The organism is Halorussus salilacus, assembly GCF_024138125.1.
In the GTDB taxonomy this organism is placed as follows: domain Archaea; phylum Halobacteriota; class Halobacteria; order Halobacteriales; family Haladaptataceae; genus Halorussus; species Halorussus salilacus.
On record NZ_CP099993.1, the window covers coordinates 54,448 to 501,274 of the forward strand.

Genomic DNA, 446,827 nt, shown 5'->3' on the forward strand with positions numbered 1-446,827 from the left:
TCTCCAGCACTGGTTCGAGGACGTGGGCGTCGACGGCTTCAACCTCAAGGAGGTCGTCCGACCCGGCACCCTCCGGGACTTCGTGGACATGGTGGTGCCCGTCCTGCGAGAGCGCGGCCTCGTGCGCGAGGAGTACGAGGGCGAGACCCTGCGAGAGAATCTGTTCGAGGAGGAGGGGCGGAGGGGGTTGGCGGCGGACCATCCTGCGCGAAACTGAGGGGAGTGGCACTCGTCCCGGCCCAGACGCAGACGACGTTCGAGACCGACTCTTCGAAATGTTTAACTCTCGTGAACATACCGCATTCGATAGACGATGGCAACTTCGACACGAGGTTTCGTCGACGGCATGGCGAATCGCGCGAACCCGGCGTTCGCCGCGGGCGTACTGGCCGTCCCGCTACTCGCGCTCGTCTACGGCGTCACGGTGGGGTCGTACCGACACCTGACGTACGTGCATGTGATGGCCGGTGTGATGTGGACCGGCGTGGACCTGTTCATGGGGCTCGTCCTCGGCCCGGTCATCGGCGGCCTCGCGGTGAAACAGCGCGCGCAGGTGTTCCAGCGGCTCACCCCCAAGACGACGTTCCTGATGCCCTCGCTCGCGTTCGTCACCATCTTCGGCGGAGTCACGCTCGCCCAGCGACTCGGGAAGTTCCCCCACGCTGACCCGTGGATCGCGCTGATGAGCACCGCCATCTCGGTTCCGGTGGTGCTGCTCGTCGCGGCGCAGTTCGACGCGCTGACCGACCGGCGCACTCTCGCGGTGTTCGGCGTCGTCGCGGTCGGTCACGCGGCGTGGCTCGTCCAGACGCTCCCCGAGTTCGCGATGACCTCCCACGCCATCGCGGCCGCGCTGGGCATCGTCACGTTGCTCTCGGTGCTGGGCTTCGGCGTGTTGCTCCCGGGGGAGATACGGATGTACCTCCAGATGACCTCGGAGAATCCGGACGAGGAGGTCATCAGCGAGATCGGAATGCGAAACGCGAAGCTGGCTGGCGTACAGGGCGCGCTCCAACTGACGATCATCTTCGTGATGGTGTACGTCCGGTTCTGACGCGCGACTCCGGTTTCGTTGCTGACACGCAAACGAACCGGTTGCGGTAGGGTTTTTGTCCCCGCTCCACGACTCGGGGCACATGACCCACTCGCTCGAAATCCTGCTCACGAACGACGACGGGATAGATAGCCCGGGTATCCGGGCGCTCTACGACGCCCTCTCCGATATCGGCAACGTCACCACGGTCGCGCCCGCCGACGACCAGAGCGCGGTCGGCCGAGCGATGTCCAGCGAGGTCGAGGTCGAGGAACACGAACTCGGTCACGCGGTCCACGGGACGCCCTCGGACTGCATCGTCGCCGGACTCGCCGAGATCGGCCCGTACCCCGACATCGTGGTCTCGGGGTGTAACGAGGGCGCGAACCTCGCCGCCCACACCCTCGGGCGGTCGGGCACCGTCAGCGCCGCAGTCGAGGCCGCCTTCTTCGGCGTGCCCGCCATCGCGACCTCGCTTCACGTCCCCAACGACGAGTGGCCCCGCGAGACGGCCGTCGAGGAGTACGCCGAGGTCGCCGAGGCGACCCGGTATCTCGTCGAGAACGCCCCCGGCTCGGGGGTGTTCGAACACGCCGACTACCTCAACCTCAACGCGCCCCTGCCGACCGAGACCGAGGGTCACACCCCGATGGTCGTCACCCGGCCCTCCCACGTCTACGACATGGAGGCCGAGCGCGCGAACGGCGTCGTCAGACTCCGCGACAGGACGTGGGACCAGATGGAGTCCGACTCCCTGCCCGACCCCGAGGGCACCGACCGCCGGGCGGTCTACGAGGGCAAGATAAGCGTCTCGCCGCTGACCGCGCCCCACACCACCGAACACCACGAGGCGCTCGACGACCTCGCAGAGCGGTTCTGACCCCGATTTCGGCGACCGCCCTGACTGGACAAGCACGCGCTACTTCCCCGTGGACGCCCTCCGTAGAAGTCCGATGGCGAACGTCAACTCGAACTCGGTGAACGGACTCAGCATCGTCTCGACGCTTGTCGACGCCGCGGTGGCGTTCGCCCGCGGCCGCACGAAGAGCGGCGTCCTCCTGCTCGGGGCCGCGGCGCTCTCCTCGCGGCTTCCGGGACTGGGAACCGCCACCTCGATACTCCTGCGACTGTACCGGCGATTCCGGTAACGCCGGTTCGGTCGGCCCGAACGGTCCCGGATCGCTCGCGGATTCCCGTTTTCGACCGATACGTTACGCTTCGCTTCGCGGGTCGGTAGCCGAAATCGGCGGTTCACGGCTCGACTCGGGGTCTATCGACCGGAGGAACCGACCCGTCAAGAACAGGCCCGCGAGCGTCAGCGCGCCGAAGATGAGGACCTGGGGCAGCGGAACGGTCTGGCCGTCCAGCATCATGAACAGCGCCATCGCCAGCACGGCTCCGCCGAGCGTGGCGACCTTCACGAGGAGGACGGCGGTGAACGCGTATCCCCACGCCCGGCGCTCGCGGAGCCAGTACGCCGAGAGGACGAACGCGGGAGCGACGACGCCGAGGTCGAGCGAGTGGATGACCGACGTGGGGAGGTCGGCCTCGGCGACGCTCGGCGGGGTCGTCCCCGCGAGGGTCGCCGGGACGATCTCGGCCAGCCACAGGAGGGCGACGAGGGCGGCCAACACCAGTTGGAACGCGACGTACGACCGGACCGGAGCGTCGCCGACCGCGCGCTTCAGGGCCCGCGCGTCGAGTCGGACCATCCCCCCGACGAACGCGAACAGCGTGAGCCACAGCAGGGCCACGTAGACGAGATACAGCTCGTTGAACGCCGTCATGAAAGCGTACGAGGCGTAGGTGTAGAGCAGGTAGCCGGTCACGCCGAGCCACGCGACGTAGCCCCGGAGCGACCCGCGGTTGGCGAAGTACAGCGACGCGGTCAGTGCGGGCGTGGCGACGACGAGGGTCAGCAGGTCCTGTCCGTATATCTGGGGGAGCAGGACGGGAGCGTCGCGGTAGAAGCCCGGAACGGACAGGCCGACCGCGGTCGCGACGACCGTCAACGCGAGGGTCGCGAGCGACGCGAGGACGTACGGCCGGGGAAGGGCGAGACGGGGCGCGGTCGTGCTCATGGCGGTGTCGCCGTCCGGTACGCTCCCCGGGTCGATAAGGGTTGGCGGCGTCGGTCGCTCCGAGACGGCGCTTTCGGTCGCTCCCGAACCGGGAGATATACTTACACCGCGCGCCTCCGCGTATCCATGCGCCGGACGTTCGTAGACCTCTTGGAGGGCAACGCCGACCACGCCAGCGAGTTCGAGTCGCGGTTCGACGACCTACAGGACGCCCAGCACCCCGACGCGGTCACCGTCTGCTGTTCGGACTCCCGCGTCCTCCAGGACCACATGTGGGGCAACGACCAACCCGGGCGCGTCTTCACTTGTGGCAACATCGGAAACCGGGTCGTCCAGCCGACCGACTCGGGCGAGGCCGTCTCGGGCGACGTGCTCTACCCGGTCGAACACACCGGGACCGACACCGTGGTCGTCGTCGGTCACACGGGCTGTGGGGCCGTCACGGCGACGTACGACGCACTGACTGCCCCCGACGGGGTCTCCGAGCCCCCGGGAATCGAACACTGTATCGGCCTGCTGAAGCCCCACCTCGAAGCGGGCGTCGAATCGCTCCCCGCGGGACTGGACCGCGCGGAGGCGGTGAACCGACTCGTCGAGTACAACGTCGACAGACAGGTCGAGTTCCTCGTCGAGAGCGACGAGGTCCCTCAGGAAGTCGACGTCTGCGGCGTCGTCTACGACTTCCAGGACGCCTACTCCGGGCGGCGCGGGGAGGTCCACGTCGTCAACGTCGACGGCGAGACCGACGTCGAGGCGTTGCGCGCGGAGTATCCGGACATCGAATCGCGAATCGAGCGGCTCTGGGAGTACTGAACGCCGACAGCGGATGGGTCGGACGAGCGATTCCGAACGCGGGCTATCGCTTCTCGCGTTGCTCGACCTTGTTCAGCTCTATCAGCAACCGGAAGATCGCCTTCACGAGGTTCGCGTCCACGTCGAACCGCTCTGCGTTCTCGCCCGCGCGGTCCATCACGCGCTGTTCCTGGTCCTCGTCGGTCGTCGGCATCTCCCGCTCGGACTTGACCTGCGCGACCGTCTCGGCCACGTAGGTCCGTCGAGCGATGAGTTCGACGATTTCTCGGTCGATGCTCTCTATCTCCTCGCGGAGTTCCGCGAGGCTCATCTCGTCCGGGCGCCGTCGTTCTGTGTCGTCGTCAGCCATGTAGTACCCTCTCGTGTGCTCCATTCGTCTCGGACCGCGTTCAGCGTCTCGCGCTCACCCACCGCGACGAAACTGGGACCGGTCCCCGACAGCGAGACGCCCGCCACGTCAGGGAGCGCCTCCACCATCGGGTCGGCCGAGAATCCCAGCGCCGCGCAGAACGCGAAGCCGTTGACCGTCATCGCCTCGCCGTACCGGCCGTCGAGCGCGAGGTCGGCGACCAGTTCCGCGACCGGGGCGATTCGCCTGCATCGCGCCACGTCGGCGTCGGCGCTGTAGGCCGTCTCCGGCGGGGTCCAGACCAACGCCGCCCACTCGACCTCCTCGCGCGCGAGGAGGTCGTCGGTCCGGTTGTCCGTGACGGTGACCCCGCCGAGCATGCTCGCGCTGGCGTCGTCGAACGCGCCGGTCACGGTGACCCCGGCGTCGCGGGCCGCGCGGACGCCGAGTCGGCAGGCGTCCTCGCGCGCCACCTCGTCGGCGACCCCGAGCGCGTCGAGGGTCGCCAGTACGGTCGCGTTCGCCGCGGCGCTCGAACTCTTGAGGCCCGCCGCCATCGGCACCTCGCTGTCGGTCCGGACTGCGCCACCGACCCCGTCGGGGTCGGCGGCGTCGAGTCGCTCCAGCGCGTCGGAGTCGGCGTGTTCGGCGACCGCGAGTTCGACGCAGCGCTCGACCAGCCGGGTGTCGGCGTCGGGCGCGCCCGCCACCTCGCCGGAGACCTCGCCCGAGTCGTCGAGTTCGACTGCCGCGGTGGTCTCGGCGTCGATGGCGAACGCCGAGCCCTTCCCGCAGGCGAGAGCGTTCAGGACCGTCCCCGCCGCCGGGGCCGATGCGCGGCCGTCCATGAGTGTCCGTCTCTCGCGGGGGGTATTGACGCTGGTGGTTCGCGCAAACGGCGGGGCTCATCGGTCGGCGGTCGACATCGGTCGCACGCGGGGCCAGAGCGCCGCGAGCGCGCCGACGCCGAACGCGACGACCACCGCGGTCGTCCAGACGCCCTCTCCGGCGGGGAACCGCGTCAGGGGACTCGTGAGGAGCAACGCGACGCCGAGGGCCGTGAGGCCGAGCGCGAGCAACGGCGACTCGTCGCCGTTGCTCGTCCGATACCCGACGACGCCGACCGCCAGTCCGAATCCAGCGAGCAGTGCCTCGTAGAACCAGTAGTAGAAGGCAAACCCGCCGCCAGCCATCGTGTTGAGTTCGTAGTACCCGCCGCGGTACTCCACGAAGTAGATTCCCCGCCCGAGGCTCGCGTGGTCGCTGTAGAAGAACTCCCCGGGGACGTTGCCCTCGCGGTAGACGACGTGCGAGCCGTCGCCCTCTACCGATTTCCGGACGGCGTGCTGGGCGTCGGGCGAGAGGTCCTCGTACGCCAGCACGTCGGCCTCCTCGGGGATTTCGCTGTCGGGGACCTCCTCGACGTGGTGGGAATAGCTGGTGTGCCAGAACGACAGGTAGGCGGGGTTGGCGACGAGGACGACCGCGAGTGCGAGGGCGAGGAAGGCGGCGGGGCGGCGGAGGGCGGCGACGCGCCTGAGCATACCGAAGCGGAGTCGGCTGGTCGGTAAGTGCTTTGTCCCGAAGCGCACTCCTTTTCCCGGTACCGACCGAATCTCCGGGCATGAGCGCGCGCAACGACGTGGCCCCGGACACGCTCGGCGTCGAGCTGACCGAGGACGGCATCGTCGTCGAGTACACCGACGGTCGGGAGGCGTTCTACCACGGGGTACCCCAGAAGGTCACCGACACCCTCCGGACCCAGCCCGGAAAGCTGGTGCAGGTGCTGGTCACCGACCCCACCGAGACCGAGGGGGTGCTGATGTACGTCAACGACCGCAACACCCACGACGACATCCTCGAAGAGACCGGCGTGGGCCGGGTGATGCTCGAACCCGACGAGGAGGAGTCGCTGTTCCCCGGCGTCGAGGTCCGGATGGACGGCTACGCGGTCGAAGTCGAGGCCGACCCCGAGACCGCACGCGGCCGGGTCTTCGTCTTCGAGGAGGACGAACTCGACGAGCAGTCCTACGAGATGGTCAGCGAATGAGCCTCCCGAAACGCTGGCAGTCGCTCTCGCGGGGGACGGTCGGGAGCGCGCCCGAGCGCTACGGGGTCTACGAACTCGGCGACGCCGACGGCGAAATCCTCGAAGTCGGATGGGGCGTCCTGCGCGACGAACTCAAGGACGCGCTGGCGTACGGAACCGGCGAGCAGGTGCGCTGGGAGGCGTGTCAGACGAAAGCCGAGGCGAGGGAACTCGCCGCCGAACACCGCGAGCGCGCCGGGCTGTAGAACTACTGGATGTAGGAGGGGTCCTCGTGGTCGCAGTTTCGTTCGTGCTGTTCGGCGTCGTCCTCGTCGTCGAACATCATTCCACACCCCTCGCACTTGTACCACGTCATGTCGTCGCGCTCGGTTTTGACGACCATGTTCGATTGTACGCGAGACGAAAGTAAATCGTTTGCCCCGGACCGCCGGGCGGCGTTCGGACGCGACGGGCGAGGTGACACGTTCCACGAAAACGGCCGATGACCCAGTCCACCGAAAACGGCCGGTGACACAATCCACCGCGGGGTGGGACTGAAAGGGGCCGCCCGGTCGCGTTCACTTCAGTCGTCTCAGCGACCCCTATCGTCGCGCGGGCTGTGCGGAGAGCGCGGCGATATGTCGCTGAGCGACCGCGAGCGGGCGGGGGCTTTCGAGGAAGACACTGCGGCAACTGATGACGTTCGTAGCGAGCGGGCGGGGGCTTTCAAGGTCCGATTTCCGGCTTCCGTCGATTCGACGAAGTCGTAGACAGCACCCAATCAGGAACCGCTCACACGTAGGGGAATCCTCAAGACGGTAGAGCAACCAGAGACTGACATGAGCGCCAAGGGTTCCGCCGCGGTCGAACTCACCGTGCAGGGCGCGGAGAAGCGCGACGCGGGCCGGGGAATCGCGCGCATCCCCGAGTCGGCCCGGTCGACGCTGGGCGTCCTGAGCGGCGACACCGTGGTCATCGAGGGCGAGCGCGAGACCGTCTCGAAGGTGTGGCCCGCGGGCGGGTCGGTCCGGTCGGGCGTCGTCCAGATCGACGGCGAGACGCGGGCCAACGCCGGGGTCAGCATCGGCGACTCGGTCACCATCCGGAAGATTGCGGTCGAGGACGCCGAGTCGGTCGTCCTCTCGCCGACCGCGCGGTTCTCGCCCGACGACCGCGAGACGCTGGAGCGCGCGCTCAAGCGCGCGCTCCGCGACCGGCCGGTCAAGGAGGGCGAGCGCGTCCGCATCGAGCGCCTCGGCGACGCCGGGACGTTCCACGTCGCGGGCACCGACCCAGACGGCGTGGTCCGGGTCTCTGAGGACACCAGCGTGGCGGTGTCGCTCGACGAGGGGTCGGGCGACGAGGGGTCTGCCTCGACCGCCTCGTCGACCTCGATTCCGGTCTCGGGCGGCGACGCCGAGACGCCGCCGAAATCGACCGGCGCGACCTACGAGGACATCGGCGGCCTCGAAGAGGAGCTTCGACGGGTCCGAGAGATGGTCGAACTCCCGCTGTCGAACCCCGACCTGTTCCGGCGGCTCGGCATCGACCCGCCGAAGGGCGTCCTGCTGTACGGTCCCCCGGGGACCGGCAAGACGATGATCGCGCGGGCGGTCGCCAACGAGGTCGACGCCCACTTCATGGACATCTCCGGCCCGGAGATAATGAGCAAGTACAAGGGCGAGAGCGAAGAGCAGCTCCGCGAGCGGTTCGAGGAGGCCCGTGAGAACGCCCCGACCATCGTGTTCTTCGACGAGATAGACGCCATCGCAGGCGAGCGCGACGAGGAGAGCGACGTGGAGAACCGCGTGGTCGCCCAACTCCTGTCGCTGATGGACGGCCTCGAATCCCGCGGGCAGGTCATCGTCATCGGCGCGACCAACCGCGTGGACGCCATCGACCCCGCGCTCCGGCGGGGCGGCCGATTCGACCGCGAGATCGAAATCGGCGTGCCCGGCGAGGCCGGGCGGCGCGAGGTTCTGGAGGTCCACACCCGCGGGATGCCGCTCGCCGACGACGTGGACGTGGACCACCTCGCGACCCGGACCCACGGCTTCGTTGGAGCCGACCTCCACACGCTCGCGACCGAGGCGGCGATGGCGTCGCTCCGGCGGGCGCGCGACGCCGGGGCCAGCGAGTCCGAACTCATGGAGATAGAGGTCACCCGCGCCGACTTCGAGACCGCGATGGCGTCGGTCGACCCCTCCGCGATGCGGGAGTTCGTCGCCGAGTCGCCCGAGATCGACTTCTCCGCGGTCGGGAATCTGGAGGAGGCAAAGCAGACGCTCACCGAGGCGGTCGAGTGGCCGCTGGCGTACCGCAACCTCTTCGAGGCGACCCGGACCGACCCGCCCGCGGGCATCCTGCTCCACGGGCCGCCCGGAACCGGCAAGACCCTGCTCGCGCGGGCGCTGGCGGGCGAGAGCGACGTGAACTTCATCCACGTCGACGGCCCGGAACTGCTCGACCGCTACGTCGGCGAGAGCGAGAAGGCGGTCCGCGAGATATTCGAGCGCGCCCGGCAGGCCAGCCCCGCCATCGTGTTCTTCGACGAGATAGACGCCGTCGCGGGCGAGCGCGGCGGCGGGATGGGCGGCGGGGCCGAGGTCAGCGAGCGCGTCGTCTCCCAGCTGCTCACCGAGATGGACGGGCTGGTCGACAACCCCAACCTCGTCGTGCTCGCGGCGACCAACCGCAAGGAGACGCTCGACCGCGCGCTGCTCCGGCCCGGCCGACTCGAAGAACACGTCGAGGTGCCCGCACCCGACGAGGCGGGGCGAAAGAAGATTCTGGCGGTCCACGCCCGGGACAAGCCGCTGGCCGACGACGTCGACCTCGACGAACTCGCGGCCGACCTCGAAGGCTACACCGGCGCAGACCTCGAAGCCGTGGTCCGGGACGCCTCGATGCGCGCCATCCGGGAGGCCGCAGACGCGTGGGGCGTCGAGCAGGCCGACGCGAACGCCGACGAGATAGAGGTCCAGAAAAAGCACTTCGAGGCCGCGGTCGAGAAGATTCGGCCGACGCTGGGCGACTGAGCCGCCCTCCCAATCGACCGCTCCGAGTGGCTCATCCGCACCCGCGCTGACGACTGCCGGACGCCCGACCGGTGTGGGAGTCGTGACGCCCCGACCGGGCGGCGGGGGTTCGCGGGCGAACCCCCGCCGCCCGCCGATTTCGATTCCTCAATCGCCGCCAGCCGGTTCCGGACGTTCAGTCCCAGAACGACTGCGTCCGGGCGTACCGCCGCTCCTGTTCGAGGATGTCCCGGTAGAAGTCGTCCTCGTCCTCCCGGAGCTTCGAGATGATGCGCGCGGCGTTCCGGGGGCCGACCCCCCGCGCCGCGAGCGCGACGACGGCCTTCTTGCCGTGGCTCTGGACCAGATTCGCGGCCTTGTACGCTCGCTGGGTCATCTTCTCCTGCTCGTCGTCCTTCTCGGGCGCGCGGACCGCCTTCACGACCTCGTCGGCCCACGGATTCAGCGCGGCGATGCGGGTCGACCCGCACTCGGGGCACTCCGGCCGGTCCGAGACGCGCCTCACGGGCTTCGTGCGCTCCCAGTCCCGGCAGTGAAGGCAGAACAGGATGACGTCGTCGTTGCGGATGCGCTCTTTGACCGTCTGGATGACGCTCGCGTCGGCGTTCTCGGGCGCGAGCAGTTCCCGGCCCGACGACCGGCCGCCGGTCCCGACGGGGGTCAGCCCGCCGGTGGTGACGACCTCGATGTCGCCGTCCCGAATCCGGCGGAGGACCTCGCTCGCGCGCTCGACCGCGAGGTCGTCGTGGAACACCTCTCGGACCGCCTCGTCGTACATCGGGGTGTCTTCGAGCGCCGCCATGAGCCGCGAGATGTTCGGCCCGCCGGAGCCCTGCCACGACCGCAGCGCGCCGAACTTCGCGGCGACCTGCGAGAGCTTGAACTTCAGCGAGTCCGAGCGCTTGAGGCTCAGTTCGATGATGGCCTCGACGTGGTCGGGGTCGGTCTCGCGGAGTACCTCCGCGACCTCCGGCCCCGTCACCTTCGGGGGCACGTCGAGTTCGATTCGGTAGGGGTCCACGTCGAGTCCCACCGACGACCCCGTGCGCTGGCCGACCAGCGACGAGAGGACGCGCCCGAGGGTCTCGTTGGTCTTGTGGCCGAGACACGAATTGACCACCACCGTCCGGGCGGCGTGCTCGACCACGACCCGGTCGGCGGTCGGAATCGGGTCGCCAGCCTCGGCCTGCCGGTCCAACTGGTCGAGCGCCTCGCTGGCGGTGTGCTCGTCGGTCGGGTACCTGTTCGTGAACTCCCGGGCGACCCCCTCGCGGGGCGCGCCGCGCTCGAACTGGGGTCCGGCCACCGCGCGCATCTCGCCGACCTCCCGGGCCACGTCGTAGGGAACTGGAATCTCCTCGCCGACCCAGCTCGGAATCTCGCCGCCGGGGTCCTCGATGGGCGAGACCTTCACCGTCTCCTCGGCGTCGTCTATCTCGGTGATGCGCCACATCTCGCCGCGCTGGACGAACACCTCGCCGGGCTCGGCGAAGTTGACGACGAACCGCTCGTCGAGGGTGCCGACCCGCGACCCGCTGGCGATGTCCTCGACGACGTACTTCTGCTCGTCGGGTATCATCGAGAGATTGGCGTAGAAGTACTGCCACGTCTGGGAGGACTTCTCGATGCGGTCTTCCTCCTCGTCGAGCCAGACGAGGCGGTTTCCCTTCAGCTCCCGGAGGACCGCCTTGAACCGCGATTCCGAGAGGTCCCGGAAGGGGTACGCCCGGGTCACGATGTCGTAGGCGCGCATCGCCGACAGGTCGCCGAAGTCCATCACCAGCCCCACCACCTGATTCGCCACCGTGTCGAGGCTCCCGTCGTGGATGCGGGCGGGTTCGACCTCCCCCTGCTTCGCGCGCCGGGCGATGGCGAGCGCTTCGAGGGTGTCGTCGGGGTGTTTCGTGACGACGGTTCCGTGCGAGACCCGGTCGCTGCGGTGGCCCGCGCGTCCCACGCGCTGGAGCAGGCGCGCGACCTCCCGGGGGCTCGAATACTGGACAACGTGGTCGATCCGGCCCACGTCGATGCCCAGTTCCATCGAGGAGGTACAGAGCAGGGCGTCGATCTCCCCGGCTTTGAAGCGGTCCTCCACGTCGATGCGGGCCTCCTTCGACAGCGACCCGTGGTGGACCCCCACGTCGGCGTCGAGGGCCTTGAACCGCGAGCCCAGCGCCTCGGCGGTTTGGCGCGTGTTGACGAATATCAGCGTCGAGTCGTGGTCCTCGACCACGTCCAGAATCGCCCGGACGTGGCTCGCGTACTCGGGGTCGGTCATCAGTTCGCCCGCCAACTGCTCGTCGGCCTCGGTCACCTCGGGTTCGCGGACCTCGAACTCCACCTTGCTCCCGGCGTCGACCTCGACGATTTCGCACCCCCGGTCGCCGGTGAGGAATCGCCCGACCTCTTCGGGGTCGCCCACGGTCGCCGAGAGACCGATGCGCTGGAACTCGCCCGCGAGTTCGCCGAGTCGCTCCAGTCCGACCGTCAACTGCGCGCCGCGCTTGGCGCTGGCGAGTTCGTGGACCTCGTCGACGACGACGTGGTGAACGTCCGAGAGGGCCTTCCGGAGCTTCGACCCAGTGAGCATCGCCTGCAGGGTTTCGGGCGTGGTCACCAGCACGTCCGGCGGGTCGTCGGCCTGCTTCCCCCGCCGGTAGTCGGTGGTGTCGCCGTGGCGCACGTCCACGTCGAGGTCCAGCGTCTCGCCCCACCACTCCAGACGCTCGCGCATGTCTCGGTTCAGGGCTCGCAGGGGCGTGACGTACAGCGCCGAGATGCCGAAGCGCGGGCCGTCCTCGTCGCGGGCCCGCGCAATCGCGTCGAACACGGGGAGCATCGCGGTCTCGGTCTTGCCGGTCCCGGTCGGCGCGACGACCAGCGCGTGTTCGCCCCGCGCCAGCGGCGGAATCGCCCGGCGCTGTGGCTCGGTCGGCGTCGAGAACCCCCGCTCGGAGAGCGCCGCCCGGACCTCCTCGCCGAGTCGCGCGAAGGCCGCAGAATCCGCGGCCGTCGTCTCGCTCATTACGCTCTGGCTTGGCACGCGAGGGGATTAAGCGCAACGCTAGGCACGGGAGCGCGTACCACGAATTCGGCGACAACCGACTTACCGCCGCCCGCCGAAGCCCGGCCATGGAGACCGAAGTCCTGTTCCGCGAGACCCAGACCTACCGCCAGCCGTGGCTCTGGGGCCTGCTCGCCCTGCGACCCGCGCTGACCCTCGTCGGCCTCGCCCGCGGGACGCGAACGCGGGCCGACGCGGCCCGCGAACTCGCGTCGTTCCTCGGGGTCGCGCTCCTGCTCGGGACGACCCGGCTCACGACCGAGGTCCGCGACGACGGCGTCTACCTCAAGTTCGAGCCGTTCCACCGGTCGTTCCGTCGGATTCCCTTGGAGGACATCGAGGAGTTCGAGGCCGCGGGCTACAGCCCGCTCCGGTACGGCGGTTGGGGGTTCCGCTGGACCCCGAGTAGCGTCGCCTACACCGTGAGCGGCCGGAGCGGCGTCGTCTTCGACCGGACGAACGGGCGGTCGGTGTACGTGGGCTCGGACCGCCCCGACGAACTCCTCGCGGCGGTTCAGGAGGCGACGAACCGGACTGTCTGACCTCGGCGACCTGCCGGAGTACCCACCCCTCCGAGCGCGACTCGGCGCGACGCGCCGAGTCGCGCTCAGACCGCTGGGTACTCCCCCAGCCGCGTCCCGTCGAGCAGGTACGCCTCCGCCGAGGGGGACGCCTCCGGGAGGAACGGCGCGAGGAACCCCTGGCCCTCGACGTTGACCCACGTCGCGCCCGCGAGGTCGTTGAACGCCGGGAAGACGACGAGTTCCGCTCCCGCCCGGACGCTCGCGGCGCGCTCGGCGAACGCCTCGCGCGCGAGCGGCCCCCGGAGCCAGACGCGCTCGACGCGGCTCCCGCCGACCTCGTCCGTCAGTCGGACCGCGGGGTGCTCGTGGCCGACGCAGACCACCGCCGCGGAGAGGACCTCCGGCGCGGGCCATGTGTGGCCGTGGGCGAACCCCACGTCGCCGAGTCGGATTCCGTCGCCGTCGGTCACCTCGCAGTCGACCCACGACTCGATGGCCCCGTCGTGGTTGCCCTTGACGAGCGTGGCGGCCACGCCGCGCTCGTCGAGGCGTTCGAGCAGGACCTCTATCTCGCCGCGCTCGGCCCCGCCGGGGTCGCCGATAGCGTGCATCAGGTCGCCCAGGAAGATCACGCGGTCGGGGGCGACGCGCTCCACGAGCGAGAACAGCCGCTCGCGGCGCTCGTCGGCGCGGCTGTCGAGCGAGACGCCCTCCGCGCGCAGCGCCGCCTCGACGCCCGCGTGGAAGTCGGCGACGACGAGCGCGCGCTCGGACCCGACCTCGGCGACCGCGGCGGGTTCGCCGGGAACGGGCTCGACGAGGCTCATCAGATAGGCTTGAGGGTGTCCTCGCCCGACTCGTAGCAACGCCCGGCCATCAGCGCGGATTCGAGCGCGTCCTCCACGTCGGCGGGGGTCACGTCGTACTCCCCGACCACCGCGGCCAGCAGGGTCTCGCGCTCGACGCCGTCGCCCTCGTTGAGGTCCTCCATCGTCTCCATCACGGTGTTTTCGAGGTCCTCGGGTTCGGGTTTCCCGGCGTCCGATTCGGCTTCCGCCTCGGAGTCGTCGGATTCGCCGTCCGGTTCGGACGCGGGTTCGGATTCGTCCACGTCGGACGCCGAGTCCGACGCCTCGGACGCCGAATCGGGACGCTCGTCCGGGAGGGCCTCACCCTCCGGCGCGTCGATGTCGGCCTCGCCGGGTTCCTCGACCTCCGTCCCGGAGGAGAACTCCAGACCGTACTCCTCCTCGACCTGCTCGCGTTCCTCGTCGTCGAACTCGTACATCTCGTCGCCCGCCCCGGCGGTTCCGAGGTCTGGCCCCTCGTCCCGCCCGTCGGTCTCGGTCGCGGTCTCGGGGTCGACCGACTCGTCGGTCGAGGTGTCCTGCTCGTCGCCGACGGTCGGCGGTTCGTCGGTCCCGACCTCCTCCTGAAGGTCGGCGGCGTCTTCCGAGTCCTCGACTTCGGCGGGTCCGTCGTCGGCGACCGTGCTGGTCGGGGCTTCGCCGAGGTCGTCGGCCGCGTCGGAATCGGTCGCCGAGTCGGTCTCGGCTTCCGCGCTCGATTCGGACTCCGCGCTCGATTCGGACTCTGCGTTCGATTCGGACTCCGCGACCGGTTCGGACTCCGAACCGGTCGCGGCCTCGGGACTCGTCTGGTCGGCGTCGACCGTTTCCACGTCGGCGACCTCGGTCGCCTCGGCGTCGGCCAGCGAGTAGTCGAGGGCGACGCCGACCGCGGCGTCGCCCTCGTCGGGCGCGAGGTCGAGCGGTCCCACGTCGTCGGCGTCGAGTTCGCCCGCGACGACCCGCGCAGAGTCTATCGCGAGGTCCCAGACTCCCGCGAGATACCCCTCCGTCGTGCCGTAGTGGTCGATGGCGAGCGGGATGCCCGCGGCGAGACCGGCGTCCGAGCCGCCCGCTTCGAGGGCGGCGCGGAGGTCCTCGCCCCGCGCGTCCGAGTCGAGCGCGTCGGCGAACGTCGAGACCCGGTCGAGGGTCTGCTCGGCGGTCTGGACCACCCAGCGGTCGCGGGTGTCGGCGTCCACGCGGTTGATGGACTCGGGCCGGATGGAGGTGAACACCCGGTCGGAGTCCTCGGGCTGGAAGGTCCGGGCCTTGCCCGTCACCGCGACGAACGCCGGGGGCGAGGCATTTTCGAGGAACGCCATCTCGTCGGGCTGGTACTGCCCGGCGTAGACCACGAACGCGCCGGTCGGGTCCACGATTCGCGCCCGGAGCACGTCGTCGCTGACTTGCTCTACTTGTGTCAGAACGCCCACGACGAACAGGCGATTGACTCGCGCGCCCGTGGGGGTGACCACGTAGTTCGGGGCGCGCTCCTCGTCGCTCTCGGAGTAGTCGAGGGTGGCGTCGTCGTACTCGGCGGCGAACACGCGCCACGCGACCTCGCGGCGGCCCGCGCCGCCCTGCTCGGAGTCGTCGTCGCTCGAACTCATTCTGCCACCTCCGCGAGCAGGGCGTCGGCGCGGTCGGTCGGCGAGTCACCGCACTCCTCGAACTCGGTGACTTCGAGGTTCGCGCCGTAGTCGTCGACCGAGAGGTTCCCCCGGACGCGGAACTCCCGGCCGACGATTTCGTCCCGGATGGCGTCGGCGACGACCTCCTTGTCCATCGCGTCGCGGGCCTGGGCCTTGGCGTCCTCGACGCCGCCGCCGTACACCTCGGCGGTGCGCTCGTCGTCCAGCACCGCGGTGACGGTGCCGGTGCCGTCGTCCACGATGGCCTTCACGCGCAGGTCGTCCTGACCCTCGACCTCGCCGTGGCTCCGACACTGGCCGTTCTGGATGACCCGGCCGCACTCGGGACAGCGCTCGATGAGGCCCGAGCCGTCCCGGACCGCCACGACCGACCCGATGACCTCCACGTCGTACGCGCCGCCCGTGCCGACCGCGTCCCGGACGGTCATCCGGGTCGCGGTGTCGCTCACTTCGAGGTCGCGGTCGAGCGGCGCGACGGTCGTGAACTCCGAGAGATTGACGGAGGGGACCCCGCGGAACTCCCGGACGTACACGTCTTCGAGGCGGAGTTGCGCGCCCTCGGCGAGTTCCGGGCGGGCCTCCCAGTCGGTGAACGGGAGGCGGGCCGACTCGTCGGCGAGCACGCCGCTGCGAATCTCGGTCTCGCCGTCGCGGCCGTCGATGGTCTTCTGTTCGACCTCGACCACCTCGACGTCGAGGCTGACGCCGCGGTCGCCGGGTTCGAGGTCGGCGAGCGAGGCGTCGCCGCCCACCTCGTAGGGCACCTCGATGTCGTCCTCGAACGCGACGTTGGTCGACTCGCCCAGATTCAGCTCGGGTTCGCCCTCCCACTCGCGGACGCCAGCGTTGCCCGCCGTGATGGTGTCGCCCGCCGAGAGGCCGAAGTCCTCCCACGCGGTGTAAGAGATGGTGCCGGTCTCGTCGGCGAGTTCGCCCTCGTGGATGGTCTGCTCGTCGCCCTGATACCGGATGGAGCGCTTGCCGACGGTCAGCACCTTCGCGGTGACGGTGACGTTGCCGTCGTCGGGCGTCACGTCGGCGATGTCGGCGCGCGAGGGGCCGCCGCCGCCCCCGCCGCCGTCGCCGTACTTCCGCCGGAGGCTCTGCTTTGCCTCCTCGACCGGGACGCTGTACTCTACGAGGTTCTTCAAATCGGCTTTGACCTCCTCCTTGTCTACGCCGAGGTCGGAGGCGAGCTCCTCGGCATGGTCGTCGAGACTCATCACCCGGACTTTGCTCGGGACGGATTAAAAGTGTTCGTCACGCGCGAGCGCCCCGGGGGCGCTCGCGCGTGAGGCTCCCCGTGGCTGGCGCGGTGCGGGAACCGGCGCAGTGCGGAGGGCGACACGGACGAGGGCTGGCGCAGTGCGAGTGCCGACACGATGCGAGCGCTGGCGCAGTCGCGGCCGCGACTGCGCCAGCGCTCGGTTGGGCCAGCCTATCCGCCAGCCCGACCGAAAGCGGTTTTCGCCCCGAATTACTATCGACTCGCATGCGCGTGGTCGTCAACGCCGCGACGAGCGTCGACGGAAAGCTCTCCTCGCGGCGGCGCGAGCAGATCGCCATCAGCGGGCCCGAGGACTTCGACCGGATGGACCAACTCCGGGCCGACAGCGACGCCGTGATGGTCGGGGTCGGCACGGTGCTGGCCGACGACCCCCACCTGACCGTCGACGACCCCGCCCGTCGCACGGCGCGCCGCGAGCGGGGGGAATCCGAACACCCCGCGCGGGTGGTCGCCGACTCGCGGGGTCGGACCCCCACCGACGCCCGGATTCTGGACGACGCGGCGACGACCTACGTCCTCGTCGCCGACGCCGCGCCCGACGAGCGAGTCGAGGCGCTGGAGCAAGCGGGCGCGCGGGTCGTCGCGGCGGGCGAGGACCGTGTGGACCTCGCGGGCGCGCTCGCCGGACTCGAACGCGAGGGCGTCGAGACCCTGATGGTCGAGGGCGGGGGCGAACTCATCTTCTCGCTGTTCGAGGCGGAACTGGCCGACGAACTCCGGCTGTACGTCGGTTCGAAGCTCATCGGCGGCCGGGACGCCCCGACGCTGGCCGACGGCGAGGGGTTCGTCGACGACTTCCCGACGCCGGAGTTAGAGAGTGTCTCGCGCGTCGACGACGGCGTGCTCCTGCGCTACGCGGTCGAGTGAGTTCACTCCCCGACCTTCGACACCGAGAGGGTGTGGCCGGTCTGCTGGCCGTGTTCGACGAGCACGTCGGCCGGTTTCGTGTCGCCGCAGGCGTCGACGACCTGCTCGAACGAACAGTCTCGACAGCTCACGCGTAGCCGGGCCGGGTCTTCTCCCATTGTCACCTGCCCTAGTGAAGTTGGGGTTTCCGGGAGAAGTCCCTGTCCCTTGCTATACTATGCCATTCTTAACCCCGGACGGTCGGCGGGCCGACGCGCTCGCGGCGGAAGGGCCCTCGACCGAGAGAATCGCTACCGAGTCGGTCAGTGGGAGTGGCCGGTCATCTCGCCGAAGGTCGTGCCGAAGCGCTCCTCGAACAGTTCCATCGTCTTCTGCTCGTCGGCCTCGACCCGCGGGTCGGGTTCGCCGTGGCCGTGGTGGACCAGCGCGTGGGCCTGCTGGGCCAGCGACAGCATCGCGAGGTCGCCGAGGACCGAGGTGTCTGTCTCTGTCTCGTCCTCGCGTAGCATCTCGACGATTCCGACCGGGACCGTGAGTTCCTCGGCGTCTCCGTCGGGCGATTCGATGGTGTACGTCTTGGTCTCGACGTCGTCTGCGTCGGTCATACCTCCCCTTCCCCCGGCGAACGTAAAGATGTGCGGGTCTCGGGACGGTTCTCGGTCGTCTGTCGCCCTCCCCTCGTCGCGGAACACCGACCAGTTCAGACGAAAATGCGCTTTCCGACCAACCCACGGCGCAGCGCGCGAAGCGCGCGCACGAGCAACCTCCTACTGCGAGCGAACGTAACCGGAAGAGCGCCGCGGTCGCGGCGCTCTTCCGGAGTGAGCGAGCAGTATTTTTTGGTCTCTTCGTGAGCGGAGCGAACGAAGGCTCGTGGGAGCTTCGCTCCCACGGTGTAGATTTTTTCGAGGAGGGTGCGCCAGCAGAGCAGACCGCGGAGCGGTCTGCTCTGCGCGCACCCGACGAAGAAAAAAGGTGGGTGCTGTTAGTCGTCCCCGGCCGCAACCTCGGTCGCGGCCTCCTCGGCTACGACCTCGGCGGTTTCGAGGTAGTCGTCGGCGTCGAGCGCGGCCTTACAGCCCATGCCCGCGGCGGTCACGGCCTGCTGGTAGTGGAAGTCGACCACGTCGCCCGCGCCGAAGATGCCGGGCACGCCGGTCGCGGTCTGGCCGCCGCCCTTCCCGCCCTCGGTCTTGAGATAGCCCGCGTCGTCCATCTCCACGTCGGTGCCTTCGAGGTAGTCGGTGTTGGGCGTGTGGCCGATGGCGAGGAACACCGCGCCCACGTCCATCTCGAACGTCTCGGTCTCGGGGTCGTCGAGCTTATCGGAGGGGTAGCCCTCGGGGTGGCGGACCAGTTCGGCGTAGTCGACGCCCTCCTCGGGCGAGCCGTGGACCTCGCGGAGTTCGGTGTTCTTCAGAATCTCGATCTCGCCTTCGTCTACCTTCTTCTGGACGCGGTCTATCCAGTAGTCCTCGGCGCGGAACTCCTCGCGGCGGTGGACCAGATACACCTTCTCGGCGAACTTGGTGAGGAAGTTGGCCTCCTCGAACGCGGCGTCGCCGCCGCCCACGACCAGCATCTCCTCGTCGCGGAAGAAGGCTCCGTCGCAGGTCGCGCAGGTCGAGACGCCGTAGCCCATCAGTTCGTCCTCGCCGGGGACGCCGAGGGTCCGGGCGCTCGCGCCCGACGCCGCGATGACCGCGTCGGCGGTGTACACGTCGCCGTTCGTGAGCTCGACCCGGAACGGTCGCGCGGAGTCGTCGACCTCCTCGATGACGCCGTTCTCGACCTCCGCGCCGAACCGCTCGGCCTGCTCTTTCATCCGGTTTATGAGGTCGGGACCGCTGAGACCCTCGGGGAAGCCGGGGTAGTTCTCCACCTCGGTCGTGAGGGTGAGCTGACCGCCGGGCTCGTCGCCCTCCAGCACCAGCGGGTCGTTGTTCGACCGCGCGGCGTAGATGGCGGCGGTCAGGCCCGCGATGCCGCTCCCGGCGATGACGAGCCGACGGTGTTCGACCGCGTCGTCCTCGCCGCCGTCGGTCGCCGCGATGCCGAGTCGCTCGTCGAGTTCGCCGGTCTCGTCGAGTTCGCTCGTGTCCTCCCACCCGCCGACGAGTTCGTCGTCGATGAACACCTCGGGCGCGGTCTTGCGGCCGTCGGCACGCTCGACCATCTCCTCGAACAGTTCCTCGTCGCCGGTCACGTTGTACGTCTCGTACTCGACGCCCTTCGAATCGAAGAGGTCCTTGGCCTTCTCGCAGTAGGGACACTCCTTCTTGGTGTAAATCTCGACCCGGGGGTGTTCGCTCATGGTACAATATTGAGTCCGGCGGGGTATTTAGCTTGTGTTGTAGCGCCGTCTTTCCGGTATCTCGCCGACCCGACGAGTCGGCGTTTCGGGCGTATGTTCTTGTACGAGGACGGGGCAAGCGAGAGGTCACCGAAAACGGATGACCGACAAACCAACACAGTCAGAGACCCACGATGATACCCGAACCCGACGACTCGAACGTGCGTCGACGAATCGAAGCCTCGATACCGACGCACTCGCACACGCTCGTGCAGATGCTCAGGTGGTGCTCGAACAGACGATTCAGACGTTTACTGACCTCTCGGACAAGGCGTTTCGCCTCGTTCGACTCAACGGATTAGTCGTCACTATCGTAATCGCCATCTCGTCACAGATAGAGACGAAAGCGTACGTAAACGTCGCTTCACTCGCGTCGATACTGTTGTTCATCTGTTCGGCCCTGTTTGCCATCATTGGATACCGGATACGGACGATAGACGGGGGAATCAGCACCGATGCCTTCCAGAAACTCACCTCGTACAAACTCCGCGAGAAGGAGTACCTGAACTGGGTCCTTACGCTCGGGTATCCGAAGTGGATAGCCGACGGGGTGCAGAAGACCAATCGAAAAGAACGGTGGATCGGATACTCATTACTCGCGTTCCTCGGTGGAATGGCGATGCTTCTCGCCGGAACATTTTTAGCTATTTACTGACACGAAGAACCATGAACGACGATTCCGACGACGAGGACGTGTTTATCCGGCCTGAAGACCTCGGCGAACCCGGTGCCACGGTCCTCGGTCCGAATGCGAGTGACGAATCGAGCGACGAATAACCTCCCGAAGCCCTTACCTCCGGGCCGCCCCTCGCATCGCCCATGCCCGCCGACCTCGAAGAGAAGACCGACCGATACGAGGGACTGCTCGCCGAGGCCCTCGACGCCGCCGAGATCGCGCCGCCCGAGGACACCCCGATGGGCGAGGCGGCCGCGGAGTGCCGGGAGATGGCGGCGTCCTACCTCGAGGACGGTCGCCACTTCCGGGAGAACGACGACCCCGTGAACGCGCTGGCCTCGTTCTCGTACGGTCACGCGTGGCTCGACGCGGGTGCACGCGTCGGACTGTTTGACGTGCCGCGCGAGGGCCACCTGTTCACGGTCTGAGCCGGACCGAAAAGAGGCGACGGTTCCGACGATTCAGTCGCGACGCTATCGGTTCTCGTGCTCGTCGTTCCTGCGCCCCTCGCGACGCCGGGACCCGTGCCCGTACCGGCTTCCGTACCGGCGGTCGCGCTGGCCGCCCTCGCGCCCGGAGATTCCCTCCTCGCGGTGGCTTCCGCGCTGGCTTTCCCGACTCGGGGAGGACCCGCCGTGTCCCGAATTCCCGGACCTGCGGCGACTGCCGTACCGGCTGTCGGTGTGCTGGCCGCCGCGGTTCTCGCGGTCGCCGGTCGGCCCGAGGTTCCGGTCGCTACCGGTGTCGGAAGCCCCCTCTTCGCGGCTGTAGTCGACGTTCCCGCCGGTCTCGCGGGTCGTGGGCGTGATGTCGTCGCGGTCTCGGCCGCGGCCGGTTTCGCGGTGGTCGTTGCGGTCGACGTACGACCCTCGGCCTTGCTTCGGTTCGCCCCCGCGCGAGCGAGTCTCGTCCGGCGCGTCCTCGGTCCCCTGCCCGGGACTCGGCTCGCCGCCCTCCGAACGGGGTTCGCCGTGACGGTCCTCGTCGCCGCTTCGGGCGCGGTTCGGGTCGCCGCCGGTTCGGGGACTCCGCGACGTCCCGGCGTCGTTCGCGCCGCGGCTCCCGTATCGGTTGGTGCCGCCCCGTTCCTCCTGCTCCTCGCGGCGCTGGCGGTCTCGGTCGGCGGCGTCGCCGTACTCGTTGGTGTGTCGCTCGTCGGCGGGGTGGTCGTCGGTTCGCTCTCGTCGCTGCTCGTCGTGCTGTCGCTGAGGATTGGCCATCTGAATTTCCCCCGACGGAGGTTCCCCGAGCGCTTCCTTAGGCGTGCTGGCCCGGTCGGGTCGGAACCGAACTCCCGTCTCCCGATTTTCCCTCCCGGGTCCGGGAGGCAGTCCGCGACAAGTTTTTTCTATCACCCTCACACACGTTATCATGGATATTATGAACGAAACGTACGTGCGACTGCTCTGTCCGGAGTGTGGCAAGGACTGGGAAGAGGGCCCCGACGCCCTCCCGGCCCACGACCAGCAGTTCCACTGTCCGAACTGTCACGCCACGCGCCGGACCGCCGAGTTCACGCGGACCGAGAAGGACCTCGACACCCTGAAGCAGTTCGGGGGTTAGTCACTGCTGGTCGCCGAGCGCGCGCCGCACGCCTCGCACCGCAACAACACCGCGCCCTGTTCTCGTTCGAGTCGCGTGTCGGGGAGCCCGCACTCCGAGCAGAGGACGAACTCCTCGGCGTACTCGTCGATGGCGTCTCCGATTCGGCCCTCGCTGAACTCGCCGGTCAGCCGAGCGCGGCCGCTCTCGTCGATGTGAGCGCTGGTCCCCAGTTCGTCCTGCAGGAACTTCAGGACGTGGTCGTCCTCGCGGCCGAGCCGGTCGAGCGTGTCCTGGAAGTTCTCGTAGACGGTGACGTTGCCCTCCTGGCGGACCTCCGGGTCGGGCACGTCGAAGCGGTCGCCGGTCCCCTCGATGTCGGGAGTCTCTTCGAGCGCCCGGTCGAGATGGTCTTCGTACCCTTCCATGGGTCCACCATGGGTCTCGTTCGGATAAAAACCTTTCAGACTCCTCGAATCGACGCCCTCTGGCGGTCGGTAAGCTTTCGTTGCACGCCGAACGGAACGAAACGGTGTGAACGATTCGCCAATACTCGGTTGCTTGGCTCACCCTGAAATTGCGTTCTTCAGGGGAGGGGTAATCCGTACGCCGTGTTAACGGGACTCAAGATAATACTATAACCCTGCAACCGTTATCCTCGGTTGCTTATGAAGAAGCAGGAACTCATCCACCTTCACGGCCTGCTTGCGGAGGTTGGAAACTACTACGAAGACGAGCACAGCACCGAAGTCGACCTTTCCGAGTACGAGTCCCTCGGCGTACGACCGACATCTATTCACAAGTCGAAAACCGATCACAAAGCCGCGGTGTTCGCGATGGCGAAGGCAATCACGTCCGAGATGGCAGACGCGGAGGCCACCGAGAAGGTCGCCGCGAAAGCCGACTGAGCGCGCGGAGACGTCCGGTTCCTACTGTCCTGTAGCATCCCCGATAGTTGCACGCGTAGCGACTCCTTCCCGACGGTTGCACGAGTAGGGTCCTCGTAACGCTCGGCCGACGCGCTACTCGTCGGTCGGAACGCAGAGAAGCGTGGGTGAGCCGCGCGCCAGTCGCCACTCGACTCGGGCGGCGCGACCCGACGGGTCGCGCCGCCCGGGACGCGTCGGTGGAACTCGGGGTCTACTCGATGAGGTCCTCGAACTCCGGCAGGACCTCGTCGTCGTCGCGTTCGTCGCCGGTGGCGTCCTCAGTTGCGGAGTCGCCCTCGGAGTCGGCCTCCTCCTCGCTCTCCTCGTCGTCGTCTTCGATGACCTCGACTTCGAGGACGGTCAGCGGGATGTTCTCGAGGCGCTGGCCGATCTCCTTTCGTGCAATCCGCGAGGCGTGTTCCTCGCGCTCGACGTTGAAGACGGTCATCTCCAGTTCGAGCGCGACGAGGCTCTCGTCGGCCGCGATGAACGCGGGTTCGAGTTCCTCCCCGCAGTGGGGGCACGACCGCTCGCCCATGTTTATCTCGACGTAGTTGAGGTCGGGATTGAGCAACTCACCGGTCTTCGAGATGGCGATTCGAACCGCTTCGTCCGGCGTCTCCACGTCGTAGACCGGAACCGCGGCTTCCACGACAACTCTGCAGTTCATGGTCGCATAGACGTTGTAGGGCCAACAGTATCAAGTTTGGCCCCAAAGCGAAAGACTTCCCCCGCCTCGGTCCCTCGGGTCGCTCGATGGAATCCGGTTCGATACCGCTGGCCGACGTGCCGGGCGGGTTCGACCTCCAGTCGACGCTCGAAAGCGGCCAGACGTTCTGCTGGCGGCGCGAGGACGGCCGGGCCTACGAGACCGACGACGCCCACGGCGGGTCGGCGTGGTACTACACCGCGACCGAGGGCGAGGTCGTCCGGGTGCGCCACCGCGAGGGACAGTTAGAGTGGGAGGCGACGACCGACGCCGACGGGCTACTCGTCGAGCGACTCCGCCTCGACGACGACCTGCCGACCATCTTCGAGGCGGTTCCCGACGACCCGCTGGTCGCCGACGCGCGCGCGGCCTACCCCGGGATGCGACTCGTTGACGACCCCTTCTTTCCGTGTCTCGTCTCGTTCATCTGTTCGGCTCAGATGCGGGTCTCGCGCATCCACGGGATGCAGACCGCACTCGCGCGGGAGTTCGGCGAGGCCATCGAGTTCGACGGGGAGACGTACCACGCCTTCCCGACGCCCGAACGCCTCGCGGCCGCGACCGAGGCTGAACTCCGGGAGCTGGGGCTGGGGTATCGCGCGCCCTACGTCCGGCGGTCGGCCGAGCTGGCGGCCGCCGGGGAGGTCGACCCGGCCGACGTGCGCGCGAAGGAGTACGAAGACGCCCGCGACGCCCTTCAGGCGTTCGTCGGCGTCGGCGACAAGGTGGCCGACTGCGTCCTGCTGTTCTCGCTCGACTTCCTCGAAGCGGTGCCCCTCGACACCTGGATTCGGACCGCCATCGAGGACCACTACCCCGACTGCGACCGCGGGTCGTACGCCGAGACCTCGCGGGCCATCCGGGAGGCGTTCGGCGGCGAGTACGCGGGGTACGCCCAGACGTACGCGTTCCACTACCTCCGGAGTCGGTACTGAGGTTCTCGGAGACCGGTACCCGACCCCTCCGGAACCGGACCGGTCGGTCGCCGCACCGCGGCGACCGACCGGTCCGGGGTTCCCCCGTCGTCCTCTCCCGGTCGTCGTTCTCCGGTCCTCTCCCGGCCGTCGTTTCCCGCCGTCTTCCCGCCGTCGCCCTCCCCGGATTCTCCGACGCCAACGACCGCTACCCGATGGTTTTAAACGGCTGAACGCCCGGGTATACGATAATGGCTTTTGAGGACCTACTCGAAGACCCGGTAATTCAGAAGTATCTTCACGAGTTGGTCGGTCCGAAGGGAATGCCGGTGGCCGCGGCCCCGCCGGACGGCGAGGTCACCGACGAGGAGCTCGCCGAGGAACTCGACCTCGAACTCAACGACGTTCGACGGGCGCTTTTCATCCTCTACGAGAACGACCTGGCGACCTACCGGCGGCTCCGGGACGAGGACTCGGGGTGGCTGACCTACCTCTGGACCTTCGAGTACGACAACATCCCCGGGAACCTCGAAGAGGAGATGCACCGGCTACTGGAGGCGCTCGAACAGCGCCGCGAGTACGAGCGCCACCACGAGTTCTACCTGTGTGAGGTCTGTTCGATCCGGTTCGAGTTCGGCGAGGCGATGGACTTCGGCTTCGAGTGCCCCGAGTGCGGGTCGCCCCTGGAGTCGATGGAGAACTCCCGGCTCGTCGACTCGATGGAGGGCCGAATCGAGCGGCTCCGAGAGGAGCTCAACGTCGAGCACCTCGAAGAGGCCGAGGCATAATGGTCGTCCTCGCTACCAAGGTGTACGTGCAGGGCGACGCCCGCGAGCGCGCGCTCGACGGCCTCCGGTCGCTCGTCGACAACGCGGTCGGCGACCTCGACGTCGAGTACACCGTCGGGGTACGCAGGGACGACTTCGCCGTGGTGACTCTGGAGGGCGACGACGAGGTCGTCGCGCGCAACCTCCTGCGCGAGGAGTGGGGCGAGATAACCCCGGACATGCGGCCGGGCGAGACCTACGTCGGGACGCTCGAATCGTGGGACGAGGACGGCATCGTCCTCGACGCGGGCGAAGACGTGCGGATTCCCGCGAGCGAACTCGGTCTCGGGCAGGGGACGCCCGTCCAGATCGTCGAGCGGTTCGGACTCGTCCAGCACGTTCCCCTGCGATTCGTGTACGGCGGCGAGGGCGGAGACGACGGCGAGTCGAGCCCCCCGCGCCTCGCAGACGAGGAGCGCGACCGCCTCTACGAGTGGACCCGCGGAACCGGCCGGGTCAACGTCAACAGCGCGACCCGCGGGGAGGTCCGGGCGACGGTCAACCGCGCGGGCCACGCCCGCGACATCGTCACGGTCGAGCGACTCGGCCTGCTCGAACAGAGCGTCGTCTGCAAGGACGAGACCGACCCGCCGGGGTTGCTCGCCGCCATCGGCGACTACCTGCCCGCGGAGATTCGTTGCGTTATTCCATGAATCGGCGACTCCTGCTCGGGTTCGCGGCGCTCGCGTTGCTCGCGCTCGGGGCTGGCTGTACCGGGCTGTTCGGCCCGGACGAGTTCAGCGACGACCAGCTCTCACAGGAGGCCGACTACGACTGGAACACCACGGCCGACGTGACCGTCAACATCACGAGCGACGAGTACCGGGCGGTCTACAACGTCTCGAACCGCTCGGCGGTCGAGACCTACCAGCGCGAGTCGCTCGGCGGCGAGTCGCCGGTCGAGGTGTCGGCGGTCCAGTTCCGGTATCCGAACGGGACGGTCGCGACCGCAGAGGAGTTCGAGGTCGTGAAGCAGGACGACCGGACCGTGATACGACCGCCCGCAGAGGACGGGAAGCTGGCGTACACCGCGCCCCACCGCGGCAAGTCGTTCAGCATGCCAGTCACCGTCGAGGGGTCCTACGAGGTCGTCCTCCCCGAGGGAATGCGGGTCGGCAACTTCCTGCTGAGTCAGGTCCGGCCCGGCGAACACACCACCGAGGGTCCCGACGGGACGGCCGACGGCCGGGTCCACATTCACTGGGAGGAGGTGACCGCCGACACCGTCGTCGTCCGCTACTACCTCGCCCGGGACCTCACCATCTTCGCCGGTATCATCGGCGGGGCCGCGCTCGTCGCGCTGGTCGGACTCGCCTACTTCCGGCTTCAGATTCGGAACCTCGAACGCGAGCGCGAGGAACTGGGGCTGAACGTCGACACCTCCGACGACGAGTTCGACGACGGGCCGCCGCCCGGGATGCGGTAGGCCGCGGGCCCGATTCCCCGGGACGCCGCGAGACGGACTTTTATTCGCGCGCCCACAACGGACCCCTATGCAGGTAGCCCTCGTCTCCGTCGGCGACGAACTGCTGGCGGGCGACACCGTCAACACGAACGCCGCGTGGCTCGGCCAGCGACTCGCCGAGCGCGGTGCGACCGTCGAGCGCGTGGTGGTCGTCCCCGACCGTGTCTCCGACATCGCCCGCGTGGTCAACGAACTCCGGGCCGAGTACGACGCCGTCGTCACCACCGGCGGGCTCGGGCCCACCCACGACGACCTCACCATGGAGGGGGTCGCGGCCGCCGTCGGGGTCCCGGTCGAGGAACACCCCGACGCAGTCGAGTGGATCACCGACCACACCGACTACGAGCGCGGCGACCTCGTGGCGGGGACGACCCACCTCCCGAAGGGGGCGCGGATGCTGCCCAACGACGCGGGAGTCGCGCCCGGTTGCGTCATCGAGGGCGTCTACGTCCTGCCGGGGGTGCCCGCGGAGATGGAGGCGATGTTCGAGCGCGTCGCCGACGAGTTCACCGGCGAGTACCGGTACGTGACGACGGTTCGGGCCGACGAACCCGAGAGCGCGCTGGTCGAGCGGTTCGCGGAACTGGACGAGCGATTCGACGTGACGGTCGGAAGCTACCCCGGCGACCACGTCCGGGTCAAACTCCAGAGCACCGACGAGGACGAACTCGACCGCGCGGCGGCGTGGCTCCGCGAGCGAGTCGAGTCGGTCGAGTGAACACCGGCGGTTACCGGTAGAGGTACGCGAGCCACGCGACCGTGAGGGCGATGCCGACGACGCTGACGACGATTCCCGAGGCGTTGGCCGGAATCGACGCGGATTCTGCGAGTACGAACATGCCCGACGGTTCCCCCGGCGCTCCCTTAACGTTTATCAAGCGCGGTGATGCGGCGCGCTCGGCACTGCCGAGCGCGCCGAGGAGTCGTCGAGGGAGCCGACGCGACCGTTCGAAACGCGCCGTTGAAATCGTGAACCGAATCGTAATCCGCGGCTACGTCGCGGTTCGTGCCCTGGCGAAAAATCGGGTTTCACACCGGGAGTCACTGGAAACAGTCCGTTGTCTGGCTGAACGCTCCCCAACGGTCGGCCCGGTTTATTTATAACTCGGGCGAACTCCGAGTCGTCCGTGAAGGCCCCGTTACCCGTTTCTGGGGCCTGCGCGGGGGAGAACGAACAACGATGTCACAGAACTATCCGAACCCGACGGGAAGCACCGGCCAGCAGACAGGCGGTCAGATAGGCGGCGGTCAGATGGGCGGTAGCCAGATGGGCCAGCAGACCGGGGCGGCCTTCCAGACCGCCCACCAGCAGGTCGGCCACCAGTTCGAATCGGAGCTGACACCCGAACTCAACGAGGCGCTCGAAGCCTTCGACCGCGTGGTCGAGGTCGCGTCGTGGTGCGCCGACAAGTGCATCGAGTCGGGACCACAGATGGCCGAGTGCGCCCGCCTGTGCGACGACCTCTCGGAGGTCGCGGAACTCAACGAGAAGCTCATCGCGCGCGACTCCATCAACGGCCCGGAGGTCGCCGAGGCCTTCCTCCGCATCGCCCAGCAGGGCATCCCGATACTCCAGCAACACCAGCAACCCCACGTCCAGGAGACGCTCCAGACGGTCACCTACGCCATCGACACGACCAACAAGCTACTGGACTCGATCAGCGGCCAACCGATGGGCACCCAGCAGGGATTCCAGGAGATGGCTCAGCAGGGCGGAATGGGCCAGCAGTCCGGTGGGCAGATGGGCCAGCAATCCGGTGGACAGATGCGCCAGCAGTCCGGTGGACAGATGGGCCAGCAGTCCGGTGGACAGATGCGCCAGCAGTCCCAGCACCCCCAGAGTCAGGGGCCCCAGTCCCAGAGCGAGTTTCAGGGCGGCCGGACGCCATACTGAGTTCCGCTGACCCCGACCGCACCGACCGCGTCGCTTTTTCCGGACCGCTTTTGCGCCCGACCCCCGTAGACCCGTCCATGCGACGAATCGGCGTGGTGGTCAATCCCATCGCCGGAATGGGCGGGCGAGTAGGACTCAAAGGCACCGACGGGAAGGTCGAGGAGGCCCGCGAGCGCGGCGCGGAGCCGCGCGCGCCCGGCCGCGCGGTCGCGGCGCTCGCGGCCCTCCGCGAGCGCGCGCCCGACGCCGAGCTGCTGACCTACGGCGGCCAGATGGGCGCAGAGGAAGCCCGAGAGGCGGGGTTCGACCCGGTCGCGGTGGGCGAACCCGCAGGCGGGGAGACGACCGCCGCCGACACCCGCGAAGCCGTCAGGGAGTTCGCCGGGCGAAACGCCGACCTGATACTGTTCGTCGGCGGCGACGGCACCGCGGTCGACGTGGCCGAGACGCTCGACGAACTCGACGCCGAGGTCCCGATTCTCGGCGTTCCGGCGGGCGTGAAGGTCTACTCGGCGGTGTTCGCGGTCAGCCCCGAGGCCGCAGGCCGGGTCGCCGCCGACTTCGACCGGACCGAGACCCGCGAGGTCAACGACATCGACGAGGAGGCCTACCGGGAGGGCGAGGTCCGCGCGGGGCTGAAGGCGCTCGCGGCGGTCCCGGTCGCCGAGGACCTCCAGTCGAGCAAGCAGGTCGGCGGCGGGACCGTCGAGAGCCTCGCGGCGGGGGTCGCCGACGACGCGCGCGCGTCGTCGGCGACCTACGTCCTCGGGCCGGGCGGCACGGTCGGGGCGATAAAATCGGAACTCGGCTTCGAGGGGTCGCCGCTCGGCGTGGACGTGTGGCGGGACGGGGAGGTGCTGGTCGCAGACGCCAGCGCCGACGAGATTCTCGACCACTTGGGCGAGGACAATGTAATCGTGGTCTCGCCCATCGGCGGGCAGGGGTTCGTCTTCGGCCGGGGCAACGACCAGATATCGCCCGACGTAATCGGCGAGTCCGAGGTCGAGGTTGTCGCGTCGAAGCGCAAACTCGACGACATCGGCGTCCTCCGGGTCGACACGGGCGACGACGAGGTCGACGAGTCGTTGCGCGGGTGGCGGAAGGTCCGGGTCGGTCGGTTCGAGCGCCGGATGATGAAGGTGGCGTGAGGGCCAGAGCGTGAGGGCCAAGGCGTGAGAGCCAGAGCGTGAGGGGACACGGGGACGGAGGGAGTGACTCGGAGAAGGGTCAATAATTGGCATCTAGGGAAGCTTAAGGTCGTTCGGGTCCGACTAATCGGATATGGAGACGCGGAAGGTACAGCGGTTAGGACCCTCGACGCTCGCGATGACCCTCCCGGCCGAGTGGGCCAAGGAAAACGACGTCGAGAAGGGCGACGAGGTCTCGCTCAGGATGGGTGGCAAGGGAACGCTGACGGTCCTCCCGGAGTCGGCTCACACCGAGGAGTCCGAAGCCATCATCCACGCCGAGAACCTCGACGCCGACGCGGTCGAGCGCGCCATCGTCGCCCAGTACGTGCTCGGACGCCGGGTCATCCACGTCGAGAGCGAGGAGACCCTCGATAGCGCGCACATCAACGCGGTCTACAAGGCCGAGACCCAGTTGATGGGGCTGGGCGTCGTCGAGGAGACCCCCAACAGCATCGCCATCCGGTGTTCGGTCGACCCCGAGGACTTCAGCCTCGACAATCTGCTCGAACGACTGGAGAACACCGGTTCGACCATGCGCGGCGAGGCGGTCAAGGCGCTCGCACACGGCAACCCCGACCTCGCCCAGCGGGCGCTGAACCGCGAACGACAGGCCAACAAGATATTCGTCCTCCTGCTGAGGCTCATCTTCACGGCCTACCAGAACCCCACGCTCGCGCGCGCGGTGGACTTGGATAGCGGCTTCCCACTTATCGGCTATCGGTCCATCGCCAAGAACCTCGAACTCACCGCCGACAACGCCGAGGACATCGCCGAGATTGTGCTCGAAGCCGAGGGCCACACCCTCGACGTGGACGGCGCGACGATGCGCCGCATCCGGGAGTTCACCGATCAGGTCGACGAGATAACCGCGCTGGCCGTGCGAGCGGCGGTCGAGCGCGATTACGACAAGACCCTCGAAGTCCGGGCGCTGTTCCACGAGATCGGCGACCGGGAGGGCGAGATACTCGCCGACCTGCCCGAGATGGACAACGAGAGCCTGCTCGCCATCCGCGAGGTGCTGGTGAGCCTCCAGCAGACCGCCCAGTACGCCATGCGGAACGCCGAAATCGCGGCGAATCTCGCGCTCAACGAGGAGAGCGAGCACACGACCATCAACTGACGCTCCGCGACGCGACCGACCGCGACGCGGTCGGTCGCGTCGGTTTCGTCTTTCGTTTCGTCCGAGAAGCCGTTTCGTCCGAGAAGCCGTTTCGCCGAGGGACCAACGCGTCTAGTCGGCGCTGATCACCTCGCCCTCGTCGCGGGTAGTCGTCTCGTCGGTGCCGTCGTCGGTCGCCTTCTCGGCGGTCAGGGGGTTCCGCCGCGAGATGCCACAGTCGAACGCGGGATGCTCCGCGAAGTGGCGCACCAGCATGTGGCGGCGCGACCCCGTGATTCCGGTCCGACCCACGTCGTCGGCCGTGAACTCGTCGGGCAGTCGCTCGAACAGTCGGCGCAGAACCTCGAAGCTCTCGAACACCTTCGAGTTGCCCGCCGAGTTGGCCCCGCGTCGGGCCACCTCGTACGCGCCGTCCTCGCGGTGGACGCCCGCGGTCCGGAAGAACTCCCGGCGCTGGGTCAGCGCGTCGCCGACCGCGTCCTGCAGGTCTGCGGCCTCGTCCCTAGTCAGTTCGTAGTCACTGCCGTCGACCGCCAGAACTATCGATTCACCGTCTCGTCGTACCGATACGTCGTTCTCATCGCCCGAGAAGAACTCGATCAGGAGCCTGAACACTCCGTGTCATGCAGTCGTACGTCTTCTCCCCGGGGTAAAAACTCTACCGGCGAGTGCAAAGGTTACGGAAAATTCGAGGAGAAGACCCTGCCCTTCGGGGCGAGGAGAACGTCAATCCCGAGTAAAAGCTGTCGGCCCCGACCCGCGGCCCGCGACGCGAGTAGAATGAACTAAGTTCCGGCCGCCGGAAACGCTCGATATGGCCGAACACGAGACGGTCGCGACCGACAAGGGCATCGGACTCGCCACGCTGTTCACGCTAGTGGCGGCGGTCGCCGCGGTGGCGATGTTCGCGGTCCCGGGCACCGAACTCGCCGCGTGGGGTTTCGCGGTCGCCATGCTGGCTGGCGTGCTGGCGGTCGCGGCTGTACACCTCTACTGGCGGTGAGATAATCGAGCGATTTCCGGCGGGAAATCGTTAAGGGTACGAACGCCGTATACCCCTGCGAGGATGACTGACTACACCGACGAGGAACGGCGTATACTCGCGTACCTCCGCGAGAGCGTCTCGCGCGGCGAGCGCTACTTCCGCGCGAAGAACATCGCCGAGCAACTCGGCCTCTCGTCAAAGCAGGTCGGTGTTAGGCTTCCCCGACTCGCCGAGAAGAGCGAGGAGGTCGACATCGAGAAGTGGGGGCGTGCGCGCTCGACGACGTGGAAAGTGACGCCGAGTTAGACGGGAACGTGACGCCGAGTTAGTCGGCGGGTTTTTGGGACCGCACCCCGAATCACCGATATGACCGTCAGGGTGGAGCGGACCTTCGACCTCGCGGTTCCGCCGGAGGAGGTCTGGGAGTTCATCGCAGACCCCGAGCGTCGAGCCACCGCCATCAGCGTCGTGGAGGACTACGAACGGACCGGCGAGAACACGTCCATCTGGCACATCTCGGTTCCCATCCCGTTTCTGAACACGACCGTCCCGGTCGAGACCGAGGACGTAGAGATCGACCCGCCGCGCTACGTGAAGTTCATCGGCCGGTCGTCTGCGCTCCGAGTGACCGGCGAACACGAGGTGAGGGAGACCGACGCCGGGAGCCAGCTCGTCAACCGCTTCGTAGTCGAGGGCCGGGTCCCCGGCATCGAGCGCTACTTCAAGCGGAACCTCGATCAGGAGCTCGACAACCTCGAAGACGCGCTCCGAGAGGAGGCTCAGGCGTGAGGCTCGCGCTGGCCCAGCTCGAGATCGAGGCCGGGGCAATCGAGGGCAACCGCGAGCGCGCGCTCGACGCAATCGCGGCGGCCGCCGACCGCGGTGCCGACCTCGTCGCACTCCCCGAGATATTCAACGTTGGGTACTTCGCGTTCGACACCTACCGGCGCGGGGCCGAACCGGTCGAGGGGCCGACCCTGACCGCGATAGCCGACGCCGCGCGCGACCACGGCGTCGGCGTGCTCGCGGGCAGCATCGTCGAGGACCTCGCCGAGACCGAGAGCGTCGAGACCCCGGCCGACGAGGGGCTTGCGAACACCTCGGTCCTGTTCGACCGCGACGGGAGTCGCCTCGCGGTGTACCGCAAGCACCACCTGTTCGGGTACGAGTCGGCGGAGGCCCGGATGCTCGTCCCGGGCGAGACCCTCGGCGTCGCGACGTTCGGTGGCGCGACGGTCGGGATGACCACCTGCTACGACCTGCGATTCCCGGAACTGTACCGCGACATCGCCGAGGCCGGGGCCGACCTCGTGGTGGTGCCGAGCGCGTGGCCGTACCCGCGCGTCGAGCACTGGAAGCTCCTCGGTCGGGCCCGCGCGGTCGAGAACCAGCTGTTCGTCGCGACCGTCAACGGGGCGGGCGAGTTCGACGACGCATCCCTGCTGGGTCGCTCGACCGCCTACGACCCGTGGGGGACGACGCTCGCCAGCACCGACGACGACCCGGACCTCGTCGTCGCCGACATCGACCTCGACAGGGTCGAGGCGGTCCGCGAGGAGTTCCCGGCGTGGCGCGACCGGCGCATCTGACGACCGCGAGAGAGGTCTCGTCGTCGCTCGCGACTGACGCCCGTCGGACGCAGGCAGCTCGAAAACCCGAATTTTAATTACAATCCACGTTAGATATACGAAAACAGACAGATGTCCACAACGACACGCGAGACGCGTCCCGTCGGGGCGGGTGGGGCCGACGCGACCCGACCTTCCAGGGAGGTGATGTTCGACTTGCTGGGCAACGCGCGGCGGCGGTGGGTCCTCCGGCACCTGCTCGACGACCGGGCGATGACGCTCACGGACCTGAGCGCCCGGGTCGCGGCGTGGGAGAACGACACCACGGTCGAGGACGTTTCCTCGCGCCAGCGAAAGCAGGTGTACTCCTCGCTCTACCAGACCCACATCCCGCGACTCAGCGAGCACGGTCTGGTCGAGTACGACGCCGACGAGCGCGTCGTCGAACTCACCGGCGACCCCGAACTCCTCCGGCGGTTCCTCGAAATCGAGGGACCGAGACGGGGTCGGTCGTCCCACCAGTGGAGCCGCTACTTCCTCTGGACCGCGGTGGTCGGGAGCGCGGTCATCGCGGGCCACTGGCTCGGGACCACGCCCGCCGACAGCATCACCACCGAGAGCCTCTACGGACTGCTCACGGTGGTCTTCATGATGCTCAGCGTTTCGTTCGTCATGGCGGTCGAGGGCGAGAAACTACTCCGGAAAATCGGCCAGTAGTCGATTCGCAGCGGTAGGTCTTTTGCAGTTACTGCCCGAAAATATGGGTCGTCTCGTCGCCCGACTGTGAGTTTCAGCGAGCGTTCGGTGCGCGGAGGCCGCGCCTGCGGCGCGGCCTCCGCGCGTGACGGTCACTCGGTGAGAATCAGAAATCCGCGAAAGTTAGAAATTCAGAAAGCGCCGCAGGCGATTTTCACGTCTCAATCGCCGCTCTCTGCGGGTCGGAGATCGAATGTCCTCGACGCCCGCCGGGAGTCTCGGAGTTCCATCGTCGAACTCTGGGAAAACGATGATTAAGTGCGTTCGGCCCGCTTCGCGGGCCTCACAGCTCAGTCGTCGCTCTCTGCGAATCTGATGACTAAATGTGCTCGGCCACAGGGGCCTCGCAGTTTAGTCATCAGACTCGGTCTTGATGTCCGCGCTGAGCCCCTGGGCCATCTCGATGTCCTTGCTGTTGTTCAGCGTCCACGCCGTGCGCTCGGTGACGGCCTCGATGGCCTCGCGGGCGCTCGGGTAGCCGTTGCCCGACTTCTTGACGCCGCCGAACGGGAGCTGGACCTCCGCGCCGATGCACGGGAGGTTGGCGTACGCCAGCCCGAGTTCCGCCTCGTCGCGGAAGTGGTTGATCTGGCGGTAGTCCTCGGAGATGACCGCACCCGCGAGCCCGTACGGGGTGTCGTTGTGAATCTCCATCGCGCGCTCGATGTCGCCGGAGTACTCGATGAGCGCGACGTGGGGACCGAAGACCTCCTCCTTGATGCAGCGCAGGTCCGGGTCGTAGTCGACTTCGTAGACGAACGGGCCGACCCAGTAGCCGTCCTCGTGGCCCTCGGGGATTTCGTCGTCGTCGAGTTCCTCGCGGTCGACCAGCACGTTCGCGCCCTCCTGGCGCGCGAGGTCGTTGTACTTGCCGAACTTCTCGACCTGCTCTTCGTTGACCATCGGGCCCATGAAGGTGTCCTCGTCGAGGGGGTCGCCGACCGAGACCTGCTCGGCGAGTTCGACGTAGCGCTCCTTGAACTCGTCGTATACGTCCTCGTGGACGATGAGGCGCTCGGAGGAGACACAGCGCTGGCCGGTCGTCTTGAACGAGGACATGACCGCCGAGTGGACCGCGATGTCGAGGTCGGCCTCCTCGGTGATGACGATGCCGTTCTTGCCGCCCATCTCGCAGGCCGCGAGCTTGCCGGGTTCGCCGCCGACCTTGCCCGCGATCTTGTGGCCGACCTCGCTACTGCCGGTGAACAGGACGGTGTCGACGCGCTCGTCCTCGACGATGGCGTTTCCGGCGTCGCCGAAGCCCTGGACCATGTTGAACACGCCCTCGGGGATGCCCGCGTCCTCGAACATCTCCGCGATTATCTGGCCGCACCACGGGGTCTGCTCGGCGGGCTTCCAGACGACGGTGTTGCCCTCGACCAGCGCGAGCGCCATGTGCCAGAACGGGATGGCGACCGGGAAGTTCCACGGCGTGATACAGCCGATGATGCCCCGCGGCTTGCGGCGCATGTAGGCGTCTTTGCTCGGAATCTCGGAGGGAACCACGTCGCCGTGGGGGTGACGGGCGTTGCCCGCGGCCCACTCGACCATGTGGGCGGCCTCGACCACGTCGGCCTTCCCCTCGGATATCTCCTTGCCGCACTCCTTGGTGATGACCTCGCCGAGTTCGTCGGTCCGGTCTTTGAGTTCGTGGTAGATGTCCCAGAGGTACTCCGCGCGGTCGATGTACGAGAGGTTCCGCCACTCGTCTTCGGCCGCCTCGGCCGCCGCGAGCGCGGCGTCCACGTCCTCGGGGGTCCCGCGGTGGAACTCGCCGAGCGACTCCTTGGTCGCGGGGTTGACGCTCTCGAACGTCTCGTCGCCCGCACCCTCGGTCCACTCGCCGCCGATGTAGTGCTCGTACGTCTGCTCGCTGGCTTGCTGGCTCATGCTCGGATGGAGATTGAATCGGCCACGATAAAAAGCCCACTCAATCGCCGGGCGTTCGGCGCGCCGAACGCCCGCGACTCCCGCTCGGATTCGCCCGTTACTCCTCTTCGGATTCGCCCGCTACTCCCGCTCGGACTCCGCGAGTTTCTCTATCTCGGCCTTGACCTCGACCGCGTCGAAGTCGTGGTCGGGCCGGATGTTCACGAAGTCGAGGAACTCGCGGCCAGCGAGCAACTCCTCGGGCGAGTAGTGTTCGACGGCGGCGGTGACCGCCCGACGCGCGCCGATGAGGGGTTCGAGCGCGCCCAGCGCGCACGCGAGGTCGTACGACCGCGCCTCCGCGAGGCCGTCCTCGCGGACGCTGGTCGCGTCGATGAAGTAGACCGCCCCGTCGTGGACGAGGACGTTCTCGCCCCGCAGGTCGCCGTGAGCGAGACCGTGGGCGTGCATGACCGACAGCGCCTCGAACACCTCGGGCGCGAAGCGCTCGACCTCGTCGGGCGGGCAGTCGTCGAGCGAGCGGAACTCCGGGAGGTACTCCATCACGAGCACGCCCATGCCGTCGACCTCGAACGCCTCTATCGGCGCGGGGACGTTCACGCCGATGTCGCGCATCCGCCGGGTGGCTTCGAGTTCGTGCTCGGCCATCTCCATCGGGTCGGCGAAGTGCTCGAAGAAGCCCTCGGTGCCCGACGAGAAGACCCCGAGGTTGCGCGCCCCGGTGAACAGCGCGTGGACCAGCGAGTTCTGGCCCGTCACGATCTTCACGAACCACCGGTCGTTCACCACCGCGGGCGTCGAGAGCCAGTTGTCGGCGTCGAGGAACTCCACCCGGAGCTCGGACTCGTCGTAGCGCGCCGCTAACTCCCGGAACACGGTTTCGAGGCGGTCCCACTCGATGGTGCCCCGAACCAACCGCCGGATGCTCATCGGGTGTCGGTTGGCGGTGCGAGTTTAAAAATACATCCGCCGAACGGCCCGGGAACGTCCTGCGACGCCGGAGATTCACCCCTGACCGCTCGCTACTGGTTTCGTACCGCTCACGGGGGGTCGCGGTAACGGCTCGGCTCGTGTTAGTCGTCGTAGAACGTGAGCCTGATGTCGTCACTGCAGGTCAGCGTGCCGACATTTTCGGTGACACAACTGGTATCGCAGTAAGTTCGGGTAACCTCGGCGGTGACGGAAACGTTCATCCATCGGTAGACGTTTCCGGGGTCCTCAACCTCCCGCTCGAAGTTGATGACGGGATTCATCGAACCCGTACTCTCGTCACCCGGAGTACCGAATTTGTAGCTCACGGTTTCTCGCGTAACGTCGCTGAGATGTTGTTCCTGTTTCATATCGGGGATGGGGAACGAAACCCCGACGAGGCGGGCGATTGCCTCTTCCATCGCCGTTTTGACGATTTCCTCGAGGTAATCGTCCTTAAGCGACGATTCCTCGTAGGCCTCGGCGGAGGAGACGTACGCGAATCCGTCGTCTACATCGTCGGTTGATCCAGCGTAGAAATCGACCTCCATGGTCGCTGGGCCGATAGAGTAGTCCCAATAGGTGCTGTCGTCCTCGATGTGCGAGCCGAAGCTCATGATGTAGGGGGACTCGTAATCGTAGATGTCGTTGTCCCCATCGGGAGCGCGTACTTCGAGCGACAACTGGGCGTCTACGTCATCGTCCGAAAGTTCGTCCTCGTCGCCGCCGACGGTGCCGTAATTGTCCGCCATCACGGGTTGGCTCAGACTACCGAGCGTAGCCAGACCGATGGTTGCACTCGTTCCTCGCTTCAACATCTTGCGCCGGGTCATCCGGTCCATATCGGATGAGTAGAAAATTACTGTATTAAATATTTTGATTTTTATCTAGATAACTAATAATTTATATCTATTTATACAGTATTTAGGTTGCGTTGTATCGTCGCTCTCGTAGCGGCGTCCAACGACTTAGTAGTCGGTAGTCTCGGCCGTGAACGAGCCAGTCCGAGCGTGCTGGCTTCGCTGTCTTTATACTACCACTCGCGCAAAATTTGCGTATGGATTTCAGCCTTCCCGACGAGCATCGGATGATTCGGGACACCGTCCGGGAGTTCTGCGAGGAGGAGATCGCTCCCATCGCCCAGGACATCGAGGACGAGCACCGCTTCCCCGAGGAGATCTTCGACCAGCTCGCCGACCTCGACATGATGGGCGTGCCCGTCAGCGAGGAGTACGGCGGCCTCGGTGGCGACCAGCTGATGTACGCGCTCGTGACCGAGGAACTCGGGCGCGTGTCGGGGTCGGTCGGGCTCTCGTACGCCGCCCACGTCTCGCTCGCGAGCAAGCCCATCGAGCTGTTCGGCACCGACGAGCAGAAAGAGCGCTGGCTCCGCCCGCTCGCGGAGGGCGAGTACCTCGGGTCGTGGGCGCTCACCGAACCCGGGTCGGGGTCGGACGCCAGCGACATGGACACCACCGCCGAGCGCGAGGGCGATGAATGGGTCCTCAACGGCACCAAGCAGTTCATCACCAACGCCAGCGAGGCCGGGAGCGTCCTCGTGAAGGCGGTCACCGACCCCGACGCTGGCTACGACGGCATCTCCACCTTCATCGTCGACCCCCGCGAGGACGACGGCTTCGAGGTCACGACCCTCTGGGACAAGATGGGGCTGAACGCCTCCCCGACCTGCGAAATCCAGCTGAACGACGTCCGCCTCACCGAGGACCGTCTGCTCGGCGAGGAGGGAGAGGGCTGGGACCAGACCAAGAAGACGCTGGACGGCGGGCGAATCTCCATCGCCGCGCTCTCGACGGGTCTCGCGCAGGGCGCGTTCGAGGCCGCCAGGGAGTACAGCACCGAGCGCGAGCAGTTCGGCCAGCCCATCTCGAAGTTCGACGCCGTCCGGAACAAGGTGGTGTCGATGGACCGCAAAATCGAACGCGCGCGCCTGCTGACCCACAAGGCGGCCTGCAGGTACGACGAGGGCCACTCGGTCTCCCACGAGAGCGCGCTCGCCAAGCTCGACGCCAGCGAGGCCGCCCGCGAGGTGGCCGAGGACGCGGTGCAGGTGCTGGGCGGCTACGGCTACACCACCGACTTCGCGCCCCAGCGGTTCCTCCGGGACGCGAAGCTGATGGAGATCGGTGAGGGGACCAGCGAGATACAGCACCTCGTCATCGGGCGCGAACTCGGGCTGTAAGCAGGCGGTTCCGACGGCCGTAAGGCCCGCGCTCGGGGCGACCGTCGGTCGCCCCGAGCGCGTTGTTCACAGTTCTCCGTCCGGCTCACCGTTCTCCGAGCGAACGTAATCGCTTTCGGGGCGGAGTGTCTGAGGTAACTCGGTGACGAGCGGTGGGCGGTCACCCGCAGCTCAGGGCCAGTTGCCGCTCTCCTCGTAGGCGTCGGCGACGCGCTGGACTGCGACCGCGTAGGCGGCGGTCCGCATGTTGGGCGCGTCGGTCTCCTCGTAGGTCTCGACGAGTTCGTCGAAGGCGTCAGTGATGATGCGTTCGAGTTCCTCGTTGACCCGCTCTTCGGTCCAGTAGAAGCGCTGGCGGTTCTGGACCCACTCGAAGTACGAGACCGTCACCCCGCCCGCGTTCGCGAGGATGTCGGGGAAGACGTAGGTGTCCGAGTCGGCGAGCACGTCGTCTGCCTCGGGCGTGAGCGGACCGTTCGCGGCCTCGACCACGACGTCGGCCCGCACGTCTCGCGCGAGGTCGCCGTCGATGGCGTTCTCCAGCGCGGCGGGCACCAGCAGGTCCACGTCGAGGGTCAGCAGGTCGTCGTTCGAGAACTCCTCGTCGGCACCGGGATAGCCGGTGACGCTCCCGGTCTCGTTCTTGTGCTGTTTCACGTCCCGGGGGTCGAAGCCGTCCTCGGTGTAGATGGCGCCGCTGGAGTCGCTGACCGCGACCACGTTCGCGCCGAGGCCGTGGATGAGCTTCGCCGCGATCCAGCCAGCGTTGCCGTACCCCTGCACCGCGACGCTCGCGCCCTCCATCTCCTTGTCGAGGTAGTCGAACGCCTCGCGGGCGGTGAGCATTGTCGAGCGGCCCGTCGCCTCGACGCGGCCCTCGCTGCCGCCGCTCTCGATGGCCTTCCCCGTGATGACGCCGGGTTCGGTCGTGTTTTCCAGCGTCTCGTAGGTGTCTTTGATCCAGTTCATCTCGCGCTGGCCGGTGTTCACGTCGGGCGCGGGGATGTCGCGGTCCTCGCCGACCAGTGGTCGGAGTTCCTTGGCGAACGAACGCGTGATGCGTTCGAGTTCGGCCTCGCTGTACTGGTCCGGGTCGATGACGATGCCGCCCTTCCCGCCGCCGTACGGGATGTCCACGATGGCCGTCTTGTAGACCATCCATCCCGAGAGCGCCTTCACCTCGTCGCGCGAGACGCCGGGGTGGTATCGGATACCGCCCTTGTACGGGCCTCGGTCGCCGTTGAACTGCGAGCGGAACGCCTTGAACACCTCGACTCTCCCGTCGTCCATCTCGACCGAGAGGTTGGTTTCGAGCACCCGCTCGGGGTGTTTGAGTCGCTCCAGTACGTCGTCGGGGACGTCTACGTACTCCGACGCGTCGTCGACCTGTTCTTGTAAGCTCTCGAAGGGGTTTGCTTGCTCGGACATGGTCTGGTAAATTCTGCCAACACGTAGGCTGTCACGGTGGACATTCATACAGTTTCCGGAAGCGTATCGGCAAAAAAACGGGCTCTCGAAGGCGGAGCCGCCGGTTCGACTCGTACCGTTTAGATTCCGAATCCCGCATGAGTGTGTGTATAAGGCCCTAAGTCGAAACTATAGCATTAATATTTTATACGACTGCGGGAAGGTACTCCTACGATGGGTCGCTGCGACGAGTCGCGTCGGTCCGGGGGGTCCCGGCCGAGCGGGTGCGACGACTTCCCAGCGGCGACACCACGACCACACCATGTCTTCAGGAACAGTCGAATCCACGGAGCCGGAGGGTAGCGACGAGCAGACCGAAGAGCCCGAGTCGGCGCTCGAAACCGCGCGCCGACAGCTCGAACACGCCGCGGCCCACCTCGACGTGGACCCCGGCGTCATCGAGCGACTCAAGCACCCGACCAAGGTCCACCGGGTCGCGGTGCCGCTCGAACGCGACGACGGCAACGTCGAGGTGTACACGGGCTATCGGTCCCAGCACGACGACGTTCGGGGACCGTACAAGGGCGGCCTGCGCTTCCACCCGCATGTGAGCGAGGAGGAGTGCGTGGGGCTGTCGATGTGGATGACGTGGAAGTGCGCGGTGATGGACCTGCCGTTCGGGGGCGGGAAGGGCGGCATCGTCGTCGACCCCAAGGACCTCAGCACCGACGAGAAGGAGCGACTCACCCGCCGGTTCGCCGAGGAACTCCGACCCTTTATCGGGCCGAAGAAGGACATTCCGGCACCCGACATGGGGACCGACGCTCAGACGATGGCGTGGTTCATGGACGCCTACTCGATGCAGGAGGGCGAGACCATCCCCGGTGTCGTGACCGGCAAGCCGCCGATAGTGGGCGGGAGCAAGGGCCGCGAGGAAGCGCCGGGACGGTCGGTCGCCATCATCGCCCGCGAGGCCGCCGACTACTACGACTACGACCTCGAAGAGACGACCGTCGCGGTACAGGGGTTCGGGAGCGTCGGAGCGAACGCCGCGCGCCTGCTCGACGACTGGGGTGCGAACGTGGTCGCGGTCAGCGACGTGAACGGTGCCATCTACGACCCCGAGGGACTGGACACCCACGCGATACCCTCCCACGAGGAGGAACCCGAGGCCGTCATGACCCACGACGCGCCCGAGAAGCTCTCGAACGAGAAGATACTCGAACTCGACGTGGACGTGCTGATTCCGGCGGCCATCGGCAACGTCATCACAGCCGACAACGCCGGTGACGTGCAGGCCGACGTGGTGGTCGAGGGCGCGAACGGCCCGACCACCTTCGCCGCCGACGCCATCCTCGAAGAGCGCGGGGTGGGCGTGATTCCGGACATCCTCGCGAACGCGGGCGGAGTCACGGTCTCGTACTTCGAGTGGCTGCAGGACATCAACCGCCGCAAGTGGTCGCTCGAACGCGTCCACGAGGAACTCGAATCGGAGATGCTGTCGGCGTGGGACGACGTGCGCGCCGAGGTCGAAGAGCGCGACGTCTCGTGGCGCGACGCCGCCTACATCGTCGCGCTCTCGCGAATCGCCGAGGCCAAGAGCACACGCGGTCTCTGGCCCTGAAACCGACCGACGACGGCGCTTCCGAGGTTCCCGCTACTTCTCGCCCGCCGCGCGGGCGTACTCAAGCACGCGCTCGGCCTGCGCGACCAGCGGCGCGTCGATCATCTCGCCGTCCACCCGGAAGACCCCCCGCCCCTCCTCGTCTGCCTCCCGCTTGGCCGCCAGCACGCGCTCGGCCCACTCGACCCGGTCGGGGTCGGGAGTGAACGCCTCGTTTACGACCGGCACCTGCGCGGGGTGGATGGCCAGCTTTCCGTCGTAGCCCAGTCCGACCGCGAACTCGGTGTCGTCGGCCAGTCCGTCGGTGTCCTCGATGTCGGTGTAGACGGTGTCGATGGCGTCGACGCCCGCGGCGCTGGCCGCGAGGACGACGTGCTCGCGCGCGTGGAGCACCTCCGTTCCCTCCGGGGTCCGGGTCGCGCCGATGTCGGCGGCGAGGTCCTCCGCGCCGAACGCGAGCGCGTCGGTCTCGGGGACGCGGGCTATCTCCTCGGCCGCGAGGATTCCGGCGGCCGTCTCGACCAGCGCGAGGACGGGGACCGAGCAGTCGCGCTCGTCGAGGAGGCGCGCGAGGGTCTCTACGTCCCCGGCCGTCTCGGTCTTGGGGAGCATCACCGCGTCGAGGGTGAGGTCGTCCCGCTCGCTTCGGTCGCCCAGAATCCCGCGGACGTCGTCATCCGCGTCGATTCCGGCGGGGTTGACGCGAACGCACACCTCGGCGTCGGGGGAGAACTCGGGGTCGGCGAGGACCTCGCCGACCGCCTCGCGGGCCTCGTCCTTCCGGCCGGGCGCGACCGCGTCTTCGAGGTCGAAGACGATCACGTCGGCACCCGCGCTCGGCGCTTTGCGCATCATCTCCGGGCGGTCGCCCGGCGTGAACATGACGCTTCTGCGAGCCATGCGCGGACCGACGGGACGCGGTGGTTTCAAGCTGTATCTTTCGAAAGCGCGTAGACGACCCCGCCCCGGTCGGCGACGTACGCGGTCGCGTCGGCGACGGCCGCCGGAGCGACCACGGCCCCCTGCGCCCGGTAACACCACCGGACCGTCCCATCCTCCCGAGCGATGGCGTAGACGTCCCCGGCGTCGTTGCCGACGAAGACGGTCCCGTCGGCGACGGTCGGCGACGCCCAGATTCGCGCCCCGGTGTCCACGCGCCACACCTCCCGGCCGTCGTCGGCGTCGAAGGCGTAGACCGCGCCGTCGCCGCTCCCCACGACCACCGTCCCGTCGGCGAGCGTCGGCGAGGCCCAGATTCGCGCGCCGGTCTCGGCCCGCCAGCGGACGTGCCCGCTGACAGCCGAGACGGCGACGACGCGACCGCCGTCGACCGTCCCGAGGTACGCCGTCTCGCCCTCGTCGCCGAGCGCGGGTGCTCCCCCGACCGCGACCGAGGAGTCGAACCGCCAGCGCTCGCGGCCGTCGGTCCGGTCGTGTGCGTACGCGCCGCCGTCGAGGCTCGCGAGGACGAGCAGTTCGTCGTCGACCCCGAGCGAGCAGACGCCCCGCGATGCGTTGCGGAACGTCCGGAGGCGGCTGCCGTCGGACGCGTGGAGGGCCGTGACGCGCCCGTCGGTCCCCGCGACGTAGACCGCCTCGGAGACGCGAGGCGACGCCTGAAGGCCGCCGCGCACCTCGAACCGCCACCGGCGGTCGCCCGTCGCGGCGTCGACAGCGACGACCGCCCCGTCGTCGGTCCCGGCGTAGACGAGTCCGTCACCGGCCGCCGGGGCCGTGACCTGCCCGCCCACCCGGCGGGTCCACAGGAGCGTCCCGTCCGGGGCGAGCGCGTACGTGCAGCCGTCTGTACAGCCGAGGTACACGCTCCCGTCGGCGACTACTGGCGCGGTTTCGAGCGGTCCGTCGGCCCGAAACCGAAACCGCTCGCGGGGTTCGCCCGGACCTCGGCGGCGGTCGCCGCGACCGGCGACCGCCGCCGAGCCAGCGCGCGAGAGCCACGCACCGCGCGACCCGCGTAGACCCGGTCGGCCGCCAGCGGGGCCGAGTCCCCTACACCTGCCGGGGGCGAGTCGCCTACACCTGCCGGGGGCGAGTCGCCCGCCGCGGGCGACTCGCCCCGGGGTGTCGCTTGCGCCGCTTCGCGCCCGGTGACCGAGTCGACGCGCTCACATTCCCCTGTTCGCGGTCGCGCCCACTCGAACCGGCCTGCGTCTTCGGACATGGAGTACCTCGGCTGTCACTGACTGCGACCCGAGTTATTCCCGACGTACCCTTTGTTATGTCGTCGTTACCGCGGTTTCAGGCCGCCCCTGTCGAGCGGTCGAACCGCCGTCCGGTGTCGGTGTGGGGCCGTCCCGAACCGCCTCGCGTCGCTCCCGGCGTCGCCACATCGAACCGGCGGGGTTTTTGCCGGGCCCGGCCGAGTTCCCTGACATGACCGGGCTCTACTACGAGGAGTTCGAGGTCGGCACGACTATCGAACACGAGAAGCGCCGGACGATAAGCGAGAGCGACAACCAGCGGTTCTGCGACATGACGATGAACCAGCAACCCCTCCACCTCGACGCCGACTTCGCGGGCGACACCCAGTTCGGCGAGCGACTGGTCAACGGCCTCTACACCATGAGCCTCGCGGTCGGGGTGTCGATTCCCGACACCACCGACGGCACCATCGTCGCCAACCTGAGCTACGATAACGTCGAACACCCGAACCCCGTCTTCCACGGCGACACCATCCGCGCCCAGTCGACCGTGACCGACAAGCGCGAGACGAGCGACGGCGAGCGCGGCGTCGTGACGATGCACGTCGAGGCGTTCGCGGTCAATCGAGACGGCGAAGGGGGGTCGGCCGGGGAGACGCTGGTCTGTGAGTTCGACCGGACGGTGCTGTCGCTCAAGCGGGAGAACCGGGATTAGAGCCACTCGTCGAGTTGCGACTCCACCCGTTCGACGGTCTCGTGTAGCGAGTAGGTGTCGGGCGCGACCGACTCGTAGACCGTCGGCGGTGCGGGCTCCGGGGGGTCGTCGAGGGGGCGACGCGACCGCGGGATACCGCCGTAGGTCAGCCCCACCACGTCGCCGTCGAGCGTCACGAGCGGCGACCCGCTGTTGCCGCCGATAGTGGGGACCAGCGTCTTGAGCACCTCGTCGACGCTCCCGTCGGCGCTCCGGAACCGCGCGCGCTCGACGAACGGGCCGAGCGAGATGACCCAGTTGCCGAACGACCCCGGGTGGCCGACCTGCACCAGCGGCTGGTCGGCCTCGAGGTCGGTCGAGTCGCCCGCCGACAGCGCGGGACGGGTGTCGTCGGTCGCGCGGAGCGCGGCCACGTCGGGGTTCTGGCTCTCGACGCGGCCGATGGACTCGACCGGAATGGACTCCCCGTCGAGCGTCCAGCAGGTGACGTCGGTCGCGTCCCCGACGACGTGGCTGTTCGTGACCACGAGGTCGCGGTCGAAGAAGAAGCCGGTTCCGTGGCTCCGCCTGCCGTCCCTGACGTGTTCCAGAAACACTATCGATTCGCGCATCCCCTCGCCCACTTCGAGGGCGGTCGAGCGAACCGCCTCGTCGAAGCGACTGTCGGGACCGCTCTCCTTGAGTAGCGATATCGTCGCCTGCAGTTCCGTAATCCGTTCCTCTTGGGCATCGACCCGCGAACGCAGAGTATCGACCTCCGCGGTTCTGTTGTCGAGCCGCCGACGCAACCGTCTGCTCTCGGCTCGCTCCTCGGCCAGTCGCGTTTCGAGGTGTTCGCGGTCGGTCTCGCGCTCGGCCACGGTGGTCCGGAGGTCCTCGTTTTCGGCTTCGAGTTCGCGAATCCGCTCCCGTAGTTCGGCCTCCTCGGGGTCCTCGCGGTCGAGCATTCCGCCGCCACACCCCGCGAGTCCGGCAGTTCCGACCGCCGACGCCACCGCGAGGTATCGCCTGCGCGAGACCGAGTCCATACCGGCCGGTCTCAGAAGATTCTTAAATTAGTTTCGGCGCGACCGGGGAGAAACGCCTCGGTCGGCGAGTGTCGGTGACGGACCGCGGCTCAGGCGACGGCCGCGTACACCGATAGATTCACGATTACGGCCGCCAGCCACGGCACCGCCAGCCCCGCCGGGACGAGCGCGACGTGGCGCTCTGGAAGCAACTGGCGACACAGCAGACCCACCCCGACCGCGAACAGTTTCAGGCCGACCAGCGCCCCGAATCCGAGGTGGGACATGGCGGCGCGGGCGACCGGGTTCGACTCGGCGAGGCCGAGTCGAAGCCCGTAGTACGTCGTGAGGAGGTCGCCCACCAGACCGACCGCGACCAGTATCCAGAGCAGTCGCTCTACACCATCGACGTCGGCGAGCGCGGTGGTCGGGCGTCGGTCGCCCGTGCGAGTCGTCGGTAGCCAGTGGCGTCCGTCGGAGCTCATGGGTGGGGTCGGGCGCGAAGCGCGCCTCGTGGCGGACGGACGACGAGACGGTCCATTGTTATGGGGCTCCTTAGGGGCTGATAGGAGCGATTAATTGGGGACGGGTCCGCGTCGACGGAGGGGCGCTGGCCGGCCGAGACGAGGGCACCGTCGCGGGTTCGGCCGAAACGAGGGGTTACGGGAACGGCGCAAGCCGACAGGCGGGTCCTGTTCGCGGGTTCGAAGCCTCCGCGTCCTGCCCGCGGAGACCTCCCGCCGGGAGAGCGACCGAGCGGAGCGACGGCGAACGCCGAAGTGACACACAGATATAGTTGGTTAGGCTAGAAATTTATATGTGGTTAGCTCGTTGTCTTTTCTGCGCCATGAAGCGAAGACAAGTACTCAAAGGCATCGCGGCAGGTAGCGCACTGAGTCTCGGAATCGGCGGCGCGGCCGCCGATTCGGGCGCACGTCAGGTGGACATCTCCGAGTTCGACCGCGTCCTCGTCAAGGAGGGCGACCGCGTCGTCGAGACGGTCGAAGCCCCGACGTGGGACGACGTGAAGCGGCTCAACAGCGAGACGACCGCCGACCAGCAGGTCGTCACGCCGGACGACGACTGCGTGGAGTTCTGTCGCAGTAACTGCAGTACCACCTGCGACAGTTGCGCGTACGGGTGTTTCAACTGCTGTAACCCCGAAGAAGAGATATGTAGCTGTTGTAGCGAGGTCGACGACCCCGACTCGACCGAGTGCTGCGAGGGTTGCTGACGCGAGCGGGTCGCGGGCGAGAGTCCGTTTCACCGCGACTCGACGCTCGCTGAGGCCGCCACTACCGGCCTCACAGAATCGTGCCGTGCTTCTTGTCCGGGAGGTCCTTCTCGATGCCCTCGTAGAACGCGAACCGGTTCTCCAGTTCGGTCCGGAGCGTGCTCGGGGGCACTATCTCGTCCACCACGACCTCGCTCGCCATCCGGTGGATGTCGATGTCCTCTCGGTACTCCTCGCGGAGTTCCTGCTCCATCTGGGCGCGCTCTTGTTCGTCCTCGATTGCCGAGAGCTTCCGGGCGTACACCGCGTTGATGGCGGCCTCGGGCCCCATGATGGCGATCTCGCCGGACGGAAGGCCGATGATGCTCTCGGGGTCGTAGGCCGGGCCGCCCATCGCGTAGATGCCCGCGCCGTAGGCCTTCCGGACGACCACGGTCTGCTTGGGCACCGTGGCCGAGGAGGTGGCGTAGATGAACTTCTTGCCCTTTTCGAGGATGGCGTCCTTCTCGACCTGACTCCCGGCCATGAAGCCGGGGGTGTCACAGAGGTAGAGCAGGGGAATCTCGTAGGCGTCGCAGGTCCAGATGAACTCCGCGGCCTTCTCGGCGGCGTCGGGGAAGATGGCCCCCGCGCGCTGGGCGGGCTGGTTTGCGACGATTCCGACCGGTCTGCCGTCGATGCGGGCGAACGCGGTGATGATCTCCTTGCCGTACTCGGGCTTGAGTTCGAAGTACGAGCCCTCGTCGACCACGCGGTCGATGAGGTCGGTCATGTCGTAGCCCCTGTTGGGCTCCTGGGGGACGACGGCGTCGATGCCCTCCGGGGACTTCGCGGGCGCTCGGCCCTCGGTCCTCGGAGGCTTCTCGTCGGCGCTGTCGGGCAGGTACGAGACGAGGTCGGCGACGAGTTCGCGGGCGTGTTCCTCGTCGTCGGCCACGAGGTCTGCGCTCCCCGACTCTCGCGCGTGAACGTCCGGACCGCCCAGTTCTTCGAGTTCGATGTCCTCGCCCGTGACCATCTGGACCATCCGGGGGCTGGCGATGGCCATCGCCGACATGTCCCGGACCATGATGGTGAAGTCGGCGAAGACGGGCGTGTAGGCCGCGCCCGCGATGCAGGGGCCGTAGAGCACGCAGATCTGGGGGACCCGCCCCGAGAGCATCGAGTGGTTGTAGTAGTACTTGCCGATGCCCTCGCGGTTGGCGAAGAAGCCGGTCTGCTGGTCGATTCGGCCGCCCGATGAATCCATCAGGTAGAGGACGGGCTTGCCCGACTTGAGCGCGCGCTGTTGCATCCGGAGGAACTTCTCGACGCCCTTCTCGGCCATCGACCCCGCCTTGACCGTGAAGTCGTTCGCCATGAAGTGGAGTTCGCGGCCCTCGAACTCGGCCGCGCCCGTGAGCAGGCCGTCGCCCGGCAGGCGGTCGTCGTTCTCGTCCTCGACTTCCGGGCTGTCGGGGTGCCACGCGTCGAAGTTGGCGAACTTGCCGTCCTCGAACAGCATCCCGTCCTCCCCGAACCAGAGGTCCAGCCTGTCGCGGACGAACAGTTTGCCCTGCGCTTCGAGTCGGTCCTTGTACTTCTCGGGGCCGCCCAGCTCGATGTCCTCGATTTCGTCCCAGAGGGCCTCCTCGCGGTCGGTCGGGCCGAGGTCGTCGGTCTCGCTCCCGGCCTCGCTCGCGGTCGCGGGGTCGGGCCCCGACCCCGCGACCGGTCCCTCTCGGACCGCTCGGGGAGTGTCTGCGTCGCCGACGTACACCTCGACCTCGTCGCGGACGTGCTGGGAGAGCGCCTCCGCGATGGCCGAGGCCTCCTCGTCGGTCGCCCCGTCGCTGATGCGGACTTTCATGGTTCGGAATCCGGGGCGGGATTTCAAACAGTTTTCCCTTTCGGATACGGCAAGAAACCCCGAGCGAATCGGTAGCACGCCCCGGTCGAACTAAGGGGGCTCGCGCACGTCTCGATGTATGGACGTACTGCTCACCGGCGCGCACGGCACCGTCGGCAGCGCGATAACCGACCACCTCGACCGGGAGTTCACCCTGCTCGACCGCGAGCAACCGGGCGACGGGGACGACGGCCGCGAGTCCCGCCCCGACTACGACACCGTGGTGGCCGACGTGACCGACTACGACGCCATCCGGCCCGCCTTCGACGGTCAGGACGCGGTGGTCCACCTCGCGGGCTACCCGAGTACGGACGGCTCGTGGCCCGAGGTGCTGGAGAACAACGTCGTCGGGACCCGGAACGCGCTCGAAGCCGCCGCCGACGCGGGCGTCGAGACGTTCGTGTTCGCCTCCACGAACCACGTCGTCGGGATGTACGAGGTCGAGAACGCGCCCGACATCTACCACCCCGACTTCGACCTGACGGTGGACCACACCGGACCGGTCCGGCCCGACTCGCCGTACGGCGCGTCGAAGGTCTGCGGCGAGGGATTCGGGCGGTACTACGCCGAGAACCGCGGTATCTCGTTCTACGCCATCCGTATCTGTAGCGTCCGGGACCCCGAGTACGACCACCCCTACGGCGACGCCGAGCGCGGGGTCGACCGGGGCGACTGGGAGCGCGGGAGCGAGGAGTACGAGAAGATGGTCGCGCGGATGAAGGCGATGTGGCACTCCCGCCGGGACCTCGCCCACATGGTCGAGTGCTGTCTCGACGACGGTTCCGTGACGTTCGATATCTTCTACGGGGTCAGCGACAACGACCCCGAGCGCCGATGGTTCGACCTCGACCACGCCCGCGAGGTACTGGGGTACGACCCGCAGGACAGCGGCGAGGAGTGGGACGCGCCGCCCGAGCGCTGAACCGAGAACCGGACGTGGTCCCCCTCGCCGCGGATGAACCCGGTCGCGTGGGGAGAACGGTCGTTCTTGATTTTAGACGTTTGATATGTTAGCCGTACCCCTCGAAGGAGAAATTATAAATGGGGTCTCTGTATCGTATCCCCCATGTCGACATCCAGATATGTGTTACTATTTATACTCGTTCTGGGGGCTTCGAGTAGCGGCGTGGTCGCCGGGACGAACGTGATCGACCTCGACGACGACGGGGTTCCGGCCGCGTTCGAACTCGCGGAGGGGACCGACCCCCTCGACGGCGACACCGACGATGACGGTCTCGACGACGGCCAAGAACTCGACGAGTACGGCACCGACCCCACCGACCCCGACACCGACGGCGACGGACTGGCCGACGGCGAGGAGGTCGAGGAACACGACACCGACCCGACCGCCGCCGACACCGACGACGACGGACTCGAAGACGGCGAGGAAGTCGATGAGTACGGAAGCGACCCCACCGAAACCGACACCGACGGCGACGGTCTCGACGACGGCGAGGAGGTCGAGGAGTACGGCACCGACCCCGCTGAGGCCGACACCGACGACGACGGTCTCGACGACCCCGAGGAACTCGACGACTACGACACCGACCCGACTGCCGCCGACACCGACGACGACGGCTTAGAAGACGGTGAGGAGGTCGAGGAACACGACACCGACCCGACCGCCGCCGACACCGACGACGACGGACTCGACGACGGCGAGGAGGTCGAGGAACACGACACCGACCCGACCGAGGCTGACACCGACGGCGACGGACTGGAAGACGGCGAAGAGGTCGATGAGTACGGAAGCGACCCCACCGAAACCGATACCGACGGGGACGGTCTCGACGACGGCGAGGAGGTCGATGAGTACGGTACCGACCCCGCCGAGGCCGACACCGACGGGGACGGTCTCGACGACCCCGAGGAACTCGACGACTACGACACCGACCCGACCGCCGCCGACACCGACGACGACGGACTCGAAGACGGCGAGGAAGTCGAGGAGTACGACACCGACCCGACCGTTGCCGACACCGACGATGACGGGCTGGCAGACGGCGAAGAGGTCGAGGAGTTCGGAAGCGACCCCACGGAACCCCACTCCGACGGTGACGACCTCGACGACGGCGAGGAGGTCGAGGAGTACGGCACCGACCCGACCGCCGCCGACACCGACGACGACGGACTCGACGACGACGACGAGGTCGAGCAGTACGACACCGACCCGACGACCGCCGACACCGACGACGACGGACTCGAAGACGGCGAGGAGGTCGAGGAACACGACACCGACCCCACCGACCCCGACACCGACGGTGACCGACTCGAAGACGGGTGGGAAGTCGAGGGCGAGACGCCCGGCGGCGTCGAACTGCCGGGTGCCGACCCGCTTCAGATGGACCTGTACGTCCAGACGAACCACGCCGAAAACGTCGGTGGGACCGACGACGGCTTCCGGTCGTCGGTCGCCCGCCAGTGGGCGGAGATGCCCGTCGAGAACCCGGACGGGTCGACCGGTATCGACCTCCACACGGAATCGGACGGCTCGGTCGGTGAGTCGGTCACGTTCGACGGAGAGAACTTCAGACGACTCGAAGCCGACCACCACGGAGAGCAACTGGGCGACAGGGCCGACGTGTACCACCAGGCCCTCTTCCTCGATTTCGAGTCGAACGTCGATTACGACGGCTACGGCGAGGTTCCGGGGACGTTCACCATCGTGGACACCACGGCCGACGAAGATGTTCAGCGGAACATGGCCGTCCACGAGCTGTTGCACAACGTGCTGGGGGAGCTCGACGTCGAGGAAGCCTGTGACGACGACCCGGCCCACTACTGTGACGGTGGCTGGCTCGAAGCCGTCGTCACGACCGGCCAAGACGAGTACCTCCCCGAGCCTCTCGTCGAGATGATAGAGGAGGACGGATTCGAGGACTGACTCCGGGAGAGAACGCGAACCGAATCGTCAGTACTCGTAGAAGCCTTCGCCCGTCTTCTTGCCGAGGTCACCCGCGTCGACCTTCCGCTTCAGGAGGTAGGCCGGTTTGTACCTATCGCCCAGTTCCTCGTGGAGGGTCTCGCTCGCGTCGAGACAGATATCCAGTCCGATGTGGTCGGCGAGTTCGAGGGGACCCATCGGGACGTTCGTGCCGAGTTTCATCCCCGTGTCGATGTCCTCCTTGGAGGCGACGCCCTCGTCGTAGGCCCGGATACCCTCGTTTATCCACGGCATCAGGATGCGGTTGGTGACGAACCCCGGCTTGTCGTCGGACTCCCACGTCTCCTTTCCCAGGTCCTCTGCGAGCGCGTGAGCGAGGTCGGTCACCTCGTCGGCGGTCTTCTCGCCGACCACGACCTCGACGCCCGTCATGACGGGCACGGGGTTCATGAAGTGGAGGCCGACGACCTGCTCCTCGCGGTCGGTCGCCGACGCGATGGTCGTAATCGAGAGCGTCGAGGTGTTCGTGGCCAGCACCACGTCGTCGGGGACTTCCTCGTCCAAGTCGGCGAAGATGTCCCGCTTGATGTCCATGTCCTCGACCGCGGCCTCGACCACGAGGTCGCAGTCGGCGAGGTCCGAGAGGTCGGTGGTGCCCGTGATCCGGTCAGTCGTCGCCTCGGCCTCGTCCTCGGTGAGCTTGTCCTTCGAGACGAACCGCCCGAGGCTGTCCTCGATGGTGTCGAAGCCGTTCTGGACGAACTCCTCTTTTATGTCGCGCATCACCACGTCGTAGCCCGACTGGGCCGCGACCTGCGCGATGCCGCTTCCCATCGTTCCCGCGCCGACGACGCCGATACTCTCGATGCTGTCGAGCGTGCGTACCATGGTCGGCAATTCTTGCGGTCGGGTCGTAAGCCTACCGAAGGCGAGCGACGACGCGAGTGAGGAGGGGAATGGCCGACGAGAGCCGACCCGAGCGACGGCGACCGAACGCGTCGGACGCCGCCGACGGCGGCGTCCGACGCGATTCCGCCAGTTCGGTTTGCGCCAGTTCGGTCTGCGCCAGTCCCGTCTACACTGACTCGCCCAGCGCCGCCAGCACCTCGTCGCTGTCGGCGATTCGCGCGAACTCGCTTCGAAGCTGAGCCAGCGCGACCCGGTGGTTCCGTGCGGCCGGAATCGGAGTCCCGTCGGGGGCCTCGCCGTCGTGGGTCGCAGTCGCGTCGGCCACCACCACGGGGTCGAACCCCAAATTCTCCGCCATCCGGGTCGTGGTCGAGACGCAGTGGTCGGTGGTGAGTCCCGCGACGACCAGCGTCTCGTGGCCGCGCTCGCGGAGCCACGCTTCGAGGTCGGTGTCCACGAACGCGCCGTTGACGCGCTTGACGAATTCGACTTCGCGCTCGCGCCCGCTTGCGGGCGCGAGCGCGGGCAGGAACGCGAACCCCTCGCGGTCGCCCCGGAGCGGCGAGTCGGGTTCTCGCGAGTCGTGGCGGACGTGGACGACCGGGAGGTCGGCCTCGCGCCACGCCGCGAGCAGGTCGCCAGCGCGCGCTTCGGCGTCGGGGTTGTTGCGCTCGCCCCACCCGGGCTCGTCGAACCCCCGCTGGAAGTCCACGAGCAGGAGGACCGGGTCGGGCGGGAGGTCGAGGGTCATGCACCCACCAGCAGCTCCGACTCGACCTTGGGATGTTCTCGCGTCACGCGAATCGGAGGCTCGTCGGGTGCCTGCGATTCGTCGGCCGAGAAGAGGTACTGCTTCCACTCGCGGTCGCCCTCGACGCCCCAGTCGCCGAGGTCGGCGTGGGGACAGACGCCGTCGTAGTCTTCGAGGCGGTCCTGAATGATGTCGCGAGCGCGCTGGCCCGCCTCCGTGTCGGCAGTCACGCCGTCGAAGAGGTCCCGCGGCTGGAACGTGACTTCGAGACCGACCGGACAGTAGCGACTCTTGCGGTCGTCGTAGAACGGCGCGCGGGAGGTCGGGAACATCGGGACGCCGCCGAAGCAGAACTCCCACCGGTCGTGGTCGGGGTCGGTCGGGATGTCCTCGGGCCACGGTTCGGGGTCGTGGACGTGGAGGAACTGGAGGACGTGCCAGAGTCGCTCGTGGTACTCGGCCTCGGAGAGGTCCTCGGAGACCCTGAAGAAGACGGTGAGAGGCGCGCGCTCGCTGTGGTCCCGGTAGGTGTCGAGGTATTCGACGAGCGTCTCACCGAGGTCGAACAGCGCGTCCTTGTCGGTCGTGGAGTCACAGAACGTGTACAGACCCATCCCCTCGCGCTCGGACTCGACGCCGAAGTAGCAGGGGAACGGCGTGCCGTTTCGTTCCTGCAGTATCCCCTCGTGGAAGCTCTCGTAGTGGGCGACCGCCCAGTCGGGGAGGTCGCCGCGTTCGACTCGGGCCTCGACCGCCTGCTGGTCGAGCAGTACGTGGAGACCGGGTTCGTTCATGCAGAGGAGTACGGTGCCAGCGGCTCTAATCGTTTCGCAACGCGGTCGCGTCGGCCGTGTCCTGCCGAGTTCCGAGCCGCGGAGCGACGGCCGGACCGCGTTCGCCCAGTAGACGTATCTGCGTCCGGCACCTGTGTCACGACGAGGTTCGATTCACAATGGCGAAAGGGAAGGTCGACTTCTTCAACGACACAGGCGGTTACGGTTTCATCGAAACGGACGACGCAGACGAGGACGTGTTCTTCCACATGGAGGACGTCGGCGGCCCAGACCTCGAAGAGGGCCAAGAGGTCGAGTTCGACATCGAGCAGGCCGACAAGGGCCCGCGAGCGAAGAACCTGCAGCGGCTGTAGCGGGGTCCCACCGAGCGATTTTTGCGAATATCGCAACGAGCGACGTGAATCGGAGCGAGCCGGAGCGAGCCGGAGCGAACCGGAGTTCGAGACGCGCGTCGGTCGTGGGGACTTTACGGCTGGCGCTCGACTCCGCAGTAGTGAATTCTAACGACGTCAGGGAACGGTGGGCCGAGCGGTCGGGGGAGTACTCGCCGGACTACTACGCCTACTACGGGCCCGACGAGGCGAGCGACGCGGTCCGCGCCCGAATCGAGGAGGTCGTCGGGCCGGACGCGGCAGTGCTCGAACTCGGGTGTAGTTCGGGCAGACACCTCGCGCACCTCCGGGAGGCTGGCTTCCGGGACCTCCACGGAATCGACATCAACGACGAGTCGTTCGAGGTGATGGCCGAGGCGTACCCCGACCTCGCCGACGAGGGGACGTTCCGCGCCGACGCCATCGAGAACGCCGTCACCGACTTCGGGGACGACCGGTTCGACGCGGTCTTCTCGGTCGAGACGCTCCAGCACATCCACCCCGACGACGCGTGGGTGTTCGAGGAGGTGTGTCGAATCACCGGCGACCTCCTCCTCACGGTGGAGGTCGAGGACGGCGAGGCCAGCGGCCCGGCCGGAGACGGCCCGGAGGGCGGCGACGACGAGGGCGACGGCCCGGAGGGCGGCGACGCCCCTGCCGGGGGCGACGGAGCGGTCGAAGACGACGCCTCCGCCGGGAGCGATGTCGCCGCTCCCGACGTGAACTACGTGGACGAGGAGGTCCCGCTGTACTACCGCGACTGGAACCGGGTCTTCACGGAGCTGGGGCTCGCCGAGGTCGACACTGAGTCGCTCGACCGCGACACACTCCGGGCGTTCCGACCCGCGTAGCCCGAGTCCCGGTTCGTCGTCGAATCGAAGGTTCCAGCCGATTTTCAGAAGAAACTATCTAACTTCTTCCACCCCATGCAAAACATTCAAGCATCGGGAGTGTGAGTCCGAAACGACTGGTGACGCCCCGTGAGCGAAAACGACGCCCCCGACGACCAAGCCCCCGACGCCGACGAGCGCCGCCCGTCGGCCGACGGCCCGGCGTCCCGTGACGACGTGACGGACCCGACCGACGTCCGCTGGGTCGGCCCGGCGACCGCGGCGGTGCTGGAGGACGCCGAGTTCGACGCGACAGCCATTCCGGACAAGTCCGTCTCCTACGAGATGCTCGTCGACGCGGGCGTGAACCCCGGCGTCGCCACCCGCCTGCGAAAGGAGCACTCGCTCCACTGGTCGTTCGGCGGGAGCGACGAGAGCGACGATTCGCTCGAACAGCGCTCCGAGAAGGTTCGGGGCCTGCAGGACGGCGAGCGCGCGTGGGTCGCCGCGAGCAGTGGCGACTGGGAGTCGGCCGAACCCGAGACGACCGAGACCACCGACGGCGACTGGACCCCGACCGGCAGGGCCTCGACCGACGGCAGCGGCGCGGCCGAGGCCGCCGAGGCCGCGTGGCGCGAGCGGAGCAAGCCCGACCCGATAACCGACGTGCCCGGCGTCGACGAGGAGATCGCCGAGGTGCTGGCGGAGGCTGGCGTCACCTCCGTCCGGAGCCTCGCGACCGCAGACCCCGAACACGTCGCCGACTCGCTCGAACTCGACCCCGACCGGGTCACGGAGTGGCGCGACGCCGCGCGCGACCTCGCGTGAGATCGCACGTTCTGCGAAGTCTCAGCCGTCCGTAGCGACGCCGCCGCGCGGTCGGCCCCGCCCGCGGGCGGGGCCGACCGCGCCGGCGTGCGCGCGTGTCGCGACTCCGAGGTCGAGGGGGTTCCGATGGGGCCGAAATTAACTACATCTGTAGTATTTTTACTGGAACTAGAAACTCCGAATTCGGAGCCTAGAGGGCCTGATACCGACATATTCTGAAACTGGGGTTCGCGGTTCTGACCAGTAAACTCTTATGTGAGCTAGTCGGATTTGGAAACGATGATTCCGCTCGACAGCTCCCCGGTAACGCGCGACGGGAAGTCGCTCATCCTCGCCTACGACCACGGACTGGAGCACGGCCCCTCGGCCGACTTCGGTTCGGTGCCCGAGACGCTCGACCCCGAGAAGATATTCGACATCGGGACCCACGACGCGGTCACGGCGCTGGCGGTCCAGAAGGGCGTCGCCGAGACCTACTACCCCTCCTACGACGACGACGTGAACCTGCTGGCGAAGCTCAACGGGACGAGCAACCTCTGGATGGGCGAGCCCCACTCCCCGCAGAACTGGTCGGTCGAGTACGCCGCGGAACTCGGTGCCGACGCTGTCGGCTACACGGTCTACTCCGGGTCGAACAACGAGAAGGACATGTACGAGGACTTCCGCGACGTTCAGGAGGAGGCCCACAGCGAGTACGACCTCCCGGTCGTCATGTGGTCGTACCCCCGCGGGCAGGGGCTGAAGAACGACACCAAAGAGAGCGTCATCGCGTACGCGACCCGCATCGCGCTCGAAATCGGTGCCGACATGGCGAAGGTCAAGTACCCCGGTAGCAGGGAGTCGATGGAGTGGGCCGTCCGGTCGGCGGGCGACATGCCGGTCGTGATGAGCGGCGGGTCGAAGGTCAGCGACTACGAGTTCCTCTCCAGCGTCGAGGCCGTGATGGACGCGGGCGGGTCGGGCCTCGCGGTCGGCCGCAACGTCTGGCAACGCGACGACCCCGAGGCCATCCTCGACGCGCTGGAGAAGGTCATCTTCGAGGACGCGACCGCCGACGAAGCCCTCGACGGATGAGCGACGCCCACGCCGACACCGACGCCGACCCGGTCTCGCGAGTCATCGAGACGGTCGCCCGCACCGCGCCCGAGATTCGGGGCGGGCTCGCGGGTCGCCGCCGGAAGGCCGACGAGCAGAACCCCAGCGGCGAGACCCAACTGGCCGCCGACGTGTGGGCCGACCGACTCCTCGAAGAGCGGCTCACCGCCATCGAGGGCGTCGGCCAGTTCGCCAGCGAGGAGCGCGAGGCGGTCGTCGACGCTGGCGAAGGTGCACTCGCGGTCGCGGTCGACCCCCTCGACGGCTCGTCGAACCTCGTGTCGAACAACTCGATGGGCACCGTGGTCGGCGTGTACGACGCCGACCTCCCCGCGAGAGGCCGCGACCTCGTGGCGTCGGCCTACGTCCTCTACGGCCCCATCACGACGATGGTGGTCGCCCGCGACGGCGAGGTCACCGAGTACGTGATCGAGGGCGACGAGCGGCGCGCGGTCGGCGAGGACCTGACTCTGCCCGACGACCCCACCGTCTACGGCTTCGGCGGCCGGGTCCCCGACTGGACCGACCGGTTCGCCGAGTACGCCCGCGAGATAGAGCGCGAGCTCAAGCTCCGGTACGGCGGCGCGATGATCGGCGACGTGAATCAGGTGCTGACGTACGGCGGGGTGTTCGCCTACCCCGAACTCGAATCCCGGCCGGAGGGCAAGCTACGCCTCCAGTTCGAGGCCAACCCCATCGCCCACATCGTGGAGTCGGCGGGCGGCGCGTCCTCGAACGGCGCGGAGTCGCTGCTCGACGCCGACCCCGAGGGACTCCACCAGCGGACGCCGATGTACGTCGGGAATGCCGACCTCGTCGAGCGACTGGAGTCTGCGTTCCGGTAGCCCGCCCCGACGCCCTCCCGGTCGGACGCGCTGGTGCGAATCGCCGCCCGACACCCGATTTTATATCAGCGCGCTAACTACGTTCTGGCATGAGCGATTCCGGCGTCCGACTGCACAACGGCGTTCGGGGGGCCTCCTCCGGAGTCGTCGAGTACGGACTCCTCGCCGCCCTCCTGGTGGCGCTGGCGGTGTCCCAACACCTCCTCTCCGGACTCGCGCGGGCCGTCGCCGACCTGCATCCGTACCGCATCGACGCGCAGGTGTTCGGAACCGCGGTCTACGCCGTGGTCGGGGGAACGGTCGCCGGAATCGGGTACCTCGCGTACCGCGAGTCGCGCGAGGAACCGCGCCTCGACTCCGACGAACGGATTCGGGTCGCGCTGGCGTGCGGGCTGTTGTTCGTGGTCGGTGTCTACACCGCGCTCGGGGCCGCCGACGCGAGCGCCGTCGCGCCCGGTCGGTACCTGCTCGGGCCGCTTCTGGTCTCGGTCGCGGGGATGGGACTGCCCGCGGTCGCGTACCTCCGCGTGTGGGGCGACCGACTCCGGTTCGAACCGCCGGACCGGTCCACGCTCCCGACGGTGGCGGGCGCGGTCCTGATACCGCTACTGCTCGCAGTGGCGCTGTGGGCGGTCGCCCGGTTCGCTCCCGGATTCCCGTCGAGTTGGCTCCTCGGCCCGGAGTACGCGGGGTCGGCGCCGGGCTGGGCGGTCGTCTCGCGCGCGGCGGTCGGGTCGGCGTTCGGCGCGTTCGGGACCGCGGTCACCTTTCACGGCGCGGTTCAAGAGACCCTCCGCGACCACGCCGGGCCGACCGCAGCGGTCGCTGGCGTGACGGTCCTCGTCGCGGTCTACCGCGTGGCGTTCGCGCGGTTGCCCCGGGTCGAGGGCGTGGCCGCGCTGGGTGGCGTGGTCGTCGCGGGTGCGCTCGTCGCGGCGGTCGCCGCGCTCGCGGTCGGCGTCTGGCGGGCGCTCGGCGAGCGTATCGTGAACGGCGGTCTCACCGCCGCGGCCGGATTCGGAATCGTCGCGGTCGTGCTCCTGCTCGGCGGGGCGGGACTCGCGCTCGAATCGCCGGGCGGGGCGTTCGTCGGCTACGCGCTCGGCCACGCGGTCACCGTGGGGGTCGCTGCGGTCGCCTACGAGCGCACCCGCTCGGTCTGGGTTCCGGTCGCCGCGCTCGCATCGTTCTCGGCGGCGTTCGAAGTCGCGGCGTCCCTGTGAGGGTCCGACGACCCGGCGACTCGGCGGCCCGCGGGCGGGCCGCCGAGTCGCCGGGCGTCGCTACGCCTCGCCCAATCCCCAGTCGTCGTCGCTGACGCGCTCGGTCAGTAGCTCCCGGTCGCCGTCGGCGAGCAGGCGGAACGCGAACCCGCCGTCGTCGCGCGCCACGTCCAGATTGAGCGTGGTCACGTCGGCAGTGGTCTGCCTGCGGCGCTCGTCGGAGTCGCCCTCCCCGCGGGGGGCGAGTCCGTGGTCGCGGTAGTCGATGTACACCGACTCCTCGATGGTCCCGCCGTCGTTGTACACGTCCCCGGTGATTCCCGCTCGCTCGTCGCCCTCGCTCACGACGAGCGTGTACGTCACCATCGACATGGGCCACGATTGGTCGGCGAGTCGGTTGAGTCTGTGGGCCGGTCTCGCGGCGTCGGCGACGAGCTGGGACTCGATTCGTCGTCGAACGGTTGGGGAGCGCCGACCTACGCTCGGTGGTACGGCTCGCGCGCGATGGTCTCGCGGACGTCGCCCACCGTCTCGCGGTCGGAGTCACCGGCGAGCGCGCCGATGACCGCGTGGACCTCCTCGCGCGAGACCTTGATGCTGGCGTCCCGGACCGCGTCGCGCGGTCGGTCGCGGACCTCCCGGAGGGTGCCGACCGCGAGCAGGTAGGGGATGGCCCACGCCGAGAGCGTGTTGCCGCCCTCCAGCGGGACCGATTCGAGGTACGTCTGGGAGTCGCCGAGGTAGCTCCGCGCGCGGTCGGCGGTCCGGCGCACGACCGCCGCGACCCCCGCCTCGTTCTCGGGGGCGGTCACCTTCTCGGGCGAGACGCCCTCCGACCGCAACCACGTCGCGGGCAGGTAGACGTTGTTCTCCTCGCGGTAGTCGTCGCGGACGTCCTTGGCGATGTTCACCAGCTGGAGCAGGCGACCGAACGACTCGGCGCACTCGTAGAGGCGGCGCTCGCCGACGCCCTCGACGCCGTTCCGGGTGGCGAGGTTGGTGATGAGTTCGCCGACGGTCCCGGCGACGTAGTGGCAGTACTCCTCGAGTTCGTCGATGGTCTGGATGCGCAGGCCCCCCTCGTCGGCGTAGCGCTCGACGAACAGCCCCATCCCGGAGACGAGTTCGCGGACCGGCCCGCGGACGGCCTCCCGGACGTCGGTCGGCTGGGCGTCGAACGCCCGGAACACCCTGTCGGCCTCCGCGACGACCCGCCAGTCGTCGTCGCGCTCCTCGGGCGCGGGAAGCCACGGCTCGACCTCCTCCAAGAACGTCTCGATGGTCGTCGGGTCGTCGGGGTCGAGCACCCGGTCGTACAGTTCCAGCAGTCGCACCTGCTCGTCGGCGGGAATGTGCCCGGCGTCCTCGACGGTGTCCGGGACGCGACACAGGAGATACCCCACGCAGATGGCCGACTTCATCGGCTCTTCCAACACGTCGATAGTGATCGCGAACGTTCGGGAGACGCCGCGGACGGCCCGGAAACACCAGTCCATCTCGGCGTCCGCCGTACGCTCGCTGGGCGGCTCCGTATCCATTGACTTTCGCACCCTTAGTGCTGAACACAGAAAAACTTGAGCAAAGCAGACGGCTCGAACCGCCGTGGCCGGGGCGTCCGACACCCGTTCGGGCCGAACGCTTATTCGCGTCGGCCCGCTCTAGCCCACACATGATTCCGACCCCGAAGGACGCCGCGAAGGTGCTCGCTGGCAGACCCCTCGACGTTCGCAGGGACAGGCTCAACGTCGTGTCGTTGCTGGCGCAGGCCGCCATCGCGTTCCGGAACGGCAACCCCCAGAAGGCGTTCCTCTACCTCGGCGCGGCCAGCGTCGCGCCGCGGTACCCGGGGCTGTCGTGGGCGGTGCAGGGCGCGGTCGCGGCCAACGACGTTCGCAAACGGCTGATGTAGGCGGAAAGCCGACGCTACTGGCGACTCGCGGCCGGTGACACGGACCACGGGAGTCGGCCGGTGACACACTCCACCGAGAATCGCCCGGTGACACACTCCACCGAGAATCGCCCGGTGACATTAACCCCGGGGTGGGACTGAAAGGGGCCGCCCGCTCGCGGCCGTAGGCCGTGGTCGTCTGACCGACCCCTATCCGCGGCGGGCGTTGCGGAGAGCCGCGGATATGTCGGTCAGCGACCGCGAGCGGGCGGGGGCTTTCGAGGCTGAATTCACGGTGACTGTTCCTCCGTGGCGTAGCGAGCGGGCGGGGGCTTTCGAGGCTGAATCCACAGTGACTGTTCCTCCGTGGCGTAGCGAGCGGGGGCTTTCGAGGCTGAATTCACGGTCACTTCCCCTCAGTTACTCTCGAATTCACCATCACAAATCCGAAAAGTTCCCGAGAGGGTTCGACGCGAAGGGAAAACTACAGGGCGCGTCCGGCGCAACTTTTGCCCATGGACTTCAGCCTCTCGACCGAGCAGTCCCAGATACGCGACATGGTCGCGGAGTTCGCCGACGAGGAGATCAAGCCCCGCGCCGAGGAGATAGACGAGTCCGACGAGTTCCCCGCCGACCTCGTCGACCAGATGGCCGACCTCGGCCTGATGGGGATGCCGTTCCCCGAGGAGTACGGCGGTGCGGGCCTCGATTACCACTCGTACGCCATCGGGCTGGAGGAGATATCGCGGGGGTCGGGCGGGCTGGGAACCATCGTCGCGGCCCACACCAGCCTCGCGGGCAACATGCTCTACGAGTTCGGCGACGAGGACCAGAAGCAGGAGTACCTCACGCCGCTGAACCGCGGGGAGGACATCGGCGCGTTCGCGCTCTCGGAGCCCGGCGCGGGGTCGGACGTGCCCGCGATGGAGACCACCGCGGAGAAGGACGGCGACGAGTACGTCCTGAACGGCAACAAGCTCTGGATTTCGAACGGCTCGGTCGCCGACACCGTCACGGTCTTCGCGAAGACCGACCCCGAAGCGGGCAACAGGGGCATCTCGTCGTTCGTCGTCCGGCCCGAGGAGGACGAGGGCTTCCACGTCGAGGGCACCGAGCACAAGCTCGGCGACAAGGGGTGTCCGACCGCGGAACTGCGGTTCGACGACATGCGAATTCCCGAAGAGCGCCTGCTCGGCGAGGAGGGCCGCGGGTTCGTCCACGCGCTCAAGACCCTCAACGGCGGGCGAATCACCATCGCGGCGCGCTCCATCGGCCTCGCGCGCGCGGCGCTGGAGGACTCGCTGGAGTACGCGCAGGACCGCGAACAGTTCGACCAGCCCATCTCGGAGTTCCAGACCATCCAGCACAAGCTGGCCGACATGGACACCAAGGTCCAGGCCGCCAAGATGCTGATGCACCGCGCCGCCGACCGCAAGATGCGCGGCGAGGACTTCATCAAGCACGCCGCCCAGGCCAAGCTCTACGCCTCCGAAATCAGTCGGGAGGTCGCGAACGAGGGCATCCAGATCCACGGCGGCTACGGCTACACGACCGACTTCGACGTCGAGCGGTACTACCGGGACGCCAAGCTCAACGAGATCTACGAGGGGACCAGCGAGGTGCTTCGGAACACCATCGCGAACGAGCTGTTGGACTGAGGGCGGGTTCTCCTCGACCGACTCACGTCACTCGTCCCCCACCCTCCCGCGCAACCACTCGAAGTGCTCCTCGACCCGGCGCTCGCCCGGCTCGGTCAGCGCGTAGGCGTCGTGGATGCCCTCGGTGCGCTTCTCGACGAAACCCTGCTCGACGAGCGCATCCATCGCGCCGTAGAACGACCGCGAGTCGATGCGAGAGTCGTAGTGGTCTTCGAGCGCGGTCCTGAGTCGCTGGCCGCGCAGCGGTCCCTCGTCGTACAGCAGGGCGCAGAGGTCGCGGCGTCGGCCGCTCTGGAGCCATCTGGTCATGCGAGGAACGTCCCGCCGCGAGAATACGACGTTTGCGCTTCGGGCGCGAAAAGAAGGTGGTTCGAGCGGGCGTTCGACCGCTCGGCTCAGGTGTTGTCTAGCATCCCGCGAACGTCGTCCTCGGACATCGACTTGTCGTGGACCGCTCGGGCGTGGATTTGGACGAAGTCGACCATCTCGTCCTCGTTCTCCGAGGTGATCTCGAAGTCGCAGTCCATTCCCTGCTCTCGGCAGGACATGTGCTTTGGCATTTGTTGTCAACCCCCAGTCCGAATGGCACGCCGGAGTGCATAAAGCTACCGTGGCCCTTCCCGGGGGGTCCGAGTCGCGACCCGACCGGAACGAATCGGTAGCTTCGACTGGCGGGGGTCCGAACCCCCAGCCATGACCGAGAAGACCGCGGACGGAATCACCGCCCGTTACTTCGAGCGCGACGGCGAGCGCGTCCTCGCGTTCGACGGCCCGAGCGGAGCGACTGCGGCCGTCGCCCAGAACGTCGAGGGGTACGCGATGCTGAAGGTCCGGCCGACCGCCGACGGCGACGAACTCGAACGCTACTACGGGTTCGACATGGCGCTCGACCACGTCGGGGAACTCCTCGGGGTCGCGCCCGGCGACCTCCCGGTGCCCGACGAGGCCGCCGACATGGGGATGTGACCGTCTGAAGCCGCGAGGAGGGTCACGAGAGCATCTGTTCGGCTTCCTCTATCGAGTCGGCGGACATGCCCTCGTAGCCGACCTTCCGAGACCGGCGCTTGAACGCGTTCTCGACCACGGTACTCGTGTCCTCGTCGACGATGCGAACGACGCGGTCGACCCCGAGTTCCATCAATTCGGCCTGTGCTTCCTTGATGGCCTCCGCGGATTCGGGGTTCGGCGGTGAGAACCCCGAAAGGTCGTTGACGATGTCGAACCCCTCGCGGAGCCGTTCGGCCTCGGCGACCGCCTCGCGTGCGGCCGCTTGGAGCCGGTCTTCACCGAGCCTTCCGGTGAGTTCGAGATACAGTCGGTTCTCTTTCGGGTCGGCCGATACGTCGTAGGAGCCTGTTTTCAAATCGTCCACGCGTACATATTATCCGACACACATAAACATATTGTGTATTACTAGTCGTGTAGGCGGGACCGACGACCGGAGGACAACATCTATCCGGCGGGCGACCCCATCTTCTTCCATGACAGATTACACTACCGTCTCGATTCCGAAGGACCTCGCCGACCGCGTCGAGGAGACCATCGAGGGCACAAGCTTCTCGTCGACGAGCGACCTCGTCCGGTTCCTGCTCCGGAGCATCGTCATCCAGCACCAGAAGGAGGGCAAACTCACGGAGGCGGAGTTCGAGGAGATAACGGGTCAGCTCCGCGAACTCGGCTATCTGGAGTGATCAGACCAGCGACTCGCCGGGGGGTTCGGCGTCCAGCAACTCCAGGGGCTGGCGGCGACCCGACCGGTCGAACGCCGCGACCGACGACTCGTCCCACGGCGGCACCGCGACCAGCATCGCCTCGTGGAGGTCGTCGGTCTTCGAGACGCCGAGGTCGCCCCTCGGGTGGGAGATGAACCGGCCCTGAGTCTGTCCGGCGGGAATCGAGAGGTCGACCCCGAACACCGCGGTTATCGAGTTCCCGGCGTCGGGCGGGTAGAAGTGGGTGAACACCGACGCATCCGACGGCGCGTCGGCCTCTCCGTGGAGTTCCGCGGCGGGGGTGACCGCCAGCGAGACGTTCAGCGCGTCCGGTTCGGCCTCCGCCGCGAGGTCGAGTAGCGCGGCCACCAGTCCCCGAGTCGCGTACACCACGCCGAGCTATTGGGGCTTTCCGCGCTTAAGAGCATCGTCCCGTTCGAGCCGTAGACCTCCGCCGCGAGTCGAGCGCTCGATGCGGTCGCGTATCTCGACCGGTCCGACGTACTGCCGAACGAGAGCGTCACCGACGGCTCACCTCGTTCCGGCCGACGAGCTCTCGGACGGAAGGCATGTCCTGTCGTTTCCATCGCTTTCGCAAAAAATTATCGGCCATCGAGGGAGACGACTGGAGGGATATGAGGCTACACCGGTAAGAGCATCCGGAAGTTTCGAGCGAACAGGGTCGGCGCTCGGCGGCGTGCGCCGCCGAGCGCGTCGTCGAGCGCGCGGGCGGCGTCGTCGAGCGCGCCCGGTCCGTGGCCGACCAGCACCCGGTCGGGTCGCAGGCCCCGGAGCACAGACGGCGGGAAGAGTCGCATCATCGGGTGGACGCCGAGCCGCTCGTCGTCGGTGGTGAAGTAGGGCGCGTTGCCGACGCTCTCGGGTACGAGGAGCGTCCCCTCGTCTTCGTCGTAGAGCGCGCCCTCCTCCCAGCCGAAGCGGTCGAAGACCCTCAGCAGGCGGTAGTCGGTGCCGGGGAGCGTCTCGTCGAACCGCCGGACTTCCGCCGAGAGGTCGGGGGCGCGGTCGAACCACGCGGGGACGTAGACCGGCACGTCGTGGCGCTGTGCGAGTTCGTCGGCGTCCCGGTAGTGGCGGTTCAGCAGGACGACGACGCCCGCCACCTCGCCGAACTCCGCGAACAGGTCGTCGACGCCGGGGGCGTCGACGGGGTCGACGACCCACACCTCGTCGTCGACCGCGAGGGCGTGACTCGCCCGCAACATCGCTTCGTCCGGGTGGGCGATCCAGCCGACACCGCCTTCCCAGCGGTCGATCACGTCGTAGTCGGTCGCGGGTCGGGTCCGTTTCATCGGCATGTCCGGACCTACGGACCCGACTCACAAAATGTTCGGGTTCGGAGGGGCGGGGTCTCGCCCTCTCTCGACCCCGGTTTTAAGCGCCGGGCGCGCGTAGCCGGGAGCGATGCTCTCGGGGCTCCGCTGGCTGGCGCTCGAAGCGAAGTACCTCGACCGCGCCCGGTCGTTCTACGAGACCCACCTCGACCTGTCGGTGGCCCGCGAGCGCGACGGCGAGGTGGTCTTCGACGCCGGGGACGCCGCCCTCGTCCTCCGGGAACCCGGCGCGGTGCCCCGCGGCGGGGTCCACACCCACTACGCGTTCGCCGCGCCGCCGGACCGCTACGACGCGTGGCGCGAGCGCCTGAGCCCGGAGTTCGACCTCACGGAGTTCGACTTCGGCGGGTCGCGGTCGCTGTACTTCTACGACCCCGACGGCAACTGCGTCGAGATCGGCGGCGTCGGCGAGGGCGACGACCCCATCTCGGGCGTGTTCGAGATCGTGCTGGAGGTCGAGGACCTCGCGCGCGCGGAGTCGTTCTACACCGACCTCGGGTTCGAGCCGACCGACCGCGGCGACCGACGGCGACGGGTCCGACTCGGCGGCCCGGTCGACCTCGAACTCTGGGAGCCACAGCTCGGCATCGCCGACGCCCGCGGCGGCCTCCACGTCGACGTGGGATTCGCGGCCGAGGACCCGGAGGCGGCGGCCGACGCGGTCGCCGACCGGGCCTGTTCGGTCGAGGAAGTCGAGGACCCAGACCGGGAGGCCGTGCGCGTGCGCGACCCGGACGGTCACTACCTGACGTTCGGATGATTCGTCCGTCGCGCGGAAATCGGGGGCCGGGATTACTCCCCGAACCGTGCGTGGCGCGAGTCGTCGGCCTCGAACAGGTAGAGCCCGACCGCGCAGAAGGCGAGGCTGAGGACCCCCGTGAACAGACCGAGTTCCAGGAACTGCGCACCCGTCAACACCCAGACGACGCCGAGCGCCAGCACGAATCCGACGCCGACGACGTAGAGGATGGCCGCCCAGAACCGGGTGAAGAAGACCGCGACAAGTGTGGCGAACCCGCCCGCCGCGACGAAGAACGGCGAGTGCGCCGCAACGAACCCGAGGTAGACGTGAATCCCGGCGAGCGACCCCAGCAACGCTACGGCGGCCCACTGGAGGCCGGACCACGCTCGCACGTCGGCGACGACTCGGGGCCTGCGTTCGGTCGCTGTCATCGGTTCCCGAACGCAACGACGCCGCGACAGTCAACGTTTTCGGTCGTTCGGACGGCCGGACAGTCGGTCGTTCGGCCGGGCGGACGCTCGGGCAACGAGTTCGCACCCGGCCTACTCGTCGGCCGGAACGGGCGTCTTCACCACGGTCACGGGGCGCTCGGCCATGCGAGCGACGCGCTCGGCGACGCTCCCGAGTAGTCGGCGGTACTCGCCCGAGCGGTTCTTCGACCCGACCACGGTGAGGCCGATGTCGGCCTCGTCGGCGTACGCGAGTATCTCCTCGTGGGGGACGCCGTGGCGAATCGCGGTGCGGGTCTCGACGCCGGACTCGGCCGCGGTCTCGGCGATCTCCTCGACCGCGTCGCGGCCCGCCCGTTCGAGGGCGGTTTCGAGGCCCTCGAACTCGTGGACGTACTCGTCGCCGGGGTAGGAGCTGTACGCGTCGGCGTCGACGACGTAGAGGACGTGGAGGTCGGCGTCGTAGCGGTCGGCGGCGTCGATGGCGTGTTCGATGGCGCGGTCGACGCCGGGGCTCATGTCGGTCGGGAGCAGGATGCTGTCGTACATACCCGATAGTTCGTCGCGGGCCACCAAAGAAATCAGGTCGGTTACCGGAAATCGGGAACCGGAGAAAGAGACTTCCCGTTTCGATGCGAACGCCGGGCGACACGGCCCCCTTCAGAGTCGGTCGGAGTCGACGTGCACGTCGGCGGGCGTCACGAGCAGGAACTCCCGGAAGTGAACGAGGTTCCCGCCCCGCTCCTTGACGCGCGGCGCGAGGTCGGCCGCCAGCTCCGGCAGGTCGCCCTCGACCGCCAGCACCAGCACGTCGCCGCGCTCGACGACCCGGAACCACTCGGTGTCGTCGGTCGTCCCGTCGAGCACCCCGAGGACGATTCGGCGGTCGGTCCCCTCGCCGTCGCCGCCGTCGCCGTCCTCGGCCGATTCTATCTCCCGTTCGACCGCGTTGAGGTCGAGGTCGAAACCACTGCTCATACCCGCTCGCTCGCACTCGCGAACAAAAACTCTTCGCTCCGAGAACGTTGATAATCGACCATTTTAAATAATCGGCCGCAACATATATTAATAAGCTTTCTATTGCACCTTTTTAGACAGTTTCAATGCGACGGGCGTCATCGTGGTTAGTGTACCCATGGCACACAGAAAGGCACCCGACACGATGGCAGAGTTCCTCGAAGAGCACCCGCGGATGATGGGCGCGCTGTTCACGATCTGCCTGCTGATGATGCAGGCGGGGAACGTGATGGCGAATGCGCAATCTACGACGAATGGACCCTGACTCAAAGGTTCTCTACCAGTAATTCGTCGCTCCAGTAAAGCGTCTTATCGATCTCTACTGGCATAGCTTCTAGTTTAAGGAACTCTTGGAGTTCCGAAGCCGAAACCCGAAACTTTCGTCCACTTCCGGATGCTAAATGACGAATAGGGGTCTCACGGATGTTAGGCGTACACATCGACCCTAGACCGAATTTCGGAGTCAACGATTCTCGTATTTTAACTTGAAACACGGACTCATCTGCTCGTTCGACTTGCAGATATGTCGGACACCCGCTCTCGCTCTGACACAGCGTCATCCCGCCATCCCCCACAGTCGTGTACTGGTACGCGGAAGGCGTGGTGTCCTTGACGATGGACAGCGCCACGCGGAGCGGGAACCCGCAGTTGAGCAGGCGCGCGAGGGTCTGACCGATGTCGGTGGCGACGCTGTTGGCGACCTCCGCGAGCGTGACGACGCCGCCGTAGCTTCCGGCCTCGACGAGCGCCTCGCCCTGCGCGTACGACCGGCAGGCGTTGAGGACGAACGACTTGACCGCCACCTCCGAGAGCGAGCGCGCGTCGAGGTGGCCGTCGGGACACCGCATCCCCTGGTCGTCGACGTGGCCGATGTAGTGGAGGAAGTCGGCGGGGGTCGCCAGCACCTCCCGGAGCTCGTCGGTCGTCAGTTCGTAGTGGACCGACACGTCGAACCGCAGGAGGTCCCGGAGGCCGTAGAGCTCCTCGACGAGGCCCTCCTCCTTCATGCGCTCGTCGTTGCAGACCACATGTATCTCGATGCTTGTCTTGTCCGGAGGCGCGCGCTCGATTCGCCGCCGGTAGGAGTCGATGGTGGCCTTGTTGGCACCGAGCGGGAACCCCTCGCCGACCCACGCGTGCTCTATCGTCTCGGCGGGTTCGGGGTTGAATATCTCGCCCTGCGCGGGCGGCGACGCGCTGGATTCGGTCGTGCTCCGAGTGAAGTCGGCGGGGTCGCTCCCGGCGACCCCGCCGTCCGTGCGCGGGGGTCGGCTCCGGAAGAACTCGTCGAGGGGTTCGGGCGCGGGGCTGACCGACGCCGCGGTCGGGTCGCGCGGGCACCGCACCAGCGCGAGTTCGTTCGCCACGAACGGGAGCACCTCGGCGTTGTCGGGAATCGCCATCACGTCGGTCGTGAGGTTCCAGTCCGGGACGTGGTCGGCGACCGTCTCGAAGTCGACCGAGAGGTAGGCGTCGAGGCGCTCGGCCAGCGACGCGTCGTACAGCGCCGCGAAGTCGAGGTCGAGGAGGGGTTCGACCGCGCGGCGCTCGTGGAGGTCGACCTGATAGTAGCCCTCGGTGCGGGTCACGCAGTCGAAGAAGAACGTCTGGCGGAGGACCCGCCCGACCGTTCGCTCGTAGCCCAGCGGGCCGTCGAGGGGGTACTCGAACCCCTCGTCGGTGACGAGTCGGGGCTCCTCGCCGGGCACGACTGCCGCGCCGAGGTAGTACGCCAGCGACGCCGCGGGGTAGACGTACTCGTAGTCGGCGGGGAGTTCGAGCCGGACGCCCGTCTCGGGCCGCGAGATTCCCTCCGGCGCGTCGAACTCGTCGCCGACCTCTATCAGCGGCGGGTGACCGCGTAGCGTCGGGAAGCTACGCTCGGGCGAGGTGGTCTTGAGCGCCGACCCGAGCAGGGAGATGGCGTCCATCGCGCCGACCGGGTCGGCGGTCGTCGTGACGGTTCCGGCGGGTCGGTCGTGGAACGACCGCGCGCCCACCCTGACCTCGGTGACCTCCTCGAACGCGACGGTGACGGTGGTCTCGTCGTGGCGCACCTCGATAGCGCTCTCGACCGACAGGTAGAGCTTCATCGGCGCGGTGCTGAGCTCGACGTTGTACGCGCCGGGCGCGAGCGACCGGTTGACGTGGTCGGCGTTGTCGGCCACGAGGTCGCCGTCCTGCGTGCGGACGAGTACGTTCGCGAGCTTCGGTACGACGAGCGCGTCGGTCTCGACCGCGACCGCCGAGTCGACCGGGAAGTAGAACTCGTCGGTGTCCGTCGGCGTCGGGTCGACGGGCGCGGGGGTGTAGAGCGCGAAGCGGGCGCTCTCGATGGGGTCGGTTATCTCGATACCGTCTCGGTTCGGGGCGTTCGTGAACGTGGGGTCCATTGCTCACCTCACAGGCGTACCCAGTCGGTCGTCTGGTCGTGCCGGGGGACGTGCCAGCGTTGCTCGGTCGGGAGACCGTCGCGCTTGCGGAGTTCGATGCGGGCGTCGAACAGCGGCGAGAGTCGGTCGACGAGGTCGTCGTCGTCGGGCCGCGGCAGGTGGTAGTGGGCCATGCCGCGTACCCCGCGTACCATCGCGGAGACGCTGCGGACGAACCTCGTGACGGCGTCGGGGCCGTGTTCGTGGGCAAGCCACCCGAGCGACGACACCGACAGTCGTAGCTCCGAGGGGCCCAGGTCGTCTGTCGCGCCGTCGAAGTAGTCGATGGCGATCACGAGTTCCTCGCGCAACTGGGCGAGTCCGTCGTCGTCTCCGGGCGTCGGCAGGTCGACCTCGCCCGACTCGGCCGCGCGCGGCACCGACCGTCGGTGGGCGCGCTGGTCGACGACCCACACGTCCGACCCCGTGGCATCGACGCCCGCCGGGAGTCGCTCGTCGACCGCGCGCCCGCCCGAGTCGGCGAGCGCGACGATCCGTTTTCGGTCTTCGTCCGGCGCGCCGAGCAGGGTCCGCGTCGCCTGCTCGGTCACGTCCTCCGACACCGCGCCCGTCACCAGGAGATTGCACCCGTCCTGCTTGAGCCTTGTTAACACCTCCCTAAACTCGCGAGTCGAACCGTCCCCGCGAGTCGTTGCCCGCTCGAATGGCATCTCGACTCACACCACACAGTCGATGAAAATAAAATTTTGTGTCTGACTGTACCTGAACCAACAGTTTCTCGGGGGCGCTACCGGCGCGAGCGCACCACCGAGTTACGGGACCCGTCCTCGCGGAGCGAATCGACGCCGACGACGGTGGGGACCGACGCGGTCAGTCCTGCCGGTACTCGCGCTTGAAGCCGCGGAACTCGGTTCGGTGGGCCTCCTCGTCGCCGAGGATGGTCACCGCGATGTCCTCGGTGACGGGGTCCTCGTCGCCCGCGGCCGTGATGAGCGAGCGGTACGTCTCGATGGCGTCCTCCTCGGCGTCGAGGACCCCTTCGATGACCGACAGTACGTCGGTGCTGTCCTCCGGAGGCTGGAGGCTCTCCTGGTGGGCCTCGAAGTCGTAGGAGGCGGGCGGGCGCTCGTCGAGTTGCTTGAGGCGGTTGCCGAGCATCTCGGCGTGACCGAGTTCCTCCTGAATGTCGACTTCGAGGCTCTCTTTGACCTCTTCGGCGCTCACGCCGTCGAGGATGATGGAGTTCGTGAGATAGTTCATCACGGTCTCGATCTCGTCGCTGTACGCCTTCTTGAGCAGTTGCGTGACCTCGTCGTTCGTCATGACGTTCGAGTATTCGGCCCCCAACCCCGTTATCGTTGTGGTGGCCCGACTTGCCTCGGGCCGGACCCGCGCCCGACTTCGCTTGCGCCGCTCGGGTCTCGGAACGAACGGTCGCGTCGCGGGCGGCGCTCGTCCGAGCGCCGCCTCGATATAAGGACGTATAATGTCTTCCCCCGAGTCTCAGGACGTTGGTGTCCGTCGGTTTCGTCCGGAGTGGCCGTCGAATTGACGTGTCAGCTTGGTCTCTCGGTCTGTCTCAGCGGTAGGCTTAAATACGAGAGTGGCCCCACGACGGAGTACGATGTCCGACAACGACATGCACTCGTCCGGTACCAGCCGGGCGGGTCGAGTTCTTCGAGGGTACGTTAGCTACCACTGCTGAAATCGAGTCCGCGCGGGTCTTCGACACGACCCTGCGGGACGGGGAACAGGCACCGCGCACCTCATTCTCGTACGACGAGAAGCGGGCGATTGCTGGGACCTTGGACGACATGGGCACTCACGTCATCGAGGCGGGGTTCCCGGTCAACTCCGACGCCGAGTTCGAGGCCGTCAGCGACATCGCCGCGAGCACCACCGCGACCACCTGCGGGCTGGCCCGCGTGGTCGAGGGCGACGTGGAGGCCGCGCTCGACTCCGGCGTCGAGATGGTCCACGTCTTCGCCTCGACCAGTGACGTCCAGATAGAAGACTCCATGCACGCCACCCGCGAGGAGGTCGTCGAGCGCTCGGTGAAGTCGGTCGAGCGCGTCAAGGAGGCGGGCGCGACCGCGATGTTCTCGCCGATGGACGCCACCCGGACCGACGAGGAGTACCTCGTCGAGGTCGTCGAGGCCGTCACCGAGGCGGGCGTCGACTGGATCAACATCCCCGACACCTGCGGGGTCGCCACCCCGACGCGGTTCGGGAAGTTGGTGGCGACCGTTCGCGAGCACACCGACGCCAGAATCGACGTTCACACCCACGACGACTTCGGGATGGCGTCGGCCAACGCGCTCGCCGGGTTCGAGGCCGGGGCCGACCAGGCGCAGGTCTCGGTCAACGGCATCGGCGAGCGCGCGGGCAACGCCGCCTACGAGGAGGTCGTGATGACGGTCGAGTCGGTGTACGGCGTCGATACCGGCATCGACACCACCCAGATCGCCGACCTCGCGCGGGCCGTCGAGGCCTACAGCGACGTGCCGGTACCGGCGAACAAGCCCGTCGTGGGCGACAACGCGTTCGCCCACGAGAGCGGCATCCACGCCGCGGGCGTCATCGAGAACTCCGATACGTTCGAACCCGGCGTGATGACCCCCGAGATGGTGGGTGCCGAGCGGGAGTTCGTGCTGGGCAAGCACACCGGCACCAACTCGGTCCGCAAGCGTCTGGAGGAATCGGGATTCGCCCCGACCGACGCCGAGGTCCGGGAGGTCACCCGCCGGGTCAAGGACTACGGCGCGGAGAAGAACCGCGTCACGGCCGCCGACCTCAAGCGGTTCGCCCGCGAGGTCGGGGTCGCCCGCGAGGAATCGGAGGTCAGAGCCTGATGGCGCGTCCCCGGTTCGCCGACGGTCGCCAGCCGCGGGTGTCGGCCCCGCGTCGGGTCGAAGCGCGCGGGTCGGTCCCGCGCGGGACCGACCCGCGCGCACCGGCTTCGGGTCGGACCGTCGCCGGTGTGTCGCGCCACCGAACCGACGCCGGTGTGTCGCACCACCGAACCGACGCCGGTGTGTCACGCCGACGCGGTTCGCGCAGCGGTTGCCAGCCGGGCAATCCTTATGTCCCTGCGGGTCGGTACGGAGTAGATACAGATGCGACGGTCGCTCACCCGGACGACGCTCGCCGATTCGGCGAGCGTCGCGGCCGTCGAGCGCGTGATTATCGTAGGGGCCTGAGCCCCTACAACACCACTTCTCCGACCCGCTGGTTCGCCGAACCGTCGCCGACGACTGAACCCACAGCACGCGCTCGACCGATGAACGCACCGAAGACACACGCACCGATAACCCCGCAGTATAGCACCCAGACCACCGAGGGGGTGGCCCGAACGTGAGCGAACGAGCGACTCGCGCGTTCGACGCCGCCGACCCAGAGGACCCCGACGCGGCCGACACCGACTCCGCCTCGGAGGACGCCGCCGACGCCGAGGCCGGGGGAGCCGAGACCGGCGCGCAGGCGGTCGTCGCCGCGCTCGAACGCGCGGGAGCCGAGACGCTGTTCGGCGTTCAGGGCGGGGCCATCATGCCCGTCTACGACGCCCTCTACGACTCGGAGTTGCACCACGTCATGATGGCCCACGAGCAGGCCGCCGCCCACGCCGCCGACGCCTACGGCGTCGTCTCGGGCACGCCCGGCGTCTGTCTCGCCACCTCCGGGCCGGGCGCGACCAACCTCGTGACCGGCATCGCCGACGCCAGCATGGACTCGGACCCGATGGTCGCGCTCACGGGGCAGGTCCCCACGAACTTCGTGGGCAACGACGCCTTCCAGGAGACCGACACCACCGGCGTGACCGCGCCCATCACCAAGACGAACTACTTCGCCGACCGGGCCGACACCGTCGGCGACACGGTGGGCGAGGCGTTCGCCTACGCCGAGGCGGGGCGACCCGGCCCGACCCTCGTGGACCTGCCGAAGGACGTGACCAACGCCGAGACGGGCGGAGGGTCCGGCGAACCGCCGCGCGCGGAGACGCCCGACACCTACGACCCGCGGACGGCGGCCGACGGCGACGCGGTCGCCGCGGCCGCCCGGACGCTCGAACGCGCCGAGAAGCCCGTGATTCTGGCGGGCGGCGGCGTCGTCAAGGGCGAGGCCAGCGACCGGCTCCGCGAGTTCGCGACCGAACACGAGATTCCGGTCGCCACGTCGATGCCCGCGGTGGGTTGCTTCCCCGAGGACCACGAGCTGGCGATGGAGATGGCTGGCATGCACGGCACCGGCTACGCCAACATGGCGACCACCCACTGCGACGTGATGCTCGCGGTCGGCACCCGGTTCGACGACCGACTGACCGGCGGCGTCGAGACGTTCGCGCCCGAGGCCGAACTCCTCCACGTCGACATCGACCCCGCGGAGATATCGAAGAACGTCGAGGCCGACGTTCCGCTGGTCGGCGACGCGGCCACGGTGCTGCAACAGGTCGACGAGGAGATGGACCGCTCGCCCGACTGCCCGGAGTGGCGCGAGCAGTGCCGGGCGTGGAAGCGCGAGTACCCGATGGACTACGCCACGCCCGAGGACGAACCGCTCAAGCCCCAGTTCGTGGTCGAGGCGTTCGACGAGGCGACCGACGACGACGCCATCGTCACCACGGGCGTCGGCCAGCACCAGATGTGGGCGGTCCAGTACTGGACGTACCGCGAGCCCCGGACGTGGGTGTCCTCCCACGGCCTCGGCACGATGGGCTACGGCCTGCCCGCGGCCATCGGCGCGAAGTTCGCTTGCGACGACCAGGACGTGGTCTGCTTCGAGGGCGACGGCTCGTTCCTGATGACGCTGCAGGAGCTCTCGGTCGCGGTCCGCGAGAACCTCGACATCACGGTCGCGGTCCTCAACAACGAGTACATCGGGATGGTCCGTCAGTGGCAGGACGCCTTCTTCGACGGGCGACACTCCGCCTCCGAGTACGAGTGGTGTCCGGAGTTCGGCCCGCTCGCCGAGGCGTTCGGCGCGAAGGGCTTCACCGTCTCGGAGTACGACGAGGTCGCCGACACGGTCGAGGCCGCGCTCGACTACGACGGCCCCTCGGTCGTCGACTTCCGCATCGACCCCGCGGAGAACGTCTACCCGATGGTCCCGAGCGGCGGGGCCAACGGCGAGTTCGCCTTATCGGAGGACCAGCTATGACGGGCGAACTGCGGGGGCCCGCCCCCGACGAGCGCCCACAGCCCGACGGGCGGCGCAACTCCCAGGGCACGCGCATCGACCCCGAAGTCGAGGCCGAGCAGGAGACCCGGACCGCGGTCGTCTCCGCGCTGGTCGAACACGAACCCGGCGTGCTGGCGAAGGTCTCGGGGCTGTTCTCCCGGCGGCAGTTCAACATCGAGAGCCTCACCGTGGGGCCGACCACCGTCGAGGGCAACGCCCGAATCACCCTCGTGGTCGAGGAGACCGACGCCGGAATCGACCAGGTCAAAAAGCAGGTCGCGAAGCTCCGGCCCGTGATTCAGGTGGGCGAACTCGGCGACGACGCGGTGCAGGCCGAGCTGGTCCTGCTGAAGGTCCGGGGCGAGGAACCGGACAAGGTCCACGCTATCACCCAGATGTACGAGGGCCAGACCCTCGACGCCGGGCCCCGGACCATCACGGTCCAGATCACCGGCGGGCAGGGGAAGATAGACGACGCGATAGACGCCTTCCGGCAGTTCGGCATCATCGAGATCGCCCGGACCGGACAGACCGCGCTGGCCCGCGGCGACACGCCCACCACGCCGGGCGAGGAGCCGGGTCACGAGAAGGCCAGCGACGAGCGACGAGCCGACGACGCGCCCGCGGGAACGTACGACGACTGACCCATCCACAGGAACTTACGATGACTGACGAATTCGACACCGACATCTACTACGACGACGACGCGAACAGCGCGCACATCGAGGACAAGACCGTGGCCGTGCTCGGCTACGGCAGTCAGGGCCACGCCCACGCCCAGAACCTCGCCGACAGCGGGGTCGACGTGGTGGTGGGCCTCCGGGAGGATTCCTCGTCCCGCGAGGCCGCCGAGGCCGACGGCCTCCGGGTCGGCACGCCGACCGAGGCCGCGAGCGCGGCCGACATCGTGTCGGTACTGGTCCCCGACACGGTCCAGCCCGCGGTCTACGCCGACATCGAAGGGGTTCTGGAGGCGGGCGACACCCTCCAGTTCGCCCACGGCTTCAACATCCACTTCGGCCAGATCGAACCGCCCGAGGACGTGGACGTGACGATGATCGCGCCCAAGTCGCCCGGCCACCTCGTGCGGCGCAACTACGAGAACGACGAGGGGACCCCCGGTCTGCTGGCGGTGTATCAGGACGCCACCGGCGAGGCCAAGCAGGAGGCGCTCGCCTACGGGAAGGCAATCGGTTGCACGCGGGCGGGCGTGGTCGAGACCACGTTCCGCGAGGAGACCGAGACCGACCTGTTCGGCGAGCAGGCCGTGCTGTGTGGCGGCATCACCGAACTCATCAAGCAGGGCTACGAGACGCTCGTCGACGCTGGCTACTCCAAGGAGATGGCGTACTTCGAGTGCCTCAACGAGATGAAGCTCATCGTGGACCTGATGTACGAGGGCGGGATGCGCGAGATGTGGGACTCGGTCTCGGACACCGCCGAGTACGGCGGGCTGACCAAGGGCCCCGAGATAATCGACGAGGGCGTCCGCGAGAACATGGACGAGGCGCTCGAAGCCGTCCAGAACGGCGAGTTCGCCCGCGAGTGGATCGCCGAGAACCAGACCGGCCGCCCGGTGTACCGCCAGCACAAGCAGCGCGACGTGAACCACGAGATAGAGGACGTAGGCGCGCGCCTTCGGGACCTATTCGCGTGGAGCGAGGCGCAACGCGCCTCGGAAGACGCGAGCGGTGAAACCGCGAGCGAGGCGGACGAGCAGGACGAATCGACCGAGGAGAACGACAAAGAGCGAGTGAGCGCAGATGACTGAAACCAAACCGACCCGACCGAACCGAGGACAGCCGACCGACCGAACCATGCGAGAAGTGTCCCACACCCACCCGTACACCGACCGCGGCGCGGTCAACCGCCCGTTCGAGCGCGGGCCGGTGGTCGCGGCCGACGGCGGACGACGAGAGGCCTACGACGAGGACGAGGAAGCGCCCGAGAACGAGGCCGACGAGGAGGAACCGACCGAGAAGATGAAGCACGTAGACCACACCCCGCCGCGGGACGCCGAGAGCGCGAACCGCGTCTTCGAGCGCGGCGGGGCCGAAGAACCGGTAGAGTCCGAAGAATGAGCGGCGTACGTGCGTTTTCGGGCGCAACGGCGAACAGTCGAGGGTGTCGAGCGACCGAGCGACGGCCGCGGGTGACCGAGCGACGGTCTCGGACCCCCGGGAGGACGGGGAGGTCCCGATGAGCGAACGCACCCTCTACGACAAGGTCTGGGACGAGCACAAGGTGACGACCCTGCCGACCGGGCAGGACCAGCTGTTCGTCGGCCTCCACCTCGTCCACGAGGTGACCAGCCCGCAGGCGTTCGGGATGCTCCGCGAGCGCGACATGGAAGTCGCGTACCCCGAGCGGACCCACGCCACCGTCGACCACATCGTTCCCACGGGCGACCGCGACCGCCCCTTCGAGGGCGCGGCCGAGGAGATGATGTCGGAACTGGAGGAGAACGTCCGCGAGGCGGGCATCGAGTTCTCCCATCCCGACACCGGCGATCAGGGCATCGTCCACGTCATCGGCCCCGAGCAGGGGCTCACGCAACCGGGAATGACCATCGTCTGCGGCGACAGCCACACCTCGACCCACGGCGCGTTCGGCGCGCTGGCGTTCGGCATCGGCACCTCCCAGATTCGGGACGTGCTCGCGACCGGCACCGTGGCGATGGAGAAACAGAAGGTCCGGCGCATCCGGGTCACGGGCGAACTCGGCGACTGCGTCGAGGCCAAGGACGTGATACTCGAAATCATCCGCAGGCTCGGCACCGACGGCGGCGTCGGCCACGTCTACGAGTACGCGGGCGAGGCCATCGAGGAGATGGGGATGGAGGGCCGGATGAGCGTCTGCAACATGTCCATCGAGGGCGGCGCTCGCGCGGGGTACGTCAACCCCGACGAGACCACCTACGAGTGGCTCGCCGAGACGGACGCCTTCGCCGACGACCCCGAGGCGTTCGAGCAGCTGAAGCCCTACTGGGAGTCCATCAGGTCCGACGACGACGCCGTGTACGACGACGAGGTCGTCATCGACGGCTCCTCGCTCGAACCCGTGGTGACGTGGGGCACCACGCCCGGACAGGGCGTCGGCGTCACCGAGCCGATTCCCGCGCCCGAGGACCTGCCAGCCGACAAGCGGGAGACCGCCCGACGTGCGCAGGAGCACATGCGCGTCGAACCCGGCGACACGATGGAGGGCTACCCCATCGACGTCGCCTTCCTCGGCTCCTGCACGAACGCCCGCCTGTCGGACCTCCGGCGCGCCGCACGACTCGTGGCTGGCCGGGAGGTCCACGACGAGGTGCACGCGATGGTGGTCCCGGGGAGCCAGCGCGTGAAGGACGCCGCCGAGGCTGAGGGACTCGACGAGGTGTTCCGCGAGGCCGGATTCGACTGGCGCGACGCGGGATGCTCGATGTGCCTCGGGATGAACAGCGACCAACTGGAGGGCGACGAGGCCAGCGCCTCGTCGTCGAACCGCAACTTCGTCGGGCGACAGGGGAGCAAGGAGGGCCGAACGGTCCTGATGAACCCCCGGATGGTCGCCGCGGCCGCCATCGAGGGCGAAGTGACCGACGCCCGCGAACTGCCGGAAGTGGAGGTGGCCCGATGACGACCGACGACACCGACCGAGCGGGCGTCGAGACCGTCGAGGAGGTCTCCGGAACCGGCGTGCCGGTCCGGGGCAACGACATCGACACCGACCAGATAATCCCCGCGCGGTTCCTGAAGGTCGTGACCTTCGACGGGCTCGGCCAGTTCGCGTTCCACGACGTGCGGTTCGATGATGAAGACAATCCGAAGGACCACCCCTTCAACGAGGACCGGTTCCGTGACGCCTCGGTGCTCGTCGTCAACGCCAACTTCGGGTGTGGCTCCTCGCGCGAACACGCCCCGCAGGCCCTGAAGCGCTGGGGAATCGACGCGGTCGTGGGCGAGAGCTTCGCCGAGATATTCGCGGGCAACTGCCTCGCGCTCGGCGTACCCACGGTCACCGCGAGTCCCGAGGAGATAGCGGCCCTGCAGGACTTCGTCGAGGAGAACCCCGACGCCGAAATCGACGTGGACGTGGCCGACGAGACCGTCGGATACGGCGACCGCGAAATCGACGCGACGGTCGACGACGCCCAGCGGAAGGCGCTCGTCGAGGGCGTCTGGGACACGACCGCGCTGATGAAATCGAACGCGGCGGCGGTCGCCGAGACCGCCGCGAGTCTGCCCTACATCGACGCCGGAGCCGACGCGAGCGACGCGAGCGGCGCGGAGGGCGATGCATGACCGAGAAGATCGCAGTGATTCCGGGCGACGGAATCGGTCAGGAGGTCACCCCGGCGGCCCGCGAAGTGCTGGAAGCGGTCGCCCCAGACTTCGAGTTCGAGGAGGCCGACGCGGGAGACGAGGTCGCCGCGGAGACCGGCGACCCCCTCCCCGACGCGACCCGCGAACTCGCGGCGAGCGCTGACGCCACGCTGTTCGGCGCGGCGGGCGAGACCGCGGCCGACGTCATCCTCCCGCTGCGGAGCGCGGTCGGGTCGTTCGCCAACGTCCGGCCGGTCCGGGCGTACCCGGGGACCGACGCGCCCCACCCCGAGACCGACCTCGTCTTCGTGCGCGAGAACACCGAGGGCGTGTACGCGGGCCACGAGACCGAGGTCGCGCCGGGCGTAACCACGCTGACACGGGTCGTTACCGAGGCGGCGTCCGAGGAAATCGCGCGTTACGGCTTCGAGTACGCCGCCGAGCGCGACCGCTCGGTCACCATCGCACACAAGGCCAACGTGATGCGCGAGACCGACGGCCTGTTCCTCGCGACCGCCGAGGCGGTCGCCGAGGAGTTCGACGTGCCCGCAGACGACGCGCTGATGGACGCGCTGGCGATGCACCTCGTCCAGCGCCCCGAGGACTTCGACGTGGTCGTCTGCCCCAACCTCGCGGGCGACGTGCTCTCGGACCTCGCGGCCGGACTCGTGGGCGGGCTGGGCCTGCTCCCCAGCGCGAACGTCGGCCGCGAGCGCGCGCTGTTCGAGCCGGTCCACGGCACCGCGCCCGACATCGCGGGCGAGGGCGTCGCCAATCCGACCGCCGCGATGCTGTCGGCCGCGCTCCTGCTGGAGTACCTCGGCCACGACGACGAGGGCCGACGCGTGCGCTCTGCGGTCGAGGCGACGCTGGAGTCGGGGCCGCGCACGCCCGACCTCGGCGGCGACGCGACGACGAGGGACGTGACCGACGCGGTACTGGAGCGCCTGTAGCGACTCGATGCCGAGTCGTCCGTAGCGCGGCGAGAAGAAGCCGTCCCGATTCCGAAATCCGACCGTCCTATCGAAGCGGTTCGCGCCCGCCGATGAGGTTGGTCGTGTCGACCGTCTCGGCGCGTGCCCCGCCCTTCTTGACCTCGGTCGCCGTCATGCATTCGAGGCAGCCGAACACCTCGTTCTTGTTGTTCCCGAACACGCGAGCGAAGTCCCGCGTCACGAAGGAACCGCAACTCTGGCACCGGTTCTCCGCCATCGTGTCGTCGCCGTTGGTGAGTCTGTTGTCGGTCGTGGTCATGCGTGGCGATAGTTACACGCCACTAGAGACACTTTGTTATCCAGTACCTACACCCCCGTAACCAACCGCTACCGACCCCGGTAAGCGCCTGTTACGCGGTTTCCGGCCCTCGCGTCGATTCCGAAAACGTGCCCATAATTTAAGAGTCGGGGGTGAGAAATCGTCCGGTCGGTCGTCGGCGTCGGTCGGGGTTCGTTTCCGCCCGTCTCCGTGCTCGTTTCGCCGCCCGCCCGAAATCGTCCGGTCGGGTCGCCCCCGTCGCTTAAGGTTCAGGCCCTCCTACGGGGACGCGATGCCGAAGATAAACGTCGACGAGAACACCGTAGAGCGACTCGACGGCCTCCGGACCGAGGACGAGTCCTACGACGAGCTCATCAACGAGCTCATCAACATCTACGAGGCCGAGGAGCTGACGCTGTTCCACGGCGGCGACGAGGTTTAGACCTCGGCGACCACCGTCTCGCCCGCCCGCACCCTGTCGCCGCGCTCGACGGTCACGTCTCCGAGTCCGACCGACGCCGGGAGGACCACGTCGGCCCGGCTACCGAACGAGATGTGTCCGAGTCGCTCGCCCCGGTCGAGTTCGTCGCCGGGTTCGACGTAGGGGTGGATGCGCCGGGCGAACGCCCCCGCGATGAGCGTCACCTCGTGGTCGTCGAATCGGATGTGGAGCTTCTCGTTTCTGTCCGACTCCTTCGAGAACGCCGGGAGGTGTCTGCCGGGTTCGTGGTCGACCGCCTCGACCCGACCCCCCAGCGGCGCGCGGTTGACGTGAACGTCCGTGACGTTCATGAACACGCCGACGCGCACCCGGTCGCCCTCCTCGCGAACGACCGACACCTTCCCGTCGGCGGGCGCGGGGATGCCCGACTCGGGCGGCGTCCGGTCCGGGTCGCGGTGGAAGGCGAGGACCGCCGCCGCGAGCGCGAGCGCCCCGGCGCTCGCGAGCGGCGACGCGACGACACCGGCGGGAAGCGCGAGCGCCAGCGGTATCGCGGCGTACCGCCACGCGCCCGGCGCGAATCGCCGCCCCATCTACTCGGTGCCAGCCGCGGTCTCACGGACTCGCGACCACTTGCCCTGGGATTCGAGGCGCTCCTGGAGTTCGTCGGCGTACTCCTGAGCGAGTCGGTTCGCGGCCTGAAGCTGGCTCGGGTCGGCCCCGCCGCCCCCGCCGCCGAGTCCGAGCATGCCCTTCACGGAGTCGAAGATTCCGTTTCCGCCCGCTCGCTGGCCGCCCGCTCCGCCCATCGCGCCCATCTGACTCCGGATGTTCTCGAGTTCGGGCATCACCTGCTCGACCTTCGAGGTGTCGGCGACGACGCGAGCGCGCTCGGCGTCGTCGGGGTTCTCGATTTCGAGTTCGACCGCGGTCATGATGAGCCCCCACTCCTGCGAGGAGAACTCCGACTCGGCGACCCGCTGGGCGAACTCCTGGTCGACCGCCATCCGGTCGCCCACTATCGTATCCTGCCAGCCTCTGTCGGACATGCCCGGGGGTTCGGGTCGGGGGAGTATCAGGGTTTTCCTGCCGGACGAAAAAAAGGGACCGCGAATCGGGGCGTCCTCAGAACGCGCCGCCCTGCACTTCGACCTCGGCCGCCAGCGACTCCTTCAGCGCGTCGTGGACCTTGCAGAGTTCGTTCGCGCGCTCGACGACCGCCTCGGCCTGCTCGTCGTCGAGTTCGGCCTCGGTCCGGACGACGAAGGTGACGCTGTCGAGTTTGTCGTCGTCGTCGAGACCGCCCTCCACGTCGATCTCGACCTTCCCGAGGTCGCCGACGTCGCGCTGTTCGGCACCCACGCGGAGCGCGGGAACGTAACAGGAAGCGTAGGCCGCGAGGAGCGCTTCGAGCGTGTCGGGGGCCTCCTCGCCCGTGGCGTCGATGGTGTGGTCGAAGTCCCGAATTCGGTTGTCGGCCTGGAATCCCGCTTCGGACGTGGTGGTGACTTCTTTCGTCATGCGTTCGATGTATCTCTCGCCGAGCCCCTTAGTGTTGCTCTTATCGGCGGAATGCGAAAACAGAACTCGGAAGACGGTCGCTACAGCTCGTCGGCGAGGTCGAACGACTCGTCGCCGTCGAGCGCGCGGACCTCGGTGTCGCTCCCGACGGCCTTGACCTCGCGGGCGAAGTCCTCGGGGTCCTGCTCGATGGGCGGGAAGGTGTCGTAGTGAATCGGGACGGCGTAGTCGACGTCGAGCCAGTCGACCGCGATGGCGGCCTGCCACGGCCCCATCGTGAAGTGGTCGCCGATGGGGACCGCGGCGACGTCGGGTTCGAGGTGCGGGCCGATGACGTCGCGCATCTCGGTCATCAGGCCGGTGTCGCCCGCGTGGTAGAAGGTCTGGCTCTCCTCGTCTGCCACCTGCGTCGGCTTGGTGTCGCTGATGATGAATCCAGCGGGCATCCCGCCGGTCGCGCCGTAGTCGGTGTCCATGCCGTTGGTGTGGTCGGCCCGGTGCATCGTGACGAACGCGTCGCCGCACTCGACCGTGCCGCCGAGGTTCATCCCCATCCCGCCGACCGCCTCGAACTCGCCGTACTCGTCGCGGCAGTACGAGACGACCTCGGGGGTCGCGACGAGTTTCGTCCCCTCGTAGCGGTCCACGTCGCCGATGTGGTCGGCGTGGCCGTGGGTGAGCAGGAGGTAGTCGGGGTCGAGTTCCTCGGGGTCGGTGTCGGTCTTGGGGTTGTCGAAGAACGGGTCGATGAGCAGTTCGGTCTCGCCGACTTCGACGTGGAACGTCGAGTGGCCGTAGTAGGTGATATTCATGGGTCCGGGCGGATATACTCGCGTTCGACACTTAAATGATGTTGGAGGTGTGGCCGGACGCGACCGACGCCGCCGCGGCGGCGTCGGTCGCGTCCGAACTCAGGTATGTCCAAACTCAGCCACGTCCGAACCCGGTCACGTCCGAACTCACCCACGTTCGAACTCGGTCGGGGCGACCTCGCCCCGACCGAGTCCACCGAGCGTCCGGAAGTAGCAACCCCTAAGTTTAGGCCGACCTAAGACCCGCGAGAATGGAGCTAACTCGCCGGGACGCCATCGTCGCGCTCGCCGCGAGCGGGGTCGCGGTCGGCACCGGAGCGTACCTCGACGGGAATCCCTTCGCCGACGAGTCGACCCCCGCGAGTGAGTCGCCCTCCGACCGGTTCGACACCCTGCTGGCGGCCGCCGAGACGGTCTACCCCACCGAGGTTTCGGGCGTCGAGGAGTTCGTCCGGACCTACGCGCTCGGCCGGGTCGAGGACCGCCCGGCGTACCGCGACGGGATGGCCGGGGCGCTCGCGACGCTGGACGAGTACGCGCGGGAGTGGCACGACGCCGACTTCCGGCAGCTCGACGCCGCGACCCGCGAGAAGACGCTCGACCAGATGGGCGTCGACACGGCCGACCCCGACCCGGAGGGGGCCGACCGCCACCGGGTCCGGTACTACGTCGTCAACGAACTGCTGTACGCGCTGTACACCTCGCCGACCGGCGGCGAACTGGTCGGCATCGAGAACCCGCAGGGCCACCCCGGCGGGGCCGAGAGCTACCGACGGGGGCCGGGAGAATGACGCAGGAAATCGACCGCTCGCCCTCGGAGCGCGCCGACGTGTGCGTCGTCGGCGCTGGCCCGGCGGGCGCGCTGGTCGCCCACCGACTCGCGAACGCGGGCCGCGACGTGGTGGTGCTGGAGGCCGGGAAGCGCTTCGACTTCGGGGACCGCGAGCGCCGGATGGAGCGTGCGATTCGCCCGGCCCATGACCACCTCTCGGTCTGGGACATGGGCGGCGAGCGCGACGAGTACACCTCCGCTGGCGAGCGCTTCTACCCCCTCAACAGCGCCCGGGTGAAGGGCGTCGGCGGCACCACCCTCCACTGGCAGGGGATGGTGATGCGGTTCCACGAGTCGGACTTCGAGGAGTGGCCCATCGAGTACGGCGACCTCCAGCCGTACTACGCCGAGGCCGAGGAGGAACTGGGCGTCGCGGGGGCCGACGACAACCCCTACGCGCCACCCCGCGAGGAGCCCTTCCCGATGCCCGCGTTCAAATCCTCCTACAGCGACTCCCTCTTCGCGGAGGCCTGCGAGCGACTCGGCGTGACCATGCACTCGGTCCCCAACGCCCGCAACTCCGAGGGCTACGACGACCGGAGCGCGTGCGTGGGCTACGGCACCTGCAAGCCGGTCTGCCCCTCCGGCGCGAAGTACTCGGCCGACCACCACATCGAGAAGGCCGAGGACGAGGGCGCGCGGGTCATCGACCGCGCGCCCGTCCAGCGCCTCGAACACGACGACGCTGGCGAGCGCGTCACCGCGGCGGTGTACGCCACGCCCGACGGCGAGACCCACCGACAGGAGGCCCGCGAGTTCGTGCTGGCGGCGGGTGGGGTCGAGATTCCCAGACTCCTCCTGCTGTCGGAGTCCGAGGAGTATCCCGACGGCCTCGCCAACTCCTCGGGCGCGGTCGGCCGGTACTTCATGGACCACCTGTTCGGGGGCGCGGGCGGGACCATCGACCGCGAGACCCGCCAGAACCACGTCGGGTTCATCACCAGCGAGTGCCACCAGTTCTACGACGACCCGACCCGGGCCGCGGAAGGCACCGCGGGCGAGATTCCGGAGTGGTCCGGCGACGGCCCGGAACCCGGCCCGCTCAAGCTGGAGTTCCTGAACTACGCCGGGCCGTCGCCCGTCGAGATGGCGCTGTCGGGCGAGGAGTTCGGCGACGACCTGCTCGACGACCTGCGGGAAGGGTACGGCAACTCCATCGCGATGGGCGGGCTCGTCGGCCAGCGCCCCCGGAAGGAGAACCGAATCACCCTAGACCCCTCGACCACCGACGACCACGGCAATCCAGTCCCCGAGATACACTGGCGCGTGGACGACCGCACGGCCGCGAGCCTCAGGCGCGCCAACGAGATACAGCACGCCGTCCTCGACGAACTCGGGGTCGATATCTCGTGGACCGTCGGCCCCGAGGACACCGGCCCGGCGTTCCACCACATGGGCACGACCCGGATGGGAGACGACCCCGAATCCAGCGTGGTGAACTCCCGACTGCGGGCTCACGACCTCCGGAACCTCGCCGTGGCGTCGAGCAGCGTGTTCGTCACGAGCGGGGCGCTCAATCCCACCCTCACCATCGCGGCGCTCGCGCTGAAGGCCGCAGACCACGTCGAAGAACGGTTGTAGGCCGGATATCGCGGGTGGGAAGCAGTTCGGTTCTCACTCCTCGCCCGATTCCTGCTCGCTCGATGCCCCCTCGCCCAACATCTCGGCGGTCCCCCCGTCATCGGCGGGTTCTGGCGCTCGCTCGGCGTCGCTTCCGCCAGCACGCCGTCGTCGCCACGCCCCGAAGACGACCCCGAGCGGGACGCCGAACGCCAGCACGTAGGGCGCGGCGTAGGCCGTTCCGACCGCGAGCGCGCGCGTCGCGACGCCGACGCCGCTCACCGATTCGAGGAACGCCGCGAGCAGTCCCGTCTCGTACCACGCGGTCGGCTCGGTGGTCTCGGGTTCGGGCGGTTTCTCGTCCATCTCGACGGTTATCGTGGAGTAGGCGACCTGTCGCTGGAGCGACTCCTGCTGGGCTTCGAGGCGCTCGATTTCGGTCTGGACCTCCGAGAGGCGCTCTTGCACGTCGAGGACGGTCTCGGTGTCGTTGGCCTCCTCGTAGAGCTCCCGCAACTGCTCGCGCTGGGACCGGAGGTTCTCCAGTCGCGCTTCGATGTCGACCAGCTGGTCGGTCACGTCCTCCGTGTCGGTACTGACGTGCCGGACCCCTCCCTCGTCCTTCACGCGGTCGAGGAACGCCGAGAAGTTCTCGGCGGGGACCCGGAGGACGAGCCTGCCGCTGGTCCACGACTGATTGGCGCGATTGTGGACCTGCTCGTCGGTGTCGCCCACGAACCCGCCGCGGGACTCGACCGCTTGCGTCAGGTTCCGACGCGACTCGTCGAACGACTCGACCCGTAGGGACACCTCGCCGGTCCGAATCAGCTCCCGCTCTCGATTCTGGACGGCGCTCTCGCCCGACGAGTCGTCGGCCGACCCGTCAGATTCCTGCACGGTGCCCTGAGCCTCCGTCGCCGCGAGGTTGGCCTGTGCCGACTGGTCGGCGCTACCGGCGTCGCCGCCGCTTCCGGAACACCCCGCGAGGACGACCAGCGACGCGAGCGCGACCGCCACCAACAGTCGTTTCTTCGACCGTGACATGTCGAGGAGTTGTACGCCGGACTATCATAAGTCCGACGTAGACTGAAACGACCGTTTCACCGATTCCGGAGACGGCTCACGGGAGACCGACCGCCCGGGGACCGCCCGGTCCCCGGGCGGTCGGTCCGGTCGGGCGGTCGGTCCGGTCGTGGCGGGACGCTCTATTCGAACTCCGGCAGGACGTTCTCGTCGTAGAACTCGAAGAAGTCCTCCTGATTCGGTCCGATCTGGTGGACGTAGACGTGGTCGTAGCCCGCGTCGACGAACTCCTCGATGTTCTCGACGTGGGTCTCCGGGTCGGGGTCGGTGACGATGCTGTCGGCCTCGCGGACGTCCTCCTGTGAGACCATCTCCGTGGCCTGCTCGAAGTGGGTCGGCGTCGGGAGGACGGCGGCGAGTTCGCCCGGCAGGACGCTGTTGGGCCAGTTCTCGTGCGCTGTCTCGACGGCCTCGTCCTCGTCGTCGGCGTAGCAGACCGTGAGCTGGCTGAACTTCGGTCCCTCGCCGCCCTCCTCCTCGAAGGTCTCGACCACGTCCTGCGGGCCGACCGACCAGAACCCCTCGCCGATTCTGGCGGCCGCCTTCGCGGCGCGGTCGCCGTAGGCCGACACGCAGACGGGCGGGTTCTCCTCGGGCAGGGTGAACAGCCGCGCGTCCTGAACGTCGTAATGCTCGCCGTGGTGGCTGACTCGCTCGCCCGACCACAGTTTGCGGATGACCGCCACGGCCTCCTCCAGCATCTCCAGCCGGATTTCGTGTTCGGGCCAGTGGTCGCCCTGAACGTGTTCGTTCAGGTTCTCGCCCGTACCGACCCCGAAGTAGAACCGCTGGCCCGACTCCTCGAACAGCTTCGCGACGGTCCCGGCCGCCTGCGCGACGATGGACGGGTGAATCCGCATCGTGGGACAGGTGACGCCGACGCCCACGTCGAGGTCGTCGGTCTCGCGCGCGACGCCGCCGAGCGTCGTCCAGACGAACGGCGAGTGGCCCTGCGCGCGTATCCACGGGTGGAAGTGGTCCGAAATCGAGACGAAGTCGAAGCCCAGTTCCTCCGCGCGGACCGCGTGCTCGACGAGGTCGTTCGGCGGATGCTCCTCGCTGGAGAGTGTGTAGCCCAGTTCGACCATGGACATGGCACGGCGGATTCGCCCAAGAACGCTACGGCCGTCGGCGAACGTGTGCGAATCCGCGAGCGAACGCTCGCGGATTCGCCAGCGTCACCGGTCGGTCGACCCGAGGGTCACCGGTCGACCGACCCGAGGGTCACCGGTCCACCGACCCGAGGACGATGTCGAGGCTCCCGAGCGCCGCGACGAGGTCGGGCACGTACTCGCCCTCGGCCATCGCTTCGAGGGCGTGGAGGTTGTTGAAGCAGGGGCTTCGAATCTTGAACCGGGCTGGCTGGGAGGTGCCGTCCGACCGGATGTAGATTCCCATCTCGCCCTTCGCGGCTTCGACCGCCCGGTACACCTCGGTGTCGGCCTCGGGCTTGAGGGTCCGGGGGACGTTGGCCTGAATCGTCCGCTCGTCGTCGGGCCACTCTTCGAGCAGGTCGACGCACTGCTGGATTATCTTCGCCGACTCCTCGACCTCCTGCATCCGGACCAGCACCCGGGCGTAGTTGTCGCCGTAGGGTTCGGTGACCACGTCCCAGTCGAGTTCGTCGTAGTAGCCGTAGGGGTCGTCCCTGCGCAGGTCGTAGTCGACGCCCGACCCGCGGGCGACCGGCCCGGTACAGCCGTAGTCCTTGGCGGTCTCGGCGGTGATGACTCCGGTGTCGACGGTCCGCTTCTGGAATATCTCGTTGCCGGTCATCAGGTCGTGGTACTCCTCGACGTGTTCGGGCAGTTCGTCGAGGAAGTCCCGGACCTTCTCGAAGAACTCCTCGCGGGGTTCGGGAACGTCCCAGACGACCCCGCCGAGCCGGAAGTAGTTGAACATCATCCGCTGGCCCGTGAGGTCTTCGAGGATGTTCTGGACGATCTCGCGATCTCGGACCGAGTACATGAAGATGGCGGTGAAGTCGCCGTACACGTCGAGCGCGAACGTCCCCAGCGCGAGCATGTGGCCCATGATGCGACCGAACTCGACCGCCATCGTCCGGAGGACCTGCGCGTACTCGGGCACCTCGATGTCGGCGAGCGCCTCCGCGGTCCGGGCGTACGCCCACTCGTTGGGCATGTTCGCGGTGTAGTCCCACCGGTCGGGGTACGGCATGATTTCGTACCGGTAGTTCTTGTCTTGGCACATCTGCTCCTCACACCGGTGGAGGTAGCCGACGTCGGGTTCGACGTGGGCGACCTGCTCGCCGTCGAGGACGGTCTTGAGGTGGAGCACGCCGTGGGTCGCTGGGTGGTGAGGGCCGATGTTGAGGAACATCGTGTCCGACCCCGGGTCGGAGTCGGCTTCCGACTCCGACTCGGACCCGGACCCGGACCCGGTCTCGCGCTGGGTGTCGGCGAGCGGATTGACGTGCTCTTTCAGCGTGACGACTTGGGGCTTGTCCTGGTGGTAGTCGAGGGCGAGCGGGTGGCCCTGCCACGTCTCGGGCAGGAGGATGCGCCGCAGGTCCGGGTGGCCGTCGTACTCGATGCCCACGAGGTCGTAGGCCTCTCGCTCGTGCCACTCGGCGGTCTTGTACACCGACGCCGCCGACTCGCTCACTGGGTTCTCGCGGTCGGTCGGCACGATGACGTTGACTTCCCGAGTCCGGTCGTCGTACGTGGTCAGGTGGTAGATGCTCTCGTAGCGGTCCTCGTACTCCTGAGCGGTCAGACACGAGAGGTGGTCGAACCCGGCCTCGTCCTTGAGGGTCCGGAGCACTTGCTCCACGTCGGACGGTCGTATCACGAACCCCTCGGCGTCGAGGTGGCTCTCGCGGCGAATCACGCGGTCGCCGAGCAGGGCGTCGAGCGCGTCGTAATCGACGGACTGGACCCGCTGTGGCTCCCCCTCTCTGGATTCGGTTTCGGGTGCGTCACTCATTGTAGATCACGCGGGGACGCGAGCGTAACCGAACCTCCGGCGGTATCCCGGACGGTCTCCGGCGGTGTCGCGCGCTTCCCATCCCCCAACCAAGGTATCCGCCGGGCATCAATAGGACTACCGTCTCTCGTCGCCGGGCCGCGCCGCGAAAAAAGCGCTGATTCGACTCCTACTGCTCAGTACCGCGGGCTCCGGCGTCTCTCCTCGCGTCCTCGGCCCTGCGAGCGCTCCTCGCCGTGTTTCTCGCCGCCCTGCTGGCTCTCGCCGCGCATCGCGGTCTGCTGGACCGGGCTGAACCCGCTCTCGGAGCTCCCGCCGTACTGATTCTGCTCGCCGCCCTGCTCGCGGCGGCCCTGCTGGCCCTGCTGGTGGCCTTGCTGACTCTGGCGGCCTTGCTGGTGACCCTGTTGGTGGCCCTGCTGACCCATCTGCTCGTGCTGGCCTCGGCCGCCCATCTGCTGGCCCTGCTGGCGGCCTCGCTCGTGTTGGCCACTCTGCTGGCCCTGTTGGTGGCCACCCATCTGCTGGCCGTACTGCTCCTGCTGGTGGCCGCCCTGTCGGCCCCGCTGTTCGTGGCCGCTGAACTGGCCGCCGCCGGGTTGGCCCTGCTGACTCTGGTGACCGTGCTGGCCCTGCTGACTCTGGTGACCTTGCTGGCCGCCCTGTTCGTGCTGGCCACCTCGCTGCTGGCGACTCCGCCCGCCGTATCGACTCTCTCGACGGGGTTGCTGGCCGCCCTGTTGGCTCATCTGGCCGCCCTGCTCCTGCTGGTGGCCGCCCATCTGTTGGTGGCCCTGCTCGCGCTGACCCTGCTGGCTCTGGTGACGGCCCTCCTCCTGCCAGCCCCGGCCGCCCCGCTGGCCGTGCTGTCCGGACTGCTGGCCGTGCTGTCCGGACTGCTGGCCGTGCTGTCCGGACTGCTGGTGCCGTCCGGACTGCTGGTGCCGTCCGGACTGCTGGCCGTGCTGTCCGGACCCCTGATGTCGTCCTTCCTGCTGGCGCTGTCCGGACTGTCCCTGCCGCCCTCGCTCTCGTCCGCCCGACGAGTATCGGCCCTGCTCTCTCGGTTCGTCGCGGTCGCTCCACTGCTCTTGGTCTTGATTTTGTCGTGTCATCGGCGTCTCCCCCGTGGGAAAAATCGCCGCGACTTTCCTTATGTGTACTGGGCGGATGCTGACAAAAGAACCACCCGAAAGCGGGCTGACCCGTTCGCTACCCGAGGTGAGCACGCTTAAGGCGCGGCGCGCACACCTCCCGCACATGGAACCACGGGACCTGTCCTCGCACACCGTGTATCAGGCCGGTCGGGGCGTCGAGGAGGTGGCCCGCGACCTCGGGCTCGACCCCGACGACCTCGTGAAGCTCGCCTCGAACGAGAACCCCTTCGGGCCGAGCCCGAACGCGGTCGAGGCGATTCGGGAGGCGGCCGGGAGCGCTCACTCGTACCCGAAGGCCTCCCACGCCGACCTGACCGAGAAGCTGGCCGACCGCTGGTCGGTCGCCCCCGAGCAGGTCTGGCTCGGCAACGGCGGCGACGGCGTCCTCGACTACCTCGCTCGCGCCACGCTCGACCCCGGCGACGCGGTCCTCGTGCCGACGCCCGGCTTCGCCTACTACGGGATGAGCGCGCGCTTCCACCACGGCGAGGTCGCCGAGTACGACCTCTCGAAGGCCGACGATTTCGCGCTGACGGCCGAGACCGTCCTCTCGGACTACTCCGGCGAGCGAATCGTCCACCTCACCAGCCCGCACAACCCCACCGGCGGGCGGTTCTCGCTCGACGCGGTTCGGGACATCGCCGACGGGACCGACGAGGACACCCTCGTGCTCGTCGACGAGGCCTACGGCGAGTTCGCCGACGGCCCGAGCGCGGTCGACCTCGTCGGGGAGCGCGACGACGTGGCGGTCCTCCGGACCTTCTCGAAGGTGTACGGTCTCGCGGGCGTTCGACTGGGGTACGGCATCGTGCCCGAGGAGTGGGCCGACGCCTACGCTCGGGTGAACACCCCCTTCGCCGCGAGCGAGATCGCCTGCCGGGCCGGACTCGCCGCGCTCGACGACGACGAACACGCCGAGAAGACGGTCGAGACCGCCGCGTGGGCGCGCGAGTACATCTACGAGAACCTCGACGCGCCGACGTGGGAGAGCCACGGCAACTTCGTGCTGGCGGAGGTCGGCGACGGCTCCGCCGTCGCCGACGAACTCCAGCGCCGGGGGGTCATCGTCCGGGACTGCACCAGCTTCGGCCTGCCCGAGTGCGTCCGCATCACCTGCGGCACCGAGGCGGAGACGAGGCGCGCGGTGGCCGAGTGCAACGAGGTGTTGGCCGAGTGAGGGTCGCCGTCACCGGGACGCCCGGGACGGGCAAGACCACCGCGGTCGAGGCGCTCGTCGGCGACGAGCGCCTCGACCGCGACCTCGAAGTCGTCCACCTCAACGACCTGATCCGCGAGGAGGGCCTGTGGAACGAGCGCGACGAGGAGCGCGACAGCCTCGTCGCCGACCTCGACGCGGTCGGCGAGCGCCTCGCCGACCGCGCCGGGAGCGAAGCGCCGGGCGAGGCGGACCTGCTCGTCGAGTCTCACCTCGCTCACCACCTCGACGCCGACAGGGTCGTCGTCCTGCGGTGTCATCCCGAGGAACTGGAGCGCCGCCTGCTCGAACGGGGCGAGCCGGAGGCCAAAGCAAGCGAGAACGCCGAAAGCGAGGCCCTCGACGTCATCCTCTCGGAGGCCGTGAGCGAGCACGGCGTCGAGAACGTCTACGAGGTCGACACGACCGACCGGACGCCCGAGGAAGTGGCCGACGACATCGCGGCCGTCCTCGCGGGCGAGCGCGAGCCCAGCGCCGGGGAGGTGGACTTCCTCGACTATCTATGACGCTCGACCAACTCCGCCCGGTCGCCGACCGACTGCTCCGGCCGTTCGTCTCCGTCTCGACCCGGCTCGGTCTCACGCCCGACGCGGTCAGCGTCGTCGCCTTCGTGCTGGCGGGCGGCGCGGGCGCGGCGTTCTACCTCGGCGGGGCCGACCCCGTCTGGTATCTCGCCGGGTCGGTCCTCGTCTTCCTGAACGGGTGGCTCGACCTGCTCGACGGCGCGCTCGCGCGGGAACTCGGCACCGACTCGCTGGCGGGCGACCTGCTCGACCACGTCCTCGACCGGTACGCCGATATCGTCATCATCGCGGGACTCGCCGCGGGCGTCGGCCGGTACGCCCTCGGATTCGCGGCGGTCACGGGCGTGCTGATGACCTCCTACCTCGGGACGCAGGCGCAGGCCGTCGACCTCGACAGGGTGTACGGCGGCCTGCTCGGCCGGGCCGACCGCCTCGCGCTGGTCGGCGTGACGGGCGTCCTCGCCGCGGTCGTGTCGGCCGCCCCCGCCGGACTGTCGGTGGTCGCGTGGCTGCTCGTCGTGTTCGCGGTGGTGGGTCACGTCACCGCGCTCCAGCGGTTCTACTACTCGTGGCGCGCGCTCTCGTGACTGCGCAAACAGTTAAGTTTTTCAACCTTACCGCCGTCGGAACTAACCGAGGGCGAAGAGTGTCATGGATAGTGAACGACCGGGCGAATCGGGAATCAACGTCGACCTCGAAGAGATACTGCCAGCCAACTTCCATATCACCCCCGAGGAGTTCCTCGACGTCGCGGAGGACGTGGACTCGCTGTTCGAGTTGAGCCGCGAGACGCGCCTCTCGCGCGAGAAGTGCAGACGGATACTCAAGTACTTCGAGCGTAGCGACGAGGTCAAGCAGGGGTTCGGCTACCTCCGCCACCAGCGCGGCGACGACCGGTTCCCGTAGTCGGCGTTCGGGCGTCTGCTGGGGCCGCCGACCGGCAGCGCGAACCCGACCGACGGCCGAATCCGCTGGCGGCGTGTAATTTAAGAGCGGGGACAGACTACCTCCGGGTATGGTTCAGTGTGAGATGTGTGGTGCCGATACCGGCTCCCCCAAGACCATCAAGGTCGAGGGAGCCGAGTTGGACGTGTGCGACGACTGCGCCGACTTCGGGACCGAGGTCAAGACCCCGGACTCCGGTTCGACCTCGACCAAGTACTCGACCTCCTCGTCGAGCGGCTCCTCGACCTCGTCGGGGACTTCCTCGTCTTCGAGTTCGTCGCGCTCGCGGCGCTCGGACATGTTCGACGACATGGACGAACTCGCCCAGGATTACGACGACCGCATCCGCGACGCCCGCGAAGAGACCGGGATGAGCCAGGAGGACCTCGCCAAGAAGCTCAACGAGAAGGCCAGCCTCATCCGGAAACTGGAGCGTGGCGACATCCTCCCGAGCGACGAGGTCCAGACGAAGCTCGAACGCGAACTCGACATCGCGCTCACCGCGGGCGGGTCGCCCGACGACGACGAGGAGTGGAGCGGCGGGAGTTCGACCGGCGAGTACACCCTCGGCGACGTGGTCAAGCGCAAGGACTAGAGACGACGGTGTCGCGCGCGGAGATTCGCCGGAGGCGAATCTCCGCGCCGAGGACCCCGACAGAGCGACCGCCCACGGCCCACCGCTCTCGCAACCTATTAGTCGCGCCCGGGGGACGATTCGGGTATGAAAATCGTCGTCAACCTCAAGGCCTACCCCTGCGACCCGGTCGAAATCGCCACCGCCGCCCGTGACGTGAGCGAGGGCTCGGGCGTTCCGATTGCGGTCGCGCCCCAAGCCGCCCACCTCGAACGCGTCGCCGAGACGGGCGTCGAGACGTGGGCCCAGCACGTCAGCCCGGTCGAGCACGGCAGTCACACGGGGTCGACACTCGCGGAGGCCGCCGCCGAGGCGGGCGCAACCGGCACCCTGCTCAACCACTCCGAGCGCCGCCTGAAGCTCGCCGACATCGACGCCGCGCTCGACGCGGCCGAGCGCGCGGGCCTCGACACCTGCGTCTGCGCGAACAACCCCGACCAGATCGGCGCGGTCGCGGCGCTCGGTCCGGACGCCGTCGCGGTCGAGCCCCCGGAACTCATCGGCACCGGCACGCCGGTCAGTCAGGCCGACCCCGATATCGTGACCGACGCCGTGGCGGCCGCCCAAGCGGTGGACGAGTCGGTCGCGGTCTACTGCGGCGCGGGCATCTCGACCGGTGAGGACCTGACCGCCGCCGGGGAGTTGGGCGCGGAGGGCGTCCTGCTCGCCAGCGGCGTGGCGAAGGCCGACGACCCCGAGACCGCGCTGGAGGACTTGGTCGCGCCGCTCTGATTCACCCGTCGGAGTCGGAAGTCGGTCTCGTCGGCCGCCGAATCACTCCGCCACGATTATCCAGTGGTCGTCGTCCTGCTTCTCCAGAATCGCCTCCTCGCGCATCCGGACCACGTAGCCGGTGACGGTCTGCTCCAGTTCGTGGTCGGCCTTCACCCGGACGAGGTTGCCCAGCACCCGCGCCGATGGCGGTTTCTGGGCCGCCCCGCAGTCGTAGATGGTGAGCAGTTCGGTCTCGCGCTCGTCGTAGACCACGACGTAGGCGTGCTGGGGGAGGTGCCACCGGTTTTCCGCGGTCCGAGCGAGGGTATTCATGGTCCGAGGTTGTCGATGGAGTGGTAAAGTATGCTCGTTGCTTCGTCGAAGGAAGAGCCGGGACGTTCACTCCGGAATCGTCGTTCGGGGGTTTCGTCCGTTCCGGTGCGGTCCCTCTTTTGCCTCGGTAGTAGCTACCCCCTCCGGTACTGCATTCTACGGTGTGAACGGCAGGACGCTAGCTACTGCCGAGACCTCTGAGACCACACCGCACCGCCACCGCACCGCCACCGCACCGCCACCGCACCGCCACCGCACCGCCACCGCACCGCCACCGCACCGCCACCGCACCGCCACCGTCTCTCGTCCTCCCCAACCGCCTGCGGTCCTCGTTACACTGCGGTCCTCGGCCCTCGCGCGATGTTGGCGCGCCACGGCGCGCGCCAGCGCGCGCCGAACGTCAAGGTCTTCGAGCGTAGCCGACGACACGTCACCTCCGGGTCTAGCTGACGGCAGACTGGCCCATCTGCAGACACGACCTCACTCAACGTCGGGTAGCTCCTCGGCGACCTGCGCCAGCGTCTTCTCGCGGTCGTCGTCGTCCATCTCGCCGTCGGTCAGCGCCGCGAGCAGGGAGGGCAACGAGGCGACGTACTCCCCGCCGCCCGCGTGCTGGACGAACCCCCGCCGACGCAGGGTCCGGTTGTGGTTGTACGCGAGTTCGCGGTCGTCCGGTCCCCCGGCGACGACGTGGGCGTCGACCGGCGACGCGGGCCCCTCCCGGAGGTAGTAGGCCAGCATCGCGCGCTCGACCGGGTCGAGCGCATCGAGCTCCTCGCGGATGGCGTCGAGGGGGTCGCGCGCCGCGTCGGTTTCGGCGTCCCCGGATTCGTCTCCGTCGGACTCGTCTCCGCCGGACTCGCCCCCGTCGGATTCGGCGGCGGCCGCCGCCGAATCCGACCCCTCGTACGTCCCGAGGTCGGCTTGCCGACCCCCCGGCCCGCCGCCGACGTAGGGGTTCGCGCGCCGGTTCCGGGAGGTGTCGAGCATCGCCTTCGCGAACTTGTCGGCGACCTCCTCCATCTCTCGGGCCTCCTCCAGCTGGCGTTCGAGGTCCTCGATGTGGCTGTCCTTCTCCCGCAGTTCCTGCTCCAGTTCCTCGATGCGGTCCTCTCGCTGGGCCTCGGCCTCGCTGATCTCGCGGAGGTCGCCCACGAGGTCGTCGCTGACCGACTTGAGGTCGGGGCGCTCGAAGTCGTCGAGTCCGGGGGTCGCCCCGGCGTCGAACGTCTGCTTGCGGTGGAACTGGACCCGCCGGGTCTGCTCGGACCAGTCGGTCGTGAGGAACGCCTCGCCGTCGTCCATCTCCTCGATGGCCTCGGCGTACTCGCTACCGAGGATTCGCCCGACGACGTTGGTGTCGTTGTTCCACGTAAGGCGGTGCCACACCAGCCAGTCGCACTGGGTGATGAAGTCCTTCTTCACGTCGGCCGGACGCTGACTGATGCCCGCGATTCCCAGCCCGTGCTTGCGCCCGCGCTTGCCGATCTTGATGAGCATCCGACCGCACTCGTCCATCCCGCCCCCTTCGGGGATGTACTCGTGGACCTCCTCGACCACGAGCAGGAACGGCTTCTTGAGCTTCTTCTCCTTGGCGAACAGCTGCTGGGCCACCGCCTTCAGGAGGTCTTTCCCGTCCTGCTCGTTCAGGTAGCCCGACACGTCGAGGATGATGGGGACGTTGTCCTCCAGCGCCAGCGAGGCGAGTTTCTCGGCGTGCTGGGGCTCGACCTGGATGTCGCACTCGTCGTCGGCCCCTGCGTGTAACAGTTCGTACTCCTCTTTGAGACCGTAGTACTCACCATCTACGTCCACGATCATTACGGGGTATCCCCCGTCGAGTAGCTTCTCGACGACGACGCTCGCGGTGTTCGACTTCCCGGACCCGGACTTCCCGGTGATGAACGCCCGCCCCGTCAGCACCTCCACGACGGGGAGGTCTACGGTCTCTCCCGGCGTTCCGGCGTCCCCGCCGACGCCGTCGCTCACCTCCGCGACGGCCATGGTTTCCTCCGACATGCTCGTTGGGCGCTACCTCTCACCCGTCCCTCATAAACTGTCGGGGCTGCCCGCGGAACGAAGCCGAAATCCGGAGCCCTACGCGCTCGACTTCGACCGCACCGACAGCACGGCCCCGAACCCGGCCGCGGCGAGCGCGAACCCGGCGAGCACCACGAACAGTGCGGTCGGAGAGAACAGTTCGAGGACGTAGCCCGCGATGCCCGCGCCGAGCGCGCCGATTCCGAACACGCCGAGGTAGGTGAAGCCGTACGAGAGGCCCCGCGTCCCGGCGGGCGTGTACTGGGCGACCGCGGCCTGATAGAGAGGCTGGACCACGAACAGCGCGAAGCCCAGCACCGCGCTCGCGGCCAGCAGGGTCGCGAGCCCGCCGTTCAGCGCGGGCACGTAGAGGAGTGCGATGACCGCCAGCGCCGCGAACGCGCCGGTGATGCCGCGCTCGACCCGGATGCGGTCGGTGAGCTTCCCGCCGACGTACTGGCCGCCGATGCCGATCATCAGCAGTCCTGCGTAGACGTACTGGGAGGGCTCGATCTCCCGGGACCCGACCGCGACGGGGTCGAACAGCGGCTGGTTCGCCAGCATCTCGGGCAGGAAGGTGAGCGCCCCGCGGTAGTAGAGCCCCGAGAACATCACGACGCCGAACACGAGGGCGAACGCGCCCGTGAACAGGGTCTTCGAGTCGGCGACGAACTCCGAGAGCGACGAGACGCCGCCGTCGGCGCGGGAGTCGCTTCCGTCGGACCCTTGGTCCGACGACGTTCGCGAACCGTCGGTTCGCTCACCGCCGTCGGCCACCGACTCCTCGACGGCCGCGGTCTCGTCGAACTCCACGGTGAGCGCGAACAGGATGGCGAGCGCGGCGGGGGCCGCGAGCAGGACCACCACGACGCGCCAGTCGAAGAACAGCAGGAGGACGGCGGTCGCCAGCGGCCCGAGCGCGATGCCGAGGTTGCCCGCCATCCCGTGGTACGCGAACGCGGTCCCCTGCCGGGAGACGCCCTTGCTGATGAGCGAGAGTCCGGAGGGGTGGTAGACGCTCGCCGCGACGCCCCAGAGGACGAGCGCCAGCGCGATGACCGGGACGGTCGGCGCGAGACTGAGCAGGACGAACGACCCGCCCATCCCGGCGAGGCAGGCGATGATGAGCCGACGCGACCCGTAGGCGTCGGCCAGCAGGCCGCCGGGGAGCGCGCCGAGGCCGAACAGCGCGTACCCCGCGGAGACGACGATGCCCATCGTCCCGGCACCCACGCCGAACCGGTCGAGCCAGATGGTCACGAGGATGGGAATCGAGAGCTCGTAGGTGTGAACCATCGCGTGGGCGACCATCACCAGCCCCACGATGGAGCGGTCGTTGCGGTTCATCGGGTCACCTCACGCGCTCGACGTTCCCGTCCTTCCCGCCACGCCAGCCCTCCGTCCTGCCTCGACAGCCCTCCGTCCTGCCGCGCCAGCGCGCACGGCGCGCTGGCGCGGCGCGCAGTCGCTCCCGCGGCGTTCGCGTCACGATTCGTGCGGGTCACTCTTGGTCACACCCGGAACTTATCGCCGCCGCCCTTGAGTCTGATTGTATCGGCAGGCCCGCGTCCCTCAGAAGTCGGCGAGCGACGACTGGCCCTCGGGGTCCGACTCGGAACCGCTGGCGTCGGAGGGGTCTGCGGTGTCGGTAGGGTCGGAGGACTCGGGAGAATCGGCGGAATCGCCGGGACCGTCCGAACCGTCGTCTCCGAAGTCCGAGAGGCTCGCGGGCGAGTCCGGCGTCTCGCCGGACTCGCCCCTATCACCAGAGTCGGGGAGGTCGGCACCGCCCCACCCGTCTCCCAGACTCGCCTGCTCGGCGTCGGCAAACGAGAGGTTCGAGACCCGCACCCCGACCTTCCGGACTCTGGCGTCGTCGAACTCCGCGAACAGGTCGAGCGCGACCTCCTCGACCAGTCCGGGGTCGTCGACCGGCCCGGGCAGCGACTTCGCGCGGGTGTTCACGTCGTAGGGCGGGGTGACGGCCTTGATGCCGATGGTCCGGTACATCGCGTCCTTGCCCCTCGCGCGGTCGGCGACCGCCGCCGCGAGGGTGCGGATGCGCTCGCGGGTCTCCTCGGCGTCGTCGGTCGGTTCGGTGAACGCCGACTCGCGCGAGAGGCTCTTGGGGCGGCCCCGGGGCGTGACCTCGCGGTCGTCCTCGCCGCGCGCTCGGCGGTGCATCTCCGCGCCGCGCTCGCCGAACCGGGCTTCGAGGTCGGCGCGGTCGGCCGCCGCGAGGTCGGCCGCGGTCTCGATGCCCGACTCCCGGAGTTCGCGGGCCGTGACCGGGCCGACGCCGTGCAACTCGGCCACGTCGAGCGGCGCGAGGAACTCCCGGACCTCGCCGGGTTCCACGACGACGAGCCCGTCGGGCTTGTCGTGGTCGCTGGCTATCTTCGCCGCCGACATGTTGGGCGCGACCCCGACGCTCGCGGTCACGCCGACCTCGCGGTCGATGCGGTTCTTGACGTGGCGCGCGAACCCCTCGGCGACCTCCCACGCGGTCCGGTCGGTCACGTCGAGGTACGCCTCGTCGACGCTGACCTCCCGGACCACGTCGGCCGAGTCGTGGAGTATCTCCTTGACCTCGGCGCTGACCGACTGGTAGTAGTCCATGTCCACCGGCCGGTAGTGGCCCGCCTCGTCGGGATCGAGGTCCGAGTCGGGGTCGTCGGACTCGACCTTCCGGGGCAGGCGCTCCAGCGCGGTCGAGATGGCTTGCGCACTTTCGACGCCGAACTCGCGGGCCTCGTAGCTCGCGGTCGCGACCGCGCCGTGGGTCTCGCCGTCCTCGTAGCCCATCCCGACGACGACCGGTTCGCCCCGCAACTTCGGTTCCCGGCGGCGCTCGCACGCGGCGTAGAAGCAGTCCATGTCGACGTGGAGGACGATGGGGTCGGCGCGCTCCTCGTCGGGCGTTCCCGGCAGGCGCGCGCCGCCGCGGGTCATGGGCGGTGGTAGGCGGCCGCGAGACGATAAAAGGTCGGGACCGACTCGGGTGGAGGTTTCGTTCGGTTCGACCACTGCCGACGAATCGACGGGCATCCATCACCCGGCGCGCGCTGGCGCGACCTCGCTGTTTGAGGTCGCGCCAAGGCGTGCGAGGGATGAGGACCGCAGACTGCGAGTGGAAACGAGCAGTCGAGGACCGCAGTCGGTTGGGGAGGGTCGTGGTCTGCGGTGCTGACGCGGTGGCGGTATCGGGTGGACTGAAAGGGGCCGCGCGCTCGCGCTTGCTTGGTCGTCTGTGCGTGGCCCTATCCGCGGGCGCAGAACTGCGCCCGCGGATATCCCGCACAGCGACCGCGAGCGCGCGGGGGCTTTCGAGGACCGATTCATGGCAGAACCACGCCTGATTCGAGAACGTCTCGCTCACCCGGATAACCGCTCCCCTATCGACGAGACCGCCGAGTACAGCCGCGAGTACACCGGGTACGGCGCGTGCCTCGCGACCGCGTACACCGCCCGATTGCGCACCGAATCGGTCGAGTCGGCGTCAGTCGAGCGCGCGGCGAGTGCGTCCACATCGGCGTCCCGGAGCCACGCGAAGAACTCCCGCGCGCCCTCGTAGGAGTACTCGCGCTCGCCGTCAACCCCGACGCGCTCGCCGTCCACCTCGACGTGGCTCTGGATGTCCCGCCACATGAACCGCTCGTCGGCACCGAGGTGCCAGTCGCCCGCCTCGAACCGTCCCCGGATGTAGTCGAACGACGCCGAATCGAACTCGTAGCCGTGGTCGGCGGGGTCCAGTCCGGCCAGCAGGAGGCCCACCTCAGTCCGGGCGCACTTCTCGCAACGGCCGCAGTTGCCGCTCGCGTCCGAGCAGGTCCGGATTCGGAGGTCCGGGTCCTCCTCGCGAACGTGGTCGGCGATGCGGTAGAGCTTCTGCTGGCGGGTGAGTTCGTACCCGTCGTGTTCGACCGCGGTGTCGCCCCACGCGACTCGGTCGTCGATTTCTGGGTGCGAGCCCCACGGGTGGGAGAACCCCGCCGAGTGGGTCGCGGCGATGTAGAGCGTCCCGAAGCCCTCCGTGACCGAGAGGGGCGCGCACGCCCCGAGCAGGCCGAGTCCGTGGTGGACCGAGGTGATCCAGTTGTCGTCGTAGTAACGCCCGAAGTGAGCGTTCAACTGCACCAGGTCCAGAAACGACTGCATGTTGAGTCGGACGAACCGATTGTCGACGCCCGCCGAGTCGCCGAACGCCCGGAGTTCGGCCTCGCGCTCGTCCCACCGGTCGTCGCGGTCGAGCGGGATGTCGAACCCGTGGACGCTGATGAGCGTCGGCTCCTCGTCGCGGTGGCGCAGGTAGGTCGTCAGCGAGTCCACCCCGCCGCTGAACAGCATGGCGCTCGCGGAGTCGGTGGCGTTCCCGCCTTCGCCCGCGTCGGTCACGTCCGCGGTCGTCTCACCGACGCCCGCGTCCACTATCTCCCTCGCGTACACCGTTCCGCCCCGCGCGAACCCCGGATGAAGGGTCTCGAACCCCTCTCGAACGTCTGCGAGCGCGCGGAGGAACGCCTCGTCGGCGCGGGGGACGTACACGTCGGCACCGACCGCCCACGCGACCGGACAGAGGTTCGCCACGAGTGGGACGACCAGAATCTCCGCTGGCACCTCGCTCACGTCCACGTCGTACTCCACGACGAAGTCGTCAGCGAGGAACCGGCCCACGTCCGGCGTGGCGTCGTACTCGTACGCGATTCGGCCGTCACGGACCGACACGTCGCGGATGCGAACCGACGACATGTCAGGGATGGCGGTGGTCGGCGTCGCGTTCGGAGGACTCCTCGCTCGTCTGCGCGCGACGGGTCGAGCGGGTTCGATTCCGGACGCGGAGGTCGATTTCGTACTCGGAGAATTCCATGGGACGGCCTCGGCGAGCGAGACAAAGAGTGGTTCCGACCGTTCACCGACTCCCGCCCCCGTGGAATCCGGTAACGAGAAGTTGTAGTGTGGCTGACTAGACCGGAAAAGGGACGATTCCGTCCGGCAATCGGTCGTTGAACGCCGTCGGTCGGCGTGAAACGGTCGCGAACCCCTCGGCGGACCAGACGGCCGACTCAGGCGACCTCGCCGTCTCGAAGCAGGTCTGCGACGACGTGAACGTACAGCACCGCCGCGGTAAAGCGGGCATACGTCGGGGAAACGAGAGCGAGCGCGCCGACCAACGCCCCGCCGACCAGCGCGTGACTCAGGAGTCGGTGGGTCTCCAGCGTCCGGGTGTCCACGCCGTCGAACACCTCCTCCTGTCGGGTGAACGCGAACACCGGGTCGGTCGCACACCGCCGGAAGTGCGACCAGTCCCCGGCGTGGTAGCGCGCGATGAGGAAGTGGTCGAGGTCGACGAACACCGAGAGGGCGACGCCGTAGGCGAGCAGCGCGGCGGCCTCGACCGGGAAGCTCACCGGGAGCGCGAGAACGAGGAGGCCGGAGGCGGCGGCCCCGAGGACGGCGTGTTCGGGCGACTTCATTGGATTCGGGTTCGAACCCGGCCCAGTTAATTCGGGGGGTCGGCCAGCGGACCGGGCGGTCGTCGCGCCTCTCCCGCGTCACCCCCTCGATAGTCACCCCTCGATAGTCACCCCTCGAAGTCGTCGAGCGCGCGCTGGAGCGCGCGCTCGACGAACGCCGACTTCCCCGCGGTGTAGGCCGCCCGGTCGTCGGGATGGGCGTCGGCGAGGTCCCGCTTCAGCGCCTCGTACTCGGCGGCGGCCTCGGGGTTCTCCCGGAGGTAGTCCCGGAACGCGACCTGTTCGCGGTAGGTGTCGCTCTCGCGCTCGCAGATCGAGAGGTAGTGGGTCCGGTTCGACCGCGGTCCCCTGGCGAAGAACAGTCGGTCGGGAACCTCGTCGTTCGGTCGGTACTCGTAGCCGTGGGATTCGAGGACCCCGACGAGGTCGGTCGCGTCGTCGAGCGAGTCCACGGTGCCCACGAGGTCGATGACCGGTTTGGCGGCGAGTCCCTCGACGGCGGTGCTTCCGACGTGTTCGAACGCCCGCAGTCGGTCGCCAGCGACCGACTGCAGGCGCTCGACCTCCGCCTCGTAGCGGCGCGTCCACGCGGGGTCGTGCTCGCGGAGTTCGACCGTCCCCCGTTCCAGTCCGACCATGTCGGCGATTCGAAGTCGACCGAAATAGCCGTTGGGGTCGGTCGCGTCCCGACGCGACCGACCCCATCACGCCCGCGGCGGCACCCGCCTTCACGAAATCCCACCGATAGAGGTCCAACTGTGGAAGTAACAGCTCCCGCTCCTCCGCGTTCGAATCCCCCTCCTCGGAGGGCTCGTGGGTCGTGTGTTCGGTCATGGTTCGAGTGCGGAACCGACTCCGCTATGGCTGAACCTCGGAGTAGCGGGGTTACACCACCCGTATCCGGTTCTCGACGGGTGAGAACCCGGCTGAATCAGTTCGGCCGATTCTCAGTATCTGAGAACGACGACCCACCCTTACGCTCGGCGCGGCGTATCCTCGACCATGTCAGTGGTCGAGTCGGTCGCGGCCCCGGTAGCGGTGGTCGCGCTCAAGACCGTCGTCCTGGCTCTGGGCGGCACCGTGACCTACGTCGCCTCGAAGGCGTATCGGCAGACGGGGTCGCCCGCGCTCCGGGCGCTGGCGGTCGGGTTCGGCCTCGTCGTGATGGGGAGCGTCCTCGGCGGGAGCGTCCACCAGTTCACGGCCTTCAGCCTCGAACTCGGCGTCGTCGTCGAGACCGCCTTCTCGGCGCTGGGATTCGGCGTGCTGACGTACTCGCTGTACACCGAGTGAATCGGCAGCCTCGAACCCGGTCCCGGACCGCGGGAGGATTCCTACTTCCCGAATCGCGGGCGGACGCACGCCACCCCAACCTCGGAGTGACTCAAACCGCTCTTTCACTCTACGTGACGTATTTCTCGCGGAGAATCGTACCTCCGGCCGCATGACACCCAGACGACTCGTCGCCCCGCTCGCGGTCGCCCTCCTGCTCGTGACCGCGGGCTGTGCGGGCGGCGTGAGCGACCTCGGCGAAACCGGTTCGAACGAAGCGGGAGTTCAGGACGGAACGAACGACGTCGGCGCGCAGAACGGGACGAACGCCGCCGACGCCTCGACCGTCGGCGTCGGCGCGACGGGCGAGGTGACCGCCGAACCCGACCGCGCGCTCGTCGGCGTCGGCGTCGAGGCGACGGCCGACGACCCCGAGACCGCCCGCCAGCGCGTCGCCGAGAACGTCTCGGACCTCCGGGACGCGCTCGCCGACATCGGCCTCGACGACGACCAGGTGACGACCGAGCGGTACGCGATTCGCGAGGACCGCGAATCCCGACGCGAGGGCGGCGACGCCACCGCCTACCGCGCGACCCACTCGTTCGAACTCAGCGTCGAGGACGTAGACGAGGTCGGGACCGTCATCCAGACCGCGGTCGCGAACGGCGCGACCGACGTCGGACGCGTGGAGTTCACCCTCTCCGAAGAGGCGCGGGCCGACCTCCGCGAGGAGGCGCTCGCCGACGCGATGGACAACGCGCGGGCCGACGCCGAAGTGCTCGCCACGAACGCGAACCTCACCCTCGCGGGCGTCGATAGCGTCTCGACCGACGCGGTGGACGTGCGACCCTACCGCGCCGAGGCCGACATGGCCGCGACGAACGCCGACACGGAGATCGAGTCCGGTCCCGTGTCGGTGACCGCGCAGGTCCGGGTGACCTACGAGGCCGACGAGGAGGCCTGACGGGGCCCCACGAGCGCAGTCGTATCAGGTCGCGCTTCCCGCGGGCCGACGGATTTCGACGCGAGCGTCGACCGAGACCAGACCGTCGAACGACCCTCTCCGGATTACACGCCCTCTTCGTACGTTTCAGCCCGGGGTTCGGCCTCCATCGCGACGAGCTGTTCGTACGTCCGTGCGGCCGTGGCGACGAAGAAGACGGTGATAAACGCCGAACCGAGCTCTGCGATCAGATAGCTCGGGATGTCGGGGAGAACGATTCCCGGAAGTCCGAAGCCGATGCTGACCACTATCGCGATGGCCACGACGAGGATTCCGAGTCCGAACAATCGCAGCCGATTGCCGTCGGTCAACCCCCAACTGCTCTGGAACCCCTCGACGAAGTTCTGGTCCTCGACCGCGACGTAAATCTGCCAGAAGAAGAGGCTCACGAGGAGGAACAGCCCCGGAACGACGAGGAAGACGAATCCGATGGTGACGAGGATGCCGAAGACGATGCCACCGACGAGGAGGTTCAGCCCCGCCCACAGGAGGTTGTGTCTGAAGTTTTCTCGGGGTATCTCGTCCGTCTCGTCGCTCACGAACGTCCGTATCGCCGCGAGCACCACGGCGATGGAGACGACGGCGAGGAGCAACGAGAGGAGAGACGCGACCACCGGCGAGAGACCCAACGATGGCGCGTACGGTTGCATCCCTTCGGCAGGAACGGGACCCGTCCCCGGCCCGCCCATCGGGTCGGGAAGCGCGGACTGTCCAGCGGGGACGGGCGAGAGCAGTCCGTCGAGGAGAGAGAGCACGTAGAAGAGACCGACGAACACCAGTCCGTTTCGTGCCACGGTCCGTTCGTACCCCTCGCTCACGACAGCTTCGATGTCGATTGGCATGCGTATCTTCGTTGAACCACTGCAACTACGAAAAAGGTGGTAGTGTCTCCGGGCTGAGAGAGTCAGTGTTCGTCACGGCACAGAATAATCTAACACTCCTAAGGAAAATTTCAAGTCAGGGCGTTGCTAGGACTCGCGTATGCGAAAGGGCGTATGCGCGGGTGTTAGAGCCACCCGTTTCGGACGTACTGACGGGTATAACCGTGAATCTTGTGCTATTGGAGGAGGACGATGATAGACCTCACCGACCTCCAGGAGGACATCCTGACGCTCGCGGTCAAGAATCCCGAAATGACCAACGAGGAGATCGCCGACGTGCTCGACTGTTCGCCGAACTGGGTGGGTGAAGTCCGACGGAAGTACGAACACGCCGTTGATGAAAGCCAAGTCGACGATTCGCTGAATACCGTTCGGGGGAACGCACAGACCGTAAAAAGCAGTTCTGGCGGTGGCGGCCTTCTCGGCTTTTTCATCATCATGCCGCTGGAGTTGAGTCTTGCATTCACGGTATGGGCATTGGAAAACAGTCTGAGGCTGTCTGTGTGGTTGCTGGAGAAAACGTTGGCACTCTCGATTTGGCTTCTGGAACTCCCGTTCCGGATTCTCGGTGGACTGGCCGGATCCAGTAAAAACGAACGATAACAATGCCTGAGTTATGGATATACGGAGACAAGCATACCAGAAATCACGACGTAGTTACAGAGGAAATCAAAAATTATCTGCCCGAAGATGTAGAGATCATATTCTACGAAGGAGGTTTGAAAACGGAACCCTCCGTGGGTAGGTGGGTTCATTTACTCAATCCGATGTACGTTCTGCTAAAGTTCTTAATCGTTCCAATGATGCTTCTGCAGCAATGGCGACGCGGATCGACAGGTGAGGCGGCAGGAGTTGTTGGAGCTAACAACGTTGCATCTATTTTTGATACGCCTGTTCGAGCTACCGATCTCCATCACCGGGATAAAATCCTAAAACAAGGCCCCATATCATTCATTTCAATTTGGTCCCTGCTCCTCTTTTCGGTATTAATTGCTCTGAACGAGACCATATCTGGTGCATTATTCCTTCTTGTCATAGGTAGTCTTACACATCGTCTGTATTTCTCAGCATTCATTGATCCGGTCCGTGAACGGAAGATGGTTGATGACATCACAGAAGAAATAATAGAAAATAAGACTAGCAAGGTCGCCTTGGTTACTGGAAGTGCACATGTTCGGTGGATAGAGAAATTAGCCAAGAACCGAGGTTTCGAAGTTCATACTGAGCGACGTGACGACTCTCGGTTGCGAATATTTCTCCGGTCACTCGCGTCTGTACCATACGGGCGATATCACTAGTTTCCGTGGATAATCTTTCAAAAAGTCGAAATAGGCTCTATACAGGCCTAATGAAGGCTATCGAAACCGTCGAGGTGAATTCATTGTCTTTTGCTTCTTGATACGGGGGCGATTCTGTCTCTCACCATCTCTCTCAGATACGCTCCGATACGTTCTCACATATTCTGCTTCGTGAACTCTTTTGGCAGATTCCGGCGGAATGTAGTTTGGGAGATAGCCAATAACTCTATCTCGAAAGATAATGACTGAGAGAATAAGCCAGAATCCGCCGGATATAATTGTTCCATCACCTTTCATGAAAAGGAGAGTCAACCAGATCCATGCAACTATTACATAGACTTTGAATAGACCTGCTGGGATGAATCTTAGGAATACACCCCATCGCATATCGTCAGAGTATATCGCGCTCGAAATTAACTCTACTACAGATGTCGTATCTGGTAATTTATTTGGCTTAACACCGGTTGCGAAGAATGTCAAATGCTTTCGGATAATTGATGTTCTTCGAGAAGATTCCATACCTGCCTCATTTCCGAAGATAAGCAAAGAGGTATGATGTAACCATAATGTGGCATAGAGTGAGAGAATCAAAAGCGAACAGGCTACAATAGAGTCAATGGACCCCAAGAACGGCAATTCCAGAAAGGTCTCTGAAGCGAGAATATAGAGATACGTTCCAGGAATTATATACATTAAGCCATAACTCCGCTCTCCTAATCCCTGAATTGGATTTAACATACCTGTTTCATATATTTGGATGGTATATAATCCCCCTCCTGTTCTGACCAATTGTTAAGTGCTATTTTACTCAACTCCATCTCTCACGCGACTATACGGGGTTGCACGCGAACAGAAACAAATCCTGCTCGTTGCACAAGTCGAGCGAGATTGGTTGTGCAATGAGCGCCTCTCCGCGCTACCATTCCCCCCAACCTCTGGCATGATTGTGTCGCTCTCGAACCCTATTTATATACTATCCACGTTTGAGTGACCGCAGAATACTAGGTTCATGGGGAGGTTGTGCAACGAGTATGCGAATCGAAGCCACCGCAACGCGGAAACGGAAGTGGGAGAACCTAAAGGAAGCCACCGGAAAAGGCCACAAGTCGACTGCTCTCGACACCGCGGCCGAATACTACTTGAAGATGGCTGGGGATACCACGGCCGTGCCTGTCGGTGCGATAGAGGAACTGATGGAACTCGCAGTTGAGGAGGGCTCGGTTACGCCTGAAGAGATTGCAGATGTCTTAGACACCGAGCAACTACATGTTCAGGCAAGGACTAGTTGGTCCGTCGGTAACAAATAAAATATTTTCATCCACATAACAAAATTGTGATGGTATTTAAGGCGTTATCTTGTGTGCCAGAGTCCTCAATCCACGACTATAAATAACAATTAACAAGCACAATAATATTCTGGGTTTTGTTCGAGATAAAATCCATATCTAAAGAGTAATATACCACCTAGTGTAATCGATTAATATGGAGTCAAGTCTCCAATCATTTGAGATTGAAAATTATAAGTCCATAAAAACCTCTGGGAAGGTCAAACTACCCGGGATAACTTTAGTTCTCGGACCTAATAGCTCAGGCAAGACAAATATAATTGAATCACTTCTGCTGTTAAAGCAAACCTTTGAAAATAACGAACTAGACTTAGTCCTCAATGGGAATAATATCAAAACGGGGGAATTTAAAAATATAGTTTTTGAGAAGGATGTTAACCGGAGTCTCGTTTATCGGTTCTTCTTCGATAGAGGATTAGAAGATCAAGACCCTGCACTAATCTGCCCAGTATGTCACAAGGAATACACCTATGAGGGGTACTTTACCAACCATATGGAAGATGTGCATGGTGATTTTTGGGAAGAAAATCAGGGAGATATTGCAAAATACAGCAACTTCTTTAGTCGCGATAAATTTGTTGAATTCAAATATCGGTTCGATAAGGAGGAGAAGCGAAGTAGATTTTATTCTATCAAGTTTGGCAATCCAACGCCAGAAGACGGACTTTATATCTCTTCTATCGAATTTATTGATAAAGGAAAGAAAGTCGGAATGAAGGTTAAAGACACGAATGGAGAACTTATTATAGATATATCCGTTTCTCTAGAATTGCCAACAAGAGCGGGTGATTCTGAAGAAGACAGCAGTCGTAACACATTGTTTGATTCAAACCCTAACTTTCTCCCTCGACAGATGCATGCTATTATTTACTCACTTATCCCACAGGTAGACGATAGACCACCTTGGTTCAGAAGTCCTGAAAAAGTAGGACAGAACGAACAGTTCCTTAATATACACAAACACAAGAATAAAGTGCAAGATTTCATGAATCATGCTGACGAAACAGAGGGATTAGAGGACAGTATAGAAGTAAAAGAGATTTCAACAGGGTTGTTAGCGCGATTAGCAGGCACAATACAAAAATCAGCACCAAGGATAAATGATATACAGAATTTCTTAGATAATATAAAACATGTTGGCCCACTTCGTAATTCACCACGTCGAATTTATTTCGGGGCAGGCGGTAGCCCTGGTCTTCAAGCGGAGGGACACAATCAAGTAGAAGATAAGATTTTCTCGGCTGAACGTTCCGGAAATAGAGGATTGATCGAGAAAACGAACCAGTGGCTATCTGAGACGGGATTTGATTGCCAACTAGATGTCTCCAAAGTTGGTGTCGGCGATCTCTATCAGCTCGAGGTAAAACAATCTGGATTATCGGTGAACTTAGCTGATACTGGCTTTGGACTCTCACAAACTCTACCTATAATAATTGAATGTATAACTATGCAAATGGAGGACGATTCCCCGCAAAGAGGCCCATATCGGTTTGCTCCATTCCGTTCATCCAACAACCAAAAACCATTAGCTCTGATTGAGCAACCAGAAATCCATCTTAATCCGCGTATTGAAGCCTCATTAGCAGACTTCTTCATAGATGTGATGGAGTCGGGGACGAATCTCATTATAGAGACCCATTCAGAATACCTTCTCAATAGATTACAGAGAAGAGTCGTTGATGGGAAAATTGAGAATAAAGACCAATTAGTGATATACTTCATATCTAAAGAAGGTATCGAGAGCAAAGTTAAAGAAATAAAGGTTTCTTCTTCAGGAAGCCTTAGTGATTGGCCTGAAGGATTCTTCCAAGATGATTTCGAAGATGCAGTGGAAATCCTCAAGGAGTCGATGAAGGATGAGTGAATCATTCGTCATAGATGCCAATGTCATAGCCTTTGCAGCTGGCGCTCATGGTGAAGACGAACAAAATGCTGCATGTCTAAATATTGTCTCCAAGATAATGTTAGAAGAAGACCTCTGTTTTGCTTTAGATACAGAGGGTAAGATTCTTGGAGAATATAAGAGCAATTTAAGCAACTATAAGAACCCTCACACAAAGTTGATACAGGAATATATTGAGAAGCAATTGAAACAGAAAGATGGAATAACATTTCATATTCCAGAACATGAGTCGGAAGTGGAGGAATTAAAAGCCAAAGGCTTCCACGATGATGATCTAATATTTGTTCGGGTCGCTCCTAAGACCAGTTCTCAAACAATTACAAGTTGTGATAGTAATTCCTTCTTAGATGATGAATACAAGGACTGGATTGAATCAGAATTGGGGGTCTCAGTTTTTCCTCCAGAAGAATTTAATCCAAGTTCTAATTGATAGATTTATCTTTCCTCGGTGAATGGATTGTTGCGGTTTCACTATTCTCTTTACCCGTCCAAAGAATTTCATCGCCACCTTCGATACCGAGTTCCTCGACGACATCCTTCGGAATCGTGACCTGAATCACGCCGTTGCCTTCCTGTGCCGTCCGTGTATCCGCGAATTTCTGTCTGATTCCCATGATTACTCTGCACTTCCTGCGAACCGTCTGTGTAATAAATGTGCAGGGTCCCCTGAGCGGCTATGTAGCGACACCCCGGCAACCATACATAATTTGTCAATTTATCGGTGGGGAAGTTAGACCACGGAGTACCGACCGGTCGCTCCGGTCGTGATACTTCCATGACTCGGTAAACAGGGCACGAACGCCCAAACACCTCCTTTTTGAAGGACACGGAACGACGGTGAAGAACTACAGCGAGCAACGAAGACGCATCACTCGTCCTCGTTACGCCGCGAAAGAGTGGGGTCGGAGGGATTTGAACCCCCGATCGACTGATATCTCCGGTCTCGTGCGCCTCGGAACTCCAGAGGGTCGTCAACGCGAACCGATGATCAGTCGGCCGCTCGGTATATCAGCTGGAGTCTCGTCCCGGGCGCGTGGCCTCTGGAGTCAGTCGCCATCCCTGGCTTGGCCACGACCCCGCAGGAGACCGTTGGTCCAAGCGCCCTAAAGGGGTTTCGATTTTCTCACTCCCGGTCGGTCTCGGCCCACTCGCAGTCCTGGCACTTCCACCCGGTGACGAACTCGGTCACGCTGGGCATGTAGCCGACCGAAAGCACGTCCCCGCCGCAGTCGGGGCACTCGCGGTCGGCCTCCTCGATGGCCTCGGCGTCCATCACGTCTCCGTCCTCGATCAGCTCGGCGAGTGACTCGGGGGTCACCATCCGGCCCTGGACGACGCGGTTGTCGCTCATAATTGGATGGACTCGTCCCGTCCGTGTAAGCCTTCTCGTCTGCGTGGAGTGTTAGTTCTCTCTGGCGAGGAAGTCGTGAGGCGAAGGAGGTTTTGACGACTTCCCGCGAATCAGGTTGCGAATACGGAGAACAGCCGGAAAGCCCCCGCCCGCTCGCGGACCGTAGGCCCGCGAGCGGGCGGCCCCTTTCAGTCCCACCCGCGGTGGTTCAGTCGGTTGGCTCTACGATGGTTTCTTCGAATAGCTATCGCAGTCCGAAAATCGTCCCCGCCGTCACAGCCAGGGTTCACGCTCGTCGTCGGGGTAGCCGTACGACGAGTCGCCATCGCGGTCGCCCGAGCCGTCGGTCGCGAGCGCCTGCACGCCCGACGACGCGCCCGCGTCCGCGGGCGCGTCGTCGTCTATCGGATCGGTCTCGGGCTCGTCCCCGGCGGTCGCCTCGCCGGGGTCGAACGCGAGCAGGCTGGTGACCGCCAGCACCGCCAGCGGGGCGTTGCCGGGCGCGAGTTCGAGGATGCTCAGTGGCAGGACGCCCAGCGCGACCGCGCTCCCGAACCGGAAGCGGTCGATGTCCACGACGTCGCGCAGCCACGGCGAGGTCAGCGCGACGGCCAGCGCGAACGCGACGCCCGTGGCCGCCGCCGCGGTGGCCTTCAGGATGAGCAGGTAGTCGACCGTCGCGACCTGAAAGCCGCCGGGCTGGAGGCTGGCGACGAACCCGAGGCCGACGATGACCGCCGGACGGGGAAGGTACTCGCCGACGCGCGAGCTCGCGGTCTTGGCGGCGATGGCGAGCATGACCAGCGCGGCGAACCGCTCGAAGATGACGGTGTCGAGCACGCTCTCGATGGTCGGAGCGAACGCCGCCTCGACCGCCGCGATGGCGACGATGCCGACGCCGACCGTCAGCACCGACGTAGCCTGCTCGCGGGGCGTGCCGTCCATCTCCGCGAGGATGACCGCGACGGTGGCGCTCCCGCCGAAGACCAGCAAGCCGATCTGGACGATTCCGGTGACGGAGTCGACCGCGCCCGCGAGGACCAGCGCCGGGAAGATGCCGTCCACCAGCGGCAGGCCCATCACGGTGGCCAGTAGCTTCGTCGCGCCGCCTACCTGTCGCTCCAGGCGAAGCGCTATCGGATGCTGTGAGCTACTCATGACCTACTAGCTGGCGTGGCCGTGACCATCGGCCGAACGGTGATGTGAGTCGCGGTACCTGCGGTGGCCCGAGTCGCGTCCGAGGTCCCACCGTCGTCCCACGAATGTATTCTCTACCAGTGTAAGAAACGCCATCGCGAACGGTTTGAAGCGGGTGCCGGAGTCGAGGCTCGTTCGACCGGCGATGCGCGATGCGATGGGACTGGTAGAGTCCATACTCCTAACGAGTCGCGTTTCCAGCATAAACGTTGCGTGAGAGACAACCCCAATCGAGAGAAGAACGTAGTTTTACCCCGGTTGAAAATATAGAATCGTTCGTTAGACCCGGTTTATTTTCTCGTTTCCCCACCGGTTCGATTCCACTCCTGTCGAGTCGTCCCGCCGGGTCTCCTCGCCAGATCGCCAGCATTCCACGTTCGTGCATACCGGTAGTGCCATCGAGGGCCAAACCACCAACATCTCGCAACCCTTTTGAGAGCCGGGTCCCTTCGGCTTATATGGCGAGAGATTCTACCCCCGGCGGAACGTACACGGAGAAGCTCCGCGTACCCGAGGCCCTGACGTTCGACGACGTGCTCCTTCGACCCAAGGAGAGCCGCGTCGAACCCGACGAGGCCGACGTGAGCACTCGCGTCTCGACCAACGTCGAACTCGAAGTCCCCGTCCTCTCGGCCGCGATGGACACCGTGACCCAGAGCGAACTGGCCATCGAGATGGCGCGCCACGGCGGTCTCGGCGTCCTCCACCGGAACATGGAGGTCGACGAGGTCGTGGCCGAGGTCGAGCGCGTCAAGCGCGCCGACGAACTCATCATCCGCGACGTGGTGACCGCCAGCCCCGACCAGACCGTCCGCGAAGTCGACGAGATGATGGAGGACGAGGGCGTCTCGGGCGCGCCCGTCGTCGGCGACGACGACCGCGTGCTGGGAATCATCTCGGGCACCGACATCCGGCCGTACCTCGAAGTCGGCGAGTCCGACGAGGTCCGGGAGGCGATGACCGACGAGGTCATCACCGCGACCGAGGACGTGACCGCACGCGAGGCGCTCGAACTCATGTACGAGCACAAGATAGAGCGCGTCCCGGTCGTCGACGACGGCGACCACCTGCTCGGGCTCGTCACGATGCAGGGCATCCTCCAGCGCAGGGAGTACGGCAACGCCGCCCGCGACGAGTCGGGTCGCCTCCGATGCGGCGTCGCGGTCGGTCCCTTCGAGACCGACCGCGCTGTCGCGGTCGACGAGGCGGGTGCCGACGTGCTCTTCATCGACTGCGCGCACGCGCACAACCTCAACGTCATCGACGGTGCGCGCGAGATCGAGGAGTCGGTCGAGGCCGACGTGGTGGTCGGCAACGTCGGCACCCGCGAGGCCGCCGAGGACATCGTGGACTTCGCCGACGGCCTGAAGGTCGGCATCGGCCCCGGTTCCATCTGCACCACCCGAGTGGTCTCGGGCGCGGGCATGCCCCAGATTTCGGCGGTCGCGCAGGTCGCCGACGTGGCGGCCGACCACGACGTGCCGGTCATCGCAGACGGCGGCATCCGATACTCGGGCGACGCCATCAAGGCCATCGCGGCGGGTGCTGACGCCGTAATGTTAGGCTCCTACTTCGCGGGCACCGACGAAGCGCCCGGTCGCGTCATCACCATCAACGGCAAGAAGTACAAGCAGTACCGCGGGATGGGGTCGGTCGGCGCGATGGCGTCGGGCGACGGCGACCGCTACCTCAAGGACGAACCCGACGACGAGGAGGAGTACGTCCCCGAGGGCGTCGAGGCCGCCAAGCCCTACAAGGGGAGTCTGGAGAGCGAACTCCACCAGCTCGTCGGCGGGATGCAGTCGGGAATGGGCTACGTCGGCGGCTCGACGATTCCGGAGTTCAAGGAGCGAAGCGAGTTCGTGCGGGTCTCCTCGGCGGGCCAGCAGGAGAGCCACCCCCACGACGTGATGATCACCGACGAAGCGCCCAACTACTCGCCCAGCGAGTGAGACCGGTCGGCCGAGCTACGCCGAGGCCGTCTCGCAGGCCGGGCGACAGTAGCCCTGCTCGGCCGCGTTCGAACCGTCCACTGTTTTGAACTCGGTGCCGCAGTTCTCAGAGGTGTCGGTCTCGAACTGTAGCATGGTCGAATCGACCTACTTCGACGGTGTCAGTTTTCGCGCTTGTTCGCTACGGACGCGTTCCGAGACGGCATTGTTCAGATTAGCTGATTCCATGCGAAGGCGAAGGTTTGCAACCAATTTTCGGCGGAGCGGTGGGTCGCGTGGCGGAAATGATTGGCGAATTGTTTGGTTCGGCGTTTTAGTTCTTTGAAAACACGTTCGACGCTGTTCCGATTTCCGTGGCGAACATACTGAAATCGGAGGTTTTTCTCGAAGAGTGCGGCCTGTAACCACGGTGCGCCATCGACGAGAAACACCGCGTCACCGACGCGGTGTTTCTCTTGCAATTCGGTGAGAAACTGCTTCGTCACAACGATAGTTCGTGTCGGATAGAGCTTGACGTGGAGGAATTCGTTAGTTTCGGGATCGACGGCGGCGTACAGCCAGTAGCGTTGATTGTTGAGTTGAATCACCGTTTCATCGACCGCAACGTGATTCGGGCTTTTGCCGTCAGTCGGCTGTAGATCGGCTTTCTGCACCCAATTGTGGATAGTGGAGCGACACCGTTTGACACCGAACTTCTCTAAGATAGAAACAGTATCCGAGAGTGATAATCCGGCCGCATGCAGGTGGATACTGAGCTTCATCAGCGGCTCCGGTGTCGCTTCTCGCTCCACAAACTCTAACTCGATCCAGTCGCTACATTCGTTGAGGCGGCTGAATTCTGGCATAGACCACTACGAATTCGACCGCCTCATCCTTCAACGCTTATCTGAACAGTGCCTTCCGAGACGACCCGAGGTTTCATGAGCCCGAGTTCCGCACTCCGAACCGATGGCCGAACTGGTCGAACTCGAACGCGCCGTGATCGAAGCGCTCTCGCGGGAGGTCGGTATCAAGTCGGTCGGAGCCCTCCGGAACGAGCTCCGACAGGAGGGGTACGCGACCGAGATGGACTACGACGAGGTCCACGACCTCCTGGAGTACATGCGCGAGCGGGGCTACGTCGAGTTGGCTCACGGCGAGTGGGGCGAGTACACGCTCCCGGCGTCTCCGTCCTCGCACGGACAGTAAGGACTTTCCGCGTCCTCGTCGCCCGTTCGAGCGTGATACTCCTCGTCTGCGGACCGCCCGGCGCGGGCAAGACCACCGTCGCCGGAGAGGCCCGCGAACGCCTCCGGACCGCGGGCTACGGCTTCCGACTCCTCCACTCCGACGACTTCTCGCGGAACACCTACGAGAAGCTGTACGAGCGCGTGAGCGCGGACCCCGACGCCGACTGGATTCTGGACGGGACTTTCTACCGCCGGGAGTATCAGGAGCGGTTCCGCGGCCTCCCGGACGCCCACCTGATATCGGTCGTCGCGAGTCTGGAACTCTGTCTGAAACGCAACCGGGAGCGCGAGGACTCCATCGACAGACGCGGCGTCCACGCCATGCACGCGGATTTCGAACCGCCGGAGAACCCGGACCTGACCCTCGACACTGAGGTGGCGTCGGTCGAGGAGGCCGCCGACGCGCTGGGACGGTACGTGATTCAGTGGTACGATAACGGGTGATTCGGGCCCGCTCCGTCCTATTTCGCTGGTCCGATTTCACGAGGGCACGCATCCGCGAGCGGACGGGGGTGAGCGAGCGGACGGGCTTGAGGGAGCTAACCAAGGAACCCTCGAAGGGGAGGGTCGGCGGCGGAGCCGCCGACCCTCCGACTGAGGGGGTGCGGCCGTCTCGCCGGAGTGCAACGAACGACCGCCCGGAGGACGCGGTTCGTCCTCCGGTGTTTTTGGTCGAGCGTTTAGTAGCGAACGACCGCGAGCCGAAGGCTCGCGGTTCGTGAGCGCAGTAAAATAGTGAGCGCCGCGAGGCGTCGCTCACCGATTTGCTCGCGGAAGAATACGGGCCGGGCGCGATTTGAACTACGCCGAGACGGTCCGGGCTTGCGGCGCGAGCGAGGCGCGAATCGCCTCGCTCGCGCCGTTCCGGGCGTGCGACTCGTCTACTTCAAATCGCTTCGGAGTTCGATGCTTCCGCTCGCAGTGGTGGTGAGCGCCGCGAGGCGTCGCTCACCCATTTGCTCGCGGAAGAATACGGGCCGGGCGCGATTTGAACACGCGACCGTCTGATTAAGAGTCAGACGCTCTGCCTAACTGAGCTACCGGCCCAACGCATTCCGAACTTGCCGCGTCGGACGTAAATACGTTTCCGTTTTCTCGGACTGTTACCGCTTTCGATTCGAAGCCGAATCGGGCGACGGAGCGCCGTCGAGACGGGTCCTCCGGAGGCCATATTTTCCGCACGCCCCGGTCGTAAATAGGACGACTGGACCGCTGTCCTCGCCGAACCGACGTTCAGTTCGGGACTGTTAAGTGCGGTCCGAAGCTACGCCACAGTATCATGAGCGCCGGGATTACCATCTCCTCGATGTCCGACTACGCCATCTTGGGCTGTGGTTCGGTCGGGCACGCCGTCGCCGAGGAGCTCGTAGAGCAGGGCAAGGAGGTACTCATCATCGACCGCGACGAGGACCGCGTCGAGGCCCTGCGCGACCAGGACCTCAACGCTCGGACCGCCGACATCCGAGAGGAGGGACTCGTCGAGACCATCGCCGACAACGAGGTCGTGCTCATCCTCGCCTCGGACGTGGAGGCCAACAAGCAGGCGGTCGAGAACATCCGCGAGAACGGCGGCGACCAGTTCGTCGTCGTCCGCGCGAGCGACCCGGTCTCCGAGGACGAACTCACCGAGCTCGGGGCCGACGTGGTCATCAATCCCTCGGAGGTCATCGCCGACTCGGCCCTGCACGCGCTCGAAACCGGCGAACTGGAGTACAAGGCCCAGCAGCTCTCGGAGGTCATCCGCGACACCGACGAGAAGCTCGCCATCGTCACCCACGACAACCCCGACCCCGACTCCATCGCGAGCGCGGTGGCCCTCCAGGCCATCGCCACCACGCTGGGCGTCGAGGCCGACATCCTCTACATCGGCGACATCGGCCACCAGGAGAACCGGGCGTTCGTCAATCTGCTGGGTATCGAACTCCTTCCCTACGACGACGCGACCGTCGACGACTACGACACCATCGCGCTGGTCGACCACGCGAAGGCGACCGAGGCGACCTTCGACCGACCGGTCGACGTATTCATCGACCACTTCGAACCCGACGAGGAGTACGAGGCCGAGTTCGTCGACATCCGCCCGAGCGTGAGTTCGACCTCGACCATCCTCACCAAGTACATTCAGGAGTTCGACCTCAACGTCTCCGAGGAGGTCGCGACCGCCCTGCTCTACGGCATCCGCGCGGAGACGCTGGACTTCAAGCGCGACACCACCCCCGCAGACCTCACGGCCGCGGCCTTCCTCTATCCCTTCGCCAACCACGACACTCTCGAACAGGTCGAGTCGCCCTCGATGTCGCCCGAGACCCTCGACGTGCTCGCGGAGGCCATCACGAACCGCGAAGTCCAGGGGAGCCACCTCGTGAGCAACGCGGGGTTCATCCGCGACCGGGACGCCCTGACGCAGGCGGCCTCCCACCTGCTGAATCTGGAGGGCATCACCACCACCGCCGTCTTCGGCATCGCCGACGACACCATCTATCTCGCCGCCCGCTCGAAGGACATCCGGATGAACATCGGCAAGGTCCTTCAGGACGCCTTCTCGGACATCGGGGAGGCGGCGGGCCACTCGACGCAGGCCAGCGTCGAGATTCCGCTGGGCATCTTCACCGGCATCGAGACCACCGACGACAACCGCGACACCCTGCTGTCGCTCACCGAGGAGGCCGTCAGGCGGAAGCTGTTCGACGCGATGGGCGTCGAGGGCGGCGAGGGCGGGAACGGAAGTTAGACCACGGCTTCGCCTTCTTCCTCGCTGTTCGGCTGTTGGAGGCGCTCGATGATGTCGTTGATGAGCACCACGTCCCCGACCGCGCGCACCCACCGGTAGGGTATCATCACGCCGTTTCGCCCCTCGATCACGTCCGAGAACAGTTCGCGGTTGAGTTCGCCGAGCGCGAGCCCCGTCACGGCGTTGCCGTTCACGTCCAACCGAACGTCCTCGACCTCGCCGACGAAGACCCCGTTGTTCGAGTACACCTCCCGTCCGACCAGCGTCGTTATCTCCTGCGGTGTTCCGTCCATGTACGGACCGATTGTATGCACGGGTCTTAACTTTTGGCAGAAGCCGACTGCGAACGCAACCCGGCGGTCGGCCAACCGGAGGGCCGCGGAGTTCGATGCGTCGCGCTCGGGCGCGGGAACTACGTCCTCCCGCCCGAGCGGTCGTCCGGAGTTCCCGCGCCCGAGCAGTCGTCCAGCGCGGAGCCGAGCGCGTCGAGTCCCCCGCGAACCGCGTCGGGGCGTGCGCACGCCCCGACGCGGACGTACTCCGAGGCGTCGAAGAACCGTCCGGGGACGACGAGCGCGCCCCGCTCGGCCGCGGCCGCGGCGACCTCGTCGCCGTCGGCCGCCTCGTGAGCGAGGAGGGCGTACGAGCATCCGGGTTCGACGCTCCCTCGGAGGTCGTCGCGGTCGGCCGCGAACTCCGCGAGGGCCTCGCGGTTCGTCCGGACGCGCTCGCGTGACTCCGCGGCGAGTTCGTCGGCATTGGCCAGCGCGCGCCGGGCGAGTCGCCGACTCGGCTCGGCGACCGCCGGGACGTGATTCTTCGCCGCACGGGCGCGCTCGACGAACGCCTCGTCGGCGACCAGCCAGCCGATTCGGAGGCCGCCGAACCCGAGGAACTTGGTCAGCGAGTTCGTGACGACCGCGTTCGGGAGTCCGACCGCCGTGGGACCGCCGAACGGGCCGTCTCCGGGGTCGGTCCCGAAGGGCGCGTACACCTCGTCCACGAGCAGGCGAGCGGGCGCGTCCGCGCGCCCGCTCGCGTCGGCGGCGACCTCCGCGACCGCTCGGAGCGCGTCCCGCCCTACCCGCCGCCCGCTTGGATTGTGGCGGTTCGTGACCGTGACCAGCGCGGCGTCGGCCGCCGCCCCGTCGGCGGCGAGCGCGTCGGCGACCCGGTCGGGGTCGAGCGGGCACCCCTCCGCGACCGGGCGGGCGAAGCGGTCGACGGTCGCGCCGAGTCCCCGCGGGGTGGCGACGAGCGGTTCGTAGCCGGGGTCCTCGACGACCGCGCGAGGCGTCTCCCCGCGGTCCCCCGCGGCCGCCGCGGCGTCGAGCGCCGCGGCGGCCGCGAGGAGGTTGGCGTGGGTCGCGCCCGCGGTCACGAGCACGTTCTCGGGGCCGACGCCGTACTCGTCGGCGAGCAGTCCGTCGAGGGTCGCGTCGGCGGGCGGGTCCGGGAGGCCTGCGAGCGCGGGCGGGACGACCGAACCGGGGTCGGCGGGCGCGCGCCGGAGGTCGCTGGAGCCAAGGTCGAACTCGGCGTCGTCGGGGCGACCGGAAATCCAGTCGAGGTACGCGATGTCGGAGAGCACGTCCCGAGATACGGCGAGCGCGGGATTAACGTTCGGGTCGGGTCTCGGGGGCGCTCGTCGCGCTTCCGACATCTCTTAATGATGCCTGCACGATACCCGAGACGATGTTCGACCCCGACGTGTACGTGGACTACCGGACCAGCCTGAGTCTGGTCGGGACCGTCCTCAAGTACATCGGTCTCGCGCCGCTGTTCCCCGCGGCGGTCGCCCTCTACTACGGCGAGAGCCTCCTGCCCTTCCTCGCGACGACCGTCGCCATGGTCGCGGTCGGTACGGCGCTCGAACGACTGGAGTCCGACCCCGACCTCGGGAACCGCGAGGCGATGCTGTTCGTGAGCCTCTCGTGGCTCGCGGTTCCGGCGTTCGGGACGATTCCGTACCTCCTCGCGGGACAGGGGACGGTCGCCCACCCGGTGAACGCGCTGTTCGAGAGCATGAGCGGGTTCACGACCACGGGGTCGACCGTCCTCGGGGAGATATCGTTCGAACGCCACTCGCGGTCGATTCTGCTTTGGCGGCAGTTCACCCAGTGGCTCGGCGGCATGGGAATCCTCGTGCTGATGGTCGCCATCCTCCCCCAGCTCTCGGTCGGTGGGGCCCAGATAATGCGACAGGAAGCGCCGGGCATCTCCATCGAGAAGCTGACCCCCCGCATCCGGGAGACCGCCAGCGCGCTGTGGAAGATATACTTCGGGTTCACGGTGGCCGCGGCGGCGGTGTACTACGGCCTCCACCTCGCCGGGGTCGCGCCCCGGATGGACCTCTACAACGCAGTCGCCCACGCGCTCACCACGATGCCGACCGGCGGGTTCTCGCCGGAGGCCCGGAGCGTCGAGGCGTTCGCCCCGATAGTCCAGTGGGCGGTCATGCCGTTCATGGTCGTCGCGGGGACCAACTTCGCGCTGTTCTGGTACGTCCTCCGGGGCGACCCGCGGAGGCTCACCGACAACAGCGAGTTCCGGTCGTACCTGCTGGCGATGGGGGTCGTCGGTGCTGTGCTGGCGGTATTGCTGTTCACGGGCGGCGGTCTCGCGAGGCTTCCGACCGAGATAGCGCCGATTCCGGGGAACGTCGAGAACTCGCTGCGGCAGGCGCTGTTCCAGACGATAGCCATCGTGACGACCACGGGGTACGCGAGCATGGACTTCAACGCGTGGGACCCCTCGGCGCAGGTCGTGTTGATGCTGGCGATGTTCCTCGGCGGGTCGGCCGGGTCGGCCGCGGGGTCGATCAAGATCGTCCGGTGGTACGTGGTCCACCGGACGATGACTCGCGAACTGTACACGTCGGTCCACCCCGAGGCCGTCCGGCCGGTCCGACTCCCGACCGGTCCCGTCGACGAGGACACGATTCAGGACGTGTTCGTGTTCGTCCTCATCTTCCTCTCCATCTTCGCGGTCTCGACGGTGGTCGTCTTCGTCGACGGCCTCGCGCAGGGGCTGAGCCTCTCGGCGCTGGAGGCGATGAGCGTCGCCATCGCGACGCTCGGGAACATCGGCCCCGGGTTCGGTATCGTCGGTCCGATGGACAGCTTCGAGCGTTTCTCGGCCGCCGGAAAGCTCTACATGGTGTTCCTGATGTGGATCGGCCGCCTCGAAATCCTGACCGTGCTGGTCGTCCTCACGCCGTCGTACTGGCGGCGGTGAGGGCGGGTCCGAGGTCCGGAGTCGCGGGGCCAGAGCCGGGAGCCGCGAGTTCGAGGTCGAACGCCGACTCACTCGGCGCGACGCTCGCCCCCGGGCGAGCGTCGCGGGCCCGCGGCCGGTCCTCACTCTCGTTTCGCTCGGACTCCTCGACCACGTACCGCTGGCCCATCATGGGGTCCATGAGGCTGTCGACGGGCGCGTGGTCGTCGGTCAGCACCGGCACGTCGTCGGTCGACTCGTCGTGGCGGTAGGACTCTATCTCCGCCGAGAGGTCGATGCCGATGTCCCGGCGGTCGTTGCGCTCGCGGAGCTGGGCCTCGGTGATCCGGGTGTCGTTCTTGGTCGCGACGAGTTCGATGTTCTGAACCGCGCCCGTCTCGGAGGTCGGGAAGGCGTAGACCTGCGGGAACACCCGGGCCATCGTCTTGTACTCGGCGCGGTAGAACTGCGAGGCCGAGCCGTCGGGCGCGGAGATGAGGTTGGCGAAGAGCATGCCCTCCTCCGAGAGGCGGTCGTTGGCCAGCTGCATGAACTCCACGGTGGTCAGCTGGAACGGCACCTTGTCCTTCTTGTAGGCGTCGAGGACGATGAGGTCGTACTCGCGGTCGGTCTCGCGGAGGAACTGGCGGCCGTCGGCGTTGTGGACGTTCAACTGCTCGGACTCCTCGACCCCGAAGTAGCGCTCGGCCACGTCGATGACCTCGGGGTCTATCTCGACCACGTCCACGGTGGCGTTGTACTCCTCGACGAACCGCTTGGGGCCGGTGAACCCGCCGCCGCCGACGAACAGCACGCGGTCGATGTCGTCGGGGTCGTCGGCGAACAGGTACGGCGCGTGGAAGTACCGCGTGTAGTCGAAGACGTGCCGGTCGGGGTCGCTCTTGTCCATCGCGCTGTGTCGCTGGCCGTCGAGGTACAGCGTCCGGGTGTCCCCGAGGTCGGCGACCTCCAGTTCCTGATACGGCGTCTGGGTCTGGTAGACCACCTTCCCGCCGGTCGAGAAGCCCAGCGACCCGCTGGCGACCGCGGCGACCAGCACCAGCGAGACCGCGAGCGCGGCGAACACCGACCGGCGACGGAGCCGCGGGGCCGCGAGCCAGACCGCGGTCGCGGTCAACAGCAGGCCGAACGCCAGCGCGATGCGGTCGATGCCCAGCGCGGGGATGAGGAAGAACGTCGTCCCGAACGCGCCGACGATGCTCCCGATGGTCCCCACGGCGTAGACGTGGCCCGACGCCTCGCCGACGCCCTCCTTCTCCGAGAGCTGTGCGGCGTAGGGGCTGACGAACCCCAGCAGGTACGTCGGCAGGCCGAACAGCAGGATGACGGCGGGCAGGGACGCGAACCGGTAGGGCAGGGGCATCGCCGCGGCCGCCGCCAACAGCAGGTCGTCGGCGAAGATGACGACCGCGACGTACCCCGCCGTGAGGACGAACAGCCGAATCAGCCGGTCGGTGGTCGCCCGGGACGCCGCGCGCTTGCCGCCGTAGTGGTAGCCGAGGCTCAGCGCCGCGAGGAACACCGCGATGATGCTCCCCCACGTATAGATGGAACTGCCGTACTGGGGCGCAACGATTCGCCCGGCGAGGATTTCGAGGCCCATGCTCGCCACGCCCGAGACGAACACGGCGACTTCGGGCTTGGTCACGTCCGTCGCGTATTCGCGGAGGTCACCCATTCGCCGTGAGATACACGCACGGGATTCTTAAAGGGTCGGTGCGGCGAAGAAGGCGGTGTAGTAGCGCGGGGATGGAACCTTCAGTTTCGAGGGAATCGACGCCGACCGGGTGCCAGAGAGCTACGGGTCCGGACGCGGCATCTCCTGCAACTCTCGAATCTCCCCGGTCTTCTGGACGCGCTCGTACTGCCGTCGCCACGCCTCCTCGGGGAACAGTCCGTTCCTGTCGAACAGGTCTCGGGCAACCTTCGTGAGTCGGTAGAACTTGTAGGGGAACTCGCGCATCCGGTTTCCGGCCTCGATTTCGAGTTCCTCGACGACGCCGACATCGCGCAGTATCTTGAGATGGTTTCTGATGGCGTCCTTCTTCAGACTCGGGTTCATGTAATCGAGTTCGTCGACGCTCGGAGCGCCCTTCGGATGCCCGACGATGTCGGCGATGATGTTCGCGCGAGTGTCGTCGGTGGCCCTCTGGAGCGCTTCCCAGGTGTTGAACTCGGACTTCGACGATTCCTCGCCTCCCCCGGGTTGCCTCGCTTTCGGGTGCATGTGCGACACTACAGTTTCATCACCCATAAACACTTGGTCACTCAGTTCGAGTGGTTTCCAACTAATTGTCTGACTAATTGTCGAGGTAGTTTCGAAGTAATCGGTAGATTAATCGGTTCGTCGTTCCCACATCCGGTATGCCGAGTAGCGACGACGAACCCGGCCGAGACGACGGAGAGTACATCGGAGGTGTCGGTTCGGAGGAGTTGCTCGACGCCGACGACACCCTTTCGCCGACGCCGACTCAGCACGAGCGGTTGAAGAACCACCTCCACGGAGAGCAATTTCGGGAGATCAAGCGGGCCGACCGCCGATACCTCGTCGTCGGACGCGGCGGCGACGACGCTCCCGGAAAGAGACGCCGACGAGTTCGCGACATCCTCGACGACCGCCCGGAAGCGACCGCCTTCCGGCTCGAAGACTTCGGACTCTCCGGCGACGAGCTGGAACTGTGGGTCCCGGCGTTCGACATCCTCTCGGAGACGGCGACCCATATCGTCGGTATTCTGGAGGATTACGACGGCGGGCACGTCTGGGAACTCGGCTATCTCTATCACCATCAGCGCCACATCCGCGACGTCCTCTGGTTGCTGAAGCGTATTTACGGGACCGAAGCCACGCAACGCGAGAAGTACGACAACGGCATGGCGGCCTCACACCTCGCGGCGCTCGAAGAGGCAACCGGCGACCGCGTTATTCCGTGGGGGGACCCCGACGACCTCTCGGACGCAGTGGAGAAGATTCCGTAACGACCCGCTAGACCGAGCGCCGGTATACTCTCTCGGCCAGAATTTCGAGGCCCATGCTCGCCACGCCCGAGACGAACACGGCGACTTCGGGCTTGGTCACGTCCGTCGCGTATTCGCGGAGGTCACCCATTCGCCGTGAGATACACGCACGGGATGCTTAAAGGGTCGGTGCGGTCGCTGGGCGGGTCGAAAAATGGGGAGGAATCGCGGTGGTGGTTAGATGTCGACTTCGGACTCGCCGATGACGGCGGTCTGGTCGCTACCAGAGGCCGACCAGATGACTCGGACCTCGTCACCGTCAGAGAATTTCCCATCCACGTAAATGGAATCTCCAGCGGTGATGTCGCCACTCCAACTACTGCTATTCTCACCACTATCATCTACTAATTCTCCGTCAGCGTAGACGTCTGCCCCACCAACAGAGACATTCACTTGGTTGGCCTCCACCGAATCACCGCCATCGTGGGTGACTTCAACAACTATGTCGTTACCTGCGCTGTAATCGAACCCGAAGTTCGCGTTCGGACTCGATTGCCCGACCCGGTCACCGAGACCGAGGACGAACGTTCCGATGACGGCCGCGAGGATGACCGTAATCGCGACCATCAGGATGACGCCGATGACGGGACTGACCGCTCGCTCCTCGTCACCGCCGACGAACGACTTGAGTGCCTCTGACAGATTCATGGTTTAGAGACTCACCTCGGACTCGCCAATGACGGCTGTCTTGTCGCTACCGGGAGCGTTCCAGATGACCTTCACCGAGTCGCCATCGGTCATGTCAGCTCCATTTTCCTGTATGTCCAAGCTATCACCAGCAGTTATCTTCTCCTTATCCCAACCGTTCGTCCCACCAGCATTCACGAAGTCATTATCACCGCCGGTTTTGTATTCCGTATATTCACTAGTCCCATTCCAAGCGAGAGTCCCGCCGATTTGAACACTTATCTGATCCGTATTTACTCCTTCACCGCCATCGTGGGTGATATTCACGTAATCTGATCCACCCTCAGCGGTTCCGTATCCAAACCCAAACTGCGAGTTCGGACTCGCCTCGCTCACTTGGTCACCGAGTCCCAACACGAACGTTCCGATCACGGCCGCGAGAATCACCGTAATCGCGACCATTAGTATCACGCCGATGACAGGGCTGACCGCCCCGTCGTCTTCGAACAGTGTCTTGAGTTTCATGTTTTGTATCTCTCCGTTCTATGGCACGTTATCAGCCCTGAGAAGTGGCCGTACCCTTTAAGGCCCCGAACGGAGTACTGAAATCCGTCGGAGGGGAGCCGTCAAGCCGCCCCGTACCGGCACTTCTCGGGCCATTCCTACGTGCTTGATTTACCTGTTCACAGCGAAGATATATAAACACTTCCTTACCTGAAAACAGAATTATAGAACTTGATATCCTCAGAAAGGTTAAACAGACACCTTGCTAATAAATCCGGCGATTACGGGAAGGCCTATCTTTAAGATAGCGCGCACGTATCTGGAAACCGATGAGCCAGCAGGTCGCTCCGGAGACCCTTCGGGCCGCGCTCCAGTCGCTGGCGGCCCGGCTCGGCAAGACGCCGACCGTCGTGGACATGCACGAGGAGGGCGACTACGCTCCGGAGCTGTACCAGGAGGTGTTCGGAAGCTGGAACGAAGCGCTCGAAGCCGCCGGACTCGACCCCGACGAGATGGGGAGCAAGCGCATCCCCGACCGCGAGCTGTTGGCGGAGCTCCAGCGTCTCTACACCGAACTCGGCAAGCCGCCGACCCAGCAGGACATGACCGAGCGCGGCGAGTACTCCAACCGGACCTACCAGCTGCGGTTCGGCAGCTGGTCGTCGGCGCTTCAGGAGGCGATGCTCGACACCAACGACCGCATCTCCGAGGCCGAACTCCTCCGGGAGATCGAGCGGCTGGCCGACGAACTGGGCCGCGCGCCAAGGGTGGCCGACATGGACGAGCGCGGCGAGTACGCGCCGGTCACCTACCACCGCCGGTTCGGGTCGTGGCGGCGGGCGCTCGCGGAGGCCGACCTCGACGGTATCACCCCCGGCTGAACGCTCGCCGGAGGCGAGCGTTCAGCCCGAGAAGTCCTCGTAGGACACCGACCCCTCCTCGACGATGGTGTCGCTGTCGGGCACCTCGCCGTCGGGGGGCATCCCCTCCTCGCCCGGGCCGCCCGGCTCCCCGACCACGATGCGCCCGACCATCCCCAGCGTCTTGTGCGGGATGCAGAAGTAGTCGTAGGTCCCCTCGACCTCGAAGGTGTGCTCGAAGGTCGCGCCCTCCTCCGAGATGGTCTCGCTGTCCCACGGCTCGGCGTCCTCGGGGATGCGCGTCACCTCCGCGCCGCCGTTGCCCTCGGCGTAGGCCGTCGAGGAGTGGGCCCCGCTCTCGTTGACGAACGTGACCGTGGTTCCGGGTTCGACCGCCAGCCCGATGGGGTCGAAGTAGTACTCGCTGCCCTCGGTTATCATCGCGACCTCGACTCCCCCGCCGTCGCCGTCCTCTCCCGCGGTCGTCTCCGTGTCCTCGGTGGTCGTCTCCGTGCCCTCCGTGGTCTCGCCGTCTTCCTCCTCCGTCGTCTCCCCATCCTCGGCTTCTTCGGTCGTCGCCCCGTCCCCCTCGCCGCCGTTTCCACCGTTCCCATCGTCCCCGGTCGGTGCCCCGCACCCCGCGAGTCCAGCCAGCGCGGCCGCGCTCGCGGCGCTGACGAACGTTCGTCGCTTCATGACACTGCATATACGGCTTCCGCGCGGAATAACGATTCGGCCGCTGGTCCGGCGTTCGACCGCCAGAGCGCTTTTCGGGCCGCTCGCCGTACCGAACGCCGTGTCGTCGACGCGCCAACCGGAGTCGGCTGATTCGAGGACCCCCGAAGGGGAGTCCGAGACGACCGAGACCGCCCGCATCGGGGCGTCGTGGCTCCTCCTCGGGGGGCGACGGTGGGTGGTCGCGGGCGTCGTCCTCGCCGGAACCTCGGTACTGCTGGTCGGCGTGCTGTCGGCGTACGGACGCGCCGCGGTCCGACCGGGAAGCCCGATGAACTTCCTGCTCAGTTCGCTCCTCACGGGAAATCTGACGCTCGTCACGGTCGTCCTCTCGATAAATCAGCTCGTGCTAGCGCGCGAACTCGCGGAACCCGGGACGCTCCGCGAGCGCATCGAGCGGACCCGCGAGTACCAGCACAGCGTCGAGGAGACCGCCGACGCGGGCGTGAGCCCGAAGACGCCAGCGGCGTTCCTCCGGTTCCTCCACGAGAGCCTCGAATCGGAGACCGAGACGCTGGCCGACGCGGCGGCCGACGCGGGCAGTGCGACCGACGCGGGAGACGCGGTGGACGGCGAGACCCGCGAGCGACTCCGTCAGTTGACCGAGTCGCTCGCCGCCGACGCCCGGGGCGTCGAGGAGGTCCTCGACGGCGAGGGCGAGTCGGTGTACGCGGTCATCTCGGCGACGCTGGCGACCAATCACGTCGACCAGCTACAGGAGATCGCCGAGATACGCGGGGCGGCGGAGTCGTTGCCCGCCGACCTCCGCGAGTCGCTCGGGACCGTCGAATCCCACCTGCTCGAAATCGACGTCGCGCGCAAGTACTTCCGGACGGTGTACGTCCAGAAGGAACTCGCGTTCCTCTCGCGGCTCCTCCTCTACGTCGGCGTCCCGGCGGTCGTCCTCGTCGGACTCGCGCTCTTGTTCTACAACGCCGCGGGCGCGGCCGGAGTCGCGGTCCCGACGACCGCGCTCTTCGGCGTCGCGTCGACCGCGTTCGTGGTCGGGTTCGCGCCGCTCGCCATCCTGTTCGCGTTCGTTCTGCGACTCGCGTGGGTCGCCCAGCGGACGACGACGGTCACGCCGTTCGCCTCCGAGGCGAGCTATCCGTCCCGGTAGGGGGCAGGGGTGGCGGATTCGTCGATGTCACCGAACTCACCAGACGTTCACCACTCGCGCCCTCTACCCGACGTTCACCACTCGCGTCTGCTCGCTCTCGGCGCGCGCGAGGAGTCGCTCGACGCGCTCGTCCATCGACGGGTGGGTCGACAGGAGTCGCGTCACCGGCCCCTCCTCGTCGCCGCGGACGGACAGCGGCGCGAGCAGTCCCCAGCGAGGGGTCGAGGCGCGCTCGATCTTCCGGAGCGCGCGGGCGAGCGCGAGCGGGTCGCCGGTCACCTCGACCGCGCGCTCGTCGGCCGCGAACTCCCGCCGCCGGGAGTGGGCCAGCACCGCCAGCGTGAGCCCGACGAACCCGACCATCACGACCCGCCCGACCTGATAGCGGAGCGCTCGCGGCCCCACGACCGGCTCGGCTGGCGGCCGCCCCCGCAGCCACGCGAGCGCGCGCCCGACGCCCGCGAGGACGACCGCGAACGGGAGCGCGGGCAGGACGACCGCCCACACCAGCGTCCGCCCGGCGCTGTACGCTAGCGTCTGGACGAGCGCGTCCCTGCTCTCCAGATGCGCGAGTTCGTGGGCGAGCAACGCCTCGAACTCCGCGCCCGACAGCAACCGAAACAGCCTGCGGTCCACCACGAGCGCGCCGCCGCCGGGCGCGTCGAGCGCCAGCGCGTTGGGGGTCGCCATCCGCGCGACCAGCAACCGGGGTCGCTCGGCGTCCATCCGCTCGACGAGGCTGTCGAGTCTCGCGTGGGCGCGGGGCGCGCGACTCCGCGGGAGGTCGGTCGCGCGAATCTGCGAGAGGAGCCGCGCCGTGCCGAACCGGTAGCTCAGGTAGCCGAGCGCGACGGCCAGCGCGGTGGCCCACGCGACGGCCGCCAGCAGGTCGACCCGGAGGAACCACGCGGCCGCGAGCAGGCGGACCCCGAGGTACGCCACCCCGGCGTAGACGACCAGTAGCGCGACCCCGACGACCGCCATCAGGGCGCGGATTCCGACCCGGCGCATGGTCGGCTGTTGGTGCGGGTCGGGCAAGGGAATGTCGGTGGTGGAGTCGCGAGTGAGGTCGGCCCGGGTCGAACCCTCCCGCGTGACGATTCGAGCGAAGCTAGCTACTCCCGGTCCCTGTGAAACCGCACCGCGACCGCAGGCCACTCACCTCCCCAACCGACTGCGCTTCTCGGTCGTCACTCCGTTCCTCCCTGCGATGCTCGCCCCTCGCACGCTCTGGTTCGGGCCAAACCACGGCCCTCACCAGCGCGCGCCGGGAGACGAACGACGTCTTCCGCGCCTGCTGTCGCTTCACCCCGGCAGACGCCGGGTGGACTGTCCCACCGGCCGATTCTCCATCGGACAGTCGACCGAACGACGACCGGCGAAACATCCTACCGGGCGGGACTGAAAGGGGCCGCCCGCTCGCGCTTGCATGGTCGTCTGTGCGGGCAACTATTCGCGGCTCGGGCTGTGCGGAGAGAGCCGCGAATATCCCGCACAGCGACCGCGAGCGGGCGGGGGCTTTCTGGCTGTTCACGGCAATCACTGTGGAAGCGGTCACGGTTCCAATCGAACCGCGAATGCAATCCACACCGAACGGGCCTCCACTAATCCAGATCCATTTCACACCTAGCGGGCGAACCTTCTTTACGACTCACCGATAGTTCGACCTCATGGACCAACCGACGGCGACCCAGCGGTGCGAGCGCGTCCTCGACGCGGTCGGGAGCGCGGTCATCGCCGACCGCGAGTTCCTCGAGACCGTCCTGACGGGAGTCCTCGCGCGGGGCCACGTCCTGCTGGAGGACGTGCCCGGCACGGGAAAGACCCTCACAGCCCGGAGCTTCGCCGACGCGCTCGGCCTCTCCTTCTCGCGCATCCAGTTCACGCCCGACCTCCTGCCCGCCGACATCACGGGGTCGAACGTCTACGACGAGGGGACCGGCGACTTCGAGTTCTCGCCCGGCCCCGTCTTCGCCAACGTGGTGCTGGCCGACGAGATAAATCGCGCCCCGCCCAAGACGCAGGCCGCCCTGCTCGAAGCGATGGGCGAGGGGCAGGTCACCGTGGACGGGACGACCCACGACCTCCCCGACCCCTTCTTCGTGCTCGCCACGCAGAACCCGGTCGAACAGGAGGGCACCTTCGGCCTGCCGGAGGCCCAGCGCGACCGCTTCATCGTCAAGACCCAGATGGGCTACCCCGACGAGGCGGGCGAGCGCGAACTTCTCGACCGCCGGGCCGACCGGACCGCGAAGGCCCCGAGCGTCGACCCGGTCGTGCAGGGCCGGGAGGTCGCCCAGATACAGCGCGTCCTCGAATCGGTGCGCGTGGACGCCAAGTTGCGGGACTACGTGGTCGCGCTCGGTCGGGCGACCCGCGAGGACGACCGCGTCGCGGTCGGGGTCTCGCCCCGCGGCGTCCAGCGCCTGTTCGAGGCCAGCAGGGCGGTCGCGGTCGTCGCCGGTCGCGACTACGTCGCGCCCGACGACGTGAAGCGAACCGTCGAACCGACCTTCACCCACCGGCTCGTCCCGACCGACGAGGCGAGCGTGCGCGGGGTCGACCGGCGCGAAATCGTCGCCGACGTGCTCGACCGGGTCGAGGTCCCGGCCGTGACGCCGACCCAGTGAGCGTCGGGTCGAGGTGCCTGCGAGCATCGAGTCGCGCCGACCCTCCCGCCCGCTGCGACGCTCTCACCGCAACGCAGCCACCAGCAACACGACCGCCGCGACCGCGCCCACCAGCGCGATTCCGGCCTCGCCGACGCCTCCGGCGACGCCCCCGGCGCTCGCGTCGGTCGAGAGCGCGCCCGCGAGTCCGCCCGCCGCGACGACCGCGAGCGCGCCCACGCCGACCGACCGGACCGCGTGGAGGAGCTCCGCCTGCCGGGTGGTCGCGGCCCGGCCGACCTCCGCGCCGAGGGTCGCCCCGAACTCGCCCGCGTCCCAGACCGCCAGCGCGACCGCGAGACAGCCGAGGACCAGCCAGAGCGGCGCGTCGAGCGTCCCCGCGAACGCCGCCGCGAGGAAGAGGCCGCCGCCCGCCAGCGACGGTCCGGCCGCGCGGTCGGGGACGAACCCGAGCAGGTACCCGAGCGCCAGCGCGAACAGCCCGGTCGCCGCGAGGAACGCCACGACCGCTGTGAGGCCGAGAACCACGGTCTCGGAGCCGTAGAACTCCACGACGCCGCCCGAGAGCCGACGGAACTGCTCGGCGAGGGGCGCGTCGAGCCGTCCCGCGACGAAATCGAGGAGGGCGTCGAGAACCGGCCCGTGGACCGCGCCGACGCCAGCGACCACCGCGAGTCCGGCGAGGTAGGGCGCGTAGCCCACCAGCAGGTCGGCGGTCCCGGTCCGGGCCGACCGCCGGACGAGCGCGGCAGCTCCCGCGAGGCCGACCGCGACGACCGCGGTCCGGACGAGGAGGCGACGGAGACCCGACGACCCCGTCGCGTCGGCGAGGAGGCCGTAGGCCGCCGGGGGGAGGGCGTCCCGGAGCGCCTCCGCGGGGACGCCGACCCCGCGAGCAGGGCGATGGGAAGCCCCGCGAGCGCAGCGAACGCGAGCCGGACCGACCAGCGCTCGGCCCGGTCGGCGAGCGCCGCGAGTTCCACGCCGCCGACCGCGGCGTCGCCCGCGAGTTCGCGGGTCGGGAGCGCGCGGAGCGCCCGGTGGGTCGCGACGGCCGCCGCGGTGAACACCACCCAGAACGAGAACAGCCGGGGCTCCGGTTCGGGGCTCCCCGGTCCCGCGAACACCAGACGGGCGGCGGTCGAGACCGCTTCGTCGACGAACCCGTCGACCGGAACAGCGTCGAAGTTCGCCGCGAGCGCGCGGCCCGCGAGCGCGACCGCGAACCCGACCGGGAGGACCGCGGTCCGGACCGCGAGGCCGAGACACCGCGCGAGCGTCTCCCTCGTCGCGACGCTCCGGACCGACGCGGCCGCGCCGAAGACCGCGAGCGTACAGCCCCAGATGACCGCTCCCGCGCCGACGACCCGGAGGGCGTTCGCGCTCACTTGGCCCGGGGTGGGCGCGGGGAACAGCGCCGCGAACCGGACGAGGACCTCGTAGCCCACCCCGGCCGCGACCGCGCCCCCGGCCGGAACCACCAGCAGGCTCGCCCCGACGGTCGCGGGGACGCGCCACTCCTCGACCGCCAGTAGCCAGAGCGCGAGCGCCAGCCCCGCCGCGCCCGCCGCGGCGACGAGGACGCCCGTCTCGACGCCGACCGCCCGCGAGAGCGCCGCGACTCCCCCGGCGGTGCCCGCCAGCGCGACCGCGGTGCTCGCCCGCGTCGGCGACCAGTTCGACTCCGGGACGACCGGGTCGGCGTCGGGGTCCTCACCGGTGTCTTCGACTCCGTCGAACGTCACGACAGGACCCTCCGCAGCGAGCGTTCGAGCGCGACGCCGAGCGGTTCGGCCACGTCCCAGTCCACCACGCCCGCGCCGGTCGCCCGGAGGTCCCGGACCCGGACGGTCCGGCGGGTCGCGGCGACCGCCCGGCCCGGCGACTCCCCGCCGGTCACGTCGGGGCTGAGGACGGTGCAGTCGTGGCCCCGGACCGCGAGCGCCCGGGCCAGCGACCCGGGCCACTCGTCGAGGACGGGCGAGACGACCACCACCTGCGAGTCGACGGGCAGGCGCGCCAGCAGGCGTCGTATCGTCGCGCCCTCGCGGCCGCCGTCGGGGGCGGCCCGGGAGGATTTCACGCCCGCCGAGGGTCCGGCGGCGGACGCCGCCGGACCCTCGGCGGAGAACGGTGTTGCCGAAATCTCGCCGTCGGTCGGCACCTCGCTCGGGGCGTCGCGGTCGGCCGCGTTCGCGGCCGCCGCGAACACGAGGCGCGCGCTCGCGGCTTCGTCGTCGGAGTCGGCCCACGGCAGGCCGTCCGGCGGGAGTTCGCCGTCGAGGTCGGCGTCCCGCACCCCGAGCGCGGTCACGCTCGTCGCGACGTTCGCGTCGGTCAGCGCGTCGTAGAGTCGCTCGCCCGCGTAGGTCGCGAGTTCGGCCCCGTTCGGGTAGCCCGCCCGCGGGGTCGCGCGAGCGACCCCGCGGGCGTCGACGACCACCACGGTCCGGGACGCGCGCTCCTCGCGGAACCGGACCGTGGTGAGGTCGCCCGTCTTGGCCAACCGCCGCCAGTCGATTCGGCTCAGCGAGTCGCCGGGCCGGTACTCGCGAGTCGAGTGGAATTCGAGTCCCTCCCCGCCCGAGTCGATGGTGTGGGTCCCGACGCGTCTGGGGGTCGCCCGGGCGAGCGGCGCGTCGGCGACCCCGAGCGAACACGAGAGGGTGGACTCGCCCCCGGCCGCCACCGCGGTCGTGACCCGGTCGGTCGCGCTCGCGGTCCGGACCCGGACCGCGGGGTCGCCGAACTCGTGGTCGCCGCGCGTGGCGACCACCTCGTAGGTGACGGTCGCCTCCTCGCCCGGCCGGAGCGAGAGCGCCGCCCGGGGCGACCCCGAGACCACCCGGAGTTCGTCGGGCACGCCGTCGACGATTCGCACGTCGGCCAGCGCCGACTCGCCCTCGTTGCGCACCCGGAGCGCGACCCCGACCCGCGCGCCCGGCGGCGGGCTCGCGGGGTCGAACGACCGCTCGATTCGCGGGGCCGACGCGCCCGACAGCGACGAGAGCGCGCCGACCGCCACGTACGCCAGCGGGACCACGGCGGCCGCGAACAGTCGCGGTTCGGCGTACAGCAGGCCCAGCGTCACCAGCAGGAGCGTCCCCGCGAGCGCGCCCCGCCAGCGCGGGACGCGCTCGCGCGCTCGGTCGACCGAGTCCTCGCGGTCGTCGCTCACGGCGACTCGCCCTCCGTTTCGTCGAGCGCCGACTCGACCGCCGAGACGGTGCGCTCGACCCGCCGCCGTCGCTCGGCCGCCGGGTCGAGCCACTCCCGGAGGCGCGCGGAGAGCGGGAATTCCGGGCCGTCCTCGCCCGCGAGGAACGCGGCGGCGGTCGGGTCGTCGGTCCACGCGCCGGTCTCGACTGCCTTTCGGGCCTCCTCGGAGGACAGACCGCCACCTCGGGCGTGGACCCCGGCGGCGGTCTCGGCCAGCGTCGAACGGACCGCTTCCATCGAAGCCGCACGGCCGTCGGCCCCGGTAGCGACCCGCCGGTCGAACGACCGGCCGGTCCGAGCGCGGTCGGCGGCGCTCGCGGTCTCGGGCGGGTCCCCGACGCGCGCGAACCGGGCGGCGGGGCCGTCGGTCGGGGGCGGGCGTCGGCCCCGGACCGCGCGGCCCACGCCGAGTACAGGCCGACTGCGACACCGAGCGCGAGCACGAGCCGCCCAGTGTCGGTCGATTCGAGGCGGTCGGCGACCGCCGAGAGCTGAGTCGCGAACAGGTCGGGCGCGAACACCGCCGCGGCGGTCGCGGCGGTCAGGAGCGCGCCGAGGCCGCCCAGAAGTTTGGCCCGCATCAGTCGTCACCTCCCGCGGGGTCGGAGGCGGCCGCCTCCGACCCCGCCTCATCCGGTTCGTCGACCGAGGTCTCGCCCCGTTCGTCGGCCGACCCCTCGCCCGATTCGGGCGGGCGCGCCGCCGCCTCGACCGCCGCGAGCGCCTCCTCGACGCGGGGGAGTCGCTCGGCGGGCGAGCGCGCGCCGTACTCCACGTCGCGGAAGGCGTCCCGGAGGGTCGCGACCGCCTCGGGCGGCAGGTCGTCCTCGCGGACCGCGTGGTCTGCGAGTTCGCCCGGCGTCATCGCGGCGGGCCGCCGGACCGAGACCACCCGGAGGAAGTCGGCCCACGCCTCCCGGAGCGTCCGGTAGGAGTCGACCTCTTCGGGGTGGGGCGGCGCGTCGGACGCCGCGGAGGCGTCGGCGTCCCTGACCTCGGCTTCGCCCGCGAGTCGGCCCGCGAGCGCCTGCGCGGCGCGCAGGCGCTCGCGGAGCCACGCGCGGAGTCGCTCGACCAGTTCCGGCACCGTGGCCTCGCCCGCGAGCAGGTCGCGGATGGCGTCGGCGACCGCCCGAATCCCGCGGTCGAGTCTGTCGGCGATGCCGAACAGCAGGGCGACCGCCAGCCGCGGTATCGCGGCCGCCGCCCGGGCGAGGAGCGCGGCGATTCGGCGGGGCGTCAGTCCCCGCCGACGGGCCCCGAGTGCGAGGCCGCCGACGACCGCCGCGGTCCCGACGAGGACACCGAGGAGATTGACGAACAGGCCCGAGACGGTCGTCCGGCGGGTCTGACCGTCGGCGACGACGGTCACGGTCGCGCTCGGACCGAACGGGAGGGTCGCGGTCGCGCTGCCGTTCGGGCCGGTCCGGCGTTCCCCGCCGCCGACCCGAACGCTGGCGTTGGGGACCGGTTCGTCGCCGTAGGCCGCCGCGACCTCGACGCCGGTCCCGGGGAGGGCGACCGGCAGGACCGGGTCGGCCGAGACCGTCAGGTCCGGGAGCGAGACTGTGGTCTCGCCCGAGACCGGCCCGCGCTCGACCGCGAGGGTGGCGTTGCCCGGCGACTCGGGAAGCCGGACCCGGATTCTGCCCTGCCCGTCGGTCTCGCCGAGGCGCTCGCCGTCGAGTTCGACCGCGGCGTCCCGGACGGGCACGCCCGAGACGGTGGCGGTGACGACAACCTCCTCGCCGGTGGCGGCGTCGCCCGAGACCGCGAGTTCGGCGTCGGTGTCGAGGGAGTACGACCGGGACTCGTTCGTCTCGTTTCGCGCGAAGAGCGACTCCGGCGGCCCCCCGAGCGACCGCGGCGCGTCGGCGTCGTGGAGGGGTGGGACGCCGAGCGCGCCCGCGCGCTCGGCGTCCCCACGGTGACCGTGAGGTTCCGGGCGTAGGGGACCTCGCCGGTCACCGTCCCCGCCCGTCGGTCGTGCCGACGAGGTCGCCGTTGAACCGCACGGCGACGCCGACGGCGGGCGACCCCTCGCGCGTGACGGTCGCGGTCACGCTCTCGCCGGGAACCGGGTCGGGATCGAGTTCCACCTCGTAGCTGTCTCGGTCGTCGGACTCCTCCTCCGTCGTGGTCGTCTCGGGTTCTTCGGTGGTGGTTGTCTCGGACGATTCCGTCGTCGTCGCGGATTCTTCGGTCGTCGTGGATTCCTCGGTCGTGGTTCCAGACGTCTCGGAACCCTCGGTCGTCTCGGACTCAGACGTTTCCGGCGACGAGTCGGTGGTCGTCGGACTCCCCTCGGTCTCCGACTCGCGCGCGGTCTCGGTTCCTGACCTGCCCGTCGTCTCGGTCCCCGACTCGTCGGGGGTCGTGGCCGTCTCCTCGGCAGAGAACGTCTCGTTCGGGCTCCCCTCCTCGGTCGGGGCGTACTCGTCGCCGGACTCGCCGGTCCGGTTCTCGAAGGCGTCGCGTTCGGCATCCAGACGGTCGCTCCCGGGCGTGGGGTCGAACCGGACCCACCCGACCTCGGGGAAGTAGACCTCGACCCACGCGTGGGCGTTCATCCCCCGGACCTGATAGGTGTTCGCGCCGACCTCCTGACCGGTCGAGTAGCCCACGACGTATCGGGCGGGCACGCCCTGCGACCGGAGCATCGCGGTCATCGAGGTGGCGAAGTACTCGCAGTAGCCCTCGTCCATCTCGAAGACGAACTCCGAGGCGGCGTCCTCGCCGGGCGCGCTCGCGTTCAGCGAGTAGCTCTTGTTCTCCTCCAGCCACGACTCGACCCTGGTCGCGGTCTCGTAGGGGTCGTCGGCGTCCTCGGTCAGGTTCGCGGTGAACTCCCCGAGACGCCGGTCGGTGTCGGCGGGGAGCGCGGTGTACCGCTCCTCGATATCGGTCGGGTAGTCCTCGCCCGCGGCCCGCAGGACCGCGGGGTCGCGGGGGGGCTTGTGACTCACTCCCTCGTAACTGGTTCCCTCGCCGAGCGCGTCGTCGGTCTCGAACGCGCCCGCGTCGGTGACGTACACCGAGTCGGTCCCGGAGACCGAAGCGGGCCGCCAGACGGTCGGGAGCGCGGTTCCCTGCCGGGCGAGCGTCACCTCGTACTCGACGCGCTCGCCGCGAATCCCGTCGCGTTCGAGGCTGCCGTCGGAGGGTCGGCGCTCGCCCGACTGCTCCCACCCACCCCCGGTGTAGGTGTCGTACGCGCCGGTCCGCCAGTAGCTCGCGGTCGAACTCTCCACCGTGAAGTGGACCTCGGCGTTCTGCGACCGGAAGGCGTTGGTCTCGCCCTCGTCGGCTAGCGACCCGCCGACCGAGGTGGTGTCGCCCGGGTTCAGCGCGCCGAGACCGCCCGCGCCGTCGAGCGCGGCCGCGCCGCCGCCACCGCCGTCCGGCCCCTCGTCGAAGGGGTCGACCCCCGGCTGGGGAATCGCCGACCCGAGCGGCGACCCGCCGGGTCCGGCCCCGGTGAGCGCCGGGAGGACGAGCGCCGCGAGCGCGACCGCGACGACGCAACAGACCGCGAGCAGGACCCGGAGGCGGTCGCGGGCCTCCTCGTCGTCGGGCACCAGCGGGGGCGACGTGTCGGTCATGGAGTGGGGCGGTGTGTTGGCGTCGGACGTGTTCGCGTCGGGTGGGTTCGCGTCGGGTGCGTGGGTTCGCGTCGGGTGCGTGCGTTCGCGTCGGGTGGGTTCCCGACGGCCGTGCCGCGGGCCGCGCGGCGCGCGCCGCGCGGCCCGCCGAGAGTGTGGATGACAACTGCGGCGACAAACATAAAAAAATTGCCGAATATTCGGGCGGGCGTCGCACGGCGACGCCCGCCCGAATCGCTTTAAGTGGTTCTGGCGACAAGGGATAGATACGAGGGGCGTGCGCCCGGGTTCTGCGGTGACTCCGACCGGCAGTTACGACGCTTTCCGAGCGTCGCGACGCTCTCTCGGACCGCGACGGCGGGGGGTCACTCCGCCGCGGTCTCGGCCCCCGTCTCGCGCTCGCGGAGTTCGAACTTCTGGACCTTCCCCGTGGTCGTCCGCGGGAGTTCGTCGACGAACTCGACCTCGCGGGGGTGTTTGTACTCCGCGAGGTTGTCGAGACAGTACTGCTGTATCTCGTCGGGCGTCACGTCGGCGTCCGGGACCGGCACGACGAACGCTTTGACGGTCTCTCCCCGGCGGTCGTCGGGAATCCCGACCACTGCGGCGTCGGCGACCGACTCATGTTCGAACAGGAGTTCCTCGACCTCCCGCGGGTAGACGTTGTACCCCGCGGTGTTGATGACGTGCTTCTTGCGGTCCACGACGTAGAAGTAGCCGTCCTCGTCGCGGTAGCCGATGTCGCCGGTGTGGAACCACCGGGTTCCGGAGGGGCCCTGCTCCTCCGAGGTCCCGCTCGCTTCGCTTGCGGGACTTCCGTCGATTTCGGTGAACGCCTCCTCGTTGGCCTCCGCCAATCGGTAGTAGCCCTTCATCACGTTCGGCCCGGAGACCACGAGTTCGCCCGTGATTCCGTCCAGATCGGCTTCATCTTCGTCCACTGGCCCCTCCTCGACGGGGTCGCGCTCCTCGAAGTCGTCGCCGACGATCATCGCCTGAACGCCGGGAAGCGTCTTGCCGATGCTCCCCACGCGGCGACCCCGCTCGGGGGAGTTGAAGTGGGTCACGGGGCTGGTCTCCGTGAGGCCGTACCCCTCGTAGATGGTCGCGTCGTACAGCTCCTCGAACCGCCGGAGGACCTCGATGGGGATGCCCGCGCCGCCGACGCCCGCGAGCCGGAGCGACGAGAGGACGAACTCCTCGGCGTTGGGCTGATTGATGACGTCGTTGTACATCGCCGGGACGCCGTGCATCAGCGTGAGCCGCTCGTCCTCGACGAGCGAGAGGGCCTCCTGGGCGTCCCACTCGGGGAGCGGGTAGTAGGCCCCGCCGTTGAACAGCGTCGCGTTCATCACCACGGTCATCCCGTAGATGTGGAACAGCGGGAGGACGCCGAGTTGCCTGTCGTCCGGACCGATGCCGCCGGGCACGAGGTCGGCGGCCATCGTGGCGTTCGACCCGAGATTCCGGTGGGTCAACTGGACGCCCTTGGGCTGGCCGGTCGTCCCGCTGGTGTAGGGCAGGACCGCCACGTCGTCGTCGTCGCGGTCCACGACCGCGAACTCGTGGTCGTCGCCGAGGAACGCCTCGAAATCGGTCCCGGCGTCGGCTCCCTCTCCCACCGTGACGACGTGCTCGACGTCGGTGTCGTCCCGTACTTCCTCGACGAAGGGGACGAGGTCGCTCAGCGTGACCACGACCTCGGCCTCGCTGTCGGCCAGCAGGTGGCGTATCTCGCGGGCCTTGTACTGGGGGTTCATCGGAACGACGACGCCGCCCGCCCGGAGCGTGCCGTGGAACGCGGTCACGAACTGGGGAAGGTTCGGCAGGTACACCGCGACCCGGTCGCCCGCGCCCACGCCTCGGTCGGCCAGTCCGGCCGCGAACTGCCCGGTCCGCGCCCAGAACTCGGCGTACGTCGCGTCTCGACCCCGGAAGGAGACCGCGAGTTCGTCGGGATGCTCCGACGCGACCTCCCGAACATTCGTGACAAGATTTACCATAGCGGTTAGATAACACACTTCGGTCTATAAAACGTTACTCCGTTCGACTTCGGGACACCGCGGCCTCGCCCCCGCCACGCTTCCCTTCGGCACACCCCTTCGGCACACCCCTTCGACACAGGTCTCTCCTCACCGGTCGGGGTCGGAATCAGGGACGGGGTCACTCCCCGCCGTCAGTCGATTCGAGGATTACGTCGGCCGCGGTCCGGTTCGCCGGACCGACGGCGTCGGTCCGGGCGAACCGCGCGATGCGCTGTTTGGCTTCGGCGACCGACGTTTCGCCCGCCGAGACGCCCGACAGGAGGTCCTCGTAGAGTTCCAGTTCGGCGGTCAGCCCGCCCAGAAGCTCCGCGCGGGCGTCCCCGTAGGAGTCGGCCGCGTCGAGGTACGCGAACAGCTTGGTTCCGGACTCCCCGAGGCGCTCTTTCGTCGCCTCCGAGACCGCCGGGTGGTCGAGCAGTTCCTCGGCGGGAACGTCCTCGACGGACTCGTCGGTCTCGCGTCGAATCTCGTCCCTCGCGTGGGACTTGACCGCCTCGTATTCCGCGAGGAGGTCCTCGTGGGTCGCCCGGCTCTCGCGTATCCACGCTTCGAGCGCGTCGACGGCCTCGCCGACGGTCTCGACCCTGTCGGACAGCCGCCGACTGAACTCCGGGACGCTCTCGACCGACTGGATAGCTTCGACGAACGTGGGCACGGTCGCCCTTCGGTGCCCAGACGCCAAATATTTCTGGTTTGGTCTCGCTACTCGTCGGGTCGGCGCGCCTCGACGCTCGGCAGGTTCGGGTCCCGGTGGGGGTTGCGGCCGTAGACCGCGTCCTCCAGCTCGCGGGCCTCCAGCTGGTCGGTGAGAACGCGCCGGAGGCGGTTCAGGCTCGTGATGTCGAGGCCGTGCTCGGCCGCGAGGGCCGAGAACTCGGGGTCGTCGGTGATGGAGTCGAACTGGTCGTAGAGGGCTTCGAGTCGCTCGGGCGGCAGGTCCCGAATCCACTCGGTGTCGTGCAGGCCCAGATACCGCTCGCGCTCGCGGTCCACGACGTGGCGGATGACGACGAGCGCGACCGTCGGAATCGCGCGCTGGCTCCCGAACGCGGTCAGGTCGAGGTCGGCCATCACCCCGACGACCCGGTCGCGCTGCCACGGCGTCAGCGACAGGTCGTTGGCGAGCGCGTGGGCGATACGGAGCTTGTCGAGGCGGGCCATTCGCTCGCCGTGCCCCGCGGTCGCGGAGTGACGTTCCTCGTGGAGTCGCCGGACGCTCTCTTTGAGGTCGGCCTCGGGCGACTCGGCCCGCCCGATCTGGGTCGCGGCCGGGGTCACCGGACCCCACCGCCGGACGGTCGCGTCGCGCTGGAGGTCGGCGCGCGCGACCGACCCGTCGCCGGGGCGCTGACTCAGCGGTCGCTCGGCGTCGCGTTCGCCGTCGGAGGGCCGATACTGCCACGTCGCGGTCTGCGGGTGGGTCCCGCTTCCCGTCATTGGACGCTTCTATGGGCCCGGGGTGATTTAAAAATACGCTTCCGGGTCGGGGTCGGCGGTCGGAGCGGTCGCTCGAAGTCTAGCGAGTCCGGCGAGAACGCGACCGCCCGCCCTCGTATCTATCCATTGTCGCCAGAACCACTTAAACGCAGGCGCGGTCTCCCTACCGCGACGCGTATCGTTATGTCGCCCGCTCCCCATCGTCGAACCATGCCAGACGACGCCTACACCGGAGCCGACCTGTTCGTCGACGCCCTCGAACGCTACGGGGTCTCGCACGTATTCGGCAACCCCGGGACGACCGAGTTGCCCGTGATGTCGGCGCTGGCCGACTCGGACCTCGACTACGTCCTCGGCCTCCACGAGGACGTTGCGGTCGGGATGGCCGCCGGATACGCCCAGACCCGCCGGTACCACGCCCACCACGACGACGCGGTGACGCCCGTCGGCGTCGTGAACCTCCACGTCGCGCCCGGCCTCGCCCACGGCCTCGGCAACCTCTACGGCGCGAGCGTGACCGGCGCGCCGCTGGTGGTCACCGCGGGCAACCACAGCACCGACTTCCGCCACGAGGATCCCATCCTGTCGGGCGACCTCGTCGAGATGGCCGACCAGTTCACCAAGTGGAGCGCCGAGGTGGGGGACGTGCGCGCCCTGCCGACCATGCTCCGGCGGGCGTTCCGGGTCGCGCTCACGCCCCCGACCGGCCCCGTGTTCCTCGCGCTCCCGCTGGACGTGATGATGGACGAGACCGACGCGTCCCCCGAGCGACTCGGCGCGATTCCCGACGCGGGGCGGGGCGACCCCGACCAGATCGAGTCGGCCGCGCGACTCCTCGCGGAGGGCGCAGACGACGTGGCGCTCGTGGTCGGCGACGGGGTCGCGCGCTCGGGCGAGGACGCAGTCGAGGCCGCGGTCGAGTTCGCGGAGGCCGCGGGCGCGAGAGTCCACGGCGAGATTCTCGCCTGCGAGGTCGACTTCCCGACCGACCACGACCAGTGGGTGTCGTTCGTCCCGCCCGACGAGGACCTCGCCCGGACCCTGCTGGGGACCGACGTGCTGGTGCTCGCGGGGTGTTCGACCAACACCACGCTGACCCGCCACGAGGGTCCGCTCGTCTCCGAGGACACGACCTGCATCCACGTCAGCGACGACGCGTGGCAGGTCGGCAAGAACCAGCCAGCCGACGCCGCCGTACTCGGCGACCCCGGCCGAGTACTCTCCGACCTCGCAGACAGGGTGGCCTCGCGCGTCTCCGCGGAGACGCGCGAGGCCCGCCTCGAACGCGTGGCCGCGGTCGGCGAGATGGTCGAGGCCCGGACGGCCGAGATGGGGGCCGACGCAACCGACGACCCCCGCGCCTCGAAGGCCGAACTCGTCGACGCGATGCGCGAGGTCGCGGAGGACGCCTTCGTCGTCGACGAGGGCGTCACCTCGAAGTACGCGATGCTGTCGCGGTGGTCGTTCTCGCCGGAGCAGTACGTTTCGAACAAGGGCGGCGGCCTCGGCTACGGCCTCCCGGCGTCGGTCGGCGCGGGAATCGCCCAAGCGCAGGCCGACGACCCCCGCGACGTGGTCGGGTTCGTCGGCGACGGGTCGTACCTCTACTATCCCCACTCGCTGTACTCGGCCGCGAGGCACGACGTGGACCTCACCGTGGTGGTCTCGGACAACCGCAACTACCGCATCCTCAAGGACAACACCCTGAAGCTGTTCGGCGGCGAGGACGACGACCACGAGTTCGTCGGGATGGACTTCGAACCGCCGGTGGACATCCCCGCGAACGCCGAGAGCCACGGCGCTCGCGGACAGTTAGTCGAGGACCCCGACGAGATTTCGGCGGCGCTGGCCGAGGCGATGCAGCGCGACGGGCCGGACGTGCTCGACGTGCTGGTCCACGACTGACTCGCGGCCGACCGGGCCGGGTCCGCGAGGGGGTCGGCCGGGGCCGGGTCCGGGACCCGTGGGTCCCGGACCCGGCCCGCTCCCCGAGCGGTCACCGACCGGTCCCGAAACGAAAGAGGCGGAGAATCTCGGAACGAAGGAAGGGTGAACGCGGAGACGAACTGCCACTCGTAGCTACTCCTCGTCGCCAGAAGCACTTATACGACCGGTGAACGCGACCCGCCGCGCCCCGCTCACGGCCCGCGACGGCCGTCGCGGGCCGTGAGCGGCGTTCGAGGCGGGCCGTGAGCGACGTTCGTGGCGGGCCGCCCCGGAGCAGGCCGTCAGTCCGACGGGTCGTAGAACTCCGCCCGGAGGTCCTCGTCGTCGAGGCCGGTCGCGGTGTCCGACAACTGTGCGCGGAGGTCGGCGAGCTCCTCCCGGAGCGACTCGTACTCCTCGCTGGCTTTGAGTTCTTCGGGGCTCTTTTTGGTCTCCAGCGCCGCCTTCTTGGTCGCCAGCGAGAGGAACTGTTGCATCTGAGAGTCGTAGGTCGTGCGCTGGAGGAGGGTCTCGACCGTTTCGAGGAGTTCGTCTGCGTCCGAGACGGGCTTTTCGAGGTAGGCGTCGAACCCGAGTTCGAGGATGTCGAAGTCGGGTTCGACCGCCGAGACCAGCGCGACCCGGCAGGTCAGCCCCTGCTCGTGGATTCTGTCGAGCACGTCCTCGCCCGAGAGGTCGGGCATCCGCCGGTCGAGCAGGACGACATCGACCGCGTCGTCGAGCTTTTCGAGCGCCTCGGACCCGCTGTAGGCCGTGCGGACCTGATAGTCGTCCTCCAACCACCGCGCGTAGGCGTCGGTGATCGGCTTCTCGTCGTCGACTATCAGGACGGTCGCTTGGTCGGGCATGGGTCCGGTATCACATGGGGTCCGTGTTGATTCACTCATACTGTGAGAACTTAAGCGTCCTTGCACGCGCGCCGACCGGTCGGTCGCGCGACCGGACGAGCGGTCTCGCTCGCGGGCGGTTCGCGCTCATGGTCAGCTCGACTCCCCCTCGAACGGCGACTTGGTGGTCTCGGGTTCGTAGCCGCTCAGGAACACGAGGTTCCCGCGACCGACCTGAACTCGCGTGATGAGCCCCTTCTCCTCCATCTTCGACAGCTTGCGGCTGACGGTCGACTTCGACCAGTCGGTCTCTTCGGTCACGTCGGCCTGCTTCATCCGGCCGCCGTACCGGGTGAGCAGTTCTCGGATGCGGTCTTCGTCGGTGAGCATCGCCTCGTCGGGCAGGTCGCCGACGCTGGTGGACCCGCCGGAGCGGTCGGGTTCGGGGGTCGGCGAATCGTTCCCCGCACGCTCGGGAGAGCCGACGGCGGTCGGTGCGCCGTCCCCCGCGTCGCCGCCGGAGAACAGTCCCGAGAGCGAGTTCCGCAGCGAAGTGAACAGCCCCTCCTCGGAGTCGGGAACCGACACGTCGGTGTCGTGGGTCTGGGCGTGGTCGCTCGTCGCGGTCCGGTCGCCGTAGGTCTCCGAGACCGACCACTCCTCGCCGTCGGCCGAGACCTCGACCACCGCGTCGAACAGCGATTTGAGGGTGTTGACGGTCTCCTCGTCGTGGATGTCGGGGTCCATGTGATAGAACCCGATGGCACCCGCTGCCTGCACCCGGTGGGTGAGGATGTGGAGGTACCGGAACGCGGTGTCGAAGTCGACGTATTCGAGCAGGACGCTCAGCGTCTGGACCGAGACCACCGTCTCGTTGCCGTTGCCCTCCCAGCGCGTGAGCTGTTCGCTCAGCGGCGCGATGATGTCCATCGGCTGGTTGGGGTCGACGCGGGCGACGCTCACGCCCTCCGGGAGCGATTCCTCCTCGGAGGCGGTCTGAATCTTGTTGGCGTGGATGAACGCGAGTTCGGCCGGTAACGTCTCGACGCGCGTTCGCCAGTCGGCGATCCACGTCTCGGGCGGCGGCGTGTACGTGATGGCGGCCACGTTCGCCTGCTCGGGCGGTGTCGTCGACGCGAGTAGTTCGAGACAGGCGCGATTGCCCGTCGGCGTCAGTGGGGCCAGCAGGAGGACGTTCGAGGACTGTTCGAGTCGCCTCCTGTCGGATGTATCGATGTTCATTCGTAGTGGCTCGTGTTCATCGGTCGGTTCTCACTCGATGGGACAGATAGCTTCGCGAGTAACGTATGCTATCGGTATCACGGCTATTAATCTATTACCCTTCGGAAACGCGGTTCGGTTCGTCGTCGATGCTCGCCGAAACGAGGCTCCGGCCGACATTTCTTTTCCACGCACCGAAGGTCGGTCGTTACGGGAATCGGTTACGCTTGCGGCGGCCGAGACCGAAACGACTCCCGAGTTTCCATCGGAACGAAGTTACCAGAACCGTAAAAGAGCGCGGCAGAAGTATGCAAGGAGTTCAAGTCGGAGCCTCGGCCGACCCGAATCGGGGTCGGCATCCGCCGCATTCGGCGGCGGCGGTCGGTCCGACCGCCGCCGCCGAACCACGTACCGATAAGAGCGACGAGGACGAAGAACTCGCGCATGCACGCAGTGATTCTCGCGGCGGGCGAAGGCACCCGTATCCGGCCGCTGTCGGCGTCGGTCCCGAAACCGATGTTACCGGTGGCCGACCGGCCGTTGGCGGCCCACGCCGCCACGGCCGCGGTCGACGCTGGCGCAGACGAACTCGTGTTCGTGGTGGGCTACGAGGCCGACGCGGTCCGGGAGTACTTCGGCGAGGAGTACGCCGGAGTCCCGGTCGCGTACGCCGTTCAATCCGAGCAAGCGGGCACCGCCGACGCGGTCCGGGCCGCCCGACACCACCTCGACGGGGAGTTCGCCGTGCTCAACGGCGACAATCTCTACGACCCCGCCGCCATCGCCGACCTATTCGATGCGGGTCCGGCGGTCGGCGCCTACCGAGTCACCGACCCCTCGAACTACGGCGTGCTCTCGGCCGACGGGGCGACGGTCACCGACATCGTCGAGAAGCCCGACCACCCGCCCACCGACCTCGCCAACACCGGCGCGTACCACTTTCCCGCACAAGCCCGCGAGTGGCTGGACGTGACCGAGAGCGAGCGCGGCGAACGCGAGATTACAGACGTGCTCGCGCGCGTCGTCGACGAGTACGACGTGACCGCGGTCGAGATGGACCGATGGCTCGACGTGGGCCGCCCGTGGGAACTCCTCGAAGCCAACGAGTGGAAACTGGGCGAACTCGACCGCGCGATTCGCGGTGATGTCCACGAGTCGGCCGACCTCCGCGGTGACGTGGTGGTCGAAGACGGCGCGACGGTAGACGCGGGCGTCGTCATCGAGGGGCCCGCACTCGTGCGTTCGGGCGCGCACGTCGGCCCCAACGCCTACATTCGCGGTGCTACCCTCCTCGGCGAGGACGCAAAGGTCGGCCACGCCGTCGAAGTCAAAAACAGCGTGCTCGGGCGCGGAACTCACGTCGCCCACCTCAGCTACGTCGGCGACAGCGTTCTGGGCCGGAACGTCAACTTCGGCGCCGGAACGAACGTCGCCAACCTCCGCCACGACGGCGAGGACGTGAAGCTGACGGTGAAGGGCCAGCGCGTCTCGACCGGCCGCCGCAAGTTCGGCGTCGTCGTCGGCGATGGTGCGAAAACCGGCATCAACACCAGTCTGAATCCCGGCGTGACGCTCTCGCCGGGCGCGGCGACCGCGCCCGGCGAGGCGGTGACGCGCGACCGCTGAACGCCCGCGGCGCTCGCGACGGTCGGTCGATAGCGACCGCTATCGGCCGACCGTCGCGGTGTGACTCGCCTCGGCCGCGAGGTCGGCGAACGCGTCCCGGGCCGGGTCGGACATCGAGAACGCGCCGTGGTACGGGTCGGGGTCGCCCTCCGCCCGCGTCACGGTCCGGACCGCGTCGGCCAGCGACTCGTAGTTGTCGCCGACGATATCACCGATGAGCACGGGCATCCCGGCGCGCTCGCAGAGCTCGCGGGCCGCCTCCCGGCCGACGTACACCCGTTCCTCGCGCGAATCCGCGAAGAAGAGCGCGAAGGGGGCCTCGCCGAACTGGGCGTCGAGGAAGGCCTGGGCGGCGTCCTCGCCCCACGCGATGGCTCCGACGCCCTCCAGTTGCCGGAGCGCCGTTGCCGCGGCCGAGCAGAACGGACACTCGCCGTCGTAGACCAGCACGGCGTGGTAGTCCATGGACGGGATATCGGCCGCCGTCGGCAAAAAGGCGGTCGCTCGCGGGACGCGAGCGACCGCCGCGCGAGGCGCGAGCGACTGCCCCCGATTCCTACCGCTTCGACCGGCCGGGGGGCCTGTCGTGTTCGGCGCGGTGGTCGAGCATCTCCTCCTCCTGACAGGCTCGAATGCGGAGGTCCGACCGGGGCTTGGCGACGCAGGTCAGGACGAGGTTCGCCTCGCGGTCGGCGTCGTAGTAGCGGCGGGCCGCCGACTGGTCGACCTCGCCTTCGAGGAGTCTCGCGGCGCAGGTGGTACACCACCCCTGCTGACAATCCGCGGGGAGCCAGACCCCGGCCTCGCGGGCCGCCGCGAGGACGAACGCCGACTCGTGGACCTCGATCTCGACCGTCTCCCCTGCCTGCTCGATGTCGCAGTCGTCCGGCACCTCGATGGCGACCGTGTAGCTACTCACGGGGACGAGTACCGGCCAAATAGGGTTGAACGTGTCGGCCCCGGCGAGTCGGTCCCGCGGGGACCGACTCGCCGAACTCGGGGCGATTCGTCGGCTCTCAGGCCGAGTCGTTGATGCGGCGGTTGGTCGAGTAGGGCGCCTCGCCGGGTTCGCCCCGGACGAAGTGGCCCGCGGGGTTGATCTCGCCGTCGCGCTCCATGCTGAGGAGCTCGACGAACCACGCCTCGTGTTCGATCTCCTCCTGCAGGATGCGACTCGCCATGTCGTAGGTCCGGGGGTCCTTGCCGTGGGTCATGTCGCAGACCTCGGCCCACGTCCGGATGGCACACCGCTCGGCCTCCAGCAACACTTCGAGGATGCTCTCGGCGTCGAGGTTCGCGGGGTCGGGCGAATCGCCCGCCATCGGAACCGGCAGTTCCGCGTGCGGACACGACGCCCGGTCCATGAAGTCGCCGATGTCGGTCGGCAGACTCCCGCCGAGTTCGTACACCCGCGGCGCGACCAGTTCGAAGTGGGCGCGGTCTTCGAGGCGGGCGTCCTCGGTTATCTCCTTGTAGTCCTCGTGGCCCGCGAGATGCATCCGGAGGTTGGTGTAGTAGTAGTACGTGCTGAACTCCGCGCCGATGGCGTCGATGAGCCGTTCGCGGAGCTCCTCCGGGTCGAGACCGCGCTCTTCGAGCGCCTTCATCCCCACGCGCTGGTCGGTGCTCCCCGGTTCGACGCTCCCTGATCCGTGTCGTCGTTCGTCGTCTGCCATTGGTTCTCCCCCGAAGCCGAACACCACTCGCGCACCCTTAATCGTTCTTCCCGAGATTGGATCGACTGCTTTGGCTCGGACGAGCGCGACCCGGTCCCCGGTCCCGTTCGGCCGTCGACGCACCCCGAGAGTCGACGACCCATTCCGGGCAGGACCGAAAGGGGCCGTCCGGTCGCGGGCCTGGGCCCGCGACCGGACGGGGGCTTTCGGGGAAGTCGTCCCCTGAGTTACGAAACGAAGCGGCCGAATTCAGTCGACTACGTCCCGCACTTCACTTCCGGTCCACGGCGAAAGCCGTTAGGGACCCCGACCCTACCCCTGGGACGTGGACGAGACGATAGACTGGCTCCGGGGCAGACCCTACTACGACGGGCAGGTCGAGGCCCACCGCGTCCTCCCCGGCAGGGACGGCGACGTTCGGGAGGTGGACCTCGAATCTCGACTGGAGAGCGCGCTCGAAAAGCGCAGCATCTCGGGACTCTACCGCCATCAGGCCGAGGCGGTCGAGGCGGTCCGGGACGGCGAGAACGTCGTGGTCGCCACGCCGACCGCGAGCGGCAAGAGCCTCGCGTACACCGTCCCCGCCTTCGAGCGCGCGATGGACCGCGGCGGCCGGACGCTCTATATCGCGCCGCAGGTCGCGCTCATCAACGATCAGGAGGAGACCCTCTCGGAACTCGCCCGCGATTTGGGATTCGGGAGTCGGGTCTCGGTCGCCCAGTACACCGGCCGACTCGACAAATCGGAGAAGCAGGCCGTCCGGGACCGCCGTCCGACGGTCCTGCTCGTGACGCCCGACATGCTCCACTACGCGCTGTTGCCCCACGCCTATCGGCTCTGGGACTGGTTCGTCAAAGGACTGGAGACCGTGGTGCTCGACGAGGTCCACGAGTACCGCGGCGTGTTCGGGAGCCACGTCTCGCTCGTCATGCGCCGCCTCCGGCGGGTCTGTGCGCGCTACGACTCGGACCCCGACTTCGTCTGCTGTTCGGCGACCATCGGCAACCCCGTCGAACACGCGGCGGCGGTCACGGGCGAGGCCGAGTCGTCGTTCCGCCTCGTGGACGACGACGCGAGCGAGACCGGCCCGACCCACTGGGTGCTGTGGAACCCGCCCGAATACGAGAACCCCGAGGCGGGAACCGCGGGCCGCCGGAAGTCCAACCACGCCGAGACCAAGCGACTCTTCGCCGACCTGATCTCGAAGGACTACCAGACGCTGGCGTTCACCCGCGCTCGACAGGCCGCCGAGCGCTACGCGATGGAGAGCGCCGACGCTCTCCGCGAGCGCGGGCGGGGCGACCTCGCCGGAAGCGTCACGGCGTATCAGGCCGCGCTGGGCCGCGAGCGCCGGAGCGAAATAGAGGAGGGGCTCCACGACGGCGGGGTCCGGGGGGTCTGGAGCACCAACGCGCTCGAACTCGGGGTGGACATCGGCGGCCTCGACGCGGTCCTGCTCGACGGCTACCCCGGCACCCGGATGGCCGCCTTCCAGCAGGCCGGGCGAGCGGGCCGGGGCGACGACCCCGCGCTGGTCGGCCTCGTCGCTGGCGAGGACCAGCTCGACCAGTACCTCCTGAGCAATCCGGACGACCTCTTCGAGGGCGACCCCGAGCGCGCGGTCGTGAATCCCGAGAACGACCAGCTGATGCCCGATCACGTCCGGTCGGCCGCCCGAGAGACGTGGCTGAAACCCGGCGACGACCGCTTCTTCGGCGAGTCGTTCCCGGACCTCGTGGCCGACCTCGAAGCCCGGGGCGAACTGGAGCGCCGCGACACCCCGAAGGGCGTGCGCTGGACGTACGACGGCCCCGGGAGCCCCCAGCACGAGATGAGCCTCCGGAGCATCGACGACCGCGAGATCAATCTCATCGACCGCAGGAACGACGACACCATCGCCACCCTGCCCTTCGGCGACGCGCTCACGGACGCCCACCCCGGAGCCATCTACCACCATCAGGGCCAGAGCTACGAGGTCGTGGACCTCGACCTCGGCAGAGAGGTCGCGGAACTCTCGCCGACGTGGGCCGACTACTACACCAAGACCCTCCACGAGAAGACCATCACGGTCGAGGAGGACCGCCGCGAGAAGCGCCTCTCGTCCCGCGAGGACGTGCCCGTTCGGTTCGCCGAGGTGACGATGCGCAAGCAGATCACGGGGTTCGAGCGCCGGGACCGCTCGACCGGCGACGCCCTCGCCAGCGAGTCGCTCGACCTGCCGGAACTCTCCCTGCGCACCAAGGCCCTGTACTTCACGGTCCCCGAGGACGTAGAACAGGAGATTCGCGAGGGCGGGGACTTCCCGGGGGCAATCCACGCCGCCGAACACGGGATGATATCGCTCTTTCCGCTCGAACTCCTCTGTGACCGCGGCGACATCGGCGGCCTCTCGACGCCGCTTCACCCTCACACGGGCCAAAGCACCATCTTCATCTACGACGGCTACCCGGGCGGCGTGGGCCTCACCCGCGAGGGCTACGAGACCGTCGAGGACCTGATGGCGAACACCGCCGAGATGATAGGAAACTGCGAGTGCGACGCCGCTGGCGGGTGTCCGGCCTGCGTCCAGTCGCCCCACTGCGGGAACGCGAACGACCCGCTGGACAAGGAACTGGCGCGATTCCTGCTGGAGGAACTGACGGGAGCCGAGTAGTTCTGGAACGTATCGCCCGGTGACACCAACTACCCTGAATCGCCCGGTGACACCAACCACCCCGAATCGCCCGGTGACACCAACCACCCCGAATCGCCCGGTGACACCAACCACCGGGCGGGACTGAAAGGGGCCGCCCGCTCGCGTTCACTTCAGTCGTCTCTGCAGGCAACTATTCGCGCGGGCGGTGCGGAGAGCGCGAATATCCTGCAGAGCGACCGCGAGCGGGCGGGGGCTTTCGAGGCGTTCTCGTTCACGGACTCTGGTTTTCGTAGCGAGCGGGCGGGGCTTTCGAGGCGTTCTGGTTCACGGACTCTGGTTTTCGTAGCGAGCGGGCGGGGCTTTCGAGGCGTTCTGGTTCACGGACTCTGGTTTTCGTAGCGAGCGGGCGGGGCTTTCGAGGCGTTCTCGTTCACTGACTCTGTTTTTCGTAGCGAGCGGGCGGGGGCTTTCCGGTCCTACCCCCGTCGTAGTCGAGGCCGTAAAATTAAGTCCCAGTACCCGCAATCGTCCGGCAATGAGCGACGGCGACGACGACCTCTCGACCGTCAGAGAGCGAAAGAAGCGCGCGCTGATGGCCGACCACGGCCTCGGCGCGCCGCCCTCGCCGGTGTACGTCGACGGGTCGCGCAACTTCGAGAAGACGGTCGCGGCCCACGACGTGGTGGTGGTCCACTACTACGCCTCGGGGGGCGCGGGCCAGCGCCTCCACCCCATCGTGGAGTCGGTCGCGCGCGAGACGTTCGCCGCGGTGGCGAAGGTCAACGTGGTCCACCACCAGAAGCTCGCGCTCGAACGGAACGTCGAGGGCACCCCGACCTTCGACGTGTTCGTCGACGGCGAGCGCGAGGAGCGCATCGAGGGCGCGGTCGAGAAGGAGGAACTGGTGGAACTGGTCGAGGAGTACGCCGACGTCTGAGTTCTCCGGGGGGTTTCTGAGTTCTCCGGGGCGTTCGGTTCCCGCCGGGTCCGATTCCCTCCAGCGTCGGCCGCATCCGCAACCTATTTTAGGCCGTCCTAAACTAGTTTAGGGTAGCCTAAATCATGGCCGACGCCCTCGACAGACTCCGGCGACGAATCGACGGCCTCGCGACCCCCGACGGGGACTTCTACGTCGCGTGCGCCGAGACCGACCGCCGCCCCGCCCCCCTCGCCGACCGACGGTTTCCCACGGCCGCGGCGGCCTGCGAGGCCGCCGCGGCCGCTCGCGAGTACCGCGAGGCGCTGCGCGAGTCCGACCCCGGGCTCCCCGAGTACCGACTCGCCGCCTACCAGGCCCGCGCCGACGCCCCGACGCTCGTCTCGACCCGCGAACCCGCGGCGGGGCGGCGCGAGAACGGCCTCCCGCGGTCTTCGCGGTCGGTCACGCTCTCGGGCGACGGCGAGCGCGAGTGGCTACGGATGGACAACGCGCCGCTGGTCCACGTCAGCCACGACGGCGAACCGCTCGACGACGACGCGGTCGCCCGCCAACTCGACGCCAAACTATGACCGGGAAGCTCCGGACCCACGCTGCCGTCGAGCGCGCGGAGGCCGAGCGCGAGCGCGCCGAGCGAAAGCGGGCGGCCTTCGAGGCGTTCGGTCGGCGCGTTCGGTCCCTTTCGGCCGACTGCGGCGGGGGGCCGACGAACCCGTCGGCGTCGGTCGGGGCGTCTCCGGGCGGCGCGTCGTCCGGTAGCCCGTCGCCGGGCGGCCTCCGCTCGGGAAGCCCCGCGCTCGGCGGCGCGCTCGCGGCCGGAGGGGCGGCCGCGAGCGCCGCGTCGGCGAGCGCGGAGTCGGTCCGCGAGGCGTTCGGCGAGACGGTCCTTCCGCTGGCCGACCCCGACTCCCTGCACGAGGCGGTGGCCGACGAGCTGTCGCCCGACATCGCGGCGGCGCTCTCGCCCGCCAGCGGCGGATTCTCGCCGGAGTCGAAGGCCCAGCTGGTCGCGCGGGCCGACGAGCGCGTCGCGGAGTGTCGACTCCTCGCCGACGCGCTCGCGACCGAGCGCGACGCGCTCGGGGCGGTCGGCGACAAACTCGACCGAATCACGGAGTGGGTGTCGGAGGCCGACGAGACGCCGCTCCTCCAGCTCGGGTTCGAGCAGTTGCGCGAGCGCCACGACCGCCTCGAAGCGTTCCGCGAGACGTGCGACGAACTCGCCCGCGAGCGCCAGTCGTCGCTGCGCGAGACGGTCCACGACGACGCGAGCCCCACCGGCATCCGGATGCGCGAGGTCCGACGACTGCTGTACGCCGACTTCTCCGACGACCACCCCGTGCTGGCCGACCTCGCGCGACTCGACTCGGTCCTCGCGGAGTGTCAGCGGTCGGTGCGCCGCCACCTCTGCGCGCGGGTCTGAGGCCGCCCCGAGCGATTCCACGCCGCGCGAAGGTCCGACCTACGCCTCGCGCAACTCCCGGCGGAGCTCCGGAATCAGGTCGAACTCCCGGTTCGTGTCGCCGAGCACGAGCAGGGCGTGGTACCGGACGAACGTCTGGACGGGCACGAGGACGAGCGCGAGCGCGACCAGCACGGCCAACAGGTAGCCGACCAGAAGCGCCACCCCCGCCGCCAGCGCGGCCGGGTTCGAGACGACCCCCGCCGGACCGCCCAGCGCCGGGAACGCCACCACCCCGGCAATCGCGAGCGGGACGAACAGTATCGCGCCGACAACGCTCCCGACCACCGACGACACCAGCCCCGCCGCGAACGCGAGGACGAGCCGGACGAGGGCGTAGACGCCGTACTGTTGCCACTCGCGGGTCAGCGTGGGCCAGAACCGCCGCCACGCCGCGAGCACGCCGAGGTTCCGACCGATCATCACCGGGACGACGAAGTGGGTCGTGAACACGTCTACCGCGGCGACGAGGATTCCGAACAGCGCGAGCAGGGGCACGAACACCGCGAGGAGGCCGAGCGAGACCCGCGGTTCGCCCGTCGCGGCCGACAGCACCGCCAGCACCACCCCGCCCGCGGGGACGACGACCAGCAGGCCGAGGACCAGCCGGAACCCGAACAGTCTGAGCGCGCGTGCGAGGTGCTGGTCGGCGTAGCGTCGAATCCGGGCGCGGCGTCTGCGCAGCGATTCGACGAACACGAACTCCATGACCGACCCGACCAGCGCGTACAGCAGTCCCAGCGTCAGCCCGACGACGACCACCGCGAGGCCGACCGACAGCACCTCCTCCGGGGAGAGCGGCAGGCGGAGTTCGCCGCCGGGACCGCCCGGGCCGCCGGGCGCGGCGGTCGGGCCACCGGTAGAACTCCCCGCGGTCGCCGATGGGCCGCCGCCGGTGCCGCTGAGGAAGAAGACCACGAGCGCGAGTCGGAGCCACTGGCGGGGGTCGACCGGGGTGAGAAGCGTCCTCGTCGCGTCGAGGGCGTCGTCGAGGTCCTCGACCGCGTACCACGTCATGGCTCGACCTACGCGAGCGACCGAGAAAACTGTCGGGGATTAGAGGTCGGGAACACTGTCCGGGTTAGAGGGAACACTGTCGGGGATTGAATACGCCCGAGTGAGAGGTGCGGATATGACCTCTGGAGCAGACGAGCGCGCGGGCGAGACCGGAATCGCCTCGACCGTCGGCGCAATAGCGAACACGCGCCTGTTCGCGTCGCTGTTCGCTGGGTTGCTCGTCGGCAGCGGGTTCTCGCTACTCGGCACGAGCGCGGTCGCGGTCCCGGCCGTCGGGTCGGTGTCCGGGACGCCGGTCGGCGTCGCCGGTATCGTCGTCGGCGTCCTCGTCTACCTCCGGGCGGGCCGATGCGAGAACTGCAACGGGACGTTCGGCCTCGGCCGGGGTTGCGACTGCGACGGCGACTGCGGGGACGGCCGTTCGGTCGACCCCTGAGCGGGACCCCAAAAGACGGGACCCGACAGCGCTCGCACTCCCCCGCGGTCAGACCGACACGGCCTCTCCGAGACCGCCGTCGATGAGTTGGATGAGGACCGTCGCGATGCCGGTTCTGGACGACCAGATGGCGGTCTCGTCGCCGAGTTCGGGGTCGTCGCCCGCCGTCCGGACGCTCAGCAGGATTGTCTCGCCGTCGACCACCACCACCCGACCCACCGGGTCGTCGGCGTGGGGGTGGTCGACCGGGAGGTCCCGGAACGCCACGGGGTCGTCGGCGAACCGCTCGCGGAGTTCGGCATCGGCGTTCACGACCAGCACCTCGACGCCGGACTCGGCGCACTCGCGAAGGGCGTCGGCGACCGACTCGGCGAGCGGGTCGGCGTCCTCGCCGAGCGCGAAGACGACCCGGCGCTCGGCCTCCGCCAGCAGTTGCTCGACCCGGCCGTCGATGCTGGTCCGGCCGTGGACCGTCCAGATGTCCTCTCGTCGCTCGTCGGCGTCGCCGCGCTGTTTGCGGGCGGCTTCGAGGTAGTCGAACGCTTTCTCCTGTGTTCGCTCGAACTCCCCGCGGAGGTGCGACCGCGCGGAGTCGAGGCTGACGGGCCGATACTGGATGGGTTTGGACTGCTGGACCTCGACGAGACCGCGCTCCTGGAGCGACTCGGCCGCGCCGTACACCTGCGACCGCGGCACGTCGGTCGCGCGATGCACGTCGCGGGCGGTGCCGGTGCCGAGTCGCTGGAGCGCCGCGAACACCTTCGCCTCGTAGTTCGACAGCCCCATGTCTTCGAGGGCCTCGATGGCGTCATCGGACTGGGTCCGATTGCTCGTCGGGCTTCGCTCGGCGGTGTCATCGGACTGCGTCCGGTCGTTCGTCGGGCTTCGCTCGGCGGTGTCATCGGACTGCGTCCGATTGCTCGTCGAGCTTCGCTCGACGGTGTCGTCTTCGTCCATCAGTCGTCCTCCCGGCGGTCGGCCGCGGAGTCGTCGACCTGAGTTCCGAACTCCCAGTCGGACTCGGCGTCCGACGACGCTCCGGTCGCCTCGCTCACGGACCCGCCGTCGGACCCCGGGTCCGACGAGGCGTCGCTCGTTTCACTCGCGACGCCACCGTTGGCGACCGCGGGACTCGGGTCGGCCGACTCACTGACCTCGGGTCCGAGGTAGCGCATCCACAGCACCAGCAGGCTCGGCAAGACGAGGACGCTGGCGAGGAACGCGTAGACGATGGTCAGCCCCGTGATGATGCCGAACTGCTGGAGCGCGGGCAGGATGGCGACGGAGAGGACCCCGAACCCGCCGACCGTGGTCGCCGCGCTCCCGAGCAGCGCGCCGCCGGTCCCGGTGACGCTCTTGTCGAGGGCGGCCCACACCGACCCCCGACGGTCGAGTTCGACGTTGAACCGCTCGCTGAGGTGGATGCTGTAGGCGACGCCCAGCCCGACCGTCAGGCTGGTGATCATCCCCGTCAGGACGTTGAACGGCATCCCGAGCAGGTACATCGTCCCGAGAATCCACGAGACGCTGAACGCGACCGGGAGCAGGGTGACCGCCCCGAGCGTGGCGCTCCCGTGGACCAGCCGGTAGGCGACCATCAGGAACGCGAACACCGCGACGAGCGTGATGAGCAGGCTCTGGATGACGGTGTCGAGCAGCTGCTGTTGGACGATTTCGAACACGATGGGCTGACCGGTCGCGGTGGCGACGAGACCGTCGCCCTCGACGACTCCCGCCACGTCGCGCATCTGCTCGGTCACGTCGGCCGACGAGGCCCCGCCGTCGACCGAGACGATCATCCGGACCGCCCGGTACTCGCCGTCCTCGCGGTAGACGACGTTGCCCGCCCGGTCGGGCGCGACCTCGAACAGTTCGTCGTACACCGCCTCGACGTTCTGGTCGGGGACGCCGTCGCCGTCGGTGTCGGCGGCGGTAAACGTCTCGTTGAACGACTCGTTCTCGTCGGCGACCGACTCCATCACCGACAGCGGGCTCTGAATCTGGGGGTCGCCGTTCGAGAGGACGACCACCGCGTCCTTCTCGACCGCGCGGTCCTCGGCTCGCTGGAGGCTATCGAGCGCCGCCGCGCTGGCAACGTCGCCCTCGACGAGTATCTGGGCCTGCGAGTCCTCGCGCACGAAGTTGTCGTTGACGAACTCGAGGTTGGCCTTCGCGGAGTACTCGCCGGGCCGGAACGGTTCGGGCAGGTCGTCGGTCCACCCCGGCGGGTCCTCGGCGAGGAAGTCCTCCTGCTGGAAGCTGGTGTCGACCTGCGTCGCGCCGTACGCGCCGCCAGCCGAGACGACCAGCGTGAGCGCGAGGACCGCGACCGGGGCCTTTCGCGCCGCGACCGAGCCGAGCTTGAGCGCCGACCCGAGCGCGCCGCCGCCTGTCCCGAACGCGCGCTTGCTCCGGTCGAAGCCCCACGATTCGAGCAGGGAGTCGAGTTCGACCTTCAGCGCCGGGACGAGGCCGCCGAACACCAGCAGGGCCGCGAGGATGCCGATTGAGCTCACGATGCCGAAGTCCTGAATCGGCGGCACCGGGCTGATGAGGTTCGACAGGAAGCCGATGACCGTGGTCGCGGTCACCCACGTCAGCGCGACGCCGACGCTGGCGAGCGCGACGCGCATCCCGTCTCTGACGCTCTCTCCGGCGTGTTCTTGGCGCTCCTCGCGGTGGCGCATGAATACGTGGATGGCGTAGTCGATGGAGAGTCCGATGAGCAGGACCGGCACCGCGATGAATATCTGGTTGAAGGTGATGCCGAGCCACCCCATCGCGCCGAACGTCCAGATCAGCACCGCGAAGATGCCGAGGACCCCCAGCAGGATGTCGAGCAGGTCCCGGTAGGCGACGAGCAGGGTCAGGACCACGAACAGCAGTGCGAGCGGTCCGACGATGGCGATGCTGTCGGACATCGACCGGTCGGTCTCCTCGCTGATGATTCCCGCGCCGAACACCATCACCTCGCGGTCGCTCGTCTCCTGTGCGACCCGCTGGATGGCCTGCTGGGACTCCTCGATGTCCGTGGACGCCTGGCCCTCCATGGAGGTCTCGCCCTCCTGAGACTGGAAGACGACGATCATCGTCGCGTTCGCCTCGGTGCTTCCGGGGTCGTAGGAGGTCGGCATGAACGAGAACGCTTGGGACGACGGCCCGTCGCCGTCGTCGCTCAGCACCGTCGTGACCACGTCCTCGACCTCCGAGTCGTTCATCGACCGCAACTGTTCGACCTGCTCGTCGAGGGTCGGCTGGGAGCCGTTCTGCAGGTCCTCCTGGCGCTCCTGCAACCGGTCGCCCCGCTCGCGGAGGTCGGCGAACTCCCCGCGGAGGACGCCGGGCGCGCCCTCGCGGTACACCTCCTCGAATCCGGACTGGACCTCACCGGCCCGCTCGCGGTACGTCGTCTGGTTGATCTCGCCCCGCTCGTAGGAGGCGTTCAGGCCGCCCATCTGCTGTTGGAGCGTCCGGGTCTGGCCGACCAACCGCTCGAACCGGGCGTCCTGCTCGTCGGTCAGGCTGCGGTCGGCCTCCGAGCGAATCGAATCGAAGCGCGATTCGAGTTCGCTCGAACGCTGTCGATACGTCGAGTCGTTGACCTCGCCAGCCTCGTACGACCGGTTGAGTCCGTCGTACTCGCGCTGGACCTCGCGGGTCTCGTCGAGCATGACCGTGAGGTTCTCGACGGTGGCGTTGAGACGCGCCCGGTCGCGTTCGAGTTCCGCGCCGTCCTCGCGGAGTTCGTCGGCGCGCTCCTGCTGGATTGCGGCGGTCGCGACGACGTTCGAGATGCCCGACGACTGGGTGTCGTCGGCCAGCGTCCGGTTTACGGTTGCGTTGTCCCGGAGCGACCGCTGGATTTCGAGCGACTCCACCAGCGCGTCCTTCGAGAGGACGTTGTCCCCCCGGAGTATGAGTTGGACGGTCGTGGTGTTGTCGTCGCCCGACGAGAAGTTCTCCTCGGCGTAATCGAGTTTGTCGGCGGCCGTGCTGTCGCTCTGGAACTGATCGAGCGACGACGACTGCTCGATCATCGGCGCGCCCGCCCCGACCGCGAGGGTCAGGACGAGCAGGACCGCGATGACCACGCGACTGTGCTCGGTGACGACCGCGAAGAGGTCGCTGGCTCTCACCGCGCGACCCTCCGCGTGGGTGTGTCCCTTGACATGCTATCGAGTCTGTTGTTAGAAGACTACTAACAGCAGGCGCATAAAGAATCCGGATTCCGACCGGCGGGCCGTCGGGGCGCGTTCGACGCCGTTCGGCGTCGAACGCGCCCCGGTCGATACTCGCGGTCGGTCGCTTCTCGTGACCAGACTGCTTCGCGCGACCGCGCCACGTCTCGCGACCGGGCCGGGACACTCGCGCCGCGCGGCGCGAGTGTCCCGGGACCGACCCATCCGGGCCCCTCGGCTCGGAGGACCCACCACCGAGAGACTCACGACTGGCGGGCGTCGGTCGGCGAAGAAAAATCGGGTAGCTAACGGGCGTCGGTCGGCGACTTACTCCAGCGCGTCGACCGGGTTCAGGAAGCCAGCGCCGTAGTAGGTCTTGTCGAACTCCTCGACGGTGTCGGCGCTGTTCTTGAGGGCCTGACGCACCTGATTCGCGTTGTACTTGGGGTTCTGTGCCGCGACCAGTGCGGCGGCGCCCGCGACCTGCGGCGCGGCCATCGAGGTCCCGGCGAGCCAGCCGTAGGAGTACGCCGCGCCCAGATACGAACCGTCGTCGTCGAAGACGGGTTCGGCGAGGGTGTTGTACACCAAGTCGTAGTAGTAGCCGGGGACGCCGTCCTCTGCGGCTTCGGGGTCGTAGTTGCCGCCGGGCGCGGCCACGTCGATTTCGTTGGTCCCGTAGTTGGTGTAGACCGAGGGCGTGTACTCGGGGCTTTCGAGGCCCTCGTCGCCCCAGTTGAATCCGATGGGGCCGGTCGCGCTGACCGACAGCACGTTCGCGGCCTCGTTGGGCAGGCTGATGACGTCGCTGTCGTGCTGGAGGTCGGCGGCGTCGTTCCCGGCCGACGCGACTAGCAGGGTGCCCTGACTGTTGGCGTAGGTCGTCGCGCGGTTGAGTACCTTGCCGTAGAAGCTCCCCTGACCCTGTCGGGCCACGGGGTACGCCCCGAGGCTCATGTTCGCGGCGTCACAGCCGATGGACGCGCTGTAGACGATGGCGGCCACGATGTCGGCGAACGACGCCCCTCCGGTCGGGGAGAAAACCCGGCAGTCGACGATCTCGGTGGCGGGCGCGGTCCCGACGACGCCCTCGTCGTTGCGGTCGTCGGCCGCGACGATGCCCGCGACGTGGGTGCCGTGGTAGCCGCCGTACGGACCGCCCGCGCCGTAACCGTCGCCCGTGAAGTCCCGCGAGAGGTCGGTGTTGACCGCGTGTTCGAGGTCGGGGTGGCCCGCCGCGACGCCGGAGTCGACAATCGCCACGCGCGTGTCCTCGCCGCGGGTGACCTCGTGGGCCTCCGGGACGTTCTGGACCTGCTTGTCCCACTGGATTCCGTACCCGGGCTCGTCGGTCGCGTCCTCCTCGGCCGTGACGGGCGCGTCCTCGCCGACCGGCAGGTCGAGCGAGTAGACGCTGTCGGCGGCGTACGCCGAGCCGAGCGACTCGACGTCGGATTCTTCCCCGCTGACGACCAGCAGGTCGATCTCGCTCACGTCGTGGACGACTTCGAGTCCCGCCGACTCGGCCTCGGACGCCGAGACCTTCTTCGCGTCCACGAGGAACCGCTCGCTGGACGCCGCGGCAGTGACCGTACTGCCGAGCGCGATTCCGCCGAGTGCTGTGCCGCTCACCTTCAGAAACGACCGTCGTGAATAACCGGCCATAAGAAATTTACACTACTTCTTCGGTTATAATACCTTTGGTATAGGTTTACATTACCAAGAACTCGGGGGAACCTACCGGGAGTTTCCGGCACCGACCGAACGTCGCGAGAGCCGACGGCTCCGGTACCCGCGAGTCGTTCGTAGCGATTCCGGGGTACCCACCACTCATTTGTATCGGGTCTGAGTATAGTCAGGTGATGAACTCGCTCGAAGTCCTCGCCCGTATAGTCGCGGGTGTGTTCCTGATACTGGCGAACGGCTTTTTCGTCGCCATCGAGTTCGCGTTGACCCGGGCCCGACAGTACACCGAGGAGGAGTTCGTCGGCGACAACCCCGGGCTCCAGCGCGCGTGGGAGATGACCCAGAACCTCGAGATATACCTCACCACCTGTCAGGTCGGCATCACGGCGTCGAGCATCGCGGTCGGTATCGTCGCCGAACCCGCGCTGGCGGCCGTCTTCGAACCCCTGTTCGCGAACACCGCGCTGGCCGGTATCGGGACGGGCGCGGTCATCGCGTTTCTCATCATCAACCTCGTCCACCTGACCCACGGCGAGCAGACCCCGACGTACCTCGGGGTCGAGCGCTCCCGGATGGTGTGTCGGTACGGCGCGACCCCGCTGTACTGGTTCAACTGGCTCATCTCGCCGCTCATCACGCTCGGCGACGGCGTCGCGAAGTGGACGCTCAGGCTGTTCGGCATCGAGATGACCGGGGCGTGGCTCGAAACCGAGGAGGACGTCATCGAGTCGCGGGCCGACCTCCGCACCGAACTCGGGTCGGTGCTCGAACGCGGCGACCTGCCCGAGGACCGCCGCGACGAGGTGATGAACGCGTTCCGAATCGGCGACCAGTCGGTGCGCGAGACGATGGTCCCGCCCGACGAGATCGTCGCGCTCTCGACCGAGGTCGACTCCGAGGAGAACTTCCGGCGGATGGAAGAGCGCCCCCAGACCCGGTATCCGCTGGTGGGCGAGGAACTGACCGACTTCCGGGGTATCGTCTACGTTCCCGTCTTCATGCGCCATCGCGAGGAACTGGCGTCCGGCGACATCGACTTCGCGGAACTCGCCGCGCCGCCGATGACGCTCTCGCCCGACACCGACGTGAGCGACGCGATAGACCAGTTCCAGACCGAAAATCAGGAACTCGCGCTCGTGGTCGAGGACGGCGCGGTCGTGGGGCTGGTGACCGTGACCGACCTGCTGGAGTCGGTCACGGGCGAGATCGAGGACCCGCTCGACAGGGAACAGGCCGCCGCGTCCGAGGACTGAACCCGGTCGCTCGTCTGCTACCCTTGCGCGACGACCGAGCTATCCCCGAACGGTTCCGACCGACAGGTCCGCGAGCGTCCCCTCGACCGAGTAGGCGGGCGTCTCGACCTCGACCGTGGAGTCGGGACCCACGTCGTGGAACGTGAGGTGGAGTTCGTAGGTGCCGTCGTCGGTGATGCCGGTGGCCTCGGTCTGGCCCGTCGGGTCGTGGTAGGCCCAGGCGTCGTCGCGGGCGTAGTTCGGGTCGGTCTCGCCGCGGATGACCCAGCTCTCGGGTCGCTCGTCGATGTCCTCGCCCTGCATCGGGTAGTCCCGGTCGTGCCACTCCCAGAAGCCCTCGTCGATGATGTACACCTCCTCGTAGCCAGCGTCGATGAGCCTCGCCGCGCGGATGCCCGAGAGGTGGTGGGGACACCCGCAGTAGGCGACGATGCGGTCGTCCTTCGGCCAGTCCGTCACGGCGTCGGCGTCGTCGGACAGCGCCGACTCTTCGGCGGGACTCAGTACCGCGCCGTCGACTCGCGACGCCTTGTACTGCTTCTCGCCGCGGGCGTCGGCGAACCGCGCCTCCCGCCGCGCGTGCCAGTACTTGGCGACGTCCACCGGGACCAACGGTACCTCGACGCCCTTCTGCGTGGTGGTGCTGAACGAAGAGGTGTCGACGTCCCGCTCGTCCGGCACGTCGTCGTACTCCGGCGGGTAACCGTCGAGGTCCCCGTCCGAGGGGGTGACGGGTAGCTCGTCTCCTCCGCCACCGCCGAGGCAACCGGCGACCGCGGTGAGAGAAGCCGCTCCGGTCGCCAAGAACGTTCGTCGTTTCATGTGCGTGGCCTTAGCGCCCGACGAGCTATTAATTTTATTATCCTGTAATCTGTAGACAGAACTGGAAAATCAGCACCACAACGTCCTGAAATTATTCGACGGAGACCGCGACGTCGCAACGGTCCCGGAACCGCGAGTAGGTCTCGTCGGTGACCGCCTCGCGCACGACGCAGTACGCGCCGCAGGCGTCCTTGGCCCGCACGTTCGAGACCACGGAGTCGACGAGTCGGTAGACCCGGTCCTCGCGACCGTACATCAGGAGGACGTTGAGGCTGTCGAAGACGACCCAGCCGCCGCGCATGACGTACCGCAACGCCGTCGAGAGTCGGATGCTGATGCCGGTCAGGTCGCTGGGGTCGACCGAGTCGGCGGTCCACAGCGGTCCGTCGTACTCGACCTGCGAGCCCGTGACCGGAATCACGCCGACCTTCTCGGGGTCGCCGCCGCGGCGCTCGACCAGCGACTCGACCTTGGCGGGCGACGCCTTCGCCGACACCACCAGCAGGTTCTCGAACGCCTCGTCGGGCAGGTGTGCCAGCGGCGACCCCATCGACGGCACCGAGACCAGCGCCTGCTCGCCGGGCGACAGCGAGAAGTCTGAGGCGTCAGTCGTCCCCGGCACTCTCGAACCCTCCGGACGCGCGTTCGACCGTCTCGGTGTCGAGTTCCGGGTCCTCGAACCGGACGAACGGGCGGGCGAACTGCCAGATTCCGGCCGCCGCCAGCAGTGCCGAGGCGAGGTCGAACGCCGCGGAGGCGACCGACAGCTCCAACACGATTCCCGCGACGTACGACACGGTTATCGCCAGCAACGCCCCCGAGAGAAACAGGAGCCCGCGCGTGTGTGCGACGTTGTGTGCGTAGGCGACGACCGGGTAGACGAGCAGTGCGCTGGCGATGACGAGCGTGGCGGTCTGGGCGATGAACGCGAAGGTCACGAGGTCCATCAGAGTTTCCTCCGTTCGGTGAGCAGGACGAGGACGTGGGCGGCCGAGACGAGGACGGCCCCGGTCGCCACCGTCGAGGTGACGATCTGGTACGCGGGCGGAACCGAGACGTCGAGCGCCCACGCCGAGTTCAGCGCGATGTACGCCACGAGCACCACCGGGAGCGGGCGCAGAACCGCACCGAAGGGAGCGCCGCGGAATCCGCGGATGGCGACGAGCGAGAGCGGGAGCGTCGCCGCGAGGACGAGGACGGTCGCGAGCGACAGTATCCGTTCGACCACCATTTCCTCGGCGTTTCCGCTCACGGGATTTATACTCTGGCGAACGGGCAATCGAAGCGAGGCAAACCGGGAGTCGGCCCGCGGGAGCCGGTACTCCCCCGCAGGGCCGGGAGAGCGCCCCGACGCTCAGCCGTCCCACTCGTCGGCCAGCACGCCGTAGTAGCACACGTCGACGTACTCGCCGCCGGTGAACGCCTCGTCGCGGTGGACGCCCTCGCGCTCGAAGCCGATTTTCTCCAAGATGCGCCGTGACGCGTCGTTGTGCGCGAAGACCCGGGCACCCACCCGATGCATCCGGAGTTCGTCGAAGGCGTAGCCGGTCAGGAGCCGCGACGCCTCGGTTCCGTACCCCCTGCCGTGGTGGTCGGGCGCGACCCAGAGACCGATCTCGCAGTTGCCCGCCCGCTGGTCGATGGGACTCAGACTGACGTTGCCGACCGTCTCGCCGTCCGAACAGATCATCAGGCTCACGGTCTCGTCGCTCGAAATCCGCTCCTCGAAGTACTCCCGCTCCTGGTGGCGGTTGAGCGGCCTGTTGGTCATCAGCCGCGCTCGGACCTCGGGGTCGTTGAGCGTGTCGCGGAGGAACTCCACGTCTGATTCCTCGACGGTTCGGAGCGTCACGCCGTCGCCCCGAAGGAAGACTGCACCGGGCATACGCCACCGGTCTCTCCCGACCGAATTAATTCTTTCCCCGGTTCCGGACCGAGTCGCACACCGGAGGCCGACCGTCGAGTGCACTCGACGGTCGGCCCGGACGCTCGCGCCGCGAGCGTCCGGGCCTATCGAGGACCGAGACGCGGGTGGCGACTCACACCGAGACGCGGGTGGCGACTCACACCGACTCGTCGGCGGCGACCCGCTGGGCCGCCGAGGTGACCCGTCGGAACTCCCGTTCTTCGGCCTCCCACTGCTCGACCAGTCGGCGACCGAGTTCGCGGAACTCCGCCATCGGGCGCTCGTCGTGCTCGCCGACGGTCAGGTCGTAGGCCTCCTCGCCGTCCTCGGTCGAGACGTACTTGTACCGCTGGCCCCGGAGCGCCTTCCGCTCGGAGTTCTTCGTGCGGACGAGCGGCTTCGTGAACTCGGCGAGGTCCACGTCGTCCTCGGTCGCCAGTCGGGGCAGGAGTTCGGGAAGCGACCGCAGGGAGAACGGCTCCTCGACGGTTCCGGAGGGGCCGTTACCGACGACGAGGGGGACGTGGACGTGCTCGTCGTACACGTCGCCGTGGCTGTACATGGTGTGCTCGCCGAACTCCTCGCCGTGGTCGGCGGTGACCACGAACAGCGGGTCGTCCTCCGCGAGGTCCGACCGCAGTCGGTCGAGGAACGCGTCGGTCGACCGGATGGCGTCGTCGTACGCCCGGAGCAAGCGGTCGCGGAGGAAGTCCGGGAACGCGTCGTTCTTGAGGTAGAGCCAGAGGTTCGCGGGGAACATCGCGTACTTCGACTGGGTCCGGTACTCCTCGGTCGGGAGGTACGGCATGTGAACGTCGACGAGGAAGATCCACAGGAAGTACGGTTCGTCGCCCCGCGCCCGCTCGACGATGTCGTCGTAGAAGGAGGTCCACGACTGGAACATGTTCTGCTCCTGAACCCAGTTCAAGGTGTGTCGGACCGCGTTCGCCGTGAGCGAGTCGCCCTCGGTGACCTTCTGCTCGATGAGACCGCTCGACCGGTCCTCGTCCATGAAGTCCTCGAAGCGGTCGAAGCCGTCGTCGAACGCGGTGTACCGCGAGGTCCACGGGTTCGCGGTGAACCCGACGGTCCGGTAGCCCCGCTCGGAGAAGCGCTCGGCGACGTTCCGGCGCGCCCGCATGTGCCTGCGCATCTTCTCGTAGGAGACCGCGGTGGACGACGACCGGATGTCGCGCTCGGCGGGGAACTGGCCGGTGAAGATGGCGGGCATCGCGTCGAGCGTGCTCGGGCCGGGCGTGACCGCGTTCTCGAACACCAGTCCGTCCTCGGCCATCCGGTCGAGCGTCGGAGTGGTGTCCTCCTCGTACCCCATGAACCCGCAGTGGTCGGCCCGGAGGCTGTCGACGGTCACCATCACGACGTTACGATTCTCGGAGTCGGGGTTCTCGGGGGCGCTGTCACCGCTCATCGCATCACCTCGCATGCGCGCGAGCGCCGACGGAACGGCGGTCGATTCGACGAGGCCCGGACTCGGTTTCGGTGATAAGGTGTCACGGTTGGCGGCGCTACTCCGCCGTCGTCCTTTGTTATGGACGCTCTGTCGGCGCGTACGGGGCGTCTACGCCGTCATCCGAGTCCGACTTCGCCCCGCCGACCTCGTGCCGCCGAATCCGACTCCGCGCGCGGAGTCGGATTCCGCCCGCGACGCCCGAACCGCGGGCCCAAGCGCGTTCAAACCGCGGGCCCAAGCGCGCTCGAACCGCGGAGCGACGCGACCGCGAAGGCCGGTCGTACTCGCGGTCAGGCCGCGTATAACAAAGGCCGTCGTGGGGCAACTGGGGACCATGAGCGGGACCGAAGAAGCGACCGCCGTCCGCCAGACCAGCGACGTAACCCTCCCCGACCACCTCGTCTCGCGAGTCGCCGACCGACTCCCGTACACCGAGTTCGACTCCCCCGACGAGTACGTGGCGTTCGTCCTTGAGGAGGTGCTCTACCACGTCGAGGAGGACACCGACGAGGAGGCGTTCGACACCGACGAGCAGGCCGAGGTCGAGGAGCGCCTCGAATCGCTCGGCTACCTCGGCGAGTGAGCGCGCGAAGTCGGGGCGCAGGGGCCGGTCGTCGCGGGTCGAGTCGACTCCTCGCGGGTCGGGTCGGTCGGCGACCGACCCGACCCGCGACGAACTATTCTTCCGAGACAGGTCCGAGCAGTCAGGTCAGAACTGTAGATACGAGAACTGGGCGTACGAACTCGGTTCGGTCGTCCGGTCGCCACACGCCTCGCACTCGAAGGTCTCTTCGAGGTACACCTCGTCGGGGCCTTGGCCGTCCGACTCGCGGCGAATCTGCCGGGCGCGGGTTCGTCGCCGGGCGAAGGCGGTCTCGCACGACGAGCACGACGAGCGCGCGCGAACGACGAAGTAGCCCCCGCCGAACGCGAGCAGGAAGAGTCCGATTGCGAGCGTCCGAACCGACCCGCCGAGCGGGCCGAGCGAACCACCGGTGCGAGCGAAATGGCCGAGAAGGAGAACCGCGCCGCCGAGGAGTCCGGTTCCGCCGAACGCCGCGGTTCGATACCCGGTCGGCGTCAGCCCGTGAAGGCGACCGTAGAACGAGACCGAGATGGCCTGTGTCGATACCTCGTCTGGGCGCGCGAAACCGCCTCCTCGCCGCACGTCTGTCGAGTAACGGGACCCCGACGCACGTTCGGCCCCTACCTGTCTCCTCCCGGACCTGTCTGACATTAGCAACCGTTTACCACACTACTGACTTATATTTTTCCAGAGCATTTCCAGCGCATCTCATGTCGCAGGGCGAGCGACCAGAATCCCGCTTCGCTCCCACGAGGTGTTGCTGAAACCATGCCCGACTTCGGGGCTCACCCCACCGTACCCACCGGTCGCATCGTCACGTCGGGCTCGATTCGCCGAACCTCCATCTTCCCGTACATTTATCAGAGTGGGTTCGAAAGTGACAGCTATGCCACACGGACAATCGGCGGTTCGGAGGGTACAAACCTGAATGCGGCTTCTCGTACGACTTTCCGCGCGTGCAAACGCGGTGTACGACGAAGCGTACCACCACAAGCTTCGCGGACGGCTCTGGAACGCGCTAGAGGGGACCGAATTCGGCGAGTCCCACGACGCGAACGTCCCCTCGGAGTTCTGCTACTCCAACCCGTTTCCACCGAGAGACATGGACGAGGGCGACAGACGGACGCTCCTCGTCGCGTCGCCACACGAGGAACTACTGAGCCACGTCGCCCGGGACCTCAAAGCCGACCGCGAGTTCAACGTCGGCGAGATGCCGTTCCGTGTCGAGGACCTGAGCGTCCTCGCGCCGGATGTCGGCGAACCCGGAACCTCGGGCGTTATCGAGACAGGGACCGGCGTCGTCGTTCGTATCCCCCAGCATCGATTCGAGGACTACGACATCGACCCCGACGGGAACGCCGCGGCGTTCTGGCGACCGGAGTACACGACCGAGCCGTTTCGCGTGCAGGTCCGGAACAACCTCGACCGCAAGCACGGCCGTTTCTATCCCGAGCGACCCGGTCCGAGCGACCGCGAGGGGCCGCTGTTCGATTCGCGGGAACTCATCAAGACCTTCGCGCTACCGGTGACCGTGACCACGGGCGAGGTGATGACCTACGTCCTCAGCAAGTGGAGGTTCGAGTACACGGTCCGGAACGACCATCACCGACGCCACCTGAACCTCGCGCTCGACTGCGGTATCGGCGAGCGGAACGCGCTCGGCTTCGGGTTCCTCAACATCGTGGAGGACGAGGATGGTTGAACCGACTGACCTCCGCGAGGTGTCACCGACGGACATCGAGGACGCGCTTCCCGACCGGCAGGTCACCTCGCTTCGAGACATCGAGGCCCTCTACGGCGAACTCTACACCCTCGCAACGGCGGGCGGCGGCGAGTACGCGAAGTACCTCACGCCCGACGCCGCCGAGGACTTGCTGGGCAAACCGTCGGTCCTCGCGGTTCGCGTTGACCTCCGCGGGGAGACACCGACGCTCGACGCCGACCGGCCCGTGGTCTGCTGGCAGTACACCGAAGACCTGATTCCGAGGCTCTCCCACTCGAAGTACGCCTCGGCTCGCGGCGTCGACCACAGTCTCACCCACAAATCCGGCCGGGACAACGAACGAGAGAAACTGGCGGCTCACGCCCGAGACAGACTCACGCGCTGGCCGACCGAGGACGCGGTCCGTGAGGTCGCCGAAGACCACGACGACGGCTGGCTCGTCGACGCGCTCGCCACCCTCGGAGAGAGCGAGTCGGTACGAGACGCCATCTCGGGCTCCGACCGGATTCCCGACGAGCGGACGATGCTCGTCACCGTCGCGTTCCGACTCGACGCCGACGAGCGGAACGTCGCCCGAACGGCGGCGTACGACGGGAGCGAGAAGTGGCACCTTCCGGGCGAGTTCGAGGTCTTTCAGGAGGCGATGGCCGCCAGAAAGACCCGGAAGTTCAAGGCCAAAAACGAGGCCGACGACGCGGTCGGCCTCGGGACCTGCTTCGTGAACGATACCGACGAGGCGGTCTACGGCGTCGTCGACGACCCCCTGAAGTCGTACCTCTCGAAGCAGGCCGAGAAGTTCCCGCGGTTCGACTCCGACGAGTCGTGGCGGACCCAACCGATGGGTCGAGACGCCGCAATCGCGGCTCAGAACGCCGAGACGTTCCTCGACGCCTGTCAGTACTCGGGCGCGAGAGGCGCGTCGGTGTACTACCTGCCGTATCTCCGCAAGACGCCAGACGCCGACGACGCGAAGCGGCTGTTTACGGTGCTGGCGAAACTCACCAACGTCGACGGGGACAGGAGCCGGACCCCGGTGGAACGGACCTACGAGAGTGCCGACGGAGTCCCCGACCATCTCCGGTACGCGGTCCTCGTCGTCCACAAGTACCAGAAGGACAGGTGGCGGCTCGTCGCCGGATCGACGAACGTCTCGGACGTCGAGACCTCCAAACTGGGCGCGGCCCACCGGGCGGTCCTCGAAGGCCCGTCGTTCGGCGACGGTGGGGCCTTCCAGACGAACGACGAGTGGGCGCTCACGAACCCGGACCGCCCCGAATCGGCGTTCACCGGAATGGTCTCGAAGCCGGGGTACTTCTTCCGGACCTGCGCCGAGACCGACGACGACGAACCGAGCGCCGACGACCTTCGGTTTCGAGCGACCGTCGCCGCCATCTCGGGCGGGACGATACGAATCGAGTCGTTGCTCGAATCGTACGTCGAGCGGCTCGCCGAGGAGTTCGACACCAGCGACGGGTGGTTCCCGCGTGACCTCGTCGCATCGCAGTACGCACAGTTCGCCGCGCTCGCCGAACGAGGAGTGGTCGAAGCCAGCGGCGAAACGACCCGGATCTTGGAGCAAGCACCAGACATGACTCCCGAAATGAGCGGGACGGAACCGTCCCGCATCGAGAAGCTAGACGAGTTCATCGACCGACATCCCGCGTTGGAGATCAGAGACGACTACGAGAATTATGAGCGCCGCGGCGCGTTCGTTCTCGGTGCGCTCGTGGGTCGCGTCACCCAGTACCAGCGGTACGAGGACAAGAGCATGACCGCGGTCAAGCGCCACCCCATAGACAACCTCACCAAGCACAACGTCGCGCGAACCGCGACCGACGTAGTGGGCCTGAACGTGACCTACGGGAGCGAAGACGGCGGAAGCAGTCGCATCCGCGACGAACTGGCAGGTCGCGTCTGCGACGACCTCCAGCACGCCGACCCGGAGGACTGGGACATCACGACCCAAGACCTCCGATTCCACTACGCGATGGGCATCGCTTACGGACTGAACGACACATCCGACTACGAGGAGGAAGACAACGATGACTGACTACACCCCCGTCGAGAACCGCTCGGAGATCGTGTTCCTGTACGACGCAGTCGACGCCAACCCCAACGGCAACCCCCTCAGCGGGGCGAACCGCCCGCGAATCGACCCCCACACCAAGCAGGCCATCGTCACGGACGTGCGCCTGAAGCGCTACCTCCGCGACCAGCTCGAAGCCGACGGCCACGGGGTCTACATCACGAGCTCGCGCGAGCGCGACGAGAACGCGAAACAACGCGAGCAGATGATAAAGGACGCGCTCGGCGTGACCGACGCCGACGACATCCCCGAGGACCCCTACGGCGAGTTCCTCGCCAACGCCGCCGACGTTCGGCTGTTCGGCGCGACGATGAGCATCGACACGAAGGACGACAACATCATCGGAAAGATCGAGGCAGACCTCCCCGACCACCTCACCGGCCCGGTCCAGTTCTCGCCCGGAAAGACGCTCCACCCCGTCGAGATCAACGAGGAGTACAACAGCCTCACGAGCGTCATCGCTACGGGCGACGACAAAGAGCAGGGCGGGTTCGACCTCGACGACCACCGAATCAAGTACGGACTCGTGGGGTTCCACGGCCTCGTCGACGAACACGCCGCCGAGAACACCAACCTCGCCGAGGACGACGTGCGCCGACTCGACACCCTCTGCTGGCGCGCCATCAAGAACCAGACCATCACGCGGAGCAAGGTCGGCCAAGAGCCCCGCCTTTACCTCCGGGTCGAGTACGACGAGGAGAGCTTCCACCTCGGCGGATTGACCCACCTCCTCGACGTGAGGGGCCGGGACGACGCCGACGAGGCAGGAAGCGACCGCAAGGACCCAAGCGAGTTCCGGACCGTCCACGACGTGGAAGTCGACGCGAGCGACCTCGTGGCGCGACTCGGCTCCCACGCCGACAAGGTCGAGACGGTCCACGTAGTCGAGAGCGACGTGCTCTCGGTGTCGGTCGGCGACGCGACCGGCGAGGAGTTCGAACCCGAGAGCCTCGTCGACGCGCTCGAATCCGCGCTCGGCGCGGATTCGGTCCGGTCGGTCGACGTGTACGACGAGTACGAAGCGACTCGCCCGTAACCCATGCCCCAGACCCAACTGGGTTCGTACGACGAGGCCGACGACTCCCACGACTCCGACCGGTCGGCAGGCGACCGGTCGGCGAGAGGCACCGACGACTCGCCGAGTCGTCGGTGCCTCTCGCTGACCGTTTCCGGACCGTGGGGCCACTTCCGGCACGTAGACGGCAACACCATCAAGCGGACCTACCGAATCATGCCCCGGACGACCGTCGCGGGGATGCTCTCGGCGGTCGCGGGCTACGACCGCGACAGCTACTACGACCGCTTCGGCCCCGAGGTGTCTGGCATCGCGGTCGAACTCATCGGCGAGATTCGGACGATGAACCTCCCGGAGAACAGCCTGACGACCTCCAGCGAAGGGCTGAAGACGGTCAACAGTCGCGGGAAAGTCAGTATCACCTATCCCGACCCGAACGCCGACCGCCAGCGGGTCAACTACGAGGTGCTGGTCGACCCCGAGTACCGAATCGACGTGTGGCTCGACGACGACGAGGCCTACCACCACCTGAAGTCGATGCTCTCGGAAGGGAAGTCCTACTACGCTCCCTCGCTCGGCCTCTCGGAGCATCTGGCCGAAATCGAGTACCACGGCGAGTACGATGTCGAACCGATGGCCGTCGATTCCGAGGAAATCGTGACGGTCGAGTCGGCGGTCCCCGACGCCGACGGCGTGGTTCCCTCGCCCGAGACGACCTACGGCACCGAGCGCTCGCCGGGCTACATGACGAAGACGACCGGCGAAGGGGAGTTCACGGGTCGAAAGACCACGGGCTTTCTGACCTACACCTACAGTCCGAGCGGAGCGCCCCTCGACGTGAAGGGCGTCGAACCGGTCGAGGTGGACGGCCGAACGGTGGTCTTCGTGTGAAGGTCCACCGACTCGACGACGACGGGACGAACTTCGTATATCCCTGCTATCGGTGTGTGAGGTGCGTGACCCACCCGACTGTCCTGTCCCATCCCTCCGAGAACGACGACCCATCCGTCCCGCTGGAAACTCACCTCTCTCAGGTCGGGACTCGCGCCCGCGAGGTCGTTCCCGACGGCGCGACGACCAGCGCGGGCGACGACCTCGCGGAAGTCGCCGAACTGCTCGGTCGACTCCACGACTTCGGGAAGCTGACGACGTTCTTTCAGGCGCACGTCCGCGACGAGCCGACCGACAGGCCGACCCATCACGCTCGGCTCGGCGCGTTCGTCACGTATCACGCGCTCTCACAGTGGGGCGTGAGCAAATCGACGCGGCTGGCGGGGACCGTCGCGGTCTGGCGACATCACGGCGACCTCCCGAACGTTGCGGTCGGCATCGCCGAGACCCTCGCGTCCGAGAACCTCTGCGACGCAGTTTCCGAGCAGGTCGGTGATATTTGCGACCACCGGAGTGACCTCGCCGGACGTATCCTCGCCGACGTTCTCGATGACGGCGGTTCGTGGGACGCGTTCGTCGAGCGCGGCGTCGAAGATGTCAGAGCGACCATCGAGGACGAGGTGACGTACCTCGATGTCGTCGACGACGAGGACATCACCGCAGAGACCTACGCCGACATGCTCCAGCTGTCGAGCGCACTCGTCCTCGCCGACAAGACGCGTGCTGGCGGACTCGACGACGACCGTCTCGAACCCGAGCCGCTCGATCTGGACGACCTCACCGACCACCTCGAAACCCTCGGTGGCGACGAACGAAACGACCACGAGAGAGCGCTCAACGGCCTCCGCGCCGAGGCCCAATCCGAGGTCGTCGAGAACGTCCCGCAGTTCCTCGACGCCGACGAATCGGTCGCAACCGTCACGCTTCCGACCGGTTACGGCAAGACGCTGGTCGGCCTCCGTGCGGCACTCGAAATCCAGCGACGGCGCGACACCGACGGTCGAATCGTCTACGCGCTCCCGTTCACCTCGATAATCGACCAGACGGCCGAGACGCTTCGGGAGGTGTTCGACGCCGACCCGCTGGGCCGAACGCTCACCGTCCACCACCACCTCTCGGAGACCGCGACGCTCCCCGAGCGCGGCGGAGACGACGAGGACCGAGCCGACCCGGACGAGCCGACCGACCAGCACGCCCGCGAGGACGTGCTGGTCGGCGAGAGCTGGCGGTCGGGAGCGACGCTGACGACGTTCGTCCAGCTGTTCGAGAGCCTCGCCGGACCCGAGAACGCCCAGAGCATGAAGCTCCCCGCACTCTACGGGAGCGTCGTCATCGTGGACGAGCCGCAGGCGCTACCGCTGTACTGGTGGCCGCTGGTCGAGCGCCTCGTGGGACTGTTGACCGAGGTGTACGACGCGCAGGTCGTCCTGATGACCGCGACCCAGCCAGAACTGGTGGACGAGCCGTTCGCGCTGATTCGGGAGCGAGAGCGCTACTTCGACGGGGAGCTTCCCGACCGGGTCGAGTACGAGTTCGACGCGAGCGCGACGGCCCGAGACGACGAGACCGTGGTGGGCCACGAGGAAGCCGCCGTCCGACTCGTCGACGAGGCGGCTGGCGGGACCGACTCGACGCTCGCGGTCTGCAACACCATCGACAGCGCGCGCGAGCTTTCGGAGGCCCTCGAAGACCACGTCGGCGACGACCTGCTCGACGTCAGCGACCTGTACCGACGGGCCCTGCGAGGCTCGTTCGGTGGCATTCCGACGACCGAACCGCGCGGTAGCGAGACCGTCGCGACTCGGGAGCGAGCGCGGTTCGTCAGGCGCGTCGCCGACGCGGATGCCGACCTCGCTCTGGTCCATCTCACGACCCGGATTCGGCCGTGCGACCGCAGGGCGCTTCTCGACATCGCGTCGGACCTCACCGGGGAGGACGTGCCACTCGTCGTGGTCTCGACCCAGCTGATCGAGGCTGGCGTGGACATCAGCTTCGACCGGGTGTACCGGGACCTCGCCCCGCTCGATAGCATCGTGCAGGCCGCCGGGCGGTGCAACCGGTCCTACGAGCGCCGCGACCGCGGGACCGTGACGGTCTGGCGACTCGGACCACCCGGCGACCGCGAGAAACCGCCGTCCGCGGCAGTGTACGCGCGTGTCGAGAAATCCACCGAACAGAACCTGATCAACGCGACTCGGGAGGCACTCGAATCGGCGGTCGAACCACGAATCCCGGGAGACCTCGACGGGGCGACGGTTCCCGAGTCGGTTCTCACCACCCACGCAGTCGAGGCGTATCACCGACTGGTCGGAGAGGGCGTCGAACCCGACGGCAACGACCCCGTGAACTACTACGAGAGCGCCGAAGCCGCATCGCTCCGGAAGGAATCGCTTATCGATCAGGTCCTCTCGTTCGAGGTGTACGTCTGTCGGACCGACGCCGAACACCGACTCGTCTCGGACCTCCGGGAAGCCCGCCGCGAGCGGCGATTCGACGAGATCGACCGGCTTCGATCCGACCTCACCGAACTGCGCGTATCTGTCCCCGTCTATCGGCGCGATTCGGAGGCCGCGAGAGTGCTCGCCAACATCGACCCGCTGTTCTCGCTCGACCGCGGGACGAACTGGGGCGACGAGACCGAGCGCGTACTCGACCGCTCGGCGTCCGACACCGAGTTCGGGAAGTACTTCCACCCCCGAGACGGAGTCCACTTGCCCGAGAGTAACGTGGAGGCGCGATTCTTCTGACCGACGACGGTATCGGAGGCGACCCGACCGAGGACTACCCGACCGAAAAGCGGCCGCCCGAGGACGACCCGGTCGAACGCCTCCTCCGAACGGCTCGCGACGAGGCCGTCACCGACGAGTTCCGCGTGACGGGCGTGATGATGCAGTACTACGAGGTGTGCGAGCGCGAACTCTGGTTCCTGAGCCGTGACGTCGAGATCGACCGCGCGAATCCGGCGGTCGTCCGTGGTACCCACGTCGACGAGAGTGCCTACGACGAGAAGCGCCGCAACTTCAGCATCGACGGTACCATCGCGCTCGACGTACTCGACAGCGGGCAGGTCGTGGAAGTCAAGCCGTCGTCGTCGCTGGTCGAACCCGCGAAGCTCCAGTTGCTGTACTACCTCTGGTACCTCGACCGCGTGGTCGGCGTCGAGAAATCCGGGGTTCTGGCTCATCCGACCGAGCGCCAGCGCGAGACCGTCGAACTCACCGATGAGAACGCGACTCGGGTCGAGGACGCGATTCGAGGCGTCCACGCGGTCGTCACGAGCGACTCGCCGCCGCCAGCCGAGGAGAAACCGTTCTGCGAATCGTGCGCGTACTACGACTTCTGCTGGAGTTGCTAACATGGACAGGAACTACCACGTCTTTTCCGACGGCCGCATCGAGCGAAACGACGACACCGTCCGCCTCGTGACCGAAGACGGCGAGAAGAAGTACCTCCCCGTCGAGAACGCCGAGGCGCTGTTCCTCCACGGGCAGATCGACTACAACACGAGACTCGTCTCGTTCCTGAACGACCACGGGGTCGCCATGCATGTGTTCGGCTGGAACGACTACTACGCTGGGTCGATAGTGCCCAAACGGGGCCAGACCTCGGGACAGACGCTGGTCGAACAGGTCCGCGCCTACGACGACCCCGAGAGACGTCGCGACCTCGCCGCGAAGTTCGTGGCGGGGAGCATCCACAACATGCAGACGAACGTACAGTACTACGACAACCGCGGGCACGACTTCGGCCCGATACGCGACCGGCTCGACGCGTGTCGGTCGGCCCTCGACGACGCCGAGAGCGTCGAGGAAGCGATGGGCGTCGAAGCCACTGCCCGCCGGGCGTACTACTCGACGTTCGACGAAATCCTCCCCGAGGAGTTCGTCTTCGGCGGTCGGAAGTACAACCCCCCGAACAACGAGGTGAACAGCCTCATCTCGTTCGGCAACTCCCTCGTCTACGCCAACGTCGTCTCTGCGATTCGCGCGACCGCACTCGACCCCGCGATAAGCTACCTCCACGAACCGGGCGAACGGCGCTACTCGCTCGCGCTCGACATCGCCGACCTGTTCAAACCCCTCCTCACCGACCGGGTCGTGTTCCGACTCGTCAACCGAAACCAACTGACCACCGACAGCTTCGAATCCGAACTCAATTCGTGTCTCCTGACCGACGCCGGGCGCAAGACGTTCTCGAAGGCGTTCGAGGAGACCCTCGAACGCACCGTCGAACACCCGCGACTCGACCGCAAGGTGAGCTACCAGTACCTCCTCCGGATGGAGGCGTACAAGCTCAAAAAGCACCTCCTGACCGGCGAGGAGTACGTCCCCTTCGAGCGGTGGTGGTGAGCGGTGGTCTACGTCATCGTCGTCTACGACATGCAGGCCGACCGCACGCACCTCCTGCTCAAATTCCTCAGGCGCTACCTGACGCACGTCCAAAACTCCGTGTTCGAAGGGGAGGTGACCGAAGGCGACCTCGAAACCATCGAAACTCGAATCGACTCGATTCTGGAACCGGACGAATCGACCATCATCTACGAGGTCTCGTCCGAGAAACTCCTCCAACGAGAGGTCTTCGGCGACGACCCGACCGAAGACCAGCGTTTCCTGTAGCTGTCCGGCGCTTCCGTCGGAGGTGCGTACTCCGGAGCCCAAGCGATAGTCGATACCCCGTCGTCGACCCCCCGGGGGTTGGGAGGGTATTGGCGGTCGACGGAAATGTTGATGTACGAGCAGTGGGTACGGTGGGGTGAGGCCCCGAAATGGGGCATGGTTTCAGCAGAACCCTTGTGGGATTGAAGCACCCCGCAAATCGGGCATGGGACGTTGCTCATAGGGTTTCAGCAGAACCCTTGTGGGATTGAAGCGTCCTCGGTCTGCCCGAGTCCTACGGCGAGCCGGAGGTTTCAGCAGAACCCTTGTGGGATTGAAGCCGCACCTGCCGCCGCTTCGACCTGTTCGGCGAGGTCGTTTCAGCAGAACCCTTGTGGGATTGAAGCCGTCTCGCCCGAGCTGGTGATGTCTTGGCGGGTTTCCGTTTCAGCAGAACCCTTGTGGGATTGAAGCCACGACCTCCGCCGGACGTGGGCCACGTCGCTCCGGGTTTCAGCAGAACCCTTGTGGGATTGAAGCGTCGAGGACGGTGGTAGCTCATGAACGCACCCGGAGTTTCAGCAGAACCCTTGTGGGATTGAAGCCCTCCTCCGGAACTTTACCGTATTGCTCGCGGAATTGGTTTCAGCAGAACCCTTGTGGGATTGAAGCATCCTGGCGGTCCTGCTCGACGCGGTCGTCGGTTGGGGTTTCAGCAGAACCCTTGTGGGATTGAAGCTAGGTCCCATCCGGTACTCTCGATATTATACGTGGGTTTCAGCAGAACCCTTGTGGGATTGAAGCAGGTCATCGAGGGCATCGACTCGTTCGGCGGTCTCTTGTTTCAGCAGAACCCTTGTGGGATTGAAGCAGATGTAACATCTACTTTTTCAGAATCACCGCCACCTGTTTCAGCAGAACCCTTGTGGGATTGAAGCATCTGGTATGATAAGGCTATCTGTATCACAATATAGTTTCAGCAGAAACCTTGTGGGATTGAAGCAAAAGTTAAAGCTATTTCAAGAGATGATGGGTCTTAGTTTCAGCAGAACCCTTGTGGGATTGAAGCGAACAAGCTTCTCGAAATCTGGCAGAACAATCAGGTTTCAGCAGAACCCTTGTGGGATTGAAGCGTGCGGTCGGAGCAGAAGTATGGTGAGACGGTTTTCGTTTCAGCAGAACCCTTGTGGGATTGAAGCAGCTGGTTCGTCCGGGTCGCCTCGGTCGTCGCTGTCTCGGGGTTTCAGCAGAACCCTTGTGGGATTGAAGCATGGGTTGAAACGGCCACGAACGTCGAGAAAACAGCCGTTTCAGCAGAACCCTTGTGGGATTGAAGCGTCGTTCATGGTGTTAGTTCGCTATGGAGTACGTGGTTTCAGCAGAACCCTTGTGGGATTGAAGCCTGGGCGAGCCGGTCCTTGATGAGGCCGGGGACTTCGTTTCAGCAGAACCCTTGTGGGATTGAAGCGTCGACAAGACCGGGCTGAAATCCGCGTCGTTCTACGCGTTTCAGCAGAACCCTTGTGGGATTGAAGCCCCTAATCCCCGGTAAGACGCGCTTAAACCCGATTAGTTTCAGCAGAACCCTTGTGGGATTGAAGCCTCATCCCAATTTAGAGTTATCTGCGATGGGGTACCGTTTCAGCAGAACCCTTGTGGGATTGAAGCTTGAATAAACATATAATGTATCATTATATATAGCAGGTTTCAGCAGAACCCTTGTGGGATTGAAGCGCGGTATCAACCACGGGGTCCACGTCAAATACGGCGTTTCAGCAGAACCCTTGTGGGATTGAAGCTTGTACGCGGTTTCGTAGGAGCACCCGACGTAGTCGGCGTTTCAGCAGAACCCTTGTGGGATTGAAGCATCAGCACCATCCCATGACGCCGTAGTCGTCGTGAACGTTTCAGCAGAACCCTTGTGGGATTGAAGCCGGGGCGGTTCGTCGATGGAAGTAGTCAATATCACCGGGTTTCAGCAGAACCCTTGTGGGATTGAAGCGATCCAGCCGCCCGTGATGCTCGACAGCTGGCGGAGTTTCAGCAGAACCCTTGTGGGATTGAAGCCGTACGTCGGGCCGACCGCGGGCGACATTGCGAAGTTTCAGCAGAACCCTTGTGGGATTGAAGCTCCTCGTACCCCATCTACTCGTCACCTCCGACGAACGGTTTCAGCAGAACCCTTGTGGGATTGAAGCCGCGACTGGATACACCTGATGCTCACCGCGCTCACCGGTTTCAGCAGAACCCTTGTGGGATTGAAGCGTCGTGAGGGGTCTCGTCAGTCATCGGCGGTGGTCCAGTTTCAGCAGAACCCTTGTGGGATTGAAGCAAGGGCGCTGAGGTAGCGGTTATCGATACGTGGCAATTGTTTCAGCAGAACCCTTGTGGGATTGAAGCTGGCCACTCAACGTCTCCAAGCGGGTCGTCCAACCATGTTTCAGCAGAACCCTTGTGGGATTGAAGCAGGAAGTGGGCCACGGTATCAGCGTAATCCGCGCCCTGTTTCAGCAGAACCCTTGTGGGATTGAAGCGAGATAGCGGTCGACGTGGTGCAGGGGTGGCGACGAGTTTCAGCAGAACCCTTGTGGGATTGAAGCACCGTCGACTGCGCGAACGAAGCCGTCGCCCACCGCGTTTCAGCAGAACCCTTGTGGGATTGAAGCTCGTCGAGTCCGTCGACGGACGCCGTCACATCTTCAGCGTTTCAGCAGAACCCTTGTGGGATCGAGTATCAAGCAAGAATCGCAAAACTCACCGCGGAAATCCCGCCTCCGGCCGACCTACTCTTCGCCGCCCGCCTCACCGCCCACGATGGCCGCCACGTCGGCGTGGTCGTGGAGCAGGTCGCGCATGCGCGCTACCGTCTCGGCGTCGCGGGTCCGGCCGCTCCGGACCACGTCCTCGGCGCGCTCGATGGTGGTGAGGGTGTCCGACTGGACGAGCAGGACGGGGACGCCCCGTTCCTCTGCCGCGCCGACGATGGCCCCCGGCGGGCGGAAGCCCCCCGTGAGGATGAGACACTTCACGCCCGGCGCTTCGAGCGCGACCCGCTGGAGGTCGGGGCGGTCGCCGCCGGTGATGAGCGCGGCGTCCTTGGTCCGACGGAGGTGCCGGAGCGCGGAGTCCCCGGACATCGCGCCGACGAGGAACCGCTCGACGAAGGCGTCGGCGGGCGCGTCGGTGAGCTGTTCGGCCGACAGCTCGTCGGCCAGCTCCGCGACCGTGACGCCCGCCAGCGCCTGCTCGCGCGGGACCACTCCGAGGACGGGCACGCCGCGGCCTTCGAGAAACGGCGTGACCTCGGTTTCGAGGTCGTCGAAGCTCCCGTCCGGGACCGCATTGAACAGCACGCCGAGCAGGCGGTCGCCGATGTCGTCGGCCGCCGCGAGCACCTCGTCCACGTCGCCGCCCCGCTCGTAGCGCGAGAGGAGCAGGACCTCGGCGTCGAGCAGTTCGGCCACGTCGGCGTCGGTGAGGTCGACGATGCCGCCCGTGGTGAGTTCGCCCCCGCCCTCGATCACCATCAGGTCCTTGCCCTCGGCGAGGGTCTCGAAACTCTCGCGGACCCCCTCGCGGAGGTCGTCGGGGTCCTCGCGGCCGCGGATGGCCTGCTCGACGAACGTCGGCGAGTAGACCACGGGTTCGAGGTCGTGCATCTCGGCGTCGAGGCCGAGCAGTTCGCGCGCGAGCATCGGGTCCTCGTCGAGCGTCTTGCCGACGTTGCTCTGGAGCCGGGTGCCCTTCGGTTTCATGTAGCCGACCGAGAGGCCGCGCTCGGCCGCGAGCTTCGCGAGCGCGAGCGCGACCGCGGTCTTTCCTGTGCTCTCTGCGGTCGAAGTGACGAGTACTGTCTTCATGCGTTGGTCCTCATAGTTCGTCTGTGTCCACGGTGAGTCGCACGTCCACGGCGGCCACGCCGTCGGGCCCGGCCACCAGCGGGTTCACGTCGAGTTCGAGTATCGCGGGGAAGTCGGTCACGAGCTGGGAGAGCCGCTGGAGGCTCTCGACCACGGCCTCGCGGTCGGCGGGCTCGCGCCCGCGAGCCCCCCGGAGCAGGGGAGCCGACCGGATACCCTCGACCATTTCGGTGGCCTCGCGCTCGCTGACGGGCGCGACGCGGGTCTCGGTGTCCTCCAGCACCTCCACGAAGATTCCCCCGAGGCCGAACAGCAGGAGCGGCCCGAACTGGGGGTCGCGGTTCATCCCGATGATGGTCTCGGTGCCCGAATCGAGGTCCACCATCTCCTGTACTTGGACGCCCAGAATCGTGGCGTCCGGCTGGTAGTTCCGGGCGCGGGTCACGAGGTCCTCGAAGGCGTCGTACACCTCCTCGTCGGGGACGCCGACCCGGACGCCGCCGATGTCGGACTTGTGGAGGATGTCGGGGCTGACGATCTTCATCACCACGTCGCCCTCGATGCCCTCGGCCGCCGAGACGGCGTCCTCGGGCGTCTCCGCGATTGTCCCCTCGGGCGTCGGGATGCCGTAGGCGTCGAGCAGGCCCATCGCCTCGACGCCGAGGCGGTTGTCGCCGCGGTCCTCGGCGCGTTCGAGAATCTCGCGGGCGCGCTCGCGGTCCACGTCGAACTCCGTGGGGTCCTCGTAGTCGCGCTCGCGGATGTCGCGGTACCTGACGAGCGCGTCGAGGCTCCGGACCGCGCGCGCGGGGTCGAAGTAGTTGGGGATGCCCCGCTCGCGCAGGACGGCCTTCGCCGACTCGGTCCGGTCGCCGCCCATCAGCACCGCGGCGATGGGCTTGCCGTGGTCGGCCTGCAACTCGGTGATGGCTTCGGCGAGGTCGTCGAAGTCGATGACCGCGGTCGGGGCCGACAGCACGACGGCCGCGCCGACGTTCTCGTCGCCCAGCGCGAGGTCGAGCGCCCGCTCGAACCGGTCGATGTCGGCGTCGCCGATGGCGTCGATGGGATTGTAGATGTTGGCCTCCTCGGGCATCGACGCCGAGAGGGCTTCGAGGGTCTCCTCGGAGAAGGAGGCAAGCGAGAGGTTCGAGTCGCCCACCGCGTCGGTGGTCATCACGCCCGGGCCGCCAGCGTTGGTCACGATGGCCACGTCGTCGGATTCGGGCAGGGGCTGGCCCGCCAGAATCTGGGCGAAGTCGAACAGCTCCTGGACGTTCTCGACCCGGAGGACACCGGCCTGTTCCAGTCCGGCCTCGTAGGCCTGCTCGCTCCCGGCGAGGGTGCCGGTGTGCGAGGAGACCGCCTGCGCCCCGGCCTCCGTGCGGCCGGATTTGACCATCACGACCGGCGTCTCGGCGGTCGCCTCGCGAGCGGATTGGATGAACGACTGGCCGTTTTCGACGCCCTCCAGATACCCCAGAATCACGTCGGTGTCGGGGTCGTCGGCCCACGCCTCGACGAAGTCGGTCTCGTCCATCACGGCCTTGTTGCCAAGCGAGACCACGTCCTTGAAGCCGATGCCCTCGTCGTTGGCCCAGTCGAGCACCGCGGTGATGAACGCCCCCGACTGGCTCATGAACGATATCGAGCCGGGCAGGGCGTTGTCGGGACCGAACGTGGCGTTCATCCCCGAGGGCGTGCTCATCACTCCCAGACTGTTCGGGCCGACCAGATTCAGGCCGTACTCCTCGGCGACCGCGGTGAGTTCGCGCTCGCGGCTCGCGCCCTCGCTTCCGGTCTCGCCGAACCCGGCCGTGATGACGACCACGTTCCGGATTCCGGCCTCGCCGCACTCGGCGACCGCCTCGACCGCGATTCCGGGCGGCACCACCACGACCGCCAGTTGCACCTCGCCGGGTATCGACCCCACGTCCGGGTAACAGTCCAGCCCGAACACGTCGTCGTAGTTGGGGTTCACCGGGACCGTCTCGCCAGCGAAGTCCGCCCGAAGGTTCTCGACGATGGCGCGGCCGATGGACCCCTCGCTCTCGGTCGCACCGACCACCGCGACCCTCTCGGGTGCGAACAGTCCGGCTACCCCTTCTGATCCGGTGTTCTCGTCCACGAGTGTGAGTTCGCCGGGTTCTCGCTTAAAAGTGGCGTCCGGTTCCGAGCGACCGGGAATCGGCTCGCCGGACTTCCGCCCGAATCCCGGGAGCCTCGGCCGCGAACGGTCCCCGACCGACGGACCGTAAGCGGTTCCTGACCGGTTTCAGACCGGGTCATCGCACGCCGTCGCCCGTCGTCGCTCCTCTCGCCCGCCGTCGAACGCCGTCGCTCTTCTCGCCCGCCGTCGCACGCCGTCGCCCGTCGTAACGAGGACTATTTACTCGGAAGCGAAATCAAAATCTGTGTCCTCGACGGGGTGAGAGCGGTAAATGGTGCATAATTATACGTCCGCGTACGCTGTCTTCACTCGATGTCAGAATCCGGGACCAGAACACTCCCGACGGCACTCCCCGACCCGGCCGACGCCGACAACGTCGCGTACGACCCGTCGCTCGACCGGCTGCGCGAGTTCTCGTCGAACCTCGAAACCACGACGGAGTTCGGCTCGCCGTCGTACGTGAGCGACGAGCGCTCGCGTAACGCCGACAAGACGAAGAACGCCGTCGACGACGACTTCGACGCGAGCGACTACGCCCGCATCGAGGACGCCGTCGAACACGCCAGCGAGGCCGAGATGGTCTGCGTCGACCGCCGGATGGGCCGCCACCCCGACCACTCCTACGTCTGTCGCCTCTACGTCTCGAAGGAGTACGCCCGCATCGCGCTGGCGTGGGCGAAGCTGTTCGAGCCTGTCTCCGGCGACGCCGACCCCGACTTCGTGACGGTGCAGGTCCCCGAGTACGACGAGACCGCCATCCGCATCCTGCCAGAGGAGGGCGTGACCGCGGTGCTGGGAAGCGACTACACCGGCGAGGCCAAGAAGTCGTTCCTCCGGCTGTTCATGTACTACGCCAAGAAGCAGGGCGGCCTCGGCCTCCACGCCGGGAGCAAGCGCGTGACCCTCCAGCACGACGACGACGGCGACCTCGACGAGGTGGGCCAGCTGTTCCTCGGCCTCTCGGCCACCGGCAAGTCCACCCTGACCGCCCACGGCCTCTGGCTCGACGACCCCGAGGAGGCCACCATGCTTCAGGACGACGTGTGCGCCCTACTCCCCGACGGGACCGTCGCCGGGAGCGAGGGCAACGGGCTGTACGTCAAGACCATCGGGCTGGACGCCGACGAACAGCCCGCGATGTACGACGCCGTGACCGACGAGTCGGCGGTGCTGGAGAACGTCGACGTGGCCGACGACGGGACGGTCGACTTCGACAGCGACCGCCACACCTCGAACGGCCGGGCGGTCATCTCCCGGGAGTGCCTCTCGTCGGCGGGCGAGGACATCGACCTCGACTCGGTCGACCAGGTGTTCTTCATCACGCGCAACCCCACGATGCCGCCGGTCGCGAAGCTCTCGCCCGAGGAGGCCGCCGCGGCGTTCATGCTCGGCGAGTCGATACAGACCAGCGCGGGCGACCCCTCGAAGGCTGGCGAGTCCATCCGCGTGGTCGGCACCAATCCCTTCATCCTCGGGTCGAAGGGCGAGGAGGGCAACCGCTTCCGGGACCTCGTCGCCGACCTCGACGTGGACTGCTTCGTGATCAACACCGGCCACCTCGGCGAGCGGTCGACGGACGTGGGCGTCGCCGAGTCGGTGACCATCCTCCGCGAGATAGCGCGCGGGACCGTCGTGTGGCGCAACGACGAGACGCTGGGGCTCACGATTCCGGCCGAGGTGCCGGGGATGGACATCGAGGAGTTCTACGTCCCCGACCACGTCGAGGACTTCGAGCGCGAACAGGAGCGGATGCGGACCGAGCGGCGCGCCCACCTCTCGACGTTCGAGGACCTCGACGACGAGATCGAAGACGCCGTGTACTGAGGCGGGCGGTCGCGGCGTACCGAGCCTCGACCGCGGCGCTCGTCTCGAACGGTTCGGGAGTGAGCGCCCGGAAAGCGGCTACAGTTCGGCCGCGAGCGTCAGGATTCGCTCGATCCGCTCGTCGGACTGGTATCGGACCGTGCCCGACCGCGGGTCGTGCTCGACCAGTCCGTGGCGCTCCAGCTTCGGCAGGTGGACGTGATGCAGTCTCGCCCGGACTACCCCGGTCGACGGTGACTCCGCTTCGCCGCCGTCGGCCACGACGCGGGTGAGGTGGCGGCTCAGCTCCTCGACCGTCGCCACCTCGGTTTCGGCGGAGACGAACCGGTCGAGTATCGCGCGTCGTTCCCGACTCGCGAGCAGGGCGAACTCCCGGTCGAGTCGGTCTGAGTCGTCGTGCATTGTGGAGATGAGTCCTCGATTCATCGAGCTACGTTCCCGATGGACCTTCGCCAGCCTGTTTCGACCGTGAGGTCTTGCCAGTGGCGTTGTCCCGCCTCATCACGCTCTGTTCATATCACCGATACTTTCTCGACGAATCGCACCTGAGGCGTCGAGTCGTCGGGTCTGGACAGTCACCCGTTTCCTCACACGCCCGGGACCAAATCGAGCGCACGGCCGGACGGTCCGGTCGAGTCCGTCGTCGTCCCCGTCGACCATAGGCGTCGCTCGACGGTCGGTTCCAGCGACCCGCCCGGCGGTCTCCGTCGAGCGAGGTCGGTACTCTCGCAGGAACCTGCCGGGAAGGGCAGGTTCGGCGCACAGCAAGTCGTGGTTGGGACACTGCCGACTGCGCGCCACCTGTCCGTTGGGTTCCCATCCGTATGTAGCTTGTGTGATTAACTGAGTAAACGAATTCGAATCGAGTACCCCTTCGGGGGAGAAAATCGACACTTCGGGTTCATGTTCGGGGCGCGTTTCCGGCCAGCGGCCCCTCGCCGCGCAACAGGACAACGACTAAACGGCGCGACACCGTATTTTCGGTAACTCCGGGACAGCCCGGTGGTTGGGACACTATGGCGGAAATCGACACACAAGCGGAGGCCGCTGGATTGCTTCAGCAACTCGGCCTCAAAGAGTACGAAGCGAAGTGTTTCGTCGCCCTGACGCGGATGGACACGGCGACTGCGAAGGACATCAGCGAGATCACCGACGTGCCCCGGACCCGGGTCTACGACGCGATTCGGGTTCTAGAGGCTCAGGGTCTCGTCGAGATTCAGCACACGAACCCCCGCCAGTACAGGGGGGTTCCGCTCGACGAGGCGGCTCGGACCCTCCGACGGCAGTACGAGTCCCGAATCGACGAGCTTCAGGAGGCGCTGACCGCCATCGAACCAGCCGAGACCAACGACGAGCAGGTGACCCACGAGGTGTGGTCGCTCTCGGGCACCGACGGCATCACGAGTCGCTCGCTACAGCTCCTCGACGAGGCCGACACCGAGGTGCTGTTCATCATCAGCGAGGACTCGCTCGTGACCGACGAGACAATCGAGACGCTCCAGACCGTCACCGCGCGGGGCGTCGACGTGCTCGTCGGAACGGTCACCACCGAGATGCGCGACCGACTGCGCGAGCGCGTCCCCGACGCGGAGGTGTTCCTGTCCGAACTGGAGTGGCTCCACGCCGCCGACGACCAGATAGCTATCGGGCGGATGCTCTTGGTCGACGAGAGCACCATCCTGCTGAGTTCCCTCGACGAGTCGAAGGGCACGGAGAAGGCCATCTTCGGGCGGGGCTTCCAGAACGGACTCGTCGTCATCACCCGGCGGCTCATGGCGACCGGACTGCTCCCGACTCGCGACCCCGGGAAGTGAAGAAGCCGAGCGCCGAAAACGGGGGGAGCCGCCGATTCGGACCTCGGCAGTGACGACTCTTTCAATCGCGGTCGACGACGAATGCTCGAAAGGGTGGGTGGTCGCGCGCGAGGACGCGGTCAATCGCGCGAGCAAGTGTCGATTCCCAACAGCGCGTTCACCCCGCAGAACCGCGTGGCGGCGTTGAACAGCAGGGCCGACCCCGCGAGCGCCGCGGCGATTGCGACGGTCGCGTACCCTTGGACGAACGCACCGACCGCCGCGACGGCTAGCGCACCGCCGAGGACCGCGCGGGCCGCGCGGTCGCGCCCGCCGACGTTCGGTTCGAGTGTCATGGTCGAGTTGGAGGCCTCCGAACAGTTAACTCTACTGTCGGCCGAGCGAGTCGGACCCACCACCCACCGATTCGCGCTCGTGTGCCCGCCGGACCGCCCGTTCCAGCGGGTCGCGCTCGCGAGCGTACCGGAGGTGCGAGTCACACTCGCAGTCCGAGGCCCCGAGACCCGCGACGGTCTCGGCGTCGAGGTCGCCGTCGGTGTCGAGGCGTCGACTCACGGCACACTCGGCGTCCACGCCCACCGACTTCACGACTCCGGCGACCCGGCTCGCGGGGTAGCCCAGCAGGTAATCGACGTGCCAGTGGCGGGCGTCGCGCTCGCCCGCGGCGAGTTCGCGGTGGCGCTCGATCCGCGCGAACCCGCCCGGTCCGAACGCGGTGCCGGTGTAGGCGTACCACCCCGCAGCGAGGTCGCGCTCGCCCGCCGCGCCGAACTCGACGGTCGCGGCCTCGTCGAGGGCGATCAGGAGGGTGTAGGTTCCCTTCCCGGTCATGATGGGAGGTGCGAGACGACGAGTGCCGCCGCGACCGCGAGCATGGTCACGGCGTTGAGCGCGACCGACTGCTTGTGGTACCTCGCGAAGGCGTCGTCGCCCGCGTCCTCCATCTTCGGGATGAGGACCTGCCGGGCGTAGAGGTCGAGCGCGACGCCCACAAGCGGGAGCGCGACGAGCGCGAGGCCGTCGTAGGGGCCGATTCGAACCGCGAGCGCGGCCCCGGACGCGACGACCCCCAGCGCCGCCCCGAACGAGTAGTACTTCGGGAAGATGGCGTTGACGACCCGTCCGGCGTCGTCGCCCAGCACGTCGAAGGTCGTCGGCGCGGCGACGAACGAGAAGAAGACGATGCTCCCGAGCCAGACGCCGAGGCTGGCGTCCACGAGGGTTTCGAGTGCGGTCTGGAGGAGGCTCATGTGCGGGAGTTCGGACGCGCGCGGAATCAACGGTTCGGATGCGGTGAGGAGTACGTCGCGTGCGAAACGGGTACGTCGCGTGCGGAAGAAGCGCCCGAAGTTGCGGGAGAGACCGCCCGAAGTTGCGGGAGAGACCGCCCGAAGTTGCGGGAGAGACCGCCGAGCCGCTAGCTACTCCCGGTACCTGTGAGACCGCACCCGCACCGCATCCGCACCGCATCCGCACCGCATCCGCACCGCGCCCCCGTTCCTCCCCGCGTGCGTCTGCGCTCGCGGTGCGAGCGCAGACGCGGCGCGTCCTGTGGCCGGTGAAGATTCGCGTTTCCCGCGGTCGGTGAAGATTCGCGTTTTCGGTGGTGAGCGAAAATCCGTATCCCGGCGGAAACCGACGACTCACTCGGCCACGTCGGCCACCTCGCCGCCCGACAGCTCCCGGAGTCGGTCGGGGTCGATGGGGAAGACCGCCTCCGGGGTCCCCGCGGCGGCCCACACCGTCTCGAAGTCGGTCAGCGTCTCGTCGACGTACACCGGCACCTCGGTGTCGTGGCAGAACGGCGGGACGCCGCCGATGGACCACCCGAGGACCGCCTTGATCTCGCCAGCGTCGGCCAACTCGACCGCGTCCTCCGGAATTCCGCGCAGGTCGGCGACCTTGGCCTCGCTGACGCGGTTCGCGCCGCTGGTGACGACCACGACCAGCGCGTCGTCGGCACGCATCGCGATGCTACTGGCTATCTGGGCCACGTCGCATCCCACCGCAGCGGCGGCGTCTTCGGCGGTCTTGGTCCCCTCGGGGAACTCGTGGACGTCGACGTCGAAGTCGTACTCGCGGCTCGCGCGGTCGGCGAACTCCTCGGCTCGTTCGTGCATGCCAGGGGTTGTGTGGCCGCGGGTCAAATAGTTCGGGGAACGGGAACCCGGCCCACACCTCCGGAAGGGATTTACCGCGGTCGTCTGAACTCCGACCATGCCCGGACCCGTCTTCCTGGAGGGCGAGACCGTCTCCCTCCGACCGGTAGAGCGCGAGGACATCGAGTTCCTCCACCGCGTGATGAACGACCGCCGCGTCTGGCGGCCCGCGCTCGACATCGACCCGATGAACGCCGAGCAGGGCGAGGAGTTCTTCGAGACCGTCATCACGAACGGCGACGGCGTTCACTGTCTGGCCTGTGACGGCGAGGAGCCGCTGGGCGTCGTCACGCTCGCGTTCTCCCAGTACGGCCCCGACGAGACCTCGCGGGCGCGGTCGGCCGAACTCGCCTACTGGTTCGCCCCCGAACACCACGGGCGGGGGTACGGCTCGGACGCCGCGGCCCGGATGGTCCGGTACGCCTTTGAGGACCGGAACCTCCGGCGGCTGAGCGCCCGGCTCGGGAGCTTCAACGACGCCTCCCGCGGCCTGCTCGAATCGCTGGGCTTCGAGCGCGAGGGACGCCTTCGCGAGGCGGCGTGGTACCGCGGCGAGTACCACGACATGCTCGTGTACGGACTCCTGCGGAAGGACTGGGACGCGAGCGAGAGCGAGTAGGTACTCGCTCGGCCGAGCCTCACTCCCCAGAGCCCGCCCCTCCCGTCTCGGCGAGTCGCTCCTCGTACTTCGCGAGCGCGGCGTCGAGCGCCGCGCTCGCGTCGGTATCGGTCGAGTCGGCGAGCGCGAGCAGTGCGAAGATGGCGTCGCCGAGTTCGTCCTCCGAGAGCGCGAGCGCGTCGGGGTCACCGCCGTAGTCGGTCGAGACGGTGGCGTCCTTGGCGAGTTCGCCGAGTTCCGAGACCAGATCGAGCAGGCGGAACGCGGGCGGTGCGTCGAGGTCGTGGTCGTCGACGAATTCGGCGACGCGGCGCTGTGCGTCCTCCATGGTCGGGAGTGGGCGGGTCGCCCCGTTCAATCCTCCGAAATCGCGCTGGCCGACTCCGGACGCGCGAGCGGCCCGACCGCGTCAGTCGTCGGCCCGGGCCTCGGCGGGGTCGGATTCTATCTCGAACTCGTCGAGCAGGTCGAGCAGGTCATCGGCCCGCTGAGCGAGTCGGTCGGCGCTGTCGGAGACCTCCGCGACGGTCGCGGTCTGCTGTTCAGACGCCGCGGCGGCGTCCTCGGCCTTCCGGGCCGACCGCTCGCTGATGTCGGTCGCCTCGTCCATCGTGGCGACGACCTCCTCGGTCGTGACCGCCTGCTCGTCGGTCGCGCGGCTGATCTCTTGGACGCCCTCGGTGGTCTCGTCGACGTTGTCGGCGATGGTTTCGAGCGCGTCGTGGGCCCGCGAGACGACGCGTTCGCCCTCGGCCACCTCCTCGCGCGTGTCGCTGATGTCCTCGACCGCGCGCTCGGTGCGCTCGCGGATGCGCTCGATGCGGGCCTCCACCTCGTCTGCGGCCTCCTTGGTCTCGGTGGCGAGCGACTTGACCTCCTCGGCGACGACCGCGAAGCCGTCGCCGGAGGCGTCGGCGCTCGCGGCCTCGATGCTCGCGTTGAGCGCGAGGACGTTGGTCTGGTCGGCGATGTCGCCGATCAGGTCCACGATTTCGCCTATCTCGTCCATCTCCTCGGCGAGCGCGTGTATCTCCGAGACGGTCTCCTCGGCCTCCTCGCTGACTGCAGCCATCTTCTCGCGGGCCTCCTCGGCGGCCTCCCGGCCCGACTCGCTTCGCTCGTTGGTCCGCTGGGCGGTCCGGGCGACCTCCTCGGCGCTCGCGGCGACCTCCTGGATGCTGGCCGAGAGCTGGCTGAGCTCGTTCGTCGCCGCGGTCAGGCTCTCTTTCTGTTCGCCCGCGCCCTCCGAGAGGACCTGCGTCGCCTCGCTGACCTCTTCGCTGGCCGTCGATATCTCGGCGGCGCTGTGGGTGACCTCGCGGCTCGCGGCGGTCACGGTGTCGGCGAACTCGTGGACCTCCGCGACGGTGTCGGCGAGGTCCTCCATCATGGCGTTGAACTCCCCGGCGATGTCGTTCATCGCGTCGCTCTCGCTGTCGGTGTCCATCCGCGCGGTGAGGTCGCCCTCGGCGGCGTGGCTCATCACGTCGCCGAACTCGGTCGCCTTGCGTTCGAGCGCGGCGGTGAGCGCCTCGGCGTCCTCGCGGGCGTCCTCGGCCTCGTCGCGGGCGGTCTCGATGTCCCGAATCAGGCTTTCGAGGTTGGTGTGCATCCGGTCGAACGCGGTTCCGAACGTCCCCGGAACGTCCTCGTCGAGCACGTCGGCGTCGAACTCCTCGTTCGCGAGCGCCTCGGCCTGATCGGCGGCCGTGTCGAGGTAGTCGCGCATCTCGCCGAACGCGCCGAACAGCCGACCGAGTTCGTCCTCCCGGCTGCTCTCGGGGACCTCCACGTCGAGTCGGCCGTCGGCGATGGCGTCTGCCTTCCCGGCGAGAACGTCGAGGGAGTTCGCGGTCACTCGACCGATGGTGAGGCCGATGAACAGGAGCGCGACGACGGACGCGCCCGCGAGCAGCCAGATGTTCGTCGTGACCTGATTCTGGAGCGCGTAGGCCTCGCCCACCGGGACGTGGTAGGTCATGACCCAGTCGGTGCCCAAGATGGGACGGTAGGCGACCACGTAGTCGCCCTCGTCCATACCGACCCTAGCCGAGGACTCGCGGACGCCGCTGTCGCCGTCGAGGCCGCGCTCGACCACGGTCGAGGACCCGTCGTCCCCGCCGTACTGTTCGAGCAGGTCGGCGTTGCGGTTGTCGAGGACGACCGTCCCGTCGCTGTCGACGACCTTGATGTCGCCGGTCGGAATCGGCGAGTGGAACTCCTTCGAGCGGTCCGGGAGCGACGCCGTCAGGACGAGGACGCCGTCGAGTCCCGCCACTCGCGTGGTGAATCCGACGACGGGCACCGACCCGCCGACGGATTCGTGTGGGGCCGAGACCCCGACCGAATCGGTCGTGCTGGAGTTGAGGTCCTCCACCCACGGGGCCTCCTCGGAGGACAGTTCCTGACCGGTCAGGTCGTCGTTGGTGCTGGCGACCACGATGTTCGTGTCGGGATTGACGTAGTGGAGCCCCTGCACGTCCTGTGGCAGGTCGATGAGCGTGGCGTCGAGTCGCTCCTGGAAGCCACCGCCGGAGCCGTCGGTGGTCGCGATGGACTCGGCGACGAACGTCGTCGTCGAGCGCTTCGAGACGACCCAGTCGTTGACCGACTTGGCCTCGACCTTCGCGATGCCCGAGACCTCCGATTCGGTCTGGGCGGTCACCTGCGACTGGGTGTCGAAGTGGATGTACGCGCCGAACCCCGCGATGAGGACCATCACGACGAGCAACCCGAGCCAGAACTTCGCCGCGTAGCTCCGACGAATCCGCGCCGGGAGCAGCGATTCGAGCCGTCCGAGCAGTCCGTCGAGCTTCTCGCCCGATTTTCGCCGGTCGGACCCGTCGCCCGATTTTCGCCGGTCGGACATGGTTCACACCGCCCTCCCTTCGAAGTACGAGGAGTGGACGAGTTCGAGCGGGACCACGTTGCGTCCCTCGACCTGCTCGACCACGTACGGACTCAGCGGTTCGAGGCGCTCGTTGAGGCCGACGCTCCCGGCCGCGCCCTGATAGGTGACCTCCCTGCCAGCGCGAAGCAGGGACTTCGCGCGGTCGAACTCCCCGACCGTGACGGTGTGGCCCGGCCCGGCGGAGACCGCCTCGATGTTCTCGGCGATGGCTTCGGGCGTGGCCTCGCCCGCCCGCTCGACCGCGAGCGCCTGCAGGAAGAGCGCGTCGTAGGCGTTCTCGGTGAACGGTGCCAGCGGCGCGACGTCCCGGAGTTGCTGGCGCAGCCGAAGCGCGCCGTCGGTCTCCTCGACCCTGATGGACGCGCTGTAGGCGTCCCGGAAGTAGCCCGCTGGCGAGTCCGAGAGCAACCCGGCGCTCAGCACCCACTCGGCGTCGTACTCGCTGTCGGCCCACTCGGTCATGAGTCCCTCCGTCGTCCCGGGAGTGGCGACGAGCGCGACCCCGTCCGGGTCGTCGGCGAACGCCTCGTCGAGAACCCCTCCGTACGCGTCGGCGTCGGGGTCGTACGGCACCGTCGCGGTGACCGTCCCGTCGAACAGCGACTCGATTCGGTCGGCGAGACCCGCCCCGAACGAGTCGTCGACGTGGAGGACCGCGGCCGCGTCGGCACCGACGTACTTGGCATCTTGGAGTATCTTCACCATCACGACCGCCTGCAGGACGTCGCTGGGGACCGTCCGGGCGAAGTACTTCGTCTCGTCGGCGTAGCCCTTCGACGCCAGCGACGGGTGGGTGCTCGCGGAGCTGACCTGCATGCACTCGCCGGGGACCTCCTCGACGAGTTCGAGCGACACCTCGCTCAGGAGGCCGCCGACGAATCCGATTGTTCCCTCCTCGCGCAACGACTCGTAGGCGTCGAGCGCCCGGTCGGTGTCGGCCCCGCTGTCCTCGGGAAGGAACTCGATTTCCCGGTCGAGCGGTCCGCCCGCGCGGTTGACGTCGGCGACCGCCTGCTCGATGGCCCTGACTCCGTGACTCCCGACGGTCCCGAGTTCGCCCGAGAGGGAGGTCGGGAGGATGGACCCGAACCGGACCGACTCGCTCCCGCCCGTAATCTGCCCGACGCACCCGGAGATTCCTCCAAGCGCGAGGCTCCCACCGGCGGCGAAATGCTTCAGGAACCGTCGTCTCGATTCACGCACTCCCATCGGGCGGAGTGAGCAGTGAGTATATCATAATACTTATGAACGTTATCACGGATAATAATGTGCGTTCGGCCGCCGTCCGCCGGTGTTCCGGTGGCCGTCACGGGTCGAACCACCGCGGTTCGGCCGGAGGGGGGCGAACCGCCCCCGTCGTCGGCCTACCGCGATTCGCGGAACCGCCGGACCTCCTCGCGGGTCGGCAGGGCCGACATCGCACCGACAGCGGTGGTCGTGACCGCGGCGACCGCGTTGGCGAACGCCAGCGCGTCCGACAGCGAGGGTCGGCCCTCGCCCCCGATTCGCCCGGCCAGCGCCGCCAGCGCCCCGGCGGTGAAGGCGTCGCCCGCGCCCGTGGTGTCCACCGGGTCGACCTCGTATCCGGCGTGGGCGGCCGTTTCCGGACCCCACGGCGCGGGCGCGGTCGCCGCGGCGACCGCGCCCGCGCCGCCGAGGGTGAGCAGGGCGGTGTGCGGGCCGCGCTCGCAGACGGCCTCGGCGAGCGTCTCGGGGTCGTCGGCCTCGAACCCCACGGCGCGGAGGTCCTCGGGCGTTGCCTTGACCACGTCGGCGTAATCGAACATCCGACCCACGAGGTCGGCGAACTCGTCGCCGTCCGGCCAGAGTTCCGGCCGGGCGTTGGGGTCGAAGACCACGGTACAGTCGCGTCCACTCGCGCGCTCCGCGAGGTCGAGGGTCGCCGAACGGCCGGGTTCGGCGGCGAGCATCACGCCGCCGAGACAGACCCACTCGACCGAATCGAGCGTCTCGTCGGACACCCCGCCGGGTTCGAGTCGGGTGTCGGCGGTCCCGTCGCGGTAGAAGGTGAACGCGCGGTCGGCCGACTCGTCGTGGCTCACGAACGCCAGCGCGGTCTTCGCGTCGGGGTCGCGCTCGACGAACCGGTCGGGGACGCCGTAGCCCGCGAGCGTCTCGGCGAGGTGGCCGCCGAAGGGGTCCTCGCCGACCCGGGTCCAGAACCACGGGGGTTCGCCGAGCCGCGAGAGCGCGACTGCGACGTTGGCGGGCGCGCCGCCTGCACGGCGCGAGAACCCTTCGACTCCCGAGAGCGGGCCGGGCGAGTCCGGCAGGAAGTCTATCAGCGTCTCCCCGGCGACGAGAACGTTTGGGTCGGAGTCCGTCATGGGTATCGTTGGGTGACGGTTCGGCGGTCGGCCGCGAGCGTGAAAGGGTTTTCCGGGTCGGGAGGCCCGTGGTTTCTTACGTTGGCTCGGTGAATTTGGTCCGGGATGGGAGTGACGGGGGAACCGACCGAACACGAGACCGAGAGCACGACCCGCCGGGGATTCCTGCGGGCGGCCGCGGTGGGGGCGGCCGCAGTGGGCGCGAGCGCGGGAGCGACGCGGGGTGCGAGCGCACAGGACGAACAGGAACCGGCCCAGACCTTCCGGTTCGGCGGGGAGGTGGCGGCGTGGCAGGGCGAGGAACCCTCCGACATCGAGGGCGCGGAGAACCCCACGCTCGAACTGGAAGCCGGGACGCAGTACGAGGTGGTCTGGGAGAACCTCGACGGCCAACCGCACGACTTCGTCCTTCAGGACGACGGGGGCGGGAACCTCGCCGGGACCGAACAGATGAGCGAACAAGGGGCGACGAGGTCGGTGACGTTCGAAGCGACGCCGGAGATGACCACCTACATCTGCACGGTCCATCCGACCACGATGGTCGGCGACGTGGAGGTGTCTGGCGGGACCGTCGCCGAACCCGAGGACACGGGGATATCGACGTGGTCCTTGCTGATGGTCGGGGCCGTCGTCGCGATGTTCCTCTCGCCGGTGGTGTTCGCACTGTTCCTGTTCTCGCGGGGCCGCGAGGCGGCGACAGAGCGATGAGGGCTGACCCGTGAGACCGACCGTCCTCCTCGTCGTCGCGCTGGTGGTCGCCGCGGGGGTCGGTCCGGCGCTCGGGCAGGACGGGGAGGGAACCGTGGTCGGCCGCCCGAACATCGAACTCTCGGCGACCGAGAACCGGTTCGGGCCGGGCGAGCGGGTCACCCTCGACGTGTTCGCCTCGAACGACGGCGACCTCGACCGCGGCGGTCCCTCGGAGTACGAACAGCGGGTGACGACCGCCCGGAACGTCCGGATGGAGATCGACGAGAGCCGGATGGACCCCGAACTCGCCCGCGGCGTCGAGGTCCGGACCGGGGAGGTGTTCGCCGGGACCGTCCCCGAGGGCGCTTCCGGACCGTTCTCCTTCGGCCTCGAACTCTCGGAGTCGCTCGCGCCCGGCACCTACCAGATACCCGTCGAGGTCACCTACGACTACACCAACTTCGTGCGCTACGCCGAGGGGCGCGCGCCCGAGTACGGCGACGGAACCCGGAGCCAGACCGCGTTCGTGACCGTCGTGGTCGAGGACCGGCCGCAGTTCGAGGTCGAGACCCGGGACCTCTCGCGCGTGACCGCGGGCGACACCGAGTCCTACCGGCTCAACGTCACCAACACCGGAACCCGGACCGCGACCGACGCCGAGGTGACGCTGTCGACCGGGAACACCTCGGTGTTCTTCGGCGGCGGCGACCGGCCCAGCCAGCGCACCAGCGTCTTCGTGGGCGAACTCGGCCCCGGCGAGACGCAGTCGTTCGAGGTCACGGTCGGCGCGAGCGCCGACACCGCGCCCGGAACCTACCTCGCCGACGCGGTGGTGAGCTATCGAAACCCGAACGGGGTCGCCGAGCGCTCGGACCGGCTCACCTTCGGGGTCGCGGTCGGCGGCGAGCAGACGTTCGGTCTGCGGAACGTCGACAGCAGTCTGCAGGTCGGCGAGACCGGGGAGGTAACGGGCCGGGTCGTGAACACGGGCGAGACCAACGTCGACGACGCCGTGGTCGTTCTGACCACCGAGAACCCCAACTTCCGGCTCAGAGAGACCGAGTACTCGGTGGGGGACCTCTCGCCCGGCCAGTCGGCGAACTTCAGCTTCCGGGTCGACACCGCGAACGCCACCGACCCCGGACCGCGGCGACTCGACTTCAGCGTGGAGTACCGCAACCCCGACGGCGAGTCCCGGACCAGCGACCCCCTCGGCGCGCGGGTCGCGGTCGCCCGCGAGCAGGCCTTCGACGTGCGAGCGACCGACAGCAGTCTGCAGGTCGGCGACCGCGGAACCGTCTCGGGCACCGTGGTAAACGGGGGCGACCGCCCGGTCTCGAACGCCGTGGTCGTCCTGCAAGCCGAGGGGACCGCGCTCCAGCCCCGCGAGACCGAGTACGCGGTCGGCGACCTCGACCCCGGCGAGTCGGCCGACTTCGACTTCGAGGTGGACGCGCCCAACGACACCGACCCCGGCGTCCGACAGGTGTCGTTCCGCGTGCGCTACCGGAACGACGCCGACGAAATTCGGTACAGCGACTCGTTCGATTCGAGCGTCGCGGTCGGCGGCGAGCAGACGTTCGCGGTCGGGAGCGTCGGCGGCGACCTCCGGGTCGGCGAGACGGGCGACCTCCGCGGGGAGGTCACGAACGCGGGCGACCGCCCGGTCTCGAACGCGGTCGTCGTCCTCCGGACCGGCAATCCGAACCTCGAACCGCGCGAGACCGAGTACGCGGTCGGCGACCTCGACCCCGGCGAGTCGGCCGACTTCGAGTTCGCGGTGGACGTGAACGCCGGGGCCGAACCCGGCCCGCGACAGGTGTCGGTGCAGGTGCGCTACCGGAATCGCGACGGCGACCTGCGGACGAGCGACGACCTCGACGCGCGGGTGGACGTGACCGCCGAGGTCGACGAGTTCTTGGTCGAACCGGTCGACGCGACGGTCGCGGCCGGGTCGTCGTCGGTGGTCGAGTTCCGGGTCACGAACGCGGCGAACGCGACCCTCCGGGACGTGGAGGCCAAACTGTTCGCGAGCGACCCCCTGTCGAGCGACAACGACGAGGCGTTCGTCTCCCGACTCGAACCGAACGAGTCGGCGACCCTGAAGTTCGCGGTGAGCGTCGCCGGAGGCGCGATTCCGAAGGCCTACCCCGTCTCGATGGACTTCGCCTACGAGAACGAACGCGGCGACGACGTCCTCTCGGACACGTATCGAGTCCCGGTCGAGGTGACCGACCCCGAGCGGCGAGGATGGGGGCTTCCGGCCGACGTTCCCGTCGCGGGACTCGCCGCGCTCGGCGCGGTTGCCCTCGCGCTCGGACTCGGCTGGTGGAAGCGCGACGCCATCGCTCGTCGCTTCTCGTGACCTCTTAAGCGTACGCCCGTAACCGGGGCGCTTCGGACGGTCACGTCGGGTTACCGCGAGTAATCCGGAACTGACGCCGAGTCGGGCGCTCGCATCAGAGAAAATCGTCGGATAACCGCATATAAGTCGGTCCGAGGGCGCGCCGAAGGCGAATCGGTCCCGGACGAGTAAGGTCGCTGACCTCTCCGTTGGGTTATCCTAACAAGTCAGCTCTACTATAGTTTTGTCGATGATATTTCGGTCGGGACTATCGGCGGCGAAAAACGGCGTAATACGACCTTCCCCGTGGCTTGCCGATACCATCCGGGCTTTGAAGCGTCCAGATAGCCGCGCTCACCGAACTGGCAGAATCGCGATGCTACCCCGGGCCTAGTGCGAGCTACGCCGAGCGACATTCCCGATTAGTGTTGGTATTCTGGATTTCCGGAGAGTCAGGTCCCGATAGACCACGGGTATTAAGCAATACCTAATCGCCGGAGAGGAAAACGGTCGTCGCTCTTTATACATCACTCCGGTGTTCGATTTGACCGAGGTGAAAACTCGGAACTCGGTGAGGATACGGAGTCGGGTCTGACGCAGACACCACGGCGGGGGTACAGCTTGGCGAACAGAGATAGGGGGTACCGAAGCTCCGTATCGACAATCGAAACGAAGAATCAGAATGACACGAAAATCAAGAAAGAAAGCAAGTGCAATAATCCTCTCGGCACTGATGGTGCTCTCGATAGCGGTCGCGGGAGTAGCACTCGGTGCGGACGTACAACGCGGCGGCGAGGACCGCACGTTCAACCCGGGCGTCGGCGGACCCAACGACGTCGTCGTCTCCGAACAGAAACCGGTCGTCTTCCAAGGTGAAGACGACATCAACTTCGTCGGCGACAACGGTCAGCCGGTCGACCCGTCGACCCTCATCGGGGTCTCGGGTAACGCGGAGGGCGTGCCGCTCGAATCGCCCATCCCGCGCGACCAGGAGCTCGGCCAGTACGCCGCAAACGGCCGCAGCCAGAATCCCGGCGTGACCGTCCAGCGACCGCGCGTGACCGACCTCGAAGTGTTCAACGAGCGCGCAGTCGACGTGGAGGGCTCGTCGGTTCAGGAGGACGAGACGCTCCTGATCCGCGGCGAGTGGAACTTCCAGAACGCCGAGGACCTCTCGCTGACCGTCACCGACGAGGACGGCAACGAAATTACCGGCGACGTGCTGACCGACACCGAGTCGCTCTCGGACGCCCAGCGCGAGGAGCTCACGGGGGCGTACGCCGAGTACCCCGAGAAGGTCGCTAACCCCGGCCAGCGCGGGACCGGGACCGGCATCGAGCACCTCCAGGGCGTCGGTCAGTTCGAGGAGGAACAGCTCCAGAACGCCAGCGTCGACGCCGCCTACTGGGCCATCGACCTGAGCGACCAGGACGCGGGCGACTACACCATCACCATCGACGGCTGGGACAACCTCGACTTCGATTCGGCGACCCGGTCGAGCGTCGTCTCGCTGACGACCGATAGGGACATCGCGCTCGACCTCGACGCAGACGCCGCCACCCGCGGCGAGAACGTCCGGTACACCGTCCGGGGTTCGACCGCGGGTGCGAGCCACTACGTCACCATCGAGGACAACGACTTCCGGAACAACCAGGTCAACGAACAGGTCTTCCGCGACGTGGAGGACGTCGTCGACCGCGGGTCGGTCGACACCAACGACGACGGCGAGGCCGACTTCGCGTGGGCACAGATCGAGATAGACGAGGACACCGGTCTCGGGGTCGGTCAGATAGACACGACGTTCCTCGACGACACGAACGTCGACGTCAACGTCTACGAGGCCGACAGAGAACTCGACGACATCGCCGACGACATCGGCGACACCGAGGACGACCGGACGCTCGACGTCCAGCAGGGCACCCTCTCGATAGAGAGTCCCATGGGGACGTACATCGCCGGACAGGAGGTCGACCTGACCGGAACCGCCGCGCCCGGCGTCGACGACGTCGCCATCTACGTCCGCGACCAGGGCGACTGGGAGCTCGTGGACGTCAACGAGGACGGACAGTTCGACCAGAGCGACCTCATCAACGTCGACTCCGACGGCGAGTGGGAGGAGCGCGACGTGACCCTCTCGCAGGCCAACGACATCCTGAGCATCCCCGGTCGATACCGCTTCGGCGTGGTCGAAGCCGAAGACGTGGTCGGCCAGAACGACACGGTTCAGGAGACGCTGACCACGTCCGAGTTCAGCAGCGCCACCAGCGAGCAGACGTCCATCATCGTCGGCGAGCCGACGCTCGGCGCCGGAAACGCCTCGCTCGCAGCGTCGCTCGGCGGCGCGCCGATGGCGATGCAGGACGACAACAACACCACGCTCGAACAGACCGAAGAGGAGTCCGAGTGGGTCTTCAGGACCTACAACGAAGAGGTCGCCGTCGAAGACGGCACCGTCGAGGTCGCGGGCGTCGCGCCCGGTCTCGACGAAGTGCTGGTCGTGATGGTCGACACGCGCGGGCGCGTCGTGACCGAGACCATCAGCGTCGACGACAACGACGTGTTCGAGGAGGACGACATCGAACTCATCACGCAGGAGGGCCGACAGCTCAACGAGGGCGAGGTCCGCGCCATGGTCATCGGACTCGGCAGGGACACCGTCGTCGGTGACGGCGTCCTTCCGGGCGAGGAGCGAGCCGACCTCGCCGGACTCGAGAACTGGATTCAGTCGTTCGGTGCCGGTGGGCTGACACAGGCACAGGTCACCGAGCGCATCACCGACGAGACCACCGACGAGGCGGGGAGCGACGACCTGATGCTCCAACAGCAGTTCCGCTACGCCGACGCGCGAACCTCCGTCCAGAGCATCGCGCCCGAAGGGGAAGACTCGGACCTGACTCCGACCTTCCAGCGCCAGATCTCGCCCGTCGAAGCAGACGGGACGATGGTCGTGCAGGGGCTGACGAACCGCCAGCCCGACGACAACACCATCACCGTCGAGGTCATCGACGGTCCGAGCGCCGACGACTTCGACTCGGCAGCGACCGACGAATGGGACCGCACCGGCGTCTGGTCGGTGAACCTCAGCACCGAGGGCATCGAACCCGGCACGTACACCCTAGAAGTCGACGACGGCGATAACACCGACGTCGTCCAGTTCGAGGTCGTCGAACCGGGCGAGGCCGAGGAGACGACCCCGGCCGAGAACGAGACCGCAGACGAGGACAACGAGACGGAGACCGCAGACGAAAACGAGACTGCAGACGAGCTACCCAACACGCTCGAAATCAGTGCGGCCGACGAGGACGACACCGTCACCTACACGATGGCGGTCGACGGGAACGTCGAGGTCGTCTCGGGCATCAACGCCACCGCAGCCGAGGAAGAACTCGCGGAGGGGAGCCTGACGGCCAGAACCTCCGGAACTGACTCGTTCGAGTTCGCGGGCCAGATAACCGAGTTCTCGGTCGAGGGTGACGCGGAAGTCCTCCTCAACGGCGAGGAGGTCGACCCCGACGAGGTCGCGAACGCGACTGCGGCCAACGACTCGGTCGTCGCTCCGTAGGACGGCCGGTACAGCCAGCGAACCGACTTTCGGTTTCGATTTTTCGACCCGCGCTCAGCCACCGACCAGTCGGACCCACGTCACGAGCACAGACGGGAGGACCAGAATCGACGCGAGGTAGGCGTAGACCACGCTGAGCGCCGTGAGCAGTCCGAACTGGCCGATGGCCGGGAACACCGCCAGCACGAGGACGCCGATGCCGAAGACGGTCGTCAGCATGCTCCCCGTCAGCGCGCCGCCGGTACCGACGAGCGTCCGGTCGAGCGCCGCGAGGGCGCGCGCGCCCTCGCGGCGCGGTCGCTCGGTCCTCGGAGTTCGGCCGGTCGTCGGCACTCCCGTCCCGGCGTTCGAGACCAGCGCGCCGTCCGGCGCGCTGGTCTCGCCGTCCGAGGCCCAGTCGCCTCTCGGCTCCTGCGCCTCCCTATCCGAGGCCCAGTCGCCTTTCGGCTCCTGCGCCTCCCTATCCGAGGCCCAGTCGCCTCTCGACTCCTGCGCCTCGCGCTCCTCGAACTCGTCGACGAACCGGTGGACGACGTGGACCGAGTAATCGATGCCCAGACCGATGGTGATTGCGAGCACCGTCGCGGTGAAGGCGTTGAGCGAGATGCCGACCGCGCGCATCGTCCCCGCGAGCGCCGCGACGGTGACGACGATTGGGACGAAGTTGGCGACGCCCAGCGAGGGGCGACCGAGGAGGGCCGCGTACACTGCGACGAGGAAGGCCGCGGTTCCGACGAGCGCGACCGCGAGGCTGACGATTGCCGACTCGAAGATGAGGTCCGAGATGGCCTGAAACACCACGATGTTGCCGGTCGCGGTCGCCTCGTACCGGAACCGGTCGGCGACCGTCCGGGCGTCGGCGGTGACCTCGCGCTGGTCGGCGTCGCCCCGCACCGAGTAGACCACCCGGGCGCTGCGGCGGTCCTCGGTGAGGTACTGGCTCGCCAGCGGGGCGTACTCCGAGTCCAACAGCGCGTCGTAGACGGCGTCGAGGTCGCGGTCCGGGATGCCGTTGCCGTCGCGGTCGTTTCGCGCGACGAGTCGCGCGAACTCGGGGTCGGTCGCGGCGAGCGACTCGACGACCGTGAGGATGCTCTGCTCGCTCGCGTGGCGGCCGTCGCGCACGAAGGTCTCCGGCGGGTCCTCGCCCGCGCGGTGGAGGGCTTCGAGCGCGGTGTCGCGTCCCATCGGCCCCTCGACGTAGACCACCACCTGCTCGTCCTCGCTCGTCTCGAAGTTGGCTTCGAGGAAATTGATATCGCGAGTGACGGTGTACTCGTCGGGCCTGAACGGTTCGGGGAGCCCGTCGAGGTAGGCGGGCGTCTCCTCGGGCGGCAGGAACTGCTCGTCGGAGAAGGAGGTGTCCACCCCGGTCGCGTACCCCGCGGCCCCGGCGGTGAGGAGCGCGGTCATCAGGAGGAAGACGAGAGGTGCGCGACGCGAGATGCCGACGCCGACGGTCAGGGCCGCGGCGAGCGACGACCCCTCGGAACCGAGCGGCGACTGGCTGAGCGTGGGAATCGGATACCGCTCGCGGGCCCGGTCGAGCAGGACCTTCGCGGCGGGGAGGAACACCCCGAACACGAGCGCGGTGAACACGATGCCGACGCTGGCGACCAGCCCGAAGTCCCGGATGGGAATCAGTTGGCTCGTGAGGTTCGACGCGAAGCCGATGACCGACGTGGCGGTCACGATGAAGAACGCGACCAGTAGCTGGTCGGTCGCCCTGCGCATCGCCGCGCCCGGCAGGTCGGTCCCGCCGAAGACGGCGGGGCCGCGGTCGGCCGACTCGCCGAGGAGGTCCCGGCGGTCCTCGCGGTAGCGATTCACCGCGTGGATGCCGAAGTCGATGCCGACCGCGAGCAGGAGCGGCGGCACCGCGATGAGGATCTGGTTGAACGCGACGCCAGCGAACCCCATGAAGCCGAAGGTCCAGATTATCGCCATGACGAGCGCGACGACCCCGAGAAGGAGGTCGGCGAGGTCGCGGTAGGCGACGACGAGGAAGGCGACGATGAGGACCGCCGCCGCGGGCACGACGACGAGCAGGGTGTCTCCGATGACGTTCTCGAACTCCGCGGCGATGATTCCCGCGCCGAACACCCGGACGTCGCCCCCGACGGACGCGGCGACCGACTGCATCTCGCGCTGGATGGCGGTGAGGGGGTCGGTTCCGGCCGTCTGTTCGCCCGCGTCGAATTCCGGGACGGCGTGCTCGACGACCGTGATGCTCGCGCTCGCGGAGGCGGCGCGGGGATTGAAGTCCTCGCTCAGCAGGCGCTCGAACGACGGATTCTCGCTCGCGGCCGTCCGGACCGCGGCCTCGATTCGGGCGGGACTCGCGCGCTCGACCGCCCGGAGTTGCTCCTCGGCCGTGGTCGCCTCGGGGTCGAGCGTGGTGGCGACGACGTTCGCCGGGCCGGTCGTCTCGACGATTCGGAGGCCGGGGCGTCGTTCGAGCCGATGCTGGAGCGTGAGCATCCGGACCAGCGCGGGCTTCGAGACGACGTTCTCGCCGGTGTGGATGAGCTGAGTCGAGGTGGCTCCCGGCGCGAAAGCGGGGTCGAACTCGCGGTTGACGGCGTCGAGCGCGGTCTGCTCGGGCACGTCCTCTCCGAACTGCTCGGTGCCCGACTCGGTGGAGACGCTCCCCGTGCCGACCGCGAAGACCGCGGTCAGGAGCAGGAACGCGGCGACGACCCGGCCCGGCCGGTTCACGATGTAGCCGTCGAGTCGGTCGATGACGCGCTGGTAGTCGAGTCGCAGAGTTCCACCCCCGATTCGGATTGGCTACTACGGCGACCGTGAAAGGTGCGCGGGTGATATGTAATTCGGGTGTGGGTTCGGAGAATCGGACCGGCTGTGTTCGAGTTAGCGAGTAGTACGAATTTACAGAACTCCGTGAACTGCGCTCGCACGTCACAAATGAGGACCGCAGGCCACGCCCTCCCCAACCGATTCCGTCGCTCACGCCTTCGGCGTTCGCTCGGTCATCCCTCGCGCGGAGTAGGCGCGGCACAAGGCCGCGCCAGCGCGCGCCGTGACTCACGGACGAGGGTTCGCGAAATTCGACGTGTTTCGTGGCGCGTGGCCTGCGGTCGCGGTGCGGTTTCATAGGTACCGAGAGCAGCTAGCTTCTGCTCGAATCGTCTGGTCCAAATGTTGCGAAGCGAGCGCCGACCAGATATCCCGCAGAGCAACCGCGAGCGTCCGGAGGCTTTCGAGGACTTCCCAGTAACGAGTGCGCTGACGAACACTACAGAACGGAACGACCCTCGAAACGCGTCTAGATGTAGTCCTTCACGCTGGTGTGGACGCCCATCGACTCGAAGGTCTCCTCCAGAGCGTCGAGCACCACCGCGAGGTCCTGCTGGAGGTCGTACTCCCGGTACTTCCCGCCCGCAGACCCCTCGTTGATCTCGGTGACGTTCAGGATGCCCAGCATCGCGAGGTCGTCCAGATGCTCGCGGAGCCACCGGGCGGTCAGGGGGTCGCGCTGGGCGGCCTCGGACAGCGACTTGTAACGAGTGTAGATTTCGCGCGAGCGAGCGGGCGTGTCGTTCTCGGCTTCGAGGGTGGCCAGCGCGTAGACCACGAGGCGCTCGTGGTCGTTGAGGTCGGCGATGCCCCGGGCGACCTGCTCGCGTTCGAGGAGCTCCCGGCCCCGGCGGACGTGCTGTTCGGTGACCCGCTTCTCGTTCTCCTCGCGGGCGAGGTCCCCGGCCTTGAGCAGGAGGTCGAGCGCCTTGCGGGCGTCGCCCGACTCCTGCGCGCCGAACGCGGCGCAGAGCGGGACCACGTCGTCGGTCAGGACGCCCTCCTTGAACGCCACGTTCTTGCGCTGTTCGAGGACAGCGCGGAGTTCGTTGGCGTCGTAGGTCGAGAAGGAGATGGCGCGTTCACAGAGCGACGAGCGGACCTTCGGGGAGAGCGAATCGCGGAAGGTGAGGTCGTTGGAGATGCCGATGAGGCCGATTCGTGCCTCGGTGAGGTTCTCGTTCTCTCGGGCGCGCGAGAGCTGATAGAGGATTGAGTCGTCCTTGAGGTGGTCGATCTCGTCGAGCACGACGAGGACGATGCCCCCGTGGGAGTCGAGTTCCTCCCACATGAGGTCGTACACCTGCGAGCGGGAGTAGCCCGTCTCGCTGATGTGGCTCGACGGGGGTCGCATCGCGTTGACGAGGTGGCTCGCGACCCGGTAGGAGGAGTTGAGGCCGTCGCAGTTGACGATCTCGGTCCGGACCTCGAGGTCCTCGTACTCGTCGGCGTTGTCTTCGAGCTTGTTCAGCAGGAACCGCGTGGCGGCGGTCTTGCCCACCCCGGCCTTGCCGTAGAGGAAGATGTTGTCGGGTTGCTCGCCGTAGATGGCGGGCTGGAGCGCCCCGTGGTACTCCTCCAGTTCGTCGTCGCGCCCGACGAGCGTGTCGGGCGTGTAGTCGTCCAGCAAGGCTTCGCGGTTGGTGTAGGGAGAGTACTCGCGGACGAAGTCGAACGAACCCATTACTCGCCGGATTTCGCGGGGCGGCCTTGAAGGTGTCGAAACCACCCGTTCCGCTGATTCCGCTGATTCGTCTGAGTCGTTTATTTAAAAATGACCCCCACCCCATCGTTCCGCTGTAGGTGGCGCGAGAGGGTGGGGTGGGGGGTGCGGTGGACGGGCGGTCTCTAGAAATAGGAACCTTCTTGTCCTAGACGAGATAACCATACCCGTAAACTAGTCAAAAAAGACTATTTCGACTACATCGCCGCGGAAATAACTCCGAAACGCCCGGCACGCACCGACCCCCACCCCCCTCCCACGAGGAATTCAGCGGAACGACGGGGTGGGGGACTTTATAAACGAACTCCGACAGACGAAACACCGGAAATGGCGGTTACTCGTGACACACCCACATCACTCCCACGATACACCCACATCACCCCCCACGATACACCCACATCACCCCCACGATGAGTCCACGACTCTCACGATTCGGGAGGGTACACCTATCGCACCAGAAGCCACGCAGTTCCGCCGAAAGGCGGCAGTGGGAAAGGCCTGCCGGATAAGCAGTCTTGACGTGATTTGCCGCCACGTACGATTATTCAAACAGTTATTATAAATATCGGGGTTTATTACTGAACCCTGGCACTACTTCCGACGCGAATAGCGACCCCCGAGAACCGCACATCGGGTCGAGAGGCCGAAATCGAGAGACCGAAATCGGAGGTCGAACCCGAGGGGTCGAACCCGAGAGGTCGAAATCGAGAGACCGAAACGACGACTCATCCCCGGTTCAGAGCACGATGCTCTTCTCGCGAGTCATCTCCTTTATCGTCGTGTGGAGGCCCTGACGCCCGATACCGGAGGCCTTGTTGCCGCCGAAGGGGATGTCGCCAAGCCCGTGGCTCGGCGCGCCGTTGATCCGGACCGCACCGGCGTCGAGTTCGTCGGCCAACTCCATCGCGCGGTCGTAGTCACCGGTGAACACCGAGGCGTCGAGCGCGAGGTCCCCCCGATTGGCGATCTCGACGGCCTCGGCCTCGGTCTCGAACGTGGTCACCGCCGCGACGGGACCGAACTGCTCCTCGTGGACGATTCGGGCGTCGTGGGGGACGTTCGCGAGTAGCGTGGGTTCGAACTCCCGGCCGCCGCGCTCGCCGCCCCGGACCAACTTCGCGCCCTTCCCGACCGCGTCATCGACGAGTTCCTCGACCCACTCGGCCTGCCCCTCGTCGATGAGCGGACCCATGGTGGTGTCCTCCTCGAAGAGGTCGCCGGGCTGCCAGCTATCCATCTCGGCCTCCAGCAGGTCGACCACCTCGTCGTGGACCGACTCGTGGGCCAGCACGCGGCTCACGGCCGAACACCGCTGGCCCGCGTACTTGAACGACCCCTTCGCGCACTCGCCCGCCACCTTCGAGAGGTCGGCGTCGGGGAACACGACCGCGGGCGCGTTGCCGCCCAGTTCCATGTGGAGGTTGACCATGCCGCTCTCCTTGGCGACGTGTCTGCCCGCGGCGCTCGACCCGGTCATCGAGATCATGTTGATTCGGTCGTCGCCCGCGAGCACGTCGCCGATGTCGCTCCCTCGGCCGGAGACGAGGTTGAACGCGCCGTCGGGCAGGTCCAACTCCGAGATCACCTCGGCCAGAATCGCGGCGCTGACCGGCGTGTCGCTCGCGGGCTTGAGGATGACGCTGTTCCCGGCCGCGAGCGCAGGCGCGACCGACAGCGCGGTGGTCGAGACCGGGTAGTTGTAGGGCGTGATGGCCAGCACGGTGCCGATGGGTTCGTGCTTGACGATGGCCTCCCACCCCTCGTGGCCCGCGGTGGTTCCCTCGCGGAAGTCGCCCTTCAGCGCGCGGGCCTCCTCCTTCGCCCGGCGGAACCGCTCGGCGGCCGACTCGACCTCGCCGCGCGCCGAGGAGATGGGCTTGCCCGCCTCGCGGACGACGACCTCGGCGAGCTCCTCCTTGCGTTCGAGGAGGCCGTCGGCGATGTCGTCCATCCAGTCGGCGCGCTCGGGAATCGTCGTCTCGCGCATCGCCGACTGGGCGCGCTGGGCCGCGGCCAAGGCGTCGTCGGCCTGCTCGGGACTCGCGGCCGCGACCTGCGCGAAGGTGCCGCCGTCGGCGAGGTCGGTGACTTCGAGCACGTCGTCGGCGTCGTGCCAGTCGCCGTCGATGTAGAGGCGTTCTCGGCGCTGGAGTGGTCGTTGTGACATGAACCGACCTTGGCGCTCCGCGGGTAAAATATTTACTCAAGAGCGGATTAACGTAGGCGGCCGAAACGCTCCCGGTTCTCGGCTCCGAGGTCACCATCTCTTCTCGTCGGCCGTCGACTGCCACCGCCACGAATCCAGACGGCTTTTGCCCCGCGACTCGGACCGACCACGCATGGACGATTCGGACCGCGATACGGACGCCAGACCGTCCGACGCGCCGATTTCAGACGCCAGACCGTCCGACGCGCCGACGGTCGCGGCCTGCCAGACGACGGTCGCCGACCTCGACGTCGACGCGAACCTCGCGACGGTCCGCGAGCGCGTGGCCGACCTTCCTCCCGAGGTCGAAGTCGCCGTCTTCCCCGAGTACGCGCTGACCGGGTTCGTCGGCGACGAGCGCATCGGGGCCGTCGCGCTCGCGCGCGACGGCCCCGCGCTGGCCCGCCTCCGCGAGGCCGCGACCGCCGCCGACTGCGCGCTCCTCGTCGGCTTCGTCGAGGAGACGGGAGACGCCTACCACAACGCCGTCGCCTACCTCGACCCCGACGGCGGGACGACCGTCTACCGGAAGCGCCACCTCTGGGCCAACGAGCGCGAGGTTCTGACCCCCGGAGAAGACCGCGTCACCGTCGAGACGCCCGTCGGCACCGCGGGCCTGCTGACATGCTACGACCTCAACTTCGTCGGCGAGAGCGCGGCGCTCGCCCGCCCAGAGGTGGACGCGCTGTTCGTCATCGGCGCGTGGCCCGACGCCCACCATCGGAACTGGGAACTCCTCGTGCGCGCTCGCGCGCTCGACGGCGTCCGGTGGGTGGTCGCGGCGGGCCGGACCGGTCGCAAGTCGGTCCCGAGCCCGGGCCCGGACCGAAGCGAGTCGGACGACGAACCGACCACGTACGCCGGGCGCTCGCGAGTGGTCCGACCCGACGGGCGCGTGCAGGCCGGACTCGACCGCGGGGAGCGCGACCTCGTGGCGAATCTGGACCCCGCGGTGCTGGCGAGGTGTCGGGAGACGATTCCGGTTCACGAGGACGCCCGTCGGTGAGTCAGTCCCGATGGCGACTTCGCACCCACGCTTAAGCGCTCTCGGGTCGTTCCCCCGTCGGGGGAGAACACATGAGCAAACAGCAACGACAGATACGTCAGCAGGCGGGCACCGTCGAGGAGAACCCGGTCCGACTCGACCGCGGCAAGGCCGAACAGGTCGTGGAGGCGCTGAACGCCGACCTCGCGGCGAGCTACGTCCTCTACCACCAGCTCCGAAAGCATCACTGGAACGTCGCGGGCGCGCAGTACCGCGAGCTACACCTCTTCTGGGGCGAGGCCGCCGAGGACGCCGAGGAGAACGCCGACGAGCTCGCGGAGCGAGTTCAGGCGCTCGGCGGCGTCCCCGTGAGCGGTCCGGCCGCGCTCGAACGCCACAGCCCGATTCCGTTCGAGGGCGAGGACGTCTACGACGTGCGGACCTCGCTGGAGAACGACCTCGACGCCTACGGCGACGTCATCGAGAGCGTGAGCAGTCACATCGAACTCGCCGAGAGCCTCGGCGACCACGCGACCGCGGAAATCCTGCGCGAGCAACTGGTCGGAATCGAGGAGTACGCTCACGAGGTAGACCACTTCCTCGCACACGACTCGCTGACGCTCTGGTGAGAGAAACCCCTCTCTCGGGGGTTCGCGCCCCGAACGCCTTCGTTCTCGCGGCTGATAATCCACAGGATACTTATTACGGTCGGGCGAATCGTACGAAACGAAAGAGGGTCGCATGGTCTCGAAGGCGTTCTTCACCGGGTCGAAGTACCTCGTCGAGGACAACGACGGGCGAAACGACTACCTCCGGTACGACGACGAGCGATTCCTCGCGGTGCTGTCGACCGCGGGTCGAAAGCTACTCCAAGCGCCGTTCGAGGCAGACGACCGGAAGGCCGCCTACCTCAAGTCGCTGGTTCGGCTCAACGAGGCCTACTTCTCGGCGCGCGAGTACGAGAACGACGCCAAGGGACGGTACTACAAGCACGACGACCGCTCCGAGCGACGCTTCCGGATACGGACCGCCGAGCGGTTCAGCGACCTCCGAGACGACCTGCGGACGCTCCTCGCGGCCCACGACGCGCTCGTCGAGGCCGCGGCCGACTACGTCGACCGGACCTACGACGGCGCGGAACGCAGGCGGGCGCGCTCGGCGGTCCGCTCGACCCTGCTGGCCTGCACCGACCCCGCGGTGAGCGAGGCGTGGTATCCGACGTTCGAGGCGTACTACTACAGCCTCAGCCCGGGCGAACTCGTCGCCGAGGACCGCGAGCGCCGGAAACAGCGCATCGAGGGCACCGAGAACTCCCGGGGCATCGCGGAACTGCTCGACAAGCCCGGCTTCCGGAAACTGACCGAGCGCGACCTGCGCCGGATCCGCCAAATCAACCGCGAGTCGCCCGGTTCCGACGCCCGCGTCTGGAAGCGACTGCTCGAGGACTACGGCTGGTATCTCACTCACGAGCGCGAACGCGAGCGAGCGGCCCCCGGCGACGAGGCCGGGTGAGCGGCCGGAAGAAGGTCGGCGCGACTCCGCGCCGACCTACAGCGCGAGCCAGTCGGTCGCGATGTCGGGGTCCGAGAGGTGCCACCGTTGCTGAATCTCGCCGTCAGCCCGCCGCACCTCGACCACGGCGTCGAACAGCGGCGAGAGCGAGCCGACGACCTCGGAGTCGTACCTCGCGGGCAGGTGGTAGTGGCCCATGCCGTCGACGCGCTCGACGGTCTCGGTCACGCCGAGCAGGAACCGGCGCACGTCGCGGTCCCCGTAGTCCTCGACGAGCGGCGTGAGCGAGTCGAAGCACACCCGGAGCTCCGCGGGCGAGATGCGCGCGCCCCCCTCCTCGAACCCCTCGATGGCGTCCTCGACCGCGACCCCGAGGTCCCGGAGGTCGTCGCCCTCGACCGCTACCTCCCGGAGCGTCGGCCCGCCGTCCGATTTTGGTCCGTCGTCCGGTTTCGGCCCGCCGTCCGACGGCGAACCGCCGTCGGACGGCGGGCCGCCCCGGGACGGGCCCGGGGAATCGCGGTCGCTGGCGGTCACGTCCGCGTCGTCGCTGGCGGTCGCGCCGCCGCGGACGTCGGTCCCCCAGTTCACCACCGCGGCAGCGTCGCGGTCGGGACGCGGCCCCACAGCGTCCAGTTTGGCCCTCGCGGTGTCGGGACCGGCGTCGGCCGTGACGAACAGCCGATACCGGGGTCCGGCGTCCGACTCCCCGAGCAGGCGCTCGCAGGCGGCGGCCAGCGCGTCGGTCCCGACGAGCAGGATGTTGCTCCCGTTCCGCTTGAGGTCGGCCAGCCGACGTCTGAACCGGACGGTCGCCTCCGGACTCCCCCTTCGTTCCTCCCCCGACATTGATTCACCAATAACGCTAATGGCTACAATAAGTGTTTCGGGGGGTCGAGCGGCGTCTCCGGCCATCTTTCGGCAAAATCGGGGGAGAGCCGAGGGCTTTCGAGTCGGGAGCCCCGAGTGTGGGCCGATGAACGACGACCTGTTCACGCCGCTGTCGATTCGCGGGACGACGATTCGAAACCGCGTGATGGTCTCCCCGATGTGTCAGTACTCCTGCGAGGACGACGGACTCGCCACCGACTGGCACGAGGTCCACCTCGGCAGTCGCGCCACCGGCGGGGCCGGAATCGTGATGGCCGAGGCCACCGCGGTCGAGCCCCGCGGGCGCATCTCGCCCAACGACCTCGGCATCTGGAGCGACGACCACGCCGAGGCGCTCGCGCCGGTCGCCGAGTTCGTCGCCGACCGCGGGGCGACCCCCGCCATCCAGCTCGCCCACGCCGGGCGCAAGGCGAGCAAGACCCGACCGTGGGAGGGAAGCGAACCCCTCCAACCGGACGAGGGCGGCTGGGAGACGCTCGCGCCGAGCGCGATTCCCTACCCCTACGACGACGACCCGCCCGAGACCCGGGAGATGGACCGCGACGACATCGCGGCGTTCGTCGACGACTTCCGGACAGCGGCCGAGCGCGCACTCGACGCTGGCTTCGAGATAGCAGAGGTCCACGCCGCCCACGGCTACCTGCTCCACGAATTCCTGTCGCCCGTCACCAACCGCCGCGAGGACGCCTACGGCGGCGACTTCGAGGGCCGGACCCGCCTCGCCCGGGAGGTCACCGCGGCGGTCCGGGAGGTGTGGCCCGACGACCTGCCCGTGTTCGTCAGGGTCTCGGCCAGCGACTGGCTCGACGACCGCGAGTCGTGGACCGTCGAGGACACCGCGCGGCTCGCCCCGCTTCTCGCCGACGCGGGTGCCGACCTGATAGACGTGAGTTCGGGCGGCATCCACCCCGATCAGGAGATTCCGAGCGCGGGGCCGAACTACCAGGTGCCCTACGCCGAGCGCGTGGGCGAGAACACCGACGCGCTCGTCGGCGCGGTCGGGGGCATCACCGAACCCGCGCAGGCAGACGCCCTCATCCGGAACGGCCGGGCCGACCTCGCCATCGTCGGCCGCGAGCACCTCCGGGACCCCTACTTCGCGCTCCACGCCGCCGAGGCGCTGGGGGCGCTCGACCGCGTGGACGTGCCGGTCCAGTACCGGCGCGCGTTCGAGTAGTCGGCGAACTCCGCGCTACCGGATATCACACCACGGGAAGCTATCTGCCCGTTCCGAACCCCCGCTACTCCATGGAGTACCGCCCGCTTCCCGACGACCGGGAGCAGAAGTTTCAGGACTTCCTCCAGTACGCCTTCGAGCCCGAGTCGGGACCCCGGGACGACCACGACTGGGAGATGGCCGAACAGCCCGGCGACCCCCGGGGACTTCCTCACAGCGCTGTGGCCGTTCGAGTACCCCTTCTACGAGCGACAGGGCTGGGGTCTCACCTGCAAGTGGGTCGAGTACGACTGCCCACCGGAGGCGCTGTCGTTCGCCCGCGAGGCCCGCCTGAACCTCCTGCGATTTCTCGCCGACCACGACTCGCAGGTCGAGGCGGTCACCCTCCGCGGCCCGCCGGACACCCGACTCCTCGACGAGGTCGAGGACCCCGCCATGGTGACCTGCGAGGTGAAGCCCGGGCCGATGGTCCGACTCGTGGACGTTCCGGCCGCCGTGACCGCGCTCGACTATCCCGACCGGACGAACGCCGCGTCGGCGGCGTTCGTCCTCTCGGTCTCGGACCCCCTCGCGGAGTGGAACGACCGGACCTTCCGCATCGCGGTCGCCGACGGACGCGCGACCTGCGAACCCACCGACGCCGACCCGGACGCGGAAGTCGGGGTTTCGACGCTCTCGCAACTGTTCGTGGGCTACCACTCGGTCGCCGACGCCGAGACGCTGGGCGACCTCGAACTCCGGGACTCGACTGCCCGCGAGACCCTCGAAGCGATGTTCCCCCCGACGGATGTCTTCCTCCGCGAGGGATTCTGAGGCCGGGGTTCGCAGCGCGGTGGCCGACCGGCCATTCGCCGCGAATCGCCCGGCGAATCATCCAGCGTGGAATCGCCCGGCGAATCATCCGCCACGGGCGGGACTGAAAGGGGCCGCCCGCTCGCGCACCGTTTAGTCGCCTGCGCGACCCCTATCTGGGCCGGGCGGTGCTGAGAGGCCCAGATATGTCGCGTCAGCGACCGCGAGCGGGCGGGGGCTTTCTGACGGTTCACGGTGCAGGTGACTCCGGTCCGTAGCGAGCGGGCGGGGGCTTTCGAGGCGTTCTTGGTTACGGCACCTACGTTTCGGACGACGACCGAGAAATCACACGAACTCGTTCCTGGGCGGCCAAACTCTTTACCGCTCGACACGAAACCCCACACATGGACGACCGCGACGAGAGCGACCGCGGAGACGCCGACGACCGACGCGACTCGGACGACCGACGCGACCCCGAGGACCTCGACGAGCGGGTCGCCGAACTCGAAGCGCGGGTTCGCGAACTCCGGACCGAACTCGGCGACCCGCCCCGCGGCCCGCTCGGCCTGCCCCGACCGCCGACCCCGCGCGAAGTCCTGTCGTTCACGGGCGAGTACGCGATTCCGACCGCCATCGCGGTGCTTGAGGCCAACCTCCGCGCGCTGGAGGCGCTCCAGCAGGTGATTCGGGTCCTCGACCCCGACCGAAGCGTCGTGGACGAGGAGCGCGGCCGCCTCGAACGCCGGGCGGCCGACGCGAGCAGGGCGACCCTCGACCGACTGGAGGACGCGCTGGGCGAGGTCGAGACCGCGGTGCGCGAGAGCGACCTCCCCCGCGAGGACGAGGCCCGCGACATCCTCGAAGACGCCCGGCGAATCAACCGCGAGATACGCGACCGGGTCGAACGGAGTCGCAGGGAGGCCGACGAGGCCCGCGGTCGCGAGCGGAACCGAGACCGCGACTTCGAGGAGCGAAGCACCACCATCGAACTCGGCGACGCCGACGAGAACGGAGCCGACCGAGACGCCGAGGGCGACGCTGACGACGGGGACGACGGAGGTGACCGAGACGACGAGGACGACCCGGTCCGGGTCGACGTGGACGCCGAACTCGAATCCATCAAGGACGAGATTCACGACCGCGAGGAGAACCCGGACGATACGGCCGGACGCGAGGAGAGCGGGGGTGACGACGGGAGCGATTCGGACGAGGACGAGACCGGGGACCGACGCGGGGAACCCGCGGAGGGCGACGGTCCGACCGACGAATCGAACGGGTCGGACGACCCGGACGGCTCCTGATCACTCGGTGGCCTGCTCGCGACCCCGGAGTCGGCGGTAGGCCCGAACCGGAAGCGAGCGCCCGGGTCGTGTGGGTCGGCCCGCCGTCCACGCGACTCCGACCGCGAGCGCTCCCGCGGCGAACAGCGCGTAGTTGGCCGCGTCGTTCCCGGCGTACACGAGGTCCAGCGTGTAGAGCGCGGGGGTCGCGGGGTACAGCGGCATGACGCCCCACGGGGTCAGCACGTCGGCGAGGAGGTGGGCGACCATCGATGACGACCCGAGGAAGAACGCCCACGCGCCGCCCCGGACCGCGTCGCGCCGGGGGAGACGCCGCAGGTCGTTCGTCACCACGAACAGGCAGACGAGTCCGGCCGCGAGCGCGAACCACGCCGTGTGGGTCACCCCCCGGTGGACCACGAAGTCGAGTTCGGTGTCGAGGTCCGGGAGTCGGGTGTACACCAGCACGATGGCACCGCCGAACACCGCGTCCCGGGTGTATCCCCGCCGCAGGAGGGCGTATCCGGCGACAGCGTACAAGAGGAGCGCCATCCCGTAGTGACCCGGTGCGAACATACGACGAACCGGCCGCTATTTCAATGTTAATCTATCGATTCAAATAGTATCGACCGGATGTCACGCGGGATGGAGATGCGGGTCATCCTGCTCACCGCGGTCCTGCTGTTCGGCGCTGACAGACTGCCGACGCCACGTCGCGCGCGCGACGTGGCGTCGGACGACGAGTCCGAAAACGACCGCGCTGTCGGCTCACTTCCGAACGAGACCCTCGACGGTCCCCCGCATCGCCACCCCTCCGCCCTCCTTCTCGCAGACGACCGACGCCGCGAGGTCGTAGCGATTGTCCCGCTCCTCGACGCGCTCGATTTCTATCCGACAGACCACCGTCTCGCCGGTGTAGACCGGTCGGACGAACTCGAACGCCATCGACCGACCGAGGACTTCGAGGTCGCCGCCGATTTTCGTGGGCATCGTGGCCGTGAGCAGGCCGTGGACCAGCAGGCGTCCCTCCTCGTCGGGGTCGAGGTGGCGCGGTTGCTCGTCGCCGGAGAGGTCGGCGAACCGACGCACGTCCTCGGGCGTGAAAGTGCGTTCGAAGGTTCGAGTGTCGCCCTCCGAGGGTGGCGTCATCGGGATTCCCGTTCACACCGGTTCGAACCGGTAGCCGTCCCAGTCCTGACTCTCCTTCTCCCGGATTCCGGCCTCGGGGTCGCGCAGTTCCTCGGCGTACACCGGCCGGACCTCGTCGCCGATTTCGACCTCCGAATCCTCGACGACCTGCCCGATGGCGCGCACCGTCTCGGCTCCGTCGGACTCCGCCCCGCTCGACGAGGCGCTCTGCGCCTCGTCGAGCGAGAACTCCACGATTGCGAGCGTGTTGGGCTGACGGACCCCCGGCGGGGTCGCGGTGCTGGTCGTCCACGTCACGACCTCGCCGATTTCCTCGGCGAGTTCGACGGCCGATTCCTGTGGCTCTCCGCACTCCGGGCAGAGCTCGTGACCGGGGTACGTGAGGTGGCCGTTCGGACAGCGGTGTGCTTGCAGTGTCATCTCAGGGTTCCTCCAGAATGGTGGTGGTCACGCAGTTGCCGAATCCGCCGACGTTGCAGGCCAGACCGACCTCGGCCTCGACCTGCCGCGCCCCGGCGTCCCCGAGCAACTGCCGGTGGAGTTCGTACGCCTGTGCGACCCCGCTCGCGCCGAGGGGGTGGCCCTTCGACTTGAGGCCGCCGGAGGTGTTTATCGGGAGGTCGCCGTCGCGGTCGGTGACGCCCTCCTCGACCGCCTTCCAGCCCTCGCCCTGCTCGAAGAAGCCCACGGCCTCGCTCTGGAGGAATTCGAGGATGGTGAACATGTCGTGTAGCTCCGCCACGTCCACGTCGTCGGGACCCCTCCCGGCCATCTCGTAGGCCTGCTCGGAGCTCTCGACCGCGCCGCCCATCACCGTTGGGTCCTCGCGCTCGTGGACGACGTGGGTGTCGGTCGCGCCGCCGATGCCCGAGACGACGGTGTACTCGCCCTCGCCGACGTACTCTCTCGCCACCGACTCGGGACAGAACAGCAGGCCCGCGCTCCCGTCCGTGATGGGGCAGAAGTCGTAGAGTCGAAGCGGGTCGGCCACGATGGGCGAGTCCATCACCGTCTCCAAGTCCACTTCCTTGCGGAACTGGGCGTGAGGGTTGTCGAGACCGTTCTTGTGGTTCTTGACCGCCACCTTCGCCAGACTCTCGCGCGGGGCGTCGTACTCGTGGAGGTACCGTCGAGCCGTCAGGCCCGCGAAACTCGGGAGCGTCACGCCGTGCTTGTACTCGGCGGGATGCGTGAGCGAGGCGATTACGTCGGTGGCCTCCGCGGTGGTCCGGTGGGTCATCTTCTCGCCGCCGACCAGCAGGGTCATCTCGGAGGCCCCGGAAGCGACCGACTGCCACGCGGCGTAGATGCCCGCGCCGCCCGACGCGCTCGTCTGGTCGACGCGCTGGGTGTAGGCCGGGAGTGCGCCGAGGTCGTGGGCCAGGGCGTTGGGCACGCCGGTCTGGCCCTCGAACTCGCCGCTCGCCATGTTCGAGACGTACAGGTGTTCGACATCGTCGGGAGCCACGTCGGCGTCGGCGAGGCACTCGCGCCCGGCCTGCGCGAGGAGTTCGCGCACCCAGGCGTCGCGCTCGCCGAACTTCGTCATCGAGGCTCCGATGATCGCGACACGGTCCATACCCTTCCGATGACGAAGAAGGGGTTTATAATTCGGGGGTCGGCCTGCGTCGTCCCGGGAGGGGGAATTAAGCCCGCGCGGTCACATCGAACCGACCAGAGATGACGCGCGCGAACCCCGACGAGACGGTGACGGTCGAACTCCGGTTCTACGCGCCGTTCCGGGACGCGGTGGGCGAGAAGACGGTCGCGCTCGACCTCCCCGCGGGCGCGACGCTCGGCGACGCGCTCGCGCGCGTCGCCGAGCGCCACCCGGAAGTAGAGGGGAAGCTACTGGACGACGAAGGGGAAGTTCGCCGCGGCGTCCGGGCGCTCCGGAACGGAAACGAGCGCGCCGAGGCCGACGACCGACTCGACGACGGCGACGAGGTGAGCTTCACGACGCCGATTCACGGCGGATGAGAGCACCGGAAAATACAGTAGATAAATGGATAGACCACAATTCGATAGCACAATAGTAACATCTAATCCATGCCCCCATTTCGTGATATAATATCCAAATAAAAAATAGAAGTGATTGGACACAAAACAGATAAACGAATAGGAGATGTGTTAGGATAATGGATAGACGTATACCTTCAGCGACTCTCGGAATATTCGGGATAGTAGCATTACTCGCTCCGTCAGCCATAGACGGACTAATGTCTAACACCATTCCTTTCTTTCTCGGATTTGGGCCGGACTTCGTTCAACGGCTAGGAGCTACGTTCGTCATTTTGATAGCGACGAACGAACTCATCGTCGTCAGTAAAGTTCGACTCGAGGTGGCTCACGGGGTTTTGTCGATAGTTATGTTATCACTGCTCAGCCTTACCCTTCTCGGAACCGATATTCTCACCGAGGAGGGTACGCTACTGATTGTAAGTCATACGCTTCCGTATCTGTTCGCAATTGCCCGTACACGTCGACAGCGACTAAATAGTTCATTTCTATTCGTTGTCTTACCAATTGTTGGGTACATCGCCCTCGAAACATTCGACGGCGCTCCCCCAACCAGAGAAGCGGTCGTTATACCATTTATCGGGCTTCTATTCGGTTTACCACTCGCCGCAGTCGGCTGGGTCACGAGAAAACAAAGCAAATATAGTTCCGACTGAACTCAAACGTGCGCCTCAAAAAAGAGTGAGAATATTAGGGAGTTGAAAGTTCAGAGACCGATACGTTCCCGTGATTTCGGATGGCAAGTCCTTTCCTAACTGTTGCGGTCATCGTTGTGCGGGTATCTTTGATTTCTCCGTCTTTCTTTTCGACTCGGCGAGCTAGGATCTCTGCGTTCGTTTCTCCAACTTCAATCACGGTGCGTTCACCGTCTGGGATAGTATGGGACTTATTTGCGACCTCTGCTGTCACTGTAGCCGACCCCGCCTCCGGTCGGGTTTCTATGTTTGTGCTCGGGCGAGTAACAGCACTCTCAAGCATGACAGCACTTTTTGGTCGCATGTCCTCTTCAATCTGGGTTGTCAGTGAAGACGTTCGCTCGGATGGAATAGTGACCTCCGAGGCACTATCTTTTGGCTGTTTCCCGCCCGGAGCGACACCAGGGAACCGAATTACGTTTTCACTGCGTCCGTGAGATGCGACGACGGCGTTCGCTGACAGAATCCCATCTTTAAATTCGGGAAGAGAGTTCTCCATGAGGTAAAGGACCCCGTCTTCTACGTGGTAATCCTTCGGTGTACAGACGACACCATTTCGGGTACGGAGTCCACACTTGCTGGTATCTGTGATTTCTGCGACTGGTGTCGTTTCTACGAACCGTATCGTTTTACCGGTTTTTCGGGCAAGAACCTCGCTGGTAGACACACTACTAGTAAGGCCAGCCGCGACCGCGGCTTGAAGCACCGACCGTCGAGTTACAGTATTTTCTTCACTCATGTTAGTTTTCAGATTTTTTTGCCGAGTACAGGTACGACTGTAACGCACAGTGTGACAGTTCTTTCACATGACCACTCTTACTTTCTGAATGATTACACGCTCCCCACTCTTTCTGGGCTTTCGGATATCCACTTCCCATGATTGTAATTTTCCCATCTGTTTGTCGAGTACCGAGGCTATGTTCTTGATCCGGGTGTTCGTTCTTGACTTCTTTATCAGGAAACTGCTCAACGTAATCTTGGAGGTTTTCGTTCTCCATGTCGAGGAAACTGTGCCCGGGCTCGTGAAGCGGCCAGTTCTCTGCATAGTCCGTATCGTAGGATCTCCAACCTACAACACCGTTAGCACTTACTTTCCACCCAAAGTACTCCGGATTGTCTGATGGACCGGGGTCTGGGTTACAGTTATCAATATTGTACGATTCAGCCATGCCACCGTAGTCCGGACTCGTAACGAGAAGATGGAATCCGGCAACACTATTTTTGTTATTTTCCCCGTCTTTTTTTATCCAATTACAGAGAACGTCTTTTATTCCAACTCCACTTACATTTGGATGCTCGTCACTTCGTTCAATTCTGGCAACGTGTATCGCATCGTAATCAATGAGTTGGTCGCACAATTTCTTGAGATTCTCGATGTGTCTCGTAGCGAGCTTGTCTTGGTCTGACGTGTTCGGGTACACGTGGATGGCCAGTTCGGCACTACGGTCGTTGTCTTTGACCTTGTAGTATTTATTATCGTATGACACAAAGCGGTATAATTACCATAGAAATATAAACATAACTAAATTAAATAAGTATAATTCATACAAGTAATATATTTGTTGTATTATTATATTAGTATATTTTGAATAGATTCAATTTGACGTGCTAAATATAGTACTAGATGCGGCTCTCGGGCACCGTCCCGTCGTCGTTCCAGCCCCGGACCTGGTAGTACTTCGAGAGCGCGTCCTCGAAGTCCGGCAGGTCGTACGGGAGGGTGTCGTCGCTCCGGTCGAAGCCGCGCTGATTGTTGAAGTGGCGTTCGAGTTCGACGGTCCGCGCCCCGACCGCGAGCAGGTCCTCGTGGTCGGCGTCGAACAGGGCTTCGAGGCGCTCGGGGGTGACGTAGTCGCTGGAGAACGCACAGACGATGCCGCTGTCCTTGAACGCCGCGGCGTTCTCCGACTCGACGAGGTGGGCGGGCTTGCCCTCCAGCCCCTCGGGGTCGAGTTCGCCCGAGTACTCGTCGCCCAGAATCTCGGAGTACATGTGGTCGGCCCCGCTGTTGGAGGTGGCGTAGGAGAGGCCCTGTCCGTGGATGACCCGGCCGTCGTGGGCCGCGAACTCAAGCCCCTTCGACGACCAGTTCTCGACGCCGAGTTCGTCGTGGGCGCGGTCGACCCCCTCCGCGAGCAGGTCACCGACGCCCTCCCGGACCGCGATCTTCCGGACGAGGTCGTGGACCAACTCGGCGTTCCCGAACTCGTCTTCGGCCTTGAGGTACGCCGAGACGGTCACGCCGCAGGAGATGGTGTCGAGGCCGAACTCGTCGCAGAGGTCGTTGGACTTCATCACGTCCACGATATCGCCGACGCCCGCACAGGAGCCGAACGCCATCACGGTCTCGAACTCCGGCCCCTCGGTTTCGAGACCGGTCTCCTCGTCGCGGGTCGGGAGCTTACAGCCGTAGGCGCACTGCGAGCAGGTGCCCCGCTTGTACTTCTTGCCCTCGACCGCGTCGCCGCCGATCTTGTCGGCGTGCTCGAACGTGAACTCCGTGAAGTACCGGGTGGGGAGCGAGAACTCGTCGTTGATGAACTCCGTGCCGCCGGTCGTCCCCTGTCGCTTCATCAGGTCGTCGCTCTGGGCGGCCTCGCGGTGGACCTCCATCTGCACGTCGGGGACCTCGACCGCGGGCGCGGAGTCGCCCGCGAAGCTCACCGTCTTGACGCCCTTCGCGCCCAGCACCGCCCCGAGGCCCCCGCGGCCGAACGCCCGGGTGTCGGAGGTCATCAGGCAGGCGAACCGGACCTCGTTCTCGCCCGCCGGGCCGACGGTGACGAGGTTCTCGGCGTCGAGGCCGCGCTCGTCTCGCAGCCGGTCGGTGGTCGCCGAGACGGTCGCGCCTTCGAGGTCGGGCACCGCCTCGAACTCGACGCCCTCGTCGGTGACGTGGACCGCGAGCAGTTCGTCGCTCTCGCCGACGAACTCCACGACCGAGTGGCCGGTCTCGACGAAGTTCCGCGAGAGGTACCCGCCCGCGTTGGTCGAGCGGATGCCGCCGGTCAGCGGCGAGACCGACGTGGCGTTCATCCGGCCGGTGAAGCTCATCCGGGACTGCTGGAGCGGCCCCGACGAGAGGTACAGGCGGTTCTCCGGCCCGAGCGGGTCGGCGTCGAACGGAATCCGGTCGTGGGCCAGTTTGGTGGCGGCCCCCCGACCCCCGACGAACGAGTCGAGGACGTCGTCGATGGCCTCGGTGCGCGCCTCGCGTTCGCTCAGGTCGACGGTCAGCAGGGTGCCCTTCGCGCGTAGCATACGTGTAAAGAATCCGCACGGGACCGTAAAACCGGGGGTAGCGGTAGCCGGAACGGCGGGGTAGTTCGGGGTCGCCGGAACGGAGGGGAGTTCGGGTCGCCGGGGCCAGCGGCCCCGGCGACCCCCGTGAGACTCCGAATCCCGAGAAGCTATCAGCTTCCGGACCCGGGGAAGCCTGATGGTCGCGCGCCCGCTACGGTGGACCATGGGGGAAGACGAAGACATCGGCTCCGTCTCGGGGCTTCCGGACGAACTGGGAATCGACGAGGACCTCGGCCGGGCCGAACAGCGACTGTCGGTCCGGGTCGAGAAGCGAACCTACGGCAAGGCCGTCACCATCGTGGAGGGGTTCGACGACGCGTCGACCGACGTGTCGGAGCTGTCCTCGGACCTCAAGAGCAGGCTCGCGACCGGCGGCACGGTCGACGAGGGCCGCATCGAGTTGCAGGGCGACCACCGCGAGCGCGCGGCCGAGACCCTGCGCGAGAAGGGGTTCGCGGTCGAGGAGTAGGTCGGGGGAAAGAGCGCCGGGCTGCGGTCGAGGAGTAGGTGGCGGGCGAAGGCGAGCGCGGCGAACGCGGCGACGCCGCGTTCGCCGCGACCCCGACGTATTTGGTCCTCCCGCGCGCGACTCGAACCATGCTCCCGCGCGTCCACGTAATAGCGACCGGCGGCACCATCGCGAGCACGCCCGACGAGGACGGGGCGGCCCCCAGCCTCTCGGGCGAGGACCTCCTCGAATCCGTTCCGGACCTCTCGACCCACGCCGACCTGAGCGTCGAGTCGGTCTCGAAGGTACCCGGATTCGACGTAAATTTCGAGACGATGGCCCGCGCGGGCGAGCGCGCGAGCGCGGCGGTCGAGGACGGGGCCGACGCCGTCGTCGTCACCCACGGCACCGACACGATGGCCGAGACCGCCTACTTCCTCGACCTGACGCGCTCGCTCCCGGTTCCGGTCGTGGTCACCGGCGCACAGCGAAGACTCGACGAGCCGAGTTCCGACGCCCCGGCGAACCTGCTCGCGGCGGTCCGGGCCGCCACCCACCGCCGGGTCGAGGAGGGCGTCTACGTCGCCTTCGACGACGAACTCCACGCCGCCCGCGACGTGCGGAAGGTCCACACCCACGAGCTATCTGCGTTCAAATCGCCCAACGACGGCCCGGTCGCCACCCTGACCCGCGCCGGAATTCGGTTCCACCGCGAACCCCAAAGCGAGTCGGTGTACGTCCCCGCGCAGCGAACCGACGCCCGCGTCGAGATGGTCGTCTCGGCGGCGGGCGTCGACGGCGCGGGGGTCGAGCGCGCCGTGGCCGACGGCGCGGACGGCCTCGTAGTGGCCGGGACCGGCCTCGGAAACGCGACGAGCGAACTCGGCGAGGCGATAGTCGATGCGATGGACTCGGGCGTCCCGGTCGTCCTGACCTCTCGCTGTGGCGCGGGGTCCACGGGCGCGGTGTACGGCACCCCGGGCGGCGGAAAGACCCTGCAGGACGCGGGCGCTATCGCGGGCGGCGACCTCGCGCCGTGGAAGGCGCGGGTGAAGCTGGCGCTCGCGCTGGAGGCAGCGGAGCGTACCGAGGACGTGCCGCGGTACTTCCCCGACCCCGCCGAGTAGCCGTAACGGAAATTCGAGGGAGAACGGGGCGCGGTCGCGGCGAGGACCGCCGCGACCGCGCGTAATCGAGATTTCGAGCGACACGAAGACGCGATACCCGGCGGAATCGTCGCGTTACTCGGTTTCCTTCCGGATTACCGGCGTGAAGGGTCGGGGCCATTTAGGTCGGTCTGCGCCCATCTTCGGACGTAGTATGAAAACAAACAGCAATGTACGACAGCGGATGGTAGCCATCGGTCTCGTCCTGATAACCGTGGTCGGACTGGGGGTCGGCGTTGGCGCGTCCGGCGCGTTCCAGGACGATGGGGACGGCCAGGTCCGCATCGCGCACCTCTCGCCGGACGCTCCCGCAGTCGACGTGCTGGTCGACGGCGAGCCAGTCCTCGAAGGGGCCGAATACGGTGACGTGGGCGACTACACGAACCTCTCGGCTGGCGAGCACGACGTGACGATACAGACCAGCGAGAACGAGTCGGTCGTCTTCGAGGGGAACGTGACGGTCGAGTCCGACACGCAGTACACCGTCGCGGCCATCGGCGAGGTCAGCGAGGAGACATTCGACGTTGCGGTGTACGAGGACGACTTCGAGACCCCCGAGGAGGGTGACTCGTCGGTCCGACTCGTCCACGCCTCGCCCGACGCGCCCGCGGTGGACGTGACGGTCGCCGAGTCGGGCGACACGCTGTTCGACAACGCGTCGTTCGGCAACGCGACCGACTACGAGACCGTTCCGGCGGGCGAGTACACGCTCGAAATCCGTCCCGCGTCCGAGGACGACACCGAGGACCCCGTGACCACGGTCGACGTGACGCTCGAAAACGAGACGGTGTACTCGGCCATCGCGGCGGGCTACCTCTCGCCCGACGAGGCGGCGGCCGACCAGCCGTTCGAGGTCCTGCTCGTGACCGACTCGGGAGCCGAGATGGTGGATGAGGAGACGACGGAGGAGATGGACGAAGAGGAGACCGACGAGGAAGAGACGACCGAAGAGATGGACGAGGAGACCGAGACGACTACGGAAGCGTAATCACTCGCCGAACTTTTCGCGCTCCTCCTTCCGTAGCTCTATCCGCCGGATTTTCCCGCTGGAGGTCTTGGGAAGCTCTTCGACGTACTCGATTCTCCGGGGGTACTTGTACGGGGCCGTCTCCTCCTTCATGTACGACTGGAGTTCCTCGGTGAGGTCCTCGTCCCCGTCGTAGCCGTCGGCGAGGACGACGTAGGTCTTGACGACGTTGCCGCGCTCGTCGTGGGGGCTGGCGACCGCGGCGGCCTCCGCGACCGCCTCGTGGCCGACCAATGCGTCCTCGACCTCGAAGGGGCCGATGCGGTAGCCCGACGAGATGATGATGTCGTCGGCGCGACCCTCGAAAAAGAAATAGCCATCCTCGTCCTTCCGGGCGAGGTCGCCGGTCCGGTAGTAGTCGCCGTGGAACGTCCGTTCGTCCAACTCGGGCTTCTCGAAGTAGCCGTCGAAGATGGCGGGCGAATCGACCGGGACCGCGATTTCGCCGGTCTCGCCCGCGTCGACCTCCTCCTCGTCGGTCGTGTCGAGCAGGGTCACGTCGATGCCCGGCACGGGCTTGCCCATGCTTCCCGGCTTCACGTCGATGCCGGGGTAGTTGGTGACGAGCGCGACCGTCTCGGTCTGGCCGTAGCCGTCCCGCGGAGTGACGCCGAAGGCGTCCTCGAAGGCCTGAATCGGCTCGCGGTTGAGCGGTTCGCCCGCCGAGACGGCCTCGGTCAGCGCGAGGTCGTAGTCGTCGAGGTCGTCCTGCTGGGTGAACATCCGGTACTGGGTCGGCACCGCACAGAGGCGCGTGACCGCCTCCTCTTCGAGCAGGTCGAGGAAGGCGGCGGGCTCGAAATCGCCCTCGTAGACGAACTGGGGCGCGCCCGTGGTGAGCGCCACCCCGACCGGGCTCCAGAACCACTTCGCCCACCCGGTGCCGGTGGTCGCCCAGAGGAGTTCCCCGGAGAAGTCGGTGTCGCGGTCGACGCCCCACCAGTACCGGCCGTTGATGCGCTCGAAGCAGTGCATCCACCGGTGGCGGTGGAGGACGGGCTTGGGCTGGCCGGTCGTCCCGCTGGTGTAGTTGATGGACATCGGGTCCCCCGCGCCGAGTTCCGGCCCGTCGTGGTCGGGGTCCCCGCGGTCCAGCAGGTCCCCGAAGGCGTGCCAGTTCTCGCGGTCGAGAGTCGCCTCCTCGTCCTCCGCGTCCAGCACGACGACGCGTTCGAGGGGCGTCTCGTCCAGCACCGGCTCGACCATGTCGGTCAGGCTCGCGTGGACCACCATCGTCTCGGCCTCGCAGTCGCTCGCCCGGAAGGCGAGGTCCTTGGGCTTGAGCATCGCCGAGCAGGGCACCAGGATGGCCCCGCGGGTCAGCGCGCCCAGCTGAATCGCGAATGCCTCGGGGTGCCGGGGAAACAGGTGCATCACGCGGTCGCCCGTCCCCACGCCGAGGTCGGCCAGCGCCGACGCGAACCGGTTCGCGTCGGCGTGTATCTCGGCGAAGGTCCGCTCGGCCTCGGTGCCGTCCTCGTGGCGGAACCGGACCGCGAGTCGGTCGCCGAACGACTCGGCGTGGTCGGCGATTACGTCGGGGAGGTTGAAGTCCTCGGGGATGTCCCACTCGAACGTCTCTCGCTCGTGGTCGTAGTCGAGCGCCATGTGGCGAACATGGTCCAGCCATCACTTGGACCTATCGCCGCCGAGGGGTTCTCGGCGGACCCGACGCGCGGGCGGGCGGTCAGACCGCCCGCCCGCGCCGCGAGAGGCCGACCAGGAGCGCGCCAGCCGCCAGTAACAGCACCCCGACAGCGAGCAACACCACGGTGTACTCGACCGCGGCGACCAGCGGCGCGAACAGCAGAATCCCGCCGAGCGCGATGAGAACGGCCCCGCCCCAGAACTCCGCGTCGTCGCGGTCCATGATACAGACCTATCGACGCGAAGCCACTTAGCTCCGATTGCCGGAGTCCCCCGGTCGGGCGAGTCGCGGTTCTCGGCCCGTCGCGAATGGACACTCTTTTAGGCCTACCTAAACCACTTCGGGGTAACGCATGAGCACAGACGCCGACATCTGCGTTGTCGTCCCGACGATTCGAGAGTACGACTGCATGCGGGCGTACTTCCAGAACGCCCGCGACCACGGCTTCGACCTCGACCGTCTCCACGTCGTCCTCGTGACCGAGGACTTCTGCGACACCGAGGCGATGGCCGCGATGCTCGACGAGGAGGGCGTCTCGGGCGAGGTCTTCGACGGGACCGCGCGCGAGGAGTGGTACGACGAGCACGGCATCGCCGAGTACTCCCACGTCGTGCCCGCCGCGAGCCACGCCGAGACGAGTTTCGGCCTGCTGTACCTCTGGGCCAACGACTTCGAGTACGGCTTCTTCATCGACGACGACACCCTGCCCCACGACGAGGACGACTTCTTCGGTCGCCACATGCGTAACCTCGACTACGAGGGCGAGATCGAGGAGGTCTCCTCGGACGAGCAGTGGGTCAACGTCCTCTACCAGAACTTCGAGGACCACGGCCTCTACCCCCGGGGGTACCCCTACTCGGCGATGGACGAGACGGTCGAGACCGACACCACCGAGATATCGGACGTCGTCGCTTCGCAGGGCCTCTGGACCAACGTCCCGGACCTCGATGCCGTGCGCATCCTGATGGACGGCGACCTGCAGGGGCAGGCCCAGACGCGCACGAGCGCCGACGACTACGACCGCGACTTCGTGGCCGCCCGCGGGAACTACCTCACGGTCTGCTCGATGAACCTCGCGTTCCGCAGGGAAATCGTCCCGGCGTTCTACCAGCTTCCGATGGACGAGAACCGCTGGGACGTCGGCCGGTTCGACGACATCTGGTCGGGCGTGTTCCTCAAGCGCGCCTGCGACCTGCTCGGCAAGCGCATCTACAACGGCCGACCGCTCTGCGAGCACAACAAGGCCCCGCGCTCGACGTTCGACGACCTCAACAACGAGGTGCCGGGCCTCGAACTCAACGAACACCTCTGGGAGGTCGTCGACGAGGCGGGCGACGACGCCGACTCCTACGCGGGCGTCTTCGAAGCCATGGCGACCGAACTCGCAGAGGGCGACTTCGAGGAGTACAACAACGGCGCGTTCTTCAACTACGTCGGCGAGTACATGCTCGACTGGCTCGCCGCGCTCGACCAACTCCAGAGCCCGCGAGCGACCCCCGCGCCCGCAGACGACTGAGAGAGCGGAACCGGTAGGTATAAGAGTTTTAGGCCAGCCTAATTCTAAACATGAGCGAGCGACGCAGATGGACTCGACGTCGATTCCTCGCGACGAGTAGTCTCGCAGGCACAGCAGGTCTCGCCGGTTGCATGGAGGGGCTGCCCTTCGGTGGCCAAGAGGAGAGTACCAGCGCGCTCTCGCTGGACGACTTCCGCGGTTCGGGTCCGATGGTCGAGAGTCGCCCCGAACCGGGCGGCACCTCGATGGACGACCTCCCGGACCTCGAGGGCGAACTGAACCTCTATCTCGGCGGCGGCGAGGGCGGCCTCTACCAGAATCTCGTCGACCTCCTCGAACAGAAGTACCCCGACTTCGACGTGCAGCTCAAGATGGACGGCTCGTCGACGCTGGCCAACACCATCATCGAGGAGAAGAAAGGCGGGGAGAGCCCCGCAGACGTGTTCTGGTCGATAGACAGCACCTCGCTGGGCGTGGCAGTCGACGCTGGCGTGACCACGCCCCTGCCCGACCGCGTGCTCGACGAGGTCCCGGAGGGCTTCCGGGAGAGCGACGGCAACTGGGTCGGCGTGGCCGGACGGGCCCGAGCCATCTCGTACAACACCGACGAGCTCTCGGAGTCGGACATCCCCAACGACGTCCACGAGTTCCCCGAGACGGCGGCTCTGGAGGACGCGGTGGGGTGGGCACCGACCTACGGCGCGTTCAAGTCGTTCGTCACCGCGATGCGACTCATCTCGGACGAGGACGACACCCGCGAGTGGCTCGAAGGGATGATAGACCACGGCACGACCGAGTACCAGAGCGAATTCCTCGCGTCGAACGCGGTCGCCGACGGGGAGATTTCGGCCGCCTTCGCCAACCACTACTACGCCATCCGCGTGATGGCGTCCCGGCCCGACGCCCCCATCGACCTCGCGTTCACCGAGAACGACGCGGGCGCGCTGGTCAACGTCTCCGGTGTCGAGATGATCGAGGGCACCGACAAGTCCGAACTCGTCGGTGACTTCGCACGCCACCTCCTGTCCTCGGAGGCCCAGGAGTTCTTCGTCACCCGGGCGTTCGCGTACCCGATGATTTCGGGCGTCGAGCCCGTTGGCGGTCTGCCGACGGTCGACGAACTGTCGCCGCCCGACGTCGACCTCTCGGAGCTGTCGGACCTCGACCCGACGAACGAACTCCTAGACGAAGTCGGGCTGTAGATGACTGCGAGCGACCGGGTCCGAGCGTTCGTCGGGGACGTCGGCGACGACGAGTCGCCGCCTCGGGTCGCGCTGGTGCTGTTGGCGGGAGCCGTCGCCGCAGCCGTCACCTTCCCGGTCGCGTGGCTCGTCCTCCGGTCGCTCGAAATCGGGACCCAACAGGCGCTCGACCTGCTCGTCCAGTCCTCCACCGTCGAGATCGTCACCAACAGCATCGCGCTCGTCGCGGCGGTCACCGCGGGGTCGGTGGTCGTCGGCGTCCCGCTCGCGGTGCTGACCGTCCAGACCGACCTGCCGTTCCGGCGCTTCTGGACCATCGTCTCGGCGCTCCCGCTGGTGGTGCCGAGCTACATCGGTGCGTTCGCGTTCGTCTCGGCGTTCGGGCCGCGGGGTCAGCTCACCGACCTGCTCGCGCCGCTCGGCGTGACCGAGATTCCGCCGATTTACGGCTTCCACGGGGCAGTGCTGGTGTTGACGCTGTTCACCTACCCGTACGTGTTCCTCACGACGCGGGCCGCGCTCATCTCGTTCGACGGGACCCTCGTCGAGGCCGCTCGCACCCTCAATCACGGCCGGTGGGCCGCCTTCCGGACGGTGACCCTGCCCCGAATCGCGCCGGGCATCGCGGCCGGGAGCCTGCTGGTGGCGCTGTACGCGCTCTCGGACTTCGGGACGCCCGCCATCATGCAGTTCCCGGTGTTCACGCGCGAGATCTACGTCAGCCAGTGGGACCGCAACTTCGCGGCCCTGCTTTCGCTCCAACTGCTCGCGCTCGCGGCGGTCATCCTCGCGCTCGAAAAGCGGGTCACGGACGACGAGCGCGGCGCACACGCATCCCGGGGGTCCGGGTCGGTCCGGTACTCGCTCGGCGTCTGGAAGCTTCCCGCGCTCGCGTTCTGCGCGCTGGTCGCCGCGCTCTGTCTGGTCGTCCCGGTCGGCGTCCTCTTCGTGTGGCTGACCCGGAGCGGTCCGGGCTACGCTGGCGGGGGCTTCGACTTCACTTGGGTCTACGGCCTCAACTCGGTGTACGTCGCCCTGCTCGCGGCGGGGGTCGCGACGCTCGCCGCGCTCCCGGTCGCCTACCTCTCGGGTCGGTCTTCCTCCCGGCTGGCCTCGCTGTTCGAGCGTGCGAGCTACGTCGGCTACGCGACCCCCGGCGTCGTGCTCGGACTCGCGCTGGTCTACTTCGCCTCCGCGAGCGCCCCGGCGTTCTACCAGACCATCCCCCTGCTGGTGTTCGCCTACGTGGTCCGGTTCATCCCGCAGGCGGTCGGGTCGGTCCGGTCGTCGGTGCTGCAGGTCGACCCCAAACTCACGGAGGCCGCCCGGACGCTCGGCGAGTCGCCGGGTCGGACGTTCCGTCGGGTGACCCTCCCGCTCATCGCGCCGGGCGTGGTGGCGGGCGCGGCGCTCGTCTTCCTGACGACGATGAAGGAACTGCCCGCGACCCTCTTGCTTCGTCCGACAGGTTTTGAAACCCTCGTCACGTACATCTGGCGCGTGCAGGAGGCTGGCTACTACGGACAGGCGGCGGTGCCCGCGCTCGTCCTCGTGGGCGTCTCCGCGCTCTCGATGCTCGTCCTGCTCAATCAGGACGGGAGTCTCGTCGGACAGGACGGAGGAAACGATGGCTAAGGAAGCGACCCAGAACACCCAGAACATGACGCCGAGTCAGGAATCCGAACCACCGTCGAGCGCCCCGGCGGAGACCGACGACGCCGACCGAGTGCTCGAACTCGACGGCGTCCTCAAGGAGTACGGTCCCGAGACCGCGGTCGATTCGCTGTCGCTGTCGGTCCGGGAGGGCGAACTCCTCACCCTGCTCGGGCCCTCGGGCTGTGGGAAGACCACCACCCTCCGGATGATGGCGGGGCTCGAACGCCCCGACGCGGGGACCGTCACCCTCGCGGGCGAGACGGTCGCCGACGGCTCCCGGCACGTCTCGCCCGAGAACCGCGACGTCGGACTCGTCTTTCAGGACTTCGCGCTGTTCCCTCACCTCACGGTGGCCGAGAACGTCGCGTTCGGACTGACCGACGCGACCGACGGGGAGGTCGACGAGCGCGTGACCGAACTGCTCGATCTCGTGGACCTCTCGGGCCACCGCGAGGCCACGCCCGACGAGCTGTCGGGCGGCCAGCAACAGCGGGTCGCGCTCGCGCGGTCGCTCGCGCCCGAACCCGCGATCCTGTTGCTCGACGAACCCTTCTCGAACCTCGACGTTCGCCTCCGGGTCGAGATGCGCGAGGAAGTTCGCTCCATTTTGAAGGAGGCGGGCGTCACCGCGGTCTCGGTCACCCACGACCAGGAGGAGGCCCTCTCCATCTCGGACCGCGTGGCGGTGATGAACGACGGCCACCTCGAACAGGTCGGCCGTCCCGAGAGCGTCTTCGAACACCCCGAATCGCGGTTCGTCGCCTCCTTCCTCGGTCAGGCCGGGTTCCTCTCGGCGTGGCACGAGGACGGCGCGGTCGTGACCCCCATCGGGACGTTCGCCCCGCAGCGACTCAACGGCCTGACCGCCGAGTACGCCGGGACCGACCTCGACGTGCTGGTCCGGCCCGACGACCTCCGGGCGACCGTGGTCGACGAGGAGGAGGCCGACGGCCACATCATCCACCGCCAGTACACCGGTCCCTCGTTCGTCTACCGGGTCGAACTCGACAACGGCGACGTGGTCCACTGCCAGCACAACCATGTGAAGGAACTCGACATCGGCAAGCCCGTCCGGGTCGACCTCGACGCCGACCACACGCTGGCGTGGTACCCGACGCGCGAGGACTCCCCGACCGCCGAAGCGCCGCAGTCCCGATGAACCGACGCAGATTCCGACTTCTCACCGGCGCGCTCGCCCTGCTCGCGGGCGTCGTCGTCTTCGTCACCGCCCACGAACTGTTTCCGTACCACACTCCCAACCACGACGAGGGCGTCTACCTCCAGCAGGCCGCGATGTTGCTGGAGGGGCGACTCTTTCTGGAACCGCCGGTCGCCGACGCGTTCCGGCCGTGGTTCTTCGTCGACGACGGCGGGCGACTCTATCCGAAGTACGCGCCCGTCCCCGCCGGGATGTTCGCGGTCGGCGAACTCCTCGGGGGCTACCGCGTCGCGCTCGCGCTGGTCGCCGCTGGCAACGTCGGACTGGCGACCCTGCTGGTCGCCGAGGCGTTCGACCGCCGGACCGGCCTGCTCGCCGGTGCCCTCCTGCTGGCGTCGCCGCTGTTCCTCGTCGATTCGTCGGTGTTCCTCCCCTACGCGCCGACCACGTTCTGGAACCTCCTGTTCGCGGTGGCGTACGTGAAGGCCGCCCGCGCGGGGGCCAAACGCGAGGAGCGCCGGGACGAGACCGAACGCCCGACCGGAACCGCCTCGCGCGGGCGAGCGCCTGCGGCGCTCGCCCGCGCGACGTACGGCTACGCCGCGCTCGCGGGCCTCGCGGTCGGAATCGCGTTCTTCTCGCGGCCCTACACCGCGGTCCTGTTCGCGGCCCCGTTCATCGCTCACGCGCTGTACTCGCTCGGAACCGCGCTTGGGCGAGAGCGCCGCGCCGTGCGCGGCGCTCTCGCCCGCCTCGCGCCCACCGCCGCCCTCGGACTCGCTGGCGTGGGGGTCACGCTGGCGTACAACGCCGCGGTCACCGGGTCGCCCTTGCTCTTCCCCTACGAGGCGTTCGCACCTCAGGACGGCCTCGGGTTCGGCTACCGCGAGATTCTGGGCTACGGTCGGGACTACACCCCGGAACTCGCGCTCGAAGCGAACGCGAAGGTGGTCGCGATGTTGTTCGACCAGTGGGTCGTCGCCGGACCGCTCGGAACCGCGCTCGCGGTAGTCGGAGTCGGGGCGTTCCTGTGGCGCGCGCGGACTCGCACCTCGTGGCGCGACCGGAGCGCCGACCTCACCGACGCGCAGGTCGGGGCGGTCCTCGCCGGGCTGTTCGTCTCGGTTATCGCGGGCAACGTCTACTTCTGGGGCAACCTCAACATCCTCGGGGACCTCGCCGACCCGAACGACGGCCTCATCGACACCCTCGGGCCGTACTACCACTTCGACCTGCTGGTCCCGACCGCGGCGTTCGCCGCGCACGCGACCCTCCTCGGGTTCGACCGCGCACGCGCGCGGGTCGCTCGCGCTGGCGGCGCGCGCCGCCAGCGCGCAGCCCTCGCGGCCGTCGCGCTCGTCGGCACCCTCCTGCTCGCGGGCGCGGCCGGGGCGGCGCTCGCGGGCCCCGTCTCGGAGACCGCCGAGATAACCGACTCCTACGAGGTGGCCTACGAGCCGTTCGAGGAGCGCGACCTCTCGAACGCTGTCGTCTTCGTCCCGACGCCGTACGGCGACTGGCTCAACCACCCGTTCCAGCACCTCCGCAACGACCCCGGCTTCGACGGCGAGGTGGTCTACGCGCTCGACGGCGGCCCCGACTCCCTCGAAGTCGTCGAGGCCTACCCCGACCGCACCTACTACCGCTACGTCTATCGCGGCGAGTGGACGCCCTTCCTCGGGCAGACGGTGGACCCGGCGCTCCGCGAGATTCGCGCGGTCCGCAGCGACGCGGTGGGAGTGGACGCCGCGGTCGGTATCCCGAGCCACGCCGACCGGGTCTCGGTCCGGCTCTCGACCCACGCGGGCACGACCTACTACGCGGTGAACGGAACGCCCGAGCGCCTTCCGCTCGACCTCCGGGTGAGCGACGACTCGGCCCGAATCGCGGGACCGGGCGTCGAACCGACCGGCGAGAACCGTACGGTCCCGGTCGAGGACGCCGACGAGGTCGTCGCGGAGGTACTCGTCAGCGACGCCGCTGGCGGCGGGTTCTCGTACCGACTCGAACTCCCGATCCGCCACGAGGACGGGGCGGTCGTCGCGCTCTCGCCCTACCAGGAGGCCTGCTTGGTCCCCGACGAGTGCGGCGGCGAGGCCGCGTACGTCGACGGTGCGGTGTCCCCGAGCGTGTTCGTGGAGTCGGAACTATACGATCCGACCAACGAGTCCGAACCGTGACCGACCTCGACGCGATTCTGGCTGGCGAGGAGATTCCGAAACGCGAGGAGACCATCCGCCTCGACCCATCGGAGTTCGAGACCGTCGCCGAGAACGTCCACGCGGGCTTCGACCGGTGGGTCGGCGCGCTCGTCCGCGACGGCGAGGGACGCGTCGCGATGGTGCGCAATCGGTGGAGCGACGGCTGGGTGCTTCCCGGCGGGAACGTCGAATCGGGCGAGACGCTACGGGAGGCGGCCGTCCGCGAGGTCCGCGAGGAGACCGGTCTCGCGGTCCGAGTCGAGCGGCCGCTGGAGGTGGTCGAACAGACGTTCGTCTGCGACGGCGACTCGGTCTGGGGTCACTTCGCGGTGTTCGAGGCGCTCGCGGCGGGCACGCCGCGACCCGAGTTCGGCGACGACCTCGGCGTGGACGAGACCGAAATCGAGGCCGCGGCGTGGTTCGAGTCGGTTCCCGACGACTGCGAGTACGCGCCGCTGTTGGAACGCCACTTCGGGTGAGGGCTCGGCCCTCTCGGGCTACGCGGACTGTCGGTCCCGGAGGATGGCGACCGACCCGGTGAGGTGCGCCCGCGAGAAGGTGGTCCCGGCTTCGTACTTGAAGGTTCGCCTCAACCCTGCGTCTGGAGGTCCGGGAGCCCAGCCTCTATCTCGTCGCGTCGGTCCTCCAGCCACTCGGGTAGTACCAGTCGCTCGCCGAGCGCATCGATGTCCTCGTCGACCGTGTAGCCGGGCGACTCGGTGGCGAACTCGAAGAGGACGCCGCCCTCCGTGCGGGCGTACACCGACTCGAACCACTTGCGGTCGATTATCTCGGTCGGGCGGAGTCCGTGTTCCATCAGCACGTCTCGCCACTCGGACTGGTCGTCCTCGGTCACCCGGAACGCGACGTGGTGGACGGTGCCAGCACCGGGTCGCCCCCGCGGAGCCTGCGGGTCTTCGAGGAGGTCGACCACGTAGCCGAGGTCACCGCTCGACTCGTATCGACTCCGGCCGCGCTCGCTCTCGGTTTCCCGATAGCCCATCGCCTTCAGGAGGGTCGCGGTCGGTCCGGCCGACGCCAGCGAAAGCGTGACCCCGAAGAACCCCCGAATCGCGTGCTCGTCGGGGACCGACCCCTTGGGTGGGTCACCGGACGCTGCGTCCTCGCGGGCCACCAGTTCGAGCGGGAGGCCGTCGGGGTCCCGGAACGGAACGACCGCGTCGCCGAACCGCTCGCGGGGTTCGTCGGCGTCGACGCCTCGCTCGTCGAATCTGTCGACCCAGTAGTCGAGCGATTCTTCGGGAATCAGGAACGAGACCGTACTGACCTGCCCCGTCCCGACCCGGCCGCGCCGAGCCCCGGTGTACGGGAAGAGCGTCATGCTCGTTCCGGGACTGCCGCTCCGGTCGCCGTAGAACAGGTGGTACACCGAGACATCGTCCTGATTCACGCTCCGCTTCACGAGTCGGAGGCCGAGCGTCTCCGTGAAGAATTCGAGATTGGGCCCCGGGTCGCTTGCGATGGCGGTGACGTGGTGGATGCCGGGAACGTCGGTGGGCATGCTCCACCGTACCGCGTTGTGTCGAATAACTCTGGGGGCCTCGGTCGTCGGTTCAGTCTTGCCGTCGCTCTTCGAGACACACCTTCACGATGGACTTCGCGATTGCCAGTCCCCCTTTCAGGGGGTCGAGCTTCGTCTCGCCCGCGCGCTCGTCGTACTCGATGGGGACCTCGCGCACGTCGTAGCCCCGCATCAGCGGCCGAATCAGGAGTTCGGCCGAGAGGCCGGTGTTCTCCGTCCACGCGATGTCCTCGATAACGTTCCGGCGATAGGCCCGCATTCCGGTGGTGGTGTCGTGGACGCGCTCGCCCATCAGGAGGCTCGCCAGCACGGCGAACGCCTGATTCCCCCGGCGGTTCAGGTCGGGCATCGCGTCGGCTCCCCAGTAGAGGCGGTCGCCGCTGACCACGTCGTAGCCCCGGTTCACCCAGTCGAGGAACTCCGGCAGTTGCTCCATCGGATAGGTGTCGTCGCAGTCGGTCGTCACGACCACGGGCCGGTCGGCCGCGAGCACGGCCTCTCGGACCGCGACGCCGTATCCCTGTGGTTCCTGGCGGATGACCCGCGCGCCGTGGTCGCGGGCGATCTCGGGCGTCCGGTCGGAAGAGCCGTCCACGCAGACGACCTCCGCGCGGCCCTCGGTCACTCGGTCGATATCCGACAGAACCGACTCGATTGCGGCCTCCTCGTTGTACGTGCCCATGACGACGCTGAGGTCGTCGAACGTGTACTCGTCAGTTCCGTCAGCGTCAGCGACTGCGGCGTCCGAATTCATGCTATCCGGTGTTTGTGGCGGCGCGTATTTGTAGTTTTAGGTTCGCCAAAAATATGTTAGAATGGATGACATTTTGTGTTCAGAACGGTTCGGAGTAATCCGTTTCGCTCTCCACCTTCTGCTCGGAGGACGAGGAGTGTACGGCCTCGAACCCCCGATATCTGCTGATTCGGCCAACGATTCGTTCTCGTCTCGACACCCAGATTTTGTATATCGTTATACGATTTACCAGTACGGGACGGAACACCGCCGGATACTCGGACCGTGTCGAGTCGAGAAAAAAGCGATTCAGACCAACGAGTAGACGTTCTCCTCGTACACCTCGCGCACTCTGTCGCCCCAGTTGTGGGTGTAGGTGTCGATGATGTCCTCGGCGACGTCCCCGCGGAGATACTTCACGATGCCCCGGTCGCCCGTCCGGTCCCGGAGGTGGGTCGTGAAGAAGTGCCGGAAGTAGTGGGGCGTGACGTTCTCCTCCGCGCCGCCGCCGGTCCGGTACCATCCGGCCTCGCGAGCGTGGGTCTCCACCGCGTTCCGGACCATCTGGGGCGTGAGTCGCCGCCCCCACTCGCGGCTGGTGGAGACGAACAGCGGGTCGGCGGGAGAGACCGGGTCGGGTCGGATCGCCAGCCATCGGGTGAGCACCGCGGCGAGTCCCTCGTCGACCGGAATCACGGTCGCGCGCTTGCGCTTGTTCGCGGCCGTCCGCTGCTCGCCGTCGACGACATCGCCACGGGCGATGTCGCTGGCGACGAACACTGACTCCCCCCGGCCGTCGAGCTGGGGGCGGGTGCCCAGACGGTACGCTTCCGCGGGCTCTCCCGAGAGCCGGAGGTCCCGGAGGTCGAGGTTGCAGAGCTCGCCCACCCGCATCCCCGTCTTCAACAGGGTGACGACCACCGCCTTCTCCAGCGGATGGGAGACGCCCGCGACGAACTCCCGCATCTGCGGAATCGAAATCTCCCGCCGGGTCGGGTCCTTGTCGATGGACTCGGTCATCTCCTCGACGACGAGCGCCATCGGGTTCGAGTCGAAGGCACCGACCTGTGTCATGTAGGCGTAGAACCGGTGGAGGTAGGAGGCGTAGGTCGCGACCGTGCTCGACGCGAGGTCCCCGCGGAGGCCGTGGACCCACGCCATGCACTCGCGCTGGGTCGCCTCGCCGGGGTCGAGCGACGCTCCGGCGGGGTTGCGCTCCGAATCGGAGAGGAACGCCTCGAACTCCCGGAGGACGCGCTCGTAGGCCTCGCGGGTACGCTCGCTCTTGCCGTGAAAGCGGAGGTCTTCGAGGAAGTAGCCGACCGGGTCGTCGGGGTCGGTCTCGCCCGTGGTCCGACTACTCGCCATCGTCCACCACCGTGTACCCGCCCCGACGGCCGCTGTACTGGACCCGGTTCTCGTTCTGGAGTCGCCCGAGCGTCTCTTCGAGTCGGTCCTCGAAGTCGCCCGCGAGTTCCTCGACCAGTCGGTCCCACGACAGATGGCCCTCCGAACGAAGGAGGTCGAGGAGCCGTGTTTCGAGGCCGTCACCCCTGGGGTTCGACCCTCCGGAACCACCTTCCTCGACGCTCGCCGCCGGACCGTCGTCGAGGTCGAACCCGCGTCTCCCGGCCTGTACCATCGTTTTGACGAACTCGCTCTGAGTCATATCGAGTTCGTCGGCGTCGCGCTTCCACTTCTCTTTCTGGTAGGTCGGCACGAAGGTCTTCACGACCGCCCGGTCGGTGTCAGCGTCGCTCATCTCTCCTCTGGGTCGTCTCACCCCCGGTATATCAATTTGTCCCACTAGTAGTGATAAGGAACTTTATCTTCTGGAGAAGGACCACAATTGCCGGGAAGTAGAGTATTATTTAGAGAGATTTGTATTATAAAGGCCCATATAGAGAGATTCAAAAGAGTCGATTGCAGGTACTACGTAGAGAGATATAATATCTGGTGGAGGGGGGAGGACAGTCTCTCGGCGAACGGGCGTTTTCCTCGGTTCGTCGTCTCCGCGACGATTGGTCGACCGCTGGTGCGTTCGCGGGCAAAGTCGGGCGAACTCCTCTCGGCGAGCAGGACGTATCCGTGAATTCGCATTCCCAGTCGGGTCTACGCTCTTGCGAGTCTCCCGGCGCCGACGTGCCGAGTTACTCGGCCCTCTCACTCCCCCGAGTTACTCGGATCACCGACTCCGCCGAGTCCGAAGTACCCTCACCCATGAACGGTCGTTTCGGGACGAAGTATCGTCTACAGAGGGGCGCTCGAAGCACCGAACGAACGACGTGGCAAAAATACATCCTATATCGCTATATTCGAGAGGGTGCCGAACACCACCGCGGAAGCCTCAGTAAATCGCCATCTCGCTCTCGGTCTCGGCCCGGACGAAGACCTCCTTGGCGCGTTCGACGCCCGCGCTCGCCTCCGAACAGTTCTCCATCAGCACCGTCTCGCTCGGGAACAGTTCCTCGCCCACCACGAGCCCGTGCTCGCGCGCGGTCGAACCCGTGACCGTCAGGTAGACGCCCACGCCCGCATCGGCTATCGCGGCTTCCTCCTCCTCGTGCTCGCCGGGGTACTCGAAGCGGAGCGAGTCGGCGTTCCGAGTTCCGAGGACCGCCTCCACGAGGCGCTCGTAGCGCGGCGAGATGCAGAGGCTCCCCTCGTAGTCGGTGAGAAACTCCCTGGTCGGTTGCTCGCCCTGCGGGAGTGTCTCGGGGGTCGCCATCAGCGTGTGGTAGACCGTGTCGCCCATGCCGGAGACGACCCGGACGTCGGTGTCGTGGGGGTCGATGCGGGCGTTCACGTCGGCGATACGGGTCAGCGGGTCGGGTCGTAGCTCGACGACCTCCTCCAGCACGAGGTCGGCGCTGTCGAACCCCAGCGCGAACTCGTGCTTGCGGAGCGCGCGGAACGGCTCCTCGCGGCCCACCAGTCGGAGGTTCGCGTCGCCGACCGGGACCGTGACGCTGTCGAACACGATGCGGCGGGGCTTGCCCGCCCGGTCGTCTCGGAGGAGGGTGTAGTCGGGACGGGTCGGTTCGCCGAGGTGACTGTAGTCGGCGAGTCGGTCGTAGGCTCCCCGGTCGGGGGTCTGGTCGCCCTTCGTGACCGCCTTCTCGTAGCGGAGCGTCGAGATAATTGCATCGGCCACCTCCTGAGCGTCGGCTTCCGCCGCGACCCGCTGGAGGACCGCCTCCAGCGGTCGCCCCTTCCGCGGGACTGCGACGGGAATCGTCTCGGTCATTATCCCGAAGATGGGAGGGCGCGAGTAAACCCGTTGCGCTTTGGCTACTCGTCGCCCGCGTCGACGAACTCGAAGCGCGCGCCGCCCGATTGGCTCTCGGTGACCCGAATCCGCCAGTCGTGGGCCTCCGCGATGCGGCGCACGATGGCGAGTCCGAATCCGGTGCCGTCGGTTCGGGTCGAGTATCCGCCCTCGAAGATTCGCTCGCGGTCATCGGCCGGGATTCCCGGCCCGTCGTCGGCCACGTAGAAGCCCTTCGAATCGGGGGCGGACTCGCCACTGAGCGACCCGACCGTGACCTCGTCGCCGCCGTGTTCGGCCGCGTTGCGAAAGAGGTTCTCGAACAGCGCGCGGAGTCGCCTGCCGTCGGAGACGACCGTCGCATCGACCTCGGTGTGGAGGACCATCCCCGGCGTCTCGACGGTCGCCCACGCCTCGCGGGCGACCGCGTCGAGGTCCACGGGCGTCGGGTCCTCGACCGTTTCGCCGCGCCGCGACAGCGCGGGCACCTCGTCGACGAGTCGCTCCATGCGCTCGTGTGCGCCCTCGACCGCCTCGAAGTGGCGCTCCTCGCCGGTCTCCCTGGCGAGTTCGAGGTGGCCCTGCGCCACGTTCATCGGGTTCCGGAGGTCGTGGCTCACGATGCTGGCGAACTCGTCGAGCCGGTTGCGCTGTTCGGCCAACTGCTCGGTGCGTTGCCGGACGCGACCGTAGTACACCCCGAGTAACCCCCCGCCGACCGCGCCGAGTCCGACCTCCGTCAGGACGATGTACGCTGGCTGGAGCATCGGTCGGCCCTGCATCGACTGCAACAGCGACACCCACCCCGCGATCAGGCCCATCACGACCGCACCAGCGACGCTCCAGACCGCGACCACGTCCGACGGGATTCCGGTCGCTCGCACCCAGACGCCGAGCGCGACGAGGAACAGCGAGAGGGCTATCGGGACGCTCAGGCGGACGAACTCCGACGCGAGCGAGTCGCTCCCGGCGACGAGATAGCTGACCGAGACGGCGAGCAGGCTGGCTCCGAGTCCGACGACCAGCCACTCCCGGAGGGCGAGCGCGTCCTCCGAGGCCGACGATGCGTCCAATCGTGATACCATACGAGTAGCCGGAATCTAGTTACCGAACACGTCGCTGATCCGGTCGCGCCACTCCTGAATCCCCTCGATCTCGTCGCGGATGTCGGTGATGTCGGTCTCGACGCTCTCGACGCGCGCCGTGAGGTTCTCCTCCAGCGCGTCGAGGTCCGACGACAGCGAGTCGACGCTCTCGGCGACCGATTCGACCTCGTCGCCCACGTCGGCCACGTCGTCGAGTTCCGACCGGACGGCCTCGATGTCCGACCGAACCTCGTCGAGTTCGCCGGTGACCTCCTCGACCTCTTGGTCGACGGCCGTCACGTCGTCGGTGTTCGCGCCCACCAGCTCTTCGAGGTCGTCGAAGCGCGTTTCGAGGGACTCCATCTCCTCGCCGAAGTCGCCGACGCCGTCGAGTTCGTCTTCGAGCGCCCGCACGTCCTCGCGGAGGTCGCCGACCGCGTCCAGTTCGGATTCGAGGTCCTCGACTTCCTCGCGGAGGTCGTCCACGTCGGCGAGTTCGGATTCGAGGTCCTCGACCTCCTCGCGGAGGCCGCTCACGTCGGCGAGTTCCGACTCGACCTCCGAGAGGGTGGCTTCGACATCCGAGACGTCGCCCTCGATCTCCGAGAGGTCGGCGTCGATGTCGGCGACCCGGTCGTCGGTCTCGTCGGCTTCGGTCCGGATTGCCTGCACCTCGTCCTCGAACGCCTCGACGTCGGCCCGGACCTGCGCGATCTCGTCCTCGAAGTCGGCGATGATGTCTCCCGCCGTGCCGTTCTCGTCGATGAACTCTTCGAGCGCCTCGGTGTACGCCGAGAGGTCTTCGACCCGCGACTGGAGGTGGCGGATGCGGACGTTCGTGCTCTCGGGGGTATCGATGTCGAGTTCCTTCTGGATGGCTCGCAGGTCCTCGTCGGCCACCTCTCCAGCGCGGATTTCCTCGGCGAGCGTTGCGGCCACGCTACCGGGGGTCGGCGGCGAGCGAGCCGTCGGCTCGCTCGCCGCGTCGGCCGCTCGGTCCGACGAGGGAGCCGTTTGGGTCTCGTCGGCGGGACCCTCGTCGTCGAGTGCTCCGGATTCCCCGTCGGCGAGGTCGGGACCGTCGTCCTCCGCGACCGCGTCGTCGGCGTCCTCGCTCACCTCGGAGCCGGAGTCGTCGCCCTCGGGTTCGAGGATGTCGGTTTCGTCGACGCCGAGCGACTCCTCCGAGTCGGCTTCGGCGTCCGAAGCCGACTCGTCGCCCGCAAGCGGGTCGTCAGCGGCCAGCGGGTCGTCAGCGGCCAGCGGGTCGTCAGCGGCCAGCGGGTCGTCGGCGTCGAGGGGGTCGTCGGCCTCCGCGTCGACTTCGTCGTCGAGGGCCAGTTCCTCGTCGCCCGCGACCACGTCGCGGACGAGCTGGCTGTCCTCCTCGGAGACGATGTCGGTGATGGTGTTGCCGTCGGGTCCGCCGACTTCGCCGCCGAGCGCGTCGGCCTCGGGGGTCGCCTGCGGCGACCCCGAGGCCGACTCGGCCGCGTCCGTCGCTCCGGCGTCGACCGTGACGGGCGCGACCTCCTCGATTGCTGGCGCGCCGAGGAAGCTCTCGGCGTCGTCGTCGTCGCCGAGACGGACGCCGTAGACCGTGACCAGTTCCTCCCCGGCGTCGAGTTCGCGCTCGAACTGGACCCGGTGGTCCTTGTACGCGGTCCAGTTGTCGTTCTCGTAGTCCGGGTGGAAGCCGACGTTGTCCATCGGGAACTCCTCGGGAACGTCGTCGGCGAGTCGGAACGAGGTCGGCTCGTCGCGCTCGCTTCGTATCACGAACTTGATGGCCGGGACCGCGAACTCGTCGCCCTCGAAGGACTTCTCGACGACGACGCCGCTCTCCTCGGTCGTCACGACCTCGGTCATGCTGTCACTCATACGATGCACATCCCAGAACGGCCATATAAATCACACGCCCGCGAGGAGCGAAACCACGCCGAACCGCGACCGGCGTGGCGCTGGCTCGGAACCCACCTTTAGGGTCTCGGGGCCCGTAGTCCCGCGCATGCTACTCGCGGGAACCTACGACGGCGTGTACCGCGCGGGCGGGCCGCGGTTCGACTCGGCGCGGAAGGTGCTGGACTCGGGCCGAGTACTTCGCGTCCGGCGGTTCGAAGGCTGGGACGGGACCTTCGCCGCGACCAAGACTGGCCTGTATCGGACGACCGACGGCGGCGACTCGTGGACGAATCTGGGCGTTCCCCGCGAGGAGGTGTACTCGGTAGTCGGCGACACGCGGGGCGAGCGCCTCTACGCTGGCACACACCCGGCGCACCTGTACGTCTCCGAGGACGGGGGCGATTCGTGGCGCGAGCTGGAGGGGTTTCAGGACCTCCCCTCGCGCGAGGAGTGGTACACGCCCCGCCACCGCGACGAGGCCCACGTTCGGAGCCTCGGCGTCCATCCCGACGCGCCCGACCGCGTAATCGCGGGCGTCGAGGTCGGCGGCGTCCACGTCAGCGACGACCGCGGCGAGACGTGGACCGAGCGCGAGGCGGGACTCCACGACGACGTACATCACGTCCTGATTCTCGGTCCCGACGAGTACGTCGCCTCCTGCGGCGGCGGCCTCTACCGGACCCGCGACGCTGGCGAGACGTGGACGCGGCTCGACGAGGCCCTCGACCACACCTACTTCCGGGAGGCCTTCTTCCACGAGGCCGACGCCGACTCCGGGGACGGCGTGCTGTACGCCGCGGCGGCGCGCTCCTCGCCCGGGACGTGGAGCGGCGCGAACGGTGCCGACGCGGCGCTGTTCGAGTCCCGCGACGGTGGGGACTCCTTCGAGGCGCTCGCGTACCCGGGCCGACCCGAGGAGGTCGTGCTGGCGTGGACGACCCACGACGGGGAGGTCCTCGCGGGCACCAACGACGGCCGAATCGTCGTGCGCGACCTCGACGGCTGGGTCGGCGGCGGGCAGTTGCCCGCGGGCGTCTCGTCGCTACTCGGAAGCCCGTGATTTCGAGAGTTGGCTCAGCCGTTTCCGGTTAGTCGGACTGGCAGTCACGAGGTGGTGCGGGGGCGTCGCCCGCGCCGCGGGCGACGCCCCCGCCTGCTCGACACTGCTGGCCTAGGTGCCAGCTATCTGCCCGCAACTGCGCGAGGCGTCCACTCAGGGATGGTCCCGTCCTCGTACTTGAACGTTCGCGTGAGCCCTCCAGAACGACGTCCCTATCACTCGCCGGAGGCGGCCGACTCGGCCGAGTCGGCCGCCTCCGGCGTCGCTCGCTGGCGACCGAAGACGTAGCCGTAGACGAGGGGGACGACCCCCGCGAGGAGTCCGACGAGGAGCGCGAGGGCCCCGAGGAACGCGCCGACGACGCCGAGCGCGAGCGCGCTCGCACCGACCGTGAGCGTCGCGACGAGTCCCGTGAACCCGACGAGTCGGAGCCAGCGGCGCTGGTAGACGAGCACCCCGGCGACAGTGCCGGAAGCGACGACGAGCGCGCTCGCGGGGCCGGTGACGAACCGCGACGCGGAACCGGACTCGAACAGGGCGGTCCCGACCAGCGCGACCGGGACCGCGAGCGCCGCCACCGCGAGCGCGCGGCGGGCCGTCAGGAGGCGGTCGACGGACGGCTCCCGATACCGGTAGGCGAGCAGACCCAGCGCGACCGCGACGTAGCCCCGGCCCACGGGCGTGAGGACGTAGCCGACGAACCCGCCGAGGATGTTCGCGGCGACCGCGGCGTCGTTCTCGGGCGCGACCGCGTAGTACGTCCCCTCGTGGCGGTAGACCCCTCGCTCGACCGTCCAACCGGACGTTTCGCCCGAGTCGATGGCGGTCCGAACCTCCGATGGCGCGCTGTCGTACGGCGAGGAGACGCTTTCGAGGACCGTCTCGGCGTCGGTCGGGGTCATCCGAATTCGAACGAACGTCGACTCCTCGTCGCCGGTCGCGTTCCAGCGGTAGTACGAGCCGTCGTAGACGACGTATCTGGTCCGCTCGCCCGGGAGCGAGATGTGGAGTTCGGGGGTGACGTTCCCCGCGAACGACCCGTTCTCGGCCGCGCGCTCGACGGGTCGGCCGACCGACTCGTTCCCCTCCGGTAGTTCGTCGTCGAGGTTCGCGACCCGCGGGGCCGCGTCGGCGACCCGGTCCGGAGCCTCGCCCGGGTCGACCGTCGTCGCGGTGTAGGTCACGTCCATCCCGCTCGTTCCGGCGTGGAACGCGAAGCTACAGGCGACGCCGACGACGAGGAGGGCGAAGATCGCGAGCGTTCGGGCGGAGGGAATTTGCATGGAGGGGGACATATTCTCGGCCGTATCTTTCGGCGAAGACAGTTAAACGCCCCCGATTTCCGAGAGCGCGGCGTCCCGCCGCGCTCTCGGGAGCGCGACCGCGCGTCGAATCCGTAGAATCGCCCGCGGGAACTCGACCTCGCTACACGTCGACCCGGTCGCCGATCTCGACGATTTCGAGTCGCTCGGGGTACTCGAAGCTGCTGGCGTGGTGGTGGAGCGCCTTCGGGTCGGCGGTCAGGCCCTTCCACATGTCCCAGTGGCTCGGCAGGAGCCGCTCGATTTGGAGGTCGCTGGCGGCCTCGATTGCCTGATTCTCGTCGTTGTACCACCGCGTTCGCTTGGGCTCGCGGGTCTCCTTGTCGGGGATGTTGCCCACGGTTCCGAACGCCAGCACGCCCAGATCGATGTCGTACTCCTCGCCGATGCGCTCGAACTCCTCGGCGGGCTTGGTGTCGCCGCCGTGGAACACGGTGGCGTCCTCGTACTCGAAGACGTAGCTCACGGGGTGGGTCGCGTCGGGGTCGTTGGCGGGTTCGACGTGGACCGTGAACGCGCCGACCTCGAAGGTGTCTCCTTCGGCGACCTCCTCGAACTGGTCGTCGCTCACGTCCCACTCGTCGGTCCACACCTCCTCCTCGCGGGCGACCGCGAGGCTGTCGTCGGGCGCGTGGAAGGTCGCCCCCGTCGATTCGAGGATGGGGGCCTGACTCGGCCCGTGGACGTGGTCGGTGTGCTCGTGGGTGGCCAGAATCGCGTCGGCCTCGGTCACGTCGGCGGGGTCGAAGGGGACCGGCACCATCCGAATCGTTCTGGGCGGGTCGCCGGTCCCGAGGTACGGGTCGACGAAGACGGTCGTCTCCTCGGCCTTGAGGACGAAGCCGTTACAGCCGAGGTACCAGACCGCGATGCCCTCGGGGTCGGCGTCGGCGACCGCGCGCGGGAGCCAGTCTCCCCAGTCTGAGTGTATCGTCATGTGACTCACTCGGCCGAGAGGAGAGGTAAGTGTTGTCTTCCGCGCTCAGAGGCTCCTGAGTCGGACTTCGTCGCCGGTGACCTCCTCGATGCGGTCGGGTTCGACGGTGTAGTCGTCGTCGTCGTGACCCTCCCAGCCGAGTCGCGTCCGGATGCGCTTGGCGAGACCGGGATGCGGGTCGACGTACACCCGGTCGGTGTCCTCGTCCACCTCGCTGATGACGCCGACGTCCTCGCCGTTGGCGTCGATGACCGTCTTGCCCACGTCGTCGTCGTCCAGCGTGACCGCCTCCGCGGTTGCGGGTTCGGCCCCGGTCTCGTCGCCCATCGCGGTCGTCTCGTCGGCGGGTGGCTCGTCGCCCATCGAGGCCGTTCCCTCGGTCGTCCCGGCCTCCGTCGTCTCTGTGGTCGTCTCCGTCGTCGTGGTCGTCTCGGTCGTCGTCGTCCCCTCGACCCCGACGATTTCGGTGACCTCGTCGGTCTCGACCAGTTCGCTCTCGACGATTCGGCTGTCGATGGTCTCGGAGCTGACGACCTCCTCGCTCACGAGTTCGAACCGGAGTCGCGTCCGGTCGAGGACCTCGTCCTCGATGGTCCGACGCTCGTAGAGTTCGGTCAGGACGGCCTGGTCCTCGGTGAACTCGCTCTCCATGTGCCCGCTCTCCACGACGTCGATGTCCTCGGTCACGACCTCGCCGCCGAGCAGGTCGCTCTCGACGATGGTCCGCTGGACGCCTTCGAGGTCGACGTGGCCCTCCAGCGTGTCGGATTCGACGGTCTCGGTCCCCTCGACCTCGTGGTCGACGACCCGGCTCTCGACCGTCTTGCGCTCGATCACCTCGCGGGTCACCTCCCGGGTCTCGTCCACGTCGACCGTGATGACCTCCTGCTCGACCTCCATCGTCTCGTCGTCCCAGCCGACGGTCTCGTCGTCCTCGACGACCGCGATGCGGCTTCCCTCCTCGCCGAGGTGGATTCCGGCGATCTCGCGCCGGACGAGGCGGCTGTCGATGACCTCGTCGCGTACCACCTCGCTACCGATTATCTCGCTCTCGATGGTGTCTATCTCCCGGACCGTCCGCTCGACGACCGTGGTGTCGACGATCTCGCTCGTGACGACCTCGCCTTCGAGCAGGGCGCGCTCGACCTCCTCGTCGTCGAGGGTCGCCCGCTCCATCGCCTCGGTCCGAGTGACCAGTTCGAACTGGTCGGCTCCCTCGCTGGGTCGGTCGGCGTGGCGGACCAGCACCATCTCGTCGTCCTCGAAGCGCTCGAAGAACTCGTCCCACGTTGTCTCCTCGACCGATTCCGTGGTCGTGCCCTGCTCGGGGTGATGGACGTAAAGCCGCCGCTCGTCGCTCTCGTCGGTCATGTACGCGGGCTTCGCGCCGCTGTCCTCGACCCACGTCCGTATCGTTTCGCGATCTGTCGTAATCTCGGTCTCTGTTGTCGTATTATCGGACATTTCCCCCACCATGGACCTAGTCGGGGGGTGTTGCCTTAGGTGTAGTTGCCACTCGCGTATGTGACTTTTCCCAAGAAGGTAGGCGGTCGGAACGTGGTCGAATCGAACGGATTCCGCCGACGTCAGTCCTCGCAACAGCCGCCGCCCTGCTGGCCGAAGTCGACCGCGAGCGGCTCGGAGATGGCGTCGTTGACTGCTTCGAGTTTGGCTTCGAGTTCCTCCTGGGCGTCGAGGTACTCCTCCATCACCGGGAGGCTGTGGAGTTCGTTCTGGGCCCGCTGGACCTTCTGAACGTCCTCCTGCGTCGCCTCGCCGGTCTGGCGCGCGAGCATGAACTCCTGGCGGAGTTGTTCGAACTCCTTGACCTTCTCTTGGGCTTGCTCGTCCTCTTCGACGGCGGCTTTGGTCTCCTCAAACCGCTGGTAGACGGGCGTCTCGGCGATGGCCTCGCCGAGTTCCGCGCCGAGTGCTTCGACGTGTGAGAGGTCCGCGGTCTCGTCGGCGTCCGCTTCGGTGTCGACGCTCATGTATCCGAAGTTGGGACTGCGACGTTTTAGGCCTGCCGATGACGGTAGACGTGGGTGGAGATTTTGTGTGAGTTTGGCGTGGAGACGGCGTGAAAAATACGTAGAGATTCAGTTCGGAAACGGCCTCACGCAGGCGAGAGCGAGCTACTGCCGTCACCGATGAGAACCGCACCGCACCCGCAGGCCACATCCCTCCCCAACCGACTGCGCTTCTCGGCTCCTCGTTCCACTCGTCGCCTGTGATGTCTGCGAACTGCGTTCACAGATCAGCGAGACGCGAAGCGTCTCGCAAGCCTCGTCCCTCGCGCACGTCGGCGCGACCACTTACGGGTCGCGCCGGAAGACAAACCGCATCTTCCGAGCAATCGCGCCGTCGGCGCGATGACGCCAGCGCGCGCCACCGCACGAGGGCGAGCGAACGAGGGCAGGCGAACGAGGGCGGGCGCACGAGAGCCGAGAAACCGCCTTTTCCGATACTCGTCGAAAGCGGTGGCGCGTGCGGGCGAATCCCTCGTGGATTCGCCCATCCGCGCGAGGGATGAGGACCACAGACTGCGAACGGAGTGAGCAGTCGAGGACCGCAATCGGCTGGGGAGGGTCGTGGCCTGCGGTCGCGGTGCGGTCTTCATAGGTACCGGGAGTAGCTAGCTACTCGCAGTAGACTTCGGTATCGTGAGCGGATAGTTGCTCGCAGTAGACTTCGGTATCGTGAGCGGATAGTTGCTCGCAGTAGACTTCGGTATCGTGAGCGGATAGTTGCTCGCAGTAGACTTCGGTATCGTGAGCGGATAGTTGCTCGCAGTAGACTTCGATATCCTGAGCGGATCGTTGCTCGCGGCTGACTCCAGTATCGCTGTTAGAGCTGCAGTAGAACTCGCCGTCGTCACTGGGTCGCGCTACTCCACGCGAGAACATCGCGCTTAAACGTCCTCGCCGACAAAACGCCTTCAATGAGCCAAGAGAACGAGTACAGCGAAGGGGACCTCCGGAACACCGGCATGTCCCTCAAACACGACCGGGAGTGGGACTACGAACTCGACCGCATCGTCGAGGCGGTCGAGGAGCGCGACGCCACGAAGGTCGGCCTCCAGTTCCCCGAGGGGCTGAAGCGCCGGGGTCCGAAGGTCGCCGACGACATCCGCGAACTCGTCTCGGACGACGTGACCATCATGCTGTCGGGCCAGCCCTGTTACGGGGCCTGCGACCTCGACACCTACCTGATGAAGCGCACCGACGTGTTCGTCCACTTCGGCCACTCGCCGATGAAGAACACGGACAAGGTCATCTACGTCCCCCTGTTCTCGAACGTCGACGTGTTCCCCATCATGGAGGAGTCGCTGGCCGAACTCGCCGACCCCGCGGAGGACCCCGACGTGGGGCTGGTCACCACCGCCCAGCACATGAACCGCTTCGAGGAGATGAAGTCGTGGCTCGACGAGCGCGGCTTCGAGGTCCACACCCGGCGGGGCGACGACCGACTCACCCACGAGGGGCAGGTCCTCGGTTGCAACTACGCCTCCGCCGACATCGACGCCGACCAGGTGCTGTACGTCGGCGGCGGGAAGTTCCACCCCCTCGGCCTCGCGATGGAGCACCCCGACAAGAACGTCGTCATCGCCGACCCCGTGAACAACGTCGTGACGGTCGCCGACACCGAGAAGTTCCTCAAACAGCGCTACGCGTCGGTCCACAAGGCGATGGACGCCGAGAAGTGGGGCGTCATCTTCTGCACGAAGATCGGACAGGGTCGCTGGGAGCAGGCCCAGGAGATACTGGCGGACAACGACGACGCCTACCTCATCACGATGGACGAGGTCACGCCCGACCGCCTCCGGAACTTCGACATGGACGCGTTCGTGAATACGGGGTGTCCCCGCATCACGACCGACGACGGCCCGCAGTTCCACAAGCCGATGCTCACCCCCGGCGAGTACGAGATAGCTGTGGGGAACAAGCCGCTGGACGAACTCTCGTTCGACACCTTCCACGGTACGTGGTAGGCCCGGACGACGGTACCCTTTTGTAGTCCTTCTGTCTCGTTTCGGGCATGGCCCTCCAGAGCATTTTCCTCCACCGGACCGTCGCCGACGGGAGGTGGTGCGAGTGAGTCGACCGAATCGCTCCCGGGCGAACCGGCCCCGGACGAACGCCGCCGACTCTAGCCCTGCGCCCGACCCCACCGCCGCGACCCGCCGCCGGTTCCTCGCCGGGGTCGCGGCGGTCGGTCTCGGCGCGACCGCCGGATGCCTCGGTGCGCCGGAACCCCACTACGCCGGGCAGGACGACCCCGACACGGAGTGGTGGCCCCAATCCCGATTCGACCGCCTCGGGTCGTGCTACAATCCGAACCCGGTGGGACCGCGGGACGGCGTGAGCGAGCGCTGGAGCGTCGACATCTCCGCGCCCTCGGCCCGTCCGGTCGTCGCCGACGGGACCGCTTTCCTGCCGACCGCGACCGCGATTCGCGCGGTGGACGCCGTCACGGGCGAGGAGCGCTGGCGAGAGGAGGCCGACGACGCCGGGACGTGGCCCCAGCAGGTCGCCTACCACGACGGGACGGTGTACGTCGCCAGACTGGCCGACGAAGGTGTCCTCGCGCTCGACGCCGAGACCGGCGAGCGCGAGTGGGGCTTCCGACAGGAGGGTCACGGCGTCTACGCGTTGCTGCTCGACCCCGACCGGCCGAGTCTGTTCGTCGGCGACGCCGAGGGAAACGTCTACGCAGTCGACCTCGAAACGGGAGACGCGCGGTGGCACCGCCGCGTGTTCGGGAGTGTGACCGGGTTCGCCCGGGGCATCCCCGAACTTCTCGTGGCGACCGAGGCGGGCGAGGTGTACGGCCTCTACTCCACCACCGGGGAGGCGCTGTGGCGTCGGAAACTCCCGGGACACGTCACCGCGCTCGCGACCAGCAACGGCGGGGGCGCGTTCGTCAGCACGTTCGGCGGGCCGACCGTCGAACTCGACACCGGTCGGACCGGCGCGACCGCGTGGCGGACCGACGTCTGGAGCGCGGACTCGTTCGTGGTCACGAGCAAGACGGCGTTCGCGGCGGGCCATCGCCTCGTCGCGCTCGACACCCGCTCGGGCGACCGCCGGTGGACCGGCGGGGAGACAGCCCAGTGCGGCCCCGCCGCGGCGGGCGAGACCGTCTACGCCGCCGATGAGGACGGCGTCACCGCGTACGATTTCGACGGCGGGGTCGGGGTCCGCCACCTTCGAATCGGCGCGGAGCGGTGGTCGCACTCGGTCGAAGGCAGTCCGACGAGGGGACTCGCGGTGGCCGACGACGCGGTCTTCCTGTTGACTCAGGGGGGCGAGGACACGTCTGCGAAGGCGTACGCGCTCGAATCGGCGTAGAACGTCGCTCCCGGCACGTATTACTATCGCGCATTCACAAACCTTTTTGTATGAGTAACGGGTATGCAGTGGTAACGATGAGCGCCACCCGTTCCGCCGACGTTCGAACTGCCATCGACTGTTGTCGCGTCGAGGACGCCACCCCCGTCTCGCTCGACGCCGAGACAATCCCCTCGACCGCTCCGGCCCGCCTGCGCGACCTGAAGCGGGAACTCGTCGCCGACGACCTCGTACCCGCCCGCGTGGTCGTCGAGGCCTGCTTCGGCGAGGACTGCTCGTTCGCCACGCAGGAGGAGGCCGACCGAATCCGCGAGTTCGTCCGGGCCGCCGCCTTCCTCGGCGCGAGCACGGTCACCGTCGAGTTCGACGCCGTGGCCGACGAGTCGAAGGTCCGGCCCGCGCTCGCGGCGGTCGCCGAGCGCGCCCACCGCGAGGGCGTCGAACTCGACGTGGCGGGTCCCATCACGCTCGACGACTGAGCCGAATCCGATGCGCTCGGTGACGCTTTCCACGCGAATCGGCCGGTGACGGATTCCTCGGGGTGGGAATGAAAGGGGCCGCCCGGTCGCGTCCGAAGGACTTGGTCGTCTCCGCGGGCAACTATTTCCGCGCCGATGCAGTGCGTTGCGGTGAGGCGCGGAAATATCCCGCGGAGCGACCGCGACCGGGCGGGGGCTTTCGAGGACGAAATCATGGCTCCTTCTGAGTAGTCGTATAGCGGGCGGGGGCTTTCTGGCCCTTCACGGCTCTGTTACCTGCAATTCGAGGACGATTATCTGAAATTCCAAGCGAACCACCCACTCCACCGACCGACGAGCGAATCCCAACGTTCTCGTTCGCCCGCTCCCTCCACACTCCTATGAGCAGGGCCGCGCTCGAACGTCGCCTCTCCCGAGTCGCGGGATTCGACGACCCCCGCGTCGAGTTCGAGCAGTACCCCACGCCCGCCGGTCTGGCGGCCCACCTCGTCCACCTCGCCGACGTGCAGGGCGACCTCGCCGGACGGACGGTCCTCGATTTGGGCACCGGAACCGGGATGCTCGCGCTCGGGGCGGCCACGCGGTCGCCCGCCCGCGTCCTCGCGCTCGACCGCGACCCCGACGCGCTCGGAGTCGCCCGCGAGAACGAGCGTCGAATCGCGCCCGAGTCGGAGGCCGCAACCGAGACCGAGGTCGAGTGGCTCCTCGCCGACGCGACCCGCCACCCGATCTGCGCCTCGGACGCAACCGTGCTGATGAACCCGCCGTTCGGCGCACAGCGGGGCAACGAACACGCCGACCGCGCGTTCCTCGCGACCGCGGCCGAGGTCGGGTCGGTCTCCTACTCCGTCCACAACGCCGGGAGCCGCGAGTTCGTCGAGGCGTTCGCGGCCGACGAGGGCGGCGAGGTGACCCACGCCTTCCGGGCGGAACTCGCGCTCGACAGGCAGTTCGACCACCAGACCAGCGAGCGGGAGGTCATCGACGCCGAGGTTTTCCGGGTCGTGTGGTCCTGACGGGGCTCAGTTGTACGTCTCCTTCGACGCCACGCGGACGCGGGTGCCGTCGACTTCGGCGAACAGGTCGTCGTCCTCGCGCTCGAATCGGACGTCGTCGAGGGTCATGTTGCCGTCGGTCGCCGGAACCGGTCCCTCCGCGACAGTGGAGTCGTTCGCCGAGAGCCGAACCCGGAAGTCGCCGTCCTCGGGGACCACGCTCACGTTCTTTTCGGCGAGCGTCGGTCCGGCGGTCGCGGGGTCGGAGGCGAACGTCTGGGTCCAGCCCTCGTCGTCGGGACCCCGGAGCCAGACCTGATACGCGGTCGGGCCGTCGGCGGCCGACCACCCCCGTCGCTGGACCGAGACGACCTCCGACCACCCGAGGCCGCCCACGCGGACGTTCGCCCGGCCCGAGAACGCGAGTCTCCCCTTCGAGACCTGCTGAGTCCATATCTCGCGGTCCTCGTTGACCACGACGACGCCGCTGGTCCGCACGTCGGTCGACTCGCCCAGCAGTTCCACGTCCACGACCGAGACCTTCTCGTTGCTCACGTTCTCGGCGTAGGTCACGGTGTAGCCGCCGACCTCGACCGCGGGGCCGCCGCCGGGCGCGCCCGCGTCGGTCACGGTTCCGAGGTTGACCGGGATGGCGACCCCGGCCATCGCGGCCAGCGGCAGGAGGAGCGCGAGCAAGCCGACCTGCTGGCGCGAGACGTTCCCGAACAGGGGTCGGCGGTCGGCGGTCGCCGCGAGGGTCGTCACCGCCGCGAGCGCGACGACGAAGACGACGCCGAGCCCGCGGTAGAGGACGTAACTGCTCTCGCCGCGGTACCACCAGAGCGCCCAGAGGGTCATCGTGGTCCCGAGGACGACCGCGCCGGTCCAGAGCCGGAGCGCGCTCGGACGCTCGCGACGACGGTAGAGGACCGCGACTCCGAGAATCGCACCGAGCAGGAGGCCGAGCGCGTGGCCCTGGACCGCGACGCCGTACCACCACGGTTCGCTGAAGCCGGGGCCTGCCGACCCGACGACGACGGGGTCCCGGAGCGCGTTGTAGACGGTCCCGACGACCTCCTGGCCCGACACCGCCACCACGGTCAGCAGGGGGTAGCGCACCAGCGCGAAGCCGACGAACGCGAACACGACCCCCGAGAATCCGATGATGGGTCCCCACGAGAACAGGCTGGTAGCGAGTCCCACGACGAGCACCCCGGCCGGGAAGACCACGAACGCCCTGACGTAGGGGTCGGTCGACCACGACGAGAAGGGGTTCTCGCCGCGCTCCGCCCGGAAGTGGCCGAAGAAGTACTCCGCGAGGGGCGCGACCGCGAGCGCGGTGGTCAGATTGCCTAGCAGGTGGCCCGACCCCGCGTGGGAGAACGCCGCGAACACCCACCCGGTCGGGTAGAGGTACGACCACGACGAGAACGGAAGCGTCAGGGGCGCGTGCCATCGCTGTGCGCCCTGCTGGGCGAACAGGTACACCGCGAGGACGACGCCGAGCGACACGAGGCTCCCCCACGGCACGCCGAGGACGAACCGCGTCCGGAGTCGCTGGCCCCACCGCCCTCGCGGCCGGTCGAGTCGCCACACCAGCGCGAACGACAGCAGGAACGCGAGCGGGATGGCGACCTGCTCGGGCGCGGGGAGCCACGGCGGAACGTCGAGCATGTCCCAGCGTTTCGACCGAGACGGTATAAATTCGGGGCGAATCGCTCCGATTGGCGTCGCGTGCCCGACGGAACCGAGCTTTCGCAATATTGAAACGGCCGACGACAGAACAGAGGTGTATGGAACTCCGGGTCATCGAGAAGGCCGAGGACGAGATCTCTATCGAAATCGCCGGGGAGGACCACACCTTCATGAACGTGCTGAAGGGCACCCTCCTCGAACGCGAGGGCGTCGCCGCCGCGACGTACGACGTGAACCCCGAGCAGTCGGGCGGACAGACCGAGCCCATCCTGACCATCAAGACCGAGGACGGCACCGACCCCCTCGACGCGCTGGAGGCGGCCGCGAACGACATCAAGGACAAGACGACCGCGTTCCGGGACGCCTACGAGAGCGCGGCCTGATTCTCCCGGACCGCTCACGCCGTTCAGACGGCCGAATGGCGGTTCAGATTGTCGAATCGCGGTTCAGACGGTGGAATCGACGTTCGCGCTCCCGAGCGGCGGCGCTCGCGGCCGACCGCGAGCGCCGCCGCCCGTCTCGAACCGCCTGAATCGCCTCGACCTGCCAGAATCGCCTCGACCGTCCAGAACCGCCCCGGCCGTCGGTCGCGCCGTCGCGCCGACGAACCGCCGGACTGCGCTCGGTCGCCCGCGCGGTAAGCGGTCCGTAACGGCCGTAATCGGCCACGGAAGGTCGAAACGGTGAGCGCCGTTTATTGACGCGGTCGGTGAGCCACAGAGCGCATGAGAACCAACGCAGTAGTCGTAGCTACGCTCGTCCTGCTCGCTGGCGCGTCGTCGGCGGTGGCGGCGGCCGACGCGCCGCGCGCGAGCGCGTCCGGCGGCGCGACGGACGCGCTCGCGGCGCAGGACGCCCAGAACGACACCGAAGTCGAGGTGGAGAATCTGACCATCGAGGAGCTCCAGATGACCGACGTCGGCGTCGACGACGCCCAACTCCGGAACACGGTCCTCGAACGCGAGACGGGCGACACCAACCCGCTCGGCAACGCCACGGCGTCGAACCTGACGGTCACCAACGCGACGCTGGAGAACGTGACGATGACGAACGTCACCGTCCGGAACGAGACCGTCGCCGACCAGTTGCTCGGCGGCGAGGACCCCGAGGACGGGTCGGTGACCCTCGACAACGCCACGCTCGAAGACGCCCGCATCGAGTCGCTCGTGGTCGAGGAGAGCCGCGTCGGCGAAGTCGGCGTCGAGAACGTCTCGGCCGACATCTCCCCCGCGACGACGCCCGAGGAGACCGACGAGACCGACGCGGAACCCACCATGGCGGTCGGGAACATGACGGTCGATAACGTCCAGCTCGACGAGGTCGCGGCCGAGAGCGCGAGCGTCGAGAACGCCTCGGCCGGTATCGGCTCGGTCCTCGGCGGCGGCGTGGGCGACGACGGACTGGACGGAACCGAGACGACCGTCGAAGGAAACGAGACCACCGACGACACCGAGGCGCTTCGGGCATCCGAACGGTAGACGAGACCCGAGAACCAGACCGACAGAAGCGCCCGCGGTTCGGCCCGCGGTGCGGGCCGAACCGCGGGACTCAGAGCCGAATCGGCAGTCCCTTCTCGTCGAGGTACTCCTTGACCTCGCCGACCGAGTACTCGTCGTAGTGGAAGATGGAGGCCGCGAGCGCGGCGTCGGCACCCGCTTCGGTGAACACCTCGTACATGTCTTCGGGACCGCCGCAGCCCGAGGAGGCGATGACCGGAGTGTCGACGGCGTCGCAGACCGCCTTCGTGAGCGGGATGTCGTAGCCCTCCTCGGTGCCGTCGGCGTCGATGGAGTTGACGAACAGCTCGCCCGCGCCGCGGTCCTCGGCCTCTGCCGACCACTCGACCACGTCGAGGCCGGTCCCCTCGCGGCCGCCCTTGACCGTGCACTCGAACCAGCAGGACTCGCCGTCGACCTCGACGTAGTGCTCGCCGCGCTCGTCGAAGCGCCGCTTGGCGTCGACGCTGATGACGATGCACTGACTGCCGAACGCCTCCGCGCCCTGCGTGACGAGGTCGGGGTTCGCTATCGCGCCGGAGTTTATCGAGACCTTGTCCGCGCCCGCCCGGAGGGTCTCCTTGATGTCCTCGCGGGTCCGGATGCCCCCGCCCACGGTCAGGGGGATGAAAATCTCGTCGGCCACGTCCTCGACCACGCCGAGCATGGTCTCGCGGCCGTCGGCGCTCGCGGTGATGTCGAGGAAGACGAACTCGTCGGCCCCCGACTCGTTGTACCGGCGGGCCATCTCGACCGGGTCGCCGGTGTATTCGAGGTTCTCGAAGTTGACGCCCGTGTACACCGCCGCGTTCCCGTCCTCGTCTACGTCCACGTCGATGCACGGGATGATGCGCTTGGTGAGGGTCATCTAGGGCTTACTATGAACTATCCCATGATAAACTACCCGAAGGAACCAACACTAAGTGCCTTTCAGGGTCGCGAATTCGGCGCTTTAGTCGTAGTCGGTTACTCGTATATTAAATAGTAGGCGACACTGAGAACTCCAATGAAACTCATCAGCCTGATGATGAGGAGGACTCGAATCGAGTCCGAAATCGGTCCCCAGGTCTGGAACGCGGCGTACGGAACCAGAGTAAGGCCAATTACTGCCAAGAGGAACTTGGCAAATCGGCTGAGGTCCAAATCCAATCGCACGCCGAGTACGTATCCGACGACAGGTGCGCCGAAGACGCTTGCAATCGTTACATACCCCCATACTGGTGTCATAACTACTATTAGTCCGTTGGCTAGACCTATCAGTAGCCAAGCTCCTACCGTACAGAGGGTGAACTTCTTCAGACCTTCAGGGACCATTTTTTACTCTACTGCTCCCAGTTAATCTGGATATGATCTAGTTCCACGAAGTTCTTTTTACCGCTTTCGGTATTGTTCAGATTGCCTTTCTTGTGCGAGGTTTCGTTAGAGAAGTCCGAGACGTGGACACGTCCACTTCCCGGTCCCTTGGTGAAGGTCTCCGTGTCCGCACGAACTCGGATTCCGATGTGATACTCTTTACCGGGTTCGATAGTGGAAACCGGAACCACATTGGAATCATCAGTTGCCAGCTTCCCTTCGTTGTACCAGAGGGGGTTGTAGAACTGAGGATCTGTCAGACCGCTTCCATTACTTGATACTGTAGTCTGAGAACGCTCAAGAATCTCCTGGGTCTTGATTGTGTTCGTTCCGGTGCTCGTCACTTCACGAACGAACCCTTCAATTGAGAAGCTTGCGCTTCCGAGTGCCGCGAATAGATTCGCCTCCCAGTCTCCGTCGAACACGATGTCCACTTCTGCGGACCGGGAACCAGAAACATCTACGTGGGCGAAGACTTCAGACCAAGCGAAGGCACCGCCAGCGAAGTTACTCGTACAACTGACTTCTGCTCGACCGCCATCAACCCAGTCAGCAGAAGTGTATTCCAAGAGCGGAACGTTCGTGTCATCTAAAGTGCCAGACACTCGTCCACCAACATCGACATTTCCGTGTTCGATGTCCCACGAGTAGAGAGTAGTAGAGGTTCCAGCATCTCCAACCGTGAGATCGACAGGTGTCGTCTCATCTGAAGTTGGTGCTCCACTCCCTGCCGAGCTGTCTAACGCATTTCTCACGTCTGCCTGATGATTCTGAAATTTATTGATGTCAGAGTCACTGATGTACAGGTCGTACGTCGTTCCACCTGATGAATCATACTTCGTTTCAGCACTTACATCTCGATTAGATGATCGAATTCCGTACTGAGTTTCGTTGTAACCATCCTCGAACTTGAAGTAAGATTTCCACCGATCCGAGTAACTGGTACAGTCGGTCGAAAGATCAGATTCGGTTCCACACGGATCATCATCCTCGCCGGTACTTTCAGTATCTCCGTGTTGACTGGAAAGGTCATTCATATATCCGTTGTACGTGCTGGCCGCATCTACCTGACCAACGAACAACGACCCCCGTACTGACCGTTCCAAGGGCTGTCATCCCTTTCAGAACCGATCGTCGGGGACTCTGTGCATCTTAGTTCTCGCTTGCACTATCTTCTGCTATAGTGCAATCAAAACATCAGATAGGTATAATTTATATTTTCCTAATCAAATATTATGTAATAGCTATATATTAAGGATATTTAATATCATGGTTGGATGTAGGGTTGGCGTTTGAGAATACTCGAACTTTCACAACAATCTCACACGAACTCTCACGTCATGTCCTGCAAGATGGTGATTCTCGCGACCTGCAAAGACATCACGACCCACGAGGAGTGCATCAACTACATGTACGGGGAGTACGCGCCCTTGTGAACGAATACCCCAACCTCTAGTGATACACCCTCTCGGTCCTCATCGACCCGAGAAGGCGGGCTACGACTACGTGGCCCAACCCTGGTTCGACAGGCCCTGGGAAATGAATAAGTCCTCAAAGGCCGGGACCTGACGGGGAGTCCAGCAGGGCACGACGACGTTCCTCAGCATGAATGCAACAGTGATGATTCCGACTACGGTCAAGATGACCCACTACGAGGCGGAGTAGATTTGAGGTTCCGTTTCCGGAACGCCGTGGCGGCTCCGAAGAGTTCTCTCGGTCGTTGTCCGTGTACACCGCCGCGTTCCCGTCCTCGTCTACGTCCACGTCGATGCACGGGATGATGCGCTTGGTGAGGGTCATTCGTTGCGCGGGGGTTGGCACGACGGAGGTTTCACGGTTTCGACTGTGGCGGGTGGCACCGGCCGCTCGGATTCGGCTACGTTTAAGTGCGCGCGACGGCAACGTCGGGCCATGAGCGACCACGACGACCACGGCCACGACGACCACGGCGAGACGCACGGCCACGACATCGAGGGACTGGAGCGGACGACCTCGCCGATGCAGGAGTTCACGACCCGGGAGGTCGGCATCGGCTTCGCGGTCCTCGTCGTCGGCCTGCTGGTGGCGTTCGCGCTCCCGCTTCTGGCGGCCTGAAACGCCCGTCGAACGACTCACTTCTCTTCGAGTTTCAACTCCTCGACCGCCTCCGGGTCGGTCTCGGGCGCGAGCGCGACGGCGTCGATCCGAGCGACCCGCTTGCCGGTCCTGACGCCGGAGACGCCGGGCGCGACGAACCGCGGGGCGTCGAGCGGTTCGCCCGCACTGCGATGGGCGAGCAGGCCGTCCAGCGCGGCCGAGACCGGTACGCAGACCCGATAGCCGTCGTCGCCCTCGACCGCGACGTGGGTGGTCGCGTCCGGGGCCTCGGCGGCGTCGAGGAGGTCCGAGACGGGGACGCCGGTCCACGGCCCGCCGATCTCGCTGCCCGAGGCGCATCGGAACGACCACGCCGCGGTCTCGGGGTCGGCGTCGACGCCGACCCCGAGACCGCCGTCGCCGTCGCTGTCACGCTCCCCCGAGTGGACGGGGACCGCCAGTTCCCGGCTTCCGACCACGGTCACCGGCTCGCGGCCGTCGAGTCGGCCGTTTCGGTGGATTCGGTCGGTCCGCTCGCCGTCCGACTCGCGCGATTCGGTTGCGGCGGATTGCCCACCTGACATGGGCTATCGGAGGCCGGGCGCGACCCGCGCAGTCTCGCGGTCCTCGGGGCATCCGCGCTCCCGCTCGTCGCGGCGGGAATCGGGGTCGACTCTCATCTCCGTGGTCCCGCAGAGTGTCGAAACGAATCACTCCGCAACACCCCGTGACTTTCTTTTAATAAAGAAATGAAAGTTAAAAATTATATACACAAGAGCTTTATTCCTGTAATTGCGAAAACAAGATATGGAGAGACGAAAACTCGTTATCGGGCTCAGTTCGACCTGTCTCAGTGGACTCGCTGGCTGTATGACCTCGATAACAGCGCCAACTGACTCGCGGGAAGAGTCCGAGACGCGAACGCTGACGGACGGCGGGAGGGAGAATGAGTCGGTTCGTCCGACCGGGAGCCCCGAGTCGGTCCCACAGGAATGGCGGTGTACGGACGACGAATTCACCCGCTACCCGACGAACTACGAGACCGTAGAGTGGGGAGACACCGACGAGATTTCCCTCCGGGTATCTGATACTTATTTCGACTACGGTGATACCGCTCGGATAACGCTCGTAAACGTGTCCGACGAGTATGTTAGTACCGGTGACGAATCGGACTGGGGGCTCGAAGTACACACGGACGACGGCTGGGAGGAGGTCAGGGGCAAGACCGACGGCGATACGTTCGACGACACTGATCTGGGTGCCGACCTCCCACCGGACGAGGGATTCGAATGGGAGATCGAGTTGACCGAGGAGGGTATCGTCGAGCCCACTCCAGAACTGACCGTCTGTCCGGACTTGGAATCCGGTCGGTATCGGTTCGTGTACTGGGGAATCGAGCCAGCTGTCGCCGTCGCCTTCGATCTCGTCCACGAGGGGTCCACCGAGGCCTAAAAAGAGTTCTGGGGATACCCCGCTAGGGGACGACGTTCAGGACTTCTTCGACTCGCTCGATTCCGTTCCCTTTGCCAGTCGCCCAGTTGTGGACACCGATGATGTAGTAGCTATCGTCGTCGACCTCGTAGTAGATTCCTCCGGAATCACCACCATCGCTGTCGCAGGTCGAGTTGAATTTGTGTTCGGTCTCGTTTTCGACCTCGTCGATGGTGCCGGTCGTCCGGCCCGTCGTTTTCCCTTGTTTGATGAACTCCGTGTAGTGGCCCTCAGCTTGGAGCCATTCCAGACTCCGGGTTCCCGAGAGGGTCTCGTCTCTGTAGCCGTTGCCGTTCGGCTCGGCAATCCCCGGGAACTGGTCGACCGACACCTCGAACCAGCCAGCGTCGAAATCATCGTACACCTCCCACCCATCGTCGTCGTAGTCGTAGGAGACGGTTTCGTCGTGGTTCGGTTGTTCGACGCCGGGCCACCCATCGACGACGTGGCCGGACGTCAGCATGACGCGCTCTTCGCGTTCCTTGTGCCAGACCGAGAAACAGGTCGACCCTGCACCGTTACCGTCGAGTTCCCCGATATGACAGCCGCCGACGATTGGCCGGTATTTCTCCCACTCGAAGTCGCTTTCTTGCTCGTCGACCTTCTCGGAGACAACCACGGGGAAATCCGAGAAGGTCTGCTCGAAGTCGTCGTCCGCGAACCTTCCGTCGGCCGTCGTCGGTGCGACCTCTTCGAGTCGTTCGAGCGAAACGTTGGGCTCGAATCTCATCTCACTGCCGTCCGGCCCGCGCCTGACCTTCGTTTTGTAGTTGACGGAAATCTCGAGGTCCGTGTTGGTCTTCGACGACGAGTTGTATTTGACACCAACGGTTACTGGCTTGGCGTTCGAGACGCTCGCGTCGCTTTTGGATCGTCCGGCGACTGTATATCCGAGGGACGCTTCCTCGGCGGTAGCAGCCAACTCCCGGCTCAGAGACGCTTCGACCGTCCGTGCTGCGTCGTATGCCGCCTGTATTTTGGCCCATCGATCATACGCGATGGTCTTGTGGATCGGTTCGACGACGGGCGCTGAGTCGTATCCATCCGGATAGGTGTGCTCGTGGCCGACCAGTATCGGGACTTGGTCCGTCGGATCGTCGGTCAGCGCGGCGAGACCCTCCTGTGAGAGAGTCTGTATCGTTCCCACTGAAACGCCCATCGCTGACAATATCTGCATGAATCTACGTCGACTCGCCGTCTGCAGTTCTTTTCGTTTCATCGCAATCTAATTTAGATTCCTACATTAATATATTTTTATTTTACCACATAGGAAAAATTAATAAGGGGTGGGTCTGGACAGATAATGTTCCGGTCGATGGCATGGAACATCCGAGCGACCGATTGGTAGCGGGGTATCGAGTGTGGGCGGCGAGGACCGCACGAGGAACTTGCCTGAGGACTTCGCCCGGGCCGTCCCTTCATGCACCCGCGGGGGTTCCAGTGCTGGCTCACGTCGGCGTTCTCGTAGCCGCCGGGGCCGGGGCTGGCCTCCTCGTCGTGATAGACCTACTCGGCCCGGATGAGAACCCCGTTCTTCATGTAGAAGTTGAGCGCGCACGACTGGGTGCAGTTGGGGTGACACCCCGTCCAGTCCACCGAGTCGCAGGCGTAGATGTCGTGGTAGACCTGCTCCCAGTCGCGATTCGTACGACTTGAGCGGGTTGTCCACGTCGGTCACCGGGTCGATGCTCTGGGTCGCCTCCCAGCCGCTCCCGAGGAGCGCGCCGACGGTGCCCGCTCCGGCACCGCGGATGAAGTCGCGCCGCGAGAGGCTCACCGCGAATCACCTCGGCTGGTCGGCCGTCTGCCGGTCGGATGGCGTGACATACGCCACACTGGAGCCAACTCGTCCTTCAAGCCGGAACCCAGTTTTCGGGCCTAGAACGCACCTGAACGTGTTCGGCTCGAGAGTTATCAGTCGAGAGGGGGTCGTCGGTGGTCGAACCGGCCACGCTCACGTCGGCCGGCCCTCGGCGAGGACCTTGTACGCGATGGCGACGACACCGGCGAGGACCGCGAGTGCGCCCGCCACGACACCGGCGAGGGCGAGGAACCGAACTCCAGCCTGCACGGACGTGCGAGCGACAAACTCGCCGACCGCCATCGCACTCCACCCGCCCACGAGGACGCCGTAGAGCTTCAGCATCTCGTCGTCGGTCGCGTAGCGGAGGGCCTCTCGGGCGGAGATATCGGACATACGCGTCCCGTCGGACGCCGGTGACAAACGTGTTTTCTTCGGCTCACGTCTCGGCCGCATCCTACGGATAGCGTATCGCGGTTATCCGTTTATCGGTGGGCGTTCCCTCCGCGCTCAGCGGCGCGTTCTCGCGACGTAAGAGGAGATAAAACGGCTCTAGCGGCCAAATCGGTTCAGTCGAGTTCCCGGGCCAGCACGTCCCGCAGGTCCGAGATCTCGCTGGCGTCGTACGAGAGCGTCTCGTCGTCGACGGTCAGGTCGAGCGCGGCCGACGAGTCGGCCGCGCCGACCTCTTCGACCGGGGCCACGCCCTCGAACGCCTCGCCGACCGCGTCGGGGTCGGTCGTCTCCACGACCGCACGGCCGGGCGTCTCGGCGAACAGGAGTTCTGCGGAGCTCGCATCGCCCGACAGTTCGACCGTCGCGCCCGCCTCGTCGGTGACCATCTCGGCGAGCGCTACCGCGAGACCGCCGTGGCTCACGTCGTGGACCGCCAACGTGTCGGGGTGGTCTGCCACCTCCGCGAGCGCCGCCACGACCTCACGGGGGTTCTCGGGAAGCGCGGGGAAGCGGTCGGTCCCACCGAACCGGGCGAGGTACTCCGACCCGCCCAACCGCGCGCCGCCGTCGTCTCCGACGACGAGCAGGGCCCCCTCGCCAGAGAGCGAGGCGGGCGGCGCTTCGAACCCGTCCTTCGTGCCGGTCATCGCGAGCGTCGGGGTCGGCGGAATCGGCCCCGAGGGCGAATCGTTGTAGAGCGAGACGTTACCGCCGACGACCGGCGCGCCGAGCGCCGCACACATATCTGCGAGACCGTCCACGATACCCTTGAAACCGCCGTACACGTCGGGTTTCTCGGGGTTGCCGCCGTTGAGGCAGTCCACGGCGGCGAGCGGTGTCGCTCCCTTCGCCGCGAGGTTGGTCGCATTTTCGAGCGCCACCGCGCGAGCGCCGTCGTAGGGCGCGGCGGTCGTCCAGTTGGGGTCTGCGCCCGACGAGAAGGCCAGCCCCTTCTCTGCGTCCCGGAGCGCCAACACCGCCGAATCGTCGCCCGGCCCGGTCGCGGTCCGGACCTGCACCTCGTGGTCGTACTGGCGGTAGACCCACCGCTTGCTCGCGGTGTTGGGGCTGGAGACGACCGCCTCGAACGCCGATTCGAGGTCGGAATCTGGGAGGTCGCGGTCGGGCTGGGTCGGCTCCTCGGCGGGCAGGTCGTTCATCGGCGCGCCGTCGGCGAGGAACTCCGGCGGTGCGTCGACCACCACGTCGCCCTCGAACGTGCAGACGTAGTTGCCCTCGGTCACTTCGCCGATGACCGAGCAACCGAGGTCGTACTTCTCGGCGACCTGCTCTACCGCGTCGACGTTCTCGGGGCGGACCTCGTAGCACATCCGCTCTTGGGACTCGGCGAGCAGGATTTCCAGCGCGTTCATGTTCGGCTCGCGCTGGTGGACTCGTTCGAGTTCGATCTCGCAACCGAGACCGCCCTTGGCGACCATCTCGGAGGACGCGCCACCGAGTCCGGCCGCGCCGAGGTCGCGGGCCGCCTCCACGAGGTCGCGGTCGAGCAGGGCCTCGTTGGCTTCGATCAGGAGCTTCTCGGTGTAGGGGTCGCCGACCTGGACCGCCGGGCGGTCCTCGGTCTCGGCGTCCTCCGAGAGGTCCTCGCTGGCGAAACTCGCGCCGCCGAGGCCGTCCCGGCCGGTCGCGTTCCCGACGAGGACGAGCGCGTTTCCGAGCTCTTTCGCGTCGGCCGTGACGAGGCGCTCGTCGTCGAGCAGGCCCACGCAGGCCACGTTGACGAGGGGATTGCCCTCGTAGTCGTCGTGGAACGCGGTGCTACCGGCCACGGTCGGCACGCCGATGGAGTTGCCGTAGTCCGAGATTCCCTCGACGACGCCCTCCAGCAGGTAGCGCGAGTGCTCGCGGTCGAAGTCGCCGAAGTACAGCGAGTCGGCGAGCGCGATGGGGTACGCGCCCATCGAGAGGGTGTCGCGGACGATGCCGCCGACGCCGGTGGCCGCGCCGTCGTAGGGGTCCACGAACGAGGGGTGGTTGTGGCTCTCGATACCCATCGTGACGTAGGTGTCGTCGGTGACCGCGACCACCGCCGCGTCGTCGCCCGGCCCGACGACGACCTGCTCGCCCGACGAGTCGAACGCCGAGAGCAGGGGTCGCGAGGAGCGGTACGCGCAGTGTTCGCTCCAGAGGTTCTCGAACAGGGCTGACTCCGCCGGGGTCGGCTCCCGGCCGAGTTCGTCGACGACCCGTTCGCGGTCTGGCTCGGAGAGGCTCATTCACTCTCCTGTACAGACAGCGCGGATTAATGCCTTTCTATACGCAAGTACGTGTATACCACCAGCGGCCGTCCCGGTCGTCGGCTCGCGTCGGCGACCGTGACGGGAACAAGGCGGTCTGAGGATGGAAAAATCGGCAGTCCGGCGCGAAATAGTCGGAAATCCATTACTAATGCCGTTCGACGTACAACTCATAAATCCTATTTCGATATATAGAAAGTCATCGCGTGCGGCTCACTCAGGACGGCCGGAATCCGCCCGGAGGCGGCGACTCGGCCCGGGAATTCTCCGCCGAGACCGACCGCGCCGCCGTACCGAGTCGCTTTTGCCACCGCCCTGCCAACCCTCTCCCGTGCTATCGGTCGAGCTTCACGCCCACTCGTCGCTCTCGTACGACGGCCGCGACGACGTCGACCTCCTGCTGGAGCAGGCGGCGGCCGTCGGACTCGACGCGCTGGCCATCACCGACCACGACGAAATCGACGCGAGCCTCGAAGCCGCCGAAAAGGCCGACGAGTACGGCCTCGTCGCCATTCCGGGAATCGAGATCAGCTCTGCGGCGGGCCACGTCCTCGGTCTCGGCGTGCGCGAGCGGGTCCCCGCCGGACTCTCGTTCGGGGAGACGCTCGAACGGATTCGAGATCAGGGCGGCGTCGCGGTCGTCCCCCACCCGTTCCAGAAGTCCCGCAGCGGCGTCATGGCGAACATCACCGAGACCGAACTCGCGACCGCCGACGCCATCGAGGTGTACAACTCCCGGTTGTTGACCGGCCGCGGGAACCGAAAGGCGAGGGAGTTTGCCGAGCGCCGCGGTCTCCCCCAGACCGCCGGGAGCGACGCCCACATCAGCGAGATGGTCGGGCAGGCCGTCACCTGCATCGACGCCGAGGAGCCCACCACCGAGGCCGTCCTCGACGCGATTCGCGAGGGACGGACCACGGTCGAGGGCAAGCGGACCCCGTGGCGGATCAGCTTCCGACAGGCCGCGGGCGGGGCCAAGCGCCGGGTGAAGAACCGACTCGCTGAACTCCTATGATGCGCGGCGCGTCGGCTGACCGGGTCGCGGGGGCCCTCGCCGACCGCGACCCGCTCCCGGGCGCGGATTCCGGCGCTCGCGCCGGAATCCGCGGTTTCGCCGGAGAACTCCCCGACGGCCGACTCGTCCGCGACGTGCTCGGCCGCCAGCCGCTTTTCGTCGAGGGCGGCGAGTCGGGCGGAAGCGACTGGTCGTTCTCGCCCGCCGACCTCGCCGACCCCGAACCCCTCCCGGCGGGATGCGTGCGCTCGGAATCGGGCGTCGAGCGGGTCTTCTCGCTCCCGGAGCCTTCACCGACCCGCGAGGGCGTCCCGGACCGCGACCGCGCGGTCGCGGTCCGGGACGCCCTCGCGGGAAGCCTCGATTCGGTGGCCGAAGCCGAGGTCGAGAGCGAGGCCGAGGACGCCGACGAAGGCGACCTCGCGGTCGCCTTCTCCGGCGGCGTGGACTCGACGGTCGTCGCGAGCGCCATCGACGCGCCCCTCTACGTCGTCGGGTTCCCGGACAGCCACGACGTGAGCGCTGCCCGGCGGGCCGCCCGACTCATGGGCCGCGAGGACGACCTCCGGGTGGTCGAACTCGACGCCTCGGACCTCGAACGCGCGGTCCCCGAGGTCGCCCGCGCGACCGGCCGGACGAACGCGATGGACGTTCAGATAGCGCTCCCACTCTTTCTCGCGGGCCAGCGGGCGGCCCGCGACGGCCACGACCGCCTCGCGGTCGGACAGGGGGCCGACGAACTGTTCGGCGGCTACGCCAAGGTGGCCCGCGCGCCCGAGGACCCCCGAGTCGAGGCCGACACGGTCCGGGGGGCCACCCGCGAGGTGATCCGCACCCTCCCCGCCCAACTGGAGCGGGACGTGCTCGCGCTCCGGGCGGCGGGCGTCGAACCCGTCGCGCCCCTGCTCGACGACCGGGTGGTTCGGGCGGCGCTCGGGCTTCCGGGCGACCTGCTCGTGGACTCGCGGGGCGAGCGCAAGAAGGCGCTCCGGCTCGCCGCCCGCGAGTTCGTCCCCGACTCGGTGGCGTTCCGCGAGAAGAAGGCGGTCCAGTACGGGAGTCTGGTCGCCCGGGAACTCGACCGGCTGGCTCGACGGGCGGGGTTCAAGCGCCGGATGGACGACCACGTCTCGAAGTACGTCGAGTCGCGGGTCGGCGGTTAGGAGTCGCTCGCCAGTCGGTCGAGCGTCGCCGCGACCTCCTCGTCCGCGGAGAACGTGAGTCGCTGGCGCTCGTTGTCGATGACGACGGTCACGGTCGCTTCCTGCGAGTAATCTCCGACGACGCGTCCGCCGACGAGCATGACGAGCGAGAGCGCGATAAGCCCGACCCCGTCGACCGCACTCCGGGTCACCACGACGAGACCGACGAGCAGACCGACGCCGCCACAGACCAGAAGCGGCGTCGAGAGGTTCGCGCTCACGCCCGCGTCGACCTCGACCGCGCGGACGTGGTCCCACCCGACCGAGGTGGTCGTCTCGCCGGTCGAGAACAGGAGCCGCCGGTCGGTCGCGGCGAACGACGACGGCGAGGGCCGAATCCCCGACTCGTTGGCCCACCGCGCCTGCGCCGCGGTCCACGAACAGCGGACCTCTTCGCCGGGGGCCAGCGCGTCGGCGAATCGGCCGACTGCATCGTCCTCGGAGCGCTCCGGGCGCTGGTCTCCGACCGACCCTGCACTCATGTACGGAAACCATGGTTTCCGGGGGATAATTAAGCTTGCCGAGCCCGAAAGCTCCGGGGAACGGTATCCGAAGGAAAGGGGAACGATACTCGGAGGAAAGGTGAAACCGTGCTGGGGAAAACGCCGCGACAGACTCGCGGTCAGCGTGCTTGCACTCGCTCGATGGCCTCCGCGCCGAGTTCGACGACTTCGCTCGTGAGACCGTCGAACCGCCGGAGGTCCTCGCGGCCGAACCACTCCCACTCGTCGGCGCTCGCCTCGCCGTCGGCGGGCGAGATATCGCGGTTCTCAGCCTCCCCGAAGTAGACGAAGTCGACGTGCTGGTGGCCGACCTCGCCGTCGGGGTAGACGTCGATGTCGAACAGCATCACATGCTCGGGCGGCGGGAGTTCACGCCCCGCCTCGACGGCGAGGCCGGTCTCGGGTTCGAGGATGTCCACGTCGAGGCCGGTCTCCTCGCGGACCTCCCGGCGGGCGGTCTCGCGGGGTCGTTCGTCGCGGCCGACGTGGCCCCCCGGCGGGAGCCACATGTCGAGTCGGTCGTGGTGGTGCAGGGCGACCGCGCCGTCGTGGACGACGTAGACGGTCGCGGTGAAGTGGCGCGTGGTCTCCATGCCGGAGAGATGTCGGAGTCGGGATTTGCGAGTTACGGTCCGGTCCAGTCGGGTCCGGTCCGGTCCACTCGCGCTACCTTATCGGTCGAGAAGCGCGCGGGCGTCGGCTCGGATGCGGTCCATCACCGCCGGTTCGGTCCCATCCGGGAGGTCGAGGTGCTCGAAGTCGTTCATGATGCGAACCATCGCCAGCGCCTCGTAGACCGGTTCGGGGGTCGAAACCGATTCGGCGCGGTTCGGGGCCACCGCGCGATACCCCGACAGCATCGCTTCGCGGACCAGCGAGCGCCGGTCCGACACGTCGGCAAGCCCCGAGAGGAAGGCCCCGCCGAAGAGGTAGACGGCGAACTCGAAGTCGTAGGCCGGTGGCACGGCGAGCGTGTAGCCCCAGTCGAGCATCGCGGTGATCTCGCCCGTTTCCGGGTCGACGAGGAGGTTGTGGAGTCCGTGGTCGTTGCGCCCCAGAACGGGGTCGAAGGGACCGTCGAGGCTCGCGATGCCCGCTTCGAACCACCGGGTCAGTTCGGGCGTCAGGTCCGAGAACCGCGAGTCGGCGTGTCGGTCGAGTTCCGGGTCGACGCGCTCGCGGAGGTACGTCGGCCAGTCGTCGTGCGGTTCGCTGACCGTCAGGTCCGCCGGGTCGCCCGCGGGGCGCTCGCCGGTCAGTTCGGGACCGCTGTGGCGGGCGTGTCCGAAGCTCTCTACCGCCGGAACCGAGTGTAGTTCGGCCAGGTACTGCCCCGTCTCTCGGGCGAGTCGTTCGAGCGCATCGTCAGCGAGTCGACCGACGCGTTCGTAGGCGACCTCCTCGCCGGGGAGCGCGCTCATCAGGTAGTGAGGCGTCGGGAGCGTCTCGTGGGCGTCGGTGACGGCGACCACTTCCGGAACCGGAATCGACGTGTGCGCCCGGAGAACCGCCTGAATTCGGGCTTCGGTCGGAACTGCCCAATCTCGGCCGTCCGGCGAGGCCTTCAGGTACAGTCGTCTCGTCGTGTCGCCGTCGGCGACCGCGAGTCGGTAGACCGAACAGAACCCCCGTTCGGCCGGAGTCGCCTCCCGGAGTTCCCACGCCGGGTCGGCCGACTCGACTACCTCCCGAAGGGTCGAGTCCGGAATCGCTCGCGCCTCGGGGACCTCGTCCATAATCCGGGTAGCGAGTCGTCGATTAGAATCCTTTCGGTGGTGTGGGGCCGACTCACGCACCGACGGTCGTGCCGAGTGAAACGGAAAATTAGGGCGCGATGGCGTCCTCTTTGGCTTCCAGCAGTTCGTGATACCGGTTCCGAATCGTGACCTCGCTGATGTCCGAGACGTCGCTGACCTCGCTCTGGGTCACCTTCTCGTTGCTGAGCAGGGCGGCGGCGTAGACGGCCGCGGCCGCGAGTCCCACGGGCGACTTCCCGCTGTGGATGCCCTTCTCGGTCGCGGTGTCGAGGAGGTCGCGCGCGCGGCGCTCGACCTCCTCGCTCACGCCGAGGTCGGAGACGAACCGCGGGACGTAGCTCTTGGGGTCGGCGGGCTGAATCTGGAGACCCAGCTCGCGAACCACGTAGCGGTAGGTTCGGGCGATCTCGTCCTTCTCGACCCGCGAGACGTTGCTGATTTCGTCGAGGCTCCGCGGGGTCCCGGCCTGTCGCGCGGCGGCGTAGAGCGCGCTGGTGGCGACGCCCTCGATGGAGCGACCGGGCAGGAGGTCCTCGTCGAGCGCGCGCCGGTAGATGACGCTGGCGGTCTCCCGGACGTTGTCCGGCAGGCCGAGCGCGCTCGCCATGCGGTCGATCTCGCCGAGCGCCTGCTTCAGATTCCGTTCCTTCGAATCGCGGGTGCGGAACCGTTCGTTCCACTTGCGCAGACGCTGCATCTTCTCGCGCTGGCGGCTTCCGAGGGAGTTGCCGTAGGCGTCCTTGTCCTGCCAGCCGATGTTGGTCGACAGCCCCTTGTCGTGCATCGTGTTGGTGGTCGGGGCGCCCACCCGGGACTTCTCGTCTTTCTCCTTGGCGTCGAACGCCCGCCACTCCGGGCCGGGGTCGATCTGTCCTTCGTCGACCACGAGGCCGCACTCCGCGCAGACGGTCTCCCCGCGTTCCTCGTCGGAGACGAGGTTGCCGCCGCACTCGGGACAGCGGTGCTCCTCCCGCTCACTTCGTTCGCGTTCCGTTTCGTCGTTCGTGTGTTCGTCGGCTCGGTTACGGGTGCGTGTATCGGTCATGGTCTGGGTATGGGCGAGATAGCCAACGGTAGACGGTGCGCTGGACCGCAGGTGTAGAAGACAGTATTTTATAATAGCCGATACAACTTAAATACTTCGGCTCGGCGAACGCCGGGTCGTTCGACAGACCGAATTCTCGTCGGCCGAAACTGTCGTATTCAGTCCTTAACGGTTTTGCCCTCTAGATGCAATTCTCCGACTTTTTAAATACGACTTTCCGAGAGGTCCCGTATCGAAACCCTTACCGCTGGCCCGCGAAACCCTACGAGTATGAGCGAGACGTCGCCCGGCCCCGAGGAGGTCCGCCACGTCGCTCGCCTCGCGCGCGTCGGACTCGACGACGACGAGGTCGAGCGGTTCACCGACCAGTTCGCCGACATCCTCGACTACTTCGAGACGCTGGACGAGGTGCCCGAGGTCGACCGCGAGGCCGACCTCGTGAACGTGATGCGCGACGACGAGGTGCGCGAGTCGCTGAGCCCGGAGGAGGCGCTGGCGAACGCGCCCGAGACCGAGGACGGCTACTTCAAGGGCCCGAACGTCTCGTAATCGCCAATCATGAGTACGGACCACAACATCTTCGTCACCGAGGAGACCGTCGAGGGCGAGTCCGAGGGTCCCCTCGCCGACGCCACCGTCGCGGTCAAGGACAACATCAGCACCGAGGGCGTGCGCACGACCTGCGGCTCGGAGATGCTCGACGACTACGTGCCGCCCTACGACGCGACCGTCGTCGAACGCCTGAAGGCGGCGGGTGCGACCGTCGTCGGCAAGGCCAACATGGACGAGTTCGGGATGGGCTCGACCACCGAGACCTCGGCGTTCGGTCCGGTCGACAACCCCGCCGCGCCCGGCCGGGTCCCCGGCGGTTCGTCGGGCGGGAGCGCGGCCGCGGTCGCCGCGGGCGCGGCCGACCTCGCGCTCGGGTCCGATACGGGCGGGTCGGTCCGCAACCCCGCGGCGTTCTGCGGCGTGGTCGGCATCAAGCCCACCTACGGGCTGGTCTCGCGCTACGGCCTCGTTGCCTACGCCAACAGCCTCGAACAGATCGGCCCGCTCGCGCCCACAGTCGAGGCTGCCGCCGAACTGCTGGACGTAATCGCTGGCCCGGACGAGCGCGACGCCACGACGCGCGAGGAAGGAGCCGACAGCGACTACGCCGGGGCCGCCGACGGCGACGTCGGCGGGACGACCGTCGGCGTCCCCACCGAACTCGTGGAGGGCGCAGACGAGGGCGTCGTCGAGCGCTTCGAGGAAGCGCTCGACGACCTCCGCGCGCAGGGCGCGACGGTCGAGGAGGTCTCGCTCCCCTCGGTCGAGCACGCGGTGGAAGCCTACTACGTCATCGCGATGTCGGAGGCCTCCTCGAACCTCGCGCGCTTCGACGGCGTCCGGTACGGAAATTCCGGCGGCTTCGAAGGCAACTGGAACGAGGCGTTCAGCGAGTCCCGCGAGGCCTTCGGCGAGGAGGTCAAGCGACGCATCCTGCTGGGCACCTACGCGCTCTCGGCGGGCTACCACGACAAGTACTACAAGCAGGCCCAGAACGCCCGAGCGTGGGTCAAGCAGGACTTCGACGAGGCGTTCGCCGACGTGGACGTGCTGGCGAGCCCCACGATGCCGACCCCGCCGTTCGAGCGGGGCGAGAGTCTGGACGACCCGCTCCAGATGTACCTCGCCGACGCCAACACCGTGCCGGTGAATCTGGCCGACCTGCCCGCCATCTCGGTTCCTGCTGGCGAAGTCGAGGGCGGCCCGGTCGGCATCCAGTTCGTCGGCCCGGCGTTCGGCGAGGAGGAGATCATCCGGGTCGGGAGTGCGGTGGAGAACTGACGAGAGGCGACGCTCCGCGTTCTCGGTGGATCAGTCGACCACTTCTACGTCGAACTTGGCCGTCCAGCGATAGCGCCGCCCGCCCCAGACGAAGGTGGGCCGGAGCAGGCCGTAGGCCAAAAGCGGGACCGACAGCATCACCGCGGGATACGCGAGCAGGAACGTCCACCGACGGAGGCCGAACCCGGCGTACAGCACTGCGAGCAACGCGGTCAGGACGACGGCCGCCGGAAGCGGTGCCAGCAGTCCGCTCGCGGTCGCGAGCGTCCCGAGGGCCGCGTTGAACGCGCTCCCCGCGGGGTCGTGGTACCGGGCGATCTTGGTGAACCGGACGTGGCGCTCGACGGACTCGCGGAGGGTACCGCCGACCTCGACGCGACGGACTCGCTTGACGGGCGTCACGTCGATACGGTCGGTGAGCAGGCCGTCGTCGCTGACGGTTCGGCGGAGGTCCTCGACGAAGGCGTCCTCGTCGGGGAGGTCGTCGCGCTCGAAGACGACCGCACCGGCCCACGCGATTCCCCCGCCGTAGACGCCAGCCGTGCCCGCGATGGCGTACAGCGGTTCGAGGAGGACCGCGAGCGGGTCGCGACCGACGAAGAACGGGAGCTCGGTCGTCGGGCCGTGACGGTCGTAGTCGTCGTGTAGCCGGTCGAGCCAGTCGCCGGGGTGCTCGAAGTCGTCGTCCGTCCACACGATGCGGTCGTTGTCGGCGGCCTCCATCCCGGCGGCGATGGCGTTGGCCTTCCCTGAACAGCCCGCGGGGTCGCCAGCGACGACGAGTCGCGCCCGTTCGGGGAACTCTCCGGTCCGGTCGGTGACGGGGTCGGTCTCGGCGTCGCAGACGACGAGGAGTTCGTCCGAGGGGCCGAGCTGGTCGCCGACCTCCTCGATGACGGGCGTCCACGAGACGGCGGGAAGGAGAACGCTCGTCGGGGGGCGCGAGGACATGTGTCGATATCCGAAATCCGAGGACCAAAACCGGCACGGTTCCGTTCGCTCACCCGACAGCTCCGGTCTGGTCGGGTCGTCTGCCCGGGGTCCGGTGAACTTTTCACGCGTCATGACCGAACCCTGATATGTGCTCGGCGAATCAGTTCTCGGAGGAGCTGGCCGTCTTCTACGAGGCCACCCACGACTACGGCGACATCGGCGACGAGTCGTTCTATCTCGACGCGGCGACCGACGCCGACGAACCCGTGTTGGAGGCCGCCTGCGGGACGGGGCGGCTCTACCTCGAACTCCTCCGGCGGGGCGTCGACGCCGACGGCTTCGACGTCTCGCCCGCGATGCTGGACATCCTCCGGGAGAAGGCCGACGACGAGGGGCTCACACCCACGGTCTGGGAGGCCGACCTGCGGTCGTTCGACGCCGACCGGGAGTACGCGCTGGCGCTGGTCCCCTACAACTCGTTCTGCAACCTCCGGGGAGTCGACGACCAGCTCGCGGCCCTCGACGCGCTCCACGAGGTTTTGAAGCCCGGCGGCCGACTCCTGTTCGACGTGTACGTCCCCCGGTACGACGTCATCGCCGAGGCCTTCGGCGAGTGGCAGGACGTTCGGGAGGTAGAATACGGCGGGACGACGCTTCGGGGGCGCTCCCGGGCGACCATCGAAGATCAGGTGGCCCAGACCTACCGAACCGAGCAGGAGCTTCTGAACACGGACGGCGAGGTCGTGGCACGCGACGAGTTCGTCCTCTCGCACCTCCCGGCTCAGCAGGTCGAACTGCTGGCGCGCCACTCTCGGTTCGAGGGGTGGTCGGTCTCGGGCGGGTTCGACGGTGAACACCTCGAAGACGGCGACGGCGTTCAGGTGTGGGAACTGGTGAAGTAAGAGCGCGTTACCACCGACGGGACCCACCGGTCGCGAGCTACTCCTCCCTCCGGACCACCAGCACCGGCCCGACGGTCTCGGCCGCGACGCGCTCGGTCTCCTCGCCGAACACCAGCGACCGGAGCGACGGCGCTCGCTCGCCCATCACGACGGCGTCGTGGCCCGCGACGGCGTCGACGAGCGCCTCGAACGCCGGGCTGTCGGTCGCGAGTTCGGTTCGAACGTCGATACCGGCCGCGGCGAGTGCCTCGGCGGCTTCGTCGAGCTCCGTCCGGTCCTCGGGTGTCTCGGCGTCGGCGGCCCGGAACAGCGTGACGCCGATGTCTCGGTCGCCGACGAGGTCGGCCACGAACGACAGGATGCGCTCGACCGCGACCTCGCCGGTCAGCGGGACGAGCAGGCGCTCGACCGGACCGGTCGTCCCGGTGATGGCGTAGGCCTCCGCGCCGACCTCGTCGACGACGCGGTCGACTGTCTGCTCGCGGTCGTGGGTGAACACGAGTCGGTGGTCGGCCGCGCCGCCCGCCTGCCGGAACTCCTCTGCGAGGTCTTCGAGCGCCTCGGTCGCGCGGTCCTCGTACTGGATGCGCGCCTGGTCGGGCGGCGTCTGTTCGGGCAGGACGTGGTAGCCGAGCACCGTCACGTCGGCGGTGGCGAGCAGGCCGGTCAGGCCGGTCGAGACCGATTCGCCTTCGAGCACCGCCACGGGTACGAGTACGCGCATCGTCAGAGTTCCCCCTTGAGGGTCACGTCCCGAGCGTAATAGAGGTACCACCCGGCGCTCGCGAGCATGACGGCGACGCCGATGACCTGCGAAGCGGGTTGCATGAACCCCACGAGCGCGAAGCTCGCGACCGCGCCGAGCACGGGCACGGCGGGATAGCCCGGCACCCGGAAGTCCGGGTCGTACCACTCGGGCTCGTCGCGCCGGAGCGCGACGAGCGCGACGCACATCAGCCCGTACATCACTAGGTGCAGGAACGACGCCACCTCCGCGAGTATCTCGACCTGCCCCGTCGCCACCAGCACGAGGACGGGCCCGCCAGCCAACCCCAGCGCGACGTGGGGCGTGCCGTATTTGAGGTTGATGCGACTCGCCCATCGGGGCAACAGGGCGTCCTTCGAGACGGCGTAAATCGCCCGCGAGGTGCTGAGGACCGACGCGTTGGCGCTGGACATCGTGGCGAGGAGTCCGCCGAAGACGATGGCGAGCGCGCCCGCCTGCCCGAGGAACTCGCGGCCCACCTCGACCATCGCGGTCTCGCCGAGCGCCGCGAGGCGGTCGCTACCGAACGCGCTCGTCGCGACGAAGATGGTCGCGACGTACATCACCCCGACCACGACGACCGACCCGACCATCGCCAGCGGGAGGTTCCGACCGGGTCGCTTCATCTCCCCGGCGACCGTCGCCACCTGCGCGAACCCGAGGTAGGACGTGAACACCAGCGCCGCGGTGGTCAGGACGGGGACCGAACCGAACGGCGCGAACGTCTCGGGCGCGCTGGATTCGCCGATGATTCCCAGCGCGTCGAGACCGCCGTAGACGAGGAACACCGCGAGTATCGAGAGTAACAGCGCGACGATTCCGTTCTGGAGCTTCGCGGCGTTCTCGGTGCCGGTGACGTTCAGGACCGTGAACCCCGCACCGAACACGAGTGCCAGCGGAATCACGAGTCCCTCGCCGACGGTCACGCCGAGTTCGACGAGCGTGTCGACGGCGTAGAAGCCGAAGCCGACGAGGTAGAAGGCGGTCGCGAACACCAGTCCGAACCACAGCGAGAGGCCGACGACAGCGCCAGCGAGCGTCCCGAGGCCGCGAGAGATGAAGTAGTAGCCCCCGCCGCTCTTGGGCATCGCCGTGGCGAGTTCGGAGGCGGGTAGCGCGACAAGAAGCGCGATGACCGCGCCGATGGCGAACGACCCCGCCGCGGCGGGACCGGCACGCCCGGCCGCCAACCCCGGGAAGACGAAGATTCCCGCACCGATCATCGTCCCGATGCCGATGGCGAGGCCGCCGGAGAGCCCAAGCGTGCGCTCCAACTCGGCGTCCTCGGTGATGGTCGCCTCGTCGGTCTCGACCGCGGGCTCGGCGTCGGGGGCCCGGCCCTCGATGTTGGTTCCCCTCGGCGGTGGCGGCGTCTCGCTTCCCATGGCGCACCTGATTCCCGCCAGACAGATATCTCTACTGCCGAAACGGTCGGGCCAACAAAAAACGGCCGGGGCAAAAAGAGCGAGTGGGAGAGAGCGGGAGAGAGCAGGAGAGAACGCGAGAGAACGCGAGATGGAACGTCAGAGCCGCCTACTCGCTGTACGCGAGGTTCATGATCCACTGCGAGAAGGCGTCGCTCTCGGGGTCTATCTCCTCCTCGCCGATGAACGGCGAGAGCATGTCCCCGGCCATCAGAAGCGAGAAGTCCAAATCCCGAGCCGCGGGCGTGATGAGGTAGGTGTTGTGCCCGTCGTAGACGGTCTCCTCGCGCTGGACCAGTCCCATCTCGTCGAGCGACTCGACGATGCGGCTCCCCTTCCGGGAGTCGACGCCCAGTTCCTTCCAGAAGTCGCTCTGGTGGATGCCGCCCGACTCCCGGACGAGTTCGAGCCCCGCGCGCTCCTCCTCGCTGAGGTCCTCCTCGGATACTGCCATACCCGGAACACGGACCCCGAGCGGTTTAAATGTGACCGTCCTCGCCGCCGACCGCGACCGCCTCGTAGTCGGTCTCGCAGGGTCTGCCCTCGGCGAACCAATAGCGACCCCCTCGGTCGGCGTCGATTGCCACCAGCGACGACGACCGGGTGCCGAACGCCTCGCCGTGGACGCAGGCGTCGAGGTCGTGGTCCCGAAGGACCGCCCCGGCGCGCTCGAACCACTCCTCGGCGTCGGTCTCGGGGTCGGGTCGGACCGCCTCGCGGATTCGCTCGGCCTTCGGCGCGTCGGCGTCGTGGCCCTCGTTGACGACGACGTGGACGCCGGGGTCGAAGCGGGTCTCCCGGAGGACGCCGTCCCACGCCAGCAGAGCCGCGTCGTCGGCGTCGGCCACCACGAGGTTGAACCCCGCGTAGTCGGTGCCAGCCAGTTCGCTTCTGACGAACGAGACGGCCTCGCGCGCCGACTCGCGGGCGAGCGCGTCCCGAACGAGCAGGCCGCGCGAGCGCCCGCCCTCGACCTCGGCCCGGCGGTTGGTCACCGCGACGAACAGCCCCGCGTCGTTGTAGCCGATCCACGTTCCGCCCGCCTCCTCGTCCCGCGGAGCGACGACCTCGGGCTCGGAGTCGATGACGCCCGGCGGTCGCGACGGGCGACCGAGCGCCTCGTCGCGGTTCGCCGCGGCGGCTATCGGCGTCCCCTCGAACACCCGCCACGCGAGGATGAGCGTACACACGCCCGGAGCTACGTCCTCACCCCTCTAAAGAGTCGCGGGCCGAAACGTTCCGTTCCGTTGACCGAAACGCTCCGGGTCGCTGGCCGAGGTCGCCTCGGCCAGCGACCCGGAGGGACGACACCGCCCCCGAACCACCGCCCGGGGGGCCGACGCGAACTGCAATAACCGTTATTGACGGTGGCGTCGTGGCCCTGCTATGGTCGACCACACCCGACGCCGTTTCCTCTCCGCGGGCGTGACGGCGGGTCTCGCGGGCATCGCTGGCTGTTCCACCCGGAGCCTGCTCGGGGCGACGCGGGACGGCGAGACGAGCGACGGCGACAAGACGGACGGGCCCGCAGCGCCCGCCGAACTCACTTTCGAGGAGTCGGCCGACGAACGCGACCCCCTCGACGTCCGCGGCGCTATCTACGTCCCGGCGCGGGCGTTCAACGTCTACCAGCAGTGGGCCGACTACGACCACGAGGTCGTCGAGCGCGACCTCGGGTACGCGACCGAGGTGAACCTGAACGCCATCCGAGCGTGGGCGAGCTTCGAGTTCTGGGAGGAAGCCCCCGAGGCCCACGCCGAGCGCCTCGACCACTTCCTGTCTGCGGCCGACGACCGCGACCTGTCGGTCGTCCTCAGCCTCTTCGACTTCGCGGGGAAAGAACCCAGCGAGGAACGCCTCCGTGACACCGACCCCCGGACCGCCACCGGAGTCAAGTCGCCCGCCTCTTCGGTCATGAAGCGGAAATCGCGGTGGGACGCCCCGATGGAGTACGTCGGCTGGGCGATGGAGCGCTACGGCGACGACGACCGCCTACTGGCGCTCGAAGCCATGAACGAACCCGGCTGGACGAGCCACTCGACCGAGTTCGCCCGCGGGGTGTTCGAGACGATGGCCGACGACCGCGGGTCGGTCGCGCTGACCGTCGGGTCGACCAGCATGGCGAACAACGCCGAATACCTCGACTGGGGCTCTGACGCTCTCCAGTTTCACTACAACTTCGCTGAGAGCCGAGCCACCTACCGCGAGATGCTCGAATCGAATCGGGCGGTCGCCGACGAACTCGACGCGCCGGTCTGGCTCTCGGAGTGGCAGCGGGTCCGGGAGGCGACGGGGTTCGCCGCCGAACCGCCCGACGACCAGAAGGGGCCGAACTACGCGTCGCTCGCGCCGCTCGTCCACGAGGCCGGATTCGGCAGTTTCTTCTGGTCGCTGATGGTCAAGCCCGCGTTCGTTCCGGCCCAGCGGAAACACGGCGTGCTCAACGGCCTGTTCCACGAGGACGGAACGGTGTACAGCGCCGAGGACGCCCGGGCCATCGCGGCGATGTCGGGCGAGGCGTCGTTCGACGGCGAGGAGCGCCGCGAGTGGCCCGAGTGGGCCGCGGCGGTCTCGGACGGGACCTAGCTCTTTCGAAGGCGCTCGCGGACCGCCTCGCGCTCGACGGTCCCCGACGCGGTCCGGGGGAGTTCGTCGGCGAACTCGACCGTTCTGGGGCGCTTGTACCCCGCGAGGCGGCCCTCGAAGTGGGCTTCGAGGGCCGCCACCGAGAGCTCCGCATCCCCCTCGGGGACGACCAGCGCCGCGACGCGCTCGCCCCACTCCTCGTCGTCGAGGCCGACGACCGCGGCGTCGCGCACCCCCGAGTGCTCGCGGAGGACCTCGACCACCTCGCCGGGGTGGACGTTCTCGCCGCCGGTGACGATGCGGTCCTCGCGGCGGTTGAGCACCCAGATACGGCCGCCCTCGTCGCGGTAGCCCACGTCGCCGGTGCGGAGGCCGTGGGGCCCGAACGCCGCCGCGGTGGCCTCCCGGTCGCCGTAGTACCCCGCCATCACGGTCGGTCCCGAGACCGCGAGTTCGCCGACCTCGCCCTCGGGCAGTGGATTCCCGTCCCCGTCGATTACGGTCACGTCGGTCCACAGGAGCGGTCGGCCGACGGTGCCCCGGTGCTCGAACGCCTCGCGGGGCCGTGCGGTCGCTATCTGGGAGGCGGTCTCGGTCATCCCGTAGGTCGGGTGGACCGGTACGCCGAGCGTCTCGCAGCGCGATATCAGGTCGTCGGAGGCGGGCGCGCCCCCCAGCAGGACGAATCGCAGGGAATCCGCGAGTCCCTCCCCCTCGCTCGCGTCGAGCATCCGCCGGAGCATCGTCGGCACCAGCGAGACGCCAGTCGCCTCGTACTCCGCGATTGCGTCGACCGCGGCCCCGGCGTCGAACCCCTCTTGCAGGACCACGGTCGCGCCGTAGAGCGCCGACCGGAGGACGACCGAGAGCCCGCCCATGTGGTACATCGACAGACAGAGGAGCCACCGGTCGTCGGGGGTCGCGCCCAGCCTGAACGCCGAGGCGGTCGCGCTCGCGAGGAAGTTCCCCATCGAGAGTTCGACCGCCTTCGGGTCGCCGGTGGTGCCCGACGTGAACAGCATCGCCTGCGTGTCGCTACGCGACCACTCGGCGGGCGCGAAGTCGCCGGAACCGGCGACTTCGCGCCCGGAGTCGGCGAGCTCTCCCCCAGAATCGAGGTCGCCGCGCTCCGCGGCGCGGAGCGCGGCGACCGACTCGCATTCGGGCGAATCGACCGACGCGACAGGAAGCTCCGGGACCGCGGCCGGGAGGTCCGAGCCCGCGACCGCCTCCGCGACGGCGACCGCGTCGGCCTCGGTCTCGCGCTCGCAGACCACGAGGGTCAGGTCGGCCGTCTCGGCCTGCCGGGCCAGTTCGGGCCGGGCGAGCCGGGCGTTCAGGGGCACCAGCACCGCGCCGAGTCGCATCGCGGCGTGGACCAGCCGGACGAACGCGACACTGGTCTCCATCAGCACGCCGAGGTGGTCGCCCTCCCGGACGCCCAGCGCCGCGAGTCGGCCCGCGGTCTCCGAAACGGCCGAGTCGAGTTCGGCGTATGTCCGCTCGGTCCCGTCTCCGGCCTCCACGAGCGCGGTCGCCTCGGGCGAGGTCCGCGCCCGGTGGGTCAGCCAGTCGCGGGTGGTCTCCGAATCCCGACCGTTCTCACGCATCGTCGGGCCACACCTCCGGAGTTCCGTTGCCGGGGGCCTGCGGGACGACCGCACGCCCGTCCTCGACCGACGCTGGGTCCGGTCCGAGGTCGGATTCGAGCAGGTCGGCGGTCGCGAGACCACACGCCGGGCGTTCCGGAATCGCGGCCGCGACGTGGACCGCCGCGGTCCGGGCGACGACGCCGTCGATGGTGGTCGTCACGACGGGGAGAACCCCCGCCTCGCGCGCCCGCTCGGCGGCCGCGACCGCCGGTCGCGGCCCGCCGAGCGCCATCGGCTTCAGGACGACCGCGTCGGGGTCGGCGTCGAGGGCGTCCTCGAACGCGACCCGAGCGAGGGTCTCGTCGAGCGCGACCGGGCCCGAGAGCGCCGCGAGTCCGGCGAGGTCGGTCGCGGGCAGGGGCTGTTCGACGTAGGCGAGTCGGTTCCCGACCGCGTCGAGGAACCGCTGGGCCTCGGGGCGGGTCCAAGCGCCGTTGGCGTCGGCACGGAGTTCGGCGTCGGCGAGCGCGTCGGCGACCGCCTCGACGCGCTCGATATCGGCCGCGAGGGGGCGGGAACCGACCTTCAGCTTGACGCAGTCGAAGCCGGATTCGACCGCGCGCTCGGCGACTTCGACCGTCTCCTCGACTCCGGCGTCGCCGACGGTCGCGTTGACCGGCACGCTCTCCACCCGGTCCGACGCGCCGAGGAAGCGATAGAGCGCGAGGCCCTCGCGCGAGGCCCGGAGGTCGGCGAGCGCGAGGTCGAGGGCGTGGCGGGCGGCGGGGGTCGCGCCGCGCGCGACCCCGCCGCCGAGGTCGGCGAGGACCGATTCCGGTCGCTCGCCCGATTCGAGTGCGCTCGCGGCGTCGTCCAGCGCCGCCTCGCACTCCTCGCGGGACTCGGTCCACCCCGGGAGCGGGGCGGCCTCGCCGACCCCGACCGAACCCTCGGCGTCCTCCACGCGGAGCAAGAATCCTTCGCGCCGCTCGATTGGGCCGCGGGCGGTGTCGAGGGGGTCGGCGAGCGCGAGCGAGAAGGGCCGGGTTTCGGCGTTCATGCGAGCAGCCCCAGCGCGAACAGCACCGAGTAGCCCGCGAGCAGTTTCCCGGTCTGCTCCAGCGCGGGGTTCAGGGCCTCGCCCGAGGCGTCGGTGAGGACAGTTCGGGCGACCGACGCGGCGTAGGGAATCGTCACGAGCGGCAGGACGACCGCCGGAGCGTAGCCCTCCGAGAGCCAGAACCAGAACGGGACGGCGTACGCGACCGCGAGCATCCCGACGAACTCCGCCCTGCTGGCGGTGTAGCCGACGAGGACCGCGAGCGTCTTCTTGCCCGCCTTCCGGTCGGTTTCGAGGTCCCTGACGTTGTTGACCACGAGGATGTTCGTGGAGATGGCCGCGACCGGGAGGCTGGCGACGAACGCCGCGAGGGTAACCGTTCCCTCGGGAATCGCGGTGGGGAAGGCGGGGGCGAGGACCGCGGCCGCCTGCACGTAGAAGGTGCCCATCACGGCGACGACGCCGAAGAAGACGAAGACGAACAGGTCGCCGAGACCGTGGGAGCCGAGGGGGTAGGGACCGCCCGCGTAGGCCACGCCCGAAATCACGCTCGCGAGACCGATGACGAGGATGGGCAGGCCGCCGACCCAGACGAGGTAGACCCCGACGAGTATCGCGAGCGCGAAGGTGGCGTACATCGCGCGCTTGACCGACTCGGGCGCGATGAGCCCCGACTGGGTGACCCGGGTGAACCCCTCGCGCTCGTCGGTGTCGACGCCCTTCACGGCGTCGTAGTAGTCGTTGGCGAAGTTGGTGCCGATCTGGATGAGCGCCGCGCCGAGGAAGGCCGCCAGCGCCGGAAGCGCCGCGAACACGCCCTCGTGGACCGCGAGGCCGGTGCCGACGATGACGGGCGCGGCCGCCGCGGGAAGGGTGTGGGGCCGGGCGGCCATCAGCCACGCCTCCCGGCGAGAGCGTTCGGTCGTCGTTTCGGTCATCGTCCGGAGGTTACGGCGAGCGAACAATAGCACCTGTGGTTTTCGCGGCGCGGGAGCTACCGAACGAGAGTCACCGAGAGAACCGTTCTCCGCTCGTATCTACTCCTTGTCGCCAGAACCACTTAAACGAATGACGGAGGCAGGATGGTGAAGCGACGCTCAGTCGTCGCCCGCGGCGAACTCGCGGGCCGCCTGCCGTAGCTTTTCAGAGACGCCAGGAACGTCGTCGGGCGGGACTTCGCCCTCGGATTCGATGTCGGCGAGTGACTTCGGGAACTCCCGGAGGGAGTAGTGAACCGCAATGCCCGCGTTCGCTCCCTCGCCCATCGCCACCGGAATCTGGCTGTGGCCGGGCGTGAGGTCGCCGACCGCGTAGACGCCCTCCACGCTGGTCTCGCCGCTCTCGTCCACGAGGACCGCCCCGTCGTCGCCGAGGTCGCAACCCAGCTCCGCCGCGAGGCCGTTGTTGTACCGCCTGCCGTACATCGGGAAGCCGCCGCGGTACTCCCGGAAACGTCCGTCCTCGAACTCGAAGCCCGCCAGCCAGCCGTCGTCGCCCTTCTCCATGCCGACGACCTCCTCGTGGACGATATCGACCGGGTGGGCCCGGAGCTGTCGGTCGGTCTCGTCGCTCCACTCGGGGTCCTCGCCTCGGGTCAGCAGGTCCACGTCGGCGGTGAAGTTGAGCATGACCATCGCGACGTGGGCGGCCGACTCGCCCGCGCCCATCACGAACACCGGTTCGTCCACGAACATGTAGGCGTCGCAGTGCAGGCAGTAGTGGAGTCCCCGGCCGGTGGGCGGGAGCGGCGGGTCGGGTTCGGCGTCCGAGAAGCCGGTCGCCAGCACCACCGCGTCGGCGACGAAGTCGGCGTCTCGGGCGTCCAGACGGAACCGCCCGTCGTCGCGTCGTTCGGCCGACTCGACGAACCCGCGGACGTAGTCGGTCCCGTAGCTCTCGACCTGCTCGCGGGCCGTCTCGAGGAACTCCTTGCCCGACACGTCCTCGGTGACGCCGACCACGTTGTGGGTGTCGGCCATCATGGCGGCGCGGCCGCCGCCGCGGTTCACGACGACCGTGTCGTGGCCGAGTCGCGTGGTGTACAGCGCGGCCGTGAGCCCGGCGGGACCGCCGCCGACGACTGCGACTTCGTACTCCCGAGTCTCGTCGGTCATGTGGTTCGAATTGGACGTTGACGGCCTTAAGCGGGCTGGCGGCCGGGTCGGGGGTGTCGTCAGTACGTTTCGACCTCGACGCCGAGGCGCTCGAAGTCGGCTACGTTGTCGGTGAGGACAGGCTGGTCGAGAACGTTCGCAATCGCGGCGATGTGAGCGTCGTTCCAACCCACTCCGCTATCTTCGCCCGAGTCGTCGTCTGCGCTTGCGAGCAGTTGGCCCGCGGCGCGGCTTAGCTCTTCGTTCAGGTCGATTCGGGGATACCCGAGTAGCCGATTCCGAATCTCGAACTTGGTGGTGTCGCTTCGCTCTGTCGCCGCGCCGTAGAACGTCTCCGCGACGACGGGAACCGGGAGCCACTGGAGTTCGCCCCGCTCGACTATCTCGACGCCTTTCTCGAACGCGCCCCGGTCTTCTGCCATCAGGTCGAAGACGTACGTCGAGTCGAGTATCATTCGTCGCTCGAAAAGGCCTCTCGCGCTCGGCGTTTTCGCTCTGCGTCGCCTTCACGGAGCCGCTTTACCGCTTCCTTCATCTCCTCGGCTTCCTCCGGAGTGAAGAGGCCAGTGACCTCGCTCGGGTGCGCTCGGCGAGTGAGACGCCGGAGCGCGTCCTCCATCGTCTCGTCCTCGCGCTTGCGGGACTCCACCCACGAGTAGAACTCCTCGGAGACGCGGATGGTCTCGTCCATGTCGGCAATACGCTTCCGCGCGTTCATCAATATTCCCCCGATTAGCGTCCGTATCGAGGGGAACGGTCGGCCAGCATCCACGCCGAGTACGGTCATGGCCCGAGTTGGTCCCGGCTTCGTATTTGAATGTGTGGCCGTAGCGAAGAGTGACACCGACCACCGCGCAGGACGCGAAGCGTCCGCACCAGTAGCACCGACAGCGCGCGAAGCGCGCGCACCGGTTTCAGAACCACGAGTGCGGCGATTTCGGGCCGCCGAGCGGCCCGAAATCGCCGAACGAGTGGCTCTTTTTTGGTCTCTTCGTGAGCGAAGCGAACGAAGGCTCGTGGGAGCTCGCCTCCCACGGTGCAGATTTTTTCGAGGAGGGTGGGCAAGCAGAGGCGACCGCATCGCGGTCGCCTCTGCGCGCACCCGACGAAGAAAAAAGGTGGGTCCTAGTAGTGCCAGTCGAACTCGTCGAAATCGGGTTCCCGACCCTCGACGAAGGCGTCCCGGCCCTCCTTGGCCTCGTCGGTCATGTACGCCAGTCGCGTCGCCTCGCCCGCGAACACCTGCTGGCCGACCATGCCGTCCGAATCGAGGTTGAAGGCGTACTTGAGCATCCGAATGGCGGTCGGACTCTTCGAGTTTATCTCCTCGGCCCACTCCAGCGCGACCTCCTCCAGTTCGTCGTGGGGGACCACCTCGTTGACCATCCCCATGTCGGCGGCCTCCTCGGCGCTGTAGTCCTTCCCGAGGTAGAATATCTCGCGGGCCTTCTTCTGGCCGACCTGCCGGGCGAGGTAGGCCGACCCGAACCCGCCGTCGAAGGAGGCCACGTCGGGGTCGGTCTGCTTGAACACGGCGTGGTCCTCGCTGGCGATGGTCATGTCACAGACGACGTGGAGGCTGTGGCCGCCGCCGACCGCCCACCCGGGGACCACGCAGACCACGGGCTTGGGGATGTGGCGGATGAGCCGCTGGACTTCGAGGATGTGGAGGCGACCGCCCTTCGCGGCGCGGTCGGTCTCGCCGTCCTCGCCGCGATATTCGTACCCCTCATCGCCCCGGACCGTCTGGTCGCCGCCCGCGCAGAACGCCCACCCGCCGTCCTTCGGGGAGGGGCCGTTGCCGGTCAGCAGGACGCAGCCCACGTCGGTCTGGCGCTTGGCGTGGTCGAGCGCGTCGTAGAGTTCGTCCACCGTCTTCGGTCGGAAGGCGTTCCGCACCTCGGGGCGGTCGAACGCGATCCGGACCGTGCCCGAATCGACCGCGCGGTGGTAGGTGATGTCGTCGAAGTCGGGTCCCGCGGGCTCCCACGCCTCTGGGTCGAAGATGTCGGATACCATGTGTCGGGGTCGGGGTGGGACGCCCAAATAGGTTCCTCGTTCGCTTGTAGGGGATTGGTCTGGAGCGTGTGTTCGCGGGACTCTTTCCGCTGTCCGAGTGCCCTCCTCGAAAGCCCCCGCTCGCCCGGTACAGAACGGAGACGACGGAGTCAAGAACCGCCAGAAAGCCCCCGCCCGCTCGCGGTCGCTCTGCGGGATATTTCCGCGGCTCTCCGCACCGCCCGCCGCGGAAATAGTTGCCCGCAGAGGCGACTGAAGTGAACGCGAGCGGGCGGCCCCTTTCAGTCCCACCCGGGTGGACCGGTTCACCGGCAGATTCGCCGGTGGATTGGTTCACCGGCAGATTCGTCGGTGGATTGGTTCACCGGCAGATTCGCCGGTGGATTGGTTCACCGGCAGATGTCCCGGCGGTTGGTCGGCGGGCGCGATACTCCGTGGAAAGATTCGCCAGCCGACACCTCCGAGGGCGAATCCGGCAACCGCCCCGCACGCACCAAACTACTTGATGGGGGACTCCGTGTCCTTGCCCATGACCGACGCCAGCCAGCGGCCCCCGACTGCCCGACTCGCCGCACGGACCGGCGACCTCGAACGCTCGAAGATACGCGTGATGTTCGACCTCGCCGAGGAGTACGACGGCGACCCGGTTCGCCTCCACGTCGGCGTACCCGACTTCAACACGCCCGAACACGTCATCGACGCCGCGGAGGCGGCGGCCCGTGAGGGCCACACCGAGTACACCCAGAACGCGGGAATCCCCGAGCTCCGGGCGGCCATCGCCGAGACGCTGGCCCGCGAGGACGGCGTCGAAGTGAGTCCCGAGCAGGTCACCGTCAAGAACGGCGCGATGGAGGCGCTGTCGCTCGCGGTCCTCGCGGTCGCGGGACCGGGCGAGGAGGTCGTGATTCCGACGCCCGCGTGGCCGAACTACGTCAACCACGCCGTTGTCGCGGGTGCGAACCCGGTCGAGGTGCCCTTGCCCGCCGACGAGGGGTTCGACCTCGACCCCGAACTCGTCGGCGAGGCCATCACCGACGACACCGCGGCGGTCATCCTGACGACCCCATCGAACCCGACCGGCCGAGTCTACGACGAGGACGCGGTCAGCGCAGTGGCGGACGTCGCGGCCGACCACGACGCCTACGTCATCGCCGACGAGGTGTACGGTCGCCTGACCTACGACCGGGAGTTCCGGGGGATGGCGTCGTACGTCGACCACCCAGACCGCGTGCTGACCGTGGGGTCGTGCTCGAAGACCTACGCCATGACCGGGTGGCGACTGGGGTGGCTTGCCGGACCTCAGCCGGTGGTCGACGCGGTCAGCCGCCTTGGTGAGAGCACGACGGCCTGCACGTCGAGCGTGAGCCAGCACGCCGCGCTCGCGGCGCTGACCGGCCCACAGGAGCCGGTCGCCGAGATGAAGGCCGCGTTCGAGGAACGCCGGGACTACGTGGTCGAGCGCGTCGCGGAGATTCCGGGGGTCTCGTGTCCCCGGCCCGAGGGGGCCTTCTACGCCTTCCTCGACGTGAGCGATTTCCCGGGCACCAGCTTCGAGGTGGCCGAGCGACTGCTCGACGAGTACGGCGTCGTCACCGCGCCGGGCGACGGCTTCGGCGAGGCGGGCGAGGGCTACATCCGGCTCAGCTTCGCCAACAGCGTCGAGCGCATCGGCGAGGGCCTCGACCGAATCGAGGAGATGGCCCACGAGCGCCGGTAAGACGACTCCTCGGTTGCATTAGCGGTCCATCGCCTCCATGCACTTGCCGACGAAGGTGTTGTGGACCGCGAACACCTCGCCGTCGAGCGCGACCGCGGTCCCGCTCGTCTCGTCGCGGGGGAAGTGCATCTCGACAGCGTCGTCGAAGCATCGGACCGTGCAGTTCAGCCGACCGTGGGCGTAGAGGTCCTCCTGATGCGGTTTCTCGACGGCTTCGAGTCGAACGTCGTCGACGACTCGCCCGATCTCGTCTTCGGAGTACTGTTCGGCGACGTCGTCGCGGACGTACAGGAGCTCCGCGCCGTCCTCGTCGTAGAATATCACGCTCCGCAGGTGGTCGCCGACGTAGTCTTGCAGAAATTCGGTGAGGGCTTCGGAGGGCGTCTCTGACATGCGATTGGCTGATTTTTCACTCCGCACCGATATTAATCTTCCAGCCGATTATCAGAATTTGCAATCGTGGTCTCCGGAGGCCGGGCTATCCGAGTCGGTCGGCCACCCGACCCGCCAGTTCCTCGCGGAACCGATGGCTCGACTCCGAGTCGGTGACGACCTCCACGACCTGCGTCCCCTCGCTCCCGACCGACTCGCGGAACGCCGACCGGAACGAGGGCAGGCCGTCGACGCGCTCGAACTCCAGCCCGTAGATGTCGCCGGTGGGCTCGAAGTCGAGGCCGTGGGGCGTGCGGAACTGCTCGGTGAAGGGCGGGTCGAACTCCTCGATGGGGAGCATGTGGAAGATGCCGCCGCCGTCGTTGTTTATGAGGACGACGGTCGCATCGACCCCGCACCGCGAAATCGCGAGCAGGCCGTTCATGTCGTGGTAGTACGCGAGGTCGCCGGTCACGATTACGAGCGGGTCGTCGGTGGCGCTCCCCGCGCCGAGTCCCGTGCTCGCGATGCCGTCGATGCCGCTCGCGCCGCGGTTGCCCAGCACCGTCAGGTCGGCCGCCCGGGGTCGGCCGAACCGGTCCAGATCCCGGACCGGCATGCTGTTCGAGACCATCACGGTCGCGGGGTCGGGGGCGTCCTCGGCGACCGCCGAGAGGACGCCGCCCTCGAAGAGTCGCTCCTCGCGGGCGTCGGCGACGAGGTCCCAGTAGCGGCGCTCGGCGTCGGCGAAGCGGGCGCGCCACGCTTCGGTCGCGTCCCCTCCGTCTCTCTCGCCCCCTCCGCCTCCCGCGGCGGAACCGAGACCCGACGCGAGTCGCCGAGCGACTCGCGTCGGGTCGGCCGCGAGCAGGTCGGTCGCGGTGAACGTCGCCTCGCGCCATCCCGCCGCGGGGTCGACGAGGAACTGGCGGGCGTCGCTCGATTCGAGGTACCGGCGCAGGACCTTCGAGGTCGGGGACGCGCCGAAGCGCACGACGACCTCGGGGTCGGGCCACGAGTCGCCGACCGCGTCGAGGTAGCCGTCGTAGCCGCCGAGGACCAACGGGGCCTCCGGGCCGACGGGAGTGCTCTCGCTGGCGTCGAGAGCACTCCCGTCGTGGCCGAACCGGTGGTCCGAGAGCGGGTCGGCGAGGACCGGGAAGCCGGTCGCTCGCGCCAGCGCCGCGAGCGCGTCGCGCTCGGGCGCTGGCGCGTCGGTCGGTCCGACCACGAACAGGCCGCGGTCGGCGTCGGAGAGGGCGTCGCGCACCCGGCGCAGGTCGTCATCCGCAAGCTCCGGGCGACCCCCCGCGGTTCGGACGAAGGGACCCTCCCGGCCCCCGGCGGCGAGGGGGTTCTCGTCGGCGAAGCCGTCGGGCACGTCACCTGGCACCTCGGTCGGTTCGAGGGGCTTGCGGAACGGGACGTTGAGGTGGACCGGACCCGGCGGGGTGCCGGTCGCCTGCGCGAGCGCGCGTGCCGCGGCCGTCCGGAGCGACCGGAGCTTCCGGGCGTCGGCTTCCGGTTCCGCGAGGTCGGCGTACCACCGGACCGCGTCGCCGTAGAGCTTCTGCTGGTCTATGGTCTGGTTCGCGCCCGAGTCCCGGAGTTCCGGGGGTCGGTCGGCGGTCAGCACGAGCATCGGAACGCGGGCCTGACTCGCCTCGATGACCGCGGGATGGAAGTTCGCCGCGGCCGTTCCGGAGGTGCAGACCAGCGGGGTGACCTCGCCGGTCCGCTTGGCCCGGCCGAGCGCGAAGAAGGCCGCCGACCGCTCGTCGAGGTGCGAGAACGCCCGAATCTCGCTCTCGGCGAACGCGACCGTCAGGGGCGTCGAGCGGCTTCCGGGCGCGATGCAGACCGCCTCGACCCCGGCGGCTTCGAGTTCGGCGACGAGCGCCCGGGCCCAGAGGGTGTTCCGATTCGGGGCGGGACCGGAACCGGGGTCGTCGCGGTCGGTCATCGCTGGAGCTCGTCGAGGATGGGTCGGTACTTCAACTGTACCTCCTCGTACTCGGCGTCGGGGTCGCTGTCGGCGACGATGCCGTTGCCCGCGAACAGGGTCACGGTGTCGCCCTCGGCGACGCCCGACCGCAGGCCGACCGCGAAGGTGCCGTCGCCGTCGGCGTCGAACCAGCCGACCGGCGCGGCGTACCAGCCGCGGTCGAAGGTCTCGACAGCCCGAATCGTCCGGAGCGCCTCGTCGAGCGGGAGGCCCCCGACCGCGGGGGTCGGGTGGAGCGCCTCCACGATGTCGAGGACGTGGCCGTCCCCGGGGAGGTCGGCCTCGATGGGGGTCCAGAGGTGCTGGATGGTCGCCAGCTTCCGGACCTGCCGGTCGTCGACCCGGACCTCGTCGGCGAGGGGCCCGAGCTGGTCGCGTATCTCGCCGACCACGAGGTCGTGCTCGTGAGCCATCTTCTCGCTGTCGCGCAGGTCGGCTTCGAGTCGGTCGTCGGCCTCGGGGGTGTCGCCGCGGCCGACCGTCCCGGCCAGCGCCTCGGTCTCGACGGTCCGGCCCTGCAGGGTCGCGAGTCGCTCGGGCGTCGCGCCGAAGAAGGCGGCCTCGGCGGAGGGTTCGACCATGAACCGGAAGCAGTCGGGGTACGACTCGCCGAGGCGTTCGAGCACGTCCGGCACCGAGACAGGGCCGTCGAGGCTCGCCGCGAGCGCCTGCGCGAGCGTGACCTTCCGGAGGTCGCCGCGCCTGATTCGGTCGACCGCGTGGCGGACCTGGTCGGCCCACTCCTCGCGGGTCGCGGTCGGTTCGGTCCCGAGGACGGTCGGCGGGCGCTGGGGCTCGTCCCCGTCGCCGAGTCGGTCGGCGACCGCGTCGAGTTCGTCCTCGACCGCCTCGGGGGCAGCGTCGCGGGCCGACACCGTCAGCCACGTCTCGCCGTCGGCGCGGGTCAACTGAGTCCGTGGGAGCACGAACTCCGCGGGTGGGAATCCGCGCCACGGCGGTTCGGATTCGTGGTCGGCGTGGAACGAGAAGCCGCCGAACAGCCGCGGTCGCGCGGCGTCCGGTCCCTCGTAGTCGAGGCGGTCGAAGAGGTCGTCGGCCGACTCGCGGACGCGCTCGAATCGGTCTGGTCCGGTCGCGGTGATGCGAGCTGCGAGGCCGCCGCCCGCGAGTTCCGGGCCGTAGGGGCTGGTCCAGTAGACGCGCGGGGCGTCCCGCCCGACGAGAAACGGCCGAGCGGCGCAGTCCGAGAGCTTTCGAACCCGACTCACGAGGGCGGAGCCGGTCGGTTCGGCCGACACCTGTCCGTCGCGGGGCGGAGACTCCATTCAGTCGAACTCAGGAGCGGTGACCCTTGAGTCTAACTGTATCGCTCCTCGTTCCACGGGTTCGCGGTGTTGGAGTAACCGCGCTTCTCCCAGTAACCGCGCTCGGGTTCGGTGAGGAACTCGACGCCGTCGACCCACTTCGCGCCCTTGTAGGCGTACTTGTGGGGCGTCACCACGCGCAGGGGACCGCCGTGTTCGCGCGCGAGCGGTTCGCCGTCGAAGTCGTATGCGAACACGACCTCCTCGCGCATGCAGTCGGAAAGCGGGAGGTTCGTGGTGTAGCCGTCGAGCGCCGAGAACATGACGTGGACCGCGTCGTCCTCGACCCCGGCCGCCTCGGCGAGCGTCGGGAACGTGACTCCCGTGAACTCGCAGTCGAACTTGCTCCACCCGGTCACGCAGTGGAAGTCCTGTCGCTGGGTCTCGCTCGGCAGGTCGCGGAACTCCTCGAACGACAGCGCGAGTTCGTCCTCGACCGCGCCCGTCACCGTGAACTCCCACGTCTCGGGGTCCCAGTCGGGCGTCGAACCCTTCGAGAGGACGGGGAACTTGCTCGTCTTCCGCTGGCCGGGCGGGAGGCGCTCGCCGTCGAACTCCTCGTGGAGGTCGGTCACGTCGGTGACGCTCATGCGTCCGAATCGGGAGGCGAGGTAGGTAGGTGTGTCGAATCCGGCCGGTTTCCGGCGACGAGACGGGCCTCCAATCGGACGTTTCGAGCGACGTAATCCCCGAATACTTCCCGAACCCCTCGATACTCTCGGGTATCGGCTCAATAACAAAGGACTCGCTGACCCAAAACAGACTCGCAATGGCAACTCAACAGCAACGGATGGAAGAACCGGCGACCAAGGAGGCCGCCCAGCAGTCGACGACGGACCCTGCAGTGCTCGCCGCCGTGGGTTCGGTACTGCTCGCGCAGTACCAGTACTTCATGCGCGGGAACAAGATGATGGGTATCTTCATCGGTCTGTGGGCACCGACGTTCCTCTCGTTCGCCAGCTACTTCAACCAGCGGCGGATGGAGGAGAAGCTCTCGTCGGTCGGCCCGAGCCGGATCATGAACTCGCTCGAACAGATGCTCAGCAGTCGGTAGACGAAGGGCTATCACGGTCTACACGTTCTTTCCGAGCATAATTTCTCGGTTCAGGGTTTCGATATATACTACCTTTTTGTGAATAGGAACCGCTCGTTGGAGGTTCGAGAACGATTCTTTCCGCTACGAGCGAAATGATTCGCACTCGCCGGTACTCTCCCCGTCAGACTTAAGAACACCCCTCCCGAACCCTCGAATGTTCCAATGCCGAAGGTAGAGATAACTATCCCGGAGCATCTCGAAATGCAGATCGCCCAGATGGTCGAACAGGGCGAATTCGTCAACCGCGAGGAGGCCATCGAGGACCTCCTCTCGACGGGCCTGAAGGCCTACAAGACGAGCGGGCCGATGGACGACGACGACCGCGAACCAGGACTCGAAGACGAGGGGATGATGGGGCACGAAGACGAGTACGTTTTCTAGTTATTTGTCTCGCGTGCGAACGCTTCTCAGAAACCCTTAAACCGAACACTTCCGTACCCACGGACATGCACAAAGACGAGCTTCTGGAACTCCACGAGGAGATGGTGCTCATCATGGAGTACTTCCAGGACCGCGAGAGCGTGACCGACGGCCTGTTCGAACCGTACGAGGAACTCGACGTGGACCCCTCGCACGTCCACAAGTCCAAGAGCGAGCACAAGCACGCGGTCTTCGTGCTCGGCAACGCCCTCGCGACCGCGATGAGCGACGACGAATTCAGCGAGGCGGGCCGCATCGGCAAGCGGATGCAGGAGCTCGCCGACGACGCCGAATCCAAGATCTAGACGCGTCCTTTTACTGTGCGAAAGACCCGCGAGCCTCCGGCTCGCCGGTCTTTCGCTGGTGATATCGCCAGGCGCTGCGCGGAGCAGACCGGAGAACGTTCGACCGAGCGCGGCGAACGGCGGGGGCCGGGCCGCAAGATATTTGAGAGGGCTTTGGTTTGACCGTAATATGGAAACGCGCACGGTCGAGCAGGTCGAAAATTGGAGTACCCGTCGGTTCTCTGAGGGGTACGCTGGCCTGCGCGAACTCTCCGACGGGGAGTTCTCGGGGGCAGTTCGGGCGGGTGGCGCGTGGCTGTTCATGCTCAACGGGCGAGTCATCGGCATCCACGAGGGCAGTCTCGACGACTTCGAGGACGCCGACGGCAAGGCCTACGCCGCGCCCCACCCGTCCCTGCCGCTTCTCTTCAACATGAAAGAGGAGGGCGGAGAGACGCAGGCGAAGTACTACACGAACGACACGCCGCTGTCGGAGGCCGACTCGACGCTCTCGAAGGGGGGATTCACCGGGTACGTCGAACTCAGCGAGAACGTCCTGAGCGGCGACTACTACGTGGTCTACTACGGCGGGCGCTCGATGAGCGTCGCGTTCGTCGGCGCGAGCGAGCAGGTCGTCTCGGGCGACGAGGCGTTCAAGCGCGCGGCCGACGAAGTCGGTATCTACGAGGTCAGGGACGTCGACATCGAGGTGATCGACCTGCCAGAACCGGAGGAGCCAGACGATTCCGACGAGCCCGAACCGGCGACCGGGAGCGGAACCGCGGCCGCCTCCGACGGTTCCAGCGCCGGGCCCGGCTCCGACCGGTCCGGTGCGAACGCGGATACCGGTCCGTCCGGCCCGAACCCGGATTCCTCGCACGGGTCGAACGCCGGTCCCTCGCCCGACCCCACCGACACGTCCCAGCAACGCGGAGCCACCGATTCGCCCGCTGGAAGCGCAACGACGGCGACCGGGCAGACCGCCCGGTCGCCCGAGAGCGACGCGACGTCGAGCGGTTCGGCCCCTGAGGCGCGAACGAGCGTCGGCGAGGCCGAGTCGGCGACCGAGGTCGACTCGACTCCGGACACACCCGAGGTCGAAACGGAGAGCACGGACGCGCCCGGCCGTACCCCGGACGACTCGGACCGCACCGAATCGGCGAGCGAGCAGACGACCGACGACGAGGGGATGTTCGGCGAGGAGGAGCGGTGGCGCGAGACCACGACCATCCCGTCGCTCGACCCCGACCGGACCGAGGGAGGGGACGACGCCCCGGCGGCGACCGCGCAGGGGGCCGCCCAGACCCGGGAACAGTCGGACGCCGCGAGCGGCGAGTCTCGCGCTCGACGCTCGAAGTCGGTGGCGGGGAGCGCGTCGGGAAAGAGTAGCACGTCGGACGCAGGTACCGCGTCCGAGTCGAGCGGTCGGTCCGGACGGGGGAACGCGGCGGCGGCAAGCGCGGCCGACGACTCGGCCGCCGACGAGGCGAACGCCCGCGTCGAGGAGCTCCGGTCCCGACTCCGCCAGCGCGAACAACAGGTCGAGCGACTGGAGAACAGCCTCTCGACCGTGCGCTCGGAGCGCAACGAACTCAAGCGCGAGCGCGACGCGCTCCGACAGGAGGTCGAGCGACTCGAAGCGGAACTCGAATCCGCGAAATCGGGCGGCGCGGCGAGCGGGGCCGACCGGCGGCTCGACCGCGCGCAGGCGTTCGACGGGACCAACCTCTTCGTCCGGTACCGCTCGAAGGGTGAACCGACCCTGAAGGAGGCGGCGGCGGGCAACGCCGACGCCGAGGACGTGAACGGGAACCTCCGGCTCGAACACCACACCCAGTTCGAGGCCGACGACGCCGCGGTCGACGGGCGGCCCTTCGAGGAGTTCCTCACCGATTCGTTCGAACACCGCTTCGTGTCGTGGCTGGTCGAGGAGCTTCTGTACGAAATCCGCGACACCGGCCACCGGAACGGCCTTCGAGAGCTCTACGACGCGATTCCCCGGATCGACCGGGTCGACCTTCACGGCTCGGTGAGCGCGGGGACCGACGACGAGGACACCCGACAGGAGTCGTTCGACGTCATCGCGCGCGACCGGATGGGCAACCCGCTCGTCGTCGCCGACCTCAACGGCTCGCGGGACCCGACGACGGGCGAGATGATGGGCACTCACGTCGACGCCGCGACCGGCGTAGCCGAGGCTCACGACGAACTCGCTGGCGCGTTCCAGGTCACGGAAAGTTTCTTCGAACCGGAGGCACTCGAAACCGCCGAGTCGGCGACCAGCGGGGGACTGCTGAGCCGCGAGAAGAGAGAGAGCTTCGTGAAACTCTCCCGCAAGCGGGGCTACCACCTCTGTCTGGTGGAGTCACGTAGCGGCGGCTTCCATCTGAACGTCCCGGAGCTCTAGTCGTTTCCGGAGCCCTAGTCGTCGGCCTCGGCCGTCTCGCTGATCTTCATCTCGTCGAGCTTGTCGGATATCTCGTCGATCTTGCCGTCGAGTTCGGAGACGAACTCCTCGGTCCGGTCGGTCGTGATGGCTCCCTGGCTCGACGGCTCGATGAGGTTCTCCTCTTCGAGGACGCGGAGGGAGTATCGGACCTTGTGATGGGGATAGCCCGTCTCGTTGGACATCTTCACGATACCGATGGGTTCGCTCTCGATGACCATCTTCAGGACCTGCAGATGGCGTTCCAACATATCGACTTCCTTCTCAAGCCTATCTATCATGGCATGTGTTAACTTGTCTTAGAGACTTTTAAAAGTTGCTGTCGACAGGCAGGAACGTCCGGACAGTGTCCCGGACTTATCGGTGGGAGTAGTTAACAGTTCTGGTCAGTGCCGGGTGCGAATCTCCCGCGGAGTATCCTCGAAGGTGCGGGTTTTGGAGAGCACCTCCGGGGGTGTATCCGCGAACGTGTACAGCTTCGGTCGACGGACCGTAATCGGTTTAGGGAGCGGGCGGGAATCACTCCGCGTAATGACCGTAACCATCGTCGGTTCGCAACTCGGCGACGAGGGGAAGGGCGGCATCGTCGACCTCTGGGGCGACGCCGCCGACGTGGTCGCTCGCTATCAGGGCGGGGACAACGCAGGCCACACCGTCGTCGAGGACGGCACCGAGTACAAGCTATCGCTCGTCCCGAGCGGGGCGGTCCGCGGCAAGGTCGGCGTCCTCGGCAACGGTTGCGTCGTCAACCCCGCGACGCTGTTCGACGAGATAGACGCCCTCCGCGAGCGCGGTCTCGACCCCGACGTGCGGGTCGCGCGTCGCGCGCACGTCATCCTCCCGTATCACCGCGTGCTCGACGGCATCGAGGAGGAGGTCAAGAGCGACTCGGACAGCGAGGTCGGCACGACCGGCCGGGGCATCGGCCCGACCTACGAGGACAAGGCGGGTCGGCGCGGCCTCCGCGTCGGCGACCTGCTCGACTCCGAGGTCCTGCGCGAGAAGCTCGAATACGTCGTCTCCCAGAAGCGCGCGCTCGTCGAGGACGTGTACGGCGTCGCCGTCACCGACCTCGACGACCCCGACGCGTTCGACGTCGAGGCCCTCTTCGAGGAGTACCGCGAGTACGGCCGCAGACTCGCCGACAACGACATGACCGTCAACGCGGGCGACTTCCTCGCCGACCGCCTCGACGACGGCCAGGAGGTCATGTTCGAGGGCGCGCAGGGGACCATCATCGACATCGACCACGGTAACTACCCCTACGTCACCTCCTCGAACCCGACCGCTGGCGGTGCCGCGACCGGGACCGGACTCTCGCCCGGCGTCGTCGGCAACGGCGAGGTCGTCGGCATCGTCAAGGCCTACCTCACGCGGGTCGGGAGCGGCCCGATGCCGACCGAACTCGGCGGCGTGGTCGGCGACACCCCCGGCTACGACGAGCAGGGCGGCGGCGACAACGAGGAACTCGCCACCTACATCCGCGAGGAGGGCGGCGAGTACGGCACCGTCACCGGCCGCCCGCGCCGGGTCGGGTGGCTCGACGTGCCGATGCTCCGCCACGCCGCGCGCGCGAACGGATTCACGGGGCTCGCGGTCAATCACATCGACGTGCTGGCGGGACTCGACGAGGTGAAGGTCGGCCACAGCTACGACCTCGACGGCGAGGAGGTCTTCGCGATGCCCGCCACCACCGAGCGGTGGGCCGACTGCGAACCCAACTTCCGCAGCTTCGACGGCTGGGACGACGTGGACTGGTCGGCGGTCGCCGAGGCGGGCTACGACGCCATCCCCGAGAACGCCCGGGCGTACCTCGACTACGTCAGCGACGAACTCGATACGGACATCTACGCGGTGGGCGTCGGCCCGGGCCGCGAGGAGTCGGTCGTCGTCGAGAACCCGTTCCGGTAGGACCCGCGGATTTCGCCGGAGTTTCCGGCCCATCGAACCCGTCACGCTTTTGGCCCGCCCCTCCGCAGTGGTGACCATGAAGCAGTCGCTGATGGACATCATCTGTTGTCCGCTCGACAAGCAGGAACTCGAACTCGACGCCACCGAGACCGACGACGAGGAGGTCATCTCCGGGACCCTGACCTGCACGGAGTGCGGCGAGACCTACCCCATCGAGGACGGCATCCCGAACCTCCTGCCGCCGGACATGCGCGAGGAGGCCTGAAGTTTTTTCTACCCTCCGTGGGAGGTACGAGTAGCCGTGTCAGAGAGCCTCTCCGTCGACCTGAACGACGAGCGCCTCCACGACATCCGGACAGCCGCGGCGTTCGAGGCGACGGACTCGTTTCCCATCCTGCTGAAGAACGGCGACGCGCCGGTCCACGTCCACCTCCACCTCGACGACGCGCTCTCGGAGGTCGCGTCGATTCCCGCCAACAACCACTTCGTGAACGCCGACACCACCAGACAGGTCGACGTCGAGGTCGCAGAGGGTCCCCGGCCGGTCGAGGGACGGCTCAAGATCGTCACCGGCCACGGCGCGGAGACCGCGTACGTGGACGTGTCCGTGGTCGAACCCGACGAGAGCGCCGACGCCGTGGACGTGGACGAGACCCTCCGCGTCCCGGCGCGCGACCCCGACGGTGACCCCGAGGGCCAGGGGTTCGACCTCCCCGACCTCCGACTCGCGGAGAACGCGCCCGTCGTCGCGCTCGGCCTGCTCGCGCTGGCGGCCGCGGTCAGTTCGGCGATGCTGGCCGACAGCGCCGTCGTCCTGCTGGGCGCGCTGGCGGTCGTCGGGAGCCTCGCGACCGCGGGCTACCTCCTCGTGCGGTAGTCTCTCGTTCGGACCCCGTCCACGCACCGCCGGACCACCGCATCGCTTTTGTCACTCGCCTTCCATCCCCCGCACATGTCACTCGCCGAGGAAACGCGGGCGGCGGTCCGGCGTCGCCCGTTCCTGCTGGCGGCGCTCCGGGCGGGCGTGGTCAACTACACCGCGGCGGCGCGGTGGTTGGACGAGGCGGTCGAGGGCGACGCCGACTCGGTGGCGACCGCGCTCCGCCGGTTCGCCGGGTCGCTCCCGGCGTACGACGCCGACTCGCGGGACGCCCGCGTGAGCATGCGCAGCGGCCTCGGAGAAGTCGCCGACGGCGACTTCTCCGAGGCGCTTTTCGAAATCGGCGGGGTCGGCCTCGTCCCGGATGCGGGGTCGCTCACGGGCGTCCTCGCCGAGGGCGACGTGGACGCCACCGCGCTGACCCACGTCCTCGGACGACTCGACGCCGCGGGCGTCGAGGTCCGCGTCGCTGGCGTCGCTGGCGACTCGTTGCTCGTCGCGGTCGAGCGCAGGGACGGCCCGAACGCGGTCCGGGCCGTCGAGGACGCGCTCGCGGCCGTGCCGACCCGAGAGGGGTAGCGGTGTCGTCCCGGTACCCGGTCGGAGCGCCCTCGTTCCGACGACCTTCCCTTTCGACCCCGGCGTACTGACTGCGTGAGGGCTCCGTAGGGCGGTTCGGTTCCCGGCGCGAAGGCGTCGGCGCGTAGTGTCCCTATCGACGCTTTGAAACGGCCGCTGGGGGTAGAGAGAGGTAATGACGCTCCATGTGACGAACACCCTCTCGGGCGAGCGCGAGGCGTTCGAACCGCAGGACCCCGATTCGGTGCTCCTCTACTACTGCGGGCTGACGGTGTCGGACTACGCCCACCTCGGCCACGCCCGGTCGTGGGTCCACGTCGACGTGATGGCCCGCTGGCTCGAACACCTCGGCTACGACGTGCGACACGTCGAGAACTTCACCGACGTGAACGAGAAGATCGTCGCTCGGACGGGCGAGGACGACCTCGGCGACACCGAGAGCGAGGTCGCTCGCACCTTCATCGGCGAGGTAATCGAGGACATGCGGTCGCTCAACCTCGCGCGCGCGGAGGTCTACCCCCGCGTGAGCGAGCACGTCCCCGAAATCGTCGACCTCGTCGAGACCCTCGTCGAGAAGGGCTACGCCTACGAGTCGAACGGGTCGGTCTACTTCGACGTGACCGAGTTCGAGGAGTACGGCAAGCTCTCGAACCAGAACGTCGAGGAGATGGAGGCCCAAGGCGAGGAGAGCGAGCGCGCGGAGAAGCGCCACCCCGCCGACTTCGCGCTCTGGAAGGCCGGGGAGGCCCACCCCGACGACGCGCCGCCCGGCGGTCAGACGTGGGACTCGCCGTGGGGCGAGGGCCGTCCCGGCTGGCACATCGAGTGCTCGGCGATGAGCATGACCCACCTCGGCGAGACGCTCGACGTCCACGTCGGCGGCCAAGACCTCGTGTTCCCCCACCACGAGAACGAGATCGCCCAGAGCGAGGCCGCCACGGGCCAGCGGTTCGCGAAGTACTGGCTCCACGTCAGCCTGCTGGAGACCGGCGGCGAGAAGATGTCTTCGAGCCTCCAGAACTACTTCACGGTCCGGAACGCGGTCTCGGAGTTCGGCCCGAACGCCGTCCGGATGTTCCTGCTGTCGACCTCGTACAACAACCGCCAGACCTACAGCGAGGCGACCATCGACGAGGCGGTCGAGCGCTGGGAGCGACTCGAACGCGGTTACGACCGCGCGGTCGAGACCGTCGACGGCGTCGACGCCCGGACCAAGGTCGAGGACGCCGACCTCCGGGCGGCGGTCGCCGAGACGCGCGAGGCGTTCGCCGAGGCGATGGACGACGACTTCAACACCCGCGAGGCCATCACCGCCCTGCTCGAACTCGTCTCGGCGGTCAACAGGCACGTCGACGACCGCGAGGAGTACGACTACCGGGGGCTCAGGGACGCGGTCGAGGCGTTCGAGGACCTCGGCGAGTGCGTCCTCGGGTTCGCGCTCGCGGGCGACGCCGAGGGCGAGGTCCGCCTGCTCGACGAACTGGTCGAGCTCGTGCTCGACGTGCGCGAACGCGAGCGCGAGGCCGGAAACTACGACCGGGCTGACGACCTGCGCGACGACCTCGCGGCGCTCGGCATCGAGGTTCAGGACACCGACGAGGGCGCGACCTTCCGCGTCGAGTAGCCCCTCCGACGCGGTCGCTCGGGGCGTCCGGCCCGCTCGTTCCCGGTCGCGGGATTGATTAGGCCCCCCCGAGAATCGGGGTGCACATGGCACGCAACGTAGCTGCTGGCGTCGTCCTCGCCGCGCTGGTCGTCCTCGGCGGATGCACCGGCGTCCTCTCGGGGCCGGTCACGTTCTCGGCGTCCGAGGCGACCGTGAGCGACGAGGCGCTCGAATCGACGGGGTACGAACACAACCGGACCGACAACGTGACCGTCGAGCGGGAGTTCTCGGCGGCCGGACAGACCAAGGAGGTCGAGGTCAAAAATCGCGTCTCCGAGTACCACGAGTCGGTCGGTATCGACGGGCTGGCCGAACAGCCCGTCGCGGTGTTCACCACCTTCGCCAGCCCCAAGGTCGAGGTGCTCGGCAAGTCGTTCAACCCCCTCGGCGAGTACGACAACCGCGAACTCGCCCAGCAGTTCACCGACCAACTCGACGACGTGGGCGACCTCCGAGAGGTGAGTAGCCGGAAGCTCACGATGCTCGGAACCGAGACGGAGGTGACCAAGTTCGAGGCGACCGTGACCACCGCGGGCGGCCTCCAGTTCGACGCCTACGTCCACGTCACGAAGGTCGAGCACGGCGACGACCACGTCGCCGCGGTCGGCGCCTACCCCCAGAAGCTACCCGGCCAGCAGGAGAAGGTCAACGAACTCATCCGCGGCGTCGAACACGACGAGTAGCGCCAAACGCTTTTCTCCCCCGCGTCGGAGATACTGGTATGAACGGCGCGCTCGCCGCCGGAACGGCGCTCACGGCGGTCGGCCTGCTCGGGTACGTCGTCGGCGTCGCCGCGGCGTATCCCGGCCGGGCGTTCTCGGTGACGGCGGTGCTGGTCGGAGTGACGCTCTTCGCCATCGGCATCGCGGGGGAGGACCGACCGTGACGATCCGCTCCGTCGTGTACACGACCGAGGGCGCGACCGTCCACACCGACCTCGAAACCGCCCGCGACGCGCCCGGGACGACGTGGGTCCGGGCGTCCGGCGCGTCGCCCCGGGAACTCGACCGGGTCGCCGAGACGTTCGGAATCCACTCGCTGTCGGTCGAGGACGTGCGCAACACCGTCCGGCCGAAGACCGAGGAGTTCGACGACCACGCGTTCGTCCTGCTCAAGACCGCGACCCTCCGCCGGGGCGAGACCACCTTCCGGGAGGAGATCGGGACCGAATCGCTCGGCCTGTTCGTCGGCGAGGACTGGCTGGTGACCCTCTCGACCGAGGAGGTCGACGCGGTCGAGCGCGTCTGGGGCATGGTCGCCGCCGAGGAGGGGCGCATCCTCCGGCAGGGGCCCGACTTCGCCGCCTACCGCATCGCCGACGCCATCGTCGACGAGTACTTCGAGGTGCTGGACGCCATCGAGGACCAGATCGAGGCGGTCGAGGAGAACGTGACCACCGCGACCGACACCGAGACGCTGGAGACCATCAACAACGTCCGGCGGGAGCTCCTCTCGTTCCGCAAGCTGCTGTGGCCCTCGCGGGAGGCGGTGGGGTACCTCGCCCGCGGCGACCCCGAGCAGGTGCGCGAGCAGACCGAGAAGTACTATCGGGACGTGTACGACCACCTCGTCCAGTTGGTCGACCTGACGGAGACGTACCGCGACCTCGCCAGCGGCGCGCGCGACATCTACCTCAACACGCTGTCGCTTTCGACCAACGAGGTGATGAAGCGCCTGACCGTCGTGGCGACCATCGTCCTGCCGCTCACGTTCGTCGCTGGCGTCTACGGCATGAACTTCGAGGGAAGCGCGTACAACATGCCCGAACTCGGGTGGGCGTTCGGCTACCCCGCGGTGATGCTCGGAATGCTCGGGATGACGGTGATTCTGGTGCTGTACTTCCGGGAGTCGGAGTACGTCTGAGACCGGTTCCGGACCGCGCGGTCCGGAACCGGTCTCAGGGGTCACGACTCCGAGGGTTCAAGTAGGAGAAGGCGACCAGTCCTGCCCGGACGCTTCGCGCGGTCACGCGAGCGAAAGCGAGTGTGACCTCGGTGGGCGCAGATTTCCCACCGGCGTCTCGCCGGACGCAGGACGGCGAGGCTCGGAAGACACGGTTTGTCTTCCGGTGGTCACGGGCAGATAGCTGGCGTCTCGGCCAGCAGTGTCGAGCAGGCGGGGGTGTCGCCCGCGTCGCGGGCGACGCCCCCGCCCCTACCCCGTGACCGCCAGTCCGACTACCCCGAAAGGGCTGAGCCAATCCCCGACGAGCGACGACTGTCACTCGGTCTGAGCGGGCGCGACAGCACCGAGGACCAGCACCGTCTCGGTCGCGGCCGGGCGAGTGATGGGTCTGCAGAGTAGGACCAGCGGTGCGACTGCACGAACGGTCGAACGGCCTCGACCCGGAGAACGGGCGTGGTCCGGCGGTCGATACGCCAGAAGGTGTATCCGCTAGATCAGCAGTTGGATGTCGGCCTCGGCCATGTCCTGGACCGCGGTAGCCGCGCCGACGCCCGTGGTGACGCCGTCGTAGAAGTCGTCCTCGTCGTAGTCCATCAGCTCGATGGTCATCTGGCACGCCTGGAACTCCACGCCCATGTCGAGGGAGGTCTCGATGAGTTCCTCGATGGTCGCGGTGTCGTTGTCGGCGATCTTCTTCTCCATCATCGAGGTGGTCACTCGGTCCATCCCGGGGAGCGCCCCCACGGCGTTCGGTACCGGCATGTTGGGGTTGCCGACGGAGCTGAGCTTGAGGTTCTTCGAACGCTCCTCGTGGAGGATGTCGAGTCCCCAGAACGTGTGGAACACCGTCACCTCGTAGCCGAACGCGGCGGCGGTGCTCGCGAGGATGAGCGGCGGGTACGCCATGTCGAGCGTCCCCTTGGTCGCGATGATGCTCATCTTCTTCGTTCCGTCTTCGTCGTCGCTCGCGACCGCGGCCAGCTGTTCTTCCAGTTCCTCGACGCGGGCGGCGAGTTCTTCGCGCGACGGCGCGTCGGCGGACTCGTCGGACAACTCTTCGGCCGACGCGTCGGGTGCGTCCGTACTCATCGTCACTCCGTCTTCCGCACGTAGTGTTTGTAGACGTCGCCGTCCTCGACCTGGTCGAGGAGTTCGACGCCAGCGGTGCTGGACGCCCAGCCGTCGATGTCGCTCATGCTACCCGAGTCCGTCGCCAGCACTTCCAGTACCTCGCCCTCACCGAGGTCGTCGATAGCCGACTTCGTCTTGACGACCGGCATGGGACACGATGCGCCTTTCACGTCGAGCGTCTCCGTGATGTCGAATTCTGCACTCATGTTGAATCTGCCCCGTTGTTCTGTATTGGAGCTATCACACAATACCGTTTCCGCGGTTAAAAACGTGCCGGTTCTTGCACGATTCGAGAACAGCCGCGCGTCCGTTCGGGGTTCACCAAGGCACGGACGCTACCGTAAATAGTCTCTCGTGCACGCGTTCGGACCCCGAATCGGCGAACATATCCGAATCACGACCCTGCCGAACTGGTCTCGGGGCGAACACCGGTCCAACCTATATTGTGTGGTTATCGGATTACTATGCAAATCCTTTTGTGTGTCCGGCCGGTACGTTGGGATACACACGATGAACGCAGACGACTTCCCGACCCCCGACGCATCGGTCGAGACCATCGACCCGGAATCGCTCAAAGACCGCATCGACGCTGGCGAGGACGTCACGCTCCTCGACGCGCGCATGGAATCCGACTACGAGGAGTGGCGCATCGACGGCGAGAACGTCACGTCGATCAACGTCCCCTACTTCGAGTTCCTCGACGACGAGATCGACGACGAGGTACTCGACCGGATTCCCGACGACCGACCGGTGACCGTCCTCTGTGCGAAGGGCGGTGCCAGCGAGTACGTCGCTGGCACGCTCGCGGAGCGCGGCTACGACGTCGACCACCTCGAAGACGGCATGAACGGCTGGGCGAGCATCTACGAAGCGGTCGAAGTCGACCGCTACGACGGCGCGGGGACGCTCCTCCAGTACCAGCGCCCGTCCTCGGGCTGTCTCGGCTACCTCGTCTACGACGACGGGGAGGCCGCTATCATCGACCCGCTACGGGCGTTCACCGACCGCTACCTCGCCGACGCCGACGAACTGGGCGTCGAACTGAAGTACGCTATCGACACCCACATCCACGCCGACCACCTCTCGGGCGTCCGCGCGCTCGACGACGCGGGCGTCGAGGGCGTCATCCCCGAGGCGGCCGTCGACCGCGGCGTCACGTACGCCGACGAGATGACGCTCGCGGCCGACGGCGACACCTTCGCCGTCGGTGACGCCACCGTCGAAGCCGTCTACACCCCCGGTCACACGACCGGGATGACCTCGTACCTCGTCGACGACAGCCTGCTCGCGACCGGCGACGGCCTGTTCGTCGAGAGCGTCGCCCGGCCCGACCTCGAAGAGGGCGACGACGGCGCACCCGACGCCGCCAGGATGCTCTACGAGTCGCTTCAGGAGCGCGTCCTGACGCTCCCCGACGACACCCTCGTCGGCGGGGCCCACTTCAGCGACGCCGCCGAGTCCGCGAACGACGGCACCTACACGGCACCGATTGGCGAGCTCGTCGAGGAGATGGACGCGCTGACGATGGACGAAGACGAGTTCGTCGAACTCGTCCTCTCGGACATGCCCCCGCGGCCCGCCAACTACGAGGACATCATCGCGACCAACCTCGGGCAGAACGAGGTCGACGACGAGGAGGCGTTCACGCTCGAACTCGGACCGAACAACTGCGCCGCAAGCCAGGAATCCCTCGCGGGTGACTAACGACGCCAATGGTGACTGACCCCATACTGCTCCAGACGGCCGCCGAGCTGTTTCCCAACGGAATCAGTCGCTACGCCGTCGGCGGGCTACTCGTCGGCCTCGGGACCGTCCTGATCTACCTCGGGACCGGGATTCCCGCTGGCGCGAGTACCTTTCTGGAATCGACGCTGTCGTACGTCTCCGACCAGCCGCGGTTCCAGCAGTACGTGTCCTCGCGCGACTGGCGCGTCGTGTTCACGGCTGGCATCGTCTTGGGCGGAGCGGCGTTCGCTGCGACGTTCCAGTCTGGCCTAGTATCGAGCTCGCTCTACCAACCGGGAACCACCGGACAGCTGTACGAGGTCGCGGGCGTGACGCTCTGGACGACCGAGGTCCAGCCGTGGCGGTTGTTCCTGGGCGGCATCCTCGTCGGTATCGGCACCCGGGTCGGCAAGGGCTGTACGTCGGGCCACGGCGTCTGTGGCGTCGGTTCGGCGTCGAAGACGTCGCTCGTCGGCGTGCTGACGTTCCTGACCGTGGCAATCGGTACCGCGCAGGTCGTCGCCGCGCTGGGGGTGAGCCCATGAGCGACCGCCACCCCCTGTTCGTGCCGCTGATCTTCGTCGGCGGCCTGATATTCGGGTTCGGGCTCGGGTTCAGCCACATGGCGCGCCCGGAAGTCGTGCTGGACTTCCTCCAGTTCGAGGACCTCGGACTCCCGTTCGTCATGTTCGGTGCCGCAATCGTCTCCGGGGTCGCGTTCGCACTGCTCCCCCGCATCCGGGACGCCGCACCCCTCACAGGGAAGCCCTACGAGCGCCGGTTGAAGCCGTTCGACCGGAACGTCCTCGTCGGCGGCGCGATATTCGGCGTCGGCTGGGGCCTGTCCGGTATCTGTCCGGGTGCGGCGTACGCGAGCCTCGGGGTCGGTAACGTCACCATCCTCTGGGCGCTCGCCGGGATGTTCCTCGGCGCGTACCTCCAGGGCTGGTGGCGCAGTCGCACTCGGACTCGTGACACTGCGGCGACCGGCGCAGACTGAGTTCTCCGATTTCCATGGACCTCGCTCTCATCGCCCTCTTCGCCGGTGCAGGGCTCGCCAGCCTGTTCATGGCGTGGGTCATCGGTGCCGGGTCGAGCGGTGCCACCCCGTTCGCTCCCGCCGTCGGGGCGAACGCCATCGGGACGATGCGGGCCGCCCTTCTGGTCGGTCTCTTCGGGTTCGCCGGTGCCGTCACGCAGGGTGGCAACGTCTCGGAAGCCGTCGGGAGCGGTCTGGTCGGCGGTATGAGTATGCCCGTCGCTGGCGTCATCCTCGTGTTGGTGTTGGGTGCCGGACTGATGGCAGTCGGCATCATCACGGGGTACCCGATTGCGACCGCGTTCACAGTGACCGGAGCCGTCATCGGCGTCGGTCTCGCCCTCGGTGGCACGCCGGTCTGGCCGAAGTACCAGCAGATCGCCGCCGTCTGGGTGTTGACACCGTTCGTGGGTAGCGGGGTCGCGTACGCCATCGCGAGTATCCTCCCGCGACCCGACGTACCCGAACGGTACAGCGTCCCCGTCCTCGTCGGCCTCGTCGCGGCCGTCCTCGTGAACGTCGAGTTCGGTTTCCTCGGCGGGGCCAACTCCGCAGGGACTCTCCGAGAGGTCGGCCAGCAGGTACTGGCGGTCGACGGAGGTGCATCGGCGGTCGTCGTTACCGGCGGTGTAGCAGTGGCCGTCGCGACCGTCGTCTGGTGGGATATCGGCCGAGACCAGCACGGGGGGTTGCAACGCGTGTTGCTCGCGCTCGGTTCGCTCGTCGCGTTCTCCGCGGGCGGTAGTCAGGTCGGACTCGCGGTCGGGCCGCTGATTCCGCTCCTCGACGAGGTCGAGATGGTTTCGATGGTCGCCGTGCTCGTCGGTGGTGGCCTCGGGATGCTCGCGGGGTCGTGGACGGGTGCCCCGAGGATGATCAAGTCGCTGGCGCAGGACTACTCGTCGCTGGGACCGCGGCGCGCTATCTCGGCACTCGTCCCGTCGTTCCTGATCGCACAGCTGGCCGTCCTGTTAGGCGTCCCCGTGTCGTTCAACGAGGTCGTCGTTAGCGCCATCATCGGGAGCGGTGCGGCAGTGGGTGGACGGGATGCGGTCGACGCACGGAAGATCGGCGTGACGCTGGGAGCGTGGGTGGGTTCGTTCGCGCTCTCGTTCGGGCTCGCGTACGTCGCTACCGCTATGGCCCTGTAGTCTGTCGCGGAGGGAGTCTCGGTGTCCGTCGTTCGACCACACGAACCGACCTCGCCTTCGGGGCGAGTCGGCTCTCGCCGACGACTGTTTTCCGTCAGACCAACCGCTCGACGAGTCTGCTGGCTGTTCGAGATTCTCCCGTCGCTTTGTACTGGCCGGTCGGGCATGCGTACCGTCTTCGTACGAACCGTTCCGCCGACCGGCGTCAATACGGCTATGTTCCATTTCCGTCACTGGATGCGCGGCCCATGGAGGTGGCCGGGCCGTTTCCGGAGTCGGTCGGCCCTATATCTTATCCATAAGTTATCGATACTCCAGTCGAGGTTACGCGAATATAGTATTGTGTAGTAGACCCAAAACTGTTAAACGCACGAACCGGGTAGAGGGTATTGAGCAGAAATGTACCAACACCGAATTTCCGCGGTCGGAGATCAGAGGGAGAATCGATGGCAGGATTAGAAGTACCGACGTGGGATCCGGAGACGGCCTTGCTCATCGGCACGATACTACTCGAAGCAATCGTGCTGTACGTGGGCTACGGCGGTCTCGAACGGCTACTCGGACCCTACATCATGGAACTCCTAGTCGAGGGTGAACAGAATGCTCGATAAGCTATTCGACGGACTCGGGGTACTGGAGACGAGCCCGGAGATGCTGGTCCTGTTCGTCGGATTCGGTCTCGTCGTCGGCGTGCTGTTCGGGTTCTTCGGCATGGGTGGGTCGTTCCTCGTCACCCCCGCCCTGCTGATGTTAGACTACCCGGCACCCGTCGCGGTCGGTAGCGGGATGGCGTTCGTCTTCGGCACCGCAGTCATCGCGACCCTGAAACACCACGACCTCGGGCAGGTCGACTACAAACTCGGCGTAATCATGATCACCGGAACGACCATCGGAATCGAGGCCGGACGCGCCAGCGTCTACTATCTCGAATCGCTGGGACTGGCCGGTGGCATCATCAGTATCGCCTACGTCGTCCTGCTGGGCGGGGTCGGAGCGATGGTCACCCGTGACGCCCTGACGAGCGATGGTGACGGTGGTATCGACCACGAGGCGGCCGACAAGGACCTCAGCGAGTACGAGATTCCCGAGGTCGCGAAGACGATTCAACGGACGGTTCGGATTCCGCCGATGGTGACGCTTCGCGGCGATGTCCGCGTCTCCGCGTGGGTCATCACGGCCGTCGCCTTCGCGACCGGCCTCCTGTCGGGATTCCTCGGTGTCGGTGGCGGATTCATCCGGATGCCTGCGATGATATACGCCATCGGCGTCCCGGTCCCGGTCGCGGTCGGGACCGACCTCTTCGAGATCGTCTTCTCCGGTGGTCTGGGGAGTTACCTCTACGGTCAGGGAGGTGGCGTCGACCTCGGTATCGTCGCGCCGCTGTTGCTGGGGAGCGCGCTCGGCGCTCGCATCGGCTCTGCAGCGACCGCCGTCGTCGACGCCGACGACATCAAGATCTACTTCGGCGGGATGCTACTGGTCGGGGCCGCCGCTGTCGGCGTCGGTGAGGTCGGCTCCTACGTCGGCAACTCGACCCTCGAACTGCTCGGACTGGTGCTCGTCATCGGCGCGGCAGTCGTCGTCGCTATCGCCATCCTCTACACGACCGTTTCGTCGCTACGTGTGACGAATCGCCAGCAAGCGTCCACCGCCGACTGATTCGTTTTCGCTCGGTGTTCGAGAGTGAAAGTCCCGCCAGATGGAGTGGCCGACCGCCGGGCGACACCGACGTTCCGCTCTTCGACTACCGGCTTCCCCGCAGAATCGCTCTCCGGGTGACCCACTCCGGACCCGAGTTGTATCTCACAATATTGTGAAAATTGAGGAATACTTTTGGTCCTGTCGGTCGAACTGTTGAATATGAGCGATACGTTCGTGGTCGTCGGCGGGGACGCCGCAGGGATGAGCGCCGCGAGCAAGGCCAAGCGCGAGGACCCGCAACTAAACGTCGTCGTCTTCGAGAAGGGCGAGTGGGTGTCCTACGCCGCCTGCGGGATGCCCTACTACGTCAAAGGCGAGGTAGAGAGCCTCGACGACTTGGTCGCCGTGACGGCCGAGGAGTTCCGAGAGGAGCGCGACATCGACTTACGAACCGGCCACGAGGTCGTCGAAGTCGACCCGGAGGCCGAGACCGTCACCGTCGAGGGTGACGGCGATACGTTCGAACAGCCCTACGACCACCTCCTCGTTGCGACCGGGGCGACCGCCGTCGAACCGCCGTTCGACGGCCTCGACCTCGACGGCGTGTTCACCATCCACGACATGGACGAAGCCGGTGCCATCGAGGACTACGTGACCGAGCGCGCGCCCGACACCGCGGGCATCGTCGGCGGGGGATACGTCGGCATCGAGATGGCCGAAGCCCTGTCGGCACGGGGAGCCGAGGTCCACCTCTACGAGATGCTCCCTCACGTCCTCCAGCCGTTCGGTGACGCGGTCGCGGAGGTCGTCGAGGACCACCTGCGAGAGCAGGGCGTCCATCTGCACCTCGACACCGCGGTTTCGGGGTTCGACGGTGACGGGGCCGTCGAGCGCGTCGTCCTCGAAGACGGGGCTCGTCCCGCCGATATCGCGATAGTCGGCGTCGGCGTCGCGCCGAACACCGGCCTCGCCGAGGACGCTGGCATCGAAGTGGGCGAGACCGGAGCCATCGCGACCGACGAATTCGGCCGGACGAACGACGAGAACGTCTACGCCGCGGGCGACTGCGCGGAGGCCCGCCACGTCGTGACTGGCGAGCCCGACCACGTACCGCTGGCGCTGACCGCGAACCGCGCTGGCCGTGCAATCGGCCAGACCGTCGCTGGCGACCCGGAACCGGTCGGTGAGACCGCCGGGACGGCCATCGTCAAGGCGTTCGACCTCGGCGCTTCCCGCACAGGCATCGTCGACGAACGGCGGGCGCGAGAGGCTGGCTTCGACCCCGTCTCGGTCTCGATTTCGGCACCGTCGAGAGCCCACTACTACCCCGGCGGGGACGAACTGACCGTCACGCTGCTGGCTGACCGGGAGTCCGGCCGACTGCTCGGCGGAACGGTCGTCGGTCGCGAGGGCGCAAAGCGAATCGACACGATTGCGATGGCGCTGACGGCGGGCATGACGGTGACCGAACTGCGGAACGCAGACCTGGCCTACGCGCCGCCGTTCAGCCCCGTCTGGGACCCGGTCCTCACGGCGGCGAAAGTCCTCGGCGGCAAACTCGACTGACCATGCGCGACGGTACCCCGGCCGCGCACGTCCGAGCGAACCGCGAGGAGTTGGTCGAACTCGCCCTCGAACTGCTCGCGGTCGACACGTCGAACCCACCCGGCGATACCCGACATATCGTCGACGCAATCGAGGATTTCCTCGACGCGCTACCGGTCGACGTCGAGCGATTCGCGGCCGACTCGGCGAAGCCGAACCTCCTCGTTCGGGTCCCCGGAGCCTCGGACCGCACGCTGTTGTACAACGGACATCTCGATACCGTACCGTTCGACGCCGATGCGTGGACGCACGACCCGCTTGGCGAACGCGTCGGCGAGCGTCTCTACGGTCGCGGGGCGACCGACATGAAAGGCAGCGTCGCGTCGATGCTGTTCGCGATTCGGGCGTTTACAGCGACCGATACCGAGCCGCCGGTCGACCTCCTGTTCGCTCTGGTGAGCGACGAGGAGGTCGGCGGGGACGCCGGTCTGCCCGCGCTGTTGGAGGGCGACCGTCTCGATGCAGACGCTTGCGTGATCGGCGAACCGACCTGCGAGACCGGGCGACACTCCGTGACCGTCGCCGACCGCGGCAGTATCTGGTTGACACTCGAGGCGAGCGGTGAGGGGGCTCACGGCTCACGGCCATCGCTCGGCGTCAACGCGATCGACCGACTCTACGACGCCGTCGAGACCCTTCGAGGTCGCTTCGGCTCTCGGGAACTCGACCTCGATACCGACGTGGAAGCCATCGTAGACGAATCGGTCGAGTACTACACCCCGTTGCTGGGCGAGGACGCGGCTCGCGATCTGTTCGCGTCTCCTTCGATCAATCTCGGCGTCTTCGAAGGCGGTGACGCGATAAACAGCGTCCCCGAATCGGCCCGTGCCCAGATCGACATCCGACTGACTGCGGGCGTCCAGACGCCCGAAATGCTCTCGGAGGTCCGGTCCTGCGTCGCCGACTGCGAGGGCGTCACCATCGCCGACGTGTCTCGGAGCATCGGGACCGCCGAGTCGCTCGACAGCCCTATCGTCCGAGCGGTCGCGTCGACGGCGGAGAGCGTCACGGGAGAGCGCGTGTTCCGCCGAAGCGCCACGGGCGGCGGCGACGCCAAGGCGCTCCGGAACGCGGGCATTCCGACCGTCGAGTTCGCGCTCGGGACCGACACCGTCCACGCTCCCGACGAGTACGTCCCGGTCGACGCGCTCGTCGACAACGCAGTCATCTACACGCGGATTCCGACTGCGTGGGCGTTCCAGACGGGGCGGTCGTCGTCCACCGATGATCGGACCGAGCGGTCGTAGTCCGCCGATGGACAGACCGAGCGGTAGCAGTCCACCGATACGGTGGGTTGGACGGCCCGACTGATTCGGCGTCGGCCGGTCGTCGAATAAGACTTAGGTACTCGCGGTGTGTAATCGTGGGCATGAAGAGCAATATCGGTGCGACGGACCGAGCGACCCGAATCGCTGTCGGCGTCGCGATGGCCGCCGTCGGAGTGGCGACGCTCGTCGGCCTACTGGGACTCGGGACGACGGTCGGCACGGTCGCGACGCTGTTGGGCGTCCTCCTCGCCCTGACGGGGGTCGTCCGGGTCTGTCTCCTGTACCGACTGCTGGGTATCGATACGTCGGGTACCAGATAGGATAGAATGGTTCCAGACCATCGACCACTCCGGCGAGTCGGTCGCCGAGACCGACCGTGACAGCGGCTACGTTGCGCGACCGGCCGTCGAATCGACGAGCAAGAGCGGTGTCGGGGGTCGACTCCGACGAGACACGCGACGAACTCGGTTCCATTACGTCCTCGGGTTCGACTGGTCGGTCCGAGTCCTCCCTGCGGGTCGGCGACCGCCACACTCACTTGCCGACTCCACGACCTGCTTTTTCAGTATCTTGGAATAGACGCACAATACTAATACGGTCCGCTTCCAACTACCACCCGTGAGAGACCTATGACCGACATCGAACCCGACGAAACCGTCGACGCTCGAGGCGCGGCCTGCCCCGGTCCGCTGATGGACCTCATCGGAAAGACCCGGAGCGCCGAGTCCGGCGACGTGATTCGGCTCCTGAGCGACAGCGAACAATCGCTGACCGACGTTCCGGAGTGGGTCGAGGAAGCTGGCAACGAACTGCTCGCCGTCGAAGAGCCAGACGACCACTACGAGTTCTACGTGGAGAAAGCATGACCGAACACGTCGTCATCGTCGGTGGCGGGACCGGTGGGGCCGTCCTCGCGAACGACCTCGCCGAACGACTCGAACCCGAACTCGACGCCGCCGAGGTCCGCATCACGCTGGTCAACGACGACCCCGATCACGTCTACAAGCCGGTCTGGCTGTACGTGCCGTTCGGCCAGCGCGAACCCGAAGACGGTCGACGGCCTCTCGGCGACCTCGTCGACGACGCCGTCGATCTCCGAATCGACCGCGTGACCGACATCGACACCGAATCCAAGCGGCTTCGGTTCCGCGGTAACACCCCGTCGGTCGGCTACGACTACCTCGTGTTGGCGACCGGGTCGACGCTCGAACCCGAACGGATTCCCGGTCTCGCGGAAGGTGGGTACGACTACTACAGCGAGTCGGGCGCGACCGACCTCCGCGACGAGCTTCTGGAGTTCACCGAGGGCGACCTCGTGTTGAGCGTCATCGGGACGCCACACATGTGTCCGGCGGCACCACTCGAGTTCGTCTTCATGGCCGACGACTGGTTCCGCGAGCGCGGCCTCCGCGACGAGGTCGAGGTCACCTACACGTATCCGATCCAGCGAGTCCACGGCAACCCCCACATCGCCGAGTGGGCCCGACCCATCATGGAGGAACGCGACATCGAGGTCGAGACGTTCTTCAACGCCGAGGAGGTCGACCCCGAGGCGCAGACGATCACTTCGATGGAGGGAACCGAGCTCGGTTACGACCTCCTCGTGACGATTCCGCCCCACGGCGGCATCGACTTGATCGAGGAAGTGGGACTCGGCGACGACGGATGGGTGAACGTCGACAAGCACACCCTCGAAGCCGAGGCGGCCGAGAATGTCTACGCAATCGGCGATACCGCCGACACGGGCGTTCCCAACGCGGGTAGCGTCGCCCACTATCAGGCCAGCGTCGTCGGCCAGCGACTCGCCAGCGAGATTCGCGGTCGACCGGCGACGGCGACCTACGACGGGAAGACGCTGTGTTTCATCGAGACGGGGATGGACTCGGCGTCGTTCGTCGAGTTCGACTTCGAGAGCCCGCCGTCACCGGCGCCCCCCTCCGAGAAGCTCCACTGGTCGAAGCTGGCGTACAACGAAGCGTACTGGCTCACCGCACGGGGGCTACTCTGACCATGGCCGACGGAGCCGAACCCGACCGGTCCGACCTCGAAGCGGCAATCGAGCAGAACCCCGAGGCCGTCGCCGAGTTCGTAGACCGCCTCGACGCCGTCAACGAACTGCTCGACGTACTCTCGCTGGGCGAGAGCGCGCTCACCGACGAGATGGTCCGTGACCTCTCGGCCACGGGGTCGACGCTCGCCGAATCCGCAGACGGGCTCGCGACCGACGAGACGGTCGCGCTGGCCGGGACCGTCGGCCAGAACGCCGACGAACTGGAGGACGCGCTCGAAACGCTGCTCGTCCTCCAGAGAACCGGCACGCTCGACGAGCTGGCAGAGCTCGCGGGAGTCGGGTCGCTGGCGACCGCCGCGCTCGACGACGAGATGGTCGCCTCGCTGGCCAGCACCGGCGCGTCGCTCGGCGAAGTCGCACAGACGGCCGCAGACGACGACACCCGCGACGGTATCGAGACGTTGCTGGAAGGCGTCGGCGAAGCCCAGCGCGGCCCGCCCGAACAGGTCGGCCCCGTCGGGTTGGTTCGCGGGCTTCGTGACCCGGAGGTCCAGTACGGGCTGGGCTTCCTGCTGGCACTCGCAGGGGCGATTGGCCGTGAGCGCGCCTCCGGGGATTCACGGTAGCCGACATCCGGTCGCTCGCGTTCGCCCCTCGCGAGCGAGGGGCGAACGCGAGTTCGTTTCGCCCGGGACGTGTAACATCACTTTGAGAAGGATTGTCGTCTCGTGCCGTCGTAGATGAGTCGATGCGCGCCCTCCCAGTTCGGTCCCGGTCGCTCGTTCTCTCGGCGGTCGCCGTCGTCGTCCTCGCGAGTCTCGCGGGGTGTCTCGGGGGAATCGCCGAGCAGACCGAGACGACAGCGGGGACGGGGACCGAGACGACAGCGGCGGTCGAGGCGGTCGGCGGCCCGCCGCCGACCGCCAACGCGACCGACGGGACCCTCTCGGTCCACTTCATCAACGTCGGGCAGGGAACGAGCGTGCTCGTGGTCGGCCCGACCGGCGAGACCCTGCTGTACGACACGGGCAACTGGAACGACGACGGCGAGCACGTCCTCGAGTACCTCCGCGAGCGCGGCGTCGAGCGAATCGACGGCCTCGTCACCTCCCACGCCGACGCCGACCACATCGGCGGCCACGCCGCGGTCATCGAGTACTACGAGACCGAGGCCGACGGCGTCGGCGCGGTGTACGACCCCGGCGTCGCGGCCGCCACGGCGACCTACGACCGGTACCTCGACGCGGTCGAGACCCACGACGTGACCCTCTACCGGACGCAGGCTGGCGACGAGATTCCGATGGCGGGGGCCGACATCGACGTGCTCGCCCCGCCCGAGGGCGGATTCTCCGGCGAGGACCGCAACGAGAACAGCGTCGCCCTCCGGGTCGCACACGGGAACGCCAGCGTCCTGCTGACCGGCGACGCCGAGCGGACCGGCGAGCGCTACCTCCGGGAGACGTACGGGTCGGGACTGAACGCCTCGGTGCTCGCGGCGGGCCACCACGGGAGCAACACCAGCACCGGGCCGGGCCTGCTCGACGCGAGCGATCCCCGGGCGGTCGTCGTGCAGAGCGCCTACGACTCCCGGTACGGTCACCCACACGACGAACTCCTCGCGCGCCTCGCCGACCGCGGGGTCCCGACCTACTGGACCGGGGTCCACGGCACGGTCGCGTTCGAGACCGACGGCGAGCGGTTCGCGGTCGCCACCCAGCGCGAGGCCCCGACCCGGCCGCTCGACCTCCGGGACGCGCCGGGCGTAGAACCCGGCGCGGGCGGCCCGCTCGAACTCCGGGCGCGGTTCCCGGTCGGGGGCGGGGACCGCCCGCGAGCCGCGCCCGACGGCGGCGAGCCGACGGAATCGCGGGACTCGACCGACCTCCGAGTCGCCGAGGTCCACGCCGACGCGGCGGGGGACGACTGGGAGAACCTCGACGACGAGTACGTCGTCTTCCGGAACGGGGGCGACCGGACGCTCGACCTCTCGGGGTGGACCGTCGCCGACGAGGCGGGCCATGCCTACGCGTTCCCGGAGGGGACCGCCCTCGCCCCCGGCGAGGCCCTGACGCTCCACACCGGTGAGGGGCGAGACGGCGAGGGCCGCCTCTACTGGGGCTCGGACGCCCCGGTCTGGAACAACGACGGCGACACCGTTTTCGTCCGGACCGACGAAGGCGAACTCGTCGCGGAGGAGAGCTATGGTTCCTGACGGACGCTACACCGCGGTCGTCGACCGCTTCGAGACCGGACGCCCGGGGGGTCGGGGGGACGGAGAGCGCGCCGTCCTGCTCGTCGAAGACGACGAGGACCTCGCGGGCGAACTCGCGGTCCGACCGGGCCGACTGCCCGCCGAGGCCCGCGAGCAGGACGCCGTCCTCCGGGTGACGGTCCGGAACGGCATCCTCGTCTCGGCACGCCGCGACCCCGACGAGACCGAGCGACGGAGCGAGGAGGCACAGTCGCGGTTCGACCGACTGGCCGAGCGCCCGGACGATTCGGGGTCCGAGCGAACTGGGTGACGTCTTCCACGAGATATCGCCCGGTGACGCAGACCACGGGGTGGGAATGAAAGGGGCCGCCCGCTCGCGCTTGCTTGGTCGTCTCGGCGACCCCTATCCGAGCGAGCGAAGCGAGCGAGGATATGTCGCCGAGCGGCCTCCTCGTGAGCGGAGCGAACGAGGGCTCGGCAGAGCTCCGCTCTGCAGGTGGCGAGCGGGCGGGGGCTTTCTGGGTGTTCGTCGTTCCGTCTCGTGAGACGGTTCGTAGCGAGCGGGCGGGGGCATTCGAGGCCCACGTATCCACATCTGCTCTCGCATTCATACGTGACTTCCGTCTCCTACTCCGCGACCCCGTTTGCGCGAATTTAAGTGCGGCCGGGAGAATCTCCTGATATGCCTGAACGAGTACTTCAATCACCTTCGTTCGACGCCGACGAGCGGACCCTCTACGTCGGCCGGGACCGCCCGATTCGAATCAGCGCGGGCCACCGAATCCTCCACCACGACGGCAAGTGTAGTCGCCCGCACGGACACAACTACGAGATATCGGTGAAGGTCGTCGGCGACCTCCGCGAGGAAGGGTGGGTCGTCGACAAGGGCGATATTACGTCGATACTCTCCGAGTGGGACCACAGGTTCCTGCTGGAGTCCCGCGACCCCCTCGTCGAGGCCTTCGAGGAGACCGGCGACGGCGACGCGCTGGTGGTGCTGGACGCCCCGCCGACCGCGGAGGTGATGAGCGCGGTGCTGGAGGCCCGCCTCGAATCGGAACTGCCCGAGACGGTCTCGGAGGTCGCGGTGCAGGTCAGCGAGACCGCAGAGCTCTGTGGCGGCGCGGAGTTCTGACCATGCCGGTGACCAGCGACGTGGGTGACGACGAGAGCGGGCGCGGCGGCGAGCGGAGCGAGACGACCGCGGCGTCCGACGACGCGCTCCCGATAAACGAACTCTTCGAGTCCCTGCAGGGCGAGGGCCGACTCGCTGGCGTGCCGAGCGTCTTCGTCCGGACCTCGGGATGTAACCTCCGGTGTTGGTTCTGTGACTCCTATCACACCTCGTGGGAGCCGACCCACGCGACGATGAGCGTCGAGGAGATACTCGGGGAGGTCGAGTCGTTCGGGGCCGACCACGTAGTCGTCACGGGCGGCGAACCCATGATCCACGACGCGGTCGAGACCCTGCTCGACGAACTCGACGCGCGGGGGTACCACACCACCGTCGAGACCAACGGCACCGTCTTCCGGGACGCTCCCATCGACCTCGCGAGCGTCAGCCCGAAGCTCGCGTCCAGCTCGCCGACGCCCGAGCGCGACCCGAAGGGCGAGGGCGAGTGGGAAGCGCGCCACGAGGAGCGCCGCGTCGACCTCGATTCGCTCGCCGCGCTGGTCGAGTCCTACGACTTCCAGCTCAAGTTCGTCGTCTCCGACCGCGGAGATATGGACGAGGTCACCGACCTCGTCGAGCGGATTCGCGGGACTGCCGACGTTCCGGTCCCCGACGAGAACGTCCTCCTGATGCCCGAGGGCGCGACTCGCGAGCGTCTGGCCGAGACCCGCCCCGTGACCGCGGAACTCGCCCGCGAGTTCGGCTTCCGGTACACCCCCCGGCTCCACGTCACCCTCTGGAACGACGCACCGGGGACGTAGGCGAGCGCAGGTCGCGGTTCGTGACGGCTTCCGCGGGCCGACTCGCTCGCCGTTCAGGCGAGCGAGTCGAGGCGGTCGGTGTAGAACGCGACCTGATAAACCACGCCGAACGCCGAGACGAGCGTCGTGACGACCACCGTCAGGACCGCCGCGGCCGCGACGACCCCGAGACCGACCTCGGGTACCGCCGCGCCGGTCGTGGTCGTGTCCCCGTACGTCCCCCCGAGCAGCGAGGCGACGACGCCCGCGACGCCCGCCGCGCTACCGGCGAGTCCGGCAATCGCGCTGTAGCCGAGCGTGGACGCGAGGTTCCGACGGACGAGGCCCGCGCTCCGCTGGAAGGACTCGACCACGCCGAGGTCCGACACGACGATTGCCGGGGCGTAGAACTGGAGGAAGAACGGCGGAATCATCAGGACGAGCAAGCCGACCAGTGCGAGCAACGCCATCGTGATGACGCTCGCGTTCGCCGCCGCGAGCGAACTCCCCGCCCCGGTCGCGTTCACGCCGACCACGAAGATGCCGACAACCGCGAGACCCAGCATAACCACGAACGCGAGGATTCCGAACACGACGCCGAACAGCAACATCGACGCCAGCAGGCGGAGGTAGTTCGACTTCCCGCCTGCCGCGAACGCGCCGAGTCCGCCGACGCCGTCGAGTCCCTCCTCGGCCATCGCGAGCATGCCGCCGACGAAGAACGGCAGGACGAGGTACGTGATTCCGGTCAGCGGGAGCGACACGAGACCGGCCATCGGTTCGGGGAACGTCGCCGGAACCGCCGCGAGACCGAGGTTCGCCGCCGAGGCGAGGAGGGCCACGCCGAGGAGTGCGCGACTCCTGGCCAGAACGCCGACCGCGGTCGAGAACGACGAGATTGCACCCATGGCGGACACATCAGACGGATTTATTTTATTCCTGTCGATGTCCCCGCTCGCGCCGGACCGCACGACTCATGGGCCTGCTCGATTACCCTTCGCACATGAGTGACGCCACCGACGAGCGCGCGGTCGTCCTCGCCTCCGGCGGGATGGACAGCGCCACCGCCGCCTACGAGGCGAAGGCGCAGGGCTACGACCTCTACCTCCTCCACACCTCTTACGGACAGGAGACCGAGGACAAGGAACGCGAGTGCGCCCGCCGACTCGCCGACGAGACCGACGCCGCCGACTTCCTCCACGTCGAGACCGGCCACCTCGCCCGCATCGGGGGGTCGAGCCTGACCGACGACGAGATGGACGTGGCCGACGCCGACCTCGACGCCGATGAGGTCCCCACGTCCTACGTCCCGTTCCGGAACGCCAACCTCCTCGCGATGGCGGTCTCCTACGCCGAGGCCAACGACTGCTCGGCGGTCTTCATCGGCGCGCACACCGAGGACTTCTCGGGCTACCCCGACTGCAGGCCCGCGTTCTTCGAGGCGTTCCAGCGGGTCGTCGACACCGGCACGAGAGACGACACCGACATCGAGATTCGTGCCCCCTTCGCCGACCTGTCGAAGACCGACATCGCCGCGCGCGGCCTCGAACTCAGCGTCCCCTACGAGCACACTTGGAGTTGCTACCGCGCGGAGGCCCCGGCCTGCGGCACCTGCGACGCCTGTGCGTTCCGGCTTCAGGCGTTCCAGAACCTCGGCGAGCGCGACCCCATCGACTACGAGGAGCGCCCGGAATACGCGGAATCAGAGTAATCGGTCGGCGAACAGTAACCAACCGTCGGCATAAACGCCGCGAACCGCCAGAAAGCCCCCGCCCGCTCGCTACGAACTGCGACTTTCAAAACCGAGAACGCCCAGAAAGCCCCCGCCCGCTCGCTACGAAAAACAGAATCCGTGAACGAGCCCGCCCAGAAAGCCCCCGCCCGCTCGCCACCGGAAGACAAACGCCGTCTTCCGAGCCCTCGTTCGCTCCGCTCACGAGGAGGCCGCTCAGCGACATATCCTCGCTCGCTTCGCTCGCTCGGATAGGGGTCGCTGAGACGACCACGTAAACGCCGGGAGACAAACCGCGTCTCCCGAGGTCACACTCGCTTCCCTCGCGTGACCGCGAGCGGGCGGCCCCTTTCATTCCCACCCCGGTGGAATGTGTCACCGGCCGATTCCCGGTGGAATGTGTCACCGGCCGATTCCCGGTGGTTTGAGTCGCCGAGCTACGTCGACTTCGACCCCCGGAGTCGCGCGAGCAGGGTCGCCGCCAGCAGGGCGGCGACCGCCGCGCCGACGCCGAATCCGGGCACGCCGGGCGTGTCGATGTCGCCGTCTCCGTCGCTGTCGCTCTCGCCGTTGCCGTCGCTCCCGCCCTCGACCTCCAGTTCGGCGCTCCTGTCGCCGACCGCGGGCTCGTAGCTCCCGGGGGCGTCGATGCGCTGGACGAAGGTGACCTCGGTCGTCTCGCCCGCGTCGAGTTCGACCGTCTCGGTGTCCAGTCGCTCGCCGAACAGCGTCAGGCCGACCTCGCGCTCGCCCGCCGCAGTGCCGGAGTTCTCGACGGTCGCGGTGATCTCGACCTGCTGGCCCTCCTCGATGGTCGAGTCGCTCAGCGAGAGGTCGGCGACCCCGATGTCGGGTTCGGGGTCGGCGACCGTCACCGACCCGACGCGCTCGCCCCCGACTCCGACCTCGTGAGTGCCGGGGTCGAGCTGGCGCTCGAACTCGACCTCCGCGGTCTCCCCGCCCGGCACCTCGACGGTCTTCTCGTCGACGACCTCGCCGTCGACGGTGAGTTCGGTCGTGAACTCCCGGGCCTCCTCGGCCTCGTTCTCGACGGTCGCGGTGACCTCGACCGGGTCGGTGGCCCCGACCTCCTCCTCGGCGAGCGCGGCGTCGGTCAGTGTCGTGGTGTGGTCGGCCCCGACCGCCACGTCGGCCAGCGCCGAGGCGTTCGCTCGCACGAGGACCGTCCCGTCGCGCTCCTCGATTTCGGCGTCGACCTGCCGCCACTCGCCGTCGGTCCGCTCGAAGGCGGTCAGGTCGGCCGCCGCGAGTCCGGCGTCGTCGAGCCGGGAACGCTCGACCGCCGCCTCGTAGGTGACCGACGACACGTCGTCGGCGTCGATGTACCGGGAGTCGACCGCGAGCGACCCGAGCGCGACGTCGCTGGGGATGTCGGTCGCGTTCTCGTCGTCGCGGGCGGTCTCGACCGCGAAGTGGGGGTCGTCGTCAGCGAGGTCCACCCGCACCGAGTCGAACTCGACGCCGGTCTCGGCGGCGGCGTCGGTTTCGGGGAGGCTCAGGGCCACCGGTTCGTCGCTCCGGGCGTTCCGAACGTCCACGAGCGCGGCGTTCGCGCCGCGCTCTTCGGTGTCGGTGAGCACCGCCGGGGGTCCACCGCCGCCACCCCCACCGTCGCCAGAACTACTTCCCGAGTCGCTGCCCGAGTTCCCGTCGTCGCCCCGATGGGCCTTCTCCTCGGCCTCGACGGTCACGTTGACGGTCGCGGTATCGGTGTTGTCGCCGCCGTCGACGACGGTCACGCTCGCGTCGAAGGTGTCGACCTCCTCGTAGGCGTGGTCCACGCTGGCGTCCTCGGTTGTCTCGTCGGTCTCGCCGTCGCCGTCGAAGTCCCAGCGGTACGATTCGATCCCGGTCTCGTTGTCGGCGGAATCGCTCGCGTCGAAGGTGACCTCGTCGTCGACCGTCGTCTCGTTCTCGTCGACCGAGAGGCCCGCGGTCGGCGGCGTCGTGTCCGGCTCTTCGACCGTGACAGTCTCGGTGGTCCGGTTGGCGTGGCCGCCGCGGTCGGTGGCGGTGAGCGTCACGGTGTAGTTGCCCGCCTCCTCGTAGGTGTGGGTGGCCGCCTCGCCCTCGGCCGTGGTCCCGTCACCGAACTCCCACTCGTAGCCAGCCACCGCACCGTTGTCGTCGGCCGACCCCTCGACCTCCATCTCCTCGCCGAATCGGAGGGTCTCCGGGACCGACGCAGAGACGTTCGGCGGGCGGGCCTCGAACACCTCGACGGTGACGTTCGCGGTGTCGGTGTTGTCGTTGCCGTCGGTGACCGTCACGGTCGCGTCGTACGTCCCCGACTCGTCGTACGCGTGGGTGACCCGCTCGCCCTCGGCGGTCTCGCCGTCGTCGAACTCCCACTCGTAGCTCGATATCTCGCGGTTGTCGGTGGAGCCGCCCGCGTCGAAGGTCACGTTGGCGTCGGCTTCGACCTCGTCGCGGTCGGCGCTCGCGTCGGCTTCTGGCGGGGTGTCGTCCGGAGCCAGGACTTCGACGTCGGCTGTTTCGGTCGCGGAGTTGTTGCCCTCGTCGACGACTTCGAGCGTGACCTCGAAGGTGCCGTTGCCGTCGTAGGTGTGCGTAACCGTCTCACCCGTCGCGGTCTCGTCGTCGCCGAAGTCCCAGCGGTACTCCTCGATTCCGGTGTCGTCGGTGCTGTCGCTCGCGTCGAAGGAGACCTGCTCGCCCTCGACCGGGTCGTCAGGCGCGGTCACTTCGATTTCGGGCTCGGGCGGTTCGTCGGCCCCGACCTCGACGCTCGCGGTCGCGGTGTCGTTCTGGTCGCTCCCGTCGACCACCGTCACCGAGGCGTCGTAGGTCCCGGTCTCGTTGTAGACGTGGCCCGCGCTGGGGTCGCTCGTGGTCCGGTCGACCTCGCCGTCACCGTCGAAGTCCCACCGGTACTCCTCGATGCCCACGTCGTCGCTCGACCCGCCCGCGTCGAGGTCCACCCGGAAGCCCTCTGTCGGCGACTCGGTCGCCACGTCGAGCGCGGCGCTCGGCGGGTCGTCTGGTTCGACCGTGACGCTCGCGGTCGCGGTGTCGTTCTGGTCGCTCCCGTCGACCACCGTCACCGAGGCGTCGTAGGTCCCGGTCTCGTTGTAGACGTGACCGACCTCGGGTCCGTCGGTTGTCTCGTCGGTCTCGCCGTCGCCGTCGAAGTCCCAGCGGTACTCCTCGACGCCCACGTCGTCGCTCGACCCGCCCGCGTCGAGACTCACCCGGAACCCCTCGGTCGGCGACTCGGTCGCCACGTCGAGCGCGGCGCTGGGCGGGTCGTCGGGTTCGACCGTGACGTTGGTTGCCGCGGTGTCGGCGTTGTCGCCGCCGTCGACGACCGTCACCTCCGGCCGGTACTCGCCGGACTCCTCGTAGACGTGGCCGACGGTCGCAGTGTCGGTGGTCTGCTCGACCTCGCCGTCGCCGTCGAAGTCCCAGCGGTACTCCTCGATGCCGCGGTTGTCGCTCGACCCGCTGGCGTCGAGGGTGACCTCGTGGCCAGCGACGCCGCCGTCGGCCGCGAGCGCGGCCGACGGCGGCGTCTCGTCGGTGCAGTGGCCGGTCCGAATCGTGACGGGGCGGCTCATGTCGAGGCGCTCGGCGTCGGGGTTCCCGAGGTCGCCCGAGAGGAACCGCCACGCGTCCATGGTGCCCGTGCGGTCGAACTCCTCGTAGAGCGCGGCGTCCTCGTTGAAGCTCGGCGTGACGGTTATCTCGGTACCTTCGCTGTCGAGGCCGCGGAACGCACCGCCGTCGGTCCGGTCGTTCCGGAGCGTCCAGTCGATGCGGTCGCGCGAGTACTCGTCGTCCGGGTCGGAGTAATCGTCGTCGACGACGGCCCACTCGCCGCCGCTCGGCAGGCCCCCGAACTCGAAGGTGACGGCGTGACCGTCGCCCGAGCCGCCCCGTTCGTTGTGAACCATCACGAGGCTCACGCCGTCCGAGCCCTCGTAGAGGAACAGCCGACTCTCGTCGTCCTCGGTGAGGTGGTCGGGCATGTAGGAGCTGTAGGTGTACTCGTCGCTGTTCTCCGGGTTGCGGTAGTCGTAGAACTCTTCGGCGGTCTCGTCGCCCTGTAGCGGCGACACCTCGATACAGCGGTCGCCCTGCTCGACGACGAAGGAGTTCTCCGCCGCCGAGGCGGTCTGTATCGGGGGCGGCGCGACCGACGCGACCAGCAGGAGGGCGATGCCGACGTACGCGAGTTGAGTTCGTGTCTGAGTCATCTGTGGCGGTGTCGAAGTCGTTCGTAGCGGGGCCGGAACCGACGGGCGGCCGACGCACGGACGCTCCGAGCGTTCCGGCCTCCGGGGGCGTTCGCGGTCTAACGCCCGGGCCGTTCGCGAGGTGTCCGACCGTTCGGGAGCGCTCCGGGACGGTCCCGACCGCATCGGGCGGCGGCTTATCCCCGGATTTGCGGTGAATCGGCCTTTGTTATTGGTCGTCTGTCGCGGAGTAGCCCGCGCCAGACGCCCGATATCGGCGGGGCTTATCCCTCGATAGCCCGCGCCTACACTGGCGTCGGCGGCGGAGGACGGAGGTGCGAGAAAAGGAAAGTCCGAGATCGGCGCGGCGTCGTCGTCAGTTCAGGCGGCGGGCGAGCAACCCGGCGGCCGCGAGCGCGGTCAGCGCCGCACCGACGCCGAAGCCGGGCACGTCGGCACCCTCGTCGGTGCCCTCGGTCTCGGTCGTCTCGCGGTCCACCTCGGTCGTCGTCTCGGTCGTGGTCGTCTCGACGCCCTCGACCGCGGTCGGGGCTCGTCGTCGAACGCGTCGAATCGGCCTGTCGGCTCCTCGTCCGTCGCCTACTCGCGAGTAAACGGAGCCTGTCGCCGACGAGCACTACCCCTCATTGGGTCGGCTTCTCGCCGTAACGGAGATGCCCGCGAGCACGACCGCGCCGCCAGCGACGGTGAAGGCGTCGGGTACCTCGCCGAGGAGGGCGAGCGCGAGCAGGGTCGAGCCGACCGGTTCGCCCAGCAGGGTGACGCTGACCACGCTCGACTCGACGTACTTCAGCGCCCAGTTGATGACCGTGTGGCCGAAGATGCCCGGCCCGACCGCCATTCCGAGGAAGAGAAGCCACTCGACCGGCGGATAGGCGGTCAGCGCCACGGTCTCGCCCTGTCCCAGCGCGACTCCCAGCAGGGCGAGCGCGCAGACCGAGTAGACCACGGTGACGTAGGGGACGAGCGCGATTCGCTGGCGGAGCGACCGCCCGGCCAGCACGTAGCCCGCCGCCATGACCGCGCCGACGAGCGCGAGCGAGTTGCCGAACAGCGGGCGCTCCCCGGCGAGGGCGGCCCCCGAGAGCAGGCCGCCCAGCGACATGACCGCGATTCCGCCGACCGCGACGAGGATACCGCCGACCATCCGACCGTTTATCCGCTCGTCGAGCAACACCGCCGCACCGACCGCGACGAACAGCGGTTGGGACTGGACCAGCGTGACGCTCGCGGCGACCGTGGTCCACTCCAGACTCTCGAACCACGTCGCGAAGTGGGCCGCGAGCGCGACGCCCGTGACCGCCGCGATGAGGAGGTCCCGGCCCGACAGCCGCCGGAGGTCCTCGCGGTAGTGAGTCGCCGCGAACGGCGCGAGCAACAGCGTCGTGAAAAACACTCGGTAGAACGCCTTGACGACGCTGGGCGCCTGACTGAATCGGACCAGGATTGCGCTGGTGCTGACCGCCACGACGGCGACCGAGAGGGCGGCCATCGGCGGGGTTCGTGCTTCGAGGCGCGCCAACGTACTCATCGTGGCCCACATCGGCGGGGGCGGAGTTTAGTCGAATCGGTTTCGTGCGCTCCCCGAGCCCCGTCGGTCGCCCGCGCCGGTCGCGCGCGGTGGCGCGCAGGTGTCGTCAGGACTCGTTCGACCGTATCGGCTCTTGGTTCCGATGGGCGAGGACTCTCGGACCGACTCCCGCGAGGTCCGGTGAAGACTTAGGACGACTACGAGGGCACCACGGCTCGAAATTGGGAGATTGCGGAAGGAATAGTGCTCCGTCAGGGATTTGAACCACGCCGAGACGGTCCGAGCGTGCGGTGGGAGCGAGGCGCAACGCGCCTCGCTCCCACCGTTCCGGGCGTGCGACTCGTCTACTTCAAATCCCGTCCGTGCGCTTCCTTCTTCACTCACTACGTTCGCTCAGAAGAGTGCTCCGTCAGGGATTTGAACCCTGGTCCTTGCCGTGAGAGGACACGCCCCGAACCAGGACCATTCCTCCCCATCCTGCCTCCCAAGTCGCGGTCAAACCGGGTGTTTCCCCGGTTTCACCCCGAATTACGGCTGACTCCTATATAAACACCTGGGACGTTGCCCTTGCGGCAACACTACCTTCCTGAGATAATAGTACATAAAATAAAGGATGGAATCAGGTATAAAAATACTTCCGAAAGTACGAACTACACGGGAGAAGGGCTTCCGCAGTCGCCTATTTCACGGTGGTTCTATCCCAAAATTCCACCCCTGGCTTCGCTCGAACCCCGCATCACTCAACCGTATAAACCCCTATTGCTACCCTTTACGGAATGAACGGTCTCCGTAGCCAGTTCGTGTAATCCGGAACGATATAGATTCTATGTAGTAGTCAAGAGCAACGGGAGAAGAATGAATATCTACTACCGATCAACCATGGAAGCCATTAGTATTCACGGAAGACCTCGTTAGTTAATCACCTTGCCCAACTTGAGCCTGCGCCTGGTTGAAGGCGTTCGCGATTTCGAGCTTTTCAACCAAGTGCTCTTCCAACTGTTCGTCGTCTGAAACAATGTCATCTGGCACATCCGCCAACAAGTCGTCATGCCGCCGATAGAACTCAACGAGCGTCATGCGGTCCGAGTTGGTTTCTTCGGATGTGGACCCATCCACTTCTTCTTCGTACTCCTGTAGAGATGTCGTCGTCTGTTCGACTGTACCGACCTCTTCATCCTGTTCATAATCTGAATCAGCTTCCCCACCCCGCTCATCAGTCTCATTGACCGAGTCATCGATACTCGACTGGTTTGTGGTAACTGTCTCTGACTCGTCAGTCTGTTCGTTCTCAGTAGCCGTGGGCGTCTCTTCCTCTGCTATTATCGGTTCGGCAATGTCCTCAAGCTCATCGAACGACAGGTCATCGTTCGTCTCTTGGAGTGCTTTTTTGAGTTCTGCCTCGTATCGCGGAACTCGCCACGCCTCACCCTCCGTTCGGTATTCGGCCGTCGTAGCACTCTCATCAGCGGCCGCCTGCAGGCGGGTCAACGCTGAACCGAGATTCTCGTCAGATTGTACCGTCGGATTACTCATTGGCGGCACTGTGCCCACCGAAGTCAGGTTTTGGGCGATACGTGCCCACTCTTTCGCGTCTGCGACATCAGACATGAATGCCTCGGGAGTATCAACTTGGAGAAGCGCTTTTCCAACCGGGTTTGAGAACTCTCGATCCGAAACCTCGTAGAAGGCCTCTACAAACTCTCTCCCGACGGCATCCTCGTACGTCGGCCGTGCCCACTCATCATACTGGATGTCCGACATTGACTCAGCAACGACACCTAGTCGGGCGTGCGCCGTTGCTATCTTTCCAAGCGTGTCAACCGTAGTGTAGTCTGTGCCGGGTTTCTGGGAAATTCGAATGTGATCGACTTCGCCGCGCCGGAGTCGGCGTTGCTTATCACCCACGTCTACGACTTCAATCTCTCCATCGTTGGCAGCGGATTCATTTTCCGACCCATACGGCTCAAACACCGACTTCGTTTCGATGTGGTCGAAGTTCCCGTATCGGCCAGCCTTCATGTGTCGGTCGGCCATGCGGCGAAGCCACCAGTAGACCCCTTTTTCTGGAGAGGGAGTGAGGACTTTGTGCGACGGCCGAAGACGGCTTTTGTCGGCGCTCCATGGGAGATCGTTCGCATCACCGAATAACTCGATTTCAATCCGAAGCCGTTTAATCTGTGAGGTCTTAAACTTGGGCAATCCGCCGCTGAGTCCATAACCCCCCTTTTCATCCGTGAGGTTGCCCTCTACAAGTCGGTTCTGACAGAAGATGAAGGTGCCAGTCCGGCGTTTAGCGCCCTCGCGGAGGAGACCAACTGTTACCTTCACCTGAACTTGGTCGTTCCAGTTTTCGTCCTGGAAGACGAGTCCTTCGAAGGTCCGGGGATGGAGGCCACCGAACCACGGAGCGAAACTCCACTCAACCGGTTCCGGCGTTTCGACCTCGTCGCCTTCAAGTTCGAGAGCGAGGTCGAGGTCAACATCGCTCTCTTCCTGGAGGAACTTCTGATAGGTCTTGCTGAACCAGTCCTCAATTTTCTCCTTACGATTATCCCAATTGAAGTTCAGATTCCGGACACGGATTTCAGTGACCCCTTGGCCGAGGTCTACAGCATCCATCTCAAACTGCCACTGGTTGGGATTGTCCTCTTCCGGGTCTATGTCGAACCACTCCGGTGAGACGGTGTACTTCCAGCCAGTGTCGGCAGTTTTGTAGTGGCTGGCAATCGTGAACTCATCACCGAGTCGCTTGAGGGCCCGCTTTGCTCCCATCCCGAACGTGCCGACGTTTTGGCCGCCCGCGCGTTCATTCTTACTGCGGCCGAGACCCATGAACACGCCCATCTCGTCTTCCTTGACGCCACCACTTTCATCACGGTAGACTAACTCCATCGTCCCGTCGTCCGTTTCTTCGATGTTGATTGTAATCTCGACGGGATTGATGCCGTGGAGAGCGGCGGAGTCCAGCGAATTATCTACGAGTTCCCCGAGTGCGGATTCAACGGAGATGTCGGAGGCGACCGAATTGTATGTTTTCCGACTCGGCGTCGCGTATGCAACGGAGGCGCCATCGCGGCTTTTTGAGTTACCTTCGCTAACTTCTGAGTTAGGGGTTGGGTTCGCCATCGTTCTATTCATCACTAGTGAGGCACCCTACTTAAATCGCAATATCTAACTCCTGAATTAGATCTGTAATTCGGTCCTCTCCTATCGCACAATCACGGAAAGTGAATAGACGGTCGAACAGTAAGACACGCCAAAAATAGGGAAAGAAAAGAACGCCGAACAACGACTTCAACTAGTCCTTGTCCAGAAGCACTGCCAACGACCGACGTGATTCACCTCCTGTAAGGGCCCGATAGGTGTACCGTCGAGACATTCGTTACGGCAAAACACTTATTCCATATCAGAACGCTGGGTCAAATCGTGATGTCGAACAACACTTGCAATAATGAGCTCAAAACACGTGAATTTGAGGTGATAAAGTATTAAGAAACGACATGTTGAGGTCCATAACGTAACTCACCACATGGAAGGGGCGGGATTGTTGTTTAAGTAGGCGGGAAAGCTAGTTACAGGTAGAACATGAACGGTGAATATCCCGGAGCCCCAAATGGGCGCAACGATGACATCAACTACACTGCAGAGTATCCGTACTGTCCCGAATGTGACGTTGCCTCACGGCCTGATAATGGTGAACTCGTCTGCCCCGAATGCATGGCCGTCGTACAGGACAACTACTTAGACATTTCGCGTACGCGTTACACCCGCGTGAACGCGGAAGGAGATGGGTCGAAGGCCCGATCCACGACGACGTGGACTCGCCACGACCGTGGGCTCGGTTCGTCAATTGCCCCCGCGTACGAAGCACCCCAAGGTACAGTGGACCCCGATCTCGAACGCGCCCAGCAATGGTGGTCGACGAACAGTCAGGACGAGTCCCTACAACTCGGAAACAGCGAGATTAGACGGGTGACGGCGGCCCTCGACCTTCCGAAGTGCACCCGAGAAGAAGCGAGTCGGCTCTTCTACGTCGCTACAGTTGAGGAGAACCACCTTCACGGTCGAAGCATCGAACTGGTCGTTGCAGGTTCCGTCTACACCGCGGCCTACCTCAATAGCATACCGCAAACTCCCCGCGAGGTGGCGAACGAGGTCGGTTGTAACACGAATGATGTACACAAGGGCCACAGGCTCGTCGTCGGACAGACGTACGTCACTAAGTTCCGTCCCGACGCGGTCGACTATCTCCCGCGGTTCGCTCAGGCCCTCCACGCTGAAACTGGCCTTGACTACCAGCACACCGCCAACCTCCAGTCGATGGCCCACCACCTCATCGACAAGACGTTTAGCCAGAAACCGAATACGAGTGCACGCGTGCTGGCGGCGAGCGCACTGTACGCCGCGTCACATGTTGAAGAGGTTTCGATTACGCAGAGTGATGTGGCTACTGCAACCGATGTCGACGAAGCCACCATCTCTCGCCACTACAAGACGTTTCTGAACAGGGGTTCGTAAAAGGGAGGACTCAGTAATTCGGTCCTAGAAGGGCGTACGAATACTGTACTATACCGACTCGATAACGTCCTCTGCCACCGCAACCCCGATTGTTTTCTGCTCCTGCCTCAGAGCAGCATCTAAAATACGGCTACAGATAGCGAGTACCTGCCGTATATTCCCCTGTGACTGTTGCAGGACGAACTCAAGGGTCTCCTTCGTAAATGGGGCAATCCCCTGCTTCCCGCTGTTCCGTACTGGGTTTAGGTACTGCTCGACCAATTCGTACACCTGCTCGGCCGTCAAGGGCTGAAGTGCGACTTCCCGACCGATGCGCTCACTAAAGGCGTGATATTCGCTCATCACGTCTTGCCAGACCTCGGGGGCGCATCCGAAGAGGAGACAGAGTCCGGAGTTATTCTGGTCCATGAGGTGGCGAAGGCTGTTCAGAGTCGTCTGTTCGTCCTTGGTCGAGAGGCGCGCGATGCTCTCGAACTCGTCGATGAAGACGAACACGGCATCGTAGCCGAGTTCGATGAGGAGATTCTTCATCGAGGTGAACGCTCGAACGGCCATCGTGTCGTCATCGAGCGCGCTATGGATTTCGAGCTCCTTTCGCTGTTCGTAGCGAATTCCTTCTGCGGTCAACCACTGCCATGCGTAGAGGTTCGTGTCCTCGTAAACTAAGTGAACGACCGCCCGTGCGAAGTCCGCAAATTTTGCGGTTTCACTCAGTCGCTTGATGGCCGGTGGGACGAGTTCGGAGAGAAGTATCTCGCCCTCATCGATGAGCGACTTGATTGCCGCGCTGCCGATCGGGTTGTATTCAGTTTCGTTACGGGCAACATCGGCTAGGAGTTCGTAGGCGACCTGTTGGACATAATCGAACCCGAGATCGGCCATGAACTCGTGGTAGATATCGAGAAAGCCGGTGCCCGGCTGTGCTACGTAGCCGACGACGACATCCTCTCGATCACGCAGTAGCGACCGGGTGTACTTCAGCGTGTGCGACTTTCCATTGCCGTACTTGCCGGTGACGACGAGATGCTTTGATTTTCCCGTCGAAAGGACCGTTGAGACTGTATCGCTCACGGCTTCCGTGACGTGCTCCTGGCCACAGTAGATGTCCGGCTCATCGTCTGGGACGGGACTGTACGGGAACGGGTTCTCTTCGAGGCCGAATCGTGAGTAGTCGCGTTTCTGGTCGCTAATCGTGAAACCGTGTTGAGTCATTGTTCTTCGGACGTGAACGTGAGTTTGTGATCGTGAACCGCGAGGTAGTAGTACTGTTTATCGAACTGTTCTATCCCTTGCATGACTCGCTCCGTCGACTGGGAGGTTGAGACGAGTCGCGGACCCTCTATGAGTTGAATCTGCTTGATTCCCAACGCAGCGTCCTTCGCAGTTGTATCGAGCGGTGCGCCCGACAATTCGAGTTTCCCAACGTTCTGCCGACAGAGCGACAAAAGTCCCGCATCGAACGCCGTGCGCGTACAGCGGAGCCGTTCACACCCCTGCTCGCGGAGTTGCGGAATCGAAAGATAGCGCTGTCGAAGATTCACACCGGTCGTCTCTTCGAGCCGGTCGTACTCCTCAAGCAGGACCTGTTGAAAGTTCGTGGGGACCGTATCGTGTTCGACGCGGTAGTAATCGCCCGTAAATGCATGTCGCTGAACCGCCCCGAGACGCTCGGCCCAGTCACCGACCACCTCGACGCTAGCTTGGTTATACGTGTACGGCGTTTCATCTGCTGATTCTGCAAGATGAGCGAGGAGATTATTTAACGATACGGAACCCTGTTCGTCGAGTACGTCGAGAAAGGCCCCATAGTGGGGGCTTTGTGTCTCGAGGACCTGGCTCACGTCACTCCACGATTCACTGCGTACGGCATCAAGCAACTGCCGACCGCTGGTCGATGTTTCGTACGTATCCTCGTCAGATTCCACTATGAGGTTGATACGGAGACCTTCAAGAATTGTCTCCCGCGCCCGCCGATGAGTCACATCGAGTGCCTCCTCGATATCTGCGGTTTGCTGGCAGGTCCCGTCGCAGAGGTACACGAGTTCGACGAGTCGTGGGAGCGTCACCGGTCGAATCGTGGGTCGTTCGTCGGTCATACGAGGCGTCTCACCTGCTGTTTTGCGGCGCGATACGCCCGCTGTGTTACTTCGTTATCCTGGAACCGAAGATCAAGGTACGCTTCAACGTCTTTGTCAGAAGCGGCAATGTATCGGAACCGGCGGAGTTCGGTCACCATCGACCAGAGGTTATGTCGCACCAGGAGATTGCGGTCTACCCGTATCTCATCGAGCGTTCGCGTCCCACAGACGGGGCACGGACATGGGAGATAGTCGAGGTGATCGATGTTGTGAAGCTCTTTTCCTCCAAACCCGGGTAACAGATAGTTCCGATTCCCTGCGTTCCGGATGAAGGCTGACGAATCAAAGCTATCGACACCGAGATATAACAGAAGTGGGAGATAGGTGATGCCCCCGAGTCCGTACACATGTAGGTGTTTGTCCGTCGCCCGCCGGGCCGCGAGAATCAACCTCGTGGTCTTTTTGTAGTCGGTGCGAATAAGTGAGAGGCTCCCGAGGGCATACCCGTCAAAGTCCCCTCGCTGTTCTAAGTGCTGGATGTTGTTGCGAACTGTTTCAGGGTCGTAACCGTGGACACTCGCAAACAGCAGGCTGGCATCGTCTTCGCGGTGCTTCTCGCTCGTCTGAATTGCGTATTCGATATTTTGGCGTACCCGTCGGTGATTCTCTTCTACCCAGTTTTCACGCGAAAGCGGAATATCAATTGTGCCGTAAATATCTGCATCCAAATGTCTCTGAATCGACAGCATCTCTGCCGGTGTGATGTCGGGACCGGTTGGGTCGAAATCGAGACCACCGCTATCCGCGAACACGATAGTATCCTCTGGGACCTCCATCTCCTCGCGGAGTGTCACCCCCTCTTGAAGTCGCTCCCACATCGGTGCTCGTTGGTAAATCGACCGGGCGTTGATCATTGCAGTCGGAAGATCCGGGATGGTTCCGACGTACTCCGGGGTGTTGTCGCTCGACCGTTTCCCCACGTTCCGGACCGGGAGTAAAATCGGCGTCTCTACATCCCCATGTGGGAGGTCGAGTGTTCGTTGTCTGTACAGCATAGCCTCCCGCTCGGGTTCGGTCGCCGCCTATTTGAGTGCTATTGACACGCAATGATATGTGTGATATCGTCTGTTTTGGAACTACGGGATGACGGCCCATTCGTGAAGAACCGTGGCAAAATGGATACTGGATAGTACGAGAGGCCTTAGCACCATTACGGTACATATTTCAGGTATGAATACTATCCCAGTTACACATAACCAATAGCTCAAATATGGGTAGTAATCTTAACATATCTGCAACGGAAAGCACCGTAGACAGCGTTCTCATCGATAATAACCGATACGAGGTACCGGATTATCAGCGCCGGTACTCGTGGGATGAAGACCAATGGGAGGCCTTCTGGAGCGACTTGAACAGTCTAGAAGAGGGTGACACTCACTTTTTGGGTTCAATCGTCGTTATTCAGCACTCTCCGATTGACAGTCTCAATTGGCGCGAACTCGTCGACGGCCAACAGCGCCTGACCACGATCACAATTCTGCTGAGCGTGATGCGCGAGCGGTACCTAGAGGAGGGCGACCAAAATAATCATGCTGAAACAATCAAAGACGATTACTTGGCCGAGCGAGATCTGGATAACAACCAGTTCCCCAAACTGACCCTCAGTAAGTTCGATAACGAGGATTACCAAGCCATCCTCGAAGGCCGTACCTCCGGTGTCGATAACGAACAACTGGAGAATGCTGTCGAATTCTTCCGAAAGAAAATAGCGGACTGTGACTTAGAAGAAGTCGACGAACTCCGCAAGCGACTCTTGAGTTCGATGACGCTCGTCATCATCGACTGTGATAGCGAGCAGTCCGCTTTCCGGTTGTTCGAGACGCTGAACAACCGCGGCCTCGAATTGTCTGCGGTCGATCTCATGAAGAATTTCCTGCTTCAAGTCGCCTCGGATTCCGGGTCTGCCGACTACGACTACATCAAAGGACAATGGGAGACGATTCTCGAAACGGTCGTCCGTGAGATTAACGACCCGGATCGGTTCTTCCGGGACTACATCATGGCGGCTCCGGAACCCGACTACGATTCTTCCGTCAGTTCGTACAAATTGTACGATATCTTCCGGGAGATCGTTACCGAGAAGCTTCCTACGGAGAACACCTCGTTAAGTGACTACATCGATGGGATGGTCGACAAGGCGACTCTGTACGTCGAGTTGACGCAGGGACAGGTGGACAGCGTGGGGAGCGCAAAGACGCAACGCCAGATTAATCAGCGTCTGGAGAACCTCGATGCAATCAATTCGATAAACACCCGTCCACTCCTGCTCCGATCCTTCGACGAACTCGACGCCAATGATATTCTGGAGGTGTTGCGCATTGTCGAGAAGTTCATGCTCCGCTGGCAAGTCGCAGGGTACGTAAGCGGGTCGCGGTTGGACAAAATCTTCTCCTCGCTCTGCTCGAACGCCTTCGATGAAGACGACCCGGTCGGAGAAATTCGGGACACACTCGCCAGCGAGGGACCGACCGACGCCGAATTCCGGTCCAGTTTGGTCAGCAAAGATCTGCCTCGAAACGCACGTACCAAGTACCTTCTCGATACGCTCGAACGCCGCCACTTCATGCCCTCCGGTGAGGGGAAACAAGTGGCGGACCGTTCTATCGTGGATATCGAGCATATCGCCCCGGACAAAGCCTTCTCCGCGAAGAAGTACACTTCGTGGGAAACCTACCTCGATGCAGACGAAAGTACCTTCGAGCAGTACAAAGACAGACTCGGGAATCTGACGCTCTTGGAGAGTCGGCACAACGCCCGAGCTGGAACGAATCCGTTCGAGGAAAAGAAGCGTGAATACCGGACCTCAGACTTCGAGATGACGCAGGCAATCTGCGACTACGAGAGCTGGTCTACCGAAAAGATAGAGGAGCGCACCGAGGAGCTTGCGGATATCGCTGTCAAAATCTGGGCTATCAAATAAGGGGATTGTGGAATGTCTGGTCTCCGAACTTTGCTCTCCAATGAATGGTTTTATGTACTAAGTATATCGTGATTCATCTATGCCTATACCGGATCCAACTAGTCCTTCTTCCCCTCATATTGATAGTATTCAACCAACTTGGAGAGATTTACCATATGCTTGCGAGTTAGTTCGTTTCACCTACAATCATCCGAGGGAATCCTTCCCCGACATTCGTGAGGGGCTCATCCAACGGAGTACAAAAACCAAAGTCAAGCAAACCCTCAATTTTCTAGGAAAAATAGAAGTTCTCGATAAAAAGACTGGCTTACTTCCCTTGGGAGAATGGTTAGCAGAAAAATACAGCACACCGCATCAAATGACCATTGGTGATTCGGCCTCAGTAGGAATAAAACAGGATCTCTCAGGTAGCGAGGCCAGAGTCTGGAAATATCTTCTTTTTAATAATGACTGGGTCCCAATGCTTGGAGCGATAAATCAGTTAGCAACCACCTCTGTTTCGACCAAAGAGACAGAATCGCGGGCAGAAGAATTCTATACTCGGCTTAGCCACCTCACAGAGTATAAGAAATATAATAGTATTAGCACTAAGAAAAAGAAGGCACAGGTTCATTTTCAATGGCTCCAAAAGGTCGGTTTAGCAAAGATTGACAAACATGAGAAAATGTCCCTTACGAAGAAAGGGGAGTTCCTTCATGAGCAACTCCGGCCTCACTATCACCCTAATTGGCCTTCTTCTCAAAATGAGTCGAACTAGCTGACTGTTTTGCCGAAGTGGGATGATGAGAATTAGCCAAAACAGCGTGTGATTAATACAGAGAAGCACAAGATTCAGGTATGAACCCTGAAGATGGTCTTACAATCGCATCTAATTACGATATATGACCGATAAGAATCGTAACGTTCATAATATTGGGTCTGGCCGCCGGTATATCATCGGCGATGCAGTTGAAGAGCTTCGAAATATAGAATCACCTGCTGATCTCATTTGTCTTGACGATGCATGGGCAAGACCGCAACGGGCTAATCAATTCGGTGTTATGTATCCTACCCATCGATTTTCAGAATCGGAGAGCCAACGGGCATCAGACGAATCAACAACGACAATTGAGATTCTTGACGCTTGTTGGGAGGCCCTTACAGAAGGCGGCTGGTTAATAGCAGATGCTGACGACTGGCTCTTGCCTCGACTTATTGAGTATCTTGTCAGAGAGTGGGGAGACGTAGTAGAAGATTACAAAGGGGGTGGATATCGGCGAATTGGTGGAGTTACGTACATTGCAAAAAGTACCAAAAGACCGGATAGAAGTACTGCAGGAGAATATTTTACTAACGGTGGGTATCCTGTTGTTTTTGCACACAAAGGAAGTACAGACCGGAAGTCCTCAACATCTGCTCGGCAAATAGCCCACAGGCAACATGATAAATTCGGCTGGGGGAGTGTAAAACCAATAAAGCCATATAAGAAATGGATTGAAGGTCTTCTCACTGAAGGAGACCATCTCGTCGTCCCTTGTGCAGGGACTGCACCCGCTGCTATAGCGGCAGAGCGCGTTTTTGGCACAGCGGCTCGGTACACATGCATTGACATTGAGAAAGAGGCATTTGAGGCCTTTCAGATCCGGCGTCAGGAACAGTTGGATAGCATCCAAGAGAATATTAAGCCTAAATTTTAGTACTTAAAAAACAAGAGTTGAAATTAAATTCGTGTAGCCTCTACTCATTGAAGTTCGTAAATCCGACTTGAGATGACTTTTTAGAAGTGCAGTAATCAACTATCTCACTTTTATTTGGCACGGGTTGGGATCTAGCTAGACTACGTGCTAGATTCTTTAGATACTCTCCCTTCAACGCAACCACTATTGTTTCGAACTGCTTCGCCTCCTCATTCCTCGCCGATAACGACACGACGTTCGAGAATTGCTCTACGTCATCGTCTTGATTGAAGACAAGCCCAATCGACTCGTCGGGCACTCGTCGGAGCGTCGCTTCGAGATTGATACTGCGGTAATAGTCCTTTCCAAGCGCGAAATACACTATATCGTAGGGTAGTTCCGTTTCGAGGAATGCCTGCACATCGTCGGCAATTCCGAGTTGCTCGGCTCGCTCGTCAATCTCTGCGTCAGACATCTCCGCGAATGTCACGTCGTACGGCGGGAGGCGTTCGGTGTCTTCAACAAATCCGAATCCGGCACTGATGAAGTACCGCTCGACTTCGTGACCCCCCTGCTCCAGCATCCGTATCCCCTCGGTGATCTTCCGCTGTTGCCGTCCCGTGTAGAGTTCACGAGCTTCGATAGCAGGTGTATCATCACGAGCCTGGAGTTCGTCCAACGAGTGGGCATCGAGAACGTCGGTCCCGAGTGGCGACACGTTGTCGGGGTACTCCTTTTGCTTCGAACATTGGTCGATGACGAGTATCCGCATCGTTAGAAGTCTCCCAGTTCGATTTGGACGGGGCGTTTCGGGACGAACTCGTTATCGTAGTCCAGCCGGTCGAGAACGGCCGCTCGAACGTCGTCACCGGAGTCGTAGATATGAACCGTGCAATTCGCGTCTTCGATTTCCTGGACTGTCTGCTGGGACACGTCACCGTCTGGATCGTATAGGTAGAGGTCATCGTACCGGACGCAGAACTCAGAGACGGGGCCTGCCATTGCGTCAGTCGCCACGGCGGAGGGAGCATCGGTCCACCATTCGTAGAGTCCGCCGTTATCAAGCGTCCCAATTTCGGCCACAGGGAGATCATAAATCTGCTCCCAGAGGTCTGGACATTCACCACCGAGGTAGTCCTCAACGGTTTCGACCTGTGTGAGTTCTTCAGTCGCCGGTGTTGCAACGAGGAGTTTCGGGAGGTCTTCCTCGAATTCATCATAGAATCGCCTCATGTTGTGGAATCCACGTCGCCGATTCCGGTTGTTGGCCCGGAACACCGCAACTTCGATACCTAAGTCCTCGCAGATTGGGCAGTCGCACTCTCGCCACGGTTTGACGCGGAGAAGGTCTTCGTAGGCTTCGAGATACTCTTCATCGTCGATTACGTCGGCCGTCACGTAGTCTTCGACGACCCGTTGAATCTGGGCGAAGGTAGCGACTTCGTCCTCGCGGTCTTCGAGTGCTTCGACCGCGTCGAGGGTCTGTGGGAACTTGGTTTCGAAGATATTTCGTGCAGTTTCAACGAGTGATTCGTACTCGTCAAGCGTCGCGTCTGTGCCGTTGTCGCGGAGATGTTTGACGACTTGTCGCCGGAACGTTCGACTGAAATTGGCACGGAGCGCTCGGCTGTACTCGTAATCGTCCCGAAACTGTTGCTCGACGTCCCTAAGGAGTCGCTGGTCGTACTTCTCATCGAGGTGGTTGGCTTCTAAGTATGGGGGGAGGCCATCAAGCGCAACTGTGGCAGTTGCATACCACTCGCGTATCGCGTCAGCAATTGATTCGCCATTATCGAATGCCCGTAGCGCGTGAAGCAATTCTTGACCGTGAAGTGCCTTCTCGATGCTCTCTTCGAGCGTATCCCTGGTCGTCCCGAACCGGACCCGAATCGCGTCGTACCGCCGGTCACTACTGAGGTGATAGTTGTCGCCGCCGGTCCATGCTGCACGGAGCATACTCGCACTATCGAAGCTCGCCATTCCGGCCTGGCCCACGGTATCGAACGCGTCCGTCTTGGCGAACCCGAAGACGTGTGTATCGACTCGCATTGTCTCTGCCCGTTCGTGCGTCTTGACCGTATTTCCGACAGCCGTAACGATGTCACGTACGTCATCGACCGGACTTCCCGCAACGCCACCGATTCCGAGGTACTGATAGCCATGGTCGAGCACGTCCTGTGTCGCCCGTGCATAGGAATCCGCATCCCAGCCTTGGACGGCGACCATCAACCGGAACGAATAGTCCTTCGCATCGTACAACGCCTTCATCTCTGCAGCATTCTCCAACGTCAAGTCGTACCGGAACTGGGTGTCGTTCTCGCGGTAGACCGCACGCGGATCATCAGCGAATCGGGTAAGTACCCCAGATAGTGATCCCTCGAAATCAGCTCGCTCGAATGGAATCGGTGAAGTCTCCCCATAAATCGTTTCGTCATACTCCGTGACGTATTCTGGCCAGTCCGTGGGCCACTCATCGACCATGACATCGACGTTGTCAGCTATCGTCTCGGGGATGTCCGATGGGGTAAACCCACTCCGCTTGAACGCTCGCTTGTCGAGGTAGAGGCGACCTTCTTGGCCGGAGCCAAGTACGAGATGGTCGATCGTGACGCCTACCGTCACATCCATCTGCTCGTAGAAGTCGAGCATCTCCTGATTTCCGTACGGCGGAAACGGGAGAGACTTGTACCCCCACGCACCACAGTCGCTGATCGTTGGCAACCAATCCGGCAGATGCAAGCGTGACTCAGGATGGTAGACACCATAGGTCGTGAGGTTGTCAAGCTTGGTGTTGCTTTCTTCGACCTGTTCGCGGGAGATGAGGACTCCATCAATCGGCGTCGTGTCGTAGTCAAAGATGTCCCAGATGTACTGGAGCTCCCGCTCTGTTTTCGCTAACGTAGAGTGTTCGTCATGCAGAAAATCGTAATTCGCATCGACGTTATCATCCCACTCAGGAACATAGAAGCGCACGTATATCGATCACCACATCGGGGTAACGCGTTCTCCTATATCAATATCAAGGTCTGCGCTGTCCACAGACGTTGGTACCGTTACACATATTGTCGCTGATGGCCGTCTCTTTCACATGGAACGAGTTTCACCTGGGACGACACTCACCAACGTCGAACGGATTCTGGGGAGCGATTCTGGTGTATTGGATTTTGAAATTGCTGACGACGACACCTACTACGTGTGGGACGGTGATGACCGAGAAGACGCTGACTGGACCGTCGAGGATGTCGACCGCGTAGAGAACCACACGGAGGATCGCTTTATCATGTTTCCCGAAGGAGATGGGTTCACATGCAAAATCGATGTGAATGACGACGGCTGGGAACGAGCACGATGTTGGTGCGAGTAAACCCGCTTCCAGAGAATACAATAGCCGTTCCCTTTTGATACGTCCCAGTAACGAACGGCACTGTTCAGATAAGCGTTGAAGGATGATGCGGTAGAATTCGTAGTGTTCTATGCCCGAATTCGACCGCCTCAACGAATGTAGTGACTGGATCGAGTTAGAGTTTGTGGAGCGAGAAGCGACACCGGAGCCACTGATGAAGCTCGGTATCCACCTGCATGCGGCGGGATTATCACTCGCCGATACTGTTTCGGTCTTAGAGAAATTCGGTGTCGAACGGTGTCGCACCACTATCCATAATTGGGTGCAGAAAGCCGATTTACAGCCGAGAGCAAAATCTCCAATTTCAGCATATCACTCATGGACACCGGAATAGCGTTGAACGTGTCTTCAAAGAGTTAAAACGCCGCACCAATCAGTTCGCCAATCATTTCCGCCACGCAACGCACCGCTCCGCCGAAAACTGGTTGCAAACCTTCGCCTTCGCATGGAATCAGCTAATCTGAACAATGCCAGCAATCCGGTCTATGAGCGAAGATGACCCGGCGGACATCCACATGTCGACGGACGACCTCGTTGCAACCCTATGCCGTGGAGTAGCTCATCCTCACAGAATGGCAATTCTTCGAGGCATCAACCAGAACTACGCGTTGACCAGGGTGGCGACGGTCCTCAACCTGTCCCGGAGCGGCGTCCAGACCCACGTTGATACCCTGGTCGATACCGACCTTGTTGTCCGGACCGGCGACCAGCAGGACCCGTACCATGTCACGGTACTCGGTGAACTGGCACTCCACCTCGTAGAACACGTCCAGAACTCGGTCGAGGTCATTGAGGACGCCCGGCAGACAGCAGCGGCCCAGGCCAACGACGAACTCGGCGAGACGCCGTTGCCGGACGTCGAACGCGACCGCGCAATCCACCGTCGAACGTGGGAGTTGGTTGATGATGCAATTGACGATGCTGATTTAAAATTTTAATAGATACTTCTGTAAGATTATGGACTATCGGTCGTCCAGCGGACATTCGGTCGCCTAATCAGGAACTATCTTATTCAATAATAGTGAATCCTCTTATCAATAAGTAAAAGATAAGACGAGAATCGGTAGAAATATAATACGTTTCTTCTTGTGCCGAATCATATGAGCCTTAGCAAAGGAGCGACGTGGAATCGGTGGGATTTACACGTTCATACTCCAGAGTCATTTGACCATCAGTTCTCGACGGATGCTGATGGGGAGTACGATGAGGTATGGGAAAGATACATCGATGAATTATCAGAAATTGACGATGTATCTTGTCTCGGTATCACTGACTACTTCAGCATTGATGGATATGAACGAGTTCGTAAAGCGAAAGTGGAGGGACGACTCGAAAACCTGGATTTGGTCATCCCGAATATCGAATTGCGTATTGACAACGTGGTTGTCGAACGTGGCAAAGAAAATAAAAGCGGGGCCTCACGCAGCATCGATCTCCACGTTCTATTCAGCGAAGATTTAGACCCAGACACGATCCGCAAAAACTTCTTACACCGTGTGGACGCATTGAAGCCCAACGGAGAGGAAATCAGCCTCGCTCGTGAAAACATTGAGCGGCTTGGACGAGAACGCGGTATCGAACACCTCGACGAACGCTCCGGCGATGATTTCCAAGTCGGATGTGAGCGCCTGAACGTCAAACGAGAGTCGGTATTCGATGCCCTCGACAAGGAAGTATTTGAGGGGAAGTATCTCATTGTTCTTGACGATACGACGTGGGATGATATCCCTTGGAAGACCCGAGCAGGCACGATGAGAGCCAATCTAGCCAGCCAAGCAGACGCATTTTTCAGTTCGAACGAGAACACACGCAATTTCCTTTTGGGCCAACATCCATCAAATACGCCGAAGGAAGTCATCGAGACGTTCGGCAGTCTCAAACCATGCATTCACGGCTCGGATGCGCATGATTTTGCCTCGCTGTGTGCCCCCGATGAGGACCGATACTGCTGGATTAAAGCTGAAACCACCTTTGAAGGCCTCAAACAAATAAAATACGAACCCGATGAGAGAGTGCGGATACAACCAGAAGATCCCCAAGGGCACGTACCTGGATACACCCCAGAACGGGTCGAAATCCGTGATGGGGAAGTTGAAGATGTGCTCACGGTTACAGATACTGATCTCCCCCTCAATCCCAACCTAGTAACAGTGATTGGAGGGAAGGGTGCCGGAAAAACAACACTTCTTGACCTGATTGCCAATTGTTTCGAAGACCGATGCCGCCGTGACAAGAGCGTGCCCATTGATGAAAACTCGTTCATTCAGCGCATCGAAGACGAAAACCCGGAGATACTGACTCGTCTAGAGTTTAATAGTGACAGTATTGACGGATTCCATAAACGAGTTCGTGATAAGGAAACCATCGAATCAGCACAAGTAGAGTACCTTCCTCAAGGGAAAATATCCGAGTACTGCCGCAAGAAAGAAAAGTTGCACGAACAGATCATCAACCTCATAAAAAGCAGTGTCCGGCAATCGGATCGTAACCTGATGAACCGGTTCGACGAAAAGCTAGACGAGATCTCCGCAATTGAAGATGAGTTAGAGGACCTGACGAGGTCTCTTTACCAGTTTGAACCAGAGACAATCAACTCACGGATTCAGGATGCACGCGAGGAAGTGAAGACCGCAAAGGCCAAACTCGAAGATAAGAAGACGGAGATTGAGGAATATCGGGAACAGCACGGAGACGAGCTACAGAATAACTCAGCGACAGACCTCCAAAATGAGATCGATTCTTTGGAAGGGGCCATTGAGTCACTCGAATCCTACAAGGCCGAGATCGAAGACGTACTCAACGAGATTGACGGGTTGGAAGAGGTGAACGAAAGTCTTGCAAGTATCTCAATAGAGGCGGAAGAACGGGAACTCGGAAACTCCGTTTCCCCCATCGAGTATCGCCAACAACTCCGAAGCCTCCAAGAAATCAAAAACACGATCGACAAGCGGATTGATACGAGGGAAACAGAAAAAGAAGCAGTCGAAGCCGAACTCGAAAACCTCACCGACGCTGAAGAGAGACTTTCTGAACTACTGACTGAGAAACGTGATATCGAGTCCGACCTTGAGAAAAAGCATACGAGATTAGAGACTCTTCGAGAAAACAAGCAACAGATAACTAAACTACGAAAAAAGCGACGTGAACAGTTCAAACAATACGTTAGCGGGTTTGTAGCCCTAGAAAACGTCTACCAGCTAGTGATAGAGGAATTCAATCGAAATCAGGTCACGATTCTAGACGATGTTGATTTCTCCCCTCAAGTGACTTCTGACGAATCACTATCTGAGCGTCTTCACGATTGTCTTGACGGTCGGCAGGTTAACGTTCAGCGGTTACAAGAGGCTCTCGCCAATCTTGACCAAGCTCTTGAGAAAGACTCCCCCGAGCGGGGAGAATACGTCGAGCGGTTCCTCGACAAGGTTGAGGGACTGAAACAATACCTCGTTTCAGATGTTGATGAACGGAAATTCGATGAACTTCTGTATGATTCTTATCTCTCTTTGACTGAGGAGATTTACTTCCAAGGAACGAAGATGGAGGGTCTTTCCTTGGGACAGAAGGGAACGGTTCTTCTAAAAATCCTGCTTGCAGAAGGGTCAACGCCGCTGATAATTGATCAGCCTGAAGAGAATCTTGACAACCGGTTCATCTACAAAACGCTCAAAGACACGTTCCGCGAGGCGAAAAAACAGCGGCAGGTCATCATTGCAACCCATAATGCAAATCTCGTGGTGAACACCGATGCAGAACAAGTAGTCATTGCAAACTACGAGGAGAGCGAGATCAATTTCACTGCGGGCCCTCTTGAAAACCCCCAAATCCGTGATGAAGTCACCACCCTTCTTGAAGGCGGAAAGAAAGCATTCCGGTATCGTGAGCAAAAGTACGGACTAACAGACTGACTTCCCTCTCTTCGCCATCTAATCAAGCTCGGCCACGACTTCCGGTTCTGGAGGGTACGGGGATATCGACGTTTACGATGATTCCTCCCCCTTCCTTCCGTCGTAGAACGCCGAACAGTGCCGGATGGCGTTCCGAATCGTGCGCTTCCGGTAGTCCGGCCGGTCCCGCCACTTGTCACGAGTAAGCCCGCTCTGATCGAACAGCCGCTCAATCCGCTGCGGGTCCCCGCCCGTCCAGAACGCGAGCAACGTACACAAAGCTTGGTCCGCCTCCGAATGGCTATCGTACCCCAACGTATCGCCCTCCCACAGCGCCCGGAACTTCTCGCCGTTCGCCGCATTCTGCGCCTTCTCGAGTAACGCCTCGTCCGACAAGGACAGCGGTTCCGACGGTGGTGCTCCCTCCACGTCGGAGGTGGGCTCCTCCGACCCAATGTACTCCTCGTGGACCGCCTGTAGTGCGTCGTTCCGTTGCTCGACCTCTGTCGGGGCTCCCGGGACGCGGTCGCCCGTCACGGTGAAGTACCGATTCTCGTCGTACAGTTCCAACTGGTCCGCCCGGTTGCCCCCGGACGGCACGGTACCTTCGACGATGACGTGGAACCCGGTGCCGCTGGGGCTGTACTCCGTGTACGAATCGAGGGCCCGCAGGACCTCGATGGCCCAGTCCTCGACCTCGCCCGTTGCCGGCTCCCGGCAGGCATCGAGATCGACGCCCGCGTACGGATCGTCCGCGGTGAACACGAACCCGATGCCGTCGACACCGGCCGTGGCCCGGGCATACGCCTGCGCGGTGGCGTAGTCGCTCCACGTGTCCGTGTCGCGTACACTGGCGTAGCCACCACCGGCAGGATCGACGGGCACCTTCGTCGCCTCGCCGTCCCGGTCCTCGGTGCGCCAGCACACCCACTGGGGTCTTCGTTGCAAGACCGCGGGAATCTGCGTGTCAGCCATCACGAACCACCACCCACCCCTGGGGGTCGTGATGGCGACCGCGCAGTCTTAGCGGTCGGCCAAGACCCCGGTTCGAATGAGGCGCACCACGCAAAGGCCGCACCTGCACAACGTCGGTGGAGCGCTGCACGTCTCGTCCGGCGGCTGTACCACTCACAGTCGGACGTCAGTCCTCCCGGCGGCGCTCACGGTCCGCAAAGAGGTCTTCCATCAGGTGGGCGTGGACCTGCAACCGGGTCGCATCCTCGTCACGGACGCCACTGAGGCCAGCCAGCGCAACCCGGAGGCCGAGGCCGATGAGGATGAGCACTGTTGCGAGGAACAGGCTCGCGCCAAAGACGGCGACGACTTGCCAGATGATAGCCAACACCGTCGCGGCAAGCACCACGTCGGCGTACGTCTCCGTCAGCACCGCGAGAATCGCCAGAAAGACGAGTCCCGTGAACCCCAGCTTGAGCAACAGTGCGGCGTCGACCGGGTCGGCGGTCATTGCGGCTCCCCACCGGACACGGCCATCATCGCTTCTGCTCCGCGACCGCTTTCACCCGCAACTGGTCCAGCACCGATTGGACGTCGGTGTCCGCACCGTAGAGTTGGTGGCCGACGTGAAGCGCCTCTCGGCCCCGATCGGAGAGGGTGCCGTCATCGGCAAGGTAGCCCTGCTTGACCACGGTATTCGCTACGGCATCGATGTCGACGGCGGTGATCTCCCCGGCCTGGGTCGTCACGTCAAACAGGTCGGCAAACGTCATCGTCTCATGCTGGAGGAACACGAGCGTCAGGAACGTCCGCTTGTCCATGTCGAACCGGCGGCGGGCGCACAGCGGACAGACATGCTGCCGGCTCAACCGGATTTCGCACCGCGTACAACAGATGAGTTCACAGTCACAGCACCGGTAAACGTCCCCACTTCCGCTGATCGGGGCGCCACAGGTGCAGAAGGGCACCGCGGTCTGTTCGACGCGTTCGGTCAGGTCGTCGAGGTCGGTCGTCTTTTCCTCCTGTTCGAAGACGGGACTCCCCCGTGGTCCGAACGTTCGGACCGTCGTTTTCGTAAAGTCAGTATGTTCGTCGGTCATTGTCTCAGAGTCGGTCTCGGTGTCGCGGTTCGGTCTATGTGTGCATGGTCTGTCGGCAGCGGGTTACCGGTCCTCCCGGCGGGTCGACGTCGAGCACCAGCCGCGGACGAGGTGCCGGACCAGCTGTGCCCCCAAGTAGGGCCGCGTATCAGCCGGGCAGAACACCTTCTGGCCGTTCGCGACCCAGACTTGGTGGCCCCGGCAGATCACCCGGCCACACAGCTGGCACGTGGCGAGGCAGTCGGCACAGAGGCGGGTTGCACAGCCCTGGTACTGGCAGACCCCGGCGAACTCGCCGACATGCCCACAGTCCAGTAACCGCCCCTCAGGGTCCGCGGTCGTGCGCATCGGTGGTTGGTCTGGCATGACTTGGGATCACCGTCGATAGTCCTCGATCGATCCGGTATCCAGATCCATGTCCAGGTCCGTCCGGCGTGGTTGCGTCCGGGACGGGCGACTATCATCAGGACTGTGCGACTGCTGACCCTCGCTCCCGATCAGGGCTGTCAGCAATCCGACCACCGCGAGTCCGAGCAGTCGCACCAGCACACCTCCAATCGTGAGCAGGCCCAGTTGGATGAGCAACAGGCCCAGTGGTTCAACCAACCCGACCACGAGCACGCCACACAGCACTGCCAGGACCCCGATAAGCAAGACGCCGATGGTCACCCACCTCCCGTTACCGTACCGGCGATGTCGCCAGGAGTCATGGCCGCACCTGCTGGCTTATCCGGGTGAGCCACTGTACGAGGCGCTGACCTGGACGACGGGTCCCGGCCACTGGAGTCCCGCCATCGGTCGCCGTATCACCTCCGGAGATGGCCAGGTCGAGATCGCTGTCGGCCGGGTCACCCAGGTCACGGTCCGCGGCAGGGTCCCGGTCGCCCTGGCCCAGCAAGCCCTCCTCGCCGCAGGTCGGACAGCTCGAATCCCGGTGCGTCACCAGTTCCTGCAACTGCGTGTCCAGTTCCTCGTACCGCACCATGTCCGGCGGCGATGCGTACCCGGCCGCGAGCCGGGCGAAGACGGCCGCCGCCTGGCTTGCAATCGTACCGTTGAGCGTGACGACCGCGGGGTCCGGTGCCAGCGCCGACTCCTCGATGTAGCCCTCCGCGACCTCGGCATCCAGTTGAGCGGTCGAGAGCTGTTCACGCCGAGCCCGCTCGGGATCCGCCCGGTCGAGACACGCATAACACGCGCTTGCACCGGGCGCGACCAGTTGGACGATCCCCTCGATGGCGGTAACCTGCTCCTCGTCGGCGGTCCGGATAACGGTGCCCGCATCGATGTAGTACCGCAGGTGCCGGACACAGTACTGGTTCAGGACCGACCGGGTCGAGACCTGATCGACGGTGCCGACCACCACGTCACAGTCCGTCAAGGCGTCTGTCGCGTCCTCAACGGGGTCGGGCACCGTCTCCACCGTCAAATCCAACCCGGTGTCGTGAAGCTGTTGGGCCAGGACGGTCACTTTCTGCCGCCCCACGTCCCAGACCGTTGCCCCGGTCAACCGGTTGAGGTTCGACCGTTCAACCGTGTCCGGGTCGATGAGAACCAGGTGCTGGACCCCGAGCCGCGCCAACTGTTTCGTGAGGCTGAAGCCGAGCCCACCGGTCCCGACCACGGCCACGGTCGTGGCCGCGAGCCGTTGCTGGCCCGGCTCAGTCAACAGCCGGAGCGACCGATCGTGGAGGTCGGCATCGATCGCCGCCGTGTCGGTCGCCGTCGCCACCGGCGGGTCAAGCCGCCAGTTCCCCACCACGTCGACTGGGACCGGATGAAACTGTTCGGCCGCCGCCTCGAACACGGTGGTCTCGACCTCCCGGCGGCCCACCACGCTGAACCCGAAATCGGTCTCTGGATACAGGCCGTGCAACCAGTTCGTGTACCGATTGATTGCCGTGATGTCCTGCCCGGAGAACCCCGCCGTGTCGCTGAACGGATGGGAATGCATGAGCAACGGGCGGTAGCCGTGACGCACACAGGTCCCGAGCTGGTCCCGTTCAAAGGCCGGGGCCGGCCGACAGGCCGTCCGGCGCTGGGTCCGCATCGCCTCGTCCGGCACCGCCACGATATCTGCCACCACCCAGCGGTCCCCCGACCGTGTGCAGAACCCGTACGCACACCGTTCCTGGGCATCCTCCTGGAGCAGGTGCTCGCGGAGCGTCTGCATCTGCCCGGCCGACACGACGAGTCGGTCAGGCATCCGACGCCTCCCTGCCGGGTGCGTCCGCGGTCAGCAGATCGGCTAGCATGACGTCGGTCTCCTGCCGCAAACTCGACCGGGCCGGATCCCAGTCGGTCGGCCAGTAGATGATCGGGTCCCCTAACTGCCCGCGGGCCAACCAGTGGCCGGACGACAGGATGTGCCGCGGGACACGCCCGTTCAGCCGGAGCTCCCCGGGCAACACCCATTTCGGCGGATTCCGTGGGTGATGCTCCGAGAGCTCGATCCGGATATCGATGGTCCGTGGCTCCCATCCCTCCGGCAGTTCGACGGCGTCCAAGACGATGGTCTGCTCGTCGGCCGCGGGCCGTACGTCGTACTCGCGCTGCAGGGCGCGGTGCTCGCGGTGCAACAACGCCCGGAGCACCCGGTGCATCCGGCGGTCGGTCATCGGTCCTCGGGCTCCTGCCCGATCCGGAATTTGGCCGGGTCGCTCAGCGATTCCATCATCTGCCGGGTCGTCGAGACCAGGGTGTGCCGCCGGGGTTCCCACCCGAACCGGACACACCACCGGTCCCAGCCATCGAACCGACTGGGTTTCTTGCGCGTGATGTCCTGCTCACCCTGGTAGGCCATCTGCGCCGGGACGTGGACCGCCGGTGCCGACGCCGGATAATCCGGCGGCAGCTCGTACCGCAAGGTGCTGACCTGTGGTGTCCAGTCCGACGGATACGTGAACCGGACCAGGTCAACAAGCCGGTCCGACCGGCGACGGACCGTGTACGCCTCGGTGAGCGCGGCCAGCTCCTTGTGCAGGCGGTGGTCGTTCATTGCCCGGCCGCTCCCCCGAAGTAGGTGTCCTTCGGCATGAACGCGACCCGGGCGTCCTCCGGGACGTGTTTGATCTCGTCGCGGTCACTCAGCGTCACGATACTCCCATCCTCGTCCGCATAGGTCGCCAGGTCGTTCTCGGCCGCGCCCACCTGCGCCTTCACTTCCGCGATGGTGGTGTCCTCATCCAGTTCGTAGGTCTCGCCGTCCGCCTCGATGTGTGTTTGCCCCATTGCTGGTTCTCCCCCCGATTGGGTTTCGTTCCCCGCCACAGGAACATCGTCAGGGCCCTGTGCACTCCCCTCGGTGCTGGCTGGGCCGACCCCACGGTCACCGCGGTCCGGAATCCCTTCGTCCACCAGCGGTGATTCCGAAACCACAGAGACTGGATCTCTGCGGTCGGTCAGCGACCGATTCTACCACCAGTAGTGCCCGGGAAGCTCGACCGGTGCCGTGAACGCCGTTGAGGCGTACGGGTTCTCCGTGTCCCACTCCCCCCACCCGGTCGTCGGGTACGGATCTTGCTCCCGTGGGCTGTGTGTGCCTGTCATAGGCAACTTGAGGCTACACCGGGCTAGGTCATAAACCTATGGTTAACTAATACTCTTTGTTAACACTAATAGAACGTATATTTTCACCCTTTATTACGATGGAAGCCGTAGAGAGACCGACCGAGACTTATGGAGCCGGATCAGACGGAACCACTCGATTGGCTTGCCACAGTTATCAGCGGATGCGCGAACCTGCCCCGGTTAGCACTGCTACTTGGCTTCTCGCAGGGCTACACAGCACAGGAAGTCACAGATATACTCGAGATCTCGCGGCCCGGCGTCCAAAAGAACATCGAGCGGATGATCGAAGCCGACCTCGTCTATCGACCCGCAGCCGATGATGCACCAACATACGCATTAACCCCGATTGGGGAATTCTTTGCCAGCTTTATCGATGACCACGGACCCGTCCTCCTGACCGCCCTCACCATCCTGCGCGACTCTGAGGCGACCATCCAGCAACAACTGGAGGACAGCCCCGTCGCCGACGGAATGAGCCAGACAGAGCAAGACCGATTGGTCCACACCCGGAAATGGCAGGAAACAAACAACCAAATCCACGACCTACTTGAACGACACACCCACGACCGTCCCGGTGCGGCCGAGAGCTCGATAGACCGGGCCTTCGCGACCCGCTCCCCTTTCTCCCGTGAGGAATTCGGTGACATCCTCGATGAAGTCAAGGAGGACGACGTGGACGAGACGAACGAGGAATGACCGTGGAACACGCTCGGGCGTTCACACCCGACACCGATGTTGCACGCCTAAACCCAAGCCAAAGTACCCTCTCCATCACGCCATCCGCCTATACGGGCACAGGCGCCGTCTCCTTCCCCCTGTACGGGTTGGTCGAGGAGATCATACACGGCAGTGAGGCGATGAACGGCCACATCCGAACGATGCACCTCCTCGAACGAGACAACCAACACGCACTCACCAATCTCATCGACGGCCGCACCGACGTCGCCACCGCGAAGGAACGGATCATACAGAACGAACTGGCGTGCACCCGACTCTACAACGAGTGTGCCGCGTTCGTCGAGACCCTCGACCAGTACGCACTCCAAGCGCGTTCCCACAAGATTGCCGCCATGGATACAACCGGTCTCCGGACCCAAATCCAACGTCTCCAAAACACCTTCTCCATTCCTACAGAGGGCCAACTTTACGCCCACCCCGACCAGTTCCGAGATGAATTTGCGTATCTCGGCATCGATGCGACCGGAGACACGATGAACGATGGCGTGCCTGACCTGGCCGCCGAAGAGCCGACCATACTCCAACGGTTCAGCGCCGCTCTCACCGAACAGGCAGTCATCCGCCGAGAGACCCATACGACCGAGCTCTATACGAAACTGGAGCAACTGGAAAACCGATTTGGCTCGTCGCTCATCGCCCGCCTGGCCGGATTCTTGGCACTGAACATCCCCATTATCGATCTCGAGGAAGACCCGGCAACCCGCACCGAGACCGTGACGGCAATTGATATCACGGCCCGATTCGAGGCGATTTACACCGCCATGATGAACACGACGGACCCCCCGCCAGCCATTCCCGAAGTCCCTGACCGCACCAGGAACGCCGACACGAAGCAATCCGTTTTGCCGGACACAGATAAAGTCACCCTACGACAGTGGCTCACCGACATCATCACCGCGGCGGACATCGACGCAACACCCTACCGGCGTGCTGACCCCCCGCTCCCCCTGCTTGACCTCCCGCTCAGCCAGACCCCCTCCTATTCCACCATTCTGGCCAGCATTCAACAAAGCGACACACTGGCGGCCTGCCCCTCCCTCGTCGAGGACTTGCTGATTGATGCCTATCTTGCATTCGGCTCCCACGGATGTGTCATCCTCTGCACCCCCGAGATGACCCCCATCGGCTACCTGCCGAACGCCTACCTCGCTCAAGCAGAACTGGATTCGGGAAATTACTGGTTCGAACTCTTCGAGTTTCTTGCGGCCAGCGGCACCGTCGCCCAACTCATCCACCTGAATGAAACGAACACCTCAGCAACCGAGTTACACTGTCCGTTCTGTCGTGTGGTCCATACCCCCTCTGACAGCAACTGCGCCTGGGACGCCCTCCTCGGCCCAATCGGAAAGACCCTCGCCCGCCCTCATCTTTGGACTGGATACCGGACCCACACTGCTCCGTACGTCGACGACTTCGTGAGCACCACCGTCCCTGGCGAAGCCCAGTTAGCTTCCGAACGCACCCGCCTCAACCACCCATAAACCGACACCTGCAAAAGCTCCGACACAGTAATCATCGCCTGGTCACATTTTCAGTCCATTCCCGCACCGCAACCGGTGATACTCCCCTCACCCGCGTTGCCCCCAGGTCCGCCTCGCGCACACACGACCCGGCACGCCGCCAGTCCTCATCCAGATTTGTCCGAGCTACCGCCCAGCAGTCCACTACGCTCCCGAGGTCTTCCTACGGGCAATATCCACCCGGCGTTGCCCCCTAGGTCCCGTTCGACTTCGAACAATAGACCGCCTCCCGGGTATCCAGCCCCCACCCCGTGGTCCAGACAGAACAGCCCTTCCGTACCTCAACCAGGGTTCTCCACGCACACAGAACCGCCCCTCGCGTGCTGTACTCCCCCATCCTCCGAGCACCATCCGCGGCCCTCACCGATTGACCAAACGCCCGGGGAACGGTGAAGGCCGCCAACACCCCAGCTGCCCGGCCGCCATCTCCCACCACACCCCGGACACACGCGCATTCCGTGGAACTGCACGACCCCCTTGACGCCACCGTCGTGTGGCCTTCCCCCTTCCATCGGTTCACGCACCTCGTGCCGTGAACGCATCGCCGTCCCCGTCCCCTCAGCGTGACCGGCCCACCAGCCGCGTCACCCCCGTTCCTAGCGATCGACCCCACACGGGCCCGATCGCCCACCCTCCTCTTCTCCCCTCCTTTCCGCTTTCTCTCCCCTTCCCTCTCCTTCCCTCCTCCTTCTCTTTCCCTTCCTCTTTTTCCACCCCCTTCCTTATTCGGGATGGCAGAAATCACGAGCAGGCGTTAGAGCACCTCTCGGCGATGCTGATCGCGTAGATCTCGAAAATAAATGCTGAGAAGGAAAATAACGCACGTACTCATTTCGAGCGCATCGATTCGCCGCTCTCGGCTTTTGTTCCGTAGCTGAATAGCTACGATGAGAACGAGTTGATTTTCAGCCGTGAAAATCAATCATCGCCACTCCACGGCTGCGGAAGTCACCTAGACGAAGGCCGAAATTGGTTTGAACACGACCCGGTCCGGCACGTGGCCAAACCGTTCCTGGACCGCTGATTGAATCCGGTCCCTGACAGCGTCCTCGATGGTGACGACCTGCACCGTATCCACCCCGGCGTCCAAACACTTCTCAATATTCGTGACTTCATGTTCGGGACTGCACGCGACCTCGATGGCAATCGTCTCATCCGCCCGCTCCGCATAGACGTCGATCCGCTGGGACCCGACCGCAAACTCAAGCTCTGCCGCGAACCCGTGAGCCGCATAATACTCCTTGACCTGGTGTTGCCAGTACCGGTGGACGATGCCCCGGCGACCGGTCTCCGGCACGTCGTAGCCCCGCTCGTCGAGGACGTCCCGGCCCACAGGGGTCAGTTCCAACAGTGTCGGGTTGCGGCCCGGCCGGCCCGTGGGTACCGTGACTTCTCGCACCAAGCCGAGTGTCACCAACTCGGATTTCGCCGCCGTCCCGTTCTTCGAGCCGACCCCGATTGCCTCGTACCGCTTCGATATCGAGAGGAACGGCATCTCGGTCACGCTAGCGAGCAACGCTTCTGCGATCTCCCCGACCGGTGTGGTCTCGTCCGCCGTCTCCGCCTCACTTGTGATCCCGAGGTACTCGTTGAACCGGTCCGGCCGGACGCGGTCCTGAACGGGCAAGGCCTCGAGTTCCGGTGCCATCCGGGCTCGAATCTCCGCCTCGGTCATCGCCTTGTCCAACTCGTAGTCCGGCAACCGGATCGGGACCGGTTCCCGGTCGGCCAATTTGAACAGGCCTTCCCCCTTCTGCATGGTCCGGGTGAACTCCGTCTCCTCCGGGTCCAACCCGAAGGTCTGGGCCATCTCCTGGATGTCGGTGCCACTGCCCAGGGTCAACCAGAGTTTCGCGGTCGTGTTCGCTTTCAGGCTGTCCGAGAGTTTGGATGGTTCGTGGTCTGCAACGACCAATCCCTCTCCGAACTCGCGGATCTTCCCGACGAGGTCGTCGATCGGTGGATACCCCGAGGCCGGTTGGCGGCTCCGGTTCACATCGAAGACGCGCTTGGCCTCATCGAACATGATGAGATGGCGCAATTTTTGGCGCTGACCCATCGCATCCCGGTAGTAGAAGATCCAGGTCAGGAGGGCCTCGACGACGAAGTTGGTCACGTACTGGTTCGGCTCTTTCAACTCTAAGACCACGTTCCGGTCGAGCAACGCGTCGATGGGATACCCCTGGCTGCAATCGAAGATGGCGCCGGAGAACCCGGTCATCATGGACAGCCGACTGTGGACCCGTTCCTTGTACTTGAACCGGGGCGAGGCCGGCCGAATCTCATCAGCCGCCACCAGGTCCCGCAACTCAAACAGTGACGGATACTGGTCGGTTGCGGCGGTGTCGTACAACTCGTAAATCCGCCGGAGCTGGTCGAGGAAGTAGCTTTCCGACCCGATCAGCAGGTCGGTTGCATGCGCGAACGTGTCCGCGAGGATTTCGCCCCACTTGCCGGGTTGAACGTCCGGCGGTGGCTGTAAAGGGTTGAACTTGAAATCCCGCCAGTTGACCACGAGCAGGTCCTGGTGCTGGACGAGGTGCCGATAATCGTTCTTGAAGTCGAAGACCAGGAACGGGACGTCATGACCCACGGCCGTCGCCATCAGGTTGTAGAAAAATGTCGTCTTCCCAGCCCCGGTCATGCCGACAAGCAACAGGTGCTCGTTGACCTGGTCGCGGGTCAACCCGATTCGTCGCCCGTCCGGATCCGTTCCGATGCCAACCGGCCCGTCCACCACCTCGTACGGATAGAACACGTCTTTGGTCACAGCCCGGGCGGCCTGCTGTTCGTAGAGCTCCCGGAGGTCCGCATACGTCTCGGCATCCATCGACGCGATCGTCAGCAACTTCGCCATCCGGTCCTCGGATTCGCCGACCCGTTCCATCAAGGCCTGTAACTGTTCGACCTCGTGGGGCCGCGGCCGCTCACCGGACTCACTCATCGGAGGCTCATGCTCCTCCGGCTAGTCACCGCCACCATCGGAGGTGTCCTCACCGTCAGGCGGCTGCCGCCCGGCCCGTTGTTCGCGGACCTGTTCATGGGCCTGTTCGAGAGTATCGAAGGTGACGTCGCCGGAGGCCAGGACGGTCTCGGCGATCCACCGTGCTTCCTCCGGGGTCAACTGGTCCGTCCGCTCGCCGGACATCTTCTCGCGGATGACCGCGGGGTCGATGGGTGCGGTCGCCTCCACGTCGATACTGGCCCGTACGTGCCGGTCGAAATGCTGGTGTTCAGCCCGCTGGATACCTTCCTTGGCCAGATACTGGAATGGTGGATGGAAGTCGATCGTCGCGCGGTAGAAGAACCCGAGCGTATCCTCGATGGCGGTCCGCAGCGGTGCTGCATCATCGGCCCGGGGATCGAACACCTGGGCGAGGTCCCGTGCTTCCATATGATCGAACAGGAGCGCGAAATCGAAGAGGGCGTGGCGCACCCGGGTCCGGATGGTCGCCCGGATATCGCGTTCGGTCTGTGACCGCGATTCGATCTCCGCTTCCCCAAGGAGGTAGTGGCGTTCTCGTTCATTGAGAATCCCGCGTGGCCGTGACGGATCGGTAGCCTTGTCCATCGGTTATCTCCCCATGGTGTAGGTCAGCACCTCTATGCTTAAGCGTATCGGCATGTTAGCACACCCCGTGGACAGACGACGTCCATTCACTAGGTATGACGCGACACACGGATTCACCGAAGCCATCACAGACGGTCCAGCCCACGGCAAGGAGAACGGCGGACGGATGGCCGCTCGAGTACGACATCGAAGATGAATTCAGTGTTGTCCCGGACCCGGCACTCGAGTACCTCAATGAACGCCAAGCCGACGAGTATCATAGCTACCGGCTCCGGTTATTGACGTGGTTAGTCACGGCGGGGAAATCGCCAGCCGACAATGAGGGCCTCGCGCTCCGGACGGCAAAGAACTACGCCAGTCGCATGGATCAGTTCTATCGATGGCTCTGGGAGTACCATGGCTATACCACACGAGTTCCACACGAGCGTGCCGACCAGTATGTGACGAGCCTTGCCCGAGACACCCTCTGCCAGACTACTGGCACCCCGTACAGTGAGTCCTCGAAACGGAAACTCGTCAATGCCGTCTCCAAACTGGCTGAGTGGCGCCACCTCGAATTTGGGGATGACCGTTGGGAGCCGGACAGAACGTTTAGCGAGACCGCTGCTAACCACGCGGACGTGTTCACCACCGCGGAACGGCACCGCCTCCGCGAGGGCGTCCTTGAGTTTGAGACCATCCCGGCATACAACAATCTCTCGCCGCCCGAGCGTGATCGGTGGAAGGCCTATCTGGCTCAACGGCTTGGCAAGCCCAAAGCCGAGGTCTCCCCTCAAGACTGGACGGTACAGAACACCAGTTGGAAATTCCCTTCCTTGATTCGGACCGCACTTGATGCCGGACTCCGCCCGTGTGAAGTTGAACGGGCAGAGACGGATTGGGTGCGCGCCGAGAAAGAAACACTGTATATTCCGAAGGAGGATGCCTCGAAGAATCGGGAGAACTGGGAGGTCGCCTTACGGCCCGATACGGTAATGGCCCTCCAGAAGTGGCTCGAACAACGCACGAACCAGACGAAGTATGACGGCCGGAAAGCACTCTGGCTCAACCGACAGGCAAACCCATACACGTCCAACACGTTGAATCACTGGCTCCGGAAACTGTGTGACGACGTCGGCATCGACCGCGCGAACCGGAACCTTACATGGTACAGTATCCGGCACAGCGTTGGAACGCTAATGGTGAGCAACGGCACCCTCGCGGAGGCCCGTGACCAACTCCGCCACAAATCTACGGAATCAACCATGCAGTACGTCCATACGACACCTGACGACCGGCGAAAGACACTCGAAAAAATGGGCTGACAATCCTTGAAATTCTTAAGCGAGAATCCGTTTTTGGACTCGTGCTGGATACCTGCTCTACATCTACCACTCAGTGACAATCAGTCCTGAGTGCGTTAGAGGCTTAACTCAACAACAATCACCTACCAAATCCCTGAATAACACAGCAGTGGGTTCTCGGGCATACTTCGGTATATCACGAAGTATTTGCTTCTGTAGTATTGAAATTCAATTAACCAACTATGAGCGATCCAAGCACTACTATAGGCGGAAAACTACTGGCCAGCGGCATTGCGAAAGGTACTAATACGGCCAACCGTAGGATTGCCAATCGACTCTTTTCCTCGGATTATAAATCAGAGTTCGCCACTGCGACAACCGCGTTTGACGAGAAATTCCGAACTAAGTTCGATCTATACCTCAAAGAATTACGAGAGACCGGACAACTCGATGAGGAAGTCGAAACGGATTGGGAGAAACTCTCCAGTCGCTACTCAGTCGACCAGCTTGATTCGCCAGAAGAAGCAGCACGAGATTTTGTTGATATTCTTCTTAACTTGAATAGGATTGATGTTTCAGAGCATAGTGAGCTTCGGGACATCATTCACCATGAGGCACTCATTGCATTTCAAGAAGGCTATGATGCGTTCCTTGCAGAACTGAAACCTGAACCAGCCCAGGTCGCCATTTTTGATGGACAACAGACCGTCAAACAAGTAGTGGAAGAGATTAAGGAGGATGTTGAGAAGAAACTAAAAACCTTACAGAAGCCGACTCGCGCAACGAGATTCGAGATTGGCGACGCGGCGAAGGCTGCGGATCAAGTACTCCAGCAAAGCTTTGCTGAGTGCATAGAATATGTCTCTCGCGGGGAGTTTGATGATTTCTCTGGTAACACCCAGTGTGTCATTTTTGGGCCGGAGCAATCTGGGAAAACTCGATGTCTGGCGTGGCTTACTCAGAACGCCTCAACACTATACGACGTAGACGAGATAATCGTCATCGGCAGGGATTATACCCACCAGACAGATTATCCAGCGGTCCGGGAATTAATTCAGGGAGATAATGTTCTGGTGGTCTGGGATGACATTACGACTACACCGGGCAGATCATCAGTTGACCTGTTCAGCCATACTGTCAACAAACTCTATAATGATGTTCCCGGTACATGCCATGTCATCTGTAGCAGCGAATCAGGCCAAGGGTTGGAGTACAAAGTAAATGAAATATTGTCTAGCAGTGGGGAGGACACATGTATCGTGACCCTCAGTATGCCCACATCTTCTCAGTTGCGACAACTGATAGATAGTGTGGCCGACTACTACGACGTTGTCGTCGCAGAGGCTGACCGGGACACTGTCGAGAAGGAGATTCGGAGCCGGACGCCACTTCCAGGAGCAGTCGTTGAGCTTGTCGAGACAATTAGTACTGATACCGACCTGCTAACTGCGGACGCTATCAAGGACCTACCAGGAGTATCCGAAGTCTGGAAATATCGCTATCGGGATTTGGATACGGTGGACAAGAGTCTGCTCATCGCTTCAAAGTTGTGCCACGACTTCGGACTACATCAACGGCGAGATTTTCTAAAGAGAATTTTTATCGACGTATTCGATAATCGACCGCTGGAATTTGCTGATAGCTTGGATAGAATAGCAAAGGATGGTTGGATCCAACCGATTGTACCTAACCGCCCGGACAGCAGGCTTCAAAATACGGAATATATCTATATCCCAGCTCAGCGGCTGGATGCCATCGCAGGAGCAGTTGATGATTACTACTACCCGTTGAGCAATTGGGTCCAAAACAATTGTACGACAGTTAGCGAAATTCTGTCATCTAAAACAGCTGCTGATTTGAACTATAATCTAGCTCTCCGGCTCATGGAAATTGACGCTGAATCAGAACGAATTGTTTACCATCTTGAGAAATCAATCAACTCTGGCATTGATGATCCAGATTATCACATCGCATATGGGGTTTACCTCGGGAAAATTCAGGAAGATGCTGAGGAAATCAAAACCCAATTTCAGCAGGCCTATAACTGCGCTCCAGGGAATTCACGAGCACGGTTCTACTCAGCTCTAGGGTATTTGCTTGATTTGGAATTTAAGCGTGCAGCGGAACAGCTTACAAGCGCTGTGCAAATTGATCAAGATTGCTTCCATCTCCAACATTTATTACAAAATAGCGGCTTCTCTGATTTTATCCAGAGTACTCTTCCTCTTTTCGAGAAACAACGTGACCACACAGCACTCATTGCATTAGCCGTGTATGCGTATTTGGAGCAGGACAAATTGGAGCCTGCTCGGGAACTATCTATAGATGCAGCAAGCACTGCAGAAACTGGCGCTGAATATCTCATTGCCGCACGGGCACTGGATGCTACCCTTAGCCGCCAAGATGAGGATCAGGATTCAGACCTTATTCGGCGCATCACTAATTGTTACCATTTCGCACTTGCAGAGCTCGCGTCGCCTACTCTCCAGTCCGAGTTCGGAGCGTTCTGTCTGCGTGTTGAAGCGTACAAACAGGCGGTAACCGAACTTCAAGAAGCTCTCGAGGGCGGCGATAAGCGCGCAGAAACATGGAGTCGGTTTGCTACCGCTCTCACCTACTCTGACATCGATACGACTGACAGTGAGAACTGGCGTGAGAATCCGGAAATCGGTTTCCAGATGGCAGTAGATAAACAGCCACAACAGCCCGAATATAGATACTCTTATATCGATTACCTCAAACTACACGGTCGGTTTAATGATGCCGTCCAGCAATTCGAGTGGATTGAAAAATTAGAGGAGATGGAGCCGAAAGCGCAGATAATGTACGCTGAGACACTGTACAAAGCAGGAGCTATCGAGGAAGCATTGAAAATTTGTGAGGAGTTCCGGTACAGCGATACGTATTCAGCAGAGGTTCAGATGCTGACCAGCCAGTTACGGCACAATATTAAACTAAAGCATGGCCCCGGTTGGGGAATGTAGGCAATGAGAACTACTCCTAACTCAGACGAGTGATCATAGACGAAGTGTTCATCAAACTTCTTCAATTTACTGGTGGATAGACGGATGAGTATTCTATCCAAAATGCGACTGACCACCATAATATAAATCCGCACTTGTCGCTTGCTAAATATACGCTCTGTATCTTACACGCCAGTGTTGTCGGTCGTTAAGGGTTTTGATAGAGTCGGATATCCACTGCTCACATCGCGGTATCAATACTGAGAGATCGGCTATGGTGCAGTGATTGCGTCTATTCCCTACGATGAGCGAGTCCAGTACCTCTCACACAAGCCCCGTTTTAGACACCTTGGTTGGCTAAAAAATCGTTCCAGTCAGTAGGCACCGACAGTGGTCATCATCCGAGTCGATCCAGCGCGTCCTGGCGATCTTCGACGGGCGCTTGGTCGTACTTCATCGTCGTCTCCGGACTCTTGTGCCGGAGTTGTGCCTGTGCTGCGGCCAGGTCCTCCTCCCGGGTCATATACGTGCCGGTCGAGTGCCGGATCGTGTACCAGCTCATCTGCCGGTGCTCGTAGTCGATGCCAGCAATATCGCACAGGTCGTGGAGCAACCGGCGGAGTGGCGTGGACCGGAATGGGTTCGCTTCTCGGGTCAGCCAGAGTTCATCACGCCCGTCGTACAGTTCGTAGTTCTGGCGCTGGTCCAGCCACCGGTCAAGTGCGTCGAGGGTTTTCGTACTGAGGCCGACCCGCCAGTGCCCCTCGTTTTTCGAGGATTCTTCTTTGGGAATCCGCAGGAGTCCGTTCTCAATGTCAACCCACGATGTGACGGCTCGTTTGACTTCGATAGGGCGGAGGCCTGCATCGAGACTGACCCCCACGAGGCTCGGGATGCGCCAGTTGTTCGCCCGCTCCCAATCGGCCGGTCCGACGTCTGCCTTCGGTTTGTGGAACTTTTGGGCGAGGTAGGCCGTCCACCGGTCACGTTCCTCGGGCGTGACGTTGTTGTAGTGTGGGATGCTCCCGTATTCTAACGATGCTTCCCGGATCTGCCGCCGCTCCGGTTTCGTGAGGTAGTCGCGCGGTGTCGTTGTCCCGCTGTTCGACGAAAAGCGGATGGCCGGGTCCCATTCGTCATCGCCCCGTTCATGGGCCCGCCATTTGAACAGCATCTTGACGGCCTTCTGGCAGCAGTCCCGGTGGGCATCACTGTAATCGGCCATCGCCAACTGTTGCATCCACTCGTCCGCGTGGTCGTGCGTGACCGTGGTCGTATACTGCTCGGTGGATTCCCAGACGAACCGGTAGAAGTGGTCCATCCGATAGCTCCGGGCCGTGACCGTGGTCGGCGCATACCCATCTGCCTGGTCGGGATCTTTGCCGAACGCCAACAACCAGCGGAGGCAGTCTTCGCGTTCGGCCCGGTAGTCGACGCGTTGGCGCGGGCCGAGCCGGTCTGCGGATGGCTGGGGAACGACCGGGAAGTCGCTCAGGTCCATTGCCGCGCCTCCCTGGGAACTATGCGAGTCGTCTTGCCCCGCGAAAACGCGAATCGCCGGACAGCGTGGGGGTATTCGACTATGCGAGTCGGGTTGCCTGTGGTGTCCATGGTTACGTTGGGTTAGGGCGACCCGGGAATCCGCAGGAAGGAAAGGGGATGGAAGTGCTCCGTCAGGGATTTGAACCCTGGTCCTTGCCGTGAGAGGGCAAGATGATTGGCCGGACTACACCAACGGAGCATTCCGTTCGTCGCGTCTGCACTCTCTCGTAGTGCCACGTTACGTTTAACAGTTGCGCTTTCGCCCCGCCGTGTGCCGGTTCCACACGTCGGGAGTCCGACCTGAACGGTTCACAAAACCGAAAGCCGGGATTGACGGCTCTCGATTGACAGACACTCCCCGTTACCGGTCAGACGCGGAATACGTGAACGGTCACTCTTCGAGAGGCGACCCGGCGGCGTCCGGTTCGTGGCCTTCGAGGCTGATGATGTTCTCGCGGCCGACCCGTAGCTTGCTGATCTCGCCTTCGTCTTCCATCTCCGAGAGGAGCATGCTCACCTTCGACTTCGACCACCCGGTCTCGTCGACGATGTTGACCTGCTTCATCCGGCCGCCGTTCTCGTCGAGCAACTTCTTCACGCGGGCCTCGTCGGTCAGTAGTTCCTCGTCGCTGACCGAGGGTTCCGGCGTTGCAGACTGGGCGCTCGCGGCGGCAGACCCGCCGCCACCGGGGTTGTCGTCGTCGGTCGCCAGCGACCCGAAGTCACCCTGTCGCCACGCGAACGCCGCCGCGAGGCCGAGCAGGACGAGGACGGCCGCGACGAACAGCATCAGCGGCGACGACCCGTTCCCGGAGGGCGCTTGGCCCGCGCTCGACGACGTGGTCGTCGCGTTGTCGGCACCGTCACCGCCTCCCTCGCGGGTCGTGGGCTCCTCGGTCGTGGTCTCCTCGGTCGTCGTCTGCTCTACCGGGTCGAACTTCACCCGCGGGCGCTGGTCGGTGAAGTCGCGTTCGCCCTGCCACGTTATCGACTCGCTGTCGGCCAGTCCGTCGCCGGAGGGCTCGTACCCCTCCGGGGACGCCGACGCGAATTGGAGGTTGGGTCCGGCGTGGATGACCAGCGACTGGTTCGGACCGAGGTAGAGACCGCCCTGAAACACGTCGCCGATGACGACGTCCTCGCCTTCGCCCGCCGCGAAGGCAGACCACTGGAACGACATCCTGACGACGCCGCGGTTCTCTTCGAGGATTCCGACGACTTCGGCCCTCTTCGAGAAACTCTCGGCCTTCATCGTCCGCCCGGTGGCGTTCTGTCCGGCGTCGGCCAACTCGTTCGCCTGCCGCTGGAAGCCCTCGTACAGGTCGGTCGAGTTGTTGTTGAACTCGTCGGCGAACTCCTCGAACTGCTGGCGCTCGGTGTCGTTCTCCAGGGTTCGCTGGTAGAGGAACGTCCACTCGGCGGTGCCGTTGTCGTAGACATCGATGTGAAACTCGACGCTATCGAAGTTCTCCGCAGCACCCAGCGTTTGTGGGGTCGCCTGTGGGCCGCGCATGGGCTGAGTGCCCGAAATCGCCGCCGTAGGCACCGCCCCGACGAGTAACACGACTACGAGGCCGACCGCCAGCAGCCGTCTCATGTACGTTATTCCTCCATTGCCCGGTATAAAAGACCTTTTGACGTGGGGCTGTCACCGCACCGCGGTTCCGGCCGACACGACCCGTGCTGGCGACCCCCACACCGTCGCGTGGTCGAGCGGATTCCCGTCGAGTACGACGAGGTCGGCCCGGTAGCCCTCGGCGACTCGGCCGACCTCGTCGCCCTCGATTGCCACGTCGGCTTCTCGTCGGCCGTCGGCGTCCACCACCGTCCCGCCGCGAAGTACGAGCATACCGAATCGATTGGTTCGGCGGGTCCTAAAGCCCCGGGTCGGGGATGTCCCCGCGAACCGAGCAAACGCGAGCGTTCCGGCGCAAGAACCAACTCGGTCGGCGTCGCAGGGTCGGCCATGGCAGACGACCCCCTCGACGGACGTGTGGCGCTGGTAACGGGCGCGAGTTCGGGCATCGGAGAGGCGACCGCGATGGCGCTGGCGCGCGACGGCGCCGACGTGGCGCTGGCGGCCCGCCGCGAGAAGCGCCTGCGCGAAGTCGCGGCGCGGATTCGCGAGGAGCACGGCGCGCAGACGCTCCCGGTCAGGACAAACGTCCGCGACGAGGACTCGGTGGTCGAGATGGTCGAGACCACCGTCGCGGAGTTCGGCCGACTCGACTGTCTGGTCAACAACGCGGGACTCGCCCGCGGGGAGTCGGTCGAAGAGATGAGCGCCGACCAGTTCCGGACGATGATGGAGACCAACGTCGACGGCGTGTTCTTCGCCACCCGGGAGGCCATCCCGCACCTCCGCGAGCGCGACGGTCACCTCATCTTCGTCGGGAGCTTCGCCGGGCAGTACCCCCGACCGTTCAACCCGGTCTACGCCGCCTCGAAGTGGTGGGTCCGGGGGTTCGCCCACAGCGTCGAGGGGAACGTCGGGGAAGAAGGCGTGGCCGTGACGGTCGTCAACCCCTCGGAGGTCCGGACCGAGTTCGGGGCGGCCTACGGCGAGTCGTTCGAAGAGCGCTTCGAGGAGGGCGAGGTGACCGAACCCGAGGAGGTCGCCGAGGCCATCGCGTTCGCGGCCCGGCAGGAGGGCTCGACGGTGAGCGAACTCGACCTCTACCGGCGCGATAAATTCAGTGGGTTCTGAGCGATTCTGTCGGGTTTACGAAGTGGGTGTGCGTGGCTGAGTCGAGAACGCCTCGAAAGCCCCCGCCCGCTCGACCCTCCGGGCCTCGTTGCGCTCCTCGGTCACTTCGCTCCCTGCGGTGCTTACTTCGTCCGGGAGGGACCGAGCGGGCGGCCCCTTTCAGTCCCACCCGCGATTGGTGTCACCGGCCGAACCTCGTCGACCGACCCGCTATCGCGTGACGGATACTCCCCTCAATCGAGCGCCTCGGCCACCTTCTCGATGGGATGGTGTGGCTCCTCGTCGCTCTCGTCCCGGTCGCCGAGTTGGCCCCGGCAGGACGCGCCGGGCGCGACCACCTGCTTGCCCGGACTCGCCTCGACCTGCTCGAACAGAATCTCGCCGATGGCCCTGCTCATCGAGTAGTGTTCGGCCTCGTAGCCGAAGCTCCCGGCCATCCCGCAACACCCCGAGTCGAGCGCGTCGACCTCGTAGCCCGCCTCCCGGAGGACCGCCGCGGCGTGGGCGTCCTTCTTGGTCGCCTTCTGGTGGCAGTGGCCGTGGTAGGTCAGCGCCTCGTCTGGCGCGTCGAAGGCGAGGTCGCCGGTCAGGTCGAGCGCGTCGAGGTACTCCATGATTCCGTAGGTGTTGGCGGCGACACGTTCGACTTCGGTGCCTGAGACCCCGGCGTCGCCCGCGGGCGGTTCCGGGACGCCCCGCGTCCCGGAACCGCCGAGCAGGTCGAGATAGTCCGACTGGAGCATCACGGCGTCGGAGGGTTCGACCACGACCACGTCCCAGCCGTCCCGCACTCTCGGCGCGAGCGCCGCGACGTTGGTCGCGGCGCGCTCGCGCGCCACGTCGAGAAAGCCCTTCGAGAGCGCGGGCCGCCCGCTGGCGGTCACGTCGTCGGGAACCCGGACGTGGACCCCCGCGGCTTCGAGGACGCGGACCGCCGCCCTCCCCGCGTCGGGGTGGTTGTAGTTGGTGTAGGCGTCCGGAAAGAGCGCGACCGTCCGCGCGGCGTCGGACTCGGGGACGCGGGACCCGCCCCGCGACTCGAACCAGTCCTCGAAGCTCTCGCGGTGGAAGGTCGGGAGGCTCCGCTCGCGGGCGATACCGAGGGCCTTCTCCATCGCGGTCCGCGCGCCCGGGAGCCCGCTCGCCCAGTTCGAGAGGGGCGCGAGCGCCGACCCGACCGTCGAGAGCGCCTCGACGTTGGCGAACAGTCGGTCTCGGAGGCTCGCGCCGTGTCGCCGGTGGTACTCGTGTTCGACCTCGGCCTTGAGCTTCGCCATGTCGACCTCGCTCGGACAGTCGCGGGCACAGCCCTTGCAACCGATACAGAGGTCCAGCACCTCGGCCATGAACTCCACGTCGGTGGCGTCACTGTCGAGGTCTCCGCTCATCGCCTGCCGGAGCAGGTTCGCCCGGCCTCGCGTCGCGGTTATCTCCTCGTCGGCGGCCCGGTAGGTCGGACACATCACCCCGCCGGTCGTCTCCTGCCCGCCGCGACAGCCGCCACAGCCGTGACAGAGCTCGACCATCCCCTGAAAGCCGTTCTCGTTCTCCCAGTTCAGTTCGGGCGCAAAGCCCGCCGAGAACTCGTAATCGGGGTCGAACCGGAGGTTCTCGGTCATGGCCGCGTCCCCGCAGACCTGCCCGGGGTTCAGGAGCCAGTCGGGGTCGAACGCGGTCTTCAAATCGCGAAAGACGTTCCAGACGCGCTCGCCGTACAGTTTGCGGTTCCACTGGGTCCGGGCGCGGCCGTCGCCGTGTTCGCCCGAGACGCTCCCCCCGTACTCGACCACGAGGTCGGTCACGGCGTCGGCGATGGCCTCCATCTGGTTCACCCCCACCGGGCTCTTGGTGTTGACGAGGGGTCGGACGTGGAGACATCCCGGTCCGGCGTGGGCGTAGAAGCTGGCGTAGGTGTCGTTGTCCGCCAGCACCTCCCGGAAGTCGGCGACGTAGTCGGGGAGGTTCTCGGGCGGGACCGCGGCGTCCTCGATGAACGAGATGTGCTTTGCGTCGGACGTGCGCGACAGCAGGATGGGAAGCCCGGACTTCCGGAGCTTCCAGAACCGGGCGCGCTCGGCCTCGTCGTGGGCCTCCAGCGCGGCGAAGGCGCGCGCTCCGTCTCTGTCCGCGAGGAGCGCTTCGACCTTCTCGCGGCCCTCCTCGTCGTCCTCGGCGTAGAACTCCACGAGCAGGACCGAGTCGGTGCCCTCGGGCAACATTCCGACCACGTCTTCGAACTCCTCGGTGTCGCGCGCGAGGTCGACCAGCACGTCGTCGAGCACCTCGACCGCGGAGGGGTCGTGGTCGAGGATGGGGGCCACGTCGGCCATCGCGTCGAGCAGGTCGTCGTACGCGAGCAGCGCCATCGACTCGGTCTCGGGAATCGGCTCCAACCCCACCTCGGCCTCGGTCACGATGGCGAGGGTGCCCTCGCTCCCCGCGAGCAGGCGCGCGAGGTTGACGGTGCCCGAGTCGCTCGCGGTTTCGCTTCTGGCGGTTTCACCGCTCGCGCGCGAGGCGCGCCGCGCCTCGCGCGCTTCCTCGACGAGTCTGTCGAGGTTGTACCCCGAGACGTTGCGTTTGAGCTGGGGGTACGCCTGCTCGATGGCCTCGCTCTCCTCGTCGAGAATCCGGACGACCTCGGCGTAGATGCGCGCTTCGAGGTCCCCATCGGGGTCGGCGCGCTCGCGGAGTTCTCCGAGCGACATCTCGCCGAAGGTCGTCACGGTCCCGTCGGCGAGGACGACCTCGCACTCCTCGACGTAGGCGTCGGTCTTGCCGTACTTCAGGGAGTGCGAGCCGGTGGAGTTGTTGCCGATAGCGCCCCCGAGCGCCGACTTGTCGCCCCACGCGGGGTCGGGCGCGAACTTCAGGCCGTGGGGTTCGAGTTCCGCGTTCAGGTCGGCCAGCACCGCCCCGGGCTGGGCGCGGGCGGTCCGTCCCTCGGGGTCCACGTCGAGGACGGCGTCCATGTGGCGGGTGAAGTCGAGCACGACCGCCTCGTTGACCGCCTGCCCCGCGAGGCTGGTGCCGCCGCCCCGCGGGAGGACGGGAATCTCGCGGTCGGCGCAGTAGCCCATCACCGCCGACACGTCGGCGGTCGAGGTCGGGAAGACCGCGCCGATGGGCGTCACCTCGTAGGCGCTGGCGTCGGTCGCGTAGAGCTGTCGGGAGTAGCTGTCGAATCGGACCTCGCCGTCCACGAGCGACTGCAGGTCGGAGACGAGCCCCGGGCGCGCCGTGTCGTCGGACCCGTAGTCGTAGTCGGCGCGGGCGTCCCGCCGCGGTCCGTCGGCGTCGCGCGTAGCCATACCACCGCATTCGCACGGAGGGCCGAAAAGGGGTCGGTTCCGTCAAAATGCTCGGTACATCGGTCGGGGGGTCTCCACCGACCCGCCACGAACTGTGTCCGGAGTTCGTCGCTTGCCGTGCGTGCGAACAGACGAACGGTTCCGATTCGAGGGTTCGGTGGACTGGAGACTAGCACTCAACAGAGGAGAGCCACGGACCTCCCCAACCGACTCCTTCGCTCGCTCCCGGCGGTCGCTCGCTCAGTCATCCCTCGCGCGGATGATGGGCGCGGCGCAACACAGCCGCGCCGCGCCAGCGCGCGCCGAGTGGATGGTGCGGCTTCGCGTTCCTTCGAGGTGGCCCCATCAGTCGTCTGCGGGACCGACATCACCGGACCACGCCTCCTCCCCCGCATCGTCGCCGCACGACCGCAGTCCCGCGACGACCCCGGCGAGCGCGCGGCGCTTGACCAGCGCGAACCCGAGGAAGATGATCCCGAACCCGGCGACGGTCCCGGCGTCGATGAGGTCGCCGAGCAGGAGCCAACCGAACGTTGCCGCCGTGACGGGTTCGAGGTAGCCCACGAGGTTGAGCTGGGTCGGACCCACCCGGTCGAGCAGGAGGAAGTAGACGCCGAACGCGACCACGCCCGACAACAGCGTGAGGTAGACCAGCGACCACGCCGCGGTGGGCGTCCACGAGACGGTCGCCATCGACTCGCCTCGGAGCGCGCCGACCGCCAGTAGCGCCCCCGCACCACCGACCATCGCCCAGCCCTGCATCGCCGCGAGCGGGAGGTCAGACCGGAACGGCCGGGTGAGGACGCCTCCCAGCGCGAACGAGGCGGTCGCCAGCAGGACGAGTCCGACGCCGACCGCGCTCGTCGAGAGCGCGGTCGCGGGGTCGAACCCGGCGACGATTCCGACGCCGAGGACGCCGAGCGCGAACCCGGTCGCCTGGACGCCGGTGAGGCGCTCGTCGAGCAGGACTGCCGCGAACGCCACGGTCAGGACGGGCGTGAGGCTGACCACGACCGCCGCGATGGCTCCCGAGACGTACTGCTCGCCGAGGTAGAGGAACGCGTGGTGGCCAGCGATGATGAACGCGCCCACTATCCCGACCGTGAGCCACTCGTCGCGGCCCGCGGGCCGCCAGCGGTCGGCCGCGACCACGGCGTATCCGAGGATGGCCGCTCCGGCAATCGCGTACCGCAGGCCAGCGAACAGCAACGGCGGGAAGTGATGGAGGCCGACCTCGATGGCGACGAACGAGCCGCCCCAGAGGATTGCAAGCAGTACGAACAACACCGGCGTTCGAGAGATGAAATCTCGGATTCTCCCCGAAATCATGATTCTGTTCCAATCGAAGCCACCCGTGGTTGTTAAACCTTTCTACAAAGAACGAAGTTATAGTTGCTATCCATTCAGATTCGGCGGCAGTTTTTGACTCCTTCCCGCGACAGCCGTCCGTGAGACCGCGGACGGTAGACGGTCTCGGACGACGGCGGACCCCAGCACCCCAAGTCAAACGCCGGTGATTAATTAGTCGGGACGCGAAACGCAACCGACATGGACGAGCGCGACGTCACGATCCTGAAGGCCATCGCCGACCTCGGCACCGGAAGCCCCGAGAAGCTGAGCGAGGAGACCGACATCCCCGTCTCGACCATCCACTACCGGGTGAACAATCTCCGCGAGGAGGGCGTCATCGAGAACGACCTCTACGACCTCGACCTCGAAAAAGCGGGCCTCGGTGTCACTGTCCTCGTGGAGGTGCTCGCCGACTACGAGGGCCCCTACGAGGAGTTCGGCGACAGACTCCTCGAAGTCGAGGGCGTCACGCAGGCGTACTTCACCATGGGCGAGACCGACTTCATCGTCATCGCTCGCCTGCCGAACAGCGACGCGGTCGAGCGCCTCATCAGCGAGTTCGAGGCCATCGAGGGCGTCGAGCGCACCAACTCGACGTTCGTCATCTCGGCGCTCCGGGACGGCGAGCGACCCCTCCGGAGTTACGGACTGGAGACGCTGGTCGAGGAACTGGCCGAGGAGTAGCATTCAGTTCGGCGTCTCGTCTAAACGGGAGCGCGTGACGGGAACGTCTACTCCGTGGTCCTGAAGGGTGAGTTCGACCAACGTCCGGAACGACTCGGAGGTGCCGGGAGCGAGGACCACTCCCGTCACGAGTCGCTCCGTATCGACCGGGACGTACTGCCCCGATTCGGCGACGTGCATCTCCTCGCCGGTGAGCAATCCGTGGAGTTGAACCGAATCGTATCCCTCGACCTCGGGCGTCAGGGCGGCGTCGTCTTCGAACACCGCTCGGAATTCACGCTCGTCTTCGAACGCGTTCCGCTTGTGAAAGTACCGCGAATAGGAGAACGTACTCCCGGGTATCGCGTCCTCGTCGTAATCGAGGTACTCTACCGCGCCGACTTGGAGCTTGGAGAGCCCGTCGTACATCCGCGCCTGTCGCTCGGCCCGTTCCGGGCCTCTCGACCGGACGTACTCTCGATAGAGCTCCACGTATCCGTCCGAAACGTCCATCTCGACGGCCGCTCGAAAGTCGCCGACCGTCGTCTCGACTGCGACTCCGTACTCGTCGCCGATGTAAGCGTTCCAGAAGACCGCGGATTCGTCCTCGCCCAGACGCCAGCAGTTGATGTACGTCCTGTCGTCGCGCCGTTTCCGCATCCGCTCGTTGTGCTCGGTCTCCGTGGAATCGCGGCCGGACCAGCGCTTCACCGCATCGCGCAAGTCCGCGTTCGGTTTCGGCAACGTCGCCTCGAACTGGTCGGAGAACCCGTCGATTCGGGAGAACCACAGTCCCGACGCTTCGAGAAGCGACCAGAAGCGGTCGACGCTGAGATATCGCCGAATCACCGCGTCGTCCGGGGGTACCTCCGGGTCCCACTCGGAGTGAATCGTGAGGCGGCCGCGGTGAGCGTCGAGGTCGTTTCGGGCCGCGAACACCGCGTTCTCTGCCGTGTCGTTTTTGGGGAACGCACGCCGGAGCAAGTCGCGGTCTTGCTCGTCGAGGAGTTCGTCCGCGATAAATCGACCGTACGACCGCTTTAGCGTTCGTTCGAGTTCCGCTTCGGCTTGGTCGTCCATGAATTACGGAAGCCAGCTCAGGGTGCCAGCCGGTTCTTCCGGTTCTTCATATTCTCGTTATAGTATTTGAAGGTGAGCGGACACCACTCTTCTGCGAAGTCGAGAACGGTTTCGGTTAGCTCACGGATCTCCCACTGGGCGTCGGCCGCCGCGCGCATGTCGGCGACGTGCATGAGCATTCGCAGATTCATCGACATCACCATGTTGACTTTGGTTCCGATGGGAAGGACGAATCGGGCGTCTTCCGGCGGGACGCCGAGGTCGAGGAGTTGCTGATACGCATCGACCGATTCGGTGACGGACGCTTCGAACACTCTCCGGCGTTTCTCGACCGTTTCCTCATCGACTGCACCGCCCTTCTGGTTTCGACCGATCCAGTCCGGGTCGTTCACCGAGTGCGGTATCACGACCATCTCGCCATCGCCCACATCGTCCGGATCGACGTCGTCGAACGAGACGTACCGCATGCTCTGGACGTCGAAACTGACGTGCCTGTGTCTGGTGATCTGAGCCATACAGGAGCGACTGATCCCTTTGACGGCGAAGACGGCCTTGGGATGTTCGAACGGACCGAAGTGACCGTGTTTGAGGAGGTGACTGATGAGCGTGTACTGTTTCTCCTCGATGGTATCGCCCTCTACCGTCTCCATGATCTCCTCGAAGCCCTTCTCACCCACCCAGTCACTCATGTAGTCGTTCCGCGCCGCAGTACAGATCGCCTCTTCCGGGTCTTCCGTGGATTTGAGCAGTGTGACTTCCATAATCTGACTCCCGCGGTCGTCGTGGTAGTTACGAGAACTGGTCCTTCCCTGTTTCGGTCGCCAACGATACTCACAAACCACCTCCCCTCTTACCACCGCGCATGATAACCAACGTCGCGCGCGGCGTGCAGGCGTTCACGAGCAACGCCTTCCTCGTGGAGGGCGACCGGACCGTGCTGGTCGATACCGGAGCGAACTTCGACGCGGAACCCCGAATCCGCGAGCGAGACGCCGACCTCGATGCAGTAATCCTGACTCACACTCACCCGGACCACGTCGGGAATCTTGAGGCGGTCAAAGAGGCCTTCGGCGTCGAGGCGTGGGGTTTCGACACCGGCCAACCCGGCGTGGACCACGCCATCGCAGACGGGGAGACCGTTCGAATCGGCGGCGACTCCTACACCGCACTCCACACCCCCGGCCACAAGGACGACCACCTCTGCTTCCACTCGTCGGGGGCTGGCGTCCTGTTCGCGGGCGACCTCGTCTTCCAGAACGGGAGCTTCGGCCGGACCGACCTCGAAGAGGGCGACCGCGGGAAGCTGATAGAGAGCATCGACCGCGTGCGCGAGCGGGTGGACGAACACCTCGCGGAGATGCACACCGGCCACGGCCCGAGCGTGACCACGAACCCCTACCACGACATCGAGTTGGCGGGGCGGGCCGCCCGGATGGGGTAGGCCGACCCGTCGAAAGGATTTACTTTTCGCCCGCCACCATTTCGGCCGTGACAGGGAGAACGCGACTCACGACGGTCGAGACGGTCAGGGAGAACCGCTCGTGGCTGTTCACGGTCCGCGACCCGTACGGCGAACCCGACGAGGTCATCCTCGTCCCCTGCGAGAACGGGGAGGACGAGGGAGGCGAGGAGGACGAGGGAGGCGAGGAGGACGAGGGAAGCGAGGAGGACGAGGGAGGCGAAGGGAACGAACGAAGCGGGGAGAACGCCGCGGTCGAGGCGTGGGTGAACCGATGCACCCACGAGGCCCAGCGCCTCGACCGCGGGTTCGGCGCGGCGATGCGCGACGGCCGGATAATCTGTCCGAAACACGGGTCGATGTTCGACGCGTGTTCGGGCTACTGCGACAACGGAGACGCCGCCGACACGACGCTGGTCTCGGTCGACGTCGCGGTCGAGGACGGCGAGGTGTATCTCACTGACGGCGGCTACGACTTCCTCCACGAGGGCGGCATCGAGGACGGCGACGGCGGGGACGAGGGCGATGACGGTGAGGACATGCCCGGCTCAACGTCCCACATCGGATTCTGACTATCCGTCGGCGACCCCGAGCAGGGCGTCGTAGGCGTCGGCGTAGGCCCGCGCGACCGCGGCGGGGTCGCCGCGGTCACGACCAGCGAGCGCGGGCAGGCCGACCGTGGCCTTCGGGTCGGCGAGGTCGGTCACGTCGCCGGTGTGGACCTCCAGTTCGCCCTCGCGGGGGCTCCGTCCGGCGACCTCGCAGGCCTTCAGGAAGCGGTCGCCGTCGTAGGCGGCCATTCGGCCGGGTTCGACCACCGCGACCGCGTCGAACGCGAGGTCCCGAATCGGGAGCGCCACGTCGGCGTACGACTCCACGACCGCGGTCTCGGTCTCGCGGATGCGGTCGGCGAGGCCGTCGAGCATCGGGAGGTGGAGCTGGCGCGTCACCTCGTCGAGTTCCTCGACGGTCGAGACCGTCGGGGCGTCGGCGAGCGGGAGGTTCTCGCGCGCCGACTCGGGCACGTCGGCGGTGGCGTTCACGACGAACGACTCGCCGACCCTGTCGAGGACGAACTCCCGGTGGGCTACGCCGACGAGTCCGGTGTCGGGCCCGGGCGAGGGCCGCCAGAGGCGGTGGATGGGGTTGCAGTCCTCGGGCGCGAACGCGTCCGCGTCGTCGGGTCGCGCCCGGTCGCTCGCGGAGGCCAGCGCCGCGGCGCTGGCCTCCGCGAGCCGTCTGGCGTCCTTGCCGTACAGCCGCCCGTCGCCGACCGCCCGGCGGTAGTCGTCGTGGTCGAACCAGAAGTCGTTGCCAGCGCGGGGTTTGAACCCCACCGCGCCGCGGTCGTCGAGGGAGTCCAGCAGGCCCGTGGTGAACGTCGTCTTCCCGGCGTCGACGCGGTCGCCGCCGACGACGAGGACCCTCATCGCTCGCCGTCGGTCTTCAGGCCGTAGTAGCCGGGTTCCTCGTCGCTCTCGGGCTCGGCGACGACGAGGTCCTCGGCGTTGAACACCACCCACGGGATGGCCCAGTCGAGCAGGATGTCTTCCGTCTCGCGGTCCAGCTCGGCGTCGGCCTCGACGCCCTGGAGGAGGCGAGCTATCTCGTAGACGGTGTACATCCGGTCGTCGTCGAGCAGTTCGTCGGGTTCGTAGAAGTCGCAGGGGTACAGCTGGTCGAAGTCCGACTTGGGTCGGGGCATGGCGGGGGCTACGCCAGACGCCCGGGTAAATCGTTCGTCTCACGGCCGGTACCCCCTCTGGTCGTCGGCCGCCGGAACCGTGCGGAACGGGCCGAATCGTTCCTAATTTTTATGTTATTCCTTGCTAGATATCATACGACATGGGAGCAGACGCTGGCGAGCGCCGGTCCGGAAAGGCCGCGCTGGTCGAGACCGTCGAGGCGTTCGGGGACGAGGCCCTCCGCGACGTGTGGCTGTTCGACGAGACGGGCCACGAGGCGATGTTCGTCCGAGACGACGTGGCGGCCAAGATCGGCGAGATAGACGTCGACCGGTTCGTCGACAACGAGCGGTACGGCTACGTCACCCGCGACACCTACGACGACCTCTACTACGCCGACTACGAGTACACGGTCCGCGGATTCGACGGCTTCGAGAAGTTCCGGACGTTCCTCTCGGACGCCGACCGGAAGATTGGAGTGTTCGCGAGCTTCGACCGGCGAGAGGGCGGCTACGACTTCGGCGCGCTGTACGAGGAACTGACCGCGGTCGTCGACGACCACCCCGTCGACTCGTTCGCACCGGAGTGAACAGCGGGACGAAGTCGCGACTGGCGGCGTTCGAACGCCGCCAGTCGCGGCTATCGGGGTCGGGCCGAAAAAAAAAATCGGGTTCGGTACTCGACGCGACGACGGCGTCGTCTTACTCGTGGTTGCCGACGGTCTTCTCGTACTGCTCGGCGACGTTGTCCCAGTCGACGACCTCGAAGAAGTTGTCGACGAAGTCGCCGCGGTCGGGACCGTAGTCGTAGTAGTAGGAGTGCTCCCACACGTCGAGCGCGAGGATGGGGTGTGCGCCCCAGAGCGCGCCGTTGTCGTGCTTGTCGACCGCGACGTTACGGAGCTGCTTGGCGACGGGGTCGTAGACCAGAAGCGCCCAGCCACCGGCGGCGCTCGCGGCGGCCTCGAACTCGCCCTTCCAGCCCTCGTAGGAGCCGAAGTCCTCCTCGATGCGCTCGCGGAGGTCGCCCTCGGGTTCGCCGCCGCCGTTCGGGTCCATGTTCTCCCAGAACAGCGTGTGCAGGTAGTGACCCGAGCCGTTGTGGGTCACGTCGCCGAGCGCGCCCGCGGTGCCGGAGTAGTCGCCGCTCTCGCGGTTCTCGGCCAGCGTCTGCTCGGCGCTGTCGAGCCCGTTGACGTAGCCCTGATGGTGGGTGTCGTGGTGCCACGTCAGCACCTGCTCGGAGATGTGGGGTTCGAGGGCGTCGTAGTCGTACGGGAGCGGTGGCAGTTCGGGTTCGGATCGCTCGGACATGAATGATTCCTCCGTTTGTCATATGTCACTTGTCGGTATTAAAGGTTGAGAAGGCGTTTGGTAACACGGAACGCGGTGCGTGCTAAACGAGTGCTTCGGGGCCGCTACCCGCGCTTCAGGTGACGGGTGGTGAAATCGATTACAGTAAGAGAAGTGGTATTTACGTGGTCGCCCGCCGACCCCCGAGCGCCGTCAGTGGGTCCCGGTGTCCACCGGAATCGCGTCGGCCTGCTGGGCCTGCTGGTAGCGCTGTTCCACGTCGGCCCAGCTCACCACGTCCCAGAAGCTCTCGACGTACTCGCCGCGGTTGTTCTCGTACTGGAGGTAGTAGGCGTGCTCCCACACGTCGAGCACGAGCAGGGGCGTCGCGCCCTGCGGGTGCTGGTTCTGGTGGTTCTCCGCGGCCGCGACCATCGGCTTGTCGGCGACGTGGTCGTAGACGAACATCCCCCACCCGGACCCCTCGGCGTTCTTCGCGGCGGCCTCGAAGTCCTGCCGGAAGCCGTCGAAGCCCCCGAAGTGCTCGTCGAGCGCGTCGGCGAGGTCGCCGCCGGGTTCGCCGCCGCCGTCCGGGTGCATGTTCTGCCAGAAGACGGTGTGGTTGACGTGGCCCGAGAGATTGAACGCGAGGCTCCGCTTGACCGCGCGCACGTCGCCGAAGTCGCCGGACCCCCGCATCTCCTCCAGCTGGTCGAGCGCGGCGTTCGCGCCGTCGACGTACCCCTGATGGTGCTTGTCGTGGTGCAGTTCCATGATGCGCTCGTCGATGACCGGTTCCAGCGCGTCGTAGTCGTACGGCAGTTCCGGTAGCTCGTAAGTGGTCATTCTGTCTCCCCCGTTCGTCCCCCAACGGCCACTCGGTTAAGTGTTAAGCGAGTGGTCGAGAGCGCGTCAGGTCGCCCTCGCCCCGGAACGCGCGGGGCGTCGCGGTCGGCGGCCGTTCTCACGTCGGCGGTCGCGACCGTTCTCGCCCCGGCCGCAAGTCGCTTTGAAGCGGGGGCCCTCCGTCCGCCCATGTCACTCGAAGGCGAAACCGCACCGGAGTTCGCGCTCGAAAGCACGTCGGGCGGCGAGGTGTCGCTCGAAGACACACTCGACTCCGGGCCGACGGTCGTGCTGGTCAACCGCGGTCACTGGTGTAGCTTCTGCGCCGAACAGCTCGCGACGTTCAGCCGGGTGTTCGAGGACCTCCGGTTCAACGACGGCGTCGACGTTCTCCCGGTCGTGACGAGCGAACTGCCGAAACTGGTCGAGATGCGCGACCGGTTCGATTACGACTTCCAACTGCTCGCCGACCCCGACGGCGAGGTCGCAGAGCGCTACAGCGGCACCGAGGAGACCAGCCACGGCCTGACCGGCGTTGCGGGGACGTACGTCGTCGACACCGACGGGGTCGTCCGGTACGAACAGGTCGCCGACCGGCCCGACGACCGGACCTACGGCAACTGGGTCCGGTACTTCATTCGCAACGACTTCGAGGACCCCTTCGGGGAGTAGAATCTCAGTCGTCGCCGCGCGCCTTCTCGAACATCGCGATGGCCTGCTCGCGGCGCTCGGCGTGGTCCACGACGGGCGCGGGGTAGTCGGGCGCGAGTTCGGCGCGCTCGTCGTCGCTCAGTTCGTGCCACGCGTGAATCTTCTCGGCGGGCACGTCCCGGAGTTCGGGGACGTACTCCCGGACGAACTCGGCGTCGGGGTCGTAGCGCTCGCCCTGCGTCATCGGATTGAACACCCGGAAGTACGGCTGGGCGTCCATTCCGGTCGAGGCAGCCCACTGCCAGCCGCCCGCGTCGTTCCCGGGGTCGTGGTCGACGAGTCTCCGGCGGAACCAGTCGTAGCCCGCCCGCCAGTCGACCATGAGGTCCTTCGTGAGGAACGAGGCGACCACCATCCGCAGGCGGTTGTGCATCCACGCCTCCTCGCGGAGCTGGCGCATCCCGGCGTCGACGATTGGGTAGCCGGTCCGACCCTCCTTCCACGCCCGGAGCCCCTTCGGGTCCTCGCGCCACTCGACGGCGTTCTCGTAGCCGCGGTAGTCGCTCGCCACCACGTCGGGGCGGGCGGCGAGGACGTGGGCGTAGAACTCCCGCCACGCGAGCTGGCGCTGGTACTCGCCGACGGAGGCGGCCTCGCTCCCCTCCTCGTCGGGGCTCCCGTCGGCCCGGGCCATCGCGTCCTCGGTCGCCCGCCAGACCTCCCGGATTCCGACGGTCCCGTACTTGAGGTGGACCGACAGCCGCGAGGTCCCCTCTCGCGCGGGGTAGTCGCGGTCCTCGGCGTACCGGAAGACCGCGTCCCCGCAGAACGCCCGGAGTCGGTCGCGGGCCGACTCGGTGCCGACCGCCGGAACCTCGGCCTCGGGCGCGTCGAATCCGAGGTCGTCGAGCGTCGGGAGGTCCCCGGCGTCGGAGTCGCCCGCGGCCGGGTCCGTGACGGACCCGGCCGCGGGCGCGTCGAGGGGGTCGTCCTTCTCGCGGTCGCGCCACTTCTTCCAGAAGTACGAGAACACCGAGTAGTGCTCGCCCGCGTTCGTCCGGATGGAGCCGGGTTCGTGGAGGAGTTCGTCGTGATAGACCGCCCGCGAGACCCCGGCGTCGTCGAGCGCGAGGCGAACTTCGGCGTCCCGGTCGCGCGCCAGCCCCGAGTAGTCGCGGTTCCACGAGACCGCCTCCGCGCCGTATTCGTCGGCGACCCGGGGGAGTTCCTCACGGGGGTCGCCCCGGACGACCAGCAGGTCGCCGCCCAGTTCGCGGTAGTTCGCGCGGAGCGATTCGAGCGCGTCGAGCAGGGCGGCCGCGCGGGGCGGCGACGCGTGGTCGAGAATCCCGGGGTCGAGGACGAAGACCGGCAGGACCGAGTCGGCCTCCCGGGCGGTCTCCGCGAGACCGCGGTTGTCGGCGGCCCGGAGGTCCCGGCGGTGCCAGTGAAGATGCATGCGTGGAACGTCGGACCGCCGGATTGTCAAACGCGGTGGTCCGAACGCGGTTCCCACGGGAATGATGGGAATCCGGTAATTTTAACGCGGGGGACTGTCTCGAATCGTGTCGTATGACACGAGTTCTCAAAACGTCCGGGTTCCTCGGACTCGCGGCGATGATGGTCGTCGGACTGTACCAGAACGTGTTGCTGGCGTCGGGGCAGGCCGCCCCCGCCTGGATGATCGGCGGGCACGCCCACCTCGGCGTGCTGTCCATCCTCGCGATAGTGATGGGATTCGCGGTGGACGCGCTCGGCGTCGTCGGCCGGATTCGGTCGGCGGTCACGGGCCTCTACGTCGTCGGCCAGTGGTTCCTCCCGCTGACGGTGTGGCTCGCGGGCGGGTTCGGCCTCGGATTCCTCCACCCGACCGCGTTCGTCTGGGGCCTGTGTCTCATCGTCGCGATGCTCCTGATGGCGTACCGAACCGCCACCGCGAGCGCCGACGCGGGCGGGCAGGCGCGAGCGAGCGCGCTGGCCGACGACTGACTCGTCCGGATTCGGTCCCGGCGAGACACCGATTCACGCCGCCGACCCCCCAACTCGCGAGCGTAGCGCCGAGACCGCGATGCCCGCGAAGAACGCGAACCCAACGTTCGTGAGGAGGCCGAGGACGCCGATACCCACCGTCAGGCCCACCGAGTCGGTCCGGAGGCTCGTCCGGGCCAACTGGGCCGCCACGAGGACGAGCACCACGCCGAGCGCCGCGAGGGGGAACGCGGCGACCAGTCCGGCCGCGCCGAGCGCCGCCCCGGCGTAGAGGACGCCCAGCACGACGTTCGACCCCGCGGTCCGCGCTCCGAAGGCGTACTTCCCGGCGACCCCGCCGCTCCCGTGACACATCGGGAACGCGCCGAGCGGGACCGCGACGAGGTTCATCGCGCCCATGCTGGCCGAGAGCTCGTCGGGCGAGACCTCGGCGTCGAAGAGGTCCGACAGCAGGAGCGAGGTCGCGACCGCGGCGTTGCCCACGGTCATCGCGAGCTGTGCGGCCGTCGCTGAGAGCGCATCGGCGGTCGGCGCGACCGCGACCCCGACCCAGAGGTCGGGAACCGCGAGGCCCGGTAGCCCGGTCTCGGCCCCGGCGAGGCCGACCCCGAGCGCGAGCACCGCGAGCGCGCTCGCCCGGGGGTAGCCGACAGCGGCGACCGCGACGCCGACGGCCGCGGCCCCGAGCGCGACCGCCGGGTCGGCCGCGCCGAGTTCGACCCCGGTCCGGGCGAGGACCAGCGCGACCGCCAACTGGACGCCCCGGATGACGGCGTCGTCGATGCGGTCGGCGAGCGCGCCGAGCGCGCCGACCGCCCCGAGCGCGAGCAGGACGCCTCCCGCGAGCGTCCCCGCGAGGGCGAGTTCCGCGACCGACAGCGACCCCGCGATGACCAGCGCGGCGAGCGCCTTCATCGGCTCGACCGAGACGGGGTGGCCGTACCACAGCCCCCAGACGACCTGAAAGACGCCGAACCACAGCAGGAGCAGGGGGAGCCCGAGGTCGGTGAGCGCGGCGACCGCGACCACGACCGGGAGGACCGTGACCGAGTCGCCGACCGCGCCGGTCACCTCGTCGAGAGAGAACGCCAGTCCCCGCTCCGCGCGACCGACAGAGAGGTCCATGTCGCGCAGGAGGAACGTAATCGGTATAGATTTAACGAGAAACCGAATTCCGGTAAATAGCGGAGAAATGTAACTGATTTCGGTTCCACGATGTCGCGGGAAACCCCGTGGAACCCACCCGCGGTTTCCCACCAGTTTTGTAGCTCGGGGTCGTCGTCGGCCCACGATGACGAATCCGACCCACGACCGGTTCTCGGTCGCCGACCGGACCGCAATCGTCACGGGCGCGAGCTCGGGCATCGGGCGGGCCATCGCCGAGGAGTTCGCGGCCGACGGCGCGAACGTGGTGGTCTGCTCGCGCGAGCAGGGGAACGTCGACCCCGTCGCGGAGGGAATCCGCGAGGGCGTCGCCGACGGCGACGCCCTCGCGGTGGAGTGCGACGTGACCGACCGCGACGCCGTCTCGGCGCTCGTCGACGCGACGGTCGAGGAGTTCGGCGGCCTCGACGTGCTGGTCAACAATGCGGGCGCGAGCTTCGTGGCGAACTTCGATGACATCAGCCCGAACGGCTGGGCGAAGATTCTCGACATCAACCTCACCGGGACCTACAACTGCACGCAGGTCGCGGGCGAGCACCTCAAGGACGGCGGCGGGAGCGTCGTCAACCTCGCGAGCGTGGCGGGCCAGCAGGGCGCGCCCTACATGAGCCACTACGGCGCGGCCAAGGCCGCGGTCGTCAACCTCACCCGGTCGCTGGCCTTTGAATGGGCCAGCGACGGCGTCCGGGTCAACTGCATCGCGCCGGGGTTCGTCGCCACCCCCGGACTGGAGAGCCAGATGGGAATCTCGGCCGACGACGTGGCGCGCGAGGAGGTAGAGCGCCGGGTCGGCGTCAGCGAGGAGATCGCCGACGTGGCCCGGTTCCTCGCGAGTCCGGCCTCGTCGTTCGTCGTGGGTGAGACCGTGACCGCGGCGGGCGTCCCGGACGTGCTGGAGTCGCCCGAGGTGTGATCAGAGGTCCCGCGGTCGCCCGGGTGGCCGACCCGCGGAGCCTACCCCCGGCGAGCACCCGGGTTCCCAACGCCACACCGAATCAACTCCGTTCCCCATCCGCGCGGTTGGCGGGGAACTATGGTGGCGGCCTCCGTGGTCCCGGCCATGACCGACCGAACCGTTCACCTGCCCGTCTCGGCACAGCCGACCGTTGCGGACATCGTCGGCTTCGCACAGCGCGCCGAAGACCGGGGCTACCGGCGCGCGTGGCTCCCCGAGACGTGGGGTCGCGACGCCGCGACCGTCCTCTCGGCCGTCGCCGAGCGCACCGACGACATCGGCATCGGGCCGTCGATACTCAACGTCTACTCCCGGTCTCCGGCGCTCGTGGGCCAGACCGCCGCGACCCTCCAGGAGCTCTCGGAGGGCCGCCTCCGAATCGCGCTCGGTCCCTCGGGTCCCGCGGTGATTCAGGGCTGGCACGGCGCGGAGTTCGAACGACCCCTCCGGCGGACCCGCGAGTACATCGACGTGGTCCGGGCGGTCCTCTCGGGCGAGACGGTCGACTACGACGGCGACATCTTCACCCTCGGCGGATTCCGCCTGCGATGCGACCCGCCCGAGACCCCCGTGCCAATCGACGCCGCCGGGATGGGACCGAAGTCGGTCGAACTCGCCGGGCGGTTCGCCGACGGGTGGCACGCGCTGATGCTCACGCCCGAGGGAATCCGGGACCGACTGGACGACCTCCGGCGCGGCGCGGAACTCGGCGGTCGGGACCCCGACGACGTGCGGGTCACCCTCTCGCTGACCTGCGCAGTCTCGGAGGACGGCGAGCGCGCTCGCGAACTCGCACGCCAACACCTCTCGTTTTACGTCGGCGCGATGGGCACCTTCTACCGGGACGCGCTGGCCCGGCAGGGCTACGAGGAGACCGCCCACGAGATCGCGGCGGCGTGGGGCAACGGCGACCAAGCGGCCGCGCTGGCGGCGGTCGGCGACGACCTGCTCGACGACCTCGGCGCGGTCGGCACGCCCGAGGCGGCCCGCGAGCGGCTCGCGGCGTTCGAGCGAATCGAGGGCGTCGACCGGGTCGCGGTGTCGTTCCCGCGCGGGGCGGAGCGCGGCGAGGTCGAGGCGACCATCGACGCGCTCGCGCCCGACGCCTGACCCGGCGAGGATTTTTGTCCCCCCGCTGAGCACCAACGCGTGGAGGACCAACCGTGAGCAAAGCGACCTTCGAACTGTACGAGGACAGGAGCGACGAGTGGCGGTGGCGACTCGTCCACGACAACGGCAACGTCATCGCCGACTCGGGCGAGGGGTACGCCTCGAAGCAGAAGGCCCGGCAGGGCATCGAGAGCGTCAAGTCGAACGCCCCGGAGGCGGCGGTCGAGGCGCTGGAGTGACTTACTCCACGTCGCGGTAGTAGACGTTTCCGCGGACCATCACCGTACCGCCGCCCGACGAATACGAGTCGGGTGTCGGCCGGTCGGGGGTCGGGGTCGCCGCGCGCCGGAGGGCGTCCCACTTGACCGCGAGGAAGCCCGCGAGGATGACCAGAAAGCCCGCGACGGTGGTCCCCTCGACGGTGCCACCGAGCGCGGCCCACTCGCCGAGCGCGGCGAACATCGGCACGGCGTAGTTGACCAGCGACACCTCGTTGGGTCCGACCCGCCGCATCAGGGTGAAGTACGCGAGCAGGCCGCCGACGCTCGCGGCCACCGCGAGGTAGACCAGCGCCGCGACGGTCGCGGGCGTCACGGCCGACAGCGACGCCGACTCGCCGACCGGACCGGCCGCGAGCGCGTGGAGCGCGAGCGCGCCCACGACCATCATCCACGCCTGCATCGGGACCAGCGGGAGGTCGGCGTCCCAGCGCTCGGTCAGCACCGACCCGAGCGCGAAACTCGCGGCCGACAGCAGGAGGAGGACGACCCCCATCGCGTTCGCGCCGCCGCCACCGGGGTCGGGCCGCGCGACGACAGCGACCCCCAGCAGGCCCAAGACGATGCCGACCGCGCCGGTCCGGTCGAGGCGCTCGTCGGGCAGGAGGACCAGCGCGAACAGGGGCATCAGCACGGGGGTCGTGCTCATCACCACGGAGGCGATGCTCCCCGAGACGTACCCCTGTCCGACGAACAGCAGAGCGAAGTGGAGGCCGACGACGAGGAGGCCGCCGACGCCGACCAGTCGCCACTCCCGGAACCCACGGGGCCGCCAGCGGTCGCCGCGCCGGAGCGCGGCGACCGCGGCGTACGCCAGCAGGAGCGCCCCCGCGAGGTCGTACCGGAGCGCCGCGAACGTCACGGGCGGGAGCGCGCGCAGACCAACGTCTATCGCGGGGTACGCGGTCCCCCACACCGCGGCGAGCGCGAGGAACAGCAGACCGTCTCGGTACTCGGAGAAGTCTTTCAAATCCAAGATCATCGATTTAGTTCGGATAAAAATCCCTAATATCTCGATATTCTTGAACCTGTCTATAACACAACTGGCGTGCGACGGACTGTCTAGCGAGGGAATCCGCTCACGTCCAACTCCGCGCGCCGCCCGTCGAGCACCGCGAACGCCTCGCCGCGTCGGACCTCCAGCCACCGGAGGAGTCGCTCGGCCCACCGGAGCTTGCGGGCCTTCTCGGGGGTCACGTCCGGGTCGTCGAAGTCCCACCCGACGAAGACGAGTTCGGCCGCGCCGAGGTGGTCGGCGAGGAACGCCGCCCGGTCGCCGTCGGTGAAGCCCCCGAAGTTCCGGACGTGGGCGACCGGTTCGGACTGCGTGGTCGCGAGCACCCACTCGGCGTCGAACCGCGGGACCCACTCGCGGACCGCGGGGACGTTGTCGCCGTGGGCGTGGGCCGCGACCGGGGTCCCCTCGTCGGTCAGGTCGCGGGCGGTCTCGGGGTTCTTGTCGAGGTCGGTCACCATGCAGTCGACCGCGATACCCGCCTCGCGGAGGGTATCGGCCGCGGTCGAGGCCGCGAACACCGCGTCGGCTCTCCGGGCGCGGTCGAGGTCGTCGGCGAGCGACGGTCCCGCCCCCGCAATCGCGACCCGCTTCCCGGCGGCGTCGAGTCGATTGCAGTCGAACGGCCGAGTGAGGTCGGCGAGGGCGTCTCTGGCCGCCTCGTCGCCCGACTCGTCGTACCCGAAGTCGTCCAGTATCTCCCGATAGACGGGGCTCCACGTCTCGTAGTTCATGGTCAGGAATCGTCCGAGCCGGAAGTTCGCTTGCAAGTACCCCTACCCGCGAGCGCCCTTCCGGCTTCCCATCGGGAATTGTTCTCGCCTCGGTATAAGTTTTCTCTTAGCGTTCTCGCTCGCTGACTGCATCCAGAACCGCGTCGAGACGGGGCGAGGCGTCCGAAAACCCCGATTCGAGCCGCGCGAGTGCGGCGGGCGACCCCGCGAGCAGGCTCGCCGACTCGCCGGGCGCGAAGGCCGCCCCAGCGTCGCTCGCGGCCGACGCGAGCACTTGCCGGTCGCGTTCGTCGAGTCCGGTCAGTTCGAACGCCCGGACCGTCGCCTCCTCGGCCAGCGAGCCCTCGGCCCCGATTCGGTCGAGGTGGCGGGCCGCCTCCCGGGTCGTGGTCACGTCGAGTTCCTCGACGCCGAGTTCCTCCTCCAAGGTGCGTTCGCGGGCGAACGCCGCACCTATCTTCGCGGCGTCGGCGGTCTCGGCCACGTCGTGGGTCCGGACGACGTGCGCGCCGCGCTCGACCGCCATCGCGGTCGCCGCGAGCGAGACGGGCAGGGCCTCCTCGGTCGACCGGCCCGCGATGTCCCGGAGGAAGTTCTTGCGGTTGATGGAGACGAGGATGGGCCGACCCAGCCCCCGGAACTCCCGGAGCCTGCGGAACGTCTCGCGGTCGTCTTCGAGGGTCTTTTTCTCGGACCACCCGCCGAACGCGGGGTCCACGATGGTCTTGTCCGTCAGGCCCTCGCGCTTCAGGGCGTCGTAGATGTCGTCCGGCCGCTCTATCGCGCCGGGACGTTCGAGGTCGGGCGGACTCGCCATCTTGACCACCGCGGCGTCGTGGGCCTCACAGACCGCGGGCATCTCCGGGTCGGCGAACCCGCAGATGTCGTTGACCATGTCGAACCCCCGCGAGAGGGCTTCGTCCGCGACTTCCGCGTACCGGGTCTCGATGGAGAAGACGGCGTCGCCCGAGACGCTCTCGATGGCCGCTATCGCGGTGTCGAGCCGGTCGAGTTCCTGTTCCGCGGAGAGGACCTCGAAGCGCTTGTTCGCGGATTCGAGGCCCACGTCCACGATGTCTGCGCCCTCGTCGACGAGCTCGGAATCGACGTACTCGGCCGCCTCCCCCGGGTCGTCGTAGACGCTGGGGTCGTAGGGGGACTCCTCGCTGACGTTCAACACCCCCATGATTCGCGGCGGGTGGTCGTCGCCGATGCCCAACCCCGCGGCGGTGACGTTCTGCATGTGGGATAGGCGTGGACCGAGAGATAAAAAGGAAGTCGCTTCGCGTCGGTCGGCGCTCGCACCGCCTCCGCGCTACCGTCCGGCCCCGCCTCGACGCCGCGCCAGCGCGAGTGCAACGATGACCGCCACGAGCGCCGCGGAACCGGTGAATCCGGGCTGTGACGCCTCGTTGCTGTCGTCGGCCTCTGCGGTCTCGTCGAAAGCCGTCGTCTCGGTGGGATTGGTCTCGGTGTCGGGTTCGGAGGTTGCGGTCTCGGTGTCGGGCTCTGAAGTTGCGGTCTCGGTGTCGGGTGACGACGTAGCTGAAGTCTTCGTCTGGGCCTCTTCCGTCGTTTCGGTCGCGGTCGTGGTCTCGGTGGTCGTGGTCGCAGTCGTAGTCGCGGTGGTCGTGGTCGCAGTCGTAGTCGCGGTGGTCGTAGTCTCGGTCGTGGTCTCGGTGGTCGTGGTCGCAGTCGTAGTCGCGGTGGTCGTGGTCTCGGTCGTCGTGGTCTCGGTCGTCGTGGTCGCAGTCGTCGTCTCGGTGGTCGTCGTCTCGGTGGTCGTCGTGGTCGGTGCGCCCTCGGTGAAGGATATCGACCAGTCCTCGGATTCGGTCCCGACGCTGTCGCTTTCGAGTTCGACGTAGAGGAAGCCGGTCTCATCGGCGGTCGCGCTCTCGGTAATCCTCTCCTGCGATTCGCCGCTCAAGGTGGTCGCCCCGCCCGGCCAGTAGATGTTCCCGACGATGTCATGGCCCTGCGCTTTCTCCAGCGCCGTGGTCACCGTGTCGCCCTTCTGGACCGGCAATCGCATGTAGTCGGTGTCGTCCCAGCTACTTATCGCGCCCGAGTGAGTTCCCGTCCCCACCTCGGTGGCGTCCTCCTCTTTGTCGGGCCACTCGTCAACGTCCTTCGTCCGGTCCAGCGTGACCGACCAGTCCTCGGACTCGGTCTCGACGCTGTCGCTTTCGAGTTCGACGTAGAAGTAGCCTTCCTCCTCGATGGTCGCCTTCTCGGTGTCTTCGGACTTGTCCTCGCCGCTCAGAGAGGTCGCCCCGCCCGGCCAGTAGATGGATCCGGTGATGTCGTGGCCCTGTGCTTTCTCCAGCGTCGCGGTCACCGTGTCGTCCTCGTCGACGGGCATCCGCATGTAATCGGTGTCGTCCCAGCTGTTGACCGACCCCTCGTGAGTTCCCGGCCCGACTTCGATTGCGTTCTCCTCGTGGTTGGGCCACTCGTCTGCGCCCTCGTTCCGGTCGAGCGTCACCGACCAGTCCTCGGGGAAGTCTTCGTCGGACTCGCTGTGGAGTTCGACGTAAAAGTATCCGTCCTCATCGACGGTCGCCTTCTCGGTGTCCTCGGTCTTCGCTTCGCCCTCCAGTGAAGTCGCGCCGCCCGGCCAGTAGATGCTTCCGATGACGTCGTCGCCTTGGGCTTTCTCCAAGGTCGCAGTCACCGTGTCGCCCTTCTCGACGGGCATCTTGATGTAGTCGGTGTCGTCGGAGCTATCGATGGACCCCTCGTGAGTTCCGGGGCCGACCTCCGCCGCGTCTTCTTCGTCGTCGGGCCACTCGTCGTCGGCGGTCGCGATGCCGACGCCGAACGGAATCGCCCCGACGAGGAGCATTCCGACGACGGCCAGCACCAGAACGCTCGATTTGAATCCTCGTTCCATATCGTTGGTGATACTTATATAGTTCAGATATATCAAGTCACTGGATTCGGCAGAGTTCCGACCGCAAGCGCGCTCTTTTTCACCCCCGAAACGCTACTCCCGACCGTATGGGCAAGGTCAGCATCGGGCTTCGCGGCTGGCGCTTCGAGGAGGACGAGGTGTTCGACGACGACGGGGCGTTCAAGCCGCTCGACGAGATTCCGGACGACCCGCGAAAGCGACTCCTCCGCCTCCAGACGCTGGTCGGGTCGCCGTGCGACGCCTGCTGGCTTATCCACGGCGACGAGAACCTCCGCGAGTGCAACGTCTCGGAGGTCGTCTACGGCGAACCCCTCTCGGAGGTCACCCTCTGTCGGGACCACGAGACCGACTTCCTCTACTGGTTCCTCGAAGCGGGCGGCGACCGATACAAGGGCGAGGACGAGCTTCAGGACGCGTTTCACGAGTGGTTCCTCGACGGCGGCCGCGCGCCCGAGGGGTACGGCGGCATCGAACACGTCGAGACCGACCCCGACGACATCCCGGAGCCGCCGGAGGCAGACCCCGGGGCGCACGACATCGAGCGCCCGGACCGCGAGCGCGAGCGCATCGACCTCCGGAACATGGAGGTCACCACGGTGGGCGGCGAGGACGACGAGAGCGACGGGGACGGGGACGACGAGAACGGCCGCGAGGAACTCGACCTCGACGACGCCGACCTCGACCTGAATCAGGAGTACCCCTCGTGAAACCCGCAGTCGCCGTCGTGGAGCCGAAGACGCCCGGCAACATCGGCACCATCGCCCGGGCGATGAAGAACTTCGGCATGCACGACCTCAAGCTGGTCGACCCGCCGGAGTTCGGCCGCGACAGCGAGGCCTACGGCTACGCCGGGCAGGCCCGCGAGGACGTGCTCCCCAACTACGACGAGGTCACCTTCGACGAACTCGTCGCGAACTACCACACCGTCGGCTGTACCGCCACGACCAACGAGGACGCCCGCAAGCACCGCCGGTTCCCGTTCAAGACGCCCGCCGAACTCGCCGACAGTCTCCGGGACGTTCGGGCCGACACCGTCCTGATATTCGGCCGCGAGGACAACGGGCTGACCAACGACGAAATGGCCCGCGTCGACGAGGTGTGCTCGATTCCCGCGAGCGCCGACTACTCCTCGCTGAATCTGGGGCAGGCCGCGACCGTGACCCTCTACGAGCTCCGCGAGCTGACCGTCGAGGAGACCCAACACCCCGACGTGGCCCGCGAGCGCGCCGACGAGGCCGAAATCGAGGGGCTCTACGACCACTTCGGGGAGTTCCTCGACGCGGTCGACCACCCGCCCGAGAAGCGCGAGAAGACCCTCCGACTCGCCCGCCGACTCGTCGGCCGCGCCCACCCGACCGGCCGGGAGGTCCGGACCCTCCGGGGGGTCCTCCGGCGCGCCATGTACCACGCCGAGGACGACTGAGCCCGCGGTCGGGAGGTCGGAGGCTCGGGGACCCGAAGACCCGAAGACCCGAAGGAAGACCGCGGTCGGGGCCCGCGGCGGGGCCGCGGGCCCCGACCGGGTCTCCTCGCCGCCCGAACGGTTTTACCGATTCGCGGAGAATTCCCCCGCACGAGAGTCGACATGTTCCCGGTCGGAGAGTCGAGCACGGCGGTCTCCTCGCTGGCGCTGGGTGTCCAGTTCAACCTTCTAGTCGCAGTCCCGACCGTCGCCGCCCTGCTCGCGGGAAAGCGGGTGTTCATCCCGGACCAGCGACTCGGGACCCTGTTCGCGGAGTTCGTCCGGAGCGACTGGAAGTACCTCGGCGCGGCGGCCGCCGTCACACAGGTCGTGAACGCGCTCGCGTTGCACTTCCACGCCCCGCGGACGTTCACCGGCGCGGTGTACGCGGTCGAGGGCGCGACGGTCGCGGCCTTTCAGGCGGTCGCGACCCCGCCGCTGACCTACGTCGCCACCGTAATCTACCTCGTGGGGTTCCCGTTCATCGTCCTGCTCACCTACTTCGTGCTGAAGGCCCGCGCCGAGGAGGAGGCTCGCCGGTACGCGCTGGCGTACGTCCTGACGGTGGTCTCGTCGGTCCCCTTCTTCCTGTTGTTCCCGGTGAAGGTGTCGTCGCTGTACCTCTCGGGGGTCGAACCGCTGATGTACCAGCTCAGCCCGGCCATCCGGTACGGCATCTACGGCACCGACACGCTGGTGAAGGCGTTCCCGAGCCTCCACACCGGGCTGTCGGTGCTGGCGGCGCTGTACGCCCGAAAGGCCGACGCCGGATACGCCAGGGCGATGGCGGCGCTGGCGTTCGCCATCGTCCTCTCGACGCTGTATCTGGGAATCCACTGGCTGGCAGACGCAGCGTTCGCGGGACTGCTCGTGGCGGGCGCGTACCTGGTCTCCCAGCGCGTCGCCGAGCCGCGGTGGACCGCCATCTTCCGCGAGGCGGTCGCGGGCGTGCGCCGGTACGCGTGGCCGTGACGCTCCGATGCGCGGTCGTGACGCTCCGTAGCGTAGCCGTCGCTCTGACGCGACAGCCGGACTGCCGGACCGCGGTTTTCACGGGTGATAATCTACAACGGCGTTAAGTACGGGACGTTCGTTCTGCGAATCATGGACGGCGCGGCGACGGATGGCGAATTCGCGGAGCGTATCGACGGTGAGTCGCTTCTCTCGGACCTCGACGTCGACGAGGACGAGATCGACTGGCGAAAGGAGTTCACGAACTTCGACGAGAGCGACGCCGAGCGGCTGTCGGGACTGTCCGATCAGTTCGCGTCCGTCGCCGACGACGCCGTCGAGGAGTTCTACGACCACCTGACCGACTACGACGAGACGAAGGCGGTGCTCGACCGCTCGACTCGAACCGTCGACCAACTCAAGCGGACGCAGGCGGAGTACCTCGTCTCGCTCGGCGACGGCGAGTACGGCCCGGAACACTTCGCGGACCGCGCCCGCATCGGCAAGATACACGACATGCTCGACATGCCGATGAAACACTATCTGGGGGCGTACATGCTCTACTACAACATCCTCGTTCCGCGGATCGCCGACCGGGCCATCGAGCGGGCCGCGAGCAGGGTCGGCGACGACGCCGCCGAGGTCGTCCGCGAGGAGTTCGAAGACGGTATCGAGGACATCCTCTCGCTGTTGCGGATAACGAACCTCGACATGCAGATGGTCACGGACACGTACATCCACTCGTACAGCGAGCAGATACGCGAGACCAACGCGGAGATGCAGTCGCTCCAGCGGGGCATCTCCGAGGAGGTTCACCGGGACCTCGACGACCTCTCGTCGTCGGCCGAGGACGTCGCCGCCAGCACCGAGTCCATCCGCGACCTGACCGACGAGCAGGCGGTCGACGTGGACGAAATCGCAGCCGAGACCGAGAACATGAGCGCGACCGTCGAGGAGATCGCCGCGAGCGCCGAGGAGGTCGAGCAGACGAGTCGCCGCGCCATGGAACTCGCCGAGGACGGCCAAGAGACCGCGAGCAACGCGATGGACGCCATGTCCGACATCGACGACGCACGGGGGGACGTGACCGACGACATGACCGACCTCCAGGAGACGGTCACCGAGATCGACGATGTCGTCGACGTCATCGACGACATCGCCGAGCAGACCAACCTGCTCGCGCTGAACGCCTCCATCGAGGCGGCCCGCGCGGGCGAGGCGGGCGACGGCTTCGCGGTCGTCGCCGAGGAGGTCAAGGCGCTCGCCGAGCAGTCGAAACAGCAGGCCAGCGAGATAGAGGGGATGGTCGACGACATCCACGCGAGTACCGGCGACACCGTCGAGAGCCTCGAACGCACCGAGCGACGCGTCCAGCAGGGAATCGAGAACGTCGAACGCGCGATGGAGACCCTCCGGGACATCGTCACGGCGGTCGAGGAGACGGTCAACGGCATCGAGGAGGTCGCCCAGGCGACCGACGAGCAGGCCGTGACCGCCGAGCAGGTGTCGGCGATGGTCGACGAGGTCTCACGTCACGCCAACGACATCGCCCGGGAGGTCTCGGCGGTCGCGACTGCGACCGAAGAGCAGGCCGAACACATCGGACAGATAGAGTCGTCGGTCGACAGACTCGCCGACGGAAGCTGACGCGCGACTCGGAGTTCGACGTCGGCCGCCGTCTCCTCGCCCGAGAGCGCGGCGTGGCCGTCGTCGAGGAGCGGGACGGACACCGCGCCGCCGAGCCCGTCCGGAACCTCGAACTCGCTCCGCCCGACCAAACGCCTCAGGCCCGCTTCTGTATCTCCTCGCGGAGGACCTCGCTCACGAGGTCGCCGTCGGCCTTGCCGCCGAGTGCGCCCATGCACTCGCCCATCAGCGCGGAAAACGCCTGCATACCCTCCTCTTCGACCTGCTCGGCGTTTCGCTCGACGACCTCCGCGACCGCCTCCCGGACCTCCTCGTCGCCCGCGCTCCCGAGGCCCTCGCGCTCGACGGCCTCCGCCGCGGTGAGGTCGGGGTTCTCCGCGAGGACGGTCAGTATCTCGCCGACGTTGCCCTTCGCGGTCTCGCCAGCCGCGACCAGTTCGAGAGTGTCGAGGACGTGGTCGTCGGTGAGGTCCTCGACCGGCACGTCGTCGCGCCGGAGTTCGGTGACGGTGCTCTCGACCGTCCCCGCCGCGAGCGTGGGATCGACGCCGAGGTCCTCGACCGCCTCCTCGAACAGCGCCATTCGCTTGCCGTAGGCGACCTGCTCGGCGAGTCCGGAGTCGAGACCGTACTCGCTCTGGTAGCGCTCGGCCTTCTCGGTCAGGAGCTCGGGCGTCTCGACCGCGGTCGGGTCGGGGTCGACAGGCGGCACGTCGGTCTCGGGGTACATCCGGGCCGCGCCCGGGAGGGGCCGGAGGTAGCGGGTGGTGCCGTCCTCGTTCGCGCCGCGGGTCTCCTCGGGGACTCCGTCGAGCGCGGTCTCGGCGCGCTCGGCGGCCGCCTCGATGGCGAGGTCGGCGGTCTCGGGGTCGGCCGCGACGATGGCGACCGCGTCGGTCTCGCCCGCGCCGACGGCTTCGCGGAGGTCGGTCACTTCGTCTTCGGTCACGCCGTAGGCCGGGAGTTCGTCGGTGTGGAAGATGCCGCCCGCGCCGTGGCGCTTGGCGTGGTCCGAGAGCTCGGTGCCGAGGCGGCGGTCGGGCTGGATTTCGGCACCCACGAGTCCGTCGAAGCCGTAGAGGGGGACCGCCGTCACCTTCCCGCCGGAGTCGAGCGCGCCGCGGATGACTCCCGAGTCGGTGTCGGCGAAGACCTCGGTCACGTCGGCCACCTCGCCGACCTCGGCGTCGCGCTCGCGGAGGTCGTCCCGAATTTCGAGCAGTCGGACCTGTCGGTGGACCTCGTTTCGAACGAGGTCGTCGATGTCGTCGAGGCTCTGGACGCCCTTGACCTCGACGCGCGCGCCCTCCGCGATGGAGATGTTCACGTCCTGACGGATGGTGCCGAGCCCGCGCTTGACCCGACCGGTCGAGCGCAGGAGCATCCCGATGGTCTCGGCGGCCTCGCGGGCCTGCTCGGGCGAGCGGATGTCGGGCTTGGTGCCGATCTCCACGAGCGGGATGCCGAGCCGGTCGAGGCTGTAGAGGACGCCGTCCTCGCGCTCCTCGACGCGCTGGGCGCTCTCCTCTTCGAGCATCAGGTCCTCGATTCCCACCGACCCCTCGGAGGTGTCGATTTCGCCGTCGGTCGCCATCAGGGTCGAGCGCTGGAACCCCGAGGTGTTCGAGCCGTCGACGACGATCTTTCGCATGACGTGGGCCTGATCGACCGCGTCCATGTCGAGCAGTTGGGCGATTTCGAGGACGACCTCCTGGGCCTCCTCGTCGAGTCGGTGGGGCGGTTCGTCGTCCTCCTCGACAAGGCAGGTCGAGTCGTACGCGAGGTACTCGAACTCGCGGTCGACCTGACTCTCTTCGAGGGCGGCCTCGTCGATCTCGCCGAGTTCGCTCTTGGTCGGGTGGAGGTATCGGGTGAACCGGCGCTCCGCATCCTCGGGTTCGCGGAGTTCGGTCGGACAGCCGCAGAACAGCTTGGTCTCGGTGTCGAGCTGTTGGTGGATTTCGAGGCCAGCCACGAGGCCGAGGTCCTCGTAGTCGTGTCGGGTCATTACCCGCCACTCCGAGCGCGAGGAGTAAAAAACCGTTCAGTCTCGTTCGGGACCGTTACGGTTCGAGTTCGCCGCCGCCACCGCCGCCGTCGTCGTCGTCACCGCCGCCGCCTCCGCCCGCGTCGAGTTCGAAGAAGAGCCCGCCGTCGAGACTGGGTTCGAGTTCGCCGCCGCCGCCACCGCCGTCATCGTCGTCACCGCCACCGCCGTCGAGGCATTCGCAATTGGTGCCCGCGTCGAGCGTCGTTGGATTCTGCTCCAGCGCCGAGACAGGCGACGACGCCAGTCCGACGGCGAGGAGCGCGACCGATACGACGAACAGGAGCTTGCGTGTTCGTGTCATGGTGAAGCGTCCACCTCGAATCGCGATTCGAGCGTGGGGTAAGTAATCATATCTCACGGACTCATATAATTTTTGTCCAAAAGGTAGTGTTATCTATATGTCGTCGCCCGCGGAGCGCCCCTCGGCCGTTCCGGCACGCCGCGTTACCGGGCGTCATCGCGTCCGAGTCCGTCGCGACCACCCCGACCACCCCGACCACCCCGACCACCCCGACCGCGCTCGGGTCCCGGCGCTCACTCGAAGATTTTGTCCTTCTCGCGCGACCGGGACCGACCGCCGCCCGACCCGCCACCGCCCCTGAGCTTCGAGACCGCGAGGTACGCCAGGTACAGCAGGACCCCGAGGACGAGGACCGAGACGACCGCCTCGACGAGGAACGAGACGATACCGAAGACGATGCTCAGGACCTCCAGCGCGACCACGACGCCGACGAGCAACAGCACGGCCAGACCGCCGTAGCGAAGCCACTTGTTCATACCCGGTAGTTGTGAGGCCTCCATCATGAGTGTTTGCACCTACCGAACCTCCGGCGTTCGAGACCCCGACGCCGGACGCGAGAACCGAGGTCACCACGCCGCTGTCCCCGGAATTTATATCAGTCGTCTGTGAACGCCCGCGCATGGGACCGGAGGGCGCGACCCCGGGAGCGAGCGAGCGCGTCCACGTCCGGCGGCTCGACGTGGCCGACACGCTCCGGTGGTCGTGGTACGCGCTGACCGACCGCCCCGAGCTCGCGGCGCTCACGCTCGCGGTCCAGTCGCTCTCGGTGGTGACGACGCTCGGCATCTCCGGCGAGTCGGCAACCGACGCCCCCGCGATAGCCGACTGGGTCTGGCCCGTCTCCGTGGGCTACCTCCTCGCGCTCGCGGCCGCGTGGGGGGTCTACTTCCTGACCGCCGCCGACGCGGTGGCCGAGGGGTCGCGGGCGCGCTCGCTCAGCGAGCGCGCCCGCATCGCCGCGAGACGCCTGCCCGCGCTGGCGGTCGCGGCGGTGGCGGTGTGGCTGGCGGTCTGGGTCGGTGTGGCCCTGTTCGTGGTTCCGGGCATCTATCTGTTCGTCCGACTCGTGTTGGTCTACCCGGCCTGCGTCGTCGACCGGAAGGGACCGCTCTCCGGACTGACCGCGGGCTGGCGCGCCTCGCGAGGGTCGGGCTGGAAGATATTCGGCGTCACCGCGGCGTACGTCGTCCTCACGTACGGGTCCGGCATCCTGACGGGGCTGTTCGGCGGGACTTCGAGCGTCCTCGGTAGCGCCGTCAGCGCCGTCTTCGGGTCGGTGCTGGGGCCCGTGTACGGTCTCGCGCTCGGCCACCTCTACCTCGAAGCCAGCAGGAACACCTGATCCGAATCACTCGCGCTCGGTGGGTTCACCGTCTTCGTCTTGGTCGTCCTCCTTCGCTCCCTTCGCACGACGACCCCTCGCCCGTCGGTCGGCCCGACGCGCGGCGAGCCGGTCCTGTAATCGCTGGCCCACCAGCTCGCGGAGCGCCGCGGCGTCGTCGGCGTCCAGATCGACCGCGGTGGCGTCCCGACCGCCGAACCCGGCGGAACTCGCGGTGTCCACCACGACGCTCGCGAGGTCCCTGCGGCGCTGGAACGGCGACTGGGACTGGATGACGGTCTGGACCCGGTCGTACGCCACTATCGTGGTCGACCTGCGCCAGAAGCCGTTGCGGGTCACGACGTACCGGTCGCCAGCGTCGTACCCCCGATTGACCCACGTCAGGTGGGCCGCGACCGGCGTGAGGGGGACGAGCGCGAGCGCGAGGTACCACTGGTCGGGCCACCCGACGACCGCCCGCGCCCCGAACAGGACCCCCGCGAGCGCTGCCAGCGCGATGGCGTACCGGGCGACGTACCGGGTTCTCGCGCGCTCGGGCGGTCGAGAGAACTCCGGCGGGTCGAAGGGTTCGACCTCCCGGGCGAGGTCGAACACGCGCTCGCGGGTCGCCAGCGGAATCGCGGCCTCCGACCCGCCCGAGGGCGACTGGCCGGGCGCGTAGCCCGCGGTCTCGACCGAGAGCGCGGCGTAGCCGAACCGCCGCATCGGGAGGTTCTCCGAGACGGTGAGCGCCTGCACCTTCTCCAATGGAATCGAGCCGTCGTAGCGCTGGAGGAGCCCGCGCTCGTACCGGAGTTCGTCGCCGATTCGGGTCAGCCGGAAGCCGTAGTAGCGCGCGAACGCCACGGCCGCACCGATGGCCCACAGCGCGACCGCGAGCATCCCCACCAGCATCACGCCGCCGACCACCGCGAGGTCGGCGAGACCGGGTACCGCCGGAAGCGCGACCGGGCCGAACGCCAGCAGCGAGAGGTATCGCAGGTCGAACGAGAGGGCGCTCAGAATCGCCAACTCGGTCGCCGAGAGTTCGAACAGGAGTTCCTCGCGGTCGGCGAGGCGGCCCTCGCCGACCGCGCTCTCGCCCTCGCCCTCGGCGTCGTCCCCGACCTCGCGGTCGGACCGGGTTGCGTCGCGTTTCAGGCGCTGTATCTCGCGCTGGAGGCGCTTTGCCTCGTCGTAGCCCACGTATCGGAGGCTGGCCTCGGTCTCGCCGCCCCCGGCCGTTTCGAGGTCGAGCGCCGCGAGACCGAGCGCGCGCTGGACCACGTTCCGCGAGATGTCGACGTTCTGGACCCGCCGGAGCGGAATCTCGCGGTGGCGACGCGACACCACGCCCGACGCGATGTCGAGGCCCTCGTCGGTGAGCTCGTACTCGAACCGCCGGTAGTAGGCGACCTGCCACGCCACGGTGGCGGCCACGCCAGCGAGCGCGGCCCCGACGAGGAACGGTCCGGTCAACTCGGGGACCGCGCCGGTCCCCGACAGCGTCAGTCCGAGGAAGACGAAGGTCGAAGCGACGCTGAGCCCGCGCGAGACCGCCCTGTACGGGACCGAGAGGGGATGGAGCTTCATACCGCGTCGAAGTCGCCTTCGCTCTCGATAGCGAGGCTCCGCAACTGTTCCTGCAACGCGTCGGCGCGCTCGGGCGTCAGCCCCGGAATCGAGACGTCCGCGCCCCGCGACCCGGCGGTGTAGACCACCACGCTCGACAGCCCCACCGCGCGCTCGACGGGACCCCGCTGGGTGTCGACGTGCTGGACCCGGACGAACGGGACGACCGTGTTCACCCTGGTCAGGACGCCGCGTTCGAGGTAGAGGTCGTCGTCGCGCACCTCGAACCGCCAGATTCTGTACCTGAAGACGGCGTGAACAACGCCGAGGGCGAAAACGACCGCGCCGACCGCGATTCCGACCCAGTCGGGGAACTCGAAGACGAGTCGACCGGCGACGACCACGACGACCCCGAGCAACGTCGCCGACACGAGTCGGCCGACCACCCAGACCAGGCGGACGCGAGGGTTCAGCACTTCCATGCGGGAAGGAAGTATCCGAACCCCGAAAAGTTCTCGGTCGCGGGCGCGCTCGTTCGCCAGTCGGGTCGGTCCTAGAACGCGTCGGCGATTCGGCGACGCACGCTCTCGGCGGTCCCGGCGTTCTCCTTCGACTCGTCGCGCTCGAAGCGCGCGAGCGCGTCGGTGACGACATCGACCTCCGCGCGGGACAACGCTATCTCCTCGGTGTCGTCCGGGTCGTCGTCGCCGAAGACGGCGTCGTCGTCGATCCAACCCCCTTCGTCTCCGGCCGCGGTCTCGTCGGTCCCCGTCTCGCGGTACTGGTCGAAACCGAACTCGGACGCGAGGCGGTCCTGGACGTTCTGGAGGCGCTCCCCTCGGTCGGGGGAGGCGGTCATCTCCTCGTCGGACAGCGCGGCGACGACCACGCGGGCTTCGTTCCTCGTCATGCGGAAGTTCGCAGTGTTTCGGTCGGCCATACCCTAGAGAGACGGTGCTCTCCCTGAAACGCGTGACGGGCGTTTCGAAAGCCAGTATTTAGATTCGGAATCAAACGCAGGGACGAATCTACACCCTCGACCCGGCGCGCGCGAGGAACGCGCGCGAGGGACGAGTAACGCAGCGAAGCGAGTAACGCAGGAGGCTGGGGAGGACGAGGTGCGGTTTCCTATGTACCGGGAGTAGCTAGCTCTTCTGACTTTCCGTTGATTGAGAACGGTTCTTTGTAGAAATCCCTCGCTCGCTACGAACCGTCTCACGAGACGGAACGACGAACACCCAGAAAGCCCCCGCCCGCTCGCTACGAACCGTCTGCGAAGACCCCACGACGAACACCCAGAAAGCCCCGCCCGCTCGCTACGAATCGTCTCACGAGACGGAACGACGAACACCCAGAAAGCCCCGCCCGCTCGCTACGAACCGTCTGCGAAGACCCCACGACGAACACCCAGAAAGCCCCGCCCGCTCGCTACGAATCGTCTCACGAGACGGAACGACGAACACCCAGAAAGCCCCGCCCGCTCGCTACGAATCGTCTCACGAGACGGAACGACGAACACCCAGAAAGCCCCACCCGCTCGCTACGAACCGTCTGCGAAGACCCCACGACGAACACCCAGAAAGCCCCCGCCCGCTCGCGGTCGCTGTGCGGGATATCCGGGCCTCTCAGCAACGCCCGGCCCGGATAGTTGCCCGCACAGACGACCACGTAAACGCGAGCGGGCGGCCCCTTTCAGTCCCACCCCGTGGTCTGCGTCACCGGGCGATTCACGGTGGTCTGCGTCACCGAGCGATTCCCGCCGGATGTGTCACCGAGCGATTCCCGCCGGATGTGTCACCGAGCGATTCCCGCCGGATGCGTCACCGGGCGATTCACGGTGGTCTGCGTCACCGAGCGCGATTCCGCCAACCGCGACTGTCTCGGTGCGGGCGGAAAAACGAAGCGACCGACGCGATTTCAGTCGTCGCTACCCAGAATCCCGCGGTGGGTCATCGCCTCGGGGTCGATGACCTCCTCGGCCTCCTCCTCGCTGAGGTAGCCCTTCTCGACCACGACCTCCCGGACGGTCTTGCCCTCCTTCAGGGCGGCCTTCGCGGCCTTGCTCGCCTTGTCGTAGCCGATGTGGGGGTTCAGGGCGGTCGCGAGCGCCATGCTCTGTTCGACCTGCGCCTCGCAGTGGTCCTCGTTGGCCTCCAGCTTGGCGACGAACTTCTCGGCGAACACCTCCGCCGAGTTGGCGAGGAGTTCGGCCGACTGGAGGAAGTTGTGGGCGAGGACGGGCTTGTAGAGGTTGAGGTCGATTTGCCCCTCCGCCGCGCCCGCGCTCACGGCGGCGTCGTTGCCCACGACCTGCTTGTGGACCTGATTGACCGCCTCGGCGACCACGGGGTTGATCTTGCCGGGCATGATGGAGCTCCCGGGCTGGTTCTCGGGCTGTTCGATCTCGCCGAGGCCGTTGCGCGGACCCGACGCGAGCAGGCGGAGGTCGTTTGCGATTTTGTTGAGCGACCCCGCGACGGTGCGGAGCGCGCCGTGGGCCTCCGACATGGCGTCGTGGGCGGCCTGGGCCTCGAAGTGGTCGTCGGCCTCGCGGAACGAGACGCCGGTCTCCTCGGAGATGTACTCTGCGGCCTTCTCCGGGAACTCGGGATGGGTGTTCAGACCCGTCCCCACGGCGGTCCCGCCCAGCGCGAGCTCCGAGAGGTGGTCGCGGACGTAGTCGAGGCGCGCCAGTCCCTTCTCGACCTGCGTCCGGTAGCCGCCGAACTCCTGTCCGAGGCGCACGGGCGTGGCGTCCTGCAGGTGGGTCCGGCCGGTCTTGACCACGCCGTCGAACTCCTCGGCCTTCTCGTCGAGCGCCTCACGGAGCGTGTCGAGCGCGGGCAGGAGGTCCTTCTCGACGGCTTCGAGGCTCGCGACGTGCATCGCGGTCGGAATCACGTCGTTGCTGGACTGGCCGAAGTTGACGTGGTCGTTAGGGTGGATTTCGCGCGTGCCGAGTTCGCCGCCGTATATCTCGGTCGCGCGGTTGGCGATGACCTCGTTGGCGTTCATGTTCGAGGAGGTCCCCGACCCGGTCTGGAACACGTCGACGGGGAACTGGTCGTCGTGGTCGCCCGCGATGACCTCGTCGGCGGCCTCGACGATGGCGTCGGCCTTCTCGTCGGGGACCAGTCCGAGGTCGCGGTTGGCCTGCGCGGCGGCCTTCTTGACGACCCCGAGCGCGCGCACGAACCGCCGCCCGAACGTGATGCCCGAGATGGGGAAGTTCTCGACCGCGCGCTGGGTCTGTGCGCCCCAGTAGGCGTCAGCGGGCACTTGCATCTCACCGAGACTGTCCTCCTCCGTTCGGAACTCGTCGGACATGCCCGGAACTCGACGCTCGCGGAAAGTAAACCCCGCGGAAGGCCGGTCGCCGACGGTCCGTCGGCGACCAAGGAGATTAATTCATATTATCTAGATAAAATTTAAACATCTATAGGGGTTACAAAACCATGCATGTCAGAAGAGAACACGCTCAATCGGCGAAACGTCCTCAAGCAACTCGGCGGCGCGGCCGCGGGGAGCCTCGCCATCGCGTCGTCGGGCGTCGCGTCGGCCGAGAAACCGGACCTCGAAGAACGGTACGCCGGTCGGGCGAGCCTCCGCGAGGCGTTCCGCGACCACGCCGCCGACCTGCCCGCCGCCCTCGCCGACGCAGGCGTGGTGTCCGAGGAGTTCGACTTCGAGCAGGTCGACTTCGCGGTGGACCCGGACGCGACCAAGGTCCGGCCGACCGACGCCGACGGCCGCGCGGGCGTGACCGTCGTGGCGGCCTCGGGCCCTCGGTCGGCGCTCGGGATGATATCGACCAGCACCGACGACCACGACATCTCGCTGTACGTCCAGCCCCAGCGCGAGGAGAGTTACGCGTTCGTCGAACCGAAAGACGACGGTGACCGCTTCGTCGTGACCGACGACGGCGACGAGGTCACGACTCTCGAATGCACGTACAAGAGTTGTTCGTGCGAACGGTGTTACAACCCCGACGGCGTCATGTACTACTACGAGGAAGAGTACCGATGTAACACCGACTGTACGGACTGCTTCGTCGAGGGGACCGAGTGTATCTGCACCTCGTGCTCGTAGCGAGGACGGCGACTCCTCGAACGACCTTCGCGACTCGCGACCGTCCCTTCGTTCGAGGGACGACACTGGCGACCGAGCGCCGACCGACTATATCATAGAAAACCATTAAGTAACAGGTCGTTGAGTGTCGGACGAGGGTTCGAAAAATGACGGGAGGGGGGAGCTTCGACGGTATCGACAGGCGAACGTACATCAAGTGTGCTGCGCTCTTGGGGGGCGCTGGCGCGGCGTCGCTCTCGGGCTACACTCAGCAGGAGTGGGAGAACACGCTCGAACTGATGCACGGGTGGACCGGCGGCGACGGGGCCGAGGCGGTCGACGCGCTCGAATCGGCGTTCGAGGAGGAGTATCCCGACATGGACACCGACTTCCGGGCCATCGGCGGGACCGGAAACGTGAACCTCGACCAAGCGGTCGCACAGCGACTCCGGGACGGGGAACCGCCGAGCCTGTTCGCGGGGTGGCCGGGACCGAACCTCCAGCAGTACGAGGGCGTGCTGGGGGACATCGAGGCCGACGTGTGGGACGAGGCCGGACTCAAGGACGCCCACGCCGGGGAGGTGGTCGAGGCCTGCCAGTTCGGCGACGGCTTCTCGGCCGTCCCCATCGGCTCCCACCGGATGAACGACCTCTTCTACAACGTCGAGGTCGTCGAGGAGGCGGGGGTCGACCCACAGGACATCGACAGCTTCGACGCGTGGGTCGACGCGCTCGACGCGGTCGCCAGCGAGACCGACGCGGTGCCGTACGCCAACTCGCTGTCGACGTGGACCGTCCTCCAGTTCTGGGCGGTCAACATGCTGGGGACTCAGGGCTTCGACGCCTACATGAACTTCATCGAGGGCGAGGGCGACGAGGAGGCCGTCCGGGCGGCCTTCGAGAACGCCGAGACGGTCCTCTCGGAGTACCTCAACGACGACGCCCCGGAGATCGACTTCACCGAGGCCAACCAGCGCATCATGTCGGGGGACGCCGCGTTCATCCACCAGGGCAACTGGGCGGCCGGGGCGTACGTGACCGAGGACCTGACCTTCGGCGAGGACTGGGACCGAATCCAGTACCCCGGCACCGAGGAGATGTACGGCTTTCATCTCGACTCGTTCATCTACCCCGGCAACCAGCTCGACAATCCGAGTCCCGAGGAGTCGAAGGCGTTCCTCCGGTTCGCCGGGGGGCAAGACGCGCAGGTGGCGTTCAATCAGTACAAGGGGTCGATTCCGACCCGCGAGGTGCCGACCGACGCGTTCAGCCCGTACCTGACCGAGACCATCGAGGACTTCGCGGAGGCCGAACAGCGACCGCCCACGCTAGCTCACGGGCTCGCGGTGACCCAGGACGTACAGTCGGACCTCGAAGACGCGCTCGCCGACACCTTCGTCGACCCGTACGACGTGGACGCCGCCACGCAACGGTTCATGGAGATCGTGTAGCCGGTCCATCCGCCTTCGCTTTCGACAGGCCATGAGCGACGAACTGGAGTCGACGGTCGACCGCCGCCGCGAGCGAGACGTCGAGAGCGACGTCGCCACCGAGCGGTCGGCTCTGCGGCGCGTTCTGGACCGCGACGTGGTTCAGTCGGCACCGTTCTGGCTCCCGCCGTTCCTGCTGATGGGCTTCTTCATCTACGCCGCCATCGGCTGGAACTTCGTCATCTCGCTCACCGACTACTCAGGGTTCGGGGCCATCGAGTACCGGCCCATGAACTTCGAGAACTACCGGGCGATGCTCGACGACCCGGCGATGTGGACGGCGACCCGCAACACCTTCGCGCTGTTGGTCGGGTTCACGCTGATCTGTCTGGTCGTGGGTCTCGCGCTCGCGGTCCTGCTCGACCGCGAGGTGCGGTTCGGGCGGGCGTTCCGGACCATCTACCTCCTGCCGATGAGCCTGTCGTTCATCGTGACCGCGCAGTTCTGGATGTGGATGTACAACTTCGACTTCGGCATCGTGAACCGGGTGGTGGGGCTGGTCGGACTGGGTCCCTACAGTTGGCTCGGGAGCCCGCGGCTGGTGCTGGGGTCGGTGATATTCGCGCTCGTCTGGCAGTTCAGCGGCTACACGATGGTCGTCTACCTCGCCGCCCTGCGGGCGATTCCACGCGACCAGTACGAGGCCGCGAGGGTCGACGGCGCGAGCACGCTCCGGATGTACTGGCGCGTGATACTCCCGCAACTCAAGCCCGCGATGGTGAGCGCGTCGGTCGTGCTGGTGCTGTTCGCGCTCAAGGCGTTCGACTTCCTCTACGCCATCTGGGGGTATCGCCCGCGGCGCGGGGCCGACATCCTCGCGACCAAGATGGTGCGGGAGGCATTCAACAAGCAGGACTGGTCGTACGCCGCCGCCATCGCCATCCTGCTGTTCGCGCTGTCGCTTTCGGTCATCGCGCCGTACCTCTACCAACAGCACAAACAGGGGAACCTATGAGCGGGGAATCGGAGGAAAGTGGCCGGTCGATACGGCACCTCGCGACGGACGCACGCGTCCGTCGCGTCGCGCTGTACGCGACCACGCTGGCGCTGGTCGCGTTCTACCTGACGCCCATCGAGACCGGCGTCGTGACCTCGCTCAAGACCAGCGAGGCGGTCCGGAACACCCAACCGTTCCTCCCGCCCGGCCCCGGCGGCTTCACGCTGGGGAAGTGGGCGTTCGCGTTCGACGCGCTCTCTCACGGGATGGTCAACAGCATGCTGTTCACGATTCCCTCGACGCTCCTCTGTGCGGTCTTCGGGAGCATGGCGGCCTACGGGCTCACCCTCGTGGACTGGCGGGGGCAGGTGGCGGTGCTGGCGCTGTTCATCGCGGGCATCTTCATCCCGTATCAGGCGGTCATCATCCCGCTGTCGGAGTTCTGGTCGATATGGGTCGACCTCGACGAGCGACTCGCGTTCCTGTGGGCGCTACCCCTGCTCGAACCCCACTACGCGACGCTACTCGAACTCGTAATCACTCACACCGCCTACGGCATCCCCATCTGCACGGTCCTGTTCCGGGCCCAGTACCAGACGATGTCGTGGGAGATGATAGAGGCCGCCCGCCTCGACGGGGCGTCGCTGTGGCGGGTGTACCGGCGCATCGTCCTGCCGCTGTCGGTGCCGATGTTCGCGGTCGTGTTCATCTTCCAGTTCACCCAGATATGGAACGAGTTCCTGTTCTCGCTCACCATCATCCGGAGCGTCAGCGACCCCGCCGCGTCGGTCACGCTGATACTCTCGGGGCTGGGCGAGGCCCTCGAAGGGGTCGACTTCCCCCTCCGGATGGCGGGCGCGTTCGTCTCGGCGCTGCCCACGCTCGTCGTCTACGTCCTGTTCAGCGACCAGTTCGCGGAGGGGGTGAGGGTGTGACCCGCCCGCGAGCGCTCTCAATCGTCCAGATCGACCCGAGGTAACACATGGCAAAGACAGAACTCGACCACGTAACGAAGGTGTACACGGAGACTGACGGCTCGGAGGTCGTCGCGGTCGACGACCTGTCGCTCGCCATCGACGACGGCGAGTTCCTCGTCCTCGTCGGGCCGTCGGGGTGCGGAAAGTCGACGACACTGCGGATGATCGCCGGACTCGAATCGGTCACCGACGGCGAGATTCGGCTCGGCGGCCGGGTGATAAACGACGTTCCGGCGAGGGACCGCGACATCGCGATGGTGTTCCAGTCGTACGCGCTCTACCCCCACATGACGGTGCGGGAGAATATGGCGTTCGGACTGGAGGAGTCGACCGAGCTCCCCGACGACGAGATAGCCGACCGCGTCGAGCGGACCGCCGAGATGATGAACATCGCCGACCTGCTCGACCGGACTCCAGGCGACCTCTCGGGCGGCCAGCAACAGCGGGTCGCGCTCGGGCGGGCCATCGTCCGGGACCCCGCGGTCTTCCTGCTCGACGAACCCCTCTCGAATCTCGACGCAAAGCTCCGCGCCCAGATGCGGACCGAACTCCAGCGCCTCCAGGAGGACCTCGACACCACGACCATCTACGTCACCCACGACCAGACCGAGGCGATGACGATGGGCGACCGCATCGCCATCCTCGACGGCGGGGTCCTCCAGCAGGTCGGCACGCCACTGGAGTGCTACCACGAGCCCGCGAACCTGTTCGTGGCGGGGTTCGTCGGCGAACCGTCGATGAACTTCTTCGACGTGGACCTGCGCGATGGGACCCTCGTCGGCGAGCACTTCGAGTACCCCCTCTCGGAGGCGGTCCGGGCCGACGTGGCGGGCCACGACCGACTCGTCCTCGGGATTCGTCCGGAGGACGTGGAACTCCTCGGGGACGCCGAGACAGCCCACGACTTCCCGGCGACCGTCGACGTGGTCGAACCGATGGGCGACGAGAATCAGGTCCACCTCGCCCTCCGCGGCGGGGTCGAGACGGGAGCGGAGGCGGGAGACGAGTCCGCGCAGGTGACCGACTCCGAGCAGGCGTCGCTCGTGGCGACCGTCTCGGGGATGCGTCGGGTCGCGGCCGGGCGGGACGCCGTCGTCCGGATTCCTGAGGACGCGGTCCACCTCTTCGACCGCGAGACGGGCGAGGCGCTCCGCAACCGGGAACTGGAGAGCGTCGAGGCGGCGAGTCCGAACCTCTAGGCGTCGGTCCCGGCGTGCTCCTCGGGCGTGTAGGTCTTCAGCTCCAGCGCGTGGATGTCGGTCGTCATGTGCTCGCCCAGCGCGTCGTACACCAGCTCGTGCTGGGCGACGAGGGGTTCGCCCTCGAACGCTGGCGAGACCACGGTGGCCGCGAGGTGGTCCTCGTCGTCGACCCCCCGCGGGTGGGTGACCGTGGCTTCGGCGTCGTCGAGATTCTCCTCGATGAGTCGCTTCACGTCGTCGGCGTTCATGGTTCTACGTACTGGTAGGGAGTCCGGGATGAAATGGGTATGGATGCCGGTGGGCGAATACAGCAGACTTCGGGAGAGTAGTGGTGACTTCGAAAGCCCCCGCCCGCTCGCTACGAACCGTCTGCGAAGACTCCACGACGAACGCCCCGAAAGCCCCCACCCGCTCGCTCTACGTCCGGACCACGAACGCATTCGGACCGGTGAAGACTTCGGAAGCCCCCGCCCGCTCGCGGTCGCTGGCCGACATATCCGCGCAAACCGCGCGCGGATAGGGGTCGGCCAGACGACCAAGCGATGCGCGAGCGGGCGGCCCCTTTCAGTCCCACCCCGTCGAACGGTCCACCGGGCGCTTCGCGGTGGACTGCGGAAATCCGAGAAATTGCGTCGTCAGGTTCCTGTTCGCGTAATCCCGTCGAGTCGCCCCACCGTCTCGGCGTCGGGGTCTTCGTCGCCCTCGACGCGCTCGACCGGCGGGTCGCGGTAGTCGGTGTAGACGTTCAGCGCGAAGTCGTCGGTCTGGACCGTGAACTGCTCGACGTCGCCGTCCGGTCGCCAGACGCGCGTCACCTCGCCCTCCGCGCGCTTTCCGGTTCCGGGGCTTCCCTTCGGCGACCATTCGAGTTCGACCCTCGTTCCCTCTTCGAGGTCGTTCGGCTGGAGTTGGTCGGCCATCACGCGTGAGAAGTGGGTCCGCGAACGTGAGGGTGGCGGCCGTCTCTGTCGAGGCTTCCGATTTCACTAATCGGCGCGCTGGGGCGACGCCGTGGTCACGCGAGCGAAGCGAGTGTGACCTCGGAAGACGCGGTTTGTCTTCCGGTGGTTTGGCGTCGCGCCCATGCGCGCGAGGGATGAGTATCGCAGGGCACGAACGGAGTGAGTGCCTGAGAAACGCAGTCGGTTGGGGAGGCGTGAGGCCCGCGGTGCTGTCGCGGTGGGGTCGGCTCGGACCGAAAGCCCTCGACCGCGAGCGGTCGAGGGCTTTCGATGGCTTTCGAGGACAACACTGCGCTACCAACTGGGGCTCCGAATCCGAGGAGGTTCCGCCACCACCGTCAGGTCCACTGGTCGAGTCCGGTCTGAACCACCGACTCCTCGATGCGCTCGAACCCGCGCTCGACCTCCGACTCGTGGACGCTCCACTCGCCGACCACGTACTCGCGGGCGGCCTCGATGTCGGGGTCCATCTCGGCGTCGAACTCGACCTCGTCGCTGACGGTGGGATTCAAGAAGAGGTCTCGAATCACGTCCACGTCCTTCTCGATGCTCGCGCCCCGCGATTCGAGGACGCCCCAGATGTCGCCGTGCTCTTTGACCTCCTTCAGGGCGGTCTTCGGGCCGACTCCGGGGACGCCTTCGTTGAAGTCGGTGCCACAGAGGATGCCGATATCGACCAACTGCTCCCACGTCACGCCGTGCTCGTCGAGGGTGGCCTCGAAGTCCATGAGTTCGGGGTCGCCCTTGCTCGTGAGCTGGCGCAGCGTCAGGGGTGCCCCGAGCAGGAGGGCGTCGTAGTCCTCGGTCCCGCAGTAGTCGACCGCGCCGGTGCGGTTCATGTGGGCGGCCTGGGCCTCGCCCTCCGCGGGGGCCTCGATGGTGGGCACGTCGAGCAGGTCGAGCAGCTCGCGGGTCGTCCGCTGGATGGTGTCGGTGAGCCGCTGGGTGTGGGCTTCGAGGCGCGCGATCTCGATGGCGTCGCCCTCCTCGCGGGCTTCTTCGAGCTTTTCCTCGCGCTTCTCGCGCTCCTCGCGGCGCTGTTCGAGCTCGGCGGCCTTGTGGTCGGTGACCGCGCCGTCGAACACGAACACGGGCGTGAGGTCGTTCTCGAAGAACTTCGGCAGGCCCTGCACGATGCCGACGAGGTTGGCGACCTCGGTGCCGTCGTCGGTGGTGTATATCTCGTCGCTGGTCCACTTGACGGTCGTCGTGAGGTACTTGTAGAGCCAGTTGTGGGCGTCTACCGCGACGGTGTCGCCGTCGAGTTCGTCGAAGGCGACCTCCGAGATGACCGCGAGTTGGCGCAGGTCGGTGTTTCCCATTGCGTGGGAGTAGGGGGCGTGAGGGTTTGAAAGCTACTGGTCTCGGGTGAAGCAGGATTTCTAAGTATCGTAACGGACGGAGAACGGCCCTTTCGCGTGACGCCGAGCTGTCGATTCGAGCAGGAGCTAGCGACTCCCGGTACCGATGAGGACCGCACAGCACCGCAACCGCGACCGCAGGCCACACCCTCCCCAGCCGACTCCTTCGTTCGCGCCTTCGGCGCTTCACTCAGTCATCCCTCGCGCGCTGAAGGCGCGGCCTCAAACAGCGAGGCCGCGCCAGCGCGCGCCGGTCGTCGGAAGTCGAATTGGCGAAATCCGTCGCCTCACTCCCCGCGCTTCGAAAGGTCCTCGACCGCCGGGCCGTCCAGCACCTCGCCGTCCACCGAAAATCGAGAGCCGTGGCAGGGGCAGTCCCACGACTCCTCGCCGTCGTTCCACCGGACGAGACACTTCATGTGGGTGCAGACCGCCGAGACGGCGTGAATCTCGCCCTCGTCGTCCCGGGAGACCGCGAGCGGCTTGCCGCCGCGCCGGACCACCTTCCCCTCGCCGGGCGCGAGGTCGCCCGCGTCGCCGCCAGCGAGCGCGGCCGCGCCCCAGTCGCGGGCGAACTGCGCCCCGGCGTCGACGTTCTCGGCGACGAGGTCCTTGCCCGACGCGCCGGGGTCGAGACGCTCGGGGTCGAATGTCTCGGCCCACGGCGTCGACCCGCCGCGAGCGAGCGCCGCGAGCAGGGTCCCCGCGGCGGTGCCGTTGGTCATTCCCCACCCGCCGAACCCGGTGGCTCCGTAGACGTTCTCGTAGCCGGGACCGAGTCGCCCGACGAACGGAACCTTGTCGGCCGAGACGTAGTCCTGCGTGGACCACCGGTACTCGACCGACTCCACGTCGAAGCGCTCGCGGGCCTGCGATTCGAGTTTCCGATAACGCTCGGCGGTCGAACCGCCCTGTCCGGTCTTGTGGTTCTGGCCGCCGACGAGCGTCAGGGTGCCGTCGTCGGTCGGATGCGGTCGGACCGAGAAGTAGGGTTCGGCGTCCCGGTAGAACATCCCCCGGGGCGGCTCCTCGGCGAGCCGGACCGCGAGCACGTACGACCGCTTGGGGTGCTGGCGCGCGAAGTAGAACGCGGGGTCCTCGATGGGGAAGTGGGTCGCCACGAGGACGTTCTCGGCGGTCACGGTCCCGCGCTCGGTCTCGACCTCGCAGGGCGATTCACTCCCCCTCACGCCCGAGTCGCCGTCCTCGACGCCCGTGACCCTCGTCTCCTCGAAGACGTGCGAGCCCGCCTCGGGAATCGCCTCGACGAGGTCCAGCAGGTACTTCCGAGGGTGGAACTGAGCCTGGTCGTCGAACCGCACCGCGCACGGCGACTCCGCGGGGAACGGCGGGTCCTCGACGTACGACGCCGGGAGGTCGAGCGCCTCCGCGGCGGCGGTCTCGCGCTTTATCGCCCGGCGCTGGTCCTCGTCGGCGGCGTAGGTGTAGGCCGGAAGTCGCTCGAAGTCGCAGTCGATGTCGTACTCCTCGACCCTGCGCGCGACCGTCTCGACGGCCGCCGAGTTGGCCTCGGCGTACCCCCGCGCTCGTTCGCGGCCGTGCTTGCGAAGCAGTTCGTCGTACACGAGCCCGTGCTGGGCGGTGATTTTCGCGGTCGTCTTGCCCGTCACGCCCTCGACCACCCGGTCGGCTTCGAGGAGCGCGACCTCCCGTCCCGCTTCCGCGCAATCGAGCGCCGCGGTCACCCCCACGATGCCGCCCCCGACCACCGCGGTGTCTACCCGAAGGTCGCCGTCCAGCGCCGGGAAGTCGGTCCGCGGCGTGGTGTCGGTCCACAGCGATTCGTGTCGGCCCGGTAGCTCCCCTTGGCTCATTTCAGAAACCCCCAGAATCTGGATTCGGTTCGACCGGACCGGCCTTATTGGCACCGGCCGCGATGTGGAGATAGCTCGACTTCGGACTGCGGAAACGGTGTCGATAGTCCGGATTCGAAAGCCCCGGCACGCTCGCGGTCGCTCTGCGGGATATTCGCGCCTCACCGCAACGCACCGCATCGGCGCGAATAGTCGCCCGCAGAGACGACCACGGGCCGAAGGCCCGCGAGCGCGCCGCCCCTTTCATTCCCGCGAGCGAAGCGAGTGGGAAGTCGAAAGACAAGCGAAGCGCAGTTTTTCGGGAGTCCCGCCCGCGTGGACGGGTCGGTTCGGACTCGTGGATTACTCCGGCACAGAAATCACGTCCGGCGGTCCCTCGCCCGCCTTCGCCTCCAGAAATTCCCGCTCCTCGGGAGCGAGGTCGTCGCGCTCGCGGTAGGCGTCGAGTCCCGCTTGATACGACTCGCGCGCCCGGTCGCCCGGGCGCGCGAGGACCAACTCCGCGAGGCCGGTCCGCTCGCCGGTGTAGCCGAACCCGGCCTTGTGGAGCGCGTGGTACGCGAAGGGGTTGTTGACCGCGATCTGCACGCGGTCGTAGCCCCGGGCTTCGAGGCGGTCGCTGGCGAACGCCGCGAGTCGCGCGCCGACGCCCTCGCCGCGGCGGTCGTCGCGGACGGTGACGTACCGCAACCACGCCGTCCCGGGGTCGGTCCGGTCCTCGTTGAACGCGACGGCGGCGACGAGGTCGTCGCCGCCGTCGCGACCCGGTCCCGCGTCGTTCCGGGCCACCGCCTTCCCGGTGTTCGACATCACGAACTTCCCGGCGTAGCTGAATTCCCGGTGGTCGAGTCGGAGTTGGGGCCCCTCGTCGGGCCACCCGACCAGCGCGTACTCCATGCGTCGGCTTGGGGCCGCCGCGACAACTGTGCTTCGCCGTGGACCGGCCTGCGCCTTTTTGGAGGTCCGGGTCGTCACTCATCGCATGACCCACGCCGTGGGCGACACCGCCTTCTTCGACCGCCTCGCGCGGCGCTACGACTGGTTCGTGCCGACGCCCGACGCCGCCGAGATTCGGGCGGGACTCGACCTCGCCGACCGCGAAATCGAGCGGGTGCTGGACGTCGGCGGCGGCACCGGCAGGGGCGCGGGCGCGGTCGAGGACGCCGAGCGAATCGTGGTCGACGCCGCGCCGGGGATGGCCCGCGAGGCCCGCCGGAAGGGGTTCGAGGCCGTGCTGGCCGACGCCGCCCGCCTGCCCTTCGACGCCGACAGCGTCGATGCCGTCCTCGTCGTCGACGCGCTCCACCACTTCGGCGACCCCGAGTCGGCCCTGCGGGAGGCGGCCCGCGTCCTCCGACCCGGCGGCGTGCTGGTGGTCCGCGAAATCGACCCGACAACCCTCGTGGGCCGCCTGATCGCGGGCGGCGAGCACCTCTGGGGGTTCGACTCGCGCTTCTTCGCGCCCGACGACCTCGCCGAGCGCGTCGGCGAGGCGGGCCTCGAAGCGCGGTACCGCACGCAGGGGTTCCAGTACACCGTCGCCGGGCGCGCACCGCGGGAATCATAACGACCCGACCCCAAGCCCGAGACATGAGCAACGCCGTCGGAACGCTGGTCCGCCCGCAACTCGACCGCTCGACGGGGACCCTCGGTCTCGCGCTCGGCGACCTGGTGGTGCTGGCCGGGTTCCTCACGCTCGGGTCGATGAATCACGGTGTCGACCCCGCCACGATGACGGGCCGAGTCGCCGGGACCGTCGCACCGTTCCTGATCGGGTGGGTCGTCGCCGCGCCGCTGGTGGGGGCGTACGCGCCCGACGCGACTCGGACGGTCGGGACCGCGGCCGTGCGGGCGTCGCTCGCGTGGATTCCGGCCGCGGCCATCGGTCTCGCGCTCCGCTCGACCGACTTCTTCCACGGGGGTTCGCCGTGGACGTTCGCGCTCGTCGTGACCGGCGTCGGACTGGCGTCGTTCGTGGCGTGGCGGGCCGCGGCCGCGGTCCTCCGGTGAGCCGACCCGGGCTACGTCGGGTCGCGACCGTCCACCGGCCCGCCATCCCGACTGCATCTCGGGAGCGGCGAGCGCGCTCGCCGCTCCCGAGAGCGCCGCGAGCGTGAGACAGGACGAGGGCAGGTCGTTGGGCTCCGCGTTCGCGGCCGATGGCGTGGGACCGACCAGTGGATGGCGCGATTCTGGGACCGCCCCGACCTGATAGCTCGTCGCATAGTCGTCGATAGCTGACCGGAAGCCGGGGCGAGGAGCCTCCCGAACGACCCCGGATTCGGAATAACTGGCGAGAATACTAAAACGCGTCTGAGACGCCCGGGAGCACTAATTACCGCGGTTGTACCTCTGGAAATAGTTCGGTGGCATATCCATAAGTTATGAGAATCCAACGGAGCACGTACTATTCGCCTATCGAAAACTCCCATCTCAGGTATGGGGAAGAATTATATACCCATGCCGCATAGAATGTAATGGATTATGACTGGGTACTACGACATCATCCTTGGCCTCATTCCGCTTTCGCTGATAGGTATCACCGCCGTGCTGAGCGCAGCCGGTATCTCGCTGACCGCGGCAGTTCCCTTCGCTGCGACGGTACCGGTCGCGCTCATCGGGCACGCGCTGTTCGTCAACGGTCCGGTCGACGACATCACCTCGACCCAGTCCACTCAGTCGTCGGCCGACTCGCCTTCCTTCGAACCCGCCGACTGAACGGGTTTCCTCTGCGCTCTCTCCGCCGCTTTCTCCACCCCGCTTTCTCCACCCCACTTTCTCTCCGCCGCCTCAACGGTTTTGAGGCTGGACTGTGTTGTCCCGCCCATGACCGACACCCTGTTCCTGACGAGCGAGGAGGTTTCCGGACTCGCGACGCCCGCCGAGTACGTCGAGGCGGTCAATGAGGGCTACCGCCAGCGCGGCGAGGGCGCGCCCGCCCACCCCCGGACGAAGCTCACGAACTCCGAGCCGCCGGGAATGCTGACGGGCTACTCGGCCGTGCTCCCCGAGACCGGCGCGATGGGCGGCTACATGTACTCCGCGGGATTCGGCGCGGAGGACGCGTGGTTCGTGACGCCGGTCTTCGACGCCGAGACCGGCGAACCCCTCGCGCTGTTGGACGGCGCGAGCATGAACCCCTTCAAGACCGGGGCAGCGGGCGCGGTCGGCGTCGACGCCCTCGCGCGCGAGGACTCCAGGACGCTCGGTCTCGTCGGGAGCGGGTCGCAGGCCCGCGGGCAACTCCGCGCCGCGGCGACCGTCCGGGACTTCGAGAGCGTCTGGGTGTACTCCCCGACCAAGGAGTCCCGCGAGTCGTTCGCCGCCGAGATGAACGAGCAGTTGGACGCCTCGGTCGCGGCGGTCGCGTCCAGCGCGGCCGCGGTCGAGGAGGCCGACGTGGTGATCACCGCCACGACCGCGAGCGAACCGGTCTTCGACGGCGACCTGCTCGCGGAGGGCACCCACGTCACCGCGATGGGCCAGTACCACCCCAACAAGCGCGAACTCGACGCGACCACCATCGAGCGCGCCACGTACGTCCCGGACCTCCGCGAGCGCGTCACGCAGGACGCCGGAGCCTTCATCGCGGCGGTCGAGGAGGGCGTCGTCTCCGAGGACCACGTCCACGCCGAACTCGGCGATGTGGTCGCCGGAAACGCGCCGGGCAGGGAGTCCGAGGAGGACATCACGGTGTTCGACTCGGGCGGGACCGCCATCGAGACGGTCGCCGCCGCCCACATGCTCTACGAGAAGGCCCGCGAGGAGGGCCTCGGTTCCGAAATCTCGTTCGCACCAGCGAGCGAGGCGCTCACGGGGCGATAAGTCGGCCGTAGGTCGCGCGCCGACGAGCGCCGCTGGCGCTCGTCGGCGCGAGAACGGTGGAGAAACGAGTGGTTCGGAACCGATTCAGGCGGCGAGCAACATCGCGGCGATGAAGTTCGAACTGGTTCCGGCCTTGGTTTCGTTCTGCTTTCGCTCTACGTCGGTCATGTTTCGGGGGTGCTCCCAGTTCACACCTATACTAAATATTTACTCGGACTTGAGTATGTTGGTTCGGTAACGGATTGCGAGAGGCTCGCAAATCAGTCGTGATGGCATATCACGGGGGTTCGCCGGAGAACCGGGCTACGCCGACGCGGTATCGGTCTCGGCCGAATCCGAGGAGACCGGAATCTCGACCTCGATGTCGTCGAACTCCACGACGGGTCGCTTCGAGCGACCCGTCTCCTCGAACCGAATGACGTCGAGGTCGGCGAGTTCGGTGAGGTTCCGGTGGACCTCTTTGTAATCGAGGTCCACCATGTCGGCGACCTCGCGCATGCTCTGGGGGTCGCGTCGGGCGATAGTCCGGAGCAGTTCGAGAGTGGTCGGACGCACGATTCTGGCGAGGTCGGCCTCGTTGTGGAGGTTGAGGACGAGCATCTCGTCTGGCGATTCGCCTCGTTCGAGCGCGCGAACTCGCTCGCGCAGGTCGGCACGGGTCTCTTCGGTGGAGGCGATACGGACGTGAAGTGTGCGGTTTCGGTCGGACATGGTGTTGTGTCACCGGCGTTCTTCGACTTCCCGGACGAAGCGCTCCAACAGCGCGTCCATGCCGGGAAAGTCGATTTCTTCGGTTCGTTCGGTCTCGCCGTCTCCGACGTGTCGTTCGTGTCCCTTCGTCAGTTCGTGAGAGTTGTCGTACCGGAGTATCGTCTCTCCATCGGTCGTCCCGAAGTGAAGGCGGTACTTCCATCCGCAGGGGTACGTCTCGTCGTCGGTCTGCCGAACCGTCACCGACTCGACCGTTCCGTCGGGTCGCTTGTCGGTGTAGGTCAGCAGAACGTCTTCGCCTGCCATCCCACGAACGGATGGTCCCGCTCTGTCGTATAAACCTATGGGACTGGACCCATCAAAAAGCTACCGACGAGTCGGCTCCTCACAACCCCACCGCCTGCATCAGCGTCATCCCGCTCGCCAGCGCCCCCACGAGGTACCCGCCGATTGCGCCGCCGTTGAGCAGGGGAAGCCCCGCGTGCGCCCGGCCCTTCATCACCATCCAGATGAGCACGAGCAGTCCCGCGAGCGTGCCGACCATCGCGGTCAGCGCGGGGAGATTGAGCGCGATGCCCGACACGAGGGGGTCGGCGGGCGCGAAGAAGGCGGCGCTGGCGACCATCACCGAGGGCATCACCGCGTCGCCCAGACCGATGAAGAAGGCGTCGCGGTCGGTTATCTCGGGGCGCTCGGCCTCGGGGTGGGCGTCGTCGGCCGACTCGTCGGGCTCGTCGCCCTCGCTCTCGGCGCGTTCGTCGTCCTCTTCGTCGAGGAAGGAGAACGAGAGGGTCAGCGGGACCACGAGGATGACCGGAATCTTGAGGTCCATCACGCCGGACGCCAGCGTCAGCATGTGCTCGGTGCCGTAGACGCTGATGGCGTCGTAGACGGCGAGTACGCCGAGCAGGAGAATGGCCGGGAGCAGACCGAAGCTGATGCCGAACAGCCCGGCCGCGCCAGCCCCGATTATCACCCCCGCGCCGTCGATGACGTACCACTCGGGGTGGACCAGCAGGGCGAGCGAGACGGCCCCGGCGGCCCCGACCGCGAGGAGGTTGACGGGCGCACCCCCGACCGGGACGACCACCCACGGCGGCACGAGGACCGAGAAGACGTACCACGAGAGCAGGCCGCTGGTGAGGATGATGGCCGCTCGGAGCAACCACTGAACGTCGAGTTTGATTATCGCGAGCATCGCGGCTGTCAGCACCAGCACCGCGCCCACGTAGACGACGCTGTTCGTCGGGTCCGAGGGGTTCTCGACCTGCTGGTAGCCCGCTCGCTGGAAGGGTTCGACCAGCGCGAGCGCGCCGAGTTGGACCAGCAGGAACAGCGCGACGGTGAACCCGGCCGCCGCGAACACGCGCGTTCTGTCTTCCATGCCCGGAGCCTCACAGTCCTCGGCCTTTGGGGTTGCGGATTCGGCCGTCGGAGACGTGCATGCCCACTGGTAACGAGCGTTATGGGTCGGTAGTGGCGGGTGGAATCCGGGATATGCACGCCCTAACCCCGAGAACGGAATCAACCGTTCTCGGGGTTGAAAGTCCGGGGCGATGTGGTGAGGCCGAGACCATGCAATCGACCGGACACGTCGTGACCGTCGTTCTCGTCGCCGCCCTGCTCGTCGCGTCGGGCGCGGCCGCCGGAGTCGGTCCCCAGCAGGCCAGCGCCGACGGCTCCGACGCCGACCGCCGGACCGCCGAGACCGGGGCGACCGACGCACCGCAACTACTCGCTCCGACCGAACTCGGCGAGACCGACGCCGACGAGAGTCTCGGCACCGACCTCGCCGTCCAAGACGACCCGCCGACGCCGAACGAGCGACTGCAGGCCGCGGTCGCGGGCGTGCGCGAAGGCGCACGCCTCGCGGAGGACCAGGGCGCGACCGTCACGCCCGACGAGCGCCGCGCCGCGATTCGCGGCGCGGCGGCGGCCGCGGTCCAGTCCCAGACCGCCAGCGTGACCCAGATACAGCGGGCCGCTCGCGGGGCGGCCCACGGCTCGCTGGTCCAGTCTCAGGAGGCGAACGTGAGCCAGATTCAGGCCGCGACGCAGGGAGCGACCGCGGGGACGACCCGACAGGTCCAGGCCGTGAGCGTCGCCCAGATACAGGGCGCGTCGTACGGCGCGGCCCACGGGTCGGTCGCCCAACACCAGCGAGCCAGCGTGACCCAGATACAGCGGGTCGCGGAGGGGGCGTCCCGCGGCGCGGCCCGCTCGGCGGGTGCCCGCGAGGTGAGCGCGGTCGGCAAGATCCAGGAGGCCGCGCAGGGCGCGGCCTACGGGTCGCTCGGGACGTTCGGGCAGGTGGACCAGACACAGCGCGTCCGGGTCGAACAGCGACAGGCGGCCGCGCGGGGCGCGTCCAGCGGCGCGCTGGTCCAGTCCCAGCGCGCCGACGTCAAGCAAGTGCAGGTCGCCGCGCTCGGCGCGGCCACGGGCGGGGTCAAAGAGCGCAAGCGAGCGCCGCCGCGGCGCGTCGCGGCGGCCTGCCGGGGCGCGGCCATCGGGGGCATCAGCCAGTCCCAGCGGGTGACGGTCGAGCAGATTCAGCTCGCGGCCGAGGGGGCGTCCATCGGAGCCATCGTCCAGCAACAGGAGGCGAACGTCCGACAGGTCCAGTCGGCCGCGCAGGGGGCGGCCCGCGGCGTGCTGGTCCAGATCTCGGTGGTCCAGATTCAGGTCGTCAACGTCGTCCAGATACAGGTCGCCGCGCGGGGCGCGGCCGACGGCGCGGTCCGGTCGGCGGTCCAGAATCAGGTCGTGAACGTCCGGCAGGTCCAGTCGGCGGCGTTCGGCGCGGCCCGGGGCGGAGCGACCGTCGTCCAGACCCAGACGGTCAACGTCCAGCAGATTCAGGCGGCGACGAGCGGCGGGGCCTACGGCTCGCTGGTCCAGTCCCAGGACGCGAGCGTGACCCAGATTCAGGCGGCCTCGCGGGGCGCGGCGACCGGCGCGATACGGTCTGCGTCCCAGTCGCAGGTCGTGACCGTCGAGCAGGTGCAGGCCGCCGCGCAGGGCGCGGCGACCGGCGGCATCTCCCAGAGCCAGACCGCGACCGTCGTCCAGATCCAGAGCGCCTCGCAGGGCGCGGCGTCGGGCGCGGTGGTCCAGACCGACGCGCTCGACGCCGTGACGGTCGAGCAGGTGCTCGCGGTCTCGCAGGGCGCGGCCACCGGGGCCGCATCGAGCGCCGCCGAGGAGGGCATCGTGACCGCCCAGCAGATTCGCGCGACCGCTCAGGAGGGCGCGGCCGAGGCGAGTACCGTGGTCGCCGAGAGCCCCGAAATCGACCCGGCGGAGCTACAGGAGGCCGCCAGCTCCGCCGCCGCGACCGCGGCGGCGGAGCTTCCCGACGAGACGCCGGACGAGACCGCGACCACGGAAGCGACGACCGAGACGCCTGAGGTGACACCCACCACGACGACCGAGGGAACGACCGAAGAAACGGCGACGACCACGATAGGAACGACGACCGAGGGAACGACCGAAGCCACGACCACCACGATAGGAACGACGACCGAAGCCACGACCACCACGGAACCGACGACCACCGAAGAGACGACCACAGAGGCCACGACCACAGAGGCCACGACTACCGAAGAGACGACCACAGAACCCACGACGCAAGAGACTACGACCGAAGAACCAACGACGACCCCCGAGACCACCACCGAAGCAACGACGACCGAAGTCGAAGGGGTCGCCAGCGTGACCTTCGAGGACCAGACCGCCGACGACGAGGTCGAGGTCGAGTCGGCCGTCCTCCCCGAGGGCGGGTTCGTCGCGGTCTACGACCGGAACGGCGAGTTCGCGGGGGTCTCGGAGTACCTCGACCCCGGCGAGTACGAGGCGGTCGCGGTCGGACTCGACCGCGACTTCTCGGACCGGCAGGTGATGATCGCGGTCCCCCACCGCGACACCGACGGCGACGAAGAGTTCGGATTCGTCGACGACGCGGAACTCGACGACCCGTATCTGAACGAGACCGACGACCTCGTCTTCGACGGTGCCGTGGTGGACTTCGGCGGCGAGGCGGCCGCGACGACCACCGCCGACCTCCCGACGACCGAGGTTCCGGCGGAACCGGACGAGACCACGACGGCCGAGGAGACCACGGACACGCCGACACTTGAGGAGACCAGGGAAACCACGACGACCGAAGCGGTCACGGAGACGACCGACCTCCCGGAGGAGACGACCACCGAGGAAATAACGGAAACCACGACGACCGAGGAGACTACCACCGAAGAAATAACGGAAACCACGACGACCGAGGACACGACCACCGAAGAGACGACGACAACGCAGGCGACCCCGACCACCGAAGAGACGACGACAACGCAGGCGACCACGACCACCGAGGAGACCCCCGAACTGACGCCGACGCCCCAGGAGACGCCCACCGAGGCCCCGCCCGAGGACGAGGTCTTCGCCAACGTCACCTTCGAGAACCAGACCGCAGACGACGAGGTCGAAGTCGAGTCCGCAGTCGTTCCGGACGGCGGATTCGTCGCGGTCTACGACCCGTTCGGCGAGTTCGCGGGCGTCTCGGAGTACCTCGAACCCGGCGAGTACGAGGAGGTCGCGGTCGAACTCGACCGCGACCTCTCGGGCCAGCAGGCGATGATAGCGGTGGTCCACAACGACACCGACCGCGACGAGGAGTTCGACTACGTCGACACCGACGGCGCGGAGGACCTGCCGTACCTCAACGAGACGGACGAACTCGCGTTCGACGGTGCGGTCGTGGACTTCGGCGGCGAGGAAGTCGCGACGACCACCGCCGACCTCCCGGCGACCGTCGAACCCGGGACGGCGGCCGCGGCGGAGTCGAGGAGTTCGCCGACCGCGCCCGCCGAACCCGGCGCGCTCCTCGGTGTCGTCGGGTTCGCCGGGGCCGCCGTGCTGTTCGCGCGGTCGGCGAGGAGGTAGGGAGTCGGAAGCCCGGCGGTCGGCCCGCGGGCCGACCGCCGGGCTCGTGGCGGATGCACCGGAATTTCACCGCGCGTAGAGCTTCTCGCCGAGCAGGGTCGGGAGCGCGACGCCCGCGTCGGGCGAGACGGCCACGTAGGGGCGAGCGACGGGGCCGAACACGTCGACGACCCGACCGACGCTGGTGAGCTGCTCGTCGACCGCCTCGGTCCCGATGTCCGGGTGGTCCTCGCCCGGACACCGCACGATTGCGAGTCCCTGCGCGGTCCGGACGACTTCGCCGAGTCGCTGCATCAGTCCCTCAGGGCGGTGACGTAGGCGGCGACCGCCTGTATCAGGTCGTTCTTCGAGGAGTCGTCGGCGTTCTTCACCAGCACCCGACCCCGCTCGGTCCAGTTCTCCCGGGAGTAGGCCTTGTCGCGCTCGATTATCGCGTCGTAGCCCACCTGCTGGACCGCCTTGGCTATCTCGTCGACCGTCGGCTCCTCGACGGCCATCTCCACAGCGACCCGGCGGCCCTCGTTCCGGCTCTTCTCCGCGTCGAAGTACGCGGGCCAGAGGACTTTCTCGACCATGTTCGATGGGTCGCACCGGCCCGTTAAACACCTTTCCCGTTGGGTACGAACGGGGAGAAATCGAGGGGGTTCAGTACCGACGTGCGAGCAGGACTGCGCCCGCGAGCGCGGCGAGCGCCGCGGGGACCCCGAAGCCGGGCACGTCGCTCGACGAGTCGCTCGACGCGCCGGTCGTGGTGTCGGTCTCCTCGGCCATCGCGCCCTCGTCGGTCGTCGCTTCGGTGGTGGTCGGTTCGTCAGTCGTCGCGTCGGTCGTGGTCGGTTCGTCTGTGGTCGTCGCTTCGGTGGTGGTGGTCGTCTCCGCGGTCGCGTTCGCCTCCTCGTACGCCTCGGGGTGGAACGCCTGAGCCATCTGGACGATGGCGTTGACCACCCGGGGCGCGGGCTGGCTGATGTTCTCGTTGGTGACCGTCGTGACTTGGTCGTTCTGCACGGCGGTGGTGGCGTTGTAGGCGTCGGTCTGCGGGTACACGCCGTACGCGCCGAGCTGGACTATCCACTCGGGGTCCTGCTCGACGATGACCTCCTCGCTGATCTGCTTGTAGCCCGAGACGTTGGCCTCGACCGCGATGTTGGTGCCGCCAGCGACCTCGACCATGTTGCTCACGAAGGTGCCCTGCCCGGCGGTGTAGCCGCCGCCGACCGACACGAACACGCGCGGCGACTCGGAGTTCTCGACCGCCTCCTCGACGGTCTCGACGCGGTCGCGCATCGACGCCACGGTCTCGTCGGCGGCCTCGCAGTTGCCGGTGAGTTCGCCGATGCGCTCGGTCTTCGCGTAGATGTCGTCGAGCGAGGTGGCGAACCGGGTCTTGTAGACGGTCAGGCCCGCGTCCCGGAGGCGCTCGACCGTCTCGTTCGGGATGACGTTCGGCGCGAGCACGAGGTCGGGGTCGGTCGAGACGACCTTCTCGACGCTGACGGTCTGGTTGCCCGCGGCCGAGACGTTGGTGCGCGAGTCAGCGCCGTCGAGGTACAGCGCGTACTGGGTCAGTCCGACGACCTGCTCTTCAGCGCCGAGTTCCCACATCGTCTGGGCCGCGCTCGGCGAGAGCGTGGTGACCCGCTCGGGGGACTCCTCGACCGTCACTTCGGTTCCCGTCGCGTCGGTGTGGGTCGCGGGGAACGAACACTCCGCCTGCGTCGCGCTGGTGCCGGACGCGGCCGCGACCGGAGCCACACCGGCCGTCAACAGCATCAGCACCGCGAGTACGCTCGTGACCTTCGTCTTCATGCGTCCCGAACTCCGACCGTATCCAATAAGTATTTACCTAAAGCAAGCTGGCTTTCAGACACGAACCATGCGATGGGGTCCGCGCGCCGCGAGCTGGTCGGCAGGATTGGTCGCCGCGCTAGCGGTCGTGGTGGTCGCGAGCGCGGCGCTCGGCCCCGTCAAGCTCGACTACGTCGTGGTCGGGAAGGTCCTGCTGAACTCGCTCTCGGTCCCCGCGGGGCTCGCGGTCGGCGAGCGCACGCTCCGGGTCGCGGGACTCGCGCTCTCGGTCCCCGCGCCCGCGGTCGAGTTCGCGCCCCTGTTTCGCTTCGCGGTCCCCGACACCGCCACCACCATCGTCACGACCCTCCGACTCCCGCGCATCGCGCTCGGCGCGGTCGTGGGGTTCGCGCTCGCCACCGCGGGCGTCGTGATGCAGGGGTTCTTCCGGAACCCGATGGCCGACCCCTCCATCATCGGCGTGTCGTCGGGCGCGGCGGTCGGCGCGGTCGCGACCATCGCGGTCCCGGTCGCGGTGCCGGTCCCGCTCCCCGTCGCGGCCTTCCTCGGCGCGATACTCGCCGCGTTCGGAGTGTATCTGCTCGCGACCGAGGACGGCCGGACCCCGGTCGCCACCCTCCTGCTCGCGGGCGTCGCGGTCCAGACCCTCCTCGGGGCGGTGGTCTCGTACCTCATGCTTCAGAGCGGCCGGGGCCTCCGCCGGGCGGTGTACTGGCTGATGGGCCACCTCCACCTCGCCTCGTGGGACGACGTGACGCTGGTCGCCCCGGTCGCCCTCCTCGGATTCCTCGTGCTGTTCGCCTACGCCCGGGACCTCAACGTCCTCCTGCTCGGCGAGGAGGACGCCCACGCGCTCGGCGTCGAGGTCGAGCGCACCAAGCGCCTCCTGCTCGCGGTCGCCAGCGTCGTGACGGGCGCGGCGGTCGCGGTCTCGGGTGTCATCGGCTTCGTCGGCCTCGTGGTCCCCCACGTAATGCGCCTGCTCGTCGGCCCCGACCACCGGGTCCTCTTGCCGACCTCCGCCTTGGCGGGCGCGACCTTCCTCGTCGCGACCGACACGGTCGCCCGGTCGGGCGCGGGCGAACTCCCGGTCGGCATCGTCACCGCGTTCCTCGGCGCGCCCTTCTTCCTCTATCTCCTGCGAACCCGGGAGGTGCACGCGCTGTGAGGGGGATTCCCGGCAATATCGCGCCCAACTACGCATCCGCCAGTATCGCCCGGCAACACAGTCCACCGAGGGCGGGACTGAAAGGGGCCGCCCGCTCGCGCACCGCTTGGTCGTCTCCGCGGGCAACTATTCGGCGCGCGGTTTGCGCCGAATATCCCGCGGAGCGACCGCGAGCGGGCGGGGGCTTTCTGGCCGTTCGTCGTCCAATCTGTTCGAACGTTTCGTGGCGAGCGGGCGGGGGCTTTCGGGGACGAAACCGCCGTAGTCCCCTTGACACCGACCGATCAAAACACGACTCTGAGGAGGTCGACAGACGATGATAGAGATAGACGACGTCGCGGTCGAACTCGGCGGAAACCGAATTCTCGACGGCGTGACCACCACCGTCGACGACGGCCGGTTCGTCGGTCTCGTCGGGCCGAACGGCGCGGGCAAGACCACCCTCCTCAGAACCATCACCGGAGCCCTCACCCCGGACGCGGGCGAGGTCCGTCTCGGCGGCGACCCAGTGAGCGCCCTCTCCTCGAAGGCCGCCAGCCGCCGGGTCGCGGTCGTCCCGCAGGACACCTCCCTCTCGTTCGACTTCCCGGTCGAGGAGGTAGTGGCGATGGGGCGCAACCCCTACAAGTCGCGGTTCTCGACCGGGAGCGCGCGCGGTGGTGACGGAGACGCCACGACCGACCGCGAACTGGTCGCGGCCGCGATGGCCCGCACCGAGGTCGCCCACCTCGCAGATCGGCCCATCACCGCGGTGTCGGGCGGCGAGCGCCAGCGCGTCCTGCTCGCGCGGGCGCTCGCGCAGGACGCCCCGGCGCTGCTACTCGACGAGCCGACCGCGAGCCTCGACATCAACCATCAGGTCCGGACGCTGGAGTTGGTCCGCGAACTGGTCGACGACGACGGCAAGACCGTGGTCGCGGCCATCCACGACCTCAACCTCGCGGCCCACTACTGTGACGAACTCCTCCTGCTCGCCGACGGGGTGATTCGGGCGAGCGGCGACCCCGCGGCGGTCCTCTCGGAGGGCAACCTCGAAGCCGCGTTCGACACCCGCGCGGTGGTCTCCAGCCACCCGGTCACCGGGTCGACGTACGTCACCGCGCTCCCCGAGCGTCCGCCCGAGGACGAGTCGGCTGGCCGGGTCCACGTCGTCGGCGGGGGCGGCACCGTCTCGCGGTTGCTCTACCTCCTGTCGGCGGCGGGCTACGAGGTCTCGGTCGGCGCGCTCAACGAGGGTGATTCGGACCTCGAAACCGCCCGGTCGCTCGGTCTGGACGCCGTCGCCGACGAACCGTTCGCGCCGGTCGGCGACGCCGCCCGGCGCGAGGTCGAGTCCCGCATTCGCAACGCGGACGCGACGGTCGTCGGGGACGTGGAGGTCGGCGCGGGCAACCTCGACAACCTCCGGGCGGTCCGGGAGGCCGAGTCGGTCGTCGTGGTCGAGGAGCGCCCCTTCGAGCAGCGCAACTACGCCGGGAGCGAGGCCGCCGCGCTCTACCGGGAACTCAGCGAGCGCGGGCGCGTCGTCGGCCCGGACGAACTGCTGTCGGCGGTCGCCGACGCGGTGAGTTCGGGGGTCGAATCGGTGAGCGCCGATTCCGAGTGAGTCTCGGACTCACGCACCAATCCGGGAGCGTTGCTGGAACAACTCGAACAGCAGAAGCGAGGCGAACGTGCTCGCGGCGAGCAACACCATTGCGGCGACCCCGAACTCGACCGTCGGCGCGGCGATGCTCACGCTCCCGAGGACGACGCCCGAGACCGCGGCGAGCGCACCGCCGACCGGATTCGGGAGGTCGTCGAACCGCTGGGCGACCGTGGGGTCCAGCCCCACGATTCGAGTCCAGACCACGTAGAGAACCGACACGAACAGGAACGCCAGCAGGCCGACGCCGAGCAACAGCGCGAACTTCGCCGGATTCATTTCCCGTTCCGAAAACCTAATCGTTTAAATATAAACGTATCGGTCGGGCGTCCATTCGCGCGCGCCGCTATCCTCACTCGTTTTATGTGACTCGCGCACTCAGAACCCGGTATGGAACTCTCGGACAGGTCTGTCGCGGTCGTTGGGAGCGGTTTCGGCGGCCTCTCGACGGCGTGTTACCTCGCCGACACGGGCGCGGACGTGACTGTGCTGGAGAAGAACGAGCAGCTCGGCGGACGGGCGAGCACCCTCGAACGTGACGGATTCCGGTTCGACATGGGACCGTCGTGGTACCTGATGCCCGACGTGTTCGAGCGCTTCTTCGGGCACTTCGACCGCAGTCCCGGCGAGTACTACGAACTGGAGCATCTGGACCCCCACTACCGGATATTCTTCAAGGACGGCGACCGGATCACCGTCACCGCCGACCGCGAGGAGACCAAGCGAACGTTCGAGGAGTACGAGGACGGAGCGGCCGACGCGCTCGACGACTACCTCGCGGAGGCCGAGAACACCTACGAGATCGGGATGGAACATTTCGTCTACACCGACCGGCCGCGGTTCCGGGACTACGTCGACTGGGACGTGGTCCGCCACGCCCGCGGCCTCTCGTTCCTCGGGTCGATGGACGAGCACGTCGCCGACTACTTCGACCACCCGAAGCTGCGACAGATAATGCAGTACACCCTCGTCTTCCTCGGCGGGTCGCCGACGACCACGCCCGCGCTCTACAATCTGATGAGCCACGTCGACTTCAACCTCGGCGTCTACTACCCCGAGGGCGGGATGGCGGGCGTCGTCGACGGCATCGCCGAGTTGGGCCGGGAACTCGGCGTCGAGTATCGGACCGACGCCGAGGTCGAGGCGATTCGGGGGTCGGCGGGCGATTTCCGCGTGGAAACCGCCGACGGCTTCCACCGCGCCGACTTCGTGGTCAGCGACGCCGACTACGCCCACACCGAGCAGGAACTCCTGACCCCCGACGAGCGCCAGTACGACGAGGACTACTGGGACTCGCGGACCTACGCGCCCTCGGCGTTCCTCCTCTATCTGGGCGTCGAGGGCGACGTCGAACCGCTCGCACACCACTCGCTGGTCCTGCCGACCGACTGGGACCCTCACTTCGAGCGGACCTTCGAGGACCCCGGCTGGCCCGAGGACCCCGCCTACTACCTCTGCGTGCCCAGCGAGACCGACGACTCGGTCGCCCCCGAGGGCCACAGCAACCTCTTCGCGCTCGTCCCCATCGCGCCCGGTCTCGACGACGACGAGGAGACCCGCCAGCGCTACCGGGACTTCGTGCTCGACGACGTCGCCGAGAACACCGGCGTCGACCTCCGGGACCGAATCGTGGTCGAGGAGCGCTTCTCCGTCTCGGAGTTCGCAGACAGATACAACAGCCGCGAGGGAACCGCGTTGGGGCTCGCTCACACCCTCCGACAGACCGGGCCGCTCCGGCCGGGCCACCGCTCCTCCGAACTTGACGGCCTCTACTTCACCGGGTCGTACACCACGCCGGGCATCGGGGTGCCGATGTGTCTCATCAGCGGCGAGCACACTGCCGACGCCCTGCTGGAGGACTACGGCGGGTAGCATGCTCCGGTACCTCCTCGTCCTCTCTCGGCCCCGGTTCTGGCTCTATCTCGCCGGGCCGGTCCTCGTCGGGGTCGCCTACGGCGCGTCCGGGGCGTCGGACCTCCTCGCCTCCGAAGCGGTCGCGCTGTTCGCGTACTTCCTCGTGCCCGCGAACGTCTACCTCTACGGCGTCAACGACGTGTTCGACGCCGACATCGACGCCGAGAACCCCAAGAAAGAGGGCAGGGAAGCCCGGTACCGCGGCGACCGAGCGGTCGCCGCGGTCGTCGTCGCGTGCGGCCTCGCGGGACTGGCGCTCGCCGCCCTGCTGCCCCTCGGTGGCGCGGTCTGGGTCGTCGGCTTCCTCGCACTGGGGTACGCCTACAGCGCCCCGCCGTTCCGGCTCAAGACGACGCCGCCGCTCGATTCGGTGTCGAACGGCCTGTACGTGCTGCCGGGGGCGGCGGCCTACGCCGCCCTCTCGGGGAGCCACCCGCCCGCGCTCGCGCTGGCGGGCGGGTGGCTCTGGGCCATGGCGATGCACACCTTCTCGGCGGTGCCCGACATCGACCCCGACCGACGGGCCGGGATTCGGACCACCGCGACCGTCCTCGGCGAGCGCGCGACCCTCGCGTACTGCGCGATTTGCTGGCTGCTCGCCGCGGGTGCGTTCGGCCTGCTCGACCCCCGGGCAGGGGCGCTCCTGCTGGTCTACCCCCTGCTCGCGGTCGCCATCTCCGAGACCGACGTGTCGGTCTCGCGGGCCTACTGGTGGTACCCCGCGATAAACGGGGTCGTCGGGATGGTCCTGACGCTCGGCGGCCTCTGGGGGGTCGTCCGTGGATAGCTCCACATCGTCGCTCGCGGGCGGTTTCGACCGCACCGCGGTCGAAACCGCCCTCTCGGAACTGGTCCACGACAATCGGTTCACCATCGCGGTGGTCTTCCCGGCGGTCGGCGCGGTCCTGTTCGTCGCCAGCCACCGGGGGCTGCTCCCCGACTGGCTCGCGATGCACCCCGCGCTCGTGCTGTTCGGGACGCTCGTGATGCGGACGCCCCTCGTCGCGGGCCTCGCGCCGCTCGTGGACCGCCGGGCGCTAGCCGGACTCGCGGCGGTCACCGCCTACAGCTACGCCATCGAGTTCGTGGGCGTGACGACCGGCCTCCCCTACGGCGAGTTCCACTACCAGACCGAACTCGGGCCGATGGTCGCGGGCGTGCCGGTCGGCCTGCCGGTCTTCTTCCTCCCGCTGGTGGTCAACAGCTACCTGCTCGTCCTCCTGCTGTTCCCGAACCTCCCCCGGACCCGGCGGGTCCTCGTCTCGCTCGGGGTCGTGCTGGTCGTGGACCTCGTCCTCGACCCCGCAGCGGTCGCGCTGGGGTTCTGGGCGTACGCCGGAGGGGGCCCCTACTACGGCGTCCCGCTCTCGAACTACGCGGGGTGGGTCGTAAGTGGCCTCGTGGCGGTCACGGCGGTCGAGTACTCGTTCGACCGCGAGCGACTCGCCGCCCGACTCGCCGACTGCGAGTTCATGCTCGACGACCTCGTGAGCTTCGTCCTGCTGTGGGGCGCGGTCAACGCCTACTTCGGCAACTGGGTCGCGGTCGCGCTGGCGGGCGCGCTCGCGGGGGGTCTCGTCCGGGCCGAGCGCTTCGACTTCGCGGTGTTCGACCCGGCGAGTCCGCGCGAGACGTGAGTCGGCGGGCCGAACGCCGCGAGTCGGGCGGAGGTCCACCCACGACCCGGGCGGGCGTCCGGCCCCCGGGGCCGGACGCCCGCCAACGACGTGAGAGTTAACTGTCGGGGGACGAACCTGTCGGCATGAACTGCCGATTCGTCCACTACTCGGACGTGGAGAACGCCTACGACGACCCCGAGCGAATCGGGCGACTCGCTGGCCTGATACGGCAACTCCGCGACGACGCGACGTTCGTCTGCGGGACCGGCGACACCACCGCGCCCGGCCTGCTCGCGACGGAGACCGGCGGCAGCCACGTCCACCCGTTCTTCGAGGAGATAGCGCCGGACTTCGCCACCTTCGGCAACCACGACTTCGACAACGGTCGCGACGCGCTCCGGGAGGTGGTGGCGGCCGCGCCCCAGACGTGGCTGTCGGCGAACGTCCGGACCGACGCTGGCGACCCGTTCGCGGCCGACGCGGGTGTCCGGACGACCGCGCTCGCCTCGGTCGGCGGCACGCGGGTCGGGTTCGTGGGCGTCACCGACCCCGAGACGCTCGGGGTCCATCCCTGCGCGGCGGACCTGACGGTCGCCGACCCGGTCCCGGCGACCGAGCGAGCGGCCGCCGACCTCCGGGACTCGGGCGCCGACCTCGTGGTCGTCCTCTCGCACGCGGGCGACCGCGACGACGACCTCGCCGGACTCGACGGCGTGGACCTCGTCCTCGGCGGCCACGTCCACGACGTTCGGGCCGACTCCGTGGACGGGACGCCGGTCGTCCACCCGGGCCAGCGCGGCGAACTCGTCTCGGCGGTGACGGTGACTCGCCGGGGCGTCGACGCGACCCTCCACGACGTGACCGAGGCACCCGTCGCCGAGGACGTGGCCGAAATCTACCGCGAGACGTACGTCGACCTCGGACTGGACGAGACGGTGGCGACCACGGAGGCGACCCTGCCCCGCGACCGCGCGGCGTGCTACCCCGAGAGCGCCATCGGGAACACGGTCGCCGACGCCCTCCGGTGGGCGGGCGACGCCGACCTCGGGGTGTTCCACGCGCTCCAGCTCCGGACCGGCCCGCCGCTGTCGGGGGAGGTGACCGTCGGCGACCTCCGGTCTGCGGTTCCGTTCGACAACGAGATACACGCGACCCGGCTGACCGGCGGGGAGGTCGCCGAACTGCTCGGGAACCTCGCGACGCCGGGCCCCGACCGCGAGGTGTTCGGCCACGTCAGCGGGGCGACCCTCGACTGGCGGCGGTCCGAGACCGACCTCGCGCTCGCGTCGGCGACGGTCGGCGGCGAGACCCCCGACGAGTCGGCCGAGTACACGGTCGCGGCCCCGGCCTACGCGTTCGAGCACGGGCTGTTCGCGCCGCTGGGTCCCGACCGTATCGAGGGGACCCACGGCTGGAGTCAGTCAGTGCTCGTCGAGTACGTCCGTCACCACGGACTGTCGGCCGGACCCGAGGGGCGGATGAACGCGGTCGCCGACGCCGGTCGGGAGTCGTCGGGCTCGCTACGCTCGCTGTGACGGGCCGAGTCTCCCGCCCGCCGACCGGTCGCGCGACCGGTCGGCGGGCGTGGGCGATGGCGAGGACGAGGGCGATGGTACGAGCGAGAGGCTACTCCATCTGTGGCGTCCCGCCCGGAATCTCGGCGCTCTCGGGGGGCTCGTCGCCCTCCGGAACCGCGCTGACCTCGCGGAACACCGTCTCGGGGTCGTTCGACCACTGCCAGTGCCACCGTGTCCTGACCCACAGCCACCCGGACCGGACCGCGCTCAGTTCGGGCGGCGAGGTCAACACGTCGTAGTCGCGCGCCCGGATGAGCCGGTGGTACTCGGCGTACAGCACCGCGGCGTACAGCACCGCGAACTGACAGTCCTCGGGGAGGTACTGGATGCCCGCGACGCCCTCGCGGTACTTTCGCTCGGCGCGACGCAACTCCTCGGCCATCGCGGCTCGGAAGCCCTCGGTGGGTTCACACCGCCGAATCTCGGCCTCCGTGACGCCGTGGCGCTCGCGGGTCGTCCCCGGGAGGTAGATGCGGTCGTGGTCGCGGATGTCCTCGCGGACGTCCCGCAGGAAGTTGGTGAGCTGGAACGCCTCTCCGAGCGCGACCGCGTGCGGTCGCGCTCGGTCGGGGTCCTCGACGCCCATGACCGCCTGCATCATCACCCCGACCGCGGCCGCAGAGCCCCGGACGTACGACTCCAGTTCGTCGTAGGAGTCGTACCGGCTCTTGTCGATGTCGGTCGCCATCGCGTCGAGGAACGTCTCGATCTCGTCGGGGGGAATGGCGTGAGACTCGCGCATCTCGTCGAACGCCGCGAGTATCGGGTCGTCGGTCTCGCTGTGACCGAGCGCCTCTGCGCGGAGTCGCTCCAGGCGCTCGCGCTGGTCCTCGGGGGGAAGGTCGTCTGCGCCGTCCACCACCTCGTCGGCCACGCGGAAGAACGCGTAGAGGACGTAGGTCGAATGACGCACCCGCTCGGGGAGGAGGCGCGTCGCGAAGTGGAAGGTTCTGCCGGTCTGCTGCTGTATCGCCTTGCTCCGTCGGAGTTGTCTGTCGGTGACCATTCGATGTCTCCCGTAATCGTGCAGTGTCCGGCCGTGAGACCGATAGGGGTGCCGCGATGTGGAAGCTACGGCCGCCCCGGAGTTAATTGTTGGTGTCGGTGAACTCCCGGAGCGGAGACACGCCCGTCGGACAGCTTTTTGACGGCTGAGGACGTTACGTGCTACCGAGTGTCAGCTAGACGGGAAGCTCCCGGAATCCGATATGACTACCGACCAGAACGACTCGGCCGACGGAACCGCCCGGTCAGACGACGCGCCCCCGACCACCGACCGAATCGACGCGCTCGAACGCGCGGTCGAAGCGCTGGCCGAGGAGGTGTCGGACCTCGAACGAACCGTCGCGTGGATGGCCCGCCAGCAGGCCCGCGAGACGGGCAACGGTGCGTGCCCGCGGTGTCACACCGGCGGGGCGTTGCGCGTCGAGCGCACGCCCGCCGGAAAGAAGCGGGTCACCTGCTCGAACTGCGAGGGGCGGTTCGACTAACCGGAGGGTCGTCGACCGCGACCGACCGGCGTCGGTCGGGTCGGCGTGCCAGCCTGCGCAGCGACGGTCCGGCCAGCGCGCCGACGCCGGTGCCGAGCAGACCGGCGGCGACGACGGCCGGGTGCGAGAGGGCGAACAGCGCCAGCGGGACCAGCGCGGCGGAGCAGACGTACAGGGCGATTCCGGCCCACGTTCGGGGCGGGCGGTTCGGGCGGCGATGCGGCGGCGTCGATGCGTGGGGTCGTGGATTCGAAGTCATTGGCGGGGTGAAGCGGTCGGCGGTCGGCGTACGGCACACCTGAGTCGAGAGCCCCGCCACGGTCGTACGCGGTGTACTTCCCTGACTGGGGCGTCGTCAAGGGGCGTCGTGGAGCACCATGGGATTACACTCTACAGATGTATCCGTATTAACAATTTTTAACATGGGGCAACACATGACGCGGTAGCGTGTATCGTGATGGAAGTGTCGCGCGCGCTCGACGCCCGCCGGGCGTCGAGCGCGCGCCCGGGAACTTCGCCCACCTTTAGGACGGTGACGGCCCAAGCCGTGGCATGGACGAACGCGACGACCTCCTGATGACGCCCGGACCGACCGCGCTCGCTCCCGAGGTGCGCGAGGCGATGAGCCGCCCCCTCGTGAACCCAGACGTAGAAGCCGAGTTCGCCGAGTTCTACCGGTCGCTGTGCGACGATTTGGCGGCGGTCTACGGCACCGACGACGACGTGCGAATCCTGGCGGGCGAGGGCATCCTCGGACTCGAAGCCGCGGTCGCGTCGCTGGTCGACCCCGGCGACGAGGTGCTGTGTCTGGCCAACGGCATCTACGGCGAGGGGTTCGCCGACTTCGTCGAGACCCACGGCGGCGACCCGACGGTCCACCGCGCCGACTTCGACGCGGGATTCGACCCCGAGGCGGTGAAGGCGGCGGTCGAGTCGGGCGACTTCGCCGCGGCGACGCTGGTCCACTGCGAGACGCCGACCGGCCTGCTCAACGACTTCGAGGAGGTGCTGGGCGTCCTGCAGGACGCGGGCGTGCTCACCGTGGTCGACGCGGTGTCGTCGCTCGGCGGTGCGCCCGTTCCGGTCGAGCGCATCGACGTGTGTCTCGGGGCGTCCCAGAAGTGCTTCAGCTCGCCGCCCGGCCTGACCACGCTCTCGGTCAGCGACCGGGCGTGGGAGGCGGTCGAGGCGACCGACCAGGACACCTTCTACACCAGCCTCGGACCCTGGCGCGAGGCCGACTTCTCGGGCGAGGCGTTCGAGATGCTCCCCTACACCCACGCGGTGTCGAACCTCTACGCGCTGGAGGCGTCGCTCGACCTGCTCCTCGACGAGGGCCTGACGAACGTCCACGACCGCCACGAGCGGGCGGCCGAGCGGTGTCGCGAGCGCGGGCGCGACCTCGGCGTCGACCCGTTCGCCGCCGAGGGCTACCGGTCGCCGACCGTGACCGCGTTCGAGGTCGAGGGTCGCGCGACCGACCTCCAGCGCCGACTCGACGAGCGCGGCGTGGTGGTCGCTACCGGCCTCGGCGACTACGAGGACGACCTCCTCCGAATCGGCCACATGGGATACAACGCCGAGGTCGAGCGCGTCGACCGGACGATGGACGCGCTCGCGTCGGTCCTCGACTGACGACTCGCGGGTCTCGACTCACACTACTCGGTCCTCGACCGACGACTCGCGGGCCGCCCGCTCTGCGGGCGGCCCGCTAGCTCTCGCCACCGTCTTCCGCACGTCATACGGATATTTTAAGTGATTCGCCGTCTTCTCCGAAATATACTAGACGATGTCTCTCACGTCGACCGCGCGCGAACGGGGCCTGTTCATCGGGTGGGCCGCGAGCGTGTTGGCGCTGTGTCTGCTCCTCGGCTATCTGTACGGGGTCGGCTACTGAGGGTCTCGACCCTCCGCGCTCCGCGACCCTCGGCCTGCTCCTCCGCTCGTCGTCGTTCGCTCCGCGTTCCTCCGCTCGGATGCCGACCCTCCCGCCGCCCTGCAACGGTTGCAACGGTCGGGACCGAAGCGGGTGTTTAGGAGGGCCGCCTCGCAAGCCGGTAGTAACGCGAGGGCGACGCCCTCGCCGCGACGACTACGCAACCATGGACACCGAAACAACGTTCGACATCCTGAACGACCCGGTCCGACGAAACGTCATCGCCATCCTCCACGACTCGGGCCCGATCACGCGGGCGCAACTGGCCGCGGAGCTCTCCGAGGCGATGGACGACGCGGCGGGCCCGGAGACGGCCCGAGGGGCCGGCCCTCGACAGCTCCGGATCTCGCTCCATCACAACCACCTGCCGCGACTCGCCGACGCTGGCGTCGTCGAGTACGACGGCGACGGCGTGGCTGCCACGTCGGCGCTCGACCGACTCGCAGGGGCGCTCGCCCCCTCGGATATCGAAGCGTCCTCGGCGCTCGTCTGAACCATGGTCATCCACACGCTCCAGTGCGCCGAGTGCCGGGAGACCCGGCCCGGACGGGACACCGACGAGGGCATCGAACCCATCCGGACGGCGTGCCCGAACTGCGGGGCGACCGAGTACGCCCGATTCACCGGGAGCGAGAGCGGTTCGCGCGGCGCGAGCGATTAGTGTCTGTCGGTCGTTGCGGGTCGTGCGGTTGGAAGCGGATTTTTCGTCTTTCTTGGGAGTGTTCTCTCGCACGTATCCAAACAGCACTCAGGGAGTGATTCACCGCCCTCATTGGTGTGTCAGCTCCAAATGCAACGGAGGATTGCACTCCATGAGTGGATTTTAAGAAGCTCGTCTCTAAACGGGAGTGTAATGCCGGATACGTTCCTTGCTGATCTTCATTACGCCTTCCAGAGAATCGGAGATGAGATTCGTTCAGAAGGGAGCGAATTCGACTTCAGGTACAGTCTGGTCGACCATCTCTTCACCGATGCGCTCGGCTGGTCACGTACAGAGGGAGAGGGACACGTCAACTTCGAGGACGACAGGAAAGACGTCCTCTGTTATGACGATAGTCATCCGCCGTTTCCCGTCATCGCCTGCGAGACGAAGCGCCCGTCTCACGACCTCGAACTCGGCGATGTCGAGCAGTTGCAGACGTACATGGTGGGAATCGGGAGTGCGGGATACGGGATTTTGACCAACGGGCACGAGTTCCGCGTCTACGAATATTCGTCTACAGACAGATCGCTGTCAGCCATCGATGACTTCCACATCGGCGAGGTGGCCGAGGCAGAATCTGTCGACGATCTCGACCCGTCGCAGAAGTCCGCACTGGAGGAACTGGAGTACTTCCGTCGTGATCGGTTCACGAACGTTGGTGATGCCGATTACTTCCAGAACAGGGCGAGAGAGGTTCCCATTCAGTACCAGCCGGGGACGGACGACGAGGGATATGACCTGTTCCTTGAGGCGGTGAAGGAGTCGCTGGACGAACTATCCAGCGTTATGCACCGGTTCTTCGATGACTACATGGCGCGACCGGAGAACTCCTATCCTCGGAAGTTCTTAGAGACAACCTTCCCCGACTGGAAGGACTGGCGTGAATACACGGGAAAGAGCGACGACGCGAAACAGACGTTCTGCCGCGAGACGGCCTACATCTTGATGAACCGGGCGCTCTTTGCCCGTATCGCAGAGGACAAAGAGATCGTCGGCAACACTCGTCTGTCGGGGCGGGGGATGGCAGACGGCCTCGAACAGGGAGACGAGCGACCGTACCTCGATGCCCTGATGGACACCTACGACAGAATCGATGACCACTACGCAGACCTGTACGAGCTGGGCATCTTCGACTGGTGGTGGGTGTCGAGGGACAAGCGTCAACGCTTCGACTCCGACGAGGAGAGCCGTCAGGAGAGCCTCGAAGATGATCTGGACTACCGGCTCGGCGAGGTTTTCAAGCGTTTGAACCGGTTCGACTTCGAGTACGTCAACCGGGACATCCTCGGACACGTATACGAAGACTATCTCCCACAGGACGAACGGAAAGAACTCGGTGAGTACTACACTCCAATCGAGGTAATCCGGTACATGTTGGATGAGACCGGGTACAAGGCGACCGAGGGCATCGGTCGCCGGAAGATTCTGGACCCGGCATGTGGGAGCGGTGGCTTCCTAACCGAGGCGACGGAACGTCTCATTCAGCATTTCATCCGCAAGTTCGGCAAGGAGAGCATTCACTACCTCGACGCCGAGGAGGCGCGCACGATTCTGGAGCGCGTCGAGGAGAACGTCTACGGTATCGACATCAATCCGTTCGCGGTTCACATCACGCAAATCAACCTTCTGTTTCGCACCGTCGATCTATACGACAAGGTGACCGAACAAGACCCGTCGTACACGATGGACGGATTCGAGATTCACGTCGCCGACACGCTGACGCCGACCGTGCTGGAGCAACAGGAGGGTAGCACCGCCGATGAGGGCCAACAGGCACAGATCACCCAGTTCGCCCAGTACAACGGTCGGGCGCAGTCGTTTATCGACGACAGAGACGCGGTTGACCGCATCAAGGACGAGATGGAGTTCGACGTGGTGATTGCGAACCCGCCGTACGTCCGTGTTCAGAACATCAGCGGTCCAAAGCAGGACTACGTCGCCCGGTACTCGTCCGTCGAAAGCAATTTCGACCTCTACGTTCCCTTCATCGAGCGTGGACTCGACTGGCTGACGGACGACGGAAATCTCTCGTACATTTGCCCAAATCGGCTTCTCACCCACGAGTACAGCGAGTCGATTCGTGATCAGCTCGCCGATGAGCCCCTTACCAACATTGTCGACTTCAAGGACGTTGAGGTGTTCGACGCTGCGACCCCGTACCCGTGCATCTTCACCGTCGACAGAGACCGCTCCCCCGAGGAGGATGTCCTGTGCGCGAGGTTCGCCGAGGAGCGAGAGAACGTACTAGACGAGATTCACCATCTCGACGAGTGGGTCACTCCAGACGGAGTCGACGAGTACAGTCTGTACACCTACGAGAAGGAGGAGATGCGGGAGGACAACGAAGACGACTATCTGCCGAGCTGGAAACCGATGCCGGACAGCGAGCGGCGACTCTTCGATACAATCGAGGAGCGTGGTGACATGCGCGTCGGCGAGATTTCGGCAGAGGTATTCGTCGGGACGCAGACGAGCGCGAACACCGTCTACCTCGGTGAAATCGCCGGGCAGACCGACGAGGATGGGGTCGTTGAGTTCAAGCCGAGCGGCGAAGACGAGACGTACCCAATCGAGGAAGAGATTCTGACTCGCGTGCTGAAGGGCAGAGAGATCGACCGCTGGGGCGTCGACTGGGAGGGTCTGTGGATGATTCTCCCCTACGAGGTTTCCGGCGACGAGTTCGACGTGATTTCACAGTCCGTCTTGGAAGAGGACATGCCGCATGCGTGGGATTTCTTCCTCGCCCACGAGGAGAAGCTGAAGGACCGCGAGTCCGGAAAGTTGCGTGATGAGGACGACTGGTACGCCTACATCTACCCGAAGAATCTCACCAAGTTCGACCCGGACAAAATCATGACAAACATCCTGAGTAGCTACAACCGGTTCGTCGCGGATACGGAGGGCGAGTACTACTTCGTCGGCGGCGGTAATGCCGGTGGGTATGGAATCCAGTTGCGCGACGAGTACGCGCCTACATCGGAGGATCACCTGTACTACGTCGCCCTTCTGAATTCATCCATACTGGAGTTCTATCACAAGCATACCGCTCCAATTTTCGGCGGAAAGTACTACTCCTACAACAAGCGGTACTTAGAGCCACACCCCATCGTTCTCCCCGACGATGTACCGGAGGAGACGGTTACAAAGTACGCCGAAGACATCCAGAATATCCGGGCGAAATGGACGGACTTGGAGTACAAGACCAGCGACGTACGGAACTACCTCCCCGACTACGAACGGGACGGCTCTATCCTCGACCTTGCACAGACGATCAACCTCGGTGGGGACGACTACCGGCAGGGGCCGATTCGGAAGGACGTGAAGACGAACGTGGACACCGGAGAGAGAGCCTATCAAGTGGTGATGAAACGGGGCCACGACCTGCAGTTTGACGACCAGCGTGTGCGTGACTTCGTCTTCGAACTGTTGACCGCACAAGATCGGCGACTCTCCCGGTCAGAAGTCCTTCACATGGATACCCCGACTCGTGACTCAGTCATCGAGCTTATGAAAGAGTATCTCAGCGACGTTGAGCGAATTGAGGAGCTACGAGAGGAGTTCGACCGATTGTGCGACGAGCTCGACGAGGTCGTCCTCCGAGACGTGTACGGACTAAGTGACACGGACGAGAACACCGTCGAGGAGTTCCTTGAGGTCTGGTAATTCCGAACCTTTTCGTCGCGATTTCCACGTCTCTTTTACACCGAACCGAGAGAGACGCCGATCTATGAGCAGATAGAGCGTTGTTCAGGATATCGACCCATCAGTTCCCGGCTGGGGAAGCGATTTTGATACGATGTTCTCAAGGACTCAAATCGGGGTAAGAAGCCGGTGGAGGGATTTGAACCCTCGGCCTATTCCTTACGAAGGAATCGCTCTAGCCAGTCTGAGCTACACCGGCACGAGGTGCCTTCTACACTCAAACATAGCCGCCAGCATGTGCTTAAGCGTTCCGAAATCGCACGCCGTCAGCGAGTCAGTCGCACGTCGAGACAGACGTTGAGTTCGTGTGGCGCGTACGACCGGACCGGGTGGCGGGTCTCGACCGCGACCTCGTACTCCGGTTCGGCCGCCGCCCGAATCGCGGCCTCGCCCGGCCCGAAGGGGTCGCCCTCGTGCTGGATGTCGTAGTAGTGGAGGACGCAGTCGTCGCCCGCGAGCGCGACCGCGGCGTCGAGGAACTCGTCGGCGCTGTGGGGGAGGTTCATCACGATGCGGTCGGCCCAATCGCGGTAGTCCTCGACTACGTCTCGGACGCCGTCACTTCGCTCCGCTCGCGACGAGCCCGCGACTACGTCGCGGACGTCCCCCTGTATCGCGGTCACGCGGTCCTCGACGCCGTTGCGGCGGGCGTTCTCCCGGAGGTACTCGACCGCGCGCTCGTTCAGGTCCACGCCGACGACCTCCGCGCCGCGCTTCGCGAAGGGTATCGCGAAGGGGCCGACCCCGGCGAACATGTCGAAGGCGCGTTCGCAGGGGGCTCGCGGGCCCTGCCCGCTCACGGCTTCGCCGTTCGCTTCGCCGAGGCCCTCGCTTCGTTCGCGCCTCGCACCGCTCGCGTTTTCCGAGGGCCGTCTCCCCTCGCACACCTGCTCGGCGACGCGATGGCGCTCGGTCGCGAGTCGGGGCGAGAAGTACACCTCGGCCACGTCGAGTGCGAACTCGCAACCGTACTCGCGGTGGACGGTCTCCGTTCCGGAGGACGCGTCCCCGGCCAGCACCTCCCAGTCGCGGACCCGGAGTTCGCCCTTGACCTTCGAGGCGCGGTCGATGACCGTCCGCACGGGCAGGTCCGAGGCCATCACCGCGTCGGCGATCTCGCGGGCGCGCTCGGGGTCGTCCTCGTCCAGAATGGCGATGTCGCCGAGTCGCTCGTAACTGGGTTCGAAGCCCAGCAGGTCGGCGGGGGTGTCCTGCGTGTCGCGCTCGGGGACCTCGCGCTCGACGACCCGGAGGTCCTCGGGCACCGCCTCGGGGTCGGCGACCGGGACGTACAGCCAGCCCTCTTCGACCTCGATCTCGAACTCGTCGGCGAGCAGTCCGGCGTCGGCGAGCCGCCTTCGGGTCTCCTCGCCTCGCTCGCGCTCGACGCGCACGCACGGCACTTCCATGCCTATCGGTTCTCCCCGGGACCGGTAAGCGTGACGCTTCCCGGGGCGCGCTCGCACGCTTCCCGAGTCGCACTCGAAAGGCTATAGCAACCTCGGACGCCTACACTCGGCCATGCTCACCTTCGTCGGACTCGGACTCTACGACGAGCGCTCGGTCACGGTCGAGGGCAGAGACGCCCTCCGGGACGCCGATTCGGTCTTCGCGGAGTTCTACACCAGCAAACTCCTCGGCGCGAGCGTCGCCGACCTCGAAGCCTACCACGGCGTCGACATCGAGGTCCGGGACCGCGCGGGCGTCGAGCGCGACCCCGAGGCCATCTTGCGCGCCGCCGAGGGCGGCGAGGCGGTCTTCCTCACCGCGGGCGACACCATGATCTCGACCACCCACGTCGACCTGCGCCTGCGCGCCGAGGAGCGGGGCGTCGACACCCGCGTGGTCCACGCGCCGACCGCCGAGTCGGCAGCCAGCGGCCTGACGGGCCTCCAGAACTACCGGTTCGGCAAGGCGACCACGCTCCCGTTCGACTACGCCCACGGCGCGGAGGGCGTCCCCGCCAGCGTGACGGAGGCCATCGACGAGAACCGCGAGCGCGGCCTCCACACTCTCGTGTATCTGGACATCAAAGCAGAGCGCGAGGAGTACATGACCGCCGACCACGCTGCCGACCTCCTCGCCGACGACTACGGGGACGTGCTGGCGGTCGTGGTCGCCCGGGCCGGAAGCCCCGACCCGCTGGTGGCCGCCGACCGGCTCTCGGCGCTCGCCGACCGCTCGTTCGGCGACCCGCTCCACCTGCTCGTGGTTCCGGGCGACCTCCACCACATCGAGGCCGACGCGCTCGCCGAACTCGCCGACGCGCCCCCCGAACTGCTCGACGTGGAGTAGCTCCGACTCTGCGTCAAAAAGACCGTCCCCCGAAACGCGTCCGACACCCTCTACTCGGCGCGTGCTGGTGCGGCCCCGCAGTTTGGGGCCGCACCGACACGCGCGAGGGCTGAGGACCACAGACTGCGAGTGGAACGAGCAGTCGAGGACCGCAGGCGGTTGGGGAGGGCCGTGGCCTGCGGCGGCGGTTGCTGTGCGGTGCTGTGCGGTGCGGTGCTGTGCGGTGCGGTGCTGTGCGGTGCGGTGCGGTGCTGTGCGGTCTTCATAGGTACCGGGAGTAGCTAGCTCTGGCATCTCCGAGACGAACGCGACAGCTCGAAGCTAGCTACTCCCGGTACCTAGGAGAACCGCACCGCCACCGCAGACCTCGACCCTCCCCAGCCTCCTGCGTTTCTCGGTCGTTCCCTTCGGTCACTCCCTGCGATACTCGTCCCTCGCGCGCGTTGCTCGCGCGCGCCGGGTATCAAAATCCGGTAGCGCTGGTAGTTCTGGTAGCGGAGCGCCCCCTCGCGACTCGGTTGCCCTACTCGCCTTCGCCATCCGCGCGGAGTTGCCGGTCGCTACCCACCGCGTCGTGGAGGTCGTAGTCGTCGCCGGTGGCGATGTACAGCACGTCCTCGGCGACCGTGAGGAGTTCGGGAACCTCGCGGGCGACCGCCCACGCGATGCCCACCAGCGCGACGACCGAGAGGCTCTGGGCGATGACCCGGTCGGAGAGGAAGTACGACGCCCGCACGCCGTAGGCGGGGTCGCCGCCGTAGAAGAACTCGACGAGCGGGTCGACGACGAACTGGAACTGGAACCACTGCTGGCTGAAGGCGAGCGTGATGAACACCACGCGGGCGAGGTTGAGCACCCAGATGACCGGGATGGCTATCGCGAGCGCCCGGAGCTTCCGGCGGAGGGGCGCGCGGACCGCCGCGATGAGGCCGCCGAAGATGGCCATGCTGCCCAGTCCCGTACACGCCAGCAGGACGTTGATTCGGAACCGACCGGCCTCGGGGTTGTGGAAGACGTACCGTCCCCGAACGTCCTCCTCGACCGACTCGCCGAACAGGGGGGTCTCCAGGGTCCGGGTGGCGACCTCGAACTCGTAGCCCAGCGCCCGGAGCACGAACTCCCCCTGTGCGGTGACGAGTTCGATGAGCCCCTGCTTGGCGGGCGGGATCATCGTGAACGGCATGTAGATGAGACCCATGAACGCCACGGCGCGCGAGAGCAGGAAGAGGGTCGCGCGGCCCTGCACGAGCAGGTACGCGGCGTACAGGCACGCGGGGAAGGCGGCGAGGCTCAGCGCGCCCTCGATGAAGCTGTGCTGTTCGAACGCGAAGTGGGGGAACAACACCAGCCAGAAGACGCCGAAGACGACCCACGCGCCCCCGGCGATGTAGCGGGCGCGGCCCTCCCCGCGGTCGCCGTCGTGCCAGTCGAGCGCGATGGCGACCACGAACAGGCCGATGGTGAGCCACGCGAGTCCGTCTGTGAGCGCGGAGGTCACGGTTAGGAGGTAGCAAGCCCGCCGGGAATAAAGAGTTGACGGCTTCGGGTGGCGGTCGGGTAAGGTCTCGTTGAGTCGTCGGAAACGTCGCGTTTCGCTGCGGTGGCAGTGTGGGTGCGAGCCAACCGATCCCCGTGTCGGAGCACGAGCCAAAAACTGATAACCTCGTATATCCAAATATACACCATGACCAAGACGATTCGCGTTTCGGAGGACTTCCACGAGGTGGTGAAAGCCCACAAGCGAAACGACGAGACGATGGAGGAAACCCTGCGGCGACTGATGGGCGGTCCATCCCCGGATGCTCTCGCGGAAGTCGTCGGACGCGACGACGAGACGGCCGCGGAGATGCGAGAAGCGATAGAACGCAAGCGCGACAGCGGCCGCGAACGACGTGCCGAACTCCGGGAGCGGTTCGAATGATTCTGGACACGTCATTTCTTCTAGATCTGAAGGACGGAAAGCAAGACGCGTTCGAGAAGGCGACCGAACTGTACGATTCGGGCGTCGTCCAGCGCGTGGCGATTCCATCGGTGATGGAACTGCAGTACGTGGCGTCCATCGTCCAGTCCGACGACGAGCAACGTCGGGTGAGGAATCTCCTCCAGATGTACCCCCTCGTCCCCGTCGACAAACGCACGGCACTTCGGGCAGGCGCGTTGTTGGCCGAGGCCGACCGCCGCTACGGAGGGACTAGCGGCGTCGACAACCCCGACGCCCTCATCGGTGCGGTCGCCGAGCGGTTCGGCGAACCCGTCCTCACCGACAACGTCGACGACTTCGCGAGGTTGCCCGGCATCGAGGTCGAGACGTACTGAGTCCGATTCTCGGCTGTCGTGGCGAATCCCTCATGAGGGTGCTCATGAACTTTATTACTCCGGAGGCCGTATCCTCGGCCACGATGGCTACCAACGGCGAGCGGACCACGGTCAACGACCACTACTCGGTGACCGTTCCCGCCGCAATTCGGAATCGACTCGACATCCAGCCGGGAGACAAACTCGACTGGAAGGTGACCGACGACGGCCAACTCGCGGTCGAAGTGGTGCAACAGCGGTACGGGGCGTTCGACGACTTCGAAGCCGTCGACATGGGGGCGACGAACGCGGCCGAGGACCACGACGCAATCGCCGTCGACGCCGGAGCCGACGATCCGACCGCCGACGAGCGTGGAGACGATGGATGGCCGTCGCGATAATCGACACGAACGTCCTCGTCGCCCGGGCGAGTCGCAGAGACCAGAATCACGAGGCGGCCCGCGCCGTCGTCGACGGTATCGACCGCGGTGACTTACCGAGCGTCAGGGTGACGAACTACGTGGTGACCGAGACGCTGAACTACATCCACGAGCGCCAGCACCACGCCCTCGCGGTCGACCTCTACGACCGGCTCGCCGAATCGACCGGATTCGAACTCGTTCACCTCTCGAAAACGGACTTCTCGCGCGCGGTCGAACTGTTCGAGCGGTACGACGGACTGGCGTTCGCCGACGCCACCATCGCCGCGTACATGGAGCGCGCGGAGATCGAGTACCTCTACAGCTTCGACGACGACTTCGACACGCTCGACGACATCACGCGACTCGCGAGCGCGACGAATCCCTTCGACTCCTCGTAATCCCGTCGACACGCTATTTCCAAGTCACGTCCCCGCTTGACCGCGGAGCCGCCGCTACTCGGTCGGTAGCGCGCGAAAGAATGGGAACCGCGAAACCGGGAAACCCGGTGGTTAGTCAGCTATTCAGTTGTTGCGGCGGAGCGCGAGGAGCGCGGCCGCGAGCAGACCGGCGAGCGCGACACCGATGCCGAAGCCGGGGATACCGCCGTCACCGGGCTCGGTGGTTTCGGTGTCCTCCGTCTCTTCGGTGGTCTCCTCGGTGGTCGTCTCTTCGGTGGTCTCCTCGGTCGTCGTCTCCGTCGTGGTCGTCTCCGTCGTGGTCGTCTCGGTGGTCTCCGTCGTCTCCGTCGTCTCGGTGGTCTCCGTCGTCTCCGTCGTCTCCGTGTCTTCGTCATCGTCGGTCGATTCGACGACGATGGCAGTGGCGGAGTCGGAGGCGTCGTCCGTGGCCTCAGCGGTCACGTCGAGTTCGCTACCGTTTTCGACGTCGCTGAGGTCGAACGTAGCGGAGAACTCACCGTCGGAGTCGAGTTCGACGGTGTCCGACCAGAAGTTGTTCGACGATTCGAGTTCAACGTCGACCGACGTACCGGGTGCGAGGTTGCTCGTACCCTCAATGGTCGCGTTCTCGGAGTTCTCGACCTCGAACTCGTCGTCGTCGTTCACGCCGTCGATTTCGAGGGACTGCTCAGAGACGCTGAGTTCGGTCGAGACGCTCTGGTCGCTGGAGGTGAATTCGTTCGCCTCCGTGACGTTGAACGTCACGTCGTAGTCGTCACCAGCCGACATGGCGGAGCTGTCGTAGATGAAGTACAGCGTGTCGTTCTCCGCGTCGATGAGCGGGTCCGCCATCGCGTCTTCACCCGAGAACTGCTGGGCGTCCGCGTTCGGACCGGGGTCCTGCTCGGTGATGTTCAGGAAGAGACCGTAGTCGCTCGTGTAGGTCTCGTCGTCGTTGTCCCATGCACCGAAGTCCTCGGCGTTCTCGGCGTAGCCGTAGATACCCGACGCCTCGACCTGGACGACTGCGAGGTCGTCCTGGGCGACGTCGTCGGATTCGGAGACGCCGTCGAGGAGTTCGCTGACGTCCTCGGGCAGGTTGTCAGCACTGGCGTCCTGGTGGACCCAGGTGTTCACGTCGTCGGTCGACCGGTCGCCAAGACTGACGCTGGTCTTGTCCGAACGGTCCTCGAACGAGTCGTCGGTATACGCGACGAGGTCGTAGTTACCCGACGCAATCGCGCTACCCAGCGAATCGTCACCGTCGTCTTCCTCGGTGTCGATGTCGCTACCAGTCCAGACACCGTAGTCACCGTCGCCGTCGTTGCCTTCGACATCCGCACCGTCAGAGACGTCGATGAAGTCCTCGGGGTTGTCGGTCCCGTGGATGTTGTCGGTCTCGATGGTGATGGTCACTTCGTCGGGCTGGCGGTCAGTGTTGTCCACCTGGAAGCGCGAGACGAAGTTGCTGTCGGTGTCGCCGAACTGAATGTCGGCGGTGTCGGAGTTCTCGATAGTCGCGTTGAACTCGAGGTCGTCACCACGCTGTTGCGAGATGGTCTCGCTGGGGAGCGTGATGTCGGCGTCGCCCTGTTCGCTGAGGTTGAGGTCGAGCGAGTGGCTCGCGGTCGTGTCCGTCACGTCAACGTTGACCGTGTAGTTGCCCGCTTCCGCGTCGTCCTGCAGCGGAACCGTGATCTCGTCGTTGGCGTCCTGTCGACCGACATCCTCTGCGATGTAGCCGTGGTCCTCAACGCCATCGTTACCGTCGATGACGCCAGCGTCGGCGTCCTCAGTGGAGACGTTGACGTCCCACTGGCCGCCGCGGTTCGAGTCAGCGATGTCGAGGGTGAGCTCGTTACCCTCGTCTTCGAGCTCGTACTCAATCTCGTCCTGCTGGATGTCGAGCGATTGCTCGACGACCTCGAACGACTGGCTGTCCTCATCGGAGTCCTCAAGGAAGTAGTCACCCTCGAGGTCGGAAGTGTCGACCATCACGTGGCCATCATCGTCCACGTCGAGCTGGTCGACGTAACTACTGCCGTCCGTATCTCCTTCGCGCAGTTCTACGGTGTCGTCACCATTCCAGTTTCCATCTGTGGAGACTGCCTGCTGACCCTGGAAGATCGGCGAGGTATTGCCGATCTCAACGTCAGCATCGTTGCCGTGTTCCGCAACTGCCGAGCCTGCGAAGGCGGTCGCGCCCGCGAATACGGACATGACCATCAGCGCAGACAGGAGCAGACTGCGAATCTTATCGTTTGTCGTTGTCATGGTTTGGTTGGTTATTCGGTCGGCGACAGCGTCTTTCCGCGGTCCGTTATAAAGCAACCCGGCGTTTCCGGGCGTGGACCAACTGTACTCGCTACTGCCACCATGGGTAGGGGTACATTCCAATGCAACCGGCGGGCGTGGTAAATACTTTGTGTTATCTTAACCCCGAATTGGGCGTGGTAAACTCTCTCTAACGACCGTTTTTGGTGTCGAAGTAGATATGAAATGGCACCATTATACGCGGGAGCAGACGCAATACCACGGTCTCTAGGCCAGGGATATGCGCCATCACTCGGAGACCTGACCCACCAAGACCGACAGGGCAAGATATTCCACGCGAAACATAGACTTTAATAATCACTATTCCATAACTAGTTATGAATACAGCAAGATGCTGGAGACGACCCGCACCTACGTCGCACGCATCACGAATCACAGTCAGATTCGTGACGATCTCGACCAGTGCGGGTTCTCTGCATCCAAACTGTGGAACGTCGGACGCTCCTACATCCAAGGCCGATGGGATGAAGACGGCGAGATACCCGACGAAGCCGAACTGAAATCGGAGTTGAAAGACCACGAACGCTATAGTGACCTGCATTCTCAGTCGAGTCAGCGAGTTCTCGAAGAGCTTGCTGAGGCGTTCACGGGCTGGTACAACTCCGACGATGGCAACAACCCACCGGGCTACCGGAAACGTAACGACCGACACCCGCGCTCCACCGTCACGTGGAAACAGAAAGGCATCAGGCACGACGAC

440 protein-coding genes, 4 tRNA genes, 2 pseudogenes and 1 CRISPR repeat array (2 of these 447 running past the window's edge) are annotated in these 446,827 nt (G+C 66.6%); of the genes and pseudogenes, 219 read left to right on the forward strand and 227 right to left on the reverse strand.

The window, feature by feature from the left end; translation table 11 throughout:
* The 4 genes from NGM10_RS00295 to NGM10_RS00310 form a co-directional block, all read left to right on the forward strand.
* A protein-coding gene (locus NGM10_RS00295; protein ID WP_253480521.1) for an LLM class flavin-dependent oxidoreductase crosses the window boundary here: on the forward strand, positions 1-217 show its end. Its footprint begins 1,142 nt before the window's first position; only the last 217 of its 1,359 coding nucleotides appear in the window; its start codon lies off the left edge, out of view; its stop codon occupies positions 215-217.
* A 129-nt stretch (positions 218-346) separates the two neighbouring features.
* A complete protein-coding gene (locus NGM10_RS00300; RefSeq protein WP_368408675.1) occupies positions 347-1,054 on the forward strand; it encodes a hypothetical protein in 708 nt (235 codons plus the stop codon).
* Between the two features lie 82 nt (positions 1,055-1,136).
* The gene (surE, locus tag NGM10_RS00305) at positions 1,137-1,913 is read left to right on the forward strand and encodes a 5'/3'-nucleotidase SurE (RefSeq protein WP_253480525.1); all 777 of its coding nucleotides are present in this window, start codon (positions 1,137-1,139) and stop codon (positions 1,911-1,913) included.
* A 73-nt stretch (positions 1,914-1,986) separates the two neighbouring features.
* Positions 1,987-2,181: a hypothetical protein gene (locus NGM10_RS00310; RefSeq protein WP_253480527.1), complete on the forward strand. Its 195-nt coding sequence runs from the start codon at positions 1,987-1,989 to the stop codon at positions 2,179-2,181.
* A 63-nt stretch (positions 2,182-2,244) separates the two neighbouring features.
* Here NGM10_RS00310 and NGM10_RS00315 read toward each other — a convergent pair whose 3' ends face one another.
* On the reverse strand, positions 2,245-3,114 hold the full coding sequence (locus tag NGM10_RS00315) for a hypothetical protein (RefSeq protein WP_253480529.1): 870 nt from the start codon (positions 3,112-3,114) through the stop codon (positions 2,245-2,247).
* A 126-nt stretch (positions 3,115-3,240) separates the two neighbouring features.
* On the opposite strand from NGM10_RS00315, the gene NGM10_RS00320 reads away from it, so the two are divergent.
* Positions 3,241-3,927, forward strand: coding sequence for a carbonic anhydrase (locus NGM10_RS00320; RefSeq protein ID WP_253480532.1), 687 nt, complete (start codon positions 3,241-3,243; stop codon positions 3,925-3,927).
* Positions 3,928-3,970: 43 nt separating this feature from the next.
* Here NGM10_RS00320 and NGM10_RS00325 read toward each other — a convergent pair whose 3' ends face one another.
* The 3 genes from NGM10_RS00325 to NGM10_RS00335 are packed head-to-tail and all read right to left on the reverse strand — an operon-like array spanning position 3,971 to position 5,820.
* Complete coding sequence (locus NGM10_RS00325; RefSeq protein WP_368408636.1) at positions 3,971-4,276, reverse strand: chorismate mutase; 306 nt, start codon at positions 4,274-4,276, stop codon at positions 3,971-3,973.
* Positions 4,234-5,124: a shikimate kinase gene (locus tag NGM10_RS00330; RefSeq protein WP_253480538.1), complete on the reverse strand. Its 891-nt coding sequence runs from the start codon at positions 5,122-5,124 to the stop codon at positions 4,234-4,236. Before NGM10_RS00330 ends, NGM10_RS00325 begins: the two co-directional genes overlap by 43 nt.
* 57 nt (positions 5,125-5,181) lie before the next feature.
* Positions 5,182-5,820 (reverse strand): DUF7979 domain-containing protein, encoded by a 639-nt coding sequence (locus tag NGM10_RS00335; RefSeq protein ID WP_253480541.1) that lies wholly within the window; start codon positions 5,818-5,820, stop codon positions 5,182-5,184.
* A gap of 80 nt (positions 5,821-5,900) precedes the next feature.
* Here NGM10_RS00335 and NGM10_RS00340 point away from each other — a divergent pair, with 80 nt between their 5' ends.
* Together NGM10_RS00340 and NGM10_RS00345 are read left to right on the forward strand one after the other, a co-directional pair.
* Positions 5,901-6,326 carry a DUF5796 family protein gene (locus tag NGM10_RS00340; RefSeq protein WP_253480544.1) on the forward strand — a complete coding sequence of 142 codons (426 nt, stop codon included), beginning with the start codon at positions 5,901-5,903 and terminating at the stop codon, positions 6,324-6,326.
* Positions 6,323-6,571, forward strand: coding sequence for a DUF7508 domain-containing protein (locus NGM10_RS00345; RefSeq protein ID WP_253480547.1), 249 nt, complete (start codon positions 6,323-6,325; stop codon positions 6,569-6,571). Before NGM10_RS00340 ends, NGM10_RS00345 begins: the two co-directional genes overlap by 4 nt.
* Before the next feature lie 2 nt (positions 6,572-6,573).
* Here NGM10_RS00345 and NGM10_RS18150 read toward each other — a convergent pair whose 3' ends face one another.
* Positions 6,574-6,708 carry a DUF7128 family protein gene (locus NGM10_RS18150; RefSeq protein ID WP_256504313.1) on the reverse strand — a complete coding sequence of 45 codons (135 nt, stop codon included), beginning with the start codon at positions 6,706-6,708 and terminating at the stop codon, positions 6,574-6,576.
* 436 nt (positions 6,709-7,144) lie between these two features.
* Between NGM10_RS18150 and NGM10_RS00350 the strand changes: the two genes are divergently transcribed.
* The gene (locus tag NGM10_RS00350; protein WP_253480549.1) at positions 7,145-9,343 is read left to right on the forward strand and encodes a CDC48 family AAA ATPase; all 2,199 of its coding nucleotides are present in this window, start codon (positions 7,145-7,147) and stop codon (positions 9,341-9,343) included.
* Positions 9,344-9,518: 175 nt separating this feature from the next.
* Here the strand turns inward: NGM10_RS00350 and NGM10_RS00355 are convergent, their stop codons facing one another.
* Positions 9,519-12,368: a DEAD/DEAH box helicase gene (locus NGM10_RS00355; protein ID WP_253480552.1), complete on the reverse strand. Its 2,850-nt coding sequence runs from the start codon at positions 12,366-12,368 to the stop codon at positions 9,519-9,521.
* Positions 12,369-12,475: 107 nt separating this feature from the next.
* Here NGM10_RS00355 and NGM10_RS00360 point away from each other — a divergent pair, with 107 nt between their 5' ends.
* On the forward strand, positions 12,476-12,949 hold the full coding sequence (locus NGM10_RS00360; protein WP_253480555.1) for a DUF6141 family protein: 474 nt from the start codon (positions 12,476-12,478) through the stop codon (positions 12,947-12,949).
* A gap of 65 nt (positions 12,950-13,014) precedes the next feature.
* Here the strand turns inward: NGM10_RS00360 and NGM10_RS00365 are convergent, their stop codons facing one another.
* The 3 genes from NGM10_RS00365 to NGM10_RS00375 are packed head-to-tail and all read right to left on the reverse strand — an operon-like array spanning position 13,015 to position 16,657.
* Positions 13,015-13,758 (reverse strand): metallophosphoesterase, encoded by a 744-nt coding sequence (locus tag NGM10_RS00365; protein ID WP_253480558.1) that lies wholly within the window; start codon positions 13,756-13,758, stop codon positions 13,015-13,017.
* Complete coding sequence (locus NGM10_RS00370; RefSeq protein ID WP_253480561.1) at positions 13,758-15,392, reverse strand: hypothetical protein; 1,635 nt, start codon at positions 15,390-15,392, stop codon at positions 13,758-13,760. Before NGM10_RS00370 ends, NGM10_RS00365 begins: the two co-directional genes overlap by 1 nt.
* The gene (locus NGM10_RS00375) at positions 15,389-16,657 is read right to left on the reverse strand and encodes a Single-stranded DNA binding protein (protein ID WP_253480564.1); all 1,269 of its coding nucleotides are present in this window, start codon (positions 16,655-16,657) and stop codon (positions 15,389-15,391) included. Before NGM10_RS00375 ends, NGM10_RS00370 begins: the two co-directional genes overlap by 4 nt.
* A 269-nt stretch (positions 16,658-16,926) precedes the next feature.
* Here NGM10_RS00375 and NGM10_RS00380 point away from each other — a divergent pair, with 269 nt between their 5' ends.
* Positions 16,927-17,589, forward strand: coding sequence for a 2,5-diamino-6-(ribosylamino)-4(3H)-pyrimidinone 5'-phosphate reductase (locus NGM10_RS00380; protein ID WP_253480566.1), 663 nt, complete (start codon positions 16,927-16,929; stop codon positions 17,587-17,589).
* 2 nt (positions 17,590-17,591) lie between these two features.
* On the opposite strand, the gene NGM10_RS00385 is transcribed toward NGM10_RS00380, so the two are convergent.
* The 3 genes from NGM10_RS00385 to NGM10_RS00395 form a co-directional block, all read right to left on the reverse strand.
* Positions 17,592-17,747, reverse strand: a complete 156-nt coding sequence (locus NGM10_RS00385; protein WP_253480569.1) for a hypothetical protein — start codon at positions 17,745-17,747, stop codon at positions 17,592-17,594.
* A gap of 144 nt (positions 17,748-17,891) precedes the next feature.
* Positions 17,892-18,194: a DUF7545 family protein gene (locus NGM10_RS00390; protein ID WP_253480572.1), complete on the reverse strand. Its 303-nt coding sequence runs from the start codon at positions 18,192-18,194 to the stop codon at positions 17,892-17,894.
* Between the two features lie 380 nt (positions 18,195-18,574).
* On the reverse strand, positions 18,575-19,903 hold the full coding sequence (locus NGM10_RS00395) for an FAD-dependent oxidoreductase (protein WP_253480575.1): 1,329 nt from the start codon (positions 19,901-19,903) through the stop codon (positions 18,575-18,577).
* Between the two features lie 139 nt (positions 19,904-20,042).
* On the opposite strand from NGM10_RS00395, the gene NGM10_RS00400 reads away from it, so the two are divergent.
* Both NGM10_RS00400 and NGM10_RS00405 read left to right on the forward strand, forming a co-directional pair.
* Positions 20,043-20,597, forward strand: coding sequence for a hypothetical protein (locus NGM10_RS00400; protein ID WP_253480577.1), 555 nt, complete (start codon positions 20,043-20,045; stop codon positions 20,595-20,597).
* A 164-nt stretch (positions 20,598-20,761) separates the two neighbouring features.
* The gene (locus NGM10_RS00405) at positions 20,762-21,046 is read left to right on the forward strand and encodes a DUF357 domain-containing protein (protein ID WP_253480580.1); all 285 of its coding nucleotides are present in this window, start codon (positions 20,762-20,764) and stop codon (positions 21,044-21,046) included.
* 45 nt (positions 21,047-21,091) lie between these two features.
* On the opposite strand, the gene NGM10_RS00410 is transcribed toward NGM10_RS00405, so the two are convergent.
* A complete protein-coding gene (locus tag NGM10_RS00410) occupies positions 21,092-21,838 on the reverse strand; it encodes a hypothetical protein (RefSeq protein ID WP_253480583.1) in 747 nt (248 codons plus the stop codon).
* Positions 21,839-21,998: 160 nt separating this feature from the next.
* On the opposite strand from NGM10_RS00410, the gene NGM10_RS00415 reads away from it, so the two are divergent.
* Complete coding sequence (locus tag NGM10_RS00415) at positions 21,999-22,181, forward strand: DUF7836 family putative zinc-binding protein (protein ID WP_253483892.1); 183 nt, start codon at positions 21,999-22,001, stop codon at positions 22,179-22,181.
* Here the strand turns inward: NGM10_RS00415 and NGM10_RS00420 are convergent.
* Complete coding sequence (locus tag NGM10_RS00420; protein ID WP_253480586.1) at positions 22,178-22,588, reverse strand: translation initiation factor IF-2 subunit beta; 411 nt, start codon at positions 22,586-22,588, stop codon at positions 22,178-22,180. The two genes, NGM10_RS00415 and NGM10_RS00420, sit on opposite strands and share 4 nt — an antisense overlap.
* A gap of 240 nt (positions 22,589-22,828) precedes the next feature.
* Between NGM10_RS00420 and NGM10_RS00425 the strand changes: the two genes are divergently transcribed.
* Positions 22,829-23,068 (forward strand): UPF0058 family protein, encoded by a 240-nt coding sequence (locus tag NGM10_RS00425; RefSeq protein ID WP_253480589.1) that lies wholly within the window; start codon positions 22,829-22,831, stop codon positions 23,066-23,068.
* 232 nt (positions 23,069-23,300) lie between these two features.
* On the opposite strand, the gene NGM10_RS00430 is transcribed toward NGM10_RS00425, so the two are convergent.
* Entirely contained in the window at positions 23,301-23,759 is a 459-nt protein-coding gene (locus tag NGM10_RS00430) for a DUF555 domain-containing protein (protein ID WP_253480592.1), read from the reverse strand.
* 86 nt (positions 23,760-23,845) lie between these two features.
* Here NGM10_RS00430 and NGM10_RS00435 point away from each other — a divergent pair, with 86 nt between their 5' ends.
* From NGM10_RS00435 to NGM10_RS00470, 8 genes are all read left to right on the forward strand, one after another.
* Positions 23,846-24,733 (forward strand): DNA-3-methyladenine glycosylase family protein, encoded by an 888-nt coding sequence (locus tag NGM10_RS00435; protein ID WP_253480594.1) that lies wholly within the window; start codon positions 23,846-23,848, stop codon positions 24,731-24,733.
* Between the two features lie 230 nt (positions 24,734-24,963).
* Positions 24,964-25,500: a transcription factor gene (locus NGM10_RS00440; RefSeq protein WP_253480597.1), complete on the forward strand. Its 537-nt coding sequence runs from the start codon at positions 24,964-24,966 to the stop codon at positions 25,498-25,500.
* Positions 25,500-26,192 (forward strand): DUF2110 family protein, encoded by a 693-nt coding sequence (locus tag NGM10_RS00445; protein ID WP_253480600.1) that lies wholly within the window; start codon positions 25,500-25,502, stop codon positions 26,190-26,192. Before NGM10_RS00440 ends, NGM10_RS00445 begins: the two co-directional genes overlap by 1 nt.
* The gene (locus tag NGM10_RS00450; protein ID WP_253480602.1) at positions 26,189-26,965 is read left to right on the forward strand and encodes a DUF5803 family protein; all 777 of its coding nucleotides are present in this window, start codon (positions 26,189-26,191) and stop codon (positions 26,963-26,965) included. The genes NGM10_RS00445 and NGM10_RS00450 overlap by 4 nt, the downstream gene beginning before the upstream one ends.
* Positions 26,966-27,032: 67 nt before the next feature.
* Complete coding sequence (locus NGM10_RS00455) at positions 27,033-27,722, forward strand: competence/damage-inducible protein A (protein WP_253480604.1); 690 nt, start codon at positions 27,033-27,035, stop codon at positions 27,720-27,722.
* A gap of 462 nt (positions 27,723-28,184) precedes the next feature.
* Entirely contained in the window at positions 28,185-28,898 is a 714-nt protein-coding gene (locus NGM10_RS00460; RefSeq protein WP_253480606.1) for a four-helix bundle copper-binding protein, read from the forward strand.
* Positions 28,899-28,975: 77 nt separating this feature from the next.
* A complete protein-coding gene (locus tag NGM10_RS00465; protein WP_253480609.1) occupies positions 28,976-30,046 on the forward strand; it encodes an ATP-NAD kinase family protein in 1,071 nt (356 codons plus the stop codon).
* 133 nt (positions 30,047-30,179) lie between these two features.
* Complete coding sequence (locus NGM10_RS00470) at positions 30,180-31,208, forward strand: phosphate uptake regulator PhoU (RefSeq protein WP_253480612.1); 1,029 nt, start codon at positions 30,180-30,182, stop codon at positions 31,206-31,208.
* Between the two features lie 111 nt (positions 31,209-31,319).
* On the opposite strand, the gene NGM10_RS00475 is transcribed toward NGM10_RS00470, so the two are convergent.
* On the reverse strand, positions 31,320-31,718 hold the full coding sequence (locus NGM10_RS00475; RefSeq protein ID WP_368408676.1) for a DUF7528 family protein: 399 nt from the start codon (positions 31,716-31,718) through the stop codon (positions 31,320-31,322).
* Between the two features lie 304 nt (positions 31,719-32,022).
* On the opposite strand from NGM10_RS00475, the gene NGM10_RS00480 reads away from it, so the two are divergent.
* The 5 genes from NGM10_RS00480 to NGM10_RS00500 all read left to right on the forward strand — a co-directional run bounded on the left by NGM10_RS00480 (position 32,023) and on the right by NGM10_RS00500 (position 34,478).
* A complete protein-coding gene (locus NGM10_RS00480) occupies positions 32,023-32,211 on the forward strand; it encodes a DUF7525 family protein (RefSeq protein WP_253480618.1) in 189 nt (62 codons plus the stop codon).
* 63 nt (positions 32,212-32,274) lie between these two features.
* Positions 32,275-32,499: a DUF7123 family protein gene (locus NGM10_RS00485; RefSeq protein ID WP_253480621.1), complete on the forward strand. Its 225-nt coding sequence runs from the start codon at positions 32,275-32,277 to the stop codon at positions 32,497-32,499.
* 60 nt (positions 32,500-32,559) lie between these two features.
* A complete protein-coding gene (locus NGM10_RS00490) occupies positions 32,560-32,982 on the forward strand; it encodes an SRPBCC family protein (RefSeq protein WP_253480623.1) in 423 nt (140 codons plus the stop codon).
* Positions 32,979-33,782, forward strand: a complete 804-nt coding sequence (locus tag NGM10_RS00495; RefSeq protein WP_253480626.1) for a nitrilase-related carbon-nitrogen hydrolase — start codon at positions 32,979-32,981, stop codon at positions 33,780-33,782. Before NGM10_RS00490 ends, NGM10_RS00495 begins: the two co-directional genes overlap by 4 nt.
* Positions 33,783-33,968: 186 nt before the next feature.
* Positions 33,969-34,478, forward strand: coding sequence for a DUF7344 domain-containing protein (locus NGM10_RS00500; RefSeq protein WP_253480628.1), 510 nt, complete (start codon positions 33,969-33,971; stop codon positions 34,476-34,478).
* Between the two features lie 390 nt (positions 34,479-34,868).
* Here NGM10_RS00500 and NGM10_RS00505 read toward each other — a convergent pair whose 3' ends face one another.
* From NGM10_RS00505 to NGM10_RS00515, 3 genes are all read right to left on the reverse strand, one after another.
* Positions 34,869-36,407 (reverse strand): aldehyde dehydrogenase family protein, encoded by a 1,539-nt coding sequence (locus NGM10_RS00505; protein WP_253480631.1) that lies wholly within the window; start codon positions 36,405-36,407, stop codon positions 34,869-34,871.
* Between the two features lie 120 nt (positions 36,408-36,527).
* Complete coding sequence (locus tag NGM10_RS00510) at positions 36,528-37,337, reverse strand: RIO1 family regulatory kinase/ATPase domain-containing protein (RefSeq protein ID WP_253480634.1); 810 nt, start codon at positions 37,335-37,337, stop codon at positions 36,528-36,530.
* 143 nt (positions 37,338-37,480) lie between these two features.
* Positions 37,481-38,218, reverse strand: a complete 738-nt coding sequence (locus tag NGM10_RS00515; protein WP_253480636.1) for a hypothetical protein — start codon at positions 38,216-38,218, stop codon at positions 37,481-37,483.
* Between the two features lie 215 nt (positions 38,219-38,433).
* On the opposite strand from NGM10_RS00515, the gene NGM10_RS00520 reads away from it, so the two are divergent.
* Entirely contained in the window at positions 38,434-39,576 is a 1,143-nt protein-coding gene (locus tag NGM10_RS00520; protein WP_253480638.1) for an acyl-CoA dehydrogenase family protein, read from the forward strand.
* A gap of 171 nt (positions 39,577-39,747) precedes the next feature.
* Here the strand turns inward: NGM10_RS00520 and NGM10_RS00525 are convergent, their stop codons facing one another.
* Entirely contained in the window at positions 39,748-41,004 is a 1,257-nt protein-coding gene (locus tag NGM10_RS00525) for a Glu/Leu/Phe/Val family dehydrogenase (RefSeq protein WP_253480640.1), read from the reverse strand.
* A gap of 301 nt (positions 41,005-41,305) precedes the next feature.
* Between NGM10_RS00525 and gdhB the strand changes: the two genes are divergently transcribed.
* On the forward strand, positions 41,306-42,607 hold the full coding sequence (gene gdhB / locus NGM10_RS00530; protein WP_253480642.1) for a glutamate dehydrogenase GdhB: 1,302 nt from the start codon (positions 41,306-41,308) through the stop codon (positions 42,605-42,607).
* A gap of 33 nt (positions 42,608-42,640) precedes the next feature.
* On the opposite strand, the gene NGM10_RS00535 is transcribed toward gdhB, so the two are convergent.
* Positions 42,641-43,507, reverse strand: a complete 867-nt coding sequence (locus tag NGM10_RS00535; RefSeq protein WP_253480644.1) for an HpcH/HpaI aldolase/citrate lyase family protein — start codon at positions 43,505-43,507, stop codon at positions 42,641-42,643.
* 26 nt (positions 43,508-43,533) lie between these two features.
* Positions 43,534-44,430 (reverse strand): outer membrane protein assembly factor BamB family protein, encoded by an 897-nt coding sequence (locus tag NGM10_RS18335; RefSeq protein ID WP_438267161.1) that lies wholly within the window; start codon positions 44,428-44,430, stop codon positions 43,534-43,536.
* A gap of 571 nt (positions 44,431-45,001) precedes the next feature.
* Between NGM10_RS18335 and NGM10_RS00550 the strand changes: the two genes are divergently transcribed.
* Positions 45,002-45,484: a MaoC family dehydratase gene (locus NGM10_RS00550; protein ID WP_253480646.1), complete on the forward strand. Its 483-nt coding sequence runs from the start codon at positions 45,002-45,004 to the stop codon at positions 45,482-45,484.
* On the opposite strand, the gene NGM10_RS00555 is transcribed toward NGM10_RS00550, so the two are convergent.
* Together NGM10_RS00555 and NGM10_RS00560 are read right to left on the reverse strand one after the other, a co-directional pair.
* Positions 45,481-46,512 carry a trypsin-like peptidase domain-containing protein gene (locus tag NGM10_RS00555; protein WP_253480649.1) on the reverse strand — a complete coding sequence of 344 codons (1,032 nt, stop codon included), beginning with the start codon at positions 46,510-46,512 and terminating at the stop codon, positions 45,481-45,483. The two genes, NGM10_RS00550 and NGM10_RS00555, sit on opposite strands and share 4 nt — an antisense overlap.
* Positions 46,513-46,601: 89 nt before the next feature.
* Positions 46,602-46,976 (reverse strand): DUF5658 family protein, encoded by a 375-nt coding sequence (locus tag NGM10_RS00560; protein ID WP_253480652.1) that lies wholly within the window; start codon positions 46,974-46,976, stop codon positions 46,602-46,604.
* A gap of 362 nt (positions 46,977-47,338) precedes the next feature.
* Between NGM10_RS00560 and NGM10_RS00565 the strand changes: the two genes are divergently transcribed.
* Positions 47,339-47,725, forward strand: coding sequence for a hypothetical protein (locus NGM10_RS00565; RefSeq protein WP_253480655.1), 387 nt, complete (start codon positions 47,339-47,341; stop codon positions 47,723-47,725).
* 70 nt (positions 47,726-47,795) lie between these two features.
* Here NGM10_RS00565 and NGM10_RS00570 read toward each other — a convergent pair whose 3' ends face one another.
* The gene (locus tag NGM10_RS00570) at positions 47,796-49,574 is read right to left on the reverse strand and encodes an acyl-CoA carboxylase subunit beta (RefSeq protein WP_253480658.1); all 1,779 of its coding nucleotides are present in this window, start codon (positions 49,572-49,574) and stop codon (positions 47,796-47,798) included.
* Between the two features lie 118 nt (positions 49,575-49,692).
* On the opposite strand from NGM10_RS00570, the gene NGM10_RS00575 reads away from it, so the two are divergent.
* Both NGM10_RS00575 and NGM10_RS00580 read left to right on the forward strand, forming a co-directional pair.
* On the forward strand, positions 49,693-50,535 hold the full coding sequence (locus tag NGM10_RS00575) for an NAD-dependent epimerase/dehydratase family protein (RefSeq protein WP_253480660.1): 843 nt from the start codon (positions 49,693-49,695) through the stop codon (positions 50,533-50,535).
* Between the two features lie 144 nt (positions 50,536-50,679).
* A complete protein-coding gene (locus NGM10_RS00580; protein WP_253480662.1) occupies positions 50,680-52,497 on the forward strand; it encodes a hypothetical protein in 1,818 nt (605 codons plus the stop codon).
* A gap of 27 nt (positions 52,498-52,524) precedes the next feature.
* Here the strand turns inward: NGM10_RS00580 and NGM10_RS00585 are convergent, their stop codons facing one another.
* The 3 genes from NGM10_RS00585 to NGM10_RS00595 form a co-directional block, all read right to left on the reverse strand.
* Positions 52,525-53,385, reverse strand: coding sequence for a 3-hydroxyacyl-CoA dehydrogenase family protein (locus NGM10_RS00585; protein WP_253480664.1), 861 nt, complete (start codon positions 53,383-53,385; stop codon positions 52,525-52,527).
* A 187-nt stretch (positions 53,386-53,572) separates the two neighbouring features.
* The gene (locus NGM10_RS00590; protein ID WP_253480666.1) at positions 53,573-54,157 is read right to left on the reverse strand and encodes a cysteine hydrolase family protein; all 585 of its coding nucleotides are present in this window, start codon (positions 54,155-54,157) and stop codon (positions 53,573-53,575) included.
* Positions 54,154-54,951, reverse strand: a complete 798-nt coding sequence (locus NGM10_RS00595; RefSeq protein ID WP_253480668.1) for a YqcI/YcgG family protein — start codon at positions 54,949-54,951, stop codon at positions 54,154-54,156. The genes NGM10_RS00590 and NGM10_RS00595 overlap by 4 nt, the downstream gene beginning before the upstream one ends.
* Positions 54,952-55,109: 158 nt before the next feature.
* Here NGM10_RS00595 and NGM10_RS00600 point away from each other — a divergent pair, with 158 nt between their 5' ends.
* From NGM10_RS00600 to NGM10_RS00625, 6 genes are all read left to right on the forward strand, one after another.
* Positions 55,110-55,304, forward strand: a complete 195-nt coding sequence (locus NGM10_RS00600; protein ID WP_253480670.1) for a cold-shock protein — start codon at positions 55,110-55,112, stop codon at positions 55,302-55,304.
* 140 nt (positions 55,305-55,444) lie between these two features.
* Positions 55,445-56,173, forward strand: a complete 729-nt coding sequence (locus NGM10_RS00605; RefSeq protein ID WP_253480673.1) for a class I SAM-dependent methyltransferase — start codon at positions 55,445-55,447, stop codon at positions 56,171-56,173.
* A 129-nt stretch (positions 56,174-56,302) separates the two neighbouring features.
* Positions 56,303-56,980, forward strand: a complete 678-nt coding sequence (locus NGM10_RS00610) for a DUF7409 domain-containing protein (protein ID WP_253480676.1) — start codon at positions 56,303-56,305, stop codon at positions 56,978-56,980.
* A 279-nt stretch (positions 56,981-57,259) separates the two neighbouring features.
* Positions 57,260-58,054, forward strand: a complete 795-nt coding sequence (locus tag NGM10_RS00615) for a class I fructose-bisphosphate aldolase (protein ID WP_253480679.1) — start codon at positions 57,260-57,262, stop codon at positions 58,052-58,054.
* The gene (locus tag NGM10_RS00620) at positions 58,051-58,920 is read left to right on the forward strand and encodes a class 1 fructose-bisphosphatase (RefSeq protein ID WP_253480682.1); all 870 of its coding nucleotides are present in this window, start codon (positions 58,051-58,053) and stop codon (positions 58,918-58,920) included. Before NGM10_RS00615 ends, NGM10_RS00620 begins: the two co-directional genes overlap by 4 nt.
* An 89-nt stretch (positions 58,921-59,009) precedes the next feature.
* A complete protein-coding gene (locus tag NGM10_RS00625; protein WP_253480685.1) occupies positions 59,010-60,143 on the forward strand; it encodes a hypothetical protein in 1,134 nt (377 codons plus the stop codon).
* A gap of 60 nt (positions 60,144-60,203) precedes the next feature.
* On the opposite strand, the gene NGM10_RS00630 is transcribed toward NGM10_RS00625, so the two are convergent.
* Together NGM10_RS00630 and NGM10_RS00635 are read right to left on the reverse strand one after the other, a co-directional pair.
* Positions 60,204-60,515: a hypothetical protein gene (locus NGM10_RS00630; RefSeq protein ID WP_253480688.1), complete on the reverse strand. Its 312-nt coding sequence runs from the start codon at positions 60,513-60,515 to the stop codon at positions 60,204-60,206.
* A gap of 104 nt (positions 60,516-60,619) precedes the next feature.
* A complete protein-coding gene (locus tag NGM10_RS00635) occupies positions 60,620-61,681 on the reverse strand; it encodes a phytoene/squalene synthase family protein (RefSeq protein ID WP_253480691.1) in 1,062 nt (353 codons plus the stop codon).
* A gap of 131 nt (positions 61,682-61,812) precedes the next feature.
* On the opposite strand from NGM10_RS00635, the gene NGM10_RS00640 reads away from it, so the two are divergent.
* Both NGM10_RS00640 and NGM10_RS00645 read left to right on the forward strand, forming a co-directional pair.
* Positions 61,813-62,052: a hypothetical protein gene (locus NGM10_RS00640; RefSeq protein WP_253480694.1), complete on the forward strand. Its 240-nt coding sequence runs from the start codon at positions 61,813-61,815 to the stop codon at positions 62,050-62,052.
* Between the two features lie 494 nt (positions 62,053-62,546).
* The gene (locus NGM10_RS00645; protein ID WP_253480697.1) at positions 62,547-63,689 is read left to right on the forward strand and encodes an acyl-CoA dehydrogenase; all 1,143 of its coding nucleotides are present in this window, start codon (positions 62,547-62,549) and stop codon (positions 63,687-63,689) included.
* A gap of 27 nt (positions 63,690-63,716) precedes the next feature.
* On the opposite strand, the gene NGM10_RS00650 is transcribed toward NGM10_RS00645, so the two are convergent.
* Both NGM10_RS00650 and NGM10_RS00655 read right to left on the reverse strand, forming a co-directional pair.
* The gene (locus NGM10_RS00650) at positions 63,717-63,998 is read right to left on the reverse strand and encodes a helix-turn-helix transcriptional regulator (protein WP_253480700.1); all 282 of its coding nucleotides are present in this window, start codon (positions 63,996-63,998) and stop codon (positions 63,717-63,719) included.
* A gap of 86 nt (positions 63,999-64,084) precedes the next feature.
* Entirely contained in the window at positions 64,085-64,249 is a 165-nt protein-coding gene (locus NGM10_RS00655; RefSeq protein WP_253480703.1) for a DUF1059 domain-containing protein, read from the reverse strand.
* 133 nt (positions 64,250-64,382) lie between these two features.
* Here NGM10_RS00655 and NGM10_RS00660 point away from each other — a divergent pair, with 133 nt between their 5' ends.
* Complete coding sequence (locus NGM10_RS00660; protein ID WP_253480707.1) at positions 64,383-64,655, forward strand: DUF7111 family protein; 273 nt, start codon at positions 64,383-64,385, stop codon at positions 64,653-64,655.
* A gap of 22 nt (positions 64,656-64,677) precedes the next feature.
* Here NGM10_RS00660 and NGM10_RS00665 read toward each other — a convergent pair whose 3' ends face one another.
* Positions 64,678-65,061: a hypothetical protein gene (locus NGM10_RS00665; protein ID WP_253480710.1), complete on the reverse strand. Its 384-nt coding sequence runs from the start codon at positions 65,059-65,061 to the stop codon at positions 64,678-64,680.
* 109 nt (positions 65,062-65,170) lie between these two features.
* Between NGM10_RS00665 and NGM10_RS00670 the strand changes: the two genes are divergently transcribed.
* Positions 65,171-65,380 (forward strand): ribbon-helix-helix domain-containing protein, encoded by a 210-nt coding sequence (locus tag NGM10_RS00670; RefSeq protein WP_253480713.1) that lies wholly within the window; start codon positions 65,171-65,173, stop codon positions 65,378-65,380.
* Here the strand turns inward: NGM10_RS00670 and NGM10_RS00675 are convergent, their stop codons facing one another.
* Together NGM10_RS00675 and NGM10_RS00680 are read right to left on the reverse strand one after the other, a co-directional pair.
* Positions 65,381-65,794 carry a JAB/MPN domain protein-containing protein gene (locus tag NGM10_RS00675; RefSeq protein ID WP_253480716.1) on the reverse strand — a complete coding sequence of 138 codons (414 nt, stop codon included), beginning with the start codon at positions 65,792-65,794 and terminating at the stop codon, positions 65,381-65,383. It lies immediately after the preceding gene.
* A gap of 248 nt (positions 65,795-66,042) precedes the next feature.
* Positions 66,043-66,720 carry an MBL fold metallo-hydrolase gene (locus NGM10_RS00680; RefSeq protein WP_253480719.1) on the reverse strand — a complete coding sequence of 226 codons (678 nt, stop codon included), beginning with the start codon at positions 66,718-66,720 and terminating at the stop codon, positions 66,043-66,045.
* 106 nt (positions 66,721-66,826) lie between these two features.
* On the opposite strand from NGM10_RS00680, the gene NGM10_RS00685 reads away from it, so the two are divergent.
* Positions 66,827-67,516, forward strand: a complete 690-nt coding sequence (locus NGM10_RS00685; RefSeq protein WP_253480721.1) for a VOC family protein — start codon at positions 66,827-66,829, stop codon at positions 67,514-67,516.
* A 32-nt stretch (positions 67,517-67,548) separates the two neighbouring features.
* On the opposite strand, the gene NGM10_RS00690 is transcribed toward NGM10_RS00685, so the two are convergent.
* The 3 genes from NGM10_RS00690 to NGM10_RS00700 all read right to left on the reverse strand — a co-directional run bounded on the left by NGM10_RS00690 (position 67,549) and on the right by NGM10_RS00700 (position 68,925).
* Positions 67,549-67,929 (reverse strand): hypothetical protein, encoded by a 381-nt coding sequence (locus NGM10_RS00690; RefSeq protein WP_253480723.1) that lies wholly within the window; start codon positions 67,927-67,929, stop codon positions 67,549-67,551.
* 111 nt (positions 67,930-68,040) lie between these two features.
* The gene (locus tag NGM10_RS00695; RefSeq protein WP_253480725.1) at positions 68,041-68,496 is read right to left on the reverse strand and encodes a universal stress protein; all 456 of its coding nucleotides are present in this window, start codon (positions 68,494-68,496) and stop codon (positions 68,041-68,043) included.
* Positions 68,497-68,607: 111 nt separating this feature from the next.
* Positions 68,608-68,925: a DUF5779 family protein gene (locus tag NGM10_RS00700; RefSeq protein ID WP_253480727.1), complete on the reverse strand. Its 318-nt coding sequence runs from the start codon at positions 68,923-68,925 to the stop codon at positions 68,608-68,610.
* A gap of 157 nt (positions 68,926-69,082) precedes the next feature.
* Here NGM10_RS00700 and NGM10_RS00705 point away from each other — a divergent pair, with 157 nt between their 5' ends.
* Positions 69,083-69,229: a DUF7503 family protein gene (locus NGM10_RS00705; protein WP_253480729.1), complete on the forward strand. Its 147-nt coding sequence runs from the start codon at positions 69,083-69,085 to the stop codon at positions 69,227-69,229.
* A 1-nt stretch (position 69,230) separates the two neighbouring features.
* On the opposite strand, the gene NGM10_RS00710 is transcribed toward NGM10_RS00705, so the two are convergent.
* From NGM10_RS00710 to NGM10_RS00720, 3 genes are all read right to left on the reverse strand, one after another.
* Entirely contained in the window at positions 69,231-71,357 is a 2,127-nt protein-coding gene (locus tag NGM10_RS00710; RefSeq protein WP_253480732.1) for a hypothetical protein, read from the reverse strand.
* An 8-nt stretch (positions 71,358-71,365) separates the two neighbouring features.
* Complete coding sequence (locus NGM10_RS00715; protein ID WP_253480735.1) at positions 71,366-72,010, reverse strand: DUF7504 family protein; 645 nt, start codon at positions 72,008-72,010, stop codon at positions 71,366-71,368.
* Between the two features lie 217 nt (positions 72,011-72,227).
* Positions 72,228-72,680, reverse strand: a complete 453-nt coding sequence (locus tag NGM10_RS00720; RefSeq protein ID WP_253480738.1) for a ferritin-like domain-containing protein — start codon at positions 72,678-72,680, stop codon at positions 72,228-72,230.
* Positions 72,681-72,952: 272 nt separating this feature from the next.
* Between NGM10_RS00720 and NGM10_RS00725 the strand changes: the two genes are divergently transcribed.
* From NGM10_RS00725 to NGM10_RS00760, 8 genes are all read left to right on the forward strand, one after another.
* A complete protein-coding gene (locus NGM10_RS00725; RefSeq protein ID WP_368408678.1) occupies positions 72,953-74,209 on the forward strand; it encodes a LeuA family protein in 1,257 nt (418 codons plus the stop codon).
* Between the two features lie 502 nt (positions 74,210-74,711).
* Positions 74,712-76,511, forward strand: coding sequence for a biosynthetic-type acetolactate synthase large subunit (ilvB, locus tag NGM10_RS00730; RefSeq protein WP_253480740.1), 1,800 nt, complete (start codon positions 74,712-74,714; stop codon positions 76,509-76,511).
* Positions 76,508-77,176, forward strand: coding sequence for an acetolactate synthase small subunit (gene ilvN, locus NGM10_RS00735; RefSeq protein ID WP_253480743.1), 669 nt, complete (start codon positions 76,508-76,510; stop codon positions 77,174-77,176). The genes ilvB and ilvN overlap by 4 nt, the downstream gene beginning before the upstream one ends.
* 20 nt (positions 77,177-77,196) lie before the next feature.
* Positions 77,197-78,303, forward strand: coding sequence for a ketol-acid reductoisomerase (gene ilvC / locus NGM10_RS00740; RefSeq protein ID WP_253480746.1), 1,107 nt, complete (start codon positions 77,197-77,199; stop codon positions 78,301-78,303).
* Entirely contained in the window at positions 78,296-78,613 is a 318-nt protein-coding gene (locus tag NGM10_RS00745; protein ID WP_497007315.1) for a DUF7989 family protein, read from the forward strand. The genes ilvC and NGM10_RS00745 overlap by 8 nt, the downstream gene beginning before the upstream one ends.
* A gap of 118 nt (positions 78,614-78,731) precedes the next feature.
* Positions 78,732-80,153, forward strand: coding sequence for a 3-isopropylmalate dehydratase large subunit (leuC, locus tag NGM10_RS00750; protein ID WP_253480751.1), 1,422 nt, complete (start codon positions 78,732-78,734; stop codon positions 80,151-80,153).
* Positions 80,150-80,818 (forward strand): 3-isopropylmalate dehydratase small subunit, encoded by a 669-nt coding sequence (leuD, locus tag NGM10_RS00755; protein WP_253480753.1) that lies wholly within the window; start codon positions 80,150-80,152, stop codon positions 80,816-80,818. The genes leuC and leuD overlap by 4 nt, the downstream gene beginning before the upstream one ends.
* On the forward strand, positions 80,815-81,792 hold the full coding sequence (locus tag NGM10_RS00760; RefSeq protein WP_253480755.1) for an isocitrate/isopropylmalate dehydrogenase family protein: 978 nt from the start codon (positions 80,815-80,817) through the stop codon (positions 81,790-81,792). The genes leuD and NGM10_RS00760 overlap by 4 nt, the downstream gene beginning before the upstream one ends.
* 67 nt (positions 81,793-81,859) lie before the next feature.
* Here the strand turns inward: NGM10_RS00760 and NGM10_RS00765 are convergent, their stop codons facing one another.
* Positions 81,860-82,093: a DUF7563 family protein gene (locus NGM10_RS00765; protein WP_253480757.1), complete on the reverse strand. Its 234-nt coding sequence runs from the start codon at positions 82,091-82,093 to the stop codon at positions 81,860-81,862.
* Between the two features lie 292 nt (positions 82,094-82,385).
* Here NGM10_RS00765 and NGM10_RS00770 point away from each other — a divergent pair, with 292 nt between their 5' ends.
* Positions 82,386-82,535, forward strand: coding sequence for a DUF7557 family protein (locus NGM10_RS00770; protein WP_253480759.1), 150 nt, complete (start codon positions 82,386-82,388; stop codon positions 82,533-82,535).
* On the opposite strand, the gene NGM10_RS00775 is transcribed toward NGM10_RS00770, so the two are convergent.
* From NGM10_RS00775 to NGM10_RS00790, 4 genes are all read right to left on the reverse strand, one after another.
* Entirely contained in the window at positions 82,532-83,128 is a 597-nt protein-coding gene (locus NGM10_RS00775; protein ID WP_253480762.1) for a protein sorting system archaetidylserine decarboxylase, read from the reverse strand. The genes NGM10_RS00770 and NGM10_RS00775 overlap by 4 nt on opposite strands.
* Entirely contained in the window at positions 83,129-83,584 is a 456-nt protein-coding gene (locus NGM10_RS00780) for a DUF5799 family protein (protein WP_253480765.1), read from the reverse strand.
* Positions 83,585-83,660: 76 nt separating this feature from the next.
* Entirely contained in the window at positions 83,661-84,056 is a 396-nt protein-coding gene (locus tag NGM10_RS00785) for an OsmC family protein (RefSeq protein ID WP_253480768.1), read from the reverse strand.
* 80 nt (positions 84,057-84,136) lie between these two features.
* Complete coding sequence (locus NGM10_RS00790) at positions 84,137-84,868, reverse strand: metal-dependent hydrolase (protein WP_253480771.1); 732 nt, start codon at positions 84,866-84,868, stop codon at positions 84,137-84,139.
* A gap of 251 nt (positions 84,869-85,119) precedes the next feature.
* On the opposite strand from NGM10_RS00790, the gene NGM10_RS00795 reads away from it, so the two are divergent.
* Positions 85,120-85,659: a gluconate 2-dehydrogenase subunit 3 family protein gene (locus tag NGM10_RS00795; RefSeq protein WP_253480774.1), complete on the forward strand. Its 540-nt coding sequence runs from the start codon at positions 85,120-85,122 to the stop codon at positions 85,657-85,659.
* Complete coding sequence (locus NGM10_RS00800) at positions 85,656-87,281, forward strand: GMC family oxidoreductase (RefSeq protein WP_368408637.1); 1,626 nt, start codon at positions 85,656-85,658, stop codon at positions 87,279-87,281. Before NGM10_RS00795 ends, NGM10_RS00800 begins: the two co-directional genes overlap by 4 nt.
* Positions 87,282-87,314: 33 nt before the next feature.
* Here NGM10_RS00800 and NGM10_RS00805 read toward each other — a convergent pair whose 3' ends face one another.
* The 4 genes from NGM10_RS00805 to NGM10_RS00820 form a co-directional block, all read right to left on the reverse strand.
* Positions 87,315-88,304 carry a DUF4349 domain-containing protein gene (locus NGM10_RS00805; protein WP_253480777.1) on the reverse strand — a complete coding sequence of 330 codons (990 nt, stop codon included), beginning with the start codon at positions 88,302-88,304 and terminating at the stop codon, positions 87,315-87,317.
* Between the two features lie 161 nt (positions 88,305-88,465).
* Positions 88,466-89,431, reverse strand: coding sequence for a TIGR03557 family F420-dependent LLM class oxidoreductase (locus NGM10_RS00810; RefSeq protein WP_253480780.1), 966 nt, complete (start codon positions 89,429-89,431; stop codon positions 88,466-88,468).
* A 136-nt stretch (positions 89,432-89,567) separates the two neighbouring features.
* Entirely contained in the window at positions 89,568-91,289 is a 1,722-nt protein-coding gene (locus NGM10_RS00815) for an NADH-quinone oxidoreductase subunit D (protein ID WP_253480782.1), read from the reverse strand.
* 176 nt (positions 91,290-91,465) lie between these two features.
* The gene (locus NGM10_RS00820; protein WP_253480784.1) at positions 91,466-92,404 is read right to left on the reverse strand and encodes a hypothetical protein; all 939 of its coding nucleotides are present in this window, start codon (positions 92,402-92,404) and stop codon (positions 91,466-91,468) included.
* 145 nt (positions 92,405-92,549) lie between these two features.
* Here NGM10_RS00820 and hisC point away from each other — a divergent pair, with 145 nt between their 5' ends.
* From hisC to tpiA, 6 genes are all read left to right on the forward strand, one after another.
* Entirely contained in the window at positions 92,550-93,623 is a 1,074-nt protein-coding gene (gene hisC / locus NGM10_RS00825) for a histidinol-phosphate transaminase (RefSeq protein WP_253480786.1), read from the forward strand.
* The gene (locus tag NGM10_RS00830; RefSeq protein ID WP_253480788.1) at positions 93,620-94,168 is read left to right on the forward strand and encodes an adenylate kinase family protein; all 549 of its coding nucleotides are present in this window, start codon (positions 93,620-93,622) and stop codon (positions 94,166-94,168) included. Before hisC ends, NGM10_RS00830 begins: the two co-directional genes overlap by 4 nt.
* Entirely contained in the window at positions 94,165-94,773 is a 609-nt protein-coding gene (locus tag NGM10_RS00835) for a CDP-alcohol phosphatidyltransferase family protein (RefSeq protein ID WP_253480791.1), read from the forward strand. Before NGM10_RS00830 ends, NGM10_RS00835 begins: the two co-directional genes overlap by 4 nt.
* 64 nt (positions 94,774-94,837) lie before the next feature.
* Positions 94,838-95,092: a hypothetical protein gene (locus NGM10_RS00840; protein ID WP_253480794.1), complete on the forward strand. Its 255-nt coding sequence runs from the start codon at positions 94,838-94,840 to the stop codon at positions 95,090-95,092.
* Positions 95,093-95,201: 109 nt separating this feature from the next.
* Positions 95,202-95,726, forward strand: a complete 525-nt coding sequence (locus NGM10_RS00845) for a multiprotein bridging factor aMBF1 (RefSeq protein WP_253480797.1) — start codon at positions 95,202-95,204, stop codon at positions 95,724-95,726.
* A 126-nt stretch (positions 95,727-95,852) separates the two neighbouring features.
* The gene (tpiA, locus tag NGM10_RS00850) at positions 95,853-96,497 is read left to right on the forward strand and encodes a triose-phosphate isomerase (protein ID WP_253480800.1); all 645 of its coding nucleotides are present in this window, start codon (positions 95,853-95,855) and stop codon (positions 96,495-96,497) included.
* A 42-nt stretch (positions 96,498-96,539) separates the two neighbouring features.
* Here the strand turns inward: tpiA and NGM10_RS00855 are convergent, their stop codons facing one another.
* The 7 genes from NGM10_RS00855 to NGM10_RS00885 all read right to left on the reverse strand — a co-directional run bounded on the left by NGM10_RS00855 (position 96,540) and on the right by NGM10_RS00885 (position 104,964).
* Positions 96,540-96,812 carry a hypothetical protein gene (locus tag NGM10_RS00855; protein ID WP_253480803.1) on the reverse strand — a complete coding sequence of 91 codons (273 nt, stop codon included), beginning with the start codon at positions 96,810-96,812 and terminating at the stop codon, positions 96,540-96,542.
* 480 nt (positions 96,813-97,292) lie between these two features.
* Positions 97,293-98,816, reverse strand: a complete 1,524-nt coding sequence (locus NGM10_RS00860) for a helicase HerA domain-containing protein (RefSeq protein WP_368408638.1) — start codon at positions 98,814-98,816, stop codon at positions 97,293-97,295.
* Positions 98,817-98,909: 93 nt separating this feature from the next.
* Complete coding sequence (locus tag NGM10_RS00865; protein ID WP_253480807.1) at positions 98,910-100,199, reverse strand: MFS transporter; 1,290 nt, start codon at positions 100,197-100,199, stop codon at positions 98,910-98,912.
* A gap of 225 nt (positions 100,200-100,424) precedes the next feature.
* A complete protein-coding gene (dinB, locus tag NGM10_RS00870) occupies positions 100,425-101,804 on the reverse strand; it encodes a DNA polymerase IV (RefSeq protein WP_253480808.1) in 1,380 nt (459 codons plus the stop codon).
* A 423-nt stretch (positions 101,805-102,227) separates the two neighbouring features.
* Positions 102,228-103,601, reverse strand: a complete 1,374-nt coding sequence (locus NGM10_RS00875; protein WP_253480809.1) for a hypothetical protein — start codon at positions 103,599-103,601, stop codon at positions 102,228-102,230.
* A 314-nt stretch (positions 103,602-103,915) separates the two neighbouring features.
* The gene (locus tag NGM10_RS00880) at positions 103,916-104,326 is read right to left on the reverse strand and encodes a hypothetical protein (protein WP_253480811.1); all 411 of its coding nucleotides are present in this window, start codon (positions 104,324-104,326) and stop codon (positions 103,916-103,918) included.
* 107 nt (positions 104,327-104,433) lie between these two features.
* Positions 104,434-104,964: a GrpB family protein gene (locus NGM10_RS00885; RefSeq protein WP_253480813.1), complete on the reverse strand. Its 531-nt coding sequence runs from the start codon at positions 104,962-104,964 to the stop codon at positions 104,434-104,436.
* A 364-nt stretch (positions 104,965-105,328) separates the two neighbouring features.
* Between NGM10_RS00885 and NGM10_RS00890 the strand changes: the two genes are divergently transcribed.
* Positions 105,329-105,619 carry a DUF7521 family protein gene (locus NGM10_RS00890; RefSeq protein WP_253480816.1) on the forward strand — a complete coding sequence of 97 codons (291 nt, stop codon included), beginning with the start codon at positions 105,329-105,331 and terminating at the stop codon, positions 105,617-105,619.
* A 151-nt stretch (positions 105,620-105,770) separates the two neighbouring features.
* Positions 105,771-106,562, forward strand: a complete 792-nt coding sequence (locus NGM10_RS00895) for an SIMPL domain-containing protein (protein WP_253480819.1) — start codon at positions 105,771-105,773, stop codon at positions 106,560-106,562.
* A gap of 104 nt (positions 106,563-106,666) precedes the next feature.
* Here NGM10_RS00895 and NGM10_RS00900 read toward each other — a convergent pair whose 3' ends face one another.
* Positions 106,667-107,443, reverse strand: coding sequence for a DUF7847 domain-containing protein (locus NGM10_RS00900; RefSeq protein WP_253480822.1), 777 nt, complete (start codon positions 107,441-107,443; stop codon positions 106,667-106,669).
* Positions 107,444-107,674: 231 nt separating this feature from the next.
* Between NGM10_RS00900 and NGM10_RS00905 the strand changes: the two genes are divergently transcribed.
* The 5 genes from NGM10_RS00905 to NGM10_RS00925 all read left to right on the forward strand — a co-directional run bounded on the left by NGM10_RS00905 (position 107,675) and on the right by NGM10_RS00925 (position 112,459).
* Positions 107,675-108,085, forward strand: coding sequence for a hypothetical protein (locus NGM10_RS00905; protein ID WP_253480825.1), 411 nt, complete (start codon positions 107,675-107,677; stop codon positions 108,083-108,085).
* A 2-nt stretch (positions 108,086-108,087) separates the two neighbouring features.
* The gene (locus NGM10_RS00910) at positions 108,088-108,780 is read left to right on the forward strand and encodes a hypothetical protein (protein WP_253480828.1); all 693 of its coding nucleotides are present in this window, start codon (positions 108,088-108,090) and stop codon (positions 108,778-108,780) included.
* A gap of 1,031 nt (positions 108,781-109,811) precedes the next feature.
* Positions 109,812-110,087, forward strand: coding sequence for a hypothetical protein (locus tag NGM10_RS00915; RefSeq protein WP_253480831.1), 276 nt, complete (start codon positions 109,812-109,814; stop codon positions 110,085-110,087).
* Between the two features lie 175 nt (positions 110,088-110,262).
* On the forward strand, positions 110,263-111,990 hold the full coding sequence (locus NGM10_RS00920) for an AAA family ATPase (RefSeq protein WP_253480834.1): 1,728 nt from the start codon (positions 110,263-110,265) through the stop codon (positions 111,988-111,990).
* Positions 111,983-112,459, forward strand: a complete 477-nt coding sequence (locus NGM10_RS00925) for a hypothetical protein (RefSeq protein ID WP_253480837.1) — start codon at positions 111,983-111,985, stop codon at positions 112,457-112,459. Before NGM10_RS00920 ends, NGM10_RS00925 begins: the two co-directional genes overlap by 8 nt.
* Here NGM10_RS00925 and NGM10_RS00930 read toward each other — a convergent pair.
* The 5 genes from NGM10_RS00930 to NGM10_RS18395 form a co-directional block, all read right to left on the reverse strand.
* A complete protein-coding gene (locus NGM10_RS00930) occupies positions 112,452-112,643 on the reverse strand; it encodes an AbrB/MazE/SpoVT family DNA-binding domain-containing protein (protein WP_253480840.1) in 192 nt (63 codons plus the stop codon). The two genes, NGM10_RS00925 and NGM10_RS00930, sit on opposite strands and share 8 nt — an antisense overlap.
* A gap of 283 nt (positions 112,644-112,926) precedes the next feature.
* Positions 112,927-113,107 (reverse strand) — tRNA-Trp (locus NGM10_RS00935).
* A 45-nt stretch (positions 113,108-113,152) separates the two neighbouring features.
* Positions 113,153-113,380, reverse strand: a complete 228-nt coding sequence (locus NGM10_RS00940; protein ID WP_253480843.1) for a DUF5795 family protein — start codon at positions 113,378-113,380, stop codon at positions 113,153-113,155.
* A gap of 273 nt (positions 113,381-113,653) precedes the next feature.
* Positions 113,654-114,538 (reverse strand): DUF5794 domain-containing protein, encoded by an 885-nt coding sequence (locus NGM10_RS00945; RefSeq protein WP_253480845.1) that lies wholly within the window; start codon positions 114,536-114,538, stop codon positions 113,654-113,656.
* A gap of 6 nt (positions 114,539-114,544) precedes the next feature.
* Positions 114,545-114,781 carry a DUF8099 family protein gene (locus tag NGM10_RS18395; RefSeq protein ID WP_497007316.1) on the reverse strand — a complete coding sequence of 79 codons (237 nt, stop codon included), beginning with the start codon at positions 114,779-114,781 and terminating at the stop codon, positions 114,545-114,547.
* A 254-nt stretch (positions 114,782-115,035) separates the two neighbouring features.
* Here NGM10_RS18395 and guaB point away from each other — a divergent pair, with 254 nt between their 5' ends.
* A complete protein-coding gene (gene guaB / locus NGM10_RS00950) occupies positions 115,036-116,529 on the forward strand; it encodes an IMP dehydrogenase (RefSeq protein ID WP_253480848.1) in 1,494 nt (497 codons plus the stop codon).
* A gap of 209 nt (positions 116,530-116,738) precedes the next feature.
* Here guaB and NGM10_RS00955 read toward each other — a convergent pair whose 3' ends face one another.
* Complete coding sequence (locus NGM10_RS00955) at positions 116,739-117,374, reverse strand: IS6 family transposase (RefSeq protein ID WP_253480417.1); 636 nt, start codon at positions 117,372-117,374, stop codon at positions 116,739-116,741.
* Positions 117,375-117,477: 103 nt separating this feature from the next.
* Between NGM10_RS00955 and NGM10_RS00960 the strand changes: the two genes are divergently transcribed.
* Positions 117,478-117,717: a hypothetical protein gene (locus NGM10_RS00960; RefSeq protein WP_253480850.1), complete on the forward strand. Its 240-nt coding sequence runs from the start codon at positions 117,478-117,480 to the stop codon at positions 117,715-117,717.
* Positions 117,718-117,749: 32 nt separating this feature from the next.
* Positions 117,750-118,202, forward strand: coding sequence for an AAA family ATPase (locus NGM10_RS00965; protein ID WP_253480852.1), 453 nt, complete (start codon positions 117,750-117,752; stop codon positions 118,200-118,202).
* 529 nt (positions 118,203-118,731) lie between these two features.
* Here NGM10_RS00965 and NGM10_RS00970 read toward each other — a convergent pair.
* A tRNA-Lys gene (locus tag NGM10_RS00970) sits at positions 118,732-118,805 on the reverse strand.
* A gap of 232 nt (positions 118,806-119,037) precedes the next feature.
* On the opposite strand from NGM10_RS00970, the gene NGM10_RS00975 reads away from it, so the two are divergent.
* Positions 119,038-120,489 (forward strand): DHH family phosphoesterase, encoded by a 1,452-nt coding sequence (locus tag NGM10_RS00975; RefSeq protein ID WP_253480853.1) that lies wholly within the window; start codon positions 119,038-119,040, stop codon positions 120,487-120,489.
* Here NGM10_RS00975 and NGM10_RS00980 read toward each other — a convergent pair.
* Both NGM10_RS00980 and NGM10_RS00985 read right to left on the reverse strand, forming a co-directional pair.
* A complete protein-coding gene (locus NGM10_RS00980) occupies positions 120,486-120,782 on the reverse strand; it encodes a PRC-barrel domain-containing protein (RefSeq protein WP_253480855.1) in 297 nt (98 codons plus the stop codon). The genes NGM10_RS00975 and NGM10_RS00980 overlap by 4 nt on opposite strands.
* 119 nt (positions 120,783-120,901) lie before the next feature.
* The gene (locus NGM10_RS00985; RefSeq protein WP_253480857.1) at positions 120,902-122,080 is read right to left on the reverse strand and encodes a pyridoxal phosphate-dependent aminotransferase; all 1,179 of its coding nucleotides are present in this window, start codon (positions 122,078-122,080) and stop codon (positions 120,902-120,904) included.
* Between the two features lie 104 nt (positions 122,081-122,184).
* Between NGM10_RS00985 and NGM10_RS00990 the strand changes: the two genes are divergently transcribed.
* Positions 122,185-123,726, forward strand: a complete 1,542-nt coding sequence (locus tag NGM10_RS00990; protein ID WP_253480859.1) for a TrkH family potassium uptake protein — start codon at positions 122,185-122,187, stop codon at positions 123,724-123,726.
* On the opposite strand, the gene NGM10_RS00995 is transcribed toward NGM10_RS00990, so the two are convergent.
* Positions 123,701-125,404, reverse strand: a complete 1,704-nt coding sequence (locus NGM10_RS00995; protein ID WP_253480862.1) for a spermidine synthase — start codon at positions 125,402-125,404, stop codon at positions 123,701-123,703. The two genes, NGM10_RS00990 and NGM10_RS00995, sit on opposite strands and share 26 nt — an antisense overlap.
* A 120-nt stretch (positions 125,405-125,524) precedes the next feature.
* Entirely contained in the window at positions 125,525-125,953 is a 429-nt protein-coding gene (locus tag NGM10_RS01000; RefSeq protein WP_253480865.1) for a helix-turn-helix domain-containing protein, read from the reverse strand.
* Positions 125,954-126,090: 137 nt separating this feature from the next.
* Here NGM10_RS01000 and NGM10_RS01005 point away from each other — a divergent pair, with 137 nt between their 5' ends.
* Entirely contained in the window at positions 126,091-126,702 is a 612-nt protein-coding gene (locus tag NGM10_RS01005; RefSeq protein ID WP_253480868.1) for an aminopeptidase, read from the forward strand.
* Between the two features lie 7 nt (positions 126,703-126,709).
* Here the strand turns inward: NGM10_RS01005 and NGM10_RS18155 are convergent, their stop codons facing one another.
* The 3 genes from NGM10_RS18155 to NGM10_RS01015 form a co-directional block, all read right to left on the reverse strand.
* The gene (locus tag NGM10_RS18155) at positions 126,710-126,832 is read right to left on the reverse strand and encodes a hypothetical protein (protein ID WP_256504324.1); all 123 of its coding nucleotides are present in this window, start codon (positions 126,830-126,832) and stop codon (positions 126,710-126,712) included.
* A gap of 86 nt (positions 126,833-126,918) precedes the next feature.
* Positions 126,919-127,389: a type IV pilin domain-containing protein gene (locus NGM10_RS01010; protein ID WP_253480870.1), complete on the reverse strand. Its 471-nt coding sequence runs from the start codon at positions 127,387-127,389 to the stop codon at positions 126,919-126,921.
* A gap of 3 nt (positions 127,390-127,392) precedes the next feature.
* Complete coding sequence (locus tag NGM10_RS01015; protein WP_253480873.1) at positions 127,393-127,893, reverse strand: type IV pilin domain-containing protein; 501 nt, start codon at positions 127,891-127,893, stop codon at positions 127,393-127,395.
* A gap of 308 nt (positions 127,894-128,201) precedes the next feature.
* Here NGM10_RS01015 and NGM10_RS01020 point away from each other — a divergent pair, with 308 nt between their 5' ends.
* On the forward strand, positions 128,202-128,753 hold the full coding sequence (locus tag NGM10_RS01020; protein WP_253480876.1) for a homing endonuclease associated repeat-containing protein: 552 nt from the start codon (positions 128,202-128,204) through the stop codon (positions 128,751-128,753).
* 21 nt (positions 128,754-128,774) lie between these two features.
* Here NGM10_RS01020 and NGM10_RS01025 read toward each other — a convergent pair whose 3' ends face one another.
* Positions 128,775-129,428 (reverse strand): plastocyanin/azurin family copper-binding protein, encoded by a 654-nt coding sequence (locus NGM10_RS01025; RefSeq protein WP_253480878.1) that lies wholly within the window; start codon positions 129,426-129,428, stop codon positions 128,775-128,777.
* 100 nt (positions 129,429-129,528) lie between these two features.
* Here NGM10_RS01025 and NGM10_RS01030 point away from each other — a divergent pair, with 100 nt between their 5' ends.
* Complete coding sequence (locus NGM10_RS01030; RefSeq protein ID WP_253480880.1) at positions 129,529-130,587, forward strand: DUF7972 family membrane protein; 1,059 nt, start codon at positions 129,529-129,531, stop codon at positions 130,585-130,587.
* Between the two features lie 63 nt (positions 130,588-130,650).
* Here the strand turns inward: NGM10_RS01030 and NGM10_RS01035 are convergent, their stop codons facing one another.
* Complete coding sequence (locus tag NGM10_RS01035) at positions 130,651-131,598, reverse strand: M48 family metallopeptidase (protein WP_253480881.1); 948 nt, start codon at positions 131,596-131,598, stop codon at positions 130,651-130,653.
* A gap of 659 nt (positions 131,599-132,257) precedes the next feature.
* Here NGM10_RS01035 and NGM10_RS01040 point away from each other — a divergent pair.
* Positions 132,258-133,217, forward strand: a complete 960-nt coding sequence (locus tag NGM10_RS01040) for an AAA family ATPase (RefSeq protein ID WP_253480883.1) — start codon at positions 132,258-132,260, stop codon at positions 133,215-133,217.
* Between the two features lie 63 nt (positions 133,218-133,280).
* Here the strand turns inward: NGM10_RS01040 and NGM10_RS01045 are convergent, their stop codons facing one another.
* Entirely contained in the window at positions 133,281-133,919 is a 639-nt protein-coding gene (locus NGM10_RS01045; RefSeq protein WP_253480885.1) for a DUF7519 family protein, read from the reverse strand.
* Here NGM10_RS01045 and NGM10_RS01050 point away from each other — a divergent pair.
* Positions 133,860-134,660 (forward strand): hypothetical protein, encoded by an 801-nt coding sequence (locus NGM10_RS01050; protein WP_253480887.1) that lies wholly within the window; start codon positions 133,860-133,862, stop codon positions 134,658-134,660. The genes NGM10_RS01045 and NGM10_RS01050 overlap by 60 nt on opposite strands.
* 298 nt (positions 134,661-134,958) lie before the next feature.
* Here the strand turns inward: NGM10_RS01050 and NGM10_RS01055 are convergent, their stop codons facing one another.
* The 7 genes from NGM10_RS01055 to NGM10_RS01085 form a co-directional block, all read right to left on the reverse strand.
* The gene (locus NGM10_RS01055) at positions 134,959-136,395 is read right to left on the reverse strand and encodes a DUF58 domain-containing protein (protein WP_253480888.1); all 1,437 of its coding nucleotides are present in this window, start codon (positions 136,393-136,395) and stop codon (positions 134,959-134,961) included.
* Positions 136,392-136,841 (reverse strand): DUF7269 family protein, encoded by a 450-nt coding sequence (locus NGM10_RS01060; RefSeq protein WP_253480890.1) that lies wholly within the window; start codon positions 136,839-136,841, stop codon positions 136,392-136,394. Before NGM10_RS01060 ends, NGM10_RS01055 begins: the two co-directional genes overlap by 4 nt.
* Positions 136,842-137,016: 175 nt before the next feature.
* Complete coding sequence (locus NGM10_RS01065) at positions 137,017-138,150, reverse strand: DUF4129 domain-containing protein (protein WP_253480893.1); 1,134 nt, start codon at positions 138,148-138,150, stop codon at positions 137,017-137,019.
* A 250-nt stretch (positions 138,151-138,400) separates the two neighbouring features.
* Complete coding sequence (locus NGM10_RS01070; protein WP_253480896.1) at positions 138,401-140,038, reverse strand: transglutaminase TgpA family protein; 1,638 nt, start codon at positions 140,036-140,038, stop codon at positions 138,401-138,403.
* Between the two features lie 365 nt (positions 140,039-140,403).
* Entirely contained in the window at positions 140,404-142,041 is a 1,638-nt protein-coding gene (locus NGM10_RS01075; RefSeq protein WP_253480899.1) for a long-chain-fatty-acid--CoA ligase, read from the reverse strand.
* Positions 142,042-142,201: 160 nt separating this feature from the next.
* Positions 142,202-142,738: a hypothetical protein gene (locus tag NGM10_RS01080; protein WP_253480902.1), complete on the reverse strand. Its 537-nt coding sequence runs from the start codon at positions 142,736-142,738 to the stop codon at positions 142,202-142,204.
* 47 nt (positions 142,739-142,785) lie between these two features.
* Positions 142,786-143,520, reverse strand: a complete 735-nt coding sequence (locus NGM10_RS01085) for a Nif11-like leader peptide family natural product precursor (RefSeq protein WP_253480905.1) — start codon at positions 143,518-143,520, stop codon at positions 142,786-142,788.
* A gap of 210 nt (positions 143,521-143,730) precedes the next feature.
* Between NGM10_RS01085 and NGM10_RS01090 the strand changes: the two genes are divergently transcribed.
* On the forward strand, positions 143,731-145,425 hold the full coding sequence (locus tag NGM10_RS01090; RefSeq protein ID WP_253480908.1) for a thiamine pyrophosphate-binding protein: 1,695 nt from the start codon (positions 143,731-143,733) through the stop codon (positions 145,423-145,425).
* A 323-nt stretch (positions 145,426-145,748) separates the two neighbouring features.
* Here NGM10_RS01090 and NGM10_RS01095 read toward each other — a convergent pair whose 3' ends face one another.
* On the reverse strand, positions 145,749-146,315 hold the full coding sequence (locus NGM10_RS01095) for a response regulator transcription factor (protein WP_253480909.1): 567 nt from the start codon (positions 146,313-146,315) through the stop codon (positions 145,749-145,751).
* 132 nt (positions 146,316-146,447) lie between these two features.
* Complete coding sequence (locus tag NGM10_RS01100; protein WP_253480911.1) at positions 146,448-147,536, reverse strand: helix-turn-helix transcriptional regulator; 1,089 nt, start codon at positions 147,534-147,536, stop codon at positions 146,448-146,450.
* 423 nt (positions 147,537-147,959) lie between these two features.
* Between NGM10_RS01100 and glmU the strand changes: the two genes are divergently transcribed.
* The gene (glmU, locus tag NGM10_RS01105) at positions 147,960-149,141 is read left to right on the forward strand and encodes a bifunctional sugar-1-phosphate nucleotidylyltransferase/acetyltransferase (protein ID WP_253480912.1); all 1,182 of its coding nucleotides are present in this window, start codon (positions 147,960-147,962) and stop codon (positions 149,139-149,141) included.
* Positions 149,142-149,180: 39 nt separating this feature from the next.
* Here the strand turns inward: glmU and NGM10_RS01110 are convergent, their stop codons facing one another.
* The 3 genes from NGM10_RS01110 to dps all read right to left on the reverse strand — a co-directional run bounded on the left by NGM10_RS01110 (position 149,181) and on the right by dps (position 150,817).
* Complete coding sequence (locus tag NGM10_RS01110; protein ID WP_253480913.1) at positions 149,181-149,606, reverse strand: thiol-disulfide oxidoreductase DCC family protein; 426 nt, start codon at positions 149,604-149,606, stop codon at positions 149,181-149,183.
* A gap of 91 nt (positions 149,607-149,697) precedes the next feature.
* Positions 149,698-150,060: a 2Fe-2S iron-sulfur cluster-binding protein gene (locus tag NGM10_RS01115; RefSeq protein WP_253480914.1), complete on the reverse strand. Its 363-nt coding sequence runs from the start codon at positions 150,058-150,060 to the stop codon at positions 149,698-149,700.
* 97 nt (positions 150,061-150,157) lie between these two features.
* Positions 150,158-150,817: a DNA protection during starvation protein gene (dps, locus tag NGM10_RS01120; protein WP_253480915.1), complete on the reverse strand. Its 660-nt coding sequence runs from the start codon at positions 150,815-150,817 to the stop codon at positions 150,158-150,160.
* A 325-nt stretch (positions 150,818-151,142) separates the two neighbouring features.
* On the opposite strand from dps, the gene NGM10_RS01125 reads away from it, so the two are divergent.
* The 4 genes from NGM10_RS01125 (at position 151,143) to NGM10_RS01140 (ending at position 155,812) form a co-directional block, all read left to right on the forward strand.
* Entirely contained in the window at positions 151,143-153,470 is a 2,328-nt protein-coding gene (locus NGM10_RS01125) for a DEAD/DEAH box helicase (protein ID WP_253480916.1), read from the forward strand.
* A 517-nt stretch (positions 153,471-153,987) separates the two neighbouring features.
* On the forward strand, positions 153,988-154,389 hold the full coding sequence (locus tag NGM10_RS01130; RefSeq protein WP_253480917.1) for a thioredoxin family protein: 402 nt from the start codon (positions 153,988-153,990) through the stop codon (positions 154,387-154,389).
* A 125-nt stretch (positions 154,390-154,514) separates the two neighbouring features.
* Entirely contained in the window at positions 154,515-154,961 is a 447-nt protein-coding gene (locus NGM10_RS01135; RefSeq protein ID WP_253480919.1) for a DUF7552 domain-containing protein, read from the forward strand.
* Positions 154,958-155,812 (forward strand): DUF7260 family protein, encoded by an 855-nt coding sequence (locus NGM10_RS01140; protein WP_253480921.1) that lies wholly within the window; start codon positions 154,958-154,960, stop codon positions 155,810-155,812. Before NGM10_RS01135 ends, NGM10_RS01140 begins: the two co-directional genes overlap by 4 nt.
* A 39-nt stretch (positions 155,813-155,851) precedes the next feature.
* Here the strand turns inward: NGM10_RS01140 and NGM10_RS18225 are convergent, their stop codons facing one another.
* Complete coding sequence (locus tag NGM10_RS18225) at positions 155,852-156,868, reverse strand: DUF7544 domain-containing protein (protein ID WP_303656402.1); 1,017 nt, start codon at positions 156,866-156,868, stop codon at positions 155,852-155,854.
* A 115-nt stretch (positions 156,869-156,983) separates the two neighbouring features.
* Here NGM10_RS18225 and NGM10_RS01150 point away from each other — a divergent pair, with 115 nt between their 5' ends.
* Complete coding sequence (locus NGM10_RS01150) at positions 156,984-157,304, forward strand: hypothetical protein (RefSeq protein WP_253480924.1); 321 nt, start codon at positions 156,984-156,986, stop codon at positions 157,302-157,304.
* 48 nt (positions 157,305-157,352) lie between these two features.
* Here the strand turns inward: NGM10_RS01150 and NGM10_RS01155 are convergent, their stop codons facing one another.
* The 3 genes from NGM10_RS01155 to NGM10_RS01165 all read right to left on the reverse strand — a co-directional run bounded on the left by NGM10_RS01155 (position 157,353) and on the right by NGM10_RS01165 (position 163,114).
* Positions 157,353-158,261: a TrmB family transcriptional regulator gene (locus tag NGM10_RS01155; protein ID WP_253480927.1), complete on the reverse strand. Its 909-nt coding sequence runs from the start codon at positions 158,259-158,261 to the stop codon at positions 157,353-157,355.
* On the reverse strand, positions 158,261-161,440 hold the full coding sequence (locus NGM10_RS01160; RefSeq protein WP_253480930.1) for an MMPL family transporter: 3,180 nt from the start codon (positions 161,438-161,440) through the stop codon (positions 158,261-158,263). The genes NGM10_RS01155 and NGM10_RS01160 overlap by 1 nt, the downstream gene beginning before the upstream one ends.
* 369 nt (positions 161,441-161,809) lie before the next feature.
* A complete protein-coding gene (locus NGM10_RS01165) occupies positions 161,810-163,114 on the reverse strand; it encodes a S8 family serine peptidase (protein WP_253480932.1) in 1,305 nt (434 codons plus the stop codon).
* 230 nt (positions 163,115-163,344) lie between these two features.
* Here NGM10_RS01165 and NGM10_RS01170 point away from each other — a divergent pair, with 230 nt between their 5' ends.
* Positions 163,345-164,421: a hemolysin family protein gene (locus NGM10_RS01170; RefSeq protein ID WP_253480934.1), complete on the forward strand. Its 1,077-nt coding sequence runs from the start codon at positions 163,345-163,347 to the stop codon at positions 164,419-164,421.
* A 39-nt stretch (positions 164,422-164,460) separates the two neighbouring features.
* On the opposite strand, the gene NGM10_RS01175 is transcribed toward NGM10_RS01170, so the two are convergent.
* From NGM10_RS01175 to NGM10_RS01200, 6 genes are all read right to left on the reverse strand, one after another.
* A complete protein-coding gene (locus NGM10_RS01175) occupies positions 164,461-165,243 on the reverse strand; it encodes a rhodanese-like domain-containing protein (protein ID WP_253480937.1) in 783 nt (260 codons plus the stop codon).
* Between the two features lie 91 nt (positions 165,244-165,334).
* The gene (locus tag NGM10_RS01180; RefSeq protein ID WP_253480940.1) at positions 165,335-165,865 is read right to left on the reverse strand and encodes a DUF7504 family protein; all 531 of its coding nucleotides are present in this window, start codon (positions 165,863-165,865) and stop codon (positions 165,335-165,337) included.
* Positions 165,849-166,190 carry a hypothetical protein gene (locus NGM10_RS01185; RefSeq protein WP_253480942.1) on the reverse strand — a complete coding sequence of 114 codons (342 nt, stop codon included), beginning with the start codon at positions 166,188-166,190 and terminating at the stop codon, positions 165,849-165,851. Before NGM10_RS01185 ends, NGM10_RS01180 begins: the two co-directional genes overlap by 17 nt.
* Positions 166,190-166,474 carry a hypothetical protein gene (locus NGM10_RS01190; protein WP_253480943.1) on the reverse strand — a complete coding sequence of 95 codons (285 nt, stop codon included), beginning with the start codon at positions 166,472-166,474 and terminating at the stop codon, positions 166,190-166,192. The genes NGM10_RS01185 and NGM10_RS01190 overlap by 1 nt, the downstream gene beginning before the upstream one ends.
* A 123-nt stretch (positions 166,475-166,597) precedes the next feature.
* Positions 166,598-167,128, reverse strand: coding sequence for a GNAT family N-acetyltransferase (locus tag NGM10_RS01195; RefSeq protein WP_253480944.1), 531 nt, complete (start codon positions 167,126-167,128; stop codon positions 166,598-166,600).
* A gap of 178 nt (positions 167,129-167,306) precedes the next feature.
* Positions 167,307-168,578 (reverse strand): sulfatase, encoded by a 1,272-nt coding sequence (locus NGM10_RS01200; RefSeq protein ID WP_253480945.1) that lies wholly within the window; start codon positions 168,576-168,578, stop codon positions 167,307-167,309.
* A 376-nt stretch (positions 168,579-168,954) separates the two neighbouring features.
* Between NGM10_RS01200 and NGM10_RS01205 the strand changes: the two genes are divergently transcribed.
* Complete coding sequence (locus NGM10_RS01205) at positions 168,955-169,203, forward strand: hypothetical protein (RefSeq protein WP_253480946.1); 249 nt, start codon at positions 168,955-168,957, stop codon at positions 169,201-169,203.
* A 126-nt stretch (positions 169,204-169,329) separates the two neighbouring features.
* Here NGM10_RS01205 and NGM10_RS01210 read toward each other — a convergent pair whose 3' ends face one another.
* Positions 169,330-169,857, reverse strand: coding sequence for a hypothetical protein (locus NGM10_RS01210; protein WP_253480947.1), 528 nt, complete (start codon positions 169,855-169,857; stop codon positions 169,330-169,332).
* A 277-nt stretch (positions 169,858-170,134) separates the two neighbouring features.
* On the opposite strand from NGM10_RS01210, the gene cas6 reads away from it, so the two are divergent.
* The 8 genes from cas6 (at position 170,135) to cas2 (ending at position 179,537) form a co-directional block, all read left to right on the forward strand.
* The gene (gene cas6, locus NGM10_RS01215; RefSeq protein ID WP_253480948.1) at positions 170,135-170,908 is read left to right on the forward strand and encodes a CRISPR-associated endoribonuclease Cas6; all 774 of its coding nucleotides are present in this window, start codon (positions 170,135-170,137) and stop codon (positions 170,906-170,908) included.
* Positions 170,901-172,979: a TM1802 family CRISPR-associated protein gene (locus tag NGM10_RS01220; protein ID WP_253480949.1), complete on the forward strand. Its 2,079-nt coding sequence runs from the start codon at positions 170,901-170,903 to the stop codon at positions 172,977-172,979. Before cas6 ends, NGM10_RS01220 begins: the two co-directional genes overlap by 8 nt.
* Positions 172,972-174,051, forward strand: coding sequence for a type I-B CRISPR-associated protein Cas7/Csh2 (gene cas7b / locus NGM10_RS01225; RefSeq protein WP_253480950.1), 1,080 nt, complete (start codon positions 172,972-172,974; stop codon positions 174,049-174,051). The genes NGM10_RS01220 and cas7b overlap by 8 nt, the downstream gene beginning before the upstream one ends.
* Before the next feature lie 3 nt (positions 174,052-174,054).
* Entirely contained in the window at positions 174,055-174,921 is an 867-nt protein-coding gene (gene cas5b / locus NGM10_RS01230) for a type I-B CRISPR-associated protein Cas5b (RefSeq protein ID WP_253480951.1), read from the forward strand.
* 65 nt (positions 174,922-174,986) lie between these two features.
* On the forward strand, positions 174,987-177,668 hold the full coding sequence (locus tag NGM10_RS01235; RefSeq protein ID WP_253480952.1) for a CRISPR-associated endonuclease Cas3'': 2,682 nt from the start codon (positions 174,987-174,989) through the stop codon (positions 177,666-177,668).
* A 125-nt stretch (positions 177,669-177,793) separates the two neighbouring features.
* On the forward strand, positions 177,794-178,276 hold the full coding sequence (locus NGM10_RS01240) for a CRISPR-associated protein Cas4 (protein ID WP_368408640.1): 483 nt from the start codon (positions 177,794-177,796) through the stop codon (positions 178,274-178,276).
* Position 178,277: 1 nt separating this feature from the next.
* Positions 178,278-179,270: a type I-B CRISPR-associated endonuclease Cas1b gene (gene cas1b, locus NGM10_RS01245; RefSeq protein ID WP_253480953.1), complete on the forward strand. Its 993-nt coding sequence runs from the start codon at positions 178,278-178,280 to the stop codon at positions 179,268-179,270.
* Between the two features lie 3 nt (positions 179,271-179,273).
* Positions 179,274-179,537, forward strand: coding sequence for a CRISPR-associated endonuclease Cas2 (gene cas2 / locus NGM10_RS01250; protein WP_253480954.1), 264 nt, complete (start codon positions 179,274-179,276; stop codon positions 179,535-179,537).
* 159 nt (positions 179,538-179,696) lie between these two features.
* Positions 179,697-182,250: direct repeats of the CRISPR family, unit length 30 nt; unit sequence GTTTCAGCAGAACCCTTGTGGGATTGAAGC.
* A gap of 49 nt (positions 182,251-182,299) precedes the next feature.
* Here the strand turns inward: cas2 and NGM10_RS01255 are convergent.
* Positions 182,300-183,376 carry a phosphotransacetylase family protein gene (locus NGM10_RS01255; protein ID WP_253480956.1) on the reverse strand — a complete coding sequence of 359 codons (1,077 nt, stop codon included), beginning with the start codon at positions 183,374-183,376 and terminating at the stop codon, positions 182,300-182,302.
* 10 nt (positions 183,377-183,386) lie between these two features.
* Complete coding sequence (gene acs / locus NGM10_RS01260; RefSeq protein ID WP_253480958.1) at positions 183,387-185,504, reverse strand: acetate--CoA ligase alpha subunit; 2,118 nt, start codon at positions 185,502-185,504, stop codon at positions 183,387-183,389.
* Between the two features lie 354 nt (positions 185,505-185,858).
* Here acs and NGM10_RS01265 point away from each other — a divergent pair, with 354 nt between their 5' ends.
* Entirely contained in the window at positions 185,859-187,370 is a 1,512-nt protein-coding gene (locus tag NGM10_RS01265; protein ID WP_253480960.1) for a phosphoenolpyruvate carboxykinase (ATP), read from the forward strand.
* Positions 187,371-187,448: 78 nt separating this feature from the next.
* On the opposite strand, the gene NGM10_RS01270 is transcribed toward NGM10_RS01265, so the two are convergent.
* On the reverse strand, positions 187,449-187,772 hold the full coding sequence (locus tag NGM10_RS01270) for a DUF7344 domain-containing protein (protein ID WP_253480962.1): 324 nt from the start codon (positions 187,770-187,772) through the stop codon (positions 187,449-187,451).
* Between the two features lie 614 nt (positions 187,773-188,386).
* Between NGM10_RS01270 and NGM10_RS01275 the strand changes: the two genes are divergently transcribed.
* Positions 188,387-189,184 carry a TrmB family transcriptional regulator gene (locus NGM10_RS01275; RefSeq protein ID WP_253480964.1) on the forward strand — a complete coding sequence of 266 codons (798 nt, stop codon included), beginning with the start codon at positions 188,387-188,389 and terminating at the stop codon, positions 189,182-189,184.
* Between the two features lie 119 nt (positions 189,185-189,303).
* Here NGM10_RS01275 and NGM10_RS01280 read toward each other — a convergent pair whose 3' ends face one another.
* From NGM10_RS01280 to NGM10_RS01295, 4 genes are all read right to left on the reverse strand, one after another.
* Entirely contained in the window at positions 189,304-189,519 is a 216-nt protein-coding gene (locus tag NGM10_RS01280) for a YgaP-like transmembrane domain (protein ID WP_253480967.1), read from the reverse strand.
* 31 nt (positions 189,520-189,550) lie between these two features.
* The gene (locus NGM10_RS01285) at positions 189,551-190,015 is read right to left on the reverse strand and encodes a GIY-YIG nuclease family protein (protein WP_253480970.1); all 465 of its coding nucleotides are present in this window, start codon (positions 190,013-190,015) and stop codon (positions 189,551-189,553) included.
* Positions 190,012-190,434 carry a DUF4149 domain-containing protein gene (locus NGM10_RS01290; RefSeq protein ID WP_253480973.1) on the reverse strand — a complete coding sequence of 141 codons (423 nt, stop codon included), beginning with the start codon at positions 190,432-190,434 and terminating at the stop codon, positions 190,012-190,014. The genes NGM10_RS01285 and NGM10_RS01290 overlap by 4 nt, the downstream gene beginning before the upstream one ends.
* Positions 190,435-190,827: 393 nt before the next feature.
* The gene (locus NGM10_RS01295) at positions 190,828-191,304 is read right to left on the reverse strand and encodes a YbaK/EbsC family protein (protein WP_253480976.1); all 477 of its coding nucleotides are present in this window, start codon (positions 191,302-191,304) and stop codon (positions 190,828-190,830) included.
* A gap of 97 nt (positions 191,305-191,401) precedes the next feature.
* Between NGM10_RS01295 and NGM10_RS01300 the strand changes: the two genes are divergently transcribed.
* Positions 191,402-191,962, forward strand: coding sequence for a GNAT family N-acetyltransferase (locus NGM10_RS01300; RefSeq protein ID WP_253480977.1), 561 nt, complete (start codon positions 191,402-191,404; stop codon positions 191,960-191,962).
* Positions 191,963-191,981: 19 nt separating this feature from the next.
* Here the strand turns inward: NGM10_RS01300 and NGM10_RS01305 are convergent, their stop codons facing one another.
* The 4 genes from NGM10_RS01305 to NGM10_RS01320 form a co-directional block, all read right to left on the reverse strand.
* Entirely contained in the window at positions 191,982-192,290 is a 309-nt protein-coding gene (locus tag NGM10_RS01305; RefSeq protein ID WP_253480979.1) for a MazG-like family protein, read from the reverse strand.
* 81 nt (positions 192,291-192,371) lie between these two features.
* On the reverse strand, positions 192,372-194,831 hold the full coding sequence (locus tag NGM10_RS01310; RefSeq protein ID WP_253480981.1) for a methyl-accepting chemotaxis protein: 2,460 nt from the start codon (positions 194,829-194,831) through the stop codon (positions 192,372-192,374).
* A gap of 3 nt (positions 194,832-194,834) precedes the next feature.
* Complete coding sequence (locus NGM10_RS01315) at positions 194,835-196,082, reverse strand: ABC transporter substrate-binding protein (RefSeq protein ID WP_253480983.1); 1,248 nt, start codon at positions 196,080-196,082, stop codon at positions 194,835-194,837.
* Between the two features lie 155 nt (positions 196,083-196,237).
* Positions 196,238-197,221 (reverse strand): carbohydrate kinase family protein, encoded by a 984-nt coding sequence (locus NGM10_RS01320; RefSeq protein ID WP_253480985.1) that lies wholly within the window; start codon positions 197,219-197,221, stop codon positions 196,238-196,240.
* A 105-nt stretch (positions 197,222-197,326) separates the two neighbouring features.
* Here NGM10_RS01320 and NGM10_RS01325 point away from each other — a divergent pair, with 105 nt between their 5' ends.
* The 3 genes from NGM10_RS01325 (at position 197,327) to NGM10_RS01335 (ending at position 203,817) form a co-directional block, all read left to right on the forward strand.
* Positions 197,327-197,929, forward strand: coding sequence for a cupredoxin domain-containing protein (locus NGM10_RS01325; protein WP_253480987.1), 603 nt, complete (start codon positions 197,327-197,329; stop codon positions 197,927-197,929).
* 10 nt (positions 197,930-197,939) lie between these two features.
* Positions 197,940-200,276, forward strand: coding sequence for a COG1361 S-layer family protein (locus NGM10_RS01330; RefSeq protein ID WP_253480989.1), 2,337 nt, complete (start codon positions 197,940-197,942; stop codon positions 200,274-200,276).
* A 712-nt stretch (positions 200,277-200,988) separates the two neighbouring features.
* The gene (locus NGM10_RS01335; protein ID WP_253480990.1) at positions 200,989-203,817 is read left to right on the forward strand and encodes a hypothetical protein; all 2,829 of its coding nucleotides are present in this window, start codon (positions 200,989-200,991) and stop codon (positions 203,815-203,817) included.
* Positions 203,818-203,871: 54 nt separating this feature from the next.
* Here NGM10_RS01335 and NGM10_RS01340 read toward each other — a convergent pair whose 3' ends face one another.
* From NGM10_RS01340 to NGM10_RS01350, 3 genes are all read right to left on the reverse strand, one after another.
* Positions 203,872-206,535, reverse strand: a complete 2,664-nt coding sequence (locus tag NGM10_RS01340) for an efflux RND transporter permease subunit (protein ID WP_253480993.1) — start codon at positions 206,533-206,535, stop codon at positions 203,872-203,874.
* 568 nt (positions 206,536-207,103) lie between these two features.
* Positions 207,104-208,318 carry a Cdc6/Cdc18 family protein gene (locus NGM10_RS01345; RefSeq protein WP_253480996.1) on the reverse strand — a complete coding sequence of 405 codons (1,215 nt, stop codon included), beginning with the start codon at positions 208,316-208,318 and terminating at the stop codon, positions 207,104-207,106.
* 775 nt (positions 208,319-209,093) lie between these two features.
* Entirely contained in the window at positions 209,094-210,524 is a 1,431-nt protein-coding gene (locus tag NGM10_RS01350; protein WP_253480998.1) for an aldehyde dehydrogenase family protein, read from the reverse strand.
* 172 nt (positions 210,525-210,696) lie between these two features.
* Here NGM10_RS01350 and NGM10_RS01355 point away from each other — a divergent pair, with 172 nt between their 5' ends.
* The 3 genes from NGM10_RS01355 (at position 210,697) to NGM10_RS01365 (ending at position 213,060) form a co-directional block, all read left to right on the forward strand.
* On the forward strand, positions 210,697-211,569 hold the full coding sequence (locus tag NGM10_RS01355) for a carbon-nitrogen hydrolase family protein (RefSeq protein WP_253481001.1): 873 nt from the start codon (positions 210,697-210,699) through the stop codon (positions 211,567-211,569).
* A 71-nt stretch (positions 211,570-211,640) separates the two neighbouring features.
* Positions 211,641-212,177, forward strand: a complete 537-nt coding sequence (gene dpsA, locus NGM10_RS01360; RefSeq protein WP_253481002.1) for a DNA starvation/stationary phase protection protein DpsA — start codon at positions 211,641-211,643, stop codon at positions 212,175-212,177.
* Between the two features lie 112 nt (positions 212,178-212,289).
* A complete protein-coding gene (locus NGM10_RS01365) occupies positions 212,290-213,060 on the forward strand; it encodes a hypothetical protein (protein WP_253481003.1) in 771 nt (256 codons plus the stop codon).
* Positions 213,061-213,096: 36 nt separating this feature from the next.
* On the opposite strand, the gene NGM10_RS01370 is transcribed toward NGM10_RS01365, so the two are convergent.
* Positions 213,097-213,909: a DUF7504 family protein gene (locus NGM10_RS01370; RefSeq protein ID WP_253481004.1), complete on the reverse strand. Its 813-nt coding sequence runs from the start codon at positions 213,907-213,909 to the stop codon at positions 213,097-213,099.
* 127 nt (positions 213,910-214,036) lie between these two features.
* Here NGM10_RS01370 and NGM10_RS01375 point away from each other — a divergent pair, with 127 nt between their 5' ends.
* From NGM10_RS01375 to NGM10_RS01390, 3 genes are all read left to right on the forward strand, one after another.
* Positions 214,037-215,128, forward strand: coding sequence for an NADH:flavin oxidoreductase/NADH oxidase (locus NGM10_RS01375; RefSeq protein ID WP_253481005.1), 1,092 nt, complete (start codon positions 214,037-214,039; stop codon positions 215,126-215,128).
* A gap of 330 nt (positions 215,129-215,458) precedes the next feature.
* Positions 215,459-215,941, forward strand: coding sequence for a GNAT family N-acetyltransferase (locus NGM10_RS01385; RefSeq protein ID WP_438267166.1), 483 nt, complete (start codon positions 215,459-215,461; stop codon positions 215,939-215,941).
* Between the two features lie 383 nt (positions 215,942-216,324).
* Positions 216,325-217,221 (forward strand): DUF7547 family protein, encoded by an 897-nt coding sequence (locus NGM10_RS01390; protein ID WP_253481007.1) that lies wholly within the window; start codon positions 216,325-216,327, stop codon positions 217,219-217,221.
* Here NGM10_RS01390 and NGM10_RS01395 read toward each other — a convergent pair whose 3' ends face one another.
* The 4 genes from NGM10_RS01395 to NGM10_RS01410 form a co-directional block, all read right to left on the reverse strand.
* On the reverse strand, positions 217,222-217,776 hold the full coding sequence (locus tag NGM10_RS01395; RefSeq protein ID WP_253481008.1) for a metal-dependent hydrolase: 555 nt from the start codon (positions 217,774-217,776) through the stop codon (positions 217,222-217,224).
* 192 nt (positions 217,777-217,968) lie between these two features.
* Positions 217,969-218,349, reverse strand: a complete 381-nt coding sequence (locus NGM10_RS01400) for a MaoC/PaaZ C-terminal domain-containing protein (RefSeq protein WP_253481010.1) — start codon at positions 218,347-218,349, stop codon at positions 217,969-217,971.
* 12 nt (positions 218,350-218,361) lie between these two features.
* Positions 218,362-218,769, reverse strand: a complete 408-nt coding sequence (locus NGM10_RS01405) for a Zn-ribbon domain-containing OB-fold protein (RefSeq protein ID WP_253481012.1) — start codon at positions 218,767-218,769, stop codon at positions 218,362-218,364.
* A gap of 1 nt (position 218,770) precedes the next feature.
* Positions 218,771-219,928, reverse strand: a complete 1,158-nt coding sequence (locus NGM10_RS01410) for a thiolase family protein (RefSeq protein WP_253481015.1) — start codon at positions 219,926-219,928, stop codon at positions 218,771-218,773.
* Between the two features lie 101 nt (positions 219,929-220,029).
* On the opposite strand from NGM10_RS01410, the gene NGM10_RS01415 reads away from it, so the two are divergent.
* The gene (locus tag NGM10_RS01415; RefSeq protein ID WP_253481018.1) at positions 220,030-220,329 is read left to right on the forward strand and encodes a ubiquitin-like small modifier protein 1; all 300 of its coding nucleotides are present in this window, start codon (positions 220,030-220,032) and stop codon (positions 220,327-220,329) included.
* A gap of 158 nt (positions 220,330-220,487) precedes the next feature.
* Positions 220,488-221,024, forward strand: a complete 537-nt coding sequence (locus NGM10_RS01420; RefSeq protein ID WP_253481021.1) for a hypothetical protein — start codon at positions 220,488-220,490, stop codon at positions 221,022-221,024.
* Positions 221,025-221,058: 34 nt separating this feature from the next.
* Here the strand turns inward: NGM10_RS01420 and NGM10_RS01425 are convergent, their stop codons facing one another.
* From NGM10_RS01425 to NGM10_RS01435, 3 genes are all read right to left on the reverse strand, one after another.
* A complete protein-coding gene (locus NGM10_RS01425; protein ID WP_253481022.1) occupies positions 221,059-221,802 on the reverse strand; it encodes a hypothetical protein in 744 nt (247 codons plus the stop codon).
* A 1-nt stretch (position 221,803) separates the two neighbouring features.
* Positions 221,804-222,550 (reverse strand): hypothetical protein, encoded by a 747-nt coding sequence (locus tag NGM10_RS01430; protein ID WP_253481023.1) that lies wholly within the window; start codon positions 222,548-222,550, stop codon positions 221,804-221,806.
* A gap of 133 nt (positions 222,551-222,683) precedes the next feature.
* The gene (locus NGM10_RS01435) at positions 222,684-224,324 is read right to left on the reverse strand and encodes an aldehyde ferredoxin oxidoreductase family protein (RefSeq protein WP_253481024.1); all 1,641 of its coding nucleotides are present in this window, start codon (positions 224,322-224,324) and stop codon (positions 222,684-222,686) included.
* A 205-nt stretch (positions 224,325-224,529) separates the two neighbouring features.
* On the opposite strand from NGM10_RS01435, the gene yciH reads away from it, so the two are divergent.
* From yciH to NGM10_RS01450, 3 genes are all read left to right on the forward strand, one after another.
* The gene (gene yciH / locus NGM10_RS01440) at positions 224,530-224,835 is read left to right on the forward strand and encodes a stress response translation initiation inhibitor YciH (protein ID WP_253481025.1); all 306 of its coding nucleotides are present in this window, start codon (positions 224,530-224,532) and stop codon (positions 224,833-224,835) included.
* Between the two features lie 38 nt (positions 224,836-224,873).
* The gene (locus NGM10_RS01445) at positions 224,874-225,941 is read left to right on the forward strand and encodes an asparaginase (protein WP_253481026.1); all 1,068 of its coding nucleotides are present in this window, start codon (positions 224,874-224,876) and stop codon (positions 225,939-225,941) included.
* 193 nt (positions 225,942-226,134) lie between these two features.
* Positions 226,135-226,968: a DUF4397 domain-containing protein gene (locus NGM10_RS01450; protein ID WP_253481027.1), complete on the forward strand. Its 834-nt coding sequence runs from the start codon at positions 226,135-226,137 to the stop codon at positions 226,966-226,968.
* Here the strand turns inward: NGM10_RS01450 and NGM10_RS01455 are convergent, their stop codons facing one another.
* Together NGM10_RS01455 and NGM10_RS01460 are read right to left on the reverse strand one after the other, a co-directional pair.
* A complete protein-coding gene (locus NGM10_RS01455) occupies positions 226,969-228,615 on the reverse strand; it encodes an acetate--CoA ligase (RefSeq protein WP_253481029.1) in 1,647 nt (548 codons plus the stop codon).
* Between the two features lie 79 nt (positions 228,616-228,694).
* Entirely contained in the window at positions 228,695-228,877 is a 183-nt protein-coding gene (locus tag NGM10_RS01460) for a hypothetical protein (protein ID WP_253481031.1), read from the reverse strand.
* Between the two features lie 130 nt (positions 228,878-229,007).
* Here NGM10_RS01460 and NGM10_RS01465 point away from each other — a divergent pair, with 130 nt between their 5' ends.
* From NGM10_RS01465 to NGM10_RS01490, 6 genes are read left to right on the forward strand one after another with little or no spacing between them, the layout of a single operon-like run.
* Positions 229,008-230,171 carry an alpha-1 4-glucan-protein synthase gene (locus tag NGM10_RS01465; RefSeq protein ID WP_253481033.1) on the forward strand — a complete coding sequence of 388 codons (1,164 nt, stop codon included), beginning with the start codon at positions 229,008-229,010 and terminating at the stop codon, positions 230,169-230,171.
* 50 nt (positions 230,172-230,221) lie between these two features.
* Entirely contained in the window at positions 230,222-231,373 is a 1,152-nt protein-coding gene (locus NGM10_RS01470) for an extracellular solute-binding protein (protein WP_253481036.1), read from the forward strand.
* Positions 231,374-233,008 carry an ABC transporter permease gene (locus NGM10_RS01475; protein WP_253481039.1) on the forward strand — a complete coding sequence of 545 codons (1,635 nt, stop codon included), beginning with the start codon at positions 231,374-231,376 and terminating at the stop codon, positions 233,006-233,008.
* Positions 233,001-234,188: an ABC transporter ATP-binding protein gene (locus NGM10_RS01480; protein WP_438267162.1), complete on the forward strand. Its 1,188-nt coding sequence runs from the start codon at positions 233,001-233,003 to the stop codon at positions 234,186-234,188. Before NGM10_RS01475 ends, NGM10_RS01480 begins: the two co-directional genes overlap by 8 nt.
* Positions 234,185-236,368 (forward strand): DUF7846 domain-containing protein, encoded by a 2,184-nt coding sequence (locus NGM10_RS01485; protein ID WP_253481042.1) that lies wholly within the window; start codon positions 234,185-234,187, stop codon positions 236,366-236,368. Before NGM10_RS01480 ends, NGM10_RS01485 begins: the two co-directional genes overlap by 4 nt.
* Entirely contained in the window at positions 236,365-236,868 is a 504-nt protein-coding gene (locus NGM10_RS01490; protein WP_256504338.1) for an NUDIX hydrolase, read from the forward strand. The genes NGM10_RS01485 and NGM10_RS01490 overlap by 4 nt, the downstream gene beginning before the upstream one ends.
* A gap of 110 nt (positions 236,869-236,978) precedes the next feature.
* Here NGM10_RS01490 and NGM10_RS01495 read toward each other — a convergent pair whose 3' ends face one another.
* The 7 genes from NGM10_RS01495 to NGM10_RS01525 form a co-directional block, all read right to left on the reverse strand.
* Complete coding sequence (locus tag NGM10_RS01495) at positions 236,979-237,911, reverse strand: ring-cleaving dioxygenase (protein ID WP_253481045.1); 933 nt, start codon at positions 237,909-237,911, stop codon at positions 236,979-236,981.
* Positions 237,912-237,963: 52 nt separating this feature from the next.
* Positions 237,964-238,686, reverse strand: a complete 723-nt coding sequence (locus NGM10_RS01500) for a dolichyl-phosphate hexose transferase (protein WP_253481047.1) — start codon at positions 238,684-238,686, stop codon at positions 237,964-237,966.
* A gap of 288 nt (positions 238,687-238,974) precedes the next feature.
* A complete protein-coding gene (locus NGM10_RS01505; RefSeq protein WP_253481050.1) occupies positions 238,975-240,033 on the reverse strand; it encodes a tyrosine-type recombinase/integrase in 1,059 nt (352 codons plus the stop codon).
* Positions 240,023-240,427, reverse strand: a complete 405-nt coding sequence (locus NGM10_RS01510; RefSeq protein ID WP_253481053.1) for a DUF5805 domain-containing protein — start codon at positions 240,425-240,427, stop codon at positions 240,023-240,025. Before NGM10_RS01510 ends, NGM10_RS01505 begins: the two co-directional genes overlap by 11 nt.
* 585 nt (positions 240,428-241,012) lie before the next feature.
* Positions 241,013-241,912 (reverse strand): phosphoribosyltransferase HisG-related protein, encoded by a 900-nt coding sequence (locus NGM10_RS01515; RefSeq protein ID WP_253481055.1) that lies wholly within the window; start codon positions 241,910-241,912, stop codon positions 241,013-241,015.
* 44 nt (positions 241,913-241,956) lie between these two features.
* Positions 241,957-243,018 carry a sensor histidine kinase gene (locus NGM10_RS01520; RefSeq protein WP_253481057.1) on the reverse strand — a complete coding sequence of 354 codons (1,062 nt, stop codon included), beginning with the start codon at positions 243,016-243,018 and terminating at the stop codon, positions 241,957-241,959.
* Positions 243,019-243,033: 15 nt separating this feature from the next.
* The gene (locus NGM10_RS01525) at positions 243,034-244,899 is read right to left on the reverse strand and encodes a coiled-coil domain-containing protein (protein ID WP_253481059.1); all 1,866 of its coding nucleotides are present in this window, start codon (positions 244,897-244,899) and stop codon (positions 243,034-243,036) included.
* Between the two features lie 127 nt (positions 244,900-245,026).
* On the opposite strand from NGM10_RS01525, the gene NGM10_RS01530 reads away from it, so the two are divergent.
* The gene (locus NGM10_RS01530; protein WP_253481061.1) at positions 245,027-245,980 is read left to right on the forward strand and encodes a WD40/YVTN/BNR-like repeat-containing protein; all 954 of its coding nucleotides are present in this window, start codon (positions 245,027-245,029) and stop codon (positions 245,978-245,980) included.
* Positions 245,981-246,195: 215 nt separating this feature from the next.
* Here the strand turns inward: NGM10_RS01530 and NGM10_RS01535 are convergent, their stop codons facing one another.
* The 4 genes from NGM10_RS01535 to NGM10_RS01550 form a co-directional block, all read right to left on the reverse strand.
* Positions 246,196-247,263: a DUF8127 domain-containing protein gene (locus NGM10_RS01535; RefSeq protein ID WP_253481063.1), complete on the reverse strand. Its 1,068-nt coding sequence runs from the start codon at positions 247,261-247,263 to the stop codon at positions 246,196-246,198.
* 142 nt (positions 247,264-247,405) lie between these two features.
* Positions 247,406-248,239, reverse strand: coding sequence for an MBL fold metallo-hydrolase (locus NGM10_RS01540; protein ID WP_253481065.1), 834 nt, complete (start codon positions 248,237-248,239; stop codon positions 247,406-247,408).
* A gap of 45 nt (positions 248,240-248,284) precedes the next feature.
* The gene (locus NGM10_RS01545) at positions 248,285-249,703 is read right to left on the reverse strand and encodes a DUF8593 domain-containing protein (RefSeq protein ID WP_253481067.1); all 1,419 of its coding nucleotides are present in this window, start codon (positions 249,701-249,703) and stop codon (positions 248,285-248,287) included.
* Between the two features lie 122 nt (positions 249,704-249,825).
* Positions 249,826-250,230: a YlbF/YmcA family competence regulator gene (locus NGM10_RS01550; RefSeq protein ID WP_253481069.1), complete on the reverse strand. Its 405-nt coding sequence runs from the start codon at positions 250,228-250,230 to the stop codon at positions 249,826-249,828.
* A 950-nt stretch (positions 250,231-251,180) separates the two neighbouring features.
* On the opposite strand from NGM10_RS01550, the gene dph2 reads away from it, so the two are divergent.
* The 4 genes from dph2 to NGM10_RS01570 all read left to right on the forward strand — a co-directional run bounded on the left by dph2 (position 251,181) and on the right by NGM10_RS01570 (position 255,085).
* Positions 251,181-252,230 (forward strand): diphthamide biosynthesis enzyme Dph2, encoded by a 1,050-nt coding sequence (dph2, locus tag NGM10_RS01555; protein ID WP_253481071.1) that lies wholly within the window; start codon positions 251,181-251,183, stop codon positions 252,228-252,230.
* A 103-nt stretch (positions 252,231-252,333) separates the two neighbouring features.
* A complete protein-coding gene (locus tag NGM10_RS01560; RefSeq protein ID WP_253481074.1) occupies positions 252,334-253,590 on the forward strand; it encodes a PQQ-binding-like beta-propeller repeat protein in 1,257 nt (418 codons plus the stop codon).
* A gap of 77 nt (positions 253,591-253,667) precedes the next feature.
* Positions 253,668-254,069, forward strand: coding sequence for a DUF7961 family protein (locus tag NGM10_RS01565; RefSeq protein WP_253481077.1), 402 nt, complete (start codon positions 253,668-253,670; stop codon positions 254,067-254,069).
* Between the two features lie 380 nt (positions 254,070-254,449).
* A complete protein-coding gene (locus tag NGM10_RS01570) occupies positions 254,450-255,085 on the forward strand; it encodes an METTL5 family protein (RefSeq protein WP_253481080.1) in 636 nt (211 codons plus the stop codon).
* Positions 255,086-255,091: 6 nt separating this feature from the next.
* On the opposite strand, the gene NGM10_RS01575 is transcribed toward NGM10_RS01570, so the two are convergent.
* The gene (locus NGM10_RS01575; RefSeq protein WP_253481082.1) at positions 255,092-256,738 is read right to left on the reverse strand and encodes a rhomboid family intramembrane serine protease; all 1,647 of its coding nucleotides are present in this window, start codon (positions 256,736-256,738) and stop codon (positions 255,092-255,094) included.
* A gap of 119 nt (positions 256,739-256,857) precedes the next feature.
* Here NGM10_RS01575 and NGM10_RS01580 point away from each other — a divergent pair, with 119 nt between their 5' ends.
* Together NGM10_RS01580 and NGM10_RS01585 are read left to right on the forward strand one after the other, a co-directional pair.
* Positions 256,858-257,142 carry a DNA-directed RNA polymerase subunit L gene (locus NGM10_RS01580; protein ID WP_253481084.1) on the forward strand — a complete coding sequence of 95 codons (285 nt, stop codon included), beginning with the start codon at positions 256,858-256,860 and terminating at the stop codon, positions 257,140-257,142.
* A gap of 342 nt (positions 257,143-257,484) precedes the next feature.
* Positions 257,485-258,237: a hypothetical protein gene (locus NGM10_RS01585; protein ID WP_253481085.1), complete on the forward strand. Its 753-nt coding sequence runs from the start codon at positions 257,485-257,487 to the stop codon at positions 258,235-258,237.
* Between the two features lie 70 nt (positions 258,238-258,307).
* On the opposite strand, the gene hisF is transcribed toward NGM10_RS01585, so the two are convergent.
* The 3 genes from hisF to NGM10_RS01600 all read right to left on the reverse strand — a co-directional run bounded on the left by hisF (position 258,308) and on the right by NGM10_RS01600 (position 260,645).
* On the reverse strand, positions 258,308-259,123 hold the full coding sequence (hisF, locus tag NGM10_RS01590) for an imidazole glycerol phosphate synthase subunit HisF (protein WP_253481086.1): 816 nt from the start codon (positions 259,121-259,123) through the stop codon (positions 258,308-258,310).
* Between the two features lie 98 nt (positions 259,124-259,221).
* Positions 259,222-259,569, reverse strand: coding sequence for a hypothetical protein (locus NGM10_RS01595; protein ID WP_253481087.1), 348 nt, complete (start codon positions 259,567-259,569; stop codon positions 259,222-259,224).
* Between the two features lie 8 nt (positions 259,570-259,577).
* A complete protein-coding gene (locus NGM10_RS01600) occupies positions 259,578-260,645 on the reverse strand; it encodes a hypothetical protein (protein ID WP_253481088.1) in 1,068 nt (355 codons plus the stop codon).
* An 874-nt stretch (positions 260,646-261,519) separates the two neighbouring features.
* On the opposite strand from NGM10_RS01600, the gene NGM10_RS01605 reads away from it, so the two are divergent.
* Positions 261,520-261,702, forward strand: a complete 183-nt coding sequence (locus NGM10_RS01605) for a DUF7550 family protein (RefSeq protein WP_253481089.1) — start codon at positions 261,520-261,522, stop codon at positions 261,700-261,702.
* Between the two features lie 17 nt (positions 261,703-261,719).
* On the opposite strand, the gene NGM10_RS01610 is transcribed toward NGM10_RS01605, so the two are convergent.
* Positions 261,720-262,268 (reverse strand): molybdopterin-dependent oxidoreductase, encoded by a 549-nt coding sequence (locus tag NGM10_RS01610; protein WP_253481090.1) that lies wholly within the window; start codon positions 262,266-262,268, stop codon positions 261,720-261,722.
* A gap of 223 nt (positions 262,269-262,491) precedes the next feature.
* Between NGM10_RS01610 and NGM10_RS01615 the strand changes: the two genes are divergently transcribed.
* The gene (locus NGM10_RS01615; protein WP_253481091.1) at positions 262,492-263,136 is read left to right on the forward strand and encodes a hypothetical protein; all 645 of its coding nucleotides are present in this window, start codon (positions 262,492-262,494) and stop codon (positions 263,134-263,136) included.
* A gap of 22 nt (positions 263,137-263,158) precedes the next feature.
* On the opposite strand, the gene NGM10_RS01620 is transcribed toward NGM10_RS01615, so the two are convergent.
* From NGM10_RS01620 to purL, 3 genes are all read right to left on the reverse strand, one after another.
* Entirely contained in the window at positions 263,159-264,394 is a 1,236-nt protein-coding gene (locus tag NGM10_RS01620; RefSeq protein ID WP_253481094.1) for a hypothetical protein, read from the reverse strand.
* Positions 264,395-265,129: 735 nt separating this feature from the next.
* A complete protein-coding gene (locus tag NGM10_RS01625) occupies positions 265,130-265,372 on the reverse strand; it encodes a hypothetical protein (RefSeq protein ID WP_253481096.1) in 243 nt (80 codons plus the stop codon).
* 173 nt (positions 265,373-265,545) lie between these two features.
* Positions 265,546-267,669, reverse strand: coding sequence for a phosphoribosylformylglycinamidine synthase subunit PurL (purL, locus tag NGM10_RS01630; RefSeq protein ID WP_253481098.1), 2,124 nt, complete (start codon positions 267,667-267,669; stop codon positions 265,546-265,548).
* A gap of 352 nt (positions 267,670-268,021) precedes the next feature.
* Here purL and NGM10_RS01635 point away from each other — a divergent pair, with 352 nt between their 5' ends.
* Positions 268,022-268,705 (forward strand): PHP domain-containing protein, encoded by a 684-nt coding sequence (locus NGM10_RS01635; protein WP_253481100.1) that lies wholly within the window; start codon positions 268,022-268,024, stop codon positions 268,703-268,705.
* Complete coding sequence (locus NGM10_RS01640; RefSeq protein WP_253483728.1) at positions 268,705-269,868, forward strand: asparagine synthase C-terminal domain-containing protein; 1,164 nt, start codon at positions 268,705-268,707, stop codon at positions 269,866-269,868. Before NGM10_RS01635 ends, NGM10_RS01640 begins: the two co-directional genes overlap by 1 nt.
* On the opposite strand, the gene NGM10_RS01645 is transcribed toward NGM10_RS01640, so the two are convergent.
* The 4 genes from NGM10_RS01645 to NGM10_RS01660 all read right to left on the reverse strand — a co-directional run bounded on the left by NGM10_RS01645 (position 269,865) and on the right by NGM10_RS01660 (position 273,212).
* Complete coding sequence (locus NGM10_RS01645) at positions 269,865-270,389, reverse strand: hypothetical protein (protein ID WP_253481102.1); 525 nt, start codon at positions 270,387-270,389, stop codon at positions 269,865-269,867. The two genes, NGM10_RS01640 and NGM10_RS01645, sit on opposite strands and share 4 nt — an antisense overlap.
* 140 nt (positions 270,390-270,529) lie before the next feature.
* Positions 270,530-271,003 carry an NUDIX hydrolase gene (locus NGM10_RS01650; RefSeq protein WP_253481103.1) on the reverse strand — a complete coding sequence of 158 codons (474 nt, stop codon included), beginning with the start codon at positions 271,001-271,003 and terminating at the stop codon, positions 270,530-270,532.
* 78 nt (positions 271,004-271,081) lie between these two features.
* A complete protein-coding gene (locus tag NGM10_RS01655; protein ID WP_253481105.1) occupies positions 271,082-272,146 on the reverse strand; it encodes a phosphotransferase family protein in 1,065 nt (354 codons plus the stop codon).
* Positions 272,147-272,234: 88 nt separating this feature from the next.
* Positions 272,235-273,212 (reverse strand): transcription initiation factor IIB, encoded by a 978-nt coding sequence (locus tag NGM10_RS01660; RefSeq protein ID WP_253481107.1) that lies wholly within the window; start codon positions 273,210-273,212, stop codon positions 272,235-272,237.
* A gap of 270 nt (positions 273,213-273,482) precedes the next feature.
* Between NGM10_RS01660 and gatC the strand changes: the two genes are divergently transcribed.
* Positions 273,483-273,761 carry an Asp-tRNA(Asn)/Glu-tRNA(Gln) amidotransferase subunit GatC gene (gene gatC, locus NGM10_RS01665; RefSeq protein ID WP_253481109.1) on the forward strand — a complete coding sequence of 93 codons (279 nt, stop codon included), beginning with the start codon at positions 273,483-273,485 and terminating at the stop codon, positions 273,759-273,761.
* Between the two features lie 9 nt (positions 273,762-273,770).
* Positions 273,771-275,045, forward strand: coding sequence for an Asp-tRNA(Asn)/Glu-tRNA(Gln) amidotransferase subunit GatA (gatA, locus tag NGM10_RS01670; protein ID WP_253481112.1), 1,275 nt, complete (start codon positions 273,771-273,773; stop codon positions 275,043-275,045).
* Between the two features lie 30 nt (positions 275,046-275,075).
* On the opposite strand, the gene NGM10_RS01675 is transcribed toward gatA, so the two are convergent.
* Positions 275,076-275,996, reverse strand: a complete 921-nt coding sequence (locus tag NGM10_RS01675) for a glycosyltransferase family 2 protein (protein WP_253481116.1) — start codon at positions 275,994-275,996, stop codon at positions 275,076-275,078.
* Between the two features lie 128 nt (positions 275,997-276,124).
* On the opposite strand from NGM10_RS01675, the gene NGM10_RS01680 reads away from it, so the two are divergent.
* Entirely contained in the window at positions 276,125-276,880 is a 756-nt protein-coding gene (locus tag NGM10_RS01680; protein ID WP_253481119.1) for a class I SAM-dependent methyltransferase, read from the forward strand.
* A 37-nt stretch (positions 276,881-276,917) separates the two neighbouring features.
* On the opposite strand, the gene NGM10_RS01685 is transcribed toward NGM10_RS01680, so the two are convergent.
* From NGM10_RS01685 to NGM10_RS01700, 4 genes are all read right to left on the reverse strand, one after another.
* Positions 276,918-277,604, reverse strand: a complete 687-nt coding sequence (locus NGM10_RS01685) for a universal stress protein (RefSeq protein ID WP_253481121.1) — start codon at positions 277,602-277,604, stop codon at positions 276,918-276,920.
* A gap of 2 nt (positions 277,605-277,606) precedes the next feature.
* The gene (locus NGM10_RS01690; protein ID WP_253481123.1) at positions 277,607-279,031 is read right to left on the reverse strand and encodes an APC family permease; all 1,425 of its coding nucleotides are present in this window, start codon (positions 279,029-279,031) and stop codon (positions 277,607-277,609) included.
* A 148-nt stretch (positions 279,032-279,179) separates the two neighbouring features.
* The gene (locus NGM10_RS01695; protein ID WP_253481125.1) at positions 279,180-279,524 is read right to left on the reverse strand and encodes a helix-turn-helix transcriptional regulator; all 345 of its coding nucleotides are present in this window, start codon (positions 279,522-279,524) and stop codon (positions 279,180-279,182) included.
* Between the two features lie 25 nt (positions 279,525-279,549).
* Entirely contained in the window at positions 279,550-280,260 is a 711-nt protein-coding gene (locus tag NGM10_RS01700; RefSeq protein ID WP_253481128.1) for an NRDE family protein, read from the reverse strand.
* Between the two features lie 196 nt (positions 280,261-280,456).
* Between NGM10_RS01700 and NGM10_RS01705 the strand changes: the two genes are divergently transcribed.
* Positions 280,457-281,656: a glycoside hydrolase 5 family protein gene (locus NGM10_RS01705; RefSeq protein ID WP_253481131.1), complete on the forward strand. Its 1,200-nt coding sequence runs from the start codon at positions 280,457-280,459 to the stop codon at positions 281,654-281,656.
* Here NGM10_RS01705 and menE read toward each other — a convergent pair.
* The 7 genes from menE to NGM10_RS01740 all read right to left on the reverse strand — a co-directional run bounded on the left by menE (position 281,653) and on the right by NGM10_RS01740 (position 288,441).
* Positions 281,653-283,266, reverse strand: coding sequence for an o-succinylbenzoate--CoA ligase (gene menE / locus NGM10_RS01710; protein ID WP_253481132.1), 1,614 nt, complete (start codon positions 283,264-283,266; stop codon positions 281,653-281,655). The genes NGM10_RS01705 and menE overlap by 4 nt on opposite strands.
* Positions 283,259-284,308 carry a mandelate racemase/muconate lactonizing enzyme family protein gene (locus NGM10_RS01715; protein ID WP_253481135.1) on the reverse strand — a complete coding sequence of 350 codons (1,050 nt, stop codon included), beginning with the start codon at positions 284,306-284,308 and terminating at the stop codon, positions 283,259-283,261. The genes menE and NGM10_RS01715 overlap by 8 nt, the downstream gene beginning before the upstream one ends.
* Positions 284,305-285,246 carry a 1,4-dihydroxy-2-naphthoate polyprenyltransferase gene (locus NGM10_RS01720; RefSeq protein ID WP_253481139.1) on the reverse strand — a complete coding sequence of 314 codons (942 nt, stop codon included), beginning with the start codon at positions 285,244-285,246 and terminating at the stop codon, positions 284,305-284,307. The genes NGM10_RS01715 and NGM10_RS01720 overlap by 4 nt, the downstream gene beginning before the upstream one ends.
* A 159-nt stretch (positions 285,247-285,405) precedes the next feature.
* Positions 285,406-286,422, reverse strand: a complete 1,017-nt coding sequence (locus tag NGM10_RS01725; RefSeq protein WP_253481142.1) for an NAD(P)/FAD-dependent oxidoreductase — start codon at positions 286,420-286,422, stop codon at positions 285,406-285,408.
* A gap of 59 nt (positions 286,423-286,481) precedes the next feature.
* A complete protein-coding gene (locus tag NGM10_RS01730; RefSeq protein WP_253481145.1) occupies positions 286,482-286,877 on the reverse strand; it encodes a PIN domain-containing protein in 396 nt (131 codons plus the stop codon).
* The gene (locus NGM10_RS01735; RefSeq protein ID WP_253481148.1) at positions 286,874-287,113 is read right to left on the reverse strand and encodes an antitoxin VapB family protein; all 240 of its coding nucleotides are present in this window, start codon (positions 287,111-287,113) and stop codon (positions 286,874-286,876) included. The genes NGM10_RS01730 and NGM10_RS01735 overlap by 4 nt, the downstream gene beginning before the upstream one ends.
* 434 nt (positions 287,114-287,547) lie before the next feature.
* Complete coding sequence (locus NGM10_RS01740) at positions 287,548-288,441, reverse strand: 1,4-dihydroxy-2-naphthoyl-CoA synthase (protein WP_253481151.1); 894 nt, start codon at positions 288,439-288,441, stop codon at positions 287,548-287,550.
* Between the two features lie 529 nt (positions 288,442-288,970).
* On the opposite strand from NGM10_RS01740, the gene NGM10_RS01745 reads away from it, so the two are divergent.
* The gene (locus tag NGM10_RS01745; RefSeq protein ID WP_253481153.1) at positions 288,971-290,158 is read left to right on the forward strand and encodes a pyridoxal phosphate-dependent aminotransferase; all 1,188 of its coding nucleotides are present in this window, start codon (positions 288,971-288,973) and stop codon (positions 290,156-290,158) included.
* 18 nt (positions 290,159-290,176) lie between these two features.
* Here NGM10_RS01745 and NGM10_RS01750 read toward each other — a convergent pair whose 3' ends face one another.
* The 4 genes from NGM10_RS01750 to NGM10_RS01765 form a co-directional block, all read right to left on the reverse strand.
* Positions 290,177-290,551 carry a DUF7522 family protein gene (locus NGM10_RS01750; RefSeq protein ID WP_253481156.1) on the reverse strand — a complete coding sequence of 125 codons (375 nt, stop codon included), beginning with the start codon at positions 290,549-290,551 and terminating at the stop codon, positions 290,177-290,179.
* Positions 290,552-290,636: 85 nt separating this feature from the next.
* Complete coding sequence (gene menD, locus NGM10_RS01755) at positions 290,637-292,493, reverse strand: 2-succinyl-5-enolpyruvyl-6-hydroxy-3-cyclohexene-1-carboxylic-acid synthase (protein WP_253481158.1); 1,857 nt, start codon at positions 292,491-292,493, stop codon at positions 290,637-290,639.
* Positions 292,490-293,821 carry an isochorismate synthase gene (locus NGM10_RS01760; RefSeq protein WP_253481160.1) on the reverse strand — a complete coding sequence of 444 codons (1,332 nt, stop codon included), beginning with the start codon at positions 293,819-293,821 and terminating at the stop codon, positions 292,490-292,492. The genes menD and NGM10_RS01760 overlap by 4 nt, the downstream gene beginning before the upstream one ends.
* A 32-nt stretch (positions 293,822-293,853) precedes the next feature.
* Complete coding sequence (locus NGM10_RS01765; protein WP_253481162.1) at positions 293,854-294,450, reverse strand: sulfite oxidase-like oxidoreductase; 597 nt, start codon at positions 294,448-294,450, stop codon at positions 293,854-293,856.
* 179 nt (positions 294,451-294,629) lie between these two features.
* Between NGM10_RS01765 and NGM10_RS01770 the strand changes: the two genes are divergently transcribed.
* From NGM10_RS01770 to NGM10_RS01785, 4 genes are all read left to right on the forward strand, one after another.
* Complete coding sequence (locus tag NGM10_RS01770; protein ID WP_253481164.1) at positions 294,630-294,914, forward strand: hypothetical protein; 285 nt, start codon at positions 294,630-294,632, stop codon at positions 294,912-294,914.
* Positions 294,915-295,118: 204 nt separating this feature from the next.
* Positions 295,119-295,337 carry a ribbon-helix-helix domain-containing protein gene (locus NGM10_RS01775; RefSeq protein ID WP_115865556.1) on the forward strand — a complete coding sequence of 73 codons (219 nt, stop codon included), beginning with the start codon at positions 295,119-295,121 and terminating at the stop codon, positions 295,335-295,337.
* Between the two features lie 65 nt (positions 295,338-295,402).
* A complete protein-coding gene (locus tag NGM10_RS01780) occupies positions 295,403-295,681 on the forward strand; it encodes a UPF0058 family protein (protein ID WP_253481166.1) in 279 nt (92 codons plus the stop codon).
* 169 nt (positions 295,682-295,850) lie between these two features.
* On the forward strand, positions 295,851-298,067 hold the full coding sequence (locus tag NGM10_RS01785) for a DUF7527 domain-containing protein (protein WP_253481168.1): 2,217 nt from the start codon (positions 295,851-295,853) through the stop codon (positions 298,065-298,067).
* Positions 298,068-298,081: 14 nt separating this feature from the next.
* Here NGM10_RS01785 and NGM10_RS01790 read toward each other — a convergent pair whose 3' ends face one another.
* Positions 298,082-298,387 (reverse strand): hypothetical protein, encoded by a 306-nt coding sequence (locus tag NGM10_RS01790; protein WP_253481171.1) that lies wholly within the window; start codon positions 298,385-298,387, stop codon positions 298,082-298,084.
* 250 nt (positions 298,388-298,637) lie between these two features.
* On the opposite strand from NGM10_RS01790, the gene NGM10_RS01795 reads away from it, so the two are divergent.
* From NGM10_RS01795 to corA, 8 genes are all read left to right on the forward strand, one after another.
* On the forward strand, positions 298,638-300,017 hold the full coding sequence (locus tag NGM10_RS01795) for an adenylosuccinate synthase (protein WP_253481174.1): 1,380 nt from the start codon (positions 298,638-298,640) through the stop codon (positions 300,015-300,017).
* Positions 300,018-300,093: 76 nt separating this feature from the next.
* Positions 300,094-300,282, forward strand: coding sequence for a methytransferase partner Trm112 (locus NGM10_RS01800; RefSeq protein ID WP_253481177.1), 189 nt, complete (start codon positions 300,094-300,096; stop codon positions 300,280-300,282).
* A 36-nt stretch (positions 300,283-300,318) separates the two neighbouring features.
* Positions 300,319-300,894 (forward strand): DUF7524 family protein, encoded by a 576-nt coding sequence (locus NGM10_RS01805; protein WP_253481180.1) that lies wholly within the window; start codon positions 300,319-300,321, stop codon positions 300,892-300,894.
* A 75-nt stretch (positions 300,895-300,969) separates the two neighbouring features.
* A complete protein-coding gene (locus tag NGM10_RS01810) occupies positions 300,970-301,476 on the forward strand; it encodes a DUF7523 family protein (RefSeq protein ID WP_253481182.1) in 507 nt (168 codons plus the stop codon).
* A gap of 175 nt (positions 301,477-301,651) precedes the next feature.
* Positions 301,652-303,100 (forward strand): cysteine--tRNA ligase, encoded by a 1,449-nt coding sequence (cysS, locus tag NGM10_RS01815; protein ID WP_253481184.1) that lies wholly within the window; start codon positions 301,652-301,654, stop codon positions 303,098-303,100.
* Between the two features lie 86 nt (positions 303,101-303,186).
* Positions 303,187-303,825, forward strand: coding sequence for a DUF6517 family protein (locus NGM10_RS01820; protein WP_253481186.1), 639 nt, complete (start codon positions 303,187-303,189; stop codon positions 303,823-303,825).
* Positions 303,826-303,863: 38 nt separating this feature from the next.
* On the forward strand, positions 303,864-304,028 hold the full coding sequence (locus NGM10_RS01825) for a hypothetical protein (RefSeq protein ID WP_253481187.1): 165 nt from the start codon (positions 303,864-303,866) through the stop codon (positions 304,026-304,028).
* The gene (gene corA, locus NGM10_RS01830) at positions 304,025-305,005 is read left to right on the forward strand and encodes a magnesium/cobalt transporter CorA (protein WP_368408641.1); all 981 of its coding nucleotides are present in this window, start codon (positions 304,025-304,027) and stop codon (positions 305,003-305,005) included. The genes NGM10_RS01825 and corA overlap by 4 nt, the downstream gene beginning before the upstream one ends.
* 531 nt (positions 305,006-305,536) lie before the next feature.
* Here the strand turns inward: corA and NGM10_RS01835 are convergent.
* Positions 305,537-306,136, reverse strand: a complete 600-nt coding sequence (locus NGM10_RS01835; protein ID WP_253481189.1) for a DsrE/DsrF/DrsH-like family protein — start codon at positions 306,134-306,136, stop codon at positions 305,537-305,539.
* Between the two features lie 2 nt (positions 306,137-306,138).
* Positions 306,139-306,384 (reverse strand): sulfurtransferase TusA family protein, encoded by a 246-nt coding sequence (locus tag NGM10_RS01840; protein ID WP_253481191.1) that lies wholly within the window; start codon positions 306,382-306,384, stop codon positions 306,139-306,141.
* 304 nt (positions 306,385-306,688) lie between these two features.
* On the opposite strand from NGM10_RS01840, the gene NGM10_RS01845 reads away from it, so the two are divergent.
* The 16 genes from NGM10_RS01845 to NGM10_RS01920 all read left to right on the forward strand — a co-directional run bounded on the left by NGM10_RS01845 (position 306,689) and on the right by NGM10_RS01920 (position 320,765).
* Positions 306,689-307,882 (forward strand): MBL fold metallo-hydrolase, encoded by a 1,194-nt coding sequence (locus tag NGM10_RS01845; protein ID WP_253481193.1) that lies wholly within the window; start codon positions 306,689-306,691, stop codon positions 307,880-307,882.
* A gap of 8 nt (positions 307,883-307,890) precedes the next feature.
* Positions 307,891-308,448, forward strand: coding sequence for a YeeE/YedE family protein (locus NGM10_RS01850; RefSeq protein WP_253481194.1), 558 nt, complete (start codon positions 307,891-307,893; stop codon positions 308,446-308,448).
* Positions 308,445-308,903 (forward strand): YeeE/YedE family protein, encoded by a 459-nt coding sequence (locus NGM10_RS01855; RefSeq protein WP_253481195.1) that lies wholly within the window; start codon positions 308,445-308,447, stop codon positions 308,901-308,903. The genes NGM10_RS01850 and NGM10_RS01855 overlap by 4 nt, the downstream gene beginning before the upstream one ends.
* A gap of 14 nt (positions 308,904-308,917) precedes the next feature.
* Positions 308,918-310,093 (forward strand): inorganic phosphate transporter, encoded by a 1,176-nt coding sequence (locus NGM10_RS01860; RefSeq protein ID WP_253481197.1) that lies wholly within the window; start codon positions 308,918-308,920, stop codon positions 310,091-310,093.
* Between the two features lie 446 nt (positions 310,094-310,539).
* Entirely contained in the window at positions 310,540-310,704 is a 165-nt protein-coding gene (locus tag NGM10_RS01865) for a DUF7512 family protein (protein ID WP_253481199.1), read from the forward strand.
* On the forward strand, positions 310,694-311,752 hold the full coding sequence (locus NGM10_RS01870; RefSeq protein WP_253481201.1) for a sulfite exporter TauE/SafE family protein: 1,059 nt from the start codon (positions 310,694-310,696) through the stop codon (positions 311,750-311,752). The genes NGM10_RS01865 and NGM10_RS01870 overlap by 11 nt, the downstream gene beginning before the upstream one ends.
* 201 nt (positions 311,753-311,953) lie before the next feature.
* Entirely contained in the window at positions 311,954-313,300 is a 1,347-nt protein-coding gene (locus NGM10_RS01875) for an FAD-dependent oxidoreductase (RefSeq protein WP_253481203.1), read from the forward strand.
* A 2-nt stretch (positions 313,301-313,302) separates the two neighbouring features.
* A complete protein-coding gene (locus NGM10_RS01880) occupies positions 313,303-314,586 on the forward strand; it encodes a M20 family metallopeptidase (protein WP_253481205.1) in 1,284 nt (427 codons plus the stop codon).
* Between the two features lie 122 nt (positions 314,587-314,708).
* Entirely contained in the window at positions 314,709-314,927 is a 219-nt protein-coding gene (locus NGM10_RS01885) for a YgaP family membrane protein (protein WP_253481208.1), read from the forward strand.
* Between the two features lie 309 nt (positions 314,928-315,236).
* A complete protein-coding gene (locus tag NGM10_RS01890) occupies positions 315,237-315,473 on the forward strand; it encodes a sulfurtransferase TusA family protein (protein WP_253481210.1) in 237 nt (78 codons plus the stop codon).
* Positions 315,470-316,615, forward strand: coding sequence for an NAD(P)/FAD-dependent oxidoreductase (locus NGM10_RS01895; protein WP_253481211.1), 1,146 nt, complete (start codon positions 315,470-315,472; stop codon positions 316,613-316,615). The genes NGM10_RS01890 and NGM10_RS01895 overlap by 4 nt, the downstream gene beginning before the upstream one ends.
* Before the next feature lie 2 nt (positions 316,616-316,617).
* Entirely contained in the window at positions 316,618-317,244 is a 627-nt protein-coding gene (locus NGM10_RS01900) for a helical membrane plugin domain-containing protein (protein ID WP_253481213.1), read from the forward strand.
* A gap of 122 nt (positions 317,245-317,366) precedes the next feature.
* Positions 317,367-318,830 (forward strand): lamin tail domain-containing protein, encoded by a 1,464-nt coding sequence (locus NGM10_RS01905; RefSeq protein WP_253481215.1) that lies wholly within the window; start codon positions 317,367-317,369, stop codon positions 318,828-318,830.
* Entirely contained in the window at positions 318,820-319,140 is a 321-nt protein-coding gene (locus tag NGM10_RS01910; protein ID WP_253481217.1) for a DUF3006 domain-containing protein, read from the forward strand. Before NGM10_RS01905 ends, NGM10_RS01910 begins: the two co-directional genes overlap by 11 nt.
* 372 nt (positions 319,141-319,512) lie before the next feature.
* The gene (locus NGM10_RS01915; protein WP_253481219.1) at positions 319,513-319,965 is read left to right on the forward strand and encodes a 6-pyruvoyl trahydropterin synthase family protein; all 453 of its coding nucleotides are present in this window, start codon (positions 319,513-319,515) and stop codon (positions 319,963-319,965) included.
* Between the two features lie 2 nt (positions 319,966-319,967).
* Positions 319,968-320,765: a 7-carboxy-7-deazaguanine synthase QueE gene (locus NGM10_RS01920; protein WP_253481221.1), complete on the forward strand. Its 798-nt coding sequence runs from the start codon at positions 319,968-319,970 to the stop codon at positions 320,763-320,765.
* Positions 320,766-320,818: 53 nt separating this feature from the next.
* Here the strand turns inward: NGM10_RS01920 and NGM10_RS01925 are convergent, their stop codons facing one another.
* Positions 320,819-321,652: a DUF7847 domain-containing protein gene (locus tag NGM10_RS01925; protein WP_253481223.1), complete on the reverse strand. Its 834-nt coding sequence runs from the start codon at positions 321,650-321,652 to the stop codon at positions 320,819-320,821.
* A gap of 95 nt (positions 321,653-321,747) precedes the next feature.
* Here NGM10_RS01925 and queC point away from each other — a divergent pair, with 95 nt between their 5' ends.
* A complete protein-coding gene (gene queC, locus NGM10_RS01930) occupies positions 321,748-322,455 on the forward strand; it encodes a 7-cyano-7-deazaguanine synthase QueC (RefSeq protein WP_253481226.1) in 708 nt (235 codons plus the stop codon).
* Positions 322,456-322,913: 458 nt separating this feature from the next.
* Here the strand turns inward: queC and NGM10_RS01935 are convergent, their stop codons facing one another.
* The 4 genes from NGM10_RS01935 to NGM10_RS01950 all read right to left on the reverse strand — a co-directional run bounded on the left by NGM10_RS01935 (position 322,914) and on the right by NGM10_RS01950 (position 331,371).
* Positions 322,914-326,714 carry a PKD domain-containing protein gene (locus NGM10_RS01935; protein WP_253481228.1) on the reverse strand — a complete coding sequence of 1,267 codons (3,801 nt, stop codon included), beginning with the start codon at positions 326,712-326,714 and terminating at the stop codon, positions 322,914-322,916.
* 355 nt (positions 326,715-327,069) lie between these two features.
* Positions 327,070-327,192, reverse strand: coding sequence for a PGF-CTERM sorting domain-containing protein (locus tag NGM10_RS01940; RefSeq protein ID WP_253481231.1), 123 nt, complete (start codon positions 327,190-327,192; stop codon positions 327,070-327,072).
* A 138-nt stretch (positions 327,193-327,330) separates the two neighbouring features.
* The gene (locus NGM10_RS01945; protein ID WP_253481234.1) at positions 327,331-328,245 is read right to left on the reverse strand and encodes a DMT family transporter; all 915 of its coding nucleotides are present in this window, start codon (positions 328,243-328,245) and stop codon (positions 327,331-327,333) included.
* A 915-nt stretch (positions 328,246-329,160) separates the two neighbouring features.
* Positions 329,161-331,371, reverse strand: a complete 2,211-nt coding sequence (locus tag NGM10_RS01950) for an ATP-binding protein (protein ID WP_253481237.1) — start codon at positions 331,369-331,371, stop codon at positions 329,161-329,163.
* 756 nt (positions 331,372-332,127) lie between these two features.
* On the opposite strand from NGM10_RS01950, the gene NGM10_RS01955 reads away from it, so the two are divergent.
* A complete protein-coding gene (locus NGM10_RS01955; protein ID WP_253481240.1) occupies positions 332,128-332,763 on the forward strand; it encodes a transcription initiation factor IIB family protein in 636 nt (211 codons plus the stop codon).
* Between the two features lie 48 nt (positions 332,764-332,811).
* Here NGM10_RS01955 and NGM10_RS01960 read toward each other — a convergent pair whose 3' ends face one another.
* Genes NGM10_RS01960 through NGM10_RS01970 form a run of 3 tightly spaced genes read right to left on the reverse strand, consistent with a single transcriptional unit; the run spans position 332,812 to position 335,896 of the window.
* Positions 332,812-333,975: a BREX system ATP-binding domain-containing protein gene (locus NGM10_RS01960; protein WP_253481243.1), complete on the reverse strand. Its 1,164-nt coding sequence runs from the start codon at positions 333,973-333,975 to the stop codon at positions 332,812-332,814.
* A complete protein-coding gene (locus NGM10_RS01965) occupies positions 333,972-334,859 on the reverse strand; it encodes a hypothetical protein (protein ID WP_253481245.1) in 888 nt (295 codons plus the stop codon). The genes NGM10_RS01960 and NGM10_RS01965 overlap by 4 nt, the downstream gene beginning before the upstream one ends.
* The gene (locus NGM10_RS01970) at positions 334,856-335,896 is read right to left on the reverse strand and encodes a tRNA-guanine transglycosylase (RefSeq protein WP_253481248.1); all 1,041 of its coding nucleotides are present in this window, start codon (positions 335,894-335,896) and stop codon (positions 334,856-334,858) included. The genes NGM10_RS01965 and NGM10_RS01970 overlap by 4 nt, the downstream gene beginning before the upstream one ends.
* A gap of 215 nt (positions 335,897-336,111) precedes the next feature.
* Between NGM10_RS01970 and NGM10_RS01975 the strand changes: the two genes are divergently transcribed.
* The 3 genes from NGM10_RS01975 to NGM10_RS01985 all read left to right on the forward strand — a co-directional run bounded on the left by NGM10_RS01975 (position 336,112) and on the right by NGM10_RS01985 (position 339,497).
* Positions 336,112-337,821: a DUF262 domain-containing protein gene (locus NGM10_RS01975; protein ID WP_253481251.1), complete on the forward strand. Its 1,710-nt coding sequence runs from the start codon at positions 336,112-336,114 to the stop codon at positions 337,819-337,821.
* A gap of 79 nt (positions 337,822-337,900) precedes the next feature.
* Positions 337,901-338,578, forward strand: a complete 678-nt coding sequence (locus NGM10_RS01980; RefSeq protein WP_253481254.1) for a hypothetical protein — start codon at positions 337,901-337,903, stop codon at positions 338,576-338,578.
* A 124-nt stretch (positions 338,579-338,702) separates the two neighbouring features.
* A complete protein-coding gene (locus NGM10_RS01985; RefSeq protein WP_253481256.1) occupies positions 338,703-339,497 on the forward strand; it encodes a hypothetical protein in 795 nt (264 codons plus the stop codon).
* 40 nt (positions 339,498-339,537) lie between these two features.
* Here the strand turns inward: NGM10_RS01985 and NGM10_RS01990 are convergent, their stop codons facing one another.
* Together NGM10_RS01990 and NGM10_RS01995 are read right to left on the reverse strand one after the other, a co-directional pair.
* Positions 339,538-340,248 (reverse strand): hypothetical protein, encoded by a 711-nt coding sequence (locus tag NGM10_RS01990; RefSeq protein ID WP_253481258.1) that lies wholly within the window; start codon positions 340,246-340,248, stop codon positions 339,538-339,540.
* 2 nt (positions 340,249-340,250) lie between these two features.
* Positions 340,251-342,449 (reverse strand): queuine tRNA-ribosyltransferase tRNA-guanine transglycosylase, encoded by a 2,199-nt coding sequence (locus NGM10_RS01995; RefSeq protein WP_253481260.1) that lies wholly within the window; start codon positions 342,447-342,449, stop codon positions 340,251-340,253.
* A gap of 115 nt (positions 342,450-342,564) precedes the next feature.
* Between NGM10_RS01995 and NGM10_RS02000 the strand changes: the two genes are divergently transcribed.
* The 4 genes and pseudogenes from NGM10_RS02000 (at position 342,565) to NGM10_RS02015 (ending at position 346,784) form a co-directional block, all read left to right on the forward strand.
* Positions 342,565-342,840, forward strand: coding sequence for a hypothetical protein (locus NGM10_RS02000; protein WP_253481262.1), 276 nt, complete (start codon positions 342,565-342,567; stop codon positions 342,838-342,840).
* A 109-nt stretch (positions 342,841-342,949) separates the two neighbouring features.
* Positions 342,950-343,343: pseudogene (locus NGM10_RS02005) on the forward strand (transposase domain-containing protein).
* 21 nt (positions 343,344-343,364) lie between these two features.
* A complete protein-coding gene (locus tag NGM10_RS02010) occupies positions 343,365-343,817 on the forward strand; it encodes a hypothetical protein (protein WP_253481263.1) in 453 nt (150 codons plus the stop codon).
* A 162-nt stretch (positions 343,818-343,979) separates the two neighbouring features.
* Positions 343,980-346,784, forward strand: coding sequence for a TrlF family AAA-like ATPase (locus NGM10_RS02015; RefSeq protein WP_253481265.1), 2,805 nt, complete (start codon positions 343,980-343,982; stop codon positions 346,782-346,784).
* Positions 346,785-346,856: 72 nt separating this feature from the next.
* On the opposite strand, the gene NGM10_RS02020 is transcribed toward NGM10_RS02015, so the two are convergent.
* The 8 genes from NGM10_RS02020 to NGM10_RS02055 all read right to left on the reverse strand — a co-directional run bounded on the left by NGM10_RS02020 (position 346,857) and on the right by NGM10_RS02055 (position 352,048).
* Positions 346,857-347,738 carry a phage NrS-1 polymerase family protein gene (locus NGM10_RS02020; protein WP_253481267.1) on the reverse strand — a complete coding sequence of 294 codons (882 nt, stop codon included), beginning with the start codon at positions 347,736-347,738 and terminating at the stop codon, positions 346,857-346,859.
* A 166-nt stretch (positions 347,739-347,904) separates the two neighbouring features.
* Positions 347,905-348,228, reverse strand: coding sequence for a hypothetical protein (locus tag NGM10_RS02025; RefSeq protein WP_253481269.1), 324 nt, complete (start codon positions 348,226-348,228; stop codon positions 347,905-347,907).
* A 25-nt stretch (positions 348,229-348,253) separates the two neighbouring features.
* Positions 348,254-348,817 carry a hypothetical protein gene (locus NGM10_RS02030; protein ID WP_253481271.1) on the reverse strand — a complete coding sequence of 188 codons (564 nt, stop codon included), beginning with the start codon at positions 348,815-348,817 and terminating at the stop codon, positions 348,254-348,256.
* Between the two features lie 375 nt (positions 348,818-349,192).
* The gene (locus NGM10_RS02035) at positions 349,193-349,486 is read right to left on the reverse strand and encodes a hypothetical protein (RefSeq protein ID WP_253481274.1); all 294 of its coding nucleotides are present in this window, start codon (positions 349,484-349,486) and stop codon (positions 349,193-349,195) included.
* A 37-nt stretch (positions 349,487-349,523) separates the two neighbouring features.
* Entirely contained in the window at positions 349,524-351,023 is a 1,500-nt protein-coding gene (locus NGM10_RS02040; RefSeq protein ID WP_253481277.1) for a HesA/MoeB/ThiF family protein, read from the reverse strand.
* The gene (locus NGM10_RS02045; RefSeq protein ID WP_253481279.1) at positions 351,016-351,435 is read right to left on the reverse strand and encodes a hypothetical protein; all 420 of its coding nucleotides are present in this window, start codon (positions 351,433-351,435) and stop codon (positions 351,016-351,018) included. Before NGM10_RS02045 ends, NGM10_RS02040 begins: the two co-directional genes overlap by 8 nt.
* On the reverse strand, positions 351,432-351,815 hold the full coding sequence (locus NGM10_RS02050) for a hypothetical protein (protein WP_253481281.1): 384 nt from the start codon (positions 351,813-351,815) through the stop codon (positions 351,432-351,434). The genes NGM10_RS02045 and NGM10_RS02050 overlap by 4 nt, the downstream gene beginning before the upstream one ends.
* Complete coding sequence (locus NGM10_RS02055; protein WP_253481283.1) at positions 351,812-352,048, reverse strand: hypothetical protein; 237 nt, start codon at positions 352,046-352,048, stop codon at positions 351,812-351,814. The genes NGM10_RS02050 and NGM10_RS02055 overlap by 4 nt, the downstream gene beginning before the upstream one ends.
* A gap of 447 nt (positions 352,049-352,495) precedes the next feature.
* Here NGM10_RS02055 and NGM10_RS02060 point away from each other — a divergent pair, with 447 nt between their 5' ends.
* Both NGM10_RS02060 and NGM10_RS02065 read left to right on the forward strand, forming a co-directional pair.
* Positions 352,496-353,083, forward strand: coding sequence for a hypothetical protein (locus tag NGM10_RS02060; protein ID WP_253481284.1), 588 nt, complete (start codon positions 352,496-352,498; stop codon positions 353,081-353,083).
* Positions 353,080-354,606 (forward strand): hypothetical protein, encoded by a 1,527-nt coding sequence (locus NGM10_RS02065; protein ID WP_253481286.1) that lies wholly within the window; start codon positions 353,080-353,082, stop codon positions 354,604-354,606. Before NGM10_RS02060 ends, NGM10_RS02065 begins: the two co-directional genes overlap by 4 nt.
* A gap of 991 nt (positions 354,607-355,597) precedes the next feature.
* Here NGM10_RS02065 and NGM10_RS02070 read toward each other — a convergent pair.
* Complete coding sequence (locus NGM10_RS02070) at positions 355,598-357,589, reverse strand: helicase HerA domain-containing protein (RefSeq protein WP_253481288.1); 1,992 nt, start codon at positions 357,587-357,589, stop codon at positions 355,598-355,600.
* Positions 357,590-357,610: 21 nt separating this feature from the next.
* Positions 357,611-358,216, reverse strand: coding sequence for a DUF8102 family protein (locus NGM10_RS02075; RefSeq protein ID WP_253481290.1), 606 nt, complete (start codon positions 358,214-358,216; stop codon positions 357,611-357,613).
* A 95-nt stretch (positions 358,217-358,311) separates the two neighbouring features.
* Here NGM10_RS02075 and NGM10_RS02080 point away from each other — a divergent pair, with 95 nt between their 5' ends.
* Together NGM10_RS02080 and NGM10_RS02085 are read left to right on the forward strand one after the other, a co-directional pair.
* Positions 358,312-359,520 carry a tyrosine-type recombinase/integrase gene (locus NGM10_RS02080; protein ID WP_253481292.1) on the forward strand — a complete coding sequence of 403 codons (1,209 nt, stop codon included), beginning with the start codon at positions 358,312-358,314 and terminating at the stop codon, positions 359,518-359,520.
* Positions 359,521-359,741: 221 nt separating this feature from the next.
* A complete protein-coding gene (locus tag NGM10_RS02085) occupies positions 359,742-362,483 on the forward strand; it encodes a tetratricopeptide repeat protein (RefSeq protein WP_253481295.1) in 2,742 nt (913 codons plus the stop codon).
* A 376-nt stretch (positions 362,484-362,859) separates the two neighbouring features.
* Here NGM10_RS02085 and NGM10_RS02090 read toward each other — a convergent pair whose 3' ends face one another.
* From NGM10_RS02090 to NGM10_RS02105, 4 genes are all read right to left on the reverse strand, one after another.
* Complete coding sequence (locus tag NGM10_RS02090) at positions 362,860-363,963, reverse strand: tyrosine-type recombinase/integrase (protein ID WP_253481298.1); 1,104 nt, start codon at positions 363,961-363,963, stop codon at positions 362,860-362,862.
* 165 nt (positions 363,964-364,128) lie between these two features.
* A tRNA-Glu gene (locus tag NGM10_RS02095) sits at positions 364,129-364,203 on the reverse strand.
* Positions 364,204-364,395: 192 nt separating this feature from the next.
* Positions 364,396-365,601, reverse strand: a complete 1,206-nt coding sequence (locus tag NGM10_RS02100; RefSeq protein ID WP_253481300.1) for a helix-turn-helix transcriptional regulator — start codon at positions 365,599-365,601, stop codon at positions 364,396-364,398.
* Positions 365,602-365,652: 51 nt separating this feature from the next.
* Positions 365,653-365,853: a hypothetical protein gene (locus NGM10_RS02105; protein ID WP_253481302.1), complete on the reverse strand. Its 201-nt coding sequence runs from the start codon at positions 365,851-365,853 to the stop codon at positions 365,653-365,655.
* Between the two features lie 117 nt (positions 365,854-365,970).
* Here NGM10_RS02105 and NGM10_RS02110 point away from each other — a divergent pair, with 117 nt between their 5' ends.
* Positions 365,971-366,711 carry an SDR family oxidoreductase gene (locus NGM10_RS02110; RefSeq protein WP_253481304.1) on the forward strand — a complete coding sequence of 247 codons (741 nt, stop codon included), beginning with the start codon at positions 365,971-365,973 and terminating at the stop codon, positions 366,709-366,711.
* A 233-nt stretch (positions 366,712-366,944) separates the two neighbouring features.
* Here NGM10_RS02110 and NGM10_RS02115 read toward each other — a convergent pair whose 3' ends face one another.
* Together NGM10_RS02115 and NGM10_RS02120 are read right to left on the reverse strand one after the other, a co-directional pair.
* On the reverse strand, positions 366,945-370,022 hold the full coding sequence (locus NGM10_RS02115; protein WP_253481306.1) for an FAD-binding and (Fe-S)-binding domain-containing protein: 3,078 nt from the start codon (positions 370,020-370,022) through the stop codon (positions 366,945-366,947).
* A 345-nt stretch (positions 370,023-370,367) separates the two neighbouring features.
* Positions 370,368-371,351, reverse strand: a complete 984-nt coding sequence (locus tag NGM10_RS02120) for a DMT family transporter (protein ID WP_253481307.1) — start codon at positions 371,349-371,351, stop codon at positions 370,368-370,370.
* A gap of 219 nt (positions 371,352-371,570) precedes the next feature.
* Between NGM10_RS02120 and NGM10_RS02125 the strand changes: the two genes are divergently transcribed.
* Positions 371,571-372,056, forward strand: coding sequence for an Lrp/AsnC family transcriptional regulator (locus NGM10_RS02125; protein ID WP_253481309.1), 486 nt, complete (start codon positions 371,571-371,573; stop codon positions 372,054-372,056).
* Positions 372,057-372,059: 3 nt separating this feature from the next.
* Here NGM10_RS02125 and NGM10_RS02130 read toward each other — a convergent pair whose 3' ends face one another.
* Positions 372,060-373,115 carry a hypothetical protein gene (locus NGM10_RS02130; protein WP_253481311.1) on the reverse strand — a complete coding sequence of 352 codons (1,056 nt, stop codon included), beginning with the start codon at positions 373,113-373,115 and terminating at the stop codon, positions 372,060-372,062.
* Positions 373,116-373,132: 17 nt separating this feature from the next.
* Entirely contained in the window at positions 373,133-373,876 is a 744-nt protein-coding gene (thyX, locus tag NGM10_RS02135) for an FAD-dependent thymidylate synthase (RefSeq protein WP_253481312.1), read from the reverse strand.
* 101 nt (positions 373,877-373,977) lie between these two features.
* Here thyX and NGM10_RS02140 point away from each other — a divergent pair, with 101 nt between their 5' ends.
* On the forward strand, positions 373,978-374,556 hold the full coding sequence (locus NGM10_RS02140; RefSeq protein ID WP_253481314.1) for an MBL fold metallo-hydrolase: 579 nt from the start codon (positions 373,978-373,980) through the stop codon (positions 374,554-374,556).
* A 47-nt stretch (positions 374,557-374,603) separates the two neighbouring features.
* Positions 374,604-375,146, forward strand: a complete 543-nt coding sequence (locus NGM10_RS02145) for a Rieske (2Fe-2S) protein (RefSeq protein ID WP_253481316.1) — start codon at positions 374,604-374,606, stop codon at positions 375,144-375,146.
* On the opposite strand, the gene NGM10_RS02150 is transcribed toward NGM10_RS02145, so the two are convergent.
* Both NGM10_RS02150 and NGM10_RS02155 read right to left on the reverse strand, forming a co-directional pair.
* Positions 375,147-376,004, reverse strand: a complete 858-nt coding sequence (locus NGM10_RS02150; RefSeq protein ID WP_253481318.1) for an ATPase — start codon at positions 376,002-376,004, stop codon at positions 375,147-375,149.
* Positions 376,001-376,279 carry a DUF5827 family protein gene (locus NGM10_RS02155; RefSeq protein WP_253481320.1) on the reverse strand — a complete coding sequence of 93 codons (279 nt, stop codon included), beginning with the start codon at positions 376,277-376,279 and terminating at the stop codon, positions 376,001-376,003. Before NGM10_RS02155 ends, NGM10_RS02150 begins: the two co-directional genes overlap by 4 nt.
* A gap of 140 nt (positions 376,280-376,419) precedes the next feature.
* On the opposite strand from NGM10_RS02155, the gene NGM10_RS02160 reads away from it, so the two are divergent.
* On the forward strand, positions 376,420-376,848 hold the full coding sequence (locus tag NGM10_RS02160) for a DUF7522 family protein (RefSeq protein ID WP_253481322.1): 429 nt from the start codon (positions 376,420-376,422) through the stop codon (positions 376,846-376,848).
* Between the two features lie 112 nt (positions 376,849-376,960).
* Here the strand turns inward: NGM10_RS02160 and sod are convergent, their stop codons facing one another.
* Entirely contained in the window at positions 376,961-377,572 is a 612-nt protein-coding gene (sod, locus tag NGM10_RS02165; RefSeq protein WP_253481324.1) for a superoxide dismutase [Mn], read from the reverse strand.
* Positions 377,573-377,764: 192 nt separating this feature from the next.
* The gene (locus NGM10_RS02170) at positions 377,765-378,397 is read right to left on the reverse strand and encodes a superoxide dismutase (protein WP_253481326.1); all 633 of its coding nucleotides are present in this window, start codon (positions 378,395-378,397) and stop codon (positions 377,765-377,767) included.
* A gap of 189 nt (positions 378,398-378,586) precedes the next feature.
* Between NGM10_RS02170 and NGM10_RS02175 the strand changes: the two genes are divergently transcribed.
* Positions 378,587-379,069: a peroxiredoxin family protein gene (locus tag NGM10_RS02175; protein ID WP_253481329.1), complete on the forward strand. Its 483-nt coding sequence runs from the start codon at positions 378,587-378,589 to the stop codon at positions 379,067-379,069.
* Between the two features lie 4 nt (positions 379,070-379,073).
* Here the strand turns inward: NGM10_RS02175 and NGM10_RS02180 are convergent, their stop codons facing one another.
* The gene (locus NGM10_RS02180) at positions 379,074-380,507 is read right to left on the reverse strand and encodes a cryptochrome/photolyase family protein (RefSeq protein WP_253481332.1); all 1,434 of its coding nucleotides are present in this window, start codon (positions 380,505-380,507) and stop codon (positions 379,074-379,076) included.
* A 113-nt stretch (positions 380,508-380,620) separates the two neighbouring features.
* Here NGM10_RS02180 and NGM10_RS02185 point away from each other — a divergent pair, with 113 nt between their 5' ends.
* Positions 380,621-381,037: a DUF8059 family membrane protein gene (locus NGM10_RS02185; RefSeq protein WP_253481333.1), complete on the forward strand. Its 417-nt coding sequence runs from the start codon at positions 380,621-380,623 to the stop codon at positions 381,035-381,037.
* Between the two features lie 33 nt (positions 381,038-381,070).
* On the opposite strand, the gene NGM10_RS02190 is transcribed toward NGM10_RS02185, so the two are convergent.
* On the reverse strand, positions 381,071-382,162 hold the full coding sequence (locus tag NGM10_RS02190) for a putative sulfate/molybdate transporter (RefSeq protein WP_253481336.1): 1,092 nt from the start codon (positions 382,160-382,162) through the stop codon (positions 381,071-381,073).
* A 166-nt stretch (positions 382,163-382,328) separates the two neighbouring features.
* On the opposite strand from NGM10_RS02190, the gene NGM10_RS02195 reads away from it, so the two are divergent.
* The 3 genes and pseudogenes from NGM10_RS02195 to NGM10_RS02205 all read left to right on the forward strand — a co-directional run.
* A complete protein-coding gene (locus NGM10_RS02195; protein WP_253481339.1) occupies positions 382,329-383,114 on the forward strand; it encodes an SDR family NAD(P)-dependent oxidoreductase in 786 nt (261 codons plus the stop codon).
* Between the two features lie 147 nt (positions 383,115-383,261).
* Positions 383,262-384,266 carry a TIGR04024 family LLM class F420-dependent oxidoreductase gene (locus tag NGM10_RS02200; RefSeq protein ID WP_253481341.1) on the forward strand — a complete coding sequence of 335 codons (1,005 nt, stop codon included), beginning with the start codon at positions 383,262-383,264 and terminating at the stop codon, positions 384,264-384,266.
* A 29-nt stretch (positions 384,267-384,295) separates the two neighbouring features.
* A pseudogene (locus NGM10_RS02205) lies at positions 384,296-384,505 on the forward strand (HVO_2922 family protein); the annotation flags it as partial.
* 1 nt (position 384,506) lies between these two features.
* Here the strand turns inward: NGM10_RS02205 and NGM10_RS02210 are convergent.
* From NGM10_RS02210 to NGM10_RS02225, 4 genes are all read right to left on the reverse strand, one after another.
* Positions 384,507-385,514 carry a DMT family transporter gene (locus NGM10_RS02210; protein WP_253481345.1) on the reverse strand — a complete coding sequence of 336 codons (1,008 nt, stop codon included), beginning with the start codon at positions 385,512-385,514 and terminating at the stop codon, positions 384,507-384,509.
* Between the two features lie 92 nt (positions 385,515-385,606).
* Positions 385,607-386,293 (reverse strand): 6-hydroxymethylpterin diphosphokinase MptE-like protein, encoded by a 687-nt coding sequence (locus NGM10_RS02215; RefSeq protein ID WP_253481347.1) that lies wholly within the window; start codon positions 386,291-386,293, stop codon positions 385,607-385,609.
* A 106-nt stretch (positions 386,294-386,399) separates the two neighbouring features.
* Positions 386,400-387,536 (reverse strand): dihydropteroate synthase, encoded by a 1,137-nt coding sequence (gene folP, locus NGM10_RS02220; protein WP_253481349.1) that lies wholly within the window; start codon positions 387,534-387,536, stop codon positions 386,400-386,402.
* Between the two features lie 72 nt (positions 387,537-387,608).
* Positions 387,609-389,189, reverse strand: a complete 1,581-nt coding sequence (locus tag NGM10_RS02225; protein WP_253481351.1) for a PGF-CTERM sorting domain-containing protein — start codon at positions 389,187-389,189, stop codon at positions 387,609-387,611.
* 107 nt (positions 389,190-389,296) lie between these two features.
* On the opposite strand from NGM10_RS02225, the gene NGM10_RS02230 reads away from it, so the two are divergent.
* The 4 genes from NGM10_RS02230 to NGM10_RS02245 all read left to right on the forward strand — a co-directional run bounded on the left by NGM10_RS02230 (position 389,297) and on the right by NGM10_RS02245 (position 393,270).
* A complete protein-coding gene (locus tag NGM10_RS02230; protein WP_253481353.1) occupies positions 389,297-389,917 on the forward strand; it encodes a DUF8114 family protein in 621 nt (206 codons plus the stop codon).
* The gene (locus NGM10_RS02235; RefSeq protein ID WP_253481355.1) at positions 389,914-390,633 is read left to right on the forward strand and encodes an RNA methyltransferase; all 720 of its coding nucleotides are present in this window, start codon (positions 389,914-389,916) and stop codon (positions 390,631-390,633) included. Before NGM10_RS02230 ends, NGM10_RS02235 begins: the two co-directional genes overlap by 4 nt.
* Positions 390,634-390,795: 162 nt before the next feature.
* Positions 390,796-391,644, forward strand: coding sequence for a phosphatase PAP2 family protein (locus tag NGM10_RS02240; protein ID WP_253481357.1), 849 nt, complete (start codon positions 390,796-390,798; stop codon positions 391,642-391,644).
* An 84-nt stretch (positions 391,645-391,728) separates the two neighbouring features.
* A complete protein-coding gene (locus tag NGM10_RS02245) occupies positions 391,729-393,270 on the forward strand; it encodes a globin-coupled sensor protein (RefSeq protein ID WP_253481359.1) in 1,542 nt (513 codons plus the stop codon).
* Positions 393,271-393,406: 136 nt separating this feature from the next.
* Here NGM10_RS02245 and gatE read toward each other — a convergent pair whose 3' ends face one another.
* From gatE to NGM10_RS02260, 3 genes are all read right to left on the reverse strand, one after another.
* On the reverse strand, positions 393,407-395,278 hold the full coding sequence (gene gatE / locus NGM10_RS02250) for a Glu-tRNA(Gln) amidotransferase subunit GatE (protein ID WP_253481361.1): 1,872 nt from the start codon (positions 395,276-395,278) through the stop codon (positions 393,407-393,409).
* 55 nt (positions 395,279-395,333) lie between these two features.
* Entirely contained in the window at positions 395,334-395,621 is a 288-nt protein-coding gene (locus NGM10_RS02255) for a hypothetical protein (protein WP_253481364.1), read from the reverse strand.
* A 233-nt stretch (positions 395,622-395,854) separates the two neighbouring features.
* Positions 395,855-396,097 (reverse strand): hypothetical protein, encoded by a 243-nt coding sequence (locus NGM10_RS02260; protein ID WP_253481367.1) that lies wholly within the window; start codon positions 396,095-396,097, stop codon positions 395,855-395,857.
* Positions 396,098-396,240: 143 nt separating this feature from the next.
* Here NGM10_RS02260 and NGM10_RS02265 point away from each other — a divergent pair, with 143 nt between their 5' ends.
* Positions 396,241-396,963: a hypothetical protein gene (locus NGM10_RS02265; RefSeq protein ID WP_253481370.1), complete on the forward strand. Its 723-nt coding sequence runs from the start codon at positions 396,241-396,243 to the stop codon at positions 396,961-396,963.
* A 6-nt stretch (positions 396,964-396,969) separates the two neighbouring features.
* Here the strand turns inward: NGM10_RS02265 and NGM10_RS02270 are convergent, their stop codons facing one another.
* From NGM10_RS02270 to NGM10_RS02285, 4 genes are all read right to left on the reverse strand, one after another.
* Entirely contained in the window at positions 396,970-398,535 is a 1,566-nt protein-coding gene (locus NGM10_RS02270) for a PH domain-containing protein (protein WP_253481371.1), read from the reverse strand.
* On the reverse strand, positions 398,532-398,996 hold the full coding sequence (locus tag NGM10_RS02275) for a PH domain-containing protein (protein WP_253481372.1): 465 nt from the start codon (positions 398,994-398,996) through the stop codon (positions 398,532-398,534). Before NGM10_RS02275 ends, NGM10_RS02270 begins: the two co-directional genes overlap by 4 nt.
* 71 nt (positions 398,997-399,067) lie before the next feature.
* Positions 399,068-399,454 (reverse strand): hypothetical protein, encoded by a 387-nt coding sequence (locus tag NGM10_RS02280; RefSeq protein ID WP_253481373.1) that lies wholly within the window; start codon positions 399,452-399,454, stop codon positions 399,068-399,070.
* Positions 399,455-400,431: 977 nt separating this feature from the next.
* On the reverse strand, positions 400,432-401,841 hold the full coding sequence (locus NGM10_RS02285; RefSeq protein ID WP_253481374.1) for a class II fumarate hydratase: 1,410 nt from the start codon (positions 401,839-401,841) through the stop codon (positions 400,432-400,434).
* Between the two features lie 132 nt (positions 401,842-401,973).
* On the opposite strand from NGM10_RS02285, the gene NGM10_RS02290 reads away from it, so the two are divergent.
* From NGM10_RS02290 to NGM10_RS02310, 5 genes are all read left to right on the forward strand, one after another.
* Positions 401,974-402,603: a hypothetical protein gene (locus NGM10_RS02290; protein ID WP_253481375.1), complete on the forward strand. Its 630-nt coding sequence runs from the start codon at positions 401,974-401,976 to the stop codon at positions 402,601-402,603.
* Between the two features lie 146 nt (positions 402,604-402,749).
* Complete coding sequence (locus NGM10_RS02295; protein ID WP_253481376.1) at positions 402,750-404,033, forward strand: ABC transporter substrate-binding protein; 1,284 nt, start codon at positions 402,750-402,752, stop codon at positions 404,031-404,033.
* Positions 404,034-404,064: 31 nt separating this feature from the next.
* A complete protein-coding gene (locus NGM10_RS02300) occupies positions 404,065-405,027 on the forward strand; it encodes a carbohydrate ABC transporter permease (protein ID WP_253481377.1) in 963 nt (320 codons plus the stop codon).
* Entirely contained in the window at positions 405,024-405,944 is a 921-nt protein-coding gene (locus tag NGM10_RS02305) for a carbohydrate ABC transporter permease (RefSeq protein ID WP_253481379.1), read from the forward strand. The genes NGM10_RS02300 and NGM10_RS02305 overlap by 4 nt, the downstream gene beginning before the upstream one ends.
* Before the next feature lie 47 nt (positions 405,945-405,991).
* The gene (locus NGM10_RS02310) at positions 405,992-407,185 is read left to right on the forward strand and encodes an ABC transporter ATP-binding protein (RefSeq protein WP_253481382.1); all 1,194 of its coding nucleotides are present in this window, start codon (positions 405,992-405,994) and stop codon (positions 407,183-407,185) included.
* Here NGM10_RS02310 and NGM10_RS02315 read toward each other — a convergent pair.
* The 5 genes from NGM10_RS02315 to NGM10_RS02335 form a co-directional block, all read right to left on the reverse strand.
* A complete protein-coding gene (locus NGM10_RS02315; RefSeq protein ID WP_253481385.1) occupies positions 407,182-407,436 on the reverse strand; it encodes a BolA family protein in 255 nt (84 codons plus the stop codon). The two genes, NGM10_RS02310 and NGM10_RS02315, sit on opposite strands and share 4 nt — an antisense overlap.
* A gap of 387 nt (positions 407,437-407,823) precedes the next feature.
* Positions 407,824-408,108 carry a hypothetical protein gene (locus NGM10_RS02320; protein ID WP_253481388.1) on the reverse strand — a complete coding sequence of 95 codons (285 nt, stop codon included), beginning with the start codon at positions 408,106-408,108 and terminating at the stop codon, positions 407,824-407,826.
* A gap of 380 nt (positions 408,109-408,488) precedes the next feature.
* On the reverse strand, positions 408,489-409,472 hold the full coding sequence (gene fen / locus NGM10_RS02325) for a flap endonuclease-1 (protein ID WP_253481391.1): 984 nt from the start codon (positions 409,470-409,472) through the stop codon (positions 408,489-408,491).
* Positions 409,473-409,798: 326 nt separating this feature from the next.
* Positions 409,799-411,346, reverse strand: coding sequence for an FAD-dependent oxidoreductase (locus NGM10_RS02330; RefSeq protein ID WP_253481393.1), 1,548 nt, complete (start codon positions 411,344-411,346; stop codon positions 409,799-409,801).
* Between the two features lie 342 nt (positions 411,347-411,688).
* The gene (locus NGM10_RS02335; protein ID WP_253481396.1) at positions 411,689-412,243 is read right to left on the reverse strand and encodes a GNAT family N-acetyltransferase; all 555 of its coding nucleotides are present in this window, start codon (positions 412,241-412,243) and stop codon (positions 411,689-411,691) included.
* Positions 412,244-412,328: 85 nt separating this feature from the next.
* On the opposite strand from NGM10_RS02335, the gene NGM10_RS02340 reads away from it, so the two are divergent.
* From NGM10_RS02340 to NGM10_RS02355, 4 genes are all read left to right on the forward strand, one after another.
* Positions 412,329-412,913 carry a class I SAM-dependent methyltransferase gene (locus NGM10_RS02340; protein ID WP_253481398.1) on the forward strand — a complete coding sequence of 195 codons (585 nt, stop codon included), beginning with the start codon at positions 412,329-412,331 and terminating at the stop codon, positions 412,911-412,913.
* A 23-nt stretch (positions 412,914-412,936) separates the two neighbouring features.
* On the forward strand, positions 412,937-413,356 hold the full coding sequence (locus NGM10_RS02345; RefSeq protein ID WP_253481401.1) for a DUF3054 domain-containing protein: 420 nt from the start codon (positions 412,937-412,939) through the stop codon (positions 413,354-413,356).
* Between the two features lie 474 nt (positions 413,357-413,830).
* Positions 413,831-414,064, forward strand: coding sequence for a DUF8015 family protein (locus NGM10_RS02350; RefSeq protein ID WP_253481404.1), 234 nt, complete (start codon positions 413,831-413,833; stop codon positions 414,062-414,064).
* Positions 414,065-414,172: 108 nt separating this feature from the next.
* Positions 414,173-415,171: an ornithine cyclodeaminase family protein gene (locus NGM10_RS02355; RefSeq protein WP_253481406.1), complete on the forward strand. Its 999-nt coding sequence runs from the start codon at positions 414,173-414,175 to the stop codon at positions 415,169-415,171.
* Positions 415,172-415,474: 303 nt separating this feature from the next.
* Here NGM10_RS02355 and NGM10_RS02360 read toward each other — a convergent pair whose 3' ends face one another.
* The 3 genes from NGM10_RS02360 to NGM10_RS02370 all read right to left on the reverse strand — a co-directional run bounded on the left by NGM10_RS02360 (position 415,475) and on the right by NGM10_RS02370 (position 417,266).
* Positions 415,475-415,882, reverse strand: a complete 408-nt coding sequence (locus tag NGM10_RS02360; protein ID WP_253481409.1) for an HVO_A0114 family putative DNA-binding protein — start codon at positions 415,880-415,882, stop codon at positions 415,475-415,477.
* Between the two features lie 9 nt (positions 415,883-415,891).
* Positions 415,892-416,188, reverse strand: coding sequence for a toxin-antitoxin system TumE family protein (locus tag NGM10_RS02365; protein ID WP_253481412.1), 297 nt, complete (start codon positions 416,186-416,188; stop codon positions 415,892-415,894).
* Positions 416,189-416,267: 79 nt separating this feature from the next.
* Positions 416,268-417,266: a presenilin family intramembrane aspartyl protease PSH gene (locus NGM10_RS02370; RefSeq protein ID WP_253481415.1), complete on the reverse strand. Its 999-nt coding sequence runs from the start codon at positions 417,264-417,266 to the stop codon at positions 416,268-416,270.
* Between the two features lie 191 nt (positions 417,267-417,457).
* On the opposite strand from NGM10_RS02370, the gene NGM10_RS02375 reads away from it, so the two are divergent.
* On the forward strand, positions 417,458-420,820 hold the full coding sequence (locus NGM10_RS02375; RefSeq protein ID WP_253481417.1) for a DUF7282 domain-containing protein: 3,363 nt from the start codon (positions 417,458-417,460) through the stop codon (positions 420,818-420,820).
* Positions 420,821-420,886: 66 nt separating this feature from the next.
* On the opposite strand, the gene NGM10_RS02380 is transcribed toward NGM10_RS02375, so the two are convergent.
* The 3 genes from NGM10_RS02380 to NGM10_RS02390 all read right to left on the reverse strand — a co-directional run bounded on the left by NGM10_RS02380 (position 420,887) and on the right by NGM10_RS02390 (position 422,629).
* The gene (locus NGM10_RS02380) at positions 420,887-421,114 is read right to left on the reverse strand and encodes an H/ACA ribonucleoprotein complex subunit GAR1 (RefSeq protein ID WP_253481419.1); all 228 of its coding nucleotides are present in this window, start codon (positions 421,112-421,114) and stop codon (positions 420,887-420,889) included.
* Positions 421,114-421,395 (reverse strand): signal recognition particle subunit SRP19, encoded by a 282-nt coding sequence (gene srp19, locus NGM10_RS02385; protein ID WP_253481420.1) that lies wholly within the window; start codon positions 421,393-421,395, stop codon positions 421,114-421,116. The genes NGM10_RS02380 and srp19 overlap by 1 nt, the downstream gene beginning before the upstream one ends.
* A gap of 70 nt (positions 421,396-421,465) precedes the next feature.
* Positions 421,466-422,629 carry a PGF-CTERM-anchored ABC transporter substrate-binding protein gene (locus NGM10_RS02390; protein WP_253481421.1) on the reverse strand — a complete coding sequence of 388 codons (1,164 nt, stop codon included), beginning with the start codon at positions 422,627-422,629 and terminating at the stop codon, positions 421,466-421,468.
* Between the two features lie 67 nt (positions 422,630-422,696).
* On the opposite strand from NGM10_RS02390, the gene btuC reads away from it, so the two are divergent.
* Both btuC and NGM10_RS02400 read left to right on the forward strand, forming a co-directional pair.
* Positions 422,697-423,797: a vitamin B12 ABC transporter permease BtuC gene (gene btuC / locus NGM10_RS02395; RefSeq protein ID WP_253481422.1), complete on the forward strand. Its 1,101-nt coding sequence runs from the start codon at positions 422,697-422,699 to the stop codon at positions 423,795-423,797.
* 316 nt (positions 423,798-424,113) lie between these two features.
* Complete coding sequence (locus NGM10_RS02400; RefSeq protein WP_253481423.1) at positions 424,114-425,403, forward strand: heme ABC transporter ATP-binding protein; 1,290 nt, start codon at positions 424,114-424,116, stop codon at positions 425,401-425,403.
* Between the two features lie 9 nt (positions 425,404-425,412).
* On the opposite strand, the gene NGM10_RS02405 is transcribed toward NGM10_RS02400, so the two are convergent.
* Complete coding sequence (locus tag NGM10_RS02405) at positions 425,413-425,721, reverse strand: hypothetical protein (protein ID WP_253481424.1); 309 nt, start codon at positions 425,719-425,721, stop codon at positions 425,413-425,415.
* Between the two features lie 111 nt (positions 425,722-425,832).
* Between NGM10_RS02405 and crtID the strand changes: the two genes are divergently transcribed.
* The 4 genes from crtID to NGM10_RS02425 all read left to right on the forward strand — a co-directional run bounded on the left by crtID (position 425,833) and on the right by NGM10_RS02425 (position 430,510).
* Complete coding sequence (crtID, locus tag NGM10_RS02410; RefSeq protein WP_253481425.1) at positions 425,833-427,314, forward strand: bifunctional phytoene desaturase/3,4-desaturase; 1,482 nt, start codon at positions 425,833-425,835, stop codon at positions 427,312-427,314.
* Between the two features lies 1 nt (position 427,315).
* Positions 427,316-428,143: a prenyltransferase gene (locus tag NGM10_RS02415; protein ID WP_253481427.1), complete on the forward strand. Its 828-nt coding sequence runs from the start codon at positions 427,316-427,318 to the stop codon at positions 428,141-428,143.
* A complete protein-coding gene (gene cruF, locus NGM10_RS02420; protein ID WP_303656435.1) occupies positions 428,136-428,993 on the forward strand; it encodes a bisanhydrobacterioruberin hydratase in 858 nt (285 codons plus the stop codon). The genes NGM10_RS02415 and cruF overlap by 8 nt, the downstream gene beginning before the upstream one ends.
* Positions 428,994-429,118: 125 nt before the next feature.
* Positions 429,119-430,510 carry a bifunctional metallophosphatase/5'-nucleotidase gene (locus NGM10_RS02425; protein WP_253481428.1) on the forward strand — a complete coding sequence of 464 codons (1,392 nt, stop codon included), beginning with the start codon at positions 429,119-429,121 and terminating at the stop codon, positions 430,508-430,510.
* A gap of 91 nt (positions 430,511-430,601) precedes the next feature.
* On the opposite strand, the gene NGM10_RS02430 is transcribed toward NGM10_RS02425, so the two are convergent.
* Complete coding sequence (locus tag NGM10_RS02430) at positions 430,602-431,558, reverse strand: phytoene/squalene synthase family protein (protein WP_253481430.1); 957 nt, start codon at positions 431,556-431,558, stop codon at positions 430,602-430,604.
* A gap of 202 nt (positions 431,559-431,760) precedes the next feature.
* Between NGM10_RS02430 and NGM10_RS02435 the strand changes: the two genes are divergently transcribed.
* Complete coding sequence (locus NGM10_RS02435; protein ID WP_253481432.1) at positions 431,761-432,042, forward strand: zinc ribbon domain-containing protein; 282 nt, start codon at positions 431,761-431,763, stop codon at positions 432,040-432,042.
* Here NGM10_RS02435 and NGM10_RS02440 read toward each other — a convergent pair.
* Entirely contained in the window at positions 432,008-432,301 is a 294-nt protein-coding gene (locus tag NGM10_RS02440) for a hypothetical protein (protein WP_253481434.1), read from the reverse strand. The two genes, NGM10_RS02435 and NGM10_RS02440, sit on opposite strands and share 35 nt — an antisense overlap.
* 293 nt (positions 432,302-432,594) lie before the next feature.
* On the opposite strand from NGM10_RS02440, the gene NGM10_RS02445 reads away from it, so the two are divergent.
* The 4 genes from NGM10_RS02445 to NGM10_RS02460 all read left to right on the forward strand — a co-directional run bounded on the left by NGM10_RS02445 (position 432,595) and on the right by NGM10_RS02460 (position 438,344).
* The gene (locus NGM10_RS02445; protein WP_253481436.1) at positions 432,595-433,677 is read left to right on the forward strand and encodes a pyridoxal-phosphate-dependent aminotransferase family protein; all 1,083 of its coding nucleotides are present in this window, start codon (positions 432,595-432,597) and stop codon (positions 433,675-433,677) included.
* Positions 433,678-434,144: 467 nt separating this feature from the next.
* Positions 434,145-434,471 carry a DUF7344 domain-containing protein gene (locus NGM10_RS02450; protein WP_253481438.1) on the forward strand — a complete coding sequence of 109 codons (327 nt, stop codon included), beginning with the start codon at positions 434,145-434,147 and terminating at the stop codon, positions 434,469-434,471.
* A gap of 3 nt (positions 434,472-434,474) precedes the next feature.
* Positions 434,475-434,639, forward strand: a complete 165-nt coding sequence (locus tag NGM10_RS02455; protein ID WP_253481440.1) for a hypothetical protein — start codon at positions 434,475-434,477, stop codon at positions 434,637-434,639.
* Between the two features lie 192 nt (positions 434,640-434,831).
* The gene (locus NGM10_RS02460) at positions 434,832-438,344 is read left to right on the forward strand and encodes an Eco57I restriction-modification methylase domain-containing protein (RefSeq protein WP_253481442.1); all 3,513 of its coding nucleotides are present in this window, start codon (positions 434,832-434,834) and stop codon (positions 438,342-438,344) included.
* Between the two features lie 163 nt (positions 438,345-438,507).
* Here the strand turns inward: NGM10_RS02460 and NGM10_RS02465 are convergent.
* Positions 438,508-438,582 (reverse strand) — tRNA-Thr (locus tag NGM10_RS02465).
* A gap of 67 nt (positions 438,583-438,649) precedes the next feature.
* The gene (locus NGM10_RS02470; protein WP_253481445.1) at positions 438,650-439,792 is read right to left on the reverse strand and encodes a class I SAM-dependent methyltransferase; all 1,143 of its coding nucleotides are present in this window, start codon (positions 439,790-439,792) and stop codon (positions 438,650-438,652) included.
* 112 nt (positions 439,793-439,904) lie between these two features.
* On the opposite strand from NGM10_RS02470, the gene dph5 reads away from it, so the two are divergent.
* Positions 439,905-440,678, forward strand: a complete 774-nt coding sequence (gene dph5 / locus NGM10_RS02475) for a diphthine synthase (RefSeq protein ID WP_253481448.1) — start codon at positions 439,905-439,907, stop codon at positions 440,676-440,678.
* Positions 440,679-440,807: 129 nt separating this feature from the next.
* Positions 440,808-440,963, forward strand: coding sequence for a hypothetical protein (locus tag NGM10_RS02480; RefSeq protein WP_253481450.1), 156 nt, complete (start codon positions 440,808-440,810; stop codon positions 440,961-440,963).
* A 238-nt stretch (positions 440,964-441,201) separates the two neighbouring features.
* Here NGM10_RS02480 and artA read toward each other — a convergent pair whose 3' ends face one another.
* Positions 441,202-442,176, reverse strand: a complete 975-nt coding sequence (gene artA, locus NGM10_RS02485) for an archaeosortase A (protein WP_253481452.1) — start codon at positions 442,174-442,176, stop codon at positions 441,202-441,204.
* Between the two features lie 186 nt (positions 442,177-442,362).
* Between artA and NGM10_RS02490 the strand changes: the two genes are divergently transcribed.
* From NGM10_RS02490 to NGM10_RS02505, 4 genes are all read left to right on the forward strand, one after another.
* Positions 442,363-442,599: an antitoxin VapB family protein gene (locus tag NGM10_RS02490; RefSeq protein ID WP_253481454.1), complete on the forward strand. Its 237-nt coding sequence runs from the start codon at positions 442,363-442,365 to the stop codon at positions 442,597-442,599.
* Positions 442,596-442,994, forward strand: coding sequence for a PIN domain-containing protein (locus NGM10_RS02495; RefSeq protein WP_253481456.1), 399 nt, complete (start codon positions 442,596-442,598; stop codon positions 442,992-442,994). Before NGM10_RS02490 ends, NGM10_RS02495 begins: the two co-directional genes overlap by 4 nt.
* Before the next feature lie 83 nt (positions 442,995-443,077).
* The gene (locus tag NGM10_RS02500; protein ID WP_253481457.1) at positions 443,078-443,374 is read left to right on the forward strand and encodes an AbrB/MazE/SpoVT family DNA-binding domain-containing protein; all 297 of its coding nucleotides are present in this window, start codon (positions 443,078-443,080) and stop codon (positions 443,372-443,374) included.
* Entirely contained in the window at positions 443,359-443,793 is a 435-nt protein-coding gene (locus tag NGM10_RS02505; RefSeq protein WP_253481459.1) for a type II toxin-antitoxin system VapC family toxin, read from the forward strand. Before NGM10_RS02500 ends, NGM10_RS02505 begins: the two co-directional genes overlap by 16 nt.
* A 123-nt stretch (positions 443,794-443,916) precedes the next feature.
* Here NGM10_RS02505 and NGM10_RS02510 read toward each other — a convergent pair whose 3' ends face one another.
* Positions 443,917-446,067, reverse strand: coding sequence for a BGTF surface domain-containing protein (locus tag NGM10_RS02510; protein ID WP_253481461.1), 2,151 nt, complete (start codon positions 446,065-446,067; stop codon positions 443,917-443,919).
* A 391-nt stretch (positions 446,068-446,458) separates the two neighbouring features.
* On the opposite strand from NGM10_RS02510, the gene NGM10_RS02515 reads away from it, so the two are divergent.
* Positions 446,459-446,827 carry the 5' end (the start) of an RNA-guided endonuclease InsQ/TnpB family protein gene (locus NGM10_RS02515; protein WP_253481464.1) on the forward strand. 888 nt of this gene lie beyond the right edge of the window, so only the first 369 of its 1,257 coding nucleotides appear in the window; its start codon is at positions 446,459-446,461; its stop codon lies off the right edge, out of view.

Excerpts from the sequence above, each read along its gene's own strand:
- NGM10_RS01970 (WP_253481248.1), bottom strand. The coding sequence starts at position 335,896 with ATGCTGTACAGACAACGAACACTCGACCTCCCACATGGGGATGTAGAG.
- gatE (WP_253481361.1), bottom strand. The coding sequence starts at position 395,278 with ATGACCCGACACGACTACGAGGACCTCGGCCTCGTGGCTGGCCTCGAA.
- NGM10_RS01290 (WP_253480973.1), bottom strand. The coding sequence starts at position 190,434 with ATGAGCCTCCTCCAGACCGCACTCGAAACCCTCGTGGACGCCAGCCTC.
- NGM10_RS01040 (WP_253480883.1), top strand. The coding sequence starts at position 132,258 with ATGGACCAACCGACGGCGACCCAGCGGTGCGAGCGCGTCCTCGACGCG.
- NGM10_RS01870 (WP_253481201.1), top strand. The coding sequence starts at position 310,694 with ATGCTCGATAAGCTATTCGACGGACTCGGGGTACTGGAGACGAGCCCG.
- NGM10_RS01255 (WP_253480956.1), bottom strand. The coding sequence starts at position 183,376 with ATGAAGACAGTACTCGTCACTTCGACCGCAGAGAGCACAGGAAAGACC.
- NGM10_RS00940 (WP_253480843.1), bottom strand. The coding sequence starts at position 113,380 with ATGAGCGACAACCGCGTCGTCCAGGGCCGGATGGTGACCCCCGAGTCA.
- NGM10_RS02065 (WP_253481286.1), top strand. The coding sequence starts at position 353,080 with ATGACCGTGGAACACGCTCGGGCGTTCACACCCGACACCGATGTTGCA.
- glmU (WP_253480912.1), top strand. The coding sequence starts at position 147,960 with ATGCACGCAGTGATTCTCGCGGCGGGCGAAGGCACCCGTATCCGGCCG.
- NGM10_RS01025 (WP_253480878.1), bottom strand. The coding sequence starts at position 129,428 with ATGAAGCGACGAACGTTCGTCAGCGCCGCGAGCGCGGCCGCGCTGGCT.
- NGM10_RS02230 (WP_253481353.1), top strand. The coding sequence starts at position 389,297 with ATGGGCAAGGTCAGCATCGGGCTTCGCGGCTGGCGCTTCGAGGAGGAC.
- NGM10_RS01035 (WP_253480881.1), bottom strand. The coding sequence starts at position 131,598 with ATGCGCCGGGTCGGAATCCGCGCCCTGATGGCGGTCGTCGGGGTCGCG.
- NGM10_RS00585 (WP_253480664.1), bottom strand. The coding sequence starts at position 53,385 with ATGGTACGCACGCTCGACAGCATCGAGAGTATCGGCGTCGTCGGCGCG.
- NGM10_RS02335 (WP_253481396.1), bottom strand. The coding sequence starts at position 412,243 with ATGGAGTACGCGCTGGTCGGGTGGCCCGACGAGGGGCCCCAACTCCGA.
- NGM10_RS01610 (WP_253481090.1), bottom strand. The coding sequence starts at position 262,268 with ATGTCAGGTGGGCAATCCGCCGCAACCGAATCGCGCGAGTCGGACGGC.
- NGM10_RS00445 (WP_253480600.1), top strand. The coding sequence starts at position 25,500 with ATGGTCGTCCTCGCTACCAAGGTGTACGTGCAGGGCGACGCCCGCGAG.
- NGM10_RS01595 (WP_253481087.1), bottom strand. The coding sequence starts at position 259,569 with ATGGTCCCTGAAGGTCTGAAGAAGTTCACCCTCTGTACGGTAGGAGCT.
- NGM10_RS02175 (WP_253481329.1), top strand. The coding sequence starts at position 378,587 with ATGTCACTCGAAGGCGAAACCGCACCGGAGTTCGCGCTCGAAAGCACG.
- NGM10_RS00680 (WP_253480719.1), bottom strand. The coding sequence starts at position 66,720 with ATGCCGATGAAACGGACCCGACCCGCGACCGACTACGACGTGATCGAC.
- NGM10_RS00355 (WP_253480552.1), bottom strand. The coding sequence starts at position 12,368 with ATGAGCGAGACGACGGCCGCGGATTCTGCGGCCTTCGCGCGACTCGGC.
- NGM10_RS00700 (WP_253480727.1), bottom strand. The coding sequence starts at position 68,925 with ATGAGCAGTGGTTTCGACCTCGACCTCAACGCGGTCGAACGGGAGATA.
- NGM10_RS00330 (WP_253480538.1), bottom strand. The coding sequence starts at position 5,124 with ATGGACGGCCGCGCATCGGCCCCGGCGGCGGGGACGGTCCTGAACGCT.
- NGM10_RS00365 (WP_253480558.1), bottom strand. The coding sequence starts at position 13,758 with ATGAGCCTCGTCGAGCCCGTTCCCGGCGAACCCGCCGCGGTCGCCGAG.
- NGM10_RS01770 (WP_253481164.1), top strand. The coding sequence starts at position 294,630 with ATGGCAACTCAACAGCAACGGATGGAAGAACCGGCGACCAAGGAGGCC.
- NGM10_RS00430 (WP_253480592.1), bottom strand. The coding sequence starts at position 23,759 with ATGAACTGCAGAGTTGTCGTGGAAGCCGCGGTTCCGGTCTACGACGTG.
- NGM10_RS01175 (WP_253480937.1), bottom strand. The coding sequence starts at position 165,243 with ATGAAACGACGAACGTTCTTGGCGACCGGAGCGGCTTCTCTCACCGCG.
- NGM10_RS00470 (WP_253480612.1), top strand. The coding sequence starts at position 30,180 with ATGGAGACGCGGAAGGTACAGCGGTTAGGACCCTCGACGCTCGCGATG.
- NGM10_RS01140 (WP_253480921.1), top strand. The coding sequence starts at position 154,958 with ATGACCGGGAAGCTCCGGACCCACGCTGCCGTCGAGCGCGCGGAGGCC.
- NGM10_RS01935 (WP_253481228.1), bottom strand. The coding sequence starts at position 326,714 with ATGACTCAGACACGAACTCAACTCGCGTACGTCGGCATCGCCCTCCTG.
- NGM10_RS01410 (WP_253481015.1), bottom strand. The coding sequence starts at position 219,928 with ATGGACCGTGTCGCGATCATCGGAGCCTCGATGACGAAGTTCGGCGAG.
- NGM10_RS01840 (WP_253481191.1), bottom strand. The coding sequence starts at position 306,384 with ATGAGTGCAGAATTCGACATCACGGAGACGCTCGACGTGAAAGGCGCA.
- NGM10_RS00565 (WP_253480655.1), top strand. The coding sequence starts at position 47,339 with ATGAAGCGAAGACAAGTACTCAAAGGCATCGCGGCAGGTAGCGCACTG.
- NGM10_RS01000 (WP_253480865.1), bottom strand. The coding sequence starts at position 125,953 with ATGCACCCGAAAGCGAGGCAACCCGGGGGAGGCGAGGAATCGTCGAAG.
- NGM10_RS00650 (WP_253480700.1), bottom strand. The coding sequence starts at position 63,998 with ATGACCAGATGGCTCCAGAGCGGCCGACGCCGCGACCTCTGCGCCCTG.
- NGM10_RS01905 (WP_253481215.1), top strand. The coding sequence starts at position 317,367 with ATGCGCGCCCTCCCAGTTCGGTCCCGGTCGCTCGTTCTCTCGGCGGTC.
- NGM10_RS02375 (WP_253481417.1), top strand. The coding sequence starts at position 417,458 with ATGCAATCGACCGGACACGTCGTGACCGTCGTTCTCGTCGCCGCCCTG.
- leuD (WP_253480753.1), top strand. The coding sequence starts at position 80,150 with ATGACGACCGACGACACCGACCGAGCGGGCGTCGAGACCGTCGAGGAG.
- NGM10_RS02050 (WP_253481281.1), bottom strand. The coding sequence starts at position 351,815 with ATGAACGACCACCGCCTGCACAAGGAGCTGGCCGCGCTCACCGAGGCG.
- NGM10_RS01085 (WP_253480905.1), bottom strand. The coding sequence starts at position 143,520 with ATGACGGGAAGCGGGACCCACCCGCAGACCGCGACGTGGCAGTATCGG.
- NGM10_RS00790 (WP_253480771.1), bottom strand. The coding sequence starts at position 84,868 with ATGAATATCACCTACTACGGCCACTCGACGTTCCACGTCGAAGTCGGC.
- NGM10_RS01740 (WP_253481151.1), bottom strand. The coding sequence starts at position 288,441 with ATGGTATCCGACATCTTCGACCCAGAGGCGTGGGAGCCCGCGGGACCC.
- NGM10_RS01685 (WP_253481121.1), bottom strand. The coding sequence starts at position 277,604 with ATGCGCGTACTCGTACCCGTGGCGGTGCTCGAAGGCGAATCGGTCTCG.
- NGM10_RS01130 (WP_253480917.1), top strand. The coding sequence starts at position 153,988 with ATGAGCGACGGCGACGACGACCTCTCGACCGTCAGAGAGCGAAAGAAG.
- NGM10_RS00945 (WP_253480845.1), bottom strand. The coding sequence starts at position 114,538 with ATGAGTAGCTCACAGCATCCGATAGCGCTTCGCCTGGAGCGACAGGTA.
- thyX (WP_253481312.1), bottom strand. The coding sequence starts at position 373,876 with ATGGAAGTCACACTGCTCAAATCCACGGAAGACCCGGAAGAGGCGATC.
- NGM10_RS02320 (WP_253481388.1), bottom strand. The coding sequence starts at position 408,108 with ATGGCCGACCAACTCCAGCCGAACGACCTCGAAGAGGGAACGAGGGTC.
- dpsA (WP_253481002.1), top strand. The coding sequence starts at position 211,641 with ATGAGCAAACAGCAACGACAGATACGTCAGCAGGCGGGCACCGTCGAG.
- NGM10_RS01650 (WP_253481103.1), bottom strand. The coding sequence starts at position 271,003 with ATGGAGACCACGCGCCACTTCACCGCGACCGTCTACGTCGTCCACGAC.
- NGM10_RS00645 (WP_253480697.1), top strand. The coding sequence starts at position 62,547 with ATGGACTTCAGCCTCTCGACCGAGCAGTCCCAGATACGCGACATGGTC.
- NGM10_RS00775 (WP_253480762.1), bottom strand. The coding sequence starts at position 83,128 with ATGGGGCGGCGATTCGCGCCGGGCGCGTGGCGGTACGCCGCGATACCG.
- NGM10_RS01900 (WP_253481213.1), top strand. The coding sequence starts at position 316,618 with ATGGCCGACGGAGCCGAACCCGACCGGTCCGACCTCGAAGCGGCAATC.
- NGM10_RS01965 (WP_253481245.1), bottom strand. The coding sequence starts at position 334,859 with ATGACCGACGAACGACCCACGATTCGACCGGTGACGCTCCCACGACTC.
- NGM10_RS01210 (WP_253480947.1), bottom strand. The coding sequence starts at position 169,857 with ATGTCAGACAGGTCCGGGAGGAGACAGGTAGGGGCCGAACGTGCGTCG.
- NGM10_RS01880 (WP_253481205.1), top strand. The coding sequence starts at position 313,303 with ATGCGCGACGGTACCCCGGCCGCGCACGTCCGAGCGAACCGCGAGGAG.
- NGM10_RS00780 (WP_253480765.1), bottom strand. The coding sequence starts at position 83,584 with ATGTCCGACAGAGGCTGGCAGGATACGATAGTGGGCGACCGGATGGCG.
- NGM10_RS00350 (WP_253480549.1), top strand. The coding sequence starts at position 7,145 with ATGAGCGCCAAGGGTTCCGCCGCGGTCGAACTCACCGTGCAGGGCGCG.
- NGM10_RS01090 (WP_253480908.1), top strand. The coding sequence starts at position 143,731 with ATGCCAGACGACGCCTACACCGGAGCCGACCTGTTCGTCGACGCCCTC.
- NGM10_RS00380 (WP_253480566.1), top strand. The coding sequence starts at position 16,927 with ATGCGCGTGGTCGTCAACGCCGCGACGAGCGTCGACGGAAAGCTCTCC.
- NGM10_RS01885 (WP_253481208.1), top strand. The coding sequence starts at position 314,709 with ATGAAGAGCAATATCGGTGCGACGGACCGAGCGACCCGAATCGCTGTC.
- NGM10_RS01835 (WP_253481189.1), bottom strand. The coding sequence starts at position 306,136 with ATGAGTACGGACGCACCCGACGCGTCGGCCGAAGAGTTGTCCGACGAG.
- NGM10_RS00920 (WP_253480834.1), top strand. The coding sequence starts at position 110,263 with ATGGAGTCAAGTCTCCAATCATTTGAGATTGAAAATTATAAGTCCATA.
- NGM10_RS00785 (WP_253480768.1), bottom strand. The coding sequence starts at position 84,056 with ATGACGAAAGAAGTCACCACCACGTCCGAAGCGGGATTCCAGGCCGAC.
- NGM10_RS02170 (WP_253481326.1), bottom strand. The coding sequence starts at position 378,397 with ATGACCACTTACGAGCTACCGGAACTGCCGTACGACTACGACGCGCTG.
- NGM10_RS01605 (WP_253481089.1), top strand. The coding sequence starts at position 261,520 with ATGAGCGACCACGACGACCACGGCCACGACGACCACGGCGAGACGCAC.
- NGM10_RS02070 (WP_253481288.1), bottom strand. The coding sequence starts at position 357,589 with ATGAGTGAGTCCGGTGAGCGGCCGCGGCCCCACGAGGTCGAACAGTTA.
- NGM10_RS01520 (WP_253481057.1), bottom strand. The coding sequence starts at position 243,018 with ATGGTATCACGATTGGACGCATCGTCGGCCTCGGAGGACGCGCTCGCC.
- NGM10_RS01980 (WP_253481254.1), top strand. The coding sequence starts at position 337,901 with ATGCCTATACCGGATCCAACTAGTCCTTCTTCCCCTCATATTGATAGT.
- NGM10_RS02110 (WP_253481304.1), top strand. The coding sequence starts at position 365,971 with ATGGCAGACGACCCCCTCGACGGACGTGTGGCGCTGGTAACGGGCGCG.
- NGM10_RS01890 (WP_253481210.1), top strand. The coding sequence starts at position 315,237 with ATGACCGACATCGAACCCGACGAAACCGTCGACGCTCGAGGCGCGGCC.
- NGM10_RS01780 (WP_253481166.1), top strand. The coding sequence starts at position 295,403 with ATGCACAAAGACGAGCTTCTGGAACTCCACGAGGAGATGGTGCTCATC.
- NGM10_RS00930 (WP_253480840.1), bottom strand. The coding sequence starts at position 112,643 with ATGGGAATCAGACAGAAATTCGCGGATACACGGACGGCACAGGAAGGC.
- NGM10_RS01315 (WP_253480983.1), bottom strand. The coding sequence starts at position 196,082 with ATGGGAGTGCGTGAATCGAGACGACGGTTCCTGAAGCATTTCGCCGCC.
- NGM10_RS01320 (WP_253480985.1), bottom strand. The coding sequence starts at position 197,221 with ATGACGGACTCCGACCCAAACGTTCTCGTCGCCGGGGAGACGCTGATA.
- NGM10_RS01110 (WP_253480913.1), bottom strand. The coding sequence starts at position 149,606 with ATGGACTACCACGCCGTGCTGGTCTACGACGGCGAGTGTCCGTTCTGC.
- NGM10_RS00420 (WP_253480586.1), bottom strand. The coding sequence starts at position 22,588 with ATGGAAGGGTACGAAGACCATCTCGACCGGGCGCTCGAAGAGACTCCC.
- NGM10_RS01705 (WP_253481131.1), top strand. The coding sequence starts at position 280,457 with ATGGTCGACCACACCCGACGCCGTTTCCTCTCCGCGGGCGTGACGGCG.
- NGM10_RS00690 (WP_253480723.1), bottom strand. The coding sequence starts at position 67,929 with ATGACAGCGACCGAACGCAGGCCCCGAGTCGTCGCCGACGTGCGAGCG.
- NGM10_RS00630 (WP_253480688.1), bottom strand. The coding sequence starts at position 60,515 with ATGTCGATGGTGACGTACACGCTCGTCGTGAGCGAGGGCGACGAGCGA.
- NGM10_RS00860 (WP_368408638.1), bottom strand. The coding sequence starts at position 98,816 with ATGGCCGTCGCGGAGGTGAGCGACGGCGTCGGCGGGGACGCCGGAACG.
- NGM10_RS00580 (WP_253480662.1), top strand. The coding sequence starts at position 50,680 with ATGTCGACATCCAGATATGTGTTACTATTTATACTCGTTCTGGGGGCT.
- yciH (WP_253481025.1), top strand. The coding sequence starts at position 224,530 with ATGGGGGAAGACGAAGACATCGGCTCCGTCTCGGGGCTTCCGGACGAA.
- NGM10_RS00765 (WP_253480757.1), bottom strand. The coding sequence starts at position 82,093 with ATGACCACGACCGACAACAGACTCACCAACGGCGACGACACGATGGCG.
- NGM10_RS01450 (WP_253481027.1), top strand. The coding sequence starts at position 226,135 with ATGAAAACAAACAGCAATGTACGACAGCGGATGGTAGCCATCGGTCTC.
- NGM10_RS01425 (WP_253481022.1), bottom strand. The coding sequence starts at position 221,802 with ATGAGTGAAGAAAATACTGTAACTCGACGGTCGGTGCTTCAAGCCGCG.
- NGM10_RS01530 (WP_253481061.1), top strand. The coding sequence starts at position 245,027 with ATGCTACTCGCGGGAACCTACGACGGCGTGTACCGCGCGGGCGGGCCG.
- NGM10_RS00960 (WP_253480850.1), top strand. The coding sequence starts at position 117,478 with ATGGCCGAACTGGTCGAACTCGAACGCGCCGTGATCGAAGCGCTCTCG.
- NGM10_RS01800 (WP_253481177.1), top strand. The coding sequence starts at position 300,094 with ATGAAGCAGTCGCTGATGGACATCATCTGTTGTCCGCTCGACAAGCAG.
- NGM10_RS00415 (WP_253483892.1), top strand. The coding sequence starts at position 21,999 with ATGAACGAAACGTACGTGCGACTGCTCTGTCCGGAGTGTGGCAAGGAC.
- cysS (WP_253481184.1), top strand. The coding sequence starts at position 301,652 with ATGACGCTCCATGTGACGAACACCCTCTCGGGCGAGCGCGAGGCGTTC.
- NGM10_RS02160 (WP_253481322.1), top strand. The coding sequence starts at position 376,420 with ATGGGAGCAGACGCTGGCGAGCGCCGGTCCGGAAAGGCCGCGCTGGTC.
- NGM10_RS01185 (WP_253480942.1), bottom strand. The coding sequence starts at position 166,190 with ATGGACCTCGTGACCTTCGCGTTCATCGCCCAGACCGCCACGCTCGTC.
- NGM10_RS01745 (WP_253481153.1), top strand. The coding sequence starts at position 288,971 with ATGACCGACGCCAGCCAGCGGCCCCCGACTGCCCGACTCGCCGCACGG.
- NGM10_RS02450 (WP_253481438.1), top strand. The coding sequence starts at position 434,145 with ATGGACACCGAAACAACGTTCGACATCCTGAACGACCCGGTCCGACGA.
- NGM10_RS01895 (WP_253481211.1), top strand. The coding sequence starts at position 315,470 with ATGACCGAACACGTCGTCATCGTCGGTGGCGGGACCGGTGGGGCCGTC.
- NGM10_RS01785 (WP_253481168.1), top strand. The coding sequence starts at position 295,851 with ATGGAAACGCGCACGGTCGAGCAGGTCGAAAATTGGAGTACCCGTCGG.
- NGM10_RS02285 (WP_253481374.1), bottom strand. The coding sequence starts at position 401,841 with ATGTCCGACGAGTTCCGAACGGAGGAGGACAGTCTCGGTGAGATGCAA.
- NGM10_RS00805 (WP_253480777.1), bottom strand. The coding sequence starts at position 88,304 with ATGTCACGGTCGAAGAAACGACTGTTGGTGGCGGTCGCGCTCGCGTCG.
- gatC (WP_253481109.1), top strand. The coding sequence starts at position 273,483 with ATGAGCGAGACGTCGCCCGGCCCCGAGGAGGTCCGCCACGTCGCTCGC.
- NGM10_RS01220 (WP_253480949.1), top strand. The coding sequence starts at position 170,901 with ATGGTTGAACCGACTGACCTCCGCGAGGTGTCACCGACGGACATCGAG.
- NGM10_RS00760 (WP_253480755.1), top strand. The coding sequence starts at position 80,815 with ATGACCGAGAAGATCGCAGTGATTCCGGGCGACGGAATCGGTCAGGAG.
- NGM10_RS00705 (WP_253480729.1), top strand. The coding sequence starts at position 69,083 with ATGGCACACAGAAAGGCACCCGACACGATGGCAGAGTTCCTCGAAGAG.
- NGM10_RS00890 (WP_253480816.1), top strand. The coding sequence starts at position 105,329 with ATGTCAGTGGTCGAGTCGGTCGCGGCCCCGGTAGCGGTGGTCGCGCTC.
- NGM10_RS00315 (WP_253480529.1), bottom strand. The coding sequence starts at position 3,114 with ATGAGCACGACCGCGCCCCGTCTCGCCCTTCCCCGGCCGTACGTCCTC.
- NGM10_RS00345 (WP_253480547.1), top strand. The coding sequence starts at position 6,323 with ATGAGCCTCCCGAAACGCTGGCAGTCGCTCTCGCGGGGGACGGTCGGG.
- NGM10_RS00425 (WP_253480589.1), top strand. The coding sequence starts at position 22,829 with ATGAAGAAGCAGGAACTCATCCACCTTCACGGCCTGCTTGCGGAGGTT.
- NGM10_RS00300 (WP_368408675.1), top strand. The coding sequence starts at position 347 with ATGGCGAATCGCGCGAACCCGGCGTTCGCCGCGGGCGTACTGGCCGTC.
- NGM10_RS01565 (WP_253481077.1), top strand. The coding sequence starts at position 253,668 with ATGAGCGCCACCCGTTCCGCCGACGTTCGAACTGCCATCGACTGTTGT.
- NGM10_RS02455 (WP_253481440.1), top strand. The coding sequence starts at position 434,475 with ATGGTCATCCACACGCTCCAGTGCGCCGAGTGCCGGGAGACCCGGCCC.
- NGM10_RS00855 (WP_253480803.1), bottom strand. The coding sequence starts at position 96,812 with ATGAATACCCTCGCTCGGACCGCGGAAAACCGGTGGCACCTCCCCCAG.
- NGM10_RS01300 (WP_253480977.1), top strand. The coding sequence starts at position 191,402 with ATGCCCGGACCCGTCTTCCTGGAGGGCGAGACCGTCTCCCTCCGACCG.
- NGM10_RS01855 (WP_253481195.1), top strand. The coding sequence starts at position 308,445 with ATGAGCGACCGCCACCCCCTGTTCGTGCCGCTGATCTTCGTCGGCGGC.
- guaB (WP_253480848.1), top strand. The coding sequence starts at position 115,036 with ATGGCGAGAGATTCTACCCCCGGCGGAACGTACACGGAGAAGCTCCGC.
- NGM10_RS01365 (WP_253481003.1), top strand. The coding sequence starts at position 212,290 with ATGGTCTCGAAGGCGTTCTTCACCGGGTCGAAGTACCTCGTCGAGGAC.
- NGM10_RS00670 (WP_253480713.1), top strand. The coding sequence starts at position 65,171 with ATGACAGATTACACTACCGTCTCGATTCCGAAGGACCTCGCCGACCGC.
- NGM10_RS02330 (WP_253481393.1), bottom strand. The coding sequence starts at position 411,346 with ATGAGCCAAGGGGAGCTACCGGGCCGACACGAATCGCTGTGGACCGAC.
- NGM10_RS00865 (WP_253480807.1), bottom strand. The coding sequence starts at position 100,199 with ATGAACCGCAACGACCGCTCCATCGTGGGGCTGGTGATGGTCGCCCAC.
- NGM10_RS01170 (WP_253480934.1), top strand. The coding sequence starts at position 163,345 with ATGAACTCGCTCGAAGTCCTCGCCCGTATAGTCGCGGGTGTGTTCCTG.
- NGM10_RS02355 (WP_253481406.1), top strand. The coding sequence starts at position 414,173 with ATGACCGACACCCTGTTCCTGACGAGCGAGGAGGTTTCCGGACTCGCG.
- NGM10_RS00980 (WP_253480855.1), bottom strand. The coding sequence starts at position 120,782 with ATGGACGGAACACCGCAGGAGATAACGACGCTGGTCGGACGGGAGGTG.
- NGM10_RS01400 (WP_253481010.1), bottom strand. The coding sequence starts at position 218,349 with ATGACGCCACCCTCGGAGGGCGACACTCGAACCTTCGAACGCACTTTC.
- NGM10_RS01070 (WP_253480896.1), bottom strand. The coding sequence starts at position 140,038 with ATGACCGACACGTCGCCCCCGCTGGTGCCCGACGACGAGGAGGCCCGC.
- NGM10_RS00400 (WP_253480577.1), top strand. The coding sequence starts at position 20,043 with ATGACCGACAAACCAACACAGTCAGAGACCCACGATGATACCCGAACC.
- NGM10_RS02195 (WP_253481339.1), top strand. The coding sequence starts at position 382,329 with ATGACGAATCCGACCCACGACCGGTTCTCGGTCGCCGACCGGACCGCA.
- NGM10_RS01735 (WP_253481148.1), bottom strand. The coding sequence starts at position 287,113 with ATGGACGAGACCATCCGCGTCTCCGAGGAGTTCTACTCGTGGGTGGAG.
- NGM10_RS00520 (WP_253480638.1), top strand. The coding sequence starts at position 38,434 with ATGGATTTCAGCCTTCCCGACGAGCATCGGATGATTCGGGACACCGTC.
- NGM10_RS01485 (WP_253481042.1), top strand. The coding sequence starts at position 234,185 with ATGAACCGACGCAGATTCCGACTTCTCACCGGCGCGCTCGCCCTGCTC.
- dps (WP_253480915.1), bottom strand. The coding sequence starts at position 150,817 with ATGGCAGACGACGAACGACGACACGGATCAGGGAGCGTCGAACCGGGG.
- NGM10_RS01505 (WP_253481050.1), bottom strand. The coding sequence starts at position 240,033 with ATGGCGAGTAGTCGGACCACGGGCGAGACCGACCCCGACGACCCGGTC.
- NGM10_RS02010 (WP_253481263.1), top strand. The coding sequence starts at position 343,365 with ATGAGCGAAGATGACCCGGCGGACATCCACATGTCGACGGACGACCTC.
- NGM10_RS18150 (WP_256504313.1), bottom strand. The coding sequence starts at position 6,708 with ATGGTCGTCAAAACCGAGCGCGACGACATGACGTGGTACAAGTGCGAG.
- NGM10_RS01310 (WP_253480981.1), bottom strand. The coding sequence starts at position 194,831 with ATGTCCGACCGGCGAAAATCGGGCGACGGGTCCGACCGGCGAAAATCG.
- NGM10_RS02140 (WP_253481314.1), top strand. The coding sequence starts at position 373,978 with ATGATAACCAACGTCGCGCGCGGCGTGCAGGCGTTCACGAGCAACGCC.
- NGM10_RS01680 (WP_253481119.1), top strand. The coding sequence starts at position 276,125 with ATGTGCTCGGCGAATCAGTTCTCGGAGGAGCTGGCCGTCTTCTACGAG.
- NGM10_RS01845 (WP_253481193.1), top strand. The coding sequence starts at position 306,689 with ATGAACGCAGACGACTTCCCGACCCCCGACGCATCGGTCGAGACCATC.
- NGM10_RS01575 (WP_253481082.1), bottom strand. The coding sequence starts at position 256,738 with ATGCTCGACGTTCCGCCGTGGCTCCCCGCGCCCGAGCAGGTCGCCATC.
- NGM10_RS00560 (WP_253480652.1), bottom strand. The coding sequence starts at position 46,976 with ATGAGCTCCGACGGACGCCACTGGCTACCGACGACTCGCACGGGCGAC.
- NGM10_RS00395 (WP_253480575.1), bottom strand. The coding sequence starts at position 19,903 with ATGAGCGAACACCCCCGGGTCGAGATTTACACCAAGAAGGAGTGTCCC.
- NGM10_RS00375 (WP_253480564.1), bottom strand. The coding sequence starts at position 16,657 with ATGAGTCTCGACGACCATGCCGAGGAGCTCGCCTCCGACCTCGGCGTA.
- crtID (WP_253481425.1), top strand. The coding sequence starts at position 425,833 with ATGGAACTCTCGGACAGGTCTGTCGCGGTCGTTGGGAGCGGTTTCGGC.
- hisF (WP_253481086.1), bottom strand. The coding sequence starts at position 259,123 with ATGACCCTCACCAAGCGCATCATCCCGTGCATCGACGTGGACGTAGAC.
- NGM10_RS01010 (WP_253480870.1), bottom strand. The coding sequence starts at position 127,389 with ATGAATCTGTCAGAGGCACTCAAGTCGTTCGTCGGCGGTGACGAGGAG.
- NGM10_RS01280 (WP_253480967.1), bottom strand. The coding sequence starts at position 189,519 with ATGACACTCGAACCGAACGTCGGCGGGCGCGACCGCGCGGCCCGCGCG.
- NGM10_RS02440 (WP_253481434.1), bottom strand. The coding sequence starts at position 432,301 with ATGACTTCGAATCCACGACCCCACGCATCGACGCCGCCGCATCGCCGC.
- NGM10_RS01945 (WP_253481234.1), bottom strand. The coding sequence starts at position 328,245 with ATGAGTACGTTGGCGCGCCTCGAAGCACGAACCCCGCCGATGGCCGCC.
- NGM10_RS01950 (WP_253481237.1), bottom strand. The coding sequence starts at position 331,371 with ATGGCGAACCCAACCCCTAACTCAGAAGTTAGCGAAGGTAACTCAAAA.
- NGM10_RS01910 (WP_253481217.1), top strand. The coding sequence starts at position 318,820 with ATGGTTCCTGACGGACGCTACACCGCGGTCGTCGACCGCTTCGAGACC.
- ilvN (WP_253480743.1), top strand. The coding sequence starts at position 76,508 with ATGACGGGCGAACTGCGGGGGCCCGCCCCCGACGAGCGCCCACAGCCC.
- NGM10_RS02380 (WP_253481419.1), bottom strand. The coding sequence starts at position 421,114 with ATGCAGCGACTCGGCGAAGTCGTCCGGACCGCGCAGGGACTCGCAATC.
- NGM10_RS01020 (WP_253480876.1), top strand. The coding sequence starts at position 128,202 with ATGAGCCAGCAGGTCGCTCCGGAGACCCTTCGGGCCGCGCTCCAGTCG.
- NGM10_RS00500 (WP_253480628.1), top strand. The coding sequence starts at position 33,969 with ATGTTCGACTTGCTGGGCAACGCGCGGCGGCGGTGGGTCCTCCGGCAC.
- NGM10_RS00335 (WP_253480541.1), bottom strand. The coding sequence starts at position 5,820 with ATGCTCAGGCGCGTCGCCGCCCTCCGCCGCCCCGCCGCCTTCCTCGCC.
- NGM10_RS01405 (WP_253481012.1), bottom strand. The coding sequence starts at position 218,769 with ATGACACTGCAAGCACACCGCTGTCCGAACGGCCACCTCACGTACCCC.
- NGM10_RS02390 (WP_253481421.1), bottom strand. The coding sequence starts at position 422,629 with ATGAAGACGAAGGTCACGAGCGTACTCGCGGTGCTGATGCTGTTGACG.
- NGM10_RS00510 (WP_253480634.1), bottom strand. The coding sequence starts at position 37,337 with ATGAGCATCCGGCGGTTGGTTCGGGGCACCATCGAGTGGGACCGCCTC.
- NGM10_RS02075 (WP_253481290.1), bottom strand. The coding sequence starts at position 358,216 with ATGGACAAGGCTACCGATCCGTCACGGCCACGCGGGATTCTCAATGAA.
- NGM10_RS00655 (WP_253480703.1), bottom strand. The coding sequence starts at position 64,249 with ATGCCAAAGCACATGTCCTGCCGAGAGCAGGGAATGGACTGCGACTTC.
- NGM10_RS01550 (WP_253481069.1), bottom strand. The coding sequence starts at position 250,230 with ATGAGCGTCGACACCGAAGCGGACGCCGACGAGACCGCGGACCTCTCA.
- NGM10_RS01015 (WP_253480873.1), bottom strand. The coding sequence starts at position 127,893 with ATGAAACTCAAGACACTGTTCGAAGACGACGGGGCGGTCAGCCCTGTC.
- sod (WP_253481324.1), bottom strand. The coding sequence starts at position 377,572 with ATGTCCGAGCGATCCGAACCCGAACTGCCACCGCTCCCGTACGACTAC.
- NGM10_RS18155 (WP_256504324.1), bottom strand. The coding sequence starts at position 126,832 with ATGGGTGACCTCCGCGAATACGCGACGGACGTGACCAAGCCCGAAGTC.
- NGM10_RS00955 (WP_253480417.1), bottom strand. The coding sequence starts at position 117,374 with ATGCCAGAATTCAGCCGCCTCAACGAATGTAGCGACTGGATCGAGTTA.
- NGM10_RS00915 (WP_253480831.1), top strand. The coding sequence starts at position 109,812 with ATGCGAATCGAAGCCACCGCAACGCGGAAACGGAAGTGGGAGAACCTA.
- NGM10_RS01765 (WP_253481162.1), bottom strand. The coding sequence starts at position 294,450 with ATGAGCGTCACCGACGTGACCGACCTCCACGAGGAGTTCGACGGCGAG.
- NGM10_RS02490 (WP_253481454.1), top strand. The coding sequence starts at position 442,363 with ATGACCAAGACGATTCGCGTTTCGGAGGACTTCCACGAGGTGGTGAAA.
- NGM10_RS01645 (WP_253481102.1), bottom strand. The coding sequence starts at position 270,389 with ATGAGTGCAGGGTCGGTCGGAGACCAGCGCCCGGAGCGCTCCGAGGAC.
- NGM10_RS01775 (WP_115865556.1), top strand. The coding sequence starts at position 295,119 with ATGCCGAAGGTAGAGATAACTATCCCGGAGCATCTCGAAATGCAGATC.
- NGM10_RS02200 (WP_253481341.1), top strand. The coding sequence starts at position 383,262 with ATGACCGACCGAACCGTTCACCTGCCCGTCTCGGCACAGCCGACCGTT.
- NGM10_RS01275 (WP_253480964.1), top strand. The coding sequence starts at position 188,387 with ATGGCGGAAATCGACACACAAGCGGAGGCCGCTGGATTGCTTCAGCAA.
- NGM10_RS01640 (WP_253483728.1), top strand. The coding sequence starts at position 268,705 with ATGCGCGGCGCGTCGGCTGACCGGGTCGCGGGGGCCCTCGCCGACCGC.
- NGM10_RS01460 (WP_253481031.1), bottom strand. The coding sequence starts at position 228,877 with ATGGACCGCGACGACGCGGAGTTCTGGGGCGGGGCCGTTCTCATCGCG.
- cas1b (WP_253480953.1), top strand. The coding sequence starts at position 178,278 with ATGGACAGGAACTACCACGTCTTTTCCGACGGCCGCATCGAGCGAAAC.
- NGM10_RS01510 (WP_253481053.1), bottom strand. The coding sequence starts at position 240,427 with ATGAGCGACGCTGACACCGACCGGGCGGTCGTGAAGACCTTCGTGCCG.
- NGM10_RS01390 (WP_253481007.1), top strand. The coding sequence starts at position 216,325 with ATGGACGACCGCGACGAGAGCGACCGCGGAGACGCCGACGACCGACGC.
- NGM10_RS01100 (WP_253480911.1), bottom strand. The coding sequence starts at position 147,536 with ATGAACATCGATACATCCGACAGGAGGCGACTCGAACAGTCCTCGAAC.
- NGM10_RS00460 (WP_253480606.1), top strand. The coding sequence starts at position 28,185 with ATGTCACAGAACTATCCGAACCCGACGGGAAGCACCGGCCAGCAGACA.
- NGM10_RS00490 (WP_253480623.1), top strand. The coding sequence starts at position 32,560 with ATGACCGTCAGGGTGGAGCGGACCTTCGACCTCGCGGTTCCGCCGGAG.
- NGM10_RS02225 (WP_253481351.1), bottom strand. The coding sequence starts at position 389,189 with ATGGAACGAGGATTCAAATCGAGCGTTCTGGTGCTGGCCGTCGTCGGA.
- NGM10_RS00800 (WP_368408637.1), top strand. The coding sequence starts at position 85,656 with ATGACGCAGGAAATCGACCGCTCGCCCTCGGAGCGCGCCGACGTGTGC.
- NGM10_RS01465 (WP_253481033.1), top strand. The coding sequence starts at position 229,008 with ATGAGCACAGACGCCGACATCTGCGTTGTCGTCCCGACGATTCGAGAG.
- NGM10_RS01500 (WP_253481047.1), bottom strand. The coding sequence starts at position 238,686 with ATGAATTCGGACGCCGCAGTCGCTGACGCTGACGGAACTGACGAGTAC.
- NGM10_RS02275 (WP_253481372.1), bottom strand. The coding sequence starts at position 398,996 with ATGGAAGTGCTGAACCCTCGCGTCCGCCTGGTCTGGGTGGTCGGCCGA.
- NGM10_RS01730 (WP_253481145.1), bottom strand. The coding sequence starts at position 286,877 with ATGATACTCGACTCGACGTACGTCTTCGACCTGATGGCAGAAGACCGG.
- NGM10_RS02030 (WP_253481271.1), bottom strand. The coding sequence starts at position 348,817 with ATGACCGACGAACATACTGACTTTACGAAAACGACGGTCCGAACGTTC.
- NGM10_RS01820 (WP_253481186.1), top strand. The coding sequence starts at position 303,187 with ATGGCACGCAACGTAGCTGCTGGCGTCGTCCTCGCCGCGCTGGTCGTC.
- NGM10_RS01620 (WP_253481094.1), bottom strand. The coding sequence starts at position 264,394 with ATGAAACGAAAAGAACTGCAGACGGCGAGTCGACGTAGATTCATGCAG.
- NGM10_RS00555 (WP_253480649.1), bottom strand. The coding sequence starts at position 46,512 with ATGGACTCGGTCTCGCGCAGGCGATACCTCGCGGTGGCGTCGGCGGTC.
- NGM10_RS18225 (WP_303656402.1), bottom strand. The coding sequence starts at position 156,868 with ATGACGTGGTACGCGGTCGAGGACCTCGACGACGCCCTCGACGCGACG.
- NGM10_RS01860 (WP_253481197.1), top strand. The coding sequence starts at position 308,918 with ATGGACCTCGCTCTCATCGCCCTCTTCGCCGGTGCAGGGCTCGCCAGC.
- NGM10_RS02500 (WP_253481457.1), top strand. The coding sequence starts at position 443,078 with ATGGCTACCAACGGCGAGCGGACCACGGTCAACGACCACTACTCGGTG.
- NGM10_RS01345 (WP_253480996.1), bottom strand. The coding sequence starts at position 208,318 with ATGGGTTCGTTCGACTTCGTCCGCGAGTACTCTCCCTACACCAACCGC.
- NGM10_RS18395 (WP_497007316.1), bottom strand. The coding sequence starts at position 114,781 with ATGCTGGAAACGCGACTCGTTAGGAGTATGGACTCTACCAGTCCCATC.
- NGM10_RS01095 (WP_253480909.1), bottom strand. The coding sequence starts at position 146,315 with ATGCCCGACCAAGCGACCGTCCTGATAGTCGACGACGAGAAGCCGATC.
- NGM10_RS01335 (WP_253480990.1), top strand. The coding sequence starts at position 200,989 with ATGGTGCTCTCGATAGCGGTCGCGGGAGTAGCACTCGGTGCGGACGTA.
- NGM10_RS00905 (WP_253480825.1), top strand. The coding sequence starts at position 107,675 with ATGATAGACCTCACCGACCTCCAGGAGGACATCCTGACGCTCGCGGTC.
- NGM10_RS01975 (WP_253481251.1), top strand. The coding sequence starts at position 336,112 with ATGGGTAGTAATCTTAACATATCTGCAACGGAAAGCACCGTAGACAGC.
- NGM10_RS01600 (WP_253481088.1), bottom strand. The coding sequence starts at position 260,645 with ATGAATGACCTTTCCAGTCAACACGGAGATACTGAAAGTACCGGCGAG.
- NGM10_RS02310 (WP_253481382.1), top strand. The coding sequence starts at position 405,992 with ATGGCAAAGACAGAACTCGACCACGTAACGAAGGTGTACACGGAGACT.
- NGM10_RS00995 (WP_253480862.1), bottom strand. The coding sequence starts at position 125,404 with ATGGGTGACCTCCGCGAATACGCGACGGACGTGACCAAGCCCGAAGTC.
- NGM10_RS01075 (WP_253480899.1), bottom strand. The coding sequence starts at position 142,041 with ATGGTAAATCTTGTCACGAATGTTCGGGAGGTCGCGTCGGAGCATCCC.
- NGM10_RS00820 (WP_253480784.1), bottom strand. The coding sequence starts at position 92,404 with ATGACACGACAAAATCAAGACCAAGAGCAGTGGAGCGACCGCGACGAA.
- NGM10_RS01325 (WP_253480987.1), top strand. The coding sequence starts at position 197,327 with ATGGGAGTGACGGGGGAACCGACCGAACACGAGACCGAGAGCACGACC.
- NGM10_RS00895 (WP_253480819.1), top strand. The coding sequence starts at position 105,771 with ATGACACCCAGACGACTCGTCGCCCCGCTCGCGGTCGCCCTCCTGCTC.
- NGM10_RS00325 (WP_368408636.1), bottom strand. The coding sequence starts at position 4,276 with ATGGCTGACGACGACACAGAACGACGGCGCCCGGACGAGATGAGCCTC.
- NGM10_RS01920 (WP_253481221.1), top strand. The coding sequence starts at position 319,968 with ATGCCGGTGACCAGCGACGTGGGTGACGACGAGAGCGGGCGCGGCGGC.
- NGM10_RS01545 (WP_253481067.1), bottom strand. The coding sequence starts at position 249,703 with ATGTCCGATAATACGACAACAGAGACCGAGATTACGACAGATCGCGAA.
- fen (WP_253481391.1), bottom strand. The coding sequence starts at position 409,472 with ATGGGAAACACCGACCTGCGCCAACTCGCGGTCATCTCGGAGGTCGCC.
- ilvC (WP_253480746.1), top strand. The coding sequence starts at position 77,197 with ATGACTGACGAATTCGACACCGACATCTACTACGACGACGACGCGAAC.
- NGM10_RS00695 (WP_253480725.1), bottom strand. The coding sequence starts at position 68,496 with ATGTACGACAGCATCCTGCTCCCGACCGACATGAGCCCCGGCGTCGAC.
- NGM10_RS02280 (WP_253481373.1), bottom strand. The coding sequence starts at position 399,454 with ATGGCCGACCGAAACACTGCGAACTTCCGCATGACGAGGAACGAAGCC.
- NGM10_RS00720 (WP_253480738.1), bottom strand. The coding sequence starts at position 72,680 with ATGACGAACGACGAGGTCACGCAACTGCTCAAGAAGGCGTACAGCGAC.
- NGM10_RS01285 (WP_253480970.1), bottom strand. The coding sequence starts at position 190,015 with ATGACCGGGAAGGGAACCTACACCCTCCTGATCGCCCTCGACGAGGCC.
- NGM10_RS01195 (WP_253480944.1), bottom strand. The coding sequence starts at position 167,128 with ATGCCCGGTGCAGTCTTCCTTCGGGGCGACGGCGTGACGCTCCGAACC.
- NGM10_RS01850 (WP_253481194.1), top strand. The coding sequence starts at position 307,891 with ATGGTGACTGACCCCATACTGCTCCAGACGGCCGCCGAGCTGTTTCCC.
- NGM10_RS01205 (WP_253480946.1), top strand. The coding sequence starts at position 168,955 with ATGAGCGGGACCGAAGAAGCGACCGCCGTCCGCCAGACCAGCGACGTA.
- NGM10_RS01750 (WP_253481156.1), bottom strand. The coding sequence starts at position 290,551 with ATGTCAGAGACGCCCTCCGAAGCCCTCACCGAATTTCTGCAAGACTAC.
- NGM10_RS02360 (WP_253481409.1), bottom strand. The coding sequence starts at position 415,882 with ATGTCCGACCGAAACCGCACACTTCACGTCCGTATCGCCTCCACCGAA.
- NGM10_RS00370 (WP_253480561.1), bottom strand. The coding sequence starts at position 15,392 with ATGAGTTCGAGCGACGACGACTCCGAGCAGGGCGGCGCGGGCCGCCGC.
- NGM10_RS01790 (WP_253481171.1), bottom strand. The coding sequence starts at position 298,387 with ATGATAGATAGGCTTGAGAAGGAAGTCGATATGTTGGAACGCCATCTG.
- NGM10_RS02370 (WP_253481415.1), bottom strand. The coding sequence starts at position 417,266 with ATGGAAGACAGAACGCGCGTGTTCGCGGCGGCCGGGTTCACCGTCGCG.
- NGM10_RS00710 (WP_253480732.1), bottom strand. The coding sequence starts at position 71,357 with ATGGACCCCACGTTCACGAACGCCCCGAACCGAGACGGTATCGAGATA.
- NGM10_RS01155 (WP_253480927.1), bottom strand. The coding sequence starts at position 158,261 with ATGGACGAAGACGACACCGTCGAGCGAAGCTCGACGAGCAATCGGACG.
- NGM10_RS02300 (WP_253481377.1), top strand. The coding sequence starts at position 404,065 with ATGAGCGACGAACTGGAGTCGACGGTCGACCGCCGCCGCGAGCGAGAC.
- srp19 (WP_253481420.1), bottom strand. The coding sequence starts at position 421,395 with ATGGTCGAGAAAGTCCTCTGGCCCGCGTACTTCGACGCGGAGAAGAGC.
- NGM10_RS02460 (WP_253481442.1), top strand. The coding sequence starts at position 434,832 with ATGCCGGATACGTTCCTTGCTGATCTTCATTACGCCTTCCAGAGAATC.
- NGM10_RS01270 (WP_253480962.1), bottom strand. The coding sequence starts at position 187,772 with ATGCACGACGACTCAGACCGACTCGACCGGGAGTTCGCCCTGCTCGCG.
- NGM10_RS01480 (WP_438267162.1), top strand. The coding sequence starts at position 233,001 with ATGGCTAAGGAAGCGACCCAGAACACCCAGAACATGACGCCGAGTCAG.
- NGM10_RS00450 (WP_253480602.1), top strand. The coding sequence starts at position 26,189 with ATGAATCGGCGACTCCTGCTCGGGTTCGCGGCGCTCGCGTTGCTCGCG.
- NGM10_RS01625 (WP_253481096.1), bottom strand. The coding sequence starts at position 265,372 with ATGTCCGATATCTCCGCCCGAGAGGCCCTCCGCTACGCGACCGACGAC.
- NGM10_RS01865 (WP_253481199.1), top strand. The coding sequence starts at position 310,540 with ATGGCAGGATTAGAAGTACCGACGTGGGATCCGGAGACGGCCTTGCTC.
- NGM10_RS02150 (WP_253481318.1), bottom strand. The coding sequence starts at position 376,004 with ATGAGGGTCCTCGTCGTCGGCGGCGACCGCGTCGACGCCGGGAAGACG.
- NGM10_RS01435 (WP_253481024.1), bottom strand. The coding sequence starts at position 224,324 with ATGCTACGCGCGAAGGGCACCCTGCTGACCGTCGACCTGAGCGAACGC.
- NGM10_RS00360 (WP_253480555.1), top strand. The coding sequence starts at position 12,476 with ATGGAGACCGAAGTCCTGTTCCGCGAGACCCAGACCTACCGCCAGCCG.
- queC (WP_253481226.1), top strand. The coding sequence starts at position 321,748 with ATGAGTGACGCCACCGACGAGCGCGCGGTCGTCCTCGCCTCCGGCGGG.
- NGM10_RS01690 (WP_253481123.1), bottom strand. The coding sequence starts at position 279,031 with ATGGGAAGCGAGACGCCGCCACCGCCGAGGGGAACCAACATCGAGGGC.
- NGM10_RS02340 (WP_253481398.1), top strand. The coding sequence starts at position 412,329 with ATGACCCACGCCGTGGGCGACACCGCCTTCTTCGACCGCCTCGCGCGG.
- NGM10_RS02510 (WP_253481461.1), bottom strand. The coding sequence starts at position 446,067 with ATGACAACGACAAACGATAAGATTCGCAGTCTGCTCCTGTCTGCGCTG.
- NGM10_RS00640 (WP_253480694.1), top strand. The coding sequence starts at position 61,813 with ATGATTCCGACCCCGAAGGACGCCGCGAAGGTGCTCGCTGGCAGACCC.
- NGM10_RS00550 (WP_253480646.1), top strand. The coding sequence starts at position 45,002 with ATGACCGGGCTCTACTACGAGGAGTTCGAGGTCGGCACGACTATCGAA.
- dph5 (WP_253481448.1), top strand. The coding sequence starts at position 439,905 with ATGCTCACCTTCGTCGGACTCGGACTCTACGACGAGCGCTCGGTCACG.
- NGM10_RS00615 (WP_253480679.1), top strand. The coding sequence starts at position 57,260 with ATGATTCCGCTCGACAGCTCCCCGGTAACGCGCGACGGGAAGTCGCTC.
- NGM10_RS00410 (WP_253480583.1), bottom strand. The coding sequence starts at position 21,838 with ATGGCCAATCCTCAGCGACAGCACGACGAGCAGCGACGAGAGCGAACC.
- NGM10_RS01580 (WP_253481084.1), top strand. The coding sequence starts at position 256,858 with ATGGAACTCCGGGTCATCGAGAAGGCCGAGGACGAGATCTCTATCGAA.
- NGM10_RS01615 (WP_253481091.1), top strand. The coding sequence starts at position 262,492 with ATGGAGAGACGAAAACTCGTTATCGGGCTCAGTTCGACCTGTCTCAGT.
- NGM10_RS01535 (WP_253481063.1), bottom strand. The coding sequence starts at position 247,263 with ATGCAAATTCCCTCCGCCCGAACGCTCGCGATCTTCGCCCTCCTCGTC.
- NGM10_RS00745 (WP_497007315.1), top strand. The coding sequence starts at position 78,296 with ATGACTGAAACCAAACCGACCCGACCGAACCGAGGACAGCCGACCGAC.
- NGM10_RS00910 (WP_253480828.1), top strand. The coding sequence starts at position 108,088 with ATGCCTGAGTTATGGATATACGGAGACAAGCATACCAGAAATCACGAC.
- NGM10_RS01915 (WP_253481219.1), top strand. The coding sequence starts at position 319,513 with ATGCCTGAACGAGTACTTCAATCACCTTCGTTCGACGCCGACGAGCGG.
- NGM10_RS00925 (WP_253480837.1), top strand. The coding sequence starts at position 111,983 with ATGAGTGAATCATTCGTCATAGATGCCAATGTCATAGCCTTTGCAGCT.
- NGM10_RS02470 (WP_253481445.1), bottom strand. The coding sequence starts at position 439,792 with ATGGAAGTGCCGTGCGTGCGCGTCGAGCGCGAGCGAGGCGAGGAGACC.
- folP (WP_253481349.1), bottom strand. The coding sequence starts at position 387,536 with ATGCAGAACGTCACCGCCGCGGGGTTGGGCATCGGCGACGACCACCCG.
- tpiA (WP_253480800.1), top strand. The coding sequence starts at position 95,853 with ATGAAAATCGTCGTCAACCTCAAGGCCTACCCCTGCGACCCGGTCGAA.
- NGM10_RS01150 (WP_253480924.1), top strand. The coding sequence starts at position 156,984 with ATGACCTCTGGAGCAGACGAGCGCGCGGGCGAGACCGGAATCGCCTCG.
- gdhB (WP_253480642.1), top strand. The coding sequence starts at position 41,306 with ATGTCTTCAGGAACAGTCGAATCCACGGAGCCGGAGGGTAGCGACGAG.
- NGM10_RS01990 (WP_253481258.1), bottom strand. The coding sequence starts at position 340,248 with ATGCGGATACTCGTCATCGACCAATGTTCGAAGCAAAAGGAGTACCCC.
- NGM10_RS02120 (WP_253481307.1), bottom strand. The coding sequence starts at position 371,351 with ATGATTTCGGGGAGAATCCGAGATTTCATCTCTCGAACGCCGGTGTTG.
- NGM10_RS00405 (WP_253480580.1), top strand. The coding sequence starts at position 20,762 with ATGCCCGCCGACCTCGAAGAGAAGACCGACCGATACGAGGGACTGCTC.
- NGM10_RS02430 (WP_253481430.1), bottom strand. The coding sequence starts at position 431,558 with ATGGTCACCGACAGACAACTCCGACGGAGCAAGGCGATACAGCAGCAG.
- NGM10_RS02090 (WP_253481298.1), bottom strand. The coding sequence starts at position 363,963 with ATGGACCTGAGCGACTTCCCGGTCGTTCCCCAGCCATCCGCAGACCGG.
- NGM10_RS02240 (WP_253481357.1), top strand. The coding sequence starts at position 390,796 with ATGTTCCCGGTCGGAGAGTCGAGCACGGCGGTCTCCTCGCTGGCGCTG.
- NGM10_RS02345 (WP_253481401.1), top strand. The coding sequence starts at position 412,937 with ATGAGCAACGCCGTCGGAACGCTGGTCCGCCCGCAACTCGACCGCTCG.
- NGM10_RS02185 (WP_253481333.1), top strand. The coding sequence starts at position 380,621 with ATGACACGAGTTCTCAAAACGTCCGGGTTCCTCGGACTCGCGGCGATG.
- NGM10_RS02435 (WP_253481432.1), top strand. The coding sequence starts at position 431,761 with ATGACTACCGACCAGAACGACTCGGCCGACGGAACCGCCCGGTCAGAC.
- NGM10_RS02445 (WP_253481436.1), top strand. The coding sequence starts at position 432,595 with ATGGACGAACGCGACGACCTCCTGATGACGCCCGGACCGACCGCGCTC.
- NGM10_RS00505 (WP_253480631.1), bottom strand. The coding sequence starts at position 36,407 with ATGAGCCAGCAAGCCAGCGAGCAGACGTACGAGCACTACATCGGCGGC.
- NGM10_RS00795 (WP_253480774.1), top strand. The coding sequence starts at position 85,120 with ATGGAGCTAACTCGCCGGGACGCCATCGTCGCGCTCGCCGCGAGCGGG.
- NGM10_RS00465 (WP_253480609.1), top strand. The coding sequence starts at position 28,976 with ATGCGACGAATCGGCGTGGTGGTCAATCCCATCGCCGGAATGGGCGGG.
- NGM10_RS00880 (WP_253480811.1), bottom strand. The coding sequence starts at position 104,326 with ATGAAGTCGCCCGAACACGCCGTCCTCGGGGCCGCCGCCTCCGGCCTC.
- NGM10_RS00590 (WP_253480666.1), bottom strand. The coding sequence starts at position 54,157 with ATGACCCTCGACCTCCCGCCCGACCCGGTCCTCCTGCTCGTGGACTTC.
- NGM10_RS00570 (WP_253480658.1), bottom strand. The coding sequence starts at position 49,574 with ATGAAAGTCCGCATCAGCGACGGGGCGACCGACGAGGAGGCCTCGGCC.
- NGM10_RS02315 (WP_253481385.1), bottom strand. The coding sequence starts at position 407,436 with ATGAACGCCGACGACGTGAAGCGACTCATCGAGGAGAATCTCGACGAC.
- NGM10_RS02045 (WP_253481279.1), bottom strand. The coding sequence starts at position 351,435 with ATGACCGACCGCCGGATGCACCGGGTGCTCCGGGCGTTGTTGCACCGC.
- NGM10_RS00625 (WP_253480685.1), top strand. The coding sequence starts at position 59,010 with ATGAGCGATTCCGGCGTCCGACTGCACAACGGCGTTCGGGGGGCCTCC.
- NGM10_RS02000 (WP_253481262.1), top strand. The coding sequence starts at position 342,565 with ATGGAACGAGTTTCACCTGGGACGACACTCACCAACGTCGAACGGATT.
- NGM10_RS01005 (WP_253480868.1), top strand. The coding sequence starts at position 126,091 with ATGCCGAGTAGCGACGACGAACCCGGCCGAGACGACGGAGAGTACATC.
- NGM10_RS02085 (WP_253481295.1), top strand. The coding sequence starts at position 359,742 with ATGAGCGATCCAAGCACTACTATAGGCGGAAAACTACTGGCCAGCGGC.
- NGM10_RS00770 (WP_253480759.1), top strand. The coding sequence starts at position 82,386 with ATGCCGAAGATAAACGTCGACGAGAACACCGTAGAGCGACTCGACGGC.
- NGM10_RS01540 (WP_253481065.1), bottom strand. The coding sequence starts at position 248,239 with ATGACGATACACTCAGACTGGGGAGACTGGCTCCCGCGCGCGGTCGCC.
- NGM10_RS00835 (WP_253480791.1), top strand. The coding sequence starts at position 94,165 with ATGACGCTCGACCAACTCCGCCCGGTCGCCGACCGACTGCTCCGGCCG.
- NGM10_RS01395 (WP_253481008.1), bottom strand. The coding sequence starts at position 217,776 with ATGTTCGCACCGGGTCACTACGGGATGGCGCTCCTCTTGTACGCTGTC.
- NGM10_RS02265 (WP_253481370.1), top strand. The coding sequence starts at position 396,241 with ATGGGACCGGAGGGCGCGACCCCGGGAGCGAGCGAGCGCGTCCACGTC.
- NGM10_RS02015 (WP_253481265.1), top strand. The coding sequence starts at position 343,980 with ATGAGCCTTAGCAAAGGAGCGACGTGGAATCGGTGGGATTTACACGTT.
- NGM10_RS00635 (WP_253480691.1), bottom strand. The coding sequence starts at position 61,681 with ATGGATACGGAGCCGCCCAGCGAGCGTACGGCGGACGCCGAGATGGAC.
- NGM10_RS02305 (WP_253481379.1), top strand. The coding sequence starts at position 405,024 with ATGAGCGGGGAATCGGAGGAAAGTGGCCGGTCGATACGGCACCTCGCG.
- NGM10_RS02040 (WP_253481277.1), bottom strand. The coding sequence starts at position 351,023 with ATGCCTGACCGACTCGTCGTGTCGGCCGGGCAGATGCAGACGCTCCGC.
- NGM10_RS00575 (WP_253480660.1), top strand. The coding sequence starts at position 49,693 with ATGGACGTACTGCTCACCGGCGCGCACGGCACCGTCGGCAGCGCGATA.
- NGM10_RS02505 (WP_253481459.1), top strand. The coding sequence starts at position 443,359 with ATGGCCGTCGCGATAATCGACACGAACGTCCTCGTCGCCCGGGCGAGT.
- NGM10_RS01515 (WP_253481055.1), bottom strand. The coding sequence starts at position 241,912 with ATGACCGAGACGATTCCCGTCGCAGTCCCGCGGAAGGGGCGACCGCTG.
- menE (WP_253481132.1), bottom strand. The coding sequence starts at position 283,266 with ATGCGTGAGAACGGTCGGGATTCGGAGACCACCCGCGACTGGCTGACC.
- leuC (WP_253480751.1), top strand. The coding sequence starts at position 78,732 with ATGAGCGAACGCACCCTCTACGACAAGGTCTGGGACGAGCACAAGGTG.
- NGM10_RS00600 (WP_253480670.1), top strand. The coding sequence starts at position 55,110 with ATGGCGAAAGGGAAGGTCGACTTCTTCAACGACACAGGCGGTTACGGT.
- NGM10_RS02290 (WP_253481375.1), top strand. The coding sequence starts at position 401,974 with ATGTCAGAAGAGAACACGCTCAATCGGCGAAACGTCCTCAAGCAACTC.
- NGM10_RS01570 (WP_253481080.1), top strand. The coding sequence starts at position 254,450 with ATGAGCAGGGCCGCGCTCGAACGTCGCCTCTCCCGAGTCGCGGGATTC.
- NGM10_RS02155 (WP_253481320.1), bottom strand. The coding sequence starts at position 376,279 with ATGCCCCGACCCAAGTCGGACTTCGACCAGCTGTACCCCTGCGACTTC.
- NGM10_RS02060 (WP_253481284.1), top strand. The coding sequence starts at position 352,496 with ATGGAGCCGGATCAGACGGAACCACTCGATTGGCTTGCCACAGTTATC.
- NGM10_RS02270 (WP_253481371.1), bottom strand. The coding sequence starts at position 398,535 with ATGAAGCTCCATCCCCTCTCGGTCCCGTACAGGGCGGTCTCGCGCGGG.
- NGM10_RS01925 (WP_253481223.1), bottom strand. The coding sequence starts at position 321,652 with ATGGGTGCAATCTCGTCGTTCTCGACCGCGGTCGGCGTTCTGGCCAGG.
- NGM10_RS01695 (WP_253481125.1), bottom strand. The coding sequence starts at position 279,524 with ATGGCAGTATCCGAGGAGGACCTCAGCGAGGAGGAGCGCGCGGGGCTC.
- NGM10_RS02495 (WP_253481456.1), top strand. The coding sequence starts at position 442,596 with ATGATTCTGGACACGTCATTTCTTCTAGATCTGAAGGACGGAAAGCAA.
- NGM10_RS02180 (WP_253481332.1), bottom strand. The coding sequence starts at position 380,507 with ATGCATCTTCACTGGCACCGCCGGGACCTCCGGGCCGCCGACAACCGC.
- NGM10_RS02055 (WP_253481283.1), bottom strand. The coding sequence starts at position 352,048 with ATGGGGCAAACACACATCGAGGCGGACGGCGAGACCTACGAACTGGAT.
- NGM10_RS02350 (WP_253481404.1), top strand. The coding sequence starts at position 413,831 with ATGACTGGGTACTACGACATCATCCTTGGCCTCATTCCGCTTTCGCTG.
- NGM10_RS01660 (WP_253481107.1), bottom strand. The coding sequence starts at position 273,212 with ATGACCGATACACGCACCCGTAACCGAGCCGACGAACACACGAACGAC.
- NGM10_RS00815 (WP_253480782.1), bottom strand. The coding sequence starts at position 91,289 with ATGAGTGACGCACCCGAAACCGAATCCAGAGAGGGGGAGCCACAGCGG.
- NGM10_RS02260 (WP_253481367.1), bottom strand. The coding sequence starts at position 396,097 with ATGAACAAGTGGCTTCGCTACGGCGGTCTGGCCGTGCTGTTGCTCGTC.
- NGM10_RS01585 (WP_253481085.1), top strand. The coding sequence starts at position 257,485 with ATGAGAACCAACGCAGTAGTCGTAGCTACGCTCGTCCTGCTCGCTGGC.
- NGM10_RS00340 (WP_253480544.1), top strand. The coding sequence starts at position 5,901 with ATGAGCGCGCGCAACGACGTGGCCCCGGACACGCTCGGCGTCGAGCTG.
- purL (WP_253481098.1), bottom strand. The coding sequence starts at position 267,669 with ATGAGCCTCTCCGAGCCAGACCGCGAACGGGTCGTCGACGAACTCGGC.
- NGM10_RS00535 (WP_253480644.1), bottom strand. The coding sequence starts at position 43,507 with ATGGCTCGCAGAAGCGTCATGTTCACGCCGGGCGACCGCCCGGAGATG.
- hisC (WP_253480786.1), top strand. The coding sequence starts at position 92,550 with ATGGAACCACGGGACCTGTCCTCGCACACCGTGTATCAGGCCGGTCGG.
- NGM10_RS02020 (WP_253481267.1), bottom strand. The coding sequence starts at position 347,738 with ATGGCTGACACGCAGATTCCCGCGGTCTTGCAACGAAGACCCCAGTGG.
- NGM10_RS01875 (WP_253481203.1), top strand. The coding sequence starts at position 311,954 with ATGAGCGATACGTTCGTGGTCGTCGGCGGGGACGCCGCAGGGATGAGC.
- NGM10_RS01350 (WP_253480998.1), bottom strand. The coding sequence starts at position 210,524 with ATGTCACAACGACCACTCCAGCGCCGAGAACGCCTCTACATCGACGGC.
- NGM10_RS01305 (WP_253480979.1), bottom strand. The coding sequence starts at position 192,290 with ATGGAGGACGCACAGCGCCGCGTCGCCGAATTCGTCGACGACCACGAC.
- NGM10_RS01720 (WP_253481139.1), bottom strand. The coding sequence starts at position 285,246 with ATGACCGAAACGACGACCGAACGCTCTCGCCGGGAGGCGTGGCTGATG.
- NGM10_RS00390 (WP_253480572.1), bottom strand. The coding sequence starts at position 18,194 with ATGACCGACGCAGACGACGTCGAGACCAAGACGTACACCATCGAATCG.
- NGM10_RS01985 (WP_253481256.1), top strand. The coding sequence starts at position 338,703 with ATGACCGATAAGAATCGTAACGTTCATAATATTGGGTCTGGCCGCCGG.
- NGM10_RS01715 (WP_253481135.1), bottom strand. The coding sequence starts at position 284,308 with ATGAACGCCGAAACCCGGCCCTTCTCGCTCGCGCTCGCCGACCCCCTC.
- NGM10_RS00515 (WP_253480636.1), bottom strand. The coding sequence starts at position 38,218 with ATGGACCGGATGACCCGGCGCAAGATGTTGAAGCGAGGAACGAGTGCA.
- NGM10_RS01370 (WP_253481004.1), bottom strand. The coding sequence starts at position 213,909 with ATGTCGGGGGAGGAACGAAGGGGGAGTCCGGAGGCGACCGTCCGGTTC.
- NGM10_RS01475 (WP_253481039.1), top strand. The coding sequence starts at position 231,374 with ATGACTGCGAGCGACCGGGTCCGAGCGTTCGTCGGGGACGTCGGCGAC.
- NGM10_RS00990 (WP_253480859.1), top strand. The coding sequence starts at position 122,185 with ATGTTCGACCCCGACGTGTACGTGGACTACCGGACCAGCCTGAGTCTG.
- NGM10_RS02025 (WP_253481269.1), bottom strand. The coding sequence starts at position 348,228 with ATGACCGCCGACCCGGTCGACGCCGCACTGTTGCTCAAGCTGGGGTTC.
- NGM10_RS02425 (WP_253481428.1), top strand. The coding sequence starts at position 429,119 with ATGAACTGCCGATTCGTCCACTACTCGGACGTGGAGAACGCCTACGAC.
- NGM10_RS02130 (WP_253481311.1), bottom strand. The coding sequence starts at position 373,115 with ATGGACGACCAAGCCGAAGCGGAACTCGAACGAACGCTAAAGCGGTCG.
- NGM10_RS00385 (WP_253480569.1), bottom strand. The coding sequence starts at position 17,747 with ATGGGAGAAGACCCGGCCCGGCTACGCGTGAGCTGTCGAGACTGTTCG.
- surE (WP_253480525.1), top strand. The coding sequence starts at position 1,137 with ATGACCCACTCGCTCGAAATCCTGCTCACGAACGACGACGGGATAGAT.
- NGM10_RS02415 (WP_253481427.1), top strand. The coding sequence starts at position 427,316 with ATGCTCCGGTACCTCCTCGTCCTCTCTCGGCCCCGGTTCTGGCTCTAT.
- NGM10_RS01420 (WP_253481021.1), top strand. The coding sequence starts at position 220,488 with ATGGATAGACGTATACCTTCAGCGACTCTCGGAATATTCGGGATAGTA.
- NGM10_RS00660 (WP_253480707.1), top strand. The coding sequence starts at position 64,383 with ATGACCGAGAAGACCGCGGACGGAATCACCGCCCGTTACTTCGAGCGC.
- NGM10_RS00435 (WP_253480594.1), top strand. The coding sequence starts at position 23,846 with ATGGAATCCGGTTCGATACCGCTGGCCGACGTGCCGGGCGGGTTCGAC.
- NGM10_RS00595 (WP_253480668.1), bottom strand. The coding sequence starts at position 54,951 with ATGAACGAACCCGGTCTCCACGTACTGCTCGACCAGCAGGCGGTCGAG.
- NGM10_RS01265 (WP_253480960.1), top strand. The coding sequence starts at position 185,859 with ATGTCAGAATCCGGGACCAGAACACTCCCGACGGCACTCCCCGACCCG.
- NGM10_RS01375 (WP_253481005.1), top strand. The coding sequence starts at position 214,037 with ATGAACGACGACCTGTTCACGCCGCTGTCGATTCGCGGGACGACGATT.
- menD (WP_253481158.1), bottom strand. The coding sequence starts at position 292,493 with ATGACCGACCGCGACGACCCCGGTTCCGGTCCCGCCCCGAATCGGAAC.
- cas5b (WP_253480951.1), top strand. The coding sequence starts at position 174,055 with ATGCCCCAGACCCAACTGGGTTCGTACGACGAGGCCGACGACTCCCAC.
- NGM10_RS01415 (WP_253481018.1), top strand. The coding sequence starts at position 220,030 with ATGACGCGCGCGAACCCCGACGAGACGGTGACGGTCGAACTCCGGTTC.
- NGM10_RS01495 (WP_253481045.1), bottom strand. The coding sequence starts at position 237,911 with ATGCCCACCGACGTTCCCGGCATCCACCACGTCACCGCCATCGCAAGC.
- NGM10_RS02400 (WP_253481423.1), top strand. The coding sequence starts at position 424,114 with ATGATAGAGATAGACGACGTCGCGGTCGAACTCGGCGGAAACCGAATT.
- NGM10_RS00875 (WP_253480809.1), bottom strand. The coding sequence starts at position 103,601 with ATGTCGTCGGTTCGCATCCGCGACGTGTCGGTCCGTGACGGCCGAATC.
- NGM10_RS02365 (WP_253481412.1), bottom strand. The coding sequence starts at position 416,188 with ATGGCAGGCGAAGACGTTCTGCTGACCTACACCGACAAGCGACCCGAC.
- NGM10_RS01200 (WP_253480945.1), bottom strand. The coding sequence starts at position 168,578 with ATGAGCGGTGACAGCGCCCCCGAGAACCCCGACTCCGAGAATCGTAAC.
- NGM10_RS00455 (WP_253480604.1), top strand. The coding sequence starts at position 27,033 with ATGCAGGTAGCCCTCGTCTCCGTCGGCGACGAACTGCTGGCGGGCGAC.
- gatA (WP_253481112.1), top strand. The coding sequence starts at position 273,771 with ATGAGTACGGACCACAACATCTTCGTCACCGAGGAGACCGTCGAGGGC.
- NGM10_RS02255 (WP_253481364.1), bottom strand. The coding sequence starts at position 395,621 with ATGACACGAACACGCAAGCTCCTGTTCGTCGTATCGGTCGCGCTCCTC.
- NGM10_RS01655 (WP_253481105.1), bottom strand. The coding sequence starts at position 272,146 with ATGGACGAGGTCCCCGAGGCGCGAGCGATTCCGGACTCGACCCTTCGG.
- NGM10_RS01760 (WP_253481160.1), bottom strand. The coding sequence starts at position 293,821 with ATGGAGTCTCCGCCCCGCGACGGACAGGTGTCGGCCGAACCGACCGGC.
- NGM10_RS00810 (WP_253480780.1), bottom strand. The coding sequence starts at position 89,431 with ATGGTCGAACTGGGCTACACACTCTCCAGCGAGGAGCATCCGCCGAAC.
- NGM10_RS01355 (WP_253481001.1), top strand. The coding sequence starts at position 210,697 with ATGGACGATTCGGACCGCGATACGGACGCCAGACCGTCCGACGCGCCG.
- NGM10_RS00620 (WP_253480682.1), top strand. The coding sequence starts at position 58,051 with ATGAGCGACGCCCACGCCGACACCGACGCCGACCCGGTCTCGCGAGTC.
- NGM10_RS02405 (WP_253481424.1), bottom strand. The coding sequence starts at position 425,721 with ATGAATCCGGCGAAGTTCGCGCTGTTGCTCGGCGTCGGCCTGCTGGCG.
- NGM10_RS01525 (WP_253481059.1), bottom strand. The coding sequence starts at position 244,899 with ATGAGTGACAGCATGACCGAGGTCGTGACGACCGAGGAGAGCGGCGTC.
- NGM10_RS00320 (WP_253480532.1), top strand. The coding sequence starts at position 3,241 with ATGCGCCGGACGTTCGTAGACCTCTTGGAGGGCAACGCCGACCACGCC.
- cas7b (WP_253480950.1), top strand. The coding sequence starts at position 172,972 with ATGACTGACTACACCCCCGTCGAGAACCGCTCGGAGATCGTGTTCCTG.
- NGM10_RS00485 (WP_253480621.1), top strand. The coding sequence starts at position 32,275 with ATGACTGACTACACCGACGAGGAACGGCGTATACTCGCGTACCTCCGC.
- NGM10_RS02100 (WP_253481300.1), bottom strand. The coding sequence starts at position 365,601 with ATGAGACGGCTGCTGGCGGTCGGCCTCGTAGTCGTGTTACTCGTCGGG.
- NGM10_RS00685 (WP_253480721.1), top strand. The coding sequence starts at position 66,827 with ATGCTCTCGGGGCTCCGCTGGCTGGCGCTCGAAGCGAAGTACCTCGAC.
- NGM10_RS00840 (WP_253480794.1), top strand. The coding sequence starts at position 94,838 with ATGGATAGTGAACGACCGGGCGAATCGGGAATCAACGTCGACCTCGAA.
- NGM10_RS01470 (WP_253481036.1), top strand. The coding sequence starts at position 230,222 with ATGAGCGAGCGACGCAGATGGACTCGACGTCGATTCCTCGCGACGAGT.
- NGM10_RS00440 (WP_253480597.1), top strand. The coding sequence starts at position 24,964 with ATGGCTTTTGAGGACCTACTCGAAGACCCGGTAATTCAGAAGTATCTT.
- NGM10_RS02215 (WP_253481347.1), bottom strand. The coding sequence starts at position 386,293 with ATGAACTACGAGACGTGGAGCCCCGTCTATCGGGAGATACTGGACGAC.
- NGM10_RS01295 (WP_253480976.1), bottom strand. The coding sequence starts at position 191,304 with ATGCACGAACGAGCCGAGGAGTTCGCCGACCGCGCGAGCCGCGAGTAC.
- NGM10_RS00480 (WP_253480618.1), top strand. The coding sequence starts at position 32,023 with ATGGCCGAACACGAGACGGTCGCGACCGACAAGGGCATCGGACTCGCC.
- NGM10_RS01795 (WP_253481174.1), top strand. The coding sequence starts at position 298,638 with ATGACCGTAACCATCGTCGGTTCGCAACTCGGCGACGAGGGGAAGGGC.
- NGM10_RS01810 (WP_253481182.1), top strand. The coding sequence starts at position 300,970 with ATGTCACTCGCCGAGGAAACGCGGGCGGCGGTCCGGCGTCGCCCGTTC.
- NGM10_RS02105 (WP_253481302.1), bottom strand. The coding sequence starts at position 365,853 with ATGCTCGTACTTCGCGGCGGGACGGTGGTGGACGCCGACGGCCGACGA.
- NGM10_RS01190 (WP_253480943.1), bottom strand. The coding sequence starts at position 166,474 with ATGGTGGTCGAACGGATACTGTCGCTCGCGACCGTCCTCGTCCTCGCG.
- btuC (WP_253481422.1), top strand. The coding sequence starts at position 422,697 with ATGCGATGGGGTCCGCGCGCCGCGAGCTGGTCGGCAGGATTGGTCGCC.
- NGM10_RS01960 (WP_253481243.1), bottom strand. The coding sequence starts at position 333,975 with ATGACTCAACACGGTTTCACGATTAGCGACCAGAAACGCGACTACTCA.
- NGM10_RS02080 (WP_253481292.1), top strand. The coding sequence starts at position 358,312 with ATGACGCGACACACGGATTCACCGAAGCCATCACAGACGGTCCAGCCC.
- dph2 (WP_253481071.1), top strand. The coding sequence starts at position 251,181 with ATGAGCCAAGAGAACGAGTACAGCGAAGGGGACCTCCGGAACACCGGC.
- cas6 (WP_253480948.1), top strand. The coding sequence starts at position 170,135 with ATGCGGCTTCTCGTACGACTTTCCGCGCGTGCAAACGCGGTGTACGAC.
- NGM10_RS00310 (WP_253480527.1), top strand. The coding sequence starts at position 1,987 with ATGGCGAACGTCAACTCGAACTCGGTGAACGGACTCAGCATCGTCTCG.
- NGM10_RS01675 (WP_253481116.1), bottom strand. The coding sequence starts at position 275,996 with ATGTCCTCGCGCCCCCCGACGAGCGTTCTCCTTCCCGCCGTCTCGTGG.
- NGM10_RS01825 (WP_253481187.1), top strand. The coding sequence starts at position 303,864 with ATGAACGGCGCGCTCGCCGCCGGAACGGCGCTCACGGCGGTCGGCCTG.
- NGM10_RS01135 (WP_253480919.1), top strand. The coding sequence starts at position 154,515 with ATGGCCGACGCCCTCGACAGACTCCGGCGACGAATCGACGGCCTCGCG.
- NGM10_RS02125 (WP_253481309.1), top strand. The coding sequence starts at position 371,571 with ATGGACGAGCGCGACGTCACGATCCTGAAGGCCATCGCCGACCTCGGC.
- NGM10_RS00885 (WP_253480813.1), bottom strand. The coding sequence starts at position 104,964 with ATGGTCGGACTGGAACGGGGGACGGTCGAACTCCGCGAGCACGACCCC.
- NGM10_RS00900 (WP_253480822.1), bottom strand. The coding sequence starts at position 107,443 with ATGCCAATCGACATCGAAGCTGTCGTGAGCGAGGGGTACGAACGGACC.
- NGM10_RS00975 (WP_253480853.1), top strand. The coding sequence starts at position 119,038 with ATGAGCGCCGGGATTACCATCTCCTCGATGTCCGACTACGCCATCTTG.
- NGM10_RS02115 (WP_253481306.1), bottom strand. The coding sequence starts at position 370,022 with ATGGCTACGCGCGACGCCGACGGACCGCGGCGGGACGCCCGCGCCGAC.
- NGM10_RS01455 (WP_253481029.1), bottom strand. The coding sequence starts at position 228,615 with ATGGCGCTCGACTACGACCACGAGCGAGAGACGTTCGAGTGGGACATC.
- NGM10_RS00845 (WP_253480797.1), top strand. The coding sequence starts at position 95,202 with ATGGTTCAGTGTGAGATGTGTGGTGCCGATACCGGCTCCCCCAAGACC.
- NGM10_RS02190 (WP_253481336.1), bottom strand. The coding sequence starts at position 382,162 with ATGGACCTCTCTGTCGGTCGCGCGGAGCGGGGACTGGCGTTCTCTCTC.
- dinB (WP_253480808.1), bottom strand. The coding sequence starts at position 101,804 with ATGACCCGCGGCGGCGCGCGCCTGCCGGGAACGCCCGACGAGGAGCGC.
- NGM10_RS00525 (WP_253480640.1), bottom strand. The coding sequence starts at position 41,004 with ATGTCCGAGCAAGCAAACCCCTTCGAGAGCTTACAAGAACAGGTCGAC.
- NGM10_RS02295 (WP_253481376.1), top strand. The coding sequence starts at position 402,750 with ATGACGGGAGGGGGGAGCTTCGACGGTATCGACAGGCGAACGTACATC.
- NGM10_RS01725 (WP_253481142.1), bottom strand. The coding sequence starts at position 286,422 with ATGACCGACGAGACTCGGGAGTACGAAGTCGCAGTCGTCGGCGGCGGT.